The organism is Streptomyces sp. NBC_00554 (assembly GCF_041431135.1).
In the GTDB taxonomy this organism is placed as follows: Bacteria; Actinomycetota; Actinomycetes; order Streptomycetales; family Streptomycetaceae; genus Streptomyces.
This window is the reverse complement of the sequence record NZ_CP107799.1, coordinates 855,249-1,316,621: the sequence shown is the minus strand read 5'-3', so window position 1 is coordinate 1,316,621 and position 461,373 is coordinate 855,249. Positions and strand designations below refer to the sequence as shown.

Below are 461,373 nucleotides of genomic sequence, written 5' to 3'. Positions count from 1 at the left end.
CGGCCGAGACTTGTGCGGTTGCCGGCTCCGCCACGGGTGCGATCAGGGCGGCAGTGGTAGTCGTCGCCTCATGAGCTGTCCCGGTCCGTACGTCGGTCAGCAACTGCAGGAAGGTGTGCTCATCGATGACCGGTACGCCTTCGGCGATCGCGCGTCGGGCCTTCGCCGAATCGGACGTCGGCTCGTTGGTGACCAGAGCGCTGGTGTGCCGGCTGACGGTCGTCATCATGTTCAGTCCGGCGGCAACCGCCCGCCCGACCAGCTCCGCCCGGGCGTGGGCGGTCTCACCTGTTATCGCGATCTTCATCCCCTGCTGGAGCGGCCCGCCGGGCATCAGCCGTCCCGGGTTCCGGTACGCGCAGGGCGTCTTGGGCGGCTGCGGCGTGAACTGGGATTCCGCCCGAGGCGGGCAGGTCACCAGCGGCAACGGCAGATCGAGCCGTGCCGCCTCGCGCAGAGATGCCCGCAGGATGCCCGCCAGCACCCGGGTGTCGTCCAGTGCGTCATGCGCCCGCACCTGCGGTACGCCGTAATGAGCGGCGAGGGTGCCCAGCTTCATGTCGTCCGTCGGCGGATCCACCTGACGGTTGAGGGCCAGCGTGCACAGCCGCTGCGACACCGGCAGCCACATCCGCGCACGGGAGAACTCGTGGGCCAGGAAGTCGTAGTCGAACTGGGCGTTGTGGGCGACCAGGATCCGGTCCTGGAGCATCGCGCCGATGCGCCCCGCGACCTGGTCGAAGGTCGGCGCGCCCCGCAGTCGCTCGACGGTCAGCCCGTGCACGTGCACGGGTCCCGGGTCGCAGCCGGGGTTGAGCAGCGTGGAGAACTCTCCGGTCTGCTCGCCGTCCGGACCGATCGTCACCACCGCGACGGACAGCACCCGGTCCCGCCTGGCCATGAGTCCGGAGGTCTCCACGTCGACCAGGGCCCAGTCGTAGGCGTAGTCGCCCGTGGTGGGCACGTCGAAGGAGGCGGAGACGAGACTCATGGCGCCAAGGATGATCGGCTATTCCACACTCCTTCAACCCGTATGCCGTTTTGCCCTGCTCTGGAAGGACGTCATGCCGTGCCGAAGTCGACCACTGTCGAACAACCGCACGGAATGTACGAGGGCAGCCGCCGATGCCTGATTGGGCGGTGGCTCTGACCAATTCAGACGCGTCGGCCGGGCGGCGGAATCCCGTGGCGACGCTCTGTGCGGACCCGGAGATGTCCACCTGGAAGCGGGGGCGCCCTGGCCGGAGGGATGCCGGTGGTCACCCAGCGTTCAGCGCGAACTGGGCGGTGTCCAGGCGTGGTGGGCCTGGCCGGTGCTGATGGGCGCGCCCCGCTGTCGCAGGCACTCCAAGCGGATGTCCCGACCCCGCCGGTCGTCCGCCTCCGCCCGGACCCGGACTGCGACTCGCCGTTGGCCGGCACGGTGCGGGGGCGCAGGCCGCCGAGGATCGTGGCAGCGGAGTCCCGGCGTAGAAGCGGGCGGGATCCACCGACGGTCACCGATCCGGTGACCGTTGGGCTCGCCGCTGCCCGAACGGCGGACGCGGCACTCGCCCGGATGAACAACCACCACCCCTGAGGCCCACCGTCGCGCGGTCCGAGGGGCGATTGTCAGTGCCGGGTGCCAGTCTGGGGTCACACAGGAACTGCGAAGGGAAATCGCTGTGATCACCACTGATTTCGTGCCCGGCTCCCCCTGTTGGCTCGACCTCGGCGCACCCGATGTTCCGGCAGCCGCGGCCTTCTACGGCGCGGTGCTCGGCTGGGACTACGAGCCCATGGGAGAGAGCGAGGACATGGAGGGCGGGATGTTCCGGAAGGACGGCAAGATCGTCGCCGGACTCGGCAAGCTCACCGAGGAAGGCGCCCGCCCGGCCTGGATGATCTACTACAGCGTCGCCGACGCGGACGCCACGACGAAGGCCGTGGAGCGCGCGGGCGGCACGGTCCGGGTGGCGCCGAGGGACCTCGACGGCTGGGGCTGGATGGCGCAGTACACCGACCCGTCGGGCGGCCAGTTCGCCGTCTGGCAGCCGGGGAAGAACAAGGGCGTCGAGCTGGTCGACGAGCCGGGATCACTGTCCTGGACAGAGCTGTACACGACGGACGCCGCGGCCGCGAAGGAGTTCTACGGCGGAGTCCTCGGCTGGCAGTTCAGCGACATGCCGCTGCCGGGCGACGGCGGCACATACTCCCTGGTCACTCCCGCCGGACTTCCCGAAGAGCGTATGCACGGAGGCCTCATGGAGGTCCCGGCGGACGCCCTCGCCCTGGCGAACGGACGACCGTACTGGCACCCGGTCTTCGCCGTCGCCGACTGCGACGCCGCGGTCGCCACGGTCACCGAGAAGGGCGGCAGCGTGCAGATGGGGCCCGCGGACATGGAGGGTGTAGGCCGGCTGGCCGTCTGCATCGACCCGTCGAACGCGGATTTCGTGGTCCTCGCCCCGGTCGAGAGCTGAGCCCCGCGTCCGCCGAGGTCTTACGGACCGGTGACGTGACAGGCGCGGTGCTGCCGCACGGCGCCTTCGCGGTCCTAGCGTTCCGTACATGCGAGTACTGGTCACCGGCGCAGCCGGGTTCATCGGGTCCCATGTCGTCGAGGCGCTGACCGCGAGAGGGCACGAGACCGTCGGGTTCGACCTGCGCCACGGCTCGGACGTGCGCAGTGCCGGCGCGGTCGCGTCCGCACTGCCGGGCGTCGACGCCGTGTGCCACCAGGCGGCGATGGTGGGGCTGGGGACGAGGTTCGGCGACGCGCCCGAGTACGTGTCCCACAACGACCTCGGTACGGCGGTCCTGCTTGCCGCGATGGCCGAGGCAGGGGTGCGGCGGCTGGTGCTCGCGGGGTCGATGGTCGTGTACGGGGAGGGTTCGTACCGCTGCGACCGGCACGGGGTGGTGCGGCCCGGGCCCCGGAGCGTGCGGGACCTGGAGGGCGGCGGCTTCGAGCCCATGTGCCCGGAGTGCGGGCGGGAGTTGACGCCCGGCCTTGTCGGTGAGGACGCTCCGGTCGACCCGCGGAACGTGTACGCGACGACCAAGCTCGCCCAGGAGCATCTGTCGGCGGCGTGGGCGCGGTCCACGGGCGGTTCGGCGGTGTCGCTGCGCTACCACAACGTGTACGGGCCCGGGATGCCGCGCGACACCCCGTACGCCGGTGTCGCCTCCTTCTTCCGGTCCGCACTCGCCCGTGGAGAGGCCCCGCGTGTCTTCGAGGACGGCGGCCAGCGACGGGACTTCGTGCACGTACGGGATGTGGCGGCGGCCAACGTGGCGGCGCTGGAGGCCGAGCCCCCGGAGGGAGCGTTGACCATGTACAACACCGGGAGCGGGCAGCCGCACACGGTCGGCGAGATGGCGTGCGCGTTGGCCTCCGCGTACGGGGGACCCGAGCCGGTCGTGACCGGGGAGTACCGGCTCGGCGACGTACGCCACATCACAGCGGACTCGTCCCGGCTGCGTGCCGAGCTGGGCTGGAAGGCCGAGGTCGGGTTCGTTGAGGGGATGCGGGAGTTCGCGACGGCGAAGCTGCGCGGGGAGTAGCGCCCCGTAGGGTGCCTCCGCTCACGCCTCGGCTGTGGGAAGCGTGACCTCGAATCGGCAGCCGCCGGGCACGTTGTGTACGGCGGCCTGGCCCCGGTGGGCCTCCACGATGCCACGGACGATCGCGAGGCCGAGCCCGGCTCCCGCGGGAGGAGTCCGCGCGTGGGTGCCCCGCCAGCCCGTGTCGAAGACGCGCGGGAGGTCCTCCTCGGGGATGCCCCCGCAGCCGTCGGTGACGGACAGTACGACACCCTCGTCCGACCGCTCTGCCGCGATCGCGACCGTGCCGTCGGCCGGTGTCCGCCGGATCGCGTTGACCAGCAGATTGCCCAGGACGCGGCTCATCTCCTTGCCGTCAACCTCGACGGGCACCGGCTCGATCCGGTCGCCGACCAGCCGTACTCCGTACTCCCGCGCGAGCGGGTCCGCTCCCGCGAGGGCGTCGCCGACCAGGTCGTACAGCGAGATCCGGGAGGGGGAGAGGGCGAGCGTCCCGGCGTGTATGCGGGACAGCTCGAACAGGTCGCCGACCATGTCGTTGAGGCGCTCGACCTCGGTGCGCATCTGGCGGAGATAGCGGTCCGGGTCGGCCGCGACGCCGTCCTCCAGAGCCTCCGACATCGCCCGCAGTCCGGCGAGCGGGGTGCGCAGGTCGTGCGAGATCCACGCGACGAGTTCGCGGCGCGAGGTCTCCAGGGCGCGCTCGCGGTCGCGGGACTCGGCGAGCTTGGCGCTGGTGGCCGCCAACTCCCGGCTCAGCGCGGTGAGTTCGGCGATCGCCGGGCCGTCGGGGGCCGCGAAGTCACCGTCGTCGCCGAAGGAGCGGGCGGCGAGAGTGAGTGCCCGGCTGCGGCCGACGACCCAGCGGCCGAGGAGGAGGGCGGTCGCCAGGGAAACGACGGCCGCCATCGCGACGACCGTGGTCACGACGCTCAGGTCGTGCGAGGACAGGAACATCGCCCAGGCCACGGCCAGCGTCCCGGCGAGCATCGCGGTGACGGCCACGGCGGCGACGACGGCGAGGGACGCGGTCAGCGACCGCCGCCGGATCAGCCAGAGCGCACCCGCCCCGAGCAGCCCGGCCGCGGCGGCGCCGAGGAAGGCGTAGAGGGCGATGAACAGCATGTCGCGCATGGTCAGACCATCTCTCGGCGGGGTGTGGTGTCGAGCATGGTCAGGACCATCTCTTCGCGTGGTGTCGTGTCGAGCATGGTCAGGTCGCTTCCCCGGGATGCGTGGCATTGGGCATCGTCAGACCGCCTCTTCGCGGGGCGTGGCGTCGAAGCGGTAGCCGACGCCCCACACGGTCTGGATCAGCCGCGGTCGCGCCGGGTCGTCCTCGACCTTCCCCCGTAGCCGGCGTACGTGGACCGTGACCGTCGACAGGTCCCCGAAGTCCCAGCCCCAGACCTCGCGCATCAGGTCCTCCCGGCTGCAGGCGCGGCCGGGATGGCGGAGGAAGAAGGCGAGGAGGTCGAACTCGCGGATGGTGAGGGCGAGTTCCGTACCGTTCTTGGTGGCGCGGCGGGCGGCGGGGTCGACGGTGAGACCGGCCGCGTGGAGGGGGCGGGCGTCGGCGGCGGGCCGTGTGCGGCGCAGGACCGACTCGACCCGGAGCACCAGTTCCCGGGGGCTGAACGGTTTCGTGACGTAGTCGTCGGCGCCGACCTCCAGGCCGAGGATCCGGTCGTCCTCGTCACCGCGGGCGGTGAGCATGATGACGGGCACGGGACCGCGCGCCCGCAACCGCCGGCACACCTCGAGACCGTCCATCCCCGGCAGCATCAGGTCGAGGACCACCATGTCCGGCCAGTGCGCGGCGGCCCGGGCGAGCGCGGCAGGCCCGTCCGCGGCCCGGTCCACGGCGTATCCCGCGCGGTCGAGGTAGCCGGAGACGACCTCGGCGACGGTCGGATCGTCGTCGACGACGAGAACGCGCGTCGTGGCCCCGGACCCGCCCGGGGTCGTGTCCCCGTGGCCGTTCGGAGCACGCCCGGCACCTGGGGGTTCGTACGGCTGCTGCATGCCTCCAGCCTCCCACCGGCCCTGCCCCCGTGCCGCCGGCGCGGGTCGACGTCCGTGTTTCGTAAGGAGGTCAAGCCCGATATGTTCCTTTCGCGTTCGTAAGGTGAAAGCCGTGACTGCAAATCGCGCCCTTCCCGTAACGGACCCGCAGGTCGACGTGGTCCTCCCCTGTCTGAACGAGGCCGAGGCCCTGCCCTGGGTACTCGCCCGCATCCCCCCGGGCTGGCGCGCACTGGTCGTGGACAACGGGTCCACGGACGGCTCGGCGGAACTGGCCCGCGGCCTCGGCGCGACCGTCGTTCGCGAGGCGCGGCGCGGGTTCGGCGCCGCCTGCCACGCCGGGCTGACCGCCGCCACCGCGGACTTCGTGTGCTTCTGCGACTGCGACGCCTCGCTCGACCCGTCGCTGCTCGTCCCCTTCGTACGCGAGGTGCGGGACGGGGAGGCGGACCTCGTGCTCGGGCGGCGCCGACCGCAGAGCCGGAGCGCCTGGCCCGTGCATGCCCGGGCGGGCAACCTCGCCCTGGCCCGGATGATGCGCCGCCGCACGGGACTGCGCCTGCACGATCTCGGGCCGCTCCGTGCGGCCCGCCGCGAACCGTTGCTCGCCCTCGGCCTCACGGACCGCCGCAGCGGCTACCCGCTCCAGATGGTCGTCCGCGCCGCCGACGCGGGCTGGCGTGTCGCCGAGCACGACGTGCCGTACCTGCCCCGTACCGGTGCCTCCAAGGTCACCGGCACCTGGCGCGGTACCTGGCAGGCGGTACGGGACATGCGCCGCGTCCTGGCCGAACCACCGGCGCCGATCATGGCGGCCGCCCCCTCCCAGGGAGGAACCGCCCAGTGAGCACCCTGCTCGTCATCGCGAAGGAGCCACGGCCGGGGCGGGTGAAGACCCGGCTCACGCCGCCGTTCACGCCCCGGGAAGCGGCACTGCTCGCCGAGGCGGCCCTCGTGGACACCCTGCGTACGGTGGCGGCGACGCCAGCCTCGCGCCACGTGCTGGTGCTCGACGGCGCGCCGGGCCGCTGGCTGCCGCCTGGCTTCGACGTCGTACCGCAGTGCGCGGGAGGTCTGGACGAGCGGCTCGCCGCCGCGTTCGCCGGCTGCGAAGGGCCCACGCTGCTCATCGGCATGGACACCCCTCAGGTGACGCCCGAACTTCTCACCGTGGACTTCGCCGACTGCGACGCGTACTTCGGACCGGCCGAGGACGGCGGCTTCTGGGCGCTGGGGCTCGCCAGCCCCGACCCCGAACTGCTGCGCGGCGTACCGATGTCGACGCCGACCACGGGTGCCGTGCAGCGGGACCGCCTTACAGCCGCGGGCCTGCGCGTGCGCGAGCTGCCCGCTCTCCGGGACGTCGACACGGCTGCCGACGCGGAGGCGGTCGCGTCGGCGGCACCCGGCGGCCGGTTCGCCGCGGAGCTGGCCCGCGTGCGGGCGGTGAACCGCCGATGAACACGGGATTCGGCGCTCCCGCTGCCCCTGCCGGGCGGCTTTCCCCGCCCCCGCCATCCCTGCTCCGCGGCGAGCCGCCGATGAGCACGGGATCTGGCGCTTCCGCTGTCTCTGCCGGGCGGTTTTCCTCGCCCCGCCCGCCTGCTGTGGAGCTGGCCCGCGTGCAGGCGGTGAGCTGCTGATGAACATGGGATCTGGCGCTTCCGCTGCCTCTGCCGGGCGGTTTTCCTCGCCCCGCCCGCCTGCTGTGGAGCTGGCCCGCGTGCAGGCGGTGAGCTGTTGATGAGCACGGGATCTGGCGCTCCCGCCGCCGGGCGGCTTTCCCCGCCCCCGTCACCCCTACCCGTGCCCGCCTCCGGAGGGTCCCGCTCCCGGCCCGAACGGCCTCGACATCGAACGCCGGACACGTCGTCGAGTCCCACCACCCCCTGGTCGGCCGACCCGTACTCCGATGCACTCCGCACCGGCCAAGGCCCCCTCTACCTCCGCCGTCCCGACGGCTGGTTGCTTCCCCTCGACGTCGAGCGCTGGTGTGCACGGGCCGACGCGGCCGATCTGGAGGCGCTGCGGCGCTGCGAAGGCGCTGTGCTCGATGTGGGGTGCGGGCCGGGGCGGCTCGTCGCCGAGCTCGCGGCGCTGGGCAGGCCCGCGCTCGGCATCGACGTCAGCGAGGCCGCCGTCGCCCACACCGTGCGGCTCGGCGGGCAGGCCTTGCACCGGTCGGTCTTCGAGCCGCTCCCCGGCGAAGGCCGCTGGGACACCGCCCTCCTCATCGACGGCAACGTCGGCATCGGCGGCGACCCGGCCGCCCTGCTCCGACGGATGTCCCAACTCCTGTCCTCCGGCGGCCTGTTGATCGTCGAGGCCGTCCCGGACATGGACGTCGACGAACGCGTCGACGTCCATGTCGTCCGCGTCGCCAACGCCCACGGCGCCGCGGGCCCGGCCTTTCCCTGGGCCCGCCTCGGCGCCCCGGCCCTGCTGAGGCACGCGGCGCGCGCGGGCTGGCGCCCGGACGGTCAGTGGGAGGCGGGCGGCCGCTCCTTCGTCGCCCTGCGCAACCGCAGCACGAGCAGCACCGCGGAGCCCCCGAACAGCGCGGCCGTGATCAGCAGCCAGCGGGACAGGAACCCGTCGCCCGACAGGCCGGTCGCGGACTGGTAGTGGTCCGCCACCTGCCCGCTGATCAGCGGAAACCACACCAGTAGCAGGAGAGCGGAGAGCGCCGCCGGCACCCGGACGAAGACCGTCCACTCCCGGCGGCCGACCGCTCCCAGCGCGCGTGAGAGAGCGCGGTCCGCCCCCGCGTACAGCGGCAGCAGCACCAGGTCGTGCAGCACCGCCGCACCCACGAACCACAGGGCCACCCCGAACCAGTCGCCCGCGAGCAGCTGCACCCCCGCGTAACCGGCGAGCGCGAACGAGCAGGCGAGCAGCAGGAGTTGCAGCGGACTGCCGATGGCAGCCTTCGTGAACGGTCGTCGCATCACAGGTCTCCGAACGTCATCCGTGCGACCCATTTCGTGTTCAGCACCCCGGGCGCCGCCGGGACGATGACGCGTGCCGGGTAGCCGTGGTCGGGTGTCAGCTGCGCGCCGTTGACGAACAGGGCGAGCAGGGAATCCGGGTCACGCACCTGGTTGTCACGCAGCGCCGCCCGGCGGAACGCCCCGTGCCGCTGGAGCGACTCCACCAGGACGTCCGGCGCCTGCTCATAGCCCACGAGACGGGCCAGATCCCGCAGCCTTACTCCTCGCCACCGCTGGTCGGACGTCGACCAGCCCTCCACACAGGCGATGGGCAACGCGGCACTGTGCAGCGGGAGTTGCAGCAGCTCGTCCCGGCTCAGGCGGACCGTCCGCCCGCGTCCCTCGACGACCAGCCGCCAGGCCTCCTCGCTCGTCTCCGTCGCGCTGATCCCGCGCGACTTCGCCGTCTTGTTGATCTGGAACGCGCCGGGCCCGGAACCCGGTTCGGGGCCGCCGTGCGGTGCCAGCAGAGCCGTCTCCCGCAGCGGGCCGTCGAAGCTGTGGCCCGCCGTCGTGGCGAGCAGCAGCAGCGATCCGCCGCCGACGAAGCCGAGGGCGCCGCGCCGCGAGACGGTGGGCTTGGCGGGATCCGGCGACACCAACTCCTCGTTCCCTGGAGACACCAACTCCTCGTCCCCTGAGGGGTGTTCCTCCCGCAGGTGGCGCAGATTGCGCAAAGCTGTCGGCACCTTCAGCACCGCGTGCGTCACGAACGCCGCGAAGAACACCCAGGCCCCGTAGAAGTGCAGCCGATAGAAGGAGCCGGGGAAGAGGTAGTCGAGCTGGACGTTCAGCACGCCCGTGATGAACTCGAACAGGGCGCCTCCGACCAGCAGAAGCAGCGAGATCCGCTCCAGCCCGTGCGCGAGGGACCGTACGGGCGGCAGCGCGAACAGCTTCGGCACCACCGACCACAGTTTCGCCAGCAGTACGGGGATCAGCGTGACGCCGAGCGTCACGTGGACGCCCTGCGTGAGCCGGTACAGCCAGTGCGGGTCGGTCGGCCACGAGAAGAGATAGAAGCCGAGCAGACCCTTGTCCGGGGTCATGTCGTTCACCCGCGACAGGCCCGGGTTGTAGGCGGCGTACGACAGGAGACCCGTCACGAACAGCACCGTGATCCCGCCGAGCAGGACGATGCCCAGCACGGAGGTGAACCAGGGGCCGCGCAGCGGACTGCGCCAGAAAGCGGGGGAGGAAGGGGACCGAGGCATGCCTCGACCGTAGGCGCGGGACAGCCCACGAAAGGGTCCGCGAACCATGACGAAACTCTGACGTCCACCCTGGTGGCGGCCCTGGGGGCCGTTCCCCGCCCTAACGTGCTGGTGTGAACCGCGATCTTCTCCGTGACCTGTCCGCGGCCCTGGCCGCCGCGCTGCTGGTGCTCGCCGCCGTGCTGGTCGGTACCGCCATCGAGCACCGCGATGGAACGCTCCACGTCGGCTGGCCGCCGCTGTTCGCCCGTTGGGATCCGCACGTCGGCCCCGGCACCCCGGCCGCGATCGTGGTGGCCGTCGCGGTCGTCGCCTACGGGCCGCTCGTCGCCGCCCGGCTGCCCTGGCGCGCGCTGCTGCTGAGCATCTGGGGCACCGGCATGGCGTGGACGTTCTCCCTCGCCCTCGTCGACGGCTGGCACCGCGGGATCGCCCAGCGGCTGACGACCAGGTACGAGTACCTCCAGGTCATCGACCGCTTCCACGACATCCCGCACACACTGCGGGACTTCACGCACCACATCCTGCTCGGCCCCGACCACTGGCCCGCGCACGTCGCCGGACATCCCCCGGCCGCCACCCTCACCTTCGTCCTGCTCGACCGGATCGGGCTCGGCGGCGGGGCCTGGGCGGGCGTCTGGTGCATCACCGTCGGGGCGACGGCGGCGGTCGCGGTGCTCGTCACCGTACGAGCGCTGACCGGGGAGGCGCTTGCCCGCCGCGCCGCGCCCTTCCTCGTCCTGGCCCCGGCCGCCGTCTGGATGGGGACCTCCGCGGACGGGTACTTCGCCGCGGTCGCCGCGTGGGCCGTGGCGTTCCTCGCCCTCGCGGTCACAGGACACCGGCCGCGGGCGACCGGCCTCGCCTCCGGGCTCCTCCTCGGCCTCACCATGTATCTCTCGTACGGGCTGACGCTGTTCGCGGTGATCGCGGCCGCCGTCCTGCTGCTCGGTACGCGGCGACTCCGCCCGCTGCCCTACCTGGTGGCCGGAGCCCTCGTAGTCCCGCTCGCGTTCACGCTCGCCGGGTTCGACTGGTGGGAGGCGTACCGCCTGCTGGTGACCCGCTACTACCAAGGGGCCGCCCGCGTCCGGCCGTACGGCTACTGGGTGTGGGCGAACCTCGCCTGCACGGTACTGATCGCGGGCCCGGCAACGGTGGCGGGCCTGCGGCGGGCCGGCGCTGCGTCCCTGCACAAGGACCTCCGCGCCCGCCTGCGCCCGCCCGCTCCCGAACTCCGCCTCGCTCTGCTCGTACTCGCCGCGCTGCTCGCCCTGCTCATCGCCGACCTCTCGGGCATGAGCAAGGCGGAGACGGAACGCATCTGGCTGCCGTTCGTGATGTGGCTGCTCCCGGCCTGCGCGTTCCTAGGCCGTCCCCGCGCCTGGCTTGCCGCACAGGCCACTCTCGCCCTGCTCCTCAACCACCTGCTGCTGACCGGCTGGTGAGAGTGGCCCGCGGCCGTGTCCGAGCTACGAACCCTGGTGGGCGGCGGCGTCGAGGATCAGCTGTGCAATCGCGTCGGGGTGGGTGACGATCGACAGGTGGCTCGAGTCGAGTTCGATGGTCTTGGCGCGCATGCGCGCGGCGAGGAACCGTTCGAGTTCGGTCGAGGTGGTCCTGTCGTTCTTCGACACCGCGTACCAGGTGGGTTTGTGCCGCCACGCGGCCACCGTGGTCGTCGAGGTCGGGAACAGCGAGGACGCGATACGGCCCTGCGCGGCGTAGAGCGCGAGCGCCCGGCGCCTGGGGACCCCGCCCGCGAAGTCCCGGAGGAACCCTTCCTTGCTGAGCTGCTTGAACCCGCCTGACTCGACGAGCTGGGCGTTGGCGGGCGGGGTGGGGAACTTCGCGGCGAGCGCCGTGTAGTCCTCCCCGGCGTCGGGCGCACGGGCGGCGACGTAGACAAGCCCGGTGACGTTGGAGGCGAGGCCGGCCTGGGAGATGACCGTGCCGCCCCAGGAGTGTGCGGCCAGGATGGTCGGCCCGTCCTGCAGGGCGAGGGCGCGCTCGGTCGCGGCGACGTCGTCGGCGAGGGACGTGAGCGGATTCTGTACGGAGGTCACGTTCATGCCGGCCGACTGGAGCCGCTCGATCACCTCCGACCACGATGAACCGTCCGCGTACGCGCCGTGGACGAGCACGACGTTGCGCACCGGCGCGTCGCCCGGGTGGGAGGGAGCGGGCCGTTCCTGGGCCGCGGCTCCGGTGGCCGGCACACCGGCCACTGCTGTCGCGGCTCCCGCGGTGAGCGCACCAGAAAATGTTCGTCGACTGATCAAGGACTGTTTTCCTCACTCGTTCGCGGCCTGTGAGGGGCCGATGCCCACGGGCGTCTGCCGACGCTCGAAGGGTTTCCTGAACCGGTGGCGGGATGAAGTCCGCGAGGCCGGCTGAGCCGTCCGTCGCATCTCCGCCACTATGTCGCGTGCACTCCTCAGTCCCCGTCAGTCCGCGCCGTTTCGCGCGGCTTTTCACGGTTTCGTAAGATTTTCTTTCCGGCGCCTTGGTGAAGCCGTGAGCAGTCCGCGGCTCAGCGCGCGGGCACGGCCGGCGGAGCGCTCGTGTGGCGTACGCGCAGCTCCATCGGAATGACTCTGGGCTCGGTGTCGCCCTCGGCGGTCATCAGCGCTTCCAGTGTCTGGGCGGCTTGCCTGCCCAGCTCGTGCCGGGCCAGCGAGGCCGTGGTGAGTCTGCGGGAACTGGGCAGGTCGTCGAGCGAGATGTCGTCGCAGCCGATGACCGACATGTCCTCGGGGACCCGCAGGCCCGACTCCTCCAGCGCGGTCACCGCGCCGAGCGCCACGAGGTCGTTGTACGCGACGACAGCGGTGACACCGGAGTCCCGTACGGCATCTGCCGCGGCATAGCCGTGTCGTGCGGTGTGGCCGCAGGGGATGACCGTGACATCGACGCCGAACGCCGCCGCGGCGTCGAAGGCCCGGATGCGTTCGGCATTGGCCCAGGACGCTTCGGGGCCGCTCAGATACGCCACGCGGCGGTGCCCGAGCTGGGTGAGGTGACCGCAGACCAGGGTCATGCCGCCGTAGAAGTCGACGGAGACCGAGGGGATGCCGAGGCCGGGGACGATCCGGTTGACCAGCACGACAGGGTGGCCACGCAAGGACAGGTCGATGAGCGCGGTGCGGTCCATGCGCGGGGAGCACAGCAGCACACCGTCGCAACAGCGCATGAGGTCCTCGGCGAGCTCGTGCTCACTGGCCGCATCCTCGTCCGACTCCATCACCATCACCCGCCGTCCGTTGGAACGGGCGACGGCGGAGACTGATTTGAGGACATCGGGGAAGTACGGGTTGGCCAGATCGGGCACGAGGACGCCGATGGCACCGGCCTCGCCGCGGGCCAGGCCCTGGGCGGCGGCGTTGGGACGGTAGCCCAGTTCGGCGACGGCGCTCTCCACCCGGCGCACCAGCTCGGGGTCGACCCGGGCCGTGCCGTTGAGCACCCGGGAGACGGTGGAGGTGGAGACTCCCGCCGCCGTGCCCACATCGGTGATCGTCACCCGCCGCTGACGCGGGGCCTTCTTCGCGGCGGAGCCGCTCGCCGTGCCGGGTGTCCGAGGCTTCTCGGGCAGGCCGTCGCCCGGCAGTTGCGGCTCCGCGGACCCTCCCGGATTTCCCGTCGTGTCCGGTGCTTTCGAAGTAGCCAAGCCCTGCTCCCAGTGCCCTCGGTCCCGTGGTCAGCGTAGTTCGTCGTTCAGCGTGCGGGCGGTGCGGTCCCCGGCTCGGACCGGAACGGCTCGGACCGGAACGGCCTGGACTGGAACGGCCCGGACCGGAGTCCCCGCAGGTACCCGAGGTCCCGGCGGACCGCCGCGAGCGGGTCGTCGGCCGGGTAGTGGACGTGCAGCGAGAACGGGCCGGTGTAGCCGAGCTCTTGGAGACCGGGCAGGATCGTGGCCCAGGGGACGACGCCGCCGTCGGCGAGCGGCTGCCACCGGCAGTTCCAGGAGCCGGGCGCACCGTCCGGTTCCCATACCGCGTTCTTCACGCCCACGCAGCCGACCCGGTCGAGGCCGCCGAGGACATCGAGCGTGAGGCGCCAGTGCTCGCCGCCCTCCTTGGCCTGATTGCCCGGGTCGGGGTGGACGAGTACGTCCTCGCGGCCGTCCAGGAGCAGCGACGCGTGTGCGGCCGAGGGGTGCAAGGTGCCGTGGTGCAGCGCGAGTACGAGCCGGACGCCGTGGCGGGCGGCGAGGTTGGCGAGGCTCGCGAGGTCGCGGCGGGCCCGGTCCAGGCCGGCGGTGTAGTCGAGTTCGGCGTCGTAGCGGTAGAACCCGACGCGTACCTGGGACACGCCGGCCTCGGCGCAGTGCCCGATGACGCGTTCGGACTCGCTGTCCGCCGAGATCAGGTCCGTGCTGACCTGGCCGAGCTCAAGTCCGTTGCAGTGCAATGCCTTTGCCGTCTCGGCCATCCGCCACGACGTGTCCGGTGTGACGGTCTGCCCGTCCCTGACGAGCAGGTCGGCGCCGTCCGCGCCGGCCTCCGCCAGTTGCTCGGCGAGTTCCCCGGGCGGCAGATCGCCGAACGGCTTGGTGAGGACGAGAACGCGCACAAGGTGCTCCCTTCCGGTCGCCCGCGAGCCCGTGGAGGCCCCGACCGACACCGCGAAAATCTGTGAAAGCGCTCCCTCAGCCTAGCCGCAACTCCTGCTGAAGATCGAGAGACGGCACAACTACCCAGGTGAGATGGCATTTTGGGCGAGGTCTGCCTGAGAATCCGCAAAGTAATTCCTGTGAAAACGCTTGCTGGACCAGAGGCGGCGCCCTAACGTCGTCCGCGTCTCAGTCCCGAGAGCCGCTCGGGTCGCCATCTCGACGGAGCAGGAGACGAACCATGGGTACAGGACACAGAGTTGGGGCATTCCGGGTCGGCAGGCTGGCGCTCGCGCCACTGCTGCTGGGACCACTGCTCGCCGGATGCGGTGGAAGCTCCGGTGCCTCGGGCACCACGCTCAAGGTCTGGGACTACTCGGCGGAGCAGTCGGACTTCCACAAGAAGGCCGCCGAGGAGTTCCACCGGCAGTACCCGGACATCACCGTGCAGTGGCAGTCGATCGCTCAGGACGAGTACAAGCGGACGCTCCCCCTGGCCTTCCAGAGCAAGCAGGGCCCGGACGTCTTCTACTGGAGCGACAACGGTCCGCTGGCGATGTCGCAGCTCCTTGAACAGAAGTGGATCCAGCCGCTCAACGGGGGGACGAAGCTGCCCGCGAGCTTCACCGAACGCTGGCCCGAGGGTTCGTTCATCAACGGTGTCAACCAGCTCGACGGCAAGACGTACAGCTTCCCCCTGTCCGAGAGCACCTACTGGGGCCCCGGATACATGTTCCTCAACAAGAAGGTCTTCGGTGACGCCGGACTCGACACCGCGAAGCCGCCGAAGACCTGGTCCGAACTGAAGAGCACCTGCGCACGGATCAAGGCGAAGACGAAGGCGTACTGCATCGCGTCGCCCAGCAAGGACGTCGACTTCCAGCGCATCTTCTACGCACTGGCCGCCGGCGAATACACCGTCAACGACTGGTTCTTCGACTACAAGAAGGGCACGTTCTCGCTGGCCGAACCACAGGCGCAGAAGGTGTTCGCGTTCATCCAGGAACTCAAGGACGAGGGTTACCTGGCACCCGGCACCAACGACAAGAGCTTCTCCCGGCAGCAGTTCGCCACCGGACAGGCCGGCATCATGATGGACGGCACCTGGACTCCCTCGGTGTTCAAGTCCCTCGGCCTGGACTCCTCCCAGTACGAGGTCGCAGCCCATCCCGTGCCCGACTCCGGTGCCAAGGGCGCCCTGTGGAGCCAGCCCGACGGCAACAAGTACTGGGTGAGCGCGGAGACGAAGCAGTCGAAGGCCGCCTGGACCTTCCTCAACTGGCTGACCCAGCCCGATGGTTACTTCGCCAAGCAGTACCTCGAAGGCGGCTTCGGGACGCTGGCGTTCGCGGACAACGCCCGCTACATCAAAGACCCTGCGATGCGACAGCTCATGGGCATTGCCGACAAGCCGGGTTACCGGGTCGATCTGCCGCTCCCGGTCACCAAGTGCCCGGACCTGGTGAAGTCCAAGGCCTACGTCAAGGCCATCGGTGAGCGTCCCACCTGGGAGTACGAGGCGATGTCCGGCGCCCTGAGCGGCGACAAGTCACTGAAGCCGGAGGCCGAGCGGATCGTCGCGCAACGCCAGAAGACCCTCACGGCCGAGCTCAAGAAGGAAGCGGCCCAGGGGCTGAAGGTCTCCCTCGACTGCTTCACCTTCCCCGACTGGTCGTACACCTCCGACTACCGGCCGGCCCAGTAGCCGCTCACGCCCCGGAAGCCGGAAGTCAGCCGCAAAGGACCTCACATGGCTCTCGCCTCCACCGACCCGCGTCCACCCGACACGGCGTCCACCACCGCAACCCGGCCCGGCAAGGCGATACGCCCGCCCCGGCCCCCGAAGCCACCGGAGGGGGACCGCGAGCGCGCCAAGGGGCGCGACCGGCTGTGGGTGGCGGCCTTCCTCGTACCGTTCCTCCTCCTCTACATGGGGTTCACTCTCTGGCCGCTGGTCGCGACGGTCTACTACTCGTTCTTCGACTGGTCCGGCACCGGACCGCTCGACCAGTTCGTCGGCGGCGCCAACTACAGCCGTATCCTCAGCGATCCGCTCTTCTGGCAGGCCGTCGTCAACACCCTGCTGTTCGCGGTCGGTACGACCCTGATCAAGCTGCCGCTGTCCCTCCTCGCCGCGCTGGTGATGACCAGGAAGTGGCTGCGGGCGAAGCGGGCGCTGCGCACCGTCTTCTTCGCACCGCTGATCATCCCGGTGGCGATGGCAGGGCTGGTCTTCACCTACCTGCTCAACCCGTCCAACGGCGCGCTCAACTCCGCGCTGCACGGGCTGGGTCTGACCGACGGCACGACCGATGTCTTCGCCAACCGCTGGACCGCGATGCTGACCCTGGTCCTCATCTCCGTCTGGCAGGTTTTCGGCCAGTACATGATCTATTGGATGGCCGCGCTGCAGAACGTCCCCGACGAGCTCTACGAAGCCGCGGAGCTCGACGGCGCCACCGAATGGCAGAAGCTCACCCGGATCACCCTGCCGCTGATCCGTCCCGTGGCCGTGGTCATCGTGATGCTCGCGCTGGTCAACGCGATGCACGTGTTCGGGCTCGTCGTCACGCTCACTGGGGGCGGCCCGGGGACGAGCACCTACGTGGTCTCGTACTTCATCTACAAGCAGGCCTTCGGCTCGATGCCCTTCGCGTACGGATACGCGTCGGCGGCCGCCCTGCTGTTCTCCGTCATGGCGTTCCTCCTCGTCACCAGCCAGGGCCTCTTCGTGCGCAGGGCGCAGAAGATGCGTAAGGAGTACGGAGTCTGATGTCCCGTCCCGAACTCCGCGCACCGCGAGCGCCACGCCTCTCGCGGCTGTCACGGCCCGCGCGTGCCAACCTCATCGCGCTGCCCCTGCTGATCGTGGTGGGTCTGGTCTGGATCTATCCGTTCCTGTGGATCGTCGCGGGGGCTTTCAAGACACAGACAGGGCTCTTTACCGGCGGCGCCAGCCTCATGCCCGATCAGTGGAATTTCGACAACTTCCGCCGGGCGTGGGTGGATGCGGGATTCTCCCGCTACTTCTTCAACACGATTCTGTACGCGGTCGTGTCCACCGTGATCGAACTGTTCAAGTCGGCCCTGTGCGGATACATTCTGGCCCGGTACGAATTCCCAGGACGAAAGCTCCTGCACCGCATGATCGTCGCCACCTTGTTCGTGCCGGTGGCCTCCATCATCATTCCGCAGTTCGTACTGGTGGAACGGCTCGGCCTGCTGAACACCCAGGCCGGCGTCATCCTGGCCATGTCCGGCGCGGCGGGCGCCCTCTACGTGCTGCTCTTCATCGGATTCTTCTCGGGCGTACCGAAGGATCTGTTCGACGCGGCAAAGCTCGACGGTGCCGGCTTCTTCCGTACATTCCGGCTGGTCCTGCCGCTGGCGAAGCCCGTCATTGCGGTGGTCGTCATCTTCCAGTTCATCACCAACTGGAACGAGTTCAACATCCCCTTGGTGTTCACACTCGGCCAGCCGGATCTGCAGAACCTCGCGGTCGGAATGCTGTCGTTCAAGGGCGAGCACTCCGTCGACTGGACCGGATTCGCCGCCGGGATGACGCTCTCCGTCATTCCCATGCTGATTGTCTTCGTCTTCTTCCAGAGTTACTTCGTGCGCGGCCTGGCCGGCGCCACCAAGGAGTGAACCACGTGACAACCGAGCCGCCCGGCTCCGCCGATCTCAGCGGCGTCTTCGCCTATACCTGGGACCTGGTGGGCGACCCCGCCGCGGCCGAACGAATAGCCTCCCTCGGCGTGGGCGCGGTGGTCCTTCAGGCCGCCTACCACTCGGTGCGCGCCATGACGCCGTACCACCCCGTCCACCGCACGGTGCACGCCACACACGCCGCCGCGTACTTCCCGCTCGACCCGCACCAGTGGCGCGGCAAACGCCTCAGACCCGCCACGCCGGACTGGGGTGTCGACGCCCCGGACCGGTTCGGCACGGCGACCTCGGAGCTGCGGAGCCAAGGGCTGCGGGTCGAAGCCTGGCTGGTACTCACGCACAGCACCGCGGCGGGGGAGCGCGCACCCGACCTGACCGTGCGCAACGCGTTCGACGAGCGGTACGGGTATGCCCTGTGCCCGGCACAGCCCGAAGTGGCCGCGTACGCCGCACAGTTGGTCAGCGCCTTCTGTGAACGCTACGACGCCGCCGAGGTGCCGACGCTGATGCTGGAGGCCTGCGGCTGGCTGGGCTTCGAGCACGGCAGCCACCACGAGAAGACAGCGGGCGCCGACCTCAGTGCAGGCTGCCGCGATCTGCTGTCGATCTGCCTGTGCGCCGCGTGCCGCGAGGGGATCGAGGCCCGCGGCGGAGATTCCGCCGGTCTCGCACAGGCGGTCCGCCGCACGGTCGACGCGGAGATGCGCGACGGCGTACGCGCACCGCACACGCTCGCCGAATCGCTCGGTGAACGGGCGGCGCAGGCACTCCTGCGCCACCGCCAGTCGGTGATCGAGGACCTGACACGGCAGGTGGCGGCTGTGGCACCAGGCCGGGAGCTGCTCCTGATGGCGGACGGCGACCCGCAGGCCACCGGCCCCGACAGCGGACTCGACCTGGGCCGCTTCGGCGGCCGGGCCACCGCACTCGTCCTCAAGTGCTGGGACGACGAGAACCGGGCGGTGGCCCGCGTCGAGGAAGCGGTACGGGACAGCGCACGGCCGGTCATCGCCAATGTGTCGGTCCTTGACGAGCACCCCGCCGATCTCGCCCGGCGGGTCGCGCGGCTGCTGGCCGCCGGAGCGCGGCAGATCCGCTACTACCACGCGGGCCTGTCCTCACCCGCGCGACTACGGGCGCTGCGCATGGCCAACGCGCAGGAAGCGGTGCGAGCCATCGCGGGAGCAGGTACGCGGACCACGGAAGGAGCAGCATGACGAACGAGCCGTTCACCGGACTGTACGTAATGGATCCGGAGCGCTTCGACGACGTCTACGGAGCCGCCGAACGCACCGCCATCGAAAGCCACTTGACCATCAAGGAGCCCCCGGTCCCCGCGGCGGACCTGTCGCCGGAGCTGCTGGCGGGAGTCGACGTGCTCGTCACCGGCTGGGGCGCCCCCCGGCTCACCGCCGAGCTCCTGGACAGCGCGCCGCGGCTCGCCCTCGTCCTGTATGCCGCAGGGTCCGTACGCCCCCTGGTCACCGAGGAGTCCTGGGCACGCGGAGTGCGGGTCACTTCAGCCGGCACGGTGATCGCGGACAAGGTGGCGGACTTCGCGCTCGCCCAGATCCTCTACGCGCTCAAGCACGGCTGGCGCTATGTCCTTACCGCACGGCGAACCCGGGCAGCTGCCGTGCGCCAAAGCGAACTCGGCACCGCCGGGGCCACCGTCGGCCTTGTCTCTCTCGGCGCCACCGGACGGGCCACCGCACGACTCCTGACCAGGCACGGCGTACGCGTGCTGGCCTACGACCCCTATGTGCCCGTCGACAAAGCCCATGCACTCGGCGTCGAACTCACCACGCTGGAAGGCGTATTCGCCGAGAGCGATGTCGTGAGCCTGCACGCCCCGCTCCTCGACGAGACCCGCGCCATGGTCGACGCACGGCTGCTGCGCTCCATGCGCCCCGACGCCACGCTGGTCAACACCGCGCGCGGCGGCCTCGTCGACGAGCCGGCGCTGGTGACCGTACTCGCAGAACGCGCCGACCTGTTCGCCGTACTCGACGTCACCGACCCCGAACCGCCGCCCCCCGGCTCACCGCTGTTCGAACTGGACAACGTGGTGGTCACCCCGCATCTGGCCGGCAGCCTCGGCCCGGAACGGCGCCTCCTCGGCCGGGCCATGGCCGAGGAACTGGCCCGGTACGTCGCCGGGAGCCCGCTGCGTCACGAGGTGGCCGCCGCGTCGATGGAGCACGCCGCATGACCACAACCGCCTTCACCCTGGTCATGGTCCCGCCCCTGTCGGCGGAGGCCCGGTCCTGGCCCGACAGGCTCGTCGAGGCCGTACCGGGGATCGAGGTGCTCTGTCCCCAGGGCCTTCAGGACGTCGACGCCGCGCTGGTCCGAGCCGACGCCGCGTACGGCACACTCACACCCGAACTCCTCGGCTCGGCAGGCCGGTTGCGCTGGCTGCAGGCTCCCCAGGCAGGTCCGCCTCCCGGTTTCTACCACCCCGCGCTCGTACGTCATCCGGTCGAGGTGACGAACATGCGGGACACCTACACCGACCATGTCGCCGCCCACACCATGGCGTTGGTCCTGGCCCTCGCCAGGCAACTGCCCCGCTATGTACGCGAACAGGTGGCCGCCAACTGGGCGCCGGACTGGTCGGACGGCGCGGTCGTGCCACTCGGCGAGGCGCGTGCGCTGATCGTCGGTACGGGTGCGATCGGCGCCGAGACCGGACGGCTGCTAGCCGAGTTCGGGACCCGCGTGGAAGGCATCGACCCCCGTGTCACCACGGCACCGCCCGGCTTCCTCCGGGTTCTTCCGCCCGGACACCTCGATCGCGCGCTTCCCCAGGCGGACATCGTGATCCTCACCGTGCCCCACACCCCTCAGACGGAAGGGCTGATGGACGCCGGCCGCCTTGCGGCGATGAAGGACGGAGCCTGTCTCGTCAATGTGGGCCGCGGGCCCACCGTCCGCCTCGACGACCTTGTGGCGGTCCTGGACACGGGGCGGCTGCGGGGCGTCGCCCTCGACGTCATGGAACTGGAGCCGCTGCCGCCCGACCATCCGCTCTGGCGCCACCCCAGGGCGCTGATCACCCCGCATGTGGGCGGGGCCGGACCGCACGCTTCGGAGCGGCGGTTCGAGGTGCTCGCGGAGAACGCACAGCGGTTCGCCGTCGGGCGGCCGTTGATCAACGTAGTGGACAAGTCGCTATGGTTCTGACCGCATCACCCGACACCCGGCCCGCGGTGACCGTCGAGCGGGTGGAGACGTTCACGGTCGCCCTGCCGACGCTGCGGGACTTCGCGGTCGCGGGCGGCGGCGTGACCACCCGGGGCCGGCCCGCGACCCGCGTGCTCGTCAAAGTCACGGCGTCGGACGGCAGCACGGGCTGGGGCGAGGCGACACCGATCCCCTCATGGACGTACGAGACCACCGAGTCCATCGTCTCGACCCTGACGCACTACCTGGCGCCCGCCGCGACCGGCCTGCCGCTGTGGGATCTCGACGGTCTGGTGCGGGCCTGCGATCGCGTCATCCGGCGCGGCTGGTCCACCGGGATGCCGCTGGCCCGTGCCGCCCTGGACGTTGCCTGGCACGACGCACTCGCCCGCTCTCGCGGTGTGAGCCTGGGCGAGCTGTGGGGCAGGCGCCGCCACGACACCGTCGAACTCTGCTGGATCGCCACAGGAGTTGATGCCGCTGCTCTCGCCGAATCGGTTGCCGAGGGGCATGCCCACGGGTACCGCCACTTCAAGATCAAGACGGGGCTCGCGCCAGGACAGGACGAGGTCGAAGAGGTCGCCCGAGTGGCGGCCGTACGTGCGGCGGCCCCCGACGCCCGCCTGATCGTCGACGCCAACCAGGCCGGCACCCAGGACTCCGCGCTCCGCCTCGCCCGCCTGCTCGCACCGCTCGACATCGCGGCGCTCGAACAACCCCTGCCCGCCAACGACATCGAAGGACTCCGCCGGCTGCGCGACCTCAGCCCGGTCCCGATCGCCGTCGACGAGAGCCTGCGGCACCCCACCGACCTGGCCTCGTTCGTCCGCAGGGGCGCCATCGGCATCGCGGTGGCGAAGGTGCAGCGCTGCGCCGGACTCACCCTGGCGCTGCGCCAGTGCCAGCTGGCGGAGGACTGCGGTGTGGCGCTGATGGGTTCGGGACTGACCGAGTCCGACATCGGCCTCGCCGCGTCGCTGCACCTGTTCGCGGCCCACGACCTCACCGCCCCGGCCGACCTCAACGGCCGGCAGTTCCTGCAGTCTCCCTACGCCACCGGCTCTGTAATCCAGGTGCGCGCAGGAGTGGCCGAGGTGCCTTCCGGCCCCGGCCTCGGTATCGGCGTCGACGAAGGGATCGTACGAGAACTCGCCCGCTGAACCGTGCGGGTGTGTCCGTCTGTTCAAAACCCCGACGGGTCTGTCATGACCTTGACACTGAAGGAGCCGCTCATGAAATCCCCGATGTCCTCACGCAGGTCTCGCCGCCGCACCCTGTGTCTGCTCGCGGCACCCGCACTCACCGTCGGCCTCCTGGCCTCGGCGGAGAATGCGTCGGCGAAGGCCGCCGCCTGCCCGGCACCGGCCGCGGCCATCGGCCTGAGCTCTGCCTGGAAGCTTCAGCTGCCCACCCCGACCAGTTCGGGTTCTCCCGTGGAGATCAAGCAGCCCGCGCTGAAGACCTACAACAACGCGCCCTGGTTCACGACCACTTCGGACTGCAAGGCGATCCTGCTGCGGGCCGCGGTCAACGGCGCCACCACCAGCAACACCGGGTACCCGCGGTCGGAACTGCGTGAGATGACAGCGGACGGGTCGGCGACCAAGAGCTGGCCGTCCACGTCGGGCACCCACACCATGGTCGTCGACCAGGCCATCACTCATCTCCCCAAGACCAAACCGCATGTGATGGCGGGTCAGATACATGACTCGGACAGTGACGTCACCTCGTTCCGTCTCGAGGGGACCAGCCTGTACATCACCTCGTACAACACCACCCACTACAAGCTGGTGACCTCCAACTACCAGCTCGGAACCCGCTTCCAGGGCAAGTTCGTGGCCCACGACGGGAAGGTCGACGTCTACTACAACGGCGCCCTCAAGGCGACCGTCGCCGCCGCGTTCGGCAGCGGCTACTTCAAGGCGGGCGACTACACCCAGGCGAACTGCAACAACTCCTCGCCGTGCGACAACTCCAACTACGGCGAGGTTGCTCTGTACAAGGTCACCGTGACGCACAGCTGAGCTGAACGGGGCCACTCCTCCCGGTGCTTCACCTGCGAGTCCGCTCGACGAGGCTCGCTGATCGCACCGGGAGCGGTGGCACCCCAGGCCACTCCGTTTCCGGCATGCCGATGGCTGAGAAAAACGCTTGGACTGCGCACGCGACGTCGCGGGACACTGCCTCTTCCGGCCTCCCCGTACTCGTACCTTGGCGCCGCCGCGCGCATCTGGGGGATGCCGTACGACGGAACAACGGGGTGGGGGAGATGGGATCGCCTGAATCGCATGAGGTTTTACCGGGCAAGGGTTCGGTGCTCCTCGCGCTTCGTTATTACGGACGGGAGTTGGCCCGGCACCGGTGGCTGACGGCGCGCGCGATGCTGCTGCCGGCGCTGGGCAACATCGGCATCAACTACATCGCTCCGCTGATCGTCGCGAAGCTCGTCGGCCGCATTGCCGACGACTCCGGTATCGAGATCGGCGCGGCGCTGCCCTACGTCCTCGGCTTCGCCGGCGTCCTGCTCGCCGCGGAGACGCTGTGGCGCATCGGCCTGCACTATCTGAACCGCCTTGCCGCCAACAGCATCGAGCACCTGTACGTGATCGGCATGGACGAACTGTTCGCCAAGGACGCCGCGTTCTTCCACGACAACTTCGCCGGATCGCTGACCAAGCGGGTCCTGAGCTTCGCCTCCCGTTTCGAGGACTGCGTCGACACGCTGACATTCCAGGTCGTGGGCAGTCTCGTACCGCTGGTGTTCGGATCAGTGGTGCTGTGGCGCTACGAACCGCTGCTCGTCGTCGGGCTGTTGGCGATGATCGCGTTGACGGCACTCTGCGTGGTGCCTCTCATCCGACGCCGCCAGAGGCTCGTCGATCAGCGCGAGGAGGCGATCGCCCGGGTGTCGGGCCATGTCGCCGACAGTCTGATGAACATGGACACGGTGCGGGCGTTCGCGGCTGAGGAACGCGAGGCCGCCGAGCACCGGTCCCGCGTCGCGGCGTCCCGGCGGCTCACGCTGAGGTCCTGGGACTACGGAAACCTGCGCATCGACACGCTGGTGGCGCCGCTGTCCGTACTGACCAACGCGCTCGGCCTGCTCCTTGCCGTCGCGCTCGCCGGGGGCGGGCACGGCGTGGAGGCGGTCGTGGTCGCCTTCACGTACTACACCAACGCTACGCGGATCATGTTCGAGTTCAACCAGATCTACCGTCGCCTGGAGAGCTCGATGACGGAGGCCGCGCAGTTCACCGAACTGTTGCGGAAGCCGCCGACCGTGCTCGACCCGGCGTCCCCGGAGCCGCTGCGGTCCCGGGCCGCCGACATCCGCTTCGAGCAAGTGAACTTCGCCCACGCGGGTGCGCAGCCGCTCTTCGAGGGCCTCGAACTGGCCGTGCCCAGCGGGGCGAAGATCGGTCTCGTCGGCCGGTCCGGCGGCGGCAAGACGACGCTCAGCCGGCTGCTGCTGCGGATGACGGACATCGATGGCGGCCGGATCCTGATCGGGGGGCAGGACATCAGCAGGCTGCGCCAGTCCGACCTGCGGGGCCTGATCGCCTATGTGCCGCAGGACCCGGCGATGTTCCACCGCTCGCTGCGGGACAACATCGCTTTCGCCCGGCCGGACGCCACCGACGCCGAGATCCGCCGCGCGGCGGAGGCGGCGCACGTCACGGAGTTCGCCGACGCACTGCCGGACGGCTTCGACACCATGGTGGGCGAGCGCGGCGTCAAGCTGTCCGGCGGACAGCGCCAGCGGGTCGCCCTCGCTAGGGCGATCCTGCGCGACGCGCCGGTCCTGCTGCTCGACGAGGCGACCAGCGCCCTGGACTCGGAGAGCGAGGTCCTCGTCCAGGAGGCGCTGTGGCGGCTCATGGAGGGGCGGACGGCACTTGTGGTGGCGCACCGGCTGAGTACCGTCGCCACCATGGACCGGCTCGTCGTCCTGGACCGCGGACGGATCGTCGAGCAGGGCACGCACCAGGAACTGCTCGCGTCGGAAGGTGCTTACGCGAAGCTGTGGCAGCACCAGTCGGGCGGCTTCCTCGACGACAGCCCCGCGCGGGCGGACCTGCACTGAACGCGAGCCCGGTGGGCGCGGCCCGTACCTGAACACGGGCCGCGCCTACTCGTCGATGACGAGTCCCTTGGCCGCGAGTACGTCGGCGAGGTTGCTGACCTCGATGACACTCCTGCCGGAGCGATAGGCGGCGATGTAGGCGGCCTCGGCGTCGACGCGGTCCTGGGACTTGCCCACGACCTCGGCCGCGTCCTCACGGCGTACGACCACGACGCCGTCCGCATCCCCCCGCACCACATCGCCCGGACGGACCAACTCGCCTCCGATCAGCACCGGTTGGGCGATCGGGCCGACGGTCTCCTTGACGGTGCCCTTGATGGAGACGCTGTGCGAGAACACCGGGAAGCCCAGCTCGCGCAGTTCGAGGGTGTCGCGGACGCCGGTGTCGGTGACGAGACCGCCGAGACCCTTGGCCACACAGGCGTTGGCCAGTACGTCGCCGAAGGAGCCGGCCTCGGCGTACTCGCCGGCGGAGACCACGATGACGTCACCGGGCCGGGCGTGGGCGATGGCGACCTGGAGCATGATGTTGTCGCGCGGGGCGCAGCGCACGGTGAACGCGGGGCCGCACAGGGACATGGTGTGGTCGACCGGCTTGATCGACGAGCTGAGGGCGCCGAGCCGGCCCTGTGCTTCGTGGATGGTCGCGGAAGAGTACTTGCTCAGCTGCTCGACCAGCGCGGGATCGGGCCGGTCGAACTTCGTGGTGACGTGCGGCATGGTTCCCTCTCGAGGACGGTCAAGGATTCAGGACAGTTCGGCGCAGGCGCGGGCGATGCGCTCGCACGCCTCGGTCAGCACGTCGCTCGACGTCGCGAAGGACACCCGGAAGTAGCCCGGTGAGCCGTAGGCCGCACCGTGGATCACCGCCACCTGCCCGGACTCCAGGAGGTAGCGGGCGAAGTCCTCGTCGGTACGCAGCACTTCACCCCCGGGAGTCCGCCTGCCCAGCGCCCCGGCGCACCCGACGAACGCGTAGAAGCCGCCGCTCGGTGTGGAGCAGGAGAGCTCCGGGACGTCGGCCAGCATCTTCACGGTCCTGTCGCGCCGGGCCTGGTACACGGCGACGCACTCGCGGACGAAGCTCTGGTCGCCGGTGAGCGCGGCGGTGGCGGCCGCCTGGCTGATGGACGAGGGGCAGGACGAGATCTGTGACTGCAACTTGTTGACGGCGCCGACGAGTTCGGCTGCTCCCGCGCCGTAGCCGAGGCGCCAGCCCGTCATGGCGTACGTCTTGGAGACACCGTTGGTGACGAACACCCGCTCGGCGAGGCGTGGTTCCACTCCGAGGAGCGTGGGGACGTGGCCCGGCTCGTACCAGATCTCGTCGTAGATCTCGTCGGTCAGGACCAGGACATGAGGGTGGGCCAGCAACACGTCGGCCAGGGAACGGAGTTCGTCCGCCGTGTACGCGGCGCCCGTCGGATTGCTCGGCGCGTTGAGCACGACCCAGCGCGTGGCGTCGGTGATCGCCGCCGCCAGCCGGTCCGGCGTGAGCTTGAACCCGTCCGCCTCCGGGCACTCGACGACGACCGGTGTGCCGTCGTTGGCGAGGACCATGTCGGGGTACGACACCCAGTACGGCGCGGGGATGATGACCTCGTCGCCCGCGTCGAGCGTCGCCATCAGGGCCAGGAAGATGACCTGCTTCGCACCGCCGCCCACCGTGATCCGGTCCACCGGATAGCGCAGCCCGTGGCGCTCGTGCAGCTTGTCGGCGATGGCGGCGCGCAGCTCCGAAGTGCCGTTGACGGGCGTGTACTTGGTCTCGCCCCGTGCGATCGCCGCGACGGCGGCGGCCTTCACATGGTCGGGGGTGTCGAAGTCGGGCTCCCCGACGGTGAGATCGAGGATCTCGTGGCCCTGCGCCTTGAGCTCGCGGACGCGTTGCGCGGCGGCGGTGCTGGGGGAGGGCTTGATGCGGTGGACGCGCTCGGCGAGGGCCATCAGTCGGTCCTGCGCTCGAAGTTGAGGCCACCGGGCACCTGGAAGGTCGGCATGATCTCCAGATGGCCGATGTTCACATGGCGCGGTGAGCCGACCGCGTACTCGATGGCGTCGGCGATGTCCTCCGGCTTCAGCGACTCGTACCCGTCGTAGTACGTACGCTGCGCTTCCTCCATGTCGCCGAGGAGCCGGCCGAAGATCTCCGTCTCCACCCGGCCGGGGCAGATCTCGGTGACCCGGATACGGCGGCCGTAGCCGTCGACGCGGAGCTGCCGGGAGAGTGTGTGCACGGCCGCCTTGGTGGCGTGGTAGATCGTGTTGCCGCCGAAGTTGTAGACCGCGGCGATCGAGCTGATGTTGACGATGTGCCCGAGGTCGCGTTCGACCATCCCCGGCATGACCAGGCGTACGAGGTGCAGCACGGCCTGGATGTTGACCGCGACCTGCTCGTCGATGGCGAACTCGTCGGCGCTGAGGATGTTCCCGGAGCGGGAGACGCCGGCGTTGTTGACGAGGACGTCCACCTCGATGCCGCTCAGGAGTTCCGTGAGCGCGGCGGTGTCGGTGATGTCGACGGCGTGCGGGGTGCATCCGGTGCGCCGGGCGAGGTCGTCGAGCCGGTCCGCGTTGCGTGCGACGGCGTGAACTTCCAGGCCCTGCTTGGCCAGGCGCTCGACGACGGTCGCTCCGATGCCGGTCGAGGCGCCGGTCACCAGCGCGGTCCTGTAGTCGGAGAAAGGCATGGTGGAGTGCTCCTGGGGGAGAGGTGGGTGCGGGTGCCGTAGTACCGGGCGCTTATGCGTCGCGCAGCGGCAGGTGAGCCCTGCCCTTCACCCGGGACACGGCGAGGAGCGTGCCGAGGGCGGTGAGGACGGCGTAGAACGCGGGCATGTTGGTGTTGCCGGTGCGGTCGATGAGGTACGTCATCAGCAGCGGGGCGGTGCCGCCGAAGAGGGCGGCGGAGACGTTGTAGCCCAGGCCGTAGGCGGAGTAGCGGACCCGGGTCGGGAAGAGCTCGACGAGCAGGATGTGGATGACGCCGGTGTGACCGGCGAAGATGACCGCCATCAGACAGGCTCCGAGGATAGCGAGCGGCACACTGCCCGTGCCGATCAGCAGATAGCAGGGGACTCCGGCGACGGCCATCGCGATCGCGGCACCCGCCAGGACCTTCTTGCGGCCGATCCGATCGGACAGCGAGCCCATGTACGGGATCGCGAGGCAGATGGCCACCAGGCTGGTCGCGGTGACGAGCAGGCCCTGCACCTTGCTGAAGTCCAGCTCGGTGCTCATGAAGGTGGGCATGTAGCCGAACAGCACGTAGTAGCCGGAGCCGTTCATCAGCGGGATGAACAGGGCGAGCAGCATCGCGCGGCGGTGCTCGGCGGACGAGAACGCCTCCTTCAGCGGGTTCTTCGACAGCCCGCCCTCCTCCTGCAGACGCATGAAGTTGGGGGTGTCGCTGATCCGCTTGCGGATGTAGATGCCGGTGATGCCCAGCGGTATCGCCAGCAGGAACGGGATCCGCCAGCCCCACGACTCCATGCGCTCCGTGCCGAGGCCGCTGGTCATCGCGGCGGCGATCAGCGTTCCGGTGAGCAGGGATAGGAAGGAGGCGATCTGCGCGTAGCTGGTGTAGCGGCCGCGCTTGCCCTCGGGGGCGTGCTCGGCGAGGAAGCTCATCGCGCCGGACGCCTCGCCGCCGACGGAGAAGCCCTGGAGTACGCGCAGCAGGATGAGGAGCGCGGGGGCGGCGATGCCGATGCTCGCGTACGTCGGCAGCAGGCCGATCGCGGCCGTCGCGACGCTGATCAGCATGATGACGAAGACCAGCATGCGCTGGCGCCCGATGCGGTCGCCGAGGTGGCCGCAGATCACCCCGCCGAGCGGCCGGAAGAAGAACGAGACGGCGTAGCCGAGGAAGACGAGCTGGACGGCGTTTTCCGAGCCGGGGAAGAAGACGGCGGCGAGGGTGCCCGCCATGAAGCCGAAGATGCCGTTGTCGTAGAGCTCGGCGAAGATACCGACGCAGCCGGCGAGGGTGACTTTGCGCGCTGTTGTGGGGTCGACCGTGTTGGGCACTGGCTGAGCGGCGGCCAGGGTACTCATGACTGACTCCTTTGCTGGACGAGGTGGCTGAGCTGCGGGACGGGGACGGGGATGTGGAGGGCGTCGAACACCCTGCGGACGCGGGTGCGGAGGGCGTTGATGCTGTGGCGCTGGGCGCGGTAGGCGCCCACCGCTTCGGTGACCGTCCGGCGCCGGAAGCGGACGGTCTGCCCGGGCCGGGCCTGCCCCAGCGCGAAAAGGCCCGTCGAGGTCACCACCGCGAGCACGGGGTAACCGGCGGTGACACCGCGCCCGCGGTGCAGAACGAGCAGCTCGTCGCCCGCGGGCACCTCGACCGCTCCCACGGGCACGCCACGGGAGAGCACCTCGCCGCTTGTCACCCGGCGCGGTACGTCGCCGCTCATCCGCAGCCCGATGTGGTTGCTCTGCGGGGTCACGGTGAACCGCGAGTCGAAGAGCCGCCCGGCCGTGGCGCCGAACTCGGCCAGTTCCGGGCCGTCGGTGACATCGACCGTGCACGCCTCGCCGAACCGCGGTACGGGGGCGTGCAGTTGGAAGAGCGGGATGCGGAACACCGGGTGATCGAGGGGCGGGCAGGGGATGCGCACGGCGATCTCATCGCCGTCGCGCAACTGCCGGCCGAAGCCCAGGATCGTGTCCGGGGCGCAACTGCCCAGCAGCGAGGGCGCGTTCACCGAGCCGTACACCGCGAGATAGACCCGTACGCCCCGCCGGATCCCGGTGATCCGGATGGTCTCGCCGGACCGGACGATCGTGGGTTCCCACTGCGGGCGTCGTACGTCGTCGACGGTGAAGTCGGCGGGAGCCCCGGTCACCGCGATGAGCACATCGGCCGAGGGTGTGCAGCTGAAGTCGAGTGCGGTGATCTCCAGCAGCGGCGCGTTCTCGGCGTTGCCGGTCAGGACGTTGGCGACGCGGGCGGAGTACTGGTCGAGGGGGGCGCCGTTGACCGGAAGTCCGAACCGGGAGCGGCCCGGGCGGCCGAGATCCTGGACGGCTGTGAGACCGGCGCGGTGGATGGTGAGGGTGTCAGCCATGGGTGCCCCCCGTGGGCACCGGGGCCAGGCCGTCAGGCGCCAGGGCCAGGCCGTCGTACTCGTCCCACGTCGCAGCCGCCAGCGCGAGGCCGTCGTACTCGTCCCATCGCTCGGGAGTGATCGGCACGAACCGGAAGGTGTCACCGGGCCGGTAGGGAGTCAGCGGCTCGGAGTCGAGGTCCAGGACGCGGAGCGGGGTGCGGCCGAGGAGCGGCCAGCCACCCGGGGACCGCATGGGGCAGATCACGGCCTGCCGGCCGGCGACGGCGACCGAGCCGGGCGGCACGCTGGTACGAGGCGAGGCCAGCCGGGGGACCGGCCTCGGGAAGGCGGGGCCGTCCGTCATCGGCGCCCCCACCGGCGCCCCCAGGCAGCGGACCGTCAGATCCGTGCCCGCGTGCAGCCGGACGACGTCCTGCTCGGTCAGCCCCAACTGCTCTGCCACCACGGGGAGATCGGGCCCGTACTCACCCCCGTACACCACCGGAACCACGAACCGCCGGGCCGGGAGCCGTCGTACCGGACCCTCCGCGAGCCGGCCGATCTCGTGCGTCAACGCGTCGCGGACCGTGTCGTGGTCGGTGTCCGCGCAGTCGAACTCGATGAGCAGCGAGTCGTACGTCGGCACGATCCCGTACACCCCGTCGAGGCGGGCCGCTTCGATCGCGTCGGCCAGCGTGTGCACGATCTCCCAGGCGTTCGCGCCCTGGGCCTTGACCACCACGGCCGAGTCTCCGCAGTCCGCGATCAGGATGTCCCCGCCCATGTCAGGCACCCCTGCCGTTCAGCGGGGCGATGGTTACGCCCGCCGCGAGGAGTTCCTTGCGTATGAGGTGGGCGAGGGAGATGGCCCCGGGGGTGTCGCCGTGCAGGAGGACGGTGTCGCACGCGACCGGGATGTCACGGCCGCCGACCCCGCGGATCACCCCCTCGGTGACCATCCGCACGGTGCGCTCGGCGATCTCGTGCTCGTCATGGATGACCGCGCCCGGCTCGCTCCTGGGCACCAGCGTGCCGTCGTCCCGGTAGGCCCGGTCGGCGATCCCGACGATGCCGACCCGCAGACCACGGGCGCGGGCGGCGTCGGCGAGCGCACCGTCCTGCGCCAGGACGATCAGCGCGGGGTCCAGGGAGGCGACCGCTTCGGCCACCGCGTCCGCGTAGTCGGCGCGGGTCGCGACCAGGTTGCCGAGGCGGCCGTGCGGTGCCACATGCCCTACGCGGGTGCCGTGCGCGGCGGCGAACGCCTGGAGCGCGCCCACCTGATAGAGGACGTCCGTGCGGACCTCGTCAGGGGACAGGTCCATCGCGCGGCGGCCGAAGCCGACCAGGTCGGGGAAGCTGGGGTGGGCGCCGACCGCGACCCCGCGCTCCACGCACCGGCGGACGGTGGCGTCCATGATCCGGGGGTCGCCCGCGTGGAAGCCGCAGGCGATGTTGGCCGAGGTGAGGACATCGAGGAGCGCCTCGTCGTCGCCCATCGTGTAGGCGCCGAACCCCTCACCGAGGTCGGCCACGAGATCGACCCTGAGTGCCATGTCGTCCTCCGGAAACAGGAATGTGCCCAATTACGTGTTTTCACGCGTCGTCGCGCCTCTTCGCGCGGGCTCCCGGAAAAGAATTCGTAACGCGATTAACTCGGGCGTTACATTTTCTTCGGACGTTGGACGCCGTCCGGGAATTAAGCGTTTCGGTGACCGTAATACCGGGGTGTTGGCGCATCAAATACGCGTTGGGTGTGACGTGATAGGCCCCCGGTATGACACCGGGCCGGGCGCCCGGCCCGTACGATGAGCCCCTTCTCAGGCTGCTGGGCTGGAGGCCGCCGATGGACACAAGGCGTCTGTACTCGTTCGTGAAGATCGTCGACGCCGGGAGCATCACGCGCGCCGCCGACATCCTGCACATCGCGCAGCCCGCGCTGAGCCAGCAGGTCTCCACGCTGGAGACCCAGTTCAAACAGCAGCTGTTGATCCGCAGCAAGCGCGGTGTCGCACCGACCGAGGCGGGCCGCGCCCTCTACCGGCACGCCCAGCTGATCCTTCGCCAGCTCGAACTCGCCCAGGCGGCGGTCGACGTGTCCGGCCGCGCCCCCGCCGGAAGCGTCTCCGTCGGCCTCGCCCCGTACAGCACAGGCGCCGCGCTCGCCCTGCCCCTGCTGCGTGCCGTGCGCGAGCGCTACCCCGACATCGTGCTGCACATCAACGAGAACTTCGGCGGCGTGATCAGCGAGGCCATCATGACCGGCCGCATGGACATGGCGTTCATCTACGGCGCCGGGCCCCTGCGTGGCGTCCAGTTCGAGCCCATGCGCACCGAGGACCTCTACCTGATCGGTGCGCCGGGCACCGCCGCGTCCGCTCTCCCGGGCGACGACGTCTCCATCGCGGAACTCGCCGATGTGGGCCTGCTCCTGCCCAGCCGCATCCACACGATCCGCCAGGTCGTCGACGCCGCCTTCCGGCACGCCTCACTCGAACCGAGGGTCGTCGGCGAGATCGAGTCCGTCCTCACCCTGACCAGCGCCATCGGCGCCAGCCTCGGCGCGACGGTGCTGCCCTGGTCGGCGGCCCAAGCCATCCTCGACGTACGGAAGTTGGTCGTACGCCGGATCACCGACCCCGCCATCGAGGTCAAGCTCTCCCTGTGCACATCCGACCACCAGCCCCTGTCGGAACCCGCCCTCGCGGTGCACGACCTCTTTCACGAACTGATCCGCGACTTCGACGGGGACGAGGTCCGGCGGAAATAAACGTGGCGGGACATTTCCGCCGCCGATGACGTCATGCGGAATGGATATGGGACAGCTCCCCGTATCGGCCAAGGGTTTTTTCGGGAATTGGTCCCGCCGGTCCGAATCCCGGGGATTTCCACACGCCTGCGGATGCGCGGTCAAGGGCGGAGGGCCGATCGCCCCGCCGCCGGTCCGGGATGCGGAACTCCCATCGCCCGGACAAGGTGGGCATGTGGACCGGCATCGAGGCGCCTGGGCGATCCTCCCCTGGGGCATCCTCGTGCTGGCCGTCGTGGGAGACCTGGCCACGCCGACGGACGTGACCACGGCTCCGCTCACCGTTGCCGCGCCGGTCGCCGCCGCGACAGTGCTGAGCCTGCCGGGCATCGTGGCGGTGGGAGTCACGGCCATGATCGTGCACGCCTTCCTCGCGGCCATCGATCACACGTTCGGCTGGCATCACGGACTGGCGAACCAGCTCACCCTCGCGGGGGTCACCGTGCTCGCCGTCGGCATCAACCGCATGCTCGCGCGCCGGGAGGACGGCCTGCGGCGTGTACGCCGGATCTCCGCCGTCGTACAGCAGGCGGTACTGCCCACTCCACCGCCCCGCATCGGTGACCTGCGGATCGCCGCCAGGTACGAGCCGGCCGAGGAGGAAGGGCTGATCGGAGGCGACCTGTACGCCGTACGGCACTCGGCCTTCGGGACGCGGGTCCTCATCGGTGACGTACGGGGCAAGGGCCTGGACGCGGTGCGCGCGGCGTGCGCCGACGTCTGGGCCTTCCGGTACGCCGCGGACCATGCCCGCGACCTGCCGGAACTGCTGGGCATGCTGGAGGCCGCGCTGCTGCGTGAAGCGGAGGTGCGCGGCGGTCTGGAAGAGGAGGAGGGATTCACCACTGCACTCGTCGTCGAGTTCGACCCCGACGGGGAAACGGTGCGCGTGATCAACCGCGGTCACCCCGCGCCGCTGCTGCTCTCCGTGGACGCCACGGTCCTCGCCCTGCCCCCGGCGGAAGAGGCCCCGCCGCTGGGCATGACCGCCCTCGGCGTCTGGGAGTCGCCGGTGGACTCCTTCCGCCTCCCCGCGGGAGCGACCCTGCTGTGCTTCACCGACGGCCTCACCGAGGCCCGCGACCGGCACGGCCGCTTCTACGACCCGGTCACCCGGCTGCCGCACCTGTTCCCGCACGGCTTCACGGACCGCCACCACGGCGGGATCGCCGAGCGGCTGCTGCATGTGCTCGCCGCGGACGTACGCCGGCACTGCGGCGGCCGCCCGCAGGACGACCAGGCGTTGCTCGCGGTGCACAGAGCGGCGCCCTGAGCACCAGGCTGCACGCCCCCGGTCAGGACAGGCAGCCCACGTGCGCGAGGGCCTGCTTGAGGAGGACCCCCTGCCCGCCCTGCATCTCGTTCTGGACCACGGGCGACGAGGCCTCCTGCGGGCTGAACCAGACCAGGTCGAGAGCGTCCTGACGAGGGCGGCAGTCGCCGGCCACCGGGACGATGTAGGCGAGGGACACCGCGTGCTGGCGGGGGTCGTGGAAGGGCGTGGTCCCCAGCGTCGGGAAGTACTCGGCGACGGTGAAGGGCTGCGGGGAGGCCGGGATCCGGGGCAGCGCCACCGGCCCGAGGTCCTTCTCCAGATGGCGCATGAGCGCGTCCCGGACCCGCTCGTGGTGCAGCACCCGGCCGGAGACGAGGGCACGGCTGACCGTCCCCTCCGACCCGATACGGAGCAGCAGTCCGATGCTGGTCACTTCGCCGTTGTCGTCGACGCGCACCGGCACGGCCTCGACGTAAAGGATCGGCATGCGTGCGCGCGCCAGCTCGAGGTCGTCGGGACTCAGCCAGCCGGGCGTGGTTTCGGTCGTGTCAGCCATTCGTTGATCGTACTTTCCATGACTGCCCCTTGGCGCGCGCCGCTCCAGGTCAGACCCTCCAAGTAGACCGTGACCCGCACCACTTCCCGGCCCGGTTCACGCCTCGTCGGGCAGGTAGTACCAGAACTCGATTTCGGACAGATTGACCCGGCCGTCGTGGTTGTCGTACACACGGATCCTCCGATGCGAGGCTCGCTCGGCGAGCTTCACCTCGTACCACTGGTCCGCGCTCACGCCACTGATGGTGCGCAGATCCGTCCAGGTGGCGCCGTCGTCGGAGCCCCGGAAAACCGTGCCGTTGGCCCGGGAGAGGTGGGTACCGCGCGGGCGGAAGCGGATCTTGTCGATGGTGACGGGCCCGGCGTCGCCCGCGTCGATGTCGATCCAGCTCTCGGCGGCGAGCGTGTCGGGGCAGGTGGCGAGGTCGCCGTCGAAGGCCCGCCAGCCGTTGGCGGCCTTGGTGCCGGTGCCGGGCCACTGGACGGTGGACGCCTCCACCATCGCCGCCGTGACCCCGAACTTCACCAGCAGCGTGTCCTTCGACATCAGCAGGTCGTACGCGGCGTACACCTCGTCGATCAAGGCGTCCTGGTCCGCGCCCGGCTCCGCGGCCGCCTTCCCGATTCGGCCGAGTTCGGTGGTGAAGGCCGCGTAGCTCTTCTTCGTCCAGTCCGCCGCGTCGGTCTTCCCCGCACGGGCGAGAAGCTGGGCGAGGGTCTCGGCGACGGCGATCGTCGCGTCCTCGCTGACCCTGCTGCTGCCGTCGGCGAGGGAGGCGGCGACCTTGAACCAGCGTCTGCCGTGCCGCAGTTCCTGCTCCGTCCAGCGCCGGTCGCGCGTGTCGGTGCTGACCGTGTCCCAACCCGCCGGGTTCTTCAGGGGGTTGGTGGCGGCCGTGTCCGCGTCCGACGTCCGGTAGAGGGTGAAACCGGTCGCGTCCTCGGGCTTGTTCCAGGCGATGACGGCTCGGTCGGCCTCGCGCCCCGCCACGTACGGCAGCAGCGCGCCGGACGCCGTGTCCCTCACCCGGACCGTGGCGAGAACCGTGTCGCCGGAGGCGGCGACGCCCGCGTGCACGGCGTGCGGGAAGGGCGTGAGCATAGACCCGGTGTACGTCCATGAAGTGCCGTCGGGCGAGGCGAAGGCGAGGATCTGGTGGGTCTCGTAGTCCCGGATCAGCCGCAGCCAGGGGTAGTTGGAGGCGGTGAAGCCGGAGATCCCCGCGTCGCGCGGGGAGCGCACCTGGTCCTGCCAGTCGTGGCGGCTGTCGCGGTCGCGGTTGGCGAGGACCAGCTTTCCTTCGGAATCGGCGCCGAAGTAGACGTACCGCGTGTCGGCGTCGAGCTTGTCGCGCAGCATCAGCCCGGTCAGCAGGCCCTGGTGGTCGTCGATGCGGGCGGTCACCGTGCCGGTGCCGGCGAGTACGCGGCTGACGAAGAGGAGGGAGTCCTCGATGTCGCGGGTGGCGACCATGTAGTCGTCGCCCTTGCCCAGCCCCTCGCCGTCGCCGCCCGCGATCGTGATACGCGCCCCGCTGACCGACGTCCTGCCGCTCCGCTGCGAACCGAGCCGGTCATCGCGCCACCCGGAGCCGGTCAGGCCCCGCGACACAGGCCCGGACAGCTCGGCCTCGGCACGCCAGGACGCCCAGCCGCCGCCCGCCTCGTTCACGGCGGTGACCGTGTAGAAGTACCGGCGCCCCTGCTTGACCTTCCCATCGCGCCAGTACAGGCCCCTCACCCCCTCGGCGACGGTCTCGTACGCACCGTCCTCCCGCGTGGCCCGCCTGACGGTGTACGAGGTGGCGCCCGCGGTCGTGGTCCAGGTGACCCCGATGTACGCCTCGCCGGGCAGCGCCGCCGCGTACCGCACGACGGACGGCAGCAGCACCTCGCTCGCGCCCTCGGACAGCTTCAGAACGACGGCGGTGAACGGCGGGACCGTCACCTTTCCGCCGCTGACCGGCAGCCGCTTCCCGGAGACCAGGTCGAGGACGGTGGAGCCGGAATGGCCCCGGGGGAGGGCGAGTTGGTGGGTCCGCTTGTTGCCGTACACCTTGCGTGTGGTGTTGATCCCGAAGAGGTAGGGGCCGTAGCGGGCGGTGAGGAAGTCGGTGTAGCCGGAGTACGGGGTGTCCGCCTCGAAGTTCTCGCGGCGTACGGTGCCGACCCCCGGTTGGTACGCGATCGGGCAGATCTCCCCGGCCAGGGACTGTGGGGCCCAGTTGTCGCCGGTGTTGATGTCCTCCATGAAGTCGGCGTCGATGTTGTCGGTGCGCGCCCAGTAGTCGCGGTACTGGAACAGGCCGTTGGTGCGCAGCTGCACCACGTGCTCGTGCGTCGGGGTGATCACGTGGAGTTTGCCGCTGCCGGCCACGCCGCGGTTCTGGGCGAAGAGCGAGCCGAAGGCACGCAGGTCCCCGTCGCGCATCGAGACGAACATGTTGTCGATGTCCACCCAGGCGAACTGCTCGTAGTCGGCCTGGTTCACACCGAGTTCGGAGATCTCCGCGTCGGCGTAGGAGGCGAAGTTCGTCTGCGGCAGGACCTTGCCGGCCGGGCCCCGTTCGGCCAGGTAGGCCCAGGTCTCCGCCAGGCGCAGGTCCGCCTTGTTGTTGCTGGTGGTGAGGTTGAACTGGTTGAAGTACTGGTGGTCGGCCAGCTGTTGCTGGGTGAAGCCGACCGCCTCGGCCGCATAGTCCCAGTAGACGTCCCAGCCGGGGCCCGCGTACCGCTCGGCGTTGGCCTTCATGTGTGCCTCGACGGCGGTGAGGTAGAGCGACTGCCCGGCATTGATGCGGGTGGAGTAGGCGGGGATGCCGGGGACGTACACGTTGCGCTCGTCGATGAAGCCCTCGGTGCGCATCAGGCGGTGCTCGTTGTTGTCGTCGGCCGCCGGGTAGCGGGTGTGGCCGCGGGCGTGCGAGTTGCGCAGGGTGAGCTTGAGGATGTCGTCGCCCAGGTCCTCGTCGCCCGCGTGACCGAAGGTCTTGAAGTAGTACTCGCCCAGGAAGCGGGAGGCCTCCTCGCCGTAGTTGCCGACGTAGGTGTTCTCGCGGGTGAGACCGGCGGCGGTGATGCCGGTGTAGTGCCGGCCGTAGGGCAGCCGCCGTACGACCTCGCCGTTCGCGTCGAGCTTGCTTCTGGCCAGGCCCTTGCCCACGACCTGGACGAAGTCGTCGGTGAAGCGCGCCGTGGTGTCGTGGTAGAAGAGCGAGTGGAACAGGTCCAGATCCTCGCCGTCCGGGCCGACCAGGACCTCCTCGCCGAGCCATGGCACCGTGCCGAGCGTCTCCCCGAGGATCGCGTGGCTGCGCTTCCTGCCCTCGTAGAACTCCGAGCCGATGACACGCAGGCCCTCATGGGCCTCCCAGGCGCCCTCGTAGGTGAACAGGACCTGGTTGTAGATGTACGAGAGCCGCGCGCGGGCGAAGTCGAAGTTGGCCTTCAGGCAGCGGCCCCAGGCGGCCCGGCGGGTCAGGGTCCCGCCGTCGAAGTCGACGTCCTTCAGGGAGGTTTCGCCCTCCGAGGTGCCGGTGGTGAACTCCTCGTCCAGCAGGGCCGTGAAGGCCTCGGCGCCGTAGATGCCCGCGTCGGAGATGACGTTCTCCACGATGTACAGGGCCTCACCCAGCGCCCCGTAATAACCGCCCCAGTCGCCCTGGTGGCCGCCGCGCAGCAGCAGCCTGGTGTTGCCGTAGTAGTCCTTGACGTGGTTGTCGATGGACTTGAAGAGACGAAGCAGGGCCTTCTTCTTCTCCTCCACCGTCCTGGCCGGGCACCAGTCGGTCGTCAGGACATTGGCGTAGAAGCGCAGGTCGTCGACGTAACGGACGATCGAGAGCTTGGCGGAGTCCGAACTGTCCATCGTGGCGGAGTGGTTGTTGAAGAGGGTGACCTGCGAGGCCCGGAAGCCGTCGATCAGCGCCTGTTTGGCCACGTCGCTGATGTCGTCCGGGGTGCTGGCCGGCGGGGCGTAGCTGGGCAGGTCCTCGGCGGAGACATCCAGTTGGGCGGCGGTGTGGGTGTAGACGCTGTAGTAGCCGCGGGACTTCTGGGTGGCCTTGCCGGTGTAACTGCCCTCGTAGGCGCGGAAGGTGATCTCCACCTGGTCCCGGCCGGTCGTCATCTCCAGCGGCAGCATCAGGGTGGAGTAGTAGAAGCGCTCCGGGACGGGCTTGGCCAGGCCGAGCGCGACCGGCCCGTAGTCGAAGGTCCGGCGGTAGCCGATCTGCTCGCCGTTGAGGTAGGCCAGGGTGTTGTACGAGCCGGGGTCCGAGCCCCAGAGCTTCACGGTGAGGTAGTTCTGCGCCTGGGGGTCGGTCTTCATGGTGAACCGCAGCTCGCCCAGTCTCACGCCGATCGGGTCGAGCGGTACGGCGACCCTGGCCCTGACCTTGTTGCCGCCCGTGACGACTTCGCTGCCGTCGCTGGTGAAACCGTGGCCGGCCTCGGAGTCCTCGTCGCCGAGGACGAGTCTGTCGAGCAGTCCGGCCTGTCTGGTCTGCGCCGACTCGGCGGCGTGGGCGGCGGGCGCCTGCTGCCAGAGCCAACCGCTCGCGGTGACGGCGCCGGTTCCGGCACCTGCGATCTGGACGAAGTGACGACGGCTGAGACCTGGCTTGGGCATGACGAGGAGCCCTTTCGAGCAGGGTGAATGGATGCGAGCGGATGGGGGGTTGGCCGGGCCGGGGCTACTTCAAGCTGCCGAGCGTGACGCCGGAGCGCCAGTAGCGCTGCATGGAGATCAGCAGGATCACCATCGGGATCAGGGAGACGATCGAGCCGACGACGACCATGCCGGTGAGGTCGTACGAGCTGTCGGTCTTCACCTTCAGCCAGGAGTACAGACCGAGCATGACCGTCCACTTCTCGCTGCTGCGCAGGAAGACCAGCGGTCCGAAGAAGGAGTTCCAGGAGCCGACGAAGCCGAGCAGGAAGATCGTCGCGGCTCCGGTGGACATCAGCCGGGCACCGATCCGGAAGAAGATGCGGTACTCACCGGCGCCGTCGATGCGGGCCGCCTCCAGGAGTTCGGGCGGGATGGCACCCTCCGCGTACACCTTGGCGAGATAGACGGAGAAGGCGTTGAAGAAGCTCGGCACGATGATCGCCGACGGGGTGTCGATCAGGTTCAGGTCGGTGTAGAGCAGGAACGACGGGATGGTGAGCAGGGCCCCCGGCACCAGGAACGAGCCGATGATGCAGCCCATCAGGAAGCCCTTGCCCCGGAACTCGTACATCGCGAGGCCGTACCCGCAGGCCACGCAAATCAGCGTCATGCCCGCGGTGCCGACGAAGCCGTAGAACAGGGTGTTCCACATCCACCTCAGGAAGATCCCGTCCTGATAGGTGAAGAGCTGCCGGAGGTTCTCGCCGACGTTCATGTCGGTGAACCACAGGCCGTTGGTGGTGTACAGGTCGCCGCGGCTCTTGGTCGCGGACACGATCAGCCACCAGACCGGGAGGAGCGAGTACAGAGAGAAGAGCACCAGGCCGCTGATGACCAGGGTCTTGGTGCGAGTCGTCTGGCGGACCCGGCCCGGTTCCGTGCGTCGGCTCGCTCGCGGGGGCCTGCTGCCGGCGGCAGGACCGGTCTTCCTGTCCATGGTTACGGTCATGAGGTGGGCGCCTTGTTCGTGAGCCGGTAGAAGATGGCGGAGGCGGTGCCGACGACGACGGCCAGGATGATCGACAGGGCTGCCGCGTAGTTGAACTCGCCCTGCGCGAAGGCCCAGTCGTAGATCGCCATGATCGGGGTGAAGTCGCGGGTGACGGTCTCCGGGGTCATCGACCGGAACAGCATCGGGTCGCTGAAGATCTGCAGGGTGCCGATGATGCTGAGCACCGTGGTGAGCACCAGGGAGCGGCGGACCAGCGGCACCTTGATGGACCAGGCGATACGCCATTCCGAGGCGCCGTCGATGCGCGCGCTGTCGTAGATCTCGGGCGGTACGGCGCGCAGGGCGGCGTACACGATCAGCATGTTGAAGCCGATGCTGCTCCAGGCCATCAGGTTGCCGATGGAGATCCAGATCAGCGAGCCGCTGTAGAAGTCGGCGTCGATCCCGAACAGGGCGAAGAACGGGGTGAGCGGACCGACGTCCGGGCTGTAGAGGTAGATCCAGATCAGGGTGGCGACGATGCCCGGGACCATGAACGGGACCAGGAGCGGGAGCCGGAAGCGGTCGGCGAGGCGCTGCGAGGCCGCGTCGAGCAGCAGCGCCAGGCCGACACTCGCCACCTGGATCAGCGGGATGCAGATCGCCGCGAAGAGGGCGACCCGGCCCATGCCGCCCCAGAACTTGGCGTCGCTGAGGCCTTCGGCGAAGTTGTCGAAGCCGACGAACTCGACGGTCTTCTCACCGAAGCCGAGACCTGAGCTCTTCGCTCTGTACAGGCTCTCCTTGAGGGCCATGAACAGCGGGGTCACGGTGAAGAGCGCGAACCCGAGGAAGAAGGGGAGGGTGAAGGAGGCGCCCTTGAGCGCCATGACCCTCTTCCAGCGGAGGTGCGGGGCGCGGGACGGCTGCTTGGCGGCGGTGGACACGTGATCAGCCTTCGACGTTGATGTTCTTCGACTTCAGGTCGTCGACGGTGAACTCCTGCATGTGCTCAAGGGCTTCACGCATGGTGATCTTCTTGGCGGCGACCTTGGCCCACTGGTCCTGGAGTTCGGCGAAGACGCCGGTGTAGTTCGGGCCGACCACCCAGGTGTCCTGACCGCCCTCGACGGCCTTCTGGATCACGCCCTTGGCCTCCGACTTGCGCGGGCCGAAGAGCTTGTCGGGCACCGCCGAGTCGATCCACGGCGACGGGTCGGCAATGGTGCTCGGCCATGGGTACGACTTGGTCTTGGGGTCGTAAGAGGCGTCGATCGCGTCCTTGCTGGTCGACTTCCAGATCCCGGCCTCCACCGCTTCCTTCAGGTGCGCGCAGCCCTTGGGGACGAACTCGGGCCTGCCGTGCGCCATCGTCGTGAACCGTGTCGCGTCGGAGAACTGCGGCAGATCGACCGGCTGCCAGTCGCCCAGCGACTTCTTGTAGTCGATTTCGTAGGCGCCCAGCTGCCAGACCTGGGTCATCAGGGAGACCATCTTGCCCGAGTCGAAGTAGTTGATCAGCGCGGGCTTGTCCATGTACGTCTGGTTCGCCACCAGGTCGTTGTCGACCAGCTGCTGGATGATGTCGGCGGCCTTCAGCGACTCGGGGGACAGGAAGTCGACCTGCCAGCTGTCGCCGTTGATCTTGTACCAGGTGCCGCCGGCCTGCTGGACCAGACCGACCAGGGTGGACGGGTCCTCTCCGGCCATGTTCATGATGTAGACGCCGTGCTTCTTCAGCTCCTTGCCGGCGGCGATGACCTCGTCCCAGGTCTTGGGGACCGCGACGCCGTACTTGTCGTAGACCGCCTTGTTGACGATCATGAACGACGGCTCGGCGCCGCTGGGTATGCCGTAGTACTTCCCGTTCACCTGGGCCGACGCGAGCGCAGACTCGTTGAAGACCCCCTTCTCGACGTACGGCTCGATGTACTCCGTGACGTCCGCGGCAAGCCCTTCGGCGGCGACGCTGGGCGCCTCGGCGTCCCAGTTCTGCACCAGGCACGGCACACCCTTGCCGGCCGCGACGGCGTTGCGCAGGTTGGCGGCCGCGCTGGTGTTGTCGGCCTGCTTCACGAACTTCAGCTTGATGTCGTCGTGGGTCGCGTTGAACTTCTTGACGATGGGGTCGACGACCCTGTTCTCCCGCCAGCTCCACATCTCGATGGTGACCGGCCCCTTGTCCTTGGCGTCCGCGTCGTCACCGCCGCTGCCGCAGCCGGCCAGGACGACGGAGAGCGCCACTGCGGTCGCAGCGGCCACTCTGCCCTGCTTGCGGTTCATGAGGGTCCTCCTCGGATTTTGGGCATGGCGTGGCGATCCGCTTCCCGGCCCCGCCTGAGCGACGGATAGAAATCGGTCTCTACGGAAGCTAGGGCCGTGCCACTCGTCGGACAAGACGTCGTACGCGGAAATCTTCTGTTCGCAGCGAATGCCCCCTGTATGCACGGCATTTCGAACAGGCGGCATCGGGGACCGGCGCTCCGTCGGCTAGGAACCGTTTTCTAGAAAGGCGCGGGTGAACAGCGGAAAGGGGTGCCTCCCACGCGCTCGCGTGGGAGGCACCCCGGGTGGGATGTACGTGTGGTCAGCGGACGGGCCGCCGAGTCGATTCCCGTATGACGACATGCGTACCGAGCACCTGGTGCTGCCGCTCCGGGAACTCCTCGCGGTGCAGCGCCAACCGGACGGCGGTGCGGCCGAGTTCCTCGGAGGGCACGTGGACCGTGGTCAGAGTCGGACACACGTCGATGGCGGTCGGGATGTCGTCGTAGCCCGCCAGCGCGATGTCGTCCGGCACTCGCACGCCGGCCTCGCGCAGCGCCTGGAGGGCACCCGCGGCGACCATGTCGGTGCCCGCGAAGACCGCGCTGAACTCCATGCCGGACGCGAGGAGTTCACGCATTCCCCGGTAGCCGAAGCTACGGGTGAAGATGCCGTCCACGATCAGCTTCGGGTCGAGTTCGAGGCCGAGCATCTCGTGCGCCCGGGTGAAGCCGCTGATGCGCTGGCTGCTGGTGGACAGACCCGGCACCCGCCCCAGATAGGCGACCCGCCGGTGGCCCGAGCTCAGCAGATGGGTCGTCATGGCGAAGGCGCCGCCCTCGTTGTCGTAGTCCACGACGGTGGCGGGCACGCCCGGGCCGAGCGGTGGCCGGCCGATGAGAACGAGTCGTGAGCCCGCCCGGTCCAGCGCGTGCGCGAAGTGCGTCATGCGGTCGTGGTAGGCCTTGTCGTCCCACGCGCCGCCCACCACGATCACGGCGTCGGCGCGCTGTTCGCGCATCGTCTCGACGACGGCGAGGACGCGCTGCGGATCGCCGTGCGTGGTGCACAGCATGCAGAGCCTGCTCTCGGCGGACGCCTGCTCCTCCACGCCCCGGGCGATATAGGCGTAGAACGGCCCGGTGACATCGTCGACGACGAACGCCACGGTCTTGTTGGTCGAGCCGCCAAGGGCCCGGGCGTGTGCGTTGACCACATAGTCGAGCTCGCGCATGGCCTTGAGGACCCTGGCGCGGGTGGCCTTGGCCACCGGGTAGGTGCCACCGAGCACACGGGAGACCGTGGACGCCGACACTCCCGCCCGCGCGGCGACATCCCTGACCGTCGAGGCATCGCCGTGGGGTGAGGCCGCCGCGTTCTTGTCCACCGTTTTACTTCCCTCCACCCCGTGCACCTGCGTAGACGCTCACCTTAACGGCGTGCCACCTGCGGGAGTACGGCCGAGACGGCTCCGGCAGCGCGACCCGCGGCAGCGCCCTGGCCGGGTGACGGCAGCGGTCGGGGTGGGATGGTAGCAACCGTTCTCTACGATAGGCGCCGATCGACGAGAGGGGTAATAGCGGAGTGTATCAAAAGGAGCCTGTGGTCAGGGAGTTGCGCAGCGCGAGGGGCGGGATTTGCTGATCGCTCTACAGTGACCGGTTTCTATTTTGGTCCGGTAAGCGACTCCAAGCCGCCGTCGTCGAGGAGAGCGATGAGTACCGCACGGATCCCTGTCCCCGCCCCGTCCTCCCATGGCGGAGGCCCCGGCGGCGATCTTCTGAAGGGGTGACAGAAGATCGCCGCCGGGGCCTGGTTTCCGCGCCCTCACCCCGTCCCCACGGGTCGGGTGCGGTCCGGGGCCGCCACACTCCGCTCTCGGTGGTGTCCCCGGGGTTCGGACGGGCCGCGTCAGCCGGACTGGCGGGTGAAGCGCGCGGCGATCGTGACGAACGTCAGGGGCTTGAGCATGTTGGCCTGGTTCCAGGTCATGCCGAACTCCTTGCGGTCCACCTGGACTTCGGCGGTGAGGGTGACCGCGTCCGCCGAGACCTCGGAGGCCTCCGCGGTGAAGGAGAGCGCGTGGCTCACGCCGAGCACGGTCAGCTCGCCGGTGACCTGGGCGGTGCCGTTGCCGGCCGGGGTGACACCGGTGGCGGTGAAGACGATCGAGGGGTGCTTGTCGACGTCGAAGAGGTCCGCGGAGCGCAGGTGCTTGTCGCGCTTGGCGTTCTTGGTGTCCAGGGAAGCGGCGTCGATCGTGATGTTGCCGTGCGCACCGCCCCCGGCGAGTACCTCGCCCTCGCCGCTCACCTTGGTGAACACGCCCTTGACGTTGACGAGGCCCCAGATCGTCCTGTGCTGGATACGGACCGACGTACCGGCCGCATCGAGTGTCCAGCGGCCCGGGCCGACGTCCGTGAGCGAACCGGAGGAGCGGGAGTTCGAGGTGGTGTTGGACATGATCGGTCGTGCCTTTCGTGAGCGATTCGAGGGGGGAATCGACGGTGATCCGTGGGGAATCCGCGGCGGTCCGTGCGTCGGAACGCATGCCGTTGAGCGCACTGGCCGCTTGAAGAATCAATATGTTGCCAGCTATTAGGTAGTTAGCGAGATAATAGCTCGCCGGGGTATTCTCGACAAGAGGGTCAGGACGTGGGATCGGGCGACGGGAGCCAGTACATGGGGGAGTCCCAGCAGACAGCGGGGCGGGTCGAGTGGCCTGCAGCGGCCGAGTGCCCCAGCGGGGCCGCGGCCGGGTGCCCCAGCGCCGAGGAGGCCGAGCTGCTCCAGCGCTGGAACTCTCTGGCGACCGGATTCCGGGAGCTCACGGACCAGCTCCTCGGCGACGCGCAGCGCGAGGTCGGACTGCCGCCGTCCTTGCTCGAAGTGCTCTGCTTCCTGGCCACCACTCCGGAGCAGGCGGCCCCGATGCGGCTGCTCGCCCAGACGCTGGGTTTTTCCACCGCGGGCACGACCGGAGTGGTCGACCGGCTGGCCGAGGCCGGGCTCGTCGAACGCCGGCCGTCGAGCTCGGACCGCAGGGTGACGTACGCCGCGCTGACGCCGCAGGGTCGCGAGACCGCCACGGCCGCGGCCAGGGTGTTCGCGGACTCGGTGCGCCGCCGCGTCGTGGAACCGCTGGGGGAGGAGGGCTTCGCGTCGTTCGCGGGCGCCTTCGCCACGCTGGGACTTGTGGGCGGCGATTCGTGCCCCGGGGGTGCGGCGGCGGGGAACTCCTGACGCAGGAAGTCACGGCGTACGGTGCTGCGCGTCAGCGGCGGGCTGCGGCCGGCCGGCGCGTTTTTGCGTGAGGCGTGTACGCGTGTGCCCCGCGAAGAGCTGATGAGGATGGCGCCGCATCCATCTGCGGTCCGACGGTGCCCCAGGGGCCAATGGGCGAGACGGTCCTTACGCGGGCGAGATACATGGGCATAGCATCGGTTCCCGCATGAACACGATGACGCTCTGGCACATATCTGTCTGGGAGTTCGCCGCTCTCGCCGCCGCGGCTCTGCTCGTCGGCTTCTCGAAGACCGCAGTCAGCGGGGCCAACACGGTCAGCCTGGCGATCTTCGCCGCCGTGCTGCCCGCCCGCGCCTCGACGGGGGTGCTGCTGCCCATCCTCATCGTCGGGGACGTGCTCGCGGTGCTCACCTACCGGCGCCACGCCCACTGGCCCACGCTGTGGCGGCTGTTCCCGGCGGTCGCCGTGGGAGTCGTCTTCGGCACGCTGTTCCTGGTGTGGGCCGACGACGGTGTGGTGCGGACCTCGATCGGCGCGATCCTGCTGCTGATGGCGGCGGTCACGCTGTGGCGCAGACGGACCGCCGACAAGGACGAGGAACCCGACTCCGTGGCGACACGCAGGGGACGGATCCAGGCCCGCTCCTACGGCGTGCTCGGCGGCTTCACCACGATGGTCGCCAACGCCGGCGGCCCGGTGATGTCCATGTACCTGCTGTCGGCGGGCTTCAGGAAGCTCGGTTTCCTCGGCACGTCCGCCTTCTTCTTCCTGATCGTCAATGTGTCGAAGGTGCCGTTCAGCGTCGGCCTCGGCCTGATCGACGGGAACTCACTGCTGCTGGACGCGGCACTGGCCGCCTTCGTCCTGCCGGGTGCGGTCCTCGGCAAATGGGCTGTGAACCGGATCAACCAGCGGCTCTTCGAACAGCTGGTGATCGCGGCGACGGTGGTGGGCGGAGTGCAGCTGCTGCTGCGCTGACCCGCTTCGGCCCGTCGCACAGTGCCGGACCCGCCCCGCGAACCCCCTCCCCAACCCCTTTCCCCACCCCCCGTACGCTCGACGCCATGTCCCCCCACGTCCTGGTCCTCGGCGGCACCACCGAGGCGCGAGAACTCGCCGCCCGGCTGGCTGCCCGTCCCGGTGTGCGGGTGACCACCTCGCTGGCGGGGCGCGTGTCCCGGCCGGGTGCGCTCGAAGGGGACGTACGGATCGGCGGATTCGGCGGGGCGGACGGGCTGGCGCGATGGCTGCGCGAGCACCGCGTGGACGCCGTGGTCGACGCGACGCACCCGTTCGCGGCGGGGATCACGGCGAACGCCGCGCTCGCGGCGGCCGCGACGGAAGTTCCGGCCGTGGTGCTGCGCCGTCCCGGCTGGCTTCCGGGCCCGGGTGACCTGTGGCATTCGGCGGCGTCCCTCGCCGAAGCCGCCGCGCTGCTCCCGGAGTTGGGCCGCCGCGTCTTCCTCACCACGGGCCGCCTGGGCATCGAGGCCTTCGCGGAGCTGCCCGGACTCCACTTTCTCGTACGGTCGGTGGAGGCGCCCGAGCCGCCGATGCCCAGGGACATAGAGGTGCTGCTGGCGCGCGGTCCGTTCACGGTGGACGGCGAGAGGACGCTGCTGCGCGAGCACCGCATCGACGTCCTGGTGACCAAGGACAGCGGGGGAGCGGCGACGGCGGCGAAGCTCACGGCCGCACGGGACCTCGGGCTGCCCGTGGTCGTCGTACGCCGCCCGCCTCTCCCGGAGGGCGTGAACCCGGTCCCGGACGTCGCGTCGGCTCTGGCCCGGCTGGACCTCGGCCCGCTCTGACGGGCGTGCCTGACCCGTCAGCTCGACGTACTGGAGGCCTGCTCCGGATTCCGGCTGGCCGGCAGGCCGGTCGTCAGGTCCTCGACCAGAAGACGCTTGGCGATGGAGTCGACGGCGACGCGCAGGTCGTCGCCGGACGGGCGGCCGATGTCCTGCTCCACGCGCTCGGCGAGCCAGGAGCCCCACGCATTGCCGATGACCTGCGCCTCCCGCTCGCCCGCCGCGGTGTGCGAGAAGAGTGAGCCGTGACGGGTGAGGTAGCCCTCCTGGACCATGCGGTCGAAGACCGGGACCAGGACCTCCGGGGGCATTCGGCGCCGGGCGGAGATCAGCTCGAGACTGGCATGGCCGACCATCCGGGTGAACAGCTCCACCTGCATCACGGCCCACGCCCCGGCGATGTCGAGGCGGGTGTCGGACTCCGCGATGATGCGGCGCGCCGTCTCCAGCCGAGTAGTACCGATGATCTTTCCTACCGAGGCTTCCAGGACCCGCCGCGAATCGGCGCTGGACGGGGACGCGAAGCCCTCGCCCATGTCGGTCGAGCCCATCCGCGCGCTGTCGCGCAGCTGCACCTGCTTGAGGAACAGGGCCACGATGAAGCCGAGGACCGCGACCGGGACCGTCCAGAGGAAGACGGCCTGGAGTGTGTCGGCGTACGCCCTGATGATGGGCTCGGCCGCGGCCGACGGCAGTTTGTGCAGCCCTTCCGGGCTCTGCGAGGCCTGGGCGATCACGGCCGGGTCCGCCGCACCGGTCCGGGTGGCCTCGCCGACCCCGTCGGCGAGGTTCGTCTTCAGCATGTTGGTGTAGATCGTGCCGAAGACGGCTGTGCCGAACGAGCTGCCCAGCGTACGGAAGAAGGTGACGCCGGAGGTCGCGGTGCCGAGGTCGGAGTAGGCCACGGTGTTCTGCACGGCGATCGTCAGCACCTGCATGGACAGGCCGATCCCGGTGCCGAGTACGAACATGTACAGCGATGCCAGCCAGGCGCTGGTGTCCGGTCCCATCAGGGAGAGCAGATAGAGGCCGACGCCCATCACCAGGGAGCCGACGATCGGGAAGATCCGGTACTGCCCGGTCTTGCTGACCACATTGCCGCTGAACACCGAGGCGATGAGCAGGCCGATGACCATGGGCAGCGTGCGGATACCGGAGACCGTGGCCGAGTCGCCGTCGACGTACTGCAGATACGTCGGCAGGAACGTCAGCGCGCCGAGCATCGCGAAGCCCACGATGAAACTGAGGATCGAGCACACCGTGAAGACGGGGTTGGCGAACAGGCGCATCGGCAGCGTCGGCTGGGCCGCGCGTGTCTCGACCCAGCAGAACAGGCCGAGCGCGATCACACCGCCCACGAACAGGCCGATGATCATGCCCGAACCCCAGGCGTACTCGTTGCCGCCCCAACTCGTCGCCAGGATCAGGGCGCTGGCGCCGATCGCGACGAAGGCGATGCCCAGATAGTCGATGACGGGGCGGACCGCCGTCTTCACGACGGGGATGGTGCGGGCCGCGGCGATGACCACGACGATCGCGATGGGCACGTTGACGTAGAAGGCCCAGCGCCAGGTCAGGTGGTCCGTGAACAGACCGCCGAGCAGCGGCCCGATGACGGTGGCCACACCGAAGACGGCACCGATCGCGCCCTGGTACTTGCCACGCTCCCGAAGCGGAATGACATCCGCGATCAGGGCCATGGCGGTGACCATCAGGCCGCCGGCGCCGATGCCCTGGACCGCTCGCCAGAGGATCAGCATCGTCATGTTCGGCGAGAGGCCGCACAGGAACGAACCGGTGATGAAGATGATCGCCGAGGCCTGGAAGACCACCTTGCGGCCGAACAGATCACCGAACTTGCCGACCAGCACCGTGGCGACGGTCTCCGCCAGCAGGTACGCCGTCACGACCCACGACATGTGCGCCGCGCCGCCGAGATCCGACACGATCGTCGGCAGGGCGGTGCCCACGATCGTCTGGTCCAGGGCTGCGAGGAGCATGCCCAGCATGATCGTCACGAAGACGACATTGCGGCGCCGCTTGTCCAGCACCGGCGGCGCGGACGCCTCTGCGGCGGGCGGCACGGATTCCTCGGTGGTCGTCACATTCGTCACTTTCACACCGGAGGACGCCATGTGCATGCGGGACGACCCGCCCGGCGTACCGGCCCCGCCCGCCGAGCGCGCTAGCCCTTCGGACGTCTGCGCAGCAGGTACGTGTCCATGATCCATCCCTTGCGCTCCCGGGCCTCGGCGCGCAGGCGCTCGATACGGGGGGCGGCCTCGGCTATCGGGCCGGAGGCGAGGATTTCGTCGGGGGTGCCTATGTAGGCGCCCCAGTAGATGTCGATGTCCTCGTCGGCGTACTGCCGGAAGGTCTGATGGGCGTCGAGCATGACGACCACGTCGTCGACGCCGTCGGGGAAGCCCTCCGCGAGGCGGCGGCCCGTGGTGATCTGGACGGGCCGGGCGACCCGGTTCAGCCCCGTGCGGTGCCGGGCGACGAGCGCCGACACACTGCTGATCCCGGGCACGACGTCGTACGTGAACGCCACCGCACCCCGCTCCAGGATCTCCTCCAGAATCCCGAGCGTGCTGTCGTACAGCGAGGGATCGCCCCACACCAGGAACGCGCCGCTCTCCTCCTCGCCCAGCTCCTCGGAGATCAGCCGCTGGTAGATGTCGGCACGGGCGCTGCGCCAGTCCCCGACCGCCGGCGAGTACGCCGAACCCCCGGCGGCCCGGTCGCGGTCCGGGTCACGTGCCTCGACCAGCCGGTACGCCCCCTCGGGTATGTGCGCGTCGAGGATGTCACGGCGCAGCTGGACGAGGTCGGCCTTCACCTCGCCCTTGTCCAGGATGAAGAACACGTCCGTGTCCCTCAGCGCCTTGACCGCCTGAAGCGTGAGCTGGTCGGGGTCACCCGACCCAATCCCGATGACATGAATCTTTCGCACACCGAGAGTCTGCCGCACGCCACTGACAGTGGGTCCACCGCATCCGGGGTGTCCCGAGGCGACGGCCGCGTCAGGCTCCGCTTCCCCGCAGCCGCGGCGCCCATGTCTCCGCGCTGATCGCCGTACCGTCCCGCTCCACGACTCCCGCCAACTCCCTTGCCCAGGCTGCCAGTTCCCCGAGCTCCATCCCGTACGGGTGTGCCCGGCCGGTCACCGAAGACCACTCCTCCACCGCCCCGGCACCGCGCCGCAGCAGCCGGGCGCCGCCCGTCGTATTGCCCCTGGCCGCGTGTGTGAGCCCCACTGCGAGCTGGGCCAGGCCCCGCCACAGCGCGCGCTCCTCCTCCGGGCCCGCCTTCCAGGCGTCCTCGAAGACCTCGTGCGCGTGGAACGGTTTCCCGCCGTCCAGCAGGGCCTGCGCCTCGGCGACGGTCGCCTCGGGACTGCGTACGAGACCCTCCGGCTGCCGTTCCACACCGTCCGCGCCGTACGGCAGCGGCCGCCCCAGCCCGTCACGCGGCCGGGCATTCCGCGCCCGCCCGTCCGGGTCCCGGTCCCGCCCGTCGCCCTGCTGAACCTCAGATGTCCCGCTCATGAGCCGATTGTCGCGCGCCCCGAGCCCCTCACGGAGCAGCCCCCGGCGTGGGGTAAAGTTCTGTTCGCACGATCTCGCGGGTCATCGCGGGTGAAACGCACCGGGACGTGGCGCAGCTTGGTAGCGCACTTGACTGGGGGTCAAGGGGTCGCAGGTTCAAATCCTGTCGTCCCGACGGTGCGAAGGGTCTTCGCAGGCGAGAGCCTGTGGAGGCCCTTTTCGTGTGGGTTGTTTCCGATCTTCGGCCAGAGCTTGGCTGATCGCCTCGGCCGCGCCGGGCTCCCTGCCCCAGGTCGTGCGGTCGTCGTAGGGGGCCAGTAGGTGAAGGCGATGTCCCAGCCCGACGCTGCCGGCCGGCGGGCGATTCCGGCGCCGATACCGACGATGCGGCCCACTCGTCTCGCGCCAACCGCGCCCTTCCGTGGCGCCGAGGCATTCGGTGCACCATCCCTGAACCGGCAGATCAGGCGGGTCATCGCAGGTGCCGGGGAGCGGTGGAAGCAACCGCCTCAAGCGGCACGGGACCGTGGCGACCCGTCGCGACAAGCTCGCAGTCCGCTACGAAGCCGCCGTCCAGATCGCCGCCATCGATGACTGGCTCTGAGCCCGTGAGTCAAACGGACCCTGGGCCGGGGTCAGTATCCGATGGCCTCTCGGAGAAGCAGCACGGTGCCGCGCCCTGGGTGGGGTTCCGCGTTGAGGATGAGCAGGCGGTTGACGGCGCTGGGCATCCCGTACACCGCCTGGGCGCGGGCGTTCTCCAGTGGGAGGGCGTGCTCCTCGACGCGGCGCAGTGCTGTGCTCAGGTCAGGCACCACCTTTTGCGCGCCGACGATCCAGACCGCGTGGGCGGCGCCGCCCGCGTTGGCAGGGAGTTGGCTGCCGCTGCCCGAGGCAAGAACGAGCGAGCCGGTCTCGGTGACCGCGGCGACGCTGTTGACGACGAATTCCGGGCCGGCGGCCAGCCTTCGGATCTCGTCGGCGCCGGTGGCACGGTCGATGGCCAGGAGGCGCGGCCTGATGGCGTCGTACCGGCCGCCGGTGTTGATGTCCTCGTCGATGCCGGACAGCCGGAGGGTCTCGCTGGCTCCGGTGAGGACGCTGGCGCCCTCGGGGAGCAGGTCCTTGATGCGGGCGCGCGCTTCTGCGGCGTCCTCCAGGATCTCGGCGGCGAAGCCGCCCGCACGCAGCGCGGCGGCTACCCGCTCCAGTCGTTCGGCCGTTGCCGGGTCGGTGAAGGATGCGGCCGGCGCAGGGGTGGCCGTGGTGTCGGCCGGGTCGGTCCCGGAGCCCTGCGCCGCGTGGGGCGCCGCGCCCGCCAGCGGGGAGGTGTCGAGGTACCTGACCTCGTACAACCGCTCGGCGAACTTCCAGCCCTCCGTGGTGCGTTGGTAGCGGTCGTGGTAGACGGCGTAGTTCAGGCCCTGGCGTCCGTCGAGGGTGCGCGCGAGCTCTTGGAGGTAGGCGCGGCCGGTCGCGGTGTCGCCGTCGAGCAGGATCGTGCCGGGGTGTGTGGTCTGCACGAAGAAGTCCCACTGGCTCTGCAGCCGCTCACCCCCGGCACGGATCTCCTCGCGGCCGATCTGCTCGGCGGGGATGTCGGGCATACGCAGGGCACCGTCCGGTGTGAACAGCGACGCCAGGCGGGGTCGGTCGCGCATCATCACCGCGTCGGTGAACTCGCCGCGCAGCGCCTCGATCTCGACGCGGTCCGCGATGGCCTGGAAGTCGTTCATCGGAGTCCCTCTCGGTCTTGTTGTCGTCATCACCGGTACGACAACGCAGCCCTTCGGAATGTGAGGCGGAGCGTCGGCCTCACATTCCCGTGCGCTGTCTTGTCGTATCGGGTAGAGGCACAGAAGCGAGCGAGGGAGACGGCCGGACCATGACCACCAGAGCCGAGCCCGGCGACGATCAGAGCGATCCGGGCCTCAGCGCGATCATCAGCGAGCGGCGCCGGCTGATCAACCTCGGCTATCGACTCCTCGGGTCCCTTGCCGACGCCGAGGACGTCGTGCAGGAGACCTACGCCCGCTGGTACGCCATGTCCGCACGGGAGCAGCAGGCCATCGAGTCGCCCGGCGCCTGGCTGGTGACGGTCGCCAGCCGCATCTGCCTGAACCTGCTCGGCTCGGCACGGGCCAGGCGGGAGACGTACGTGGGCGACTGGATCCCGGAACCGCTGCCCGAGCCCACGGAGTGGATCACCGGGCGCTCCGGCGTCGGCGGGATCGACCCGGCCGATCGGGTCACCCTCGACGAGTCGGTGACGATGGCCTTCCTGGTCGTCCTCGATTCCATGACCCCGGCCGAGCGCGTCGCGTTTGTCCTGCACGACGTCTTCCGCTACCCCTTCGGCGAGGTTGCCGAGATCGTCGGCCGCACTCCGGCGGCGTGCCGCCAACTGGCCTCGTCCGCCCGCCGTCGCGTCGGCACTGCGCAGACCCCGGCGGGCCCGAGCGCCGGGCAGGCCGGCATCGTCAGGCAGTTCAGAACGGCGTGGGAGGCCAAGGACATCGACGCCCTGATCAGCCTGCTCGACCCCGACGCCACCGCGACCGCCGACGGCGGCGGGCTGGCCGTCACCCACCTGCACCCGATCGTGGGCGGTGAGCAGATCGCACGTGCCTACGCCGAGATCGCGCGTGTGTCGGGCGACCGCACGAAGTTCCTGGAGTGCACGGTCAACGGCCTGCCCGGCTTGGTCGCACAGCAGGACGGCAACCTCGCGACCGTGTTCGCGTTCGAGATCGCGGGCGACCGGATCAGGCATATCTGGGCGGTGCGAAACCCCGAGAAGCTCCGACCCTGGCGGATTCGCTGAGGAACGATCCGAAACGCCGCGGCGATTGGATCGTGACCAGCACCAACCCGCACCGAGCGCACATCTGGAACACGCCGTAAAGCGTGTTCCAGAAGTCCGTGTGCGGGCAGTGCGGTGCGCCCGACGATGCGGGGTGACGAGGCCGGTGCGCAGTACGCGCCGTCGGCGAGCACTGCGGTGCCGGAGCAGACCTCGGCCAGGCCGGTGTCCCGAAAGGTGTGCGCGTCGGCGATGTTGCCCGCCACCGGACGACCGGTGGCAACCATCAGGCGGGTGTCGGCATCGACCGCCGTAGCGCAGTGTTCAGTACTGCTCGGTCTCCACGAAGCCCGCGTCCGCGTTGTCGTCCGCGCCGAAGGCGGCGGCGGTCGGGTCGAATCCGGGCGGGCTGTCCTTGAGGCCCAGCCCCAGACCGGCGAGCTTCGCCTTGACCTCGTCGATGGACTTCGCACCGAAGTTGCGAATGTCGAGGAGGTCGGCCTCGGAGCGCGCCAGGAGCTCACCCACCGAGTGGACGCCCTCACGCTTGAGGCAGTTGTACGACCGAACGGTGAGCTCGAGCTCCTCGATCGGCAGGGCGAGATCAGCGGCGAGGGCGGCGTCCGTGGGGGACGGGCCCATGTCGATGCCCTCGGCGTCGATGTTCAGCTCGCGAGCGAGACCGAACAGCTCGACCAGGGTCTTACCGGCCGACGCCATGGCGTCACGGGGACGCATGGCCTGCTTGGTCTCGACGTCGACGATCAGCTTGTCGAAGTCGGTGCGCTGCTCGACACGCGTGGCCTCGACCTTGTACGTGACCTTCAGAACCGGCGAGTAGATGGAGTCGACCGGGATACGACCGATCTCCTGGCCCACCTGCTTGTTCTGGACGGCGGAGACGTAGCCGCGACCGCGCTCGACGGTCAGCTCCATCTCCAGCTTGCCCTTGCTGTTGAGCGTGGCGAGGACGAGGTCGGGGTTGTGCACCTCGACACCGGCCGGGGGCGCGATGTCGGCGGCGGTGACCAGACCCGGGCCCTGCTTGCGCAGGTACATCACGACGGGCTCGTCCTGCTCGCTGCTCACGACCAGCTGCTTGATGTTGAGGATCAGGTCGGTGACGTCCTCCTTGACACCCGGCACGGTGGTGAACTCGTGCAGGACACCGTCGACGCGGATGGACGTGACCGCCGCACCCGGGATCGAGGAGAGGAGCGTACGACGCAGGGAGTTGCCGAGGGTGTAGCCGAAGCCCGGCTCCAGCGGCTCGATCACGAACCGGGAACGGAACTCGTCGACGACCTCTTCGGTCAGGGACGGACGCTGAGCAATAAGCACGAGGTGTTGCCTCCAGTGATTTGGCGCCCTCTATCTGACGCCGTAGACACCACGAAGGGTACGGGCGATGCGGGGCCGTGGCGGCCGACCGGGCCAGTGACTCGGCGCGCGCCATCCGCGATGACCCGTCGCACGCCGCTCGCGGGCGCCTTCGTCGACGCGGCGATGATCTTCTCGAACGGGCTGCTCGGGCGGAGGATGCCCGGCACTGGCAGACCCACCGGCCGCCCATCTCCGCGTAGGAGCAGCAGCCTCCAGGCCGGTCGGATGTACGCAACGGGTTTGACGGGGCCGCCGCCTACGACGAGCTCGGTGCCATGGTCGGGCCTATGCCGCGCAGTTGCTCGATCGTCCCGCCGAGCTTGGTGCGGAACTGCTCCAGCATCTCCGGCTCTTTCGCGCTGACGATCCAACGTGAGCCGACCAGGTACTTGCCTCCGTAGACGGCGGCGGCGTCCAGCCATGCCTGTTTGTACTCGTCCTCCGGAAACGTGGTGATGAGGTAGTCGATCTCCTTCGTGTGGCAGAGACCCTGGCGCAGTTCGTCCGCCTCGATACGGATCGTGGGCTTGCAGCCGGTCAGATTGGCGATCACCTCGACCTTCGCCGGCGCCACGACCCCGGCTGCGGCGGCGGCCGTCACGGAGGTCGTCGTCGGCTTGCTCTTCGCCGCGCTGTCCTCGCCTCCACTGCACGCCGTGGCCAGGGGAAGGAGGGCCAGGCCGGCGGTCAGCGCGGATGCGCGCGCCAGACGGGCGGTGAGCTGGGTACGGTCGGTGCGTACTCGCGGCTGTTGTTGCGGCACGTGCCTCTCCTGATCCGTGCTGGCCCTGCCCGCGAGAGCGGCCAGGTATACGACCAGGGGTACGGGTGAACGGCTGTGGCTGTTCACCGGGTATGCCACCGATGATCAGTGGGGCGGCCGGGCCCCCACCCCAGGGTGTCGAGGGTGTGCGGCAGGCGCAGTAAGGCCGCATGTCGACGTGGACGTGCGAGGTCTCCCACGCCGCCATCGCCCCGACCCCCTTGGAGATGTCCGGCGACAACTTCGTAGACTCCGATCCGTACGCGCAGGGCAAGGCGACGCGGACGTCCCGGTTCACCGACGCCGCGGGCCACACCGTGCTTGCCCTGAACATCCGGGGGAACGGCTTGCACTGGAGCTGACGTTGGACGAGGACAACCGGGTCGTCCGGGAAACCCTGGTCGCCCCCGACCACTTGATCCGCCGTTGCTTCACCTACCTGGAAGACGCAGGCGACTGACGATGACTGTGCGGCGCCGTACCGGCTCCGTGGTGCTGGGCCTGTTGGTGGCCCTGGCCACGGTGCTGGGTTTGGCGTGCCTGTGTACGCACGGGCCCGCCGTGCAGCCGGTCGCCGCCATGTCGTCCACCGCGTACCACGGGCCGGACGGCGACGACCACGAGCACGTCTGCGCTGCCCCCGGCCAGGACGAGTGTGGCGCCCAGTGGGTGATGGACACCCCAACGACCGGCCCCGGACCGCACCCGCAACCTCAGAGCCTGCCCGTCCAGGTGGACGTCAGGCCGGCCGCCGTCCCGGCGCAGACCACGGCGTACGGGGTCGCCCCGCGCCCGCCGAACCTGCACGTCCTTCAAGTCCTGCGGACCTAGAACCGGATGCCCGTCCCTCTCCATCCACCGGCATCCGTCAATTTCCGCTGCACGAAAAGGACTTCACCATGGGTTCCGCCAACTCCAAGACCAAGGCCGCGTCCCGCCGCGCCCGAATAGAAGAGCAGCGCCGCGCCGAAAGAGCCCGCGAGCGCCGCAACCGGATCATCACGATCGCAGTGTCCGCGGCCATCCTCGTCGGCGTCGCGGGCGGGGGCTGGTACCTGGTCGACGCCGCCAACGAGAAGGAGCAGGCCAAGGCCGCGCCCGTCTCCGGCGAGAAGACCTGGTCGAAGCTGACCCAGAACCACGTCGACAAGGACGTGACCTACCCCATGACACCGCCCGCCGGCGGCGACCACGACCCCGTCTGGCAGAACTGCAACGGCGACGTCTACACCAGCGAACTGCGCGACGAGAACGCCGTCCACTCCATGGAGCACGGCGCCGTCTGGGTCACCTACAACGACAAGGCCGCCGACGCCGACGTCAAGACGCTCGCCGCCAAGGTGGCCAAGACGCCGTACACCCTGATGAGCCCGTACAAGACGCAGTCCTCGCCGATCTCGCTGACGGCCTGGGGCCACCAGCTGAACGTGACGAAGGAGTCCGACCCGAGGGTGGCCGAGTTCCTCGAGAAGTACGTGCAGGGCGCGCAGACCCCGGAACCGGGTGCCGCCTGCACCGGCGGGAAGTCCTCGTGAGTGACGACGAAACGCAGGAGTACGAGGGGGAGCACGAGGAGGACACCGGTGACCGGCACGTCAGGAGGCTGTCGCGGCTGTTGATCGGCGGGTCGCTCGCCGCCGTGCTCGCGGCGGTCACGGTGTTCGCGGCGCTGATGTGGCCGTCGAGCAGCGCCGCGGCCGTACCACGCAAGGACTCGGTGGACGCGGGCTTCGCACGGGACATGGCGGTGCATCACCAGCAGGCGGTGGAGCTGTCGTTCATCGTGCGCGACCGCACCGATGACGAGGACGTACGGCGACTCGCGTACGACGTCATCAACACCCAGGCCAACCAGCGCGGGATGCTCCTGGGCTGGCTGGACGTGTGGGGTCTGCCGAAGTCCTCGCAGCAGCCGTACATGTCCTGGATGGACCATGACATGAGCGGCATGGACGGCATGAAGGGCATGGACTACAAGCCGCACGACGGCTCCCTGATGCCCGGCATGGCCACCAACCGGCAGATGGACCAGCTGCGTCAGGCCAAGGGCAAGGCCGCGGAGATTCTCTACCTTCAGCTGCTCACCGCGCACCACAAGGGCGGCATCGCGATGTCCGAGAGCGCGGCCGGGATGGCGAAGACCGAGGAGGTACGTCGCTTGGCCCAGGGCATGGTCGAGGGCCAGCAGGCCGAGATACAGCTCATGGCCGACATGCTCAAGGCGCGTGGCGCGAAGGCGTGACGTGTCCAGTCTTATGCGTGAACAGCGGCCGTCGGACGGGAGTGTCCGGCGGCCGCTGTGCGCGAGCCGGCCCCACACGTGACGATCTTGCTTCAGGTTCGGACAGCGGTTCCCCAGGAACGTGCAGCGTGTTCGGGACGAGTACCGAAGGGGAGAAACCGAACCGCTCGATGGCGAGGCTGTCATGCCATTGACAACGTTTCCATCCGCTGCCTAGCGTGACGCACCGACCCGGCCACCCGATTCACCAAGCACATGACCAGAACGGGTGTGCCCGATGGATCGTCCGACGGGGAGGACACCGTATGAGATCACCACTGATTGCGGCCGACGGAGTCGAAAGTCGGGTACTGCGTTGTCTGGCACTGGGGTTGACCGCTCTGCTGCTCGGCGTCGCGGCGCTGCTGGGCCTGCCTCAGTCCGCCCAGGCCGCGCCAGGGGCCGTGGGGGTGTACCCGGTCCCGTCGATCTACTCGGCGTCGACCGACTACAGGCTGACCGTCAACGGAACGTCCGTGCCCGTCACCAAGTACCCGGGGTACGACATCGCGCAGCTCTCCCTGGGGACGGGCACCGCCACCATCGCGGTGACCAAGGTGAACAACACGGACATCGGCTCGTACAGCATCAGCCCGCAGAAGCTGGGCATCGCCGGGTCCGTCAGCGGCTCGACCCTGACCTTCACCGTCCAGAACGACGAGTACCTGATCGTGAAGCTCGACGGCCGCCCCAACCTGGTCATCGCCGCCGACCCGGCAGAGACCAACCGTCCGGCGGCCAGTGGGACCGGGATCTTCAATGTGCAGAGCGCGCCCTACTCGGCGCAGCCGAACACCGGCGCCTACACCACGACGGCCTTCCAGAACGCCCTGAACGACGCCGCCGCGTACGGATCCGCGAACGGCACCCAGGGCATCGTGTACGTGCCGGCCGGCGTCTACACGCTGGGCAATCTCTATCTGCGGAGCAACCTCGCGTTCTACCTCGCACCCGGTGCGGTCCTCCGCTACACGGGAGACCGCGATCACTACGTGGTGAACGGGCACAAGAACTCACAGCAGCGGGACCTCACTTGGTTCATCTCCACCCGGTACTCCTCGACCAACATCAAGATCTACGGCCGGGGAATCATCGACGGCAACGGCCAGGCCGCACTCGCGCCCGACAACCTCGGCGTGAACCTCCTCGCCCCGATCTACACGAGCGGCTTCACGGTCGACGGCATCACCTTCCGTGAGGCCAGCAGTTGGGCGGTCATTCCCCTGCGGTCCTCGAACATGACCTTCCGCAACATCAAGCTGTTCAACAGGTTCGACATGGGCGAGAACGACGGCATCGACGTCATGGAGTCCACCGACGTCACCGTCGACCACGCGATCGGCATCGGGACCGACGACCCGTTCAGCACCAAGACCTGGGCCGCCGGCACCGACATCTACAACACCGTCCCCGGCACCGCACGCCCGCTGGAGAACGTCACCTTCAACGACCTGGTCTCCTGGACCTACTGCTACGGCGTCAAGGTGGGCCAGGGCGTCTTCCAGCCGCAGAACAAGGTCACCTTCCAGCACGTCGTGGTGTACGACGCCGCCGTGGGCATCGGCGTCCACCACAAGTACGGAACGGCGGGCGCGACGAACATCAAGTTCGACGACATCGACATCGAACGGCTCAGTTTCAAGAACGACGACAACCGGACCTGGCTGGCCCTGATGACCGGGAACACAGCGGGCATCGGCCCGGTCACCGGGGTCACGATCTCCAACGTGAAGGTACGCAACGCCGGTATCACCGCCGCGCGCGTCAACGGCCTGCCCGGCGCTCCCATCACGGGGGTCGCGCTGAAGAACATCGTGATGCCCGGGAGCACGACCCCGGCGACCACGCTGAGCCAGGTGAATCTCACCAACCTCTCGGATTACGGCTCCCTCACCATCACGCCCTGAACTCAAACCGGCAGGGGTGTCGCTCCCCAGGGTTCGGCCCAGTCGTAGACGAGGGTCTCCGCACCGGCCCGCCAGCGACGAGGAGCAGTGGTGGACAGCCAGTCGAGCGGTTCGACGCCACCGGGTGTCCCGCCGTCCAGCGCGAGCCTGATGGCCGCGGCGAGGTCGGCGTCCGTGCGGTCCGTGCGGGCGGCGGGATCCACCGAGACGAACAGGGCGGTACCGGAGCGCGAAACCAGGTCCAGGAACTGCCGGTTGAGGCTCCAGTCCGTTCGTGGTGTGCAGGGCACGCAGTCCGCGTCCACGGTGAAGAACCTGTTGTGCTGGGCCAGTCGGAAGGCGAGCGTGTTCACGCCCATCCGCCGGGTCCGCTCCCAACCCCGTCCCGAGGTGTCGTCGCCGCACCGCTGCACCCGCACCAGGCCCGCCGACAGATGGCCGACCGTGTTGCAGCCGATCACCACCGTGTCCCCGGCGGCCTCGGCGATCGTGCGGTACAGGCGGACCAGGATCTCGGCGCTCGTGCGCGACCGGTCGGCCAACGCCCAGCCCGGCGAGGCGAGTTCGGCGGGGGAGTCGGCGGCGAACCTGCCGAACACGTCGTACGTCGAGAAGTCGTGCTTGATCAGTTCGTACCCCCATTGCCGGAACCGGGCCACGTCCTCGGCGACCGTCTCCAGCGCAAGGTCCAGCGACGGGTCGAGGGGGAAACCGGCGTCCCTCCGTATGCCGGGCCGGACCGCGGGGGTCTCGGTCCGGGAGAGCAGCGGGCGGAACCACAGGCCCGGCCGGGCGCCGGTCTCCGTGATCCGGGCGGCCATGTCTCCCATGTCGTCGAACACGCCCGGCAGCCCGGCGTCCCAGGGACCGCCGGGCGCGGTTCCGCCGCCCTCGGTCCAGCCGTCGTCGATCACGCAGTACGGGCTGACGGGGTGCCCATCGGCGTACTCCACGACCGTCCGCGCGTCCCGCAGCACCGCCTCGGGGCCGAAGCCGCTCCCGTAGGCGTAGTACCAGTTGTTGCTGCCCACGACGGGGCCTTTCACGGGGAGTGGGCCCGGGCTCATCGCAGTGCAGAGCGCTTCGTGGGCGGCGAACGGGGCCGGGGCTGCGGCGGTCACCACCGTGGCCACATCCAGCACGCGCTCACCCGACAGCACCGGCAGGCCGCCACTGCGGACATCCGCCCAGAGGGCGATACCGCCCTCGTCGACCGTCCAGGAGCACAGGGCGCCGGCTCCGGTCCGCACCCCCCACCCGGTCGTCGTTCCCCCGTCGGCGCCGGTGATCAGGACGTACCAGGGCAGCGCGCGATCCGGCTGCAGAGTGCGCCACTGAAGATCGCCGTAGCCGCGCTCCCAGGCGTCTCCCAGGATCCGTGCGCCTTCGGGTGCGCTGTGCCTCCAGCGCAGCACGATCCTCGACAGACCCTCGGCGCCCGCGCGGGCGCATACCCGCAGACCGTCGGACGTCCGCTCGGCGGTGACCTGGGCGCCGCGCACCGTCCAGACGCCTTCGGTGGCCGAGAGCGCCGTACGCGACCGGGTGTCGTCGGTCATGACATGGACGGTGTCGGGCAGGCGCAACACGGCAGGATCCTCGGGGTAGTTGGGGGAGGCGGTGCCTCGGCCGTCGGCGCGGATCAGGTGGGCAGCGTCCGTGGGTGCACGGGAAACAGGTGCCGTACGCCGCTCCCGCACAGGTCGAGAGCGAGTTCACAGAACATGGCGTTGGCCCAGCCGAACCAGTCCCGGGTGAACCGGCCGGGGTCCTCGACATGGAAGCTCTCGTGCATCAGGCCGGTGCCCGCGGTCGTGGCCGCCAGTCTCTCCAGGGCCCGTGCCGTCGCGTTCTTGCCGCCGGTCAGGCCTGCGGTGGCGATCGCCAGCGGCCAGACGTGACCGTCCGGGGTATGCGTACTGCCGATACCGGACGCGTAACTGCCCCTGAAGAACGAGGGGTTCGCCTCGGAGAGCACGAGACGCCGAGTGGCCTGATAGAGCGGGTCCTGCGGTGTGCACCAGCCGCTCAGGGGGAGGCTCAGCAGGCTGGGGAGGTTGGCGTCGTCGCCGAGCAGCACCGCACCGAGGCCGTTCACCTCGTAGGCCAGTACGGATGCGCCACCGGCCTCCACCACCGCGTGCGCCAGGATTCCGGCGTCGATCTCGTCGGCCAACGTCCGTGCATGACGGGCGAGTTCGGTGTCGCGGAGCGCTGTCGTGGCCAGTTCGGCCAGCCCGTGCAGGGTCGTGGACGCCAGCGCGTTGGCCGGGACGAGGTAGCCGTGCCGGCAGGGATCGTCGCTCGGCCGGAAGCCCGACCACGTCATGCCGGTCCGCCGGACACTGGCTCCGCGGCCGTCGTGCGGAAGGCTGTCACCGGCGAAGGGGCCGGACGGCCGGATGAACCAGTAGGGCGAGTGCGTGTGGGACTGCTCCGCCTGCCACAGCCGCACGATCGTCCAGGCGGCGCGGTGAAAGGCACCGTCCAGGTGGTCCTCGCGGCCGGTCGCCCGCCGGATCGCGTACGCCAACTGCAACGGCGCGCAGAGGGAGTCGAGTTCGTACTTGCGCTCCCACACCCACTCCCGGGGAGTGGGCCGGTCACCGGGCTCGCCGTGCGCGCCGGTGGGCCCGTCGTTGAAGGCGTTGGCATACGGGTCCTGCAGGACGCAGCGAATCTGGCGGCGCGATACGGCGACCAGGACGTCGGCGACCTCCGGATCCGAGGCCACGGCGAGGTAGGGGCGGACCTGGGCCGTGCTGTCGCGCAGCCACATCGCCGGGATGTCTCCCGTCCCGACGAAGACCTCCGAGACCTCCGGGGCCGCCGATGATGGTGTGCCCCAACTCATTGATGTGGTCCATGTGTTGGTCAGGCAGCTCTCGACGATGTCCGCTGCCGGGCTGCCCCGCAGCTCGGTGGCCAGCCGTCGTCCGAGCGTCCTCAGGGAATCCGGAACTGCCCATGCTGTTGCGGATGTTGATCCGGGAAACGTTACCATCGCGCCTCTTGACTCCCTCTGTGACGTGCGCCACCGTGTGATCAACAGGGAATGGAAACGTTACCTTGAAGGAGCTGGAGACCACCAGACGGTCGGGTCCGCCCGGTCTGAGTCTTCGCCAACTCCTCGGAGGAGAAGGTGAGCCCGTGTGACAGCCACTCCGCACCAGCAGCGACACCGACCCCCGCATCCACCGCTGTACCCGAAACCGCGCAGGCGCGCGAAGCTCGGCTCGGACACCCGGGCCGCGTACGCGTTCATGGCGCCGGCGCTCATCGGCTTCACGGTCTTCGTCGTCTACCCGCTGATCCGGTCGGCCTACTTCGCGCTGACGCGGTACAACGGCCTGACCGCCCCGACCTTCGTCGGCCTCGACAACTTCCGCAGGATGTTCACCACCGACCCGTCGTTCTGGCCCTCGGTGCGAGCCACCCTGCTCCTTGTCGTCCTGTATGTGCCGGCGTCGCTGGTCATCGGCCTTGCGCTGGCGGTGTTCTGCAACCGGCGCATCCGGGGCGTCCGTGTCCTGCGCACCCTGGTCTACCTGCCGGTGGTGCTGCCGGTGGTCGCCACGATCACGCTGTGGAAGTTCGTCTTCAACCCCCAAGTCGGCCTGGCCAACCAGGTGCTGACGTGGCTTCACCTCCCGACCAGCGAGTGGCTGTCGGGTTCGAACTCGGCGATGCCGTCGATCGTGATCGTCATGCTGTGGAGCGTCGGCTCCACGATGATCATCTTTCTCGCCGCGCTCCAGGCGGTGCCCACCGAGCTCTACGAGGCGGCCCGCATCGACGGCGCCGGCCCCGGGACCATGTTCTTCCGGATCACCCTGCCGCTGATCAGCCCGATCATGGTGCTCCAGGTCGTGCTCCAACTGGTGACCGCACTGCAGACGTTCAACCAGCCGAAGATCCTCTCACCGGACGGCCAGGGCGGACCCGGATTCAGCACCAGGGTCCTGATGCTGTCGATCTACAACAACGGCTTCCCCACGCTCGGCCGGGTCGCCGACTTCGGCTACGCCTCCGCCCAGGTGTGGGTGCTCTTCCTGGTCATCGTCGTCGTGATAGCCGCCACCGCCCGCTTCTCCTCCGTCTGGACCTACAGTGACCATGTCTCCTGACGTCACGACGGCCTCGGAGCCGGCGACGTCCCCTCGACCGCCCGCCGCCACGCGTGCGCCCCGGCCGCCCCGGAAGGCGCTGCGGACCGCGTCCTGGTACGCCGTCGCACTGCTGATCTCCTCGGTGATGGTCCTGCCCATCCTGTGGATGCTCACCATCGCCCTGAAGGGCCACTCGGCGGTCTTCCAGGTTCCGCCCCGGCTGCTGCCCGACGAGTTCCACTTCGAGAACTTCATCGAAGGACCGAAGGCGATCCACTTCCCCCGCCTGCTGCTGAACTCCCTTGTCATCACCGGTCTGTCGGTGATCGGCGGCGTCATGACCTCGATGATGACCGGATACGCCCTGGCCCGGCTCCGCTTCCCGGGCCGCAGGCTCTGGTTCTACGTCTTCGTCGGCTCCATGATGCTGCCCCCGGTGGTCGGCATCATCCCGCTGTTCCAGCTCTTCAAGGACATCGGCTGGTACGACACCTGGCTGCCGCTGATCGTGCCGGCCTTTCTGGGCGGCAATCCGCTGTTCATCTTCCTCGCCCGCCAGTACTTCCTGTCGGTGCCCCACTCCATCGACGAGGCCGCCAAGGTGGACGGCGCCGGACACATCCGGATCTTCTTCAGCGTCATGCTCCCGATCACCCGGCCGGCCTGGATCACCATGGCCATCCTCGCCTTCCAGTTCTCGTGGAACGACTACCTCAACCCGCTCATCTACCTGTACTCGTCCGAGAAGTGGCCGCTGAGCGTCGGCATGGCCTCCTTCGTCTCCCAGTTCGCCGGCCAGACCCCGGACTGGAACCTCTTCATGGCCGCGAACCTGCTCTACATGCTCCCCCCACTGGCCGTGTTCTTCGTGGCCCAGCGCTACTTCATCCAAGGTCTGAGCGCACTGGGCACCGTCAACCAGCGCTGACCCGAACCGGGGTCGGCCGACCCAAAACACGTACCAGGAGGCCACGTTGAAACGAACACTGCACACCGCCGGAGCGCTGTTGGCGGCAGGCGGACTGCTGGCCACGTCGGCCTGCGGCGGCTCCTCGGGCAATGAGTCCGGCGGGAAGACCACGGTCACCGTGATGACCTGGGAGTCGAACGCGACCAACCAGCTCATCGACAAGGCCCTGGCCGGCTTCAACGACCCCGACATCACGGTCAAGCGCATCGACACCCCCAACGGCAACTACGGGGACAAGCTCGCCTCCCTTACCCAGGCCAAGAAGCTGCCCGACCTGTTCTGGTGCGGCAACGACACCGAACTGCAGTACACCGGCCAGGGTTTGCTCACCGACTGGTCCGACAGGCTGTCCGGATCCGGCTCCGGTGACTTCACCACCAGCAGCTTCGTCCCCACCGCCATGAAGAACTGGAAGACCGCCGACGGAAAGATCGGCGGAGTCCCCTCCCTGATGAACACCTACGGCATCTGGTACGACATCGACGCGTTCAAGGCCGCCGGAATACCCGTGCCGACCGCCGGCTGGACCTGGGACGAGATGTACGCGGCCGCCGACAAGCTGCACAAGAAGGGCGCCAAGTACGGCCTGGTCGCCGACGCCATGACCGCTTTGGACGGACCCTTCAGCGCCAGTCTCTATTCCCTGTCCGCCGGCGGCGCGCCCTTCGCCGACAGCGTCCACCAGCCCACCGAGGTGACCGCCGACGCGACCTACACCGAAGGCGTCGGCAAACTCGTCGCGGGCATCAAGAGCGGCGCCGTGGCCCCGCCCGGCTACGACATCTCCAGCCAGCAGTCGCTGTTCGCCGCCGGAGAGATCCCGATGCTGTGGAGCGGCCAGTGGCTGGCCGCCGGCTTCCTCACCGACAAGCCGAAGATCGAGTACGGCTTCGCGCCGCTGCCCCAGGTCGACAAGGCGGCCACCCTGTACGACGCGGTGGGCATCTGCACCCCCTCGTACACCAAGAACGCGGACGCCACCTTCAAGGTCCTCTCGTACCTCGACTCCACCGTGTGGACCAAGGTGCTCCCGGACTCTCCCGTCGCGGTGCCGGCCTACACCGCCGCCCAGGACGCGTACTTCGACGCCCTGGACAAGGCGGGGCTGACGACCGTGGCGTCCACCGTCAAGGCGGACCTTGACGCCCCGCTGACCCAGGGCGTGCGCTTCACCACGCAGTGGGCCAGTCAGTCCAACGACCTGATCACGGCGTACTGGCCGGACATCCTCCAGGGCAAGAAGCCGCTGTCCGATCTGCAGACCATGATTGACAAGATCAACGACGTGATCAAGAGCAACGGTTAGGACTGGCCCCAACGCCCGAACCGCGTGGACGCACGGCCCCGGTCGCCCCTGGAATCCACCCTGCCGACCGGGGTATGCGTCCGGATCCGGAAACGTATCCTGAGGGCGATCACCCGGCCGCCCCGGCGATGAAAGTTGGTCTCCGCCCCACGTGAGCAGTCGTCCCCCGCAGCGCCAGAGCACCAGGCCGACGATGCGCGATGTCGCAGAGCGGGCCGGTGTCGCCCTCGTCACCGTGTCGCGCGTCGTCAACGGCATCGGCACGGTCCGCGAGGAGACGGCCGACCGGGTCAACGCAGCCATCAACGCCATCGGGTACCAGCGCAACGAGATCGCGCGCTCGCTCCGCCCCGGGCAGAACTCCATGACCGTCGGGCTGCTGCTCGGTGACCTGACCAACCCCTTCTACGCGTCCCTGGCGAAGGCGGCCGTCGACGTGGCGAACCGGGCCGGGTACGCCGTGCTCCTCAGCACCGCCGACGAGGACCCGGAAGTCGAGCGCCGTGCGGTGGGCGAGCTCATCGGGCGGCGGGTCGCGGGGCTCATCATCGTGCCCGACCAGGGCGACCACGCGTTTCTCAACGAGATCAACGCCCACGACCACGTGCCCATCGTCTTCGTCGACCGGCCCGCCACCGGCGCCGAGGCCGATGTCGTCGTGGTCGACAACGAGGGCGGGGGAGCGGCGGCGACCCAGCACCTCATCGACCACGGCCACCGCCGGATCGCGATCCTGGTCGCACCCTCGTACTACACCACCGGCCGCAGACTGCGCGGCTACCGCAAGGCCCTGCGGCGCAGCGGCATCCCCGCCGACGACGACCTGGTCGTCACCCTGCGGCGCGGCACCACCGACGACGCCTCCGCCGCCACCCACGCCCTGCTGACGTCGGCGCGACCACCGACGGCGATCTTCTCGACCACGGGCTTCCTCACCGAGGGCGTCCTGCGGGCGAGCCAGCAACTGGGCGCGCCCGTCGCGGTGGTGGGATTCGACGACTTCAAGCTCGCCGACATGCTCCCGACCCCGGTCACGGTGGTGACCTCCGACACCGAGGAACTCGGCCGCCACGCAGCGCACTTGCTCATCGACCGCATCAACGGCGAGGGCGCCCCGTCCCGCAGGACGGTGCTGCCGGTGCGGCTCATCGCCCGGGGCACAGGGGAACTCGGCCCGCAGTCTCAGTCTCAGTAGAGCGTCGGCCAGAGGTCGCGAGGCCAGGCGAGCACGGCGTAGAGCTGTGCGAAGGCCGCCTGCTGGATCGCCTCCGTGCCGCCGGACGAGTTGAAGTGCACCAGGCCGGTCGAGGGATCGCGCATGGTGGACCACACCTGGTCGGCGTAGTCGGCCATCGCGCGGCGGTATCTGCCGTCTCCGGACACCGACTCCAGGAGCAGCAGGTTCTTGAAGAAGATCGAGTTGAAGAACACCGGCTGGCTGAACAGCCGTCCCTGCGTGACGTAGTAGGCGTACGCGGCCTCGGCTATGCGCTCGGCCCGGCGCAGATAGACGCGTTCGCGGGTCGCCCGGTGGAGCAGGACGTTGACGCCGACCGGCACGCCCTGGTTGTACGACCAGACTGTCTTCTCAATGGTGCCCTGGAGGTCGAGATGGTCCCAGTACAGTCCGCCCGGGCTCTGCAGATGGGTGTTCGTCCAGTCGTAGAACCGTCTTGCCCAGTCCAGGTAGCCGCGCTCGCCGGTGATCAGGTGGAGGCGCAGGGCGAGTTGGGCGCCCGGCATGTTGGAGACGGTGTTGCGGTCGTGGCTCCAGGTCGCCTGGGTCCAGAAGACGCCGCCGGGTGCGGCGTGGGTGGTGTCGGTGTCCCAGCCGGACCGGACGAGCTCGAAGATCTCCTTCGCGCGGGCCAGCGCGGCCGGGTCCCCGGTCTGCAGATGGCGCTGGACCTTCGCCAGGCCGACCCACTCGTTGTCGTCGTAGAACATGTCGCCGCCCGTGCCGTACGGGGCGCGGGGATAGGAGTCGTATCCGGGCAGCCCGGTCGTGCCTCCGCCGGCGTTCCAGTAGTGCTCTTGGGCCTTCGCGCGGACGGTCAGCTCCGACTCGTACGCCTTGTCCACCGCCGCGAGGTCCAGAGCGGCGATGTGCACCTGGGAGAAGGGCCATTCGTAGGAGTACGGCTTGTCGCCGGAGGCCGCCGGATACTGCTCGCGGACCAGTCCGGATCCGTCCGTCGTGCCGAAGTGTCTTTCCAGGGCGGCGTAGGCGGCTCTGGCGCGGGACAGTGCGCGGGAACGGTGTTCTGATTCCTCGGAGTTGCCGCTGTCCGCGGCGGCCGCGTTTCCGGTGGAGGCGGTGGTCATCGTGGCCGCGGCCATGGCCGTCAGACCGGAGCCGACCAGTGCCCGGCGGGAGGGGTACCTGCGCATGGGAACGTCTCCATTCGGATACGGGTGCGGGGTGATGGAAACGTTGTCATGGTGCTATGGAGTCGTCAACGGTCCGAACAACGGCAGTAGTTGGCGGGTGTGACGGATTTGGCCCAGACCATTGACGTGTGAACCGGGGTGGTGGCACCTTCGCGATGGATACGTTTCCAGAGGTCCGCGCAGCTTGTCCCGTCCGCCCCCCACAGGCACGCAGGAGACAGCGACATGACCATCTCTGCAAGACCGTCAGGACGGTCGAGATCCCTGGGGCCGCTGAGCACCGCGCTCGTGCTGCTCCTGCTTCTCGTGCTCGCGCCGCCGCTGCTCGTCCTCAGTACCGCGCCCCGTGCCCAGGCGCTCGAGAACGGCCTGGCCAGGACGCCTCCGATGGGCTGGAACGACTGGAACGCCTTCGGTTGCAACGTCAGTGAGGAACTGGTCAAGCAGACCGCGGACTACCTCGTCTCGTCCGGACTCAAGGACGCCGGCTACACCTACGTCAACATCGACGACTGCTGGATGTCCTCGACCCGCAACTCCGCGGGCCAACTGGTGCCCGACCTGGTCAAGTTCCCCAGCGGCATCAGCGGCACCGCCGCCTACGTGCACAGCAAGGGCCTCAAGCTCGGTATCTACGAGAGCGCCGGGAGCGCCACCTGCGCCGGCTACCCCGGCAGCCTCGGCCATGAGCAGACCGACGCCAACAGCTTTGCCTCCTGGGGCGTCGACTACCTCAAGTACGACAACTGCAACCACCAGAACGTGCCCGACCAGCAGCGCTACACCGCCATGCGCGACGCCTTGGCGAACACCGGCCGTCCCATCGTCTACAGCCTCTGCAACTGGGGCCTCGCCGACGTGTGGACCTGGGGTGCGGGGGTCGGCAACAGCTGGCGCACCACCGACGACATCAACGTCAACTTCTCGACGGTGGTGTCGATCTACAAGGCCAACGTCAAGCTCGCCCCGTACGCCAAGCCCGGCGCCTGGAACGACCCCGACATGCTGGAGGTCGGCAACGGCATGTCGTTCACCGAGGACCGCGCCCACTTCAGCCTCTGGGCCGAGATGGCCGCGCCGCTGATCGCCGGGAACGACATGCGCAAGGCCTCCGCCGCGACCCTCTCCCTCTACGGCAACAAGGACGTCATCGCCGTGGACCAGGACTCCCTGGGCAAGCAGGGCACCGAGATCTCCTCCTCGGGAGGCCTCCACGTGCTGACCAAGCAACTGGCCAACGGCGACCGGTCGGTGGTCCTCTTCAACGAGAACTCCTCCGCCGCCACCATCAACACCTCCGCCACGGCGGCCGGTCTCCCCGCGGCGTCCTCCTACCGGCTCAACAACCTCTGGTCCAAGGTCCTCAGCAGCACCAGCGGAAACATCTCCGCAAGCGTCCCCGGCCACGGCTCGGTGATGTACCGGGTGTCCGTCGGCAGCGGCACCAGCGTCGGTACCACCCGCCCGCTGGTCGGCGCCTCCTCCAACCGCTGCCTGGACGCGTACGACAACCGGACGGCCCCCGGCACCAAGATCGAGATCTGGGACTGCGGAGGCGGCGCCAACCAGGCCGTGACCATCACCGCCGCCGGTGAACTCCGGCTCTACGGCGGTACGCAGTGCCTGGACGCCCGCGACAACGGGACCCTCGCCGGCACCAAGGTGCAGCTCTGGACCTGCACCGGGGGCGCCAACCAGAAGTGGAGCCTCAACCCCAACGGCACCATCACCGGCACCCAGTCGGGACTCTGCCTCGACGTCACCGGCGGCGACCAGGCCGCCGGCAACGTCAACGGCACCGAACTCGAACTCTGGACCTGCAACGGCGGCGCCAACCAGCAGTGGCGCCTGGGCTGACCTCCCGCATCCCCCACACCCCTGGAGCCGGCATGAACTCAGCAGCAAGACGCATCCGGAGAATCGGGACCGGCCTGATCGCCGCCCTGGCCCTGCTGATCCCGCTCACCACCGGCGTCGCGACCGCTGCCCCCAAGGCGACGATCTGCAACAAGTACTGCGACGCCCGCGACCCGGCCCTGTCCCCGGGGGACCGGCAGCCGGTCACCGCCACCATCTACTCCCGCACCCTCACCCTGCACTTCGACGACACCGACGCCATGGGCTGGGCCTCGATCAGCAACGGCAGCCCCACCGACGAGGTCTGGCTCGACCGCTCCTTCGACGGCGGCCGCACCTGGAGCTCGGGCAGCAAGCTCGGCGACACCACCATCCCCTCGGGGCAGAGTGGTTGGCGCACCCTGATGTACAACGTCGACGACTGGGGCAACCTCGGCGTCGGCGCCCTGCGCGCCTGCGGCAAGGCCGGTGACCGTCCCGAGATCGCCTGCACGACGTGGGCCCGGACGACCTGGAACGCGTACAGCCGCCCCACGGCCGCGGCCACCGCGCTGATGCAGTCGTACAACAACTCCACCGGCCTGTTCGACACCACCGGCTGGTGGAACTCGGCCAACGCCCTGACCGCCCTCATCGACAACATCCGCGTCACCGGAATGCCCAGCTACAAGTATGCAATCGCCATTACCTACGACCGCCAACTGGGCGCGCAGGGCGGCCAGTTCCGTAACGACTACATCGACGACACGGGCTGGTGGGGGCTGGCCTGGGTCGCCGCGTACGACCTCACCGGCGACAGCAGATACCTCAACACCGCCCGCGCCGACGCCGATTACATGGCGCGGTACTGGGACTCCACATGCGGCGGTGGCGTGTGGTGGAGCACCGCCAAGACCTACAAGAACGCCATCGCCAACTCTCTCTACCTGGAGCTGAACGCCGCCCTGCACAACCGCATCGCAGGCGACACGGTCTACCTCGGGCGGGCCAACGCCGAGTGGGCGTGGTTCAAGGGCACCGGCATGATCAACAGTTCCCATCTGGTCAACGACGGCATCAACCTGTCGACCTGCGGCAACAACGGTGACACCACCTGGTCGTACAACCAGGGCGTGCTGCTCGGCGGCCTGGCGGAGCTGCACCGGGCGACCGGGGACTCCGCCCTGCTCACCGCCGGCCGCCAGATCGGAGACGCCTCGACCTCGTCCGCGTTCCTCAACCCGGGCGGAATCCTGCGGGAGCCGTGCGAGACGAGCGGCTGCGGCGGCGACGGCCCGTCATTCAAGGGCGCGTACGTCCGGGGGTTGAGTGCCTTCAACGCCCGGCTGTCCGACCGCCCCTACACGTCGTACATCCGGCGGCAGGCCGACGCCGCGTACGCGAACGACCGCAACGCCCTCGACGCGTACGGGCTGCACTGGGCCGGACCACTGGACTCAACCGACGCCGCCCGCCAGCACAGCGCCCTCGACCTGATGAACGCGGCGAATTGACGAACCATCAGAACGAGGCGGGATGAGTTCAGTCCGGCGGTACGACGGTGATGACGACGTTGCCGATCTTCCGCCCGGTCTCGACATACCGGTAGGCGTCGACGATCTGGTCCAACGGGTAGCGTCGATCCATGACCGGCCTGAACTCACCCGCCTCCATCAGGTCCCCGAAGTACCGCACCATCTCCTGATCCTGTTTCGGAAAGGGAAACTTCACCTTCCTGCCGCGGAACAGGGGCGTGACGAGCGGCAGCAGCAGGTTCTGGCACCAGGGGCCCAGCTCCGAGGACAGATACACTCCGCCGGGCTTCAACAGCCGCCTGCAACGGCCGAACGTGCTCTTGCCGACCGCGTCGAACACCGCGTCGTAGCGCTGCTCGTCGCTGGTGAAGTCCTGGGCCGTGTAGTCGACGACCCGGTCCGCGCCCAGGCCCTTCACCAGATCCAGGTTCGCCGTGTCGCACACCGCCGTCACGACCGCACCCTGATGCTTCAGGAGCTGCACCGCCGCCGAGCCGATGCCGCCGGTCGCCCCGTGGACGAGGACGTCCTGCCCGGCCCGGACACTCGCCGTCCTGAGGAACGCCAGCGCGTAGTGCGAGCCCTCGGTACCGGGAGCGGCCTCCTCGAAGGTCACGCCGGCCGGCATCGTTGCAATGGCACCGCTGTGCGGGACCGACAGATACTCGGCATGGGTTCCGAACGCGCCCTCGTTGTACCCGAACACCCGGTCGCCCACCGCAAAGGTGGTGACGCCGCTGCCGACCGCTTCCACCACTCCCGCGTACTCGGTCCCGAGCACGGGCCGCCGCGGCCGGGCAAGGCCGGTGAGCAGACGCATGAAGAAGGGCCTGGCGGCCCGGTAGGCGCAGTCCGTCCGGTTGACCGTGGTCGCGTGCACCTGGACGAGAACGTCGAGGTCCCCGTACGAGGGCTTGTCCACCGTGGCGATCCGGACCACGTCCGGTGGGCCGTACCGGCTGTGCGCCGCTGCGTTCATGGGGCGGACCCTAGCCGCAATGCTCGGTGCTCCACATCGTCGTACGAGCTGGGCTTTCTGAGAATCACCAGGCGGTCGGGACCGGTGACCGGCCGTCATCTTCAGCTGTCGTACCGCTCAGGCTTCTGTGTGCGCGCCATGAGCATGCTGGCCGCTTCCTTGACGGTGGCCCGTCCTTCGATGACGGATGCGACGAGTTCGGTGATGGGCATCTCGATGCCGTGGCCGCGGGCCAGGTGGAGGATCGCCTGGCAGGACTTGACTCCCTCGGCGGTCTGGCTGGTGGCAGCGGTTGCCTCGGCGACCGTCAGACCCTGGCCCAGGTGCTCGCCGAAGGTTCTGTTGCGGGACAGCGGCGAAGAGCAGGTGGCCATGAGGTCGCCCGCGCCTGCGAGTCCGGAGAACGTCAGCGGGTCGGCGCCGAGGGCGGTTCCGAGGCGGGCGGTCTCGGCGAGGCCGCGGGTGATGAGCAGCGCTTTCGCATTGTCGCCGAGGCCCATGCCGGTGGCGAGCCCCACTGCCAGGGCGATCACGTTCTTCACGGCGCCGCCGAGCTCGCAGCCGACGACGTCGGTGGCGGTGTAGGGCCGGAAGTAGGGGGTGTGGCAGGCAGCCTGGATGTTCTTGGCGGCGGTCTCGTCGGGGCAGGCGATGACGGAAGCGGCGGGCCGGCGGGCGGCGACCTCCCGGGCGAGGTTCGGGCCGGAGATGACCGCGACGCGCTCGTCGGGAATGCCGGTGACCTGGGTGATCACCTGGCTCATGCGTAGTCCGGAGTGGGTCTCGACGCCTTTCATGAGGCTGATCAGTACGGCGTGCGGTTCGATGAGCGGGGCCCAGGTCGCGAGGTTTTCGCGGAGGGTCTGGGCGGGGATCGACAGGATTACCAAGTCGGCGTCGGCGAGGGCCTCCGCGGGGTCGGTGGTGGCGCGCAGCGCGTCCGGGAGAACGACGTCCGGCAGGTAGGCAGGGTTCTCATGGCGTGTGTTGATCGCGTCGGCGACCTCGAAGCGCCGGGCGTGCACGAGGACTTCGTTGCCGGCGTCGGCGAACAGGGCCGCCGTGGTCGTGCCCCACGAGCCCGCCGAGAGCACCGCGACCCGGGTCATCTGCTGGTTCTCCTTCTGCACTGGTCCTGGGCAGCCTATCCGGGCTGTCGGCTCGGCCTGCCCGCCTGCCGGCAGGTACCAGGGTGTAGGGCGCGACTGAGCTCTTTGTGGCGATCGGACTCCATGCGTCGGTCGATGCGGCCATCATCGTCAGGCCACGGCCAGGCCAGTCGACTACCTGGATTCCAACTCAGGGGTAGGTGCCGTCATAGAACACGCTGCGCAGCAGCTTGCGTTCGGCGGCCAGTCCCGCCGGCCCTTCGAGCACGTCCACTCTGGCGCCGAGGGGGTGGAGCATCTCGGCCTCGGTGGTGGTGTCTCCGATGGCCAAGGGGGTGTTCCCGGAAGACCGCCCGCTCTTCGCCGGTGTCCTCGACATGGCGTGCAACCAGGTCCTGTGGGACTTCCTGGCGGACAGCGACCTCGTCGTCGCCGCCGGATTCGACCCTGTGGAGCTGATCAATCCGTGGGCTCTGGCGGTACCGGTGCTGCATGTGGACACCACAGCCAACGTCGACCAGATCTACCCCAGCGGCTGCGAGCTGGTCGGGGACGTCTCCGCGAGCCTGGACTGGCTCGCGGACGGGTGGCGGGGCGAGCCCCGGTGGAGCGAACGGGACGTCGCGGCGCACCGCGAACGGCTTCGTACGGCGTACTACGCGGGCCGGGTTGCCGGTCGCCTCAACCCCACCGACGTCATCGACGTCGTACGCGCGAGTGCATCCCCGGAAACCGTCGTCACCTGTGACGTCGGCTCGCACAAGCTCCTTGTCGGCCAGGGCTGGCAGGCCGATCGGCCCCGCAGCGTCCTCATGAGCAACGGCCTGTCCGCGATGGGGCTGGGGCTCCCCGGGGCGATCGCCGCGCAGATGACGCTCGGCGAGGTTCCCGTTGTCGCGCTGATCGGTGACGGCGGTTTCGCGATGGCGGCTACCGAGCTCCGGCTGGCCGTCGCGCGTCAACTCCGGCTCGCGGTGGTGGTGTTCGTCGACGGCAGCCTCAACCGCATCGAGCTCAAACAGCGGGCCCTCGGCTATCCGAGTACGGCGACCCGCCTTGACGACATCGATCTGGTCGCGCTCGCGGGCTCGATGGGCTGCGACGGGGTGCGCGTGACGTCGGTGGCCGAGCTGGAGAAGGCCACGGCCGGGCTGGCCGGCCTGACCGGGCCGCTGCTCATCGAGGCGCGCATCGACCCTGCCCAGTACGAAGCCCAGTTCTAGTCGAGCAGGGAGCCGGCATGACTGTCGTCGAGCAACTCGCCGAGTTCGCGGTCGCCCAGCGGGCGACGCCGCTCGCGGAAGAGGTACGGCACGCGGGCGTGCGTGCGGTCGTGGACTGGGTCTCGGCCACGGTGCCGGGCTCTGTCACGCCCGCCGCTCGCGGTCTGACCGAGGCACTCGCCCCAAGTCCCGGTCCTGCCCGGCTCGTTCCTTCGGGGCGGCCTGCCGACGTACGGACCGCGGCGCTGCTCAACGGCACGGCTGCGCATGCCGCGGAGCTCGACGACATCTACCGCGACGCGTTCTACCATCCCGGTGCGCCGACCATCGCTGCGGCGTTCGCGGTCGCCGACCAACTCGACGTCTCCGGCGAGGAGTTCCTCCGCGCCGTGACCATCGGGTACGAGATCGGTGCGCGGATCGCCCTCGCCGTAGGGCCCGCCCACTATCGCCATTGGCACACCACCGGAACGGTGGGCACCTTCGGCGCGGCGGCCGCGGCGGCGGAGCTGCTCCGGCTGGACACCGTCCGGTTCGCGGGCGCGCTGGCACTCGCCGCGACCATGGCCGCCGGCCTCCAGCAGACCTTCCGGTCGCCGTCCACGGGCAAGCCGCTGCACTCGGGGCATGCGGCCGAGGCCGGGGTGGTGGCCGCGCTCGCCGCCGAAAAGGGGCTCGCGGGTGCCCTGGACGTCCTTGAGGGGCCGACCGGTTTCGGCGTCGCCACCGCCGGGGTCGCCGACTTGTCCGTCACCGGCCTGGGCGATCCGTTCTGCGTCACGGCGACGACGGTGAAGTACCACGCCTGCTGCGGGCACACGTTCGCCGCGATCGACGCCGCGCTCGAACTGCGTGCCGACGGCCCCCGGGTGGAGGACATTGCCGGCATCGAGATCGAGACCTACGCGACCGCCACCCGCGTCGCCGGGCGGGTTGACCCTCGCGAGCCCGGCGAGGCCCGGTTCAGCCTGGCCTACACCGTCGCCGCCGCGCTGGTCCTGGGCAGCGTACGGCTGCGCGCCTTCGAACCCGAGGCACTGCGGGATCCGGCGATCCGGGACCTCATGGCCCGCACCACGGCACGGGTCGATCCGGAGCTGGACCTGATGGCCCCCGGGCGCCGGGCCGCCCGCGTACGGGTCACCGACCGGCAGGGCGTCTCGTACGAACGGCTGCGGCTCACCCGCAAGGGAGACCCCGACGACCCCCTGAGCGACCGGGAGTTGCGCGACAAGTTCGACGAGCTGGTACCTCCGGTCGTCGGCCGGTCTCGGGCCGAGGCGATCGCGAGCGCGCTGTGGAAGCTGCCGGCTCTCACCCGGATGAGCGCTCTGGATTGGAGGTGACGTGATGGAACCCGACGCCGGACACTTGCGGAAGGTGATTTAGTCGCCCGGGCCGTCACGACAACACCAGCTCGGTGTCCGAAGCTTGACGGTGCGTCAGGACCAGTTCCACACCTGGTTGGTGCTGCCCGCGCATCCCCAGCTCTGGACTCGCTGACCGTCCTTGCCGGAGGTGGAGGCCTCCGCGTCCATGCAGAAGCCGTCCGGAACGCTGACCAGTGTCCCGCCGTCGCCGAGCCGCCATCTCTGGGAGCTCTGCCCGTCGCAGTTGCCGACCCGGACGGTCTCTTCGTAGCCGCCGGCGTCCAGACAGCGGTGGCTGCCCTGGTTGACGACGATGTACTGGGAGTTCTGGCCAGGCACCCGATACAGACCCCACCGCTGGGTGGCCGTGTCCTTGCATCCCCAGACCTCGGCGTTCAGGCCTCCGGTGCCGACGGCGAGGCATCTCGCGACCGAGACGGCGTTGACGCTCTGGGTCACGGTGAGCGAGCCGAGCCGGAACGGGCCGCGCGGCTGACCGTAGAGAAGCTCCTTGGTCCGTTCGCCGACCCGCCCGTCGACGGCTGCCCCTGCCTCGGTCTGGAAGGCCTTCACCGCGGCGACGGTCTCCTTCCCGAACTGCCCGTCGGCCGTGACGTGCAGGCCGTAGCCGGCGAGGAGGAGCTGCAGTGCGCGCACACAGTCGCCGTTTGCTGCCGAGGCGATCGTGGCGGGGCACGCGTCGGACCGGATGTCCAGTGTCGACGGATCCAGCGTGACCGGCGGGGCCGACGAAAATTCCGTCGCCTGGTCCCCCTTCGAGGGCGCGGGCGCCGCGGGGGAACTGCTCGGCGCCGGGGTCGGCCCTTCGGTCAGGGCCGGGGACGTCTGGGGAATGGGAGCGACCGATGTCCGGCCGTCTGTGCGGTCCTCGTCGTCCTGCAGCAGTGCCACGGTGGCACCTCCGGCGACGAGGAGGGCTGTCATCGCCGCGGCGCCCACTATCACCGTCCTGCGCTTCTTGGATGCGGGGGCGGCAGGGGCGCCGGGCTTGACGGTGTCGTCGGCGGGCGGGGCCGCGAGTGGCGCGGAGGGAAGGACGGCGGGCCGCTGGGCGGGGATGCTCGGGCGCTTCGGGGCGGGGCGCGGTGGGCTCCCGGCCGGTGCGGACAGCTGGTGGCCGATGGCGGTCCTGAAGACCGTCTCCGGTAAGGGGCGCCGCTCGGGATCCTTGTCCAGGCAGGTGCGGATGAACGCCCCGAGGTCCGCATCGACGGCCGCCACCTTGTCGAGGGCTGCCTCCCGGGGCGGTTCGAAGGCCACCCGGTGCAGGACGTCGACGCCCGTACCCTCGCCGAACGGCGCCTCACCCGCGACGGCGTAGGTGAGGGTGGAGGCCAGCGAGAAGACGTCGGAGGCGGCGGTCACCTCTTTGCCCCTGACCTGTTCGGGGGACATGTAGGCGGGGGTTCCCACGTTCTGGCCCGTGACGGTGATCGAGGTGCCGTCGGTGGCCTGGACGACGCCGAAGTCGATGACGCGGGCACCGTCGGCTCCCAGGATCACATTGGACGGCTTGAGGTCGCGGTGGACGAGCCCCGCACGCCAGATGGCCTCGATCGCCCGTCCCACGTCGGCGAGCAGCCGCCATGCCGCCGCCGAGTCGATCGGACCGCGCTCGGTGACTACCTCGGAGAGGGTGGGCCCGGGTATGTACTCGGTGGCGACCCAGACCAGGTCCTCGTCGCAACCGCTTCCCATCAGGCGCACGATGTGCGCCCCCTGGACGCGGCCGAGCGCGCCTACCTCCCGCTCGAAGCGCTTGCGGAACAGCGGGTCTTCTGCGTACTCGGGCCGGATCACCTTGACGGCTGCGATGCCCGCCCCGCCGGTGGTGTCGCGGCCCAGATAGACCCGGCCCATTCCGCCGCTGCCGAGCACCGACTCCAACCGGTAAGGGCCTGCCTGTCTCGGATCGTTCTTCCGCAGCGGGACCACGGGCGGTGGTTCCATGCCGGACGCCGCATAGGCCATCGTTTCGGACCGGTTGCGATGGAGGTCTGGCATGGGGATCCCGGTCTCTAGCGTGGCGCGTGTGCCCGTGAGACTAGCGCAGCACACGTGTGCGAAAGGCGAGTTGACCCGGTTCCGCCGCAAGGGGTTTCTGCAGGGCGCCGCGTTCGGGCCGCGCATGGCCGACAGCGGGTCGCACGGGGTCGCGGCTTCCGGTTCCCTCGGGGGGACGTTGCGCTGGAACGCGCCGTACGACTGGCCGCGCTCCAGGATGGCGATGACCGCTTCGCGGGCGGGGCCCGTACCTCTGCCACGCGCTGCACACCGAGGTCTCGTCGTGCGAGCCCGATCAGCATCCGGTAGCGGTCGCCGACCGGCCGGATCGCCAGGACGAACCTGGCGAGGGCGCGCTCGGGCGGGTCGCTCGGTGTGCCGGCCCCCGCGACCGCCACGCGCAGTGCCTGGGGCGCCTCCTCCGCCACCGCCTACACCCCGGAGAGCCAGGACACCGAGGCCCGTGTGGCGCTGGGCCGAGGCTCCCCCGGATGGCCCACATTTCTCGCGGTGGGCCGAGGGCGATCCGAGAGTGGGCGGAGAGCGCGGCTCTTCGCCCATCGGCGGCTTTTCGCCCACTGGACGACGGCCGACCCTTTACGTCGGGAGCATTCGTGTCCGTCTACCTGTTCCGCCTGGCCCGCTGGGCGTTCCGGCGCCGCCGCCTCGTCCTCGCCCTGTGGGTCCTGGCGGCCGGTACCGCGATCACCCTCTCAGCCGTGGGCGGCGGCAAGACCGACAACACGTTCACCGTTCCGGGAACCGAGTCGCAGCAGGCCACCAACCTGCTCAAGGAGAAGCTGCCTGCCCTGAGCGGTGGCCAGACCCAGATCGTGTTCGCGACCAGTGGGAGCATCAAGGTCACCGACCCGTCCTACAAGGCGGGTATCGAAGCCGCGATCGTCAATCTGAAGAAGGTGCCGCAAGTAGGCCTCGTCACCGACCCCTTCGAGTCGAAGGCGATCTCCGAGAGCGGCAATGTCGCACTCGGGTCGGTGCAGTTCGAGGCGCAGCCGACCGATGTGAAGGAATCGACCCTGGACGCGGTCAAGGCCGCCGTCGTCCCGGCGCGGGACGCCGGTGTGCAGGTCGAGTACTCCGGGAGCGTCTACCCCGGCTGGAACCAGGAGATCTCGGAACTGCCCGAGCTCATCGGCCTGTTGGTCGCCTTCCTGATCCTGACCGTCACCTTCGGCGCCTTCGTGGCGGCCGGGCTGCCGATCCTCACCGCGGTCATCGGCCTTGTCGTCACCTTGATGACCGTGTCCGCGCTGGCGTCCGTCATGACCATCGCCTCGACCTCGACGACCGTGGCGACGATGCTCGGACTGTCCTGCGGCATCGACTACGGACTGTTCATCCTGGCCCGGCACCGCAACAACCTGCTCACCGGCATGAGCATCGATGACTCGGTCGCTCTCGCCGCCGGTACGGCGGGCAGCTCGGTGGTCTTCGCCGCGCTGACCGTGATGATCGCCCTGTGCGGGCTCGCCGTGGTCGGCATCCCCTTCCTGACCGTGATGGGTGTCGCCGCCGCGGGGGCCGTCCTGGTCGCACTGCTGATCGCCCTGACCCTGATGCCCGCCATGCTGGGCTTCGCCGGGAACAAGGTGGCGCGGTTCATCAGCACCCCGCTGCGCCCGGGCCACCACGAGAACGTCGCCCAGATCGCCGCCAACGAACCGGAGCGCACCTTCGGGGCCACCTGGGCGCGGTTCGTGGTTCGCGGCCGAGTACCCCTGCTGATCGGCGGGATCGCCTTCCTCGTGGTGCTCGCCCTGCCCGCCCTCAAGATGGACCTGGGACTGCCCAGCGGATCGTCGAAACCGGAGAGCGACACCTCGCGCAAGGCCTACGACCTGACCACCGCCAACTTCGGAGCGGGCTTCAACGGCCCCCTCCTGGTGGTCGCCGACGGTGTTCCGAACGCCGCCGCGGCGGCCCCGATCACCGACCGGCTCGCCAAGATCCCCGGCGTCGTGGCCGCCGCGCCGATGGCGGTGGACAACGGCGTCGCCGTCATCCGGGTGACCCCGAGCACCGGCCCCAACGACGACGCCACCACCGACCTTGTGAACGGGATCCGGGACGACCGGGACGCGATCGCGGGAGATTCGGGCGCCACGATCCTGGTCGGTGGCACCACCGCCTCCAATATCGACGTGTCCAGCAAACTCTCCTCGGCGCTGCCGGTGTTCCTGATCGTCGTGGTCGGCCTGGCGTTCATTCTGCTGACGTTCGCGTTCCGTACCATCCTCGTGCCGATCAGTTCGATCGTCGGGTTCCTGCTGTCGGTGGCCGCGGCGTTCGGCGCGCAGGTCGCGATGTTCCAATGGGGCTGGGGAGAGCACCTGTTCGGCATCACGCCGAGCCAGACCATCAGCTTCCTGCCGCTCCTGATGCTCGCGATCATCTTCGGACTCTCCAGCGACTACGAGGTGTTCGTCGTCTCCCGCATCAAGGAGGACTTCACCAAGAACGGTCGGGCGGTCAGGGCCGTGGAGCGCGGCACCGGTCTCGCCGCGCGCGTGGTGACAGCCGCCGCGCTGATCATGTTCAGCATCTTCGTGGCCTTCATGTTCACCGACGACCCGACCATCAAGGCCATCGGCTTCAGCTTCGCCGCCGGCGTGTTCCTCGACGCCTTCGTGGTCCGGCTCACCCTGGTGCCCGCCTTCATGGCGATCATCGGCGCGAAGATCTGGTACCACCCGAAGTGGTTCGGCACCTACATCCCCGACCTCGACATCGAGGGCGACCGCCTCCAGCACGAGTTCGCCGCGGGTACCGTCCCGCCCGCGGACGACCCGACCGCCCGGGTCTAGCGACTCGCCGCAACCTCACCCAGCAGGGCCCGGCCGCACAGCGGCCGGGCCCTGCTTCCGTGTGTCCTCCACTGCGTCCCCGCCAACAGCAGTGAGCAACTATCTCTGCACGGACTGTGGACTCAACAACATCACCATGCAAATCTTCAATAACTGAACGCAAAAAGACGATTCTCGCTCTCTTGTGAGTCCTCCGCTTCCCACGTGACGACACCGCTCAAGGGCAGGAGAACCATGACCAGACATCGCTGGAGAGGCCGCCTGCTGGCCGCTCTGCTGACCACCGCACTCGCCCTCATCGGGCTTCCGGCGCTCACCACGACCGCGACGGCGGCCGGAGGCCCCAACCTCGCCGCGGGCAAGACGGCAACCGCGAGCAGCTCCAACTCCGGGTACACGCCCCCCAACATCACGGACGGCAACGCCGTGACGTACTGGGAGAGTTCGGGATCGAGCTTCCCCCAGTGGGCGCAGGCGGACCTCGGCGCCACGGCCCGCATCGACGAGGTGGTACTGAAGCTCCCGGCCTCCTGGGAGAGCCGCAACCAGACGCTCGCCGTGCAGGGCAGTGCCGACGGCACGAGCTTCGACACCATCAAGTCCTCTGCGTCGTACGCCTTCACGCCGAGCGCGGCCAACACGGTGACCATCTCGTTCCCGGCCACCCAGACCCGCTTCGTGCGCGTCAACATCACCGCGAACACCGGCTGGGCAGCCGCACAGCTCTCCGAACTGGAGGTCCACGGCGCGACCGACTCCTCGGGGAACCTGGCCGCGGGCAAGCAGTTCACCGCGAGCAGCTACACGCAGACGTACGTGGCCGCGAACGCGGGCGACGGCAACCGGGCCAGCTACTGGGAGAGCAGCAACAACGCCCTCCCGCAGTGGGTTCAGGTCGACCTCGGTTCGTCCCTGCGCGTCGACCGCGTGACACTGCGGCTGCCGGCCAACTGGGGCGCGCGGACACAGACCCTCAAGCTCCAGGGCAGTACGACCGGTTCGGAGTTCAGCGACCTCACCGCCTCGCAGGCGCTTGCCTTCAACGCGGCGAACGACCAGTCGCAGACCCTGAGCTTCAACGCCACCACCACGCGCTACGTACGGGTCCTCGTCACCGCCAACACGGGGCAACCGGCGGGCCAGCTCTCCGAGTTGGAGGTGTACGGGCCGACCACGGGCGACACCGAAGCACCGACAGCGCCCACTGCACTGGCCTACACCGAACCCGCCACCGGGCAGATCAAGTTGACGTGGCAGGCAGCCACAGACAACGTCGGAGTCACCGGCTACGACATCTACGCCAACGGTGAGCTGCGGACCTCGGTCGACGGTGCCGCCACGACGTACACCGACACCCAGCCCGCCTCGGCGACCGTCGCCTACTACGTCCGTGCCAAGGATGCGGCGGGCAACCAGTCCGCCAACAGCAACACCGTGACCCGCACAGGGGATTCGGGCGACACCCAGGCTCCGACCGCACCCGCCAACCTGGCCTTCACGGAGGCCACCAGCGGGCAGGTCAAGCTGACCTGGACGGCCTCCACGGACAACGTCGGGGTCACCGCCTACGACATCTACGCCAACGGCACCCTGCGGCAGAGCGTCGCCGGCAACGTCACGACGTACACGGACACGCAGCCCGCGTCGGCGACGGTGACGTACTACGTGCGAGCCAAGGACGAGGCGGGCAACCAGTCCGCCAACAGCAACACCGTCACCCGCAACGGCTCCACGACCGACGACGCGAACCTCGCCGTCGGCAAGGCGATCACGGCCTCGTCCTCCGTCTTCACGTTCGTCGCGGAGAACGCCAACGACGACAAGACCAGCACGTACTGGGAGGGCGGTGCGGGCTTCCCGAACAGCCTGACCGTGAAGCTCGGCGCGAACGCCGATGTCAACACCGTTGTCCTGAAGCTGAGTCCGGACGCCGCCTGGGCCACTCGGACCCAGCGGATCCAGGTGCTCGGGCGGGAGCAGAACGCCACCGCGTTCACGAGCCTGGTCGCCGCGAAGGACTACGCCTTCGACCCGGCAAGCGCTAACACGGTGCGGATTCCTGTCACGAGCCGCGTCGCGGACGTCCAGCTGGTGTTCACCGCCAACTCGGGGGCGCCCGCCGGGCAGGTCGCCGAGTTCCAGGTCCTTGGCACTCCCGCCCCGAACCCGGATCTCCAGGTCACCGGTATCACCTCGGCCCCGGCCAGTCCCGTCGAGTCCGACGCCGTGAAGCTGACGGCGACCGTGCGCAACGCGGGCACCGAAGCCTCGGGCGCCACCGACGTCCAGTTCCAGCTGGGCTCCACCAAGGTGGGCACCGCAGCCGTCGGAGCCATCGCGGCAGGCGCGTCGGCGACGGTCACCGCCGACATCGGCGCCCGCGAGGCCGGCACCTACCAGGTCAGCGCGACCGCCGACCCGGACAACAAGGTCATCGAGCAGAACGAGGCCAACAACTCCTACACCAGCCCCACTGCCCTGGTCGTCAGGCCGGTATCCAGCTCCGACCTGGTGGCCTCACCCGTCAGCTGGTCGCCGAGCTCGCCCTCCGAGGGCGACACGGTCACCTTCTCCGTCGCCCTCAAGAACCAGGGCACGGTGGCCACCGCGGCCGGCAGCCACGGCATCACCCTCACCGTGCTCGACGCCTCGGGCGCGACGGTGAAGACCCTCACCGGCGCCCACAGTGGCGCGATCGCGGCGGGCGCGACCGCCGCACCGGTGAACCTGGGCACCTGGACGGCGGGCAACGGCAAGTTCACCGTGAAGACGGTGATCGACCCCGACGCCAACGAACTGGAGGTCAAGCGCGCCAACAACACCAGCAGCCAGTCGCTGTTCGTCGGCCGCGGCGCCAGCATGCCGTTCGACAACTACGAGGCCGAGGACGGCACCGTGGGCGGCGGCGCCCAGACCGTCGGACCCAACCGCACCGTCGGAGACATCGCCGGCGAGGCCTCGGGCCGCAAGGCCGTCACGCTCAACAGCACCGGCAACTACGTGGAATGGACCACCAAGGCCAGCACCAACACCCTGGTGACCCGCTTCTCCCTCCCCGACTCCGCGGGCGGCGGCGGCACCAACTCCACGCTGAACGTCTACGTCAACGGCACCTTCCTCAAGGCCATCGACCTGACGTCCAAGTACGCCTGGCTGTACGGGGCGGAGGCCGGCCCCGGCAACTCGCCGGGCTCGGGCGCGCCACGCCACATCTACGACGAGGCGAACCTGATGCTCGGCCAGACCGTCCCGGCCGGCAGCAAGATCCGGCTCCAGAAGGACGCCGCGAACTCCTCCACGTACGCGATCGACTTCGTGAGCCTGGAGCAGGTTTCGGCGATCCCCAACCCGGACCCGGCGACGTACACCGTGCCGGCCGGCTTCTCGCACCAGGACGTGCAGAACGCGCTCGACAAGGTGCGCATGGACACCACGGGCACGCTCGTCGGTGTGTATCTGCCGGCCGGGGACTACGAGACGTCGAGCAAGTTCCAGGTGTACGGCAAGGCGGTCAAGGTCGTCGGTGCCGGGCCCTGGTTCACGCGTTTCCGGGCGCCGTCCTCGCAGGAGAACACCGACATCGGCTTCCGGGCCGAGGGCACCGCCAAGGGGTCGTCGTTCGCGAACTTTGCGTACTTCGGCAACTACACGTCCCGCATCGACGGTCCGGGCAAGGTGTTCGACTTCTCCAACGTCTCCGACATCACCATCGACAACATCTGGAACGAACACATGGTGTGCCTCTACTGGGGCGCCAACACCGACAACATCACCATCAAGAACTCGCGGATCCGCGACATGTTCGCCGACGGCGTCAACATGACCAACGGCAGCACGGACAACCACGTCGTGAACAACGAGGCGCGGGCCACCGGCGACGACAGCTTCGCGCTGTTCTCCGCGATCGACGCGGGCGGGGCCGACGAGAAGAACAACATCTTCGAGAACCTCACGGCGATCCTGACATGGCGCGCGGCGGGCATCGCCGTCTACGGCGGCTACGACAACACCTTCCGCAACATCCACATCGCCGACATCCTCGTCTACTCCGGCATCACCGTCAGTTCGCTGGACTTCGGCTACCCGATGAACGGCTTCGGCACGGCGCCGACGACCCTGGAGAACATCTCGATCGTCCGCGCGGGCGGTCACTTCTGGGGAGCGCAGACCTTCCCCGGCATCTGGATGTTCTCCGCGTCGAAGGTCTTCCAGGGGATCCGCGTCAACAACGTCGACATCGTCGATCCGACGTACAGCGGCATCATGTTCCAGACCAACTACGTAGGAGGACAGCCCCAGTTCCCGATCAAGGACACCATCCTCACGGACGTGACGATCTCCGGCGCGCACAAGAGCGGCGACGCCTACGACGCCAAGTCCGGGTTCGGCCTGTGGGCCAACGAGATGCCGGAGGCCGGGCAGGGACCGGCTGTCGGTGAAGTCACCTTCCACAACCTGAAGTTGAGCGACAACGCGCTGGACGTGAAGAACACGACGCCAGCGTTCAAGATCAACCTGCTGCCCTAGTACGGCGGCTCGCTGCCCCGGCGCGCACGAGACGCCGGGGCAGCGAGCGCGTTGCTCAGGAACGGGCTGCTCGCGCGGCCTCGAACCGGGCCACCCACTGGGCGGTCCGGTCCACGTACGCCGTCTCGGCGCGTGCGCCCCGCCGTCCGTAGGCACCCTCGTAGGAGAGGTAGTCGAGGGCGCCGGGCGTACGCGCCGTCGCGGGTTCGATCTGCGTGCCCTCGTGCCACTCGTTGAACGAGGTGATGCTCACCCAGTCCGGTGGCGCCTCACCGTGGCCGCTCTCCAGCGCGTACTCCCACTCAAGGTCGTAGGTGCGGCCGTCGGCCCGGTCGAGGGTGGGGGTCGTGTTGCCGGGGACCGCCCGGTCGTCCAGATAGCCCGGGCCGAGGGACGGCGCCCACACCATGCCGCGCTCGGCGCAGAACGCCGCGACCCCGGTCCAGTCGGGACGGTTGGCCGTCGCGATGGCGTCGTACGTGTACACGCCGCCGAAGTCGCCGATGCGGGACAGGTCCCAGGTCTGTGCCATGACGATGGCGATGTCGTCGACCTCGTGCAGCGCCGACCAGTCGACGGAGAGCAGGCTGTAGAAGACGTAGTAGGCGCACCGTCCGCCGTACTCGGCGGCGCGGTGGAAGGCGGGGTGGTCGCCGTAGAGGTCGGTCAGATAGCGGATGTCCGCGACCACGGACGCGGCGTCCCGGCCCTGGTACGGCTCGAGGTGCCAGGCGACCTGGAGCCCTTCGGCGGCTGCCGCGTCCAGGACGACCGGCGCCATCCGGTCCTCGTAACTGCCCTGCCCCCACCAGCTGCTGACCAGTACGCCGGTCCCGGCCCGGCGCAGCCAGCGCATGTGCCGGGCGACCGCCCCGTGCAGGTCGCCGGAGTCGTAGGGGCCGAGCACCGGGTAGTAGTTGGCGCTGATGTTGTCGGGCGGGCTGAGTTCGCCCTGCTGCCAGTGTCGCCACTCGCCGTTGACCCGCGGGGAGCCGTACCACGGGTAGTAGAAGATGTGCGCGTTCGCGGAGACGCCCTTGGGTTTCGCCGCGGCGGGGGTGGCCGCCCCCGCGACGAGTGCGGCGGCGCCGACTGCCGCGCCGCCGGCGAGTAACCCTCTGCGGGACAGGGAGCCGGGGTAACTGGGAATGTTCATCCTGTGCCTCCGGGAACCCCGGCCTTCCGGCCGGGGAGGAATCGGATTGCCCTGCGGAGCAGGGCAGGAGAAGGGGATTCGCTGTCGGGGCGGATCGTCGTTCGCGACCGACGCCTCGCAGATGTTTACAATCTGTCGTGATAGTTTGTGAGTTGTGATCACTCACGTGAAGCGGGCGTTCAAGTACCGCTTCTATCCGACCGATGCGCAGGCGGCAGAGCTCTCGCGCACGTTCGGATGCGTGCGGAAGGTCTACAACCTGGCCCTCCAAGCCCGTACCACCGCGTGGTACCAGCGGCAGGAAAGGGTCAACTACAACGCCACCTCGGCCATGCTCACCGCCTGGAAGAAGACCGGGGAACTCACCTACCTGGCCGAGGTGTCCTCGGTGCCGTTGCAGCAGTGCCTGCGGCACCTGCAGGGCGCGTTCACCAGCTTCTTCGAGGGACGGGCGAAGTACCCGCGGTTCAAGTCGCGGAAGAAATCCCGCCGCTCCGCCGAGTACACCAGCTCGGCATTCCGCTACCGCGACGGCCAGTTGACGCTGGCCAAGATGCGCGAGCCCCTGAACATCGTGTGGTCCCGTCCCCTGCCCGAAGGCGCGGCACCGTCCACGGTGACCGTGTCCCAGGACGCGGCCGGGCGCTGGTTCGTGTCGCTGCTCTGCGACGCCACCATCACCCCGGCACCGGCCACCACAGCGGCGGTCGGGATCGACGCGGGCATCACCTCCCTGGTGACCCTGTCCACCGGAGAGAAGATCACCAACCCCCGGCACGAACGCCGCGACCGGGCCCGCCTGGAGAAGGCCCAGCGGGAGCTGTCCCGCAAGGCCAAGGGCGACGGCGCGAACCGGGCCAAGGCACGCCGGAAGGTGGCCAGGGTCCACGCGCGGATCGCCGACCGGCGCCGGGACTTCCTGCACAAGCTGACCACTCGACTCGTCCGTGAGAACCAAACGGTCGTGATCGAGGACCTCACCGTCCGCAACCTGGTCAAGAACCACACCCTGGCCCGAGCCGTCTCTGATGCGGCCTGGCGTGACCTGCGGACGATGCTGGAGTACAAGTGCGCCTGGTACGGGCGTGAACTCGTCGTGGTCGACCGCTGGTTCCCCAGCTCGAAGCTGTGCGGGGCCTGCGGGACGATCCGGGCCAAGCTGCCGCTGAACGTCCGCGAGTGGACGTGCGAGTGCGGCGCGGTGCATGACCGCGATGTGAACGCGGCAGGCAACATTCTCGCGGCCGGGCTGGCCGTGTCTGCCTGTGGAGGCGGTGTAAGACCTCAACGGGAGTCCTCCCGGACGGGGCAGTCGTCGGTGAAGCAGGAACCCCAGCGGGCGACCGCTGGAATCCCCCGCCTTTAGACGGGGGAGGAAGCCAAGTCACTCTCCTCGGTTGCCGGGCCGGCCGTACCGCGGGACGAATCCGAGCAGTTCGGCGCAGGCCGTCGTGTCGAACAGGGAGGTGCGGCCGGACAGTGCCGAGAACGTCGGCACGTCCGGGTGGAAGCGGTCCATCAACTCCGCGGAGGGAAGAGGGGAGGAGGTGTCGGCCGCGGCGACATTGAGCACATGGCATCCCGTGAAGTCGGCCCGCAGCGCCCGGTGCACCACGGCCGCCGCGTCCCGTGTGTGCAGCCAGCCCCACAGGTCGTGCCGGTGGGCTCCCGGGTCGGCGGCGACCTTGGCGAGCTGGCCGTGCAGCCGTTCGCCGCTGCCGGTGAACGGGAAGCGCAGGCAGACGATGTCCGTACCCCAGCGGCGGTGCGTGCTGCGGGCGGTCTCCTCGAGCACGGCCTTGGACAGGCCGTAGGGATCGCGGATGAGCAACGGGTGTTCCTCGTCCAGCGGTACGTACAGGGGCGAGACCGGTACGGGCGACCAGGCGAGTCCGACGGCCGCCATGCTGGAGGCGGCCACGATCCGGCGTACCCCCGCGCGGCCCGCCTCGTCCAGGACGCGGTGCGCGGTGAGGCAGTTGGTGGCGAACAGGGCGCTGGGATCTGCCGTGTTGGGGTGGGGTATCGCCCCCAGGTGGACGACCGCCTCCACACCGTCGACCGCCTTGCGCACCAGGTCGGGATCCTGAAGGTCCCCGATGTGCACGCGCTCGGCCGACGGGGCCTCGAAGGGCACGACATCGGTGGCCACGATCTCGTACTCGTACGAGGCCGCGAACAGCTCCTCCAGGACCTGCTGCCCGATATGGCCGGCGGCCCCGGTGACCAGGACCCGCATCAGCCCTTCACCGCCCCGACAAGGCCGTTGACGAAGTACCGCTGGAGGCTGAGGAAGAGCAGGATCACCGGGATGACGACGATCAGGGCGCCCGCCATCAGGTTGTTGTAGTGCGGCACGTTCTCCGCGGACAGCGTCTGGAGGCCGAGGGGGAGCGTGTACGTCGACGGGTCGTTCAGGGACACACGCGTGAGCAGGAACTCGTTCCACGTCGGGATGGCGGTGAGCAACGCCACGGTGATCAGCGCCGGTTGGGAGAGCGGCAGGTACACCCTGGTGAAGATCCGCAGCTCGTTCGCGCCGTCGACGCGCGCCGCGTCCCGCAGCTCCCCGGGCACGGCCATGAACGCGCCGGTCATCAGGAGGATCGACAGCGGTGCGCCGCCGTTGACGAACGGCAGGACAAGGCCCCAGTGCGTGCCGAGGATGCCCAACTTGTCCTCCAGGAGCACGATCGGCAGCATCACCGTGATCCCGGGCACGAACAGCAGGGCCACGAAGAGCTTCTGGAGGAACCCGCGCCCGGGGAAACGAAGTACCGCGAACGCGTATCCGGCGGCCGCGTAGATCACCAGCGTGAGGACCACGGTGTACCCGGTCACCAGCAGGCTGTTCAGGAAGAAGTCGAAGAAGTGCAGCTCGTTCCAGGTGTCGGTGAAGGTCTGGAACGTGGGGTTGTCGGGGATGAGGTGCCCGCCGCGTACGACCTCGATCTGATCCTTGAACGCGGCCGACACCATCCACAGGAACGGGTAGACGCTGACCAGGCCGTACGCGGCAAGGAGCACGCCGACGACCGTGCGGGCCGCGATCTTGCGGAAGCCGCCCCGCGTACCGGCGCCGGAGCTGGCCAGGGAAATCGTCGTCATGTCTTGCTCCGCAGCGCTCGAAGGTTGATCAGGGCCAGGACGAGGGCCGCGGCGAAGAGGATCCAGCCGAGCGCGCTGGCGAGCCCGAGCGTGGGCGAGAGGTTCTTGAGGAACGCCAGGCGGTACGCCTCCAGACCGAGGACGTTCGTGTGGTCGCCAGGACCGCCGTTGGTCATGACCAGGAAGGTCTGGAACCCCTGCAGGGACTCGCGCAGGTTCAGCAGCACCACGATCGCCGTGATGGGGCGCACCAGCGGCCAGACCACGGACCCGTTGGTGCGCCACCATCCCGCGCCGTCCAGCTGTGCCGCCTCCAGGACGCTGCGGTCGATGCCCTGGAGCCCTGTGAGGTACAGCAGCATCGCGACCGGCACCGCACCCCAGACCGTCACGACGATCATCGTCGGCATCGCGGTTGTCGGATTGCCCAGCCAGCCCTGGGGCTGCTCCAGCGAGCCCAGACCGGCGCTGCCGAGCAGGGAGTTGACCGCGCCGTCCGGCTGCAGGATGTACTGCCAGGCGAAGAACACGGCGATGCCGCTGGTGACGTACGGCAGGAAGTACACGGACCGCAGCACCGTCTGGAACCGCGTGACCTGGTTCAGCAGCACGGCCAGCGGAAACGACACCAGGACCGTCAGGGCCGGCGCGGCGAGCATCACCCAGAGGGTGTTGAGGGTGGCATGCCGTATGCGGGGGGCGTAGACCGGGTCGCGCCACAGCAGATCGGCGTAGTTGTCGAGGCCGACCCAGGTCCAGTTCGGGGTGAAGCCGTTCCAGGTGGCGAAGGACAGCGCGAAGCCGTAGCCCACCGTGTACAGGCCCATCACCGCGAAGAGCACCACGGCCGGGGCGACGAACAGATACCCGGACAGGGCTTCGTACCCGCGCCGACGGCGGTGCGGCGGGGGAGCGGCCACGGTTCTCACCGGGTGGATGCCGCCTCCCTCGTCCACCGCCTTCGGCACGGTCCGCCGGGGAGCGGTGGTCACTGGCCTGCCGCTTTCCAGTACGACTGGTTGAGGCTCCGGAGCTTCTGCGCGGTCTCTTCGACCGACGTCTGCTTGAGCGGTGTCAGGTCCGCGAGGATCGCGCCGGCGTCGTCCTGCTCGTATCCGATCGGGCGGAACTCGTCGCCGCGACTGGGGTCGTACGTCGTCTCGGGGGTGCCCTTGAAGCTGTCGACCATGGAGCTGAGGGTGGGGCCGAGGACCTTGGCGGAGTCCGCGCCGAGTTCCGTGGCGGGCAGGTCCAGGGAGTTCTTGGCGAACTGCGTGGCGGTGTCCTGTTGGGAGAGGAACTCCATCCACTTCCTGGCGTTGTCGGGCTGTTTGCTCGTCGAGGTCACGCCGAGGCCCGTGAGGGCGAGCGGGCCGAGGCCCCGGTCGGGCACGGCGCCGTCCGCGGGAGCGGGCAGGCCGAAGGCGAGGACGTCTTCGGGGTTCATACCGTTCTGCTTGAGGAACGCGAGGGTGAACGTGCCGCCCACGGCGAAGGCCGACTTGCCCTGTGCGAACGCCTGGTCCGCCTGGTCGATCGTCAGGCTCTGGGAGCCGGGCATCCAGTACGGGGTGAGCTCGTCGTACAGCGACAGGACCTCGGTGCCGTTCGCCGAGCCGAAGTCGGCGCTCTCGTCCTTGCCCCACAGTTTCTCGTAGTCCTGCTGCCCCAACTGGGCGAAGGCCAGCGGCTGGAGCACCCAGGTCAGGCCGGTCGCCTGCACCTTCAGGCCCAGCGAGAGTCCGCCGTTTTTGGCGTCCTTCGCCTTGGTCGCCTTGAGCGCGGCGAGGAACTCCTCCCAGTTCGCGGGGGCTTCGGTGATGCCTACGTCGGCGAGCATCTGCTTGTTGGCGTAGACGATGCCGAAGGTGCCGACCGTGAGGGGCACGCTGTAGCGGGCGCCCTTCTCCACACCGTGGTCCTTGGCCTCCGCGTTGAGGGAGTTCTCGTACCGCTGGTCCGTGACGAGTCCCGACTCCTGGACCGCCTGCTGGATGCGTCCCGACCAGTCGCTGTCGTAGTTGCCGGCGAGGTCCGACAGGATCCCGGCGGCGCCGAGGACCCGGTCCTCGCCGTCCGAGTGCACTTCGAGCACGTCCGGCAGGTCTCCGGTCTTCGCCGCGCTCTGAACCTTGGTCGTATACGCGTCGTCGGGCGTGTAGGCCTCGATGCCGACGGAGATGCCGGTCTCCTTCTCGAACTCCTCCGCGGCGGCCCGCAGCGCGCTCACATGGGACTGCTTGAACGTCCACATCTCCAGCGACTTGGAGTCCCCCGATCCGGAGGAGCCGCCGCAGGCGGTGAGGGAGGTGAGCGAGAGTGCCGTGGCCACGGCCGCCGAGACAAGCCGGGCCTTTCGTGAAATACGTATACGCATGGGCCCCTACCTAGGGTTCGACCGTTCAGAAGGACGAATAGCGTTGGAGTGACCGAACTTAGGGTCGTCGTGATATAGCGTCAAGACGCAGGCTGCGATGAGGTGTTGACCGGTCGGCCGAGGGGCGCCGGGGCGGGGAGGCGGAGGGTCAGTGGAATCGGTGACAGCGACAGCGCGCGGGCGCAAGGTCGAAGAGGTCAAGTCCGCGGCTCGGGTGCTCGAAGTGCTCGAGCTCCTGGGGCGGGACGGCGCCAGGCTCTCGCTCGCCGAGATGGCGAGCGCCATGTCGGTGCCGAAGAGCAGCCTGCACGCGATCCTGCGCACGATGGAGGCGCGCCGCTGGGTGGACGTGGACGCCTCCGGCACCCGCTACAGCCTCGGCCTCAAGGCCCTCCTTACCGGAACCGCCTACCTGGAGGGCGACGACGTCGCGAGCCTGGCGGGACCCGTCCTCGACGCGCTCGCCGAGGAGACGGGCGAGGCCGTGCACCTGGGCAGACTCGACGGTACGAACATCGTCTACCTGGCCAAACGCGAGTCGCGGCACGCCCTGCGGATGTACTCGGCGGTGGGCCGCAGGCTGCCCGCGCACGCCACCGCCCTGGGTAAAGCTGTGCTCTCCCAGTACGACCCGGCGGAGGTGCAGCGCCGGCTCAACTGGCCGCTGGAGCGGCTGACCCCGGACACGGTCGTCGAACCGGAGGCCCTGCTCGGCCAGCTCGCCCAGGCCCGGCTGCGCGGCTGGGCCGTGGACGACGGGGAGAACGCGGTGGACATCCGGTGCGTGGCCGTCGCGCTCGGCGTCGCCCCGGACGGCGGCGACGCCCTCAGCTGCTCGGCGCCCCGCACCAGGATGGACGACGCGCGCGTGGAGGAGGTCGCGCAGGCCGTGACCGAGGCGGCGCACTCCCTGCGGACGCTCCTCAAGCGGATCGGGCAGCGCTGAGAGCGCTTCCGGGGACCGGGGATGGCGTTCCGGCCACCCCGGTGTCATATTTGACAGGCCCGTTGACAAACCCGCAACGCGCTCCGTACGTTCCGATGGCGGTATGTCATTCTGCTATCCGTACGCGGGAGTTCGCATGGCTCAGCCTGTCACCCGCACGCCCGTCCACGCTCCCGTCCTCGCCCCGGCTCCCTGGGTCGAGGAGCGTGGCGCCAAGATCCGCATCACGGCCGTACGTACCTTCATGACGGCCCCGCACGGCTGCCCCCACCTCGTCGTCCGCGTCGAGACCAACGAGCCCGGGCTCTACGGACTCGGCTGCGCCAGCGACCCGCAGCGCACCCTCGCCGTCCGCTCGGTCCTCGACGACTACCTCGCCCCGATGCTCACCGGACGGGACCCCGACGACATCGAGGACATCCACCGGCTGCTCCTCAACAGCGCCTACTGGCGCGGCGGTTCGGTCACCGGCAACGCCCTCGGCGGCGTCGACGTCGCCCTGTGGGACCTGAAGGCCAAGCGGCTCGGGGCGCCCCTGTACTCGCTGTTCGGCGGCCGCGTCCGCACCGGCGCCGAGGCCTACACACACGTCGACGGCGTCGACGAGCGGGAGATCGCCGACCAGGTCGCCGCCGCACGTGAGCGCGGTTTCCGGCACGTCCGCGTCCAGGCCGCCGTCCCGGGCGCGGACACCTACGGAACCGGGGGAGCGGCCGTCGACCCGGACGCCGTACGGGCCCGGCGTGTCCCGTGGGACTCGGCCGCATACGTGCGGACCGTCCCGCGGATCCTCACCCGGGTGCGTGAACTGGTCGGCGACGACGTCGAGTTGCTGCACGACGTGCACGAGCGGCTTGACCCGCGTCAGGCCCGGGACTTCCTACGGCGGGTCGAGGACGCGGGCCTCTACTTCGTCGAGGATCTCCTCGCGCCCGAGGACGCCGGGCACTTCGCGCGGTTGCACGCGGTGTCCCCGGTACCCCTCGCGGTCGGCGAACTCTTCAGCGACACCGCCCAGTTCACGGCGCTTCTCGACGGACCCGACATCGACTTCGCGCGGATACGCGTCCCGACGCTCGGGGGACTCACCCCCGCCCGCAAGATCGCCGCCCTGTGCGAGCTGCGCGGCGTACGGCTCGCACCGCACGGACCGGCCGACGTCAGCCCGGTCGCCCAGGCCGCGACCCTCGCCCTCGACGTCTCCAGCCACGCCTTCGGAGTGCAGGAGGCGGCGACATTCCGGCCAACTGTCGCCGAAGTCTTCCCCGGCACTGTCGTCCCGCGGGGCGGTGTCCTCGTACCGTCGGAAGTCCCGGGCCACGGTGTCGACTTCGACGAGTCGGCGGCCCGCCGCCATCCCGTGCCCGAACCCCTGGAGCACGACCGCTGGGCCCTGCTGCGCAACACCGACGGGAGCGTACAACGACCGTGACCGACGCACCGCGACCAATATCCGCGACAGACGCATCGCGACGAGTGTCCGTGAGCGACGCGCCGCGAGCAGAATCCGTGAACAACGCACCGCGACGAGCACTTGTCGTCCGAGGCGGCTGGGACGGCCACCAGCCGATCACCATCACCGACCTCTTCCTGCCGTTCCTCAAGGACCAGGGCTTCACCGTCGAGACCTCCGAGTCCCTCGACGTGTACGAGGACGCGGAACTCCTCGCGGCCACCGACCTGATCGTGCAGTGCTGGACCATGGGCGAGATCACTCCGGAGCAGAGTGACGGGCTCGTCGCCGCCGTGCGCGCGGGTACCGGGCTCGCGGGCTGGCACGGCGGCATCGTCGACTCCTTTCGGGACAATGTCGGCTACCAGCTCCTGACCGGTGGGCAGTTCCTCATGCACCCGCCCGGCTTCCACGACCACGACGTGCACCTGGTGCCCGAGCGCGCCGATCATCCGGTGCTGCGCGGACTGAGCGACTTCCGTGTCCACACCGAGCAGTACTGGCTGGCCACCGACCCGCTCATCGACGTACTGGCGACGACGACCTTCGAACCCGACGACGTACGCGACCGGGCGGTCGTCATGCCCGCCGTGTGGACCAGGAACTGGGGCGCGGGCCGTGTGTTCGTGTCCGCCGTCGGACACAAGCCGGACGACTTCGACGTGCCCGAGGTGCGGGCGCTCACCGAGAGGGGACTGCTGTGGGCGAGCCGCTGAGGATCGGCATGGTCGGCGCGGGAAAGATCAGCGGGGCCTACCTCGACACGCTGGCCCGCCTCGACACCGTACGGCTCACCGCCGTCACCGACCTCGACCCCGACCGGGCGAAGGCGGCCGCCATGCAGGCACCCGGCGACGTGCACGTAGCCGGCTCCGTCGTCGACCTCGTGAGCAGGGAGGACGTGGACGCAGTCCTCAACCTCACCATCCCGGCGGCCCACGCGGGCGTCGCGCTGGTCGCGCTGTCGATGGGCAAGCACGTCTACGGCGAGAAGCCCCTCGCCGCCACCCGCGAAGAGGCCGAGTCGGTGCTCGCCGCCGCCCGGGCCGGCGGACTGCGGGTGGGCTGCGCCCCGGACACCGTTCTCGGCACCGGCACCCAGACCGCCCGCAAGGCCGTCGACGACGGACTCATCGGTACGCCGGTCGCGGCCACCGCGTTCATGGCATCGGCAGGGCCCGAAGACTGGCATCCCGACCCCGGCTTCTACTACCTTCCGGGCGGCGGCCCCCTCCTCGACATGGGCCCCTACTACCTCTCCGCCCTCGTCCACCTGCTCGGACCGGTCGTACGCGTCACCGGCGCCGCGTCCCGGCCCCGCGCCGAACGCGAGATCGGCAGCGGGCCCCGGGCCGGCACCCGCCTGCCGGTGGAGGTGGACACCCACGTCAGCGGCATCCTGGAACACGCCGGCGGAGCCCTCACCACCCTCGTCATGAGCTTCGACGTCCAGGCGGCCCGGCTGCCCCGCATCGAGGTCCACGGCACCGAGGGCTCGCTCTCCGTCCCCGACCCGAACTGGTTCGAGGGACTGGTCGAACTGAACAGGGGCGGCGACTGGGCCCCCCTTCCGATCTCCGCCGGATATCCGACAGGAGGACGCGGTACGGGACTTGCCGACATGGCCGAGGCGATCGCCGAGGGACGTCCGCATCGGGCATCGGCCGAACTCGCCCACCATGTACTGGATGTGATGCTCACCCTGCTGGACGCCGCCCACGGCGGCAGGTCCCTGCCGGTGACCACGACGTGTGAGCGGCCCGAGCGCGTGGACCACCGCATCCTCTAGACCGGGGGGACGGGCGGCAGGAAGGCGTCGGCCTTCCTGCCGCCTTTTGCCATCTCGACTGTCATCCCAATTAATTGACGAAGATGTCCGTCAGTGGAATTGAATTCGCCTGACAATTCCCGGAGATGGCCTCTCGATCTGCGAGAAGAAGGAACGAGTGAGAGGCGTTGACTTGATAACACACATGGTTTTACATGGCGGTTACTGGCCGGACAGGAAGGGCTGCCGATGCATGACCGGAGAAAGTCCGGCGAAGAGCGCATAGCCGCATTTCTCAGCGAACGGCTCCACCCCGCGCTGTATCCGCAGCGACTGCCCATGGACATCGGCGCCTGGCACATCCCCGGGGAACCGGTACCCGTCGGCGTCGCGCTGCGTGCCGACTACACGCCGTTCGCGGTGGGGGAGCCCTGGGGCAGCCCCTGGTCGACGACATGGTTCCGCACCAGCGCGAGCGTTCCGCAACGGTGGGCGGGCCGCCGCGTCGAAGCCCTCATCGACCTCGGTGCCGACCCGGCTCGTACCAGCGGCCACCAGGCGGAGGCCCTCGTCCACGACGAACACGGCATCCCGCTGCACGGCCTGCATCCGCACACCGGCGCCGTTCCCGTCACGGCCTCCGCCCGCGGCGGCGAAACCGTCCGCCTCCTCGTCGAAGCTGCCGCCAACCCGTACATCGACGCGGCCACCGGCAGCGGAGTCCACTACGGCGATCCGGTCACCGCCGGGGACACGCCGCTGTACCGCCTGCTGCGAGCGGACCTCGTCATACGCGACGACGACGTCTGGCACCTGCTGCACGACATGCGGACCCTCGACGGACTCATGCGCACGCTGCCCGCCGCACACCCGCGCCGGCACGAGATGCGGATGGCCCTGGAGCGCGCGGTGGACACCGTCGACCCGTACGCCGTCGCCCGGACCGCCGCGGCCGCCCGCCTTGTCCTCGCGCCCGTACTCGCCCACCGCGCGCACGCGTCGGCGCTCGTGTTCGCGGGCGTCGGGCATGCCTCCGTCGACTCCGGGGGTTTCTGGCCCATACGTGAAGCGGTCCGTGGCTGCGCCCGTACGTTCAGCACGCTGGTCACACTCGCCGAGGAGTATCCCGAACTCGTCGTCGAGGCCTCGTCCGCCCAGCACTACGCCTGGATGCGGGACCAGCAGCCGCACGTCTTCGAGCGGCTCCGCAAAGCCGTCGCCGACGGCAACTGGGCGCCCGCGGGCGGCACATGGGTGGAGCCCGACGTCGAACTGGCGGGCGGCGAGGCACTGGTACGTCAGTTCGTCCTCGGCCGCCGCTTCTTCCGCGACGAACTCGGCACCGACAGTGAAGGCGTCTGGCTCCCCGGGGCGAGAGGCGCTTCCGCCGCCTTCCCGCAGATCGCCGCCCTCGTGGGCGCGCGCTGGTTCCTGACCAGGCGCCCCGCCACCGACCACCCGACAGCGCCGGCCCACGACACCTTCCGCTGGGAGGGCATCGACGGCACCACGCTCCTCACCCACCTCGCACCCGATGCCGCGGCACTCACCGGCCCCGAACTCGCCGACACCGCGGCGGACTTCACCGACCCGGACGGCTCACCACGCCTCGCGACGCTTCATCCCGCCCAGTTCTTCCGCGAGACGCAGGACGAGCACCCGCATCCGCCCGTCTGGCGGGGAGCACTCGACCTCGCCCCGCACCGGGGTACGTACACCCGTCAGGCGCGCACCAAGCGCGGCAACCGATGCAGCGAAACCCTGCTGCACGAGGCGGAACTGTGGTCGGCGACCGCCGCCGTGCGCCACGGCGTGCCCTACCCGTACGACGAACTCGACGCCCTGTGGCGGCGCTTACTGCTTCAGCAGAGCCGGCACATCCTGGCCGGTACCTCCATCGCATGGGTCCACGAGGACACCGAACACGAGCACCGAGACCTGCACCGCCGACTCGCCCGCCTGGTGCGGCGCGCGGTCGGCGAACCGGACGGCGCCACCGCGCTGAACGCCGCGCCGCACCCGCGCCGCGAGGTCCTCGTCCTCGCGCCAGGGACCGGCCCCGCCTCCGGTACGTCACAGGCCCTGCCCGACGGGCGCATCGCGGTCCTGGCCGAGGCGCCCGCCTTGGGCGCGGGAAGCACCGGCCTCTCCCTCGACGCCGGCACCGCACGCGTGACCGCGCACACCACGGTCGACGGCCAACACATCATGGACAACGGCCTGTTGAGGGTGTGTGTGGATGTGGCGGGCCTGGTCAGCTCGGTCGTCGACCTGACCACCGGACGGGATGCCCTCGCCCCCGGTGCGGCGGGCAACCTCCTCCAACTCCTGCGCGACGAAGCCGCCCTGGACCTCCACTCCGGCCGCAGCCGCGACCTGAGCGCCGCCGAGCAGGTCGAACTACGGGCGTGCGGACCCCTGCTGGCGACCGTGCGTGTCCGACGCGGCACCGGACGCTCGACCTTCCTCCAGGATCTGACCCTCACCGCCGGGAGCCGCGCCCTGACGGTGGACACCGAAGTCGACTGGCGCGAGCGGGACACCGCCCTCAAACTGACCTGGCCGCTCGACGTGCACGCCGAACTCAGCCACTGCGACGTGCAGTTCGGGCACGTCGCCCACCCCACGCACAACCACGCCGACACGGCCCGTGAGGACGACGCCGCCCACCGCTGGATCCACGTCGGCGAGCACCGCTGGGGCGTGGCCCTGGCCGCCGATTCCACCTACGGTTACGACATCGCCCGGCACCCTCGCGACGACGGCACCACCACCGTCGTACGCCACACATTGCTACGCGCCGCGAGAGGCCCGGACCCGCACGCCGACCGGGGCCTCCACCACTTCCGCCACACACTGCGCCCCGGCGCCACCCTCGGCGACGCCATCACCGAGGGATACGCCCTCAACCTCCCGCTGCGACCCGGCCCGGACACGGGCCCGCAGGCGCCGCTCGTCCGCGTGGAGCACCCGGATGTCGTCGTCGAAACGGTGAAACTGGCCGACGACCGCAGCGGGGACGTCGTCGTACGGCTCTACGAGGCACGCGGCGGCCGGGCGCACGCCACTCTCGCCGTGGACTTCCCCGTCGAGGCGGTCCATGAGACCGACCTCTTGGAGGAACACCCCACGCCCCGCGCCCATCGGCACGGTCGTGTTCCGCTCACCCTGCGACCGTTCCAGATCCGCACGCTGCGGCTCCGGCGGGCCGGACACCGCCAGGAGGACAGCGGTGCCTGAACCGACTCCCGAAGCGGGCCTCGCACCCGAAACCCTTGCAGTGCTGCGTAGTTGGGCCGACAGCGGCGGCCCTCGCGCGACCCGCGCCCACGTCGTCCTGCTCGCCGAGAAGGGACTGCGTGACGCCGACATCGCCCGCCGTCTCGGCGTCTCGCGGCAGACCGTCGGGAGCTGGCGCCATCGCTGGCAGAGCGCCGGACTGCCCGGCCTCCAGGAGCGCCCACGCACCGGCAGGCCCGCGACGGTCGACGAGGCGGAGGTCATCACCCGAGCCCTGCTGGCCCCCGGAGGCAGCGGCGCCAGCCGGGCCATCGCCCGGGACCTCGGCCTCTCCCATGCGACGGTGGCCTCGATCCGCCGCCGCTGGCAGCTCCCGCCCGACGAGTCACCCGCCCCGCACGTCCCGACCCGGCCACCGTTGCCCGGCGCCGACATCTGGGTCATGGGCCTGTACGTCGATCCGCTGCGCGCCGTCCTCCTCACGGGCACCCGGCCCCAGGCGCCGCGAGCCGCCCCGGCCGCGACAGTGATCGGCGAGGACGTGCTGGAGGGAGTGGACCGGGCGCTCTGCACACTCCTCGCGGCGACCACCACCGCGTCCGGAACCGACCCCGCCGATGACCTGACGCTCCTCGCGTACCTGACCGATGCGGCCGAGCACCACCCGGACATCGCGCTGCACGCCGTAGTGCTGTGGGAGAGGGGAGCCGCCCCGGCGGTTCGGGAGCCCCGCACCGCCGACACCCCCGTCACCTTCCACGAGCTGCCCGCCAGAACCACCTGGCGCGGCTTCCTGCGCGCCATGATCGCGCTCGACAGCACCAGCCACCCCGAGTCCTCCCGGCGCGTCTACCTCGACCTCGTCGCCGCCCTGGAACGGCACACGCAACTGGCGCCGACCGAGCCCGCGCACTGGCTGCGCGAGAACGTCGCCGAGCATCTGCGCGCATCGCGACGGACCGAACTCCCCTCCCACCCCCCGTCGTTCAGCGGTGTCAACCAGATCGACCTGGGCTCGTTCAACGAGTGCGTGGTCATCGAATCCGTACGCCTCTCCGGCAGCATCACCCGCGGCGAGATAGCCCACCGCACCGGCCTCACCCAGCAGTCGGTCTCCCGGATCGCCCGCTCGCTCCTGGACCGCGGGATCCTCGTCGAGGACGCGCAGCGGCGTGCCACCTCCGGCAAGCCGCGCACCCCGGTCAGGCTCTGCGGCACCGCCGCGCACGCCCTGGGTCTGCACATCGACCCCGAACTGCTCACCGCCGTCGTCATCGACCTCGACGGCGCGATCGTGTGCACCTGTACCCGGCCGGTCAGCGCGGACATCGACCCCGGCGAGTTCGTCGCCCAGGTCGTCGCGCTCGGCCACGAGGCCCTGGAGAAGGCGCGGGGCGCCGTGCGCGAGGACGGGCTGCTCGGCGTGGGTGTGGCCGTACCGGGACCGGTGGACATCGCCTCCGGCACCGTGCTCAACCCGCCGCTCATGACGGCGTGGGAGGATCTGCCGCTGCTGTACCTCCTCAAGGACCACTTCCCGTGCCGGGTACTGATCGAGAAGGACTCGCTCGCCGCGGCGGCGGGGGAGCGGTGGATCGGGCGTGACCGCAGGGCGCGGGACTTCGCCTACCTGTACCTGGGGACGGGCGTCGGCTCCGGGCTCTACCTCAACGGCGACCTGTACCGAGGGGTGAGCGCCAACGCCGGCGAGTTCGGGCAGCTGTGTGCGATCGCCCTGGGCCGGATGGCGGCCGACGGCCGCCCCGAGCTGCTGCCGGAGTGCAACCCACCGGTCTCCGTGGCGGACTTCGCCGCCCGGCTCGGCCTGCGCCCCGCGGGCGACGGCGGCAGTACCGCCGCCTACCGGGCCGTGGGCCGGGCCGCCGCTGCGGGCGACCCGGCCGCGGTCACCGCCGTTCGGGAGGTGGCCCGCGCGGTCGGAGGCGGCGCCCTCGGGCTCGTCGACCTGCTCGACATCGACCTGATCGTGCTCGGCGGCCCGTTCTTCACCGACGACGTCGCCGAGTTCTACCTCGAGGAAATCAGCCGTACGGTCAACGAGTTCCCCACCGCTCGCCGACTGCGCCGCGTCGAGGTGGAACGCTCCGTACTCAGCGCGGAGGCCGCGGCGGTGGGAGCGGCCTCCACGCTCTTCCACGCGGCTTTCACGCCTCGGCTGCGGGGCAGGGACCGCGCCTGACGCCCTGCCTGGTTGCCCTCGTTGAACTCGTCCGCTGGGTGGCACCGGATTGAATCAGCCCCGTGCGGTGAGCCATTCGTCGTCGGACCAGACCGCGTTGGACGGGATCCGCTCCGCGTAGCCCGCGTCCTTCTCCAGTCGCGCGCGGACACTCGCGTGCACATGAGCGCCTGGCGGGACCTTGCGCCGCCGGTAGGTGAGCAGGGCCCAGATCCAGCCCATCCGGTGCACCTTCCCGCGCGCGTGCTCGGGCTCGAGGCGCAGCTCGCGCGCGTACGCCCCGCTCTTCAGCAGGAGTTGCTCTTCGAGCGCCCCGTCCACGATCCACTTGAGTGCGATCGTGGCGAGCCTGGGATCGTCGTCGAAGGTCCCACCGACGTCGGAGTGCACCCCCGCGAACCACACCTGCTCGACCGGGACCGCATCGGCCCGCTCCTTGTCATCGCGCCGGACGAGATACTCGACGTAGGGCCTGCGCTTCTCGTCGATGGAGACCGCGTGGCGGACGAGTCGTACGTTCGGGACCTGGCGGGTGTACAGCCAGCGCAGGTTCCAGCGCAGCAGACCGGCGGCCTTCACGGAGTCCCAGATCCCGAGGTAGGTGACGGGGATGCCGAAGCGCCCGTCGACCGCGTTGCTGAAGGCCTCCGCGAAACGGTGGAGTTGGTCCCAGTCGCGCTGGGTCCAGTCCTTGTTCTTCGCGTACACGGAGATGGCGTACGGAACGAGGTTCTCCATGCCGGGTCGCATCAGGCCGACCGTCTTGAGCATGCCCACGAGCGCGCGGGCCGTGTACGCGCCGCGGCTGAAGCCGAAGACGTAGATGTGGTCGCCCGGTTGGTAGCGCTGCATCAGATACGTGTAGGCCTCGGCGAGGTTGGTCTTCATCCCGGAGCCGAAGGCGAGGCCGAGGAGCTTCGACACGCTCCGGCCGGCAGGCGTCCAGGCGCCCGCGGCGGAGAAGGTGCCGACGCCGGGGTCGTAATAGGCGATCTGGCGGGTGGGATCGGAGAGGTCCAGCATTTCGTAGAGCCGGACGACGTTGGTATTCCCTTTCGCCTTCAACTGATTGCCCGTGCCGTCCAGGCAGATGACGAGATTCTTCGCCATGAGGGGCCTCACGTTTCCGGACACATTCCATACCAGGACAATTCCAATTTCCCGCAATATAATAGATGAAATGCTGTCCTTAGGGCAGTCTCCGGCGCACGCGGGTTCCGGAGGATCCATGGCCGGTTCGGTAATTCACCTCGATGAGCAGGCCGGCCTTCCCTGCACCCACGCACTGGTCATCGGCGTCGGCAAATACCCCCATCTCGCCGGCGGCGAGGCACCGGTCGCGGATTCCGACGGGATGCGGCAGCTCAGTTCGCCGCCCCTCTCCGCACGTGCCCTCGCGACCTGGCTCCTCGCCGAGTACCACGATCCCGGGCGACCGCTCGGCAGCCTCGCCCTGCTGCTGAGCGAGGAACAGCCGGCCCCTTTCGTGGACCCCCGCACCCAGGCCGCGCACGACGTCGACGATGCCACCATCGAGAACATCCTCACGGCGGTCACGCAGTGGTACGACCGCGGTGACAGCCACGTCGACAACCGGCTCGTCTTCTACTTCTGCGGACACGGCGTCTCACAGGGCGACGACATGGCCCTGCTCGCCGCCGACATCTTCGCCGACCAGCACAACCCCCTCAACGGGGCACTGGACTTCGCGGGCCTGATGAACGGACTCAAGCGCTGCAAGGCCACCCAGCAGGTGTTCTTCGTCGACGCCTGCCGGTCCAACTCCGATGTGCTCATCGAGAGTTCGGGCACACGGTTCGCGGGGCGGTCACCGCTCGGCGCCGGGACGCGTCCGCTCGACCTCCCGCGCCGCTTCCACATCCCGTACTACGCCACCCTGGCCGGGGACCGGTCGCACGCGCGCCCCGGGCAGGTGAGCCTCTTCACGGAGGCGCTGCTCAAGAGCCTCGCCGGTGCGGCGAGCGACGATCCCGAGGGTGAATGGCGCGTCAACACATCTCATCTCCTCGAAGCGATCGACCACTTCATGCACCAACCGGAGTTCGCCGGAGCGGTCGCGGGCGTCCAGGTCCCCTCGGTCGGCGAACTGCCGGTGTTCGTCCTTCACCAGCTGCCCGGCCCACCGGTCGTCCCCGTGTACGTGGGCTGCGCGTCCGCACGGGACAACGCCGAGGCCGAGTTCGTCTGCCGGGAGAACGGCCTTGAGCGGCTGCGCCGGGCGGCGGAGGACATCGACGACTCGGCCCCGGAGAGCGAGTGGGCCATCGAACTGCGCTTCGGGAACTACGACTTCGAGGCGAGACTCGGCGACCAGGAGGTGCGGACCAAGTCCATCACCGTACGACCGGTGTTCCGTCGCGTGCAGCTGGTGAAGCCATGAATGCCGGCCTGAGAGTGACCGTCGCGCTGAGCCTGTACGAGTCGGACCTGCCGGACGGCGCGAAGGTCGTCGGCAACATCTACTCGGCCGAGGGCGGCGCCGCCCACCGCAACGTCCTCTTCCCCTGCGGGACTTCCGCGCCACCGACGCGGTACGAGGTCGGCCCCGGCCACTACACGGTGTCCGCCACACTGCCCTCCGGCGTCGTGCTGTCCAAGGACGCCGAAGTACGGGAGGGCGCCGACACCCATGTCACGCTGCGCGCGGCACCCTCGCCCTACGAGTCGCACTCGTGGCAGTACCTCATGGGCAACATCGAGTCCTACGGGCCTTACCACGACGGCGAGGCGATACCCGTTCCCCGCTCCCAAGGGGCGCGGTCCGGGGTCTGGGAGTGGGACTCGATCGTCGAACCGGGTCACTCGGCCTGGGTCGGCGACCCGAAGGTGAAGAGCTGGCAGTTCGCGTCGATGCTCAAGCTGACCGAGGAGCCCCCGACCCGGTCGGCCGTGTTCGAGATCGCCCACTCCGCGCCCCACTCCATCGCCAGTCTCCATCTGGGCGACGCGGCCGCACGGCTCTACCGCTTCGGCGCGCAGGGCCCCGTCGACGAGGACGGCGAGCCCACCTTCGGCGGTGGGCCCATGGGCCCACGGCAGTTCCTGGTGGTCTCGCTGGCGGGCAGCGAATACGTCGTCACGCTGCCGGCGCCGTGGGGTTCCGCGCAGATCGAGGTCATGGTCAACGAACGGCAGAGCCCGACCGGCAGCGCGGTCTCCGTGACCGTGCGCGACAGCCGGGTCGGACCCGCCCTGGGATACATGGCCCGCGGCGCCTTCGACTCGGCGGCCACCCTGGTCAGGGACGCGGAGACCATGCTCTACGGCAAGGGCAGGATGCCGAACCCGCTCGCGGCGGTGGCCGGCGCGTACGTCCTGGTCGGCAGCGAACTGACCGAGCGGCCGCACCGCTGGGATCCTTGGCTCGCCCGGCTGCGGCACGAGTTCGACTGGATGAGCGACGGCTCCCTGCTGTGGGCCATGCGCCATCTGCGCCGGGCGCACAGCGAGGCGGAGCGGCAGGCGGCCCGCGACGCGCTCATCGAGGCCTTCGACCGCGGAGTTCCCGTCTTCACCCTCGGCCTGAGCCGCCTCATCCACGGGCTGTCGGAGTTCCCCGACGACCCGGCGTGCGCCGACCGGCTCGAGCAGGCCCGTCGCCTGTCCTGGCGCGTCGACATGCGCGAACCGTTCGTGGTCGTCGCGCTGCACGGGAAGCCGCAATGACGGCCCGATACGGGAGACAGCCGATACGGATGACAGCCGAGTGAGATGACAGCCCGATACGGAAGAGGGAGGCCGCGATGATTCGGTTCACCATGGGGCCCGGCGAGGACGGTGACTGCCTGCTCCTGGAATACGGCGACGACACCTTCATCCGCCGGATCCTCGTCGACGGCGGCCGCTCGGGCACGTATCCGCTGGTGAAGCCCACTCTCGCCGGGCTGGACGGTCTGGTCGACGTCCTTGTCGTCACGCATGTCGACCAGGACCACATTCTGGGAGTGCTCGCCCTGCTGGAGGACGCAGACCGACCGGTGGAGTTCGGCGACGTGTGGTTCAACGGCTTCGACCATCTCCTCGACACCGAGGGGTTCGGCGCCCAGGACGGCGAGAAACTCACCAGCCTGCTCCTGGAGCAGAAGGTGCCGTGGAACGACTCCTTCGGCGGGCGCAGTGTCGAAGTGGGGCGGGAGCTCGCGTGGTTCGACGACGGTTCCACGATGGACGTGCTCTCACCGGACCGCGCGCAACTGGAGCGGCTGGCGCCGGCGTGGGTCAAGGAGTGCGCCAAGAACGGTCTGATCCCGGGGCGCGACCCGGACGAGATCCCCCAGGTCCCCGGCTTCGAGCACTTCGGCGGGGTGAACGTGGACCAGCTTGCCGCGTCGGTGTTCAAGCCGGACACGTCGAAGACGAACATCAGCAGCATCGGCCTGCTCTTCGAGTTCGAGGACAAGCGGGTCGTCCTTACCGGCGACGCCGACGACCGCCGGCTCGTGGCGTCTATACGGCCCCGGGCCGAGGCGGAGGGCGGCCGCTTCCACGTCGACGTCCTCAAGGTCGCCCACCACGGCAGCGACCACAACCTCTCCAACGAACTGCTCGACCTCATCGACTGCGACCGCTACCTCATATCGACGAGCGGCGCCCGGCACGACCATCCCAACGAGATCGCCATCGCCCGCATCCTGAAACACGGCGGCGCCGAGAAGGAGCTCGTCTTCAACTACCGTGACCGGGCGGCGATATGGGACGACGCCAGGCTCAAGGACCGCTTCGGCTACACGGTGACGGCACCGGACCGGGACGCGGAGGACGGGTTCATCGGCTTCGAACTGTGAACGCCCTCAACTACGAGGACGAGTCCCGGTATCCGCGCAGCTTCCGGTAGAGCGTCGCCCGGCCGATCCCCAGCGCGGCCGCCGTACGCGCCTTGTTGCCGCCGTGGCGGCGCAGCGCCTCCAGGATGGCGGTGCGCTCGGCGTGCTCCATCGGGCTGAGCCGCCGCGTCGCGGGACCCTCCCGGACGGGGTCGGGCAGCTCGGCACGCCGCACCGGGCCCACCGTCCGACGGTCCTCCGCCAACGCCCGTACAAGATGGGCGAGTTCAGTGACATTGCCGGGCCACGGATGCTGCTCCAGGGCGCGCAGCGCGTCGAGCGTCCAAGCGAGCGGAGGCTGCCCCGGAGCGGGCTTCGGAGCAAGGGCCGCGAGCAACTCCCGGATGTCCTCCGGGCGTTCACGCAAGGCCGGCAGAGTGACCGCGCGGGCGGCCAGGGTGTCCAGGAGTCGCTGGAGGCACGGGCCGGCTGGCGGTCCGGGGGTGTAGGTGACCAGCAGGGGCGCGCCCGGGTGCTCGTGGAGCAGGGAGTTGAGGGCGGCGACGTCCGGCTGGGCAAGCCGCTCGGCGTGCCGCAGCAGGAGGGGTCGACCGTCCGCCAACTCCTGGTACCCGGAGCCGAGTTCACCCTCCGCCGCATCGACGACCAGCGGCGCGAACTCCCCGAGCAATTCCCGAGCCAGCGTGGTCTTCCCCGTCCCGCGCTCGCCGGTCAACAGCAACGGCTCCCGCGACCGGGCAAGCTCCGTGGCCCGCCCGACAGCCAGCCGCCAGGGAACGGAACGCCCGGCGAGGGGGATCGCCGCGCGAGGCGCGAGCGGCATGGCCCCGGCGCCGACCGGCTCGAGCACGGCGAGCAGCCCGATGACGGAACCCAGGTGACGCACGGGAGTGAACCGTGCGATGCAGCCTGAGCCGTCGGGGAGTTCGACGACGTAGGACGGGGAGGGCGTGCTTTGCGGTGGGTTTGCGTCGGGCGTTTCGGGGGGCGTGGCGTGCGGGAGGGGTGTGCCGTGCGGTGCCGAGAGCGAGGCCGGGAGGGGTGTGTCGCCTGGTGTGGAGGGCGCGGCGTGCTGGAGGCCCGCGCCGTGCGGCTCGGAGAGCGAGGCCCGCGGGAGGGGCGTGTCGTCCGGTGCGGCGGGCGTGCCCTGCTGGATCCGCGTGTCGGGTGGCTCGCAGGGCGCGCCCTGTCCGAGCCTCGGCCGCGTGTCGTGCGGCTCGGAAGGCCCGCCCCGCCCGAGCCCCAGCCCCGTGTCGTACGACTCCGACGCCGCCCCCTGCCGAAGCAGCGCTCCCGCGCCCCGCTCCAGCACCTCCAGTCCCTCCGGTGACAGCATTCGTGCTGCCGCTTCGCTGACCAGCCGGTTCCGCCCGTCGAGGGCGACCACCGCGGGCGCCGGACCGCGGGTCGCGCTGAGGTACGCGTCCAGGAGCACGCGCTCAACCGCCCGTGTGCGTGCGAGGAGTTCGGCCTCCACCGCCGCGGCGGCGGCCTCGGCGAGTGCCGCTCCGGGATGCGGTGAGCACTCCGCGCACAGCCCGGAGGCGACGGTCACCGTGCCCAGCACCTGCCCGGTCTCGGGGGCCAGCACCGGCACGCTCACCGCGGACACGTCCTGCCACAGGTCGAGGAAGTGCTCGGGGCCGTGCACCTCGGCGCGACGCCGGGTGCGCAGGGCGAGGGCCGCGCTGTTGTGCCCCACCTCCCGCTCGGACAGGTCGGTGCACGGCTGGTCCCCGGGCGCGCTCCCGGCCGCCCACAGCACCCGCAGCCGCTCGTCGGTGAGGGCGAGGGACGAGCGCCCGGTGTCGAGGGCGGGGGCGAGCCGTTCGAGGACGGGACGGGCCGCGGACAACAGCGCCGACTCCGCCCGCGCGCCCGCCGGGAACTCGGCGGGCTCCTTCAAATCGTGCGGTACGCCGAAGAACCGGGCGCGCCGCCAGGCCGCGACGATCTCGTCCGGCACGCCCTCGGGCAGCGGGCGCCCCGTCAGAAACCGCTCACGCGCCTGGCGCAGCGGCGCGAGAGTGGAGAGGGCGGGGGAGTGCTCGGCGATGCTCACGACGCCTCTCACCGTATCGGGCGTACGGCGGAAGCGGACCGCCACCCCGGGCGGCACCTGTGACCTGGGACGGCGCCCGCTGTCTCGAAATGAGACACCCGTACCCCCATCCCGCACCGCATGATCAAGAGTGGCCCGTGCTCGTTCCCACCCCCAGGAGCCTCTCCCGTGCACACCGTCGAGACCGAAGTACTCATCGTCGGGAGCGGCCCCGCGGGCGCCTCGGCCGCGCTGGCCCTGAGCACGTACGGCGTACCCAACATCGTCGCCACCCGCTACGCGCGCCTCGCCGAGACCCCCCGTGCGCACATCACCAACCAGCGCACGATGGAGGTGCTCCGCGACCTCGGCGTCGAGCAGGAAGTCGTCGCGCAGGCCACCCCGCAGCACCTGATGGGCAACACCACCTTCTGCACCAGCCTCGCAGGCGAGGAGCTGGGCCGCGTCCGCTCCTGGGGCAACGACCCGCTCGTCCAGGCGGCGCACGAACTCGCCAGCCCGACTCGCATGTGCGACATGCCGCAGCACCTCATGGAACCGGTGATCGTCGACGCGGCGGTCGCCCGCGGCACCTCGTTGCGCTTCGAGACCGAGTACCTCTCGCACACCCAGGACGCCGACGGCGTGACGGCCACCGTCCGGGACCGGCTGCGCGGGGACACGTACGAGATCCGCGCCAAGTACCTGATCGGTGCCGACGGCGGCCGTTCCAAGGTCGCCGAGGACGCGGGTCTGCCGATGGGCGGTCAGATGGGGGTCGCGGGCAGCATCAACATCGTCTTCGACGCCGATCTGACGAAGTACACCGCTCACCGGCCCTCCACCCTCTACTGGGTGCTGGCGCCCGGCGCCACCGTCGGCGGCATCGGCGCGGGCCTGGTCCGCAACGTCCGCCCGTGGAACGAGTGGATGATCGTCTGGGGGTACGACGTCACGGCGGGCGCCCCCGACCTGACCACCGAGTACGCCGAGTCGGTCGTCCGGCAGCTCGTCGGCGACGACGACATCCCGGTGACCATCAAGTCGTCCTCGGCGTGGACGGTCAACGAGATGTACGCGGAGACGTACTCGAACGGCCGCGTCTTCTGCGCAGGCGACGCCACGCACCGCCACCCGCCGTCCAACGGCCTCGGTTCCAACACCTCGATCCAGGACGCGTACAACCTGGCCTGGAAGCTCAAGCTGGTCCTCGACGGCACGGCGGCACCGAAGCTGCTCGACACGTACACCGCCGAGCGCGCCCCGGTCGGCAAGCAGATCGTCACCCGCGCCAACAAGTCCATCGGCGAGACCGCCCCCATCTTCGAGGCCCTCGACGGGCTCTCCCCGCAGACCCCCGAGCAGCTGTGGGCCAACATCGACGCCCGCAAGGACGCCACCGAGGCCGCGGCCAAGCAGCGGCAGGCACTGCGCGAGGCGATCGCCTTCAAGGTGTACGAGTTCAACGCGCACGGCGTCGACCTCAACCAGCGCTACACGTCCGACGCGATCGTCCCCGACGGCTCGCAGGATCCCGGCTTCGCGCGCGACCCGGAGCTGTACCACCAGCCCTCCACCCGCCCCGGCGCCAAGCTCCCGCACGCCTGGATCACCTCCGGGACCCGCACCCTGTCCACCCTCGACACGGTGGGCCGAGGCCGTTTCACCCTGGTCACGGGCATCGGCGGCGAGGACTGGGTGCGCGCGGCCGAGGCACAGGACCTCGACATCGCCACCGTCGTCGTCGGTCCCGGGCAGGAGTACGAGGACCCGTACGGCGACTGGGCGCGGCTGAGCGAGATCTCCGACGCGGGCGCCCTCCTCGTACGGCCGGACGGGTATGTGGCCTTCCGGCACACGGCCGCGTCCGAGGACGCCGAGCGGTTGCTGTCGGCGGCGTTGCGACGGATCCTCGGACATGCCTGAGGGTTCAGAGGACTTGTCCGATGGGACCGACTTGTCCGATGAGACCGTCGGACATGCCTGACGGGACCAGGGGAGTGGAATGACCACCGAACACACGGCCGATCTCACCGGCGAGGTCGTCGACAGCCTGCAGCGGACGGCCGACCCCCGGGTGCGCGAGCTTCTGAGCGCGCTCACCCGGCACCTCCACGCCTTCGTACGTGAGACGGAGCCGACGATGGAGGAGTGGGAGCGCGCCATCGGCTTCCTGACGGCGACCGGGCAGATGTGCACCGACACCCGGCAGGAGTTCATCCTCCTCTCCGACGTGCTCGGCGTCTCGATGCTCGTGGAGACCATCAACGGCCACCGCGATCCGGGAGCCACCGAGTCGACCGTCCTCGGTCCCTTCCACATGACCGAGTCGCCGGTCCGTGAACTCGGCGCGAACATCGACCTGGTGGGCACCGGCGAGCCGTGCGTGGTCAGCGGCCGGGTGCTGGCACCGGACGGATCCCCGCTGCCCGGCGCGGTCCTCGACGTGTGGCAGGCCGACCCCGAGGGCTACTACGACGTGCAGCGGCCGGACGTCCAGCCGGCGGGCAACGGACGGGGACTCTTCACGGCGGACGCTGAGGGCCGTTTCTGGTTCCGCAGCTGTGTGCCGAGCCCGTACCCGATCCCGACCGACGGCCCGGTCGGCGAGCTCCTGAAGGCGACCGACCGCCATCCCTACCGCCCCGCCCACATCCACTTCATCGCCTCGGCCGAGGGCCATACCTCCGTCACCACGCACATCTTCGTGGCGGGCAGCGAATACCTCGACTCCGACGCGGTGTTCGCCGTGAAGCAGAGCCTGATCCAGGACTTCGCCGACACCGACGACCCTTCCCTGGCACGGGAGTTCGGCGTCCCGAACCCCTTCCGCCACGCGCGCTTCGACCTCGTACTGGAGCCGTCATGACCACCGCGCTCGACTTCTCCTACGAGAGCCGGCCCTCCCGGGTCGTCTTCCGGCCCGGCGCGGCGGTGTCCGCGACACCGGGCGAGGTCGCGCGGCTCGGGCTGCACAGGGTGCTGGTCGTGTGCGGCAGCCGGGGCTCGGCGGTCGCGCAGGCCGTCGCGGACGCGCTCGGCGACTCCTGCGCCGGGCTGCACGCCGAGGCCCGTATGCACGTACCCGTGGAGGTCGCCGACCGGGCCGTCGAGGTGGCGCGGGCCGCCGGCGCCGACGGATGTGTCGCGGTCGGCGGCGGCTCGGCGATCGGCCTCGGCAAGGCGATCGCATTGCGTACGGGGCTGCCGCTGATCGCCGTGCCCTCCACCTACTCCGGCTCCGAGATGACCCCCGTCTGGGGCCTCACCGAGCACGGCGCCAAACGCACCGGACGCGACCCCGTCGTCCAGCCCCGCACCGTCGTCTACGACCCCGAGCTCACCCTCGCGCTCCCCGTCCCCCTCTCCGTCACCAGCGGCGTCAACGCGCTCGCGCACGCCGTCGAAGCCCTGTACGCGCCCGACGCCTCGCCCCTCGTCTCGCTGATGGCGGAGGAGGGCGTACGGGCGATGGCCGGGGCACTTCCCCAGGTGGCCGCCGCCCCCGACGACCTCGACGCGCGCGGCCGCGCCCTGTACGGCGCCTGGCTCTGCGGAGCCTGCCTGGGCGCCACCACCATGGGCCTGCACCACAAGCTGTGCCATGTGCTCGGCGGCACCTTCGGCCTGCCGCACGCCGAGACCCACACGGTGGTCCTCCCGTACGCCCTCGCGTACAACGCCTCCGCCGCTCCTGAGGCGATCAAGGCCCTGTCCCGCGCCCTGGCCACCGACGACGTCCCCCGCGCGCTTCGCGACCTGGCCGGAAACCTCGGCGCTCCCCGCACACTCGCTGAACTCGGCCTGAAAGAAGCCGACTTGGCGGTCGCTGCCGCACAGGCCACCGCGGCCGCGTACCCCAACCCCCGTGAGGTCACCGCGAACGGTGTACTCGGTCTGCTGACGGCGGCGTACGAAGGCTGGGAACCCCGGAGCGACGCCGTCCAGTAGCGGCCTCCGCTGTCTCAGGATGAGACACCCGAGACCTTGCGATGTGCTTCAGGATCGCAAATGGGCCGTGACCTCCACGCCCGCCCGGCTCGTCGTGTGTGCCTCTGGTGAGCGCGAACACGCCTTCGGCGGTCACGCGCACGGCCCTGAACATTCGCGAAGAAAGGTGAACACCATGGCCCTCGCTCTGCTCAGGCGCCTGCGATCCAAGGGTGCCTCCGCCGACGCGGCGGGCCTCTCGCTCCCTCTCCCGCAGGGTGCCGGCGCGCTCGGCCGCGAGGTGCTCGACCCCATGGGTGCGGCCATGGGCGCGGCCGAGGTGACGGTCACCGCGATGGACTCGCACCGCGTCGTGGCCCGCGGTATCACCGACCCCTACGGCTTCTTCCTCGCGGCGCTGCCGCCCGGCCGCTACAGCCTGATGATCGCGGCCGAGGGGCTGCAACCGCACCGCGAGACGGTGGACGTCGAGGCCGGAGCGGCGACCCCCACGCAGCGGATCTGGCTGCAGACCGCCCGCGTCCTGGAACTGCCGGTATCCGGTACCTGGCTCTTCGACCCGCCCCACACGGCGATCCGCTTCATCGCCAAGCACGTCGGCATGGCCAACGTCCACGGCCGTTTCGAACGCTTCGACGGCGGTATCCGCATCGCCCCCGACATGGCCGACTCCCGGGTCCAGGTCCGCATCCACGCGTCGAGCATCACGACCGGGAACGTGACCCGGGACAACCACCTGCGTTCCGCCGACTTCCTCGACGTCGAGAGGTTCCCGTACATCGAGTTCAGCAGCACGCGCTTCGCCTATCGCGGCGGCAGCAAATGGACCCTGCAGGGCTCGCTGACGATGCACGGAGTGAGCCGTTCCGTGGCACTCGACACGACCTACCTCGGCACGGTCAACGGCGGCTACGGCGAGGAGTTGCGCTGCGCGGCCCTGGCCAAGGCGGAACTGCACCGGGAGGACTACACGCTCGACTGGCGTTCCATGCTGGCGCGTGGCATCGCGGTGGTCGGTCCGACGGTCCAACTGGAGCTGGATGTACAGGCGATGTACCGGACGCATGACACGCCTACGCCGCCGGAGTAGTGGATCCAGGGGTCCTTCGACGGAGCACACGCTCCTGTCCTCCAACACACCGTCCCGCTGGGCACGTTGCCCCGGGAGTGCGAGCTCACAGCCGGCGCGGCCCGGCAACTCACCTGCGCCCATTGATTGGTCGACATGGATTAGTTGACCTTTCATCGCTCTGACACCTCCAGACTCTGGAGTTTTCGACCGAGCGCCGGGAAGCTGATCCGAGCATGTCAATGCGACCGCTCGAACAGCCCCCACCCCGCGGTCGATCAGGAGGACGCAGTGAAGAAAAATTCGCGCATCGGCAAGGTTTCGATCGTCTTCGGAAGCGCCGTCGCGCTGGTCGTCGCCTTTCCGGGTATCGCCCTCGCCGACCCGCCTTCGGCCCTGCCGGCCAACGCGAACGGACTGGAGCAGACGTTCCAGCCCGCCTATGACTACGACACCGATGGCTGCTACCCCACTCCGGCCATCGGCCCCGACGGGACCCTTAATGGCGGCCTCAACCCGACCGGGGCTCTCAACGGCTCGTGCCGCGACTCATGGGACCTGGACAACACCAACGGGTACTCGCGCCAGAAGTGCAACAACGGCTGGTGCGCGATCATGTACGGCCTCTACTTCGAGAAGGACCAGGCCGTGGCCGGCAGCAGCCTCGGCGGGCACCGCCACGACTGGGAGCACGTCGTGGTGTGGACGCAGGACAACGTGGCCAAGTACGTCTCCACCTCCGCCCACGGCGACTTCAACACCTACAGCAGCGACCAGATCCGCTGGGACGGCACGCACCCGAAGATCGTCTACCACAAGGACGGGATCAGTACCCACTGCTTCCGCCCCGCGAACTCCAACGACGAGCCGCCGGAGAACCACCAGCACACCTGGCAGTTCCCCCGGCTGGTCGGCTGGGACGGCTACCCCGCGGGCGTGCGCGACAAGCTGACCGCGGCCAACTGGGGCAGCGCCGTCTTCGGCCTCAAGGACGGCAACTTCAATTACCACCTGGAGCAGGCGGAGCCCTCCGGTATCCCGTTCGACTCGAACGCGTGAGGAGTGGACCCCGGGGGCTGAACGGCGCGTCAGTCGCCCCCGGGGTCCGCACGGCGCCCTTTCTGCAAGGGCGCCGTGACCGCCCGTGCAAGTCCGGCCACTCCGGTGCGGTAGGGTTTACCTGCATGAACACGGGGTCACCCCCGGGTGAAACGCATCGGGACGTGGCGCAGCTTGGTAGCGCACTTGACTGGGGGTCAAGGGGTCGCAGGTTCAAATCCTGTCGTCCCGACGGTGCGAAGGGTCTTCGCGGGCGAGAGCCTGTGGGGGCCCTTTTCGTATTGGGTCGTTTCCGATCGTCGGGTTGAGCACGCCGCTCATAGGCGCCTCTACTCGGAGGTCGGCGAAGACCTGGTCGGGTATCTGTGGGACTGGGACCGCTCGCTGCATGCTGGGGACCACCCGGAGACCACCCGGTACGACTATCTGCTGCCGACGCCGATACCGACGGTGCGGCCCACACCGGCGACCAGGGCGAGCGAGCGGCGCGAAGGGCCTGCCAGGCGGACTGGCCTTGATCGCTGCTCGTCGTCGCGAAGCGTCACTGGTGTGGTGTGGTGAGGATGCCGCGCGAGAGAGCGATGGTGACGGCCGCGGTGCGGTCGTTGACTCCCAGCTTGACGAACGTTCGCAGTAGGTGCGTCTTCACCGTCGCTTCGCCGATGTACAGCTGTCGGCCGATCTCGCTGTTGGACAGACCTCGCGCGACGAGGCCGAGTACCTGAACCTCGCGGGGGGTCAACTGCTCTCCGGCCGGTGCCTGCATGTGGGTCACCAGCCGGGCGGCTACCAGTGGGGCGAGGACGGTTTCGCCGCGGGCGGCCGCCCGTATCGCGTCGGTGAGGGTACCGATCGGCGTGTCCTTGAGCAGGTAACCGGTGGCGCCGGCCTCGATCGCCGGCAGGATGTCGGCGTCACCTTCGTAGGTGGTCAGCACGAGCACGCGAATGCCGGGGTGCTCCTGGCGGATGCGCGCCGTCGCGGTGGCGCCATCGGTGCCCGGCATCCGCAGATCCATCAGGATGACGTCCGGGCGCGTCGCGGCGGCGAGGACGATCGCCTCGTCGCCGGAGCCTGCCTCTCCAACGACGCGCAGGTCGTCGTAGGCCTCAAGCATGCCGCGGAGGCCGAAGCGTACGACGGGATGGTCATCGACGATCAGGATGTGGATAGTCATCGAGCCGGTTCCGCCCGCTCAGTGGTCGGGTGTGGAGCTGAGATCAGGCACAGGCTGCAGGCTACGCGCCGACTGCTCGGCCGGGGCCAGCGGCAGCTCGACTCGTACCGTGGTGCCCTGGCCAGGAGCTGATCGCACCGCGCAGGTCCCGCCGAGGCCGGTGGCGCGGGTGCCAATGCCGAGCAGTCCGTATCCACCGCGGACGGTGGCCGGGTCGAAGCCCTGACCGTCATCGGTCACGGCCAGCGCCATGAGGCCGTCGTCGTGGCGTAGTTCAATCTGCACCGTTGTGGCGTCGGCGTGCTTGCTTACGTTGGCCAGGGCTTCCTGCGCGGTGCGCAGCAGGGCGATGTCGGTGCCTGTCGGTGCGCCGGACCGCTCGCCGAAGATCGACACCTCGACGTGCGTACCCGTATCGCGGGTATGGCGGGCGGCCAGCCGGTCCAGTGCATCCGCGAGGCTGCGGCCGGTCAGGTCGACCGGGGTCAAGGCGGCGATCAGCGAGCGTGCCTCGGCGAGGTTCTCGCGGGCGGTCTGTTCAAGGATGTCGAGCTGGCTGTCGGCGGCCGCCGGATCCCGGTGCAGGGTCGTCCGTGCGACTTGGGCGAGCATGAGGATGCTGGTGAAGCCCTGTGCCAGGGTGTCGTGGATCTCGGCGGCCAGGCGTTCGCGTTCGGCATGGACGCCCGCCTGGTGGCCCGCGCGTTCCAGCGCGGCCCGTGTCCGGGTCAGTTCTTCGATCAGCGCGGCCCGTTTGCGGTTCTGCTCGCGGATGCCGGTCAGATAGGCGCCCACGAGGATCGTCACGGTCATGGGTACCAGAACGGTCACGCCGATCATCGCCAGCGTGTAGCGGCCGACTCCGACCGGCGCCAGCATGGCCCAGGCGAGTTCGGTGTAGAGGATGAGGAGCAGCGGTATGCGTACCCGCCACCTCGCGACCATCACGAACAGCTGTGGGCCGAGCGCGAACAGCAGCGCGCCACTGATCGGGGCGATGGCGAGCAGCAGTGGGAAGGCGACCGCCAGGACTGCGAAATAGGCCGCACCCCAACGCTCGTCGCGGTTTTCCATAGCCAGCGGAGCGACCAGGGCGTACCAGGCGACGATGACGGCGAGCGTGCCGAGGGCAAGCAGGCGTTGTCCGAGCGCCACGGTGACGTCGGCCGCTATGGCGACGCCAAGGGGTATCGCGACGGCGCCGATGAGGACATGCCATCCGACGCGGTAGCGGTACCCGAAGTCGACGGTGCTGCGCGCTGTCACGTCCCGCCCACCTTCACCCGCCGAGATCTGCCCGCCAGTTTACGGGCGCTCACACCCAGAGTGCCCGACCCGGCGCCGAGGAACGTCCACGCACCGGTGGGGCCGCGCGTACGTCGATCGGTTGACAAGGGGGTCCAACCAAGCGTTGTTCCGGTCGCGGCCACCGAACCGTCAGGCTCTAACCGAGAACCTCGGCTCCACACCTGGAGGTACCCCATGAAGAAGAACTGGTTCGTCCTCGTCCTCGGTGCACTGCTGGTCCTTTTCGGCGCGGGCTGGACCTTGCAGGGCCTCGACGTCATGAAGGGCTCAGCGATGAGCGGCGTGACGCTGTGGGCGGTCGTCGGACCGATCGTGGTGGTCGTCGGCCTGGCCCTGCTTGGCGTCGGCATCTCCCGGCGACGCCGGGTCAGCCGATAAGCGTCCACCAACTGTCCGATACCGACTTGGAGACTCCGATGACAGGACGACCGGCACCGGTGAAACCGCCCAAGCAGTGGTACGGCGAGCTTGCCGGCGTCGCGGCCACCGCGCTCGCCCTGGGCGTCGGTGAGCTGGTGGCAGCCGCGACGGGCGGGCCCTCAGCACCCCTCGTGGCAGTGGGCGGTGTCGCCGTGGACGCCGCGCCGACTCCGGTCAAGGAGTTCGCGGTCACGCTGTTCTACACGTACGACAAGCTGGCGCTGCAGGCGGGAATCGTGCTGGTGTTGGCGGTCTTCGCCGCGTTCATCGGTGCACTGGCCATGCGTCGGCTCGTATACGGGCTGGCCGGCGTCGCGGTGTTCGGGATGATCGGCGTACTCGCGTCAGCCACCCGGGCCAGCGCCACGTGGGCGTACCCGCTGCCGACGGTGATTGGTGCACTGGCCGCCGCAGGCCTTCTGGTGCTGCTGCGTCGCACCCTGCCGCGCCGCGCTGCGGTATCGGCACCAGACCTGGGGGACACCGGCCCGGACACGAACGTGGTGGCGCAGGAAGCCCCCACCCCTGTGGAGGGCGCCCGTTCGCCGTCGTCGGATGCCGGCATGTCGGTGATGGACGGGGCGGGACAGCCACCGGGCCGGCGACGGTTTCTCGCGCTGGCGGTCGGGGCTATCGGTGCGGCCGCGGTGGCCGTACCGGGCGGACGCCGGCTCTGGGCACAGCGCGTGGCCGCGGCCCGGGCCGCGGTGGTACTTCCGTCCCCGTCGAGCCCGGCACCGCCATTGCCCGCCGAGGTCTCCGCCGGCGTGCCCGGAGCGGAGTCGTTCGTGACCAGGAACGCGGACTTCTACCGGATCGACACCGCTTTGACGGTGCCACAGATGGAACCGAAGGACTGGCGGCTGAGGGTTCATGGCCGGGTGAAACGGCCGCTGACGCTGACGTACGAGCAGTTGCTGGCACGGCCGATGGTGGAGCGGTACATCACGCTGGCGTGTGTATCCAATGAGGTCGGTGGTGAGTTGGTCGGTAACGCGCGATGGTTGGGGGTACCGATCAAGGATCTGCTGGATGAAGTCGAGCCGGACGGCGGGGCGGATCAGGTGGTGAGCCGTTCCGTGGACGGCTACACGGCCGGAACGCCGACGGCAGCGTTGCGTGACGGGCGGGACGCGTTGCTGGCGGTCGGAATGAACGGGGAGCCACTGCCGGTCGAGCACGGGTTCCCGGTCCGGATGGTGGTGCCCGGACTGTACGGATACGTATCCGCGACGAAGTGGTTGACGGAGCTGGAGCTGAGTCGTTTCTCGGACTTCAGCGCCTATTGGGTACGGCGGGATTACGCGGCGCTGGCTCCGGTGAAGACACAGTCGCGGATTGACACACCGGCCGCGGGCAAGCGTCTGGAGCAAGGTCTGGTGATGGTGGCCGGGGTGGCGTGGGCGCAGCATCGTGGGGTGTCCGCGGTGGAGGTCCGCGTGGATGACGGGCCATGGCAGCAGGCACAGCTCGCGGCGGTGCCGTCGGTGGACACATGGCGGCAATGGAGCTGGCCGTGGCAGGCGACGCCCGGCAAGCATCGCCTGCAAGTACGCGCCACTGACAACACCGGCCAGGTACAGACAGGACGGGTGCACAAGCCGTTGCCTGACGGGGCAACAGGCCGGCACACGATTGAGCTCACGGTTACCTGAGCATTTCCCGCCGGGCGCCGATGACTCAGTGTGCAAGGACCGTGCAGATGTGCTGACTTGCCGACTCTCGCTTGAAGCGCGCCGATGGAGGCACCAGAGCTCGCAGTGGCTCCACAACTGGGGGTCAAGGGGTCGCAGGTTCAAATCCTGTCGTCCCGACCAGCTTTGTTGCAGGTCGGAGGCCGTTCTCTCACCTATGAGAGGGCGGCTTTTTGCGTTCCCGGCGGGGCGGGGGAGCCGAGCCGGTTGGGGGCCTGCCCGACCGGGTGAGCGGCTTGCCCAGCTGTCCGGTCCGCTCCGGCGAAAGTGCCTGCCTACGGTTTCACGCGGGTGGAGCGCACGCTCTGGCGCATGACCAGGTGCGTGCCCAGCATGACGTTCTGGTCGCTGTACACCGGGTCGTCACGGTGCAGTGCCATCCGCACGGCGGCGCGGCCCAGTTCGTCGAAGGGCACGTGCACCGAGTTCAGCGGCAGGGGAAGATCGGCGGAGATAGCCTCGTCGTTGTAGCCGATGAGCGACAGGTCGTCCGGGAGTGTCAGACCGCCTTCACGGGCGGCGGTCATCGCGCCGGCCGCGAGGTAGTCGTCGAAACAGAAGGCTGCGGTGTACGGCAGGCGCCCGGCGGCCAGGTGGGACCGCACGGTCTCATAGCCGAACGTCCGGTCGGCCCCTCCGATGTGGAGGAGGCCCGGATCCGGAGTGATGCCGTGGTCCTCGTGGGCGCGCCGGTAACCGGCGATCCGCAGATCGGTCGTGGTGTGGTCACGCGGGCCGCCGAGGAGGGCGATGCGCCGGTGGCCGAGGGACAGCAGGTGGCTGACGGCCGCGTGGGCGCCGCCTTCATGGTCGTAGTTCACGACCGTGATCGGCAGGTCGGGTGCCGGGGCGGGCCGTCCGCAGAGCACCAGCCTGGAGCCGCTGGCGTCGAGGATCCGGGCGAAGCGGGCGATCCGCTCCGCGTAGTGGGGTGTCACGACGGTCCCGCCGATGAGCACGACCGCCTCGGTGTTGTGCTGGCGCAGCGTCTCCAGTAGGGCGATCTCCCGGTCCGGGTCGCTTCTGGTGGAACAGACGATGCAGAGCCGGTTCTCGTTGACGGCCTGTTGCTCGATACCGCTCGCGACCCGGTTGTGGTACTGCCAGGACAGCCCGGGGAGCAGGATCGCCACGGTGCGCGAGTGCGGGGCCGACAGAGCGCGTGCCTGGGCGTTGACCACATAGTCCAGCTCTTTGATGGCCCGCTGGATGCGCGCCTGCGCCGAGGAGGACACCGGGCGGCTGCCGGTCAGAACCCGGGAGACGGTCGCCGGGGAGACTCCGGCTCTTGCAGCGACGTCACGGATGGTGGCGGCTCGTGCAGGCGCGTCCTGAGGGTCGTGCATGTGTGGAGTATACGGTTGCCTGTGTGTTTCCTCGGAGGGTGACGGGCTCACTTGAGCATCCCCACGGTGAGGCCGGCCTGGATGCGTCGCTGGAGTGCGAGATAGAGGCCGATCACAGGGACCGCCGCGATGACGAGTCCGGCGAACAGAGCGCTCCAGTCCGCCTCGTAACCCTGCTGGCTGGCCAGGTTCGCCAGACCCTGGGACAGCACGTACTTGTCGCGGTCGGTGTTGAGCGCGACCGGCAGCAGGTACTGGTTCCACATGCCGAGGAAGTTGAAGATGCCGACCGACAGCAGGCCCGGCTTGGCCATGGGCAGCATGACCCGGAAGAAGATGGCCTCCTGCGAGGCGCCGTCGATGAGGGCGGCCTCGGCCACCGCCGTGGGAAGCGTCCGGAAGAAACTGGTCAGGAAGAAGACGGTGAACGGCAGCGCGTACGCCGTGTAGACGAGGATCATGCCGTGGTAACTGCCGAGCAGCCCGAGGTTCTTGACGACGAAGAAGAGCGGGACCAGGGCCAGCACGACGGGAAATGCCATTCCGGCGACGAACGCGTAGTAGATCAGCCGGCATCCGGGGAAGGTGAAGCGGGCCAGCACATAGGCGACCATGGAGCCCAGGATCATCGTGAGGACCAGTGAACCGAGCACGACGATGAGGGTGTTGACGAAGTAGTCGCCGATGCTCGCCCTGGACCAGGCGCGGGTGAAGTTGTCGGCGTGCCAAGTGCTGGGCAGCTGCCAGGGGTTGCCGAACAGTTCCCGGTTGTCCTTGAACGCGCTGATCAGCGCCCAGAGCAGGGGCACGGTGGACAGCAGGGCCCAGAAGACGAGCAGGGCGTGGGTCGCGCCCGTCGCCGCGGGAGCGCCAACGCGCTTGAGCAGCGGGGGAGTTGGCGGCGTGGCAGGCTTCGGGACCCGATCGCGCTCTTGGCGCCTGGGGCTCGACAGACTCGCGTCGGCCTGCGTGGGGTGAGTCGAAGTCTTCATCGTGGTGGGCCTCAGAACTCGATCGTGTTCTTGTCGCGGGAGCCGCGGAAGGTGAGCGCTGTCAGCAGCAGGCTGAGCAGACTCAGCATCACGCCGATCGCCGTGGCGTAGCCGAACTTGCCGTTCCCGAACGCGGACAGGTACAGGTACTGGGAGAGCACCATGGTGGAGTTGTCCGGGCCGCCGGTCGGGGTGAGGACCATGAACAGGGCGAACGCGTCGAGCGCGTGGATGCCCAGATAGACCCAGGCGACCTGGACGGACTCCCGCAGCAGCGGCAGCGTGATGCGGGTCAGCGTCTGGAAGCGTCCGGCGCCGTCCAGGTCGGCGGCCTCGAAGATGTCCTTCGGAATGGACTGCATCGCGGCGCTGAACAGCACGACGTAGAAACCGACGCCGGCCCAGACCATCACCGCGATCAGCGACCACAGAGCGACGGCCGGGTCACCGAGCCAGGTGTGTGCCAGCCCGCCCAGACCGATCGCGTCCAGTCCGCCGTTGAGCAGCCCGATCTGCGGGTTGTAGATGAACTGCCACAGGATCGCCGTGATCACCACGGGGAGGATGTGCGGAAGGAAGTAGACCCTGCGGTAGAGGGCCGAGCCACGGACTCCCGCCACCTTGCCGTCCGAGCCGCCCACGTTGAGCATGGCGGCGAAGAACAGCCCGAGCGCGATCGTGACCAGCGGAACCACCAGCAGGAGCAGCCCGTTGTGCCCCAGGGCCTGCCAGAACTCCGGGTCCTGGAAGAGGCGTTGGAAGTTGTCGAGGCCGACGAAGGGCTTGTCGGCGGTGAACCCCGACCAACTGGTCAGGGCGATCGAGAACGCCTGCGCGTAGGGGGAGACCACCAGCGCCCCGTACAAGGCGAGCGGCAGTGCGAGGAAGAGAAGGATGATGCGGGTTTTTCCGTGGTTCACGAACGACTCCGGGGATGGGGGAGACGGGGTCCGCCGCTCCTGCGGATCGAGGAACGGCGGATCCTCCGTGTCTGCGGCTTGATCCGCCGGACAGGTCCTAGATCTTGAACTTCGTGATGGAGGGGTCGGCGGCGATGTCGTCGGCCTTGGCCTGCATCGTGGAGAGGAACTCGGCCGCGTCGATGCGCCCGGCGAGCAGGTTGGCGACCTCGGACTTCAGCGTGGTGGCCAAGTCGGCGTACCAGCTCATGAACCGGTAGTTGAACAGGTCGTCCCCGGCCGCGGTGACGGCCTTCAGCACCGAGCCCAGCGCGGTGGAACCGAGGTCGTTGTCGCCCGTGGCCCCCTTGACGATGGTGAGGGCGTGGGTCGTCTCGGTGAAGTTGGACGCGGCTTCCTTGGAGAGCATGATCCGCAGGAACTCCTTGCCGCCGCGGAGGTTCTTGGCCTTGGCCGGTACGACGAAGATCTCTCCGGCGACCGCGTGCAGCGCGCTCTGGGGCAGGGCACCGTCCGCCGTGAGCGGGGGGACAGGGCCGAAGACCATGTCGAACCCGTCCGGGGTGATCGCCTTCATCTCGTTCTCGACGTACGAACCGGCGTGGTACAGCGCGGCCTTGCCCTGCACCCAAGCGGTCTGCGCCTGGGTGTGGTCCAGCCCCTCGCTGCCCTTGAGGAAGTACCCGGACGAGGCCAGCCCCGCGATCGCCTCGGCGGCGGCCTTGACCGGTTCGGCCTGCCACGCCTTGGCTTCGAGGTTGTCGATCGCCTTGATCACGTCGACGCCGCCCTGCTTGGCCGCGAGGGCCATGAGCGGGCTGAAGAAGTAGTCGGGCGCCGTCGTGCCGCCGTACGCGAAGGGCGCGATGCCCGCTTTCTTGATCTTGGCGGCCAGCTCGGTCAGGCCGTCCCAGGTGGTCGGCCAGGTCCAGCCGTGTTTGTCGAACAGCGTCTGGGAGTACCAGAAGCCGTTGACGGTGAAGACGTACGGGAGGCCCATCACCTTGCCGTCGAACGTGGTCACGTCCAGCGTGCTCGGCAGCAGCGTGTCCTCGACCGTGGTGTCCGGGTCGTCGACCGAGGGGGCCTTCAACAGGTCGGCCAGCTCGGCCAGTTGGCCTTCGGCGACCAGCGTGCCCATCGCGATCTTCTTGGCGCCGCTGTTGTCGATGACGTCCGGCGGGTCGCCGGCGACGAACCGCGGCTGCAACTCGGTCTGGATCTCGGTGATGCCGGAGTGGCTGATCTTCGCCTTGGGGTACTTCTTGGAGTACAGCTTTTCGTCGAACCTGGCGTATTCGTCGCTGTAACCGCCCTTGAAGACGACGACGTCCAGCGCGGCGCTCTCGTCGATGCCGAACGGGTTGGTGGCGCTGACCTTGCCCTTGGCCGAGCCGGATTCGGCGTCGCCATCGGCGGAGGCGCAGGCGGCCAGCAGGCCGGAGCCGGAAACGGCGAAAGCGGCGACGGCTGTCGCTCTCAGCAGGCTTCTTCTCGAGAAGCTCGGGGGCTGGGCGTTCACTGGTGCTCCTTTGTGCGGCGGGGTTCGCTGTGTGATGGGTTGGTACGGGCTTCGCTGTGCGGTGGGTTGGTACGGGCTTCATGGCGCGGCGGGGTTCGCCGCGCGGTGGGTTGGTACGGGCTTCGTTGTGGACGAGGGCGGCACGGGGAAGGCCGTTTCGGCTCAGGCGAGCAGCGCCAACTGGTCGGCATGGATGCCCCCGTGCAGGGGCTCGTCGGCGCTGAGGCGTTCGATCTCGGTGACGGCGAACTCGCCGAGCCGGCGTATCTCGGTGCCCATCGCCCCGGCCACATGGGGCGTGACCATGACGTTGGGCAGGGACAGCAGCGGGTGTCCGGCGGGCAGCGGCTCGGGGTCGGTCACGTCCAGGACTGCGTCGATCCGGCCGTCCGCGCAGTGCCGGAACAGCGCCTCGGTGTCGATCAGTTGTCCACGTGCGGTGTTGATCAGGACGGCACCGTCGCGCAGCAGCGCGAGCCGGCGGTCGTCGAGCAGGTGGTGGGTCTCGGGCAGGGCCGGGGCGTGCAGGCTGACGATGTCGCTGTGGCCCAGCAGGTCGTCCAGGTCGACCAGCTCCACCTGTCCGGCCGGATGCAGTCCGGCCGCCGCTCGCGCGTCCAGGGTCGGGTCACTGACCAGTAGCCGGAAGCCGTGCGGGGCGAGCAGCTCCAGGACGAGACGTCCGGTGCGGGACGCGCCGACGATCCCGACGACGCGCTCATGGTTGCCGGTGTCGTCGGCGAGCTTGTTCTTGTAGCGGCCCTGTGTGTAGTCGTGGGCCAGCCGGAAGGCGCGCTTCCCGGCGAGCAGGATCGCGCCGACGGTGTACTGCGCGACTGGAAAAGCGTTGGCGGAGGCCGCCGAGGACACGAGGATTCCGCGCTGCCAGACCTCGGGTGTGAGGTGGTGCTTGACCGATCCGGCAGCGTGCACGATCGCGCGCAGCCGGGGAGCCGCGTCCAGGACGGACTGGTCGATGAGCGGGCAGCCCCAGCCGGTGAGCAGCACGTCCACGTCCGCCAGATGGCTGCGGGAGGCCGGGGTCGCGAAGTCGACGATGATGCCGGACTGGACGTCCACGCTCTTGTCCAGCCGAGCGGTGAGCTCTTCGGTGAGGGCGAGGGCGGCGACCTCTGGCTGCATCGCGATGGCGACGGTCATGCGACGGCTCACCGGTTCACTGCTCCTTGGGGGTTCGGGATGGTGGGTTGCTTCACGGCCTGGGGTTGCTTCATGACGTGCAACCGGTTTCACGTGAGATGGCCGTCAAGCTATTGAGCGTTGAGGCGATCCGTCAAGAGGCTCTCTGTAGAAATGGGCTTCCGGTGGTCAGAAAGCTGTGAGTCCGGGTGAGTTGAGGCCAGAGGGGTTGCCCTCTTGGATGAAACCGGTTTACCGTCCCCGCCCAACTGCCCCATCCGACAGGCGGGGGAGCCGGCCAACCATCCGACGACGGGCGCCCACGTCCGTACGACCGCGCGCCCCGCACGGGGTGCGGAGGGGATCCCCCGATGCTCACTCGCCGACAGTTGCTGCACCTCGCCACCGCCACGGCGGGCATCACCTTGGGCATGGCCGCGATCGGCTCACCGCCGGCCTTCGCCGCCGACGAGTACGACACCCTTCGCCTGCGCTGGATCGACAGGACCCTGCTGGGTACCGGCTACGACGCCACGCAGGAGCCGTTCGCCACCCTGTTCACCCTCATGGGCAGCACCGCGTCCGGCTTTCTGTCCGGCATGAACCCGTCGACGGCCTCGCTCTGGGACGACCTGCCGATCGGCAGCGTCAGCGCCAACGTCACCTCCAGCTACGTACGTCTGAAGTGGATGGCCCAGGCATGGGCCTTCGACGGCACCGGACTGACGGGCGACGCCGATCTCCTCGCCGCCGTCCTGACCGGCCTCGACTGGATGTACGCCACCGCGTACACGCCGACGACCACCACCTACGACAACTGGTGGGACTGGCAGATCGGCGCCTCGCGGCTCTCGCTCGACATCGCCTGCCTGGTCCACACCGAGCTCAGCAGCACCCGACTCGCCAACTACCTGGCGGCGATCGACGCCTTCGTGCCGGACTCCGCGGTCGCCACCTACAGCGGGGTCAGCACCGGAGCCAACCGTGTCGACCTGTGCCGCGTGCTCATCCTCCGCGGCATCCTCGCCAAGAGCTCGGCGAAGATCGCCACGGGCGTCGCCGGTCTCTCCGCCGTGTTCCCGCTGGTCCGCAGCGGCGACGGCCTCTACGCCGACGGGTCGTTCGTCCAGCACACCAACGTGCCCTACACCGGGTCCTACGGCTCCGTCCTGATCAGCGGACTGGCCGGGCTGCTCTCGCTCCTGGCGGGATCGACCTGGGAGGTGACCGACGACAACCGGCAGTTGCTCTTCGACGCCGTCACCGACGCCTTCGCCCCGTTCCTGTTCAACGGGCTGATGATGGACGGCGTGTCCGGGCGGGCGATCAGCCGCGGCGTCAAGACCGTGGACAATCCGCTGGGCATCCAGCAGGACGACCACGTACGCGGCCATCTCATCATCGGCAGCATCCTGATGCTGGCGGACGCGGCCTCCACCGACGAGGCCGCCAGCTGGAAGGCGTTGGCCAAGGGCTGGCTGGAGCGCGACTACTGGGCCCCGTTCCTGGAGGACTCCTACCAGACGCTGCCCGTGCTGGCCCTTGGCAAGTCCGTCCTCGACGACACCGCCATCACCGCGACCGCCGAACCGGTCGCCTCCCGGGTCTTCGGCAGCATGGACCGGGCCACCCACCGCCGCGCCTCCTGGGCCCTCGCCGTCTCCATGTGCTCCGCGAGAACCGCGTTCTACGAGTGCATCAACGGCGAGAACCTGCGCGGCTGGCACACCGGCTCCGGAATGACCTACTGGTGGGGCGGCACTTACGGCAACGGCCAGTACTCGGACGCCTATTGGCCGACCGTCGACCCCTACCGCCTGCCCGGTACCACCGTCTCCCGCATCCCGCTGACGGACGGACAGGGAACCCCCAGGCCCACCCCGCCCACGGGAGCCGTCTGGGCCGGCGGCGCAACCGACGGAACGTACAGCGCGCTCGGCCAGGACACCCGTGGCCTCGGCTCCACGCTGGCCGCCAAGAAATCCTGGTTCTGCCTCGACGACCAGGTCGTCTGCCTCGGCGCCGGGATCACCGCCGGCGACGGATATGCGGTCGAGACCACCGTCGACAACCGCAACCTGGGCTCCGCCGCCTCCAATGCGCTCACCATCGACGGCACCGCCCAGTCGACCACGCTGGGCTGGTCCGGCACCTTCTCCGCTGCCTCCTGGGCGTCGATCACCGGGGTCGCCGGCTATGTCTTCCCAGGCGGGGCCACCCTGAAGGCGCTGCGCGAGGCCCGTACCGGCGCCTGGAGCGACATCAACACCGAGAGCTCGACGGATTCCCTGACCCGCCGTTACCTGACCCTGTGGGTCGACCACGGCACCGACCCCGTCGGCGCCACCTACAGCTACATCCTCCTGCCCGGCGCCACGCCCAGCCTCACCGCCGCCCGCGCGGCCGCCCCGACGGTCACCGTCCTCGCCAACACCGCCTCCGTGCAGGCGGTCACGGACACCGCCACCGGTGTGACCGCCGCCAACTTCTTCGTCGCCGGCACCGCGGGCCCGATCACCGTCTCGGCCCCCTGCTCCGTCCTCGTACGGGAGTCCGGCGGCACGCTGTCGGTCAGCGTCGCCGACCCCACCCGCGCCGCCGCGACCGTCACCGTCACCGTCGCCCGCAGCGGATACACCACGGGCACCACGGACGACGGCGTCAGCGTCGTCGGCCTTGCTCCCCTCACCCTGGTCGTGGAGGTCGGCGGCGCGCAGGGCGCTTCCCGCACCGTGACGTTCGGCACCGGCGCGACCGTCACCGCCGGCACGTACACGGCCCTCGCCCCGACCGCCGACGCCTACGTCCGCGACGGCTCCTACGCCGACACCAACTACGGCGGCACCACCGACCTGGTCGTCAAGAACGCAGGCACCGGCTACCACCGCCGGTCCTTCCTCAAGTTCGACCTGTCCGCCCTGGCGGGCACACCCAGGCGCGCGGTGCTGTGGGTGCGCGGGGCCACCTCCGACTCCACCGGCACCCAGGCCACCCTCACCGGGTACGCGGTGAGCAGCGACAGTTGGACGGAGACCGGCCTGACCTGGAACACCCAGCCGTCGCTCGGCGACGCGCAGTCCTCCGGATCGATCGGAAACGCCAAGGACTGGATCCCGATCGAGGTCACCGGCCACCTCCAGACCCAGTACGCGGGCGATGGGACGGCGACTGTGGCCCTCGCCGAGAGCGCGGCCGGCGTCGCCGTCCTCCTGGCCAGCCGGAGCAGCTCGGTGAACCAGCCGTTCTTGCAGGTCATTACCGGGTGAACTGGTTTTAGGAAACAGATGAAACCGATTGCATACCCTGTGATCGATCTCTACGATGACGGCCATGCCCACCCCGTCACAGCTGTTCGGCCCAGCCCCCACCACCAGGGAAGGCTGGGCCGACGCGCTGCTCGCCCTTGCCGCACCCGCCACGCGCACGGCGGCTGCCGGTCCCGGACGGATGCCGGTGCACGCGAGCATGAGCGACCACCGGGCGGTCTGGTTCGAACTCGTCGCCCGCCCCCTGTGGGGACTCGCCGCGCACGCCGCCGGCGGCCTGTCCGGCGCGGACCGGCAGTGGGAGGAGGCGCGCCACGCGCTGACCTCCGCCGTCGACCCCGAACACCCGTGGTACGTCGGCAGTCCGGCCGACATGGACCAGCGCCTCGTCGAATCCGCCGCAGTCGGTTACGCGCTCGCCGTCGCACGGCATCAGCTCTGGGACCCGCTCACCGAACGGCAACGGCAGCAGCTCGCCGACTGGCTGTCGACGGCGGCTTCGGCGACGCCGTGGGACAACAACTGGTGCTTTTTCCCGGTGCTTGCCGCTGTCGGGCTGCGCTCGGTGGGCGTGCCCGTGGACGAGACGCGGATGGCCGCGCATCTGGACCGTATCGAGGACTTCGCCCTGAACGACGGCTGGTACGCCGACGGGCCCGGCACACCGGAGCGCCCCGGTTCGCGCGACCACTACGTCCCGTTCGGATTCCACTTCTACGGGCTGCTGCTGGCCTCGCTGAAAGCGGTCGACGAGGAGCGCGGCCGGCGTTACCGGCAGCGGGCCGCCGAGTTCGCCACGCAGTTCCAGCACTGGTTCGCCGCCGACGGAGCCGCCCTGCCCTTCGGACGCAGCCTCGGCTATCGGTTCGCCCAGGGCGCCTTCTGGTCGGCCCTCGCCGCGGCGGACCAGCCCGCTGTCGGCTGGGGCACCGCACGCTCGCTGGCGCAGCGCAACCTCGCCTGGTGGTGGCAGCGGCCGGTCCTCGCCGAGGACGGCTCCCTGACCGTTGGCTACGCCTACCCGAACACCGGCGTCGTCGAGCAGTACCTGGCCGGCGGTTCCCCGTACTGGGGCACGAAGGTCTTCGCGAGCCTCGCCGCGACCGAGGACCACCCGTTCTGGACGGCGACGCCCGCGCCGGTCCCGCCGCCCGGAATCAGCAGGCAGCCGGCCGCCGCGATGGTTCTCGCGCGGGACACGGCGGGGGACGTCGTCGCGCTCGCCGGGCAGAACGCGCCCGCCTGGAACCCCCGTGGCGGGACCGCGAAGTACGCGAAGTTCGCCTACTCCACGCTCGCCGCCTTCAGTGTGCCCACGGGCGAACCGACCCTGGAACAAGGGGGTTTCGACAGCGCGCTGGCCCTGTCCGACGACGGCGAAGGCTGGCGCACGCGTTCCGCCGGCGAGTCCCGGATCGACGGCGAGACGCTCGTCGTGCGCTGGCAGCCATGGCCGGACGTGACCGTCGAGACCCGGCTGCGGCACACCGACGGCGGGCACCTGCGCGAGCACCGCATCACCAGCGGTCGCCGGCTGTACACGGCCGAAGGCGCCTTCTGCGTCCCGAAGACCGGCCTCGGAGCGACACCCCACAACTTCACGGAGCGCCCCGGCCTGGCCCGGGCGACGGCCGACACCGCCGTGAGCGAGATCGTCTGCCTCGCCGCCGACACATCACCCCGCGAAGGTGTCGTCGTACTGCCGCTGCCGGGCTCGCATCTCCTGCACCCGCGCACAGCCCTGCCGACACTGCGCGGCGTACTCGATCCCGGCGAGCACGTCCTGCGCTGCCGGGTGTCCCTCACCCGCCGATGAATCCCTCCTCGCACCGGAGCACGCATGTCTGACCGCCAGATCCTCGTGTACACGGCGACCGCCGCGTACCGGCACGTTTCCATACCCGCCGGCGTGGCCGCCTTCCGTGGACTGGGCGCCGAACACGGGTTCGTGGTCCACGCCACCGAGGAGCCCCTGCGCTCCCTGGACGGCTACGATGCCGTCGTGTTCCTGTCGACCAGCGGCGAGGTCCTCGACGAACCGGGCCGGTCGGCGCTGTTGGAACACGTCGCGGGAGGTGGAGGATTCCTGGGGGTCCACTCCGCCGCCTGCACCGAGTACGAGTGGCCCGCCTACGGTGAACTCCTCGGCGCCCGGTTCGCCGGGCATCCGCCGGTGCAGCCTGCCGTCGTCACGGTCGACCGCTCGCACCCGGCCACCGCACACCTTCCGCGGCAGTGGCACTGGACCGACGAGTGGTACGACTTCAGGGCGCCGCCCCGCGACGTCACGGTGCTGGCCACCGTGGACGAGACGACCTACACCGGCGGCGGCATGGGGGCCGACCACCCCCTCGTCTGGTACCGGCACCACGGCCGCGGGCGCAGCTTCTACACCGCACTCGGCCATGCGCCCGAGGCCTACGCCGATCCAGCCTTCAGGGCGCATCTCCTCGGTGCCCTGCAATGGGCGGCCGCCTGGCCGGAGGGTGATGCCCCGGGAGTCGACGAAAGGCCCTGACCTCATGTCGGCGTGGCCCATCGTCACCGCGCCACTGCCGGAGCCGGAGCCGGCTCGGCTCCCCACCCGGCGTCAGAAGGTCAGGTCCGCCTTGGAAATGCGGCAGTGGACGCCCTTGACGATGTCGACCACCTGGGAGACCTGGAAGTCGGCGGCCGCGCTGAGGTAGGCGAGGGCCACCGGTCTGGGAACGGAGAAGCGCTCGTCGAGGAGGGTGAGGGCGTCGCGTACGGCATGGCGCATGGCCTCGTCGAGGTCGATGTCGAGGCCCATGACGATGTGCTCGGTGTCGGTCTCTGCGAAGGGGGCGCGCAGGCGGGACGCGAGTCGGCGGAGAGCGGGGTCGCGGTGGACGGTGAGGCGGAGGGTCGCGCGCAGCGGGGCTTCGAAGGCGGTGAGGGCCACTTCGCCGTCGCCCTGGGAGAAGTGCGGGTCGCCGGCGTAGAAGAGGGCGCCCTCGACGGCAACGGGGAGGAAGAGGCGGGCGCCGACGCCGAGGTGGCGTACGTCGAGATTGCCTCCGTGCGGGCCGGGAGGCACCGAGTGGACCGGGGCAACGGTGGCGGGAGCGGTGCCCATGATGCCGAGGAAGGGGCGGAGCGGGAAGCGGATGTCGCGACCGTCGCCCACGGGGAGGCGGCCACGGCCGTCGTCGTCGACGGTGGCGACCAGGCTGACCGGGTCGGGGCCGGGGCCCTGAGGGTATTCGCCGGGGAGCGCGCCCTTGCCGTGGCGGTTGCTGATCACTCCGTAGGGGGCGCGGCGGCGCAGGCGCAGGACTTCCACTTCGAGTACGTCGCCGGGCTCGGCCCCCTGGATGTGGACGGGTCCTGTGACCACGTGCGGGCCGTGGACGGCGGGGTCGTGAAGTCGGGTGGAAGCGGCGAGTTCGGCCGTGTCGTGAAGGATGCCGTGGATGCCGGCTGCGGCGAAGAAGGCGGCCGGGTCTCGGCCCTGGTCGGCGAGGATGCCCTCGTGGCTGATGGTGTCGAGGCTGACGCTCGTGCCAGAAGGGACCGAAAGGGTCGGTTTGGAGCGGGCGTTGGGGAGCAGACCCCAGTGCACTGCGGTTGGGTCTGCGGGGAGGTAGTGGTCGCCGTCGACGGGGCCGCAGTGGGGTTGGAGGAGCGTCACAGGGCTTCCTGGAGGTCGGCGGCGGTGAGGGTGAAGCCGAAGCACTGGCGGACGTTGTAGACGGTGGCGTCCATGCAGTACGCGGGTGAGGTGGTGGCCACCGCGTCCTGAAGCATCAGCACGTCGTAGCCGAGGCTCGCCGCGTCCATGAGGGTGGCGAGGACACACTGGTCGGCGTTCACTCCGGCGAACAGGAGCGTGTCGGCGCGGAGATTGCGCAGGACGCTGTCGAGTTCGGTGTCCTGGAAGCCGCTCATGCGGTACTTGGCGATGTGCAGGTCGCCGGGTGCCGCGAAGAGGGGTGCGGTGATGTCGGCGGACGCGCTGTCGCGTTCCAGGACCCTGGCTCCGGTGGGCAGTTGGGAGCCGAGGCCGCCGCCGGTTCCATCCTGGTCGTAGACGTGGAGGACACCGGGTGGGAGGTTCGCGCGGTCGGGGCGGTTGCCCCAGTTGAGCCAGACGACGGGGACGTCGGCCGCCCGGAGTGCGGGGAGGAGCCGCTGGAGTACAGGGATGGGGGTGCGGGCCGGGGACACGTCCACGCCGATCGAGGCCAGCCAGCCGTCGGGCGAGCAGAAGTCGTTCTGCATGTCGACGACGACGATCGCCGCCCTGGCCAGGTCGAGCGTCAGGATCTGGGGCTGAGCCGCCACGGTCACGGGGCGGGCCGGGCGTTGCGGGCGACGGAGGTCGACGTGCTTGGCGTCCGCGCGCCAGGCGTTGCGGGAGTTGGGGCCGATCTCATACATGGGTCAGCTCCAGGAGGGCGTGGTCCGTGCCCGGTGCGCCTATCGCGCAGAGGCCGACCGGGAGGTCGCGGACCCGCAGCCGGGGCATGGTGACGGCGGGCAGCCCGGCGAGCGAGGCAATGCAGGTGAGGCGGAGGGTTGCGGCTCGTACGGTGTCGACCTCGGCCGGTGTCGCATCGGCGCGGGGAGCTGGGCTGCTCGTGGCGGGGAGAAGGAGCGCGGTGCCGGGCGGGAGGGCTTCGACGATGACCGAACGGGCGGACAGGAGCCCGGAGGTGGCGTCACGCACTTCGCCCTCCGTGACCTGGCTCCCCCCGGCGAACCGGGCCTCGATGTCGGCCCCCAGCGCGCCCGGGTGCTTCTCGATCCACGCCCCGTGCGCGGTCCATGCCTCGGCCGCCTGGACGGTACGGAAGGCGGGCAACCACTCCTCCAGGTGTGGGGCCATGCCGGTGTCGGTCCGGACGAGCTCCAGGCCGGTGCGGAGGGAGAGCGCCCGGCATGCCGCCTCGAAGGATGCCTGGACCTCGGGTTCGGCGAGCGCGGTGAGGGCGTCGTCGACCAGAAGCGTGGTCATCGGGGATTCGTCGTCCCGGGGCAGGAGCACCTTCGCCGCTGTACGCAGCAGGTCCGGGTCCCGGGCAAGCAGTCCAGCCGTGTCGAAGGACGGGGCCAGCGGGAGCAGGCCGCCGGTGGGGACGACTCCGTGGGTGGGGCGCCAGCCGTAGAGGCCGCAGTAGGAGGCGGGGACCCGGATCGAGCCCGCGGTGTCCGTGGCCAGCCCCAGATCCGCCCAACCGCGGGCGACCGCCGCCGCCGGACCGCTGCTGGAGCCGCCGGTGATCCGGCCGGGGGCGGCGGGGTTGACGGGGGTGCCGTAGTGGATGTTGATCCCGGCGAGACTGAAGGCGAGTTCGTCGGTCTGGACGATCCCGGCGAGCTGGGCGCCGGCGCCGACCAATTCCCGTACAGCGTCAGCGTGTTGGGGCTCCACCGGCGCTTCGGCCAGCCACTGCGGGTTGCCCCCGCCGATCCGCTGTCCGGCAACGGCGAAGAGGTCCTTGACGGCAGTACGTACACCGGCGAGCGGCCCCGCCTCCGCCCCGGCGACCAGCGGCTCACCCACGACCCGCCACACCGCGGGGTCCGGAGCCTCGTTCGCCACCGGATCCGGCACGGCGCTGACGTGCGCGGCCGCGATCCGCCAGCCCTCGCCCGTCAGCCGCCACACCTGAGTCTGCATCCCGCGCGCCCGGCCGGTCCGGAGTGTTTCGGCGGTCAGTACGGCGACGTCCTCGGCGATCCGCACCTCATGCACGCGCTCGACCGTACGGGCCGGGGCTCCCCCGCCGCGGCCGCGACGGAAGTCCGAGATGGCCGCGTACCCGCTCAGCACCATGGAACCCTCGGCGCGCACCGTGTCCGGGGCGTCCAGGAACCAGTGGTCGAGGCCCGCCACGTCATTGGCGCCGAGGGCCTGTTCGTACGACCAGAAGGCGTCCAGGAGTTCGCTCATCGGGCGGCTCCGAGGACGGCCAGGTCCGCGTCGTCGAGCACCGCGAAGGGGCCGCGCTGGATCAGGTCGGCGAAGCCCTCGTCGGGGGACATGATCGTGAGGGTGTAGAGCCGCTCGGTGGCCGAGGTGTTGGTGATCCGGTGCTTGGATCCGACGGGCAGGACCAGCACATCGCCGGGTGCGAGGTCGTGTTCGTGCTCGTCGCTGACCGCCCGGCCCTCGCCCGCGAGTACCACGAAGGTCTCCACGGACTCGGGGTGCCAGTTGAGCGGCTGGGCGCCGCCCGGCTCCCACACCTCGAAGACGACGGTGGTCGGTGAGCCGTCGGCCGGTCCGGTGAGGACGGCGAGTTTGACCGTGTCGCCTGCGGTGATGTGGTGGGCGGTGATCTCGCTGAGCGGCTTGTGGAGCGGGGGGATGGCCATGGCGGGTGTCCTCGACGTCAGGCGGTCAGGAAGAAGGCGTTCAGGAGAAGGCGTTCAGGAGATGAGGGTCAGGCGGAAGGCAGGAAGCGGGCGCATTCGCGCAGTGCGGCCGCGTTGTTGGCGATGGCGGTGTCGACGAGCTTGCGGCCGAGTTCGGGGGTGGCCCCGGTGGGGTCGCCGATGACGCCGTTGCCCGTACCGAAGTCGTCGCTCGTCCAGCCGAAGGAGACGGACTTGCCGAAGCCGATGTGCTCGTAGGCGGTCAGGTGCTCGGGGACACTCCGCTCGGCCAGCGACATGTCCACCGTCTCCGGGTGGAGGTGGAGCATCGCCGCGGTCTCCTTCAGCCCACCGTGCACCCCCAGACCCAGCTCGCCGGACGGGGACGCGCCGCCCTGGTCCGCGGGGAGCGCGGCGTGCAACAGGAAGGTGAACAGACCGTATTTGGTGCGGAGTTCACGCAGAGCGACTCCCAGCAGCGCACTGTTACCGCCGTGCGCGTTGAGGAACGCGAGCCGCCGCACGGGCCCTTTGGCGAGAGAGCGTCCCAGGTCGTCCAGTACCGCGAAGAGCGTCGAGGCGCTGAGCCACAGCGTCCCGGGCGACCAGGCGTGTTCGTCGGACTTGGCGTATGCGAGGCCCGGCAGCAGCGTGATGTCGCAGCTGTCGGAGGCGGCCAGGGCCGCTCCCTCCGCTATCGCCTCCGCCATGAAGTAGTCGGTGGCGACGGGAAGATGGGGCCCGTGCTGCTCGATCGCGCCGACGGGAAGGACTGCCACGGTGTCGGCGGACAGGTCGGTGACCGACGGGCCGCTGAGGTCGGTGAAGCGGGTGAAGGCCATGGTCAGCGCGCTCCCAGGAGGTGGCCGGGGTTGAGCAGCCCCAGCGGGTCGGCGGTGCGGGCGGTGGCACGGACGAGGTCGAGGCGCCGGTCGACGTACCAGTTGTGGACGTCATGGACGCCGACACCCAAGGCTTCCAGGGCGGCGATCCCCTCGTACACGGTGGCTTCGTCCTGGTAGTGCGCCATCAGCATGCCGACGGTCCCCGAGCGCATCCCCTCCAGGTGCAGCACCGTCCCGGGGAAGACGGCCTTGACCGCCGCCGGGTCGCCGAGCAGTACGTCGCCGCCGATCTCCAGGTGGAAGTAGCCGTCCTGGGCCTTCATCAGGTGGTACGTGGGGTGGTTGAAGGAGAGCGAGGAGATGAGGGCGGGACCGCGCGGTGCGGGACGTACCTCGGTCACCCGGCCGCCGTGCTTCTCGATGATCGAGCGGGCGTCGTCCTCGGCCCGCTCCTCGATGATCGCGCGGACGCTGAGCGCGGCCGGGTCGAGGGCCGGGTCGGCCTCGAAGGTCTCGACGAGGCCGGGCTCGTCGAGGGAGACCAGGCGCGGGGCGGGCTCCAGGCCTACGAGGTCGGAGAGCGCTGCGGTGGCGGCGGTCCAGGTGTCGAAGGAGGCGAAGAGGCCGGTCCAGTCCCGGGCCGGCTGGAGGGCGACAGTCGCGGTCGCGGTGATGCCGGTGGTGCCGTAGGCGTGGATGTACGGGAGGGCTTCCTCGCCGCGTACGGTGAAGGGCTCGGCCTCCGCTGTGCACGGGACGACGGTCAACTCCCGTACGAAACCGTCCCCGTTGGTGCCGTTGGCGAGCGATCCGGTGCCGCCGTTCCCGCCGCAGAGGAAGCCGCCGAGCGATGTCCCGAAGGTGGAGGGGAACATCCACAGCTCCTGGCCCAGCGTGCGCGCATGCGCCTCCAGGTCGGACATCTTCGCGCCCGCCTCGGCCCTGATCCACCCGTCGCCCGCGCCCAGGACGCGTCCGCATCCGGTGAGGTCGAGGACTGCGCCGCCATGGAGCGGGATCGCCTGGCCGTAGTTGCCGGTGCCCTTGCCGCGCGGGGTGAGCGGGATGCGCAGACGATGGGCGAGGGCGACGAGGGGCTGGATCTGCTCGTACGACGACGGGCGAAGCACCACCTCGGCGCGGCCGGCGGGGAGCTTGGCGGCGAGGATCGGCGACATGTGCGCCCAGTCGCGGGACGCCTTGTCGAGGGCGGAGTCCTCGCGTACGACGGCATCCTCGCCCAGGAGTGCGGCAGCCTCTGTACAGAATTCGTCGATGCCGGGGGTGCGGTGCGTGGTACTTCCTCCGGCGTCCAATACCGCCTCGTCCGCGACCAGTTCGGTCATCCGGCGCAGTTCGGCGGCGGACAGGGTCGTGCCCTTGGGGTCGACGGCCATCACTTCATTCCGATCTTGGTGTCGATGAATTCGTTGGTCATCAGGTCTTCGGCGCTGAGCCCGGCCGGGATCTTGACGCCGCTCTCGGTGAGGATCGGCCCGAAGGTCTTCAGGGAGTCGGTCACCCGCGTCTTGTCGAAGCTCGCGATCGATCCGTCGGCCTCGTTGCCGAGGATGCCGAGCTCGACCATCTCCTTGGCGGCGTACTGGCCGGTGCCCTTGGAGTAGACCCAACTCGTGGCGTACTGCTTGACGATGTCGTCGATGAGCGTGACCGCGGTGTCCGGTGCGGCGGCGAAGTCGGCGGCCGACTGCTGGATGACGGGAACCAGCTTCTTGAGGCAGGGGCTGAGCTTCTTCAGTGCACCGGTGCGGACGGAGAGTGCCTCCGGGTAGACGGTGTAGCCGACATCGGCCAGCAGCTGGTACTTGACCGGCTTCTTCCAGGCGGTGACCTCGTGCTCGTAGATGTACGGTTCCGCGGTCGCGAAGCCCTGCTGCGCGATGGAGGGGTCGGCGACGAAGCGGGACGGGGCGCTGTCGTAACTCCCGTCCAGCTGGCTCTTCTTGATGAGACCCTTCGCCACCAGCATCGGGGCGAAGACCTCGCCGTCGCGGTACACGACCTTGGCGCCGCTCTTGCCGATGTCGGCGACGGTCTTCCAGTCCGGGTGGGTCTCGGGGTCCCACATCAGGACCTGCGGGCTCTTCTTCATCAGCGCGGCGACGGCGGTGACGGGCTGCTTGCCCGCTGACTGGATGGCGCTGTCGGTGGTGACCATGCCGAGGGTGATGGACTGGTCGATGTACATCTGCGAGGCGGGGGTCTGGTATCCGACGGCCGAACCGCCCGCCCGTACCTGGATCTTGACGCCGGTGTCCTTGCCGCCGATGACGAGGGGGCCGGTGACCCGCTTCTTGTCGGTGTCGACGGTGTAGCCGGGGCCGACGAGGTTGTAGACCGGACCGTGTTCGGCCTCGGGCTCCCAGTCGGCCTGGACGACGACGGTGGCGGGGCAGACCTTGTCGAGGCGCTGAGCGGCGGGAGCAGGCTTGAGGTCGGTGGACGAACCGGCGGCGGTGGTGGCGCCGGCTCCGCAGCCGGTGGCGGCGAGAAGGAGCGAGGCGCTCAGTCCCGCAACAAGGCTTCTTCTGGCGGAAATTGGCATGACTGTCTCCCGGAAGGGGCTCTGAGGGGAAGCGGAGAGGGGGTGGGGACGGCTGAGCAGTTCGGGTGAAGTCCGCTGCGGTTGGGAAGCGCCCTGAAGGGGCGCGGGGAACTGCGCGACCAGCCAGGACGGTGCCGCAGACGGCCGACGGCATATCGCGGCCCCGCGGCGGAGCCGCACATCGGCACAGCCGGCGGAGCGCTCAGCTGCGGCCGGACGCGTGCCAGGAGCCGATGGCGAGGCGGGACAGGAACGTGAAGAGCGCGAAGACGGCGACCCCGAAGAGGGAGGCCAGAATGATCGCGGCGAAGAGGTCCTCGGACTGGAGCCGTGAGCGATAGATGTCGAGGAGGGTGCCGATTCCGGCCGCACCCTGCTTGAAGAACATGTCGCCGACGATCGCGCCGATGACGGAGAGCCCGGAGGAGGTACGCAGCCCGGTGAAGATGGCGGGGAGCGCCGCGGGCAGTTCCAGCTTGCGCAGGCGGTCCCAGCGGCTCGCCTTCTGGAGGGTGAAGAGGTCGTGGTGCGCGCGGTCCACGGACTGCAACCCGAAGAGGGTGTTGGCGATCAGCGGGAAGAGGGCGATGAGGACGCAGACCACGACCCGGCTGGTGAAGCCGAAGCCGAACCAGAGGCCGATGAGGGGGACGATGGCGAGGATCGGGACCGTCTGCAGGATGACGGCGTAGGGATAGAGGGAGCGCTCCAGCCAGCGGGCGCGGCTCATCACGACGGCCCCGGTGATGCCGAGGGCGGCGGCGATGGCGAGTCCGGCGATGGCGACCTGCGCGGTGAGGGCGAGGGCCTGGAGCATGGGCTGCAGGTGGGTCCAGTCGAGGACGGCGACCTGGAGGACCTGATGCGGGGGCGGCACGAGGAAGCGGCGGGCGGGAGCGAGGAGCAGGTAACTCACCGCGTACCAGAGGCCGATGGCGACGGCGAGCGAGCCGATGGGGGCGAGTAGGGCGAAGGGGCCCCGGCGTGTGCGGACGGACGCCTCGGCGGCCGGGGAAGGCTCGACTGTGGCGCCGGCGGCAGCATCGGACTGGTGCACGGGGGTCTTCGCCTCGTGGGTCGGAGCGCCAGCGCTCCGACCGGTGACGGCAGGTTCGGAGGCCGCGGACGTTGCGCCGGGGTTCGGGCCGGCTGCGACCGAGGCAGCAGTGGTTGCGTGGGCAGTCGGCGCGTCGGTGGCCGTGGCAGCCGGGGTGTTCGTACTCACTGGGCCTCTCCTCGCAGGGCCCCGGAGACCGCGCCCGCGATCGCGGCGAACTCCGGTTCGTAACGGAGCGATGCGGGCCTTGGGTGGGCGAACGGGACCTCGAACTCGGCGGTGATACGTCCAGGTCGGGCCGACATCACCACGACCCGGTTGGCCAGGAAGACCGCCTCGGTCACCGAGTGCGTGATGAAGAGACCCGCGAACCCCGTCTCGGCGAAGATCCGCTGGAGCTCCTCCTGCATACGAAGCCGGGTCATCTCGTCCAGCGCGCCGAAGGGTTCGTCGAAGAGAAAGAGCGCGGGGCTCATCATCAGCGCGCGGGCCAGCGAGACCCGCATCCGCATCCCGCCCGAGAGCTGTCCCGGCAACTGCTCCTCGAAGCCGTCGAGGCCGACGAGACGGATGGCGTCCATGGCACGCTCGTGCCGTTCGGCCTTGGGACGGCCGGCCAGTTCGGCGGGCAGTGCCACATTGGCGAGGACGCTGCGCCAGGGCAGCAGGGTGGCGTCCTGGAAGACGTAGCCGATATCCCCGCCCGGGGTGCTGATCTCGCCCGCGCTGGGGGCATCGAGACCGGAGGCGAGCCGCAGCAGGGTGGACTTGCCGCATCCGGAGGGGCCGACGACTGCGACGAACTCCCCTGCACCGACATGGAGTTCCACTCCCGAGAGCGCGGTGGTCCGGTTGTCGAAACGCTTGTCGACGGCTACGAAGCTCAGCGCCGTCTGCACTGCTGTCGCCACGTCGACTCCTTCCTTTGGACCTGTGATGCATTCACCGATGTTCGTAGCATCAACATTCTTTGTTTCGGGGTGATGTCCCGGGCGTTTACGCCCGGGACTAGTCAGAGCGCTTCGCGGATCACCGTGGTACGGCTCACCGCTCGCCCGCCCTTGAAGACGATCCGGTCCGGGTACGAGGCACCGACAACCCCGGAGAGCGAGTCGGCCCGTACGGCGAGGAGGTCGGCGATCGCACCCTCGTACGGCCCTGCGACGGGCAGCCCGAGGACCGTGCGGGCGCCGGTGGTCACCGCGTGGACGGCCTCGGGCAGCGTCAAGTGACCTGCTACGACGAGGAGTCCAGCGGTCTCCAGGGGATCGGCCCTGCCCACCGGGTTGAACGGGTCACGGATGTTGTCGCCGCCCCCGGCCAGGGGCACGCCCGCGTCCAGGAGGGCGCGTACGGCGGTCAGACCGCGTGGAGTGCGGGCAGGGGTGTCGCGGCCCTGGAGGTAGAGGTTGGTGAGCGGCAGTGCGACGACCCCGATCCCGGAGGCCGCCGCCTCCTTGGCGATCCGGGCTGCCTCGGCCGGGTCCAGGCCTCCCAGTCCCACACAGTGGCCGGCGGTCGCACCGTGGGCGAAGCCCCGCTCCCGTACCGCCTGGGCGAGCAGCAGCAGATCCTTCGGATCCGGACGGAGATGCTCGTCCGCATGCAGATCGACGCCGACGCCGTGCCGCTCGGCGATGGTCAGGGCGCGGGCGACAGCGGCCTGCGGGTCCTCGGAGAGGTGCGGGCAGCCACCGAGCAGGTCGGCCCCCAACTCCAGTGCCTCGTCGAGGACTTCGTCGGGTGCCTCGATGTGCAGCACGGCGATCTGCAGTGCGACCCGCTCGCTCAGCTCCTCGCGCAGCCGCAACAGCGCCCGAATCCCCCGGAGCGGATCGGGGCCGGGCAGGACGTCGGCGTGGGTGCGGACGGCGGTCGCACCATTGGCGACCAGTTCGTCCAGGGCACGGCGGGCCCTGACCAGCACGTCCTCCTCCGTCACCTGCTCGGCATAGCCGTGCCAGGCGTCGACCGCCCCCGGCAGGTCGCAGGGCGGGGCGCCGGCCAGGTCCCAGGTGAGGGCTTTGTCGAGGTGGGCGTGGGGTTCGGCGGGGGCGGGCAGCAGGATGAAGCCGGAGAGGTCCATCTCCTCGCGTATGGAGGGGAGTTGACCGGCCGGTGCGACGGCCGACACCCGCCCGTCCTCGATCAGTACGTCCCGGACCTGCCCTTCGGGCAGCCGCGCCCCGCGCAGCACCAGTGCCGTCACCGTCATCGTGCGTCCCCGTTCTCCGGTGCCGTGAGTACCGCGAAGCCGTCGAACGCGTGCCACATCGCGGGCGCGCCGAACATGTCCTGGCGGCGGACCGGGCGGGTCCGTCCGCGTACCACCTGATCGAAGGCTTCGGCGACCCGTCCCACGAAGCAATGGTCCTCACGGTGGCGGAGGTTGTGCCCCAACAGTGCGGTCCTGACCGGGAGTTCGGCCAGTCGCCGAGTCGTTGCGGCGAAGGCGGGTACATCGGCGCCCGGCACATGGGCGAACAAAGGGCCGCTGATCAGGGTGTCGCCGGCGAGGAGCTGGCCGCTCTCCGGCTCCCAGAGGCAGATGCCGTCGGGCGAGTGGCCGGGGGTGTGCAGGACGTGCAGCCTCCGCCCGCCCAGGTCGAGGTGCTCCCCTTCCCTGAGCAGCCGGGTCGGTCGCACCGCGTCGATACGCCACTGGGTCAGTTCGGGGATGGGCCGCACCTCGATCCGCGAGTCGGTGAGGAAGAAGCCCTCGGCGGAGAGTGCGCTCAGCTCGATGTAGCGCTGTCGCATGTCCTGGGCGACGTGCTCGTACATCTCGAGCCACTCGCGCGGTGCGGGCTCGCCGTGCAGGTTCCCGCCCGCCTCGTGGACGGCGAATTCCTTGGCCTCGCCCACAAGCGAGGCGTTGCCGCCCCGGTGGTCGTAGTGGTGGTGGGAGTTGACGACGAGCAGCGGCAGCGAGGTCAGCGCTCGCACCTCGCGCCCGATGTCCCCGATGCCCATCCCGGTGTCGTACAGCAGGGCGAGGTCGTCGCCCACGACGAGATAGCTGTTGACGTGCCCGGGCTCGGCGAGGAGGAAGGTCCCGGGCCCGGTCTCCTGTACGGAGAACCAGTCGCGCCCGCTCATGCGCCGATGCCGTGGTAGCGGCGGGCGTGGTGGACGAGGGCGCTGATCCGGCCTCGGCCGGGGATGATTTCCTCGATGTCGGCGATCAGCAGCAGGTGGTCCCCGGCCGCCACCTCTTCCCGTACGCGGCACACGACGGCGTACGTGCTCTGCGTGAGCAGCAGCGGCACACCTCCCTCTCCCGTCGTCCAATCCAGCCCGGCGAACCGGTCGGCGGCCGGATCGGCGAACCGCCGTGAGACGGATTCGCCGTTCGCGGCAAGGATGTTGAGGGCGAGCCTGCCGCCGTCCTGGAGCAGCGGCAGGGTGCGGCTGCCGCGCTGGACGCCGATCGCTATCAGCTCCGGCGTGCGGCTGAGGCTCATCACGGCGGTGCTGGTGAATCCGGCAGGTGTGCCATCGGCTGCGGCGGCGGTCACCACGCAGACGCCGCCGGCGAGGGCAGCCATGGCATCGAGGAATCCGGCCGTGGCGGGCCGGTCGGCGGTGGTCGCGGTCATTCGGGCTCCTCGCCTAGAATGTTCGTCACATCAACATTGAGCGTAAGAGGTATGTGTTTCGCGGGAGTAAATCCCACTCCGAAGTGACCGCTTAGGATCTCCGTCATGGCAGACCGCCCCACCGAAACCCCCGCCGATCCGGACCAGCAGCTCGGCAACGCGATCCGACGGCTACGCAAGGAGCGCGGCCTTACCCTGGTCCAACTCGCGGGCAGCGCAGGCCTTTCGCACCCCTTCCTCAGCCAGCTGGAGCGCGGGCTGACCCGCCCGAGCATGCCCTCGCTGCACCGGATCGCCCAGGCGCTCGGCACCACCCAACAGGCCCTGCTGGCGCACTCGGCGACCTCCCCCGCCGACATCCATGTCGTACGGGAAGGGACCGGCACCCCCGTCGTCAACAGCGGCGGCTCGGCGCGGATGCTCGGGGCACCCCAATTCGCCGTCCATCCGGTCGAATACACGGGAGGACCCACCGACTTCGAGGAGTACTACGACCACCCGGGCGACGAGTTCCTCTATGTGGTTCACGGCGCGATCGAAATCGACCTACTGGGCCCCGGCGGCCGCGAACTGCACCGCCTCCACGCCGGTGACAGTCTGCTCTACCCAGGCGGAACCCCGCACCGCTGGCGGGTTCTGGAGGATCAGGACCCCTCCGCGGTGCACATTCTCACCGTGCAGAACGCCCCTCGCTAAATCTCCGGGCGACCCCGCTGACCAGCGGCGTCAGACCGCTGCGATGGTCGCCGAGCTGCGTGACGGCCGGTTCCGGCGCATGGTGGAGTTATGGACGAGAGCCCCCCTGTGGTCGTGCTTCCGCCACAGTCGGACGGAGGGCGGCGGGTGACGGTCCAGGGCGAGCGCATGGGCACTGCGTACAGCCTGTTCGACGTGCTGGAATACCTTCACCGTGCGGGTCTGCCCACAACGGATACGGCCATCGACGACCCCGAGCTGATCGAGTGGCGCGGCGGAGGGCCGTACGACTGGAGCAACACCGTATGACAGCCCGCACGCCGTGACACGACACGCGGGCACGGTGACGCGAACGGCTGCGAGCACCGGCGTGAACTCACAGGGCTGCGGAGGTGATTGAGGTATCCGCTGCCTGGACGATCGTTGCGGGCAGGGCTACGTACGCTGTCACGCCCGAGCCCTGTGTGGGCCGCAACTCGGCATGGGCGCCGAGGCGATCGGAGAGCGCGCCGACGACATGGTGGCCGAGGAACCGGGTGGGCGCCGCGAGCAGGGAGCCACCCTTGCCGGACAGCAGGGCGTTGGCCTGGGCCATCCGCTCCGCCGTCATGCCGATGCCCCGGTCGACGACCGCGAGGCAGTACTCGCCGCCGTCCCGCCAGCCGTAGAGCTCGACGGGCTGCTTGGGCGAGCTGAACATCAGCGCGTTCTCCACCAACTCGGCGAGCAGGTGCGAGAGTTCGGCGACGCAGTGGCCGCGGATGCGGCAGTGTTCGATGTCGGTGACGGCGACCCGCTGGTACTGCTCGACCTCGGAGATGGCCGACTGCACCACCTCGGTGACGGTGACCGTGCCGGGCCAGGGGCGCGCCGGGGACTCCTCGCCGGCAAGGACGAGCAGGGACTCGGCGTTGCGGCGCATGCGTGTGGCCAGGTGGTCGAGTTCGAAGAGCTCGGCGAGTGCGTCAGGGTCGAGCTCCTGGCTCTCCAGGGTGGTGATCAGGCCCAGCTGGCGGATGAGGAGGGACTGGTTGCGGCGGCCCAGGCTGGCCAGGGACTCGGTGCTGTTGCGGCGCAGGACGGTCTGCTCGGCGGCGAGACGGACGGCTGTGCGCTGGACGTTGTGCAGGGCGGCGACCAGCCGGGTGATCTCCCGTGCGGTACCCGGGACTTCGGCCGTCTTGGGATCCTCGGGCAGCGGGGTGTCGGGGTCGGCCTCCTGGATGCGCTTGACCGCCTCCGCGAGCCTGGTGCCCGCGACCGCGTCCGCCTCGTCGGCCAGTGCGCCCAGGGGACGGGTGATGGAGCGGGCCGAGAACACCGCGAGTGCGGAGGCGACGGCGAGGATCAGCGCGCCCAGGCCCAGGAAGCCGATGAGCTGCCGGGTGGCCGCGTCGCCGGTCCGGCCCGCTCCTGCCCGTACGTCGTCACCGACCTGTTTCTGGACGGCGTGCAGATCGTCGACGAGCGTCGTCATGTCGGTCCACCAGCGGGTGGGGGCGACATCGAGGGGTGAGCCGTCGGCGCCCGCTTCGGCCTTGGCCTCGTACGCGGTGACGCGGCGGGCCGCGGCCGTCTTGAAGGCTCGGTCGAGGGCGGACTCCTCGTCACCGCCTGCGAGTTGGCGGAACTGGCCGAGGTCGGCGACACGGGTGGCCCGGATCTCGGTGAAGTCGAGGTACTCGCCGGAACGGAACCCCTTCGCGGCGAACACGCCGTTCAGGGAACCGCGTTCGAGGGCGACGGCCTCCGTGGCGCGGGCCAGGGCCTGCAACGCCTGCACACCTTGGGCGATACCGCGATCGCCGTCGGGCACGCCGGTCGATTCGGCGTCGATCAGGGCGGTGACGGCCGCGGTGTAGAAGCGGAGGGTGACGGTGCGGTCGGCGGTGCCGGTGTCGACGCCGGTACGGGTGCCGGTGAGGTCGGCGAGGGGGAGCTGGGCCCGGCGGAGTGCGGAGGCTGCGGCCTCGTGCAGATCACCGCTCTCCGCCGAGAGCACCCCCGTCAAGGATGTGCGGGCGTCATCGGTGCGCGCCCGCGCCTCGCGGACGTCGTCCTGGTACTCCTCGTCGCCGCCCAACAGGCCGTTGGTGAGGCCGCGTTCACGCTGGAGCTCACGGACGAGGTCCTGCACCCGCAGCAGGACGATGACCTGCGACTCCGTGGCCCGCGCTGCGGACCAGTCATGGGCGCGGTCGACGACGCCCAGCCCGGTGAGGGCGAGGAGCAGACAAGTGGGTACGGCAAGGACGATGGCCACACGGCCGCGGATGGAGCCCCAGCCGGGAATGCGGACGGACTGGTCAGGTCGGCGAATTCGGTTCCCCGTCATGCCCCGTGAGGCTAGAGGCGGCCCGGCGAGCCCCTCGTTTCCCGTGCGTAAGACGTCGATGCACAGGTACTCACCCGGCATGCGAAGCGGCGGTGAGGGAAGCATCGGATTCCGCGGTCGGCCTGTGGATGAGGGTATGGGTCGTTCCCGATATTCGAAGTCGAGCATGCAGCTCACAGGGTTTTGGTCAATCGTCCAAGACGCGAGTTAGCATGTGAGGTGAACGTAGTCGACCTCAGGAGAACGGCAGACGAATGGCCCGCATGGCGGCGAAGGACCGACGGGAAGCACTGATCGCGGCGGCGATTCGGGTGATGGTCCGCGATGGAGTGGCGAAGGCGACGACGCGCGCCATCGTCAACGAGGCCGACATGCCGCTGGGGGTCTTCCACTACTGCTTCGACTCGCGTGAGGACCTCCTCGATGAGGTCATCACGCGATTTACCAACAGCAGTGGCGCGGCGGCACGGAAGGCGTTCGCCGGGGAAGGCGATCTCGGCGACCGCATCACCGGGAGTCTGTACGCGTTCTGGGAGGGCGTGGAGCTCGCCCCGGGCGAGCATCAGGTGGGATACGAGCTCACCCACTACGCCTTGCGCCAGGCCGGCTTCGAGGAGTTGGCGCGCCGGCAGTACGCCCACTACCTGGAAGTTCACGAGGAAGTCCTGGAGGAGGCGGCCACGAGCGCCGGCATCGAATGGACGGTGCCTCTGCCCGTCCTCGCCCGCTACCTGAACGCGGTGCTCGACGGGGTCACCCTGTGCTGGCTGGTCGACCGGGACGGCGAACGCAGCCGGGAGGTGCTCCAGCTGACCGCTGAGCACCTCGTGACCCTCGCCCGCAAGCCCGACCCCGACCTGGACTGAAACCTGGCTTCATCGCCGGACACGTACTGCTCGCCGGGTGTCCTCAGTCCCCCAGCACGCGGCGCAGATAGTCGTTGCCGAAGCGCCGTTCCGGATCGAGGCGGTCCCGTACGGCGGTGAACTCACCGAAACGCGGATAGGCCTTGGCGAAGTAATCGGCGTCGCGCGTATGCAGCTTGCCCCAGTGCGGGCGCCCCTCGTACGCGGTGAAGATCCGCTCGGCGGCGTCGAAATAGGCTTGGTACGGCGTGCCCTTGTACACATGGACGGCGATGTACGCGCTGTCGCGGCCGGTCGCCGGGGAGAGCGGGATGTCGTCCGCGGGGGCCGTGCGGACCTCGACGGGGAAACCGATCCGCAGATCCGAGCGGTCGACCATGGTCTTCAGTTCGCGCAGGGCTTCGACAAGGGCGTGGCGCGGGACGGCGTACTCCATCTCGATCATGCGCACGCGGCGCGGACTGGTGAACACCTTGTAGGGGATGTCCGTGTACGTCCGTGCCGAGAGACCGCGGCTGGTGATCTTCGCGATCCCGGGGATTGTGGCGGGCGCGGCCCGGCCCAGCGAACTGAGCGCCTGGAAGACGCCGTTGGCGAGGAACTCGTCCTCGAACCATCCTCTGAGCCTGCCGACAGGGGCGGTCGGGCCCGCGCTGCGGTTGTTGCTCAAGGTGTTGCAGTTCTCGGTGTGCGGAAACCAGTAGAACTCGAAGTGCTCGTTCTCCGCGATGAGTTCGTCGAAGGAATCCGTGACCCTGTCGAAGGTCATCGGTTCCTCGCGTGCGGTGAGCAGGAAGAGCGGCTCGACGGCGAAGGTGATCGCGCTGATCACTCCGAGCGCGCCCAGACCGATCCGGGCCGCGGCGAAGATCTCCGGGTTCTCCTTCGACGAGCAGGTGAGTACAGAACCGTCGGCCGTGACCAGCTCAAGTCCCTTGATCTGTGCGGCGATCGAAGCCGAGTCGCGCCCTGTGCCATGCGTTCCGGTGCTGGTCGCGCCGGAGACCGTCTGTTCCATGATGTCGCCCATGTTCGTGAGCGACAGTCCCTCGCGGGCCAGGGCCACGTTCAGGTGCTTCAGGGGTGTGCCGGCCTCCACGGTGACCGTGCCCGCCTCGCGGTCGATCTTCCGTATGCCGGTGAGGAGTTGGGGCCGGATCATCACGCCGTCGGTCGCGGCGGCTGCGAAGGAGTGTCCGGTGCCGACGGCCTTCACCTTCAGGCCGTCGTCGGCGGCCTTCCGTACGGCGGCGGAGAGCTCCTCGACGGAGGCGGTAGTCACCTCCCGTACGGGACGGGCAGTGACGTTCCCGGCCCAGTTGCGCCATGTACTGCTCGTGCCGATCGGCATCTGCCGGGTCCTTCCAGGTTCTGGTCTTTTCATCAACTGCGAGTCGGCCTACGCCGGTTGGGAGGCAGCTGGGTGTCCTCATCTGACGGAACGGATTCGGTAGACGAGCGCGGCTCCGACGGCCGCCGTGACACCTACGGCGGTGAACAGGAGGGCATAGCCGCGGTCGGAGGTGATGATGAAGCTGGCGATCAGGGGAGCCAGCGTCGGGGGGACGACCGAGCCGATGCTCATGATGCCGAGATCCTTTGCCCGGCTCTCGGCGTCGGGCAGGACCTGGGTGATCAGTGCCTGGTCGACGGCCATGTAGGCACCGAACCCGCCACCCATGAGTGCCGACGCGATCAGCGCGACCGTCATGCTCGGGAAGCCGGCGAGAAGAAAGCCGGAGACGGCCTGGAGTACGGCCGCCAGCGCGACGAAGATCCGTCGTCGGCCGAGACGGTCGGACAGCACACCGGCCACCGTGGTGGCCAGGATTCCCGCGAGCAGGTAGACGACGGTGACCGCCAGCAGGCTGCTCTCCGGGTCCGAGACCCTCAGGTCGTCGGTGAGGAAGTACAGCATGTAGCAAGTGCCCAGTGAGTTGGCCAGGTTGACCAGCAGTCGTCCGCCGAAGGCCCAGGCGAAATCGCGGTTCCTGAGCGAGCTGCCCATGGAAGCGATCACCAGGTGCAGCCGCAGCGGGGGCTCGGTGTCGTACGTGGTGTCGCGGTAGGCCGCCAGGAACGGCACGACACAGAGGATCAGGAGTACCGCGAGGACGGCGTAGCTGTGTGTGAAGGAGAGGCCGAAGGACGAGACGATGGCGATTCCGGCCACCACGCCGAGGGCCTGGGGGCCGTATATGGCGCTGGAGATCATGCCGCGCTGCGGCACGGGTACGCGGTCGGCGATGACAGCGGTCAGACCGGCGGTGGCGGCGCTCAGCCCCAGCATGCTGGCCCCCCAGGCCACACTCACGCCTGTCACTGATCTCTGTTCACCGGTGACGATCAATCCGGCGGCGAATGTCAGCGCACCGGCGCCGAGCCAGATCCTTCGTCGGCCGAAGCGGTTGCGGGAGCGGTCGCACAGCGCTCCGCACAGCGGCAGGGCGAGCAGTGCGACCAGCCCGGAGATGCCGTTGACGATGGCGAAGTCGCGCACCTTGGACGCCGGACTGATCGCCTCCAGTTGCTGCGGGAGCAGCAGCTGGAGGGGCACGAGGTTCGCCATCCAGTAGCCGAACCAGACCAGGCTGAACAAGGTGGTCCAGCTGCGCGAGACGGGTTCGGCCGGTCCTTGGGCGGAAGCCGGCCCGACGGACGCCACCAGGAGGGGCGTCGCGGATTCGGACTCGGTGGACATCGGGCCTCCGGGGGATGAGGGGCCTGGAAGGGGACGTCAGAGGAAGGCGTGGCCTTCACCGCGGTATGTCGGGACCTGCTCGACGATCTGCGAGCCGGATACGAGATGGAGGGCGTTCACGCGTTCGCACAGTTCGCCGGCCTTGGCATGCCGGAACCACACATGGTCACCGAGCCCGAGCCCCTCGGCCGCCGCGCCGAGGACCGGGGTCTGGACCTCCCCCGCCCCCTCCCTCGGGTTCATCCGCAGGCCCTGGGGCCAGCTCAGAGTGGGCAGGCGGTCGTTTCCGGGCGGGCCGGAGGCGATCCATCCGCCTCCGAGAACAGTGGCGATCCTGGTGGTCGGGCGGCGCACGACGGACATGACGTAGTAGGCGGAGGGCCGGGGGCGGAAGCGGCGGTAGTGGTCGAACAGCCCGGGGCCGTAGAGGCCGGAGCCTGCACCGATCTCGGTGATGACGTCCTCGGACGAGGTCTGCTCTATGGAGCCGGTGCCGCCGCCGTTGACGAACTCCAGCGGTGCGACGGCTTCGACGGCGGCGACGGCTGCGGCCCGGCGATCGGCCAGTTCGCGGGCGGAGAGGTGCTGCATCGCGCGGACCGCGAGTCGCTTGAGGGGAGAGCCGGGCTGGTTGTCACCCAGTCCGGCGATCTGGCCCTCGTAGGACATGACGCCGACGAGTTCGAACCCGGCTCGGCCCACGATCGCCCGGGCGAGCGACGCGGCCTGTTGCGGAGTGTGGACAGGGGAGCGGTACGGGCCCAAGTGCAGTCGGCCGCCAGCCAGTTCCAGGGATGCGTCCAGGTCGATACAGAGGCGGATGTCGGGCCGGGAAGAGCCCACCACCTCGTCGATGAAGTCCAGCTGGCCGACCGAGTCGACCATGAGGGTGATGCGTGAGGCCGCACGTTCGTCCGCTGCCAACCGCTTCAAGGCTGTGCGATCCGCTGTCGGATATCCGATGACCACGTCCGCGTGCTCTTCGGCCAGCCACAGGGCCTCGGGCAGGGTGAAGGCGAGAATGCCGTGGTAGCCCTGCCGCTCGGCCGCACGCGTGATCAGATCGCGGCTGCGCACCGACTTGCTGGCCAGGCGGATGGTGGCGCGGCCCTCGGCCCTGCGCGCCAGCTCGGCGGCGTTCGCGTCGAAGGCGTCCAGGTCCACCACGGCGAACGGCGGATCCAAGTGCTCGGTCGCCCTGGAGAGTTGTGCCATCCGGTCCTCGCTCAGGCCGGCGATGGCGGAGACAGCCGATTTCACGTCCGGCCGGGACACCACATGTGCGCTCACAACTGCACCCTTCTGGATTGTTCGTATCGCCGGCCGGTCAAGGCGGCCGGCGGCAGGACCGGTCAGGAAACCGACCGGTGCGGGGTCTCGGATGCGTCGGACGTGCGGGTCTTCCCGTCGGAGACGAGCCGCTCCCTCTGGCGCACGCCTCTGGCCTCGGCCCGAGGGAGCACCCAGCGCATCAGTCGCGGGAACACACCGGCGATCCGCTGGAAGCGTCCGGCGAGGGGCGGGAACACCACCTCGACCGGTTTGGAGACGATCGCGTCGACGACGGCCTTCGCGATCTGCTCCGGCGCGTACGACTTCTCGGCAAAGGAGATCGCGGACGTGGGGTCGGCCATCTCCTGGTCGAGCATCTTCGTCCGGGTGGACGGCGGGTGGATGATCGTGAAGTCCAGGGGGCCGTTCCGCTCCTCCAGCGCGACGCTGTGGTGGAAGCCCCGCATCGCGTACTTGCTGGCGCCGTAAGTGGAGTATCCCGGCAGGGGCAGGAACGAGGTCATGCTGCAGACGTTGATGATGTGGCCGCTGCCCCGCTCGGTCATGCGGCGGAGCGCCGTGTGCACGCCCGTGATGGTCCCGAGCAGGTTGACCTCGACGATGTCGCGGTGCTGCTGGAGGCTGAGGTCCCGCGCATGTCCGGTGTGGGTGATCCCCGCGTTGTTGATCAGGACATCGACGGCACCGAGCTGCGCTTCGGTCGCGTCGAACGCCTTGGCCCAGCCCTCCGGGTCCCTGATGTCCAGTACGCAGCCTGCGGCGCGGTCGCCCAGTCGGCGGGCGGCGGAATGGACGGCTTCCCCGTTGACGTCCGTCAGCATCACGCGATGACCGCGGGCCACCGCCAGCGCGGCTATCGCCGCGCCGATCCCGTCGGCGGCCCCAGTCACCAGCACGACCTGGCTTCTCTCCGAGTTTCGGCTCATGCTCACAGCGTCTCTTGGTCGAGCGTCCAAGTCAACTGTCCGACATGAGATTGAACCGGACCGTTATCGGACGGTTCACAGTCGGTACATCTCGATGCGGCCGCCATTGAGCTCGCCGGCGCGGACGGGGTCGTCGGTCGGAACGGTCGCCGCGAACAAGGTGCGGCCGTCACCCCCGGCGACCAGGCAGCTCAAGGTGTTTTGGCTCGTCGCGACGCGATCCAGAACTCGGCCGCCCTCCGCCACGCGCACGCATTCACCTCGTAGGGCGTTGGCGATCCAGATGCTTTCGCCGTCGCTGTGCCAGGCGATGCCGTCGGGGGCGATCGGCGACGAGGAACGCTTGGCGATGGCCGGGTGGTCCAGCGCCGCTGACACTCTGCGTGTGATCCGCCCTGGCAGCCCCGGATGGTTCACCATGCGCCACAGCAGCGGTGAGATCAGCGCTGCCCAGGGGCGTGGGCTGCCGAGAGTGCCGTCCGGATGGACGGGGAAGGCGGTGAGGCGCATACCCAGGGTTTCGGCGGCCACCAAGGTTGTACCGTCCGGGGTGAGTAGACAGCCGTTCGGGAACAGTGTCGGTTCCGTCAGCCCGATCAGTTCGCCGTCCGGGGCGAGGCAGGCGATCGGGGTCTTCGGGGGGCCGGGCGGCGCGTAGAGCATCGAGTTCGGGTGCTCCCGGACGAAGGCGTGGTAGTCGAAGCCGAAGTTTCCGACGTATGCCCGCCCCTTCGGATCGACGAGCATGTCGTTGACCGGGCCGCCGACGAGGTGGCGCAGATCCGCGTGCTCGACCAGCTGTCCATCGGGCTCGAGGCGGTAGACGCAGCCACCGTCCATCGAGACGACCAGCATCCTCCCGTCCGGGAGCCAGCCGAGTCCGCCGGCGCGTCCGGGGACCTTGGCGATCGTCTTCGCCTCTCCGCTCCCGTCCCAGCGGTGGACGGTGCCGTGCGCGAGATCGGAGAACCACAGGGCGTTCTCATGCCAACGCAGCGACTCGGGGACGCCCAAGCCGTTGAGTGTGATCGACGCTGTCCGTTTCATTCCGAATGCTCCTTGGCGGCGACGCGGGAACTTTCCCCGTTGCGATGAAGTTGGTCAATTGTCCAAGACTCTTGACTTGCACAAACGACCGTCCCATTCTGGATGAACCGAAGTCAACGTTCCTGCAGGAGATTCCGTGACTCAGACTCGAACCGTTACCGCAGCCGCTGACTCGGCGCACGCGGGCATCGCAGTGGACAATCCCGCCACCGGTGAAGTGGTCGGACACGTTGCCGACACGCCCGCGGAAGAGGTGGTGTCAGCGGTCCTCCGGGCCAGGCAGGCGCAGGCCGGCTGGGCGCGGCTCAGCCCGCGAACGCGTGCGGAGCTGTTCACGCGCAGCCGCCGCTGGCTGCTGGCGCACCGGCAGGAGATCACGGACTCCATCGTCGCGGAGAACGGCAAGGCGGAGGAGGACGCGATCGTCGAAGTCGTCTACTGCGTCAGCGCCTTCGCCTACTGGGCCAAGCACGCACGACGCCTCCTCGCCGACACGAAGGTGCGGTCCCTGTCACCTTTCGTTCTGGGGCGCAGCATGTACACCCGCCGGGCACCGGTCGGCGTCGTCGGGGTCATCGGCCCCTGGAACAACCCGCTGATCAACTCCTTCGGTGACGCCATCCCCGCCCTCGCGGCAGGCAACGCCGTCGTGCTCAAACCCTCCGAATACACCCCGTTGACCGCGCGCCTCATGGAGCAGATGACCCGCGAATGCGGCTGGCCCGACGGCGTGTTCCAGGTCGTCACCGGCGCGGGCGCCACCGGCCAGGCCCTCGTCGAAGCCGCCGACTTCGTGATGTTCACCGGGTCGACGAAGACCGGCCGCGCCGTCGCGGCCCGGGCCGGCGAGCGGCTCATCCCCTGCTCGCTGGAACTCGGCGGCAAGGACGCGCTGATCGTCCTCGCGGACGCCTCCGTGGAACGGGCCGTGAACGTCGCCCTCCACGGCGCTCTGTTCAACGCGGGCCAGACCTGTACCTCGGTCGAGCGGGTCTACGTCGAGGCCCCCGTGTACGACGAGTTCGTCGCCCGGCTGGAAGAGCGGTTCCGTGAGGTCACCATGGGCAGGCCCGCGGGACTGGGCAGCACCGATCTGGGCGCCATGACCTTCCCGCCGCAGATGGGGATCGTCGAGGACCAGGTCACGGACGCTGTGAGTCGCGGTGCGCGTGTCCTCGTCGGGGGCCATGCGGCTCCCGGCCCCGGTCGCTTCTTCGAACCCACGCTGCTCGTCAATGTCGATCACACCATGAAGTGCATGCGCGAGGAGACCTTCGGCCCGACGCTGCCCGTGATGAAGGTCGCCGACGCCGAGGAGGCCGTTCGGCTGGCCAACGACAGCGAGTACGGCCTGCAGGCGACCATCATCGGTTCGAACATGGCCCGCGCTCGGCAACTGGCCGCGCGACTGGAGGCCGGCTGCGTCACCATCAACGACGCTCAGAGCAACTATCTGGCCCTCGGCCTGCCCATGGGGGGTTGGAAGGCGTCGGGAGTAGGTGTCCGGCACGGTGCCGAGGGCTTCCGCAAGTACACCAAGCTGCAGGCGATCTCCGTGAACCGGTTCCCGATGCGCCGCGACCTTCACATGCTCCCGTTCGACCCCTCGTCCTATCGCTTCATCCTGCGGCTGGTGAACGCCATGTACGGCAAACGCCTGCGCTCCGACCAGAAGTAGCGGCACCCGCACGAACGAGCAGTAGCCGCGTCCGCAAGAACAAGAAGTAGCCCGACCCGTAGGAACGTTGAGAGGCAGGAAACCCATGTCCCTGACACCCACAGCCGTCCAGCAGGCATCCGTCGGCCCCATGGCCGAGGGCGTCACCCTGCCCTTGCCGCCGGAGAACCTGTCCGTCGAAGAGGAGCGGCAAGTCCGAAAGCAGGAACTCGCGGCGGCCTTCCGCGTGTTCGCCCGCTTCGGCTTCTCGGAAGGGGTGGCCGGCCACATCACCGCACGCGACCCGGAGAACCCCACGGCCTTCTGGGTCAACCCCTTCGGGATGGCGTTCAGCCAGATACGGGTCTCGGACCTGATCCTCGTCGACCACGACGGCACCCTGCTGGAGGGGAAGCGGCCGGTCAACAACGCCGCCTTCTGCATCCACTCCGAAGTGCACCGGGCGCGGCCCGATGTGGTCGCGGCCGCGCACACCCACTCACTGCACGGAAAGGCCTTCTCGAGCCTGGGTATCCGGCTGGACCCGATCACGCAGGACTCCTGTGCCTTCTTCGAGGACCACGGCCTCTACTCGGACTATCAAGGGGTCGTGAACGATACGGAGGAGGGCCGCAAGATCGGTGTGGCTCTGGGCAGCGCCAAGGCCGTCGTCCTGCAGAACCACGGGCTGCTCACGGTCGGGCAGTCCGTGGCCGAGGCCGCCTGGTACTTCATCACCATGGAGCGGTCCTGCCAGGCGCAGCTCCTGGCCATGGCCGCCGGCAAGCCGAAGCTGATCGACTCCGAGACGGCGCGGATGGTGCGTTCACAGATCTCCGGCGCGCTTCCGGGCTGGTTCCAATTCCGCCCCCTGTGGGACCAGATCACCGCGGAACAGCCCGATCTGTTCGACTGAAGCCAAGCACCCTGAAATCACTTCGCCGGTGCGCGCCTTGTCCGGTACGGTCGCGGGGTTGTTTTCACTGCTGGGAGCCCACAAGGTTCGCTTGTGGCCTCCCTGGCAGTTCCGAGGCTGAGAGCAGGTTTCGTTATGGCATGTCGTATCAGTGAGCTCGTGCTCGGTTGCCGCGACCCCGAGGTGCTGGCGCGGTTCTGGTGCGAGGTCCTGGACTTCGTCGTGCTCGATCGCGAGGACGACGGCACGCTGGAGATCGGGCCGCGCGAGGGGTTCGGCGGTCCGCAGCCGACGATCATCCTCAGTCGCAGGGATGAGCCGGAGAAGGGGAAGTCCCGGCTGCACATCGACGTCAACGCGACCGACCGCGATCAGGATGCCGAGCTCGAACGCCTCCTGAAGCTCGGTGCGCGCCCGGCGGACATCGGCCAAACGGGGGAGGAGCAGTGGCATGTCCTGACCGACCCCGAAGGCAATGAGTTCTGCCTGCTCAAGGCCCGCCTCAACCCGCTCTGAACCGCTGCTGCCCGTGCCCACGCGGTCGGGTCAGGACGCCGGCCCCCAGTTGTCGTTGCTGGGGGTCGCCGTACCGGGTGATGTCAGCGGAAGATTGACGAACGATGCCGCTTCCGCGGAGCGTTCAATGGTGTACAGACCGCCGGTCAGGTTGGCCAGTTGCTGCGGGGTGGGGGAGACCGGGAAGTGGAAGTCGACCGACGGCTGGCTGTTGATGGTGACCTGGATCCTGTAACCGGCCGGGATCCTCGTGAAGTTCGGCAGCAGGGAGATGTCGTACCGGGTGGTCCGGCCGGGTGTCACGGGTTGCTGTGAGGCTTGGGTGAAGGGGTGGCTGGGCTTGAGAAGTGCCTTGTTCTTGCCGTACCAGCTTTCGCCGGTGTCCAAGGCGCGTTGGCTGCCCAGGAGGATTCCGTCGGCTTGCTTGGTCACCGTGCCGTCCGGCGCAACGATGTTCAGTGTGGCCGTCAGTTCGGTCTCGACGGTCGTTGATCTGGCGTAGAGGGTGACGTCGGCCGGTCCGTTGAGCAGGGCTGTGTCGGCGAGCGGGGCCGTTGTGTAGGTCAGTGTGCTTCCTGCGGTCGACGCGCCCCAGGAGAGACTGTCGCTTCCCTGCTCCGTGGGCTTGGTTGCCGTCAGCGACCCGTTGCCGAGGTAGTAGGTCCGAGCGTCCAGGGACAGCGGCCATGCGGAACTGTCGATCCAGGTGTTCGCGCCGTTCTCGAACAGGTGCAGAGGTTTCGAGGTGGCGGCCATGCCGGTGGGTGCGTTCTTGAGCCAGGTGTCGAACCATTCCAGGCGAATGGCCTGCAAGGTGGCTTCGTTGACGTGCTCGCCATGGGTCCAGGGCCCGACGATCGCCTGGTACCGGCCGGTGACGGGGTCGCCCGGTGCGATCGGATCGGTCAACGGCCGGTGGAAGTAGGCGTTTTGGGCCGCGACATAAGCGCCGAGGTTCCCACCGGGGAACAGGTCCTCCCACCCGGCTTGGCTGAGCGCCGGAATGCTGTTGCTCACGATCCGCGGCATGAGTTTCTGGACGTCTCGCGCCCGCCAATAGGCATCGTTGTACGAGCGTGAGCCGCCGTTGGCTTGCTGGGTGATCGTCACGGACTGCGGGTCGGTCGCAGGGTCGTCTTCTGGACCGCGTGGTTGGGCTCGGGCGATGTTGGCCACGAAAGAGGTGGGGATGCCGCCGTTGGCCGTGAGGTCGTTGTAGAAGTCCGAATCGGTGCAGAACGGTGCGATGGCTTTGAGAGCGGAGTTCTTGCCCACAGCCGCTGCGGTGAACCACTGGTTCACTTCGAGGTAGGAGCAACCCTCAAGCCCCACCTTGCCGTTGGACCCCGACAGCGTGTGGGCCGCCCAGTTGACGAGGTTGGCTCCGTCCTTGCCCTGCCGGTCACCGAACCAGTCGAGTTGTCCGCCGGAGTCACCGGTGCCCCGTACCGCGGAGACCACGAAGACGTATCCCCGCTGAACGAAGTAGGTGCCGTTGTCGGCAGGGTCGGAAGGCTGCGTGCCGTAGGGGTTCTGCGCCAGCAGCACAGGGAAATCGCCCGACGCGCGTGCCCCGGTGCTCGGGTCGGTCGGATAGACGATGTCGACCGCGATCTTCACGCCGTCGTCCATGGTGACGGTGGTGCGCACGGGCTCGCTCGTCGCGAACGTGGGCGCCGGCGGCTGCCAGGCAGAAGCTGAGGCGGGCGCGGCGGTGGTCGCTGTCTGTCCCGCCACCAAGAGGACGAGCGCTGCCGAACCGCCGGCCAGTACCGAGGCCGCGCGCGACAGCTTGACCTTGTTTCCGACCTTGGACCCTGTCATGCGGCTCCCTTGAGGTTGGTGAGGATCTGCAGCTGACTCAGTCGTCGTCATCAACCGAATGTTCGGTAGTTTCGGGAGGGTCGTAAGGGCTGTCAAGGGAGCGTGCAGGAAGGGCGCGGGGGCACTCTCGGGGCGGTAGGGGCCCAGAGCGGCGAAGCCGATGGCGCGGACGCGGTGGATCGGGCATCTGTCCCTGCGGGGAGTCGCGCGAGCAGGTTGAAGTGGACCACCGGATGGTGGCCACCATGAGCCATTGCGCGCGCAATTGTCTGCGTCAGTCGTCTGACAGATGTTTTCCATCCGATTTTCACGCTTCTCAACAGCAGCAATCGCCGCCTAGCGTTTGCGCCACGACAGCGGAAGGTGCCGGATTCGGCAGCGGACGCCGTACGTCAGTTTGAAGGAGCTCGAGTGAGTGAGACGACGGACGGCCTCGTGCCCGCTTTAGGGCGGCCCCGGCTACTGGTGGCCGACCGCAGCGCCGACAACGTCGGACTGACGTTGGACGATCTGCCCGAGGGGGCGGTCTGCGACGCCGGTCCGGCGCGGATCCCGATCACTCAGGACATTCCGGCCGGCCACAAGGTCGCGCTGACCGACATCCCGGCGGGCCGGGCGATCGTGAAATACGGAGCCGTGATCGGGTACGCGACGGCTCCGATCACGCCGGGCAGCCATGTCCACGTCCACAACGTCGAGGTCAGGGGCGCGGCCTCGCCCAATCGCGGCGACGCCCGGCAGACCGCCGTCCCGTGGACGCCGCCAGTGGCCCCGACGCGCGACCATTTCCTTGGCTACAAGCGGCCCGGAGGCGCCGTGGCGACCCGCAACTACATAGGAATCCTGCCGTCGGTGAACTGCGCCGCCACGGTGTCCCGAATGGTCGCCCAGGCGGCGGAGGCCGCGCACGCCGGGACCCCCGGCCTGGACGGGGTGATCGCCCTTGGCCATGACCTGGGCTGCGGCCTGGCGGAGGGCGGCCGGGGCGACGAGATCCTGCGCCGCACCCTGCGCGGCTATGCCGCCCATCCCAACCTCGTCGGGGTCGTTTCCGTCAGCCTCGGCTGCGAGGTCAACCAGCCCGAGAACTTTCTGGAGGACCTGCACCGCCCGGTCGAGCAGCTGACCATCCAGGAGTTGGGCGGGTCGGTCGCGACGGTGAACGAGGCGCTGCGGCGGGTCGCGGTGATCGCGGAGGGGGTCGCCGGACTTCGCCGGGAGCCGCTGCCGCTGTCCGGGCTCACCCTGGGCCTGCAGTGCGGCGGCAGCGACGCCTACTCCGGCCTGACCGCCAACCCCGCTCTGGGAGTTGCCGCCGACCTGCTGGTCGCCGCCGGAGGCCGGGCGATCCTCGGGGAGACACCGGAGATCTTCGGGGCCGAGCATCTGCTCGCGGCGCGGGCCGCCGAAGCGGGACTGGCCGATCGGCTCGACGAGATCCTGGAGTGGTGGAAGGGATACGTCCGCGCCAACGGGGCCGAGCTGGACAACAATCCCTCGCGCGGCAACCGCGACGGGGGCATCACCACCATCTGGGAGAAGTCGCTGGGCGCGGTCCTCAAGGGTGGCAGCAGCCCGTTGCGGGCAGTCGTCGACTACGCCCAGCGGGTCGAGGCCCCGGGGCTGACCTATATGGACACCCCCGGCTACGACCCGGTGTCGGCGACCGGCATGGTGGCCGGCGGGGCGAACCTGCTGGCCTTCACCACCGGCCGCGGTTCGGTGTTCGGCTCCCGCCCGGCCCCCTGCCTCAAGATCACCACGACCAGCCGGTTGTACCAGCACATGGCCGGCGACATGGACTTCGACGCCGGGGCCGCGTTCACCCGCGAGGAGCAGATCACCACGGGCGTAAGGCTGTTCGAGCGTTTGGTGGACCTGGCCTCGGGCGAGCCGAGCAAGTCCGAGCTGCTCGGGTTCGGTTCCGAGGAGATCGCCCCGTGGCGGATCGGAGCGGTGCTGTGATCGCGACGGTCCTCGATGGGGGAGGGAACCGGCACCGACGCGAAGGACATTCCGCGAATAACCAGGATGCTCTATGCGAATGTCAGGGACCTTGAGCTCCCCAATTACCGGATCTATGTTTCTCCTGCCTTTCTGAGCAGCACTTTGCGCATCAGAACTCCCCAGGAGGAACAGCCCTCATGAGCTCGCGCCAGCCTGCCCACCCGGACTTCCCGAGTCGCCGGAGATTCCTTGAGCTGACCGGCTCCGGCGCCGCGGGAACCCTCGCCGCCTTCGCGGGACTGCCGGCCTTCACCGCCGCCGCGGCCGAGCCGCACCGGCCCGCCACCGACCCCCGGGTGGACGACAGCACGGCGGTGCGCCTGTGGCACACGGCGCCCGCGGCCGCGGGCAACATGATCCAGCAGGGCCTGCCCATCGGAAACGGACGGCTCGGTGCCCTCGTCGGCGGGGACCCCGCCGACGAAACGCTCTACATCACCGACGCCACCATGTGGACCGGCGGGCGCAACGACGTGCTCAGCAGCGACGGCCAGTTCCCCTACGACCAGACGGCGTTCGGAACCCTGACCCAACTCGCCCACCTCACCGTCGAGATACCCGGCCACACCCTGGACTTGAGCAACGGCCTGGTCACGGCCTCGTACACGCAGAACGGCGTGACGTACCGGCGCGAGGTGTACGCCAGCCACCCGGACGACGTCGTGGTCGTACGCTTCTCGCAGAGCGGCGGCGGCACCTACACCGGTCGGATCACCCTGGCCGGCACCCACGGTGAGAACACGGTCGCCAACACCTCCGATGCCACCGCTTCCTTCGGTGCCGCCTTCGACAACGGCCTGCGCTACGGCGCCGCCATCACGGCGGTCAGCGGCACCGGTCGGGTCGAAGTCACGGGCTCCGGCGTGGACTTCACCGGCTGCGGCGATCTGACCGTCATCTTCAGCGGTGGCACCGACTACGCCCCCGACTTCGCCCAGGGCTACCGCGACCCGTCCGTCGACCCCCAGGCTCTGGCCCGGGAGAAGGTCCGTACAGCAGCCGCCCAGGCGCCCGGCAGCCTCGCTGCCACCCACATCGCCGACTACCGGAACCTCTTCGACGCGATGACACTGTCGCTCGGAACCTCCACCGAACAGCAGCGCCAACTCGACACCTGGACCCGCCTCCAGACCCGCGCCCAGGACGGTGCCGCACCCGATCCCGAACTGGAGGCGTCCTACCTCCAGTTCGGCCGCTACCTGATGATCTGCGGCTCGCGCGACAGCCTGCCGATGGGTCTTCAGGGAGCGTGGATCGACACCAACACCCCTGGTTGGATGGGTGATTACCACACCGACGTCAACATCCAGATGAACTACTGGATGGCCGACCGGACCGGCCTGCCCAGCTGCTTCGACGCCCTCACCGACTACTGCCTGGCCCAACTGCCGGCCTGGACCGACACCACGGTGCGGCTCTTCAACGACCCGCGCAACCGCTTCCGTAACTCCTCGGGCAAGGTCGCCGGCTGGACCGTCGGCATCTCCACCAACATCCACGGCGGCTCGGGCTGGCAGTGGCACCCGGCAGGCAGCGCCTGGCTCGTGAACACCATCTTCGAGCACTACGAGTACACGCAGGACACCCGGCTGCTCGCCCGCATCTACCCACTGCTCAAGGGCGCCTGCGAGTTCTGGGAAGCCCGGCTGGTGCCCGTCACCGTCACCGACCCCGCGACCGGGCAGTCGCGCGAGGTCCTCGTGAACGACAAGGACTGGTCACCCGAGCACGGACCGCAGGATGCCATGGGCATCACCTACGCGCAGGAACTGGTGTGGGCGCTGTTCACCAACTTCCACACCGCGAGTGCGACGCTCGGCAAGGACAAGGCCTACCGGAAGGTCATCGACGGCCTGCGCGACCGCCTCTATCTCCCGCAGGTCAGCCCCACCACCGGCTGGCTGGAGGAGTGGATGACCCCCGACAACCTCGGCGAGGTCCAGCACCGCCACCTCTCGCCGCTCATGGGCTTCTTCCCCGGCGACCGCATCAGCCTGGAGTCCTCATCCGCCGAACTCCTCACCGGTGTCCGGAAGCTGCTCACCGACCGTGGCACGAGCCTGTACGGCTGGGCCAACGCCTGGCGCGCGCTGTGCTGGGCCCGGTTCAAGGAGGGCGAGAAGGCGTACGAGATGATCATGACGAATCTGCGGCCCTCGACGGGCAGCACCGGCGGATCCGCCCTCAACCTGTTCGACGTATGGCCGCTCGACGACACCAGCAGCATCTTCCAGATCGACTCGAACTTCGGCACTCCGTCGGCCATGGTCGAGATGCTGGTGTACTCCCGGCCCGGTCGGATCGAGTTGCTTCCCGCACTGCCCGACGCGTGGGCCGAGAAGGGGCGGATCACCGGTGTCGGCGCCCGTGGTGGCTTCTCAGTTGACGTGTCCTGGCGCGACGGCAAGGTCAGGCAAGCGGTGATCCGCAGCGTGGGCGGCCGTACCACCGAAGTCACCGCGGGCGGAGTGACCCGGACCGTACGACTCGGGCGCGGCGAATCGGTGACGTTGCGCTGGTAGACGAGGACGCCACCGGCGGCACGGAATCGGCCACCCGCACGATGCGGGTGGCCGAATGCTTGACGGTCGCGGATTCGGGAGCGGTGAACTCCCGGGTCGGGCGGAGGAGTTCAGGCCCAGAACGGCTGTACGGGAACCCCGGTCGTGCCGGTCTCGACGACGAAGACGGAACCGGACAGCGGGTAGCGCGCCAGTTCCTCGGCGGACAGGCCGTTGCGCGCGGAGGTGATGTACAGACGGCCGTCCGTGCCGAAGACACAGCTCGACGGCTGGTGGGCGGGCACCGGTACGACCCCGACCACACGCCCGGCCGGATCGTATCGGCGTACCTCGCGGCCTCCGAACATGGCGACCCAGAAGCAGCCGTCCACGTCGACCGCCAGGCCGTCGGGGACGCCCGGTCCCTCGGTCTCGGCAAGGACGTCGAGAGGACCGAGGGTTCCCTGCTCCGAATAGAAGTCCGCCCGGTAGAGCAGGTTGGCGTAGCTGTCGGCGAGGTACATGACCGTGTCGTCGGCGTTCCAGCCAAGACCGTTCGGCAGCACCAGGCCGCCCACCTCGACGACGCTCGGGGACTCGCCGTCCCAGCGGTGCAACCGTCCTTGGTCGGGGGCGAACTTCATGTCGTTGCTGCCGGCCCAGAACCGTCCCCGCGAGTCCACCTTGCCGTCGTTCATACGCAGGTTCGGTTCGGGCAGGACCGGGTCGACCATTTTCAGCTCACCGTCGACGATGAAGCCGAACCCGTCGGACACCGCGGCGACGAAGCCGTCATGGTCGGCACGCGGCGCCACGGCACCGACCATCATGCCGACCTCGGTCACGGTCTGCCGACCGCTGGACAAGTCGTCCTCGTAGACCTTGCAGCCGTAGATGTCGACCCACACGAGCCGGCCGGTGCGAGGATCGAAGACGGGTCCCTCGCCCACGTCCGACGTGTCGCTGCGAACCGCGACATCGAGATCCGAGTAGGTCCGAACATTGGTCATGCCCGACTCCGTTCGTTGCTTTCGGCAGCCGACAATCGGGCTGCTCCCACGCGGGGGACCGCTGCCGACCAACCTTGCCCCGGGAAGCCGCCACGTCAATGGTGAGTCCCGGATGACCGGTATCCGGACCGCGAATCGCACCGCGGAAATCAGAGCGGTGGAATAGCAGTTGTGCCCTCTGGTCGCGGCGCCCGGATGACCGCTCGGATAAACGCCTGTGCAGCCGCGCCCAAGGGGCGTTGCGAATGCCACCAGATACCGACATCTCGGTATCGGTTCAGGTTGTGGATAGGGCGCATTTCCATGCCTTCACGCTGAATCATCACCGCGCCTAGGTAGTTGATGATTCCGATACCGTGTCCGGCCCGCACCATCGCGCCGAGTGTTGTCGGCTGGTGGGAGACGGTGCCGTAGGGGGCGACCGTGTCCTTGATGCTCAGCTCGACTTCGGCTTCGTAGCCGACCACCGTGTTGGCAAGCGGATTGCCGATGGTGATGACCCGCTGATTCACGAAGTCCTGTAGATCCACCTCGCTCTTCTCGAGCAGCGGATGGCCGGTCGGAGCGAGCATGACGAACGGCTCCCGCCACAGCGGACGCATGGTGAACGCATGGTCGTGCGGCTCGGGGCGGACCGGCCGGAGCGCCACGGAGACCCGTCGCTCGGACAGTGCCGCCTCGATGAAGGCGACGTCTCCGTCGAGCACCGCGACATGGATCTGCGGGTGTTTTTCCCGCAGTTCGGTGATGACACCCGGGAGGAATTCGGAGCTTCCGCTGGCGAAACTCGCCACGCTCACGTTGCCCGCGATGGTGCCGCGGTCCGTCTGGCGCGCGGTGACGAGTTCGTCGGCTGCCGCGAGGACGGCCCGGGCTCTCGACAGCAACGCACGGCCGTCGTCGGTGAGAGTGAGCGGCCTTATCCGGCGCTCGATCAACGAGCAACCCAGTTCGCGTTCGAGACTCGCTATGTGCGCCGAGACCCGCGGCTGCGACAAGTGCATCTGCTCAGCCGCTCGCGTGAATCCGCCGGCATCCACGACTTCAACCCATGTACGCAGCCAGGCCAACTCGAGTGCCATTGACAAAACCTCCTCAGGGCAACAGCTTTACCGCTGTCCGCGCAACAATCCATGGGCGTGACATCTGCGAGGCAGATCGCCCGCATACGCATATCGACGTTGACGTGCCCCAGCGGCCATGGCCGACTGGGACAATGACCGATCAGACCTCCTTCGGTATCGCCCGCGGGCTTCTCTCCGTACACGGCGCCGACCTTCCGCGCGGCGACGACGGTGCGGTGATCACGTCCGTCACGACGTATGCCCTCGCCGTGCCCCTGCAGCGGCCCATCGCCGATTCCACAGCCGCCATGACGCACTGGACGGTGCCCGTGGTGGAGATCCGCACCGCCGACGGCCGTGTCGGGACCGGGATCTCCGGCATCCACTGCGCCCCCGAACTCCTCACCGACGTGATCACCTCGTACTACGCCGACGCTCTCCTCGACACCTCGTCGGAAGACATCCTGGGCACTTGGAAGCGCCTCTACTGGCTGCCGACGCACTGGATCGGTCGCGCCGGTGTCGTCCACATGGCCCTGGCGATGGTCGACATCGCCCTGTGGGACCTCGCCGCGCAGCGCGCCGGCATGCCGCTGTGGCAGCTTCTCGGCGGGACGCAGGACAGCATCGAGGCGTACAACACCGACGGAGGCTGGCTGAACCTCTCCGACGCGGACCTGGTCAGGGACCTCACGTCGCTGATCGACCACGGATGGTCCCGGGTGAAGATCAAGGTGGGCCGCCCCGACTGGAAGGAGGACGCACGACGGGTGCGTGCCGTCCGTAAGGCGATCGGGGACGACGTCACGCTGATGTGCGACGCCAACCAGCGCTGGGACCTGTCGACGGCGAACCAGATCATGCCGACCCTCGAGGAAGCGGCGATGGACTGGGTCGAGGAGCCGTTCCATGCCGACGATCTTCAGGCACACGCCCGGCTGCAGGCCTCCACCCGGCTGGACGTCGCCGCCGGGGAGAGCATCTACTCCTACCACCAGTTCGCCTCCTTCATGGCGGCGGACGCCATCCGGGTCGTACAGGTCGACGTCACCCGGGTCGGCGGAGTCACGGAGTGGCTGCAGATCGCCGGCCATGCCGCGTCGAGAGGACTGCGGCTGGCACCTCACGCCGGCGACATGATGCAGGTCCACCAGCACCTGGCGGGCACCGTCCTTTCCGAAGTGCCTCCGCTCGTCGAGTTCATCCCGTGGACCCAGGAGGCGTTCGTCGAACGCAGCGTCGTCCACGAGGGTCTGCTGGAGCGCCCGCAGAGTCCCGGCGCCTCGACCGCGATCGCTCCGTCCGCGCGGGTCCGCTGGCAGATTCCGGGAGTGGGAGCCGACAGGACGGTGTGACGCACGCGCGGCCGCAGAGTCGCCGTGCGCCCGCATCCGTTCCACGATCAGAGCCGCCCCAGGGCGCGCAGAGCCGACGTACACGAACGAAAAGGGACTGACATGTCTGAGTCGCAGCCGCACCGGTCCGAGGAGCGAGTCGCCGTCGTCACCGGCGCGGGCCAGGGCATCGGCTACGCCATCGCCGCGGCCCTGGTGGCCCGCGGTGTGCGCGTTGTCGTCACCGACCGCAATCCGGACACAGGAGCCGCCGCCGCGAAGGAACTTGGCTGCGTGTTCCTGCCGCTCGACGTGTCGGACCCGCTCGCCGTCACCGCGACGGCCGACGAGGTGGTGCGGCAGTTCGGACGCGTAGACATCCTTGTCAACAACGCGGGGATAGCTCACGAGGACGACGCCCTCGACGTGACCGACGAAGTGTGGAACCGCATCCTCAGTGTCGACCTGACGGGCACCTTCGTGGCCTGCCGCGAGTTCGGCCGGCACTTCGTCCGGCAGCGTTCCGGATCGATCGTGAACATCTCCTCCATCGCGGCCTTCATCGGATCCAACCCCGAGTACCACGTCGCGTACGACGTCGCGAAGGCCGGCGTGGCCCAGCTGGCGCGGTCGCTCGCGGTGGAGTGGGCACAGTACGGGGTACGGGTGAACGCCGTCGCGCCGGGCCGTACCCGTACGCCGATCCTCGACACGGTAGGGATGGACGACCCTCAGCGGATGACGCAGTGGATCGAGCAGATCCCCATGCGCCGGCTGCTCGAGGCCGATGAGATCGCCTCGGCCGTGGCGTTCATCGCCCTCGACGGGTCCGCGGTCACCGGGCAGACGCTTCTCGTCGACGGCGGTCAGATCGCCCAGTGACCACCGGGAGAAGGGGTTGTCGTCAGCTTGAACGGACGACAACCGCTTCCCCTTTGTCGAACTTCACGTCAAGGATCTCCTGGCCGTAGCGCAGTCGGGTGCTCCCGGCGGCGGAGGAGTGGATGCGTGCGGCATCGAGGCGCCCGTCGCGCCAGCGGAGATCGACGGTGAAGCCTCCGCGGGCACGCAGTCCGTGGACGTATCCGTCCCGCCAGCTCGCCGGGAGTGCCGGCAGCAGTTCGATCTCGTCTCCGTCGGACTGCAGCAGCATCTCGGCGATCCCGGCGGTCCCTCCCGCGTTGCCGTCGAAGGAGTAGATGTTCTGCGCCGCCCCGGCCACCCCGCCCGCGGAGTAGGACATCAGGTTGGCCTCGCTCGCGTCCGTGATCAGGTTGGTGAGGTGCGCGAGAGCCCGGTCGGCCTTGAGCAGGCGGGCGAAGTAGACGGTGAAGTTCGCCTCGACCCACTCCGTCTGCTCCCAGCCCGGGGCCTGCTGCCTGCGCTCGATCGTGAGCTCCGCGGCACGTGCCAGGGCCGGTGTGTCGCGCGGAGTGATCTGCCGTTCCGGGAAGAGAGCGCTCAGATGCGAGGTGTGACGGTGGCTCGGATCGGCCTCCTCGTAGTCGTGCAGCCACTCCTGCAGTTGTCCGTGCCGCCCGATGCGGAACGGGGGCAGCAGGCGGCGCGCTTCGGCGATCCGGGCCCTGAGTTCGGCATCGACGTCGAGCAACTCCGCGCTCTCGGCGCAGATGCGCAGCACTGCCTCTACGAAGACCCGGTCGGCGGTGGCGCCCATGGAGACCGAGCACTGGCTTCCGTCAGGCGCCAGATACCAGTTCTCCGGTGACTCGGAGGGGCCGGTGACCAGCCAGCCGTGGTCCGGCTCCGCCACCAGATGGGCCAGGAAGAATTCGGCGGCCTCCCGGAAGACCGGGTAGAGGCGCTCACGCAAGAAGACCTCGTCGCCCCCGTACTGGTAGTGCTCCCACAGCTGGAGGGCGATCCAGGCCCCGCCCGTCATGTTCAGGCCCCAGCCGATACCCGAACCGGGTGCCGTGTAGCCCCAGGCGTTGGTGACGGTGTGCGCCACCCAACCGGGAGCGCCGTACATCTCTTTGGCGGTCGTACGCCCGTGTGCGGCTGTGGTCTCGATCAGGCGGAACAGCGGTTCCTGGCACTCGGCGAGGTTCGTCACCTCGGCCGCCCAGTAGTTCTGCTGCGTGTTCATGTCGAGGTGGAAGTCGTTCGTCCAGGGCGCGCTGCTGGCCAGGCCGTCGTTCCAGAGTCCCTGGAGGGCCAGCGGCAGAGGTGAGTCGCGGCGGGAACCGGCGACGGTCAGATAGCGGCCGAACTGGAAGTACAGCGCGATGAGTTCGGCATCGGCTTCCCCGGAAGCGAGCCGCGCACGGCGCTCGTCGGTCGGCAGAGCCGCCGCGTCGGCCGGGGCACTTCCCAGATCGATGGAGACCCGTCGCATCAGGGCCTGGTGATCCGCGATGTGTGCGGCGCGGACCGCCGCGTACCCGGCATCCACGGCCGCTGACAGCAGTACGTCGGTACGGAACCCCGGGTCGTCCCCTGCCCAACTCGTTCCGACGGCGACGTAGACCACAGCCGAGTCCGCGCCCTCCAGGTGCACCGTGTCGTCGACACACCGGGCGGAACCGCCCTCGGCTTCGAGGCGTGTGCGGATCTCCAGGGCGACGCCCTGCTGTCCGTTGCTGTGGAGGTTCTCGTAGGCGTGGCCGCGGAGGACGACGTCGGTGTCGGTGGCCGTGATGCGTCCGGGAATCACCCCGTCCTGGATCGAGAGGGAGAATCCGATCGAACCCGGCCGGTCGGCGGTGAGACGGATCGCGATGACGCCGTGCGGATTCGAGGCGAAGGCGTCGCGCGTGATGCGTATGCCGTCCTGTTCGTAGTTGATGGACGCGACGCCCGTGTCGAGGTCCAGGGTCCGCCGGTAGTTTAGGATCGGAGCCTCGGAGAGGAAGTCCAACTGCACTTCGGGCAGGGGCAGGTTGGTCCCGAACGACTGTGGTCTGCCCACGAGGTGTTCGGCGGCGAGCTGTTGTGCCTCTCCGTGGCTGCCCGCGAAGAGGAGTTCGCGGATGGGCGCGAGGTACTGCCTTGCGGTGGCGCTCACATCGGCCGTCGACGGCTCGCCGGACCAGGCCGTCGACTCCGACAACTGGACTCTCTCCCGGTCGGTACCTCCGTAGACCATTCCGCCGAGGCGCCCGTTGCCGATGGGGAGCGCCTCGAACCAGCGGGTGGCCGGGCGGGCGTACCAGAGAGCGCCGGACGGAGCGTCGGTGCCGGGGGACTTCCACTCGGAAGCGGGATTGAGCATGGCGTGGACTTTCCAGGAGTGCGGGAGCCGGACGGTCGAGGGAGTGCGTATGCGGGAGGGCGGATGTCATCCGCAGGCTCATGCGAAGGAGTCGTCTGCAGGCTCATGCGAACGAGTCGTCCGCAGGCGTCACTTGGTGGGCGCGAAGAGGTGCTGGGCGGCGACCGCGGCCCCGCCGCGGGCCCATTCCTCGAAGGGCAGCGGTCTGACCACGAGGTCGCAGTCGGAGGCCGCACCGAACACCTGGGCCCCGAAGGTCTGCCGGATCTGGTCCTCGTAGAGGGCGTACGAAGCCACGCCCTCACCGGAGATGATGATGCGTTCGGGGCCGATGAGGTTGGCGACGGAGGCCAGGGCGAGACCCATGGCGTGTCCGGCGCGGGAGAAGACGGCGCGTACGGCGGGGTCGCCGGCGTGTGCGAGTCCGACTGCTTCGTCCATGGTCAGAGTGGGGTTGCCACTGGCCTGACGGGCTTGTTCGGTGATGGCGTGGGTGGAGGCGACGGCTTCGACGCAACCGGTGTTGCCGCAGGTGCACACGCGGTCGCTGCCGCCAACGGGTAGATGCCCGAGCTCTCCGGACACCCCGTGCGCACCCGACACCACCCGGCCGCCGAGGGACAGCCCGCAGCCGATGCCTGCGCCGACGGTGACCAGAGCGAACGAAGACAGGCCGGCCCCGGCGCCGAACCACTGCTCGGCGACGGTCAGCGCCCGTACGTCGTTCTCGATCACCGTCGGGAGTCCGGTGGCGGCCTCGACGAGCCTGCCGAGCTGCACCCGGCGCCAGTTGAGGAACGGTGAGTACTGCACGGTGCCGTTCTGGCCGTCCACGTCCCCGGAGATGGTGACGCCGACACCGTGCACCACGCTCTCCTCCAGCGCTCCCGCCTCGCTCCGCAGCCGCGCGATCAGTTGAGCGATGGCGAGTACGACGGTGCCCACGTCGCGCGAGGCGAGGCCGGCCCGAGCGGTGGCGAGCGGCTGCGCGACGAGATCGGTGACGACGCCGATGAGTTCGTCCGCCGTGACCTTCACGCCGAAGAAGCGGGCACGTTGCGCGCGTACCGAGATCAGGGTGGCGGGGCGGCCGTGGGCCCGTTCGACGGCGGGCCGGCCCAACTCGGTGATCCAGCCGTCGGCCAGCAGGGGAGTGGCCACCTTGGTGACCGCGCCGGGCGACAGTCCGGTGCGTCGGCCGACCTCGGCTCGGGTCAGGGGGCCGTGGGCGAGCAGGGCCTGGAAGACCAGGGCGGCCGCGGGTGGTTGGTCGGCGAGCGTCATGCGGCGACCATACATTTCCAACGGAAAATAAGAAAGCAATTCTGCACAGCCCGGATAGTCGCCTCTTAGTCCATTTCCTGGTCCAGTCCGGTCCATTCTTTAGACGAATGTTCATTATTCGCGTCGCGCAATATGTTGACGCTGGAAGGAAAGCCTGACTACATTCGCCGCACCTTGCGTCAGGTGGATCGGATACTCCTCCGGCGCAGGTGGCGGCCGGTCTCCTCCCCGTCCGGCCGCGTTGTTGTCACCCTTCGGCGGTGTTCCGGGACGGCCACCGCTGATGAGGGCAAGAGGGGTAGGCCCGAGCTGCCCCGGCCAACCAATTCCTCATGCGGCTGACCGTGCATGGGCACTACACGGACTCGCCCAGCAGTCCGCTGTGCCATTTCAGCGCCGAGATGGAGTAACCCATGGTTCGTCCAGCAAAACCCGCAGATTACGCACGCCACAGACTGCGCCCCAGAGGCATCAGGGAACTCGCCCTGTCCGTTGTCGCCGCAACGACCCTCGCGGCGTCGATGGCGGTGCCGACCGCCGCGTCCGCGGCCACTCCCTCCCCTGCGGGCGGAGGCCAGGGCGCCACACCGGTCCTGGCCGCCAAGCCGTACATGGGATGGAGCAGTTGGAGCCTGGAGTCGACCAAGTACCCAGGCTACGGGGTGCCTTGGCTCACCGAGGAGCACGTCAAGGAGCAGGCCGACGTGATGGCCTCGAAGCTGAAGTCCCACGGCTACGAGTACGTCAACATCGACGCGGGCTGGGCCACCAGCTTCGACGAGTACGGCCGCCCGGTACCGAACAGCGACACGTTCCCCAGCGGCATGAAGTCCCTGGGCGACTATCTGCACGCCAAGGACCTGAAGTTCGGCCTCTACCTGGCGGTCGGCCTCGACCCCGCGGCGTACAACGACGGCAAGAACCCCATCCACAACGCGCCCGGCTGCACGACCGCGGACATCGTCTACCCCGACCTGCGCAAGACCAACGGGTGGAACTACGCGTACAAGATGGACTTCAGCGATCCGTGCTCGCAGAAGTACATCGACTCCCTCGCCGACCAACTGGCCAGCTGGGGCGCGGACTTCCTGAAGGTCGACGGCGTCGGCCCGGGCTCGTGGCAGGGCGACGCGGACCACGACAACACCTCCGACGTGAAGGCGTGGCACACGGCGCTGCAACAGACGGGCCGCCCGATCGAGTTGACCCTGTCCTGGTCGCTGAGCCACACCCAGGCCGACGTGTGGAAGGCCAACTCCAACGGAGCGCGGATCGACACGGACGTCGAGTGCTACTGCGACACGCTGGTGACCTGGAACAACTCCGTCAAGGGACGCTGGAACGACGTCGTCCAGTGGATCGACGACGCGGGCCCCGGCTACTGGAACAACCTCGACGCCCTCAACGTCGGCGTGGGTGCCATGGACGGCATCACCGATGCCGAGAGGCAGAGCTACGCCACCCTGTGGGCGATCGAGTCCGCGCCGCTCTACTCGGGCGACGACCTCACCAAACTCGACGAGTACGGCCTGTCGTTGCTCACCAACGACGAGGTCATCGCGGTCAACCAGGCGGGCAACCCGGCCAAGCCGGTCGACCAGAACTCCCAGCAGCAGGTCTGGTACGCCCGCAACGCCGACGGCAGCTACACCGTGGCCCTGTTCAACCTGGGGAGCGAGGCCGGCGAGGTCACCGCGGACTTCTCCGACCTCGGCATCAGCGGCAAGGCGTCGGTACGCGATCTGTGGAGCCACAAGAACCTCGGCAACGTCTCCGGAAGCCTCACCGAGACCCTTCCTGCGCACGGCTCCCGGCTGTTCACCCTCACCCCGAAGGGCAGTAGCGCTCCCGGCACCCCGCTCGCCGTGCACGGCACCGCCGCCACCGCGAACAGCGTGTCGCTGGCCTGGGACAAGGTGAACTCCGGCGCTTCACCCGTCACCGGCTACACCGTCTACGCGAACGGCGCGAAGGTCGCCACCACCAAGGGCACCTCCACCACCGTCAGCGGATTGCGCGCCGCCACCGGCTACTCCCTCACCGTCGTCGCGAACGACGCCAAGGGCAGACGGTCCGCCCCGAGCAAGGCCGTCCCGGTCACCACGCCCGCGGCCGGCGGTCCGACCGGATATGAGGCCGAGGCATCGGCCAACACCCTCACCGGAAGCGCGAGCGTCTTCGACTGCTCGGGCTGCTCCGGCGGCAAGAAGGTCGGCAACCTCCCGTGGGGTGCCGTGGCGGTCAACAACGTCACCGCTCCCCAAGACGGCACCTACCTGATGAAGCTCGACTACGTCGACGGCGACTCCAGCCGGGTGATCGAGATAACCGTGAACGGCGAAACCGTCCAGGTCCCGCTGGCCGGCACCAACGACAACAACTGGAGCACCGCGCAGACCATCACCATGCCCATCGAGCTGAAGGCCGGCAGCAACTCCCTGACCTTCACCAACCCCGTGGACTGGGCGCCCGACGTCGACAAGATCACCGTCTGACTCACGCTCACCGTTCCACCCGCTCTACGCACCACACGCAAAGGAGAGTGCCGTGGTGGTCACATCCAAGGGCAACCACACGACGCCGGTGAAACCATCGCCCGGCGCAGCCGGGGCGGCGGCCACCACGGCCACCTCACTGCTCACGAAGAAGGACGGTCGGCCCGCGAAGGGCGGCAAACTCGCGAAGATACGACGGTCCACGCCCACCAGGTCGTTCGCGGCCCGCCGCAAGGACCTGCCGGTCGCGCTGCTGCTGATCTTCCCGTCGGTCGTCGGCTTCCTGGTCTTCTACGCCTATCCGACCTTCCGCGGGATCTACCTCAGCTTCACCGACTTCCGTGTCCTCTCCCCGCCGAACTGGGTGGGCCTGGAGAACCTCCGGACGATGGTGCACGACGACGTCTTCTGGCAGTCGTTGTGGGTCACGGTGTACTTCGTACTTCTGTCGGTGATCTTCGGCACGCTGGTGTCGCTGGTGACAGCGGTGGTGCTGCACCGGGTCACCCGCTCCTCGACACTGCGCGGCGTCATCCTGCTGCCCTTCCTCATCTCCAACGTGATCGCCGCGCTGGTGTGGCAGTGGATGCTCGACCCCACGATGGGGATCATCAACATCGCGTTGGAGCGCCTGACCGGCCACTCCATCCTCTTCCTCGGCAGCACCGACTGGGCGATACCCGCCGTCGCCGCGATCAGCGTCTGGAAATGGATGGGCTACTACGCCCTGCTGATCTTCGCCGGCCTGCAGACCATCCCGCCGACCATCTACGAAGCCGGCCGGGTCGACGGCGCCAGTGAGTGGCAGATGTTCCGCCGCCTCACCGTGCCCCTGCTGCGCCCGATCCTGGCGATGGTCGTCGTGCTGACCGTCATCAACGCCTTCCAGGTCTTCGACATCGTGCAGGTCACCACCAAGGGCGGTCCGGCCCACGCCTCGAACGTGCTGCAGAAGTACATCTACGACAAGGCCTTCAGCCAGTTCGACTTCGGCTACGCCGCCACCATGTCGCTGGCCCTGTTCGCCCTGCTCATCACGGTCACCTTCACCCAGCTACGACTCGCCCGCGCCAACGAATCCGATCTGAACTGAAGGAAACCGTCATGGCCCTCACCCTCGCACCCACGCGGAACGGGCAGCGCCCGGGTTCCCCGAGCCGATCCCGCAAAGTGTCGCCCGGCCGGATCGCGGCGTGGACGTACCTCGCGGTCGTCATGGCCGTCACGCTCTTCCCGTTCTACTGGATCCTGCGCACCGCCCTGTCCAACAACTACCTGCTGGCGACCGACCCTTCCTCGCCGCTCCCGGTCGGCTTCACCTGGGGAGCCTTCGAGCGCGCCCTCGGTCTCGCCTCCGCCGCCGAGGCCCAGGCCCAGGGCGGCTCGGGCGCCTCCCTCGACATCGCCCTGTTTCTGCGCAACTCCCTGATCTACGCGACCAGTCAGACCCTGCTGATCGTGCTGTTCTCCGCCGCCGGCGCCTACGCCTTCTCCCGGCTGCACTGGCGGGGCCGCAACCTCGTCTTCAGCATCCTCATCACCGCGCTGATGGTTCCGACCGTCTTCACGCTGCTGCCGAACTTCGTGATGATCAAAGACCTCGGACTGCTGAACTCGTTCGCCGGGCTGGTCCTGCCCGGAGGGCTCTTCCAGGCGTTCACGCTGTTCTTCCTGCGGCAGTTCATGCTCGGGCTCAGCAGCGAGGTCGAGGAAGCCGCGATCATCGACGGCGCCGGGCCACTGCGGATCTTCTTCCGGATCATCCTGCCCATGTCGTCCGCGCCGCTCGCGACCGTCTCGCTGCTGATGTTCGTCAACGCCTGGAACGACTACTTCTGGCCGCTGCTGGTCACCAGTTCGCAGGACGTGCAGCCGCTGACCCTCGGCCTTGGCGTGTTCAAGCAGTCCTCCCCGCAGGCCGCCCCCGACTGGGCCGGACTGATGGCCGCGGCCCTCATCGCCGCGCTGCCGATCCTGCTGCTCTTCCTCGCCTTCGGTAAACGCATCGTCAACTCCATCGGCTTCTCCGGCCTCAAGTAAGGCCTCGAGTACGGGTTCAAGTAGGGCCTCAAGAGCCGAACTGCTCCAGAAAAGCGAAAGAAGGAATCATGAGAGTTCGCAAGGTCGTGGCGCTGGGCGCTGCCCTCACGCTGACCGCCCTGGTCTCCGCCTGCTCCTCCGGCTCGGACTCGGGCTCCGGCTCGAAGACCGTCAACTGGTGGACCTGGGACGACAAGCAGGCCGCCGCGTACAAGGTCTGCGCGACGGACTTCGAGAAGGCCAACCCCGGCGTGACCGTGAAGATCTCGCAGTACGCCGTCGCCGACTACTTCACGAAACTGACCGCCGGGTTCGTCGCGGGCAACGCCCCCGACGCCTTCCAGGACAGCATCACGTACTTCCAGGAGTACGCCGACCAGAACCAGTTGCTGGCGCTGGACGACTTCATAAAGAAGGACAACTTCGACCTGTCCCGCTTCTCCGTCGGCGTGGACTCGTGGAAGTACACCGACGGCAAGCAGTACGGCCTGCCGCTGGACTGGGCCGCGACCGGCATTTACTACAACGCCGACATGCTCACCGATGCGGGTTACAGCAAGGCGGACGTCGACACGCTCAACTGGAACCCCGACGACGGCGGCACCGTCGGCAAGATGATCGCCCACCTGACCGTGGACACCAAGGGTCGCCGCGGCGACGAGCCCGGCTTCGACAAGAACAACATCAAGACGTACGGCTTCGGTCAGATAGCCGCCAAGGACTTCCTGGGCGACACCACCTGGAGCTCCTTCGTCTCCACCACCGGCTGGCGGCTGAGCAACAAGCCGAGTTGGCCCACGACCCTGAACTACGACGACCCGACGTTCATCAAGACGATGGACTGGGTCCGTTCCCTCGTGGAAAAGGGGTACGCGCCGGCGATCGGGACGTTCACCGACAGCGTCTCGGACGTCGACCTGATCTCCTCCGGCAAGATCGCCATGGAGACCGGCGGCTCCTGGTCGGCATCCACCTTCACCAAGATCCCGGGCGTCGAGGTCGGCATCGCACCCACCGTGCTCGGCCCCGACGGCAAGACCCGTGCCGTCTTCAGCAACTCCAACGGCAACAACATCTGGGCCGGCACCAAGGACCCCGACCTGACCTGGAAGTGGGTCTCCTACATGGGTTCGGAAGCCTGCCAGTCCAAGGCGTCGCTGACCGGCACCTTCTTCCCGTCCATCCCCGCTTCCATGGAGGCCTCGGCGAAGGCTCTCAAGGCCGAGGGCGTCGATCTGTCGGTGTTCACCGACATGCTCAACAACAAGGTCCTCTACCCGGCCCCGAGCCTCACCAACGGTGCAGCCCTGGAGGCCGAGTTCGAGCCGCTCTTCGAGGCGTACTTCGCCGGTGAGAAGGGTGACAGCATCTTCAAGGACATGCAGAGCCAGAGCAAGACCATCCTCGCCGAGAAATGACACACCGTCACTGTCGACGCTGCACGGCCGGAGGTGCCCAAGTACCGCACGTCCGGCCGTGGTTCAGGAAGGACCCTCCATACGTCCCACCCCCGCGCGGACTACAGAGCGGCCGCCGCGCTGTGCAGGTTCTTGGCGGCCAGGGCGAGTCCCTCGGTCTGGGAGTAGGCGGCGTCCTCGTGCTCGATGTTGACGGCCATGTCCGGGTCGATTTCGGCGAGCGCGCGCAGAAACTCCGTCCAGTAGGGGACGTCGTTTCCGACACCGACGGCGACGAACTTCCATGCCGGGTTCTCCGGCCAGGCGTTGCACCAGAACCCGTAACCGGTGGGCACCTTGCCGGGCGCGTCGGCGGGCACGCGGGTGAACGACGTGTCCAGCACGCCACGGATGTCCGCGCCGGGGCAGAGCGTCGCGTCCTTCGCGGCGGCGTGGAACACCAGCGGGCCCAGCCACTTGATGGAGGCGACGATGTCCATGCCCTGCCACATCAGATGCGAGGGGTCCATCTCGGCGCCGATGTTCGTCGTCCCGGCCTCGTCGACGAGCCGCTTCAGGGTGACCGGGGAGAACACCAGGTTGTGCGGGTGCATCTCGATGGCGACCCGGACGCCGTTCTCCCGGGCCAGCGCGTCGATCTCCTTCCAGAACCCGACGGCCACACCCCACTGGTAATCTAGGACGTCCATGTAGACGCCGTCCCACGGATTCACCACCCATGAGGGGTACTTGGCATCGGGGTCGGAACCCGGTGTGCCGGACATGGTCACGACGTGCTTCACGCCGAGCAGGCCCGCGAGGCGGATGGTGCGGCGCAGGTCGTCGGCGTGCTTCGGGCCGACCCCCGGGAGCGGGTTGAGCGGGTTGCCGTTGCAGTTGAGCCCGGTCAGTTCCATGCCGCGGTCGGCGAAGGCCGCCAGGTACTCCTCGCGGGCGGTGGCCGAGGACAGCAACAGGTCGACCGGGCAGTGCGGGGAGGGGATGAAGCCGCCGGTGTTGACCTCGACAGAGGTCAGACCGTTCTCCTTGAGGATGTCGAGGGCTTCGGCGAGTGGGCGGTCGTGCAGGCAGGCGGTGTAGGCGCCGAGCTTGAGGGCCATGTGCGTACTCCTTGGATACGGCGGAAACGGCGATGCGGATGGTCAGGCGGAGGCCGGCGGAACCGGCGTGAGCGCGCCGCCGTTGCGCGAGGAGTCGACGACCGCACGGATGATCTCCATGGTCCGCAGCGCGTCGGCGAACGTGGCGCAGGCCGGCAGCGGCTCGGCGACGCCCGCGACCTGATCGAGGAAGGCCCGGGCCTGGTAGGTGAAGTTGTCGGCGTTGTTGGCGCCCACGCCCGGCGCCTCCATCGGGACCCCGCCCGCGAAGTACGGCAGCTGTGGGCCGGCGATGATCTGCCGGGCGCCGCGCGTACGGGCCTCGGGCTGGGCGTCGTCCAAGAGGTACTCGGCGGGCCGGTGCTGGTCGAACGCGGCCCGGCCGCCCACACCCAGGACGTCGAAGGCGAGTCCGTTGGGCAGGCCGAAGCCTGTGCGGGTCACCGAGAAGGTGCCCACGAGCCCGGACTCGAAGCGGGCGGTGAAGGACGCGGTGTCCTCGTTCTCCACCTCGCCGAACTCGTCGGAGACGGGAGCGCCGTTGTGCCCGACGACCGCGCCGAGCGGCAGCGGCCGGTTGGGGATCTGCGTCGAGAGGAAGGCGCCGGAGACGGACACGATGGGACCGGCGACGTACTCGGCGGCGTCGATGATGTGCGAGCCGACGTCCCCGAGCGCGCCGGAACCGGCACCGCCCTTGAACCGCCAGGTCAGCGGCCCGTTCGGGTCGGTCGCGTAGTCGCACCAGTAGCGTCCGCTGAACAGGGTGAGATCGCCCAGCTCACCGTGAAGCACATGGTCACGGATCCCGGCGATGCCGGGGGACCGCCGGAAGGTGTACCCGACGGCGGTCACGACATCGGCGGTGCGCTCCAACTCGGCCATCGCGCGGGCGTCTTCGAGCGACCCGGCCAGTGGCTTCTCGCACAGCACGTGCTTGCCCGCGGCGACCAGCGCCTCCGCGATGGGGCGGTGCAGTGCGTTGCCGACGACGATGCTGACGGCGTCGATCGTGGGGTCCTCGACGACGGATTCCCAGCTGGGGTGCGCCTTCTCGTAGCCGTAGCGGCGGGCGGCGTCCTCAGCGAGTTCGACGTTGGCGTCGGCTATCGCGGCCAGGCGGACGGGCGGCAGACCGGCACCGAAGACCGTGTTGGCGTTGCGGTATCCGGCGGCGTGGCTGCGGCCGGCCATGCCGGCTCCGATCACCGCGACGGAGATCGGCTTGCTGCGCGTGGTCATGGTGTGTCCTTGGGGGAGGGATCGGCAGATCTCAGCTGGAAGTGGGGAAGTTGAAACCGGCGTTCCGTCAGGACCAGGTCGCCAGGTATTCGTTGATCTTCTTGCGCATGAACACCGAGGACTCCTTGGCCCGTTCCTCCCAGGCGAAGACGCAGGCGGTGAGCGTGCCGTCGAAGCCGTGTGCGCGCAGTTCGCGGAATAGCTCGTCGAAGTCGACCTCGCCCTGGCCGATGTCCAGGTGCTGGTGGATCCGGGCCGTCGTGCCGGGCGGGTTGAGGATGTAGCGGTTCCCGGAGGACGCGGTGTGGTCGAGGGCGTCGGCCAGATGGACGTGGGTGAGCAGGTCCCCGGCGTACTGGATGATGCCGGGGGCGTCGTTGCCGATGTGGAAGGTGTGCGGGGCGCAGTAGAGGAAGCTGACGTTGGGATGGTTGATCCCGCGGATCAGGTTGACGGCGTCGTAGCCCTTCTCGATGAAGTCGTCCGGGTGCGGTTCCAGCGCGAGGCGGATGCCCTCCCGCTCAAGCAGCGGCAGCAGTTCGTCCAGCGAATTCCAGAACTGCGCCTCGCTGCGGCCGGGTTGCTCGGGGCGGCCGTTGAACTCGGAGATCATGCTGTCCACGCCGAGGTCGGCGGCGATCTGTATGGAGCGCTTCCAGTACCGTACGGCCGCCTGCCGGTCGTCCTCGTCGGGACCGGACCAGCGGAACAGTGGCAGCAGGGAGGAGATGCCGACGCCTGCCGCGTCCAGCGCCTTGCGGAACCTGCGAACGGTGGCGTCGTCGACGCGTGGGTGCCGGAAGAACGGGATGAAGTCCTCGCGGGGGGACAGCTCGATCCACTCGTAGCCCAACTCGGCAACCACGGCGGGGAGTTCGAGCAACGGGACGTTACGGATCATGTAGGGATCCAGGGCGATCTTCATGACGGTGCCTTCTGGTGTGTCAGTGGGGGCGGCGGCCGATCGGCCACGGGACGGGCGAGCAGTCCAAGCGCCAGGGAGCGCCGCGCGGCCCGCCCGTCGGTCTTCCCGGAGCCGGGAGCCGGCGGCGTGATCGCCGCCGGCCCGGCCTGCTGGGCCGTGCTGGTCACCGAGTGCCCTTCGCGGCGAACTCGGCGACGCTGGCGACGTTGGACTTGTCGACGAAGGCCGGGCCGGTCAGCACGGGTGCCTCGCCGCCGCCGCTGTAGTTGCCGTTCGTCTTGTAGAGCCACAGCGAGTCCACCGCCAAGTAGCCCTGGAGGTAGGGCTGTTGGTCCACGGCGAACTGGATGGTGCCCTTGCTGATGGCACTCGTCAGGTCCTTGTTGAGGTCGAAGGTGGCGACCTTCGCCTTGCTGCCCGCGTCGGACACCGACTGCACGGCGGTCAGCGCGATCGGAGCGCCCAGGGTGACGACCTCGTCGATGGAGCTGTCCTGCGTGAGCTTGGCGGTGATCGTCGACTTCACGGACGGCATGTCGGTGCCGTTGACGTAGAGGATGTCGGTCTTGCCGCTGAAGGTCTTCTTGACGCCGGCGCAGCGCTCTTCGAGATTGACGTCGCCCTGGGTCTGGATCACGCACAGCGCGTGCTTCGCGCCGGTGCCGTTGATCTTGTCGCCGAGCGCCTGACCGGAGACGGACTCGTCCTGGCCGAAGAACGACAGCAGGCCCTGCTGCTTCCACACGCCAAGGCCCGCGTTGAGGCCGACGACCGGGATGCCGGCCTTCTCGGCCTTGGCGACCACGGCCTTCAAGGCGTCCGGCTTGGCCAGGGTGACGGCGATGCCGTCGACCTTCTGGTCGATCGCGTTCTGCACCAGGTTGGCCTGGTCGCCCGCGGTCTCGTCGTTGGTGTAGATGAGCTTGATGTTGTCCTTGGCGGCGGCGGCCTCGGCGCCCTTGCGGATGGTGTCCCAGAAGGTGTCGCCGGAGGGCGCGTGGGTGACCATCGCGATCGTCATGCGGGGGGTGTCGGCCTTGCCCGCCGAGGCGTTGCCGGCTTCCTCTTCGGCGTTCTTGCCGCCGGAGCTGCTGGAACAGCCCGCCAGGACCAGGGCGGCCGCGGCGGCCACGGCTGCGACGGAGACGAGTCTGCGGGTACGAGGGCGAGACGTGCGGTTCATAGTGCACCTCACTGTGCGACTGGAAGCGACGGGAAGGGGATGGGGATCGCCGGTCGTGGGTGGGCCGGGTGGCCGCGACGGCCTCGGTCGGGGCGCTGCGGGAAGCGGGTGGGGAGGATGATCCGGTGCCGCGCTCACGAGCTGACTTCGTCGGTACAACAGGACAATTTAAAGCGCTTTAAGTTCTGGTACTATCAGCCTTGTTTCGCGAGCGTGTCAAGGGTGTTGCGCGAGGAGATTGCCCGGGGAGGCACAGTGGTGGATGTCGGTTCCGCGGGTCATGGGAACGGCACGCACAAGCGCCCCAGACTGGAGGACGTGGCCGCTCGGGTGGGTGTGTCCACGGCGTCGGTGTCCCTGGTGCTGCGGGGTGTGCCCGGTCCGAGTGAGCGGACCAGGCAGCGTGTCCTCAAGGCGGCAGCCGACCTCGGCTACCAGGTGGACCGCACCGCCAGCATGCTGGCCAGCCGACGGACCCGGCTGCTCGGAGTCATGGTCGACATCCACAGCCCCTTCCACGCCGAACTGGTCGAGCACCTGCACACGGCCGCCGAGGAGGTCGGGTACGACCTCGTCCTGAGCACCCTGACCCGCACCCGCGACGAACACACCGCCGTCGAGACGCTGCTCGCGTTCCGCAGCGAAGCCCTGATCCTGCTCGGTCCCACCGCCCCGGCCGACACGCTCGCGGCCCTCGACCGCAAGTCACCCGTGATCGCCGTGGGCCGCCGGATAGCCGACGTCGGCCTGGACGTCGTGCGCACCGCGGACGACGAAGGTGTCGGCCAGATCGTCGACCACCTGGTCGGCCTCGGTCACCGCGAGATCGTCTACGTCGACGGCGGCAAGGGCGTCATCGCCACCGACCGCCGGCGCGGCTACCGTACGGCCATGCGCCGCCACGGCCTCGACGAGCACATCCGGGTCCTGACCGGAGACCACACCGAAGCGGCCGGCGAACGCGCCGCCCGCCACCTCCTCGGCGGCACCGAACTGCCCACCGCCGTCGTGGCGTTCAACGACCAGAGCGCCATCGGCGTCCTGGCCGCCCTCGGGCGCGCCGGTGTCGCCGTCCCGGGCGAGGTCTCGGTGGTCGGCTACGACGACGACACGCTCTCCCGGCTGAGCTGCTTCAATCTCACCACCGTCAGTCAGAGCGCCCAGGAGCAGGCCAGGCACGCGGTGACCGCCGCCGTCGAACGCCTCGACCAGGACCGCACCGAACCCCGCGAAGTCGTCCTCACCCCACGCCTGGTCGTCCGCGGGACCACGGCGGAACCTGCCGGACCCACGTTTGAGTCCTAGCCGGTGGTTCCGTAGGCGGCCATGAACATGTCCAGCAGCCCGTCGACCGCGTCCTCGTCGATGGGGCGGGTCGACAGCAGGCTGCGGTAGTACAGCGTGCCGCACAGCACCTCCGCGGCGAATTCCAGGTTCGCTTCCGCGGACAGTTCACCGGTGCGCTGGGCGCGGGTGATGCGGTCCAGGGTGCGCTGCTCGACGGTGACCAGGAACCGTTCGTGCAGGGTCGCCCGCAGGGTGGAATCGGCCTGCGCCTCGGCGATGACCGCGCGGTAGACGGGGCCGATCGGCGGGCTGGAGAGGGCGCGGCCCGAGCGCAGGAACTGTTCGCGCAGATCCGCGCGGACGTCCCCGGTGTCGCGGTAGCCCAGGTCGCTGGTCCACGCGCGGCTGAGCGCGTCGAGCAGCAGCGCCGGCATGGACGGCCAGCGCCGGTAGATCGTGTGTTTTCCGACCCCGGCTCTTCGGCCGACCGCCTCGATGCTCAGGCCTGCGTAACCGACCTCCGCGGCCAGTTCGAGGGTTGCATCGAGCAGCTCTTCGGTGCGCGCGGCGCCTCTGCGCCTCGGCGTGGCGGGCGGGTCGGTCATGTCGCCACCCTAACGGCACGCAGCGTGCCGTTGACAATCCGGGAGGGCTCCGCGCAATATTCAGCCATGATCGGCACTGTGCGTGCCGATGGGGGTGTGGCGGCAGGTCGCCACCCACGCACCCAAGATGCAGCACATCAGGTTCTCAAGGGGGAGATCTGCCATGAGCAGCACCGAAAGCAGTAAGCACGAGGGATTCTCGGCCGAGGAGCGGGCCGCGATGAAGGACCACGCCCAAGAGCTGAAGAAGGCGGCCCGCCGCACCTCGCGCGCGGACAAGGCGGCTGAGGCGGAGCGGGACGTACTCGCGAAGATCGCCGAGATGCAGGACTCGGACCGGATCATGGCCGAGCGCGTCCACGCGGTCGTCAAAGCCGACGCCCCGGTCCTCGAGCCGAAGCTCTGGTACGGAATGCCCGCCTACGCGCTGGACGGCAAGGTCGTGTGCTTCTTCCAGAGCGCGGAGAAGTTCAAGGCGCGCTACGCGACGCTCGGGTTCAGCGACCTGGCGAAGCTGGACGAGGGCTCGATGTGGGCGGCCGGGTTCGCCCTGACCGAGGTGACGGCCGAGGTGGAGGCGCGGATCAGTGCGCTCGTGCGGCAGGCGGTGAGTTGAGGTACACCCGATGTACGGGCGGTGCTGCCGGGAGGGTGGGAACTCCCGGCAGCACCAGCCGTTCCTAGGGCCTAGGTCGTGTCCGCAAAGTGGGTTGGTCGTTGGTCTGTTCGTGGTGCGTCGTCATGAGTTGACTGATGAGTCGTGGGCGGTGATCGGGCCGTTGCTCGCTCCGCCGCGGATGGGCCGTCCGGTGCGGGACCGCCGTCAGGTGGTCAACGGCATCCTGTGGAAGCTGTCGACCGGGGCGGCCTGGCGGGACCTGCCCGAACGGTACGGGCCGTGGAAAACGGTCTACGAACGCTTCCGCCGCTGGTCCGCCGACGGCACATGGGACCGGCTGCTGGCTCACGTCCAGCAGCATTCCGACGCCGTCGGCGCGGTCGACTGGACGATCGTGTGCCTGGACTCCACGACCGTGCGGGCCCACCAGCACGCCGCCGGGGCCCGAAAAGGGGGCCGTGGCCGGGCGAGGCGATCGGCCGTTCCCGCGGCGGACTGACCACGAAGATCCACCTGGCCTGCGACGGCCGGGGCCGGCCGCTGGCCTTCACCCTCACCGGCGGGAACGTCAACGACTGCACCCAGTTCGAAGCAGTGATGGCCCGGATCCGGGTGCCGGGATGCGGGCCGGGGCGACCCCGGACCCGGCCCGAGCGGGTCGCCGCCGACAAGGGCTACTCGTCCACCAAGATCCGCACCTACCTGCGCCGACGCGGGATCAAGGCAGCGATCCCGGAACGCATCGACCAGATCAACGGCCGCATCCGCCGCGGCGAGAGCCTCTGCCGCCTCGACAAAGCGGCCTACCGCCGCCGCAACCTCGTCGAACGCTGCTTCAACAAGCTCAAGCACAACAAAGCCCTCGCCACCCGCTACGACAAACGCGCCCGCCACTACCAAGCCCTGGTCACCATCGCCTGCCTACGACTCTGGCTCCCCTGACATTGCGGACACGACCTAGGGGCGCGCCATCGCGGAGGGGCTGTTGTACGCCTCGGCCTTGAGCAGCGGATGGTGTGAGGGCAGGGCCTGGGCGGGCCAGGACAAGGTGACGGTCTGTGACTCGCCGGGCAGCAGCCACAGGTAGTTGTGGCTGTAGAGCGTCGGCAGCACGCGATCGCCGGTCGTGTTGTCCAGCAGGGACAGCCGGACCATGGAGGCGACGGCCGCGCCGCGGTTGCGGATGGTGGCGGTCAGTTCGTGACGGGCCCCGGAACGGGACAGGCGTGTCACCGTCGCGGACAACTTCGCCTGCGGCGCCGTGGTCAGAGCCTCCATGGCGGCCGGAGTGCGATAGCGCCAGTAGGTGTTGTGCGACAGGACGCGGCCGGAACCGTTCTCCAGAGTCAGGCGCAGGAGGTGCAGGTCGGGCAGGTCGTCGGTCCAGGCGGCGGTGAACGCCTTCGCGGTGGCGGCCGGCGCCACGTCCAGTCGGGCGCTGTCGGCGGCGCGGAGTTGGCGACCCGACAGGTCGAGCAGTCGCGCGGTGACGGTGGCGTTCTTCAGGTCCTTCCGGGTGTGATTGACGGCGAGGACCTGTCCCTTGGGGTCGGCCTGGACGTGCAGTGGCTCGCAGGCCGTGCGGGCGCCGTAGTAGGTGCCGTTGACGTCGAAGTCGTAGTCGTAGGTCTGCCAGACCGTGCTGTGCCAGGCCGGGTGGGACATCCACAGCATGAGGCCGCTGGCGTTGTCCCACAGGTTCGCGTTCCATGCCTCGAACATGGCGCGGGTGTTCTCGTAGTTGACGAACTGGGCCTTGCGCGCGAAGTCGTCCAGGTCTTCGGCCTCTCCGAGGCGGGCTTCGACGGCGGCTTTGTACGTCTGGGGTGCCTGGTTCCCGCGTTCGCTCCAGTCGTGGTAGTACCACGCTCCGCGTATCGGCCACTCGGGTTCGTCGCCCGTCATGTTGCGCATGCTGGCGGCGGTGGAGACGACGGGCATGCCGATCTCGGTGTGGAAGCCGAAGTCCTTGCTGCCGTACGTGGACGGATCGAAGTACTTGTCCGGCTCGACCCAGCCGTACGGTCCGCCGCCGGTGATGATCCCGCCGGCCGAGTTGTTCTGGTAGAGGATGCCGGGGACCTGCTGTTCGACGGCCTCGCGCATGCCCTTGTCGATGGCGGCCGGCGGGTTGCCCTCGTTGGCTCCGCACCAGATGACCACGCTGGGGTGGATGCGGTAGCGCAGGACGGTGTCCCGCGCGATCGAGTTGAAGGCCTCGTGGTCCGGCGGGTCCATGGCCCACGCGTTGGGGAAGTCGTTCCACACCAGGATCCCGTGCTCGTCGCAGGCGGCGAAGAACTCCTCCCGGTCGCAGGTGCCCACCCAGTTGCGGATCATGGTGAAGTTCATGTCGCGGTGCATCCGTACGGCCGCGTCCATCCGCTCCGGCGGCATCCGGCGCAGCAGTTCGTCCCAGCCCCAGTTGCCGCCGCGGGCCAGGACCCGTACGCCGTTCACGCTGATCTTCAGCGGGTCGGGGGTGTTGGACACGGACTTCACGTCGGTCCAGGTGTCCGCGTCGTCGGACACCTGGATCACGTAGGTCTTCGGGTAGGCGGGCTCCCACAGGATCGCCACCCGGTCGAACTTCTTCGCGGAGCCCAGGTCGACCTGGATCCACTGGTGGTCCTCGTACTGGGAGGACCAGCGGGTTCCGGCATCGCCGTCGGTGGCGTGGGCGGCCGGGTGGTCGGACTCCTCGGTGGAGGCGGTCGCCTTCTGACGCAGGGCGAGGTCGGTGCCGGGCTCCGCGCTGTCGATGACGCCGAGGGACCACAGGGAGTTGCCCCAGCTCGTATTGCGCACCCCGCAGGCGATACGGACGTAACGGGCGGTGCGCGGAGCGAACTCCTCCACCTGCAGGCTGGCGTTGCCGCTGTTGAAGGGCAACGGCACCGCGCCGTTGTCCACCGACGCCACGTCGGTCCAGTCGGCGTCGTCGGCGGAGACCTGCACCAAGTACGTCTTGGCGTAAGCCTGTTCCCAGGTCAGGTCGACCCGGTCGAAGGACTGCGGAGACCCCAGGTCGACCCGGATCCACTGGTCGTCCTCGTAGGCCGAGGACCAGCGGGTGGCGGGATCGCCGTCGGTCACGTTGGCCGGGCCGTGGTCGTCACCGTCCTTGGTCGACGCGTCGGCGGGTGCGTACAGGGCGAGGTCGACGGAGGGCCGGGCGCTGTCGGACACGGCCAGGGTCCACAGCGAGTTGCCCCAACCGGAGGCCCTGGTCAGGCACTTGATGCGTACGTAGCGGGCCTGCTGCCGGTCGAAGGTCACGGACTGGGTGTAGGCGTCGCCGGAGGCGGTGAACGGCAGTGGCACCTCGTACTCGTAGCCGAACTGGCGGATGCCGAACCGGGTGGTGCGGCGGTCGCTCTCGGCGCCGTCGAGCGACGCGACCAGGGTGAGATCGTGCAGGGCGGGGTCGCCGAGCCCGTTGGGCCACCACAACTCGGGGTTGCGCAGCCGCAGTCGGCCGAAGGCGTCGGGGGTGAACGTGACGTCGATGCTCTCGCCGGCCGGCACGGTGACGACCTTGGACACCCGTACGCCGTCGAAGGCCGCGGAGACGGTCGCCCTGTGCTCCGCGGTGTCGGCGTTGCGGACCGGGACGACGATGGTCAGCTCGGCGACCGACACGTCGGGCAGGTTCGGCAGGAGGGTGTCGACACGTGGATCGCCGATCAGGACATGGCCGGTGGACCTCAGCCGGACGTGGTTCCAGATCCCGGCGGCCCGGTCGCGTACCGCGGGCATCCAGTCCCAGCCCGAAGAAGCCAGGTAGGTGGGGGAGTTGAGGTTCATCTGGTTGGCGCCCGCGTCCACCCAGGCCTCGCCCGCGGGGCCCTTGTCACCGGGGCTGCCGGGCACCGGCATCGGCGTGATCTTCACCGCGAGCGCGTTCGCGCCGCCCGGCGAGAGCAGCTTGGTCACGTCGTGGGCCGAGCGGGCGAAGGGATATGTCAGGTCGCCCACCTGCTGACCGTTGAGCCAGATGTCGGCCTTGTGGTTGATGCCGTCGAACTCGAGCCAGATGCGGCGCCCGGCTCCGGTGCGCAGACCGCGCGGCAGCTCGAAGTCCCGCTTGTACCACCACGCGTGCCGCGACAGGGCCTCGGGGACATGGAGGTTGTTCAGTCCGGCGACGGGATCGGGCAGCTTGCCCTGTTCCACGAGCGAGGCCAGGACCGTGCCGGGAACGGTGGCCGGCAGCCAGCCGCTCGTGTCGACCGTCGTCTTCGACAGGTCCTTGCCTTCGGCGTCGGCCCAGTCGTCCAGGGTCAGCCGCCAGCCGGACTCCACCGGCACCGTGCCGTCGTCGGCCACCACGAGCTTGGGCGCGGGTCCGGAGCGCGTGCCCCAGTCCGTCCAGCCGGTGGCCGACGGCCGGTGTCCCTTGGGGCTGCCGTAGACCTCGAAGGCGTTCAGGCCGAGTGGATTGGGGTTGGAGTGCCTGCGCGAGGTCATCCGCACCCAGCGTGCGGTGACCGGGCGCGGGAGCTGGATGTTCACCACTCCGCCGGTGCCCGCCGTCGTGCGGTACACGCTGGTCCAGGAGGCGCGGTCGGTCGACGTCTCGACCACGTACTCGACCGCGTAGCTGGACTGGATCTCCTTGCCCGTGGTGCCGTTGGCCGGATTGCCCGTGGTGGGGGGAGTGAACACCGGGTCGGCGGCATCGGCTTCGAACGTGAGGCGGATCCACGTGACCTCGCAGGCGGCCTGCAGGTCGATCGAGATCCACTGTGAGTCACCCGCGGCGGCTCGCCAGCCGCTGCCCCGCACTCCCGGCGAGGCGAGCCGGTCGACCACGAACGAGCCCGGGGTGGGCGCGTAGGCCGTCGAAGAGACCGTGACGGGGCGGTACAGCGCCAGTTCACGGGGTGTGGCGGGCGCGGCCGACGCGTCGGTGCCGGCAGCGGCGGCGGTCGACGCGGGCAACAGGGAACCAAGTCCGAACCCCGCCAGCAGGGTTGAGCCCGTGGTGACGAGGGAGCGTCGCGAGAGGCGTGGCGAGCTCGACTGATCTGTCATGAGCGTGATGTCCCATCAAAAGACAGCGGCGCGGGCCGGATACGACACGGCGCATGCGATGCCAACGGCTTGACAACGTTGCCAAAGGCTGTGACGTGAGGGGAGTTCTGTCAACCCCTGGTGCAGGTTTCGTCTCATGAGGCCGGGCCGGCGACGGGTGTTCTGCCCACCGTTCGGGGCGTCGCGGCGTCCGTCGGCAGCCTCTTTCTATTAAATTAGGAATTAATATTGACAGGGTTTCGGCCGCACGCCACAGTCTTCGCCGTGACGTCGACGGCCCCCTGCCGCTGCCAGCGGCCCGCGTCACGTCCTCATGCTTCCCAACCCTCGGGAGAGGCAAGTGACTTCACACCCGCAGGTCCGCACACCCGCGGCATCGAGACTGACCCGCCGTGCCACCGCGGTCGCGATCGCGACGGTACTGGCGGTGACCGCGGCCCCGACGGCCACGGCGCAGACCGCCGTCGACCAGGGCGCGCCCGAGTACTACGACAGCGGTCTGGCGCCCACGCCCTACATGGGCTGGAACACGTACTACGGGCTTGGCGCACCCACCGAAGAGCAGGTGCGTTCCGTCGCGGACGAGCTGGTCAGCAGCGGTCTGCGCGACAGCGGCTATGACATCGTGTGGCTGGACGGCGGCTGGCAGGCCGACAACCCGCGTGACGCGAATGGGCGGTTGGTCGCCCATCCGGACCGCTTTCCCTCCGGCATCCCGGCGTTGGTCTCCTACCTCCACAAGCGTGGCCTGAAAGCGGGCATCTACACCGACGCCGGCGCCTACGACGGCGGCAAGACCTGCGGCCTCGGCAGCAGAGGCCACTATGAGGAGGACGCCCGGCAGTTCGCCGGCTGGAAGATCGACGCTGTCAAGGTCGACTTCCTGTGCGGGATCGGCGCCAAGCTCGATCCGGGCCCGGCCTTCAAGGAGTTCAGCGACGCGGTGGCCAAGTCCGGCCGGAAGATGCTGCTGAACCTGTGCAACCCGCTCACCGACGACTGGGGCCTGCCGCACACGCCCGAGCAGGACGCGCACAACACGTACGTCTATGCCCCGACGATCGCCGATTCCTGGCGAACCGGCACGGACATCGCCTGGGGCACCCCGAGCCCCGGACAGTGGCCCAACGTGCTGCGCAACATGGACGCCAACGCCTGGCACCCGGAGGCGCAGGGGCCGGGCCACTACAACGACCCGGACTACCTCATCCCCATGCGGCAGATGGCCGACGGATCCGTCGAGTTGACGCAGGAGGAGTCCACCACGCAGTTCGTGATGTGGGCCGAGATGGGCTCGCCCCTCGTCCTCGGATCCGACCCGCGCACCCTGTCGGACCCGATGATCGAGACGCTGCGCAACCCGGAGATCATCGCCGTCGACCAGGACCCCCTCGCCATCCAGGGCGTACGGGTGGCCAGTGACTCCGTCGGCGACGTCTACAGCAAGGTTCTCGCGGGTGACGGGAGTCGCGCGGTCGTGCTGCTCAACCGCTCCGACACGCCTGTCGAACGCACAGTGCAGTTCGCCGATGTCGGGCTCGGCGGGCCGGTCCAGGTCCGCGACCTGCGGGCACGCGCCGATCGCGGCGCGCACACAGGGTCGTACACCGTCGAAGTCCCCGCGCACGGCACCGCGTTCCTGAAGCTGACCGGGGCGGACGCCCTGCCCGGTACGAGTCTGGGCGTGAAGGCCACGGCAAGCCCGGCCGTCGTCCGAGACGGTGACACGCTGACCACCTTCCTGCGGGGCCCGAACGGCTCGCTCGTCCAGCAGGCCGACGGCAGGACGAGGGATCTCGGCGGTCCCACGAAGGGCAGGATTCTCGGCCAGCCCGCCGCGTACGCCTCGGTCGGCGGCCGGATCGATGTCTTCGTGCGCGGCACCGACTCGCGGGTGTACCGGCGGGTCTTCGCCGACGGCCGCTGGGGCGCGTGGCAGAGCCTGGGCGGCCGGGTGACCGACGCGCCGTCGGTGGCGTTCACCGACCCCGGGCACTGGACGCTGTTCGCCACCGGCTCCGACGGACAGGTCGTGCAGCGCGGCCCGTCGACCGGATGGTCCTCGCTCGGCGCACCCGGTGACCGGCCGGTGTACGGGCGGCCGTCGGCCGTCGTCGACTCCCAGGGGCGGGTCCACGTGGCCGTACGCAGCGCGGCGGACGACGTGTGGACGCGGTCCCGGGAGGCATCGGGGGAGTGGTCGCAGTGGACGTCGCTCGGCGGGACCGTCGGCGGCAGCCCGACGCTGGTCGCCGTGGGGGATGCCGTGGGGGATGCCGTGGTGCTGTACGCGCGGGCCTCCGACTACACGCTCTGGCAGCAGCGGTACGAGAACGGTGCCTGGCAGGGCTGGACCAAGCGGCAGGAGTTCCCCAGCGCGGCCTTCGACGGCGCGCTCGGAGCGGTGGCCGGGCCGGGCGGCACGGTCGACGCGGTGTACCGCGGAGTCGACGGCTACGTGCACCGGACCCAGTTCAAATAAATTAGTAATTATTCTTGACGTGGCGTGAGTGCCACGCGAATCTGGATCAGCGCGAGCGGGGCCCGGCCGTCAGGAGGGCCTGCCCCGCCCGCGCGGGATCCACAAGGAGCCATTCATGACGAACTACCAGTCCAGCCGACGCCGGTTCCTCGCCGGACTCGGTGCCGCCGGGACGACGGCACTGCTCAGCGGCTGTGTCACCGACACCTCCTCCAGCAAGAGTTCCTCGAAGGGCGCGGTGACCCTCCAGTCCAACCTCTCCGCCCCGCAGGCCAAGGCCGCGATGGAGGACCTCGTCGCGGCGTTCGCCAAGAAGGGGTCCGCGCGCGCCAGCCTCAACACGGTCGCCGCGGAGACCTACCGCACCCAGCTGCCGACGTACCTCACCTCGGGCAACCCGCCGGACGTGTACACCTGGTACCCCGGTTCGGTGGCGGACGCCTACGCCAAGAAGGACCTGCTGCTCGACCTCGACGAGGTCTGGAGCTCCTCGCCCGACCTCAAGGGCTACTCCAAGGCGCTGAACTCGCTGTGCACCGCGAGCTCCGGCAAGAAGGTCTTCGTCCCCGCCACCTACTACTGGTGGGGCATGTTCTACCGGAAGTCCAACTTCGCCAAGTGGGGCGTGAGCGAGCCCAAGAGCTGGAACGACTTCCTCGACCTGTGCGACAAGCTCAAGAGCAAGGGTGTCGCCCCGATCGGCCTTGGCGCGGGCGGCGGAACGGCTTGGGTGGCCTCGGCCTGGTTCGACTACCTCGACATCCGTATCAACGGCGCCCAGTACCACCGCGAACTCCTGGCCGGGAAGCACCGGTTCGACGACCCCGAGGTCCGCAAGGTCTTCGACCGCTGGCAGGAGGTGCTGCCGTACTTCGACCCGGACGGCGCCGCCGTCGCCTTCCAGGACGCGACGACCTCCCTGCTCAACGGCCGCAGCGGCATGATGCTCATCGGCACCTTCTTCGCCGACGCGGCGCCCAAGGACGCCCTGGACGACATCGACTTCTTCCGCTTCCCCATCATCGACGCGAAGGTCCCGCTCGCCGAAGAGGCGCCCACCGACGGCTACTTCGCCAGCGCCCGCACCGGCCGCCGCGACCAGGTCGTCGACCTGATGAGCTACCTCGCCACCGCCGAGTCCCAGGAGATCTACATCAAGGGCTCGTCGGGCACCGTCCTGCCGTGCAACCCGAAGGCGAAGGACTCCGGCACCGCCCTGGTCAAGAAGGGCCGCGCGCACATCGAGGAGGCCGCCGAGATCACCCAGTTCTTCAACCGGGACTCCAGCGACGCCCTCCAGCCCACCGCGGACACCGCGCTGACCAAGTTCCTGGCCAAGCCGAAGGAGATCGGCAGCATCCTCACCGACTGGCAGCGCGACGCCGAGAAAATCTGGAACGCGTGACATGGCTGTTCTGACCGCGCCCGACCGGAAGTCCCCGGCACCGCCGTCGCCTCGCGGCAGGCGGACCGGGGGCCCCCGCCGTACACCCCCGCTGGTGCTCGCGTTCGTCCTCGTCCCGCTCCTCGTCGAGGCAGTGTGGGTGTTCTGGCCCGCTGTGCAGGGCTTCTACCTCGCCCTCACCCGCTGGGACGGTGTCTCCGCACCGCAGTTCGTCGGCCTGGACAACTTCCGGGAGATGGCCCACGACGAGGTCTTCCGCAGCGCGGCCGGCCACACCGTGCTGTGGCTCGTGCTCTTCGGCGGCCTGTCCGCCCTGCTCGGTCTGGCCGCCGCACTGCTGCTCCAGCAGGAGCGGCGCGGCGTCGGCTTCTACCGCGCGGCCCTGTTCCTGCCCGTCGTCTTCTCCCTGGTCGCCACCGCCCTCGTCTGGCAGGCGGTCTACCAGCCTGACGGCGTCCTCAACCAACTCCTCGAATCGGTCGGCCTGGGCAACCTGCGCCACGCCTGGCTCGCCGACCAGGACACCGCCCTGTACGCGGTGATCGTCCCCGCCCTGTGGCGCCAGATCGGCTACGTCATGGTCCTCTACCTCGCCGGCCTCAAAGGCATCGACCCGGCGCTGTACGAGGCGGCCAAGGTCGACGGCGCAAGCGCCTGGCAACGCCTCCGCCACGTCACACTGCCCCAACTCCGCAGTGTCAACGCCGTCGTCCTGTCCGTCATCGTCATCGACTCGCTGCGCTCCTTCGACGTCGTGTGGTCACTGACCCGCGGCGGCCCCTACCACTCGTCCGAACTGCTGAGCACCTACATGTACTCAACCGCCTTCCAGTCCCTGCGCCTTGGCTACGGCTCCGCACTCGCCGTCGTCATCTTCGTGCTGGCCTTCGGCGTCATCTGCTCCTACCTCGTCCGCGCGTTCCGGGAGGCCGACTGATGTCCGCCACTTCCACGGCCCTGCGCCGCAAGCGGGCCGCGACCGCCGGATTCCACCTGGGCGCCGGCGCGCTGTCCCTCCTGTGGCTACTGCCCATCGCCCTGGTCCTGGTGACCAGCCTGCGCTCCTTCGACGACATCGCCGCGCACGGCCTGGGCAGTTGGCCGCAGTCCTTCACCCTCGGCAACTACAGCCAGGCCTGGGTCGACGGCGGCCAGCAGCGCGCCCTGATCAACAGCCTGCTGGTCACCCTGCCATGCGTCGCGGTGACACTCGCGCTGGCCGCCATGGCCGCCTTCTCACTCAGCCGCTACGAACTGCCCTTCCGTCGCTCCCTGTTGCTGCTCATGCTCGGCGGCAATCTGCTCCCGCCGCAGATCCTGCTCATCCCGGTCTCCAAGCTCAGCGAGCTGATGGGCGTCTTCGACACCCTGCCCGCGCTGATCGGAGTGCAGATCGGCTTCGGCGTCGGCTTCTACGTCTTCGTCCTGCACGGCTTCATGCGCTCCATACCGGCCGAGATCCAGCAGGCGGCGGTCGTCGACGGCGCGGGCCCCTGGCAGATCTTCTGGCGGATCATCCTGCCGCTGACCCGCCCCGCCCTCGCGGCCCTCAGCGCGCTGTCCTTCACCTGGATCTTCAACGACCTGCTCTGGGCGATCACCGTGCTGCGCAGCGACACCAAGATGCCGATCACCGCGGCCCTCATCGGACTTCAGGGACAGTACGTGTCGATGTGGAACGTGATCGCCGCCGGTTCCGTCATCGCCGCCGTGCCCACCGTGGCCGTATTCCTGCGGTTCCAGAGGCACTTCGTGGCCGGGCTCAACCTGGGGGCGGTGAAGTGACGTACCAACGCTGGACCTTGCGCACGGAGAACACCAGCTACACCGTGCGCCTGTCGCCGGAAGGACAGTGGGCCGAACTCGACGCGTGGGGGCCGCTCGGGGTCGAGGACGGCCCGTCCGCCCTTGACCGGTCGAGGCGTACGCACTTCATCACGCCCGCCGACGCGGCGCCCGCCGAGTATCTGCCGTACGGGCTACGGCCGTTCACCGGATCCGAGCTGCTGGCCTCGCGGCCGGACGAGGCGCCGGGAGTGTGGTGGGAGTTCGCCGGGGCGGAGGAGGAATCGGGCGCGCTGCGCCTCACCTTCAGCGACGAGCTGCTTGGCCTGCGTACCGTCCTCTGCTACGAACCCGTCCCGGGCACGGACGTGATCCTGCGCTGGACCGAGTTCACCGCCACGGAGGAACTGCGCCTGGAGCGCCTCGACTCGGCCGCCGTGAACATCCCCGTCACCGGAACCGCCCGCCTGACGTACCTGACCGGTCAGTGGTCGCAGGAGTTCCAGCGCACCCAACTCGACCTGACCAGAGGCACGTTCACCATGGGAAGTCTTCAGGGCGCGCCCGGACACGCGTACGCTCCCTGGCTCGCCGTACAGGACGGGGAGGCGGAGGCCGCCTACGGCATCGCCCTCGAATGGCCGGGCAACTGGCACATCACCGCGGAGGCCGAGCCGGGCGGCAGCGTGCGCGTCCGAGCCGGACGGGTCCCGCACGAGGGCGTCGTACACCTGGCCCCCGGCGACACCCTCACCACCCCCCGCCTCGCCTGCGCCTTCAGCCCCGACGGCCTCGACGGCCTCTCCCGTGTCTGGCACCGCTACGAACGCCACCTCTCGGGCGAGCGGCTGCATCGTCCCCGCAAGGTCCTCTACAACTCCTGGGAGGCCACCGGCTTCGACGTCGACGCGGCCGGCCAACTGGAGCTGGCCAAGCTGGCCGCCGACATCGGCGCCGAACTGTTCGTCGTCGACGACGGCTGGTTCACCGGGCGGGCCGACGACACCGGGGGGCTGGGCGACTGGTTCCCGGATCCGGCGGCGTTCCCTCGGGGCTTCGGCCAATTCGTGCAGGACGTCAGGGCGTTGGGGCTGGACTTCGGCCTGTGGGTCGAGCCCGAGGCCGTCAGCCCGAAGAGCCGCCTCTACGCCGAACACCCCGAGTGGGTCTACCGGATCGAGGGCCGCCCCACCCGCCTGGTCCGCAACCAACTGCTGCTCGACCTGGGCCGGACCGACGTCCAGGACTTCGTCATCGGCACGCTCGACAGGCTCCTCACCGACCACGCCGTCGGCTATCTGAAGTGGGACATGAACCGTCCGCCCACCGAGCGCGGGCGCCCCGGTGCCGGCCGTGCCGACCTGGACGCGGAGCATGTCGCCGGGTACCTGCGCGTCCTGGACCACCTGCGCGCCGCCCATCCCGAGGTCACCGTCGAGGGCTGCGCGGGCGGCGGCGGACGTATCGAGCACGCGACCATCGCCCGCACCGACGTGGTGTGGCCCAGCGACAACACGGCCCCGCTGGACCGACTGTCCATCCAGCACGGCTTCCTGCAGGCCCATGCCCCGCACGTCATGAGCTCCTGGGTCACCGACGCTCCCGGAGTCTTCGACCCGCGCCCGCGCAGCCTCGCCTTCCGCTTCGTCAACGCCATCTGCGGGGTGCTCGGAATCGGCGCCGACCTGCGCGCCTGGACACCGGAGGAACGGGCCGAGGCCGCCGGGTGGATCGCCCGGTACAAGGAGGTGCGGGACGTCATTCACCTTGGCGAGGCCCGGCTCCTCGGCACACCGGACGACAGCACCTGCGGCGTGCAGTACGACCTCGACGACCGTACGGTCGTCGCCGCGCTCGGCACCGGTCGGCTCGACGGGGCCCCACTTCTGCCCGGACGGCCCGACCGGCTGCGGCTGCGGGGCCTGGACCCGGCGGCGCGCTACCACGACACCGCGACGGGGACGACGTACAGCGGAGCCCATCTGCTCCACTACGGGCTGCCGTTCGCGTGGAGTGCCGAGCGCGACGCCGAGCTGGTGGTGCTGATACGCCAGTAGGACCGCATATGTTTCCCTCGTCCCTCCGGCAAAGGAGCAGAACCCCACGATGGACCAGCCTGTACGACGGCACGGCGCCCGTTTCACCGGCCGCACGGCCGTGGTCACCGGAGCGGCCTCCGGCATCGGAGCCGCCACGGCCGTACGCCTCGCCGAGGAAGGAGCCGCCGTCGTGCTCGCCGACGTGTCCGAGGAGAGGGGCGAGGCCGTGGCGGAGCGGATCGGCAAGGACGGCGGGCGGGCCCGGTTCGTGGTCGCCGACGTCGCGGCCGAGGAGGACTGGGCCCGGGTCGTCGCCGCGGCGCACACCTTCGGACCGGTGGACGTCCTCGTCAGCAACGCCTTCACCGTCGACGTCGCCCCCGCCCACGAGATGTCCCTCGCTTCATGGCAGCGGCAGCTCGACGTCAACCTCACCGGCAGCTTCCTCGGCTTCCGGGCCGTGCTGCCCGATCTGCGGGACCGGCGGGGCGCGGTCGTCCTGACCTCGTCCGTCCACGCGCACAAGGGCATCCCCGGCCATCCCGCCTACGCCGCCTCCAAGGGCGCCCTGCTGTCCCTGTGCGGCCAACTCGCCGTCGAGTACGGGCCCGAGGTACGCGTCAACGCCGTCCTGCCGGGCCCGGTCCTGACCGCCGCCTGGGACAGGGTCCCGCCCGAGGACCGGGAACGCAGCATCGCCGAGACGGCGGTGCGCCGCTTCGGCTCGCCCGAGGAGGTGGCCGCGGCCATCGCCTTCCTCAGCGCCGACGAGGCCTCCTTCATCACCGGGACGAGCCTTGTCGTGGACGGCGGCTGGAGCGTCGTCAAGGCCTCCGCATGACCACGCTCCCTCAACAGCAGAAAGGCTGTACGACATGACGCCCTATGCCCGTCGCGGGGTGCACGGCCAGACCGTGGAACTCCTCGCCCGCCGCATCCTGGGCGGTGAGATCCCCGAGGGGGCCACGCTGGACCTGGTGGCGCTGCAGAGCGAGCTGGACGTGAGCCTGACCGCGCTGCGCGAGTCGCTCAAGGTGCTCGCCGCCAAGGGAATGGTCGACGCCCGCCAGAAGCGCGGCACCTTCGTGCGCTCCCGGGCCGAGTGGAACCTGCTCGACGCCGACGTACTGCGCTGGCAGTTCGAGGGCGGCTCCACCACTGCCTCCGACCGGGCACTGCTGCACAACCTCGCCGAAGTACGCACCATCATCGAACCCGCCGCCGTCCGCCTGGCCGCCGAGCGCCGCACCGACGCGGACCTGGCCGCCCTGGACGGCGCCCTGGACGCGATGGGGGAGCGGGACGGCAACGCCGCGCACGCCGTCGAGGCCGACCTCGCCTTCCACCGCGCCCTGCTCGCCGCCACCCACAACGAACTCCTCGAACGCATGGAGATGGTGATCGAGTCCGGCCTGGCCCACCGCGACCGCATCGTGCACAGCTCCCCGCACAGCGAGGACCCGGTCCCGTCCCACCGTGCCGTCCTGGACGCCGTACGCGACCGGGACCCGGCGGCCGCCGAGGCCGCGATGCGTGCCCTCCTCGACCAGGCCGGCCGCGATCTGGACCGCGTCGGCGACTCCGACTCCGACTCCGAATCAGATTCCGGCTCGGTTTCCGATTCCGATTCCGTGGAAGGCTCCCGCTCCCAGTGAAGATCACCCGCATCGAGACCTTCCTGGTCCGGCCCCGCTGGCTGTTCTGCCGCGTCGAGACCGACGACGGTGTGGTCGGCTGGGGCGAACCGGTCGTCGAAGGGCGCGCCGAGGTGGTCCGTGCCGCCGTCGACGTCCTGGCCGAACACCTCGTCGGCCAGGACCCGTTGCGCATCCAGGACCACTGGCAGGTGCTGACCAAGGGCGGCTTCTACCGGGGCGGCCCGGTCCTCTCCAGTGCCGTCGCCGGCCTCGACCAGGCCCTGTGGGACATCGCCGGGAAGACGTACGGCGCTCCCGTGCACGCCCTCCTCGGCGGCCCGGTGCGCGACCGCGTCCGGGTCTACGCCTGGGTGGGCGGTGACGAACCCGCCGAACTGAGCGAGCAGATAGCCGCCCAGGTCGAGGCGGGTTTCACCGCGGTGAAGATGAACGCCGCCGGAGCCACGTCGCCGGTCCCCACCGCCGCCGAGACCGCCGCGATCGTCGCCCGCGTGTCCGCCGCCCGCGAGGCACTCGGCCCGGACCGCGATGTCGCCGTCGACTTCCACGGCCGCTTCACCGCCGCCGGCGCCCGCCGCGTCCTCGCCGAACTCGCCCCGCTGCACCCGCTGTTCGTCGAGGAACCCGTCCTCCCGGAGCACGGCCATCTGCTGGCAGGGCTGGTCGCCGCGAGCCCCGTACCGCTCGCCACCGGTGAACGCCTCTACGGACGCGCCGAGTTCCTGCCCGTGCTCGCCGCAGGCGTGGCGGTCGCCCAGCCGGACCTGTCCCACGCCGGCGGCATCTCGGAGGTGCACCGCATCGCCTCGCTCGCCGAGACATACGGCGCCCAGCTCGCCCCACACTGCCCGCTCGGCCCGATCGCACTTGCGGCCAGCCTTCAAGTCGCCTTCGCCACCCCGAACTTCCTGATCCAGGAGCAGAGCCGCGGCATCCACTACAACAAGGACGCCGACCTGCTGTCGTACGTGGTCGACCCCGAGCCGTTCCGGTTCGTCGATGGCCATGCCGCCCGCAGCGACGCCCCTGGCCTCGGCATCACCGTCGACGAAGCCGCCGTACGCGCCGCCGACCGCACCGGGCATGCCTGGCGCAACCCGGTGTGGCGGCACCCCGACGGCTCCTTCGCGGAGTGGTGAGCGTGCCGCTGGACATCGTCACCGACCTTGCGTACGGCGGCCGTTGGACGTCTCTGCGTACGGCCGGCCGGGAATGGCTGTGGCGGCGCGAGGCACCCGAGCGGGAGGGTGTGTCGCCCGGCGATCCCTTCGTGGACGCGGGCGGCCTTGAGGAGTGCATCCCGACCGTCCGCGGCACCCCGGACCACGGCGACGCCTGGGCACGGCCCTGGACGCGAGAAGGGGACAGCGACGTCGTCCACTGCGACCGCTTCACCCTGACCCGTACGATCCGCGCCACCACCGACGGAGCCCAGGCCGACTACGTGCTGACGGCAGACCCGGGCTTCCGCTTCGTGTGGGCCGCCCATGCCCTGCTCGACCTCTCCGACGGCGCGTCGGTGCACACCCGCGACGGAGCGAGCACGCGCCTCTTTCCCGAAGCGGCCCCGCTGTTGGACCGGGCGTGGCCGAAGGGCGCCGCCTGGGTGGAGGGAAACTGGCCCGCGCCCTGCGGACTGCGCCTGGACCGGTTCGGGCCGGTCGACGGCACCGCGGTCGGAGCGGTCGTGGACGCTTCCGGCTGCTGTGTCCACGATCACCCGGACCGTCTGTCGCTGGCTCTCGAAGCCGACGGGCAGCCGATGTCCATCGCGCTGTGGCGCAACCTGGGCGGCTTCCCGGCCGTGCACCCCTACCGCAGTACGGGCGTCGAGCCGATGCTCGGCCGCGTCTTCGACCTTTCCGAGGCAGGCCCGGGTGACGCCGCCCGGGTACCCGCGTCCGGCGAGGTGCGGTGGCGGCTGACGCTGACCACGACCTGCCGCTGCCCCTGAACCGGCCCTGTGTGACAAGGAGTTCGTCCATGGATCTTCAAGCGGCCCTGGCCGCCCACCGTCTGGTCGCGATCGTGCGCGGAGACGACCCCGAGGCTGCGATACGTACCGTGCTGACCCTCGCCGACGAAGGCGTCGAGCTGATCGAGGTGTCCCTGAGCGGCAAGGACGCCCTGTCCGTCATCGAGCGGGCACGCGAAGCACTCGGCCCCGACCGGACCCTCGGCGCCGGCACCGTCCTGACCGCCGAGGACGCTCGTGCCGCCCAGCGTGCCGGGGCGGACTTCGTCGTCACTCCCGGGCTCGGGGACGGTATCGGCGCGGCGCATGAGCTCGGCCTGCCGGTGCTGGCCGGGGTGATGACCCCGACCGAAATCCTGGCCGCCCGTACCCTCGGGGCTGCCGGGCTGAAGATCTTCCCGGCCGCGGAGGCCGGAGGCCCCGCCTACCTCAAGGCCTTGCGCGGCCCGTTCCCGCACGAGCTGTTCGTGCCGGTCGGCGGTGTCGACGAGGCGGCCGCCCGGGCGTACTTGGCCGCCGGAGCAACCGCGGTCGGAGTCGGCTCGCCCCTGATCGGTGACGCTGCCGACGGCGGCAGCCTGACCGAGCTGCGGGACCGCGCACGCGCCTTCCTCACCGTCGTACAGGAGGGCGCGCCGTGACCGAAGCCGCATCGCATGCTGAAGACGCGAGAGACGCGAGAGACGTGAGAGCCGAAGCCCTCCGCCCCGACCGCCTGGAACTCGGGGAGGGCATCCGCTGGACGGAGCGCGGCCTCGTCCTCGTGGACATCCTCGCCGGCCGACTGCTGATCGCCCCCGACAACCCGACCGCCCCACTCAAGCAGCTGGCCCAACTACCCGTTCCCCTGGGCGCGGTGGCCCCCGTCGCCGGTGATCCCGGCACCTGGATCGCCGCTGCGGGCACCGGGATCTGCCTGCTCACCCCCAACGGATCGACGCGGTGGCTGGCACAGCCGGAAGCGGACGCCCCACGGCCCATGCGCATGAACGACGCGACCGCAGATCCGTACGGCCGCTTCTGGGCGGGCAGCATGGCCTACGACGCCCACGAAGGAGCCGGTTCCCTCTACCGGGTCGACCACGACGGCACGGTGACCCGTGTCCTCGACGGCATCACGGTGCCGAACGGGCCGGCGTTCACGGCCGACGGCGACACCATGTACCTGGCCGACAGCGCCCGAGGAGTCGTCCGGCGTTACCCGGTCGACCCGGCCACCGCCGACCTTGGGACCCCGGAGGTGTTCGTCACCGTCGACGAAGGCAGCCCCGACGGCATGGCGGTGGACGCCGAAGGCGCGGTGTGGGTCGCGGTGTGGGGCACGGGAACCGTACGCCGGTATCTGCCGGACGGCCGCCTCGACCGCACACTGCGGCTGCCCGCACTGCAGCCCGCCGGCGTATGTCTGCAAGAGGACCTCCTCCACATCACGACCGCCCATGTGGGACTCGCCGCGCCCGGCCCTTACGACGGCGCCGTGTTCACCGCCCGGGTCGACGTGCCGGGCGGGCCGGCGGACGCCTACCGTCGCCATGGCTCAACCTCGGCTCCGGAGGCGTCATGACGAGCGTCTGGCGGCCTGCCGAAGGACCCGTGGTGTGCATCGGGGAAACCATGGCCGCTCTGGCCCCCGCCCCGTCCCAGTCACTGGAGACGGCCGAAGACCTGCGTGTGTCGGTGGCCGGGGCGGAGTCGAACGTGGCGATGTACCTGGCGGACCTGGGCGTCCCCGTCTCCTGGCTCTCCGCACTCGGCGACGACGCGCTGGGGCGGCGGGTGCGCGCCGCGGTCGGTGCGGCCGGCGTCGACGTCAGCGGCGTGCGCTTCGACCAGGACCGGCCCACGGGCCTGCTCGTGAAGGACCCAGCCGGCACCCGTACCCGCGTCCACTACTACCGCGGCAACTCGGCGGCCTCGGCCCTGGGCCCCGACGTACTGGACGACGACAAACTCAGGTCGGCGTCCGTCGTACATCTCACGGGCGTGACCGCGGCCTTGTCCCCGTCCTGCCGGATCCTGGTCGAAGAGGCGCTCGCCACCCCGCCGAGCGAGCGTTCCTACGCCATCAGTTTCGACGTCAACCACCGCCCTGCGCTGTGGCCGCCAGGGACGGCCGCCCCTGTACTCCGAGACCTGGCCGACCGCGCCGACATCACGTTCGTCGGCCTCGACGAGGCCCAGGAACTATGGGACCCCGGCCTCCAACCGGCCGACGTACGGGAGCTGTTGCCGCACCCGCGTCTCCTCGTCGTCAAGGACGGCAGCCGTACGGCCACTGCCTTCAGCGACGAAGGCACCTGGACCGTGCCCGCTCTGCGCACGGACGTGGTGGAGCCCGTTGGCGCGGGCGACGCCTTCGCCGCCGGATTCCTGACCGGCCTGCTGCGCGGCGGGGACATGCAGAGCGCGCTGCGGCTCGGACACATCACGGCCACGTCGGCACTGAAGGTGACGGGTGATCATGGTCCTTTGCCGCACAGGGCCCGGATCAAACGGCTCCTCGACCTCCCGGCGCAGGAGTGGGCGGCAGAGGGCTGCGGGCGCCCCTGACAACGGCCGTTGCAACACCCCTGATCGAGCCACGCACAGAACCGCCTGCAAACCGAACCGCCCCGGCCGGAAGATCCGGCCGGGGCGGCACAAGTCGCGGACGAGAGGCCGCAGGCGACGCGTCAGGCGAGAGTCGCGAGCGTCTCGTTCCAGGTCGCCGACGGGCGCATGATCTTGGCGGCCTTGGCGGGGTCGGGCTGGTAGTAGCCGCCGATGTCGGCGGGGGAGCCCTGAACCGCGTTCAGCTCGTCGACGATCGTCTGCTCCTGCGCGCTCAGCGTCTCGGCGAGCGGGGCGAACGCCTTGGCGAGGTCCGAGTCATCGGTCTGCTGCGCCAGCTCCTGCGCCCAGTACAGGGACAGGAAGAAGTGGCTGCCGCGGTTGTCGATGCCGCCGACACGGCGGGTCGGCGACTTGTCCTCGTTGAGGAAGGTCGCCGTCGCGCGGTCGAGGGTGTCGGCGAGGACCTGGGCGCGCGCGTTGCCCGTGGTCGTCGCGAGGTGCTCGAAGCTGGACGCCAGCGCGAGGAACTCGCCGAGGCTGTCCCAGCGCAGGTAGTTCTCCTTGACGAGCTGCTGCACGTGCTTCGGCGCGGAGCCGCCGGCGCCCGTCTCGAAGAGGCCGCCGCCCGCCATCAGTGGGACGATCGACAGCATCTTGGCGCTGGTGCCCAGCTCCAGGATCGGGAACAGGTCGGTCAGGTAGTCACGCAGTACGTTGCCGGTGACGGAGATCGTGTTCTCGCCGCGGCGGATGCGCTCCACGGAGAGCTTGGTCGCGTCCTCCGGGGACAGGATGCGGATGTCCAGGCCCTCGGTGTCGTGCTCCGGCAGGTACCGCTTGACCTTCTCGATCAGCACGGCGTCGTGCGCGCGGGTCTTGTCCAGCCAGAACACCGTCGGCTCGCCGGTGGCGCGGGCGCGGGTGACGGCCAGCTTCACCCAGTCCTTGATCGGGGCGTCCTTGGTCTGGCAGGCGCGGAAGATGTCGCCGGCGGAGACGGCCTGCTCCAGGACGACGTTCCCGGCCTCGTCGACGAGGCGGACCGTACCGGTGGTCGCGATCTCGAAGGTCTTGTCGTGGCTGCCGTACTCCTCGGCCTTCTGCGCCATCAGACCGACGTTCGGGACCGTGCCCATGGTCGACGGGTCGAAGGCGCCGTTGGCGCGGCAGTCGTCGAGGACGACCTGGTAGACGCCGGAGTAGCTGCTGTCCGGGAGGACGGCGAGGGTGTCGTGCTCCTGGCCGTCGGCGCCCCACATGTGGCCGGAGGTGCGGATCATCGCCGGCATGGACGCGTCGACGATCACGTCGGACGGCACGTGCAGGTTGGTGATGCCCTTGTCGGAGTCGACCATCGCCAGCTCCGGGCCCTCGGCGAGCTCGGCGTCGAAGGACGCCTTGATCTCGGCGGCCTCGGGCAGCGACTCGACGCCCTTGAAGATGCCGCCCAGACCGTCGTTCGGGGTCAGACCGGCGGCGGCGAAGGTCTCGCCGTACTTCGCGAACGTCTTAGGGAAGAAGGCGCGCACGACGTGACCGAAGATGATCGGGTCCGAGACCTTCATCATCGTGGCCTTGAGGTGCACCGAGAACAGCACGCCCTCGGCCTTGGCGCGGGCGATCTGCGCCGTGAGGAACTCGCGCAGCGGCGCGACGTGCAGGACGGACGCGTCCACGACCTCGTCCGCGAGCACGGGTACGGACTCGCGCAGCACGGTGGTGGAGCCGTCGTCACCGGCCAGCTCGATACGGAGCGAGCCGGGCGCGGAGATCACCGCGGACTTCTCGGTGGAGCGGAAGTCGTCGACGCCCATGGTCGCGACGTTCGTCTTGGACTCGGACGACCACTTGCCCATGCGGTGCGGGTGGGTCTTCGCGTAGTTCTTGACCGACGCGGGGGCGCGGCGGTCGGAGTTGCCCTCGCGCAGGACCGGGTTCACGGCACTGCCCTTGACCTTGTCGTAACGGGCGCGGATGTCGCGCTCCTCGTCCGACTTCGGGTCCTCCGGGTAGTCCGGAAGCGCGTAGCCCTGCCCCTGCAGCTCGACGACCGCGGCCTTCAGCTGGGGGACCGAGGCCGAGACGTTCGGCAGCTTGATGATGTTCGCACCGGGCGTCTTCGCCAGCTCACCGAGCTCCGCGAGCGCGTCCGGGATGCGCTGACCCTCCTCCAGGAACTCCGGGAAGAGGGCGATGATGCGCCCGGCCAGCGAGATGTCACGGGTCTCCACAGTGACACCCGCCTGCGAGGCGTACGCCTGGACCACCGGCAGGAACGAATATGTCGCCAGGGCCGGGGCCTCGTCAGTGTGCGTGTAAATGATGGTCGAGTCAGTCACCGGGTGCTCCGCTCCACGTCTGCAACATTGCTCGACATCAAGATATCTCGTGAGTGACCCCGGCTCGACAGGGGTCTGCCCGGGCCGGGTGAACAGTGCCCTCAGACCGCGACCAATCGGACGGCCGAGGCACGAGTGAACACAGGAATGGCAAGTGAATGCAGGAAGTGGCGCGCCGGAGGCAACCACACTCCTCGATCTTGCGGTCAAGCAAGGAGATCGATTCTTCAGTCCCGCAAGAAGATCGTCCACCTGCTCCGACGGCAGGGCGCCTGCCCCGGCCCCGGCCGTCCCGACGAAAGCGAACCATGAGATATCGCACCAGAGTGACGGCCCCCGCTGCCGCCCTGCTCGGCACGGCCGCCGCGCTCGCCGTGGGATCCCCGGCCCACGCGCAGACCCCGGCCTTACGGAGTGAGGGCACCCCGGGCGCGGAGACCCTCGGCGACCCGGTCTTCCCGGCCCTCGGCAACGACGGCTACCGCGTGACCGCGTACCACCTCGACTTCTCCTACGACGCGACGACCCAGCTCGTCGAGGCCAGCGCGACCCTCACGCTCAGCACCACTCAGGCCCTTTCCCGCTTCTCGCTCGACTCACTCGGCCTGGACATCCACGCCGTGCGGGTCGCCGGGCGCCCGGCCACCTTCGAGCAGGTGGACGAGAAGCTGCGCGTCACGCCCGCACGGACCCTGCCGGAGCAGGCCCGGGTCACCGTCTGCGTCGAGTACTCCGCCGACCCGCGCAAGACGCTCGCGCACACCGCCTGGGTCCCGACACCCGACGGATTCGCGGTGTGCCCCCAGCCGGACTCGGCGCACACCGTCTTCCCGTGCAACGACCACCCCTTGGACAAGGCGGCCTTCAGCTTCCGGATCACCGTCCCCGCCGGCCTGCGCGGCGTCGCGAGCGGCAGCCTGGTGCGCACGGAGAGCCTGGACGGCGACCGGACCGCGTACACGTACGTCTCCCGCTCCCCGATAGCCACCGAGCTGGTGCAGATCACGGTCGGCGACTACGTGGTGAAGGACCGGCAGGGCCCGAACGGGCTGCCGCTGCGTGACGTCGTCCCGACCGCGCGGGCCGCCGCCCTGGAACCCGCGCTCGCCCTGACCCCCGGCCTGGTCCAGTGGCTGGAGCAGCGGCTCGGCGCCTTCCCGTTCGAGACGTACGGCCTGCTGCCGTGCAACACGGACGCTGCGAACGCCTTCGACTTCACGGGCCTGGAGACGCAGACCCTCACGCTGTACAAGCCGAACTTCCTGCTCCAGGCGGAGAAGAGCATCGGCTCGCACATGATGCACGAGCTGGTCCACTCCTGGTTCGGCAACAGCGTCAGCCCCGCCACCTGGGCCGACCTGTGGCTGAACGAGGGCCACGCGGACTTCTACGGACTGCTGTACCGCTACGAGCGCGGCTGGACCGACTCGCTCGGCCTGACCACCATGGAAGCCCGCATGAAGGACACGTACGCCAGGGGCGACCTGTGGCGGAAGTCCTCCGGACCGGTCGCCGCCCCCAACGCGGCCAACCTCTTCGACAGCCAGCGCTACCTGGGCGGCGTACTCGTCCTGTACGCGCTGCGCGAGCTCGTCGGGGAGGACGTCTTCAGCCGCATCGAGCGCACCTTCCTGGAGCGCTACCGCGACTCCGCCGCGAGTACCGCGAACTACATCGCGGTCGCCTCCGAGGTCTCGGGGCAGGACCAGTCCGGCTTCCTGACGGACTGGCTGTACGGGACGAAGACGCCGCGGATGCCGAACCACCCCGACTGGACGGTCACCCCGGTGCCCTCGACCCTGGTCGCCCCCCGCAACCGCGAGCCCGGCCACTACCCCGACTCGTCCGCCACCCTGTGACGACTTGAGGCACGGAGCCGGGCGGGCTCGCTGCGCCCGGCTCTACACCCGTGTCGTGGAGTCCCGCTGCTGCGGGATGCCCGACTGGAGGACCTCCGCTCCACCCGGCTGCAGGGCCACCGTCCGCGCGGGCGCCGGAATCCGGATGCCCTCGTCCCGGTACCGCTTGTGCAGGCGCTTGATGAACTCGTGCTTGATCCGGTACTGGTCGCTGAACTCGCCCACGCCGAGGATCACGGTGAAGCTGATGCGGGAGTCACCGAAGGTGTGGAAGCGGATGGCGGGTTCGTGGTCGGGGACGGCGCCGGCGATCTCCGTCATGACCTCGGCGATGACCTCGCTGGTCACGCGCTCGACGTGGTCGAGGTCGCTGTCATAGCCGACGCCCACCTGGACGAGGAGCGTCATCTGCTGCTCGGGCCGGTTGAAGTTGGTCATGTTGGTGCCCGCGAGCTGGGCGTTGGGGATGATGACCAGGTTGTTGGAGAGCTGACGGACCGTGGTGTTGCGCCAGTTGATGTCGACGACGTAGCCCTCCTCACCGCTGCTGAGGCGGATGTAGTCGCCGGGCTGGATCGTCTTCGAGGCGAGGATGTGCACACCCGCGAAGAGGTTGGCGAGGGTGTCCTGGAGGGCCAGCGCGACCGCAAGACCGCCCACGCCCAGGGCTGTGAGCAGCGGGGCTATGGAGATGCCCAGCGTCTGCAGCATGACGAGGAAGCCCATCGCCAGCACCACGACCCGGGTGATGTTGACGAAGATGGTGGCCGAGCCGGCGACGCCCGACCGGGACTGGGCCAGCGACCGGACCAGGCCCGCGATGAACCGGGCCGCGGCGATCGTCGAGACCAGGATGAGGAGCACGGTCAGCGTCCGGTTGACGTTGTGCCCGACCGACGAGTTGAGCGGAAGTACAGCCGCTGCCGACGCGATTCCTCCGGCAACGGCCGCCGCGGGTACGAGAGTTCGCAGCGCGGCGACGATGAGGTCGTCGCCGCTCCAGTTGGTGCGCAGCGCGTGCTTGCCGAGCCAGCGCAGCAACATGCGCGACAGGAACGCCGCGATGAGGCCCGCGACCACGGCGATGCCGGCGATCATCCAGTCGTCCAGGGTGAGAGTGCGGTTCATCGCCCGCCTCCCGTGCGTCCGAAGGGAAGGCCCGCGGGCCGGATGTGATGTGTCGTCACTTGCCACCTGCTCGAATCCGGGAATGCGCGATCATGCCCGGACTGGTGTTCGTCATCCGGGACGACCGCTCATCCTGCCGCATCAGCGGGCATGTCCGTCACCAGCAGTTGTGCGGGACGAACGAAACGAGCCGTGCCGCCCGGCCCCCGACGCGAACCGCGCGGCGCCCTCCAGGCTCTCGGTCAGCACACCCATCCCGTGCCGGAGTTCGCCGCGCATCGCGGCGGTCTCGACCAGGCCTTCCTGGTCGAGGACGGAGGCGCGGTCGCTACGAAGGCAGGCCTGTGGGAAGTCGGCGATGTCGGCGGCCAGTTCCTCGGCCGCGGCGCGGGCGCGGCCGGTCGGCACCAGGCGGTTGGCGAGGCCCATCTCGTACGCCTCGGGGGCTGGCACCGGACGGCCGGTGAGGATCATGTCCATCGCGCGGCCCGCGCCGATGAGCCGGGGGAGCCGCACCGTGCCTCCGTCGATGAGCGGTACGCCCCAGCGGCGGCAGAACACCCCGAAGGCGGCGTCCTCCTCGGCGACCCGCAGATCGCACCAGAGCGCCAGCTCCAGCCCCCCGGCCACCGCATGCCCGGCGACCGCCGCGATCACCGGCTTGGACAGCCGCAGCCGGGTGGGCCCCATCGGCCCGTCGCCGTCCTCGGCCACCCGGTTGCCGTGCTCGGTACCGATCGCCTTGAGGTCCGCACCCGCACAGAACGTGCCGCCCTCGCCCCACAGCACCGCCACCCTGGCCGACGCATCGGCCTCGAACTCCCGGAAGGCATCGGCGAGTTCGACGGCCGTGGGCCCGTCCACGGCGTTCCGGGCCTCGGGACGGGAGAGGACGACCGTGGTGACGTAACCCTGACGCTCGATCCGGACCGGCATCGCTGACCCCTTCACCCGGGCTGCTTTATGCCGAGGCTATCCCCGGGTGCGCACATGCGCGTGCTCAGATCACCTTCAGACGGACCAGCGCCCCCAGCGTCAGCGCCCCGGGCAGCAACGGCACCCACACCGTGATGATCCGGTACGCCAGTACCACCGCCGTCGCCACGGCCACCGGGCCGCCCGCCGCGACCAGCGCGATGATCAGCGCGGCTTCCACCGAGCCGATGCCGCCCGGTGTCGGTACCAGCGCGACCGCGACCGTCGCCGCGAGGTAGGCGACCACCATGTACGCGGGTGGCACCGGCAGGCCCAACGCCATTCCCACCGCGACCAGGCCGGCCGCCTGCAGTGTGGGGAAGGCGAGCGAACCGCCCCACAGGGCGAGCGCGCGCATCGGGCGGGTGTGCACGGAACGCGCCTCGCCGAGGGCCGTGCGCAGGAAGGAGAAGACGGCCGTACGCAGCCGCCGTACCAGGAGGAGGGCCAGCGCCGCGACGGACAGCACCGCGCCGATGCCGAGCAGCAAGGGCCCGACTGCCCCGTCCGGAAGGAGACTTCCGATCCGCAGCGCGCCGGGGAAGGCGATCAGCAGGCCCGTCAGGAGGGTCAGGCGGGCGATCGACTCCGCGAGCAGGTACAGCGCGAGCGCGGCCGACGAGCGGGCGAGCGGGACGCCGCACACCGTCATGAACCGGAGATTGACCGCGCTCGCGCCCAGGCCCGTCGGGAACAGGTGATTGGCGGCGCCCGCCGCGAACTGCGTGGCCAGCAGTCGGCGTACGGGCAGCCGCTCCATCACCGCGCCCTGGCGTGTGACGGCGGCCGCGACCCAGGTCCCGCAGGTCGCGGCGGCCGCGGCCACCAGCCAGGGCCACTGGGCCGTCGCCAGATGATGGAAACCCTCCGCGAGCACGGACCAGTGCCGCACGGCGACCACGATCACCAGGGCGAGCGGGAGCAGGCAGAGGACCGGCCGGACGGCCGATCGGAGGGCCGACCGGAAGGCGAGGCGGCGGGGGAGCGCCTGGGGGAGTCGTACGGCTATCACATTGGGAGAGGTTTTCCACTTCGCACCAACGGGGGGTTGCGGGAGCGGAGACGGCGGCTGACGTGCTGGGCAAGATGAAAGGGGCGTCGACCGATGGTTGACCTCAACATTGCTTGAGGTCATACCGTCACTCCCATGAGCATGGAGACCACAGCCTGGACACAGCTGCACAGCGTCATGAACGCGCAGCAGGAACGCCGCCCCTTCGCCCGCGCGACACTGCGCCGTATCGCCGTTTTCGCCGGTCCGCACCGCCGCCGCATCGGCCAGTTCGTCGTACTCAGCATCGCGACCGCGCTGCTGGCCGTCGCAACGCCGGTGCTCGCGGGGCGCGTCGTGGACGTGATCGTCTCCGACGGCGACGACGGAACCGTCATCCGCCTTGCCGTGCTCATCGCACTCATCGCCTTCGCCGAAGCGGCGCTGGGACTCCTGGGCCGCTGGCTCTCGTCGACTCTCGGCGAGGGCCTCATCCTCGATCTTCGTACGGCTGTCTTCGATCATGTGCAGCGCATGCCGGTCGCGTTCTTCACACGTACTCGTACGGGCGCGCTCGTCAGTCGACTCAACAACGACGTCATCGGCGCCCAACGCGCCTTCAGCAACACCCTGTCGGGAGTCGTCAGCAACGTCGTCACGCTGCTCCTCACCCTCGCCGTGATGCTGACCCTGTCCTGGCAGATCACGCTGCTCGCGCTCGCCCTGCTGCCCGTGTTCGTGGTGCCCGCGCGCCGGATGGGCAGCCGGATGGCCCGCCTCACGCGGGAGGCCGCGAACCTCAACGCCTCGATGGGCACCCGGATGACCGAGCGCTTCTCCGCGCCCGGCGCCACACTCATCAAGCTCTTCGGGCGCCCCGAGGACGAGTCCGCCGAGTTCGCGGAACGCGCCAGTCGGGTACGGGACATCGGCGTGCGTACGGCGATGGCGCAATCGGCGTTCATCACGGCTCTGACACTCGTATCCGCTCTCGCTCTCGCGCTCGTGTACGGCCTCGGCGGCTGGTTCGCGCTGCGCGGCAGCCTGGAACCGGGCGCCGTCGTCTCGCTGGCCCTGCTGCTGACCCGCCTCTACGCGCCGCTCACCTCACTCGCGGGGGCGCGCGTCGAGGTCATGAGCGCCCTCGTGAGCTTCGAGCGCGTCTTCGAGGTCCTTGACCTCAAGCCGCTCATCGAGGAGAAGCCGGACGCACGCACGGTGCCGGACGGGCCGGCGGCCGTCGAGTTCGACGGCGTCCGCTTCGCCTACCCCTCCGCCGACAAGGTCTCCCTGGCCTCCCTGGAGGAGGTCGCCTCCCTGGACACCCGCGGCGGCGCCGAGGTCCTGCACGGAGTCTCCTTCCGCGCCGAACCCGGCCAGACCGTCGCGCTCGTCGGCTCCTCCGGCGCCGGCAAGTCGACCATCGCGCAGCTCCTGCCGCGGCTGTACGACACCGACGAGGGCGTCGTCCGCATCGGCGGCGTCGATGTCCGCGACCTCAGCGCGGAGTCGATGCGGGACACCCTCGGCATGGTCACGCAGGACGGTCACCTGTTCCACGACTCGGTACGGGCGAACCTGCTGCTCGCCCGGCCGTCCGCGACCGAGGACGACCTGTGGGACGTCCTGGGGCGCGCCCGTCTCGAAGACCTCGTACTCTCCCTGCCCGACGGTCTCGACACCGTGGTCGGCGAACGCGGCTACCGGCTCTCCGGCGGCGAACGCCAGCGCATGACCATCGCCCGCCTGCTCCTCGCCCGCCAGCGCGTCGTCATCCTCGACGAGGCCACCGCCCACCTCGACAACACCTCCGAGGCCGCCGTCCAGGAGGCGCTGACCGAGGCCCTTGCGGGACGGACCGCCGTGGTGATCGCCCACCGACTGTCCACCGTGCGGGCCGCCGACGTGATCCTCGTCGTCGAGGCGGGGCGGATCGTGGAACGCGGCACGCATGAGGAGTTGTTGGCGGTGGACGGGCGGTATGCGGAGCTGTACAGGACGCAGTTCAAGAATGCGCGGGAGGATGCGGGAGAGGTGGTGGGGGTGCACCCCTAAGCGCTGCCTTCGATCTTCTTGCCGTCGGGCCGGTACAGCGTGCACATCACGTATCGGAAGCCGTCGTTCCAGTAGTCCTCCTTTTCCATCCAGGCTTGCAGCTCCTCAGCGGGACCCTTCTCAGGGGTAGACCCGTACTTGTTCGAGCAGAGCTTCAGTGACTCGTCCCAGGTTGCCTTGAAAGTCATGCCCTCGGGCGCGTTCACGAAGCCGACAACCTCCTGGTTGTGGGCGGCGCTGCAGTCGGCGAGGAATGCTGAGACCGCATCTCCTTCTGTTTTCGTGTCCATGCAGTCGCCGACGGAGCCGTTGAACATCCAGTACTCCGCCCCGAGATCGCGGTCGGTGCCAACCGGTCCGTAAAGGGAGGCGGTCTTGTTGAAGACCAGACAGGCTGTGTTGTGCACGTTGCTGGCCCACCCTTGCTCACTGGGCACGAGTGCGTACGACTGAGCGTCGGCCATGCCGCCCACGGTGTCGCCGAGCAGCCCCTCGCAGCGGCTCTCTCCGTTCTCCTTCGCGTCGTCAAGGGAGGTAGCCGCGTCCAGTTCGAGTACTTGGCCGTCCACCGTGTCGCTCTGGGGCGTGCAGGCGACGACCCCGAGGGAATCGGGCGCGCCGTTGAATTTCTCCTGGCCCCACACTGCGGAGACGCATTCCCCGACCTGCAACTCCCTTGTCAGCTCCACGGTTTCCCCGTACGTCTTCACGGGCCCGGTCTGACTGGGAGTGCTGTCGCTCGACGTGTCTTCAGAGCTGTCGAGGAGCGAGGTTCCAGCCCAGGCACCTCCGCCGGCGATCAGTACGATCGCCGCGAGGATGGCGATGATCCGGCCGCGTGGCATCTTCCGGGACGGCTGGGGTTCTGGCTGCCCCGTGCCTGCCGGAGTGTCGTCGTGTCCGCCGGGCGGCGCCGCGAAACTTCTCAGCCGGGTCTGTTCATCCTGGGCCGTTTCATCCGGGGCCGGTTCACCCCGTGCCGGCTCGACCACCGCAGTGGGCTCCGCGTCCGATTCCCGGTGGTCGGGCGGTTGGTCCCCCACGCCCACGACCACGGTGGGCTCAGGTGCGGTCGGTGCGGTTGATGCGGCAGGAGCGGCAGGAGCGGCCGGTGCGGTCGGTGCGGTCGGTGCGGTCGGAGCGGCTGGAGCGGTGCTGGGCGGGGCGACGACCTTCGCCGGCCCGCCGGCCAGCTCCGTGAGCAGACGTCCCGCCTCGTCGCCGCCCATCCGCTGGTCGGGATCCTTGGCGAGCAGCCCGAGCAGCACAGGCGCGAGGGCCCCCGCCCGGTCCGGTGGCGAGGGCTCCTCGAAGAGCAGCGCGGTCAGCGTGGAGGCTTCCGAGTCACGGTCGAAGGGGCCAGTCCCGCCGACGGCGAAGTAGAGCGTGGCGCCGAGTGAGAAGAGGTCGGACGCGGGACTCGGCGGTGCGCCTCGGGCTCGTTCCGGCGCCAGGAAGCCAGGGGTTCCGACGAGCGAGGATGTGGCGGTGAGGCGGGGTTCGCCGGAGTCGGGCCTGAGCGCGATGCCGTAGTCCGCCAACAGCACTCGCCCGCGGTCTTCGTGGTACGTGGCGTCCTGGTCGGGAGTCGCCAGCAGGATGTTGGCCGGTTTGACGTCGCGGTGGAGGATCCCGAGCCGGTGGCCGGCCGTCAGTGCGTCCAGTACGCCAAGGCCGATGCGGGCCGCTTCCGCGGCGGGCAGGGGGCCCTGCTCGCGTACGACGTCTTCGAGGGTCGTCGCGCCGGGCACGTACTCCATCACGATCCACGGAAGGCCGTCTTCCTCGACGACGTCGTGCACGGTGGCCACGTGCGGGTGGTCGCGCAGCCGGGCAGCCAGGCGTGCCTCACCCCGTGCTCTGGCCACGCGTGCGATCAGCTGCGGCTCAGGCAGATCCCTCGGTACGGCGACTTCCTTGACGGCGACCTCGCATGCGAGGTCCAGGTCGTAGGCGAGCCAGACCCTTCCCATGCCACCGGCGCCGATCCTGCGTATCAGCCGATACCGTCCCGCGATCACCCGCCCCGCGCTGTCATCCAAGCTCGTCATGGCAAGCCTCCGCCGAGACGTCCAGATGTGCACGATCCCCGGCGTAGTGCCGCCTAAGGGCTTCCCCCGCGCTTAGGCCCACTCAGAGCCGTTCAGAAAATTCCCCTACATAAAACATATGCCCATGTAATGAACCGTGCAATTTGGGCATATGGGGTCGGCTGGGCCCTGGTCGCGTTTGTCTGAGGTGGCGTCGAAGAACGCGCAAGAGGCCGACGCGAGTACGCGGAATCTGGCCCAAGGGCCGCCGGGAAGCGGGCTGTCGGCGGGTGAAAAGCGTTCACCGCGATCGTGCGTGGTGCGCGAGGCCGCCCGGCTGTGCCGCCGTCGGCTCTCCGAGGGGAAGGACCAGCGCCCGCAACACGGTTGGGCCTGGTGGCCTGTAGACCAGGCCGATGTCGCGCCATCCCCGCGACCGGAACCCGGCACAGGCCGCGCGGTGGGTCCGGTCCACCAGGGTCGCGCCGAGCAGGGCCCGGTGGTCGGCGAGCAGCTGCTCCTGCAGACGGTCGGCCAGGCCGTGGTGCCGCTCGGAGGGGCGGACCACGATCCCGCTGATGGCGAACACCTGTCCGGACGCAGTGAGTTGCCCGACGTCTTGCGGGAGTGTTCCGCGGAATCCGTTCCACCAGGAGCCGTCGCGCGGCACGGGGAATCCGAACGCGCACCCCACCAAGTCCGGTGCCTGCGCGGTCAGCATGGCGAATCCCGGTCGCCACGTGTTGCGTGTGAGGCGGCGCAGGAAGTCCTGCCGGCCGCGGTGCTGCCAACCGGGCGCTGTGGCGCAGGACTCCGCGTACAGGTCTGCCAGGTCCTCCCGCATGCCCTCGGCCTGCCAGCGGTTGAGCCGGCGCAGGCTCAGGGGCATCCCGCGCCTGGCGGGCGGGCGGTGGTCCACGCGTTTCCGCGGTCGGCTCGGCCCGGGCGGGGCGGTCACCAAGCACCGCCCGGGAAAGCAGGCATGGCCGGTGGGAGCCAGGGCGCGGCCTGGTGCATGGGCGAGGGCCACGGGGGCGGTCGGCTCCCGGCGAGGGCATCCGGGAGGGTGACGAAGAGGGAGCCGGAGCCGGTGAGGGCGACGAGTCGTTCCAACGCCGGGCTGGGGTGGTGCAGTTGCAGGGACCCTCCGGCCGCGGTGGTGTGCATCAAGGCGTGGAGGAAGGCGTTGAGGCCGCTGCTGTCGCAGAAGGTCACGGAGGTGACATCGACGTCGATGGCGAGGATGCCATCGTGCAGGCATCGCTCCAGTGATGCGTGCACCAGGGGCAGCGAATTCAGGTCGATCTCACCGGTCAGGGTGATCAACGCCCGGTTGTCCGCGTAGTGCCGGTGGACGCTCAGGAAGGGTGGGGTACTCATGGGCAGGGTGCCTCGGTTCACGAGACCGTGCCGGGCTCCCGGTACGGTCGTACGGTCGTGCAGGCAGGTGGGTGACCGATCCCGCAGCCGGTGTTCCGGGGCGTAGGACCCAGTCGGTTCCCTCGGGGATGCGCCGGGCGACCGGACGAATGATCCGCTCTCCGCGGGCATGTGGGCCAAGCAGTGATGGCCCGCCGGGGTCAGGGACGTCCGTAGCCAGCATAGTCGTGAGGCCGGTCCCGCGGTCGGGTGGTGGATCGGCGTCTGCCGGACGGTGGTTCGGTGAGTGCCAGGTGTGGCTGACAGGGCACAGGCCGCGGTCACTGATCGCAGATGAAACACCGTCAGCGGGGCAGTCGTCCCGTGGCACTGCCCGCACCGCTGAAGGAGTCCCAGGGGCCTCCGCGTTTCCAGAAGTCCATCTCGATCTTCCCGGGGTGGGTCCGAACGCAGAAATCACGCGCAGCACAGGGCTGTTGGGCTCCAGAACTATCAAGGGATGTCGATGGAGAATCGCAGAGAAGAAAGAGAAGAAGAGGAGCGGGCGCCCAAGCGCAAGGTGCTCGACCTGACGCTCGTGCAGGTGGTGGCAAGCGCACTCGCGACTGTGGTGGGCGCGGTGCTGGCGTCCCTGCTGGGGGTGACCGGGACGATCATCGGCGCCGCCGTGATCAGTACCAGCGCGACCACCGGCGCAGCGGTCTTCTCGCATGCTTTCCGACGGACCGGCGAGGGGATCCGCAGCCGGGTGCCGTCCGTAGGAGTGCCGAGGACACCGGGCGAGGAACGGGCGGAACACCGCGCGGACGCCCGGGCGGCGTTCGGCTTACCGGCGGACGCCACGGCCTCTGACGAGAGGCCGTCCTTCGGACGCGATGGCCCGGTTGGTGAGCACGGCGGGACAACGGCGGCCTCCTCGCCCTCTTCGTCCTCCGAAGGCGAGTCGGTCACCACCTATCGGGGTGGCTCCGGCCGGAGGTCCATAAGCTGGAAGAAGTACGCCCTGGCGACGGGCCTGGTGTTCGCCCTCGCGATGATCACGGTGACCGCGGTGGAGCTGATCGCGGGCAAGCCGGTGGCCGCCGTGGTCAAGAATGAGCCCGGCAGGGGAACCTCGGTGGGCGGTGGCACGGCCGGTACCCCCGAACCCGCCGACAGCCGGACACCCACCCCGGGTGCGTCCAGTGGCGCGGTGCCGCAGACGACAAGCCCTGCCTCGCCGGGCGCGAGCGCGGCACCGGGCACCGGTTCTGCTCCCAGCTCCAGTCCCAGTGCCAGCCCCAGTGCCAGTGCTCCGGCGCCGTCCGCTTCGTCAAGCGAGGGTGCCGTGAGCAGTTCCGAAGCCACCGCTGATTGAGCAGTGACGAGCCGGCCCGGGCCCCGATGGGCCGGAGGTCGGCCAGAGGCGCACTGTTCGCTCGACGGGCGTGGCGTTAGGCTGCGTCGTGAGGCCCGAGCCCCCGGCAGCTGCTCAACTGCTCCGTTCCAGGGAGGCGCGTGGTGCACGCAGGTCTCGACAACACCTTCGTGATCCTCCGTTCGGCGAGAGCGGATTGGACCGCTGGAAATCGTCGGCGCTGCCTCGAAGGCGGCGATGTGCCACGTCCCAGGTCGATGTCAGGGCATCGAGCCAACCGTGACGTGGTCCTCCCGCCAGCGGGAGGACGGCTGCCGGCGCGGGATCTGTATCGACTGCCTCACCCCACGGGCGTTCGGGCGCGCCCGTGACCTGCGAACCAGCGAACTCCGCGGCCTGGCCAGCCAGTTGACCCAGACCCGCGTCTCGGCGGTGTCCGCACCGCCGGTCCTCGACGCCCAGCCCTCCAAGGAGTCCCCTGTGACTGCCACCGCTCTCGCGCCCGACGAAGCCACCCTCGCCGAGGAGTTCGGCACGGAACTCGACCGAATCCGCTCCGAAGTCATCGCCACCCGCGGCGCCGACGACGCCCACTACATCCGTACCGTGATCGCCACCCAGCGCGGTCTGGAAGCGGGCGGCCGTCTCGCGCTCGCCGTCTCGCTGTTCCCGCCCGCCTGGGCGGCGGGCACCGCCATGCTCTCCCTCGCCAAGATCCTGGAGAACATGGAGCTGGGCCACAACATCCTGCACGGCCAGTGGGACTGGATGGGCGACCCGGCCATCCACTCCACGACCTGGGAGTGGGACTTCCTCTCGCCCGCCGAGGCCTGGAAGCACACTCACAATCATCTGCATCACACGTACACCAACGTCGTGGACCTCGACCGCGACCTCGGGTACACCGTCTTCCGGATGAGTGCCGAGCAGGCCTGGCGTCCACGCCATCTCGCCCAGCCGCTCTACAACCTCCTGCTCGCGCCGCTCTTCGAGTGGGGCATCGCGCTGTACGACCTTGAACCCGATGCCGTTGCCGCAGGCCGCAAACCGTGGCGCTCCTTCCTGGACGACGTGAGCGGGCTTCTTGCCAAGGCCACCCGTCAACTCACCAAGGACTACGTGATCTTTCCGCTGCTCGCGGGGCCCTCCGCGCTGCCCTGCCTGCTCGGGAACCTCACCGCCAACACGGTGCGCAACCTGTGGACCCACACCATCATCTTCTGCGGCCATTTCCCCGGAGGCGTCCGGACCTTCACCGAGGAGCACATCGACGGCGAGACCCGCGGCGAGTGGTATCTCCGCCAGATCCAGGGCTCCGCCAATATCGAGGGCGGCCCCCTCTTCCACGTCCTCAGCGGCAACCTCGGCCACCAGATCGAGCACCACGCCTTCCCGGACCTGCCCAGCAACCGCTACGCCGAGATCGCCCCGAAGGTGCGTGAACTCTGCGGGAGGTACGGCATCCCGTACGTCACCGGCCCGTTGTGGCGGCAGTACGGCTCCACCTGCGGCCGCATCCTGCGCTTCGCCGTGCCGGCCAGGAGCTAGGTCGTGTCCGCAATGTCAGGGGAGCCAGAGTCGTAGGCAGGCGATGGTGACCAGGGCTTGGTAGTGGCGGGCGCGTTTGTCGTAGCGGGTGGCGAGGGCTTTGTTGTGCTTGAGCTTGTTGAAGCAGCGTTCGACGAGGTTGCGGCGCCGGTAGGCCGCGCGGTCGAGGCGGCAGCGGCTCTCGCCGCGGCGGATGCGGCCGTTGATCTGGTCGATGCGTTCCGGGATCGCTGCCTTGATCCCGCGTCGGCGCAGGTAGGTGCGGATCTTCGTGGACGAGTAGCCCTTGTCGGCGGCGACCCGCTCGGGCCGGGTCCGGGGTCGCCCCGGCCCGCATCCCGGCACCCGGATCCGGGCCATCACTGCTTCGAACTGGGTGCAGTCGTTGACGTTCCCGCCGGTGAGGGTGAAGGCCAGCGGCCGGCCCCGGCCGTCGCAGGCCAGGTGGATCTTCGTGGTCAGTCCGCCGCGGGAACGGCCGATCGCCTCGCCCGGCCAGATCCCCCTTTTCGGGCCCCGGCGGCGTGCTGGTGGGCCCGCACGGTCGTGGAGTCCAGGCACACGATCGTCCAGTCGACCGCGCCGACGGCGTCGGAATGCTGCTGGACGTGAGCCAGCAGCCGGTCCCATGTGCCGTCGGCGGACCAGCGGCGGAAGCGTTCGTAGACCGTTTTCCACGGCCCGTACCGTTCGGGCAGGTCCCGCCAGGCCGCCCCGGTCGACAGCTTCCACAGGATGCCGTTGACCACCTGACGGCGGTCCCGCACCGGACGGCCCATCCGCGGCGGAGCGAGCAACGGCCCGATCACCGCCCACGACTCATCAGTCAACTCATGACGACGCACCACGAACAGACCAACGACCAACCCACTTTGCGGACACGACCTAAAGCCTGTTCCAGAAGTCCGTGAGCGGGGCATTTCCCTTGTATGAGTGGGGTGTTGAGGGCCGAGCCGGTGTGGATCGAGGTGTTCACCGGGCTCCGGGCGGATCGGTTCGCCCGGCTGCTGCGGGCGGTGCGGGAGCGAGGTGGCGAGCATCCGCGGATGGGGCGGCCGTGGCGGCTGCCGCTGGCCGAGCGGGTGCTGCTGGTGGCGGTGTATTACCGGACCAACCTGACCATGCGGCAGCTGGCGGTGTTGTTCGGCGTCTGTCCGGCGACCGTGTGCCGGACCATCCAGCAGGTGGGCCCGCTCCTCGCGCTGGAGCCGGCGCCGCGCTCCGATGGTGCGGTGGAACGGCTGTGGATCGTGGACGGCACGCTCATCCCGGTGCGGGACCGAACTGTTGCCGCCTCCAGCCGCAACTACCGCTTCTCCGCGAACGTGCAGGTTGTCATCGATGCCGACACCCGCCTCGTAGTCGCCACCGCAACCCCGGTGGCGGGCAACATCGCCGACGCCCATGCCTTTCGGGACACCGGCCTGGCCGAGGTCTGCGCCGGAACCACGGTGCTCGCCGACGGCGCCTACTGGGGCACCGGTCTCGTCATCCCGCATCGCCGCCGCGGCAAACGGCCGCTACTGCCCATCCAGGAAGCCGACAACACCGAGCACCGCAAGGTCCGCGCCCGCGTCGAGCACACCTTCGCCCGAATGAAGAACTACAAGATCCTCCGCGACTGCCGACAGCGCGGCGACGGCCTCCACCACGCCGTCCAGGCCGTCGCCCGCATGCACAACCTCGCCCTCGCTACATGATCGACGAACCCGCAACGACGCAACCGCACTGCCCGCTCACGGACTTCTGGAACAGGCTTTAGGGCCTGTCTGACAATTCCCGTCTGCCTCGCGGCGCCATGCACGCGCCCCCACCCTCGAACCGGCTTCGCCCGGCTGGGGCGGGGGGACCCCCTTCGCCGCACCGGGCGCAGACCCAAGTACGTCCAGTACGAGGGTCTACGCCCGGCCGCCGGGATCCTCCTTGACCGTGATGGTGAGCGTCGGGCCCGGTGTCTCGGGGGGTGAGGTGATCGAGTACGTGCGCCAGTGCCGTACGCCGTCGATCTCCACCCCCAACGGCAGGTACTGGCCGGCCCGGTGCCCAGCCCAGCCGTGCCCGGGACGGATCTCCAGCGTGGCGGCCCCAGTGCACCCGGGCCGTACGGTGACCACCCGGCCCGCGGGATGGCGGGCGGACAGCAGCGGGTCGATCAGGCCGAGGTAGTCGTACGGCGCGAGGGGAGTCGCGAGGGCGTCGACGAGCCGACCCGCCGCAGCCAGCGCGTGGCCGCCGCCCCTGTCGGCGAGACCGGCGAGACCGGTGAAGACGCCCGCCGTCGTACCGGAGACGGCCGACGGCAACGACGGGAGGATCAGTGTGCGCAGAACCGGCATGGGCAGGAATCCCCGTTCGGGTAAGTCGGCCGCATCGCACACTCGGGATCGCTTCGGTCAGGCAAGTCGGCTCTCGGGTGGCGGCGGGCTGTGCAGGTCGAAGTCGGTTGCGTGTTCGGCGACAAGTGCCTCGAAGAGGCTTCGGGCTTCGACCATGGCCTCCCGCATTTCCTCGGTGGCGCTCTGGCCGCGGGCGGCCGTGTGCATGCTGCGGTAGCCGGGGACCTGGGCTGCGTGGTGGACGGAGAGGGCGGCGAACTGCTGCTCGAACTGTTCGCCGGGGAAACCCCGGTCCTTGGCGAGGCGGGCAAGGAGCGCGTCCGCCTCGGTGACGGCCTTCTGCGGCGAGTCGATGAACTGGTCCTGGATGTCGGCCCATTGAGCCGTGTACCGCGCGCGGGCCTCGGCCGGCAGTGGTTGTTCCGTGAGGGAGCCGTGCTGCTTGACGCGCTCGCCCAGTTCCCGTTCGGCGGCCTTGGTGTCACCGTTGTGGTCGACGACGGCACGGTCGTACTCGGGTCCGAAGCGGTGTTTCAGCCCGCGCCCACCGCCGTCCCGGATACGTCCACGTCCGACGACGAGGACGGCGACCGCCGCGATGACGATCACGGCGATGATCACGATCGTGAGCATGGCTGCCTTCTCTGGTTCTCAGTTCGTGGGTTGCTCTGCTTCATAGCCGTGCCCGTCACTTCCTGTGGGCTGAATCCGCGTTGGCCTGCCGGGTGGTGTCCGCGCGAGGCGGGCATCACCCGGGGCGTTCGTGGTCAGCGCCTGAAGGCGTCCTTGGCCTTGTCGCCGGCCTGCTTCAGGTTTCCGGAGACCCGGTCGGTCATGCCTTGGCGCTGAAGTCGCTTGTTGCGGGTGGTCCGGCCGATGCGTTCGGTGATCCGGCCCTTGAGTTCCTGGGTCTTGTGCTTGATCGTCTGTCCGACGCTCATGGCTGTCCTCTGGTGTTCATTCGCCGCATGGGCTCCCGCGCGTGATCGCCCTACAGGCCGCTGCTCCCGCGGGTGGGAGAGCGTCTGGTGTGCAGGGGCGGTGGGGACGGCGAATCCACAACATCGCCGGGCCTCCAGATCGCGGGAATTTCCTGGTCCGCGGGGTCCGGGCGAAACGGGAAGGTGGAATGCTGCCCCGAACAATCTGGAGTGGCATAGTCCTACGCCGTGCTGTCAGTCAACGCCCGGCAACTTCCCTTGTCAACGTCGTGTCTACGCGCGGGAGTTCCGCGAGCGGGGGAGGGGCTGTTGGGGTGAACGGAGCCTCAGGGGGAGCTTCGACCGGCTCGGCCGGTGGGAGTACGTGGTCCTCCCACCAGGACAGGCCCATGACGGTGGCGAGCAGGACGAAGGGGACCGAAGCCGGAACGAGCAGCGCGTACATGCGTACCGCCTGTGGTGAATTGCGTGCGACGCGGCGGGCCAGCAGATGGATGGTGCCCGCATGGGGCGCATCGAGGCCGCGCGAGGATCGCGTGGCGACGGCGAGTGTGGAAGCGGCCCGACAGGTGCGGGGCAGGTTCCGGCACTGATGCGCAAGGTGCGCCCCCGAAGGAGCGCGAGAGGTGATCAACGCGCCGGGGGCTCGGGCCGTACCGTGCACGCTAGCCCTTGCCGCATCCCCTGAACAGATGTCAAGTGGCCATCCGCTCCAGGTGCAAGACCGTTACACGGGGCGCTGTCCGTAATCCTCTGGGCAGGACTACGCTGTGTGAACAGGCCCCGGCCCCCGGCATTGACGCTCTGTTCCGCTCCGGGGAGGCCCGCCGTGTTCGTTCTCCTGCTCATCCTGATCGTGGTCCTGTTCGGCTTGGGCTTCCTCAATCCCATCTGGTGGGTGGCCGCGGCCGTGCTGGTGTTCGGCGTTACCCGCTATGGCCGTGATCGTCGTGGAGGCTGGGGTCGTGGCGGCGCTTCCGAGTACGGGGAGTACCGGGACCGCCGGGAGCGTCAAGACCGCTGGGACCGTCGCTACAGCCGTCAGCACCGGGCGCGTTGGAGGCGCGAGGACCGACGGGACCGCGAACGCCGCGGGTGACCGACGAATTGGCCTGACATCCAGAGGTTCCGGGACGGCTCAGGCCATGCCGGACGCGCGGAAATCGTGGAGAGGTAGATGCGATGCATCGCACAGCCATGCTTCCGGAGAATTGGTGGGATCTGACGGTGGAGGCCCCGGCATCGGCAGGGGGCCCTGCGGGTCAGGATGTCGCGGCGCTGCGCGCCGAGATCGATCAGCTGCGGCGGGCACTGGCAGGCCGTACGGCCATCGATCAGGCCTTCGGCATGGTGATGGTGCTGGCTCCCTGCGGCTCTGGGGCGGCCAGGGGCCTGTTGGCGGACGTCTCGCGGCAGTGCGACGTCACACTGCGCGAGGTGGCTGCGGCCCTGATCGCAGCCTGGGAGGGTGAGCCGCTCCCGTGGCCGACGCAGCAGGCGTTGCGGCGTGCGTTGCGGCGGTTCTACGCGGAAGACCGGGGGTGTGACTCACGCCTGCCGGATGAGCCGTCCGGAAGGGGAAGGCCATGATTCACGCAGCTGATGTCCGGGAGTGGCGCGGCCTCGATGTCGTCGACACCCAGTCGCACAAGATCGGTGTCCTCGAGGCGGTCTATGTGGACACCACCACCGACGAGCCTGCGGTGGCCACCGTACGAATCGGACTGCCCACCCGGCACCGCCTAGTCTTCGTCCCCCTTCAGGACGCGATCGTCGGGCCGGGTCATCTCAAGGTCGGCTATGTCAAAACGCTGGTGAAGCAGGCCCCTTCCATCGGCACGGACGATGTGTTGCCCGCCGACCAGGAGGAAGCGATCTTCAAGCACTACGGCCTGCCCTACAAGCCCGGTGCAGCCGGCGAACGGCAACTGGCGCGCCGCTGACCGCCAATCGACCCGGCGACTGCCTTCGTGAGGACAGACTTGTGAGGTACGCACCATGAACCAGGTGACCGCGATCTCCGAAGAACAGCTGTTGCTGACGGCTGCGACTTGCGCGGGGGACGCGGCGTTGGCTGTCGAGGTTCTCGAACTACGTGCCATGAATGAGCAGTTGGGCCGGGCGCTGGCCAGCCGTGCGGTGATCGACCAGGCGCGCGGCATGGTGATGGCTTTGGCACCGTGCACCAGCGACAAGGCCTGGGACCTGCTGGTGGACGTTTCGCAGCACTGCAATGTGAAACTCAGGGACGTGGCTGCGGCCCTGGTCGCCACCACGAAGGACCAGGAACTCCCCGAGCCGATACGGCGCGAGTGGAGTCGCGCGCTGCGGCGCCTTCACACGCTGGAGCGGCGGTGACGATTCGCCCGCTGTCCCGAACGGCTTGGGTGACGTCGCCACATGTGATAGTCGACCTGCATGCCGAAGAAGCCTTCCGGTGCCGCGGACCGATCGTCTGTATCGGGACGGCTGGGCCGAGCGATCCGTGATTCGCCCGCCGAGCGCGGATGGCGGCGGAGCAGAGAGATCGAACTGGGGCCGAGGTCGCTGGGCTTCGCGGCGCTCGGATTCCTCACGCTGGTCCCCCTGCTGATCGTTGTCTCCGCGGCTGATCCGGCGCAGGGGCGGGGATTCGCGGAGTGGCTGGGGGATGGACTCGGTGTGTCGGGGGCCGCCAAGGACGAGATCGCGCGGTTGTTCTCCCGGCCCGGCCAGGTGCTGCAGACCACGACCGCCTTCGGCCTCGCCGCCCTCGCCGTCTTCGGTCTGACCTTCGGTGCCGCGGTGCAGACCGGCTACGAGAAGGTCTGGGAGCTGCCCCCGGCCCGCTGGTACGCAAGATGGCGACAGGTGCTGTGGCTCGGCGTGCTCGTCGGGTCCCTCTACCTGACCGCCACCACCACGCTGTGGCGCCATTCCCCGGCAGGCGCGCTGGGCGCGACGCTGAGCGCCGTCCTGTTCTTCTGGTGGTCGCAGCGGATGCTGCTCGGCAGGCGGATCGCCTGGAGCGCTCTGCTGCCCGGCGCAGTGGCAACGGTGCTCGGGCTGCTCGGGCTTCGGGTCTTCTCCCGTCTCGTCTTCTCACCGCTGATCGCATCCAGCGCGGTCACCTACGGCCCCTTCGGAACCGTCCTGGTCATCCAGTCCTGGCTGGTCGGAGTGGGCGTCGTCGTCTTCGGCGGAGCGCTGGTGGGCCGCCTGCTGTACGAGGAACTCCCCCGCGTGGCACAGGTTCTGAAAGAGCGGACCCGGCGACGACGGATCTGACGCCGGGCAACTGCGCGGAGCAGTACCGGGGGCGAAACCGGGTCGAGCATGCCAGGAGCTGTCGGGTCGGCGAGGTTTCAACTCTTCGGCGAGGGTCACTCGTTGGACATGTCCAGACGCTACGGCGGAAGCCTCGCGGGGAGGGCCATCCTCATCATCGCGGACATCACCGCGCTGATCCTGATCCTGTGGATCGCCTTCTACCTGTTCGACGCCAACACCACAAACGGTACGGTCTCCTGGATCCACGACGCGGCGAACTGGCTCTCGGGCTGGTCGCGCAACCTGTTCACCATCGAGTCGGACAACTGGCGAACCGTGGTCAATTACGGTCTGCCTGCTCTCGTCTACCTGCTGATCGGTCACGCCGCAGCCGGCCGGGTCGGCCGGTCCTAGTCAGCGCACCAGGCCGGGGAAGGCTTCGGAGTCGTCGATGAAGGCGCGGGCCACGTCGGACAGGCGTCGGTTGTGGGCGCGGGCGTAGCCGCGCAGTGCGGTGAAGGCCTGCTCCATGTCGATGTTCTGGCGTTCGGCCAGCTTTCCCTTGGCCTGTTCGATCAGCACGCGGCTGTTCAGCGCGGTCTGCAGCTGTTCGTTGAGGACCGTGCTGCGATGGCTTGAGCGTTGCTGTAACAGGCTGATGGTGGCGACGTCCGCCAGGGCCTGGGCGATGAGCGTGCCCGCCGGGTCGAAGGGGCCCGGGGCGGCGTGGAAGAGGTTCAGGGCGCCGACGACCTCGTCCCGCAGCCGCATGGGCAGGGCCTGGACCGCCCCGAACCCGCTGCGGTGGGCCGCCGTGACGAAGCGCGGCCAGCGGTCGACCTCCCGGGTCAGGTCGGGGACGACCACCGGCGTGCCGGTGCGGAAGCATTCGAGGCAGGGGCCCTCGTCGTTCTGGAGCTGGAAGAGCTCAAGGAGGCGTACCTGTTCGTCGGAGGCGGCCATGACGCGGAGTTCGCCGTTGCGGTCGGCGAGCAGCACACCGGCGGCGCTCGCGCCGAGCATGCCCACGCAGCGGTCGGTGAGCAGGCGCAGGAAGTCGATGAGGTCGAAGTCGGCGACCAGGTTGTCGGCCAGCTCGACGAATGTCTTGGCCAGGAGCTGCTGATTCATGGTGACACCCTCGATTGGGACTGGTCCCGCCGGGAGGGGCGGGAGGCACGGCACGTTCATCGGATGGCACCCATGGATCAGGGTTCCTCGTCGGTCTGTTGGGGTTTCGCGTCCGGGGAGAAGTGGAGCCGACGGGCCACCACGTCGGTGGCCACGTCGACAAGCCGGCGGCCCTGCATGTAGGCGTAGGCGCGGAGCCGGACGAAGGCCTCGTCGATGCCGACGTCCAGCTGGGCGGTGAGCATGCCGGTGGCCTGGTCGATCTCCGCCCGGTGTCCGCCCAGGTCCTCAAAGCCGCGGTCCGCCAGTGCTCCGTCGGCCGCTGTACCCGTCTCGTCGATCCGCGCGTCGAGCAGGAGCAGCGTCGCGAGATCGGCGAAGGCCATCGCGTCGGCCAGTTCCTCCGCGCCCAGCACGGTCGGCACATTGGCGTACAGGTCGAGAACTCCCGGGCTGATCGCCCCGATCTGCAGGGGGAGGGCGAAGACGGCGCGTGCGCCCGCTTCCAGGGCCGCGTCGGCGAACACGGTCCAGCGATCCTGTAGTTCACCGGTGAGCAGATCGGGCGTCAGGACGGCCGAGCCGTGGGTGAAGGCGTCCACGCAGGGCCCTTCGCCCAGCGTGAGCTGCAGCTCCTCCAGTTGCTCGCTGATGTCGTCGGTGCTGCACAACGGATGGCTCGCCGCGGTCCTGGACATCGCCGACAGCCCGGCCCCGCCGACCGGCAGCGCTGCCACGGCCGCGGTGCACACGTCCACCACGCCGACCCGGGCACCACGCAGGGCCGCCTGCTCGGCGACCAGCGACTGGATACGGGTCGAACGACTGTCGGGCCTCACCCGGGCCACCGAGCCCAGTCCGCACGGAAGCCGTCCGGCAGTTCCAGGTCGATCTCACCGGCCATGGTGATCGGGGCCCGGTTCCTTCGGTCATGGCGGTGAACGGTGAGCTGCGGTAGGGGCATGACGCCTCGGTTCTGAAGACCGTTCGGCAGCCGACGCTGTGGTGCACTGTGTCGAGCATTGACAAAGCCGCCAGGGTCTGGGACGCCCGCACCGCAGCATAGTCGTCGCCCGGTGCGGGGGCGGTCCTCAAGCCGCCTGTCTCAGGGGGTGGACGGTGCCAAAACACGGTGGCGCGCGGATGTCCGGTGCCCCGAACGGCACTTGGGCGCTCTGCTCAGCGTCGACTTCTGGTTCTCCGGGTGGAACTTCCGCGGGTGGAGCTTGCGCGGGTGGAGCTTCGCCGACCGGACCAGCCCGACCCCACGCCGGCCAAGTGCACGGCCAGGAAGGCGAGTCCGACGAGCATGAGACTCGTCGGGCTGAAGATCGCCTCGGTCGATGTCCCGGTCACGCGGATGAGGAAGGCGATGATGAAGAGCGCGGCCGCCACGAATGCCAGCATCTGTCTACTCCTGCCGATGGACGGCGAACCACACGTGATCCCGGTGGCTGTGCCGCTGTCCGCTGGGTTCCCAGGACGGCGCCGATCAGTCGTACGAAGAGGGCAGCGCAGGCACTCGGCGCTGGGCAGGCCTCCCTGTTTGAACGCGGGCCGTCCGGGAAGCCGTCCGCTGTGCTTCGGACCGGAGGCACGCCCGTGCGAGCAGCTTCCGCTGCTCCCCTGTGCGCTGCGGTCTGCCGGCTCCCACGGTGAGTGATGCCACCGATCGGGGAGACACGCGCTCATGCCGGACGTACGCACGCAGAGCCCACGCAGCACACGCCCCCACGACTACGACGACGCGCCGGACACCGCCGCAGCGTTCAGCCGTATCGCCGCTCTGCCGGACGGTCAGGAGAGATCCGCGCTGCGGCAGGAGGTGGTGTGCGCCTGGATGCCGATGGCCGCCCGGCTCGCCCGGCGCTTCCATCACCGCGGCGAGACCTTCGAAGACCTCAACCAGGTCGCCCAACTGGGTCTGGTCAAAGCGGTGTCCCGCTTCGACCCCGGTCTCGGCACGGCTTTCCCGAGCTTCGCCATACCGACGATCCTCGGCGAGGTGAAACGGCACTTCCGGGACGACCTCTGGGGCGTGCATGTGCCGCGACGGGTACAGGAACTGCGCGGCCGGGTCCGCGCCGCCGGCCATGAGCTCAGCTCTTCGCCGGGCGGCCGTGCACCCTCCGTCCCCGAGATCGCCGCGCACACCGGCCTGACCGAGGCCGAGGTACGACTGGGCCAGGGCGCGCTGGAGAGCTTCACCGCTCTGTCCGTGGACACCGTGCCCGGCACCTTCGAGAACGGCCGTCCACTGACCGACACCCTCGGCGCCATGGAGCCGGGCTTCGACCGGGTGCTCGACCGCGAGGTCCTGCGCCCCCTGCTGAGAGCACTGCCCGAACGCGAACGCCAGATCCTGTACATGAGGTTCTTCGGCGAGATGACACAGGCCCGCATCGGCCTCCAGCTCGGTATCTCGCAGATGTACGTCTCCCGACTGATCACCCGTACCTGTGCACGTCTGCGCCACCAGGTGCTGACCGACGCCCACAGTCCGAGGAGGGCCGCGTGACGACTTCCCGGGTGCGCGGGCGGCGCCTGCGAACGAGCCCTGTTCCGCCGCGACTGGTTGTAGGGTATGGGACGGCCCTTGACCTGCAACAACGCAGGCAGGGAGCCTTGATCCGGGAGTGCCTTCATGCTTCGTACCATGTTCAAGTCCAAGATCCACCGAGCCACCGTGACCCAGGCCGACCTGCACTACGTCGGGTCCGTCACCATCGACGCCGACCTGCTGGACGCGGCCGATCTGCTGCCCGGCGAGCTCGTCCACATCGTCGACGTCACCAACGGCGCACGCCTGGAGACGTACGTCATCGAGGGTGAACGCGGCTCGGGAGTCATCGGTATCAACGGAGCGGCGGCCCATCTCGTACACCCCGGTGATCTGGTGATCATCATCAGTTACGCTCAGGTCTCGGACGCCGAGGCGCGGGAACTGCGGCCGCGGGTCGTGCACGTGGACCGCGACAACCGGATCGTGGCCCTGGGCGCCGACCCGTCCGAGCCGGTGCCGGACTCGGACCAGGAGCGCAGCCCGCAGGCCGTGGTGGCCTGACCTCACCAGAGGCAATCGAGGAAGTGGTGCCCATGAGCGACATCGAGATCCGCGACGACCGGGCGGGCGGCCGCCTGGAAGCGTTCGCCGTGGACGAAGTGGTCGGCCACATCGAGTACTTCGTCCTGGAAGCCCCCGGGCGCGCACTCGTCCCGGTGCACACCATCGTGGAACCCGAGCACGAGGGCCAGGGCATCGCGGGCTCCCTCGCCCGCGAGCTGTACGCCATCGCCGCGCGCGAGGGCACTGTCGTCGCGCCGCTCTGCCCGTACGTCGTGAAGTGGGCGGCACGCCACCCCGAAGAGGCTCCGGCGGCCGACCCGGAGCTGCTGACGGCGGCGATGGACTGGCTCGAGGCGCACCCGGGACGCTTCTGACCTCCGGGTGTCCCCGATGCCCGGGCCGGTCGGCTCGCTCTGCTCCACCTGGTCGCCATCCCTCGCGCGACGGGGTGAGTGGGTGCGCGGGGGCCGGGTACGCGTGGGAAAAGTCCAGGGCCGACGTACCGACTGGCTGGAGGACACCATGACGCACCCGTTTCCCGACCCCGTGAAGCCGGGCCCCACTCCGGGCCCGGGCCCCGACCGCCCGCAGCCCTTCCCGGATCCGGTGCCGAAGCCGGGCCCGCGCCCGTCTCCGTCACCGGAGCCCTACCCGTCGCCGTCCCCGATCCCGCAGCCGCCGGGCCCGGACCCGGTGCCGGAGCCGGAACCCCAGCCTGGACCGCTGGCCTAGAGCACGGGCCGTAGCCCGAAAGACCGGTGGCCCGGTGCGGGGTTCCGCACCGGGCCACCGTCGTACGCGATCCCGCTCAGCCAGCCACCTCGGACCGGTCCCCGCCCCACAGCGTGTGGAACGAGCCCTCCCGGTCGGTCCGCCGGTAGGTGTGCGCACCGAAGAAGTCACGCTGGCCCTGTGTGAGGGCTGCGGGCAGGCGCTCGGCGCGCAGGGCGTCGTAGTAGGCGAGGGCCGCGCCGAAACCGGGCGTGGGGACGCCCTGACGGGTCGCGGCGACCAGCACCTCGCGCCAGTCGTCCTGCGCGGCGGCGATCTCCTGCGCGAACGTCTCGTCGGACAGCAGGCTCGGCAGGTCGGGCCGGGTGTCGTACGCGGCGCGGATACGGTCCAGGAAGGCCGCCCGGATGATGCAGCCGCCTCGCCAGATGGAGGCGACGGAGCCGAGGTCGATGTTCCAGTCGTACTCGTCGCTGCCCGCGATGATCTCGTGGAAGCCCTGCGTGTACGACACGATCTTCGACGCGTACAGCGCCTGCTCCACCCGGTCCGCGAAGGCCGCGGCCTCGGACTCGCCGAGCGCCGTCGCCTTGGGCCCGGCGAGACCCCGCGAGGCCTCGCGCAGCGCCGCGTGGCCCGAGATCGAGCGGGCGAAGACCGCCTCCGCGATGCCGGACACCGGAACGCCCAGGTCCAGCGCGATCTGCACGGTCCAGCGGCCCGTGCCCTTCTGCTCCGCCTGGTCCACCACCACGTCGACGAACGGCTTGCCCGTCGCCGCGTCCACGTGCGACAGGACCTCGGCGGTGATCTCGATCAGGTAGGAGTCGAGCCGTCCCGTGTTCCAGGTGCGGAAGATGTCCGCGATCTGCGCGGGGGAGTAGCCGGCCACGTCACGCAGCAGTTGGTACGCCTCGCCGATCAGCTGCATGTCCGCGTACTCGATGCCGTTGTGCACCATCTTCACGAAGTGCCCGGCACCGTCGGGACCGACATGCGTCACGCACGGGGACCCGTCGGCCGCCTTCGCGGAGATCTTCTCGAGCATCGGACCGAGGGAGGCGTACGACTCGACCGAGCCGCCCGGCATGATGCTCGGGCCGAGCAGCGCGCCCTCCTCACCGCCGGAGACTCCGGTGCCGACGAAGTGGAGGCCCAGCTCGCGCAGTTCACGCTCCCGGCGCCGGGTGTCCGCGAAGTGCGCGTTGCCGCCGTCGACGATCATGTCGCCGGGCTCCAGGAGCGGGGCGAACTCCTGGATCACCGCGTCGGTCGGCTCGCCCGCCTTCACCATGATCACCAGGCGCCGCGGCCGCTCCAGCGCCGCCACGAACTCCTTCGCGGTCTCGGCCGCCACGAACTCGCCCTCGTGACCGAACTCCTCCACCAGCGCGTTCGTCTTTGCCACGGTGCGGTTGTGCAGCGCGACGGTATAGCCGTTGCGCGCGAAGTTGCGGGCGAGATTGCGCCCCATGACCGCGAGACCCGTGACGCCGATCTGGGCTGAAGTGCTCATACGGTTGGCTCCCATAGCTGCTGTAATCATCAATGCCGTCCTGCCTGCCAGTATTACGCCACTCCATGATCCGGCGTCGGCGCACCCCGGCTTGGCAGTGTTGTGTACGCAGCAGAGGCCCCACTCGCCTCATTGGCCGTGCAAGCGCGGTGGATTCCTGGTCACTTGAGGTGATGGGTCGGCTGATTGCCCTCTTGTCATGGCCTGTTCGCAGCGCTTACTTTTGCCGCTCCTGAGCATGTTGAGGGGGCTCCTTCATGGCCGTACGCGGCCGGCACCGCCGGTATCAGCCGAACAGGATCAACCGCGCCTCACTCACTGTCACGGCCGGCGGCGCAGGTATCGCGCTCCCGCTCGTCGGAACCAGTGTCGCCCACGCGGCCGACGTGGGCACCTGGAACAAGGTCGCGGCCTGCGAGTCCAGCGGCAACTGGAGCATCAACACCGGCAATGGCTACTACGGCGGGCTGCAGTTCAGCCAGTCCACCTGGGAGGCCTACGGCGGCAAGGCCTACGCGCAGCGCGCGGATCAGGCCACCAGGGACCAGCAGATAGCCATCGCCGAGAAGGTGCTCAAGGGCCAGGGGCCCGGCGCCTGGCCGGTGTGCTCCGTCCGTGCCGGTCTGACCCGGGGCGGCGACACCCCCGACATCAGCCCTTCCCCGGCCACGTCGCAGAGCGCCAAGAGCGCCCAGGGCACCAAGCGCTCCGTGCAGGACGTGAAGCCCCAGACCACGCCCCAGTCCCAGGCGGGCACCGCCGAGATGTACACCGTCGTCCGCGGCGACACGCTCTCCGGCATCGCCGACTCCCGGGACGTCCAGGGCGGCTGGCAGAAGCTGTACACGGCGAACCGTACGACCGTGGGCTCCGACCCGGATCTGATCCTCCCCGGGCAGCGGCTGAGCCTGCGCGGCACGGCCGCCACGACGGACACCGGGGGCGCGTCCGCTTCGACGCCCACCACGACCAAGAAGCCCACCGCGACTCCGAAGCCCAAGACGACTCCGAAGCCCGCTCCGACCCAGAAGGCCGGGACGGACAAGGCGTCCTCCACCACCGCCGACAAGGCCTCGACCCTCGTCGCCCCCGTGAACGCCTCCACCGGCACGCCGTACCACGCCGCCGGATCCTCCTGGTCGAAGGGCTACCACACGGGCGTCGACTTTCCCGTGCCCACCGGTACCTCCGTGAAGTCGGTCGCGGCCGGCAGTGTCGTCAGCGCGGGCTGGGGCGGCTCCTTCGGCTACCAGGTGGTCGTCCGGCACGCCGACGGCCGGTACACGCAGTACGCCCACCTGTCCGCGATCTCCGTGAAGGCCGGGCAGAGCGTGACGGGCGGCCAGCGCATCGGGCGCTCCGGGTCCACCGGCAACAGCACGGGCCCGCATCTGCACTTCGAGGTGCGGACGGGGCCCGGCTTCGGTACTGACGTCGACCCGGTCGCCTACCTGCGAGCGGGCGGGGTCAGGATTTGACTCGGGTGCGGTGGTGGCTCACGAACGGCAGCGGTACGTAGGGCCCGCCGTACATGGGGCTGTAGTAGGGCACTTGGTCCGGCGGCTCCGTGTCCTCAGACGCGGTCTCCGCCGTCGCGACCGTCGTCATCGGACCCGGCGGCCCCGGTACGAGGATGTCTTCGCGACCTCCGGCGCCGGCCTGCCCGGGAAGCCCCGCGAGCAGCTCTTCGACGGCTGATCCGGAGGCTGACCCGGTGTCCGAGAGAGCGGAGGGGCTCGCGGCCGCCAAAGGGACCGGGACCGCCGGCTCAGCCGTGCCAGGAGCCGATCCGGCCTCGAGCCCCGCCGGTGCCGCCGTGCGCCGAGTGCCGCCGATCTTCTCCGTCGTGAGCAGGATCAGGCCACCCGCGGCGACGACCCCGCAGCCCAGTGCGAGAGCGGTGCCCGTCGTGCCGTAGCGGAAGGTTTCGCCGAACATCGTGATGCCGACGGCAGCTGCCATGACGGGGTTCACGACCGTCAGTGTGGCCAGCGGTGCCGCGAGACCGGCGCCCTTGTAGGAGGCCTGCGACAGCAGCATGCCGGCCGTCGCGAAGACGCCGATCACGACGAGGCTGGGAAGGTCGGAAAGCGAGACCTGGTTCGTCCAGTCCACCGCGACCGTCTTCGTGAACACCGAGGACATACCGAAGGCGATACCCGCCGCGACCGCGAGCAGCACACTGCGCACGGCCGGATGCCGATGCGCGGCGCGTCCCGCCAGCATCAGCGCCACCACCGCGCCGCCGGTCACCACGGCCAGCACCACGCGCTCGGTGCTGCCCAGGGACTGCGAATCGGAGGAGCCGACCAGCGACAGCAGGCCCGCGAGACCCACAGTGGCCATGATCGCGCCGCGCCAGGCGGTCGCCCCGGCCTTGCGGCCGACGAACAGGGCCGCCATGGGAAGGGCGAACACGATGGTCAGCGCGCCCAGCGGCTGCACCAGGCTCAGCGGGCCGTAGGCGAGCGCTGCCACGTGCAGCAGTCCGCCGAGGCCGTTCAGCGCCACGGCAGCCCACCAGATGGGCCTGCGCAGCGGTGCGTAGGTCTGGTCGGGGGAGGTCACCGCGACCTGCTCCTGCACGATCGCTCCGCCCGCATACGCGACGGCGGAGACGAACGAGAGCAACACGGACAAAGCGAGGGCACTCATGAGTCCCTCCTCTGCGTACGGCGGGGGCGCTGGGCCCGTCGCGACGAACGGTCGGCTTCCATGGTGACTACGATGCCCCGCAAAACTGTTCGCGTCGTCGTACCTGAGCAGGCATTGGGTCCTACTGCCGATGGAGTACGAATCGCCCTCTGTCATACCCAAGGTGGGCGACACGGGACCCGGACCCGCTGGTGGTATCCCCTAGGGGCCTTGGTACTACTGCTCTTCGTGGACCTCGACCCCCAACTCGCGGCGCTCGGCCCGCTCGGCGGCTTCTTCGTACTACGCACCGGCGTACCGCCGCGAGGCCCCCTGCCCACGCTCGCGCAGGCCTATACGGCATCACGATTCGACACCCACAAAGAGGTTTACGCGGATCCGATAACTTTCCGCATTCGCAAAGTTACGCAGAGTATCCGCGCGCCCGAGCCGCGGATCGCCGTGTCCGTGGCGCACCAGGCCCTCGCCGCCCGGCTGTGGTCGGTCGCGCTGGGCGCCGCCGCGCTGTACGGGCGGCTGCCCGACCTCGACCCACGGCTGCTGCACTGGGATCCGGACGGCAGCGCTCCGGACGACCTGTGGCTGTCCGAGGTGCGCCCGCTGCCCGCCACGGCGATCGGCGAGGTCGTACGAGCCGGTCATCTCGACCCCCTGGCGGCGGTCCTGCGCTCCCGGTACCGCATCTCCGCAGGTCTGCTGTGGGGCAACGCCGGATCGGCCCTGGCAGGAGCCGTGCGCCAACTCGACCGCTGGGCCCGGGCCAACGGCCGTACGGAGGTGGGTGACCGGGCCCGTACGCTCGCCGCCGACCTCTTCGCCCACCCCGACCTCTCCAACACCCTCGACCCCACCACACTCCGGCGCCGCAGCTGCTGCCTCTACTACCGACTCCCCGGAGGGGGACTCTGCGGCGACTGCTGCTTCACCCGACCGCCAGAGCATTGACGGCAACCGCGTTCATGAAACCCCCGAACGGGAAAGCCTCGTTGGGGACAGCCGTGCTCTTCCCCATCCGCCCCAGGTGAGTGACCATGAGGGGCACCGGCCGCTACGACAGGGGTTCTGTGTGCGAGTTGGACTGCTGACCAGGGAGTACCCGCCGGACGTGTACGGCGGGGCGGGCGTCCATGTCGAGTTCCTCGCCCGGGAGTTGCGGGCCCTCACCGAGCTGGACGTGCACTGCTGGGGCGAGGGCGCCGGGAGCGGCGTCGTACGCCACCGCCCCTGGCCCGCCCTCGACGGCGCCAACGACGCCCTGCGCACCTTCTCCGTGGACCTCTCCATCGCCGCCGCCCTCGAAGGCCGCGAGCTCGTCCACTCGCACACCTGGTACGCCAACCTCGCCGGCCACTTCGGCAAGCTCCTGTACGGCATACCGCACGTCATGACCGCCCACTCGCTGGAGCCGCTGCGCCCCTGGAAGGCCGAGCAGCTCGGCGGCGGCTACGCCCTCTCCAGCTGGGCCGAGCGCACCGCCATCGAGGCCGCCGACGCCGTCATCGCCGTCTCCGGTGCCATGCGCGAGGACATCCTCACCTGCTACCCCGCCCTGGACCCGGCCAAGGTGCGTGTCGTGCACAACGGCATCGACACCGCCCTCTACCAGCCGGACCACGGCACGGACGTCCTCGACCGCATCGGCATCGACACCGGCCGCCCGTACATCCTCTTCGTCGGCCGCATCACCCGTCAGAAGGGCGTGCCCCACCTCCTGCGCGCGGTGAGGGACATCGACCCTGCCGTACAGGTGGTGCTGTGCGCGGGCGCCCCCGACACCCCGGAGATCGACCGGGAGTTCCGCGACCTCTTCCAGGAGCTGAGCGGCGTACGCGACGGGGTGCACTGGATCCCGCAGATGCTGCCCCGCCCGGATGTCATCCAACTCCTCACGCGTGCCGCCGTGTTCGTCTGCCCCTCGGTCTACGAGCCGCTCGGCATCGTCAACCTGGAGGCGATGGCCTGCGGAACGGCCGTGGTGGCGTCCCGGGTCGGCGGGATTCCCGAGGTGGTGGAGGACGGGGTGACCGGCGTCCTGGTGCAGGTCGAGGGGGACTTCGAAGCCGGTCTGGCACGCGCCCTCGACTCGGTGCTCGCCGACCCCGAGGCCGCACGGCGCATGGGCGAGGCCGGGCGGGAGCGCGCGGTGCGGGAGTTCGGCTGGGACGCGGTCGCCCGGCGCACCGTCCAGTTGTACGAAGAAGTCCTCAAACCGGGGTAACCATCGGACAGGCGCAGTTCAGCAACAGGGGCCAGGCTCCGCGAGGAGAGTTTGGCCCGACCGTGTTCAGAGGGGCGGCGGCATGCGGCGCGGTGGACCTTCGGTGCTGGGAATCGTACTTGCGGGTGGAGAGGGCAAACGGCTCATGCCCCTCACCGCGGACCGCGCGAAACCCGCGGTCACCTTCGGCGGCACATACCGCCTGGTCGACTTCGTTCTCTCCAACCTCGTCAACGCCGACGTCCTGCGCATCTGCGTCCTGACGCAGTACAAGTCGCACTCGCTGGACCGGCACGTGACCACGACCTGGCGGATGTCGAGCCTGCTCGGCAACTACGTCACGCCCGTCCCCGCCCAGCAGCGGCTCGGCCCGCGCTGGTACCTGGGCAGCGCGGACGCGATCCTGCAGTCCCTCAACCTGGTGCACGACGAACGGCCCGACTACATAGCGGTGTTCGGCGCCGACCACGTCTACCGCATGGACCCGCGGCAGATGCTCGCCCAGCACATCGAGGGCGGCGCGGGTGTGACCGTGGCTGGCATACGGGTGCCGCGCACCGAGTCCTCGCAGTTCGGCGTCATCAGCCCGGGCTCCGACAACCAGACGGTGCAAGGGTTCCTGGAGAAGCCCGCCGATCCGCCGGGCCTGCCGGACGATCCCGAGTCCGTCTTCGCCTCGATGGGCAACTACATCTTCACCACCAAGGCCCTGATCGAGGCGCTCCAGCGGGACGCCGAGGACGAGCACTCCGTGCACGACATGGGCGGCTCGATCCTGCCCATGCTCACCGACCGGGGCGAGGCGCAGCTGTACGACTTCAGCGACAACCACGTGCCCGGCGAGACCACCCGGGACCAGGGCTACTGGCGCGATGTCGGAACTCTCGACGCGTACTTCGACGCCCACATGGACCTGATCGCCGAACGCCCCGCCTTCAACCTCTTCAACCGCAGCTGGCCCATCTACACCCATTCCGGGCAGTTGTCGCCGGCGAGATTCAACGCCGGCGGTATCGCCAGCGAGTCGATCATCAGCGCCGGCTGTCTGATCCGCGGGCAGGTCACGAGGTCCGTGCTCTCGCCGGGCGTCGTCGTCGACCCGGGGGCGGTCGTACAGGGCTCGATCCTGCACGACAACGTCCACATAGGGCGGGGCGCGGTGGTGCGCGGCGCGGTCCTCGACAAGAACGTCGAGGTGCCGCCCGGCGCGACGATCGGCGTCAACCCGGACCGGGATTCGGAGCTCTACACGGTCTCCAAGGGCGGAGTGATCGCTCTGGGGAAGGGCCAGCGCGTGTCGTAGGCGTCTGACAACGGCCTTGGTGGGTGGACGATCACCCACCAAGGCCGTTGCCGTGTCCGTTGTCATGTCAGTCCGTTGTCATGTCCCTGGACAGGAAACGTTTCCCGTGCTGTCATGCCAACTGCCGTTGATGACAACGTTGTACCGCCTGAGCAAGAGCCGCTACACCCGTCCTCAACGAGGAGGATCCGTGCGCATCAGACGACTCAGAGACCGACTCGCGTTACTGCTCGCCGGGGCCCTGGGCCTCGCCGGTCTGACCGCCGTACCCGCGTCGGCCGACGATCCCGTGGAGATCCACGGGCTGAAGGGCGACTACTACACCCAGTCCGCCCCCGGCGCCTTCGACTTCCACGAGCTCAAGGCCACCGGCTTCGACCCGAACCTCGACTTCGACAACCTGGAATCCCGCCTGAAGTCCGCCACAGGCCAGGACAACGATGTCAGCGTCCGCTGGACCGGCAAGATAGTGCCCGAGAAGACCGGTCTCACCACGTTCTCGATCATCGGCGACAACGGCTTCCGTCTCTGGATCGACGGCGAACTCGCCATCGACCACTGGGTCGACGACTGGGACCGCGAACAGACCGCCGAACCCGTCGACCTGACAGCGGGCCAGGCCTACGACTTCAGACTCGAGTACTTCGAGCACTACGGCGGCTCCAACCTCCACCTGCGCTGGACCGAGCCCGGCGGCAGCAAGGTCGCCGTCCCGCAGTCCGCGTTCCGCCTGCCCGACGGCTACGACTACGACGGCGCCGTCGCGACCACGGTCCTGGCCGACGGCCGTACCCTCAGGCTCGACTTCGCCCATGACCTCCTCGCGCCACCGGCCACCGTCACCGACCACCTCGAAGCGGTGATCGGCGGCGCCAAGTGGCCGTTGAGCGCGGCCGAGTTGGACCCCGCCGACCCCAAGGCCCTCCTGGTCACGCTCAAAGAGCCCGTCGTGGGAAACAAGACCGGTACCGCGCGCGGCACCGCAGACGTCCGCTACGACGGCCAGGGCGGACTCGCAACCGCCGGCAAGGCGATCGGCGCCTTCTGGAGCAGCGGCCCCAACCACTCCACGTACGAACTGCGCACCCCCTGGGCGGACGAGGTCGGACCGGACAACGCGCTCCCCGAGTACCCCAGGCCCCAACTGACCCGCGACGCCTGGCGGAACCTCAACGGGCGCTGGCAGTTCGCCGCGGCCACGGCGGGCGAGCAGCCGCCGGTGGGCAGGAACCTGGGTGAGCGGATCCTGGTTCCGTACCCGGTCGAGTCCCAGCTCTCCGGTGTCCAGCGGCACGAGGACCGCATGTGGTACCGCCGCACCTTCACCGTCCCCGCCGACTGGAAGGTGGGTGCCGGCAAACGGCTCCAGCTCAACTTCGGCGCCGTCGACTGGCGGTCCGAGGTGTACGTCAACGGCGTCAAGGTCGCCGAACACCAGGGCGGCTACGACAAGTTCAGCGCCGACATCACCGACGCGCTGAAGCCCGGCCGCACCCAGGAACTCATCGTGGGCGTGTACGACCCGACCGACTCGGCGAACGGCGAGAACCCTCCCCTCGGCAAGCAGCGCCTCGACCCCAGCGGCATCTGGTACACCCCGTCCTCCGGCATCTGGCAGACGGTGTGGATGGAGCCCGTCGCGGCGGACCACATCGACTCGCTCAAGCTCACGCCCGACGTCGCGAACGGCCAACTCGCCATAGAGGCGAGGGGTGTTCGGGACGGCCTCGCGGTCACGGCAACGGCGTACGACGGAAAGAACAAGGTCGCGACGGTGAGCGGCCGCACCGGACAGCCACTGACACTGAAGATCGCCGATCCGCGACTCTGGTCCCCGGACGACCCCTTCCTCTACGACCTCAGGGTGACCGTCGGCGGCGATCGTGTCGGCAGCTACTTCGGTATGCGCTCGATCGCGGTGGAGAAGATCGACGGCACCCCGCGCACCGTCCTCAACGGCGAACCCGTCTTCATGATGGCCACCCTCGACCAGGGCTTCTGGCCAGACGGCCTGCACACGGCACCGACGGACGAGGCCCTCGCCTACGACCTGAGGATGCACAAGGAGCTGGGCTTCAACGCCGTACGCAAGCACATCAAGGTGGAGCCCGACCGCTGGTTCTACTGGGCCGACCGGCTCGGCCTGCTGGTCTGGCAGGACATGCCCGCGATGACCGCCGGGGTGAACCCGGACACCGCGGCCCGCGCCGAGTACGAGCGCGAGATGAAGCAGCTGATCGACGAGCACATCAGCAGCCCCTCGGTCGTCATGTGGGTGACCTTCAACGAGGGCTGGGGGCAGTACGACGAGGCCCGCATCGCGGACCAGGCCAAGGCCTGGGATCCGACCCGCCTGGTGAACGGCATGTCGGGCCTCAACCTGGGGGCCGACGGAGGCACCGGCGACATCATGGACGAGCACGGCTATCCGAGCCCCGCGCTGCCACCCGCCCCCGACGGGAAACGGGCCCTGGTCACCGGCGAGTACGGCGGCCTCGGGCTCGCGGTACCGGGTCATGCCTGGTCGGTGCAGCAGTCGTACGTCGACGTGGACCCGGCGACCTACACGGACGACTACCTGGCCCGGCTCGACGAGGTGCGCCAACTGGCCTGCCGAGGATCCAACGGCGCCGTCTACACGCAGATCTCGGATGTCGAGGGCGAGCTCAACGGGCTCCTGACTTACGACCGCAAGGTCATGAAGCCGGACGTCCAGCGAGTGAGGGCCGCGCACGAGGCACTGATCCGTGACGCGTCCCGGGCGACCCCGGCGGGCTGCCCCAGTTCCTGACGTCACGACAACGGAGGTCTCCCCTTGAGTCCCATGAATCCTGTGAGTCCCATGAGATGGGCCCGGCACCTGCGCCTGCTCATGGCGGGGGCGGTGGCAGCGTCCGCGCTGTTCGCCGCCCCCGCCGCCCAGGCCGCCGGGCCCAGCGCCGGTCGACTCACCGATTTGGTCAACCCGTTCATCGGTACGGAGAACGACGGCAACACCTACCCCGGTGCCGCCGTGCCCTTCGGCATGGTGCAGTTCTCCCCGGACACCGGACACAACACGGGCTACGACTACTCCCAGAACCACATCCGCGGCTTCTCCCTCGTCCATCTGTCGGGCGTCGGCTGCGGGCTCGGAGGCGACCTGCCCGTCCTTCCGACCACCGGTGACGTGACCGAGACGGATTACGGCCGGTATCAGGCCGAGTTCAGCCACGACACGGAATCCGCGAGCCCCGGCTACTACAAGGTCGGCCTGAAGACCGGCATCGACGCCGAGCTGACGGCCACCGCACGCACCGGTGTGCAGCGCTACACCTTCCCGGCCACGGACAAGGCCAACGTCCTGCTCAACGCGGGACAGTCGCTGCACAGGACGGTCTCCACCAAGGTCGAGATCCTCGACAACCGAACCGTGCGCACCGCGATCACGGGCAGCGGCTTCTGCCAGGACACCAAGCCGTACACCGTCTACACGATCACCCGCTTCGACCGGCCGTTCACCACCTACGGCACCTGGGACGGCGAAACGGTCACCACCGGGTCCCAGGCCGGGCGTGACGGCGCCTTCGTCCGCTTCGACACGACGAAGGACCGCACGGTGGAGGCGACCACCGCACTCAGCTACGTGGATGCCCGCGGTGCGGCGCTCAACCTCCGCTCCGAGGGCGGCCGTTCGTTCGACACCGTCCGGGGCGAGGCCGACCGCACCTGGGAGGACCGGCTGAACGACGTACGCGCCCAGGGAGGCACCGACACCCTGCGCCGCACCTTCTACTCGTCCCTCTACCGGTCCTTCCTCGCGCCCAACATCGGCAGCGACGCCGACGGCCGCTACACCGGCTGGGACCAGAAGGTCCACCGCGCAAAGGGCTTCACCTACTACCAGAACTGGTCGCTGTGGGACACCTACCGCACCCAGTCGCAGCTTCTCTCCCTGCTCGCACCGCGTGAGGCACGGGACATGGCGATCTCCGTGATCAAGATCGACGAGGAGAGCGGCTGGCTGCCCAAGTGGGGGTACGGCACGGTCGAGACGAACATCATGACCGGCGATCCGGTCACCCCGTTCCTGACCAACGCCTACCAGCAGGGTCTGCTCAAGGGGTATGAGGAGCGGGCGTACCGCGCGCTGAAGAAGAACGCCGACGGGGTTCCGCCCGCCGACTCGTCGGCAGTGGGGCGCGAGGCCAACGAGGAGTACATCGCGAACGGCTTCGCGCCCTACATCAAGGGCCGCCCGCACGCGAAGCCCGGCGACTCGGACTACGACCACGGTGCGTCCGCGACCTTGGAGTACGCCCTGTCGGACGCCATGCTCGGCGCGATGGCGCAGGACCTGGGACATGACGCCGACGCGGCGCGGTATGCCGCCCGGTCCGAGAACTACCGGGAGATCTACGACGGTTCGACCGGCTTCTTCCGTGCGCGCGATGCCTCCGGGGCCTTCACGGGGTCGGCCGACCCGGCCCAGAGCGAGGGGTTCCATGAGGGCACGTCCTGGCAGTACCAGTGGCTCGTGCCGCAGGACCTGCCGGGGATGGTCGACCTGATCGGCGGCAAGCAGGCGGCCAACGACCGGCTCGACTCGTTCTTCGCGTACGAGCAGCTCCTTCAGGATCCCGCGAAGACGGCGCGTGAGGTGTGGGTCAACGGCCCGTACGACTACTACAACGCGGACAAGTACAACCCGCAGAACGAGCCCGACCTGATCGCGCCGTACACCTATCTGTCGACCGGTCAGCCGTGGAAGACGACCGACGTGGTGCATGCGGCGTTGACCCTGTTCACAGACGCGCCGACCGGAATGACCGGCAACGACGACCTGGGCACGATGTCCGCCTGGAACGTCCTGTCGTCGATCGGGATCTTCCCGGTGCAGCCCGGCTACGACACCTGGGGCCTGTCGACGCCCGTATTCGAGCGGATCGACCTCACACTCGACCGGCGCTACTACCCGCGCGGCGCTCTGACGGTGACCGCTCCGGGCACCTCGGACAGTGACCGGTACATCCAGTCGGCCCAGGTGAACGGATCCTCGTACGGCCGTACGTACCTGACGACCGACGCGCTCCGGGGCATCGGCTCGCTGGCCTTCACGGTCGGCGATGAGCCGTCCGAGTGGGGGACGTCCGCGGAGGCGGCCCCACCTGCGCTGAACTGACCTCAGGGGTCACACGGGTCCCGCCTCTCCCACCGAGGCGGGACCCGTGACTGGACTTAATCTGCTGTTAACTGAGCGTAGCTTGATCGTACTTGACCGTAATCACCTGTCCGGGTTTGACTGCTTGCTCACCCGTCGTCGACGCGAGAGCAAGCCTTTGACCTCCGACCTGCTCGCACCACTCGACCTGGCGTTCTGGAACATCGAGTCCGCCCAGCACCCCATGCACCTCGGCGCCCTGGGTGTCTTCACGGCCCACTCGCCCACCGCGGGCGCGCACGCCGCCGACCTGCTGGCGGCCCGCGCGGCCGGAGTCCCCGGGCTGCGCATGCGGATCCGTGACGTATGGCAGCCGCTGGCCTTCCCGCTCACCTTCCCGCCGGCCTTCGGCGGGGCAACCCGCGAGCCCGCGCCGGACTTCGAGCCGCTCGACCACGTGACGCTGCACGCGCCGACCGACGACTTCCACGCGGAAGCGGGCCGCCTCATGGAACGCCCGCTGGAGCGAGACCGGCCGCCGTGGGAGGCGCATGTGCTGCCCGGCGAGGACGGCGTGTCGTTCGCCGTGCTCTTCAAATTTCACCACGCACTGGCCGACGGGCTGAGGGCGCTGATGCTCGCGGCCGCGATCATGGACCCGATGGACCTGCCGGAACCCCGCCCGCGCCCCGCCGAGCCGCCCCGAGGGCTCTTCCCGGACGTCCGCAAGCTGCCTGGCCTGGTCCGTGGCACCCTCTCCGACGTGGGCCGGGCCCTCGACATCGGCGCCTCGGTCGCCCGCGCGACCCTGGGCGTACAGTCCTCGCCCGCCCTGACCTCGGAGCCCACCGGCACCCGCCGCACCGCGGGCGTGGTTATCGATCTCGACGACGTGCACCGCGTCCGCAAGACCGTCGGCGGCACCGTCAACGACGTCCTGATCGCCGTCGTCGCGGGCGCCCTGCGCCGCTGGCTCGACGAGCGCGGCGACGGCAGCGAAGGCGTCGCACCCCGGGCCCTGATCCCCGTCTCCAAGCGCCGCCCGCGCACCGCGCACCCACAGGGCAACCGGCTCTCCGGGTACTTGATACGGCTTCCGGTCGACGATCCGGATCCGCTCGGACGGCTGCGCGCGGTCCGTACCGCCATGGACCGCAACAAGGACGCAGGGCCCAACCGGGGAGCGGGCGCCGTCGCGCTGCTAGCCGACCATGTGCCGCCGCTCGGGCACCGGATCGGCGGACCCGTCGTCGGTCAGGCGGCCCGGCTGCTCTTCGACATCCTCGTCACCAGCGTTCCGCTGCCCAGCCTCGGCCTGAAACTCGGCGGCTGCCCGCTCACCGAGGTGTTTCCGTTCGCCCCGCTGGCCCGCGGCCAGGCACTCGCGGTGGCCGTCTCGACGTACCGCGGGCAGGTCCACTACGGGCTCCTGGCCGACGCGGAGGCCGTCCCGGACCTCGACGTGCTGGCCCGTGCGCTGACCGAGGAGGTGGCGGCGCTGAACGCCGCCTGCGCCTCCTGAGAACGCCGGTGATCATCGCGGGTTTGGTACCACGGGCGATTGCTCCGTAAAATTCCGCCTTCGAAAGCGAGCGCGGTTCGAGCGCGGCGCGGAACCCGAGGAACGGCAACGGCGATGACGGTGACAGAGGACAGCCAGGCGACCCCCGCCGGGTACACGGCAGAGGTCGCGGAGGCGTCGCAGGGGCCCGGCATCGACCCGGAGCGGCTGGCCGTCTGCCTCAGCGTGCTCGACGAGCTCGACAAGATCGACGTCGACCACCCCGACGCCATCGCCGTGCGCCGCGCCACGGCGGGCGTCTACCGGACGGTCAAGCAGCGCCGCCGTCAGGACCGCCGCGCCGCCAAGACCGCCCACGACAAGGCGGTCACGGAGTCCACGGCCACCGGCTCCGCCCAGCGCATCGACGACGAGACGGAAGGCATCCTGCCCTCCTCCGTGACCGACGCCGGCGAGATCGCGGGGATACTCCAGCGCCCGCGCTCCTGCTACATCTGCAAGAAGCGGTACGTCGAGGTCGACTACTTCTACCACCAGCTCTGCCAGGAGTGCGCGGCCGAGAACCGCACCCGCCGCGACGCCCGTACCGACCTCAGCGGCAAGCGCGCGCTGCTCACCGGCGGCCGCGCCAAGATCGGCATGTACATCGCGCTGCGGCTGCTGCGGGACGGCGCGCACACCACGATCACCACGCGCTTCCCGAACGACGCGATCCGCCGCTTCAAGGCCATGCCCGACAGCGACGAGTGGATCGGCCGACTGAAGATCGTCGGCATCGACCTGCGCGACCCCGCCCAGGTCGTCGCGCTCGCCGAGTCCGTGGCCGCCGAGGACCCGCTCGACATCCTGATCAACAACGCGGCCCAGACCGTACGCCGCTCGCCGGGCGCCTACAGCGAACTGCTCGCCGCCGAATCGGGCCCGCTGCCCACCGGTGAGCTGCCGCCCGCCGAGGTGATCGGCACCTTCGGCTCGGGCGCCGTGGCCGCGCTCCCGGTCGCCGGGGGCGGCGCGCTGACCGCGAAGGAGGTCACCGACCTCGCGCTGGTGTCCGGCTCGGCGTCCCTGGAGCGGATCGCGGCCGGTACGGCGATCGACGCGGGCGGGCTGGTTCCCGACCTGCACGACACCAACAGCTGGATCCAGTCCGTCGAGGAGGTCACGCCGGTCGAGCTCCTCGAGGTCCAGCTCTGCAACTCCACCGCGCCGTTCATCCTCATCAGCCGCCTGCGCTCGGCGATGTCCGCGGCCGACGCCAACCGCACTTACATCGTGAACGTCTCCGCGATGGAGGGCGTCTTCAACCGCGGCTACAAGGGCGCGGGACACCCGCACACCAACATGGCCAAGGCCGCCCTGAACATGCTCACGCGCACCAGCGCCCAGGAGATGTTCGAGAAGGACCGCATCCTGATGACCGCCGTCGACACCGGCTGGATCACCGACGAACGCCCGCACCCCGACAAGATGCGCCTCGCCGACGCGGGCTTCCACGCCCCGCTCGACCTCATCGACGGCGCGGCCCGCGTGTACGACCCGATCGTCCGCGGTGAGCAGGGCGAGGACCTGTACGGGGTGTTCATGAAGGACTACGCGCCCGGCAAGTGGTAGACGGCAGGACAGGCTCTAGGAGCGGGTGAAGGTGCCCAGGCCGTTCTCGTCGAAGGCCTCGATGGTCACCTTCCCCGCCTTCGCGCCGTCCGAGTCGGTGTTGAAGGTGACGCCGGACAGGCCGGTCGCGTTCTCGCCGACCGTTTCGAAGCTGAACGTGTCGCCGTCGAAGTGCGTGAGCCGGAAGGTCATCGGTTTCGGACCGAGGCTCATGGTCAGTTCACCGTTCTTCGCGGCCGTGACGGTGAGCGGTCCGTAGAAGTCGTTGTCGTAGGTGCCCGTGTACGTGTCGTCGGGCTGGGCGTCGGCCGCGTCCTCGGGGGGCTTGGTGTAGTCGGTGGGGGAGCGGCCCGCCTCCTCTCCCTGCTGGTACACCTGTGCGGCCAGGGAGAGCCAGTCGGCCGTGGGCTTGCCGTACTGGGCGGTGTCGAAGAAGTCGAGCGCGACCGAGTCGGCCAGCCCCACGGGCTCTCCGTTGGTGAGCACCGTGATGCCGAGCTCCTCGCCGGGCAGCAACGACACGTTGGTGTTCGCGCCGAGTGCGAAGGCGCCGGAGTGGCTCAGGCGCAGCCGGCCCTGGTCGTCGTAACTGACGTTCCAGCCGAGGCCGTAGAAGCCGGTGCGGCCCGCCGGGGCATGCGGGGGGTTGCTGACGATCTCGGGGAGGTGGGTGCGCTCCAGCGGGTCGGCGGGGATGATCTGCTCGCCGCCGAGCTTGCCGTTCGCGAGTTGCAGCCGCATCCAGGTGGCCATGTCACGGGCCGTGGAACTCGCACCGCCCGCGGGCGACTGGGCGTCGGCGTCACGGACGTACTTGGCGTCCCAGGAGCCGTCCGCGGCCTTCACATGGGTGACTGCCTTGTCCTTGGCCTGGTCGTAGTCGCTGAAGAGGGAACTGGTGGAGTTCATGCCGGCCGGGCCGTAGAGCGTTTCCTCGGAGAGCTTCTCCCAGGTGGTGTCGTTCGCGTTCGCGACCGCCTCGCCCGCGGCGGTGACTCCGAAGTTGGTGTACGCGTAACTGGCGCGGAACGGCGAGAGCGGCTCGTACTTCAGATGCTCCAGGATGTACGTCCGGTCGTAGCCGAGGTCTTCGAGGAGGTCTCCGGAGTGGTCGGGCAGGCCGCTGCGGTGCGAGAAGAGGTCGGCGACCGTGACGTGCTCGGTGACCCAGGGGTCCTTGAGCGCGAAGCGCGGCAGCTCTCCGGCCACCGGGTCGTCCCAGCCGATCGTCTTGTCGCCGACGGCGCCCGCGACCACGGTCGAGGCCAGCGGCTTGGACAGCGACGCCAGCTCGAAGACGGTGTCCGGGTCGACGGCTCCGGACTGCCCGACCTCACGGTCGCCGAAGCCCTTCACGTAGACGACCTGATCCTTGTAGACGACGGCCACGGCGACGCCGGGGACCCCGGTCTTCTTCATGCCGTCCTGGATGACGCGGTCTAGCGTGGCGACGGCGTCGTCCACCTTCGCCTGTGTGAGCTGCGGGGGTGGCTGAGGCGGCGGAGCCGCTGCCGCGGCCGAACCGGAGGCCGCATAGCTCGCGGAGAGCAGGGAGGCCACGGCTGCTGCGATCAGCGCCGTCCTTTTCTGGGTTCTCGCCTGTCGCCGAACACCCATGTTCACCATTCAACGCGCGGTCGCGGTCATTGTCCTGCCGAGCCGGGGGGACCTGCCGGAGCGGAGGGCCCCTGGACACCGGGTGCCCGTGTCCGCAGCCGCTCCTGCACCGCCAGGCTGTCGGGGGCGCCGGTGTACGCGGCCCTGACCCGGGTCCCTCCGTCGACCAGCAGATCGGCACCGGTGATCCAGCCGGCCGCGTCCGAGGCCAGCCAGGTCACCGCCCTCGCGATGTCCTCGGGCCGCCCGATACGGCCCAGCGGAAGGCCGGCCCCCAGCTCGTCCTCGGCGTGCTCCCACACGAAGCGGGCCATCTCGGTACGGACGAGACCGGGGGAGACGGAGTTGACCCGCACCTTGGGGGCCAGCTCGCCCGCCAACTGCTGGGTGAGGTGCAGCAGGGCGGCCTTGCTGGTGCCGTACGCCCCCACGTTGGGGCCGACGTGCCCCGCGCCCTCGGTGCAGACGTTCACGACCGTGCCGCCGTGCTCGCACATCCACGCCCGCCAGGCGCACTGCACCAGCCGCAGCGGCGCCCCGACATTGACCTCGAACGCCTTCCGCCAGCGGTCCGGATCGGCGTCCATGAGGGGGCCGTACGGCTCGTTGGTCGCCGCGTTGTTCACCACGACGTCGATCCGCCCGAACTCCCGCAGCGTCAGCTCGGTCAGCTCCCGCAGATGCACGGGGTCGGCGACCGAACCCGCGAGCCCGATACCCCCGAGCCGTTCGGCGGCCAGGGCCACCGCGTCCGGATCCCGAGCGGTCACGCACACCCGCGCCCCCGCTCCGGCGAGCGCCTCCGCGACGGCAAGTCCGATCCCGCGCGATGCCCCGGTGACGATGGCGGCCCTGCCCTCAAGACCGTACGGCGACATCATCCGCGTACGGTCTCATGACGGGCCGTCAGCCAACAGCCCTCAGCCGACGGTCAGTCGGCCGTCACAGGCCTCAGCCGGTCACCAGCCCCGACCCGTGGGCCGATACCCCGCCCCCTGCCGTGAGTGCTGGGCCGCCACAAGCTCCAGCACCGTACGCCAGTCCTCCAGGACCCCGGCGTCGAGGCCGACCACCTTGCCCGCGTCGTCCGCCTGCCGCAGCGTGACCGCGTCCTCGGCGAACGGATCGCGCTCGAACGCGGCTGCCTCCCGAGGCGTCATCGCACCGCCCTGCACGGTGAGGGTCAGCGAACTCTGCGCGGACAGCCCGCGGCCCGGCGAGGCCGTGGCCAGATAGCGCTTCGCCGGCACATGCAGTCGTACGAGGTGGGAGACACGTTCGCCGAGAAGCGGCCGTACCGCGTCGGCGGCGTGGTCGGCGTGACCGGCGTCGTCGCCCGGCCTGAGTAGGTGTCCGATGTCGTGCACCAGGCCCGCCACCTGGAGTTCCTTGTCGGCGGGATGCCCGCGGCGCAGCAGCGCGGCGGTCTGCAGGGCGTGATCGTGCAGGTCGACCGGGTCGGCGATGGGGGTCCCCCCGCTCGAGCGAAGCCGAGAGTGGGGGAGGTCCGGGGTGTCCCAGGCCCCCCGGCAGGCATGCAGCAGATCCATCAGCTCCTCGACGCTGCGCAGCTCCATGCTTCAGTCCTCCCGCGAGAAAGGCCGTTGCCGAGAATCAGCAGATCATGGCGTTCTTGCGAATCGGCCAACGGGATCTGAACTGCGCACCGTGTTCAGCCGTGACCGTGATGGCCTCCGGCAGGCCTCTGCCCACAGTCGGTATTGAGCCGAATGGGTGGCGGTAAAGAGGGCGTAATGTTTCAAATCGCCGCAGATCGGGGCCTGGTGGATGCTGATTGACGCGAGACAGTTACCTCGATTTTTCAGCCCCATCGAGCGGACCCCCGCTCATTTGGTTACTCTGTACCGGACGGACAGCGACACGGGGTTCCACCCACACCCACAGTCCGTCACGGGACAAGCCGGTCATCACGGCCTGCTCTCACACGAGTTACCGGCGCCACCGCGTCCCTAACTGCCTTCGACTCAGACCCGAGTGGACGTCAGGCGACCGGCAGTTGACTGGCCTTGTGCGTCCCAAGGGTGACCCGACACATAAGGAGTGCGCGGTGACACCGGAGAAGAATCGCGATCAACGCCCCAGTGAACTCACGGAGGGCGCGGGCCGTCGGCCCGAGAAGAAGCTCGGCAGCCTCGACGTGTGGGCCAGGTCGGCCCCGATCCGCCTGGCGGGCTACGAGGACGACCTCGCCGAGCCGCACATCCTGCCCAGCGTCGACTGACCCTGGCAGAACCCATCGCGATCCCCCCGGCAGGACCCATCGCGAACCCTGACAGCATGGGCGTGCCAGACTCACGCCCATGCTGATCAGAGAAGCCGCGGCCGACGACTGGCCGCGGATCTGGCCTTTCTGGCACCGGATCGTCGCCGCCGGAGAGACCTACACCTGGGACCCGGACACCTCCGAGGACGCGGCCCGCGCCCTGTGGATGGCGCCGGGCAAGAGCGTGTACGTCGCCGAGGACGCCACCGGAGCCGTCGTCGGCTCGGCCTTCGTCACCCCCAACTACGGCGGCCCCGCCGACCGGATCGCCAACGCCGGATTCATGGTCGACCCCGAGCACGGCGGGCGGGGCATCGGCCGCGCACTCGCCGGGCACGTCCTCGCCACGGCGAAGGCCGACGGCTACCGAGGCATGGTGTTCAACGCCGTCGTGGAGACCAACCCGGCCGTCGGACTGTGGACTTCGCTCGGCTTCACCATCCTGGGAACCGTGCCGGACGCGTACGAGCACCCCCGGCACGGACGGGTGGGGCTGCACATCATGTACCGGGCGCTGTGACTCAATCCAACGACGCCGTACGCCGCCACGGGTGCAGTTCCTCCAACTGACCGGCCAGGGCGAGGAGATCGAGCTCGGAACCGGGACGGCCGACAAGTTGTACGGCGCAGGGGGCACCGCCCGCCAGCGTGCCGAACGGCACCGACATCGCGGGCCAGCCGGTGAGGTTCCACGGCGGAGTCAGCGGCGAGTAGTTCGTGTTGACCAGCAGATTGCGCAGCCAGCCACGCTTGTGCCAGGCGGCCGCGGCGGGACCCCGCCGGGCCAGCGCCGGCGTGATCAGCACGTCGTGCTCGGCGAAGAACGGCTCCAGACGCCTGCGCAGCTGCTCGCGACGGTCACCTTCGCGAACGCCCTTCACGAAGCGGCGGCCCAAGGCGGCGTGCACGCGAGTGCGCCGGGCGAGCAGGCGCGGGTCGAGGTCCTCGGCGTCCACGGCGGTGCCCGCCGTCCAGTGCGCGAGCGAGGTCGTGCTCAGCCAGAGGGGGTACGGCGGGTCGGCGCGCCGCACCTGGTGACCTGCCCCGGCCAGCAGCTCTGCCGCCTCACGGGCCGCGGCCGTATACGGACGGGTCACCCGTACGCCGACCAGAGGGCTGCGTACGGAGACGGCCACTTTGCGGGCTTCCGTCCCCGACGGACGTACAGCCTTCGTGTCGGCCAGTACCGCGAACATCAGGCGCGCGTCCTCGACGGTCGTCGCGAGCGGCCCGTTCTCCGACATGCCGAACCAGTCGCCGTGACCGATGCCGGCCGGGACCGTGCCATGGCCCGGCTTCAGCCCGACAAGACCGCAGTTGGCGGCCGGGATGCGCAGCGAGCCCATCCCGTCGTTGCCGAGCGCGATCGGCACCATCCCGGCGGCCACCGCGGCTGCGCTGCCGCCGGAGGAGCCGCCGGCCGTGCGCGAGGTGTCCCACGGGTTGCGGGCGATGCCGTGCACTCCGTCGGTGGTACCGAAGACACAGAGCTCGGGCACGTTTGTCAGACCCACGACTACCGCGCCCGCCGCGCGCAGCCGGGCCACGGTGACATGGTCGTGGTCGGCGGGAGTGTCGGAGGAGGCGGCGGTTCCGTTGCGGTTGGACTCGCCGCGTACAGGGAGGTTGTCCTTGACGGCCACGGGCACACCCGCGAGAGGGAGCCCACTGAGATCACGCGTGGCCAGCTCGTCGGCCTCGGCGAGGGCCGCCTCCGCCCGCAGCGCCCGGAAGGCGCCGACGCGGGCGTCGAGCAGCTCGATCCGGGCGAGGTGTTCGGCCACCACCTCGCGGGGCGTGACCCGCTTCTCCCGTACGGCTGCGGCGATCTCGGCGGCGGTCCGGCCGACCCAGGTGGTCACGGGTGCTCCTTTGTGTACTGGTGAGTAGTACGAGGTGCACTCTGCCCGGGGGTGGGGTGTCACGTCGAGAGCCGGCGGCCCCGGAACTCCGGGGCGGTGTTCCGGGACTTCGCACAGGCGGCGGCCGGTACCCTCGCCGACACGGGAGATCATCCGATCACTCGCTCAACTTCCTTCGCTGCGCGCCCCATTGACAGGGTTTGGTGGCAGCTCGATCATCAGACATCCGATGATTGGGAGCCGCCCCATGAGTACGTATCCAAGACGTCAGGTGCTGGGAGCCGCGGCCGTGGTCGCCGCAGCCGCCACTCTTCCGCTCGCGGGCACGGCCGCTGCGCTGACGGTGGACGAGCGACAGAGCGACTGGGTGCCCGTCCCCGACCCGATACCCGTGCCGCTCGACGCCTACTTCGACAACGATGCCATCGACACTGCCGCCGCCCGTGGCGGGAACTTCGACGGCTCGGGCTACACCTTCCCCGGTGAGGAACTCCCGGCGGGCCCGGTCGAGGTGGACGGCATCGCCTTCGTCTTCCCGTCCGCCGAGGCGGGCGCCAAGAACAACGTGGTCGCCCTCGGCCAGCGCATCGAACTGCCCAAGGGGAGCTACCTGTCCGCCCTGTTCCTCACGGCGGGCAGCTACGGCAATCCGTCGGGCAAGGCCACCGTGCACTACGCGGACGGCTCCACGACGACCGCGGGCCTCGGCGGTTCGGACTGGTACTCGGCGGGAGGCTCGCTGTCGGCCGCGTACCGCTACACGCCTGACGGCAGCAAGGACGAGCACCGCGTCGGCATCGGCGTGGCCGAGGTCTGGATCGACCCGGTGCGCGAGGCTGTCGCCCTCACCCTGCCCACCACCAACCCCGCCGAGGAGAACAAGGCGTCCCTGCACGTCTTCGCCCTCTCCCTTCAACCGGCGGCCCAGGGACGGGCGTTGGCCCTGCGTGACGCGCACTCCACCTTCTCCCTCCTGGAGTCGAGCGGGGCCCAGAGTGTGGAGGCCACCGTGGTCAACGCCGGCACGGTCGCCGTCCTCGCCGGTGACCGCGTCTCGGTCGGCGTCGACGTGCCGGGCGCCCGCACCGTCGAACCCGCGCGGGTGACGCGGCTGGACCCCGGTGAGCAGGCGCGCGTCCGTGTCGGCATCCGCAACCGTGTGGGCACGGCACCCGGAACGGCGCAGGACGGCAAGGTGGTCGTCAGCGGGCGCGGTGAGCAAGTCGGCGTGAGCAGTCGCGAGTTGACCCTCGGTGTTCCCGACTACCAGACCACCGAAGCTTCACTGACGGGTCATCAGGCGCCGTACTGGTTCCACCGCGCCAAGTTCGGCATCTTCATCCACTGGGGTGTCTACTCGGTGCCCGCCTGGTCGCCGGTCGGCAAGCAGTACGCCGAGTGGTACTGGAACCACATGGAGAGCCCCGACAACGAGGTGTACGCCTATCACCGGGAGACGTACGGCGAGGGCTTCGCGTACGACGACTTCATCCCGATGTTCACGGCGGGGAAGTTCAATCCGCGGGCCTGGGTGGAGCTGTTCCGCGACGCGGGCGCGGAGTACCACGTGCTGACCTCGAAACACCATGAGGGCTTCGCGCTGTGGGACACCAAGTTCGCCGACCGCAACTCCGTGAAGATGGGGCCGAAGCGCGATCTGATCCGCGAACTCTTCGACGCCTCCAAGCAGTTCACGCCGGAGCTCAAACGCGGCCTGTACTTCTCGATGCCCGAGTGGTTCAACCCGGACAACCCGTGGATGGGCCACGCCCCGCGCAACCCGTACACCCTGGAGCCGCTTCCCTACACCGGATACACCGCGGGCAAGGACTATGTGAAGGACTATCAGGCCCCGCAGATGCTGGAACTGATCCACGGCTACGATCCGGCCCTGATCTGGTGCGACATCGGTGGCGCGAACGACAGCATCGAGGTACTCGCCGAGTACTTCAACCACGGCAAGAACAGGAGCAAGCCGTACGAGGTGACGGTCAACGACCGCTCGGGGATCGGCTTCCACGACTTCACGACCCCCGAGTACACGACGTACGACAACACCGTCGTCGCCAAGTGGGAGTCCAGCCGCGGTCTCGACCCGCGCAGCTACGGCTACAACAAGGCGACTCCCGACGAGGCCTACATGACCACGGAGGAGGTCGTGCACAGCCTCGTCGACATCGTCTCGAAGAACGGCAACTTCCTCCTCGACATCGGCCCGCGCGCCGACGGCACCATCCCGGAGATCATGGAGACCCGGCTGCGCGAGACCGGCCGGTGGCTGAAGACCAACGGCGAGGCGATCTACGACACGACGTACTGGTCGCGGATGGCGGAGCTCGGCGAGGACCTGCGCTTCACGGTCAAGCAGAACAAGGCCTTCTACATCCACTCGCTCACCGCGCCCAGCAGCAAGCTGACGGTCCAGGCGCCGGTACCGATCCGCAGCGGCGACAAGGTCACCATGCTCGGCTACCACCGGCCTCTGACCTGGTCGGTGAGCAACGGTTCGCTGGTGATCGACGTACCGGAGGCCGCCCGCAAGGCAGGGCAGCACGTGTGGGTGTTCAAGGTGGCCTGGCAGAGCTGAGTCCTGTGGGCGGGGTGGGCGTCGTACGTGACGTCCACCCCCTTCATGCCCCGCGGGGCCCTGTACTGTCCCGCTCGATCAGCCGCGGCACCGGCACCTGCACCGTCCGGGCCGGACCGCCGTCAAGGAGAGCGGTCAGCTCCTGTGCGGCCGTGCGTCCGAACTCGACGGTGTCCCGGGAGAGCGCGGACAGCCACGGCTTGACCATGCGGCACAGCGCGGAGTCCTCCCAGGCCACCACCGAGACGTCGCCCGGCACGGAGAAGCCCAGTTCGGTGGCGGCGGCGACTCCGGCGACGGCCATCACGTCGTTGTCGTAGACCAGCGCGGTCGGCGGGGTGGCGCCCTCAAGGACGCGGCGGGTGGCGGCCGCGCTCTCCGCGTCCGAGTAGTCCGTGGGCACGGAGCGCACCTCCGCCAGTCCCCGACGCTCGGCCTCGGCGCGCAGTGTCCGGATCCGGCGCTCGGTGTGGGCGAGCCCGGGAAGGCCCGCGATGTGCACGATCCGGCGGTGGCCGAGCGCGTACAGCTCGTCCACGAGCGCGGCCATCGCGGCCGCGTCGTCGGCCCAGACGATGGAGAGCCCGGGGTGCCGGGCGTCGGGTACGCCGCCGATGACCACAGCGGGCAGGCCCAGCTCGTCGAGCAGGTCCGGACGCGGATCGTCGACACGCGGGTCGACGACGAGCACTCCGTCCACGCGGTGCTCGGCCCACCAGCGCCGGTAGACCGCGCACTCGGCGGCCACGTCCTCCACCACCTGGAAGAGCAGGCCGAGATGACGCTCCGCCAGCACCTCCTGGATCCCGGAGACGAGCTGGAGGAAGAAGGAGTCGACGCCGAGGGTGTCCGCGGGCCGGGCCAGCACGAAGCCGACCGTGGCCGCGCCCTCCCCGGACAGCGCGCGTGCCGCCGTACTCGGCCGCCAGCCGAGCTGTTCGGCGACCCGGCGCACCCGGTCGCGGGTGATCTCGGAGACCCCCGGCCGGTCATTGAGCGCGAAGGAGACGGCGCTCTCGGAGACTCCGGCGCGCTGGGCGATGTCCTTCATCGTCGGCCGGCGCGCCGGAGACCGCTTGGCTGGCACCCTTGCTCCCAGTTCTTTCGAGATCTTCTTCCGGCGTCATCTGTGGCTGTGTACTAATGCGCTTGAGCTGATGCAATCTAAAGCGCATTAGTGATCGATGACAAGAGGCTGGCCGCACGGCTCTGACCTGCCATGTTGGATGACTAATGAATTTAGTTCGACCGAATCCATTGACTCGCCCCGCGAGTTGCCTGCAAGGTCTGCCCCGGCACTGTTCGCCAACCCGCTGCAAAGGAGCCCGGTCACCGTGCGCAAGCCTCGCAGAGCACTCGCCGCTGCCGCCATCGCCCTCGTCCTGCCGCTGAGCGCGTGCGGTTCCGGTGACGAAGGGAGCGGCTCCACGGACGCCTCCGGCAAGGTCGAGGGCGACATCACCTTCCAGACCTGGAACCTTCAGGCCAACTTCAAGTCGTACTTCGAGGGCGTGATCGCCGACTTCGAGAAGAAGTACCCGGACACGCACGTGAAGTGGATCGACCAGCCCGCCGAGGGCTACGCCGACAAGATCAGCGCGGATGCGGCCGGCGGCACCCTGCCCGACGTCGTGAACGTCTCGCCGGACCTCGTCGCGCCGCTCGCCAAGGCGGGCCTCGCGCTCGACCTCGACAAAGCCGCCTCGAAGTACAAGAAGGAGTACCTGGAGGGCGCCTGGGCCAGCCACCAGATACCGGGCATGACCGGGACGTACGCCTTCCCCTGGTACCTCAACACCGGCCCGCTCTTCTACAACAAGTCGCTCTTCGAGGAGGCCGGACTCGACGCCTCGAAGCCGCCGACGACGTACGACGAACTCTTCAGCGACGCCCTGGAGTTGGCGGACAAGAGCGACGGCAAGGTCGCGACACTCGCCAACGTGCCGACCGTCGAGGACTTCGGCCGCTACGGCGTGGAGCTGATGAACAAGGAGGGCACCGCCTTCTCCTTCAACGACGCCAAGGGGATCGAACTCCTCACCAAGTACAAGGAGTTGTACGACGCGAAGGCGCTGGACTCGCAGGCGCTGACCGCGACCCCGGAGTCCTCCGGCAAGAAGTTCCTCACCGGGGCCGTTGCCATGAACCCGGGCAGCGCCCTGGACCTCGAGAACTTCAAGAAGCAGGCGCCGAACCTCTACAAGAACATCGGCATCACGGACCAGATCACCAGCACCGGCAAGGTGAACATGTACGTGATGGGCGTGATGGTGAACTCCCAGACCAAGCACACCCCGGCCGCGGTCGCCTTCGCGCACTTCGTCACCGACGCGCAGAACCAGATGTCCTTCGCGAAGCAGGTCGCGATCTTCCCGAGCACCGCCGGATCGCTGGACGACCCGTACTTCACCAAGGAGGACGGGACCGACGTGACGCGTGTGCGGGTGGCTGCCGCCAAGTCCCTGAAGAACGCGGTGAATTACACGCCGGTCCTGTTCAGCGACCAGATGAAGACCGAGCTGCGCAACGAGGTCGCCAAGGCGCTCCAGGGCAAGGAGAGCCCGAAGGAAGCTCTTGACAACGCTGTCGAGGCTTGCAACAAGCTGCTCGAACAGCAGGGCTGACCAGACATGGCGAGTTCATCCACCGCCTCCGACGGAGTCCGGCCCGGCGTGCGCCCTCGGGGCACGCGGGTGCGGCGCCATCTGCCCACCAGCCCCTGGCTGTTCGCCGCCCCCGGGTTCCTGGTCGTAGGCGTGTTCATTCTGTACCCGTTCGTCTCCACGCTGGTGAACGCCTTCACCGACCGCCGGACCCTGATCCCCGGCGAGTTCGTGGGCCTGGCCAACTTCCGGGAGCTGCTGCACGACGACATGTTCTGGATCGGGCTGCGCAACAGCACGCTGTACGTCGTCGGGGTCGTCCCCGCGCTCGTCCTGCTGCCGCTGCTGCTCGCCCTGCTGGTCCAGAAGAACATCCCCGGCATCGCCTTCTTCCGGTCGGCCTTCTACACCCCGGTCGTCGCGTCGATCGTCGTGGTCGGGCTCATCTGGGTGTGGCTGCTCGACGAACGCGGCCTGGTGAACTCGCTGTTGGAGACGATCGGTGTCGGCAAGGTCGGCTTCCTCAGCGACCAGTGGCTGCTTCTGCTCAGCGCCATGGCCGTCACGGTCTGGAAGGGCCTCGGCTACTACATGATCATTTATCTGGCGGCGCTCGCCAATGTGCCGCGCGAGCTGCACGAGGCCGCGTCGGTGGACGGCGCGGGGGCCGTGCGCCGCTTCTTCACGGTGACCGTTCCCGCGGTCCGCTCCACGATGGTGCTGGTCGGGGCGCTGTCGTCGGTGGCCGCCTTCAAGGTGTTCTCCGAGGTCTATCTGATGGCCGGGCCCGACGGCGGCCCGGCGGGCGAGGACACCACCCTCGTCATGCTCGTCCAGCGCACCGGCACCGGTCTGACCGGCCGCGTCGGCTACGCCTCCGCCATCTCGGTCGTCGTCTTCGTCGTCACCGTCGCGCTGATGCTGCTCGTACTGCGCGCCGACCGGAAGGAGGACGCGTGAGCGTGCTGGAGAAGGTGCGTCCGGCCGAGCGGCCGGCGACACCGGGCAAGCCCCGCCGCCGTGTCACCGACGAGCAGGGCCGCCGCGTACGAACCTGGGAACTCGCCCTGCGCTACCTGCTGTTGCTCGCCGTGCTCGCCCTCACCGTCGGTCCCTTCGTGTGGCAGCTGTCCACCTCGCTCAAGGGCCCGACCGAGGACATCTACACCTCGCCGCCCAAGTTCCTGCCGAGCGACCCGACTCTCCACAACTATCAGCGAGTTGCCGAGACCATCCCCGTCTGGGACTACGCCTTCAACTCGTTGAAGGTCGCGGGCGCCAACGTCGTGACGAACTGCGTCGGTTCGGCCCTCGCGGGCTACGCCCTGGCCCGGATGCGCTACCGGGGCCGGCGGGTGGCCACGCTCGTCTTCATCCTCGCGATGCTGGTCCCCGCGGAGAGCATCATCATCGCCCAGTTCACCACCATGCGGGAACTCGGCCTGAACAACACGCTGATCGGTGTGGTGCTCCCCGCCTGCATCAGCTCGATGAACGTCCTGCTGATGCGCAACGCCTTCCTCAACCTCCCCTACGAGATCGAGGAGGCCGCCTACGTCGACGGGGCCAACGCCTGGCAGCGGTTCCTGCGGATCGCGCTGCCCTCGGTGAAGGGCACTCTTGCCGTCGTCGCGATCTTCGCCTTCATGGGCGCCTGGGACGACTTCCTGTGGCCGCTCATCGTGCTCAGCGATCCGTCGAAGTTCACCCTGACCATCGGCCTCAACTATCTGCACGGCACCTTCGCCAACGACGAACGGCTCGTCGCCGCGGGAACGATCATCGCCGTGGCGCCGCTGATCATCCTCTTCGCCTGTCTCCAGCGGTACTTCTTCCGGGGAGTGGGCGAGGGCGCCGTCAAGGGCTGACCTCCCGTGTTCCCGCTCATGAATCAGGATTCTGCATGCCTCGTGCCATGCGCTTCGGCGTCAACTACACCCCGAGCGAAGGGTGGTTCCACCACTGGCTCGACTTCGACCTCGACGCCGTACGCGCCGACCTGGACTCGATCGCCGCGCTCGGCCTGGACCACATCCGTGTCTTCCCGCTGTGGCCCTACTTCCAGCCGAACCGCACCCTGATCCGCCCACGCGCCGTGGAGCAGCTCGTCGCGCTCGCCGACGCCGCCGCTGAACGCGGGCTCGACGTCAACGTGGACGGTCTGCAAGGGCACTTGTCGAGCTTCGACTTCCTGCCCGCGTGGACGCAGACCTGGCACCGGCGGAACATCTTCACCGACCCGGACGTGGTCGAGGGCGAGGCGGAGTACCTGCGGGTGCTCGCCGCCGCGCTCGCCGACCGGCCGAACTTCATCGGCATGACCATCGGCAACGAGGTCAACCAGTTCGCCGCGGGACCGCATCCCGACCCCGATCGCATCACGCCGGACGAGGCAGGGGCGTGGCTCCGGCGGCTGCTCGCCGCCTGCGAGGAGGGCGCGCCCGGCAAGCTCCATCTGCATGCCTCGTACGACGCCGCCTGGTACCAGGACGACCAGCCGTTCACGCCCGAGCACTCCGCCCGGCTCGGCGCGGTCACCGCCGTGCACTCCTGGGTGTTCAACGGCACGGCCCAGCGCCACGGCCGTACGGGCGTCGCCACCGAACACCACGCCGCGTACCTCATCGAGCTGTCCAAGGCCTGGGCGGACGACCCGCACCGACCGGTGTGGCTCCAGGAAGTCGGCGCGCCCGCCCCGCTGATCCCGGCCGGGCACGCGGCCGCGTTCACCGAGGCGACCGTCGTGAACGCCCTCGACTGCCCCGACGTCTGGGGCGTCACCTGGTGGTGCTCGCACGACGTCAGCCGCGACCTCGCCGACTTTCCCGAACTCGAGTACAGCCTCGGCCTGTTGACCAACGACAGGCAGGTCAAGCCCGCGGGCCGGACCATCAAGCGGATCATCGAGGAGCGGCGTGTGTACGCACCCGCACCCCGGACCACGGCCCTAGTGGTCGAGACCACTCCGGGCCGCCGTTCGGTCTGCGCACCGGGTGGGCAGGTCTTCGAGGCCTTCGCCCGGCTGACCGCCGACGGAGCCCGCCCCACCACCGTTCTCGCGAGCCGCGCCGACGACAAGGAACACCTCGCGGCCCGTGGCATCACCGAAGTCGTCACACCCGATCAGGTCACCGAGTAGCCCGTCCCCACGACCATACGGAGCACACAGTGAACCTCAACAGACGTACCGTCCTGCTCGCCGGAGCCGGAGCAGCTGCGGGACTCGTCCCCGGCCTCTCCGGTACGGCGGTCGCGGCCGCCCGCGACCTCCAGCCGTACGCCTCCTACTGGTACCCCGACTCGCTGCCCGCCGGCACCCCGGGCACCGGTATCACCTGGCGCAGCCTCAAGACCTGGAGCGCCGCGAGCGACGCCGACCTGGCGTTCAACGCCTCGTCCGTGCCACTCGCCGCGCGCTTCACACCGACCCCGGCGAACACGACCGCCCGCTCCGGCCAGGCTCGCATCCAGTCCCTCGTCTCCTTCGGCCCCACGGCGAGCAACCCCTCGCAGGGCGCGGCCACCGCCGACTACTACGCGCTCACCCACTGGTCGTACGTCGACGAACTCATCTTCTGGGGCGGCTCGTCGGGCGAGGGCCTGATCCTCGCCCCGAACGCACCCATCGTGGACGCCGCCCACCGCCACGGGGTGCCGGTCCTCGGCAACATCTTCCTGCCGCCGGTCGCGTACGGCGGGCAGCTCCAGTGGACTCGCGACCTGGTCCAGAAGGACGCCGCCGGGCACTACCCGCTGGCGGCCCAACTCGTCGCGGTGGCCGAGGCGTACGGGTTCGACGGCTGGTTCGTGAACCCCGAGACGAGCGGCGGGAACGCCGCGCTCGCCACCGACATGCTCGGCTTCCTGAAGGAGCTCAAGGCGCTCGGCACGGCGAAGGGCCAGCGCGTCACCTGGTACGACTCGATGACCGTCGGCGGCTCGGTGAGCTGGCAGGGCGCGCTGAACAGCCAGAACCAGACCTTCTTCCAGTCCGCCGACTCCATGTTCATCGACTTCCGCTGGTCGCTGAGCACCCTGGCTTCATCGGGGACGCTGGCCCAGCAACTCGGGCGCAGCCGCTACGAGTTGTGGGCGGGCGTCGATGTGGAGGCCAGCGGCACGAGCAAGGTCGTCAACTGGAACGCCATCGTGCCGACCACCGCGGCCCATGTCACCTCCATCGGCTTCTATCGGCCCGAGTGGACCCGCAACCACCTGCCCGCGAGCCGCACACCTGGCGACTTCCACGCCTCCGACGACCTGTTCTGGACCGGCGCCACCCTCGACCCGTCCAAGCCCAACACGACGGCCAGTTGGCGCGCCCCGGCCGTCTCCGTCGCCGACCGCTCGACCGTCACCTCCGTGCCCTTCGCGACGGTCTTCAACACCGGCCACGGCCTGAAGTGGTACGAGAACGGCGCGGCCACCTCGGGCGCCGCCTGGAACCATCTCGGTCTCCAGGACCGGCTGCCGTCCCGCCGCTGGGTCGTGCGGACAACGGGCCAACGCCCGGCCGTCACCTTCGACTTCGCGGACGCCTGGCGCGGCGGCAGCAGCCTCCTCGTCGACGGCGCCCTCGACGCCCCGGCCACGCTGGACCTGTACTCGACGCGGCTGCCGCTGGGCGCGGACACGGTGGTCGAACTGACCCACCGCGCCGACACCGGCGGTGTTCAGGTCGAGCTGGCCGTCGCCACCGCCGAGCCGGGCACGGCGAGAGGGGCGCCCCCGTACACGTACTTCCCGCTGAGCACGGGCTCCGGCTGGGTGACCTCGACCGTGCGGCTGACAGGGCTGTCGGGGGAGATACGCGCCCTGGGCGTCCGGCTCACCGCCACCAGTGGCCCGGTGCGCTGGCGGCTGGGCGGGCTCGCCGTCCGGGATGCGGTGGTGACCCCCGCCGCGCCCACCGGCCTGCGCGTCACGGACGCCGACGGAGGCAGCCTGCGCTTCGCCTGGGACGGCGCCCCCGGTCCCGTACGCCACTACGAGCTGTACCGGACGTTCTCCGACGGCACGCGCCGCTTCCTCGGCGGCACCTGCCAGAGCGCCTTCTACGTCGGAGGCCTCGTCCCCGAGCAGGGAGAGACCGCCGCACGGTTCGAACTGCGCTCGGTGGGGGAGCTGTTCACCGTCTCGACCGCCAGTACGACCACGCACACCTGGTAGCCCGCACCCACACCCCACGGAGCACTCTCATGCATGACGACCGCACCCTGGTCGAACGCCGCCTCAAGCGCGTCCTCGACGAGCGCATTCGCCCCGCCGTGTACCCCGAGTCCGTGCCGCTGGAGGTGGCGGTCTGGCACGCGCCGGGCGAGCCGGTTCCGGTGGCGGAAGGACTCGCCGCCCGGACGGAGCCGATCGAGGCGGGCGCACGCTGGGGTGCTCCGTGGGGCACCAGCTGGTTCCGCGTCACCGGGACCGTTCCGCAGGCGTGGGCCGGGAAGACCGTCGAGGCGCTCCTCGACCTCGGCTTCGACGAGAACATGCCCGGCTTCCAGTGCGAGGGGCTCGTCTACCGGCCCGACGGGACCCCGGTGAAGGGCCTGAACCCGCGCAACCAGTGGGTCCGCATCGGCGCCCCGGTCGAGGGCGGCGAGGAGGTCAGGCTGCACATCGAGGCCGCCTCCAACCCGGTCATCCTCGACTACCACCCCTTCCTGCCCACGCAGTTGGGCGACAAGGAGACGGCGGGCAGCGAGCCGCAGTACAAGCTGGAGCGGATGGACCTAGCCGTCTTCGACGAGACCGTGTGGCACCTCGTCCTCGACCTGGAGGTGCTCGGCGAGCTGATGGCCGAACTGCCAGTGGAGTCCGCCCGGCGCTGGGACATCCTGCGGGCGGTGGACCGGGCGCTCGACGCGGTCGACCTCCAGGACGTCAACGGCACGGCGGACGCGGCACGTTCACGGCTCGCCGGGGTGCTGGCCGAGCCCGCCGTGCCCTCCGCGCACCGCATCAGCGCCGTCGGGCACGCGCACATCGACTCGGCATGGCTGTGGCCGCTGCGCGAGACGGTCCGCAAGGTGGCCCGGACGACCTCCAACATGACCGCCCTCATCGAGGACGAGCCGGACTTCATCTTCGCCATGTCGCAGGCCCAGCAGTGGGCCTGGGTGAAGGAGCACCGCCCCGAGGTGTGGGCGAAGGTCAAGAAGGCCGTCGCCGACGGGCGGTTCGTGCCCGCGGGCGGAATGTGGGTCGAGTCGGACACGAACATGCCGGGCTCGGAGGCGATGGCCCGTCAGTTCGTGCACGGGAAGCGGTTCTTCCTCGACGAGTTCGGCATCGAGAACGACGAGGCCTGGCTGCCCGACACCTTCGGCTTCGCCGCCGGGCTGCCGCAGATCATCAAGGCGGCCGGCTCCAAGTGGCTGCTGACGCAGAAGATCTCCTGGTCGCAGACCAACAAGTTCCCCCACCACACCTTCCAGTGGGAAGGCATCGACGGCACCCGCATCTTCACGCACTTCCCGCCCGTCGACACCTACAACTGCTCGATGAAGGGCAGCGAGATCGCCCACGCGGCGAGCAACTTCAAGGACAAGGGCGTCGCCCGGCACTCCCTCGCCCCCACCGGCTGGGGCGACGGAGGCGGCGGCACGACGCGGGAGATGATCGCGAAGGCGGCGCGGCTGAAGGACCTCGAAGGCTCCGCGACGGTGACGTGGGAGACGCCCGGGGAGTTCTTCCAGAAGGCGGAGGCCGAGTACCCCAACGCCCCCGTGTGGGTCGGCGAGTTGTACCTCGAACTCCACCGCGCCACGCTCACCAGCCAGGCGAAGACCAAGCAGGGCAACCGGCGCAGCGAACACCTCCTGCGCGAGGCCGAACTGTGGGCGGCGACAGCAGCCGTACGGACCGGATCCCCCTATCCGTACGAGGAGTTGGACCGCATCTGGAAGACGGTCCTGCTCCACCAGTTCCACGACATCCTGCCCGGCTCCTCCATCGCCTGGGTGCACCGGGAGGCCCGCGCCACCTACGAGCGCCTCGCCGGCGAGCTGAACGCGATCATCGACGCGGCCCAGCGCGCCCTGGCGGGCGAGGGCGCGGCGGCCCTCGTCTTCAACTCGGCGCCGCACCACCGTGACGGCGTCCCGGCGGGCGGCGCGCGGACCCCGGCAATCGACGGCAGCACCGCACTCGCGCCCCGCGTCGACGGCGGATTCGTCCTCGACAACGGGCTGTTGCGGGTCGAAATCGACGCGCGGGGTCTCGTCGTATCGGCGTACGACATCCAAGCCGAGCGCGAGACGGTCGCGCCCGGTCAGGCGGCGAACCTGCTCCAGCTCCACCCCGACTTCCCGAACATGTGGGACGCCTGGGACGTCGACGAGTTCTACCGCAACACGGTCACCGACCTGGTCGACGCGGAAGAGGTCGTGCCCGGTGACGACGGCGTGTCGGTCCGGATCGTACGGTCCTTCGGCGCGTCGCGGGTCACCCAGGTGCTGTCCCTCGCACCGGGGGAGCGGCGGCTCGGCATCGACACCGAGGTCGACTGGCAGGAGACGGAGAAGTTCCTGAAGCTGGCCTTCCCGCTCGATGTGCACGCCGAAAGGTACGCGTCCGAAACGCAGTTCGGGCACTTCTACCGGCCCACGCACACCAACACGAGCTGGGAGGCGGCCAAGTTCGAGGCGTGCAACCACCGGTTCGTGCACATCGAGGAACCCGGGTGGGGCGTCGCACTCGTCAACGACTCGACGTACGGGCACGACGTGACCCGTACCGTCCGCGACACCGACTCCGGTACGACCACCACCGTGCGCGTCTCGCTGCTCCGGGCCCCGCGCTTCCCCGACCCCGAGACCGACCAGGGCGTCCACCGCTTCCGGCACGCTCTGGTGCCCGGCGCTGGGATCGGGGACGCCGTGCGCGAGGGCTGGCGGATCAATCTGCCGGAGCGGCGCCTGACCGGCTCCCAGGAGGTCGCGCCACTGGTGACCCTCGACCAGGACGCCGTCGTCGTGACGGCGCTCAAACTGGCCGACGACGGCAGCGGTGACGTGATCGTCCGCTTCCACGAGTCACGCGGCGCTCGTACGCGCGCCACGCTGACGACGGGCTTCGAGGTTGCCGGAGTGACGGTGACCGACCTGCTGGAACGGCCGTTGGCGGACGCGGCGGCACCCGGGCACGACGGCGACCGGATCACCCTGCGGCTGCGTGCCTTCGAGCTGGTGACCCTACGGTTGACGCGAGCCTGAGCAACCTGTCATGACGTGAGCTGGGAGCGTAGCCACTGCTCCACCTCACCCACGTGCGCGGCGGCGGCCGCCCTGGCCGCCTCCGGGTCGTGCGCGACGAGCGCCCGGTGAATCGCCGCGTGTTCGCGCCGCGTGCGTTCGAAGGCACCCTCCTCCTGGTAGCCGCGCCAGACCCGGGCGCGGAAGGTGCGCGAGGAGAGGCCCTCCAGGATGGCCGCCATCGTCTCGTTGCCGGCCGCGCCCGCGATGGCGCGGTGGAAGGCGAGGTCGTGCGAGAGGATCTCCTCCGGATCGTCCGTCGCGTTCATCGCCGCCAGGTGCTTCTCCACGTCGGCGAGCTGGTCCTCGGTGATCCGGGCGGCGGCCAGCGCGGTCGCCGTCGACTCCAGGATCCGGCGGATCTCCAGCAGCTCGACCAGCCGGGGGCCCCGGGACAGATCGGCCACCACACCGAAGGTCTCCAGGAGGTCCCCGGCCTCCAGCTGCGTGACGTAGATGCCCGAACCGTGCCGCGCCTCCAGAACGCCGAGGACGGTGAGCGCACGGATCGCCTCGCGCATCGAGCTGCGGGACATGCCCAGCTGCGCGGCGAGATCACGCTCGGTGGGCAGCCGCTGCCCCGGCTCCAGACTGCCCTCGCCGATCATCGCCTTGATCCGCTCGATGGCGCGCTGCGTCACGGTGCCCTTCTGCGGGGCGGGCTCGTCCACGCGATTTCCTCCTGTTGCCGGATGCGCCGCAGTCTAACCAGGCAAGTGGTCGGACCACTACGGCTCGAAACCGTGAAAATTTGGCGTCGAGGGGTGTTGTGACCCCGAAGTGGTCTGATAAATATTCGTCGCGGCGGCTGGAAGAGGGACCCTCCGGCCACGCGTCCTGCTCGATCTCGCTCAATGAGGAGCCGTCAGATGGCCGGCAGAACTGTGCGTAACAGGCGAAACTCGTCGCGAGCGGTGCGTGCGGCGGCTGCGGCCGCGTGCGCCACCCTCGTGCTCGGGGCTTGCGGCAGCACCAAGGACACCGTCGCCTCCGGCGACGGAGCAGGCGACGGCACCGGCAAGGTCGGGGTGATCCTGCCCCTGCTGACCTCGCCGTTCTGGCAGTCGTACAACGACTATGTGCCGAAGATGGCGGAGTCCGAGGGCGTGAACGCGCTCAAGACCGTCAACTCCAACAGTGACCCGTCGCAGCAGATCACCGACATCAACAACCAGCTCAACCAGGGCGTGAAGGGCATCGTCGTGGCCCCCCTCGACAGCGCCGCGATCGCCGCGGGCCTGGACCAGGCCGAGCGCAAGGGCGTCCCCGTGGTCGCCGTCGACGTGGCGCCCGAGAAGGGCAAGGTCGCCATGGTCGTACGCGCCAACAACGTGGCGTACGGCGAGAAGGCCTGCGACTACCTCGGCGAGCAGGTCAAGTCCGGCAAGGTCGTGCAGATCATGGGCGATCTGGCGTCCGTCAACGGCCGTGACCGCTCGGAGGCCTTCCGCTCCTGCGTGAAGGAGAAGTACCCGAAGCTCTCGGTCCTGGAGATACCGGCGAAGTGGGAGTCCGACACCGCGGCCTCCAAGCTGGACACCCTCCTGAACGCCAACCCCGACATCAAGGGCATCTACATGCAGGCGGGCGGCGTCTACCTGGCGCCCACCCTGCAGACCCTCAAGTCCAAGGGAATGCTGAAGACGGTCGGCCAGGCGGGCCACATCACGATCGTCTCGAACGACGGTATCCCGCAGGAGTACGACGCCATCCGCAAGGGCCAGATAGACGCCACCGTCTCGCAGCCCGCCGACCTGTACGCCAAGTACGGCATGTACTACATCAAGGCGGCGATGCAGGGGAAGACCTTCAAGCCCGGCCCGACCGACCACGACTCCGAGATCGTCAAGCTGCCCAGCGGGATCCTCGAGGACCAGCTGCCCGCGCCGCTGGTGACCAAGGACAACGTGGACGACGCCTCACTCTGGGGCAACACGGTCTGATGAGTACACCACTGGTGGAGGCACGGGGGGTGGCCAAGCGGTACGGCCCCACCGTCGCCCTCCAAGACGGCCAACTCACTGTCCTCCCCGGTGAGTCGCATGCTCTCGTCGGCCGCAACGGCGCGGGCAAGTCCACCCTCGTCACCATCCTCACCGGCCTCCAGGCCCCCGACGAGGGCACGGTCCGCTTCGACGGCGAGCCGGCGCCCGCGCTCGCCGACCGCGACGCCTGGCGCCGCAAGGTGGCCTGTGTCTACCAGAAGCCCACCGTCGTACCGGAGTTGACGGTCGCCGAGAACCTCTTCATCAACCGTCAGCCGACGGGCCGCGGCGGCCTCATCAGCTGGCGCAGGCTGAGGTCCGAGGCGGCGGAGGTCCTGGAGACCTGGGACGTGCACGTCGACCCGGAGGCGCGCACGGCCGACCTCAAGGTCGAGGACCGCCAAATGGTGGAGATCGCACGGGCGTTGAGCTTCGGCGCCCGCTTCATTGTTCTCGACGAGCCGACCGCGCAGCTCGACAACCGCGAGATCGAGCGGCTCTTCACCCGCATGCGCGCACTCCAGGACTCCGGCGTCACCTTCCTGTTCATCTCGCACCACCTTCAGGAGGTGTACGAGGTGTGCCAGACGGTGACGGTCCTGCGCGACGCCCGCTGGATCACCACCGCGCCGGTCGCCGAACTCCCGCGCCCGGCACTGGTGGAGGCCATGGCGGGCGAGGCGATCGCCGAGAAGTCCGTGCAGATCAGGAAGACGGACCGTGAGGCGCCGGTCGTCCTCGACGCCAAGGGGCTCACATCGGAGTCGTACGAGAGTGTCGATCTGACTGTCCGCAGCGGTGAGGTCGTCGGCCTCGCCGGCTCCAGCGGCAGCGGGAAGATCGAGCTGGCCGAGTCCTTCGCCGGACTGCACACACCGACCGGCGGAAGCGCTCAACTCGACGGCAAGGGGCTCCCGTTCGGTGACGTGCAGGCCACACTCAAGGCGGGCGTCGGCTTCGTCCCGCGCGACCGGCACGACCAGGGACTCGTCTCCGGGATGAGCATCGGCGACAACGCCACCATGACCGTCCTGAACCGTCTCGGCCGCTACGGCTTCATCGGCACCGACCGCAAACGCGGCTTCGCCACCGAGCTGATCGACCGCCTCGACATCCACACCGAGGGCCCCGAGCAGCCTGTCTCCGACCTCTCCGGAGGCAACGCGCAGAAGGTCGTCATGGCCCGCGCGCTCGCCTCCGACCCGCGCCTTCTCGTCCTCATCAACCCCACCGCGGGCGTCGACGTGAAGTCCAAGGAGTCCCTGTTGTCCCGCATGGACAGCGCCCGCGAGGACGGCACCGCCGTGCTCGTCGTCTCCGACGAACTCGACGACCTGCGCCGCTGCGACCGGGTCCTCGTCCTCTTCCACGGCCGTGTCGTCGCCGAGCATCCGGCGGGCTGGCACGACCACGAGCTGATCGCCTCCATCGAAGGAGTGGACCATGGCTGACACGAAGGCCCCGTCGGCCTCGACCGCCACCCCCGTACGCGTGCCCGACCCCCGCGCAGCCAAGACGGTAATGCTCCGCCGGGCCCGCGAACTCGCCCTCGTTCCCGCCCTGTTGCTGCTCGTCATCCTCGGCGCGTTCGTCAACGACTCCTTCCTCACCGAGCGCAACCTGATCTCCATCCTGGGCGCCTCCGCAGCGCTCGCCATGGTGGTGCTCGCCGAGTCGCTCGTCCTCATCACCGGCAAGTTCGACCTGTCCCTCGAGTCGGTCGTCGGCATCGCGCCGGCCGTCGGCGCGCTCCTTGTGCTGCCCGCCGCGCAGTCCGGCTGGGGCACGGAGTTCCCCGCCGTGTTCGCCCTCCTCGCGATCCTCGTGGTGGGCGGGGTCGTCGGCGCCTTCAACGGCATCCTGGTCGTGAAGTTCAAGCTCAACGCCTTCATCGTCACCCTCGCGATGCTGATCGTCCTGCGCGGGCTGCTGGTCGGCGCCACCGAGGGCAAGACGCTCTTCGGGATGCCCGACTCGTTCTTCTCGCTGGCCACCACCACGTTCCTGAGCATCCCGATGTCCGTGTGGCTGGCCGCCGTGGCCTTCGGTGTCGCGGGCCTGATCCTCAAGTACCACCGCATCGGCCGCGCCCTGTACGCCATCGGCGGCAACGCGGACGCGGCCCGGGCGGCCGGTATCCGGGTCGAACGCGTGATGCTCGGCGTCTTCGTCGTCGCGGGAGTCCTCGCCGCCGCCGGCGGGATCATGCAGACCGGCTATGTGGGCGCGATCAGCGCCAACCAGGGCAACAACATGATCTTCACGGTGTTCGCGGCCGCGGTCATCGGCGGTATCAGCCTCGACGGCGGCAAGGGCACCATGTTCGGCGCCCTCACCGGTGTCCTGCTGCTCGGCGTCGTACAGAACCTGCTCACGCTCGCCCAGGTGCCGTCCTTCTGGATCCAGGCCATCTACGGCGGAATCATCCTGGTCGCCCTGATGATCGCCCGCGTCACCACGGGCCGCGCCCAGGACTGACGCGCCCAGGACTGACGCGCCCAGGACTGACACCCCCAGGACTGAACCCCCCAGGACTGACGCCTAGGCCCCGCACGGCCACCGAGGATCCCCTGCCACCGATCGAAAGGCCTTCCGTGTCCCCGACCCCCGCCCGCATCACCGCGGTCGACACCTACGACATCCGTTTCCCCACCTCGCGGGAGCTCGACGGCTCCGACGCGATGAACCCGGACCCCGACTATTCGGCGGCGTACGTCGTGCTGCGCAGCGACGCGGCCGACGGCGTCGAGGGGCACGGCTTCACCTTCACCATCGGGCGGGGCAATGATGTCCAGGTCGCCGCGATCGACGCGCTGCGCGGGCATGTGATCGGACGGTCCGTCGACGAGCTGTGCGCCGACCCGGGCTCCCTCGGCCGCGACCTGATCGGCGACAGTCAGCTTCGCTGGCTCGGCCCCGAGAAAGGCGTGATGCACATGGCGATCGGCGCCGTCATCAACGCCGTATGGGATCTGGCGGCCAAGCGCGCGGACAAGCCGCTGTGGCAGCTGCTCGCCGACGCCGAACCCGAATGGCTGGTACGGCAGGTCGACTTCCGCTACATCACGGACGCGCTCACTCCCGAAGAGGCGCTGGATCTGCTGCGGCGCGGAAAGCAGGGCGCCCAGGACCGGCAGGCCCGGCTCGTCGAGCGGGGCTTCCCCGCCTACACCACCTCACCCGGCTGGCTCGGCTACAGCGACGAGAAGCTCACCCGCCTCGCCGCCGAGGCCGTCGCCGACGGCTTCACCCAGATCAAGCTGAAGGTCGGCGCGGACCTGACGGACGACGTACGCCGCTGCCGAGTCGCCCGTTCCGTGGTCGGCCCGGACATCCGCATCGCGATCGACGCCAACCAGCGCTGGAACGTCGACGAGGCCATCGCCTGGACCAAGGCGCTCGCGGAGTTCGAGCCCTACTGGATCGAGGAGCCGACCAGCCCCGACGACGTCCTCGGCCACGCCGCCATCCGCAAGGCCGTCGCACCGGTCAAGGTCGCCACCGGCGAGCACGTCCAGAACCGCATCATCTTCAAGCAGCTCCTCCAGGCCGGTGCCATCGACGTCCTCCAGATCGACGCGGCCCGGGTCGGCGGCGTCAACGAGAACCTCGCCATCCTGCTCCTCGCCGCGAAGTTCGGCGTGCCGGTCTGCCCGCACGCGGGCGGCGTCGGCCTGTGCGAACTCGTCCAGCACCTCTCCATGTTCGACTTCGTCGCGCTCTCCGGCACCACCGAGGACCGGGTCATCGAGTACGTCGACCATCTGCACGACCACTTCCTCGCCCCGGTGGTGATACGCGAGGGTCACTACACGGCACCCACCGCACCGGGCTTCTCGGCCACCATGCGGCCCGAGTCCATCGCGGAGTTCACCTTCCCCGACGGCACCTTCTGGGCCGCCGACCTCGCCGAGCAGTCACTCACCGATCCGAAGGGAGCAGCGGCATGACGGACTTCGAGGGGCTCAAGGCGCTTGTCACGGGCGGGGCCTCCGGCATCGGCCGGGCCACCGCCGACCTCCTGGCCGCCCGAGGAGCCCAGGTCGCGGTCCTCGACCTGGACCTGTCGTCCGTGGAGAAGCCGCTCCTCGGCTATCGCGCCGACGTCACCGACGACGCGTCCGTGCGCGAGGCGGTGGCCGCCGCCGTCGCCGAACTCGGCGGACTCGACGTCCTGGTCAACAACGCGGGCATTGGCGCCGCGGGTACCGTCGAGGACAACGAGGACGAGCAGTGGCACCGGGTCCTGGACGTCAACGTCGTCGGCATGGTCCGTACGGCGCGCGCGGCCCTGCCCCATCTGCGCGCCTCCGAGCACGCGGCGATCGTGAACACCTGCTCCATCGCCGCCACCGCCGGACTCCCGCAACGCGCCCTGTACTCCGCCTCGAAGGGCGCTGTCCTCTCCCTCTCCCTCGCCATGGCCGCCGACCACATCCGCGAGGGCATCCGCGTCAACTGCGTCAACCCCGGTACGGCGGACACCCCATGGGTCGGCCGACTCCTCGACGCGGCCACCGACCCCGCCGCCGAACGCGCCGCGCTGGAGGCCCGCCAGCCCAGCGGCCGCCTCGTCTCCGCGGCCGAAGTCGCAGGCGCCATCGCCTACTTGGCGAGCCCGCTGTCCGGCGCCACCACCGGTACGGCCCTCGCCGTCGACGGCGGCATGCAGGGGCTGCGGCTGCGTCCGGCGGGCCAGTGAGCACCCTCGGGAAGAGCGGCGTCGAGGTCAGCCCCCTGTCCTTCGGCGCCGCCGGCATAGGCAACCTGTTCACGGCGGTCCCCGACGAGCAGGCGCAGAAGGCCCTCGACGCCGCCTGGTCGGGCGGCATCCGCTACTTCGACACGGCCCCGCACTACGGCCTCGGCCTCTCCGAGCGACGCCTCGGCGCGGCCCTGCGCGACCGCCCACGCTCCGAGTACGCCGTCTCCACCAAGGTGGGCCGACGTCTGGAGCCCACGGACGGCGCTGACGGCGACGACCTGGCGGACGGTTTCGCCGTGCCCGCCACCCACCGTCGTGTCTGGGACTTCAGCGCGGACGGCATACGGCGCAGCCTGGACGCCAGCCTCGAACGGCTCGGCCTCGACCGCGTGGACGCCGTCTACCTCCACGACCCGGACGACCACGCCGAGCAGGCCTTCCGCGAGGCCTACCCGGCCCTGGAGAAGCTGCGCGCGGAAGGCGTCGTGGGCGCGATCGGCGCGGGCATGAACCAGACCGAGATGCTGACCCGCTTCCTGCGTGACACGGACGTCGACGTCGTGCTCTGCGCAGGCCGGTACACGCTGCTCGACCACCGGGCACTGACCGATCTGCTTCCGGTGGCACAGGAACGCGGAAGGTCGGTCGTCATCGGCGGCGCCTTCAACTCCGGCCTGCTCGCCGACCCGAAACCGGGAGCGACGTACAACTACGCCGCAGCTCCACCCGAGTTGCTGAACCGCGCCCTGCGCCTCAAGGCCATCGCCGAGCGGCACGGCACGACCCCGCGGGCCGCAGCCCTGGCCTTCCCGGCCGCCCACCCGGCCGTCGCGAGCGTCCTCGTCGGCGCCCGCTCATCGCACGAAGTCCAGGACTGCGCCGAGCAGTTCGCGACACCGGTGCCCGCGGCCTTCTGGCAGGAACTGCGCGCGGAAGGCCTGCTGCCCTCCGACGCGCCTGTACCCGTACAGGAGCCGTCATGAGAGTCGCCCTGCACACCAAGGTCCGCGCGGACCGCATCGTCGAGTACGAAGCCGCCCATCTCAAGGTCCCCGCCGAACTGACCACCGCGATCCGCGCCGCCGGAGCCACCTCCTGGACGATCTGGCGCAGCGGCACCGACCTCTTCCACCTCCTGGAGTGCGAGGACTACGGGAAGATGCTCGCCGAGTTGGAGAAACTGCCGGTCAACATCGCCTGGCAGGCCAGAATGACGCAGCTCCTCGATGTCGTGCACGACTATTCCGGCGAGGGCGCCGAAGCGAGCCTGCCCGTTGTATGGGAGCTGCCATGACCATCGACGCCCACCATCACGTCTGGGACCTCTCCGTCCGGGACCAGGACTGGATCACCGGACCCGAACTCCAGTCCTTGAGGCGGAACTTCACCGTCGCAGACCTCGAACCGGAGGCGCGGGCCGCCGGTGTCGACCGCACCGTCCTCGTGCAGACGATCACCGTGGCCGCGGAGACCCCGGAGTTCCTCGCCCTCGCGGCGGAGAGCGAGCTGATCGGGGGAGTGGTGGGGTGGACCGACCTGACCGCGCCCGAGGTCGCCGACGAGCTCGCGCGGCTGCGGGAGCTGCCGGGCGGCCGGTACCTCAAGGGCATTCGCCATCAGGTCCAGGGTGAGCCCGACCCCGAGTGGCTGCTGCGTCCGGACGTACGGCGGGGACTCGCCGCCGTAGCGGAGGCGGGGCTCGTCTACGACCTGATCGTCCAGCCCCACCAACTGCCGTCCGCCGCCGCAGCAGCGGCAGCCCTGCCCGAACTCACCTTCGTGCTCGACCACTTGGGCAAGCCGCCCATCGTCGCCGGAGACCTCGAACCCTGGGCGTCCGGCGTCCGTGCCCTTGCCGCCCTGCCCAACACGGTGTGCAAGCTCTCGGGCATGGTGACGGAGGCGGACCTGGGGAAGTGGACCGTCGATGACCTGCGCCCGTACGCCGACACGGTCCTGGAGGCCTTCGGTCCCAGCCGCCTGATGTTCGGCTCCGACTGGCCGGTGTGCACGCTGGCGGCGACCTACGGTCAAGTGGCCGAGTCCACGCGGGAGTTGACCGCAGGTCTCGGTGACGACGAGCGCGATCAGGTCTTCGAGGGCACCGCCACCCGCGTCTACCGCCTCTGAGCCACAGACGTCTACCGCCTCTGAGTCAGGGAGTCGAGCCGCGTAGGCGGCAGAAAATCGCGCACATACGTCCGGTGCCAGCACGCACCCGTCTCCCGCAGCTCGCGCCAGGTCGTGTAGCGGTAGCGGTAGAGGCGGGCGCGGATGTAGCGGGGCGGGCTGTCGGCGGGGAACGGGGAGCGGCGCAGCAGTCGTAGCGTGTCTCGGTCGTTCTCCAGGAGCCGCTCCACCAGACCCGCGAACCAGGATTCGGCGTACGCGGGGGAGAGCGCCGCGAACCACATCATCCAGTCGAGGCGCAGATGGTACGGCGCGAACTGGCGCGGCCAGTACCGCGGATCGCCCGGCTTGCCCTTGAACTCGTACTCCCGCCAGTCCGAGTCCTCCCGAGGCGGGTCGTCCGCGGTGCCCTCGACGATCACCTCGTGGCGCAGCCGGCTGACGCTGCCGAACGCCCCGTAGGTGTTCACCAGATGGAGCGGGTCGAAGGAGCAGTTCATGACCTGTCGCCGGGAGAGCATGTTGCGGACCGGGCGGTAGCTGAGGGCCAGCAGCGCCGTGGCCACGGCGAGGACCACGACCTCGTACCAGATCGGTGTCCCGGACACGTCCGGTGCGGTGGTGGGGAGTTCGACCGCCGACAGGGCCAGCACGATCGTGATCCAGTTCAGCCAGGAGAAGTTGCCCGACAGGACCAGCCACAGCTGGGTGAGGATCATCAGCGAGGCGGCGGCCGTGGCGATCGGCTGCGGGGTGAACAGCAGGACGGGAAGGGCGAGTTGGGTGAAGTGGTTGGCGGCCACCTCGACACGGTGGAAGGGCTTGGGGAGATGGTGGAAGAACCAGCTCAGCGGGCCCGGCATCGGCTGGGTCTCGTGGTGGAAGTACAGGCAGGTCAGCTTCCGCCAGCACGCGTCGCCCCGCATCTTGATCAGCCCGGCGCCGAACTCGACGCGGAACAGCACCCAGCGCAGCAGGAAGAGGACGACGATCGGCGGGGCCACCTCGTCGTTGCCGAGGAAGACGGCGAGGAAACCCACCTCCAGGAGCAGTGACTCCCAGCCGAACGAGTACCAGGTCTGGCCCACGTTGACGATGGACAGATAGAGCACCCACGGGACCAGCCACAGCAACATGCCGCCCCACAGCGGCAGTAGTGAGTCCATTCCGGCGATCAGCGCCACCGACACCGCGCAGCCCGCCCAGGACCAGACCGCGAAGAAGCGGTCCGAGTAGTGCAGTTGGAACACGCTCGGCGCCCGGCGGAACGGCACCCGTGCCACGAAGCGGGGGACCGGCAGCATCCCGCGCTCCCCGATCAGCGCGCGGAACTGCAGCGCCGCGCCCAGGAACGCGACGAGGTACACCACGGCGAGCGCCCGCTGGAAGACCAGCCGGCTCAGCCAGTACTCGGGTGCCGTGAACCACTCCACGCCGCACCACCCCTCTCCCTCCCATTGTGACGCTCGGTGACCTTCCTCCGCTTGCGTGGTCCAAGTGGGTGACGCAGACAATGGTGGACGAATTGCCCGGGATGGACGGGAGAGCGCGGTGCACACACCCACCAGAACCCTCGTCACGGCCTGCGCGCTCTCGGCGGCTTTCCTTGTCGCCGGGTGCGGTGGGGACGACGGCGACAAGGACCAGACGTCCGGCGGATCCAGCGGTGAGCTGTTCCTCGAGCCCATCGCGGCTCAGGGCTCCGGCCCCTTCACGGACTCCACCGCCGCCTCCACCGCGACCCCGCCCCCCGTCACCCGAACGCAGCAACCGACGCCCACCGGCGGCGCCTCCGCCACGCAGGGCGCGCGCAAGCTCTCGGGCTCCACGCCGGGCCTCTACGGCGGCGTCCACTCCGCCGGGAGCTGCGACGTCGAGAAACAGATCGGCCTCCTCACCGCGGACCGGGCCAGAGCCCGCGCGTTCGCGCAGGTCACCGGCGTCTCGCAGGCCTCGGTCCCGAGCTTTCTGCGGGGTCTCACCTCGGTCGTGCTGCGTGCGGACACACAGGTCACGAACCACGAGTTCAGCGATGGCCGGGCGACCGGCCACCAGTCGGTCCTTCAGGCGGGTACCGCCGTCCTCGTCGACAACCGCGGGGTGCCCCGCGTCCGCTGCGCCTGCGGAAACCCGCTGAAGCCGCCCGTCGAGTCCAAGGGGGCAGCGGGCACCCGCGGGCAGGCCTGGTCCGGATACCGGCCCAGCGAGGTCGTCGTCGTGACCCCGGCGACCACGGTGATCACCAACATCACGATCATCAACATCGTCGACAACACCTGGATCGAGCGACGGATCGGCGACGACGGCCACCACCACGACCACGTCGTACCGCCGCAGGACGACTGGACACGGTCCCCGGACCCCGAGGATTCCTCCTCGGGCGCCCACCCGAGGGAGGACGGCACCTGGCCGGACGAGTCGGCGTCCGACTGCGTGACGCCGACGGTGACCGTGACACCGGGGGAGACCGAGAGCGCTCCGGGCGATCCGGCCGACCGCGCTCCGGTCGAGCCCTCGGACTGTGCCACGGCCACCGTCACCGCCCCGCCCACGACGGATCCCGGGAGCACGCTGACGCCCTCGGACGAGAGCACCACTCCGGAGTCGGGGACGGACGCAGGCACGATCACGCCCGATCAGTCCACCCCCGATCTCCCCTCGGCGCCCGAGGACCTCTCCACGCCGGAGGAACCCTCCACCCCCGACGAACCCTCGTTCCCCCTCGACTCGACCACATCGACCGAGGAAGTCGGCCCGGAAACCGTCCCGGAAAGCCCGGACCTGCCGGACGGCGGTGGTCTGATCCCCGACGACCCGACCACGTCGGACAGCATCTTCGACGCCGCGACCGACATGTCCGGCAGTTGAGAGCCCGCCCGGCCGTGGAGCCCGGCATCGGGCTCCACGGAGGCCGGAGTCGAATAATCGTGCAAATCCTGGCAAAGTGGCCCCATGGTTGATCGGGGAGCGAGCGCCCTGTCACTCCCGGACGACTGGCCCGCCCACCCGGATCCGATCCTGGCGCTCAACCGCATGGGCAGCTTCGACTGGGACCTGGACTCCGGTCTGTTCCAGATGGACGCCCAGGCCCACGAGGTCTTCGACGTGCACCCCGAGGAATACGACGGGCACCCGGAGACCCTGGCCATGCGCGTGCCCCCGCCCGAGGCCATACGCCTCGACACCCTGGTCTCCCAGGCGCTCAAGGACGGCAGCGAGAACTACGGCGCCTACTTCCGCATCCGCTGCAGAGACGGCACGCTGCGCTGGACCCACACCCAGGGCTACATCCGCCGCGACGAGACCGGCAGGCCCCGCCGGATCATCGGCATCGTGCGCGACGCGACGCAGGAGCTGAACGAGCGCGCGGCGCGCCGTGAGCAGGCCGCCCATTTCCAGGCCAGGCGCCAGCAGACGAGCGTCGTGCAGCTCACCACGGCGGCACTCGCCCACGCCCGCACCGTCCAGGACGTCATCGACGTCCTGGAGGACACCCACGGCCTCACCCACCTCGGCGCGACGAGCCTGGTCATGGGCCTGGTGGAGGCCGGCCGCATCAATATGGTCGCCGCGGGGCCCCAGGACAGCTATGTGCCGGGCACCCGGATCACGCGCATCGACGCCCAGTACCCGATGAACGAGGTCGTACGGACCCTGGTGCCGCACTTCATCGAGTCGCCGGAGGAGTTCGCCGAGGCGTATCCCCTGCTGTGGCCGCACATCACCGACCTGAAGATCACCTCGGCCGCGTATCTGCCGCTCATCGTGCAGGCCCGGCCCATCGGCGCGATCGGCCTGCTCTACAACGACCGGCACGGCTTCTCGGAGGAGGACCGCAACGTCCTCCTCGCGCTCGGCAGCAGCATCGCGCAGAGCCTCCAACGGGCCATGTTCTACGAGCAGGAGAAGGACCTCGCCAAGGGCCTCCAGCAGGCCATGCTGCCGCGCTCCATCCCCAGCGTGCCCGGCGCCGACATCGCCGTCCGCTACCGCTCCGCCTCCCTCGGCAGGGACATCGGCGGCGACTGGTACGACGTGATCCCGCTGCCCGGCGGCCGCGTCGGCGCCGTCATCGGCGACGTACAGGGCCATGACACGCACGCCGCCGCCGTCATGGGCCAGCTGCGCATCGTGCTGCGCGCCTACGCCGCCGAGGGCCACACCCCCGCCACCGTGATGGCCCGCGCCTCCGTCTTCCTGAAGGAACTCGACACCGAACGCTTTGCGACCTGCCTGTACGCGGAGGCCGATCTGTCCACCGGCGTCGTCCAGCTGGTCAGGGCCGGCCACATGGACCCCCTGGTCCGGCAGCCCGACGGCACCTGCCGACGACAGCCCGTGGAAGGGGGCTTGCCGCTGGGCCTGTCCGCCGACTTCGGGCGCCTCGAGTACCCGGTCAGCACCTTCGAGCTGGACCCCGGCCAGACGCTGATGCTGTACACCGACGGCCTGGTCGAGCAGCCCGGCATCTCCCTCGGCGAAGGCGTGCGCACCCTCAGGGAGCTCGTCAGCACCGGCCCGGACGACGTCCACGACCTTGCCGACCGGCTCATCGAGGTGGCCGAGGACCGCGGTGGCGACGACGACGTCGCGCTGCTGCTCCTGCGCCGCCGCGGCCTCACCACCCACCAGACCGGCGGCAGACTCCAGCAGCATGTCGCGGCCGGCGACCCCGAGGCGCTCGCCGCGGCCCGGCACATGATCCGCGCCGCCGTCGACGCCTGGGGCGCAGGGGAGCGTGCCGACGAGATCGAGCTGGTCGCCGACGAAATGATCACCAACGCCCTGCTGCACACCGAGGGCTCCGCCGTCGTCACCCTGCGCGTCCTGACCGGCTCCGACCGCAGACTGCGCGCCGAGGTCGAGGACTCCTCCAGCGCCCTGCCGCGCCGCCGCGAGGCCGGGGAGTCCGGTGTCTCGGGCCGCGGCCTCCTTCTCGTCGACCGGCTCACCGATGTCTGGGGCGTGGAGGCCCGCGGTGGCGGCAAAGTCGTGTGGTGCGAGTTCATCGTTCCGGAACGGGACTGACCACCGGTCCACATCGTGTCGTCGGCACCTGGTGGCACTCTGGACCTATGCCGGAACTGCCCGAGGTCGAAGCACTCAAGGACTTCCTGGCCGACCACCTCGTCGGCCGTCAGGTCGTGCGCGTGCTGCCCGTCGCCATCAGCGTCCTGAAGACGTACGACCCTCCCGTCACCGCCTTCGAGGGCCGCGAGGTCACGGCCGTGCGCCGGCACGGCAAGTTCCTCGACATCGAGGCGGACGGCCTGCACTTCGTGACGCACCTGGCCCGCGCGGGCTGGCTGCAGTGGAAGGACACGCTGCCCGACGGCCGGCCCCGCCCCGGCAAGGGCCCGCTCGCACTGCGCGTCGCCCTGGAGACCGGCGAGGGCTTCGACCTCACCGAGGCCGGCACCCAGAAGAAGCTCGCCGTGTACCTCGTAAGGGACCCGGCGGAGATCCCCGGCGTCGCCCGGCTCGGCCCCGACCCGCTCGCCGAGGACTTCGACGAGGTGCGGTTCGCCAAACTGCTCGAAGGCGAGCGGCGCCAGCTGAAGGGCGCGCTGCGCGACCAGAGCCTCATCGCGGGCGTGGGGAACGCGTACAGCGACGAGATCCTGCACGCCGCCCGGATGTCGCCCTTCAAGCTCGCCGCCACGCTGAGTCCCGAGGAGACACGGCGCCTGTACGAGGCGCTGCGCTCCACGCTCACCGAGGCCGTCGAGCGCTCCCACGGAGTGGCGGCCGGACGCCTGAAGGCGGAGAAGAAGAGCGGACTGCGGGTGCACGGCAGAACGGGCGAGCCCTGCCCGGTCTGCGGCGACACCATCCGGGAGGTGTCCTTCAGCGACTCCTCGCTGCAGTACTGCCCGACCTGCCAGACGGGCGGGAAGCCGCTCGCGGACCGGCGGATGTCAAAGCTCCTCAAGTAGGCGTCCGCCGACCGGACTTGGCGTCAGCTTCCGGTGCCGGGCTTGAGCGTCACGAGGCGCTCGCCCTCCGTCGTGCGCACCTCGTACCGGCTGATCTCCTCGGACTGCAACGCGGCGCCGCCCTGCATGCTGGCGGCCTCGCCGTTGTTGTCCCCCTGCGCCATCCAGCTCGTCACCGTCTGCTCGGAACCGTCCTTGCCGATCACGACGAGCTGACAGGCGCGGGGGCCTCCCAGGTCCTTGACCTGTACGTCGACCTCACTGCCCCAGGCCCGGTCCTCGGACGTGACCTGGGCCCAGACGCCGGTCTCCGTGTCGGTCGCGGCGATCAGGGTGCTCGGTGAGCCGTCCGCCGTCACGATCGCGATCGCGGGCCCGCCCGCCGCGAACACGACGGAGGCGGCCACCGCGTACAGCCAACGCCTGCGCCCGGCCCGGTGCCGGTTCGCCACCTCGCCGAGCAGCCGGTCCAGAAGCCTGGGCCCGGGGGCGGCGAAGGGGTGCACGGAGCGCGGGGTGGCCCGGCGGTACAGCATCAACTGCCGTGCCGCAGGCCGGAATTCACTCACATGGGCGGCGCACTGAGGGCACTCCATGAGGTGATCCTCGAAGCGGAAGGCGTCCGCCTCATTCAGCACGCCGAGCGCGTATGCGCCGACGTCGCGATGCCGTTCCAGGGACCTCATACCGATTACCGAATCCTCGTGACAATGGTGGCGATGGTGCGGGGTGGGGTGGTGTTGCTGTTGCCCACCGATACGCACCGGACCGCCGAATCACTCAAGACCCGTTCGGAATAGCGGCCAGGACATTCGGAGTGAGAGGGCCCGCGGATTGGTGCGGGCCGGAAAAAGTTTGGCGCCCTGGCCGGACGGTCAGAAGAGATGGATCGCCAGATGCCCCAGCGGCAGTCCCAGCCGCCAGGCAGGCGTCCACACCTTCGGGCCGTCGTCCTCGCCCGGGACCGGCCCGCCACCAGGCACGGCGTCCAGATCCGGGGCGAGCAGCTCGGTCTCCTCCAGCCAGCGCCAGGCCGCCGAGGCCAGCTCCAAGTCCGGGTCAGGGGCGCCCGATTCGACGGCCTTGGCCGCGAGCCGCGCCATGTGCTCGCGCACCCAGTCCCGCCACGGCTGGTCGTACGCCGTCAGCGAAAGCCAGGTCTCCAACTGAGTGATGACCCTGATGCCGGAGAGCTCACCGCCGGCGTCGGACAGGAAGATGGTCAGCGCCAGGGCATCCCGCCCGGCGCGGAACTCGAAGGATGTGGGCGGCATCAGGTCGCCGGTCCGCAGCAGTTCGTCGGCGATGTACTCGGCGTACAACCAAGCCATGGGGACGGTGAGTTCACCACCGCCGGTGCCGTCCGTGCTCTCTTGACCTCTGTGCAGCATCCCTTCCGCCTTCCTCCGGTGCGTGCGCGTCGCCCGACCCCGGGCTCCAGTCCGGAACACGGATGAAGACAGCAGATTGCTCAACCATGGTCCTCGGCAGGCGCTTTACCGAGGCTTGACTCGACCTTTGGTTTCACCGCAGGTCGGCCGCATAGCCCGGAAGCACCCGGCGCAGGGCGCGCAGCGCGTAATATGCGCGAGACTTCACCGTACCGGGCGGAATCCCGAGGGCCGCGGCGGCCTCCGCCACACTCGCCCCCTGGAAGTACACCTGCACCAGGACTTCACGGTGCTCGGGAGTGAGTGTCTTCACAGCCTCCCGCACATCGAGCATCGCCGCGGACCGTTCGGCGTGATCGGCACAGACGCGCGCACTGTCCAACACCGCGTCCCCGACCTCCGCGGGCCGCGCCTGACGGGCCCGCCGCGCGTCTATCGCCAGCCGCCGCGCCACGGTGAGCAGCCAGGGCCGTACGGAGTCGAAGTCGTCGGCACGCAATGCCTCGGGGTGCTGCCAGGCGCGTACGAACGTCTCCTGCACCAGATCCTCGGCGCGCTGCCGGTCGCCGTCGGAGAGTCGCAGCAGCAGCGCGAAGAGGGGCCGGCCGTGATCGCGCTGCAACGCGGCCAGCTCGTGCTCGGCGGTCGTCCCGCGGGTGATGGTGGTGGTTCCGGCCGTCATGGCGTGTATGCCAGCCGGTGCCGCTCCGCGGGGACAGGGTCGGCGCACGGTTGTGCGCTGGGCGGTCGAAGCCGTCGGTGAACGGTGCGGTGAGCGGTTCATCGGGGCTCTGGGCTGCTGCCCCCGGACCCGCGTTCGCCCGAAGGGCTCGTCCTGGAACGCCGGACTGGCTGAAGGTCTGCGTTGCTCCTTGACTCCTGGCCGCTCCTGTACGTGGATTCTGACACTTCATACGTAAATATGACTAAAACGAGGTTGGGTATGACCCCACGCCGGCGACAGACCACCCTTGCCCTCGCGGCCGTACTCGTCGTAACGGGCTGTCAGGCCGCCCAGGACCCACCGACCCCCCGGCCGAGCGGCCGGCCCGCGGCACCCTCCGACCCCCGCGGATTCACCCTCGTCGCCTCCGGTGACGTACTGCCGCACACCTCGATCATCGAACGGGCGCAGGCGGACGCGGGCGGCAACGGATACGACTTCCGGCCGATGCTCGCGGGCGTCGAGCCCGTCGTGTCCGGCGCGGGTCTGGCGATCTGTCACATGGAGACCGTGTACGGCGCGGACGGCGACTACACGGGCTACCCGACCTTCAAGTCCCCGCCGCAGGTGGCCGAGGGGCTCGCCGCGACCGGGTACGACGCCTGCTCCACCGCCTCCAACCACACCCTGGACGACGGAGCCGCGGGGATCCAGCGCACCCTGGACGCGCTCGACCGCGCGGGTGTGCGGCACGCCGGATCGGCGCGTACCCAGGCCGAGAGCGGCGCCACGATGATGCGGGCGGGCAGCGCCGAGGTCGCGCATCTCGCGTACACCTACGACACGAACGGCATTCCACTCCCGCAGGGGCAGCCCTGGGCCGTCAACCTCATCGACCCCGACCGGATCGTCGCGGACGCCCGGGCCGCCCGGAAGGCAGGCGCCGACGTGGTCGTCGTATCCCTGCACTGGGGCACCGAATGGCAGGACGAGCCGGACGAGCGGCAACTGACGCTGAGCAAGCAGCTGACCGCCTCCCGCACCAACGGGCGGCCCGACATCGACCTCATCCTCGGCACGCACGCCCATGTCCCGCAGGCGTACGAGAAGGTCAACGGCACGTGGGTCATCTACGGCATGGGGGACCAGATCGCCGGCGAGATGTCCAACTACCAGGGCGTCCGGGATCCGCGGGGCAACGAAGGCACCATCGGCCGCTTCACCTTCGCCCCTCCCGCGCGCCAGGGCGCCCGATGGGAGGTGAAGAAGGCCGAGTTCATCCCGCAGGCCTTCGACCTCGACGCCGGTCGCGTGGTCGACCTCAACGCCGCCCTGGCACAGGGGGCCGACGTCGTCGGTGTACGCGACCGGATCCGCTCCGTCGTCCTCAGCCGCGGGGCGGCCCAGGACGGCCTCGTCATGGGGGAGTAGCTCCGCCCGTTCCGACCCGCGGTGTCCGAGGTGCCGTACCCGCTACGGCACCACCGTGACCGGCCAGCGCCCCGCCTTGACCAGCCGGATCGCCACCGACCCGATGATCCGGTGCCCCGCCTGCTCGGAGGCGCCCACCACCACGGCGTCCGCCTTGAGCTGGTCCGCCGCCGCCACCAGTCCGTTGTACGGATCGCCGCGGAAGGTGTGGAACTCCCAGCGCACCTCGAATATGCCCTTGAGCCTCTCGGCGGTGTCCCGGATCTGGGCGACCAGGTCCTCGGCGATCTCGTCCGTCGTATCGGCGATCGGCACTCCGAGCGCCGCGCCCGCCGCCATCACCGGCTGGACATAGACGATGGCGAGCAGCGCGTGCTGCCGTCGGGCCAGACCCCCCGCGTACGACGCCGCGCGCATCGAGGAGTCGGAGCCGTCCACGCCGACGACGATGACCTTGGGGCCGTCCGTGCCTCGCTCGAACTGATGCGAGTGCTGCTGTTCCGTCACAGCTGTGAGGCTATCGGAACCCCCAGGTCCGGGAGGCGCACGGGCACGGCCGGGCCGGGTACCTCGAATTCCCGGGTCTGTTGGTGTGCCGCCGCCGATTTGGTCCAGGTGGGTGCTTTCGTGGGCCCGCACCGGTGTTGCTGAGCTGCGACGCCCCTCAACTGGGTGACTGATGAATCATGAAAAAGGATCAGCTGCTTACCCGGCGCCGGGCGTTGATCGCCGGTGCCGCCGTCCTGGGGGCGGCCGGTGCCGCGGGCACGGCCCACGTCCTCACCACCGAACCGGCCACACACCCGGTACGCAGTGCCCCGCCCGCCGCGGGCCCACAGGCACGCCGTGCCCTCAAGCCCTCCTCCTACCGTCTCCAGCCGATGACTGGATACGGCCCGCCGCGCACCGAGTCCGCGCGGACCCTCGTCCGCCACGAGCCGTTCCTGCGCATGTCCGGGCGCGGCCGCAGCATGGTGCTGACCTTCGACGACGGCCCCGATCCGCGCTACACCCCCGACATCCTGAGCACCCTGCGCGAGTACGACGTGCACGCGATGTTCTTCGTGTGCGGGGAGATGGCCGTCGACAACAAGGACCTGCTGCGCGAGATGGCCGACGACGGACACACCGTCGGCAACCACACCTGGTCCCATCCGCTGCTGACCAAGCTCTCGCGTTCGGCGATCCACTCCGAGATGGAGCGCACCTGCGAGGTCATCGACGACGCCTTCGGTGAGCCGCCCGGCTGGTTCCGCGCGCCCTACGGGGCCTGGAACCGGGCGGCCTTCCAACTCGGCGCCGAACTGGGGATGGAACCGCTGGCCTGGACGGTCGACACGCTCGACTGGACGTCCCCGGGCACCCGCACCATCGTCAACCGGGTCGAGGACGGTGCCGCTCCGGGCGTCGTGGTGCTGTCCCACGACGCGGGCGGCGACCGCTCGCAGAGCGTACGGGCGCTGCGCACCTATCTGCCGCAACTGCTGGATTCCGGCTACCACATCACCGTCCCGCGACGGCAGTTCGCATAGATCTCTCGGGCTTTCGCCCGCCCGGCCGGGGAGCGCTCAGCGAACCTCGGCCAGGCGGGCGAACACGACGACGTTCCCGTCGTAGCCGTGCTGCTTGGAGAAACCGCCCCCGCAGGTGATGACCCGCAATTCGGGGGCTCCCTTGCTGCCGTAGACGCGGTCCCCGGGGAAGTTGTTCTTCTCGAAGACCTCGATGCCGTAGATCTCGAATACGGCGGTCTTCCCGTCCTTGCGCTGCACCTCGATCCGGTTTCCCTTTTTGAGCGCCCCGAGCCCGTAGAAGACGGCGGGTCCGCGCATGTTGTCCACATGGCCGTCGATCACGGCCGTGCCCTTCTCGCCGGGTGAGACCGCGCCGGTGAACCAGCCCGCGAGATTCGGGTCGTCCGGCGGCGGTGCGTCGACCCACCCGTCCATGTCCAGGCCCACCGGCAGGACCGGAGCGTCGACCCGGATCGCCGGGATCCTGACCCGGTCGGCCACCGAGTACGGCAGCGGTGTCGGCAGATTGGAGAAGGTGCCGCCCGGGGCGCGGCTGCTGTCGGCCGCCGCCGCCGAAGCGGGCTGCGGCGGGCCCACGTCGAACTCACCGGAACCATTCCGAATGAGTGCGAGGCCGGTCAGCAGAACAAGCGCTATCACGCCCCACGGGGCGCGCTTCTTCCGCCGCTCCTCCTCTTCGGCCAGCTCGGACGCAGACATTTGCAATCCCCTCTCGACGCGGCCGTCGCCGCGTCCGTCGCGCATATGAGAACGCTAAGTGCAGCACGCCCGGCGGGCGACGGGGCAAAGGCGAACGGGTGGTGGAGTACGCCCTTCGTGAGCCATCCGAGTTGCCGAGGCCAGGAATTTTCTGACGGTCCGTGACCTGCGGCAATATCCGATTGTGTGGAATTCTCTCGGCGTGTCTTCTCACCAGGACGGACCATTCTCGAAATGCGGCCCTGTGCACGGCATCTGAGGGTCTGTCTGGGAGGCGTTTTCTCGCCGATCGACCGGGGACGGTTCCCGGGGCGCCTTCCGCGGAGGATCACATGCGTACTTCTCGTGCCCTGGCGGTCAGTGCCGCCGCGGTCGCCGCGGTGGGGCTCGCCGCGCCGATGGCCGCGGCGTGGAACAACCCGAGCAACATCGTCGCGATGCCCAGCGTCATCGCCAGCGGCGGTCAACTGACCGTGACCGTCGACGGCTGCCCCACCGGCGGCACCATGACCTCGCCCGCCTTCCGGCAGGCGACCCTCTCCCGGATCACCGGCAGCAACGAGACATCGAGCGGGACGGCGACCATCGACCGGAACGCGCGCCCCGGCTCGTACGACATCTCGGTCAACTGCAACGGGACGGGCACCCTGACCCGTCCCGCGGCCTTCACCGTCATCGGTGGTGTCCGCGGTGGTCTCGGCGGCAGCAGCTCCAGCGGTGCCACACCCACCGACATGGCGATCGGTGGCGGCCTTGTGGCCGCCGCCGCCGTCGGTGGCGGGGTGTTCTGGATGCGGCGCCGGTCCGAGAAGAGGATCTGACCGGCCCTCCGTTCCGGAGACTTCGGAAACCGCACGTGACAGCCCTTCGCCCCGGACCCTCTCTCGAGGGTCCGGGGCGAAGGGCTGTGCGGTGCCGTGCCGTCAGGAGTCGTCGGTCGCGCCACGGCGGCGCGACATGTGCCATGCCGCGCCGATGGAGCCCGCGATGAGCGCGGCCCCCAGACCGATCTCCTTGAGGTCGAAGCCGCCGACGGTGCCGCCGACACCGGCCCTGACGCCCCGCTGTACGGGGACGGGGTAGTCCGTCTGGTTGGGGGTCCGGCCGGTGGCGATGGTGAGATCCGTGTGACCGCTCACGCCGTCACACGTGAAGGTGACCTCGTACACGGCGCCCGGTTTGGCGTCCCAGTCGACCATCGCCGTGGCCGAGGACTGACCCTTGGGGATGTTGACGGTGTCGAAGACGCCCGAGGTGACCGTGGCGCGTCCCTGGCAGCCCCCGTCTCTCTTGAGCAGCAGTGAGACCTGGCCGCCGGCGGCGATGGTCGACGGCTGCACGCTGAAGCCGAACGGGGTGATGTTGTTGTTCTCGTCGCCGGCGAAGGCGGCGGGTGCGGCGAAGGTCAGGGCAGTCACGCCCAGCAGAGCGGCCGAAGCGACGCGTATCGCGCGCATGGTGAGCCTCCAGGTCCCCGAGGAGCCTTGCTGCGGACCTTTTCCGCTTGCGCCAGAAATGCACCTCGATGATCGAAACGCTAGGAAAGGGTGAGCGTGGGCGCGATCGCAGTCGCGCGAATGGGGCAACCGTGTGGGCCGCACAGGGGACGGAGTGCGTGCAGTCGGGGGACGGACGCGGCGTGGCATCCGTCCCCCGGCCGGGGAGCACTGACCCGGAGCGCCTGTTGAGGGTCCGTCAACCGGGAAGGTTCGGGAACAGCGCCGTGAACGGTTCCGCCGAGGCCGTGATCCCCCTGCTGTAGGGCGCGTCGAAGTCCCAGATCAGGAAGAGCAGGAAGGCGATCAGCGAGGAGAAGAGCCCGGCGAGGATCAGCTCACGCGTGGTGCGCCGGATCTGCAGCGCGAAGACCATCCCCACGGTGACCACGCCCCCGCTGATCAGACCGAACCACACCACGCCCGGCATGGTCGCCCCGGTCGAGTCGGCGCGGGAGCTCCGCGCGGCGGCGGCCACGGTGACCTGGTCGACGAGGGGCTGGTACGCCTGGGCCTCGAAGTCCGTCTTCGGCTCGTAGTCGGTGACGTCCCCGCGGATGCGCTCGAAGAGCCGGCCGCCCTTGACGGTCACCCGGCCCTGGTCCGACATGGTCTTCCACTCGGTGGTGACGACGTAGCCGACGTACGAGTCGATGTCGCCGCGGATCCGGTCCTGCACGTCGGGCGGGTAGACGCGAACCCGCTCCGAGATCTCGTGCAGGGCCTGGGCCTCCGTCTGCACATGGTCCTGTGCGACGCCGCGGGCCTCCCAGACTCCGGCGATGGCCAGGCCGAGGACGATGGCGTAGACCACGCCGATCATCATCGTCATGTATTCGATCACGTCCGGGGTCTCGGACGGATCCTCGTCCTCGCGGGCCGTGCGATGACGTACGAGGGCCACGATGAGGACGACGACACACGCCGCCCCCATCGCGAGGGCGAGAACAAGCCATTCCGACAAAGATGCCTCCAGAGTCAGCGCGGGCGCAGCGCCGCGACGGCGAGCACCGCGGGCGCGGTGATCAGCAGGGTGAGCGAGACCAGGGACGGTCCACTGCGGGGCGGATGCCGCCGCGCCTGGGCGTGGTACGCCGGATAACTCACCGGGGACGGCGACGGCTTGGGGCGCGCACTCGGAGTGGGCGTCGGCATCGGTGTGGGTGTGGGAGTCGGCGGTGGCGCGGGCACCGGCCTGGGTGGCGGCGCGACGGGCCGTGGCGCCGGCGGGGGCGGGGGAGGCGGCGGAGGTGGTGGTTCCGGCGCGGGTGTGGGTGTTGGCGTGGGTGTGAGGGTGGGTTTGGGTGGCGGCGGGGGCTTGGGGGTCGGCGTCGGCTTCGGGGTGGGCTGCGGCGGGGGAGGTGTCGGGCTCGGGCTGCAGTAGCCGTCGCCGGCGACCGCCACCGCGTCGTTGCCGTCCGGGCCGACGGAGGCGTACGCGCAGGCGTCGGCGACCGCCGGGCCGACCGAGGCCCCGCCGAGGATCCAGGTCAGTGTCAGCAGCGCGAATACCCGTATGACGAGCGCGGATCGGGTCCGCTTGGGTCCATGCACGACGGCGATCATCGGTCGTGTTGCGCCCGCGTACGCGGGAGTGGCCAGGGGTTACCCCGAACGGAGGATGTCCGCGGCCGGGTGGTTTGACGGGCTGAGCGGGAAACACCCCCGGAGGCGAACGGGCGTGCGATCCGCGTGGAGGCCCTCGGGTCACAGGGTTCGGAAAGATTTTTGCGAAGCAGTTGAACACTCCCACCACTCCCGCCCGTACCTATGGCCATGCGCGGCGCAGTGGAGCGCTGCAACATCTTTGCCAACAGCGGGAGTTACCAAAATGAAGACCTCCTGGCGGAGCGCCTCACTCGTAGCGACAGCTGCGGCCATGCTGGCGCTCACGACGGCGTGCGGTCAGGAACAGGGCACCTCGACCGTGGGCCAGAACGTGGGCGCCACCGCGGCCGCGGGCGATTACGGACTGAGCAGTCCGAGCCCTGCCGAGGTCGGTGCCCAGGCCGCGACCCAGGCGAAGTCCGCAGGTGCGCTGGCCGTTGCGAAGGACGCGAAGCTCGGCGAGGTCATCACCGACAGTGGCGGCCTCACCCTTTACCGCTTCGACAAGGACACGGCCGAACCGCCGAAGTCGACCTGTGAGGGCGACTGCGCCACGGCCTGGCCGCCGGTTCCCGCCGACGGGGCCACGGCCGCCACCGGTGTGGACGCGGCGCTTCTCGGCGAGGTCACGCGGCCTGACGGCACCAAGCAACTGACCGTGGGCGGCTGGCCGATGTACCGGTACGCGAAGGACACGAAGGCCGGTGACACCCTCGGCCAGGGTGTGGGCGGCACTTGGTTCGCATCGTCCCCTGCGGGCAAGAAGGCGACCCTTGCCGACCTGCCCGGCCTGTCGACCCGCAAGGACGCGAAGCTCGGCGAGATCGTCGTCGACAAGAACGGCATGACGGTCTACCGCTTCACCAAGGACACGGCCTGGCCCGACTCGATCTCGGCCTGCACCGGCGCCTGCCTGGAGAAGTGGCCGGCGGTCGCGCCGGTCGAGGAGGCCGACATCAAGGGCCTCAACATCGACTCGGACGGCCTGATGCCCTTCACCCGGGACGACGGCATCAAGCAGATGGCCCTCGACTGCTGGCCGATCTACACCTTCACCGGTGACGAGGCCCCCGGAGACACCAACGGCCAGGGTGTGGGCGGCACTTGGTACGCCGTCTCGCCCGAAGGAAAGCTGGTCGGCGCGCCGAAGCAGTAGACAGATCACCTCCCCAGGGTTGATCGCCTCACCAGGACGGCATCGGAACGCGGAAGGGAGTGGACACAGACAGGCCAGAGTGCCGGACGAACGAAAAAGCGCGCGCGACCCAGGTCCGCTCCCTCCGCACCGCACGGGGGGAGCGGGCCCCTTGGCGTACCCGGGCGGGGGAATCCTCGGCAACTCTTCGTAACCTCCGGGAACTTTTTGCAATGCTTCGGATCGATTTCCCGGTTACACCGGACGGCGTTGTTCCAAGGCCGTTCACAGCGGGCCAATTCGGCACTTGCCGGAGGCAGTGACCGGGAACGGACGGTCAATTTCCGTTTTGGCTCGCTCCTTTGGCGGGCGATCAGTAGCCTCAGCTCGAACACCGGATCGCCTACGCCGTCGACTACGCCTTGGAGAGATAGATGGAGCGTCCCGCCTGGGCCCCTCGGAGCATTGACATCTCAGTGCCGAGCGTGTCCCGGATCTACGACTACTACCTGGGCGGTTCGCACAACTTCGAGGTCGACAGGGAAGCGGCCCGCAAGGCCATGGAGTTCATGCCGGGACTTCCCAAGATCATGCAGGCGAACCGGGCGTTCATGCGCCGCGCGGTGCGCTTCGCGGCCGACGAGGGCATCACCCAGTTCCTCGACATCGGTTCAGGCATCCCGACCTTCGGCAACGTCCATGAGATCGCCCAGGCGTCCAGACCCGGCGCGCACGTCGTGTACGTCGACAACGATCCCGTGGCAGTCGCGCACAGCCAGGCCGTCCTGGAGGGCAACGAGGACGCCGACGTCCTCGCCGCCGACCTGCTCAAGCCCCGGGAGATCCTGGCGAGTTCCCAGGTTCAGCGTCTGATCGACCTGAACCGGCCGGTCGCCCTGCTGCTCGTTGCCATACTTCACTTCGTGGAGGACGCGGACGACCCGTACGAGGCGGTGGCCGAGCTGCGCGACGCGCTCGCGCCGGGCAGCCTGTTCGTCGTCACGCACGCCTCGTACGAGGGAATCCCGCTTCCTCGGGAACAGGCCGAGGGCACGGTCGACGTGTACAAGAACATCCGCAACCCGCTGATCATGCGCTCGCGCGAGGACATCGCGCGGTTCTTCGAGGGGTACGACATGGTGGAACCGGGACTGGTGCCGATGCCGGACTGGCGGCCCGACACGGCACGCGAGGACGAGGATCCGTTCTCCTTCTCCGGGTTCGCCGGCGTGGGGCGCACGGCGTGACCGCCGAGCCGGACGGGCCGGAGGACAGACTCCGCAGGTTCGCGACGATCTGGAGCCGGGCGGTCTTTCCGGTCACCTCCACGTCGCTGACCAGGCCGGAGTTCGAGGCACAACTGATGCCGCTCGCAAGGCGGTTGAGCGACGCGCTGCTCGCGAGGACCTTCGAGGCCGCCGAGGGACAGGCGGTCGGCGCCGCGCTCATCGACGCACACTGCACCGACCCGGAGGCGCTCAGCCGCACCCTCGACTGCGTCGACGCCTATCTGGTGCTCTACTGCGGCGAGGACGGGCCCCAGGAGGCGCTGCGGACCCGCTCGGCGCGGCTGCAGCACGCCATGGCCGCCGGGTTCGCACAGGCGCTGCGGGAGCGGACGCTGGCCGAGCAGGAGGCGATCTCCCGGGCCGCCATGAGCGCGCGCAGTCTGGTGGCTGAGGCGCTGCACGCGAGCGAGGCCCGCTTCCGCGCGGTGTTCGAGGGCGCGGCCATAGGAATCGGCATCGCCGACCTCGAAGGCAACATCCTTCAGGTCAACGGAGCCTTGATGCGTATGTTCGGCGGCTCCGAGCAGTCGATGCGCGGCCGCAAGGTCACGGAGTGGACGCACCCCGACGACGCCCCGCAAGTATGGCCGCTGTACGAGGAGTTGGTACGCGGCGAGCGCGAGCACTACCACGTCGAAAAAGCCTTCTACCGTCCCGACGGCACCGCCCTGTGGACCAACCTGACGGTCTCCCTGCTGCGTGACGCGGACGGCAGGCCGCAGTACCAGCTCGCGCTCATGGAGGACACCACCGAGCGGCGGCTGCTCAATCTGCGGCTGCGCTACGAGGCCACGCACGACGCGCTCACCGGACTGCCCAACCGGACCCTGTTCTTCGAGCGCCTGGAGAAGGCGCTGTCCGCGGGCGAGGGGCAGCGCTTCGGGCTCTGCTATCTCGACCTCGACGGCTTCAAGACCATCAACGACAGCCTCGGGCACGCGGCCGGCGACCGGCTGCTCGTCGAGGTCGCCGACCGACTGCAGTCCTGCGCGACGGCTCCCGGCGAGATGGTCGCCCGCCTCGGCGGCGACGAGTTCGTGGCTCTGACCACCGGGACCGACACCGAGCGCGAGGTCGACGAACTCGCCGGACGCATCATGAACGCGCTGGTCACCCCGATCAGCATCGACGGGCGTGACCTGACCGTGCGCGGCAGCATCGGCGTCGTCGAAGGCCCCGCCGGAGAACGCGGCCCCGCGGAGGTGCTGCGCAGCGCGGACATCACCATGTACCGGGCCAAGTCCGCGGGCGGCAACCGCTTCGAGCTCGCCGACCCCGAGGCCGACGCGCGTGCCATCACCCGGCACGGGCTCACCACGGCGCTCCCGGCCGCACTGGACCGGGGCGAGTTCTTCATCGAGTACCAGCCCCTCGTCCACCTCGGCGACGGCAGCGTGCGCGGCGCCGAGGCGCTGGTGCGCTGGCTGCACCCGCAGCACGGCGTCCTCGGCCCCGACCGGTTCATCCCGCTCGCCGAGCACACCGGACTGATCGTGCCGCTCGGCCGCTGGGTCCTGGAGCAGTCGGTCCGTCAGGCCCGCCTCTGGCAGGAACGACACGCCGACGCGGGGCCGCTGCGCATCAACGTCAACCTGTCGCCGTGCCAGCTGACCCACCCGGGCCTCGTCCAGGACACGGTCGACATCCTGGAGCGGTCCGGGCTCGACCCGGACGCGCTGTGCCTTGAGGTCACCGAGTCCGCGCTGATCGGCGCCGACGACGACCTCCTCAAGCCGCTGCGCCGCCTCGCCGAGATGGGTGTCGACATCGCGCTCGACGACTTCGGCACGGGCTACTCCAACCTCGCCAACCTGCGCCGTCTCCCGGTCAGCATCCTCAAGCTCGACCGGTCCTTCACCCAGAGCATGCAGCAGTTCCCCGCGGACCCGGTCGACCTGAAGATCGTCGAGGGCATCGTCACCCTCGCCCACAGCCTCAACCTCGCGGTGACGGTCGAGGGCGTGGAGACCGGCGCGCAGGCCGAGCAGCTGCGGATACTGGGCTGCGACACCGCCCAGGGCTGGTACTACGCCCGCCCGGGCCCGCCGGAGCGGCTGCACGACCTGGCGTTGGTGGACGCGGTCGGCTGAGCACTCGCACGCGGCGCGGCCTCCCGCAAGGGAGGCCCGCCGGACCGTGCCGGACTTCGTCACCCGGCCGGCGGACGGGGTGCCCGCCGCCGGGACACCTCGCGCTCCCGGCCCTTCGTGTGTCTCACTGGTGGAACGCACCTCTCTCAGATGGAGCCGTGGACCGGATGAGCACTGAACTTCAGGGCAGGACCGCCGTCGTCACCGGAGCCAGCAAGGGCATCGGTTTCGCGATCACCGAGGCGCTGGTCGAAGCGGGCGCGACGGTGATCGCCGGCTCCCGCGGCACGACCCCGGCTCTCGACGCGCTGGTCGACAAGGGACACGTCACCTGGGTGCCGGTCGACCTCGCCGATCCTGCTGCCGCGGGGCGGCTGGTCGAGGCGGCGGGCGGGCGGATCGACATCCTGGTCAACAACGTGGGTACGGCCCCCGCCCGCACCGGCGGCTTCCTGTCGGTGACCGACGAGGAGTGGCGGCGCACCGTCGATCTGAACCTGCTCGCGGCCGTGCGGGTCACCCGTGCGGCGCTGCCGTCGATGCTGGCCGCCGGGCACGGCTCGGTCGTGACGATCGCCTCGGTCAACGCGACCCTGCCCGACCCCCTCGTCATCGACTACAGCGCGGGCAAGGCCGCCCTGGTGGCGTTCTCCAAGGCCTTGTCCAAGGAGGTCGGCCCGAAGGGCATCCGGGTCAACACCGTGAGCCCGGGCCCGGTGGAGACCGAGTTGTGGCTCGGCGGCGGGGGAGTGGCGGCGTCGGTCTCGGCCGCCGCCGGGATCACCGCCGCCGACGTGGTCGCCCAGGCCTCCGAAGCGACCGTCACCGGCCGCTTCTCCAAGCCCTCCGAGATCGCCGACCTGGTTCTCTTCCTCGCCGGGGACCGCGCGAGCAACATCACGGGCAGCGACTTCATCATCGACGGCGGCCTCATCCCCACCTGGTGAACCGGGCCCGTTCGGGCCCCGTAAGGGGCGCGGGGAACTGCGCGACCAGCCACAGACGACCCGCAGCCCTGCACGGCGCTGATAAGTAAGGCGCTGAAGGGGGACGTCTCCCAGCGGAGGGTCACCGCTCAAGCAGCATCCGCTGAAGCTCCCTGGCCGCCCGAGGCGGAGCCACATCGCTGCGGTGCGCCAGCGCGATAGTCCGATGGAGTCCGGGCCGCGCCAGCGGAGTCACCCGCAGCCCGCGCCCGGACCGGGTGGCGACCATGCGCGGTACGACGGCCACGCCGAGCCCCGCCCGGACGAAGCCCAGGACCGCGTCCATCTCGCCGCCCTCGACGGCGAAGTCGGGCTCGAAACCCTCGGCGCGGCACGCGGCGACCGTCAGTTCGCGCAGGTCGTAGCCGTGCCGGAACATCACCAGGCGTTCGCTCTCCAGATCGGAGATCCGGACGTTGCGGCGGCCCCCTCCGGGTGCGGACGCGTCCGGTGACGACACCACCACCAGGTCCTCGCGGAGTACCTCCACGGTGGTCAGCGCGGGGGACGGCGTGGGCAGCGGCAGGACGACCAGGGCGAGGTCGAGGGCGCCGCGGGCGAGCTCCCGTACGAGGTCGTGGGAACCGCCCTCCTCGATCAGCAGCCGGATGCCCGGATAGCGGTCGTGGAAGGCGCGCAGCACGTCCGGGAGCAGGCCCGTGCACAGGCTCGGGGTCGCGCCGAGACGGACCCGGCCACTGCGCAGCTGGGCCAGCTCCTGCACCTCCTGCCGGGCCGTGTCCGCGTCGGCGAGGATGCGCCGGGCCAGCGGGAGGAGTGCCTCCCCGGCGTCCGTGAGCGTGATGTTGCCGCGCGCCCGCAGGAACAGGTCCGCCCCCAACTCCCGCTCCAGCGCCTTGATCTGCTGGGAGAGCGAGGGCTGCGCGACATGGACCAGGTCGGCGGCCCGGGTGAAGTGCCGGGTCTCGGCGACCGCCACGAAGTACTGGAGCTGTTGGAAGTGCACAGCAGCCACGATAGGCCATGCCTATGGAATCGAGCCGGACCATGTCTTGGACCGATCGGCACTTCGGGCCCTAGCGTGCTGTTCCATGGCTCTGGCAACGCGGACGGACCGAAAACCGTCCTTGACGCGCACCGTGTGGGACTCGTCCGTCGGCAAGAAGACCGTGATGGCCGTCAGCGGCCTGATCATGCTGCTCTACCTGGTCGTCCATATGCTCGGCAACCTGAAGATCTTCTTCGGTCCTGGCGAGTTCAACCACTACGCGCACTGGCTGCGCACCCTCGGTGAGCCCTTCCTGCACTACGAGTGGGCGCTGTGGATCATCCGCGTCGCCCTCGTCGTCGCCGTCGTCGCGCACGCCACCGCCGCCTACCAGCTGAGCCGCCGCGACATCAGGGCCCGCCCCAGCAAGTACGTGCACAAGAAGGCACGGGCCAGCTATGCCACCCGCACCATGCGCTGGGGCGGGATCATCCTCGGCCTGTTCATCGTCTGGCACATCCTCGACCTGACGACCGGCACCGTGCACCCGGACGGCTTCCAGTCCGGACACCCGTACCAGAACGTCATCGACACCTTCTCGACCTGGTACGGCGACACCATCTACATCGTCGCGATGCTCGCGCTCGGCCTGCACATCCGGCACGGCTTCTGGAGCGCCGCACAGACACTGGGCGCCGGCAGCCGCTCCCGCGACCGCGCCCTCAAGACCATCGCCAACGCCCTAGCGCTGGTGCTGACGGCGGGCTTCCTCGCCGTACCCGTCGGCGTCATGACCGGATTGGTGAGCTGACCATGACCTCCTACGCAGACTTCACGACCGGTGAGCCGGTCGTCGACGGCAAGGCCCCGCAGGGCCCGGTCAACGAACGCTGGGACACCCGCCGTTTCGAGGCCAAGCTCGTCAACCCCGCCAACCGCCGCAAGCACACGGTGATCGTCGTCGGCACCGGCCTCGCGGGCGGCTCCGCCGGCGCCACACTCGCCGAACAGGGCTACCACGTCGTGCAGTTCTGCTACCAGGACTCGCCCCGCCGCGCCCACTCGATCGCCGCGCAGGGCGGCATCAACGCCGCGAAGAACTACCGCAACGACGGCGACTCCGTCCACCGGCTCTTCTACGACACCGTCAAGGGCGGGGACTTCAGGGCGCGGGAGTCCAACGTCCACCGCCTCGCGCAGATCTCGGTCGAGATCATCGACCAGTGCGTCGCGCAGGGCGTGCCCTTCGCGCGTGAGTACGGCGGCCTCCTCGACACCCGTTCCTTCGGCGGCGTCCAGGTGTCCCGGACCTTCTACGCCCGCGGCCAGACGGGCCAGCAGCTCCTTCTCGGCGCCTACCAGGCGCTGTCGCGGCAGATCGCGGCCGGCAACATCGAGATGCACGCGCGGACCGAGATGCTCGACGTGATCGTGGTCGACGGCCGGGCGCGCGGAATCGTCGCCCGCGATCTGATCACCGGGAAGATCGACACGTACTACGCGGACGCCGTTGTGCTCGCCAGCGGTGGCTACGGCAACGTCTTCTACCTCTCCACGAACGCCATGAACTCCAACGCGACCGCGGTCTGGCGGGCGCACCGGCGCGGCGCCTACTTCGCCAACCCCTGCTTCACCCAGATCCACCCCACCTGCATCCCGCGCACCGGCGAACACCAGTCGAAGCTCACCCTGATGAGCGAGTCGCTGCGCAACGACGGCCGGATCTGGGTCCCGAAGGCGCAGGGCGACACCCGTCCCGCGAACGAGATCCCCGAGGACGAGCGCGACTACTACCTGGAGCGCATCTACCCCGCCTTCGGCAACCTCGTGCCCCGCGACATCGCCTCCCGGGCCGCCAAGAACGTCTGCGACGAAGGCCGCGGTGTCGGCCCCGGCGGCCAGGGCGTCTACCTCGACTTCGCCGACGCCATCCAGCGGATGGGCAAGGCCAAGGTCGAGGAGAAGTACGGCAACCTCTTCGACATGTACGCCCGGATCACCGCCGAGGACCCGTACACCGTGCCGATGCGGATCTACCCCGCCGTGCACTACACGATGGGCGGACTGTGGGTCGACTACGACCTCCAGACCACGATCCCCGGCCTGTTCGCGATCGGCGAGGCCAACTTCTCCGACCACGGTGCGAACCGGCTGGGCGCCTCGGCCCTGATGCAGGGCCTCGCGGACGGCTACTTCGTACTCCCCTCCACGATCAACGACTACCTCGCCCGCAACCCGCACCACGAGCAGGTCACCGACGAACACCCCGAGGTCCAGGAGGTGCTGGCCGAGACCGAGGACCGGCTGCGGCTGCTCCTCGCCGTCGACGGCGACCGCACCCCCGACTCCTTCCACCGCGAACTCGGCGAACTCATGTGGGAGTTCTGCGGCATGGCCCGCACGGAGACCGGGCTGCGCAAGGCACTTGAGCGCATCCCGCAGATCCGCGAGGAGTTCTGGCGGCGCATCAAGGTCCCCGGCACCGGCGAGGAGTTCAACCAGTCACTGGAGAAGGCCAACCGGATCATCGACTACATCGAGCTCGCCGAGCTCATGTGCCTCGACGCGCTGAACCGGAGCGAATCCTGCGGCGGACACTTCCGTGAGGAGTCCCAGACGCCGGAAGGCGAAGCGGCCCGCAAGGACGAGGAGTTCTCGTACGCCGCCGCCTGGGAGTTCACCGCCACCGGCGACGCGCCCGTCCTGCACAAGGAAGACCTGGTCTTCGAGTACGTCCACCCCACTCAGCGGAGCTACGCATGAAGCTCACCCTGCGCGTCTGGCGGCAGCGCAACGCCGACGCCGACGGAGCGATGTCCACCTACGAAGTGGACGACATCTCGGCCGACATGTCCTTCCTGGAGATGCTCGACACCCTCAACGAGGAACTCATCCTCAAGGGCGAGGACCCCGTCGCCTTCGACCACGACTGCCGCGAGGGCATCTGCGGCGCCTGTTCGCTCGTCATCAACGGCGACGCGCACGGCCCCGAGCGCGCCACCTCCTGCCAGCTGCACATGCGGTCCTTCCAGGACGGCGACACGATCGACGTCGAACCGTGGCGCGCCTCGGCGTTCCCGGTCGTGAAGGACCTCGTCGTCGACCGGTCGGCCTTCGACCGGATCATCCAGGCAGGCGGCTACATCACCGCCCCGACCGGCGCCGCACCCGAGGCCCACGCGACGGCCGTCCCCAAGCCGGACGCCGACTTCGCCTTCGAACACGCCGAGTGCATCGGCTGCGGCGCCTGCGTCGCGGCCTGCCCCAACGGCGCCGCGATGCTGTTCACATCGGCGAAGATCAACCACCTCAACGTCCTGCCGCAGGGCGCGCCCGAGCGCGAGACCCGGGTCCTCGACATGGTGGCGCAGATGGACGACGAGGGCTTCGGCGGCTGCACCCTCGCCGGAGAGTGCGCGACCGCCTGCCCGAAGGGGATCCCGCTGGTATCCATCACCAGCATGAACAAGGAGTGGCTGCGCGCGACCCGGAAGTCGGGCAAGCGGTAGCCGTAGGACGTTCGCCGTCAATGTGCGGACGGGCGGGACCGGGGGTGGTGCTCAGCCCCGGTCCCGTCTCGCAACTCCGGAGCGACGGATTCCGCAGAAGGACTCGTTCCGGCCGTCCCCTGGCATTCAGCATCCTCACATCCTGGCTCTCGGCACAGGTCACGCGTACGCCAACCGGCGTCGGAAGAACAGGAGCGCGCAGGCCGAACAGATCCGGCCTGCCACCGCTCCGCCGAACCGGCCCGTGACCAGGAGAGTGCCATGAACGGCGTTTCCACCCTCGACAGCCCCCCACTGTCGACCGCCCCCACCCGCTACACCGTGACCCTCGCCCGCGACGAGGACGACGTCCGCGCCGCACAGCGGCTGCGCCACGACGTGTTCGCGGGAGAGATGGGCGCCCTGCTGACCACCCCCCAGCCGGGTCTCGACATCGACGCCTTCGACGCCTACTGCGATCACCTCATGGTCCGCGACACGGAGACCGGTCAGGTCGTCGGAACCTACCGGCTGCTGCCGCCCGAGCGGGCCGCGGTCGCCGGACGCCTGTACTCGGAGAACGAGTTCGACCTCGGCCCGCTGGCCGGAATCCGCTCCGGACTCGTCGAGGTCGGCCGCTCCTGCGTGCACCCCGACCACCGCGACGGCGCCGTCATCGGTCTCATCTGGGCCGGGATAGCCCGCTACATGGTCGAGGGCGGCCACGAGTGGCTGGCCGGCTGCTGCTCCATCCCGCTCGCCGACGGCGGCGCGCTCGCCGCGGGCACATGGGACCGGGTCCAGGCCAAGCACCTGGCGCCCGAGGAGTTCCGCGTACGGCCGCTGCTGCCCTGGAGCGCGGACGGCATCGCCCGGCCCGCACGCACGGAGCTCCCGCCGCTGCTGCGCGGCTATCTGAGGCTTGGTGCCTGGGTGTGCGCGGAGCCCGCGCACGACGCCGACTTCGGCGTCGCCGACCTGTACGTGCTGCTGTCCATGCGCAACGTCAACCCGCGCTACCTCCGGCACTTCCTCTCGCTCGTACCGGCCTGATGAACGCCTCCCGCACCGGCGTCATGGGCGCCACTCGCAACGGGGTCATCCGCGCGTCCCGGGTGGGCGTGATACTGCGCCCTCGCCGCGACACGGCGGCGCTCGTCAACCCGGGTGTCGCCACGGCGGCCTTCCCGGCCACCACCACGAAGGTGCCGTCGCCGCGCCGGGCCGGCGTGCGGCCGGTCGCGTTCCGGCCCGTCCAGACGCCCAGCAGCGCCTGGCTGCCCAGCGCGCCGTGCACCCCGCGCCTCTGCCTGGAGTCCACGGGGTCGATGGCCGGCGTGCCGCGCGCCGTGCTGCGCCTGGCCACCCTGCTGTTCGTGCTCACTTTCGGGATCGTGCTGATTCCGGTCGTCGGACGGATCCCGGCCGCGCCGCGCGACCGGCTCATCAGGGCGTGGTGCCGGACCATCGTGCGGGCCGCGGGCGTGCGCCTGCGGATCACCGGTGACACCCCGCCCGCCGGCGGCCTGCTGGTGGTCGCCAACCACATCTCCTGGATGGACATCCCGCTGCTCGCCGCCGTCCGACCCGGACGGATGATCGCCAAGGCCGAGATCCGGCAGTGGCCCGTGGCGGGCGCGCTGACCGCGAGCAGCGGCGCGCTGTTCATCGAACGCGACCGGCTGCGCGCGCTGCCGCGGACGGTCGAGCGGATCGCGGACACCCTCCGCGAAGGGTCCACGATGGTGGTGTTCCCCGAAGGCAGCACCTGGTGCGGCCGGGCACAGGGGTACTTCCGCCGGGCCGTCTTCCAGGCCGCCCTCGACGCCGGCGTGCCGGTCCAGCCGGTACGCATCCACTACCGGCTGGACGGGGGAGCGGCGAGCACCGCGCCCGCCTTCGTGGGCAGCGATTCCCTGCTCACCTCGGTGTGGCGGGTCGTGTCGGCCCGCTTCCTGGTCGCGGAGCTGGACCTGCGGCCCGTACTCGCACCGGGCGACCACGCCGACCGCCGCGACCTGGCCCACGCCGCGCAAGGAGGGCTGCGGTCGCCGGGCCCGCACGCACACCCCTACGGGGCCTGAGGAAGCGCGCGGGCGAGATAGGGAGCCGTGGTGCTCCCCTCCGCCCGTGCCACCTCGGCCGGCGGCCCCGCCGCGACGATCCGGCCGCCCGCGTCACCACCGCCCGGACCCAGATCGATCACCCAGTCCGCGCCCGCGACCACCGCCATGTCGTGTTCGACGACCACGACGGTGTGGCCCGCGTCGACCAGACCGTGCAACTGGCGCAGCAGCACCTCGACATCGGCCGGGTGCAGCCCGGTCGTCGGCTCGTCGAGGAGATAGAGCGTGTGGCCACGGCGCACCCGCTGCAACTCGCTGGCCAACTTGATCCGTTGGGCCTCGCCGCCGGACAACTCGGTGGCGGGCTGGCCCAGTCGCAGATAGCCGAGGCCGACGTCGAGGAGTGTGCTGAGGCTGCGCGCGACGGCGGGAGTGTCCCCGAAGAACTCCGCCGCGGCCTCCACCGTCAGGTCAAGCACCTGCCCGATGTTCCGTCCGCGGTACGCCACTTCGAGCGTTTCGAGGTTGTAGCGCGCCCCGCCGCAGACCGGGCACGGCGTGTAGGTGCTCGGCAGGAAGAGCAGCTCGACACTGACGAACCCCTCGCCCTGACAGGTCTCGCAGCGCCCGCCCGCGACATTGAAGGAGAAGCGCCCCACGCCGTAGCCGCGCTTCTTCGCCTCCTCCGTCGCGGCGAACACCTTGCGTACGACGTCGAAGAGCCCCGTGTACGTCGCCAGATTCGAGCGCGGGGTACGGCCGATGGGCCTCTGGTCGACGGAGACGAGGCGGCCGACGCCCGCCAGATCCTCCGTCACCTCGCCGATGAGCGTGGACTTGCCGGAGCCGGACACGCCGGTGACGGCGGTGAACACGCCGAGCGGGAACTCGGCCGTCACCCCGCGCAGGTTGTGCCGGGTGACCGGACCGACCTCCAACTGGCCGCGCGGTGCCCGTACTTCACGCAGCGGAGTGGGGGAGCGGTCGAAGAGGAAGCGGGCCGTCGCCGACTCCTCGGCCCTGGCCAGGTCCGCCACCGGACCGCTGTGCAGCACCCGTCCGCCGTGCTCGCCCGCGTGCGGGCCCACGTCGACGATCCAGTCGGCGCCGCGTACGACGTCGAGGTGGTGCTCGACGACGAACACCGAGTTGCCGGCCGACTTCAGCCGGTCCAGGACCGTGAGCAGGGCCTCCGTGTCCGCCGGGTGCAGCCCGGCGGACGGCTCGTCGAGGACGTACACGACTCCGAAGAGCCCGGACCGCAACTGCGACGCCAGCCGCAGGCGTTGCAGTTCGCCCGCCGACAGGGTGGGGGTGGCGCGGTCGAGACCTAGGTAGCCGAGGCCGAGTTCGAGGACGGGCGCGATACGGGCCTTCAGGTCCTCGGTGAGGACGCGGGCGGGCTCGGAGTCGGCCGTGAGCGACTCAGCCAGGTCAGTCAGCGGCAGCGCGGCCAGTTCGGCGATCGTCCGCCCCGCGAACGTCACCGCGAGCGCCTCGGGACGCAGCCTGCTGCCCCCGCACACCGGGCAGGGCGCGCTGGTGAGGAAGCGCTCGGCCCTGGCCCGCAAGGTCTGGCTCTTCGAATCCGAGAACGTCTTCATGACATAGCGCCGGGCACTCATGTACGTGCCCTGGTAGGGGCGTTGGATCCGTCCCGCGTCCCGCACCGGGTGCACGGTGACGACTGGCTGTTCGTCCGTGAACAGGATCCACTCCCGGTCCTCGGCGGGCAGTTCGCGCCACGGTCGGTCCACGTCGTGGCCCAGTGTGTCCAGGACGTCGCGCAGGTTCTTGCCCTGCCAGGCGCCCGGCCATGCGGCGATCGCGCCCTCACGGATCGACAGCGAGGGATCCGGGACCAGCGACTCCTCAGTCGTACGGTGGACTCGACCGAGTCCGTGGCACTCCGGGCAGGCCCCGGCAGCCGTGTTCGGCGAGAAGGCGTCCGAGTCGAGGCGTTCCGCACCCTCCGGGTAGTCGCCCGCGCGCGAGAACAGCATCCGTAGGGAGTTGGAGAGGTTGGTGACCGTGCCGACGGACGAGCGCGAAGTGGGCGCCGAGCGGCGCTGCTGGAGCGAGACCGCGGGCGGCAGACCGGTGATGTCCCCGACCTTCGGCGCCCCGACCTGGTGGATCAGGCGGCGGGCGTACGGGGCGACCGATTCGAAGTAGCGGCGCTGGGCCTCCGCGTAGATCGTCCCGAAGGCCAGCGAGGACTTGCCGGAGCCGGAAACGCCCGTGAAGACGGCCAGAACGTCGCGCGGGATGTCGACGTCCACGCCCTGGAGGTTGTGCTCGCGGGCACCCCGGACGCGGACGTAGGAGTCGTGAAGGCCGTTCGGTGTGGACATCGGCGGGACTCCTGTGAGCGTGGGGGGCAAACCCCACGATTCTAGGTCGAGGCAAGTCCGGCGACCCGGGCGAGCCTCCGGTAGGAGTCCAGGAGGGCGTCCCTGTCGTACGTACTGGTCGTGACCAGCACCTCCTGCGCGCCGGTCTCCTTGATCACCGTCTCCAGTTCATGGGCGACCTGCTCCTCGGTGCCCGCGATGTGCCCGGTCAGACCGGACTCGTAGAAACCCCGTTCCTTGGCGCTCATCGTGAGGCCCTCGACGCGCTCGGCCGGCGGCAGCGGGGGGAACGTGCCGTGGGTGCGGGAGTACGCCATCGACCAGGCCTCGGGGAGCAGCAGACGGTGGGCGTCCTCCGGGGTCGCGGCCACCGCGACCGTGCCGGAGATGACGACGTACGGCTCCCGGGCCCAGAGGGAGGGGCGGAACGTCTCGCGGTAGTGATCGATCCCGCGCCGCATCCTGTCCCGGTTCCGGAGGTCGCCGATGACCATGGGCAGACCGGCCCGCGCCGCGATCGTCGCGCCCTCGCCCATGGCGAGGATGAAAGGCGGCACGGTCAGGCCTTCGGAGGGGCGGGCGTGCGCCCCGGTCGACGACGTCCCGCGGAACCAGCCGAGCAGTTCGGCGAGCTGCGCCGCGAAATCATCGGCGTCGTCCTTGTCCCGGCCGAGCGCCTTGCGCACACCGTCCGTGAAGCCGACGGAACGGCCGAGTCCCATGTCGATCCGGCCGGGGAACAAGGACTCCAGGACGCCGAACTGCTCGGCCACGACCAGCGGTTGGTGGTTCGGCAGCATCACACCGCCGGTGCCGACCCGGATCCAGCGGGTGGCGGCGGCGACCGCGGCGGCCAGCACGGTCGGCGCGGACCCGGCGACACCGGGGACGCCGTGGTGCTCCGACACCCAGACACGGTGGTAGCCAAGCGCCTCCAGGTCCTGGGCCAGCCGTACGGTGTCGCGCAGGGCCTCGGGAGCGTCGTGGCCCTCGCGGGTACGGGAGCGGTCGAGCACGGAGAAGCGGACGGCTTCATGGCGCGGCCCCTGTGACGTGGGGTGCTGCTGGCTCGGCATGGGTGCTCCGGTGGAGATCGGTCGCTGTCGTCTTCACCGTCAACCACGGATCTCCTCCGGTGCTTCCCCTGTACCGCGGCGGTCAGGGCCGGGGCTCGGCCGCCAGGAACTGCGTCGACGCCAGTTCCCGGTAGAGCTCGTCGTCGTCCACGAGGGAGTGGTGGGTGCCGATCGCGCGTACGTCGCCGTGTTCCAGGACCACGATCTGGTCGGCCTCGGTCACCGTGGACAGCCGGTGTGCGATCAGGAGGACCGTGCACTGTCCGGCGGTGCGGCCGATCAGTTCGCTCAGCGCCTGCTCGTTGCGGGCGTCGAGCTGGGCCGTCGCCTCGTCGAGCAGCAGCACCTGAGGGCGGCGCAGCAGGGCGCGGGCGATGGCGAGGCGCTGGCGCTCGCCGCCGGACAGCGTGACGCCGCGCGGGCCCACCGCCGTGTCCAGGCCCATGGGCAGGCGGGCGACCAGGCCGTCGAGGCGGGTGACCGCCAGGGCCTCGGCCAGCTGCTCGGCGGTGGCCGAGGGCGCGGCGTACAGCAGGTTCTCGCGGATGGTGCCGGACATGACCGGGGAGTCCTGCTCGACGTACGCGATACGGCGTCGCACCTCGCCGCGCGGCAGGGTGGAGATGTCCTGGCCGCCGATCCTGATGGTGCCGGCGGTCGGCTCGTAGAAGCGCTGGAGGAGGGAGAAGAGGGTGGTCTTGCCCGCGCCTGACAGGCCGACGAGGGCGGTCTGGGTACCGCCGGGGACGGTGAAGCTGACGCCCCGCAGGGCGGGGGCGCGGCCGGGGTAGGTGAACTCGACCCCGGTCAGCTCGATGTCCGGCGGTGGGCCGGAGACGGTGGCGGACGGGGAGTCGGTGTCCGGCGCCGGGCCGGAGGCGGTGGCGGCCGCGGAGCCGATGTACGGCGCAGGGCCGGAGCCGGTGAGGGCCGGCGAGTCGATGTCGTCCTCGACCGGCAGTCCGGCGGCTTCCTGGATTCTGCCCACCGCGCCCAGACCCTGCTGCAGCTGGGCGGCGCCGCCGACGAGCTGGGAGACCGGGATCGCCAGGAAGAACACGTACAGCAGGAAGGCGATCAGCTCGGAGACCGACATGGTGCCGTTCGCCACGAAGGCGCCGCCGACGCCGAGCACCACGAGGAACGCGGTCTGGATGGAGGCGCCGCCGACCATGGCGACCAGGGCGCTGTATCGGGCGCCGACGAGTCCGGCCGCGTACGCCTCGTCGACCGCCTCCTCGGCGGCGCGCGTCTCGCGGCCCTCGGCGCCGTTGGCCTTGACCGTGCGGGCCGCGCCGAGGGTGCGGTCGAGGACGGCGCCGACCGCGCCGACGGACGTCTGGGAACGGGCCACCGCTGCCTTGATCCGGGGCAGGATCATCGTGATCACGATGCCCACCAGGGCCAGGACCAGCATGGTGACGCCCAGGAGGCGTGCGTCGAGCGTCGCCATCATGATCAGGGTCCCGGCGAAGGTCAGTACGCCGTTGACGGTCATGATGAGGCCTTCGGTGGCGGCGCTCTTGAGTAGTGTGCTGTCGGACGTGACGCGGGCGATGAGGTCGCCGGGCGCCCGTTGGTCGAGTTCGGAGACCCGCAGCCGGATCAGCCGGTGCACCAGCCCTCTCCTGACCTGGCGGACCACCCGCTCCGAAGTCCTCTGCTGGAGCCAGGCGTTGACCCCGGTGAGCAGCGCGCCCGCCGCCAGGAACGCGGCGAGCAGTGCGACCGGTGCGGCGACATCGGCGCCCTTGTCGAGCCGGTCCAGGATCGTCTGGGCGAACTTCGGCTGGGCCAGGCCCGAGACGCTGGCCAGGAGGGTGAGGACGAGGGAGAGGAGCAACACCCGCCAGTGCGGCCTGGCGTAGCCGATCAGGGCGGCCAACGTGCCGGTGGGGGCGTCTGGTTCGGCAGCGGGCGTGATGGGCCGGTCAACGGGCGTGCCGGTGCCAATGCTGGGCCGGTCAACGGCCGTGCTGTTCTCGGTCATGCGCCTCGTACTCCGGTCACGGCCGACACGGCCGACACTGTTTCGAGCCGGGTCGCGGCGGCCGCGCTGCCGCCCGCCGCCCGGAAGGACTCACCGATCGCCTCGGCGGCCTTGCGGTGACCGCCTGCCGGATCGAGCACGGCCTCGACCGCGGCACCGATCTTCGCCGCGTCGGCCCGCCCGAAGCGCAGCCGCACCCCGGCGCCCGCGTCGACGACCTGACCGGCCACGATCGGCTGGTCGTCCCGGATGGGGGCGACGACGAGAGGGACGCCGTGCCACAGCGCCTCGCAGACGGTGTTGTGACCCGCGTGGCAAACGACGGCGTTCAGCCGTTCCAGCAGGGCGAGTTGAGGCACGTGCGGACGCACCAGGATGTTCTCGGCGACCGGGCCTTCGACGACCCCGCCGGGATCGACGAGCACGGCGCGCACCCGGTCCGCCATCCCGGCGAGCGCCGCGACGGCCGTGTTGAGGAAGCGGGCTCCCGCGTCCGTGTTGGCGGTGCCCAGGCTGACGAGGACGGTGGGCAGCGCGGACGCGTCCAGCCAGTCCCACGGAAAGTCGTCGGGACGCGCCGGGCGGGCGGCCACGGACGGGCCTACCAGCCAGACCCGGTCCGGGAGTTCGGCCGGACCGAGCAGTGCGCGCGTGGTGTACGCCAGCACACCGTGCGGCGAGAAACGGGGATCGGCCTGGCCCGCGCCGCCCGCGATCCGTCCGCGCAGTTCCGCCAGCAGTCCGTCCAGCCAGGCCGCGACCTTGGGCATGCCGGCCAGCGGATCGACCAGTTCCGCGGAGGTGGTGGCAGAGGTCACCCAGGTCCGGCCGAGGGACTCGGCGATCAGCGCGCCCGCCACCGCCTGCTGGTCGGTGACGACGACATCGGGACCGTACGCCTCGATCGCCGCGCGCACCCCGGGCGCCATCGCGTCCGCGAGCGGGATCAGGAAGCTCTCCCAGAGGAACTGGAAGGCGGCGGGGCCCTTGAGCTCGGCGGGCCGGGACGGCGCACCCTCGGGCAGCCCGCAGGGGAAGACGACGGCGTCCGCTCCCGCGAGGCTTCGGATGAGCTCGGGGTGGCCGGCCCAGGCGACGTCGTGCCCGCGGGCCGCCAGCGTCGCCGCGGTGCCCACCGCCGGGTTGACGTGCCCGACCAGCGGAGGCACCACGAACAGGAATCTGCCCATCTAGCGGGCCTCCCGCAGGGCGTGCGTCTCCTGGCCGAACAGCCAGTCGCGCACCAGGTCGTACGTCTCCTTGGTGGCCTCCACCATCAGGGAGTGACCCCGGTCGGGCAGCACGACCGCACGGCAGTCCGCCAGGGCGGCCTCGATCGGGCCGGCCTGTGCGGCGAGTACCGACGCGCCGCCGTAGAGGGCGAAGACGGGGCAGCGGATCGCGGACAGGTCCTCGTCGATGAGCCGGCTCTGCGGGATCTCCTGGGCGACGGTGGTCTCGTCGAGCATCTTTCCGGCGGCCCGGAACGGCCGGGCATTGCGTTCGCCCGGGTTCTCCCGCAGCCACTCGGTGACCCGCTCGATCACCAGGTTGCCCTCCACCAGGCCCGCGTACATGCTCTCCTGCCAGGCCCGGGACGGCGGTTCGGCCTCGATGGCGACGACACTGGCGACCCGCTCGGGGTGGGCGGCGGCCATGGCGTACGCGACGGCGCCGCCGAAGGAGTTGCCGACCAGGTGCACCGGGCGGTCGACCGCCAGTGCGTCGAGCAGCTCGTCGAGGTCGGTGACGAAGTCCTCCATGAGGTAGCCGGTCGGCGGCCGGGAGGTCTTGCCGTGCCCGCGCAGGTCGTACATGACGACGTCCATGCCCTCCTCGGCGAGCCGCGGGGCCAGACTGAAGTAGTAGCTGGCGAGGCTGTCGATGAGCAGGCCGTGGATGAGGACGACGACGGGACGCGGCGCGTCACCGGTGTGGCCGAGGCGCTGGACGTGGACGTCGAGTCCGTTCACCCGGATCGTCGCCACGGTCAGCCCACCTCCGCGACGGCGAGCGAGCCCACCACGTAGCCGACGAGGTCGCCGACGGTCAGCGCGATGATCTCCTCGAGGCCGCGGTCGGCTATGAACGCGGCGAAGTTGACGCGCTCGCCGTAGAACTCGCGCAGCTGCGCCGAGAGCGTGACGAGGTCGATGCTCTCCAGCTCCAGGTCGTCGTGGAACGACGTCTCCAGGGTGATCTCGGAGTCGTCGAGCCCGTACTCCTCCAGGACGGTGCGCAGGATGGCCGAGATCTCCGCGAGTACGGTCGCCCCGTCCGGGGTCGATCGGGGTGCGGCGCCTTCGAGTTCAGTGGTCATCTTCGTTCTCCTGATCGTTGACGGCCGTCCAGGCCACGACGTACTCCTTGCCGGGGTGGCCGGACGGCTGGGGGGCGGTCAGCTCACAGTGCCGGACGCGGTACTCCTCGCCCGCGGTACGGACGGTCAGCAGGGTGCCGTCGGCCGCGGTGATCTCGAACTGCTTGGGCTCGCCGCCGAGTCCGGTGCCGCGCGCCTTCGCGACGGCTTCCTTGGCGGCCCAGAACCGGGTGAACCAGAGCCTGTCGGGGGTTTCCCCCGTGAGTGCGCGGAGCAGTTCGCGCTCGCGCGGGGTGAGGGCGACGGCGAGTGTGCCCTCGGGGCGGTCGATGACCTCCTCGATGTCGATGCCGCAGGGCCCGTCGGTCCTGGCCATCGCCACGGCGGTCTCGCCGCGGTGGGCGAGGGAGACGTGCAGCGCGGGCAAGGTCCTGCCGTAGCCACCGGTGACGAAGGGGCGGCCCGCCGGGTCGTTGCCCACCCGAACCTCGGCGGGGAAGACCGGGCCCGCACCGCCGTCCCACATCAGATGCCGTACCGCGTCCTTGACCGCGATCCGCCCGAGCAGCCACTGCCGTCGGCCACGGGGGGCATGCGCCGCGTACTGTTCGCGCTCCTCGCCCGCCAGGATGTTCCGCATGATCAGTTCACGGGTGGCCAGGTCGGGCCACTCCTCGTGGACCAGTGCCCAGCCGCCCGGCTGCATCAGGGACAGGGTGTGGAGTTCGGGCTCGCGGTCCGCCGCGCGGATACGCGGATTGCTGTCGAAGCGCCGGTCCTGCCAGCCGGTGAACTCCGCCCACACCCGCCCCCGGTGGACCAGTTGCATATCCGCTTCGAGCATGGCGTCGGTGACGGACGTGATCCTGATCAGGCACTCCAGCGGTTCGCCGGGGGAGGGGTGCGGTCCGTGGAAGCGGATCTCCTTCATACCGACGGGGAACACGGTGGTGCGGGCCGGAAGGCTGGACATGATCCAGTAGCCGAGCAGCTGCCCCACGTTGTCGAGCAGCGCGCCCGGCGCCGGCGGGGTGACGAGAACGCCGCGCACATGCCGGTCCCCGATCGCGGTCAGCTCGCTGACGCCCTGGAACCGCGGGCCGTGGAACATCCAGCGGCGGGTGTACAGCTCCGCCGCGGTCAGGTCGGGCTTCCGCTCCTGTGTGGTGGGGAAGGACCAGGGCGCAGCGGGCTCGAACTGCCCGTGGGCGGCGGCGAGTTCGACGACGGCCCGCGCGTAGGACCCGAGCGAGGCGGTGACCCGGTCCGGGTGGTCCGGGCCCTCGGGCACGATCCGTACCGGGATCTCGACCGCCGGAATGGCGGTGATCCACTGATTCAGCCGTACGTCGTGGACGGCCACCGCGCGCCGACCGGGTGCGGCCCGTTCGGCGAACTCCATGAGGTGGGCGATCACTGTGGTGCCGGGGACGACGGGCCAGCTGTCGGCCGGTTCGGCCTGGGCGGGCTGTTTGAAGAAGCAGTGGTCGAGGAGGTACGGCATGGTGTCGACGGAGACGTGGAGGGTGGTTTCGAGGGGGCGGAGCGGACGAGGCCGGGGCGCCGGTTCGGCGGCGGTTCGCGGGGCGGGCCTGAGGCGGCTCGCCGTCACCACGTCCGAGGCGAGTGCGGTCGCGTCACGCAGTAGAGCGGACAACTCCGCTCCCAGCGCGCCCTGTTCGCCGAGTTCGGCCATGCTCGGGCTCGTCTCCGGGCCGGGCGCCCGGTGCCGGGTCAGCGCGGCTCCCACCCTCCGGCGCGTCTCCGCGTCGAGGGACACCATCGCGCCCCCGAGGTCCAGCTTGATCGGATGGCGCCGTCGCACAGGAGCCGCGGTCTCGGGCATGCCCAGCAGCGGCGCGAGCTCCGGCGAGGCTCCGTCCGCCCACAACGCGCTTGCCACCCTGTGCAGTTGGGGAAGCCCCGCCCGATGAGGCGAGTGCGCGGGGACGACGAGGTGCTCGCGCCCGTGGAGTGTGTCGGCGATGAGCGAGCCGAGCTGTCCGGCGCCGAGCTGGACGAAGGCGCGGAAGCCTGCCGCGTACATGGTGTCGACCAGTGGCCGGAAGCGGACCGGTTCCAGCAGATGACGGGTGAACAGGGCGCGGATCGCGGCGGGTTCGGCCGGGTACGGCGCGACGGTCGTCGCGGACCACAGCGGCAGCCGCGCCGGATGCAGGGAGTAGGCCTCCGACGCCTTCCTGATCGGATCCAGATACGGCTCCAGCATCGGCGTGTGGAAGCCGGAGCGGAACGGCAGGATCTGCGAGATCACCGCCCGGGACCGGAACAGGTCGACGAGCTCTCCGACGGCGGTCTCCGGGCCGCAGATCATCGACTGGTTGGGGGAGTTGTCGTGCGAGAGCACCACGTCGCCACGGCCGGACAGTTCCCGCAGCACCTGCTCCGCGGGCGCGCCGATCGCCGCGAAGGCAAGGCCGGGAACGCTCAGTTCGTCGGGGTCGAAGCCGGCGAGGAAGGCGTCGACCTCCGCCGCCGCGTGGATCCCGGCGGCTGCCATGGCCGTCCACTCACCGAGGCTGTGTCCGGCGAGCGCGTCCGGTACGACACCGAGCCGTCGCAGCGCGGCCTCCAGGAGCCGGCCGAGTTCGAAAACGCCGGTGCCCTGTCGGCCCACGTCACCCACGGTGGCGTCGGCGACGTCGGGCAGACCGAAGTGGCGTGCAACATCGGTGGAGTTGGGCGTGAACTCGGCCTCCAGGCCGGGGAAGACGAAGGCGAGCTTGCCGCCGCCGGGGCCAAGGAGCGGGCGCGCCACGAACCACACGTCGTTGCGTCCTCGCCAGCCCTTGCCCTTAGCGACCGCCTTCCGCGCCAGTGCCAGCCGCTTCGCCGTGGGCCCGACGACGGCGAGCCGCACCGGGTCCGCGCCCGGCGTGGCCGCACGCTCGTCGAGACCGGCGGCGAGGAGCGTCGCGTCGTCGCGGTCAAGAAGCGCGGCCATCGCCTCGGTCGTCGGCGCGGTCAGCCGCAGCACCCGCTCCGGCTCGTACACCTCCACCGTCGCCCTGGCCGCTACCTGTTCGAGCACCACATGCGCGTTGATGCCGCCGAACCCGAAGGCGTTCACAGCCGCGCGGCGCACGGGCTGCCGGGTGTCGGTGTGCCAGGGGCGGGCGGTGCCGATCGGGGTGAACCGGGTGCGGGCAAGCGCTGGATGCGGGTCGTCGCAGTGCAAGGTCGGCGGCAGTACCCCGTGGTGGACGGCGAGCGCGGCCTTGACGAGCCCGGCGACGCCCGCGGCGGGCATGGTGTGGCCGATCATCGACTTCACCGAGCCGATGACGGCGGCTGGTTCGTCCGAGTCGACGTCACCCGGCCCGAACACCTCGGCGAGCGTGGTGAGTTCGGTGCCGTCACCGGCCGGGGTGGCCGTGCCGTGCGCTTCCAGGAGCCCGATCGAACCGGGTGCGGCGGGGTCCAGCCCTGCGGCTTCCCAGGCCTGCCGGACCGCGCGGACCTGACCGCCCGAGTCGGGGGCCATCAGACTGGTCGTACGTCCGTCGGAGGCCACGCCGGTTCCGGTGATCGCGGCGTAGACCCGGTCGCCGTCCCGCTCGGCGTCGGCGAGGCGCTTGAGGACGACGACGCCGGTGCCCTCACCGATCAGCACCCCGTCCGCGCCCGTGTGGAACGGCCGGATGCGCTCGCTCGGCGAGAGCGCCCCGAGCTGGCTGAACACACTCCAGAAGGTGATGTCGTGGCAGTGGTGCACCCCGCCCGCGAGCATCAAGTCGCAGCGCCCGCTGGCGAGTTCGCGCACCGCGTGGTCGACGGCGATGAGCGAGGAGGCACAGGCGGCGTCCACGGTGTACGCGGGACCCCGCAGGTCGAGCCGCCCGGCCAGCCGGGACGCGGCGAGGTTGGGCACGAGTCCGATCGAGGACTCCGGCGCCTCCGGCCCGAGCCGGTCGGTGAACGCCTGCCGTACTGCCTCCAGTTGGTCGGCGCCGAGGTCGGGCAGCAGCTCGCCGAGGGTCCGTACGAGCTGGCTCGCGGTGCGGACCCGCTGGTCGAGCCTGACCAGGCCGGGGGTCAGATAGCCGCCGCGTCCGAGTACCACGCCGACCCGGTGCCGGTCGGCGGGCAGCCGGTCCGCGCCGCCCGCGTCGGCGATGGCCTGCGCGGCCACCTTCAGCGCGATGAGCTGGTCGGGCTCGGTGGCCGGCACCGCGGCCGGCATGATCCCGAACTCGGTGACGTCCACCTCGGCCAGCTCGTCCACGAAACCGCCGCGGCGGCAGTAGACCCGGTCCGCGCGGGGCTCGGCACCGGGCGCGTAGTGCTCGTCGGTGTCCCAACGGCCCGGCGGCACCTCGGTGATGGCGTCCACGCCGGAGACCAGGTTCTGCCAGTACGTGGCGAGGTCGGGGGCGCCGGGGAAGAGCACCGACATGCCGACGATGGCGATGGGTTCGGCGCGCGTTCCTGTCACGTTCTTCACCAGCCAGAGGCGGTGTAGACGACGGCGGTGTCGCCCTCGGGACCCCAGGCCAGTTCACGCAGCAGGCTCATGGTGCCCTCGTCGGGGTCGATGAGCTGGATGCCGCGACCCACGTAGTGCCGCATCAGCTCCGGCGAGACCATGCCGTGGTTGCCGTCGCCGGTCGGCGCCCACGGGCCCCAGTGGACGGTCAGCCCGCGGCGGTCCGCGCCCGCGCGCGCCCAGCGGGTGCCGAGGGTCTCCAGGGCGTCGTTGGCGGCGGCGTAGTCGGACTGACCGCGGTTGCCGAGGGTCGCCGCGATGCTGCCGAACAGCACCGCGAACCGGGGTCCGTCCGGCAACTCGCCCACCGCGTCGAGCAGTTCGAGCGCTCCGTCCACCTTCGTACGGAACACCCGGTCGTACGATTCCGGACTCTTCTCCGCGATCAGCTTGTCCTCGATCACACCCGCCGCGTACACGACGCCGTCGAGCCTGCCGTGCTCGGCGTGGATCTCCTTCACCGCCCGGTGTACGGCGTCTCCGTCCAGCGCGTCGACGGCGCGGTACCGCACCTGGGAGCCGAGCCCGGCGAGCTTGCGCAGGGTCCCGCGCACCTCGCGTTCGGCCTGGATCCGGCCGATCGCCCGCTCGATCTCGGCCGGCACCCGAAGCCCGCCCGCGATGAGCGCGGCCCGCAGTTCGCCCGCGGTGACCGCCGCCGCGAGGGCGGGGTCCTCCTCGCCCTCGGGCAGGGCGGTACGGCCGAACAGTTCGATCCGGCAGCGGCTCGCCCCGGCGAGGGTGGCGGCGAAGCGGGCGGTGATCCCGCGTGCGCCTCCCACCAGGAGCACGACGGACTCCGAGTCGAGGCCGAGTGCGGCGGCCTCGGCGGCGCCGTCGCCGGCCGGGCCCGCGCCCGTGCTGCCGAGCAGACCCAGACCCTCCTCGGCCATGCGCAGTCCGCGGCGGGTGCCGGGCGAGCGCAGCACGACCGGTTCACGGTCGGGCGCGGTGAGTTCGGCGAGGAGATCGGCGGCGATGTCCTCGGGCGCGGTACCGGGGGAGTGCTCGACGACCCGGGCGACCGTGTCGGGGTACTCGCGTGCGATCGACCGGAAGAAGCCACGGAGCCCGGCCGAGGCACCGGCGGCCAGCACCCAGCGCGGGTTGTCCGCCAATGTGCGCTGGTACACGGGGAAGACGTCCGGGAGGACGGGCGGGGCGTCCGGTGCGACGAGGTGGACGAGTCCGTCGAAGGTCCGGTCGGCCGGGGGCTCGTCGGCGGTCAATGTCTCGGCTCCGTGCGCGGAGAGGCGGGCGGCCAGTGCGTCGGCCACCGGCCCGTCGCCGAGCAACAGGAAGGTACGGCCGGTGAGTTCGCTGTCGGTGGGCGCGGGGGCGGCCGGGGTGAGGTCGAACTCCTGCATGACTAGACGCTTGGGGGCTACGACGACGGGGGCGGGGTCGACCGGGGTGGTTTGCGCGGCTTGGGGCTCGGTTGCCGCAGCGGCACCCGTACCCGCACCCGCGCCGGCCCCGACAGCGGCACCCGCGCCGGCACCGATAGCTGCCTCGGCCGCCGCCCTCCCGCCGGTGGCCGGTCCGGCCGCGGGTATCGCCCCGCCGCCGGCGGCCAGGGCCTCGGCAGTTCCGGCCGTCCCCGCCGCCTCGCCCCGTACGCCCGTCACCAGCGCGGCGATACCGGCGGCGGTACGTGCCTTCGCGAGCTCCTCCACGTCGGTGTCGGCCGTCGCGGTCAGGCCCAGCCGCCCCGCCAACTCCCCGGCGATCTCAGCCCGTTTGATGGAGTCGACGCTGAGGTCAGCTTCCAGGTCGAGGTCGGGTTCGATCATGTCGACGGGATAGCCGGTGCGTTCGCCGATCACGTCGAGAACCAGCGCCAGGACGGACTCGGCGGTCGGTACGGCGTCAGCGGAGGCGGTGTCGGCCGGAGCCGGGGCGGGAGTCGATCCCGGTCCGGTGACGCGCTCGACCAGCGCGGTGATGGCGGCGGCCGTGCGTGCCTTGGCGAGTTCCTCGATGTCGGTGTCGGCCGTCGCGGTCAGGCCCAGCCGCCCTGCCAACTCCCCGGCGATCTCAGCCCGTTTGATGGAGTCGACGCTGAGGTCGGCCTCCAGGTCGAGGTCGGGTTCGATCATGTCGACCGGATAGCCCGTCCGCTCACCGATCACGTCGAGGACGACCGACAGCACCGAGCCACCCGCGGGCACCGCCGCCGCGACCGGCAGCTGCTCCGAGGCAGGCCGTGGTGCCGGGATGGCAGGGAGCGCGGTGACCGTGATGGGAATGTCCGTGTACGTGACCGGGGCCGGAGCTGCGGGCCGTACTCCCGGATCCGTTCCCAGATACCCCAGCATCACATCCCGCTGAGCGGCGATCATCTCCCGGCTCGTCCGCAGGAACTCGCTGATCAGGGCCTCGGATCCGGTGGCGGCCACCGGCGCGGCTGACGTGCTGTGGGTCACGAGGGCCTCCGGGACACGCTGGGCGGGATGGAGAGCGGCGGCGGGGAGCGCGCCGTCCGCCGTGCGGAGCAGATGGCCGTCGACGGTCCAGGCGGCGCGTTTGCGGCGCGGAGTGCGGGCGTCGGCGGTGATCGCGTCCCGGCCCTGGAAGAGCCATGCGGTCCTGATGTCCGCACCGGCGACGGCCAGTTGGGCGAGTGCGCCGAGGAAACCGGTCAGCCCGGTGCGCGGGCCGTCCTCCAGCGCGACCGTCCGGTGCGGCCGGTCGCCGAGGATCCTGCCCACCAGCCGGGTCAGCACCGAGCCGGGCCCGGCTTCGACGAAGAGCCTGGCTCCGGCCTCGTACATGGCCTCGATCTGGTCGGCGAACCGAACCGGTGCGCCGATCTGGGCGGCCAGTTCGGCCCGGATCGCCTCGGGGGTCTCGGGGTAGGGCTCGGCGGTGCGGTTGGACCACACGGGGAAGTCGGTGACGCCGACCGGGACGTCGGAGAGGACCTCGGCGAACGTCTCGCCGGCCGCGGCGACCAGCGGGCTGTGGAACGCGCAGGCCACCGGGATCCGCTTCGCGCTCAGTCCCTGGGCCCGCAAGCGCTCAACGGCGGTGAGCACGTCCTCCGTGGGGCCCGAAATCACCGTCTGGCGAGGCGAGTTGCGGTTCGCCGTCACCACCGATCCCGCGAGTCCTGCCTCCGCCAGCGCCGCCGCGACCTCGGGCTCGCCCCCGGCGACGGCGGCCATGGTGCCGGGGTCGCCGTCGCCGGTGGCGCCCAGGATGGCGGCGGCCCGGTCGCGGCTGGCCCGCAGCAGCACGTCGGGGGCGAGGGCGCCCGCCGCGGCGAGGGCTGCCAGCTCTCCGTAGCTGTGTCCCGCTGCCATCGCGGGGCGCACACCGGCCCGCGTGAGGAGCTGGTGAGCGGCGATTCCGGTGAGGCCGAGAGCGGGCTGCGCGACGGTCGTGTCGGTGATCCGCTCCTGCTGCTCCTTGCGGCTCTTCTCGTCGAAGGCGGTCGGCGGGAAGAGCACCCGGGCCGTCTCCTCGTCGAGCCGCAGATGGCGCTGGAGCTCGGGGAAGGCCACGAACAACTCGGCGAACATCCCGGGCCGCTGACTGCCCTGCCCGGGAAAGAGCAGCGCAAGGTCGCCCGGCTCCGTGTCATCGGCTGCGAACAGGCCTTCCTTCGGAGCGTGTTCACCCGCCGCGGCACGGCGTAGCAGTGCCGCCAGTTCCTCGGTCGAACCGGCCACGAGCGCGATCCAGGCCCGCGCGCCACGAGGGGCGACGGACTCGGCACGCCGGGACGCGGCGAGTGCGAAGTCCCGCAGTCGCCATGGCTCGTACGGACCGGGATCCGCCTCCACGAGCGCGAGCAGGTCGGCGACGGCCCGTACGGCCGTGGCGCGGTCCGTGCCCCGGAAGGTGAACAGCTCGGCAGGCCACTGCTGGGCCGAGGTGACGGGCGGCGGACCGTCCTGGTAAGCACGCAATACGACATGGAAGTTGGTGCCGCCGAAGCCGAAGGCGCTGACTCCCGCGACCCGTTCGGCCGGAGCCGCCGCCCAGGGGCGGGCCTCGGTGTGGAAGGCGAACGGGCTGCTCTGCGCGTCCCAGGCCGGGTTCGGCTCGGTGAGGTGCAGGGTCGGCGGCTTGACGCCGGTGTGCAGGGCGAGCGAGGTCTTGATGAGCCCGGCGAGTCCGGCGGCGCATTTGGTGTGCCCGATCTGCGACTTGACCGAGCCGAGCGCGCAACTGCCCGGCAGGGCACCGGCGTCCTCGAACACCCGGGTGAGGGAGCCGAGTTCGGTGCGGTCGCCGACTACGGTGCCGGTGCCGTGCGCCTCGACGAGTCCCACCTCGGCGGGGGAGACACCGGCATTGCGGTAGGCCCGGGCGAGCGCGTTGTACTGACCCTCCGGCCGGGGCGCGGTGAGACCGAGCGCCCGGCCGTCGCTGGCGCTGCCGACGCCCTTGATGACCGCGTACACCCGGTCGCCGTCCCGCTCGGCGTCGGCGAGCCGCTTGAGTACGACACAGCCGACACCTTCACCGAGCGCGATGCCGTCGGCCGCGCTGTCGAAGGGGGCGGAGCGGCCGGAGGGCGACAGGGCGTGGGCGGAGGCGAAGAGCAGGTAGTCGTTGATGCCGTTGTGCAGATCGGCGCCGCCGCACAGCACCAGGTCGCTGGTCCCGCTCACCAGTTCCTTGCACGCCACGTCGACGGCGGTGAGGGAGGAGGCGCAGGCCGCGTCGACGGTGTAGTTGGCGCCGCCGAGGTCGAGGCGGTTGGCGATCCGGCCGGAGATGACGTTGGCCAGGATGCCGGGGAAGGAGTCCTCGGTCAGGTGTGGCAACTGCTCGTCGAGCGCGGGCGGCAGGCCGCCCAGGTAGGACGGCAGTACGGAACGCAGCGTCATGGCGTTCGAAAGGTCGCTCCCTGCCTCCGCGCCGAACACGACCGACGCGCGGGCCCGGTCGAAGGCCCGGCTCCCGTAGCCGGAGTCCTCCAGAGCGCGGCGCGCGGTTTCGAGGGCCAGCAGCTGCACGGGCTCGATGGCGGGCAGTGAGGCGGGCGGAATCCCGTACCGCAGCGGCTCGAAGGGGATCTCGGGGAGGAATCCGCCCCAGCGGGACGGCGTCTTCTCGCCCGCGCCGTCCGGGTCGTGGTAGAGATCCGCGTCCCAGCGGGTCGCGGGTACTTCGGTGACCGCGTCCTCTCCGGCGAGGACGTTCGCCCAGAAGGTGGCGAGGTCGGGGGCGCCGGGGAACATGCAGGCCATGCCGACGATGGCGATGTCCAGCGGCTCGGGGGCGGGCGGAGCGGCCGGTTCCTCGATGCCCAGGCCGCGCAGCCGTGCCGTGAGGAAGTGTGCCGCGCCGGTGGTGACCGCGGTGTGCAGCGCGGCGACGGTGGTGACCCCCGAGCGCAGCACGGCGACCTCGCCGGCCATGAACATGCCCTCGGCGAGCTGCCGTTGCTCGCCGACCGCGCTGAGCCCGCCGTCGGTCCGCTCGATGCCCTTGCTGGCCAGCCGCAGCCGCCCGACATTGAGCTGTTCCAACTGCTCCCAGGCCGCGCGGCCGGGTATCCCACGGGTGGCCAGGTCCTCCTTGACGGCGGCGAACTCGTCGGTGAACGGGCTGCGCACACAGCGGGTGGCGTGACCCGGAGCGGTCTCCAGAAGATCGGTGCGCTCGGCATCGATCACCTGCCGCTGGAACAGGGGCAGCACCGCGCCCGCGGTCACCGCCTCCTCGGTGAACAGGTACGCCGTGCCCATCAATACGCCCACCGCGGCACCCCGCGCACTGAGCGGCGCGGCGAGGGCGGTGACCATGGCGGCGGACCGCTCGTCGTGCACGCCGCCCGCGAACAGGAGTTGCAGCTCGGCAGCCGTGCCCTTCTTCGACCCCGCGAGGAAGTCGTCGAGCACACCGAGCTGCGCCTCCCACAGCGGGAAGCTGTTGCGCGGCCCGACATGGCCGCCGCACTCGGCGCCCTCGAAGATGAACTTGCGCGCACCCGCCTCCAGGAACTGCTTCAGCAGCCCGGGCGAGGGCACGTGCAGGAACGTCGAGATGCCCACTTCCTCCAGCGCGGCGGCCTGCGCGGGACGGCCGCCCGCGATGATCGCGTGAGAGGGGCGGATCTCCCGTACGACGTCGAGTTGGGCGGTCTTGATCTCCTCGTCGGCGAATCCGAGTACGCCGACACCCCACGGCTTGTCGCCGAGCGAGTCCCGGGTCTCCTCCAGGAGGGCGCGGGTCTGGTCGGCGCCGGAGAGCGCGAGGGCGATGAAGGGCAGAGCGCCCGCGCCGCTCACCTCGGCGGCGAACGCGGCCTGGTCGCTGACGCGGGTCATCGGCCCCTGGGCGACCGGTAGTCGGGTTCCGAGGGCGAGGCTGCCCGCGCCACCGGGGGCGAGAGCGGGGCCCGCGTTCTTCAGGGTGTCGAGTACCGCGTCGCGTACGCCGCGCACCGCCGCGTGGACGGTGCCCCACTGTTCCTGGAAGCGGGCCGCGAGGAAGCCGTCCTGGCCGATCTCGGGGGCCGGGGTGCCGTCCTCGGCCGGGACGGTGCCGGGTCTGCGGCGCCGTACGACGCGCCGGCCGTTCTCCACGGTGGTCTCGGAGCCGTCAAGACCGGCGAGCAACGCGGTGGTCCCGGCGGGCAGTTCGGCCTCGGTTTCGGCGAGCAGCGCGAGTTGGGTGTCGAGCACGACACCGGCGCCGCCACCGGCGACGACGGCCGCCGCGGTGTGCGGTCCGGCACCGCCACAGGCCCAGACCGGCAGGTCCAACTCCGCGTCGGCGAGCAGCTGTTGCACCAGCACGAAGGTGCTCAGTTCGCCCACGGGACCGCCGGCCTCGTGGCCCCGGGCGATCAGTCCGTGAGCCCCGGCGGACGCGGCCCGCAGAGCCTGTTCACGACCGGTCACCTCGACGAGTACGCGGCGGCCGGGGAAGTCGGCGGGCGTGCACGAGGCGTCGGTGGTCAGCAGGACCGTGTGCACGCAGGCGGGGAGATCCTGCGCGGGAAAGGCATCGTTGTCAGCCACACGTACGCCGAATCCGGCGGCCGACCATTCCTCGGCGAGCGCGAGTTGAGCCGCGGCACGGCGTCCACCCGCGGTCAGGTCGAGCACGCCCAGACCACCGGCTTGCACGGCGGCCGCGGTGAGCCGTGCCGACGCGACGGCGAACGGGTTCACGGCGATGACGATGTCTTCTACGGCAAACAGCCCGGAAGTATCAAAATTCGGCACAGGCACGCGAACGCTCCAAATCACACAAGTGTGAGGAATGGTGGGGGAGAGCGCTGGAACGCGCAGCGACTTCGGTGCGCGGCACGCTCATAGTCATTGCGCACACATGTGAAAGTCAAACTCTCAAAGGGGGGTTGGCGTGCGGGATTTAACGTCGACGACACAGCTCTGAGGGCCTGACTTACCAGCTGGTAACCCGACTTCCACCGGGAGCACACATGGAGCTGGGGAGTCGTTCACACCTGTCCACCTTCGTCCCAACTAGTCTGACGCGAAGCTGACTTGACGGATCGTCAGAAACTAGTACCCAGGGACTGCTTGAACAAGGATGGTTTTCGGTCAGGTAAATTGAACATGCAACATGTTTTACCTCGTATAGCCGAAACCCACCCTTACGTAATAAGGGTGGGATCCGATACGTAGGCGTTAATCCGATACTTCGGCGTCAAAGGGGGAGCCCCGCCTGCCGGCGCGGCAGCAGCGGCAGCAGGCGGGGCTCCGGGAAGGGGACTTTCGTGGGGATCGGGTCCGTGAAGCGGCCTGAACGTGTTGCTGTCATCGGAGTGGGCATCCTGGGAGCCAGCGTGGGCTGGAACCTGTCCCGGCGCGGCGCCCAGGTGGTCTTCATCGACGCAGGCCGGCCGGGCGAGGGCGTCACCAACTGGTCCTTCTCGTGGGTCAACGCCAGCAACAAGACCTTGCGCAAGTCCTACTTCGACCTGAACGTCGCGGGCATGGCGGCCCACCGTGAGCTTGCCGGGGCCATCGGGCCGGACTCATGGTGGTATCCCAGCGGCCACCTGCGCTGGACGGACGATCCCGCGGCGCAGGCGAAGCTCCTGGAAACAGCCGAACTGCTGGACGGCTGGGGCTACCGGGTCGAGGCGTACTCGGGTGCGGAGGTGCGCCGTCACCTCGAACCAGCTCTTGCGATGCCCGGCGAGGTTCCAGTCGTGTTGTATCCCGACGAAGCCTGGGTGCACGGACGTCATCTCGTCGACCGCTTGGTCGGCCAGGCCGTTGCCTCCGACGCTGAGCTCCGGTCCGGCACCGCGGTCCGTGACATCGGCACCGGTGCCGACGGGAGCATCCGGACAGTTGCTCTGGCCGATGGGAGCCGTCTCGACGTCGACGTCGTCGTGAACGCGGCAGGCCCCAACGCCTCACACGTCGCGGGGCTTGTCGCACGGCAGCTGCCGATGCGGCGTGAACCCGGCGTCATCACCCGGATCGGCTGTGCTCAGGTCCCGGTTCACCGGGTCATGCACGCGCCCCACATCGAGATCCGTCCTGACGGAGACGCCTCCATGGTCCTCCACAGCCGCGAGATCGACGCACTCATCGACACCGGCGAAGAGCCGGCGCAACTCGCACGGCTCCTCCACGAATCGGCGCGGCACGTCGTTCCAGAGCTCGGCAACTCCCGTATCGCACAGACGCGGGTGGCCTTCCGGCCCATCCCGGCCGACGGATTCCCCTCGGTGGGAGCGGTGCCGTCTGTACCGGGCTACTACGAGGCCGTTTCCCACAGCGGCATCACGCTCGGGCCGGTAATCGGGCGGATGCTTGCTTCGGAGATCCTCAGCGGGAGGAGGGACGAGATGCTTGCGGACTTTCGCCCCGAGCGGTTCCTCCCGTGACAGCGGTGGGTGAGCGCCTGCCGGGTGGCGGTTCCCCCATCAACCGGGCGGTGACCGCCCGACGGCGCGGGACAACGCGCGTCACAGTGACGGCCGTGCGACTAAGGCGTCCGCGATCGGGAATGGCTCCCCCGAAGGTCTTGACCGCGGCCTGCCACGGCCGCCGTGCCGAGCCTCACCCCCACCGCCGTTGAGAGCAGGAGTGAGCATGCAGTACGTGAAGCTCGGTTCGACCGGCCTGGACGTGTCCCGGATATGCCTGGGCTGCATGAGTTTTGGGATTCCCGACCGTGGCGTCCATGAGTGGACCCTCGACGAGGAGGCGTCGCGCCCGTTGATCCGCCAGGCGCTGGAAGCCGGGATCAACTTCTTCGACACCGCGAACGTCTACTCCGACGGCACCAGCGAGGAGATCGTCGGCAAGGTGCTCGCGGACCTCGCGCGCCGTGAGGAGATCGTCATCGCCACCAAGGTGAACGGTGCGATGCACGAGGGCCCCAACGCACGCGGTCTGTCCCGCAAGGCGATCATGACGGAGATCGACAGCAGCCTCCGCCGACTGGGCACCGACTATGTGGACCTCTACCAGATCCACCGGTTCGACCCCGCGACTCCCGTGGAGGAGACGATGGAAGCCCTGCACGACGTGGTGAAGGCGGGCAAGGCCCGGTACATCGGGGCGAGTTCGATGTACGCCTGGCAGTTCTCCAAGGCTCAGTACACGGCGCGGCTGAACGGCTGGACGCGGTTCGTGTCCATGCAGAACCACTACAACCTCCTCTACCGGGAGGAGGAGCGCGAGATGCTGCCGCTCTGCGAGGACCAGGGCGTCGGCGTACTGCCGTGGAGCCCGCTGGCCCGAGGCCGGCTCACCCGCGACTGGGACGCGGTCACCGCGCGCAGCCGGGCCGACGAGTACGGCAAGAGGCTCTACCAGGAGGGCGACCGCGAGATCGTCGACGCCGTCGCCCGGATCGCCGCCACGCGTGAGGTCCCGCGTGCCCGGATCGCCCTCGCCTGGCTGCTGCAGCAGAACACGGTGACCGCCCCGATCATCGGCGCCACCAGGCCGCACCACGTCGAGGACGCGGTCGCCGCGGTCTCCGTGGAACTGACGGAGAAGGAGATCGAGGAACTGCAGCAGCCGTACGCGCCCCGAGCGATCAAGGGCCACTGACCGCGGGATGCGGCAACCCGCGTCCGACGGCCCGGCTGCCCGGTGACGCGGCGAATGGAAAACGGCATTGGGAGCGCTCCCAATGTCCTGCATTGCATGGGCATGCCAGGGTGTCATTGACGGTCGGTCGCCTTTTGGGCGGATGGGTGTTCGCCTGGTGGGTGGAGTGGTGAGTTCGGTGGAGCGGACCCGGCTCGGGCCGCTGCGGGAATCCGAATTTCATTTGCAGAGGCACCCGGACTGACCTTCCGTCAATATTCGCGCTCTCGAAGGAAAAGGGAAAATCGCGAGAGTGCTTGTTCCGACTCGTCACTCTGTGCAAAGGTGTGCGTTGTCGGCGTGCAGACAATATTCGCTTCCTTCTGTACGCATACGGTGCACTCGTCCGCCCCTCGCTTCACCAGCAGTGCCTGAGGTGGCTGTCCGTGGTGCAACCCCCCATGGGTAGTCCCTCCGCTTCGCCGGGCGGGCTACATACCCATTGGTATGGACTAATTCCTGCGTTACCTTTGGGAGGAAAGCGGACGTGAATGACGCGGCTCTGTCCAATTCTCCAACTCCCGCTCGTCTGTTCGAGGTATCGGATGAGCGGCTCGCGGCCGACCTGAAGAAGAGTCCGGGGAGCACGCCGGCGAACTATCCCGTCGGTGAACTCCTGGACCGGCACTGGGAAGCGGTCTTCTCTTACGCGCGACTGTGCACCGATGGTGTGCGCCCCGCCGGAATGCTCACCACGGCCGCATTCACCAGACTGTTCGGGGAATCGCTGCGGCAGACCGGGCCGACGGCCGCGTGGCGCCCACAGCTTCTGGTCGCGGTGCGCCGAATAGCCGCCGAGTGGCTCACGGACCGGCGGAGCGAACATCTCCATCCCGAACTGCGGCCCGGCCCCGACGGTGAGGAGCGGGCCGCGGCGCGGCTCCTTCCGCCGGAGAGCAGACGCCTGCTGGCCAGGGCGTTCCAGCGGCTCTCGGAGCCGGCCCGCTGCCTGCTCTGGCACACCGAGGCCGAGGCGGAGCAACTGCACGTGCCGGCCGCCCTGTTGGGCCTGGACGAGGACGACGCCGCCGTGGAACTGCGGCGGGCCCGCGAACGCCTGCGCGAAGGCTGCCTGGAAGTCCATCGCGAACTGGCCCCCGCGGAGGAGTGCCGCCGCTACAACCGCATGCTCGACGTGTCCCTGCGCCGCGGCGGCGGCGACCTCGACCCCGACCTGCGGCGCCACATGGCCAGATGCGCACACTGCCGTCACGCCGCCGACCAGTTGAACAAGTTCAACGGCCGACTCGCCCGCCCGCTCGCCGAAGCCGTGCTCGGCTGGGGCGCGCATTCCTACCTCGAAACCCGGCAGGGACGTGCCACCGCGATCGTGGAAGTGACCGAGGCCCCCGAGGCCGCGGCCACCGCCCAGACCGGACACTTCCCCCTTCCGGCCGAGGCCCCGCGCCCTCCGAGCTTCCCGCCTCGGCCCACGCCGCGCGGCTCCGCGCACACCGACTCCCGCCCGCCGACGCACAAGGCCCCCCGGCGCGCCTCCCGTCGCCGGAACGTCGCACTCGCCGTGCTGACCCTGAGCGCGCTGATCGTGGTCCCGCTCGTCGCATGGGCCGGTCTCGGCTCCGGCGGGGACAGCGTGGCCGAGCCCAGTTCCGGCCCGGACAAGGCGCCCGGCGCGAACCCGTCCTGGATCGGATCCGGTGACCAGCCGATCACCACGGGAGGCCGGCTGCGCAACTCCGGCAACGGGCTGTGCATCGGCATCGTCGGCGACAAGCCGGTGAAGGGCGCGGAGACCCAACTCACCTCGTGCACCTCGAAGTCGGTCCAGCAGTGGTCGTACGAGGAGGACGGACAGCTGCGCAACGTGGCCGACCCCGACCTCTGCCTCGACTCCCACCTCGGCTACTCGGTCCAACTGGCCCCGTGCACGGGCGATTCCCAGCCGGACACCAAGAACGTGCGCTACGACTTCACCCTCCAGGGCGCCCTGGTGCCGCGCTGGAACCAGGACCTGGCCCTCACCCCCGCCTCCCCCGAGGAAGAAGCGGCCCTGGTCCTCAAGGTCCGCGAGGACGAGCCGGCCCAGCGCTGGACGCTCGACACCACCTCGCCCTCGCTCCAGCTCGAGGTGGTCAACTGGGGCGCCGACAGTGAGTCCAGGGCGCCCGCGGCCGACCCCGCTCCCACCCTCTCGAAGACACCGTCGCCCAGCACCACCCCCAAGCCCTCGGTAACACCTTCGACCCCGAAGGCGACCCCGTCGTCGGCGTCACCGACGTACGGCTCTTGCTACTACCCGTACAACTACTACTGCTCCGGGGACGGGCAGCACGGCGGGTCCGACTATGGCTACGGGGACGGCTACGGCTATGGGTACGGGGACGGCTACGGGAACGACGGATACGGCGGAGGTCACCGGTGAGCGGATCCTGAGCCTCCAGCCGCGCCCCGAGTGAGGGTGAGGGTGCGGGTCAGGAATCAGCTGCCCGGGCGCATGACCGTCAGGGACACCGACGAGGCGTTGCCGGAGACGGGCACCTTGCCCTGCGTCCACTTCACCTTGAGCGAGTCCTTCTCGTCGGGCGGTGTGACGAGCAGCGCGGCGGGAGTCGCCGTACGGGCCCCGCTGATCTCCGGGTTGGAGAAGGTGAGGCCAGCCCATGCCTGCTGCCCCGGAGCGAGCTTCACCGTCGTCGGTGACTCCGAGGAACGCTCGGGATCGGGCCCCAGCTGCTTGCCGGACGCGTCGACGAACGCCGCTCCGGGGAAGCCGCGCAGGGTGCAGGTGCGCTGAGAGGTGTTGGTCAGGACGATGGGGAAGTTCTCCTGCCCGGCGCCGGGATCGTTCCCGCCGACTGACGCGCTCAGCTCGGAGGTGTGGCAGCGGGCGCTGGAGGAGCCGGTCGTGGAAGAGGGCGGGGTGGTCGTGCCGGAACCGGGTGCGGTGGCGCTCTCCGTCGCTGCGCTGGTCGGGTCGGCGGCGGTGCTCCCGCCGGAGTCAGTGGTGCGGTCACCGGAGGCGGGCTGGGCCGTGCCCGGCAGTGTCTGCGGCGCACTGCTCGCGCCGTTGCCGGTACCGCAGCCGGAGAGCAGGCCCACCATCGCGATGCCCGCGACCAGCGCCGCCAGGCGAGCCGGGGTCGAGGTACGGCGTGCGGGAACCGAGCTGAGCCGGTCCGGGTCCGCCGTGCCATGCGGGAAGGTCGCCATCTCACCACTCCTTGAGAATCTCTTCGAGGATCACCGCACGCGTCCTGACGCGTGCGCACGGCGCCAAATGCCCCGTCATCAAGGTCCGATGCACCGGGCCACGGAAAAGTTCACGGGTTCGGCGAGGATTTCGAGCCAGGCCCATCACCGCACGGACTTCCGAGCCAGGCCCTTCACCGCACGGACTTCCGAGCCAGACCCTTCACCGCACGGACTTCCGAGCCAGGTCCATCACCGCACGGACGCGGATCACGTAACTGCCCGGATGCGGATCAGGCTCCGACCCGCACCGAGCCGAGCACACTGTCCGTCGCGTCAGGGCCGTCGTCCTGCCGGAGCTGCACGTACACCTGCGGCTGCCCGGCGCCGCCCGCCGGTGTGAGACCCGCCTCCGTGAGGGAGCCGCCGCTGCCCGGGCAGTCGTTCCAGGTCCGTATCAGCCCGTGCCAACGCGCGCTGGTGTAGGTGCGGCTGCCGTGGTAGTGGCATCCGGTGTGCGTGATCGCGCCGACCTCGGCGGTGACGTCGCCGTGCTCGCTGAGACCGATGAAGGCCCCGTTGACGCCGGAGCGGAGGTCCTGCCACTTCGCCAGATCGTCCGCGACGGCGAGACCGGGTTCCGTCCCGTCCCGCAGGCCCAGGGTCTGCGGATTCCATCCGGAGTCGCGCAGCTGACGGCCCCAGGCGCGGGGCACCTCGGCCGTGACCCGGCCGGAACTGTCGGCCACCTGAACGGTCTTGACGGCGGGCTCGCGGAGCACGAGCACGGCGGTGACACCGACCGCGCCGACGACGACCGTGGCAGCCAGGGAGATGACCACGGCCCGCCGACGGCGGCGCGGCCCGGCTGCCGCTCCGGGCGACACCTGGCCGGCCAGCCGCTCGAGCTCCACCGCGAACCCCAGCGCGGTGGGCCAGCGCCGCTCGCGGTCGGGTTCCATGGCGCGCAGCAACGCCCGCTGGACGTCCGGGGCCAGATCCGTACGGAGCCGGTCCGGCCGTACGACCTTGCCGGGCGGCCCGGGGACCGAGCCCGTGACGAGGTGGTAGCCGAGGGCGCCCAGGCTGTACACATCGGCCCGTGCGTCGATCCCGGACCCGGGCTCGGCCTGCTCGGGCGGTGTGTAACCCGCCGAACCCGCCGCCATGGTGAGCCCGGACGCCTGGGCAAGACTCTTGGCCAGGCCGAGGTCCGCGAGCAGGACGCGGTCGGATCCGCCGGGCGAGGTGCGCAGCAGCACGTTGGACGGCTTGATGTCCCGGTGCACGATGCCGGCCTCGTGCAGCGCGGCCGCTCCCCGGGCCGCGAGCGCCGTCAGACGCAGGGCCTCGGCGACGGGCAGCGGTCCGGCGGCGACCCGTTCGGCGAGGGTGCCTCCGTCGGCGTACTCCATGACGAAGTAAGGCCTGCCGTCGGGGAGTTCACCGATGTCGTAGACCTGGACGACCCGATTGGAGTTGGCGCGGCGCAGCAGCCGGGCCTCGGAGAGGAAGCGTTCCCGGATGTCGAGGTGGTCGACCCAGTTCTCGGACAGCACCTTCACGGCGACGGCCGCCTCCAGCACGTCGTCGTGGGCGAGCCAGACGATGCCGAAGCCGCCCGAGCCCAGACGCCGGTCAAGACGGTAGCGGCCGATCCGCTGCAGGGAACGCATGCGACTATCATGCCTGGCCTCTGATCGACCCCGAGGGGAGCATGCGGTGCAGGACGCGGCGGAGACCGAGGAGCTCGCGCTGCGCGCGGCCGCCGGTGACGGGGCGGCCCTTGACGTGCTGCTCCAGAAGATCCGGCCCGAGGTCCTACGGCGCTGCGGGCGCTTCCTGCCCTGCCGCGAGGACGCCGAGGAAGCGGCGCAGGACGTACTGCTCCAAGTGGCGCGGAAGATCACCACGTTCGAGGGCCGCAGCCGCTTCAGCACCTGGCTGTACACGGTGGTCGCCAACTGCGCCCGCCAGAAGTACCGCGAGCTGAAGCGCCGGGCCGCCGAGCAGCCGGCCGAGATCGACGCCTCGCAGCATGTCGACCCGCGCACCACGAGTGTGATCGCAGGGTCCCGGGTCGATCTCCTGGAGGCACTGGAGCGCCTGGAGCGTGAACACCCGCATCTGGTGGCGCCGTTGGTCTACCGGGACATCTGCCAGCTGGAGTACGCCGAGGTCGCCGAGCGCGTTGGCATCCCGCTGGGCACGCTCAAGTCCCGCCTGCACGAGGCGCGCAAGCAGGTCAGGCCCTGGCTCGCCGACGCTTCGTGACAGATCCGTGGGCCGGGGTAACGAGGCCGGGGTCATAGGTAAGAGATCTACGTGAACTCGCGGCGGGGCCTGCCGGAGGTCCGGATCTTGTGGGTACCGTCCACCTTCGTGTCGAACGGCGCTTCCCCAACTGCCGTTCTACGCGCGCAGATCGGCACCCGCACTGCCCTCCCCCCATATCCCCCCACTCATGGAGGAACGCAGGATGCTCGGCCCCACAAAGCCCCGTCAGGGACTCACCACCGCTCTCACGGTGCTCGCCCTCCTGGCCACGGGCGCCGCCCTTCAGGCGGCCACCGTCGCACCCGCCCACGCGGCAACCCCCCACCGCGTTCTGTTCGACAACGCCCACGCCGAGACGGCCGGCAACGCCGACTGGATCGTCTCCACCAGCCAGCCGGACCCGCTGGACGAGGACGCGTCGCCGTCCTCGGAGACCGACTGGACGGGCGCCCTCTCCTCCTGGGGTGTGGCGTTGCAGAAGACCGGCGACTATTCACTGGACACGCTGCCCTCGGGCTCCGGTCTCACCTACGGCGGCTCCGCCGCGACCGACCTGTCGAACTTCGACACACTGGTGCTGCCCGAGCCCAACACCCTCTTCACCACCGCCGAGAAGACCGCGATCATGTCGTTCGTCAAGAACGGCGGCGGCCTCTTCATGATCTCCGACCACACCGGCGCCGACCGCAACAACGACGGCGAGGACGCGGTAGAGGTACTCAACGACCTGATGAGCAACAACAGCGTCGACAGCACCGACCCGTTCGGCATCTCCATCGACTCGCTGAGCATCAGCTCCGGCTACCCGAGCGCGATCTCCGACAGCACCGACCCGGTCCTGCACGGCTCGTTCGGCACAGTCACCAAGAGCCTGATCGCCAGCGGTACGACCGCCACGCTCAAGCCGGGCGACAACTCGGCCGCCAAGGGGCTTCTCTACCGCAGCGGTTACTCGGGCAACACCGGCGCGTTCTTCGCGACCAGCACCTTCGGCAGCGGCAAGGTCGCCTTCTGGGGCGACAGTTCACCGATCGACGACGGCACGGGCCAGTCCGGCAACACGCTCTACGACGGCTGGAACGACACCGGCGCGACGAACGCCGCCCTCGCCCTGAACGCCACCGAGTGGCTCTCCTCGTGAGGTAGCAGCGGGGACCCCGCCACGCCCATCGAGGCGTGGCGGGGAACCGGTCAGCGCTGGGTGTAGATGAAGCCGATCTTGTCGACCTCGTCGCCCGTGCGGCCGTGGAAGCCGGCGATCTGCCAGCCGGACGGCGCCGTGCGGGTCACGCAGTCGGAGGTCGACGTGCCGCCGGCCAGGGTGCGGCCGAGGTTGGTGGTGAACTTCGTGTAGAAGATCCGCGTCTGGCTGTCCTTCACGCCCTGGCACAGCTGCGTCGAGGTGACGTACTCGCCGCTGCCAAGGGTGAGTGAGGAAGCGGTGCCGCCCGTGCCGCCGTGCGCGAGCGTCGTGCCGTTGCTCAGCGTCAGCGCCATCTGGTCGACGCGTGAACCGGCGCGCAGCGAGACGGTGGTGGCGCGGGCGCCGGCCGGCACGCTGTTCATGTCGGTGAAGTAGTTCCCGTGCGGGCCGCCGAACTGGTCGCTCAGCTGGAAGGCGGAGTTGCGCGACCAGGTGAAGCCGACCGTGATCGGGTCGTGGTCGGAGAGCATGAGGTTGCTGCCGGTTTCCAGGAACTTGGCGTGCTCGTTGTTGTACGAAGTCGCGTTGAGGGAGACCAGCTTGCTGCTGCGGTAGAGGACCTTGTCCACGACCTCGCAGGTGTTGGGCACGGTGGTCCCGGTCTGGTCGCAGACCAGCGCGTCGCTGCCCTTGGTGGGGGCCACACCGCCGCGGATCAGCTGCACCCAGGGGTCGGTGAGCCCGTTGGCGGCGGCGAACTCAGCGATGGTGTCGCCGGAGCGGGTGTAGCGGGTGTTGGTGTCGCCCATGACCACGACGGCGTTGCCCGCCGAGTGGCTCTGGATGAAGGCGGAGAGCTGGTTGAGGTTGTCCGCGCGCGAGGCCAGATCGCCGTCGCTGGTACCGGCGTTGGTGTGCAGGTTGTAGAAGTCGACGTAGACGCCCTCGGAGAGGCGCTCACGCATGAAGGTGAAGCCCTTGGGGGTCAGACAGTCGCCGGAGTCCAGCTGGCAGGAGTTCCAGCCGGAGCGCTCGAAGTCGTCGCCGTCGTAGGAGATCTTCGACAGGGTGTTGAGACCGCTGCCTATGCCCGCGCCGCCGCTGGTCGCGGTGCGATAGGCGTGCGCGGTGTCGGCGGCGTAGAGGTAGGCGTGGTAGTTGAAGTCCTCCTGCACTTGGACGATGTCGTACGGGGCGATCCGCTGGCCGATCGTCGTGGTGCTGGACTCACGGGGTGTGGGGGCGCTGGAGATGGCCTCGGGGAGTCCGGCGACGTTGTAGGAGAGCACGTTGAAGGTGCCCGAGTCGGCGGCCGCGGCGGCGGGAGCGGCCGCCGTGAGTCCGCCAAGGGTGGCGGCTGCCGCTGCCAGACAGGCGAGAAGTCTGCGGTGGGGTGACATGGGGGTGTCTCCTGGGGGCGAGGGGGTCAGTAACCGAGGGGGTCAGTAGCCGACCGAGAACGTGGCGTCGGCCCTGGCTGTGGCGGTGGAGATCGGATCGATGCGCAGCACGTAGTTTGCGTGCCTGATGTAACGGTCCGGGTTGTTGTAGGAGCGGAAAGATGACCATGAGGTGTCGGCCAGGCCCGCGGTCCGGTAGAACGTGGCGTCCTGCGCGAACGCCGTCGTACTGTCGGTGGCGTCCAGCCGCAGCTCGTAGTTGTAGTGCCGCAGGTAGCGGGTCGGGTAGTTGACCGACTGGAAGGACACACCTGAGGCGTCGGCGAGACCCGGCACCAGCTTCCACTGCGAGTCGGCGAACGGGTCGAACGGGTACTCGTCGATCCGGCCGACGTAGGCGGAGTGGCGGACGTAACGGGCCGGGTAGTTGTAGGACTTGATCCGGTTCCAGGCCGGTGTCCCGTACCTCGCCACAAGGTTGTTGTACTCGGCCGTGGTGATCGACTGGATCGTGCAGTGCTTGGAGTTGAGCGGCTGGGTGTAGAGCCGCTGGTCGACCGCGGTCCAGGTGCCGGCGGCCAGGTCGGTGGACTGCCAGGCGTAGAAGACGCCGTTGGGCGTGTAGGTGTCGCCCCAGAGGTACCAGGCGCTGGACGTCAGGGACTTCACCAGGGTCGGGGCCTCGGTGCCGCCATGGGCGACCGGCGTGCTGAACACGGTGAAGCTGCCCGGGTTCAGGGTGGTGGACCTGGCGCCCACCAGTGTCTGGTCCTTCTTGAAGTACAGGTAGTTCACGCCGTTCACGCCGACGGCCAGGTCGCCGTCGATCACGTCGTAGCCGGGGTCGAAGAAGACCTGTGCGGCCGACGCCGTCACGAAGTCGGTCGTGTAGTTGACCATGATGACGTTGTGACCACTGGAGTTGACGGCGGAGTAGATGATTCCGTACTGGCCGCGGCCCGCGTCCCAGTAGGCCTCGGGTGCCCAGCTGTGGGTGGCCATCTCGTGCAGCTTCAGCCGGCGGTAGCCGGTGAAGGAGCGCAGGTCTGCGGAGTCCCAGACATGGATGTACTGGCTCTGCAGGCTCCAGTCGGTGCCCTTGAGGTCGGTGGCGATCACCACGAAGGTGCCGTCCTGCTTGCGCATGATGAACGGGTCGCGCAGGCCGCCGGTGCCTCCGGTCGGGGTGACGACGGGGTTGTTCTGGTTGAGCGGGGTCCACTGGAGCGAGTCGGTGCTGACGGCCAGGTGCAGGCCGTAGTCGGCGCCGCTGAAGTCCGGGGACTCGGTGAAGTAGCCCATCACGTACGCGGTTGCGTCCGCGGCGCGGGCGGACGGGGCGCCGATGGTCATACCGGCGGTGAGGGCGGCCATCGCACCGAGCACACCACGGCGGGACGGGTTCGAGTCGTTGCTCATCCTGGTCTTCTCTCTCGCGGTGTCGGTCATGCCCAGGCGGTGACGGGGACGAAGGAGCTGTCCTGGCGGAACAGGTCGGTGCCGGCCGTCAGGTCCACACGGAGCTGGTAGTTGTAGTGGCGCAGGAAGTAGCCCGGGTAGTTGTACGACTCCAGGCGGACGGCGCCGCTCGTCGCACTGGACCTTGCGACGAACGTGGCGTCCTTGGCGAACGTCGAGGTGCCGTCGTTCGCGTCGAAGCGGGCGCGGAAGTCCCAGTGGCGCAGGTAGTTGCCGGCCGCGTCCCGGAAGGAGTAGCCGTTCGCGTCGGCGAGGCCCGCCACGATGGTGAAGGTGGACGCCTGCTTCTCCGCGGTCTTGCTGGAGCTGGTCACCACGGGGAGGTTGAGCAGGGCGGACTGCTCCTGCCAGTGGCGGGTGGTGTAGTTGCCCGATCGGAAGGAGCGGGTGACGCCGGTCGGCAGGGTCACGCCGCCGGAGACCGTCTCCCTGATCACGGTGAAGTGGCGGGCGGTGCCGGAGATGACCGGCAGTGCCTTCGGGGCGCTCCAGGTGGCGAAGGTGTCGTAGCTGTCACTGAAGTAGTAACTGCCGTCGCCGTAGCCGTCGAAGAAGATCCGCCATCCGCCGTTGTCGAGCTGGACCAGGGCCGGACCCTCTCGTGTGCCGCCCCAGCCCGCCCAGTTGCCGGTCCTGCTGATGGTGTACGTGCCGGTGAGGCTGGAGGCGGTGGCGTACTCGATGTACTTCGTCGTCTCGTTCTTCGTGAACGCGTGATAGGTCGAGCCGATCTTCACGATGAACGTGTCGATGTGGTTCGAGCCGATGCCGGACAGTGCGACGGGCGAACTCCAGGCCGTGAGCGCGGAATTGGTGGCCTTCAGTAGATAGGGCGTGAAGATCCACTCGTCGCTCGTGACCGAGCAGGACACGATGATGTTCACGCTGCCGTCGCTGTCGACGAACCACTCGGGCGCCCACGCACGCGAGAGGTTGGCGATGGGGACCGTGTAGTCGTACAGGAACGTCCAGTTGAGCCGGTCGGAGCTGCGGGCGAAGCCGATGGTGGTGCTGGTGTCCTGCCAGGTGTGCGTGGTGTAGGTGATGTAGTAGTAGCCGTCGGTGTGCCGGAAGACGCTGGCATCGCGGATGCGGTTGCTGGGCGGCGTGTATGCGGATGCCTTGAGGAGTCTGAAGTCGGTCGCGTCGTCGGACTCGTAGACGTTGACGGTGCCGTCGTTGCTGTTGAGGAACGGCACGATGGTGTAGCGGGTGGCATAGCCACGGGCGGGCGCCGCCGCGGCGGCGGTGCCGACAAGACTGGGCAGTTCACTCAGGATGAGGGCACCGGCGGGCAGGGCGACCATCGCGCGCAGGAGGCTCCGGCGGGACGGCGAGCGGGGGACTGCGGGCGCGGCTGGGTCCGGTGTGTTCATGGGCGGCTCTCCCGTGGGGATGAGGAAGTGACGTCTGTCGAGCGTGGGCGACGCGGAGACCTGCGCATTCCGACGAGCCGGGCGATGGTGTCCCTCCGCCGCCCTGCTCTGGTTCGAAATTCCGAACGTTGTACGACATGCTGTGCGAGGCAATACGGTAAGGGCTTGCTGCTGCTGTGAACAGTGCCCGCGGAGACGGAAGTTGTACGTGTTCACGCGGGGGATCGGCTGCCACGGCGCGCCGAGCACGGCGGGCGCTGTTTAGGCTGATGGGCGTGGAGCAGAAGAGCAGCAGACCACTCGCCGTGTACGACCTGGACGGCACACTCGCGGACTCCGCGCATCGGCAGCATTTCCTGGAGCGCAAGCCGCGGGACTGGGCCGCGTTCTTCGCGGCGGCGCCGCAGGATCCGCCGCTCGCCGAGGGCGTGGCGCTGGCGCTGAAGAGCGCGGAGGAGTGCGAGGTCGTCTACCTCACCGGCCGCCCCGAGCGGTGCCGACGCGACACGCTCGACTGGCTGGCCGCACAGGGGCTGCCCGAGGGCCGCGTCTGGATGCGGCGCAACGACGACCGCAGGCCGGCCCGCCGCACCAAGCTGGAGATCCTCCGCCGGCTCGCCCGCGACCGCGAGATCCGCGTCCTCGTGGACGACGACGAGCTCGTCTGCGAGGACGCGGAGCGGGCGGGCTTCACGGTCGTACGGGCACGCTGGACCGGCGCGTCCGAGGCGCTGAAGGACGCGCAGGAGCGTGAGGGGCGGACCTGAGGGCCCCGCCGAGCCTTGCCGGCCTCGTGGCGGGGCTACGGGTCAGGCGCCGTCCTCCAGGCGGAATCCGACCTTCAGGCCGACCTGGTAGTGCTCGATCTGCCCGTTCACGATCTGCCCCCTGACCTGCGTGACCTCGAACCAGTCCAGCCCGCGCAGGGTCTGCGAGGCGCGGGTGATGCCATTGCGAATGGCCTGGTCGACGCCCTCGTGGGAGGTGCCGACGATCTCGGTGACCCGGTACGTGTGGTCGGACATGCGGGTACTCCTCTCCGCCGTGGCGGGTGTGCCACGCGTCATTCCACGGTGCCCCACAGTGCGGCGGTCCGCGAGGTGTGGGGGCATACCGTGGATGACGTGAGCGCCCTCCGCTACCCGGCGGTGCTCAGCGACAGCGCGAAACGGCCCTCCGTGTCCGTCCACCAGTGGGCCAACTCGAAGCCCGCCGCGGCCAGCTCGCCGCGTACGCCCTCCTCGCGGAACTTCGCCGAGATCTCGGTGCGCAGTTCCTCGCCGTCCGCGAAGTCGACGGCGAGGTCGAGGGCCGGGATCTTCACGGTCTGCTCGGCGCGCGAGCGCAACCGCATCTCGATCCACTCGTGCTCGCTGTCCCAGAGGGCGACGTGGTCGAACGCGTCCGGGTCGAAGTCGGCGCCGAGCTCGCGGTTGACGACGCTCAGCACGTTCTTGTTGAACGCGGCGGTCACTCCGGCCGCGTCGTCGTACGCGGTGACCAGGACCGACTCGTCCTTGACCAGGTCCGTGCCGAGCAGCAGCGCGTCGCCGGGCGACAGCAGGGCCCGTACGGAGGACAGGAACGTGGCGCGCTCGGCGGGCAGCAGATTGCCGATCGTGCCGCCGAGGAACGCCACCAGCCGCGGCCCGGGAGTACCGGGAAGCGAGAGACCGCCGGTGAAGTCGGCGATCAGCGCGTGCACGCTGAGGTCCGGCTGCTCGGCGATCAGCGCCTGCCCGGCCTGGGTGAGGGCGGCTTCGCTGACGTCGACCGGGACGTAGGTGTGCAGCCCCGGCAGCGCGTCGAGCAGATACCGCGTCTTCTCGGACGAGCCGGACCCCAGCTCGACCAGGGTGCGCGCACCGGTCGCCCCGGCGATCTCGGCGGCCCGGGCGATCAGGATCTCCCGCTCGGCCCGGGTGGGGTAGTACTCGGGCAGCTCGGTGATCTTCTCGAAGAGCTCGCTGCCGTGCGCGTCGTAGAACCACTTCGGCGGCAGCGTTTTCGGGGTACGGGTGAGACCGTGCAGGACGTCGGCGCGCAGCGCGGCCTCCGTGGCGTCCTCGGCCAGGGTGCGGGTGAGAAGGAACGGGCTCACGTACGGGGCTCCTTCGAAGGTGCGGATGGCAGGTGGTCGTGCGGGTCCTTCAGCGGGCTGAGCAGGACGTCGTCGCGGGTCGCCGACAGCAGCGTGCGGTCCGGCACCTCCTGCCAGCGCGGGTCCTCGTCGTAGGGCTCGGAGGCCACGACCGTGCGGTGGCCGGGCTCGGTGAGGTACCAGAGGGTGTCGCCCCACGCCGTCGCGGTGATCGAATCGCCGTTGGTGAGGAGCAGGTTGAGCCGGGATCCCGGCGCCGCCTCGGCCACCTCGACGACCGTGTCGGCCAGCGCCTGGCTCTCGTCGTCGCCCTCGTGCAGCCGGTGCAGGAGCAGCGCCCATACGAGCGCCGAGTCGCAGCGCGCCTCCATCGACAGCAACTCCATCGCGGGCAGGCTCTGGACGAGCGGGGCCAGGGAGCGCGGCCACCCGAGGACGGCGCCGTTGTGACTGAACAGCCAGGGGCCCGCAGCGAACGGCGCCGCCGCGGCCTCCCCGTCGGCACCCGCGACGGTCGCGTCCCGGACCGCCGCGAGCAACGCGGTGGTCCGGACGACACGTGCCAGATCCGCGAACGACTGATCGCCCCAGATGGGCCCGGTACGGCGGTAGCGGGCGGGCAGAGGGTCTCCCTCGGCGTACCAACCCACCCCGAAACCATCGGCGTTGACCGTCCCGTGCCGCTGCCGCCGGGGCGCCCAGGACTGCCGGAACAGGCTGTGCGGCGGCTCCACGAGGAGTCTCCCGAGCGGTTCCTCGGTTCCCAGGAACGCCAGATGACGGCACATCAGGCATTCTCCGAGCGGGCGGTGCGGAACCCGGAGAAGATCTGCCGCCGGATCGGATAGTCCCAGTTGCGGAAGGTCCCTCGGCAGGCCACCGCGTCCACCGCGAACGAACCGCCGCGCAGCACCTTGTACTCCGGGCCGAAGAACACCTCCGAGTACTCCTTGTACGGGAAGGCCGCGAACCCCGGGTAGGGCGACAGGTCGCTCGACGTCCACTCCCACACGTCGCCGATCAACTGCCGTACGCCGAGCGGCGATTCGCCGGCCGGATAGCTGCCCGCCGGCGCCGGACGCAGATGGCGCTGGCCCAGGTTGGCGTGCTCGGGGGCCGGGTCGGCGTCGCCCCACGGATAGCGCCTGGAGCGGCCGGACGCCGGGTCGTGGCGGGCCGCCTTCTCCCACTCGGCCTCGGTGGGCAGCCGCCGCCCCGCCCAGCGGGCGTACGCGTCGGCCTCGTACCAGCTGACGTGCAGCACGGGCTCGTCGGGCGGCACCACCTCGGTGACGCCGAAGCGGCGCCGCAGCCACTGCCCGCCTTCGTGACGCCAGAACAGCGGCGCCTCGATGCCGTGCGTCCGGATGTGGTCCCAGCCCTCCGGAGCCCACCAGCGTGCGGTGCCGTAGCCGCCGTCCGCGATGAAGGCCTGGTACGCGGCGTTCGTCACCGGTGTGGTGTCGATGAAGAACGACGGGACCGTACGTCGATGCGCGGGCCGCTCGTTGTCCAGCGCCCACGGCTCGGTGGACGTGCCCATCGTGAACGGGCCGCCGGGAACCAGGACTTCGGCGGGACCGGTGAACAGCGGGACGGGCGCGGGATCCGGCGCCGTCAGGGCCGCGGGTCCCTTGCGGAGCTGATGGGTGATCAGCATCGTCTCGTCGTGCTGCTGTTCATGCTGCGCGATCATCCCGAAGGCGAAGCCCGCCTCGGTCAGCCGGGTCCCGCCGAACGCGGTGCTCTCCAGGATGTCCAGCGCCCGCCCGCGCACCTCGGCGGCGTAATGGCGGGCTTCCCCGGGCGGCAGCAGCGGCAGCGAGGGCCGCTCGGCGCGCGAGTGCTCGAACGCGTCGTACAGCCCGTCGATCTCAGGCCGCATGGCGTCACGCCCCGCGACCGCCCGCAGCAGCCACAGCTCCTCCTGGTTGCCGATGTGCGCCAGGTCCCACACCAGCGGGGACATCAACGGCGAGTGCTGCGCGGTCAGTTCGGGCTCCTCGACGCACGAGGTGAGGAGCGCGGTGCGGTCGCGGGCGGTGGTCAGCGCGTCGAGGGCACGCTCCCTGAGCGACTCGGGATCCGTGAGCGATTCGGGGTCCGTGACTGATTCGGGGGCGGTCATGAGCCGATGTCCTTCCCTTGGAACTGACCGTGGAAGCGACCGTCGAGCCGGTCATGGAACCCGTCGAGGCGCTGACTGCGGGACGGGCCCTCGGACCGGTTGTGGGACCGGCCCTGGAGTTGGACGAGCAGATCGTCGGCGGGGCAGCGGCCCCGGGCCACGAAGCGGTCGGTGTACTCCGCGACGGCGTCCAGGACCTCGGTGGTGGCGCCGAGCCGGGGCAGGGCCTCGGCAGCCGCCGCGAAACAGATCACGGCGGCCTCACGCAGCTCGGGGTCGGTGAGACCGTGCCGTGCGGCGTCCTCCCACAGCGGATTGCGCGGAGCCGGCAGCGAACCCGCCCTCTCCGCAAGGGGCTTGACGGTCCGGTAGGCGAGCTCCGCGGCCTCCGGGTCGTCGAAGAGCGCCGTCGTCACGGCGAGCGGCACGATCCACCCGTCGTCGCCCGGCTGCGCGTCGATCATGCGCAGTTCCAGATGGCCGCGCGGTCGCACCGGCGGGAACAGCGTCGTCAGGTGATAGTCGAGGTCGGCCCGGTCCGGCGGATTGTCGGAGCGGGTCCACGCCCGGAAACTCAGGTCTTCCGGTACGTCCCAGGGGCCGTCCGGCGCCCGTACGCACATCACCGGCGCGTCCAGGACGCGCCTGGCCCAGGCGGCACGCGGCTCGGGACCCAGCGGAGGCGCGTTGGACCGCCCGGGGTCCATTGCCGCCCACAGCGACTGCCGCGTGGAGCGCCAGCCGGTGTGCCGTCCCCGGGCCATCGGGGAGTGGGCGAAAGCCGCCAGCAGGACCGCGCCGAGCTGGTGCGCCATCCACCAGCGGCGCCCGTGCCCGAGCGGGCCCGGCTCCTCGTACCCGGCGTCCAGGCACACCTGGACGGAGGCGGAGGTGCACATCATGGCGCGCCCCTCGGGACCCGTGCGGTCGAGGTACTGCTCCATGGCGTCGTACCGCGGCTCATGGAGGAAGCGGCTCGGGGGGTTCCAGGGATCCTGGCCGTAGCCAGTGAGGCCGAGATCCGCCTCGCGCAGTACCGCGCGTACGGCGTCGAGGTCGGCGGAGACGGACCCGATGCACTCCATCAGGGAGGCGGCGGGAAGGGAGCTGAGCTCCAGCTGTCCGCCGGGTTCGACGGTGAGCGCCGAACGCAGGGGCAGGGTCCGCAGTGCGGCGTAGGCCGCTTCCAGTCGTTCCGGTCTTACCGGGAGCCGCGGCAGCCGCAGCTCGTGGACGAACCATTCCACTTCGACACCGATGAATCGAGGTGGTCCGGTCTTGAAGCAGATGCCTCGGACCAGCGCTTCCACCTCGGCCTCGGTGACAACGGAGCGGTGCTCCGTACAGTCACTCACCGAATCGGACATGTCGGGATCCTCCTGAGATTCCACCATGCCGCCGGCCCGCCGTCTGTAGGGCCGGACCGGCAATGCTCGTCCTACCCAAGACCACGCACGCCTGTTCGCACAAGGGTGCAGATCGTCGCTTTAAGGACCGGGAACCACTGTTTGCAAACCCAAGAAACTCTGTTGCGCAGCATGACCAGCATCGCTCACGATGCGTTCATGAGCACGACGGGGGAGATCGCGCGGGGCGCGTTCACGGAGCGTACGGGGGTCGCGCCGTGAGCGCGCGCCTGCGCGGGATCGCACAGCACACGGAGGAGATCGTCGCGGCCGGTTCGTACCGCGCGTCCGACGGGCGCACGGTGCCGATCGCCGCGGCGGTCGACACCGCCAGGGACGGCACACGGATGTACGGCCCTGAGCCCGTGGAGATCTCCCCGGTCAGCCCTGTGGACACGACGTTCGAGGTCACGGGGGAGAGCAGCCTGGAGGCCGCCCGGCGGCTCGCGGGCGGGCCGGACCCCGTCGCCGTCCTGAACTTCTCCTCGGCGCGCAATCCCGGCGGCGGCTATCTCAAGGGTGCGCAGGCCCAGGAAGAGGCCCTCTGCCGGGCCTCCGCGCTGTACACCTGCCTGCTGCGGGCCCGGCCGTTCTACGACCACCACCGCACCCACCGCGATCCGTTCTACACGGACCGTGTCATCCACTCACCCGCCGTGCCCGTCTTCCGCGACGACCGCGGGCGACTCCTCGACGAGCCCTACACGGCCGCATTCCTGACCGCCGCGGCACCCAACGCCGGAGTGGTCCTGCGCACCGCCCCGGAGCGCACACCGGAACTCCCACAAGCCCTGGCCGTACGCGCCGAGCGGGTCCTCGAGGTCGCTGCGGCCCACGGCTACCGACGACTGGTGCTCGGCGCATGGGGCTGCGGAGTCTTCCAGAACGACCCGGCCCAGGTGGCGAGCGCCTTCCACGGCCTGCTGGTCAAGGGCCGCTTCGAGGGCTACTTCGAGCACGTCGTGTTCGGGGTCCTGGACCGTACGGCGGGTTCGGCGACGAGAGGCGCATTCGAGCGTACGTTTGAATCGCATTTCCGGGTTGGGTAACAGACTCAGGGGCGCGGGGCTGTGACATTTGCGGCTCCGCCGCGGGGCGCGACCAGCCACAACGCACCCGCAGTCGAAACACGGCCTACCGCCACCCGTACCTTTCCTGCAACCGCCGCACAACGGAGTTGAACCGCATCCGGTCCAGCGCACAAGCCTCCCGCCGCATCCCCTCCTCATGCAGCCGCAGCACGCGATCCACATCCACCCACGAGTCCCGCCCGGTCCGATCCCACGGCCCGCTCCCGATCGGCACCCACTCGCGGTCACCGTCGTGCCGCTTGCTCGACAGCTGGACGGCGAGAAACGTCCCCTCGTCCTCGCGGGCGACGACGAGCACCGGACGGTCCTTGCCACGCCCGTCGTTCTCTTCGAAGGGCACCCACGTCCAGACGATCTCGCCGGGATCCGGGTCGCCGTCGTGCGCGGGGGAGTACTCCGTCCGCACCCGGCCCACCTCGCGGGGCTCGGCTTCGGTGGTCGCGGAGGGGCCGTAGCGGCCGGGGACGTCTTCATCGGTTGAGGCAGTCACGGGGTCACGTTACTTCGGGGGTACGGAAGCCAACTCCCGTACCCCCGAAGCTCACGGCCTCACGCCTTGTCCTGCTCCACCGGCACCCTCTCCGAACGCGGCGGCACAACGCCGTTGACCCCGGCCGTTGCACCGTCCGGCGCCGTACCGTTCTGGTTCATCGACGCGAGCAACTGCCGTGCCAGGCCGAGCCCCGTGCCGCCCATGGTGAGCGCCTTGGCGAACATGTCCGACATCCCGTCGGCGCCGTTGAGCAGCACCATGTGTTCGACGTTGCCGAAGGCGCTCGCGCCCGCCCGGACGATCTCCGGCCAGTTCTCCGCGAGTTGCTGGGCGACCACGGCCTCCTGGTTTTCGGCGAGGGCGGCGGCCCGCGCCTTGATGGCCTCGGCCTCCGCGAGACCCTGGGCGCGCGTCGCCTCGGCGGCGGCGAGCCCCTTGGCCTGAGCTGCGGCGGCCTCGGCCTCACCGGTGGCCCGCGTCGCCGACGCGGCGGCCACGCCCCGCGCCTTCGTTGCCTCGGCCTCGGCGCCCGCGGCCGTCTTGACCCGGGTCGCCTCCGCCGCGGCAGCGAGCTCGGTCTCCTGGGCCTTGGCCTGCGCGGCGGAGATCCGCGCGTCACGCTCGGCCTCGGCCCTGGCCCGTGTCTCGTACGCCTTGGCGTCCGCCGGCTTGCGGACGTCCGCCTGGAGCTGCTGCTCACGGCGCTGCGCCTCGAGTTCGGCGATGCGCGTCTCCTGTACGACGACGTCCTGCCGGGCGGCCGCATCCGCGAGCGGTCCGGCCTGCTGGGCCTTGGCGGCCGCCTTGTCGCGCTCGGCCTGGTAGCCGGCCTGGAGGATCTCGCTGTCCCGGGTCGCCTCCGACATCCGTGCCGCGGCCTTCTGTTCGGCCTCGGTGGCGAGCCGGTTCGCCTCGGCCTGCGCGATCCGCGCGTCGCGCTGTACGGCGGCGGCGTGCGGCATGGCCAGGTTCTTGATGTAGCCGGTCGGGTCCTCGATCTCGTGGATCTGCAGCGAGTCGACGATCAGACCCAGCTTCTCCATCTCGGTCCCGCAGGCGGCCCGGGTCTGGCCGGTCAGCTTCTCCCGGTCGCGGATCATGTCCTCGACGGTCAACCCGCCGACGATGGACCGCAGATGACCGGCGAACACGTTGTGCACCCGCTCCGACATCAGCTTCTGCTGGTCGAGGAAGCGGCGGCCCGCGTTGGCGATCGACACGAAGTCGTCGCCCACCTTGAAGATGACCACGCCCCGCACCTTGAGCGGAATGCCCTGATGGGTCACGCAGTCCACGTGCAGCTCGGTCTCGTTGAGGTCGAGCGAGATCTTGCGCACCGCCTGCACACCCGGCAGCACCAGCGTGCCGCGCCCCGTCACGATGCGGAATCCCATGCCTTCTTCAAGGCCTTCGGTCCGATGCTTCGAACCGGAAATGATCAGCGCTTCGTTGGGCTCAGCGACCCGCCACATGAGCTTGAAAACCACAACGATGAAGATCAGCGCGAGGACAACAGCCCCCGCCACGACGCCGACAACCATCGGCATACGCCCCCTTTGGATGGTGCCCTTTCGGCACCGAACGAAGGGAGTGTGCTCCTGCGCAAGGCCGGGGGACAGGCACTGACGAATCCTTGTTGCAATCTTGACGAATACGGCTCTCACCTGGGACGGCGCGTGCGCAGACGAGCTGGGGACGCGTTGATCGCCGTACGCCGCCCACTCGTCAACTGTCGTACGCCGCCGAGACGTACACGGTCCGCGGCGGCAGGTACTCCACGACCATCACCACCGTGCCCGTCTCGATACGGTCCTTGGCGGCGGCGGGATACGCGAGGAAGTGCTCGGCGCCGCCGCGTACCCGGACGATCACCTCGCCGACGAGCCCGGGCCCGACCGTGCCGGTGACCCGCCCCATCAACCCGACCATCGGCGCATCGTCCATGACCACAGACTACGGCCGGAATCCGCTGGTCACAGCGGCCCCGACGAACTCCTTTACACCGCAGGGGAGTCCACGACGGTCCCGTGGGGCGGCCACAGTTCGTGCCACCGCAGATCCGCCTCCAACTGGGCGGCCAGCGACACGAGCAGCGGCTCGCTGTTCGCCGGACCGAGCAGCTGGGCGCCGACCGGCAGAGCGTCGCCCACGAACCCCGCGGGCACGTTGACCCCGGGCCAGCCCAGCACGTTCCACGGCCACGCGAACGGACACGCGGCGATCATGGCCCGGTCGGTGCCCAGCCCGTTCAGGTTCACCATCGAGCCGATGAGGGGCGGGGGAGCGGCGGTCGTCGGCGCGAGGAGCACGTCGTACGTCTCGAAGAGCGCCCCGATCCGCCGGTGCAGCGTCGCCTCGGCGCGGCGGGCCACCCGCAGGGGTGCGCCGCCGAGTACGCGTCCCAGCCGGGCGGCGTCGCGGGTGCGCCGGTCGAGGAGGTCCTGCTGCGGCACGTCGCGTACCCGCTCGGCGAGACCGACCGTCGCGCGCGGGATGAACGACAGCCCGATCTGCCCGTACCGCGGCTCCGCCTCCTCCACCACGTGCCCGAGCGCCGCGAGCCGCTCCGCGAGCGCGAGGACCCGCTCCCGTATGGCGGGATCGAGCCGGGCGGGCAGTGCCGTGAACGGCGGCTTCAGCGACAGCGCGATCCGCAGCCGGCCCGGGTCGCGGCCCACCGCGTCCGACACGCGCAGGGGAAGCGGGCGGTGCAGGTCGCCCTTGTGGTTACCGCTCGCCGAGTCCAGGAGGAGGGCCGCGTCCGCGACCGTGCGGGCGAGCGTCCCGTTGACCGTGATGCCCTGGAACGACTCCGGGCGCGGCCAGGTCGAGATCCGGCCACGCTGCGGTTTGATCCCGATCAGGTGGGTCCAGGAGGCCGGGATGCGGACCGAGCCCGCGCCGTCCGAGCCCAGCGCCGCCGGCACCAGACCCGCCGCCACCGCCGCGGCTGAGCCTCCCGAGGAGCCGCCCGGCGTGTGGTCGGCGTGCCAGGGGTTGCGGGTGGCTCCGAAAGCGGGCCCCTCGGTGAAAGGCCACTGCCCGAGCTCGCAGGTGTTGGTCTTGCCGATCACGATCGCGCCGGCCGCGCGCAGGCGGCGTACAGCCTCCCCGTCCTCGGTCTGGGCCGGGAAATCGCCCCGGCAGCCGAACGCGGTCGGCTCGCCCGCCACGTCCATGTCGTCCTTCACCGCCACCGACACCCCGAGCAGCGGCAGCCGCACTCCGGCGGCCAGCTTCTTGTCCGCCGCGTCGGCCTCGGCGAGCGCCGCCTCGGCGCGCACCAGGCGGAAGGCGTTCAGGGAGGGCTGGGTCGCCTCGATGCGGGCCAGTGTCCGCTCGGCCATCTCGCGCGCGGTCACCTCGCCGTCGGCGAGGGAGCGAGCACTTTCAGCCAGGCCATGAGCACGGTCGGGAGCCAAGAGGGGCACCTCCGAAGCAGGTCGTGTACCGCACGGTAACCTCCGGACGGGCCATCCGGTACGGGATATCGAACATCCTTTGCGGAAGGGAGAGTTCCGGCCACCCGGGGCCGCCGGGCTCCCCCGGCGCAAAGCGGCGCGCCGTGCTTCTGCAAGGATGCGTGACGTCATGGTGCAGATACCGAAGCAGTCCGCCCCTCCATCGTCCGCACAACGACCCGTGCCGACGAGTGCCGATGTGGCGCGCCTGGCGGGCGTCTCCCGCGCGACCGTCTCGTACGTCCTGAACAACACCAGCGCCGTCCGGATCAGCGAACCCACCCGCCGCCGCGTCCACGAGGCGGCCAAGGAACTCGGGTACGTCCCGCACGCCGCCGCCCGCAGCCTGCGCGCCGGGCACAGCCGCATGGTCCTGATGCCGGCTCCCTCCGTGCCCGTGGGCCCGCTCTACAGCCAGTTCTTCAACGAGCTCCAGTGGGCTCTGGGCCGCCTCGACTACACCGTCGTGCAGTACGGCAGCGTAGGCCTGCAGGGCGACGAGGCCGCCCGCGCCTGGGCCGAGCTGCGGCCGGTCGCCGTCCTCGTGCCGGGCAGCGGGCTCGGCCCCGAGGGCGTGGGTGTCCTCAAGCGCTCCGGAGCCCGGGCCGTCGTCACTATGGGCCCCGAGCGCGTCGAGGGCGCGCACGCGCTGCTCATGGACCACGAGCGGGTCGGCCACTGCGCGGGCGCCCACCTCGTGGCGCGTGGCCGCCGTCGCATCGGTGTCGTGGTGCCCCAGGAAACGGGCCTGGAGATCTTCTCCAAGCCCCGCCTCGAAGGCGTACGGCGCGCTCTGCGGGGCACGGACGCCTCGGTGACCGAGCTGCCGCTCGCGTACGAGGAGGTGGCCGCCGCCCGGCTCGCGGCGAGCTGGCGCTCCCTCGATCTCGACGCCGTGTTCGCGTACAACGACGAGTACGCGATGCTGCTGACGCGCGCCCTCCAGGACGAGGGCATCGGAATCCCGGACGAGACGGCCGTCATCGGCGCCGACGACCTGATGCTCGGCCGGCTGCTGCGGCCCCGCCTGAGCACCGTCCACATCGAGCTGCCGTCCGGGCGTGACCTCGCCGAGCTGGTGGACCGCGCGGTGCGCGAGCCCGGCGCGGCGCCCGAAACGCACGAGGTGCTGGGAGCGAGGGTCGTGCACCGCGAGTCGAGCTGAGAGAGGCTGGGACTGTTCCCCGGCCGGACCGGACACGGAGGCGCGTCATGCGGACCACGGTCGGCATCATCGGCGGCGGTCCCGCCGGGCTCCTGCTCGCCCGGCTGCTGCACCGGACGGGCGTCGACTGCGTCGTCCTGGAGAGCAGGACACGGGAGTACGCCGAGCAGCGCCAGCGCGCCGGAATGCTGGAGCAGGGCACGGTCGACGCGCTGCGCGAGTGCGACGCCGCCGGCCGCCTGGACGCCGAGGGACTGATCCACCACGGCATCGAGCTGCGCTTCGACCGCGAGCGCCACCACATCGACTTCCCCGCGCTCACCGGCGGCCGCACCGTCACGATCTACGCCCAGACGGAGATCGTGAAGGATCTCATCGCCTTTCAACTCGCCGACGGGCCACCGCTGTTGTTCGAGGCCGAGGCGATCGCCATCGAGAAGCCGGACAGCGACGCACCGGTTGTGCGCTTCGTGCACGAGGGGCGCGAACAGACCCTGAGCTGCGACTACGTGGTGGGCTGCGACGGCTCGCACGGCATCGCGCGCGACGCGTTCCCGGACGGGGCGAGCCACACGTACGCGCACGACTACCCGTATTCCTGGCTCGGGATCCTCGCCGATGTGCCGCCCTCCTGCGAGGAGTTGATCTACGCACGCGGCGACAGGGGCTTCGCCCTGCACAGCATGCGCTCGCCGTCGGTGTCGCGGCTGTACCTGCAGGTCCCGAACGGCACCGCCGCCGCCGACTGGCCCGACGAGCGCATCTGGGACGAGCTCGCGGCACGCTTCGCCATCGACGGCGACTGGCGCCTCGAGCGCGGTCCCGTCACGTCCAAGTCCGTGACGTCGATGCGGAGTTACGTTCACGAGCCGATGCGCTACGGACGGCTGTTCCTCGCCGGGGACGCCGCCCACATCGTGCCGCCGACCGGCGCCAAGGGGCTCAACCTCGCGGTGTCCGACGTCCGGGTACTGGCACGCGGCTTCGCGGCGCTGCACCGCACGGGATCGGCCCAACTCCTGGACCGTTACTCGGAGTTGTGCCTCGACCGGGTATGGCAGGCCACACGTTTCTCGTACGACATGACTAGGATGTTGCACGCTCAACCAGATGGGGATGTCTTCGACCACCGGGTGCAGCTCGCACGACTGCGCCGGATCACGGCATCCCGCCACGCGGCAGCCGAACTGGCCGCGAACTACACGGGATTACCCCTCTCACTGTGAGTGTCCCGCTGGTGATCAGTGATCGATCGGAGAGCCGTCATGCCGCTGCTCGACCCCAAGACCTGGCAGTCCCGCACGCTGTCGGGCGGTGAGTACACCGTCACCGAGCCCGCCACCGGCGAGGGGCTCGGTACCGTCACGCTCGCCACCGCCGAGGACATCTCGACGGCCGCGCGGACCGCCCGTGCCGCCCAGTCCGACTGGGCCAGGGCCCCGCACTTCGTCCGCGCAGCCGTGCTGCGCAGGGCGGGTGACCTCTTCGCCGCACACGCCGACGAACTGCGCGACTGGATCGTCCGCGAGTCCGGCTCCATCCCCGGCAAGGCCGACTTCGAACTGCACGTCGCCGCCCAGGAGTGCTACGAGGCAGCCGCGCTCGCCTCGCGCCCGACCGGCCAGGTCCTGCCCTCGGAGGCCCCGCGTCTGTCGTACACGCGGCGCGTCCCGGTCGGCGTGGTAGGGGTCATCGCCCCCTTCAACGCCCCGCTGATCCTCTCGATCCGCTCCGTGGCCCCGGCGCTCGCGCTCGGCAACGGCGTCGTCCTGAAGCCGGACCCGCGCACCGCCGTCTGCGGCGGCCTCGCGCTCGCCGCCGTCTTCGCGGAGGCAGGCCTCCCGGACGGCCTGCTGCACGTACTCCCCGGCGGTCCCGAGGCCGGTCAGGCGCTGGTAGCCGACCCGCAGGTGCCGGTGATCTCGTTCACGGGGTCGACTGCCGCCGGGCGCGCGGTCGGTGAGGCAGCGGGCCGTCAACTCAAGCGCGTGCACCTGGAGTTGGGCGGAAACTCCGCGCTGATCGTGCTGGCGGACGCCGATATCGACGCGGTGATCTCCACGGCCGCCTGGGGTTCGTTCTTCCACCAGGGCCAGATCTGCATGACGACGGGCCGCCACCTCGTCCACGCCTCGCTCTACAAGGAGTACGTCGAGCGGCTCGCCGCCAAGGCCGACTCGCTGGCCGTCGGTGACCCGCACCGCGAGCAGGTGCACCTGGGGCCGATTATCGACAGCGCCCAACTGGCCAAGATCCAGGGGCTGGTGGAGTCCAGCACCGCACGCGGGGCGAAGCTGGCGGCGGGCGGCACGCACGAGAAGCTGTTCTACCGGCCGACGGTGCTTGCCGGAGTCGACGACTCGACCCCCGCGTACGCGGAAGAGGTCTTCGGCCCGGTCGCGCCGGTACGTTCCTTCGCGGACGTCGACGAGGCCGCCGCTCTCGCCTCAGCGGGACCGTACGGCCTCTCCCTGGGCATCGTCACCAGGGACACCGCGCGCGGCCTCGACCTCGCCGAGCGCATCCCCACCGGCATCGCCCACATCAACGACCAGACCGTCAACGACGAGGCCGTCGCGCCCTTCGGCGGGATCGCGTCCTCCGGCACCGGCGCCCGCTTCGGCGGTGAGGCCAACCTGGAGGCCTTCACCGACGTGCGCTGGACGACGGTGCGCGGGGATGTGGCGGCGTACCCGTTCTGAGCGGGGGACTTACTGGCCGGCCTGGGCCTGCTGCTCGGCGACGGACTTGCGGACCTCGTCCATGTCCAGCTTGCGGGCCTGGCCGATGACGTCGTCCAGAGCGGCCTGGGGCAGCGCACCGGGCTGGGCGAAGATCGCGACCTGGTCGCGGACGATCATCAGCGTCGGAATCGACTGGATGTCGAAGGCGGCGGCCAGCTCGGGCTGCGCCTCCGTGTCGACCTTGGCGAACACCAGGTCCGGGTTGGCCTCGGCCGCCTTCTCGTAGACCGGCGCGAACTGACGGCACGGCCCGCACCAGGACGCCCAGAAGTCGATCAGGACGAACTCGTTGTCCGTGACCGTCTGGTCGAAGTTCTCCTTGGTGAGTTCCACGGTGCTGCTCATGCGTGTCTCCCTCTTTCTCGTGTCCGGGTCATGCCGGTTCGCACAACGCCGCCTGCCGGTGCCGTATTCCGCCTGCCTACCCGTGTGGCCACGGCGCACACGAGGAACCAGACTGACCCCATGACGGAAACGGAATCCATCGCGTACGACGTCGTGGTGCTCGGGGCCGGGCCCGTGGGGGAGAACGTCGCGGACCGCGCCCGCGCGGCAGGCCTCTCCACCGCGATCGTGGAGAGCGAACTGGTCGGCGGCGAGTGCTCCTACTGGGCCTGCATGCCCAGCAAGGCCCTGCTGCGCCCGGTCATCGCCCGCGCCGACGCCCGCCGCGTGCCCGGCCTCAGCCAGGCAGTGCAGGGCCCCCTCGACGCCTCCGCGGTCCTCGCCCACCGCGACTACTTCACCTCCCACTGGAAGGACGACGGCCAGGTCGGCTGGCTGGACGGCATCGGCGCCGACCTGTACCGCGGACACGGGCGGCTCGACGGACCGCGCACGGTGACGGTCGAGGGGCCCGACGGCGAGCGGCACGTGCTGACCGCCCGGCACGCGGTCGCCGTGTGCACCGGCACCCGCGCCCTGCTCCCCGACCTGCCGGGACTCGCCCAGGTCAAGCCCTGGACCAGCCGCGAGGCCACCAGCGCGCAGGCCGTGCCCGGCCGGCTCGTCGTGGTCGGCGGCGGTGTGGTCGCCGTCGAGATGGCCACCGCCTGGCAGGCCCTCGGCTCCCAGGTCACCGTCCTGGTCCGCGGCAAGGGACTGCTGCCCCGTATGGAACCCTTCGCCGGGGAGCTGGTGGCCGAGGGACTGGCGGAGGCGGGGGCGGACGTGCGCACCGGCACCTCGGTCTCCGCGGTGACGCGCGAGGGCTCGACCGTGGTGGTCCTGACGGACACCGGCGACCGCCTGGAGGCCGACGAGATCCTCTTCGCGACCGGCCGCGCGCCCCACACCGACGACATAGGCCTCGACACGATCGGCCTGGAAGCGGGCTCCTGGCTCGACGTCGACGACAGCCTCCGGGTCACCGGCAGCGAGTGGCTGTACGCGGTCGGCGACGTCAACCACCGTGCGCTCCTCACCCACCAGGGCAAGTACCAGGCCCGGATCGCGGGCGCCGCCATCGCCGCCCGCGCGGCCGGCGTACCGCTCCTGGAGACGGACCCGTGGGGCGCTCATGCCGCGACCGCCGACCACGCGGCCGTCCCGCAGGTCGTCTTCACCGATCCGGAGGCCGCCGCCGTGGGCCTCTCCCTCGCCGAGGCCGAACAGGCGGGTCACCGTGTCCGGGCCGTGGACGTCGAGATGTCCTCGGCGGCGGGCGCGGGCCTGTACGCCGATGGCTATCGGGGCAAGGCCCGCATGATCGTCGACGTCAACCGCGAGGTCCTCCTCGGCGTCACCTTCGTCGGCCCGGGCGTCGGCGAACTGATCCACTCGGCGACCGTCGCCGTCGCCGGCGAGGTGCCCATCGGACGCCTGTGGCACGCGGTGCCGTCCTATCCGACGCTGAGCGAGGTGTGGCTCCGGCTGCTGGAGGCGTACCGGGACGCGTGACGCCGACCTGGCGAGGGTGTTCCGCCGGACCGGTGGGACACCCCCGCCGCGGGTGACATGTCTCAGCCGGGCAGCGTGAAGCCGAGGGCCGCGGCCGCCTCCTCCGGCGTCGGCTGCCCCCAGCGCTCCGCCATCGCCTGGTTCGAGGACAGCGAGCGGGTCTCCGCCAGGTCGAGATAGAGCACCCCGTCCAGATGGTCCGTCTCGTGCTGGACGATCCGCGCGGGCCAGCCCGTGAACACCTCGTCGACCGCGCGGCCCTCCTCGTCCAGCGCGCGCAGCCGCACCTCGGTGTGCCGGGGCACCACAGCCTGCCAGCCCGGCACACTCAGGCAGCCCTCGAAGAACACCGCCCGCTCCGCGCCGATCCCCTCGTACGACGGATTGACCAGCACCCGGAACGGCTGCGGCACCCGCCCGCGCACCAGCCGCACCTCCTCCGACACCGGCGCCGGGTCCTCGATGACCGCGAGCCGCAGCGGTACACCGACCTGCGGTGCCGCGAGGCCGACACCCGGTGCCGCGTGCATCGTCGCGCGCAGGGCGGCGACGAAACGGGCCAGCAGCCCCGGAGCCAACTGGCCGTCGAACGGCTCGGCGGCACGACGCAGCACCGGGTCACCGGCGGCGACGATCGGCAACGGGCCTTCGTGGGCGAGAAGTTCCTCGACCTGGTCGCTCAGGGGACGGGAGGTGCTGTGGTCACGTTCGGATGCCATCGCGCCAGGATGCCAAGCGGGCCCGCGCGGAGCGAGGCGGCGCCAGGGGAGTGCCGCACCTTCCCGAATGTGACGCACGCCACGTCCATGCCCGGGAACTCGACGCCTCCGGGTCCCGACTACTGGACCGCCACCGGTGAAGGGAGCCCACTCCCGGCCCGCGGCCCGTTTCCGTCCCCTGCACGACCGGAGAACCCCGCCGATGTCCACCGCTCCCCCGACCACGACGGACCAGTCCCCGCAGTCCGTCTCCCCGGCACCCACCCGAAAAACCTGGTCCTCACTTCGACCCCTGGTACTGCGCCTGCACTTCTACGCCGGAGTGCTCGTCGCCCCCTTCCTGCTGGTCGCCGCAGCGACCGGCTTCCTGTACGCCGCCTCCTTCCAGGCCGAGAAGATCATCTACTCCCACGAGCTGACCGTCCCGGTCGGCGACAAGAAGCTGGCACTGTCCGACCAGGTGGCCGCCGCCCGCAAGGCCCACCCGGAGGGCACGGTCTCGGCCGTACGCCCCTCACCCGAGGCGGATGCGACGACCCGGGTGATGATCTCGGGAGCCCCGGGCATCGACGCCGACCACACCCTCGCGGTCTTCGTCGACCCGTACACCGCGAAGGTGCGCGGCGCCCTGGAGCAGTACGGCTCCACAGGTGCACTCCCGGTGCGCACCTGGATCGACGAGTTCCACCGTGACCTGCACCTCGGCGACAACGGCCGTCTCTACAGCGAACTCGCCGCCAGCTGGCTCTGGGTCATCGCGAGCGGCGGCCTCGGGCTGTGGTTCGCCCGCCGACGCTCGCAGCGCAAGGTCCGCGGGACGAGCGGGCGCCGCCGCACCCTGGGACTGCACGGCACGGTGGGCGTCTGGGCGGCAGCCGGCTTCATCTTCCTCTCGGCGACCGGCCTGACCTGGTCGACGTACGCCGGGGCGAACATCGACGTCCTCAGGACCTCGCTCGGTCAGTCGACCCCCTCGGTCTCGGCGGCGGGTGGCGAGCACGCGGAACACGATGCCGCGGCCGGAGCGGGCGAGACGGAGAGTGGAGCGGGGGTCGACGAGATCCTCGCCGCCGCCCGCGCCAAGGGCCTCGGCGACCCGGTCGAGATCATCCCGCCCGCCGACGCCTCCTCCACGTACGTCGTCAAGCAGGTCCAGCGCAGCTGGCCCACGAAGCAGGACGCGGTGGCCGTCGACCCGACGACCGGCGAGGTCACCGACGAACTCCGCTTCGCCGACTACCCCGTGCTCGCCAAGCTGACCCGCTGGGGCATCGACGCCCACACCGGCGTCCTCTTCGGCCTCGTCAACCAGATCGTGCTGATGGCCCTCACGGGCTCGCTGATCCTCCTGATCGTCCTGGGCTACCGCATGTGGTGGCTGCGCGGCCGCGCCTCCGCGTTCGGCCGACCCATCCCACGGGGTGCCTGGGCACAGGTCCCGCCACAGATCCTGGTCCCGGCCATGGCAACCATCGCCGTACTCGGCTACTTCGTCCCACTGCTCGGCATCCCGCTGGCGGTGTTCATCGCCGTGGACGTACTGCTCGGCGAGATCGCGCACAGGCGGGGGAGATCTTTCAGCCCGTCCGGCGTTTGAGGACGAGGCCGTTCAGGCCGACAGCGGGGGTCTGGGGGCGCAGCCCCCAGGTACGGGAAGGGTAGGGGCGGAGGGGGCGAAAAAACCGCCCCAACCCCCAACCCCCACCGGCAGGTTGCCCCGCAGCGCAGCGCCGCGCCGCGCCCCGCAGGCGAGTGGCTCCGTGGCAACGGTCCACGGAGCCTCCGCAAAAACCCGTTGGCGGACCACGGCGACCACTGCTACTTTTCCGGAGGCCGTGCGAGAGAACGAGGAGGTGGTACCCGTGAACACAGTATCGACATGGGTGCTCTCCTCCGGGGTCACGGTCGGGCGATAGGTCGTCCGGGAGCGCCGCTCTGCGCCCTCCCGAAAGGCACGACCATGCAATTCACTTCCGAACAACGCCTCGACGACGGCGTCCTCGAACGCGAATTCACCCTCGGCGAGACCCCTGGCACCCTGTGGACACCTGAATCCGCCGCACCGGCCCCGCTGATCCTGATGTCCCACAACAACGGCCTGCCCAAGGCGGATCCCCGGCTGGTGGCCCGGGCCCGGTACACCGCGGCGCGCGGCTACGCGGTGGCGACCATCGACGCCGCCGGGTGCGGTGACCGTCCCCGTTCCGCCGCCGACGAGCAGGCCCGTGCCGACCTCCGGCGGGCGATGCAGGCCGGCGAGCCGGTCGACGAGATCTTCGAGTCGTTCATCGGCCCGCTGGTCGAAAACGCGGTCCCGGAATGGCAGACCACTCTGGACGCCCTCCTTGAGCTGCCCGAGATCGGCGGCCCGGTCGGGTACTCCGGGGGGTGGACCGCCCTCGGCATCCGCCTTGCGGTGGTCGAGCCGCGCATCGCGGCCGCAGGCTTCTTCGCCGGGGGGTACGTGCCCCGTGCCCAGCGTGAGGAGGCCCGGCAGGTCACCCTTCCGCTGCTGTTCCTGCTGCAGTGGGACGACGAAGGGAACCCCAGGCAACGGGCCCTGGACCTGTTCAACGCCTTCGGCAGCAAGGAGAAGACGCTGCACGCAAATCTGGGAGGGCACACCGGCACCCCGTGGTTCGAGCTGGAGGACGGGTGCCGGTTCCTGGACCGACACCTGAAGTGAGGCCGGGCCGTCGGGCCGGCAACAGCCGGTAGGCGGCGTCGGCCGTGATGCCGTCATCGAGGACAGGTCCCGGCCCTCCTCGATGACGGCGCCCGGCAGCCGCACAACCGGATCGGCGTCCCGCCACAGCGCGGCACGACCTCCGCGATCCCTTGGTCACCGAGGCTGGAGGAACCTGGAACCGATACGCCCGCGGCGACCACACACGGTGACATCAGGACCGAACTCAACGAGGAACATGCGACGCCTCAAGATGCGAGCCACCAGACAGGCCTTAGGTCGTGTCCGCAATGTCAGGGGAGCCAGAGTCGTAGGCAGGCGATGGTGACCAGGGCTTGGTAGTGGCGGGCGCGTTTGTCGTAGCGGGTGGCGAGGGCTTTGTTGTGCTTGAGCTTGTTGAAGCAGCGTTCGACGAGGTTGCGGCGCCGGTAGGCCGCGCGGTCGAGGCGGCAGCGGCTCTCGCCGCGGCGGATGCGGCCGTTGATCTGGTCGATGCGTTCCGGGATCGCTGCCTTGATCCCGCGTCGGCGCAGGTAGGTGCGGATCTTCGTGGACGAGTAGCCCTTGTCGGCGGCGACCCGCTCGGGCCGGGTCCGGGGTCGCCCCGGCCCGCATCCCGGCACCCGGATCCGGGCCATCACTGCTTCGAACTGGGTGCAGTCGTTGACGTTCCCGCCGGTGAGGGTGAAGGCCAGCGGCCGGCCCCGGCCGTCGCAGGCCAGGTGGATCTTCGTGGTCAGTCCGCCGCGGGAACGGCCGATCGCCTCGCCCGGCCACGGCCCCCTTTTCGGGCCCCGGCGGCGTGCTGGTGGGCCCGCACGGTCGTGGAGTCCAGGCACACGATCGTCCAGTCGACCGCGCCGACGGCGTCGGAATGCTGCTGGACGTGAGCCAGCAGCCGGTCCCATGTGCCGTCGGCGGACCAGCGGCGGAAGCGTTCGTAGACCGTTTTCCACGGCCCGTACCGTTCGGGCAGGTCCCGCCAGGCCGCCCCGGTCGACAGCTTCCACAGGATGCCGTTGACCACCTGACGGCGGTCCCGCACCGGACGGCCCATCCGCGGCGGAGCGAGCAACGGCCCGATCACCGCCCACGACTCATCAGTCAACTCATGACGACGCACCACGAACAGACCAACGACCAACCCACTTTGCGGACACGACCTAGGACCGCGTCGCCCTCCCGCACTCGTCCCCAGAGGACTCGCCCCGCCCGACCGGCACGCTGCGGTCGTACGGGTCGACCTCCGTGCCGCCCTCGTCCGCCCGGCTGTCCGTGCCGAAGGGCGGGGTGAAGTAGCCCGTGGGGGCGTCGCAGCCGCCGTTGGTCATGTCGTATTTGTACGAGACGATCGAGAACGTGCCCGGCTCGGTGATCACCTTGTCAGGGTCGTCCCAGCTCAGGACCAGCTCGCGCCGGACGATCGTGCGCACGATCTCGTCGTCGCCGCCCGCGTCCGCGCGGGTGACCGGGTAGACGAAGGTGACGTCGGCGGTCACCTGGAGCGCGCCGCGCTCGCCCTCCCGGTAGGTGAGCCGGCCCCGGGTCTTCACGACGTCGCCGACCAGCTGGGTGCGGGAGGGCTGGAAGCGGCTGAAGAGGAGGAGGGGGTCGTTCTTCTCGCTCGGGGTTCGGAAAGCGGTTTTCAGGAGGTCTTGGACGTCCGTCTGGTACGGGTTGATCAGTGCAATCGCCTTCTCGGGGCGCTCGCCCTGCAGCACCCCGCGGTCCAGGCCGGACGCGACAAGGAATTCCCGGCTGCGGGCGAGGGCCCGCTCGACCTCGGCCGCGCTCATCCAGCCGACCGCCCTGGCTTTCGGCACGGTGATCCCCGCCGCTCCGCTCGCCCAGCTCGCCGCCGGCGAACCGCGGAACGGCTCGTCCATGGTGGGGCGTTGGGCCGCCTCCGCCGAGGGTGCCTGGGTCGGGCGGGCGGTCTCAGCCGCCAGCGGCGGGGAGTCAGGGTCGTCGCCGGCGAACAGGTTCACTGTCCGCCCCGGCGCGAGCGCCACCGCGAGCAGCGCCAGCGAGGCCAGGAGTCCGACCACGTACCAGCCCGTGCGCCGCTTGGGCCGCGCGGGCGTGTAGCTGCGCCAGCCCTCCAGGCCGCGGCCTGGCTCCGCGCGCAGCCGCTCCGTCACGTCGCGGGCCCGCGCCGACGGCTCCTTGGGCGAGTCGGCGACACCAGCCACCGACTCGCGCAGAAACCGCTCCCACTCCTCGTCGGACCTGGACGAGCCGTCCGGCTCCCTACCCGCGCCCATCCCCAACCCCCTGGCAATCAGTGGACCGCAGCCCACTCCCCTGTGACGCGTCCGCATCATGACACAGAGTGCTGACAGCAAGGCGGGCTGGGCGGACGGTGTGGGCGCGCACCCCTTTCTCAAGTCGCCACATCGCAGCCGCATCAGAGCTGCGAAGCACACGCTGAGTGGCTGAACTCCTCCGCAGACATTGAATACGCGACACCTCAACATGCGAGTCCACCAGTCCCATGGCCGAACTCGCCGCAGGGGCATGCGAGAAGGCCGGTCACCGTGGTGACCGGCCTTCTCCGCAGGGTCTGCTACACCTGCGAGAAATCGCCCGCGAGCGCCGAGGCGATCCTCAGGTGCGGCTCCGCCTCGGCGGACCGCCCCTGCCGCTGAAGCGTGCGCCCCAGCATCAGCCGGGCGTAGTGCTCGACCGGGTCGAGCTCCACGAGAACGCGCAACTCCGCCTCGGCGCGCTGAAGTTGAGCCGAGTGGTAGTACGAGCGGGCCAACAGCAGCCGGGGTCCGACCTGCTCCGGCACCTCCTCGACCAGGCCACCCAGAACCCGCGCCGCAGCGGCGTAGTCCTTGGCGTCGAAGAACATCCGCGCCCGCTCCCAGCGCTCCGCGGCCGTCCCGTGGTCGTAGTAAGTCGTGTTCACTGCTGACCTCCTTCGACGGCCTCAACGGCGGGCAATGATTGAATATTCCACGACCTCGGCCCTGGGGCTACGGGACCTCAGTCCTGGGGCTACGCGTCGGCCAGCTCCGTGTTTGCCCGCTCGGTGACCAGAGTCAGTACGCGACCCGCGATAGCCAGATCCTCGGCCGTAATGCCCGCGTACAGCCGGGCCGCGATCGCGTTGCCGCCGACGCGGATCCCCTCGAACAGCTCCTTGCCGCTGTCCGTGAGTGACACCCGCCCGGCCGCGGGCTCCAGCAGCTTCGCGTCGGTCATCTCGGAGACCGTTTCGTGAGCGGCCGACTCGTCGATCTTCAGTGTGCCGGTCAGGCGGCTCACGAGCCACGCTCGCTCGACCGTGCCGCCGTTGTCCGAGACGGCCCGAAGGGCCACCGACTGGTTGAACGTGGTTCCGCTGCGGGCGAGCACGATCTCCAGGAGGGCACGGCTCGCGTAGTGGGCAAGGCCTATGGTCTGGCCGTTGACAAGGGGAGTGGCGGTGGTCATGACTGCTCCTTCTCGGAAGGTTCGTCCGTGGGGTGTTCGTCCTTGGGATGTTCGTTCTCGGGTCGTGCTTTCTCAGGTCGTGCTTTCTCGGTCTCGGAACGTGGATCGAGTGGTACGTCGAGCAGGGTCGCCAACTCGCGGCTGAGCACCTTCGTGCGCTCGCCGTCGAGTCCGCCGAGTGGTTCCAGGAGCTGGTCCAGAAGGTCGTGGACCACTCCGATCGCGCGGCGGGTGACTTCGCGCCCCTCCTTCGTGAGGGACAGCCGGACCGCGCGGGGGTCGGCAGGATCCCGCGTCCGGTCGACGGTTCCGGCCGCCTCCAGGGCGCGGGCCAGCTTCGAGACGTAGAGCGGCTCGAGGCCGGTGTGGTCGGCGAGCGCGCGCTGGCTCGGCCGGTGGCCGGCCCGGTGCATGCCGTAGAGCGATGCCACCAGCGAGTACTGCGCGTGGGTCAGGCCCAATGGTGCGAGCGCCCGGTCGACGGCGACCCGCCACTTCATCGACAGCCGCCAGACGAGGAAACCGGGCGTCGCGTTCCCGGGCACCGAACTCACCAGGTCACCGACTTGATCGAACTCATGCGGGAAACGGTACATGGCTACTATATCCATGGCTACTATTTTTGAATCTGGTCAGACCAACGGCGTACGCGCCTGAGACCCGGGTCCTAGGCCCTCCGCCGGTTCTGCGCCAAGTGCCCCTCAATGGGCGGGTCGATGGACTGACGGCGGGTACCCCGCAGGGCTAGGTTGTGGGCCATGAGCAATCTTGATCGCGAGGCAGTTCCCGCCCTGTGCGGTGGCCGCGGTTTCGTGGTGGCCGAGCCGGTGCGCGAACTCCTCAGCCCCCGCCGGGTGAAGCTCGGCGAGTCCACCGAAGTCCGCCGCCTGCTGCCCAACCTGGGCCGCCGCATGGTCGGCGCGTGGTGCTTCGTCGATCACTACGGGCCCGACGACATCGCCGACGAGCCCGGCATGCAGGTTCCGCCGCACCCGCACATGGGCCTGCAGACCGTCAGCTGGCTGCACGAGGGCGAGGTGCTGCACCGCGACTCCACCGGCAGCCTGCAGACCATCCACCCGCGCGAACTGGGCCTCATGACCTCCGGCCGGGCCATCAGCCACTCCGAGGAGAGCCCCAAGTCCCACGCCCGCCTCCTGCACGGCGCGCAGCTCTGGGTCGCCCTCCCGGACAGCCACCGCCACACCGACCCGAGCTTCGAGCACCACGCGGAACTGCCTCTCGTCACGGCTCCCGGTCTCCGCGCCACGCTCATCCTGGGCTCCGTCGACGGCACGACCTCGCCCGGCACGACGTACACCCCGATCGTCGGCGCCGACCTCGCCCTGGCGAGCGGCACCGACGTACGCCTGCCCCTGGAGCCCGACTTCGAGTACGCCGTGCTGTCCATGTCGGGCGAGGCCCACGTCGACGGCGTACCGCTGCTCCCGGGCTCGATGCTCTACCTCGGCTGCGGCCGCACCGAACTCCCCCTGCGGGCCGAGTCCGACGCCGGCCTCATGCTCCTGGGCGGCGAGCCCTTCGAGGAGGAGCTGATCATGTGGTGGAACTTCATCGGGCGGTCCAACGAAGATATCGCACAGGCCCGTTCGGACTGGATGACGGGTTCGCGGTTCGGTGAGGTGGTGGGGTATGACGGTGGGCCACTACCTGCTCCTGAACTCCCGCCGGTGCCGTTGAAACCGCGGGGAAGGGTGCGCTGACCTTGGGTTCCAGCCTGAGAGGTTCCATGACGGACAGTGCTGCGTTCTCACGTGTGGCCATCTGTAAGCGCGAAGCCGCCGTCGTGCCGCAGGCGGTAGACCCCGACGGCGCGAGCGCCTTCTCGGTCCCGTCTCCGGTGCGCACTTCAACCCTCAGCACGTCGAGCGCCCGCCGGTCCGGCGTCAGCATGTGGTCGAGGCCGAGTCTCGTCGAGGCGTGCTGACAGCCGCGAGGGACGGCGGTCGGACGTCCACGGTCGCTCGGCGACCTGCACCCCGGCGTGCCGAGGTCAGCGGCTGTTCCACCGCGGTGTCCCGTTCGATCTGCGGCGGCGGGCTCAGCAACATCTCCCGCGGGTAGGCTTTGCCTGATCAGGCAAAGTCGGCGGGGACGAGGCATGGGCGGGGTGGAGAAGACGCGGGGTGGCGGGGCTGAGCGGGCGACCTCGCGGGACGTCGCCCGGCTTGCCGGGGTGTCGCACACGGCCGTGTCCTTCGTCTTCAACGGGCGTGCCCAGGGCAACCTCTCCGCCGAGACGCAGGAGAAGATCCGCAAGGCGGCCGAACAGCTCGGCTACCGGCCGAACGCGGTCGCCCGTGGCCTGCGCCGGAGTCGTACCGCCGTGATCGGTCTGGTCACGGACGAGATCGCGACCTCGCCGTTCGCCGGGCGCCTGCTGCGCGGGGCCATGGACATGGCGTGGAGCAGTGAGCACCTGGTGCTCACCGTCGACTCCGGGCAGGACCCGGTCGCCGAGGACGCGGCTGTCGCCGAACTGCTCGACCGGAGGGTCGACGGGATCATCTACGCCGCGCTGTCGTTGCGCCGCGCCCGAGTCCCGGAAGGGCTGCACCGCACGTTCGCCGTGTTCGCCAACTGTCTCCCCGAGGATGGCTCCCTCCCGGCCGTCATCCCCGCCGAGCGGGCCGGTGGCCGCAGTGCCGCGCGCGTCCTTCTCGACGCGGGCCACCGCCGTGTCGCCCTGGTGGGCGGTCTCGACGACATCGCGACCGCGGAACGGCTGCGCGGCTTCCGGGACGCGCTGCGGACGGTGGGGCTGACGGCTGGGAAGGACTGGGTCGTGCGCACGGGAGGGGAGATCTCCGCCGGGTACGAGGGAGCCTTGCGGCTGCTGGACGGTGTTCCCGCCCACCGGCGGCCCACGGGGATCGTCTGTTACAACGACCGGGTGGCCGCGGGCGTCCTCCACGCCGCCGCGCGCCTGGGCCTCGACGTGCCCGCCGAGCTGTCCGTCGTCGGCTATGACGACCAGGAACACATGGCGGCTTTCCTCAGCCCGCCCCTCACCACGGTCGCTCTGCCCCATCGCGCGATGGGAGAGACGGCCGTCCGCCTGCTCCTGGACGCCATCGACAGCGGGACCGCGCCGCCGGTCACCACCCGGCGGCTGGAGTGCCCCGTCGTCACGCGGGGTTCGGTGGGACCAGCTCCCAGCCCGTGACCTCGACGTCCGTCCCCGACACGGTGAGCTCCGCGATGTCGTCGTCCCGTCGGTACACCCGTTCCGTGGCCGTCGCCCGGTCACCCGCGAACAGTTCCAGCAGGGAGCCGTCCACGAGGATCCGTACGGTGAGGGTCTCGCCCGGCGGGGTCGCCAGGACCAGGGGGGCCGTGCCGTCCGGGCGGGAGCGTGGCCAGGCCGTGCGGTCCAGGGTCACCGTGCCGGACGCCGGGTCGAGTCGCACGGTCAGTTCGGCCCCGGACGCGGCCCGCAGCAGACTCACGGTCGCCGCTGAACGGGCGGTCACCAGCAGGTCGTACGCGAGGGGGAGTGGCCGGTGCGGTCCTGGTGCGGCCGTGAACGGGACGGCCGCTCGCAGTAGTTCGAGCTCCGGAGCCGGTACGACCCGTAGCGTGCCGTCCTCGTGGGTGTCCATCACCCGGGGTGCCGTGAGGACGCCGGACCAGCCCGCGCGGTCCACCTCCTCGGGCGGGCGTGACTCCCAGGACCAGCCCCAGAGCAGGGCGCGGCCGGACTCCGTGTCCTGGAGGACGGAGGGGGCGTAGAAGTCACGGCCGAGGTCCAGCGGGCCGCCGCCCGTACCGGCCGCGAACCTCGGTCCAGCGTCCGCCTGTTCCACCAGACGGCCCGTGACGTACGCGGTGCTCAGCGGGTCGCCGTCCCACAGGGCCACCGCCAGCACCCAGTCGCCCCCGGGGGTCGCCCACAACTGCGGGCACTCCCAGCCGATCGCCCGCTTGCCGAAGGCGCGGGCCGCCGCCGGGTCCCGGCCGTCCAGCAGGACCCCGGCGAACCGCCAGTCGTACAGGTCCTCACAGTCGTACACCAGGACGGACGGGGTGCCGTCGGCGTGGCCGGCGCCCATCAGCGCCCAGCGGCGTCCGGCGAAGCGGAAGACGAAAGGGTCCCGGAACATCGTCACGTCCAGGCCGGGTGGTGGGCCGGCGACCACCGGCACCGGCAGTTGCTTCCACCTCTGGAGGCCGTCGTCCTCGGCCACGGCGAGACAGATCGCGCTCAGGCCCTGGTGGTCGTGGTCGATCCCGGAGTACACCGCTGTCGGTACACCACCGTCGTCCACCACGCAGCCGGACCAGCAGCCCGCCTCGTCCGGGCCGTCGGGCGTGGGGCGCAGGGCGATCCCGTGGTCGTCCCAGTGGGCGAGGTCGGGGCTGGAGGCATGGCCCCAGTGAACGTTCGTGTGCACGGGGGCGTCGGGGTTGTGCTGGTAGAAGAGGTGGTATCGATCGCCCCAACGGAACGGGCCGTTCGGGTCGTTCATCCAGTTTGCCGGCGGGCGGACCCTGAAACGCGGGCTGTTGGCGTCGGTCGACCGGCTCACGGAACTCAACGATTGACTCCTGCGGATGTGATGCCCTCGCGCAGAGGGCGCTGGCCGACGACGAACACGACGACGGCGGGGATCATGGAGAGGACGACTCCGGCGAGGACGACGGAGATCGAGCCGGTGCCGAGGTTGCCCTGGAGGGAGACCAGGCCCAGGGGCAGCGTGAGGTTCTCGGTGGAGGTTTCGAGGATCAGCGGCCGGAAGAACTCGTTCCAGTGGTAGTTGAAGGCCAGCACGCCGACGATGGCGAGACCGGGGGCCGCCAAGGGGGCGTACACCGACCGGAAGACGCGCCACGGACCCGCGCCGTCGATCATCGCCGCCTCGCCCAGGTCCTTCGGCATGCCCAGGAAGTACTGGCGCATCAGGAAGGTGCCGAAGGCCGTCGGGAAGGCCGGGACGATGAGGCCGAGCAGGGTGTCGGTCAGACCCATCGTCTTCAGTTCCAGGAAGACCGGGACCATCGTGACCTGCAACGGCACCATCATCGTGGCCAGGACCAGCGCGAACAGCGGCTTCTTGAAGCGGAATTCGAGGCGGGCGAAGGCATAGCCCGCCAGGCCCGCGGTGATCATCTGGCCGGCCGCGATCAGCGCGGTCACCAGGGTGGAGTTCAGTGCGTACAGCCAGACGTCGATCTGGTCGAAGACCCCGCGGTAGGCGTCGACGGTGGGGGCCGTGGGGATGATCTTCGGCGGCAGGTCGAAGGACTCCGCCGGCGTGCGCAGTGACGTCGACACCGTCCAGATGACCGGGCCGAGCGTCAACAGCGCGCACAGCGCCAGGCCCGCGATCCGGCCCCAGGGCGCCAGGCCGTGCCGTACGCGTGACGCGGTGACGCTCGTGCGGGGACCCGGCATCGAACCCGATGCCGAACCCGATATCGAACCCGAGAGGGAACTCGTACTCATCTGACTCACCCGGCTCACTGGTAGTGGACGTAACGCCGGCTGAGCCGGAACTGGAGTGCGGTGACCGCCATGATCAGGGCGAAGAGCAGGACGCCCACGGCGGACGCCTCGCCGAAGCGGAGCTGCTCGAAGGCCGTCTCGTAGATGACCATCACGACCGTGCGCGTCGAGTCGCCGGGACCGCCCGCCGTGAGGACGTACGGCTGCTCGAAGACCTGGAGGGCGTTGATGATGCCGACCACGGACGCCACAAGGAGCGTGGGCGAGAGCAGCGGCAGGGTGATGGCGAGGTGTTTGCGCACCCCGCTCGCGCCGTCCAGCGAAGCCGCCTCGTGCACCTCTTGCGGGATGTTGTTCAGGCCGCCGACGAACAGCAGGAACGAGAAGCCGAACTGCTGCCAGACGTACGCCAGGACCACGGCCGCCATCGCCCCGTTCTCCGAGGTCAGCCAGGGGACCGAGGGGATACCGACCGTGCCGAGCAGCCAGTTCACGGGGCCGAAGTCCTGGTTGAACAGGTACTTCATCACCACCGAGATGGACGCGGCGGACAGCACCAGCGGGAAGAAGAACGCCGAACGGAACACGGACCGCAGCCACTTGGGCATCCGGCCGTTCACCGCGATCGCCAGCACGAGCGCGATCAGCAACTGGAGTGCGACCGCGAGCACCATGAAGACGAGCGTGTTGCGGAAGGAGACGAGGACCGTCGAATCGGTCAGGATCTCCCGGTAGTTGGCCGCTCCGGTCCACCGCGGGTCGTCGATCACGTCCCACTGGAAGAAGCTGAGGACGACCGAGCCGACGATCGGTACGACCGTGAAGACGACGATGCCGACGACGGTGGGCGCGAGGAACAGTACGGCGAGGAGGCGGGTGCCCCGGGTGCGGATGGTGGTGGCGGCCGTGGACTCGGATGCCTTACGGGTCCGACCGGTCCCGCGGTTCCTGCGGCTCCTGCGGGTGCGGGCGGGCTCCGGCCCCACGGGCCTGATCTCGGTGTTCGTCACACTTCACGCTCCATGGCCTTCTCCAGGTCCCCCTGCAGCCGGCGCAGCGCGGGACGCACCGCGCCGGGGCTCGCGAGGGCGGTTCCGGTGTGCTTGATCAGCAGCTGTTCAACCTCGTTGACCTGCGGCGGGGCCGGGATCGGGCCGGTGGTGGGGATCTTGTCGAGGGTGTCGTAGAAGACCTGCCAGTGGGCCGGTCCTGTCTCCCGGTAGCGGGCCTCGTCGACCATGGAGCGGCGGGCCGGAGTGGTCTGGTTGGCCGCGAAGAGCTGGGTCATCACGTCCTTGCGGGCGGTGTACTTGATGAACTCCCAGGCCTCGTCCCGCAACTTCGACGTGCGCAGCATCGCGTACCCGGCGGCGCCGAACTGGTGACGCCGGGTACGCCATCGCGGGAAGTACCGCACGTCGTAGTCGGCCGGTTTCATGCCCGCCTCATGCAGGCCGCCCGCCCAGAAGCCGCCCGCGGGCGTGGCACCGACGCGGCCGGTAGAGAAGACGCCGACCAGGTTGCGGCCGTCGCCGCCCTCCGGCCGGGTGCACAGGTCCTCCTGGACGAGGGAGGCGAGGTAGTCGTAGACCTCCGCGACGCGGTCGGAGTCGGCCAGGGGTGTCGTCCACCGGTAGCCGCCGCCCCGGCCGCGCCGCTGTGCCTCGGGATAGAAGGAGTTCCAGAGCCAGTCGCCGCCGGGGGCCTTGGACTCGGTGAGGAGGTTGGTGCCGTTGGCGAAGAGCCAGGGGACCACTCCGCCCCACAGCCGGTTGGTCCAGAAGTACGGGGTGAACCCGTCGCCGTTGCTGCGTTTCATCGCTCGCAGCAGCGTGGTGAAGTCGTCGTGGGTCCAGTCGTCGTCGGGGAGGTCGGCGCCCGCGCGTTCGAGAACCCGGCTGTTGAGGTACATGTCGGCCGCGTTGAACTCGACCGGCAGCTGGTAGAGGCTCCCCTCGTACATCATCGACTCGACCAGCGAGGGATGGACGTCGGCGAAGTACGTGCGCAGCTCGGCCGCGTCCCGCTTCGCCCACCTGTCCAGCGGTACGCCGAGCCGCTGGGCGAAGAGCTGCACGCCCTCGGTGGCGACGTACACGAGGTCGGGTGCCGTGCCCGCGGCGATCTGGGTGAGGATCTTGGAGAAGAAGTCCGACCAGTCGTAGGCCTGTACGGGGTTGATGCGGATCCTGATGTCGGGGTGGACCTCGCGGAATCCGTCGCGCAGGGCGCGCTGCGCCTCGGGGTTGAAGGCGGAGCCCAGGGTGGCGATGACGAGCGAGCCGTCGTCGCGGCCGGGGATGTCGGCGGCGGTGAGGCGGTCCCAGCCGGCCGCCACACCGGCGAGAGCGGCGGCTGAGGCGCCGTACGCGCCGTAGCGCAGCAGGGCCCGTCGGGAGAGGAGCGAGTCGGTCATCGGCGAGCCTAACTCGTGTTAGCCCAAGGTGGATTCCATGATGATGGGAACCCCGCTGCGGCTCTGTCAAGGGATGTGCGTGGATGGGAAGTTACGGGAACGGTCGGTACGTGAGGGCTTGCACGAGGGCTTGACCTTTAACGAGTTAGGTATACGGTTCCGGACCACATGAGCCGTGTCCCGACGACGACGTCGGGGAAGGGAGCCGCACGATGCGTGGCATGAAGAGGAGTTCGCTCGGCCCGGGAGAGACACTGTCCAGGCGGTTGCTGCTGACGGCCTCGGCCGTCGGCGCCGCCGGTGTTCTGCTGCCGGACCTCGTGAGACCGGCGGTGGCGGTGCCCCGCGAGGCGACGGCCGCGTGCACGGGCAGCTACCGCGCCGAGTACCACTTCACGGTCCCCGACCAGTGGATGAACGACCCGCAGCGCCCGATCTGGATCGACGGCGAGTACCACTACTACTACCTCTACAACCCCGACTACTCGACGGGCGGCACGACGGCCGGCACCACCTGGCGCCTGGCCACCAGCACCGACCTCGTCTCCTTCACCGACCGGGGCATTGCCGTGCCGAAGAACACGACGCCCAACGGCGATGTCTGGTCCGGCTCGGCGGTGGTCGACACGGACGACACGGCGGGCTTCGGCGCGGGCGCGGTGATCGTCATCGCCACCATGGCGCCCGACGATGTCACCCAGGCCCAGTACCTGTACTACTCGACGGACGACGGCCGCACCTTCACGAACCACGGCACCGCCCCGGTCCTCCCCAACCCCGGCGTACGGGACTTCCGCGACCCCAAGGTGATCCGCGACGAGGAACGCGGGCGGTGGGTGATGCTGCTCGCCGAGAACGACAAAGTCGGCTTCTACCACTCCGCCGACCTCAAGACGTGGACGTACGTCGGCGGCTTCATCAAGGGCGGCATCGGCGTCCTGGAGTGCCCCGACCTGTTCCGGATCAGGGCGGACGACGGGACCTGGAAGTGGGTGCTGGGCGTCAGCGCCAACGGCAAGGGCTCCGGGCTGCCGAGCACGTTCGCGTACTGGACGGGTTCCTTCGACGGTACGACCTTCACCGCCGACGCGTCCGATCCCCAGTGGCTGGACCACGGCTGGGACTGGTACGCGGCGGTCACCTTCGACAAACGTGACGCGAGCGGGGTCCTGGACCCTGACGCGCGGTATGCGATCGGCTGGATGAACCACTGGGACTACGCGAACACCACGCCCACCATCGAGTGCGACGGCTTCAACGGCACCGACTCGATCGTCCGCGAGGTACGACTGAAGTACGCGTCGGGTACGTACTACCTGGCGTCCCAGCCGGTGGCGGCCCTGGACGACCATGTGTCGCGCACGGTGGACCTCGGCGACATCGCGGTCGACGGCACACGAACGCTCGACTACACGGGTACCGCGTACGAGCTGACCTGTGAGATCACCTGGGACCAACTACTGGGCGCCGGCCTCCAGTTGCGGCGGTCCTCGGACGGTGGGCGGCACATCGACGCGGGGGTCTACGGCGACTACGCCTTCGTCAACCGCGGTTACACCGTGAGCCCCGACACCTCCGGCCGCTGGCAGGAGAGCCGCACGCCGTTCGACCTGTCCGCCGGCACGGTCCGCCTGCGGATCCTCGTCGACCGCACGTCCGTCGAGATGTTCGTCGGCGACGGCCGGTACGTGCACTCGACCGAGGCCTTCCCCGACCCGTCCGACACCGCACTGGCGCTGTTCACGATCGACGGGCAGGCGGTGTTCCGGAACGTGGTGATCCGGGAGTTCACGGTCTGATCCGACGGGGAGGTGGCCGGGGCGGGCCGAGAGGCTGCCGACGACTGGCGCGCCAGGGCTCTCTGTACCGAGGCAGGCCGGGGCCTGTCCGGCGGGTCAGGTCGGAGAATAGCTGCGGCGCCGAATAGACGAAGGTGAGCGGGGCGAATGGGGGTCCCCCCGCGCGAGGTTGTTCGAGCGTGGGGGAGCGTCTGGCTGCAAGGCGGAGGAGGGCGTCGACGGTGTCCCCGGGGGCCGGTTCGTTTCCCATTTGTTTGTGTGGGCATGGGGCTGTGCATCCACAGCGCGGCGTGTGAAAGGGGGCCGGGTCCCTACTGCAGTGCGCGGACCGCGGCCGAGAACACCGGGGGCATCCGGGACGCTGCGGGGACGATGAGGCGGGCGGTGCCAGGGCGGTGGCTCGCGGCCAGCAGGGCTCCGGTCAGCAGGCGGTGGCGCCTGGTCAGCCGGGCCCAGGCGTGCTCGTACTCGGCCGGTCGCCCGGCGGCCAGGCAGCGGACGGCCGCCCCGGCTGTCGCCAGCGAGAGGGCGATGCCCTCACCGGTGAGGGCGTCCAGGTAGCCCGCGGCGTCGCCGACGAGCAGGACACGGCCGGCGGTTCTGCGCTTCACCCGCTGTCGCAGTGGTCCGGCGCCGCGTACTTCTGTCGCGGCCGGGCCGCGCAGCGACGCCACGAGGTCAGGGAAGCCGGCCAGGTGTTCGTCGTATCCGCGACGGCTGCGGCTGAGGACCGCGATGCCCACCAGGTCGTCACCGACCGGTGTCACATAGGCCTCGCCGTGCGTGGACCAGTGGACCTCCACGAAGTCCGTCCACGGCTCGACGCGGTAGTGCCGGCGTAGGCCGTAGCGGCCGTGGGGGCGGCCCGGCAGTTCCAGCCCCAGACCGCGGCGCACCGGAGAGTGCAGGCCGTCGGCGGCGATCAGCCAACGGGCCGTGGTGCCCGCGGCGGTGACCGTGTCCGCGCTCTGGCGCACCTCGCCGACCTTGCCCGGCAGCATCCGCACGCCGACGTCGACAGCGCGCTGGTGCAGTGCGGAGTGCAGCGTCGTACGGCGGACTCCCAGCCCGTTGCTGCCGCGGAAGGACGCTTCGGCACGGGTGGTGCCGTCCACGTAGCGGATGCCGCGCAGTTCGCGGCCGGTGACCTCGACGCCCAGTGCTCGCAGCGCGGAGACTCCGCCGGGCATGACGCCTTCTCCGCATGCCTTGTCCACGGGGCCGGTTCGAGGTTCGACGACGACGGCTTCCAGGCCGGCGAGCGCGGCGTGGATGGCGGCGGCCAGACCGGCGGGTCCGCCGCCGGCCACCAGTACGTCGATCACGCCGGAACGGGCGCGGTCGGTGTGGCCGCGGCGGCCAGCGCCCGGTTCTCGCAGCGGATGCGCACGGTGAGCAGGACGGCGTTGAGTGCTGTGAACGCGACCGCGGTGACCCAGGCCGTGTGGACCAGTGGCAGGGCCACGCCCTCGGCGACGACGGCCACATAGTTCGGATGCCGCAGCCACCGCCACCGGTAGGGGCCGCCCGTCACCAGCGGCAGGCCGGATACGACGATCACCCGGGTGTTCCAACGGGGGCCCAGGGTGCGGATGCACCACCACCGCAGCGCCTGGGCGGCCACCAGCACAGCGAGCATCGGCCAGGCCAGGGCGGGGACGAAGGGCCGGTCGGCCAGCCACACTTCGGCCGGGCAGGCGATCAGCAGGCCGGTGTGGAGGGCGACCATCGCCGGGTAGTGGCCCTGCCCGGTCTCGGTCGCGCCGCGGGCGGTGCTCCACCGTTCGTTGCGGCGGGCGACGACGAGTTCGGCGAGGCGCTCGCCGGCGACGGCGGCCACCAGCAGTCCGTACCAGATCATGTGTCCTGTGTCCTTCGATGGTCCTTCGATGGTCCTTCGGCGGTCCGAACTACCAGCGCAGCAGGACGAGTTCGCAGGCGAAGCCGGGGCCCATCGCCAGCAGCAGGCCCGGTGTGCCCGGCGGCGGGCGGCGTTCGGCCAGGGTGTCGCGCAGTACGTGGAGCACCGATGACGAGGACAGGTTGCCCACGTCGGCCAGGTGACGCCAGGTCACATCGAGTGCGTCGTCGGGCAGGTCGAGAGCCTCGGTGACGGCGTGAAGGACCTTGGGTCCGCCGGGGTGACACACCCAGGCGGTCACGTCCTTCGGCTTGATCCCGTGGTCGCCGAGAAACCCCTCGACGTCGTCGGCGAGGTACCGGCGCACCACATCGGGTACCTGCGGGTCGAGGACGACCTTGAAGCCGGTGTTCTTGATGTCCCAGCCCATGACGCGCCCGGTGTCCGGATACAGGTGGCTGCGGGTGTCCACGATCGTCGGGCCGGCGGTCTCGTCCGGGCGCTCCGGGCGCTCCGGGCGGTCCGCGCCGCACGCGACAACCGCGGCTGCGCCGTCGCCGAACAGTCCGGTGGCGACCAGGTTGGCCATGGAGGCGTCGTTGCGCTGGAAGGTGAGCGAGCACAGTTCGACCGAGAGCAGCACCGCCACCTGGTCGGGCCGGCCCAGCAGGTAGTCGTGCATACGGGACAGGCCGGCGGCGCCACCGGCACAGCCCAGGCCGAACAGGGGCAGTCGTTTGACGTCCGGCCGCAGCCCGAGGCGGCCGACCAGCCGTGCGTCGATCGAGGGGGTGGCGATGCCGGTGACGGAGGTGAAGATCAGCAGATCCACGTCGGCCGCGGACAGATCGGCGGCGTGCAGCGCGCCCCGGACGGCCTTGGCGCCCAGGTCGGTGGCGGCGGCGATGAAGACGTCGTTGGAGGCGCCGAATCCGTCCAGTTCCTCGTACCGTTCGAGCGGCAGAGTCATGTGACGCGAGCCGACCTTCGCGCTGCGGTGCAGCCGGTCCAGGACCCGGCGGTCCGTACCTTCCGGCAGGCAGGTGCGGGCCACCATGTCGGTGATCTCGTGCTGGGTGCGACGGTGCGGTGCGAGGGCACCGTGAACGGCGGCGATCCGCGTCATATAGATCCCGTCTGGTTACCGACTGGGGTGAGTTGCTCCCCACGTGTTCCCCGGACCGGGACTTCGACACCACGGATCGCCCGTCTGGCGGTTCGCCCCGGAGGGCGCGTGCACCAGCCGGGTGGGGCCCGGGCGCCTACGATCGGCTGGTGGGCACACCCGAGCAGTTGACGACCGGCGGCCCCGAGGCGAGTTGGGCCGGCCGGGTGGGTGGCCTGGCCGGGTCGTGCCACCCCGGGCCCGTCGTGGCAGTCACCGCACTGATGGCCGCGCTCGCTGTCACCGCCGGTCAGAGCGCCGCGCGTTGTGTGCTGACCGGCGCCGCTGTGCTGACCGGGCAGTTGTCCGTCGGCTGGTGCAACGACGCGTTCGACGCGCGCCGGGACATCGCTGCCGGCCGTCGTGGCAAACCCGTCGTCGACGGCACGGTCGGTGTGACGGAGGTGTGGGTGGCTGCGTACGCCGCGCTGGCCCTATGCGTGCCGCTGTCGTTCGCGTGTGGCCTGTGGGCGGGCGCCGTTCACCTGACCGGGGTGGCGGCCGCGTGGGCGTACGACCTGCGGCTCAAGGCGACAGCATGGTCCTGGGCGCCGTATGCGGTGGGTTTCGCCGCGCTCCCGGCGTTCGTGGCGCTGGGGCTGCCGGGGCATCCGTGGCCGGCTTGGTGGGTCGTCACCGCCGGGGCGTTACTGGGGGTCGGCGCCCATCTGGGCGATGTGCTGCCGGACATCCGCGGGGATCTGGCGACGGGTGTACGGGGATGGCCGCACCGGCTGGGCCCGGATGGCGCGCGGCTGCTGCTGCCGGTTCCGCTGGTTGCCGCGTCCGCGGTTCTGGTGCTGGGGCCCACCGGACCACCCGGCAGGTGGGGAATGGCAGTGCTCGTGGTGACCGCGCTGATCGCGACGGCGGGGACGGTGCTGGGACGCCGCTGGGAGCGGTTGGCGTTCGCGGCAGCGGTCGCTGTGGCGGCGGTGGACGTGGCGTTGCTGCTGCTGCGCGGCACCGGGATCGCCTGACCGTTCGGCCCCGCACCGTGCGGAACCCGCAGGCAGAAACGGGAGTTGCCGATGCCTGCTGCGGTTGCCGTCAGTTCGCGACTGCTGCCTCCGGCCGTGACCTCGGCGCGGCCCGTAAGGCTGCCGTTCACCGCTTTGCCGGGTTCACGCGCCAATGACGACCGAGCGACGATACCGCCGGCCGCCCGCACCACAACCTGCTGGTGACGGCGGACTGCGATGCGCTCTTGTTCGGTCGCGGGTGGTCAGACGATCAGGACGGCCCCCGTACCGCACAGGACCACGATGGCGATGTCGGCACGGGGCCGCCGCCCGCTCGGCCACCAGCCCTGGGCCCGGGTCGACCGGCCATCAGCCGCCACAGGGCACACCTGGCGTTCTACCGCTCATCCGGTGACTCTCACTTGCGGTCCTCGCCCCTGGTGTTCTTGCGGCCGCTGGATCCGCGCATGGTGCGCGAGGGCATCTGGCCGTGCCGCGGTCCGCTCTTCGATAGGAAGGACCAGCGCCCGTGGCGCCCGGCGAGGGGGAGCGGGCGGTCAGTGACCGGAGCCGGGACCTGGCGAACGAGCTGTTCGGCACGGATCGGCACTGGCACAAGCGGATCGTGCGTTCGGGGCCGAACACGCTGATGCCGTACAGGGAGAATCCGCCGGACCGGGTGATCGGCGCGGAAGACATCGTGTTCGCGGACTTCGGGCCGATCTTCGAGGAGTACGAGGCCGACTTCGGCCGGACCTTCGTCCTGGGCGACGACCCGGTCAAGCACCGGCTGCGTGACGACCTCCCCGAGGTGTTCGCGGAGGCTCCGCGGGACCGGCGGCCATAATCGATCTATGGGGACTGTGACAGCGCTGTACCGGTATCCGGTGAAGTCGATGCTGGGTGAGGCCGTGATTGCCGTGGCGGTCACGGAGGGCGGGCTCTCCGGGGACCGGGTGTACGCCGTGCTCGATGAGACCGACGCGGTGGGCAGTGCCAAACACCCGCGGAAGTGGGGGGCGTTGCTGCGCTGCCGGAGTCGACTGGACGAATCCGGCGTGGTCCGGGTCGTGTTGCCGGACGGGACCGCCCTGTCGGTCGAAGACCCTGATCTGGACGTGGAGTTGTCCAAGCTGCTGGGCCGTCAGGTGTTCGTCTCGGCCGCCGTACCGGAGCACGGCAGGCTGGAGCGCGCCGTGCCCGAGTACGAAGGCGGTGTCCCTGATGCCGTGCGGGAGTCGGCGTCCGTCGATGCCACCGGGGAGAGCATCACGTCCGGCAGCGTCGCGCCGGGGACGTTCTTCGACTTCGGCCGGGTCCACCTCGTCACCACGTCGGCCCTGGCCCGGATGCGAACCGTCCATCCCGCCGGGGACTTCGACGCGCGCCGCTTCCGGCCGAACCTGGTCGTGGACACCCACGGAGGGCCGGGTTTCCCGGAGGACGCCTGGGTGGGGTCACGACTGCGGGTGGGGGAGGCACTGTTCCGGGTTGTGGTGCCCACGCCTCGCTGCGTGGTACCCACCCTCGGCCATGACGAACTGCCGCCCGACCCCGCCATCATGCGTGCGGTTGCCCGTGACCACCGCATACCGGTGTTCGACCTGGGCCGGCTTTCATGCCTCGGTGTGTACCTGGACGTCCTTGAAGCGGGGACGGTCCGAGTGGGCGACGCGATCACCTTGCAGGAGGCCGCGTGACCACTTGCCGGGCACTCAACGGGTGCCGGGTTGGACGAGTTTGAAGAGGAGACGGGCGCCGGTTCTTTGGGCGGACTGGCGCAGACGGGCCGCGATCGGACGGGCCGGAGTCAGTATGGGAGCGGTGGCCAGGTGGGGGAACAGGGCTTCGGCGTTGGCGCGGTTGACGGCCTGAAGGGCGTCCGGGGCCACGCCGGTGTCGAGGCCGCCGGCGAAGTACTGGCCGGCAGCGGTCGGAGCGAACGGCCAGTCGCTGCCGAAGAGAACGTGCCCGGGGCGGGCGAAGGCGAGCAGCGTGGGCAGGGCGGCGGGGCTGGAGGACAGGGCCGTGTCGAAGTGGAAGCCGCGGAAGTCGTCCAGCACGTCCAGAGGGCTGCGCCCGGTGTCGCCCGCGATGGCGACGGCCATGCGGTGGGAGGCGTACGGCACGAAGCCGCCCGCGTGGCTGAGAATGAACCGGATGTTCGGGTACGTGCGCAGGATGCCGTTGCGGACGAGGAGATACGCGGCCCGGGTGGTGTCCAGGAGGAAGTCGGCGGCGAACGGCGGGATGTTCTCGACGGCGGGCGCCGGGAGTTCGGCGGGGTGGACGAACACTACGGCGTCCCGGTCGTCGAGGACCTGCCACATTTCGTCCTGGCCGCCCGCGCCGAGGTAGGCGCCTTGGTTGTTGGCGAGCAGGGTGACCCCGTCGGCCCCCAGCACGTCCAGGGCACGCCTGGCCTCGGTCGCGGAGGCGGCGGCATCCGGCATGGGCAGCGTGGCGAAGTAGCCGAAACGGCCGGGGTGTTCGGCGGCCAGGGACGCGGAGTGGTCGTTGAGCCGACGAGCCAGCGCGGTGGCTTCGGCCGGGTCGGTGAGGAAGCCGGTGCCGGGAGTGGAGACGGACACGATCGCCGTGGTGGTGCCGAGCAGATCCATCACTTCCAGGGCCGCTTCCGCGCTCCAGTCGGGCAGTTGGCGGCCGCCGGCCTCGGCGATACCCGCCTTGGCGAGGAGATCGCGGTAGAAGGAGGGGACGATGTGCTGGTGGACGTCGACCCGCCCCGTCGCAGGGGTCATGACGCGGTCGCCCGAGCGGCGAGCAGGTCGAGCGCCACATCCGTGATCATGTCTTCCTGGCCGCCGACCATGCCACGCCGGCCGACCTCGACGAGCAGGCTGCGGGCGTCGATGCCGTAGCGCGCCGAGGCGGCCTCCGCGTGGCGGAGGAAGCTGGAATAGACGCCGGCGTAGCCGAGGGTGAGGGTCTCTCGGTCGACCTGGACCGGGCGGTCCTGCAGCGGTCGTACGAGATCGTCGGCGGCGTCCTGGAGGGCGAACAGATCGCAGCCGTGCGCCAGACCGAGCTTGTCGGCGGCGGCGACGAAGACCTCCAGCGGGGCGTTGCCCGCGCCGGCGCCCATGCCGGCGAGGGAGGCGTCGACCCGGTTGCAGCCGTGCTCGACGGCGGTGATCGAGTTTGCCACGCCCAAGGAGAGGTTGTGATGGGCGTGGATACCGATCTCGGTGTCCGGGGCGAGGGCCTGGCGCAGGGCGTCGACGCGTTCGGCGACTCCGTGCATGGTCAGGGCGCCGCCGGAGTCGACGACGTACACGCAGGTGGCGCCGTATCCCTCCATCAGTTTCGCCTGCCGCGCGAGGTCCGCCGGGTCGGCCATGTGGCTCATCATCAGGAAGCCGACGGTGTCCATGCCCAACTCCCGCGCGGCGGCGATGTGCTGGGCCGAGATGTCGGCCTCGGTGCAGTGTGTGGCCACGCGTACGACGGAGGCTCCTGCGCGGTGGGCGTCGCGCAAGTCGTGCACGCTGCCGATGCCGGGCAGGAGGAGCGTGGCGACCCGCGCGCGGGTGACCGCGCCGGCGACGGCCTCGATCCACTCCAAGTCGGTGTGGGCGCCGAAGCCGTACACGCAGGAGGAGCCGGCCAGGCCGTCGCCGTGGGCGACCTCGATGGAGTCCACCCCGGCCGCGTCCAGGGCGGCGGCTATGGAGACGGCCTGGACGACCGTGTACTGGTGGCGAACGGCGTGCATGCCGTCCCGGAGGGTCACGTCGCTGATGTAGAGGCGGCTCATCGGACGGCTCCCGCGGTGGTCAGGGCGTGCTGGGCGATGCGCTCCGCGGCGGCGACGGCCGCGGAGGTCATGATGTCGAGGTTCCCGGCGTACGCGGGCAAGTAGTCGGCGGCGCCGGTGACTTCGAGCATCACGGTGACCTTGGTGCCGGTGAACCTGCCCGTCTGCGGGATGTGCAGGGGGTTGTCCGGGCCGTGCATGTCGAACTGGACCCTCTGCCTGAGCCGGTAACCCGGCACGTACGCGCGCACCTTGTCCGCCATGGCCAGGATGCTGTTCTCGATCTGGGCGTGGTCGCAGTCGCCGTCGACCAGGCAGTACACGGTGTTGCGCATGAGCAGCGGCGGCTCGGCCGGGTTGAGGACGATCACGGCCTTGCTCCGCCGGGCCCCGGCGACTTCACGCAGAGCTCGTGACGTGGTCTCGGTGAACTCGTCGATGTTGGCGCGGGTACCGGGCCCGGCGGACCGGGCGGCGATGGAGGAGACGATCTCCGCGTAGGCGACGGGGGCGACTTGGGCGACGGCGGCGGCTATGGGGACGGTGGCCTGGCCGCCGCAGGTGACCATGTTCAGGTTCGGGGCGTCGAGGTGGGCGTCGAGGTTGACCACGGGCACGCAGTAAGGACCGATCGCGGCAGGGGTCAGGTCGAGGACTCGAACGCCGGTGGGCTCCAGCTTGGCCCAGTTCGCCCGGTGGGCGGTGGCGGAGGTGGCGTCGAAGACCAGCTCGACGTCCGCGAATTGGGGCAGGGCGAGGAGTCCGTCGATGCCGTCGGCTGTGGTGGCGATGCCCAGGCGGCGGGCGCGGGCCAGGCCGTCGGAGGCGGGGTCGATACCGGCCATCGCGGCCATGGTGAGCGCGCCGGAACCTCGAAGGATCTTGAGCATCAGGTCGGTACCGATGTTGCCGGAGCCGATGACTGCGACCGGCCAGGGGGCGGGGGTGGGAGGCATGCGGGGTTCTCCTCGGGCGGGTGGATCGGGTCGGCGTGCGGGTGCGGGTGGGTTCTTCTTCGCCCCCGCCGCCCTTGCCCGTCCCATCCCTGGGGGCTGCGCCCCCCGGGCCCCCGCTTCGGCCCTGAAGGGGCCTTGTCCTCAAACGCCGGACGGGCTGGAAACGCCGGACGGGCCGGAAATGCTGCGTGGGCTGGAAATGCCGGGGCAGACGGAGACGGGCAGGTGGGGAAAGCGGCCGGTCAGACGAACGTCACCGACACCGGCCCGAGGCCGCTGAAGCGTGCCTCGATCTTCTGGCCGGCGTGGACGAAGGGGGCGGTGGTCATGGCACCGGGCAGCACCAGGTGTCCCGGCTCCAGGGCGGTGCCGAAGGCGGCGAGGGTGTTGGCCAGCCAGGCGACCGCGGCGGCGGGATGGCCCAGGACCTCCGAACCGCTGCCCGCCGCGACGTGCTCGCCGTCGACGGTCAGATCGACGGTGACGGCGGCGAGATCGGGCGCGTCGGCCGGCGGCGTCCAGGCACCGTAGACGATCCCCGCCGAGCTGGCGTTGTCGGCGACTGTGTCCACCAGGGTGATCCTCCAGTCGCGGATCCGGCTGTCGACGATCTCCTGGGCGGGCGCGACCGCGTCGGTGGCGGCCAGCACGTCCGCGATGGTGACGCCGGGACCGCGGAGGGGCCGGGCGAGGCGGAAGCAGATCTCCGGCTCGATGCGCGGGGCGCAGTAGCGCGCCGCGCGGACCGGTGCGCCGTCGCGGTGGACCATGTCGTCAAGGAGATGGCCGAAGTCGGGCTCGTCGACGCCGAGGAGCTGCCGCATCGCGGCCGCGGTCAGGCCGACCTTGTGGCCGATGACGGTGGCGCCGTCGGCGAGGCGCCGGGCGATGTTGTCCCGCTGGACGGTGTAGGCGTCGGCCAGGTCCAGGCCGGGCAGCAGTGCCGACAGCGGGTCGACCGGTGCCACGTGGTGCTCTGCCTCGCGCAGCAGCCGGGCGGCTTCCTCGCGTTGTCGCTCGGTCAGGGTCATCCCTTGCTCCTTGCTGCCATGCGGGTGGCCGCGTCGTAGACCAGCTGGGCGTGGAGTTCGAACAGGGCCACCAGGTCGACGGCGTCACCGTTGATCTCGCGCTGTACGAACAGCCCGTCGGCCCCGGCGACGGCGTAGGTGGTGAGGGTGTGGACGGCGTCCCCGTCGAGATCCGGGAAGAGGTCCTCGACGACTTCCCGGATCTTCTGGTTGGCGATCTCGCGGACCTGGAGGAACACCGTGCGGCCCCGGGGCTCCGTGGGGCGCCGCTCCAGGGCGAGCATCAGCCCGAGGCGCAGGAAGTCCGGGGCGTCGACGAGTGACTTGGCCACGTTCGCCGCCATACTCGTGGCCCGCTCCAGCGGCGTACCGCTCTCCTCGCCCGGCAACTCCACCGCCGCGAGCCAGCTCTCGAAGCTGCGCTCGATCACCGCGCCGATCAGGTCGTCCTTGTCCTTGAAGTGCCAGTAGATCGAGCTGGCCGGCAGCCCGCACTTGGCGCTGACCGCCGCGATGGACGTGCCCTCGTAACCGCGTTCGCCCGCGATCTCCACCGTGGCGTCGAGGATGCGCTGCCGCGATTCCACGCCGTTGGCGCGCTTCCTGCGTGTCGGCTGCGGCCTGGTCATGTGGGTGTCCTCCGTCGTGTCCGGCGCTTGACCGTCTGCTGCGCCGAGCTTACCGTAGCGGTCATTCCAATTGTAGTAAACGCTACAGCAAGCATGACGACCAGACATGTCGACGGCGACAGTGAGGTGGCCCGGTGCGCGAAGAAATCGCCTATGACGTGGCGGTGATCGGATACGGCCCCACGGGCGTCACCGCGGCGAACCTGTTGGGGGCGATGGGCCTACGGGTGGTCGTCGTGGAACGCGACGCCGAGATCTACACCCGCGCCCGCGCGATCTCCACCGACGAGGAGGTCCTACGGATCTGGCAGCGCACCGGTCTGGCCGACCGGCTGAAGCAGGACATGCTGGCCGAGCGGCCCCTCGACTTCGTCGACGCGCACGGCCGACCCTTCCTCAGCGCGCACCCCACCCCGCGCGGACACGGGCATCCGCCGCAGATGTTCATCTATCAGCCCGCGCTGGAGCAGGTCCTGCGTGACGGAGTCGGCCGCTACCCGAACGTGGAGATCCTGCTGCGGCACGAGTGCCTGCGGCTGCGCGAGGACGCCCACGGGTGCGAACTGACCGTGGCCGGTGCCGACGACTCCGTACGACGGCTGCGCGCCTCGTACGTGATCGCGGCCGACGGCGGCTCCAGCCTCACCCGCGCGCAGCTGAACATCGGCTACGAGGGCCGAACCTACGAGGACCGCTGGGTGGTCATCGACACCGAGATGCTGAAGCCGTGGCCGGACCACGACCGGCTGCGCTTCCGCTGCGACCCGGCCCGGCCCGCCGTCGACTGCCCGACCCCGCTCGGGCACCACCGCTGGGAGTTCCCGATCCTGCCGGGCGACGACGAGACGTATCTGACCACCGACGACGCCGTGTACGGGCTGGTCTCCCGGTACGGGATCGGCCGGGACAACATCAAGATCCTGCGGGCCACCGTCTACAGCCACCACGTGCGCTTCGCCTCCCGCTTCCGGGTCGGCAGGGTCTTCCTCGCCGGTGACGCCGCCCACGCCATGCCGCCGTGGATCGGCCAGGGCATGGCCGCCGGCGTGCGTGACGCGGCCAACCTGTGCTGGAAGCTCGACTCCGTGCTGCGCGGCGAACTGCCCGAGACCGTGCTCGACAGCTACGAGACCGAGCGCAAGCCCCACGTCAAGGAGATCACCAAACGGGCGGCCTTCGTCGGGCGGATCATCACCGAACGGCGCCTGCCCGTCACCCGGGTCCGCGACTCCGGGCTGCGCGCCCTCAACCATGTGCCGGGCTTCGGCAACTGGCTCCAGGACTCGCGCTGGATACCCGTCGCCCACTACGCCGACGGACTGCAGGCCCGTCCCCGCACCAAGGCGTCCGGCCGCCAGGTGCCCCAGCCGTGGGTGACCGGGCCCGACGGCATACGGGGCCGGCTGGACGACGCGCTCGGCGGCAACTGGCTGCTCCTGCACGCGGGATCCGCCACACCCCAGCCCGCCTGGGACCGCCTCGGGCTCCCGACGCTCACCGTCACGCCCGCCGGGTCCCGCCCGGCCGAGGGCTCCGTCGTCGACAGCGACGGCGTCCTGCTGGCCTGGATGGCCGAGCACCGCGCCGCCGTACTCGCCCTGCGCCCGGACGCCTACGTCTACGCCGCCGCCCCTTCGGGCGCCCAACTCCCGCCGCCCCCGGCCGGATTCGCCCGGGCACCGCACCCGACCCCCGCCGTGACCGCCCAGTGAGGACCACCATGACCACGTACACCGAACTGCCGTCGATGCGGGAGTCGTTGCTCGACGTCGCCGGCAAGAAGATCTTCGTCGCCGAGACCGGTGACGGACCGCCCGTGCTGCTCCTGCACGGCGGCGGCCCCGGTGCCTCCGGAGTCTCCAACTACGTCCGCAACATCGCCGCGCTGGCGAAGGAGTACCGGGTCATCGTGCCCGACCTGCCCGGCTACGGACGCAGCACCAAGGGCGTCGGCGCCGCCGACCCGTTCGGGTACCTCGCCGACGGCATCCGTGGGCTGCTCGATCAACTCGGCCTGGAGAAGGCCCACTTGGCGGGCAACTCCTACGGCGGTGCCTGTGCCTTGCGCCTGGCCCTGGACACCCCCGACCGGGTCGACCGCATGGTCCTCATGGGCCCCGGCGGCATCGGAACCACCCGTGCCCTGCCCACGCCTGGCCTCAACAGCCTGCTCAACTACTACTCCGGTGAGGGTCCTTCGAGGCTGAAGCTGGAGAAGTTCATCCGCAACCACCTGGTCTTCAACGCCGCCGACGTACCGGACTCGGTCATCGACGCGCGCTACGAGGCCAGCATCGACCCCGAGGTCGTCGCGGCCCCGCCACTGCGCCGCCCCTCCGGCCCGAACGCGCTGCGCACCCTGTGGAAGATGGACTTCACCCGCGATCCACGCCTCGCCCGCCTGCCGGTGCCGACCCTGGTCCTGTGGGGCGCCGAGGACAGGGTCAACCGGCCCGGCGGTGGGGCCATGCTGGCCGACCGGATGCCCAACTGCGACCTCTACCTGGTGGCCAACACCGGGCACTGGGTGCAGTTCGAACGCGCCGAGCTCTTCAACCGGCTGTGCGCCGACTTCCTGGCGGGCCGTCGATGAACACTCCGGTCTTCGGTTCGGTCCACCTCGGTTACGTCGTCATCGAGACCGACCGCTTCGCCGACTGGCGCCGCTTCGGCACCGAAGCCATCGGCATGCACCGTGACGATCTCGACGCCGGCCTGATGTGCTTCCGCCTCGACGACCAGGAATGCCGCTTCCTGCTCCGGCGGGGCCCGGCCGAGGACGTCGTCGCCATCGGCTGGCACATCGACGACCACACCACTTTCGAGCGGATCGAGGCCCGTATCCGCGCCCGTGGCGTCCCCGTCGTCGAGGGCACGCCCGAAGAGGCCACGCTGCGCGGTGTCGAACGCCTCCTGCGCTTCCCCGGCCCCAAGGGCATCACGCAGGAGATCTACACCGCCCCGGTGAAGTCCGCGGAGCCCCTGACCATGCTTGCCACCGGCTTCGTCACGGGCGACTCCGGCATGGGCCACATCGCGATCACGTCCACCAGACCGGCCCAGATCCGCGGCTACTTCAACACCGTCTTCGACGCCCGCCTGACCGACTACATCGACGAGACCATCAGCGGCGTCAAGCTCAAGATCCGCTTCCTGCGCGTCAACGAACGCCACCACTCCATCGCGATCGCCGCCGTCCGGGGCCTGCCGGTCGACCCCGTCCGCACCCGCGTCCAGCACCTCAACATCCAGGCCGCCACCCTCGACGACGTCGCCCGCAGCTACCAGCGCGTGCACGAACTCGGCTTCGACATGGCCCTGTCGGTCGGCCAGCACACCAACGACAAGGAACTGTCCTACTACGCCCGCACCCCCTCCGGCTTCGAGTGGGAGGTGGGCTGGAACCCCGTCGTCATCGACGAGAACACCTGGCAGCCCAGCACCCACCAGGGCATCAGCGTCTGGGGCCACACCCCCGTAGGCCAGACCATCATCGACAAACTCGTCCAGTTCCGGCTCGGCGCCCGCTCCCTCGCCCACCCTGAGATCACCGTCCCCGCCCTCAGTGGCCCTGGCATCCCGGACGACTGACCAAACCCGACACATGTGCTCCGTGCGAGAATGACCGCGCTCTTCGTCCAGCCCCGTCCTCCGCTCCCCGCACTGATCCATCGAGGTTTCCGTGGCCGCCGCCAAGCCCGTTGTCCGCGAGCCGTTGCGACGCAATTCGCGGGCCAATCGGGAGCGCATCCTGGCCACGGCCCGCCGGGAACTCGGGCGGAACCCGGACGTCACGCTGGAGGAACTGGCGCAGGCCGCGGGCGTCGTACGACGGACTCTCTTCGGCCACTTTCCGGGGCGAGCGGCGTTGCTGGAGGCGCTCGCCGAGGAGGCCTCCGAGGCCCTTCGGAGCGCGCTGGCAGGTGCGCGGCTCGCGGAACCGGAGCCTGCCGAGCGGGCGCTCGCGCACCTCTCGCTCTCGCTGTGGCCCGTGGGGGACCGCTACCGCCTGCTCCTGGCGCTGGCCCAGCGCGACCTGGGCGCGGAACGCGTGGCCGAGGTGCTCGCGCCGGCCCGTGAGAAGGCCACGGCCATTCTGGAGCGAGGGCAGCGGGACGGCGTCTTCCACACGCATCTGCCGGCCGCCGTGCTGAGCGCCGGGCTGGAAGCGATGTCGGTCGCGTTCCTGGAGGCGGTCAACACCGGGGATCTCGAGGACGACGGGGTCCGGGTCGCCACTTCCACACTCATCGCGGCCGGGGTGCCCCAGGAACGGGCACGGGCAGTGGCCGAGGCTGTCGCGCCGACGGTGGCCGCTGAGTCCGCGGCCGACGACTGAGCCGTCGTACCCGCACCTTCGTCCGGTGATCCGTGCCGGCCTCAGGCCTCGGTGCTCCTCCGTCCGCGGCGGTCGGCCCCCAGGCGGGCGTAGTAGTCGATGAGGCCGGGGGCGTCCACCGCGGCCGGGTTGACGACCTGCTCCACCGGAGCGCCCTGCAGGAGGCGTTTGACGGGGACTTCGAGTTTCTTGCCCGTGCGGGTGTGCGGGATGGCGGGGACTTCGAGGATCTCATCGGGCACGTGGCGGGGGGAGGCGCCGATGCGGATCGCCTCCTTGATCCTTTCCCGTAGGCCGTCGTCCACAGTCATTCCGGCCGCGGGAACCACGAACAGCGGCATCCAGTAGCCGCCGTCGGGTTCCTCCGCGCCGATGACGAGGGCTTCGGTGATCTCGGGGAGGCGTTCTACGACGTCGTGGATGTCGGCGCTGCCGAGGCGTACGCCGTTGCGGTTGAGGGTGGAGTCGGAGCGGCCGTGGACGATCACCGAGCCGTGTCCCGTGACCGTGATCCAGTCGCCGTGCCGCCAGACGCCGGGGTAGGTGGAGAAGTAGGCGTCGTGGTAGCGGCTGCCGTCGGGGTCGTTCCAGAAGGACAGCGGCATCGACGGCATCGGGCGGGTGACGACCAACTCGCCGACCTGGTCGACGACCGGGACGCCCTCGGCGTCGTACGCGGCCAGGGCCACGCCCAGGTGGGGAGCGGACAGCTCGCCCGCCCAGGCGGGGGTCGTGGGTGCGCTGCCGGCGAAGCCGGAGACGATGTCGGTGCCGCCGCTGATCGAGGCGAGCAGGATGCGTTCGCCGACGTGGTCGCGGACCCAGGGGTAGGCGGAGGCCGGCAGGGCGGAGCCGGTGCAGCCGACCACACGGACGGACGACAGGTCGTGCACGGACGGGTCGATGCCGAACTTGGCCATGCCGAGGAGGTATTGGGGGCTGGTGCCGAAGACGGTGACACGGTGGCGGGCGGCCAGCTCCCAGAGTACGTCGGGGCGGGTGAGTGGCGCCGGGCTGCCTTCGTACGTGCAGGTGGTCGCGCCGGTGAGCAGCGTGGAGGCGACCAGGTTCCACATCATCCAGTGGGTGGTGGTGTACCAGAGGAGGCGGTCGCCGGGGCCGAGGTCCGAGTGCAGGCCGAGGGTCTTGAGGTGCTCAAGGAGGACGCCGCCGTGGCCGTGCACGATGCCCTTGGGCAGGCCGGTCGTCCCTGAGGAGAAGACGACCCACAGCGGGTGGTCGAACGGTACGGCGGCACAGGAGAGTTGTTCGGTGCGGGTGGACGCGTCCTCCCACGGGACCACCAGCGACGGGTAGTTCCGCGAGGGCCAGGGCAGTCCCACGTGGTCGACCAGCAGGGTCGCCTTCAACGTCGGGAGTGCGCAGGCCAGTTCGAGGACGGCCTCGCGGCGGTCGTGGGTGCTGCCGTTGAAGAGGTAGCCGTCGGCCGCGATCAGGACGGTGGGTTCGAGCTGGGCGAAGCGGTCGGCGGCGGCCTGGGGGGCGTAGTCCTGCCCGCACACCGACCACACGGCGCCCAGGCTTGCGGCGGCCAGGAACGCCACGATCGCGTGCGGGGTGTTGGGGAGGTAGCCGACGACCCGGTCGCCCTTGCCGACACCCAGGTCGCGCAGGGTGGCGGCGACGGAGGCGACCTGGGAACGCAGCCGCTTGCCGGTCACCTCGTACCCGGAGCCGGTCTCGTCGAGGGCGATCACTGCCACCTCGTCGTCCGTGAGGTTGCGCAGAGCGTGGTGGGCGTAGTTGAGGGTGGCACCGGGGAACCAGTGGGCGCCGGGCATGGTCTCCTCGGCCAGCACCTGGTCGTACGGTGTGTCGGCGTCGATGTCGAAGTACTCCCACACCGCGCGCCAGAAGCCCTCCAGGTCGGTGACCGACCAGTGGTGCAGGGCGGCGTAGTCACCGGCGTCGATGCCTTGACGCCGGGCGAAGTCCGCGATGCGGCTGGTTGCCGCCGCCTCCGGATCGGGCGTGAAGAAGGGGGCCGGGTGCGGCATGTTCATCGCGTCGAACTCCTCAACAGGCTCTTCTCAACAGTCTGTTGGGAAGGGGCAGGGGAAGGGGAAGGGCTTCGTGTGGTGTGCAGCAGGGGCGCCCAGCCGGCCGTACCCGTGAAGTCGCGGCCGCCGGACGGGACGATGTCCATCACGACTCGGTCCGGTCGCAGCAGTGCGGCGTCGGCCCGCCCCGTGCGCAGCCAGTCGGCGAGGCTTCCGTCGTCGCCGAGGCCGGCCACGGAGAGGATCCGCGCGCCGAGACCGTCCGCGACGGCCTTCAGCGAGGGGGAGAGCGGTACGGCGGTCAGCACGGCGAAGGAGTCGCCGAGCAGTTCGTCGAAGCGGGTGCGCCGCCCGTCGACGCTCACCCACGGCTGCGGGCAGAAGCCGCCGACGAGACCGCGCCCTCCGACGAGACCTCGTCCACCGACGAGGCCGCGCCCGCCGAGGCGGACACGGCGCCGTACGAGTGGTCCTGCGGTCAGCGCCGGACTGAGGTCACGGGCGGCGGCCGCGGTCACGCCGGGGATGCGGACGGCCGTGCCCAGGACGCCGCGGCGGAGGGCGGCGGCACCGTCCTGGCCGCCCGTCATGGCCCAGCCCATGGCGACCGCGAGGCGGATCACATGCCGGGCGTGGGGCTTGCGTTCACTCTCGTACGTGTCCAACAGCCGCTCGTCGGCGCCCTGTTGCAGGACCCGGGCCAGTTTCCAGGTCAGGTTGTAGGCGTCGCGCAGGCCCGCGCACAGCCCCTGTCCGACGAAGGGCGGGGTGAGGTGGGCCGCGTCGCCGAGGAGGAAGACGCGACCTCGGCGCCAGCGGTCGGCGATACGCGCCCGGAAGGTGTACTGCGCCTGCCGCAACAGCTCGAAGTCGGCGCCGTGCGCGAGGTCCACCCATGGGGCGAGCAGCTCCCGCAGCCGCTCGTGATCCAGTTCCGAGTCGTCCCGCAGCCGGAACTCCCAGCGGTAGCGGTCCTCGCCGATGCGCATGAACGTGGCCGGACGCTCGGCGTCACAGATCTGGTCGACGCCTTCCCAGCAGCGCACCGGGAGGCTGGTGCGCACGTCGATGACGGTCCAGCGTTCTTCGAAGTGCAGGTCCTCCCAGGCGGCGCCGATGGCGTCGCGGGTGAGGCCGCCCGCGCCGTCGCAGCCGAGGACGGCGTCCGCCCGCAGCAGATGTTCGCCCTCGTCGTCCCGGTAGGTCACACGGACCGGGTCGTCGCCGTCCTGTTCGACGCCGACGACCTCCACCCCGCCGCGCAGTTCGCACTCCGGGGCGCGGGCCAAGGCGTCGCGCAGCACGCGCTCCAACTCCGGCTGGTCGAACATGCTGGTCTGCGGGAAGCCGTGTGCCCCCTGCGCGGCGCGCGGGAACTCGGCCATCACCCGGTGCCCTGCGTCCAGCAGCCGCAACCCCCGCGCGGGGCGGGCGATGGCGGCGAACTCCGCCTGGACCCCTGCCGCTTGGAGAATGCGGCGCACCTCGTCGTCGGTGGCGACGGCACGCGGCAGGGGGTAGACCTCCCGGTGGCGTTCGAGGACGACGGTACGGATTCCACGCCGGGCGAGCAGGAGGGCGGCGGTCACACCCACGGGCCCGGCTCCGACTATCACCACGGGTACCTCTGCCGAGTTGTGCTCGACGGTCATGTGCGGCTCGATTCGGGTCGGGTCTCAGTCGGCGTCGGTCACGGGGGTGCGCTGCTCGCCGAGGTCGATGCGCCCGTCCCCGGTGGCGATGGTCACGGTCACCTGGTCTCCGTGGTGCAGGTAGTGCGGGTTCTTGGCCTGGGTCTTGAAGAACGCCTTCCACTTCAGCGCGGGCGGCAGCAGCGCCCCGAGCTTCTCGACCGGCTTGGGCGGAGCCTTCAGCGCCGTGCCGCCGGGGGTGCCGGTCAGCAGCAGATCGCCGGGATCGAGGGTCTGGAACCGGGCAAGCAGGGTCAGTGCCTGCGCCGGTCGGACGATCATGTCGGCGAGGGTGCGGTCCTGACGCAGATCCCCGTTGACGTTCAACTTCAGCCGCAGATCCAGGAGATGGGCGAAGTCCTCCGGCTCAAGCAGCGCCAGGTAGGGCCCGGTCGGCGTGAAGGTGGGGTACGACTTGCTCTCGTAGAACTGCGTCTTGGTGAGCTGTACGTCCCGGGCGCTGACGTCATTGGTGATCACGAGCCCGGCGACGTACGAGGGCAGGTCCCGCTCCTCGACCACGGTGCCCACAGGCAGCGGCGCGCCCATCACCAAGCCCAACTCGGCCTCGTAGTCGAGGAACTTCACATGCGACGGCCGGACGATCGCCTCGTCCGGGCCGCTCACCGATCCGGACGCCTTGCGGAAGAAGGCGGGCGGGATGTCGCCGGTGAAGCCCGAATCGCGGGCGTGGCTGCGGTAGTTGACCATCTGGGCGACCACCCGGCAAGGGGTGGTGACCGGGGAGAGTGCCACCAGGTCGGCCACGGGTGTGCCCGTCTCGCCAGAGAGGGCGGTCTCCCGGACGGCGTCGCGGTCGGCCAGCAGCTCGGCGGTGGTGACGGCCTTGGTGTCGATACGGACAGCGCGCGCGTCGCGCACCACCCACCAGCCATCGGCGGTACGCAGGACGTTGGTGCTCATATCAGTGCCTTCATAGGGGAGTCGGGGGTTCAGGAGTTCGCGGCCTTGAGCAGGCCAAGGAGGCGCGCCGGGTCCATTTCGTTGTCGCCGCGCAGGGCCTGGATGACATCGCGGACCCGGGCGGGGGAGGGACTGGCGCCGAGGAAGTCGCGGGTGGCCGGCGGGCCCCACTGGGCGAGGCCGCTGGTCGACATGGGTGCCCAGCCGGGCTCCAGGTCGCAGGAGAACAGGTCGCCGTCGGCGAAGTGCTCCAGCATGAAGCGGTCGGGGTCGCGCCAGTAGTCGAAGAGCTGGCTGCCCTGGATGTGCCGCCCGATGCCCCAACTGCGCTTGTAGCCACGTTCGTTCAGGTACTCGCCGCCGGTGGCGAGCGAGTCCAGGTCGGTGACCTGGTAGGCGGAGTGCACATAGCCGTTGCCCGGCCCCAGATGCATGGCCAGCGTGTGATGGTCGACCTCCGCACCGCCCCGGTCGCAGCGGACGAACGCCATGGTCGGACCACGGTCACGCTGCCCGTCCAGGAACAGGAAGTCGGACACGATCATGCCCAGCGTGTCCAGATACCAGTCCAGGGCCCGGGCGAACACCCGCGTCTCCAGCACCACATGCCCCAGGCGCTGGATACGGGACGGTTCACGCGGCGGGCGCTGCGTGGCATTCCTGCGACGGTGATCGGTGCCGAAATTGAGCAGCAGCGGCCGCTGTTCGGGCAGCGCAGGCAGTTCCTCGCCACAGTGCACGACGCGTACGGGGAAGCCCGAGGGGTCGAGCAGGTTCACGGCACGGCCGCCGCCCGGGACGTCCGCGTCGCGTACGTCCGTCCCCGTCGCCCGGGCGAGCCGGTCCAGGTCGGCCCGCTCGGCCGCGCGGAACACGGGGCCGATGAAGCGGCTAGCGCGCCCCTTGCGGATCACCATGCACGGTGAGCCGGCGAAGCTGCCGCGCAGCCACAGCTCGGACTCGGTCCGGGCGGCGATCGCGAACCCGAAGTCCCGCCCGAAGACCTCGGCGCGGTCCAGGTCGGGCTTCTCGAACTCCAGCCAGGCCAGGTCGGCCACCTTGATCACTGGATTCCGCGAACGTCCTGGATGCTCTCCGCGCAGGGCACCCTGCGCGCTGTGGAGGTCCTGGTGGGCCGTCCTGACGTCCGTGACGCCGACCGCGTTGACGCGGGTTTCGGACATGGTGTCCTCCAAGCAACATTGCCGTAATGAGGAAATCATCAACTTTGATTCTTCGATCGTCAATAGCTTGCCGCAAAGGAACTGATGGATTCATCAGAACTGTGGAGGTGTGGGACTCCGTTGCTAAGCTCGCGCGTATGCCGACGTCAGCCCCGCCCAGCAACCGCTTCGAACGGCGTCGCGCCGAGACCCGCCAGGCGCTCGTCCGCGCGGCCCGGCGGATACTCGCCGAGACCGGGGACACCAGCGCCAGCATCCAGGTGATCGCGGAGCGCGCGGACGTCGGCTTCGGCTCCTTCTACAACCACTTCGAGTCGAAGACGGAACTGTTCGACGCGGCCGTGCGGGACGCCCTCGAGGAACTCGGCCAGACCTTCGACGAGCACCTGCGGGGCATCGACGACCCGGCGGAGCTCGTCGCGGCGGGCTTCCGCCTCGGCGCGCGCCTGGCCGACTCCCAGCCCGAGCTGATGCAGATCCTGCGCCACCGCGGCCTCGGTCACATCCACTCCGACTCGGGCCTGGCTTCGCGTGCCATGCGTGACCTGGAGGTCGGCATCGCCTCCGGCCGTTTCACCATCGCCGATCCGACCGTCGCGCTGACCGCCTTGGGCGGCTCCCTGCTGGCGCTGGTTGAACTGCGGTTCGCCCGGCCGGAACTCGACGGTGACGAGACCGCGTCGAACCTCGCCGAGATGCTGCTGCGCATGCTGGGCGTCCCGCCGGAGGACGCCCACGACGTCGCCCGGCGCCCGCTGCCCGACCTCGGCTGACGGGAAGAGCGCCGTGTCCAAGCCTGTCGTCCGCGAACCGCAGCGACGCAACTCGCGTTCCAACCGGGCCCGCATCCTCGCCACCGCCCGGCAGGAGCTCGGCCGGAACCCCGACGTGACCCTGGAGGAGATCGCGCGGGCCGCCGGCGTGGTCCGCCGTACGCTCTTCGGGCACTTCCCGGGGCGCGCGGCCTTGCTGGAAGCGCTCGCCGAGGAGGCGTCCGAGGCCCTGCGCGGCACCTTGGTCCGGAGGCCCGACGCGGAGGAGACACCCCAGCGCGCCCTGGCCCGGTTCGTCCTGTCGATCTGGCCCGTCGGCGACCGTTACCGGCTGCTCCTCGCCCTCGCCCGCCAGGACCTGGGCACGGAACGGGTGTCCGAGATCCTCGCCCCGGCCCGCAACGAGGCCACCGCCATCCTCGAACGGGGGCAGCGTGCAGGCGTGTTCCACGGCCACCTGCCCGCAGCCGTGCTGAGCGCCGCCCTGGAAGCCCTGAACCTCTCCCTGTTGGAGAGCGTCAACACGGGGACGTGGGAGGACGACGGGACGCGCACCGCGGTGGCCACCCTGGTCGCGGCGGGCGTGTCCGAGCAGACGGCGACCATGACCGTCGAGGGTGTGGCGGCGGACATGCGGGCCGAAGGCTCCCACGGCTGATCCCGTACCGGACACCCCCGACGGATCACGCGGACGTCGAACTCGGGCGGAAGGTGACCGACTTGCCGGTGAAGTGGGCGTTGATCCCCTTCGCTGTGGTGGTGACCGACCTCAGGTGCAGGCCCTCGGGGATGCCCCGGAGAGGGACGGGCTCTTCCAGGGCCTTGTCGAGCAGCGCCTTCACGGGAGGGATCAACTCGCCCTCGGCGATGCGAAAGTCCGAGAAGGCGATGCGGTTGCCGTCGGCCACCGATACCGCCGCGCTCACGGTCACGTCACCGGCGAGCGGCAGGCCGACCGTCGCTTCGACCCGGCCCGGCTCGTCGCCCTGCGAGACGTCCAGGCCGAGCGCCTCCGACACGTCCTCGTACGACAGGAAGGCGGTCGCCTCGACACTGCGCGCATGGGCTTCGTCGGCGTTCTCCGAGGTCTTCAAACCGTCGATGCCGACTGTCAGTTGCGTCACCGGCAGGAGCCGCGTCGTTCCGCGGGCCGGTATGTCATGCGCGGTGATGTCGACGTGCCGCAGGTTCCCCCGGGCCAGTTGCGTCAGTACGGGGAATCCGCTGACGTGCACCGAAGGCCGCTCCGGCGTCCCCATGCCTTCCTGGAACGCCTCGGCCGTACGGCTCTCGGCACGGGCCGCGGCAACTCGGTCGACGACGACAGCCCCGACCAGCAACGCGGCCAGGGACGCGACGGCGAGGATCCTGCGCCGCCTCCTCGGGGTCGGGGAGCCCACATACAGGGCGCCGTCTCCGTAGTACGGCTCGCCCATGGGCTCCTCGTCATGCTGGGACTGGTACATGGCTTTCCTCTCAGGAAATTCAGGAAGTTCGGGAGATTCAGCAAGTTCGGGAAGTGATCTCCGGTCGTTGGCGCGAACCGCCGGGGCCGGACATGGGCGGGGCTTCTAGGTGGTGCGCTCAGGGCGGCTGGACTCGCGGAGCTGCGCGAGGGCGAGATCGCCGTCCGTCCCCACCGCGATCAGGGCGGCGGTCGCGGCGCGCGTGCCGTCGTCGCTCCAGGTGCCGGCGTTCACACACTCCAGGAGCGCCAGCAGGAGCCCTTCGAGCGCCCGACTGAGCGGCTCGGGCGGGACGTTGGTCCGGAAGACGCCCTGCCGCTGGCCCTGGGCGATGATCGACGCCGCCATGTCGCGGGCGGGGGCGAGGACTTCGTCCACCCGTTCCGCGCACAGGTCCTGGGGCGCGAGTCTCAGCAGCGTGCGATACCGGTCGCCGACGGGCCACAGGGCCGCGACGAAGCGTGTCATCGCGGTGACGGCGTCAGGGGCGGGGTGCGGCATGGCCGCCAACGCGTGTCGCAGTGCCTCCGCGGCTTCCGCGACAAGGCCTTCGATCAGCGCGGACCGACCGGCGAAGTGGTCGTAGACGGTGCGGCGCACCACGCCGGCGGCCTCGGCGATGTCCCCGAGGCTGCTGTCGGGATCACGGCCGAGTTCCTGCCGTGCCGCTTCCAGGATGCGCGCCCGGGTGAGCTGTGTCTGGCGCCGCCCGCCGCCTGTGACGTGAGGGCTGGTCATGTCGGACCTCCGGTCGACGGGGGAGGGCAGCCCGATATTTGCACACGGATGGGCAATAAACTAGTCTGCACATCGTTGGGCAAGTAACTGTGCGGTGCGGTGGCCGTGCCCGCACCGTTCCCGCCGATCCACGAACCCCGTACCTGCCGCTTTCGCCCTGAGGAGCTTCCGATGCCGCTCTTTGCCAACACACCCGCCGAGAAGATGACGGGGCCCTACCCGCGGCGCTGGTGGGCTCTGCTGGTGCTGTGCCTGAGCCTGCTGATCGTGGTCATGGCGAACACGTCACTGATCGTGGCCGCGCCGGACATGACCACGGACCTGGGCCTCAGCAGCAGTGACCTGCAGTGGGTCGTCGACGGCTACACCGTCCCGTACGCCGCACTGATGCTCGTACTGGGCTCGATCGGCGACAAGTACAGCCGTCGCGGTGCGCTGATCCTGGGCCTGCTGATCTTCGCGGGGGGTGCGGTGATGGGCGGCCTGGTCGACGAGACCATCCTCGTCATCACCGCCCGCGCGATCATGGGGGTGGGCGCCGCCGTCGTCATGCCGGCGACCTTGTCGCTGCTGGTCGCGATGTTCCCGAGGGGGGAGCGGGCCAAGGCGATCACCGCCTGGAGCGCCACCTCCGGCCTAGCCATCGCCGTCGGCCCGCTGGCCGCCGGCTGGCTGCTCGAGGACCGCGCCTGGGGCTCCACCTTCCTGATGAACGTACCCCTCGCGCTCGTCGGCGTCGTCGGCGCACTCCTCCTCGTGCCGCCGTCGAAGGCGGACAAGATGGGCAGGATCGACTACGTCGGCGGTCTGCTCTCGATCGTCACCGTCGGCAGCCTGGTCTACGCGACCATCGAGGGCCCGCACTTCGGCTGGGGCGTCGGCCCGATCACCGCGGTCGTGGTCGCCGCCGTCGGACTGCCCGCCTTCGTCGCCTGGGAGTTGCGGCACCCGCACCCCATGCTCAACGTGCGCAAGTTCAAGGAGCGCCCCTTCAGCGGCTCCATGCTCGCGGTGCTGTTCTTCTTCTTCGGCACCTTCGGCTCGATCTACTACTCCACCCAGTTCCTGCAGTTCGTCCTCGGCTACAACGCGCTGGAGACCGGCGTACGACTGCTGCCGCTGGCCGGAGCCGTGTTCGTCGGCGCCGCGGTGACCGGGCGACTGGGCCCGAAGCTCGGCGTGAAGCTGGTGGTGGGCACCGGCATGGTGATCGGCACCGCGGGAGTCTTCCTGCTCACGCAGATCGAGTCGGGCTCGACGTACACCGACTTCCTGGCGCCGCTGCTGATGCTCGGCTTCGCCATCGGCCTGAGCCTGTCCCCGGCCACCGACACCATCATGGGTTCCTTCCCCGAGTCGGAACTGGGCGTCGGCGGCGGCGCCAACGACACCGCGCTGGAACTCGGCGGCTCCCTGGGCATCGCCATCCTCGGCTCGCTCCTCGCCACCTCCTACAAGGACAAGCTGACCGGCCTGGTCGGCGGCCACCTCCCGGGCGCGGCGACGGACACCGCCACGGACTCGGTGGGCGGCGGCCTCGCGGTCGCCGAGCAGGTCGCGAAGAACCCCGACGGCGGACCCCAGCAGGCCCAGATCCTGGTCGACGCGGTGCACGAGTCCTTCGCCCACGCCATCGCCCACACCAGCCTCATCGGCGGCATCATCATGGCCGCCGGAACCGTCGTCGTCCTGTTGGTCCTGCCCGGCGGCAGGACCGCCGGCAAGCACGGCCAGGAGGAGCCGGTGGAGCCGGAGGCCGGCCGGGACGAGGAGTACGTCGACTCGGTCCAGTGAACCGGTCAGGACCCCTGAGACCTCTGTCCGACCTCGTCCTGTCGAGGCCGGACAGAGGGCGTAGGCCAGCGGCAGGGGCGCACTCGGTCCGCCGCCGGCGATGCGTACGCGCCCGTACGGCGTAGCGTCGACAGTGTGGACGTCACCGCGGACAGCCTCATCGCCCGTGCCGCGCATCATGAGCTCACCCGGAGCGCGGACAGGCTGATCGCCGACGTGGAGAGGTGCCTGCGGAGCGAAGTCCCGGAACTGTGGGAAGACCCGGGAATGGCCCGACTGACCTCGGAGAACATCGCGGAGCACGTTCTCGGCGCGCTGACCGGCCTCGAGCACGGCGTCGACCCGAGCCGGATCGATCCGCCCGCCGCCGATGTCGAACGCGCCCGTCGGCTGGCCCGCCACGGGATACCCGTCACGGTCATGCTGCGGGGCTACCGGCTTGCGCAGGGCATCGCCCTCGACCGGCTGCTCGAAGTACTGTCCCGGCTGACCAGCGACCCCGAGCTGATCAGCGCGGCCACACGCAAACTGGTCGCGACGACGACCGGATACGTGGACCGCGCGTCCGAGCAGGGCGTCATCGCGTACCAGGAGGAGCGGGACCGCCGACTGCGGTGGCGGCTGTCGATGGTGAACGAGGCCGGGCTGCGCATCGGCACCACCCTGGACATCGCCCGCACCACCCAGGAACTGGCGGACCTGGCCACCGAGTACTTCGCCGACCTCGCCATCGTCGACCTGCTCGACTCCGCGCTCCACGGACCCGCAAACCCGGTGGAGAGACAGCTCGTACTGCGCAGACTCGCCCTGCGATCAGTGACGGACGACCACCCGGAACCGACGATCACGCCACAGCAGCTCCACACCTACCCGGACGGCTCACCGCCCGACCGCGCCCTGACCACCGGCCGGCCCGAACGCCACCACCCCGACGGGAGCCGCACGGCGGAGCCACCGCCGGTCCACTCGACGCTGGTGGTGCCCCTGCGTGCACGCGGCACCACGCTCGGCGTCGCCCAGTTCTCCCGCCACCGCAACCCCGACCGCTACGACGACGAGGACCTGCTCCTGGCCCAGGAGATCGCCGCCAGGGCGGCCATAGCGGTCGACAACGCCCGCCGCTACACACACGCCCGCACCACCGCCCTCAGCCTCCAGCGCAGCCTGCTCCCGTCTCGTACGCCACCGCAGTCCACCGTGGAAGTCGCCTGCCGCTACCTGCCCGCCGGCGCCCAGACCGGCGTGGGCGGCGACTGGTACGACGTCATCCCGCTGTCCGGCGCCCGCGTCGCCCTCGTGGTGGGCGACGTCGTCGGCCACGGCGTCCACGCCGCCGCGACCATGGGCCGGCTGCGGACGGCCGTACGCACCCTGGCCGACATCGACCTGCCGCCCGACGAGCTCCTCACACACCTCGACGACGTCGTCATCCGCCTGTCCGCCGAAGCGTCCATGGACCCGGACACCGTCACAGAGGCAACGGACGTGGGCGCCACCTGCCTGTACGCGGTCTACGACCCGGTGAGCAGTTGCTGCACCCTCGCGCGCGCAGGCCATGTGCCGCCCGTCCTGGTGCCCCGGGACGGCACCGCCGACATCCTCGACCTGCCCCCGGGGCCGCCGCTGGGCCTGGGCGGGCTGCCGTTCGAAGCGGCGGAGGTCGAACTCCCCGAAGGCAGCCTCCTCGCCCTCTACACCGACGGTCTGATCGAAGCCCGCGACCACGACATCGAGACGGGCCTCGCCCTGCTCCGCCGGGCCCTCGACCAGCCCGCCCCCTCTCTGGAGGCGTCCTGCGACAAGGTGCTCGAAACCCTGCTGCCGAGTCGCCCGGACGACGATGTCGCCCTGCTCCTGGCCCGCCCCCATGCCCGTGGCGACCTCCAGGTCGCCAGCTGGGACCTGGAGTTCGACCCTGCCGCAGTCTCGCGTGCCCGATCGAGCGTCTCCGAGCAGTTGAGTACCTGGGGCCTGGAGGACCTGGGCTTCACCGCCGAGCTGGTGGTCAGCGAGCTGGTCACCAACGCCGTCCGCTACGGCCGACCCCCCATCCGGCTGCGCCTGATCCACGACCGCACCCTCCTGTGCGAGGTCTCCGACGACAGCAGCACCACCCCGCACCAACGCCGCGCCCGCGTCTACGACGAGGGCGGCCGCGGCCTGCTCCTGGTCGCCCAACTCGCCGAGCGCTGGGGCACACGCCACGCCCGGCACGGCAAGACGGTCTGGGCGGAGCTGAGCGAGTCCGCCGGGGTTCCGGCATTTGCCGCTCTGTAGCCCGCGCCGAACGCAACTGTTCGGATCGCCGGTCCCATCATCCTCGTGGCCAAAACGCTCGCCTTGAACGGCGTACTGGCGGCCCTCGACACTTACGCCCTGAAGCGCCTCGGCCTCGCGGCCCGCCGTCAGGTGCCGCGCCGGGTCCGAGCCGTGGGCGTCCCCAGGAATGAGAAGGAGTGATTCGCTCGATGAGTGACCACCCGCAGGTTCCGCCGGCCGTCCGGCCCCGCTCGACGACCGGCCTGCCGTCCCGCAGAACGGTGCTGGGTGCCACGTTGGCGTCTGCTGTGGGAGGTGTGCCGCTGCTTGCCGCCGCACCGGCCGAGGCCGCGCCGAACGCGACGGCCGACCTCCTCCACATCGGTACCTGGGGCGTCGGTCAGGTGCACGCGATCCGGTTCGACCCCGCCCGCGCGACCATGACGCCGGTCGGGCCGGTCGCGCAGGTCACCTCGAACTGGATGGTCGCCCACCCGACGCGGGCGATCCTGTACGTGGCCGGCGGCGAACCGGGCGGGATCATCCGTGTCTTCCACGTCGACACCGCCTCCGGCGCGCTTGAGCAGTTCGGGGAGATCGAGACGGAGAGCACACCGGTGGGCGGTCTGTCGTACATGGGAGTGGACGTCCACTCGCAAACGCTCCTGGCCGCGGACTTCCCGGCCGGCACCGCCGTATCCGTCCCGATCGGCGGGGACGGCGGACTCGGCGCCGTGGCGTCCCGGGTGCAGGACACCGGTTCCGGACCCCACCCACGGCAGCAGGGTCCGCACGCCCACCACGTGGTCACCGACCCGAGCGGCAGGTTCGCGCTGGTCGCGGACTTCGGTGCCGACCGGGTCTTCGTCTACCGCTTCGACCGGGCCGCGCGCGAGCTGTCCGCCGGTACGCCGGACGGCCCGCGCACCTACGCGACGGCGCCGGGATCGGGGCCACGGCGTCTGGCCTTCCACCCGAGCGGCAGAACCGTCTACCTGCTGAACGAGCTGACCGCGGACATCCAGACCCTGCACTGGAACCCCGAGGACGGCGCGCTGACCCACCTTCAGAGCCTGCCGACCGACGCACCCGGACACACCGGCACCACGAGCGCCGCCGAACTGGCCATCAGCCGCGACGGCCGCTTCCTCTACACCTCCAACCGCGGCGAGAACACCCTGCTCGTCTTGTCGGCGGACCGAAGGACCGGCCTGCTCACCCAGGTACAGCGCATCTCCTGCGGGGGACTCACGCCCTGGAGCTTCTCCCTTCATCCCAGCGGGAGTTGGCTGTTCGTCGCGAACCAGGCGAGAAACACGGTGAACCTCTTCGCCGTCGACCCGCGGTCCGGACAACTGACGGACACCGGCGCGTCCGTACCCGTACCGAAACCCGACTGCGTCACCTTCACCCGGTGCTGAGCTCGGCGGACGCGCGCATGTCACAGCGCAGTCACAGAACCTTCGCTCACCCCGCGTGTGCCGGATGATGCCTCCTCAGGCACACCATTCCCAGGGGGGATCATGCGCACCCTCATTACCATCGCGACCGTCACAGCCGCGCTCGCCGTCGCCCTCGTCGGCTGCAGCAGCGACGAAAGCGGCGACGAAACCAGCGATGATGCAGCGAAGACCACGCCCAGCGCCACCGCGTCCGAGGTCACGCCCGACCAGCCCTCCGCCACCGCCACCGCCGTCGGTATCCCGCCCGTGCCGACAGGCGCCGACCGTGAGGTGTTGCTCAGGGCTCTCGCCGCCGCCAATCCGGACACCGTGAAGTACGAGGCCAAGGCCATCGACGCCGCACGCAATCAGTGCAGTGCCGTCGAGAGCGGCAAGGCCGACTGGCTCGCCTCGCAGCGCTTCACGTACAAGGACGTCACCACCACCGAGGCACAGGGCAAGCAGATCAACGCCGCCCTCGAAGGACTCGGATTCTGCAAGGTCTGACGGCCGCTGCCGCTGCCGACGACGAGGACGTCGGCCACATCGCCGACCCGTCACGAATGTCTTCGGTACTTGTAGCGTAGCCAATTCGTCATGATTTGCCCGGATGTTCGACGGTCGGCAGGATGCCCTGTCGGCAGCGGTGCCAACCCCGGACAAGCCGGGCCGCATCGTTTCGGGGCGGGCGCGAGTACGGTGTAGGAACTGAGGACTCTTCCTGGGCAGATGCCGGCAGGCAGTCGGCGGACCGTACGGATCCGGACGAAGTCGCCGGGCCGCCGCTTCGAAGCCCACCACGTGTCCCTGCAGGAGCAGCCCGTGACCCCGGCCGCGCCACCCGCACCGAGGTCAAGGAGTTCCGCATGTCAATCGGTTCCACCACGTCCGCGGCCGAACCCCCTTCAGCGGTCGCGCCGCCGAACGCTGTCCGGTCGCCCGAGGTATACGACGGGACGGGCCCCTTCCCCGCGGAGGTTCCGACTCCGCCACGGAACAGCGGCGAGCGGTTGTACGTCGCTGTGACCGCGGCGATCGTCGTCCTGCCGTTCGTGGCACTCGGCCTCGCCGGCTGGTTGCTGTGGGGGAGTCTCATTCACCCCGCCGACATCCTGCTCGCCTTCGTCCTCTACACAGTCACGGGCCTCGGCGTCACGGTCGGCTTCCATCGCGGGCTCACCCACGGCAGCTACCGTGCGGTGCGTCCCGTGCGCATCTCGCTGGCGGTGGCCGGGTCGATGAGTTTCCAGGGCGATGTCATCGGCTGGGTCGCCACACACCGCCGCCACCACGCCTTCACCGACCGGCCGGGGGACCCTCACTCGCCGTACCGCTACGGCACGCATCTGCGCGGCCAGTTGCGCGGACTGCTGCACGCGCACGTCGGCTGGCTGTTCCGCAACGACAGTACGCCCGCGGACCGTTACGCCCCCGACCTGCTCGCCGACCGCGACATCAGCGCCGTCTCCCGCGCCTTCCCGGCCCTGTGCGTCCTCACGCTCGCGCTGCCGTTCGCGGCGGGCTGGGCCATCGGAGGAACCTGGGTGCACGGGCTGACCGCCCTGCTGTGGGCGGGACTTGTGCGTATCGCACTGCTCCAGCATGTGACCTGGAGCGTGAACTCCCTGTGCCACATGATCGGCGAGCGCCCGTTCCGCACCCGTCGCCACGACCGGGCCACCAACCTGTGGCCGCTGGCCCTGCTCTCCTTCGGTGAGAGCTGGCACAACCTCCACCACGCCGACCCCACGTGTGCCCGCCACGGCGTGGACCGCGGCCAGGTGGACCCCTCCGCCGCCGTCATTCGACTTCTGGAACGCGTCGGCTGGGTGAGCGAGGTGCGCTGGCCGGCCCCGGACCGCGTGGCCGCCCGTCGCCTGTGAGCCCGGACCGTCCGGCCGAATCCGGTCCACCCTTTCCGCACGGCAGTCGACAGGAGCCCGCATGACCGCCGTACTGCAGCCCCCGCTCACCCCGCATCCCCTGCTCCGCCTGAGCCTCGCGCCCCACAGCGGCCTGCCGCACCACATCGACGGTGCGTGGTGGCCCCACTCGTACGACCTGCTCGCGGAACTCCCGCGACTGCTCGCCGGGTTGCCCCGCACCTGGGGTCACATCGCCGGCGTCACGGTCAACGGGGCGACATGGCCCGCGACACCCGGCCGGATGCTCGTCCTCGACCGGGTCGTGCGCCTGCGCAGATCCACGGCCACGTCCGCCCCGCACACGGTCTGTCTGCTTGCCCCCAACCGGGGACGATGGGACCTGCTCGTCGTACCGCCCGACACCCCGCAGGACACCGCCGAGCAGCTCATGGCCGCCGCCGCGGCCGACGGTGTCTGACCGGGCGGCGGGCGCGGCCGGCGGCCCTTCGGGCGGACGACGTCAGTTCGGTGGCAGGACCTCGGACGACCGGACAGTGGTGCGCTGCGTTCTCCGGGCGTCGATCCGGTGGATCACGCGTGCCGCCGCGACGGACAGGATCAGCAGGGTACTGAAGGCCATGGCGGTGACCATGAGGCTCACATCCCTATGAGCAGGCGGCTCGGGCCGGCCGCCGCAGCGGCCGGGTAGGGCGAGGCGCCGTCCTCGTCCCCGGAGGTCTCCGGGGAATCCCGGTCCGGGTCGGCCACGGAGCTGCCGTGGACGGCTTCCTCCGCCGCCATGAGCGCGCTCGCGGTGGTCGCGGTGCCGCTGCTCTCGCTCGCGGCGGCCATCAGGCGTGCGGCTGCCGCGGTGCTGGTCTCCGGCGGGATCACCAGTAGGTCCCAGCAGCCGGCGGTGTACGACAGCAGCAGGATCTTGTGAGGGTCCAGCTCCCGTGTGAACCAACCGACCTTCACCACATGGCCGTTGACGGGCACCATGTCCGGGAGGCCGGGCCAGTACGTCGGGTTGACGGCGATCCGGGTGATCCGTCCCCACAGCGGGTCCAGCATGTCGGCCAGGGTGGAGAGTTCCTGTGTCAGGTCCCGGGAGCGGGGCCACCAGGCGCCGTCCAGAAGTCCTCGGGTGGTGCTCACGGGCTTCAGCGCGAGACGGGCGGTCGGGGCCCTGAAGGGCACGATCCGCAGCGGCGGACGGTCGGTGGTCGCGGACATCTCGCGAACCTGTCTCCCAGCCGCTGCATTTGGGCAGCGGCCCGGTGTCGTCACTCGCCGAGAACGACACCGGCGTGGAGGCCGGTGTGCGAAATACTCTCGATGCCCCCACGCTACTCCCCCGGGAGGTCGAACGGACCCCGGCGAGGCGCGGGTTCGCAGCGCTCCCTGCATGCCTTCGACGTGTACGCGGCCGCTCACATTCCTTGCGCCGGAGCCGATGCGCGGGCGATGACGGCCCCGGCAGGGCCACGAGGATTCGTACGGTGGGCCTCATGCCCGCCCTCGGAGTCCCAGACCCTTTCCCTGGTCGAGTCCCAGTCGGCCTCGGCCGCGGTCCGGAAGAAGTCCGCCTCCTGGATCAGGCCGCTCGCGGTGAGGCTGCGCGACGGATCCGTTGCGGTGGTCATCAGGCGGGCGGCTGTGGCCGGACTCGTCTCCGGCGGGATCACCAACAGGTCCCAGCGGCCGGCGGTGTAGGAGAGCAGCAGCAACTTGTGCGGGTCCTGCTCGGCCTTGAACCAGCCGACCCGCACGACGTGGCCGTGGACGGGCACCCTCCGAGGAACGACCGGCCAGAACGTGGGGTTCACGGTGACGTGGGTGATCCGCCCCCACAGCGGGTCCAAAACCGCGGTGAGCGCCGGGAGTTCGGCCGCCAGATCCCGCGTGCGGGGCCACCACGCACCGTCGATCAGTGCCGGAGTGGTGCCGGCCGGTGCCAGCATGAGCCGGAGCGGTGACGGGGAAGGGGCCCGGTCGTCGACCGCCGGTCCGTCCAACATGGTCGCGGTCATGACATGCCCTCAGCTCCCAGGACGGCCTGAACCGGCCCGGTGTCGTGGATCGCCGAAAACGACACAGGCACAAGCCGGTGCGCGAAGTGTCCTCGGTAGTTCCAGGCTACTCCTGGCCAGGGCCCGACGGACGGGGGCGAGGGCACCGGCCGAAGTGCCCGGGCACGGCTGCCGTCGTCAGCGGATGGGACGCCGTCCGGAACGCCGGGACCCTCGTACGGCGAAGAAGGCCACATCGGCCACGAAGAGCACGATGCCGATGACCAGCAGATAGCCCAGGCCGTCCGCGGCCGCACCGATGATTCCCAGTACGACGGCCACCAGGACGAGCAGCAGGAAGAGCGCCATCACCCGAACACCTCCTTGTACTGCGTGTGGGCGATCAGCGGCGCGCGAGTTTGCGTTCGCCGTTGGCGCCCGGTTTGTACGTCATGCCGTAGTACTGGAAGATCGCTTCCTCCTGCTCGGCGGGCAGTACGTCGTCCGTGCCGATCGACGGTGCCTTCCGTGCCTGCCCCTTGTCGTAGGGGACCTTGACGTAGTCCGGCCCGAGCACCGCCTCGTCGAGGGGGACGAAGACCAGTCGCTGGCGGCTGAGCAGCCCCGTCCGGACGGTGGCCATGGCGGGTTCGTCGGTCGCGGTGTCCACATAGATCGCTTCGAGCGTGCCGATCTTGCGCTGCTTCGGGTCGACCACGTCATGGTTGCGCCACTCGCGGATGTCCGCTGAACGGATCATGCCCCTGCTCCCTGTCTGCCCGCCGACCATGGCACAACGGCCCCGGCGTCTACGCACCGGGGCCGCCCTTCCGGGTCGCCGCACGTGAGAGTGCACCGGCCCACTTTTCATCGTATGACCGGAATGCTCTTCCGGCACCGGGGATGCCGCGGCAACACCACTCTTGGTGCTGCGAAGCGGCCACCGGCGCGAGTGCCTACAGGCGCAGCAGGCGCTCCGTGAGCTCTCGGTACTGCCTCAGGGCGAGCCGGTACTCGGTCGACTGTGTTTCGGGGTCCTGGTCCTGCCAGCCCGCGCGAAGGACGCGCCGACGTTCCGCGAGGGCGTTCACGAGCTGGGTGGTGATCTCGTCGAGGGCTCCGTCGGAGTCCTCCAGCGCCTGGCGCGGGCTGTCGGCGAAGGTGTTGAGGGCCATGTGGAGGCGCTTGGTGAGCTTGGCCCGTGCGTCCGGCGCGAGCAGCGACTCCGGGCCGGAGATCTGACGCCCTGCGGAGCCGGGCCGGTTGTCCGGGGGCTGTTGGGCGCGTGTCTGGTCGTACATCATCGTGTGCCGCTTTCCTGTGCGTCGTGCCGGCCGGACCTGGCGCTGCATCCGTCTATGAGTACGGCTGGCGTCGCGATGTCGATCACGACGGCGGGACGCGGCTGCCACTCCCCAACTCCTTGTGGGACCTTGCGTGTTGAGCCTGCCGGGTGGCGCTCACGCGACGTGGGCACCACCCGGGGTTGTCATGGTCACCGCCTGAAAGCGTGCCCGGTCTTCTCGCCGGGCTGCTTCAGGTTGCCGGAGACCCGTTCGGCCCTGCCGTGCGCTCCAGTTTCCTGTCGCGGCCGGCCCGGCCGAAAGCTTCCATGATCCTTCCCTTCACTTCCTGCGTCTTGCCTCTTGAGCGTACGTCCAGCGCTCATGGTCGGCCTCGTCGCTGAAGGTGGACCACCTGCGCTGCTGCCGTGATCCGTACCATCGCCGGACCTCCAGATCGCGGAGTTCCTGAGTTCCGCGGGGTCCGGGCGAAGCGGGAAGGCGGAATGCGTCGCCCGAATGATCCGGAGTGGCATGGCCCTACGCCGTGCCGTCAGTGAACGCCCGGCCACATCCTGTGTCAACGTGATGTCGACATGGGGGAGTTTTGGGTGCCGGCCGGGGCCGATGGGGCGAAGGAAGCTTCGGCGAGCGCGCCCGCCGGTCCAGGTGTCGAGTAGCCATCCGTCTCGGACAGTACGCGCTTACGTCGCACGGTATCTGCAACCTTTGGGCAGGGCTACGCTGTGGGTGAGGCCCACCGGGTCCGTCGCTGCGGCCACCGAGCCGTGGGTGCGGAGCCTGAGTACGGCAGACCGGCTGTGATGCTCACCGGCCATGGCTGCGCGGACGCCGGGACCGGCCACACGGACCGGCCTACGGGATCGTCTGGTCGTCGTCCCAGTCGGGGACGCGAAATCGGGGACACGAACTTCAAGTACCACGGCTTGGCCTACCAGCCCGGCGCGGCCGGCGAGCAGTGACTCGCCGGCCGCTGACGGCTCTCCTCCAGGGCGGCTCCACCCAGGCTGGACACCGCGACTGCGCTGTGAGGTAGGCATCATGTATCAGGCGAAATCGCCCCACGCGGCCGAGGGGATCCTGACGGCCGCGCCCTTGCCGGGGGATGCGCTCCTGATCGCGGAGATACTCGAACTACGGGTGGAGAACGATCAGTTGGTGCATGCGCTGGCGAGCCGTGCGGTGATCGACCAGGCGCGCGGCATGGTGATGGCCCTGGCACCGTGTTCCAGTGAGAGGGCCTGGGATCTGCTGGTGGACGTGTCGCAGCACTGCAACGTCAAACTCCGGGACGTGGCCGCGGCTCTGGTCGCCTCGCCGAACGGTGTGACACTCCCGGAGCAGATACGCCGGGAGCTGCGCGGGGCGATGCGGCGTCTCCACGCGGTCGACCGGCGGTGACAACCTGAATGCCCGGCGGCACCGGGAGCTGTGATCTCAACTCTCCGGTGCCTTCGTTCGGGCCGACCGCCGGACGCCCCTCTGGAGTAGCCCTGCCGGTCCGCCCCAAACATCGACCCACCGGGCTCTTCTGCGGCGGGCGGCTATTCGGGCCGTTGGGTCCGGTCGTTGTGGGCGAGGCCGTCCGGATGCTCGGCCGTGCGCTCTCCGAGGGGAAGTACCAGTAGCCGTAGGGCTGTTGGGTCGGGCCGCCGACGGATCTGTCCCACGTCCTGCCAGCCCCATTCCTTCAAGGCGGCAGAGACCGAACGGTCGGACCGATCCACCAAAGTGACCCCGAGCGAAGCCTGGTGATCGGAGAGCAGCCGCTCCTGCATCCGTCGGGCGAGTCCGAGAGCGTGCCGGTGCGGATGGACGAGAGTTTCGAGGATCGCGAAGACATGCCCGGACGCGGTCAGTTGCTCCAGGTTCTGCGGCAGCGGTCCGTCGAACCCCTGCCACCACGAGCCGTCGCGCGATACGGGGAATCCGAAGACACAGCCGGTCAGGGCCGCCGCCTCGGCGACCAGCATGTCGAACCCCGGCAACTGTACGTCGTCCGCCAGGCGCTCCAGGAACTTCTGCCGGCCGGCGAACTCCTCACCCGGCGCGGGGGCGGAGGACTCCACGTACAGATCCGCCAGATCCTCCCGTAGGCCCTCGGCCTGCCAGCGGTTCAGCCGGCGCAGACGCACGGTGTCCATGGCGGACGGTTCAGCGCCTTCGGGTTCGTACGGTTGCGGGGGAGTGCGCATGGGGCGCCTCGGTTCAGGGGACCGGGAGACGTGCGGGACAGCCATCGTGGCCGATGGGTCGTGCTGCGCCTGGGTCCGGGACGTGCGTTCAGCATAGCCCCGGATCGGCCTGGAATCGGGGCCAGTTGGGCCGACGAGCGCTGCCGACGACGGTCAGGGAACGAGGCCCGGGAGGGGTTCGGAGTCGTCGATGAAGGCGCGGGCCACGTCGGACAGACGGCGGTTGTGGGCGCGGGCGTAGCCGCGCAGCGCGGAGAAGGCCCGCTCCATGTCGACGCCCTGGCGTTCGGCCAGCTTTCCCTTGGCCTGTTCGATCAGCACTCGGCTGTTCAACGCCGTCTGGAGTTGCTCGTTGAGGACGGTGCTGCGGTGCGCGGAGCGCTGTTGCAGCAGGCTGATGGTGGCGACGTCGGCCAGGGCCTGGGCGAGGGGCGTGGCGGCCGGGTCGAAGGGGCCGGGGGTGGCGCGGAAGAGGTTCAGGGCGCCCACGACCTCGTCCCGCAGGCGCATCGGCAGGGCCTGCACCGCTCCGAACCCGCTGCGTCGGGCCTGTACGGCGAAGTGCGGCCAGCGAGTGGTGGCGGCGCCCAGGTCGCCGACTGCCACGGGCGCACCCGTGCGGAAGCAGTCGAGACAGGGACCTTCGTCGTTCTGGAGCTGGAAGAGCTCGAGCAGGCGTACTTGTTCGTCGGAGGCGGCCACCACGCGCAGTTCGCCGTCCCGGTCGGCGAGCAGTACCCCTGCGGCGCTCGCGCCGAGCAGTCCTACGCAGCGGTCGGTCAGCAGGCGCAGGAAGTCGATCAGGTCGAAGTCGGCGACCAGGTTGTCAGCCAGTTCGACGAAGGTTTTGGCTAGAAGCTGCTGATTCATCGTGGGCACCCTCTGGTGAGACTATTCCTGCCGGGACGGGGCGGGAAGTGCGCATTCGGTCCGGCTGAGCGGGTGAGGGCGTCAAGTGCCGTCGTAGATGTCGTCGTCGTCCTGAACCGGGTCCGCGCCGGGGGAGAAGCGGAGGCGACGGGCCACCAGGTCGGCGGCCACGTCGGCAAGCCGGCGTTCGTGGGCGTAGGCGTGCGCGCGGAGGCGGACGAAGGCTTCTTCGATGCCGACGCCGAGCTGGACGGTGAGCATCCCGGTGGCCTGGTCGATCTCCGCCCGGTACGCACCCAGGTCCTCCCTGCCTCCACGGCGTGGCCCGCCCGTCTCGTCGATCCGGGAGTCGAGCAGCACCAGAGTCGCGAGATCGGCGAACGCCAGCGCGTCGGCCAGCTCCTCCGGGCTCAACCGCACCGGAACGTGGGCGTACAGGTCCAGCACTCCGGGGCTGATCGCCCCCACTTGAAGAGGCAGCGCGAAGACGGCGAGTGCTCCGGCGGCCAGGGCCGCATCAACGAACACGGGCCAGCGGTCCTGCAGTTGACCCGTGCGCAGATCGGACGTCAGGACGGCCGAGCCGTGGGTGAAGGCGTCCACGCAGGGCCCCTCGCCCAGCGTGAGCTGCAGCTCCTCCAGTTGCTCGCTGATGTCGTCGGTGCTGCACAACGGATGGCTCGCCGCGGTCCTGGACATCGCCGACAGCCCGGCCCCGCCGACCGGCAGCGCGACCACCGCGGCGGTGCAGACATCCACCACACCGACCCGGGTACCGCGCAGGGCCGCCTGCTCGGCGACCAGCAGTTGGATACGGGCCGAACGGTTGCCGGGCATCAGCCGGGCCGCACCAGCTCGCTCCGGTGTGCCTCGGAGCAGGCCAAGGGCCCCGGGGCCGGGTCGGTCGCGGTGGGGGCGGGAGTGAGAGGTGACTCTCCTTGGACGGGCGGAAGGCCGGCGAGCAGGAAGCCCGTGCCGGTGAGCTCCACGAGTAGTGCCAGTGTGTAGGGCGGGTAGTGGAGTTGGAGGGACCCGCCGACCTCGGCGGTCCGTTGCGAGGCCTCGATGAAGGTGTTCAGACCGCTGCAGTCGCAGAAGGTGACAGGGGTGAGGTCGACGTCGATGGTGCGGACGCCGTCACGCAGGCACCGCTCCAACGCCTCGCGTACCAGAGGCGCCGACTGCAGGTCGATCTCACCGGTGAGGGTGATCAGTGCCCGTTTCTTGCTGTCGTGCCGGTAGACATTCAACTGGGGCAGGGGCATGACGCCTCGGTTCAGGAGACCGTCCGGGCAGCGAAGTCAGTGGTTGAGCCGGGCTCCCGGCCCCTCTTGGCACGCGCTCGGTACGGTCGGGCGTACGTTCGGCGGAGGCGGAGCGGTGGCCGGTCCGGCAGTCTCTGTGCCGGACACGAGACCGGCCCGGTTCCCTCCAGGGCAATGCGCCGGGTCACCGGACGAAGAGTCCGTACCCTGCAGCAATCTGTGCTCAGCAACAACATGCCGCCAGGGTCTGGGACGTCTCTGCCCACCATAGCTCTCAGCCATGCCCGGATCGCCAAGCTGTGTGAGCAGGTTTGCACCGATGAGGCCCAGCACATGAGGGCGGCCGGGCGAATAGGCCCGGCCGCCCCCGTACTCCGTGGTCACGCGGCCATCGTCACCGCCGCCACCGCAGGCGTGCGCAAGGTCCGCCGGGCCGTGAACAGGCTGGTCCCCAGCGTGACCGTCGCCGCGACCGCGACGATGGTGAACCAGATGCCGAGGCCCTGGTCCGGCCAGGTCGCGTCCGTGCGGACGATGGTGAAGGGGATGAGTCCGGCGAGTGCGGCCACGGTGCCGAGGAGGACACCGGTGACCGTCACGACAAGGCCCTCGACGCCGATCATTGCGAGCACCTGGCCCGGCGTCGCACCGGCCAGCCGCTGCTGGCCGAACTCCCGGCTGCGATAAGTCGTCGCCGCGTACAGGGAGTTGACCAGCATGATGCAGGAGAAGACCACGATGATGCCGACGACCACGAGGCTGAGCGTTTCGAGGTTCTTCGCGTCGATGGACTTCGGGACGCCCGAGGCCTCGATCGCGTCGCTCTCGACCGCCTGCATGTAGAGCGTCGCCGTCGCCATGCCGGTGAAGAGGATCAGCGGCATCAGGACCCCGGACAGTTCGACGGCCCGGCGGCGCAGGTTCCGTACGGCGAGGTAGCCGCTGGGGCTCGTCAGCGCGAGCCGGTCGAGCAGGCCTTTCAGCAGCCGCGGCGAGAGCAGCGCGAACCCCACGGACAGCAGGATCGCCCCGTACGCGGCAGGCGCCATCAGCGCGGCGTCCGTCGCGGAGAACCCGAAGGTCGAGCAGACCGCGACGCCACCGACGGCCAGTGCCGCGTATGCGAAGAACTTCCGTACGCCGCCCCGCGGTTGACGCCGGTGCGTCGCCCGCCGCACCGCGAGGAACGCCGCGCCCGCCGCCGCGAGCACCGTGATCCATAGGCCCGACATGAGCGCGACGGAACCGAACGAGTAGTCCACGGACCGGGCGACCTGACCGCTGTCCTGGAACACGTCAAGCAGGGCCATGCCGCCGAGCATCGCCGGACCGATCGCCAGCACCGCGCCCACCAGGGCGACCACCACCGACTCGCCGACCACCATCCGCTTGATCTGCGCCGGAGTCGCCCCCGAGCACCGCAACAGCTCGATCTCATCGGCGCGTTGACGGACATTGACCGTCAGCGTCGAGGCGACCGCGAAGAACACAAGGAGGGAACCGTAACCGCCGACGACGCTCGCCGAGGTGGTAAGCGACTCCGCGCTCACGGAGTCGACGCCCGGCTGCCCGGCCGTGTCGTGCATCGCGTTGAAGGTCATGATGATCGCCGCGCCCAGGAAGGCGGACAGCAGCGTCGACGTGAAGCGCCCGGGGCGCTGCCGGATGGAACGCAAGGCCAGAGCGAACATGGCTCACACCCCCACCGTGGTGTCGTCACCCAGGTGCGCAAGACGCTCGGCCACCGCATCGGCCGTCGGCGCCTGCATCCCGCCCGCCAGCCGCCCGTCCGCGAGGAACACGACGGAGTCGGCGTACGAGGCGGCGACCGGATCGTGCGTCACCATGACGACGGTCCTGCCGTGCACCCGTACCGCCTCCTGAAGCAGCCGCAGCACATCCCGCGCGCTACGGGTGTCCAGCGCCCCGGTCGGCTCGTCCGCGAAGATCACCCGGGGCTCTGTGACCAGTGCACGGGCGATCGCCACGCGCTGCCGCTGGCCCCCGGAGAGCTGGTCGGGCAGATGCCCGAGCCGGTCGCCGAGACCGACGGCCGTCAGGGTCTCCTGCGCCCGGACACGGTCGACGCGTCGCCCGGCGAGTTTCAGCGGCAGCACCGTGTTCTGGGCGACGGTCAGCGTGGGCAGCAGGTTGTACTGCTGGAAGACGAAACCGATCCGACGCCGCCGGAACCTCGTGAGCTCGGCCTCACTGCCACCTGTCATCTCGGCGCCGTCGACCATCACGATGCCGGAGTCGGGCCGGTCGAGCCCGGCCGCGCACTGCAGCAGCGTGGACTTGCCGGACCCCGAGGGCCCCATGACCGCGGTGAAGGTGCCACGCGCCAGCGCGAGCGTCACCCCGTCCAAAGCGGTCACCGCATTCTCCTCGGCTCCATAGGTCTTGGTGACCTTGACCAGTCGCAGAGCCTCCGAGGCGGGTCCCGAGTCGTTCGTACGTCGCGCGGTGCGGCGAAACATCGTCATCACTCTCCGTCCGGCACGCCCTGTGCCTCGCCAACGACGCTACGGAGGGCCGAGCCCGGCCACATTGGGCGCAGAACCCGTATCCGGGGGTGTACTCAGCGACACCCCGTACGGGCCACCAGAACGCGCCGACCCGCCTACGGGACAGGTGCAATGGACAGGTGACCGCGCCCCCGGACGACTGCCTCGCGCGCAACGAGTGGATCTGCGGGGAGTATCTGAGCACCCGCAGTCAGATCCTCCTCGACGCGGTGGTCCAGCACCTCCAGCTGACCTCCATCGCGGTACTCATCGCCGTCGTCGTCGCGGTCCCGCTGGCCGTCCTCGTACGCCGCTGGGGCTGGGCCGCGGGGCCGGTCCTCGCCGTGACGACGATCCTCTACACGATTCCGTCGCTGGCGATGTTCTCGCTGCTCCTGCCGGTGTACGGGCTCTCGGCGGCCCTGGTCGTCGCGGGCCTCGTCCTCTACTCGCTGACCCTGCTCGTCCGCAACATCCTCGCCGGACTGCGCGCGGTCCCCGAAGAGACCCGGCAGGCCGCGCGCGGCATGGGCTACGGGCCCATCCGCCTCCTGCTCACCGTGGAACTCCCGCTGGCCCTGCCCGCCGCCATGGCCGGCCTCCGGATCGCCATGGTCTCGGCCGTGTCCCTGGTGACGGTCGGCGCGATCGTCGGCTTCGGAGGACTTGGCAACCTCATCTACGCCGGCATGAACACCTACTTCAAGGCCCAGGTCCTCACCGCGTCCGTGCTGTGCGTCATCATCGCGGTCGCCGCCGATCTGCTGCTCCTCGGCGTGCAGTGGCTCATCACCCCCTGGACAAGGGCGGCCCGCGGATGAACACGCTGACCGACGCCTGGGACTGGCTCACCGACTCCGCGAACTGGTCCGGCTCCGACGGCATCTGGCACCGGCTCGCCCAGCATCTCGTCCTGACCGTCGTCTGCCTGGTCATCAGCTGCCTGATCGCGCTGCCCATCGCCCTCGTCCTCGGCCATCTCGGCAAGGGCGGCGCACTCGCCGTCAACATCTCCAACGTCGGCCGCGCCGTCCCCACCTTCGCCGTGCTGGTGCTCCTCCTCCTCACGCCGATCGGGAACTGGGGCGAGGGCCCCACCGTCGTCGCCCTCGTGCTGTTCGCCGTACCGCCGCTGCTCACCAACGCGTACGTGGGGATGCGCGAGGTCGACCGCAGCGTGGTGCGGGCCGCGCGCGGTATGGGGATGACCGGGCGGCAGATGCTGTTCCGCGTGGAACTGCCCCTCGCACTTCCGATGGTGATGAACGGGGTCCGGATCGCCGCGGTGCAGCTCGTCGCGACCGCCACCATCGCCGCGCTCGCGGGCGGCGGCGGGCTCGGCCGGATCATCACCGCCGGCTTCAATCTGGCGAGCACGCCCCAGGTCGTCGCCGGTGCCGTCCTGGTTGCCGTGTTCGCGCTGATCGTCGAGGGGATCTTCGAGGTCGCGGAGCGGCTGGCGCCGAGCTGGGCGAGGGGTTCGCGATGAGACGTACGCGATCACCGAGGCCACCACGCGCGCCTCGCCGCCGCCGCGTCGCACTGGCGACGCTGGTCCTGCTGAGCGGCTGCACCACCGGGCCGTCCCTGGAGAACCAGGGCGCGGTCACCGCCCCGCCCGGCGACAGCAAACACCTGACCATCGGCTCGGCCGGATTCACCGAGAGCGACCTGCTCGCCCAGATGTACGCGCTGCTCCTGAACCAGGCCGGCTACCAGACGTCGATGCTCACCGTCGCCAACCGCGAACTGTACGAACCCGCCCTGGAATCGGGCCAGATCGACGTCGTCGCCGAATACGCGGCCACCTTCGCCGACTGGCTGAACGCCAAGACCAACGGCGCCGACGCACCGCCCGTCGGCTCGCCCGACCTCGACGCCACGATGGCCGCCCTGCGCAAGCTGGCCACGCCACGCGGTCTCACCGTCCTCGACGCGGGCAGGGCCGTCGACCAGAACGCCTTCGCGGTGACCGAGGCGTACGCCGCTCAGCACCACCTCAAGACGCTCAGCGACCTCGGGAAGTCGGGACTGGAGGTGCGGCTCGCGGCGGGTGACGAGTGCGTGCAACGGCCGTACTGCGAAGCGGGGTTGAAGAAGACCTACGGCATCGACATCACCGCAGTCGACCCGAAGGGCGTCGGCACCACACAGGCCAAGCTCGCCGTACAGAACGGCCAGGACCAGATGGTGCTGACCACCACGACGGACGCGACCCTGGGAGAGTTCGGGCTCGTCCTGCTCGCGGACGACAAACACCTGCAGAACGCCGACTACATCGTGCCCGTCGTCAACCGCTCCCGTGCGGGCAGCGAAGGCGTCACCAAGGCGCTCGGTGAACTCAACGACGTACTCACGACTGCCGACTTGGCGTCCATGAACGAACAGGTGGACAGCTGGCGTCGGCTGCCGGAGGACGTGGCGCGGACCTATCTGAAGGAGAAGGGCCTGCTGAAGTGACAGGACCGTGACGTCGGTTACCGGACTGGAGCGGTGGGGTGGGTATCCGCCCGGGGCGGGCGCCGGTACACGTATTTCATGGGGGACAACGGGGAAGTCCACCGGTCTCGGTGGCAGAAAGTGTGTGAGACGGTCGAAGGGGCGACCACCGATCTCAAGCCCCAAGGGCTGATGGACTTGGTGGGGTCCGAATTCCACGACGCGTACAGGCAGTTCGGTGTCGCGTATCCGGAGCAGCAATTGGAACTGCAGTTGCTCTACGGCGACTCGCAGCGAGCTTTCGAGGAGAAGACCAGGGAGTCGCTGAAGACCACGCTTCACCACGTGCTGAGCAACGTCCTGCGCGATCAGCGGCTGGGCGATCCGCAGCCCGACAAGTACCTGGCCGCCTATCTGGAGCGGGAGATCCTTCGCATCCGGGTCCGCATCGACCAGGACGGCGAGCTGGCCGTCAACCGCGGTCTCAACATCGGATTCATCGCCGGTGTGTTCCTGCTGTTCGTGCCGTTGGTGGCAGGGGAGAAGCTGCTCGGTCTCTGCGATGTCTCGTTGAACTGCACCGACCGGTGGAGCCTGCTCGGTGCTTTCGTGTGCGGGGGCGCCGGAGCGTTCGGGGCGGTGCTCAGCGTTCTGACCCGGCTGCGCAACAGCGGCGACGGGCTGACGCGGCGACCGGCCAACGGCGGGAGAGCGGTTGTCGTGCCCGGCCAGCGGTCCCGGAGCATGCGGCGCGGCGGTGTCCACCGGATCTTCCTCGGCTGGCTGCTTGCGATCGCCGTCTACTTGCTGCTCAGCTCCGGTCTCGTCGCCGCGATCGAGATTCCCGCTGCTGCCGCTGACGTCTGTTCTTCGGATTCCACGGAGAGCGGCACCGTTTTCTGGGGATTCTGGGGCGCCGTGGGTTTCCTGGCGGGCTTCAACGAACGGTGGGCCTACGGACTGGTCGGACGTGAGGTTTCGACACGACAGTCACGCGGCTAGGGCCTGTCCGGCGGACAGGCCCTAGGCATCGGCCACCGAATCGAACTCCACCTGCCCCCGCGGCACGCCCAGCGCGTCCGCGTCCACCGACCGGCGCAGTGCCTCGTGCAGCTTCGCCGGGGTCAGTACGCCGAGGAAGCGCGCCCCGTCCAGTACGGCGACCCAGCCCGCGTCGTGCTGGAGCATCACGCCGAAGGCCTGCTTCAGCGGGGCGCCCACGGCCACCCAGGAGTTCATCCGGTGGGCGAGGTCGCGGACGGAGCCGCCCGCCCCGAGTTCGTCGACGCCGACCCAGCCGTGCAGATCACCCTCGGCGTCCAGGACCACGGCCCAGCGCGCGCCCTCCGTCCGCATCCGGGCCGCCGCCTGCTCGGCGGGCTCGTCGAGCCGGGCGATCGGCGGCTGTTCGAGGTCGCTCGGCTCGATCTCCGTCACCGAAAGCCGTTTCAGTCCGCGGTCGGCGCCCACGAACTCGGCGACGTACGGCGTGGCGGGCGTGCCGAGGACCGCGCCGGGCGTGTCGAACTGCTCGATGCGCCCCTGCCCGTAGACCGCGATCCGGTCGCCGAGCCGCACGGCTTCCTCGATGTCGTGCGTGACCAGCAGCACTGTTTTGCGCACGGTCTGCTGCATCCGCAGGAACTCGTCCTGCAACTGTTCCCGCACCACCGGGTCGACCGCCCCGAACGGCTCGTCCATGAGCAGCACCGGCGGGTCGGCGGCCAGCGCCCGCGCCACGCCGACCCTCCCCCAGTGCCTTAAGGGCCTGGGGGGACCCCCAGCGCTGACCGCCCGACAGCTGGTCCGGATAGCGCGCTCCGTACGTCTTCGGGTCCAGACCCACCAGATCGAGCAGCTCGGCGGCGCGCGCCCGCGCCTTCGCCTTCTTCCAGCCGACGAGCGACGGCACGGTCGCCGTGTTGTCGAGGATCGTCCGGTGCGGGAAGAGGCCGACCTGCTGGATTACGTATCCGATCCGGCGCCGCAGCCGCACGGGGTCGACCTTGGCGATGTCCTCGTCGTTCACGAAGATCTGTCCGGACGTCGGCTCGATGAGGCGGTTGACCATCATCATGGTCGTCGTCTTGCCGCAGCCGGACGGGCCGACGAGCGTGACGAGTTCACCCTCGGCGACCTCGAAGGAGAGGCCGTCCACGGCGGTCGTACCGTCCGGATACCGCTTGGTGACCTGTTCGAACCGGATCATTCCCTCACGCTAACCGCGCCGGTCACTCTCCGCTCACCAGCACCACCTCGAGGGTGCGCGGCCCGTGCACCCCCTCGACCCGGTCGAGTTCGATGTCGCTGGTCGCGGACGGGCCGGAGATCCAGGTCAGCGGGCGTGCCGGGTCGAGGCGTTCCAGGGCCTGGGGGACCGAGGAGACGACCTGGTCCGGGACCCGTACGACGCAGATGTGGTGGTCGGGGACCAGGGTGATGCGGCGGCGGCCCTGGTCGGGGGAGCCGTCGAGGACGATGGTGCCGGTCTCGGCGATGGCGAGCGCGCAACCGGTGACGACGCTCTCCACCTTGTCCAGCTCCTGAGGGGTGCTCACTCCACGGTCGTGTACTCGGGTGGGATCGGCGGCCGACATCCACTCGGGCGGCAACCACGGCGGCACGAGTACGTACTGCGGGCCCCGCTGCGCGAGCAGCCTCATGATCAGATCCGGCAGCTCCTCCGTGTCCGTCCGGTGCACGAGAGCCCGGTAATCCGCCAGATTCTCCGCGAGCAGATCCACCGTCTCCGCGACACTCCGGGCACCGTGCTCACGCAGATAGTCCCGGGCAACCGCCTGCTCGTACGGCGTGTCGTCCTGTGGTACGTCCGCGATCGCGCGCCGCACCCGGCCCAGGATCAGATCTCTGCTGCTCACTTCGCCGTGTCCTTTCCACCGTTCGTACGCTGCCACCAGTCCCGGAACGGCTCTGCGGGCACCGCCGGCAGATCGCGGCTCTCGCTCCACGCCCTGCCGGGGCCCGGCAGCGTCCGCGGATGGAAGCGGCGCGTACGGGAGGCGAGCCGCTGGCCGGTGCGCAGCGCGCCGGGGTGGCTGAACGCCCAGCGTGCCGCGCGCATCGCCGCCCGCTCGGCCGCGTGCCCCTTGGCGGGCTTGAGGACGACCTTGTTGCCCTGACTGGTGGTCTGACCGCCCTCGACGATCCGCTCGCGCAGATGGACGAGCACTTCCGGGATGTCGATGGCGACCGGGCACACCTCGTAGCAGGCGCCGCACAGCGAGGAGGCGTACGGGAGCGAGGCGTCGATCTCGCTTGCGGTGCCCCGGAGTTGGGGGCTGAGGATGGCGCCGATCGGGCCGGGGTAGACCGAGCCGTAGGCGTGGCCGCCCGCACGCTCGTACACCGGGCAGACGTTGAGACACGCCGAGCAGCGGATGCAGCGCAGGGCCTGGCGGCCGACCTCGTCGGCGAGCGTGTCGGTGCGGCCGTTGTCGAGGAGGACCAGGTGGAAGGTCTGGGGGCCGTCCTCGTCGGTGGTGCCGGTCCAGGTGCTCGTGTACGGGTTCATGCGCTCGGCCGTCGAGGAGCGGGGGAGGGTCTGGAGGAAGACCTCCAGGTCCTGCCAGGTGGGGAGGATCTTCTCGATGCCGACGACCGAGATCAGCGTCTCGGGGAGGGTGAGGCACATCCGGCCGTTGCCCTCCGATTCGACCACGACCAGCGTGCCCGTCTCGGCGATCATGAAGTTGGCGCCGGATACGCCGACCTTGGCGCGCAGGAACTTCTCGCGGAGGTGGAGGCGGGCGGCCTCGGCGAGTTCGGCGGGTGTGTCGGTGAGGCCCTCGGGCGCCGGGCGGCCCCACTCGCTCATCTCGCGGACGAAGATGTCCCGGATCTCGCCGCGGTTGCGGTGGATGGCGGGGACCAGGATGTGCGAGGGGCGGTCCTTGCCCAACTGCACGATGAGTTCGGCGAGATCGGTCTCGTAGGCGTGGATGCCCTCGGCTTCGAGTGCCTCGTTGAGGGCGATCTCCTGCGTGGCCATCGACTTGACCTTGACGACCTCGGTCTCGCCGGTCGCCTTCACGAGCTCGGTGACGATCCGGTTGGCCTCGTTGGCGTCGGCGGCCCAGTGCACGGTGCCGCCGGCGGCCGTGACCGACTCCTCCAACTGCACGAGGTACTGGTCGAGATGGCGGAGGGTGTGGTCCTTGATCTGTTTGCCCGCCTCGCGCAGCTCCGCCCAGTCGGCCAGCTCCGCGACCGCCTTGGCGCGCTTGGTGCGGATCGTGTGGGTGGCGTGGCGCAGATTGCCGCGCAGGGTCGCGTTGTGCACGGCTTCGTGCGCGGCCTTGGGAAAGGCCGGCATGCCGACGAAGGTCCCGCTCATGCGCTCGGCTCCTTTGCGGTGACCGTGCTCGGCTCCTCTTCCGTGCTCGCGAGGATTTCCGCGATGTGGACGGGCCGCATACCGGTGTTGAGGCGGGACATCGTGCCCCCGATGTGCATCAGGCAGGAGTTGTCGGCGGCGCACAGCACATCGGCGCCCGTCGACTCGGCGTTGCGCACCTTGTCGGCACCCATCGCCGCGGAGACATCGGGGTTCTTGACGGCGAAGGTGCCGCCAAAGCCGCAGCACTCGTCAGCTCCGGGCAGCTCGCGGAGCTCAAGTCCCTTGACGGACTGGAGGAGTCGGCGCGGCCGGTCGCCGAGGCCGAGGCTGCGCAGCCCGTGACAGGTGGGGTGGTAGGTCACGGTGTGCGGGTAGTACGCGCCGACGTCGGTCACACCGAGTACGTCCACGAGGAACTCGGTGAGCTCGTACGTCTTCGGTACCACCGGCGCGAGCGTTGCCGCGAGAGTGTCCCCGCGTCCCTCGGCGCGCGCCCGCTCGCCCATCCGCGGATACAGCTCCCGCACCATCGCGCCGCAGGAGCCGGAAGGCGTCACGATCGCCTCGTACTCACCGAATACATCGGAGAAATGTCGGGCCAGTGGCTCTGCCTCGTGTCGGTACCCGGTGTTGTAGTGCGCCTGCCCGCAGCAGGTCTGGGCCATCGGGAAGTCGACCTCGACACCCAACCTGGTCAGCAGTTTCACCACGGCGCGGCCGGTGTCCGGATAGAGCGTGTCGTTGACACAGGTCAGGAACAGGGCGACACGCATCGCGGCTCCTCGTGTTCGATCATCGGATGAGTGCAGAGTACGCGGCGGGCGGCCGACACGGGAGCCCCCTCTCACCGGCGGCTGAGCAGCCGGTCCTCCGCCGCGCGCCAGACGCCGGCGTCGCCCGTGGGCTCGTACCGCCGCAACGGCTGCGTACGGGCGAGGAGCCGCCGCATGGACGTACGGTCGCCGACGAGGCCGTGCGCGCGGGCCTGTACGAGGACGTTGCCCAGCGCCGCCGCCTCCGCCGGACCCGCCACGACCGGCAGGCCGCAGGCGTCGGCGGTGAGTTGGCACAGCAGGGCGTTGCGGGCGCCGCCGCCGACGATGTGTACGACGTCGACCGGATGGTCGGCGAGGGCTTGGGCCTCGGTGACCGCCCGCCGGTGGGAGAGTGCGAGGGAGTCGAGGATGCAGCGGGTGACCTCGGCGGGAGACCCGGGGACCGGCCGGCCCGACTCCCGGCAGGCGTCGGCGATCCGGGCCGGCATCCGGCCCGGCGCCAGGAACGCCGCGTCGCCCGCGTCCACGAGGGAGCGCAGCGGCGTCACTTCAGCGGCTTCCCTCAATAGTGCGCTGAGGTCCGGTTCTCCCCACTCCCGCAGGCACTCCTGGAGCAGCCACAGCCCCATGATGTTCCGCAGATAGCGGACCGTGCCGTCCAGGCCCAGCTCATTGGTGAAGTTGGCCGCCCGGCTCGCCTCGGTGAGCACGGGCGCGTCCAGTTCCAGGCCCGCGAGGGACCAGGTGCCGGTGCAGATGTACGCGAAGTGCTCCCCGGTGGCCGGGACGGCGGCCACTGCCGAGGCGGTGTCGTGCGAACCGACCGTGGTCACCGGGACCGGGCCGGTCAGCCCGGTCTCCTCCAGTACTTCTGGCCGGAGGAACCCCGCCGGGTCTCCGGGGCTGCGCAACGGAGCGAAGAGCTTGAGGTCGATGCCCAGCTTCGCCGCCAGGTCGTACGACCAGTCGCGCGTCCGGGGATCGATCAGCTGGGTGGTCGAGGCGTTGGTGAGCTCGGTGCCGGCCTCGCCCGTGAGCCAGTACGCCAGCAGGTCGGGGATGAGCAACAGGCGATCCGCGGAGGCGAGTTGAGCGGAGGAGCGGGCGGCCGTCAACTGGTACAGGGTGTTGAAGGGCGCGTACTGGAGCCCGGTCGCCGCGTACAGGTCCGCCGCGGGCAACGACGCCCACACCTGCTCCGCGACCCCCTCGGTCCGGGCGTCGCGGTAGTGCACCGGGTTGCCGAGCAGCGCTCCGTCCGCGTCCAGCAGGCCGTAGTCCACCGCCCAGCTGTCGATGCCCACGGAGTCGACCTGCCCCGCCGCCCGAAGACCGTCCAGGACTCCCGCGTACAGCGCGAGGATGTCCCAGCGGAGCCCTTCGGGAACCCGGACAGGCCGGTTCCGGAAGCGGTGCGCCTCGGTGAGGTCCAGCGAGTCGGGTCCGACGCGGCCGACCATGACGCGTCCGCTGGACGCGCCGAGGTCGACCGCGGCGAAGGAGGCGGTCATCGCAGGAAGGCGGCGGCGACGCCGGCGTCGACCGGGATGTGCAGCCCCGTGGTGTGCGTCAGGTCCCCACCCGTCAGGGCGAAGACCGCGTTCGCGACATGCTCCGGGAGCACCTCGCGCTTGAGGATCGTCCGCTGGGCGTAGAACTCGCCGAGCTTTTCCTCCTCGATGCCGTACGTCGCCGCGCGCTGGGCGCCCCAGCCGCCCGCGAAGATTCCGGAACCGCGCACGACACCGTCCGGGTTGATCCCGTTGACCCGGATCCCGTGCTCACCCAACTCGGCGGCCAGCAGCCGTACTTGATGGGCCTGGTCGGCCTTGGTCGCGGAGTACGCGATGTTGTTGGGACCCGCGAAGACCGCGTTCTTGGAGGCGATGTAGATGATGTCGCCGCCCAGACCTTGCCTGCTCATCACCCGGGCCGCCTCGCGCGAGACGAGGAAGGAGCCGCGGGCCATGATGTCGTGCTGGAGGTCCCAGTCCTTCGCGGTGGTCTCCAGGAGCGGCTTGGAGATGGAGATACCGGCGTTGTTGACGACGAGGTCGACGCCGCCGAAGGCGAGTACCGCCGAGTCGAAGGCCGCGGCGATCTGCTCCTCGGAGGTCACGTCGACGGTCACGGCGACGGCCTTGTCGGGACCGCCCAGCGCCGACGCGACGTCGGCCGCATTCTCCGCGTTGAGGTCCGCGACCACCACGCACGCCCCCTCGGCCACCAGCCTTTGGGCGATCGCCTTGCCGATCCCGCTGCCGGCACCGGTCACCAGCGCAACCCGCGTCGCCAGCGGCTTGGGCTTCGGCATCCGCTGGAGCTTGGCCTCTTCCAGGGCCCAGTACTCGATGCGGAACTTCTCCGACTCCTCGATCGGCGCGTACGTGGATACGGCCTCCGCACCGCGCATCACGTTGATCGCGTTGACGTAGAACTCGCCGGCCACGCGCGCCGTCTGCTTGTCCTTGCCGAAGCTGAACATGCCGACGCCGGGGACGAGCACGATCGCCGGGTCGGCGCCGCGCATCGCGGGGGAGTCGGGCAGGGCGTGCCGCTGGTAGTAGGCGGCGTACTCCTCGCGGTACTCGGCGTGCAGCTCGCCGAGGCGGGCGACCGCGTCCTCGACCGAGGCGGCCGGCGGCAGGTCGAGCACCAGCGGCCTGACCTTCGTACGGAGAAAGTGGTCCGGGCAGGAGGTACCGAGGGCGGCGAGCCGCGGGTGCTCGGCGCGGGAGACGAAGTCCAGCACCTCCGCCGAGTCGCTGAAGTGGCCGACCTGCGGTTTGTCCTGGGAGGCGATCGCCCTGATGTACGGGGCCAGGGCGGCGGCCCGCTCACGGCGCTCCGACGCGTCGAGGGCTCCGTGCCCGTCGAGCACCGGCCCGAAGGGCTCCGCGTTCCCGCGCTCGGCGAGGAAGACCTCGGCGGTGCGGATGATGTGCAGCGAGTTGCCCTCGCACTCCTCGGCAGTGGCGCCCCACGCCGTGATGCCGTGACCGCCGAGAACACACCCGATGGCCTGCGGATTGGCCTCCTTGACCGCCGCGATGTCCAGACCGAGCTGAAAACCGGGCCGGCGCCACGGCACCCACACCACGCTGTCCCCGAAGCACTCGGCGGTCAGCTTCTCCCCGTCGGCCGCGCAGGCGAGCGCGATCCCGGAGTCGGGGTGGAGGTGGTCGACATGGGCGGCGTCGACGAGCCCGTGCATCGCGGTGTCGATCGAGGGAGCCGCCCCACCCTTGCCGTGCAGGCAGTAGTCGAAGGCGGCAACCATCTCGTCCTCGCGCTCCACCCCCGGATAGACACCCTTCAGCGCATGCAGCCGGTCCAGCCGCAACACAGCGAGCCCACCCTCGGTCAGAGTCCCGAGATCACCCCCGGACCCCTTGACCCACATCAACCCGACATCACCACCGGTGACGGGATCGGTATCGGTGCCTTTCGCGGACGTGTTCCCACCCGCGTAGTTGGTATTGCGGGGGTCCGCACCAAGTCGACGGGACCGGGCGAGCAGAGCAGCGGCTTCGTGATGAATAGCCATGATCATTCCTTCACAAGAAAACAACGTGCACGGAGACGCCCCTCTAGGGGCGCGGGGAACTGCGCGACCAGCCACATCCGAGCCCGCAGCCTGCCACCGCCGGAACCCGGCAGACGCAACGCAGAACGTCACGCCCCCCAGCCGGCCTGCTGCCCACCCACCCGCTCCGCGGCGATCTTCTGCTGCCACCCGGACCGGGCATACGCGGCCACAGGATCGGGGTCGAGCCCCAACTCCTCCCGCAAGGAGGCCAACAACGGACGCACGTCCGTGTTGTATGCATCCATCAACACCGCGTTCGCGGCCAGCACATCCCCGCTCCGCTGGGCCTCGGCAAGCGCGGAACGGTCGACGAGGAGCGCCTTGGCCGTGGCCTCCTGGACGTTCATCACCGACCGGATGATCGCCGGGATCTTCGCCTCGATGTTGTGGCACTGGTCGAGCATGAAGGCGATGTCGGGCGTGAAGCCACCGCCGCGGATCACCTCGTACATGATCCGGAACAGCTGGAAGGGGTCGGCGGCGCCGACCATCAGGTCGTCGTCGGCGTAGAACCGCGAGTTGAAGTCGAAGCCGCCGAGCTTCCCCTCGCGCAGCAGCGTGGCGACGATGAACTCGATGTTGGTGCCGGGCGCGTGATGACCGGTGTCGACCACGACCTGCGCCTTGGGGCCGAGCTTGAGGCAGTGCGCGTACGCCGTGCCCCAGTCGGGGACGTCCGTCGTGTAGAAGGCGGGCTCGAACAACTTGTACTCGAGGAGCAGCCGCTGCTCGTCGCCGATCCGCTCGTAGACCTTCGCCAGGCCTTCGGCGAGACGGTCCTGGCGCTCGCGGATGTCGTCCTGGCCCGGGTAATTGGTGCCGTCGGCGAACCACAGCTTCAGGTCCTTCGAACCCGTCGCGTCCATGATGTCGACGCACTCGAACAAATGATCAAGGGCCTTGCGGCGCACCACCGCGTCCGGGTGGCAGATGCTGCCGAGCCTGTAGTCGTCGTCCTGGAAGGTGTTGGAGTTGATCGTGCCCAGCTTCAGGCCCTGTTCCTCCGCGTGCTTCGCAAGCGCCGCATAGTCGTCGACCTTGTCCCAGGGAATGTGCAGCGCGACGGTCGGCGCCGCCCCGGTGAACTCGTGCACCTTCGCCGCGTCGTCCAGCTTCTCGCGCGGATTGCGCGGGACTCCGGGCTGCGCGAACACCTTGAAACGCGTTCCCGAGTTCCCGTACGCCCACGACGGCGTCTCTACTGCCTGGGTCTTGAGAGCGGCTTTCACCGCGGCGAGCTCGGTCACTTCAGTGCTCCTGTGACATCGGGTCTGGAAGACGGTCCGTAGGGCGGTCTTGAAGGCAGTGTGGAAAGCGGTTTGCGCAGCGTCCGTCTGAAACGATTCAGACGCGAAGCTATGAGCCCTCCGGAGGGCTGTCAACCCTTCCGGCGGTGAGGATTCTCCGTGATCCTGTTGTGACCGCTGGCTATCGAAAATTTCGACGCGTACCCATTGACGTGACCTGGGCTACGTGTCTAACGTCCCGGCAACCTAGTTGAAACCTTTCACGACGTCGTGAGGCCTCTCCGCCCGCGTCGTTGAGGAGCCCCCATGACCCACCGGTCCGACGCGGGTCCGGCCCCCGTGCTGGCGCTTGAGGACATCTCCAAGTCCTTCGGTGCGGTACGCGCCCTGCGGGACGTGTCCCTTGAACTGTTCCCCGGCGAAGTGCACGCACTCGCCGGCGAGAACGGCGCGGGCAAGTCGACTCTCATCAAGACGCTCGCCGGCGTGCACCGACCGGACGCCGGTCGGGTGCTGCTCGACGGCGAGCCCACCGTCTTCCACGGTCCCGCCGACGCCCGGGACGCGGGCATCGCGGTGATCTACCAGGAGCCCACGCTCTTCCCCGACCTCTCGATCGCCGAGAACATCTTCATGGGCCGCCGCCCCCGGCGCTCCCTCGGCCGTATCGACCACAAGGCCACACACACGGCGACGCTGGCCCTGATGAAGCGCCTCGGCGTCGAACTCGACCCCGACCGCCCCGCCCGCGGCCTGTCCATCGCCGACCAGCAGATCGTCGAGATCGCCAAGGCCCTCTCCTTCGACGCCCGCGTCCTGATCATGGACGAGCCGACCGCCGCCCTGACCGGCAGCGAGGTGGCACGCCTGTTCGGCGTCGTCCGCACCCTGCGCGAGCAGGGCTCGGCCGTGCTGTTCATCTCGCACCGGCTGGAGGAGATCTTCCAGATCAGTCAGCGGGTGACCACCCTGAGGGACGGCGCCCTGATCTCCAGCGAGCCGCTGGAGGGCATGACCGAGGACGATCTCGTACGCCGGATGGTGGGCCGCGACCTCGACGAGCTGTATCCCAAGCAGGATGTCGAGGCGGGCGAGGTGGCCCTGAGCGTACGGCGGCTCACCCGCGAGGGTGTCTTCACCGATGTGTCGTTCGATGTCCGGCGCGGTGAGATCGTCGGTCTTGCCGGTCTTGTCGGCGCCGGGCGCACCGAGGTCGCCCGGGCCGTGTTCGGCGTCGACCGGTGGGACGCGGGTGAGGTGGCGGTCGACGGCCAGGCGCTGACGAACGGCGCGCCCTCCACGGCCATGGCCGCGGGCCTGGCGCTCGTCCCCGAGGACCGGCGCGCCCAGGGCCTGGTGATGGACATGTCCATCGAGCGCAACATCGGCCTGACCGGGCTGCGTACGACGGTGAAGGCCGGACTCGTGGACCGGGGCGCCGAGCGCAGCCGCTCGCTGGACTGGGCGGTCAAGCTCCAGGTGAAGTACGCCCGGATCGCCGACGCCGTGTCCACGCTCTCCGGCGGCAACCAGCAGAAGGTCGTCCTCGCCAAGTGGCTGGCCACCGGCCCGAAGGTGCTGATCGTCGACGAGCCGACCCGAGGCATCGACGTCGGCACGAAGGCCGAGGTGCACCGCCTGCTCAGCGAACTGGCCGCCGACGGGGTGGCCGTCCTGATGATCTCCTCCGACCTGCCCGAGATCCTCGGCATGGCCGACCGCGTCCTTGTGATGTACGAGGGGCGGCTCGCCGCCGAGATCCCACGCTCCGAAGCCACCGAGGAATCCGTGATGGCCGCAGCCACGGGGAGGGCCGCCGCATGACGGTGACCGCGCCCAACCCCGCCCCCGCCGCCGAGGTGCCCAAGTCGAGTGGCACCCGGCTGGTGGACCGAGTGTTCAAGATGCGGGAACTCGCCATCCTGGCCGTGTTCCTGGTGATGATCGTGATCACCCAGCTGGGCAACAGCGAGTTCCTGTCCGAGCAGGGCATCAAGGACCTGCTGCTGAACGCGACCATCCTGGTGCTCGTCGCCGCCGGCCAGTCGCTGGTCGTGATCACCCGGAACGTCGACCTGTCGGTCGGCTCGACGCTGGGCATCAGCGCCTTCGCGGCCGGCGTCTACCTTCAGGGCGGCGGAAACCCCGTCGTGGCACTGGTCCTCGCGGTCCTGCTGGGGATCGGCTGCGGACTGGTCAACGGACTGCTCGTCAGTCTCGGCCAGGTGCCCGCCCTCGTCGTCACCCTCGGCACCCTCTACATCATCCGCGGCATCGACTCGATCTGGGTCGGCTCCCGGCAGATCACCGCCGCCAACCTCCCGGACTCCTTCATCGACTTCGGATCCGGCGGCATCTCGGCGGTGCCCTATCTCGCGCTGATCGCGGTCGTCGTCGTGGTGGTCACGGCGTACTACCTCAAGCACTTCGGCAGCGGACGCGAGCTGTACGCGCTCGGCTCCAACCCGGAGGCCGCGCGGCTCGCCGGCATCCCCGTCCGCAAGCGGACCCTGACCGCGTACGTCGTCTGCGGAGGCCTCGCCGGACTCGCGGGCGCGCTGTACCTCGCCCGGTTCGGCAACGTCGACTCCGGTACGGGCAACGGCTACGAACTCACCGTCGTCAGCGCGGTCGTGGTCGGCGGTGTCGTCTTCACCGGCGGCTCCGGCAGCGTCTACGGGGCGGCGCTCGGCGCGCTGCTCCTCACCTCCATCAACAGCGTGCTGCCCGCCCTCGGCGTCAGCTCCGTCTGGGTGCTCGCCATCAACGGCATCCTGCTCATCCTCGCCATCGCGGTCGACCGGATCGTCGCCCTGCGGGTGGCGACCGCCCTGAAGAAGAGGAACGCCCGCCATGGCTGACTCCGCTCTCACGCGCGCCGTCCCCTGGGCCGCCTTGAAAAGGTGGGATTCGGCCGTCGGCGCCCTCCTCATCGTCGTGCTGCTCTTCTCCTTCGGGTTCGTCGACGGCTTCGGCAACGCGCTCAACCTGTCGTTCCTGATCGGCAACACGCTGCCCATCGCGCTGATCGCGCTGCCGATGACGCTGCTGGTGGTGGCCGGCGAGATCGACCTGTCCGTCGCGTCCACGGCCGGACTGTCCGGCGCGGTGATGGGCGCCCTGTGGAACCAGGGCATGACCATCGAGACGATCATCCCGATCTGCCTGCTCCTCGGCGTGGTGTGCGGGCTGATCAACGGTCTGCTGGTCACGCGGCTGGGGCTGCCGTCCCTCGCCGTCACCATCGGCACGCTCGCCGCCTACCGGGGCATCGCGCAGATCGTGCTCGGCTCGGACGCGGTGACCGACTTCCCCACCCAGTACCTGGACTTCGCGGCCGGACGCATCGGGGACACCTTCATCCCGTACGCGTTCCTGCCCTTCCTGGTGCTGCTCGCGATCGCCGTGGTCGTGCTGCACGCCACCCCGTTCGGGCGGTCCGCGTTCGCGGTCGGCGCGAACGAGGAGGCCGCGCGGTTCGCGGGGATCCGCGTCAAGCGGCAGAAACTGCTGCTGTTCGTCGCCACCGGCTTCATGGCCTCGCTCACCGGCATCTTCTGGGCGCTGCATTACGCCAGCGCTCGCTTTGACAACGCCACGGGGCTCGAACTCTCCGTCGTCGCCGCCGTGTTGCTCGGCGGGATCGACTTCGACGGAGGCAAGGGCACGCTCGGTGGCGCCATCGCCGGGGTGTTTCTGCTCGGGGCGTTGCAGAACGTGATGAGCCTTCAGGACGTGTCCGCTCAGTCGCAGATTGTCGTCACCGGTGTGCTGCTTGTGCTGTCCGTGCTTGGTCCCCGGGTTGCTCGGCAGGTCTCAGTAGCCCGGGCGCAAAGGCTTACGTAGAAGGTTTGTTCGAAAGCTGCCGGTCCGCTGTGGCTGGTCGCGCCGTTCCCCGCGCCCCTTTGGGGCGCTTCCACTCGCCTCCGTCAATAAGGAACCCCGTCATGCGCAAGTCATCCCTTCGCCGTGCCTGTGTGGCTCTCGCCGCCGTCAGCTCGCTCGCACTCGCCGCCACCGCCTGCGGTGGCACCACCAAGGAGGACGTGAAGGACGAGAGCACCGGGTCGGCCGCCTCCGCCGGCAAGGCCGACCCGAACGCGGCCACCAAGAAGGGCCTGACCGTCGGCTTCCTGCCGAAGCAGGTCAACAACCCGTACTTCACCTCCGCCGACAAGGGCGGCGAGGACGCCCTGAAGGAGCTGGGCTCCAGCTACAAGGAGGTCGGCCCGAGCAGCGCCACCGACACCAGCGGCCAGGTGAGTTACGTCAACACGCTCACCCAGCAGCAGGTCGACGCGATGGCCGTCTCCGCGCAGGACCCGGGCGCCCTGTGCACCGCGCTCAAGCAGGCCATGAAGAACGACATCAAGGTCGTCACCTACGACTCCGACACCAAGGCCGACTGCCGCAACGCGTTCGTGTCGCAGGCCAGCGCCGAGGACCTGGGCCGCACTGAGGTGCAGCTGCTCGCCGAGCAGATCGGCTACAAGGGCGAGATCGCGATCCTGTCCGCCGCGCAGACCGCGACGAACCAGAACACCTGGATCGACTTCATGAAGGAGGAGCTGAAGGACGCCAAGTACAAGGACATCAAGCTGGTCAAGGTCGCGTACGGCAACGACGACGCCCAGCAGTCCTTCCAGCAGACCCAGGGCCTGCTCCAGGAGTACCCGAACCTGAAGGGGATCATCTCCCCGACCACGGTCGGCATCAAGGCCGCCGCCCAGTACCTGTCGGGCTCCAAGTACAAGGGCAAGGTCAAGCTGACCGGCCTCGGCACCCCCAACGACATGCGCAAGTACGTCAAGAACGGCACCGTCGAGGGCTTCGAGCTGTGGGACCCGGCGAAGCTCGGCGAGCTGGCCGCGCGTACGGCCGTGGCGCTGGTGTCCGGGCAGATCACCGGCAAGGAGGGCGAGACCTTCAAGGCCGGTGCCATGGGCGAGTTCACCATCGGCGCGGACGGTGTGATCAACCTGGGCAAGCCGACCGTGTTCGACGTGAAGAACATCGACCAGTTCGACTTCTGATTCCCCGGGGGATGTTGATGCAGCGCGTGTGCTTTCTGCTGAAGGTCCGGGCGGACCGCCTCGACGAGTACCGCGAGCGGCATGCCGCCGTGTGGCCCGAGATGCTCGACGCACTCTCGGCCACCGGCTGGCACAACTACTCGCTCTTCCTGCGCGAAGACGGCCTGCTGGTCGGCTACTTGGAGACCGAGGACTTCGCCGCCGCCCAGGCCGGCATGGAAGCCACCGACGTCAACGCCCGTTGGCAGGCGGAGATGGCGCCGTTCTTCGAGTCGCTGGACGGCGCCCGACCCGACGAAGCGATGAAGCCCCTGACCGAAGTCTTCCACCTAGCCTGAGCCGGAGTTCGCTGACATGAGACGACGCACTTTGCTCACCACGGCCGTCCTCGGGGCCGTGGCCACCCCGGGCCTCGCCGCGGGCACCGCACGGGCCGCCGACCCCGGCCCCTCGGTCACGCAGACCGGCAACACCACGCTCGACTCCCAAGCCGTCTTCTTCGTCTCCTACGACGGCCTGGTCAACAACAACTCCTTCCAGAAGAACGGGTTGTTGACCTACAAGGGCTACCAGTACGCCGCCTGGTACACCGCCGACAAGAACGCCGTCGTCGGCCGCCGTGTCCTCGGCGGCAGCACCTGGTCGACCGTCCGGGTCGGCCACACCCTCAAGTCCAGCGACTCCCACAACGTCATCTCCATGGGTGTCTCCAAGACCGACGGCCGCCTCCACCTCAACATGGACTCCCACAGCGACGGCTTCACCTACGTCAAGTCGGTCGCCGGCCTCATGGACAACCCGTCCGGCCTGACCTGGATCGCGAGCCGCTTCGGCAGCCCCCAGTCCACCCTCGACGGACTCGCCCTCACCACCCAGTTCACCTACCCGCAGTTCATCTCCACCCCCGAGGGCACCCTTCAGCTGAGCTATCGCGTCGCGGTCTCCGGAAACGGCCGCAACGCCCTCGCGGAGTACGACGGTTCGACCTGGACCGCGCTCGGCGAGTGGACCAGCTCCACCGGCACGTACACCAGCGAGCACGGCTCGAGCACCGTCCGCAACATGTACCTGCACGGCATCGACTACGACACGAACGGCCGGCTGCACTCCTTCTTCACCTGGCGCGAGCAGAACGGCGCCGTGATGTGCAACAGCGGCGGCATCACCAACCACGACACCGGCTACGTCTACTCCGACGACCGCGGCCGCACCTGGCGCAACAACGCGGGCACCCTCGTCGGCACCACCGGGGGATCGGACAAGGTGGCCGTCACCGACAGCGGACTCGTCGTCGACCCGCTCAACCCCGACCACTCCCTGATGAACCAGGAGAGCCAGGCCACCGACTCCACCGGCCTGCCGCACGCGATCATCAGCTATGTCCCCGGCCGCTTCGGCCAGTGCACGACCAACTACGTCACCGACCGCACCGCCAACGGCCGCGCCTTCCACGTCCGCAAGAACTCCACGGGCACCTGGCAGAAGACCGAGATCCCCATCGCCCTCAACTCCAGCCAGCGCACCAAGCTGGTCCTCGACAAGTACAACAACGCCTACGCGATCCTGCCGTTCGGTCGGATCGCCGGCGCCTCGAAGGCCTCCGGGTACACCGACTGGGCGCTCCTGTACGACGGCAGCGGTCTGAACGCGTTCGGCGAGGTCGTGATCGACGAGATGCGCGTCCCACAGGATGGGATCCTGTCGGTCATGTACCAGGAGAAGTCCAGCGGTACGACGCCCTCACCGCTGCATGTCGTCGATTTCCGGCTGCCCACGTGACCACCGTTTTCGGCGGACCCGCAGGTAATGTGAAGACCAGCCCGCCGCTTCTCGTGCCCATGGAGGTCCCTGCCTGATGGCCCAGTCGGTGGGTATCAAGGATGTCGCCCGAGCCGCCGGAGTCTCCGTCGGCACGGTCTCGAACGTCATCAACCGTCCGGACTCGGTCGCCACCGAGACCCGCGCCCGCGTGCTGTCCGCGATCGACCGGCTCGGCTACGTCCGCAGCGAGTCCGCGCGCCAGCTGCGGGCCGGGCGCAGCCGGATCATGGGCCTGCTCGTCCTCGACATGGGCAACCCGTTCTTCGTGGAGGTGGCGCGCGGCGCCGAGCGCGCCGCGCGGGACGCCGGGCTCGGCGTGATGGTCTGCAACAGCGCGCAGAGCTCGAGCGAGGAGGCCGAGTACCTCTCCCTCTTCGCCGAGCAGCGGGTGCGCGGGGTACTGCTCACGCCCTCCGACGCGAGCGGGCGCAACATCGAGGCGTTCCGCCGCAACGGCATCCCGTTCGTACTCGTCGACCGGGTCGCCGACGGCACCACCGAGTGCTCGGTCTCGGTCGACGACGTGGCGGGCGGCGCGCTGGCCGTACGGCATCTGGTCGACGCAGGTCACCGTTCCATCGCGTACGTCAGCGGCCCGCCCGGCCTCAACCAGGTCAGGGACCGCCGGACGGGCGCGCTCAACGCCCTGACCGAGGCGGGGCTCGGCCCGGAGTGTATGCGCGAGCTGCCCACGGAGCGCCTGGACGTGGCCGCCGGGCGCGACGCCGGGGCCCGGCTCCTCGGCCTCGCCGACCGCCCGACCGCCGTCTTCTGCGCCAACGACCTGCTCGCGCTCGGCGTGCTCCAGGCCATGTACGCGGCCGGCGTCGGTGTCCCCGACGACCTCGCGATCGTCGGCTACGACGACATCGAGTTCGCCGCCGCCGCGGCCGTCCCGCTCACCTCCGTACGCCAGCCGGCCGTGACCATGGGCGCCCTCGCCGCCGGACTCCTCCTGGAGGAGACCGAGGCGGAGACCGCGCTCACGCCGCACGAGCACCGGCGTGTCGTGCTCCAGCCGGAGCTGGTGGTGCGCCGCTCCAGCCTGTCCGCGCGCTGAGTGACCGGTCGGTTTCGGCCGACCGCTGTCCTGAGTGGTTGTTCAGTAGGATTTCTTGATCCCCGGCCTCCGCAGCCCGCCGATCATGTGCTCAACTGGGACGCAGCCTGGAATCCGTACGTCTCGGGAGCCCTGTTGACCGTCAGCTACCGCCAGCCCGGTGTCGTCCTCACCGACCGACACTTCACCGTGCCCCTCGACCACGCCGACCCGGCGGGGGAGAGTATCGAACTGTTCGCCCGCGAGGTCGTCGCGAGCGACAAGGCACACCAGGACCTGCCGTGGCTGGTCTATCTCCAGGGTGGCCCCGGATTCGGGGCGAATCGTTTCGTCGGCAAGCAGGCCTGGCTCGGCCGAGCCCTGAAGGACTTCCGGGTACTCCTCCTCGACCAGCGCGGCACCGGCCACTCCACCCCCGCCAACCGGCAGACCCTGCCCTTGCGCGGCGCCCCGCGCGAGCAGGCCGACTACCTCGCGCACTTCCGCGCCGACTCCATCGTCCGCGACTGCGAGACCATCCGCCCCCGGCTCACCGGCGGCGCCCCCTGGACCGTACTCGGCCAGAGCTTCGGCGGCTTCTGCACCGTGCACTACCTGTCCACGGCGCCCGAGGGCCTGAGCGCCGCCCTGATCACCGGCGGGCTGCCGTCGCTCGACGCCCACGCCGACGACGTCTACCGGGCCGCGTACCCGCGTATCGAGCGCAAGGTCGCCGCGCACTACGCGCGTTACCCGCAGGACGTCGAGCGGGCCCGCCGGATCGCGGAGTACCTCCTCCAGCACGAGCCGGTCCTGCACGGCGGCTACCGCCTGACCGCCGAGGCCTTCCAATCGCTCGGCATCCTCCTCGGCGGCAGCGAGGGCAGCCACCGCCTCCACTACCTCCTGGAGCAGGCCTTCGTCCGCACCCCGCAGGGCCCGGCTCTCTCCGACGCCTTCCAGGAGGAGGTGCAGGGGCTGCTGTCCTACGCGGGTCACCCGCTGTACGCCCTCGTCCACGAGGCCTGCTACGCCCAGGGCGACCGGCCCACCGCCTGGTCCGCCGAACGGGTGCGCGCCGAGTTCCCGCAGTTCGACGCGGCCAAGGCCCTCTCGGACGACCGGCATCTGCTGTTCACCGGCGAGTCCGTGCACCCCTGGACGTTCGACACCGACCCGGCCCTGCGCCCGCTGCGCGACACCGCCGAGGAACTCGCGGCCCGCACCGACTGGGAGCCGCTCTACGACACCGCCCGCCTCGCCGCCAACGAGGTGCCGGTCGCCGCTGCGGTCTACCACGACGACATGTACGTCGACACCCAGCACTCCCTGCGCACGGCACGCGCCATCCGGGGGCTGCGCACCTGGGTGACCGACGAGTTCGAGCACGACGGCGTACGGGCGGGCGGACCGCGTGTCCTGGACCGGTTGTTGGCGCTCACACGCGGCGAGGTCTGAGGTCCCGAATCTCCCTTACGATTCTGACGGACCGTCAGAATCCAGAGGGGGCACGGATGATCGACACCACGTCCACGGACATCCCGGAGGGTGAGGAGCGGCTGCGCCTCGACGTCGAGGACGGCATCGGCGTCCTCACCCTCTGCCGCCCGGCGAAACTCAACGCGTGGAGCTGGGAGTCCACCCGCCAACTCGGCCTGTTCGCCGACCGGATCCGCTTCGACGACTCGATCCGGGTGGTCCTGCTGCGGGCCGAGGGCCGGGCCTTCTGCGCGGGTATCGACGTCACCGCGCCGGGCGGTGCGATCACCGGCCGCTCCGGCGCCGAGCGCACCCGGAACTACTACGAGGGTCTGCGCTGGGCGCACGAGCGGTTCGCCGCCTTCACGCGGCTGCCGCAGCCGGTCGTCGCGGCCGTGCAGGGCTACTGCCTTGGCTTCGGATTCGAGCTCGCACTGATGGCGGACGTCAGGGTCGCCGCCGCGGACGCGGTGTTCGCGCTGCCGGAGGCGCAGCTCGGGGTGGCGGTCGACGCGGGCGGTGATCTCCGGATCGCGCGTGAAGCGGGCGCCGGCTGGGCGAAGTTCCTCGCGCTGACCGGGCGGCGCCTTGACGCGGTCACCGCGGAACGGCTGCATCTGGTCCAACTGGTGGTCGAGCGTGAGGAGTTGGACAAGGAGGCCCGGGGGGTTGCCGCCGAGATCGCCGCGAACGCCGCCCTCGCCGTGCAGGGGATCAAGCGTGACATCGACGCCTACGTGGACGCCCGCCTCGCCGCCGCCCTCGATCGCACCGCGATGTCGGCGGCGCTCACCCTCACGTCCGAGGACTCGCGCGAGGGGTACGCGGCCAGGGGAGCCCGCCGCGTGCCCAACTTCGAGGGGAAGTGACCGGCGTGTTTTGATCAGTCCTGATCGACACGTCGGAGGTATGGGGGCCTGATGACCGAGAAGGAACTGCTCGCGGACCGGTTCGAGGAGAACCGCGGCCACTTGAGGGCCGTGGCCTACCGGATGCTCGGCTCGCTGAGCGAGGCGGAGGACGCGGTCCAGGAAGCCTGGCTGAAGCTCAGCCGCAGCGACGCCGACGAGGTCAGGAACCTCGCGGGCTGGCTCACGACGGTGGTCGGCCGGGTGTGCCTGGACATGCTGCGCTCGCGCGCCTCGCGCCGTGAGGAGCCCATGGACGCCTACTACGTCCCCGACCCGGTCATCAGCCCGCTGGACCGGATCGATCCCGAGCAGGAGGTGCTGCTCGCCGATTCGGTGGGGCTCGCCCTCCTCGTGGTGCTGGAGACGCTGGAGCCCGCCGAGCGGCTCGCGTTCGTACTGCACGACATGTTCGCGGTGCCCTTCGACGACATCGCGACCGTTGTGGGCCGTTCCCCGGCCGCGACCCGCCAGCTCGCCAGCCGGGCGCGCCGCCGGGTGCAGGGCGCCGCCCCGGCTCCCGACCCCGACATCGGCCGTCAGCGCCAGGTGGTCGACGCGTTCCTGGCGGCCTCGCGCGGCGGGGACTTCGAGGCTCTGGTCTCGGTCCTCGACCCGGAGATCGTGCTCCGTGCCGACTCCGGCGCACTGGTCGGCGGCGCGGCCGCGTCCAAGGTGGTGCGCGGTGCGGCGGCCGTGGCTCAACAGGCCCTGCTCTTCCAGCAGTTCTCGATGTCCTCCCGGCTCGTGCTCGTCAACGGCGCGATGGGCGCGGTCGCGACACTCGACGGCCGGCCGATGTCGGTCCTGGGGTTCACCGTCACCGACGGGAAGATCGTCGCGATGTACATCCTGGCCGACCCCGAGCGGCTCGCACGGCTCGACATCCCGGAGATCCGGGACTGAGGGAGTCCACCGTCCGCGCGGTGCGCCGCCGAAAAGGTCAGCCGGTGAAGGGGTCAGTCGGTGAAGGGGCCCCGCCCCATCTGCTCCCTCACCGGCACCACCTGCGGGCTGACGAGCCCCCTGCGCTGCCAGTTCGCGCCGTCCACCACCAGCGTGTGGCCGGTGATGAAACGAGCGTAGGGGGAAGCCAGGAAGGTGGCGGCCCAGCCGAGTTCGCGCGGCGCTCCGACCCGGAGGGCGGGCTGACGGGTGTCGTGCGCGTCGGTCCGGTCCAGGTTGCCGCGGATGTCGGCGGTCATGTCCTCGTGCGGCATCAGCCCGGGCACCAGCCCGTTGACCTGGATGCCGTACGGCCCCCACTCCACGGCCAGCGTCTCCACCAGGTTGCGTACGCCGGCCTTGGCCGCCGCGCTGTGGGCGAAACCGGGGCCGCCCGTCCAGGCGTACGACGCACCGACGTTGATGATCGAGCCGGGGGTGCCCGCGGCCAGATGACGCCGGCCGAACTCACGGGTCATCAGAAACGTGCCGGTGAGCGTGATGTCGACGACCGCCCGCCAGGCGTTCGGGGACATCTCCTCTGCGGGCACGGGGAAGTTGGCGGCGGCGTTGTTGACCAGGACGTCCGGCAGGCCACAGGCGTCGAACATGTCGGCGATGAGCTCAGGGTCCCGTATGTCGCACACGGCCGTGGTCACCCGCGTGCCCGATGCCGCCAACTCCTTCTGTGCGGAACGCAGATGCTCCTCACCGCGGCTGGCGATCACCAGATTGGCGCCGAGCCGCGCGAACTCCGCCGCGATCGCCTTGCCGAGCCCGGTGCCGCCACCGGTGACCAGGACGAGCGAGCCGTCGTACGTCCCGGGCGGCAGCGCACTCGCGCCCAGCGGGGGAGGAGCGGGAAGGCCGGGGAGGCGTGTGTCGTCCATGACCGCCTCGATACCGGGTCCGTGCGAAAACCTCCATAGACACGCGGAGGTCAGTGTCCCAGCGCCTCGTGCAGCGCGCCCAGCAGATCGAGAGGTCGCCGGTCCGGCCACTGGGCGCGCGTCTCGTTCATCGCGTACGAGAACCCGACGCGGTCGGCGGGCCAGGCGCCATGGCGTGATCCCCAGGCCCCGGCATGCCCGAACGCATCCGGCGCAGGTCCGAGGAGACCCAGCTCGGTCCCCAGCTCGAACCCCGTTCCGTACGCCATCGGGCTGCCCCACAACGGCTCGGTACCGGACCGCAGTTCACGCCTCGCTGACGCCACGGTCCGTTCGCCGAGCACGCGTACGCCGTCCAGTTCGCCACCCCGGGCGAGGCAGGCGTAGAAGCAGGCCATCGAACGGGCCGTCACATGTGCGCCCACGGCGGGGACTTCGGCGCGTCGGAAGGCGGCGCTGTTCCAGAGGGCGGGTGCGTCCGCCGCGGCGAGCGGATTGCGGGTCAGAGTGCGCAGGGGGTCGCCGTCGTCGGGCGGGTGGGTGTCGTCGGTCGGCGGCAGCAGTACGCCGTGTCCCGCGAGCGTGGTGGCGACCCGGTGGTGTTCCTCGTCCGGGAGCCCGAGCCAGACGTCCAGTCCGAGCGGACCCGCGAACTCCTCGGCGAAGAAGGCCCCGGCACTCCTTCCGTCGACCCGGCGTATCAACTCGCCCGCCAGCCAGCCGTACGTCAGCGCGTGATACATGAACGCGGCGCGGGGATCGTCCGCCGGTGCCTGCGCGGCGAGCAGCCCGGCCATGTGCTCGGGGTCGAGGAACTCCGTGTTATCGAAGGGGACTTGGACGCCTGGCAGCCGAGCCTGATGCGACATGATCTCGGCGACCGTGATCCCGCCCTTGCCCGCCGCCGCGAACTCCGGCCAGTAGTGGGCGGCAGGAGCGTCCAGGTCCAGCAGCCCGCGCTCGACCAGCAGGAGCACACAGGCGGCGGTCAGGCCCTTGGCGCCGGAGAAGACCAGTTGCAGCGTGTCGGCTCGCCAGGGACGGCCGGTGTCCGGGTCGGCGATACCGCCCCACAGGTCGACGACGAGCCGGCCGTCCCGGTACGCGGCGAAGGCGGCGCCCGTCTCCTCGTACTCCTTGAAGTTGCGGGCGAAGACCTCGGAGACCGCCTCGAAGCCGGGTGCCGTGAAGCCCTGGATGTCCGTGGTCACCTCTGGCGTCACCTCTGCGTCGATCGGTCGAGGAGGGCCAGTGCCGCGAGTCGGGCGTCCTGGGCGGCGTGGCCGTCCGGGTCGTGGTGGTCGGCGACGACCGTGGCGCCTTCGAGGAGGATCAGCAACTGCCTTCCGAGGAGGGCCGGTTCGGGTGCGCCCGCGCGCTCGGCGATGCCCGTGAGAAGTTTCCGGTAGCGGGCGAGATGGCGGTCGGCGACGGCGCGGGCCGGCGGGACGTGCCGCTGGGTGGCCGCGTTGACGATCGCGCACCCCCGGAAGCCGGGTTCCTCGTACCAGTCGCCCAACGCGCGGAAGAGTGCCGTGAGTTGGGCGGCCGGGTCGGGGCCTGCCGCTTCGACCGCTTCGGTGATCCAGCGCACGACACGGTCACTGCGGGCGTCGAGCACCGCCTCGATGAGGCCGTCCTTGGAGCCGAAATGGCGGTACAGCGTCTCCTTGGACGCGCCGACGGCACGGCACAGCTCGGCCACTCCGACTCCGTCGAGTCCGCGCTCGTAGAGGATCTCGGTCGCCGCCGTGAGGAGCGTCGTGCGGGTGCGCTCCGGGTCGAGGGACGTCCCCCTGGGTACAGGCATGGATGAGATGGTACCGATCGGTTCGATGAGGGTCCAGGCCACCTTTCTCCGCAGCTCAGTAGGCTGGGGCCATGCAAGAGAACAGCGGGACAGTCCAGGACCGGCGCCTTGAACTGCGAGCCGACTGCGGTGAGTGCTTCGGGCTCTGCTGTGTCGCGCTGCCCTTCACCCGCTCGACCGATTTCGCGATCGACAAGGACGCCGGGAAGCCGTGCCCGAACCTGCGGACCGACTCCCGATGCGGTATCCACACGGAACTGCGGCAGAAGGGCTTCACGGGCTGCACGGTGTACGACTGCTTCGGCGCCGGGCAGAAGGTCTCGCAGGTCACCTTCGGCGGCCGGGACTGGCGCTCGGGGACCCGTGAAGAGGCCCGGCAGATGTTCGAGGTCTTGCCGGTCGTGCGCCAGCTCCACGAACTGCTCTGGTATCTCGCGGAGGCCCTGACGCTGCCGGCCGCCCAGCCGCTCCACGCCGACCTCCGCCGGGCGCTCGACAAGACCGAGCGGCTCACCCTCCGAACCCCCGATGAACTGGGCGAGTTGGACGTGGGCGCGCACCGGCAGGAGGTCAACACGCTGCTCCTGCGGACCAGCGAACTCATGCGCGCGGGAGTCGGCCGGGGAAAGAAGAAGGACCGCCGGGGCGCCGACCTGATGGGCGCCCGACTGAAGGGGGCCGACCTCCGGGGTGCCAACCTGCGCGGCGCCTACCTCATCGCCGCCGACCTGACCGGAGCCGATCTGCGCGGTGCGGACCTGATCGGCGCCGACCTGCGCGACACCGACCTCACGGACGCCGACCTGACCGGCGCCTTCTTCCTGACCCAGCCACAGGTCAACGCGGCCCGGAGCAGCGCCGGGACGAAGCTGCCCGAGTCACTCGCCCGCCCGGGCCACTGGGCGGCTCAGCACTGAGTCCGGTGCGGGCGCGGCCTTCGAGATGCAGCCGCAGCCCCTCCGGTATCAGCGTCAGCCGCTCGGCCACGCGGAGCTGGTAGCCGGGGTCGGGCCGCAGCTCGTAGCGGCGCAGCAGCAGTCCCAGCACCAGCGTCGCCTCGTGCAGCGCGAACTGGCGGCCGATGCACGCCCGCGCCCCGGTGCCGAACGGTTTGAAGGTGTGCGCGGGCCGGGACCGTACGGCCTTCGCGTCGAAGCGCTCCGGGTCGAACTCCTCGGGATCCGCGCCCCAGACGTCCGGATCCCGGTGCAGCATCGCGGTCAGGACCAGTGCCCACGCGCCCTGCCGCATGGGGTGGACGCCGCCGAGCACGGTGTCCTGCCGGGCCTCGCGCGCGAAGGCGGGCGCCGTCGGCCACAGTCGTAGCGACTCGTCGAGAACCCGGCGCACGTACCGGAGTTTGGCGACCTGGTCGTAGCCGGGCCGGGCGGTGTCGCCCCACACGCGGTCCACCTCGGCCCGGGCGCGGGCGGCGACCTCCGGGTGCCGGGAGAGGTAGTGCAGGGCGAAGGAGAGGGCGCCCGAGGTGGTCTCGTGGCCCGCGATCAGGAACGTGATGACCTGGCGGCGGATGTTCTCCGGCGCCAGCCGCTCCCCGGTCTCCGGGTGCGCGGTCTCCAGCATGCGGTCGAGCAAGTCCCCTTCGCCGCTTGAGGACTGACGGTCCGCCACCACGGCGTCGACCGTGCGATTGAGATACGCCATGTCGGCCTCGTTGCGGCGTGCGGCGTCGCGGAGCAGTAGCGGCGCCAGGGGCGCAGGGACGGAGTTGAGGCGCTGCGCATAGGTCAGCGTGCCCACCATCGCGTTCACGAAGGGATGCGGCCGGGAGCGTTCGAAGGAGCCGAAGTCGTGGCCGAAGCCGGTCCGCGCGATCGTCTCCAGCGTCAGTTTCGTCATGTCGCCCGGCACGTCCACCGCCCGCCCCGCCGTCCGCTCCCCGTCCCAGCGGTCCATCAGCCGCTCGGTCACGTCGAGCATCATCGGGTGGTAGCCCTCCATGGCCTCACGGCTGAAACCCGGAGCCAGCACGTCGTGCGCCAGCTGCCAGTTCGGCTCGTGGTTGTACGCCGTGAACAGCCCGTCCCCGGCGACCGGCCGCAGGTTGGCGACCCCGAGGCCCACATGCTTCGCGAACCGCGACTCGTCCGCCAGCTCGGCCGCGAGATCCGCGCCCCACACGAACACGATCTCCTTGCCGAACGCCTTGCGCCGGAAGATCGGCCCGAGCTGCCGGCCGAGCCGCAGCGAATCCTGGATGGGCGTACGGATGTTGGCGCCGATCGCGTCACCGATCAGCGGGATCCGGCGCGGTGGATGCGGAATGCGGTGCAGCTCGGGCCAGCCCAGCTCCGCACTGCGGAATCCCTTGGGCAGCGCGGCCGCTGTCGTCTCCACCATGACGCCATCTCCCTTGTGTCTGCGGCAGGTTGAGTCTGTTATACGCCAGTTCAATAGCGGATTTCAGTGTGGTCCCGTTGTTGAACCGACGTCAAGTAAAGTGCTGGCATGGCCGGGAACCAGGGCGAGCGGGTACGCCGTCGTCTCAGCACCGAGGAGCGCCGGGAGCAGCTTCTCTCGGTCGGTGCGTGCCTGTTCTCGGAGAGCCCGTACGACGAGGTGTGGATCGAGCAGGTCGCCGAGATCGCCGGAGTCTCCCGCGGGCTGCTCTACCACTACTTCCCGACCAAACGGGACTTCTTCGCGGCCGTCGTCGAGCGCGAGAGCAGGCGGATGCTGCGGTTGACGGCGGCGGTGCCCGGGATCCCGGTGCGCGAGCAACTCGGCGACGGCCTCGACACCTTCCTCGGCTATGTCGAGCGGCACGCGCACGGCTTCCGCGCTTTCCACCGTGCCGACGCGGCGGGCGACCAGGCCGTGCGGAAGGTCTATCGGCAGGCGCTGGCCGCGCAGGAGCGGCAGATCCTGGCGGCGCTCGCCGCCGACCCGGAGATCGGCCGGGCGCCCGAGGAGCAGCCCGAGCTGAGAATGGCCGTGCGCGGCTGGCTGGCCTTCACCACGGCCGTCTGTCTGGAATGGCTGAGGGGCTCGGAGCTGACCCGGGAGCAGGTGCGCGATCTGTGCGCACGGGCGCTGCTGGGCGCGATCGCGCCCTGAGGCCGGCCTCGGTCGCCGCGCGTCAAAGCGTTGTTCGCGTGAGAAAGGGTTCTCAAAGGATGGCGAGTGTGGTTGGCGTACACCCGGATCTTCGATAGGTTAGGCAAGCCTTACCTAAGGAGGAGTCTGATGGGTGACCGTCACACCTGGACGGCCGCGCCTGCCGCGGCGGAGCGAGCGCGCTCGGTGCTCGCCGCGGCATGGTCCTGCGCGGTGACCGCGGAGGGCGGTCGCGAGGAGTTCGTCGGCGCGCACACCGTGACCGCGGACGGCAGGGTTCTCCTGCACGTGCCCGAGGACAGCTCACTGCTCACGGCCGCGATCTGCGCGCCGCGCGGAGAGCCGTCCGCCGTCCTGGAGTTCGCCGATGTCGCGCCCGTGCCCGTACGGAACCGGATCCGCGCCCGGCTGTGGCTCGCCGGCTGGTTCGCCCCCGAGGACGGACATCTCGCCTTCCACCCGACGCGCGCGGTGCTCCGCCAGCCGTCGGGGACGGTCGTGGTCGATCTCGACGAGCTGGCCGAAGCCGAGTCCGACCCCCTCGCCACGGCCGAGTCCGCGCTGCTCACCCACCTCGCCGACGCCCACCCGGACGCCATCGAGCGGCTGACCCGACTCGTCGAACCGGACAGCCTGCACGGCGCGGTGCGCGTCCAGCCGCTCGCCGTCGACCGGCACGGACTCACCCTGCGCATCGAGCGGGCGCGCGGCAACGGTGACGTACGCCTGCCCTTCCACAAGCCCGCCGACACGGTCGCGCAGCTCACCGAGCGGATGCACGTCCTGCTCAGCCAGGCGAGCTCCGCGTCCTGCCCCCGCGCGCTACAGCGGCACCGCGCAGACGGCGACGGGTGAGGCGAACGGCTCGCCCGCGAGCCGGAGTTCACCGCTGCTGACGTCGACGTGGAAGACGCTGACCGTGCTCGACCGCTGGTTCGCCGCGAACAGCAGCTTCCCGTCAGGGGAGAAGGCGATGTGACGGGGGAAGTCACCGCCGACCGGCACTGTGTCCAGGAGCTTCAGGCGGGCGCCGTCCGCCTCGATCGCGTAGCGCGTCAGGCTGTTGTGGCCCCGGTTGGCGAGATAGGCGTACGACCCGTTCGAGGTCACCAGGATCTGCGCCGGGTAACTCGTGCCCCCACCCGTACCCGTGGACTGCGGATCGCCCGGCGTGAGCCGCCCGGTGGCCGGGTCGTAGGCGCAGACCGCGACCGTGTTGTCGACCTCGTTGGCGAGATACGCGAAGCGGCCGCCGGGGTGGAAGGTGAGATGGCGCGGCCCCGCACCCGGACGCGTATGCGCCTGGGAGTCCTCGGTGAGCGTGCCCGTGGACTCGTCCAGGCGGTAGGTGTAGACGGTGTCGGTGCCCAGGTCGACGGCCAGCACATGGCCGCCGTCGGGGCTCGTGATGAACTGGTGGGCGTGCGGCCCCTGTTGACCCGGGCCGGGCGCCGGGCTCGAGTGCGTGACGACGGCGGTGTGCTCGCCGAGCGCCCCCGAGCTGTCGATGGGATGCACGGCCACGCTGCCCGACCCGTAGTTGGCGCTCAGCAGCCAGCGCCCGCTCGGATGCACGGACACATGGCACGGGCTCGAGCCACCGGTGCCGCGCCTGCCCAGAACCGCGTTCTCCGCGAGGCGTACGGCCGTCACTCCGCCCTCTTCCCGCTCGTCGACGGCGTACAGCGTGCGGCCGTCCGGATGCGGTGCGAGGTACGAGGGGTCGCCGACGCCGGTGATGACGGCGCCCGTACCGGTGACCTGGCCCGTCGTCGAGTCGTACGTGGCCAGGCCGATGCCCTTTCCGCCGCCCTCGACCGAGGTGTACGTCCCGAGGAGCAGCGGGCGGGTGCTGGAGCGGCCGGTGGGCGACGGGGAGGTTCCGGTCGTCGGCGCTCTGACGGGGTCCGCCGGCGGTACCGTCCTGGGAGCGGCCGGTGCCGCGACCGTCGTCACCGCTGCGGCCCCCGTCAGCGTGCCGACGAAACGGCGTCTGGTCCAGCCGTCGCCCGAGCCGCGCTCCGCATCTGCCCCACTGCTCATGCCTGCACCTCGGGTGTCGGTTGCCTCAGCCGTGACAGCCACCTTGGCCTGCCACGCCGGCGAAGTGCAAGAAGGGCAACGGGCGTTGCGGAGGGTGCAACGATCTTTCGTCGGTTACCAGTCACCGTCCTCGACCGGCTTGCCCGGCGCGTCGCCGAGCGGCTTCACCTGGTGGGGAGAGGGCTCCTGCCAGGGCTCGTGGTCGTCGCCGAGCCAGTCGCCGACCGGTTGCACCGAGCCCAGCGTGTCCGTGGGGGCGAGGTCCGTGGCGTCCTGGTCGTAGTAGTCGAACCACGGGAGCCCCGCCTTGGTGTAAGCCGCGCGGTCCACGGGGGACGGCGGGGGCGCCTCGCCGGTGATGCGGCGCCATTCCGGAGGCGTCACCAGGTGCACGAACACCCGCCCGGCGGGCTCCTCGGACCAGGCCTTGAGCGGCCGGTCGTCCCGGTAGACCTCCTGGCGCATCGAGCCGCCGACGCCCAGACCCATCGCCGGGGCGCTCCTCGCGCGACCGCCGGGCGCGGCGGCGGGGGCCGGAGCGGCCTGTGCGGCCATCGGGAACGCGCCGCCATAGCCCCCGACCGTCATCTCCCTGCGCGTCGCGGCGATGCGGCGCTGAGCCTCACGCCAGGCGCCCAGCTCCTCGTCGCGCAGCGGGAACGACTGCAGTTGTACGCCGCCCCACACCTCCTCGCCGGTGACCTGGCCCTCGACGGTGGCGCCCAGGCCGAGCGGCACCGCCACGAACTGGCGGACGGTCCCCTTGCCGGAGTTGATGCCGTCGAGCCACGGCTGGCGCGGCAGAACCACGTAGTTCTGCGGGTTCCGGCTCAGCCGGGAACTCCACGGCTTGCCCGAGACCGCGCACACTTTGCCCACGCCGACCTGTAGCGCGGCCGGTTCCGCCGTGCCCCCGAAACTCAGCCACATCGCCTCGCGCAGATACACCGGCAGCATCACACCGCCGCGCGCCCGCCATTCGGCGGGCACCGTGTCCGCGTAGTCCTCGACACGGCGTACCGGGAACTCGCCGAGCCCCGGAGGCAGCGCGTGCGTGCCCGTCTCGGGCAGGCGCAGGGTCCGGATGAACCGCACCCGCACCTCGCCCGGAAGTCGCAGCGTGTTCCCGTCGATCCGCACGGTGCTGTCGGTCATCCGACCGCTCCCCTCGTCGTTGTGCAGCGTCCTCGTGAGGCGTGCCTGTGAGGCGTGTCCGTGAAGCGTCCTCGTGCAGCTTCCTCACATAGAACGACGGGAGGCAGGGCGTCGGTTCCGGCGCGGCATCCGCAGCCTGCGCACATTTGCGCGCAGGCGCGTGAGGCGCGGCCAGCGCTCGCGCTGCTCGCGTGTACAGCGGTCCAGTTCCTCCAGAAGCCGTCGGGAGCGGTGCTCCGTGTCGAGCTCGTCGAGCATGCGGTTGACCTCGGACAGCACCGCACCGTGCAGCTGCCAGTGGCTGGCATCGCGCTGGACCCCTTCGAGGAACAGCTGTGCCAGCTTGTCCCGGGTGGCGGCCGCGGTGGTGAGCTCAGCGGCGAGCCGCTCCTCCGCCGACTCCGCACTGTGGCTCACATCCGTGGTCACCAGGACGGCGAAACTGACGATGGCGTCGGCGACCTCGGACAGCAGCTGCTCAAGGGCGGCCCCCGCCTGCGGCTCGAACAGAGGCTCGGGTTCACGTTCCTTGGCGAGATCGGTGAGGCTGCGCGCGAGCACGCGCAGGACGACCGTGCAGATCTCCAGCGTGTCGAGGCCGGTCCGCAGCACGACCCGGTGCAGCAGCCCCTCGCGCACGCGCGGATTGAGCTTCAGGCTGTCCTCGGCCTGCCGCAGCGCCGCGTCCACCTCGACGATGTCGTGGTCGAGACGGCGCGCCTCGTGCAGCCGTGCGGCCGCCAGCGAGGCGGGGGTGCGGCCCGCGGCCTCCTCGCCGATCCGCAGCATCAACTGCCGCATCCGGCGCGCCAGATCCTCGATGGACTCCCCGGCCACGCCGACCCACACCGGAGGCGCCAGCACGAGATTGCAGGCGAGCCCCACGACCGCCCCGATCAGCGTTTCCAGCACCCGGGCCCACGCGATGTCGCCCACCCTGGTGACGCCGAGGACCAGCATGGCGCTGATCGCCACTTCGGGAACGAACTCACTGACCCGTACGAGATGCCCCACGGCCAGTGAGGCGACGATCAGCAGGGCCAGACTCCACCAGGTCAGACCCACCAGACTGCTGAAAATGATGGCGACGACGACCCCGGCCACCACGGAGTTCACGCGCCGGACGCCGGTGGTGATCGTGGCGTACAGAGTGACCTGTACGACGAGCAGGGCCGTCAGGGGTGCGGTGAGCGGTGCGGGCTCGGGGCTGAGGTGCAGGGCGACGACGTACGCGATCGTGGCGGCGGCCGCCGACCGCAGTGCCTGGACGACGACGGGTTCCCGTCGGCGCTTGACGAGCTGGGCGACGGATGTCGCCCACTCACCACGGTCCTCCCTGCGTTCCTCTCGCACCCTTGGGCCTTTCCCGTTCCATAGGTGCATCGAACGTAACGGGGTGAACCTTCAGCGAGTGGAGGCGGCCCGGCTGCGGGACCGGTAACCGGCCACCTTTGCGAGATTGCCACAGCGGTCCATGGAGCACCAGCGGCGGCGGCGGGCCTGGGAGTCGTCCAGGAACAGCAGGGAGCAGTCGGGGTTCTCGCACTTCTTGACTCTGGCCAGAAGGGGGCCGCCGACCAGCAGCACGGCATCCCGGGCCACGGTCGCGAGGGCCGCGGGCCCGGGGTGGTCGGCCTTCCAGTACAGGGGCGGCAAGGAGCCGCCGTGCGGCTCGGCGAGCTGGGGGGCGAGGTCGGGGAGGGCCGCCGCTTCGTTGACCTGAGCGACATCGGCGGGGTCCGGAGCCCGACCGTCCATCGAGGCGCGTACGAGCCGGTAGAGGGCCTCGCGCAGTGTGCGGGCGTGGGAGAGGTCGTCGGCGGTGATGTGCACCGGCTCGTCGTCGTCCCCGGCGTGCAGGCCCGCCTCGCCGATCCAGCGGGCGAGGGCGGCGGGGTCGGGGAGCCGTTCGAGGGGGGTGTCGCCGTGCCGTTTGCCGAGCGTGGCCACGAAGTTCAGACAGGGGCGTCCGCCGATGAAGGGGAACACCGGCGCCGGGTCGGTGGCGTCCGGTGGAGGGGGAGCAGGTACGCGGGGCATGGCCCGAGTCTATCCCTTGACACCGGTTCATGGGGTGTCGCAAGGTGACACCAGTTCAACCGGTGTCACTGCTTCGGCTTTTGAGGTCGCCGCGGTGCTCCGGTGTGTCCTCCCGAGAGAGCAGGTACTGAGATGCGTGCGGTGCGGATCGACGAGTTCGGCGGGCCCGAGGTGCTGGTGCCGGTGGAGATGCCGGACCCGGTCGCAGCGCCCGGCCAGGTGCTGGTGCGGGTCGTCGCGGCGGGAGTGAACCGGGTGGACGCCCTCGTCCGCGCCGGGGTCTACCACCGGGCCGGTCGCCCGCCGCTTATCCCGGGCGTGGAGGCGGCCGGAACCGTCGCCGCGGTGGGGGAGGGCGTGACCGGCATCGCCGTCGGGCAGCGGGTCATGGCCCTGGACGGCGTGGACTCACCGGGCTTTTACGCCGAGTTGGCCGTCGTACCCGCCGAGCGGGTGACCGTTCTGCCGGACGGCGTGGAGCTGACGGAGGCCGCCACCCTGCCCGTCGCCTGGCTCTCCGCCTGGTACTGCCTGCGCCGGCTGGCCCGGGTCACCAAGGACGACACCGTGGTGGTGAAGGCCGCCGCGAGCGGGGTCGGCAGCGCGGCCGTACAGATCGCGGCCGAGGCGGGCGCGCACGTCATCGCGATCGCCGGTTCACCGGAGAAGACCGCCTGGGCCGCCGAGTTCGGCGCCGGCTCCACCGTCGACACCTCGGCGCACCCCGATGACGCGGAGGTCGACGAGGTGCTGCGACTGACCGGCGGACGGGGCGCGGACGTCGTCCTGGACACCGTCGGCGGCCGTGCCTTCGGGCGGAGCCTGCGCGAGATCGGACACGGCGGGCGGGTCGTCGCCCTCGCCAACGTCGCGCTGGAGCCGAGCACCGTCGACACCCGCGACTTCTACCCGAAGAACGCGTCCGTCCTCGGCTTCCAGCTCACCAACCTGCAGATCCACGGCTACGACCCTCGCGCGGACCTGCGGGAACTGGCCGAGCGGGTCGCGGCGGGCACGTACCGCGTACCCGTGGAGACCGTGTTCCCGCTGGAGGGCGCTCGCGCAGCGCATGAGCGGCTGGAACAGCGCGACAACCGGGGCAAGATCGTGCTCGCGGTGGCGGAGAGCTGATCACCGGAGCGAGTCCAGGAGCCCTTCGAGGACGGCTTCCTGGCGCTGGGCGCCGGTGGTGTGCGGTGCGAGCAGCGCGTTGATCTGGAAACCCATGAGGGTGGCGAGCAGGGTGTCGACGACGCGTTCGTCGGGGGTCGTGGTGGTGACTTCGCCGGCCGCGCGAGCCTGCCGGAGGTAGGTGTACATCTGCTCGCGCCACAGGTCCATGGCGTGCTCGTGCACCGCGGTCATGCGCTCGTCGTGGACCGCGCGGTCCCAGAAGGCGATGACCACGCGGGCCTCCATGACCCGTACCTCGTCCAGCGGCATGATCTCCAGGCAGAGCCCGCGCAGTGCCGCCAGGCCGCTCGCGCCCGCGATGGCCTCCTCGGCCCGGGAGTTGGTGCTCTCGAACGCGTAGGTGAACGCGGCCTGGAGGATCTCGTCCTTGTTGCGGAAGTAGGGGGCGAGCGCGCCGTTGGAGTACCCGGCCTCGGCGGCCAGGTCCCGCATGGTGACGGCGTCCAGTCCACGGCGTGCGATCAGGGCCCACACCGCTTCGACGATCTGCCGACGCCGCTCCTGATGGTCGACGATCTTCGGCATGCCTGTCCTCGTTCTCGGGCGCTACGGGCTGGAGCTCCGCCGTGACCGACCTTAGCCAAAGCTCGAAGTCAGCCGAACATCCCGGCCATACCCGCGATCATCAGCAGACCGCCGGTCTCGCCGAGCAGTACGGTCCGGGTGCTCGAATGGCCTTGCCGCGCTGGGGAGTTGAGCCAGACCCGCCGGAACAGCGCCGTCCCGGACCTGACGACGGCCCAGCACGCCAGGAAGAACACGGGCAGCCAAGGACCTGAGGCATGTAGGTGGGCAGGCACCATCGCCGCAGTCAGTACGGTCATCACGGCGAGGTCGGCGCTTCGCCTCGCGCACCCGGTGAGGGCGCTCCACGCGCAGGCCGCGGCGGTGGCGGCCGAAGCGAGCAGCAGCTCCTGCGAACCCGCACCCGGGGCCGCCGCCGTCATGGCGGCCGCCGCGACCGCGTGCGGTCCCCATCGCCGCACCGGGCCGGGCAGGTGACCGGCCAGGCACAGCACCGCGCCTGCCAGACCGGTCACCCACAGCAGTTCACGCACGACGGTGTACCGCGGACGCAGCGCCGGCCGCGAAGGCGAGCACGACCAGCGCCTCGAAGGCGCGGGCCAGCCAGGCCGAACCGCCGATCAGCGTGGTGAAGTTGTCCAGCACCAGCCACAGCACGGCGAACAGGCCGACAGTGCCGAGCACCGGCGCGACCCTGGTGTGCCACAGCCGGCGGTCCACTCCGGTACGGGCGAAGTAGGCCGCAACGGCGACGCCCACCAGGATCATCAGGACCAGCACCCCGAGCGTGGCCAGTCCGCTCATCCACGTGAACAGCTCGAGAACCGGATCGGCCCCGGCCACGGCGAAGGCCGCGACCAGCACCACGGCGGAGGCGCTCTGCGCCAGCGAGCCCACATGCGGCGACCCGTGCCGTTCGTGGACGCGTCCGAGCACGGCGGGCGCGCTGTTCTGCCGCCCCAGTGAGAGCAGATAGCGGGCGATGGCGTTGTGGAAGGCGAGCAGCGCCGCGAACAGGCTGGTGACCAGCAGGATCTGCATCAGGTCGGAGGCCGCACCTCCTACGTACTGGTCCGCGACCGCGAAGACGAGCCCCGCCGGGTCCTTGCCCGCCGCCTCCTGCACCTTGTCGCTGCCGACGGCCAGCACGAACGCCCAGCTGGCGAGGGCGTAGAAGACGCCGATCAGAGTGACCGCGAGATAGGTGGCGCGCGGCACGCTGCGCTTCGGGTCGCGGGCCTCCTCGCCGTAGATGGCGGTCGCCTCGAAGCCGACGAAGGAGGCCACGGCGAACATCACGCCGATGCCGGGGGAGCCCGAGGTGAAGGCGCTCGGGGTGAAGGAGGTGACGTCGATCCCGTCCGCGCCGCCCTGGGCAAGGATCGCCACCACGACCACGGCGACGATGCCGACTTCGAGGACGAGCAGCACCGCCAGCACCTTTGTGCCGACGTCGATGTTGCGGTAACCGAGCAGCGCGACGAGCAGCAGGAGCAGCCCGCTCCAGAGCCACCAGGGCACATCGGGCCCGCCGTAGCCGGTGACCAGGCTGTTCAGGGTGGCACCGGCCAGCCCGTAGATGCCGGCCTGGATCGCGGTGTACGTCAGCAGGGCCAGGCTTGCGGCACCCGAACCGGTGATCCGGCCCAGGCCCGAGGTGACGTACGCGTAGAAGGCCCCCGTGTCCACGACGTGCCTGCTCATGGCCGCGTAGCCGACGCTGAACAGCAGCAGGACGACCGCGACGACCAGATAGGCGGCGGGTACGCCGGGGCCGTTGCCGATGGCGAACATCACCGGCAGCGCGCCGCCGATCGCGGTGAGCGGGGCCGCCGCGGCGACCACGAGGAAGACGATCCCGGCGACCCCGACCGACCCGCGCAGACCGGACGGGGGAGCGATGTCGGCGGCGTCGGCGGGCGCCTGCCGTGTCTGCTCAGTCATGGCAGCTTCCCGTGGAACAGGCGGTGTGGGCAGAGGCGTTGGGCGGCACGTCGAGCGTGGGGTTGCGGTCGAAGAAGCCGACCGGCTTGAGCTTGAAGCCGGTGTAGTCGACGGGCATGATCGGCCAGTCCTCGGGGCGCGGGGCATGGGTGAGGCCGAAGGTGTGCCAGAGGACGATGTCCTGGCCGTCGATGTCACGGTCGGCGGCCGTGTAGGCGGGCAGCCCGGCGCCACCCGGATGCTGGTTGACGAAGTCACCGGCCGGGTAGCGCTCGGCGGGGTCGTAACGGGTGACCCACAGGTGCTTGGTGGCGAAGGCTGCGCGCGCGGCGATGGAGGAGGCCGGGTCGGCGAGGAGGGCGGGCTTGCCCTCGGGCAACAGGGCGTAACCGACCGGATGGCCAAGGCGGTTGAGCGAGTCGGGGTTGGAGATGTGCCAGACCCGGTCCACGGACGCGTCCGCGGTGCGTTGCGCCTCGCTCTCCCTGGTCAGCGGGGTGCGGCGGGTGGTGAAGGCGTTGCCGCGCGGGTTGTCGGGACCGATCGGCACGCGGGCGGCGTCCACTTCCTCGACGCGGTTCGCGGTCCCGTCGAGTGTCATGTCCAGGCGCGCGCAGAACAGGTGTTGGTGGTACGGCGCTCCGAGGCCCGGCGCGATCTCGGTGGCGTACGGGTGGTCGCCGCCGGGGTGGGCGGAGGTGAAGACGACGCCGGTGGCCTTGGCCTCGAACTCGATGGTGCCGTCGAGGTAGAGGTACCAGTAGAAGCCGTAGTCGTAGTTGCCGACGGTGGTGAAGAAGGAGAGCACCATGCGGCGCTGGCGGCGCGTCTCGGCGGAGCCTGCCCAGAGGTCGGTGTGCTTCCAGAGGATGCCGTAGTCCTCCTCGTGCAGGCAGATCGCGTTGGTCAGGGTCTGCGGGGCACCCGACTCGTCGGCGATGACGGCGTCCATGTACGTGATGTCGCCGAGGCAGTCGCAGCCCAGCTCAAGGGAGTTGGCGTAGCGGCCGATCAAGTACTCGCCGGTGTCGAAGTAGTTCTGCCAGGACCGTACGGGGGAGGGGTCGGCGTACGGGACGACCATCTCGGCGATCGACGCGCGGTGGATGAGGGGGCGCTCCTGCCCCTTGTCCCGGTCGGTGAAGGCGATCTGATGGAGGGTCAGGCCCTCGCGGGCGTCGAAGCCGATCCGCAGCGACCAGTTCTCCCAGCGCAGCAGACTGCCGTCCAGGGTGAAGCTGGGGCCCTCGGGCTGGGTGATCTCCAGGGGCTTCTGGGTGGTGCGGAGCGGGCCGGTGACGGCGGGGTCGTCGAAGTTGCCGGATTCGGCGGGGACGGCGACGGGGCCGAGGTCGATGACCTGGTCGACGGTGCGGCCGATGACGTCCACATAGGCGACGAGGCCGTCGACCGGGTGGGCCCAGGCGTGGTCCTTGGCGTGTTCCTGGACGAAGGCGAGCCCGCGCAGGATGCGGCGCCCGGACTCCTGCGGGTACTCCTCCGCGTACACCCCTGCGGACAGCGGAGCGACCCGCACCCGGGCCACGTCCAGATCCCGGGCCTTGAGTGCGGCGAGCCACCGCAAGTCCCCGGCGAGGATCTCCTCGACCAGTCCGAACTCCTCGTCCAGAACCGGGAGTTGTCCATCGGTGACCGGGTCCAGGATGCGGTCGCTCTCCACCGACGTACGGGAGAGCGACACGACCACGTCATGGGCGGGCGCGCCGGCCGTGTCCTGCAACAGGACCCGCACACGGCGGTCGGCCCGGGCGTCCGGCACACGGCCGGGCAGTTCCTGCTTGGCCGGTTCATCGAGGCCGAGGTAGGCGAACCGTGTGGTGTCCGCCACGAGGCCCGCCGCGAGGAGGACCTCGCGCGCGGCGGAGATCTCCGCGGGGGTGAGCGGGTCGAGCGGATGGGACGGAGCGCTCATGGAATCTCCAGGGTGAGGGCGCGACGTTTTTCTTCTACGTACGTAGAGGAAAAAATGCGGCACTCATGTTTCCCGTGGACCCGCACACCGGTTTCCCGACCGTTAACAAGTCCGCCCGAGGGGGTGTCAGACGCGGAGCCTCTCCAGGAACGCGGACAGGTTGCCCACCGTCCGGGCGATCTGCTGCTCCACCGTGAGGCTCTCCTCGAACCGGCTGCCGGATTCGAGGGACTTCTTGCCGCGTACGTACAGCGAACAGGCGAGGTCGGCGCACATGTAGATGCCGACCGAATTGCCCTCGCGGCCGGCCGCCCCCGTCTTGCGGGCCGTCATCAGCGAGACGGCGTTGCCCGGGTGGGTCGTCAGACACAGCGAGCACATGCTGCGGTGCAGGAAGCCGCGCTGGGAGGAGGGGAAGCGCAGGGTGACGCCGACGACATCGCCGGACCGCTCGGTGACCAGATAGCTGCGATCGGGCGCCCCGGGATCCCGCCAGCCGAGGAAGTCCAGGTCGTCCCAGGGGCGTTCGGCGAGATCGCGAGGTGTCGGGAGGCGCTTGGCCTCGCCCTTGGAGCAGTTGATGAATGAGCTGCGGATGTCCTGCTCGGTGAGTGATCTCATGGGGGAGTGCTCCTGGGGTCGGGCGGGCTCAAAACCTAGGGGTACTAGGTTGTTGGCTAAGCTACATAGACCCACCGGAGAGATTCCAATGCATTTCGGGAACGGCCGCACACCGCAGGAGCGGGCCGTGCGTCACGTCGCAGCCCACTCCTCCGGCCCGGCACTGGATCCCGCGCTCCGAGTCACCCTGAACCTCCACCCGGACCGGCTTGTCCGCGGACTCCCGATCCTCGAGGCGCTGGCCCAGGACGGCACGTACCACTCCCAGTTCGTCACGGGCACGAGCAACGGCGGCCTGACCGCCCACCCCGGCGGCGACCGTTGGCGCTGGGAGAGCCGGATCTTCGGGGCGGCGTACGACACGGCGCCCACGCACGAACGCCCCGTGTACGGCGGGCTGAACTTCCGGCGCCAACTGGTCGGCGCCGCACCCCGGTTCGGATCCTCACACTTCCGGCTGACCGGCGAGGCACTCCGGCGGGCCACCTTCTGCTACCCCGACAGCGCGGCCGAGCCGTCCGGGTTCGGGGTCGCCGCCGGGATGTCGCTCATCGAGCAGGCCGAGGCGGACGACCGGGACGCCCTCGACGACTACATCGAGGCGCAGGTGCACGGAAGGGTTGTACTGGCGCGGGACATGGAAGCCCTGGTCCTCGACGAGTCCTACCGCGGAACGCCGGTCGAGACCGCGGCGCTGCGACTGCCGTGCCCGGTCGAGTGGCATCCCGGATACCGGATCTCCGTCGAGGAGCTGAGACTTCACCCGGATTTCCGTGGCCCGGAGTTTGTCGAACTCGGGGCCAGGATTGCCGAGTTCGGGTACCTCGACCCACGGATCATCGGGGACGCGGCGCGCACGGGCCGGTACGAGGTGCAGGACCTGAAGAGGGTGTGGCACTGCCTCGCACGCTTCGGTGCGCCTCAGGGGGCGGGTGCGGCGGGTACGGCGGGAACGGCCGTGGGCGGCCACACGCCGGGAGTGAGTACGCCCAGCGCGTAGGCGCGGGCGACCAGTTCCGTACGGGTGGACGCGCCCCAGCGGTCGGACAGGCGCCGTAGGTGGTAGTTGACGCCGTCCACGGTCAGGCCCGTCTCCCGCGCGGCCCGGGCCGTGGTCGCGCCTCCGGCGAGCAGGGCCAGAATGCGCGCCTCGGTGGCGCCGGCGGGTGGGGCGGACGGCTCGGTGCGTCCGGGGTCGGGGTCGGGGCATTCCCCGAGCACCCGGAGTGTGACCAGTAGGGCCGTGGATGTCTCGGCGCTGTCGCTGACGGGGTCAGCGGTCAACTCGCCGTGGCGCCGCACCCCGTCGGCCGCGTCCCAGCGCACCGAGACCGGGTACCGGGAGCGGTGCCGCAGCCGCAGCGCCTGCGTGATCCGCTCCACCTGCGTCGCCTCCTGCGGGCGGAACAGGTCCAACACGTTCCGGCCCCGCAGTCTGCCCGGCGTCTCGCCCCACTCCGTCGCCATCGCCGGATTCGCCAGGACGATCACCCCGTACACGTCGCACACCGCGACCGGCATCGGAATCCGGTCGAACAGCAGCAGGGCACGGTTGCGCCACACCACGGCGTCCGCCCGCGTCAGGTCCACCTCTTGTCCGCCTCTGGTCGTTGATCGGCGTTCCCGGCATTGTTCACGGGCCCGGTGGCATTGCCGGTGATCGGGGTGGCTCGCCCCAGTGAGGTGATCAGGCGCGCGGACCGAGGAACAGGCCACCACTTGCGTCGACGACCTGACCGGTGACCCAGCGCGCCGCGTCGGAGGCGAGGAACGCCACCACCTCGGCCACGTCGTCGGGTCCGCCCAGCCGGTCGAGGGCCGTCGATCCGGCGATGAACTCGGCCAGACCCGGCGCTTCGAAGGCTGATCCGTTGGTCGCCGTCCGGGTGGCGCCGGGAGCAACCGCGTTCACCGTGATCCCTCGGACCCCGAGTTCGTTGGCCAAGGTCATGCTCATCGTCTCGACCGCGCCCTTCGTCATGGCGAAGGACGTCTGGGTGGGGTTGGCCATCCGGGTTGCCACGGACGAGATCGTGATGATGCGGCCACCGTCGCGGAACAGTGGCAATGCCCGCTGGATGATGAAGTACGGCGCCCGCACGTTCACCGCGAAGAGGTGGTCGAACTCCGTCCGCGTCGTGGCTCCGAGCGGACCGGCGGGCGCGGCCGCCGCGTTGTTCACGAGGATGTCGAGCGGCCGCCCGGCGAGGCCGGCCTCGACTCCCGCGAACAGCGTCTCGACGTCGTCGTCCACACCCAGCTCCGCCCCGACGGCGAGCGCGGTTCCACCACTGCGTTCGATCTCGTCGACCGTCGTCTTCGCGCCGTCCTCGTCCGTGCCGAAGTGCACGACGACCACGGCGCCCTTCGCTGCCAGCCGGACCGCGATCGCCTGCCCGATGCCGCGCGACGCTCCAGTCACGAGAGCCGTCCTGCCGATCAGATCACCCATGTCCCCGCCCCGGGTTGTGAGTAACTACCTATCTGGTAGTCACTACCATTGCGGTAGGGTCTATCACATGCCCGAGCAGCACTCAACCCTGCGAGCACAGCGGAGAGCCGACACGCAGCGCATGATTCAGGCGCACGCGGTACGGCTGTTCATCGAGCGCGGATACGACGCCACGACCGTGACGGACGTCGCCGAAGCGGCGGGCGTGTCGCCCATGACCGTGTACCGGCACTTCCCCACGAAGGAAGACCTCGTGCTCGTCGACCAGAACGGTCGGCTCGTCGCCGAGCGGATCGCCGCGTCGTCCTCCGCTCAGCCCTTGGTCCGCCGCATCAGCGGCGCGCTCATCGACGCGGCCACGACGCTGACCAGCGGCGGTAACGGAGACGACCTGACGGCGAACAAGCAGTTCCTGTTGGCCCGCCTCCGGCTCATGATCTCGACGCCGGCCTTGCGGGCCAGGCACCTGGACAACAACTACGCCCTTCAGCAGGCGATTGTCGACGCCCTCGGGGACGACGGCACCGATCCCGACACGGCTTTCCGAGCCCAGGCGGCTGCCAGCGCCTGCCTGGCCGCGATGCACACGGCACTGGTGCGCTGGGCCGAGGACGACGGCCGGACCGAACTGCCCGACCTGATCGCGAAGGCGCTCACTGCCGCCTTCGGCGATGACATCGTCGGCGCAGACCCGGACGCGTGAGAGCCGCGCTCCGAGCACTCCTCCCAGGCCGACCGGCCCCTGCTTGCCCGTGACCACGAGCTACGGGTCAGGCCCTGGGCTCCGTCTTGCGGTTCATCGGCGATGCGTCCGCCTCATCCGGACCGAGGCTCGTCGGCGGCCGTGTCGAGAGAGGGGTGCGGCGGCCAAAAGGGAGGTGGGTGCCGAGCGCCCGGACCTGGTGGATCCCAGAACTCCGGGTGCTCGGCACCCACCCCCCTCACAGCCTTACGATCCGTGCTCTGCCGGTGCGATCGGGCGGCGCGTTCACAGCGTGGCCGGGCTTGCGTGCCCGCGAGGACGGTGCCGTAGGCCGTCGGCGGTCGCGGGCCGTCGGTGGAGCCGGACTTGTCAGAGGAGGAAACCCCACCAGACGAACCGGGTCTCGTTGATGCCGTAGTCGGCGATCACGCTTTTCGGGCTGGTGAAGACGCCGTCGCCGCTGTCGGAGGTGCGGAGGTAGTTCGTGTTCTGGTTCTGGATCTGGTCGTCGTCGGCGGTCCAGAACTGTCCGGTGCGGCCGCCTCCACAGGGGGCCCCGTAAACGTCGTTCGTTTCAGCCCCGTAGTCCGTCGTGAGGCAGTCGCCGCTGGCGTTGCTGACCAGTCGGCGCATCGTGTGCCCCTGCCAGGAGTTCGTCTCCGAGCCCCAGTGCCAGGTCGTAGCGCCATTACCCGAACAGCTGTACTGCACCCAGATGTTGCTGCTTGCGGTCGACGAGGTGAGGCAGGGCTGCCCCAAGTCGTTCATGTACATCCAGGTGCCCGTCGCCGCCGAGGCGGGTGACAGAGTGCCGGCGATGATCAGCATCAAGGCGGCGATTCCCGTGGACAGGGCCAGCCTCAGCGAGGTTCTTCGAGATGTCATGATCGGGAGATTCGAGGGAGGAAATGAACCCCCGATGAATTAATCATGAACGGAACACGTCAATTTTGAGTGTCCGGGAAGCCGGCTGCCTCCTGGTGTCCCTGGTTGAGTGAGAGCGTACGCGAGCCTGCCGATCGTCGGGTCGACCGTACTTCCCCACGAAGGAAGACCTCGTACATGGTTGGCACGGGCCCGGACGCGTGAGAAGCACGTTCCGGGCCTGGGCTCCGTCGGTGGCGATGGGTAGCCTCCCGGGGATGGAGGATGCCTTCATCGCTGCCGCGAGGGCCGAGCAGGCCGAGCACTTTCATGCCGAAATCTGCGGGGTACTGAACCAAATGCCCTGGCCGCTGCTCGACGGTCCGGATGCCGAAGTCATCGATGCTGTCGACAACTTGATGGACGACCTCTTCCGGCGCGACATTCTTTCCTGTCCAGGCCACCGCTGGCTGTCGGGCCCACTCCCCGAGTCCATCCGCGGGGGTCTCAACAGGCTCCTGGCCGAAGGACGCATCCGTCGCGATCCGTCCAGCGGTCGGTGGAGTTGGGATCGGTACACGGCGTACTTCCACCTGCGTGAGCCGGGGTGGGAGAGCTTCCTGCGCCGGCGGCGTCGTACGTAGAGGGCCGCGGTAATCGCGCTGGCCCACGGTGAGCAAGGGGGCGATTCGGCAGCGAAAACTGAGGCCGGGGTTCCTGACCTTCACCGTCCGGCCTGGTGTTCACTACGCAGATGACAGGTAGCTCAGAGCGGCACCTCCTGAGAAGTGCGATCGCCGTCCTCCGCGATGCTGTCCCCGGAGATCTTCGACGGCCTCCCCTTGGCTGGGCAGGCGTCCGGGCGTGGGAAGCCGCTCACGGCATCGAACTACCAGAGCCCTACCGTACGTTCGTCGCGGAGGTTTCCAACGGTTCGTTGGAGGGGGCATCCATGGCGCACGCGCTCCTTCCTCTGGGCAGACTTCCTGAGAACTGGCAGAACTGGAAGGCCGATTGCTGGCTCAGCCCCGAACCATTCGACGGAACGGCTGTCCGCAAGTTCACTGAGCCATTCCCCCTGGAGGAGGAGTGGCAGTGGGAGTACGACTACTACGACCACGATGAGCACTCACCCCTACTCCACGGCATCTATCAGCACGGCTCGGTGCTCCTGGGCGGCAACCGTGACTGCGAGTTCTGGGTACTCGTGGTCACAGGGCCTCAGCGCGGCCGAGTCTGGTGGCTGGGAGACGGATGCGTGGCTCCGTACATGGACGCGGAGGAGGAAAGCGAGCCAGAGGCCGACTTCGTGACCTGGTTCCAGGATTGGCAAGCCGACCGAGGATGGTGGGCCGAGCACCTCGACGGGTAGGTCTCGGTCGGCGGCTGCCTGTGCGACCGAAGGGCCTGCCCCAAAGGGCAGACCCTTGCACAGCGCCTTCCGATCCGTCGCTCTGCACAACGGTCAGCTGCGGTCGCACCGGCCGCATCCGAGGTACTGAGGGACGCTACCGAGCGCTGCTGGTTGCTGTAGTTGCGGCCTTCTCATTGCCCTGGGACTTGTCGGCGGTTTTGGTGGCCCGGGGACTTTGCGGGTCAGGGCGGTGCGCCCGCATCGCGGCTCGCAGGACTTCAAGTTCGGTTCGGGGAAACGGCCGGCCCCATTGGGACTCGTAGGACACTTCACCGTGCTCGTGATCAATCCGGTCGAAGGCCCGGACGGCCGACCGTGCGAGCTCCGTGACGGTGTGGCTGCCCGACCAGAGAACCGTTCCGGAACGGTCCGGCGCCCGGTTCTCGTCGGCCAGGACCAGGCGAATATCAACCACAGATCCATCTCGGTGGAAGAACCACCGGTACACCTGTGGCTCTCCCTCCAACTCGGCGCGTGTGTCTGCGTCGCCAAGGACGAGCCTGGTAACGGCGTAGAGGAACTGCCCGGGTCCGTCAGAGACGTAAGAGGCGATGGCCTCTGCCTCGCCGCGATCGTCGGCCACCTTGACGGAAGCCCAGCCGTGGCTGAACAACGTCCATGTGATCGCCAGAGGCGTCATCTCTCCCCCCTTTGGGGTGACCCTACGGCCCAGGCACGGCTGCGCGGCAAATACTCCAGTAGCAGATCCCGATCTTGAGCCGTCGGCCCCCTTTGCGCCGGTGTGCGTCGTAGGGCTGCGGCAGACTGGTGCACCCCCTACGGAGAGGTGCGCAGGTGTCAACGGGTCGACAGCCGATGGATCTCGAGATGTACGTGGAGCGGACCCGGATCGGCCCGTGCTTTGTCTGTGCGTTCCTGACCGGGAACCCGGACTACCCGCATGCGACGGTTTTTGAGGATGCCGATCACGTGGCGTTCCTGGACAGGTGGCCCACGGTGCCGGGCAAGGTCCTGGTCGCGCCGAAGGTGCACGTCGAGCACGTCGTGCGCGATCTGGACGAGGTGGCCTACAGCCGGCTCATGCTGTTCGTCCGGGAGATCGCCTTCGCCGTCGAGGCCGTCTGCGAGCCGGAGCGCACGTACCTGTACTCGCTCGGCAGCCAGCAGGGCAATGCGCATCTGCACTGGCACATCGCCGCCCTGCCGGTTGGCGTTCCCTACCCTGAGCAGCAGTTCCACGCTCTGATGACGGAGAACGGGGTTCTGACGCTGTCGCCGGAGCAAGCGGCCTCGATGGCCGCGCGTCTGCGTGAGGTGGTCATCGCCCGGGGCGTGCTCAAGCCGGAATGAAGATCAGCACTACAACTGGGGGACTAGAGCTCAAGGTTGAGAGGGCTTGCCCCCAACACGCTTTCCAACTGATCCTCGATGAACGGCCGTGAACGGGGCTGAAGGAGACGGAAATTGAGGCGACCGGGCGGGTCGGAGTGGCTAGCATCCTCCGTGTTGAGGAGGAGCCATGGCGCTGGGCCGCAGGGGATCGCGACGCATTGTTGTCGACGGTACGGCGTACCGCTGGCGGTTGCGGCGCAGGCCGACCTACTTCCAGGGGCTCCCTTTCCACCTGGATCTTTCCGCCGGCTTCACGCCCTCGCCCTGAACAAGGCCAACACGACCTGGGCTTGGGAGCAGCGGTCCCAACGGCTGAGGCAGGGCGCTGATGTGGGAGACCGGGGGAGTGGCTCGCGTCGTCAGCGTGCCAGCGGCTCGGACGCGGTGAAGCGCTCGAAACCCGCGTGGAAGGCCGTGCCCTGCGGGTCGGTCGCGTTGTAGTGGAAGGCCGCCACACCGCAGCCCCGCTCGGCGAAGGCGGCGCCGGTGTACGAGGCCACCCGGGTGCCGTCGACGGCGAGTTCCACTTTGATCCGGCCCTCGCCGGCCGAGGAACAGGTCATCGACATGTCGATCTCCTGCTGGCTGGCCACCTTGAGGCCCACGTCCGCGAGGTCGACCTCGACGACCCGGTCGTGCTGGAAGGTTCCCTTGTACCGGAACTCGCGCACGATCAGGGCTTCCTGACCCGTGGTCAGGTAGGTCGTCCAGCGGGAACCCTTCCAGTAGTCCCCCGAGCCGTTGCACCACAGCCCGACCCCGCCGTCGCCCCCGTACCAGGTCGTCTGGGTGCTCAGCCGTACCGCGAACGAGGACGGCTCGAAGGGTGCCTGCGGCCACACCTCCAGCTGGATTTTGGGATCCACCAGCATGGTCCCACCCTCGTGCGTGACCTTCCCCAGGGCCGGATCCTTGTACGACCAGTCGCCCGAGTCGGTCAAGTCATCCGTGTACGAGAGGGGTTGGGGGCTCGTGGATCTCCCGGACGACGCGGAGCCCGAGCCATTGGCCTGCGGGTCGCCGTCCGTGGGTGATCCCCCCGAGTTGGTGCTGAGCACGACGGCAAGGAGCACTGCCGCCGCGGCACTACCGGCCGCGAACCCCCACAGCCGCAGCTGCTTGGCGCTCGTGCCGTGACCGGCGCCGCCGCTCACGCGTCCGCGCGGTTGCGGATGCGTACCCGACTCCGTCTGCGCGTTCGCCGTCGCCTCCGCCACCCCCGCGAGCCGAGTGACGAGCTGGGCAGCGGTGGGACGTTCCGCCGGGTCCTTGCGCAGGCAGTCGGCGATGACCGAACGGATCGGCTCAGGCACGGCCGTGAGATCCGCGTCGCGCTCGCAGACGGCGACGAACGCTTCGTAACCGGCCTCCCCGTCAAAGGGATGCCGCCCGGTGGCGGCGAAGTACAGCGTGCCGCCCAGGGAGAACACATCGGAGGCGCTGGTGACCCGGAGCGACTTGACCTGCTCGGGTGACATGTACGCGGGCGAACCGAGCACACTGCCCGGTGTGGTGAGCGGCGACTCGGGCAACCGGTCGTCGCGGGCGATACCGAAGTCGATGATCCGCGGTCCGTCCGGGGAGAGCAGGATGTTGGACGGTTTGATGTCCCGGTGTACGACACTCGCCCGATGCACCTGCGCCAACGCGTGAGCGACGGCCAGCGCCAGGGACTGGAGCCGCCCGGAGGACAGCGGGCCGTTGTCGGCCACATGCTGCTGGATCGTCGGACCCGGGACGAACTCGCTGACGATGTACGGGTGTCGCCCGGTCAGATCGGCGTCGAGGACCCGTGCGGTGGCCAGCTCACCGACCCGGCTCGCCGCGCCGAACTCCCGCCGTACGCGGGCGAGCGCGACCTCGTCGTACTCCTTGCCCGGCAGCAGGAACTTCACCACTACTTGGTGCCCCGTCCGGTCCCGGGCGAGCCACACCACACCTTGCCCGCCCCGGCCGAGCTCGCGCTCGCAAACGTATCCGCCCACCGACAAATGCATCCGCGGATCCATGCCCCCGCCCCCAGCCCCGCCCCCGGTTCATGGCCGCCCTCCAGCGTATCGGCGGCGCTTCATCTACGGGCGTCATTCACGGTGTTCAGGGCCAGGGCGGTGCGTTCCGCTATGGCAGATGTCTGCGCATCATCCGCTTCGACCGGCGGACGGCAACTGAGTTGATTTCACCCTGAGGTTACTGGTCAGTGGCCGGCGGGGACGAGATCTGCTGCATGAGGCTGATGATGTCTGGGGCGACCCATTCCTCGGCGATTTTGTCACCCTCGATGCGGTAGATCTCGATGCTGCGGAAACTGACCTGTCGGTCCGTCGCCGCGACCCCTTGAAAGTCGCCCCGATGCGTTCCGCGGAAGTGGACCCGCACCGCCACATTGTCGTCGACGCCGAACATGTCCTCGACATTGATCTGCAGGTCAGGGAAGCCTTCCAGCATGGCCTGAGCCCCGAGCCGCCAGGTCTCCCGACCGTACAGCGGGTCGGGTACCCCGGGGACGTTGGCGATGAAGTTCTCCGTCAGCATCTCGACACACGCGTCGAGATCGCCGCGTTCCAGCGTCGCGTAGGCAGTGCGCAACCGGGCCAGGTTCTTGTCCACGGTGGTGTCCATCTCGGTAGCCATCTCGGTGTCCTCTCTGGTGGGATCGCCCCGACGAGCGAGGTGATCGCTCAGATCCGCATGGCTCTCAGTAGAAACCCTGCCGTTGCGTCAAGGTCAAGAGAGGCTGCCCGAGGTTCCCCCGCAGCTCCACCCCTCACTGGCCCCCCGGCGGCTGATGCAGTCCGAAGGCCGAGCCCTGGTCGTCGCGGCACAGCTTGAACCGGCCGAAGCGGGCGGTCGACTCGCCGTCCTCGTCGCCGTCCTCACCGATGTCCTCGATGGTGCCGCCCAGTTCACGGACCTTGGCGACGGCGGTGTCCAGGTCGTCGACGCGGAAGAACAGGTAGGGGGAGGCGTTCTTGTCGCCGCCGTGCAGGCCGCCCGGGACGCCGCCGGTGCTGATGGCGAAGCCGCGCCCGCTGGGGCCGGGTTCCAGGGTCCAGCCGAAGAGGGCCTGGTAGAAGACGCGCCCGCGCTCGGGGTCGGCCACGCCGAGTTCGAAGAAAGTCGGTTCGCCTGTCATCGGTGGCCGTCCCGGGGTTGTCGCGGGTCGTCGTGGTCGCAGTCCACGTGGTCCTGTGCCGGCCGCGGTACCGCTGACTCCATCGTGCTCCCGCACGGGCGGCGCCGCAGCCCCACAAGCGTCGCCGCCGGTCGGCGCCGACCGGGTGCAGAGTCCGGACCGAGGACTTGGGCATTCCGCTTCTCACGGCCTCCGCAAGTGCTGTCGCAAACTTTCGACTGCACAATCATGTAGTGCCACGGCGCGGGCGGCCTATGCCACGCGATCAAGCTGGATCGCAGTACTCCCCGTACCGCGAAAGGCAGTTGTAGCGCCATGCCCCCCACCGCGCCGCACCCCCAAGCCGCAGATACCCCCCAAGCCGTAGGCACTTCCCAAGCAGCAGGCACCCCTCAAGCCGTAGGCACTCCCCAAGCAGCAGGCACCCCCCACGACCTGCCCGGCCAGGGCCCGTCCCCCCACGGCCTCCCCCTGATCGACATCTCCGCCACCGGCCCCGGCCGCACCCCGCTCCAGCAGGTGATGGGACTGATGCGCGAGCACGGACCCGCGCTCGTACGACGGCTGCACGGCAGGGACGCGCTCTTCGTGAGCGACCTTGACCTGGTCACCGATCTGGCCGACGAGAGCCGGTTCGCGAAGGCGATCGGGCCCGCACTCGAGAACGTCCGTGAGTTCGCCGCCGACGGACTGTTCACCGCGTACAACGACGAGCTCAACTGGGCCAAGGCGCACGACATCCTGATGCCCGCGTTCGCGCTGGGCTCCATGCGCACATACCACCCCGTGATGCTGCGCGTGGCGAACCGCCTGATCGAGTCCTGGGACCGCGGCGCTCGCGACGGTGAGCCCGTGAACGTCCCCGACGACATGACGCGGATGACGCTCGACACCATCGGACTCGCCGGATTCGGCTACGACTTCGGCTCCTTCGAGCGGGACGAACCGCATCCCTTCGTCGAGTCGATGGTCCGCTGCCTGGAGTGGAGCATGACGCGGCTGGCCCGCACGCCGGGCAGCGACCACGCGGCGGCGGATGCGGCCTTCCGGGCGGACGCGGACTATCTCGCGCGGGTCGTCGACGACGTGATCGCTGCCCGCGTGGGGGAGGAACAGGACCAGGCCGACGACCTCCTCGGGCTCATGCTCACCGCCGAGCACCCCGCCGACGGCAGCACGCTCGACACCGCCAACATCCGCAACCAGGTGATCACCTTCCTCATCGCGGGCCATGAGACGACGTCCGGAGCGATGTCGTTCGCGCTGTACTACCTGGCCAAGCACCCCGTCGTACTCCAGCTTGTGCAGCGCGAGGTCGACGCGCTGTGGGGCGGTACGGCCGACCTCGAGCCGACGTTCGACGAGGTCGGGCGGCTCACCTACACCCGGCAGGTGCTCAACGAAGCGCTGCGGCTTTACCCGACCGCCGCCGCGTTCAGCCGGCTCGCCCGCGAGGACACCGTGCTCGGCGGCCGGATCCCGCTGCGTGCCGGGGAGACGGTCACCGTGCTCGGGCCGATGCTGCACAGGCAGCCGGTCTGGGGCGACAACCCCGAGCTGTTCGACCCGTCCCGTTTCACACCGGAGGCGGAGGCCGCACGCTCACCGCACGCCTTCAAGCCTTTCGGAACCGGTGAACGCGCCTGCATCGGGCGGCAGTTCGCGCTCCACGAGGCGACCATGCTCCTGGCGATGATCGTCCACCGCTACCGCCTGCACGACCACGCCGACTACCGGCTGACGGTCAAGGAGACCCTCACCCTCAAGCCCGACGGGTTCACGCTCACGCTCTCACCGCGCACGGCCGCCGACCGCGTCCACGCCCCGATGCCGGGCGCGGTCCAGATCCCGTCGGAGGCATCGTCCGACCCGCGGTCCGCCCTGCCCTCCCGCGTACGCCCCGGCACCCGCGCCCTCTTCCTGCACGGCAGCAACTACGGCACCTGCCGCGAGTTCGCCGCCTCCCTCGCTGACGAGGCCATGGCGATCGGCTGCGAGACGGAAGTGGCACCCCTCGACGCCTACGCCGCCGGTCTGCCCACCGACCGCCTCGTCGTCATCACCGCCGCCTCCTACAACGGACAGCCCACGGACGACGCCACCGCCTTCGCCGCCCGGCTCGACGGGACCGAGCGGGCCGACGACCTCACCTACGCCGTGCTGGGTGTCGGCGACCGCAACTGGGCCGCCACCTACCAGCACTTCCCGACCCGAATCGACGAGCGCCTCGCGGAACTGGGCGGCACGCGGTTCCTGGAGCGCACGGCTGCCGA

At 69.9% G+C, this 461,373-nt stretch carries 387 protein-coding genes, 2 tRNA genes and 5 pseudogenes (2 of these 394 running past the window's edge); 198 read left to right on the top strand and 196 right to left on the bottom strand.

From position 1 onward, the window contains the following. Window positions 1-991 carry the 5' portion of a TerD family protein gene (locus OG266_RS05935; RefSeq protein ID WP_371543574.1) on the bottom strand. It extends 926 nt beyond the left edge of the window, so only the first 991 of its 1,917 coding nucleotides appear in the window; the start codon lies at window positions 989-991; its stop codon lies off the left edge, out of view. 673 nt (window positions 992-1,664) lie between these two features. Here OG266_RS05935 and OG266_RS05930 point away from each other — a divergent pair. Together OG266_RS05930 and OG266_RS05925 are read left to right on the top strand one after the other, a co-directional pair. Continuing rightward, window positions 1,665-2,462, top strand: coding sequence for a VOC family protein (locus OG266_RS05930; RefSeq protein ID WP_371543571.1), 798 nt, complete (start codon window positions 1,665-1,667; stop codon window positions 2,460-2,462). Between the two features lie 88 nt (window positions 2,463-2,550). Then, complete coding sequence (locus OG266_RS05925; RefSeq protein ID WP_371543568.1) at window positions 2,551-3,546, top strand: NAD-dependent epimerase/dehydratase family protein; 996 nt, start codon at window positions 2,551-2,553, stop codon at window positions 3,544-3,546. Between the two features lie 21 nt (window positions 3,547-3,567). Here the strand turns inward: OG266_RS05925 and OG266_RS05920 are convergent, their stop codons facing one another. Both OG266_RS05920 and OG266_RS05915 read right to left on the bottom strand, forming a co-directional pair. After that, window positions 3,568-4,680, bottom strand: coding sequence for a sensor histidine kinase KdpD (locus tag OG266_RS05920; protein WP_266472783.1), 1,113 nt, complete (start codon window positions 4,678-4,680; stop codon window positions 3,568-3,570). A gap of 117 nt (window positions 4,681-4,797) precedes the next feature. Continuing rightward, a complete protein-coding gene (locus tag OG266_RS05915; protein ID WP_371543564.1) occupies window positions 4,798-5,571 on the bottom strand; it encodes a response regulator transcription factor in 774 nt (257 codons plus the stop codon). A 103-nt stretch (window positions 5,572-5,674) separates the two neighbouring features. Here OG266_RS05915 and OG266_RS05910 point away from each other — a divergent pair, with 103 nt between their 5' ends. From OG266_RS05910 to OG266_RS05900, 3 genes are all read left to right on the top strand, one after another. After that, on the top strand, window positions 5,675-6,418 hold the full coding sequence (locus OG266_RS05910; protein ID WP_266472779.1) for a glycosyltransferase family 2 protein: 744 nt from the start codon (window positions 5,675-5,677) through the stop codon (window positions 6,416-6,418). Next, window positions 6,415-7,032, top strand: a complete 618-nt coding sequence (locus tag OG266_RS05905) for a DUF2064 domain-containing protein (protein WP_371543559.1) — start codon at window positions 6,415-6,417, stop codon at window positions 7,030-7,032. The genes OG266_RS05910 and OG266_RS05905 overlap by 4 nt, the downstream gene beginning before the upstream one ends. Before the next feature lie 282 nt (window positions 7,033-7,314). Next, window positions 7,315-8,196, top strand: a complete 882-nt coding sequence (locus OG266_RS05900; protein ID WP_371543556.1) for a class I SAM-dependent methyltransferase — start codon at window positions 7,315-7,317, stop codon at window positions 8,194-8,196. Window positions 8,197-8,518: 322 nt separating this feature from the next. Here OG266_RS05900 and OG266_RS05895 read toward each other — a convergent pair whose 3' ends face one another. Next, on the bottom strand, window positions 8,519-9,775 hold the full coding sequence (locus OG266_RS05895) for a molybdopterin-dependent oxidoreductase (RefSeq protein WP_371543553.1): 1,257 nt from the start codon (window positions 9,773-9,775) through the stop codon (window positions 8,519-8,521). Window positions 9,776-9,888: 113 nt separating this feature from the next. On the opposite strand from OG266_RS05895, the gene OG266_RS05890 reads away from it, so the two are divergent. Beyond that, window positions 9,889-11,223 (top strand): hypothetical protein, encoded by a 1,335-nt coding sequence (locus tag OG266_RS05890; protein ID WP_371543550.1) that lies wholly within the window; start codon window positions 9,889-9,891, stop codon window positions 11,221-11,223. Window positions 11,224-11,247: 24 nt separating this feature from the next. Here OG266_RS05890 and OG266_RS05885 read toward each other — a convergent pair whose 3' ends face one another. From OG266_RS05885 to OG266_RS05875, 3 genes are all read right to left on the bottom strand, one after another. Then, window positions 11,248-12,057 (bottom strand): alpha/beta fold hydrolase, encoded by an 810-nt coding sequence (locus tag OG266_RS05885; RefSeq protein ID WP_371543548.1) that lies wholly within the window; start codon window positions 12,055-12,057, stop codon window positions 11,248-11,250. Between the two features lie 251 nt (window positions 12,058-12,308). After that, window positions 12,309-13,445, bottom strand: a complete 1,137-nt coding sequence (locus tag OG266_RS05880; RefSeq protein ID WP_371543545.1) for a LacI family DNA-binding transcriptional regulator — start codon at window positions 13,443-13,445, stop codon at window positions 12,309-12,311. A 47-nt stretch (window positions 13,446-13,492) separates the two neighbouring features. Next, window positions 13,493-14,353, bottom strand: a complete 861-nt coding sequence (locus OG266_RS05875) for a sugar phosphate isomerase/epimerase family protein (protein WP_371543543.1) — start codon at window positions 14,351-14,353, stop codon at window positions 13,493-13,495. Window positions 14,354-14,634: 281 nt separating this feature from the next. On the opposite strand from OG266_RS05875, the gene OG266_RS05870 reads away from it, so the two are divergent. The 9 genes from OG266_RS05870 (at window position 14,635) to OG266_RS05830 (ending at window position 25,332) form a co-directional block, all read left to right on the top strand. Further along, a complete protein-coding gene (locus OG266_RS05870) occupies window positions 14,635-16,098 on the top strand; it encodes an ABC transporter substrate-binding protein (protein ID WP_371543540.1) in 1,464 nt (487 codons plus the stop codon). A gap of 45 nt (window positions 16,099-16,143) precedes the next feature. Further along, on the top strand, window positions 16,144-17,166 hold the full coding sequence (locus OG266_RS05865) for a carbohydrate ABC transporter permease (protein WP_371543537.1): 1,023 nt from the start codon (window positions 16,144-16,146) through the stop codon (window positions 17,164-17,166). A gap of 95 nt (window positions 17,167-17,261) precedes the next feature. Beyond that, window positions 17,262-18,041, top strand: coding sequence for a carbohydrate ABC transporter permease (locus OG266_RS05860; protein WP_371543535.1), 780 nt, complete (start codon window positions 17,262-17,264; stop codon window positions 18,039-18,041). A gap of 5 nt (window positions 18,042-18,046) precedes the next feature. Further along, the gene (locus OG266_RS05855) at window positions 18,047-19,279 is read left to right on the top strand and encodes a hypothetical protein (RefSeq protein WP_371543532.1); all 1,233 of its coding nucleotides are present in this window, start codon (window positions 18,047-18,049) and stop codon (window positions 19,277-19,279) included. Then, window positions 19,276-20,274, top strand: coding sequence for a hydroxyacid dehydrogenase (locus OG266_RS05850; RefSeq protein ID WP_371543529.1), 999 nt, complete (start codon window positions 19,276-19,278; stop codon window positions 20,272-20,274). The genes OG266_RS05855 and OG266_RS05850 overlap by 4 nt, the downstream gene beginning before the upstream one ends. After that, complete coding sequence (locus OG266_RS05845) at window positions 20,271-21,248, top strand: D-2-hydroxyacid dehydrogenase (protein WP_371543526.1); 978 nt, start codon at window positions 20,271-20,273, stop codon at window positions 21,246-21,248. The genes OG266_RS05850 and OG266_RS05845 overlap by 4 nt, the downstream gene beginning before the upstream one ends. Continuing rightward, window positions 21,239-22,408, top strand: a complete 1,170-nt coding sequence (locus OG266_RS05840; RefSeq protein WP_371543523.1) for a mandelate racemase/muconate lactonizing enzyme family protein — start codon at window positions 21,239-21,241, stop codon at window positions 22,406-22,408. The genes OG266_RS05845 and OG266_RS05840 overlap by 10 nt, the downstream gene beginning before the upstream one ends. A gap of 72 nt (window positions 22,409-22,480) precedes the next feature. After that, a complete protein-coding gene (locus tag OG266_RS05835; RefSeq protein ID WP_371543520.1) occupies window positions 22,481-23,272 on the top strand; it encodes a polysaccharide lyase family 7 protein in 792 nt (263 codons plus the stop codon). 245 nt (window positions 23,273-23,517) lie between these two features. Further along, window positions 23,518-25,332: an ABC transporter ATP-binding protein gene (locus tag OG266_RS05830; RefSeq protein ID WP_371543517.1), complete on the top strand. Its 1,815-nt coding sequence runs from the start codon at window positions 23,518-23,520 to the stop codon at window positions 25,330-25,332. Window positions 25,333-25,377: 45 nt separating this feature from the next. Here the strand turns inward: OG266_RS05830 and OG266_RS05825 are convergent, their stop codons facing one another. Genes OG266_RS05825 through OG266_RS05795 form a run of 7 tightly spaced genes read right to left on the bottom strand, consistent with a single transcriptional unit; the run spans window position 25,378 to window position 31,945 of the window. After that, on the bottom strand, window positions 25,378-26,052 hold the full coding sequence (locus OG266_RS05825; RefSeq protein WP_371543514.1) for a 4-carboxy-4-hydroxy-2-oxoadipate aldolase/oxaloacetate decarboxylase: 675 nt from the start codon (window positions 26,050-26,052) through the stop codon (window positions 25,378-25,380). Window positions 26,053-26,079: 27 nt separating this feature from the next. After that, a complete protein-coding gene (locus OG266_RS05820; protein ID WP_371543512.1) occupies window positions 26,080-27,279 on the bottom strand; it encodes an aspartate transaminase in 1,200 nt (399 codons plus the stop codon). Further along, complete coding sequence (locus tag OG266_RS05815; protein ID WP_371543510.1) at window positions 27,279-28,022, bottom strand: SDR family oxidoreductase; 744 nt, start codon at window positions 28,020-28,022, stop codon at window positions 27,279-27,281. The genes OG266_RS05820 and OG266_RS05815 overlap by 1 nt, the downstream gene beginning before the upstream one ends. Before the next feature lie 52 nt (window positions 28,023-28,074). After that, a complete protein-coding gene (locus OG266_RS05810) occupies window positions 28,075-29,388 on the bottom strand; it encodes an MFS transporter (protein WP_371543508.1) in 1,314 nt (437 codons plus the stop codon). Further along, complete coding sequence (locus OG266_RS05805; RefSeq protein WP_371543506.1) at window positions 29,385-30,407, bottom strand: biotin-dependent carboxyltransferase family protein; 1,023 nt, start codon at window positions 30,405-30,407, stop codon at window positions 29,385-29,387. The genes OG266_RS05810 and OG266_RS05805 overlap by 4 nt, the downstream gene beginning before the upstream one ends. Continuing rightward, window positions 30,400-31,173, bottom strand: a complete 774-nt coding sequence (locus OG266_RS05800; protein ID WP_371543503.1) for an allophanate hydrolase subunit 1 — start codon at window positions 31,171-31,173, stop codon at window positions 30,400-30,402. The genes OG266_RS05805 and OG266_RS05800 overlap by 8 nt, the downstream gene beginning before the upstream one ends. Before the next feature lies 1 nt (window position 31,174). Further along, window positions 31,175-31,945, bottom strand: a complete 771-nt coding sequence (locus OG266_RS05795) for a LamB/YcsF family protein (RefSeq protein ID WP_371543501.1) — start codon at window positions 31,943-31,945, stop codon at window positions 31,175-31,177. Window positions 31,946-32,235: 290 nt separating this feature from the next. Between OG266_RS05795 and nac the strand changes: the two genes are divergently transcribed. Together nac and OG266_RS05785 are read left to right on the top strand one after the other, a co-directional pair. After that, complete coding sequence (nac, locus tag OG266_RS05790) at window positions 32,236-33,159, top strand: nitrogen assimilation transcriptional regulator NAC (protein ID WP_371543499.1); 924 nt, start codon at window positions 32,236-32,238, stop codon at window positions 33,157-33,159. 214 nt (window positions 33,160-33,373) lie between these two features. After that, complete coding sequence (locus tag OG266_RS05785) at window positions 33,374-34,471, top strand: PP2C family protein-serine/threonine phosphatase (RefSeq protein WP_329544204.1); 1,098 nt, start codon at window positions 33,374-33,376, stop codon at window positions 34,469-34,471. 22 nt (window positions 34,472-34,493) lie between these two features. Here the strand turns inward: OG266_RS05785 and OG266_RS05780 are convergent, their stop codons facing one another. The 7 genes from OG266_RS05780 to OG266_RS05750 all read right to left on the bottom strand — a co-directional run bounded on the left by OG266_RS05780 (window position 34,494) and on the right by OG266_RS05750 (window position 45,360). Next, window positions 34,494-35,030, bottom strand: a complete 537-nt coding sequence (locus tag OG266_RS05780; protein WP_266472748.1) for an NUDIX hydrolase family protein — start codon at window positions 35,028-35,030, stop codon at window positions 34,494-34,496. 96 nt (window positions 35,031-35,126) lie between these two features. Continuing rightward, on the bottom strand, window positions 35,127-39,659 hold the full coding sequence (locus tag OG266_RS05775) for a Tat pathway signal protein (RefSeq protein ID WP_371543495.1): 4,533 nt from the start codon (window positions 39,657-39,659) through the stop codon (window positions 35,127-35,129). A gap of 64 nt (window positions 39,660-39,723) precedes the next feature. Beyond that, entirely contained in the window at window positions 39,724-40,650 is a 927-nt protein-coding gene (locus OG266_RS05770; RefSeq protein WP_266472744.1) for a carbohydrate ABC transporter permease, read from the bottom strand. Next, window positions 40,647-41,579: a carbohydrate ABC transporter permease gene (locus OG266_RS05765; RefSeq protein WP_371543492.1), complete on the bottom strand. Its 933-nt coding sequence runs from the start codon at window positions 41,577-41,579 to the stop codon at window positions 40,647-40,649. Before OG266_RS05765 ends, OG266_RS05770 begins: the two co-directional genes overlap by 4 nt. Window positions 41,580-41,583: 4 nt before the next feature. After that, entirely contained in the window at window positions 41,584-42,915 is a 1,332-nt protein-coding gene (locus tag OG266_RS05760; RefSeq protein WP_371543488.1) for an ABC transporter substrate-binding protein, read from the bottom strand. 304 nt (window positions 42,916-43,219) lie between these two features. After that, window positions 43,220-44,284, bottom strand: coding sequence for a LacI family DNA-binding transcriptional regulator (locus OG266_RS05755; RefSeq protein ID WP_266472740.1), 1,065 nt, complete (start codon window positions 44,282-44,284; stop codon window positions 43,220-43,222). A 524-nt stretch (window positions 44,285-44,808) separates the two neighbouring features. Further along, window positions 44,809-45,360 carry a YceI family protein gene (locus OG266_RS05750; RefSeq protein ID WP_371543485.1) on the bottom strand — a complete coding sequence of 184 codons (552 nt, stop codon included), beginning with the start codon at window positions 45,358-45,360 and terminating at the stop codon, window positions 44,809-44,811. A gap of 219 nt (window positions 45,361-45,579) precedes the next feature. Between OG266_RS05750 and OG266_RS05745 the strand changes: the two genes are divergently transcribed. From OG266_RS05745 to OG266_RS05735, 3 genes are all read left to right on the top strand, one after another. Then, window positions 45,580-46,140: a MarR family winged helix-turn-helix transcriptional regulator gene (locus tag OG266_RS05745; protein WP_371543483.1), complete on the top strand. Its 561-nt coding sequence runs from the start codon at window positions 45,580-45,582 to the stop codon at window positions 46,138-46,140. A 208-nt stretch (window positions 46,141-46,348) separates the two neighbouring features. Further along, a complete protein-coding gene (locus tag OG266_RS05740) occupies window positions 46,349-47,122 on the top strand; it encodes a sulfite exporter TauE/SafE family protein (RefSeq protein WP_266472737.1) in 774 nt (257 codons plus the stop codon). An 86-nt stretch (window positions 47,123-47,208) separates the two neighbouring features. Continuing rightward, window positions 47,209-47,955: a cobalt-precorrin-6A reductase gene (locus OG266_RS05735; RefSeq protein WP_371543480.1), complete on the top strand. Its 747-nt coding sequence runs from the start codon at window positions 47,209-47,211 to the stop codon at window positions 47,953-47,955. A gap of 17 nt (window positions 47,956-47,972) precedes the next feature. Here OG266_RS05735 and OG266_RS05730 read toward each other — a convergent pair whose 3' ends face one another. The 3 genes from OG266_RS05730 to OG266_RS05720 form a co-directional block, all read right to left on the bottom strand. Continuing rightward, window positions 47,973-50,096 carry an MDR family MFS transporter gene (locus OG266_RS05730; RefSeq protein WP_371543478.1) on the bottom strand — a complete coding sequence of 708 codons (2,124 nt, stop codon included), beginning with the start codon at window positions 50,094-50,096 and terminating at the stop codon, window positions 47,973-47,975. Window positions 50,097-50,140: 44 nt separating this feature from the next. Then, window positions 50,141-50,911 carry a precorrin-6A synthase (deacetylating) gene (gene cobF, locus OG266_RS05725; protein WP_371543474.1) on the bottom strand — a complete coding sequence of 257 codons (771 nt, stop codon included), beginning with the start codon at window positions 50,909-50,911 and terminating at the stop codon, window positions 50,141-50,143. A 70-nt stretch (window positions 50,912-50,981) separates the two neighbouring features. Next, window positions 50,982-51,506, bottom strand: a complete 525-nt coding sequence (locus OG266_RS05720; RefSeq protein ID WP_371543471.1) for a DUF309 domain-containing protein — start codon at window positions 51,504-51,506, stop codon at window positions 50,982-50,984. Between the two features lie 101 nt (window positions 51,507-51,607). On the opposite strand from OG266_RS05720, the gene OG266_RS05715 reads away from it, so the two are divergent. Then, a tRNA-Pro gene (locus OG266_RS05715) sits at window positions 51,608-51,681 on the top strand. Window positions 51,682-51,746: 65 nt separating this feature from the next. On the opposite strand, the pseudogene OG266_RS05710 reads toward OG266_RS05715, so the two are convergent. Beyond that, window positions 51,747-51,982, bottom strand: a pseudogene (locus OG266_RS05710) (hypothetical protein); the annotation flags it as partial. Window positions 51,983-52,141: 159 nt separating this feature from the next. Continuing rightward, window positions 52,142-53,242 (bottom strand): LUD domain-containing protein, encoded by a 1,101-nt coding sequence (locus OG266_RS05705; RefSeq protein ID WP_371543468.1) that lies wholly within the window; start codon window positions 53,240-53,242, stop codon window positions 52,142-52,144. 149 nt (window positions 53,243-53,391) lie between these two features. Between OG266_RS05705 and sigJ (OG266_RS05700) the strand changes: the two genes are divergently transcribed. Continuing rightward, window positions 53,392-54,330: an RNA polymerase sigma factor SigJ gene (gene sigJ / locus OG266_RS05700; protein WP_371543466.1), complete on the top strand. Its 939-nt coding sequence runs from the start codon at window positions 53,392-53,394 to the stop codon at window positions 54,328-54,330. Window positions 54,331-54,633: 303 nt separating this feature from the next. On the opposite strand, the gene OG266_RS05695 is transcribed toward sigJ (OG266_RS05700), so the two are convergent. Together OG266_RS05695 and OG266_RS05690 are read right to left on the bottom strand one after the other, a co-directional pair. Then, window positions 54,634-55,650 (bottom strand): DNA-directed RNA polymerase subunit alpha, encoded by a 1,017-nt coding sequence (locus OG266_RS05695; protein ID WP_266472730.1) that lies wholly within the window; start codon window positions 55,648-55,650, stop codon window positions 54,634-54,636. A gap of 298 nt (window positions 55,651-55,948) precedes the next feature. Next, entirely contained in the window at window positions 55,949-56,455 is a 507-nt protein-coding gene (locus tag OG266_RS05690) for a hypothetical protein (protein WP_266472728.1), read from the bottom strand. A gap of 170 nt (window positions 56,456-56,625) precedes the next feature. Here OG266_RS05690 and OG266_RS05685 point away from each other — a divergent pair, with 170 nt between their 5' ends. The 5 genes from OG266_RS05685 (at window position 56,626) to OG266_RS05665 (ending at window position 60,643) form a co-directional block, all read left to right on the top strand. Further along, on the top strand, window positions 56,626-56,817 hold the full coding sequence (locus OG266_RS05685) for a hypothetical protein (RefSeq protein WP_371543462.1): 192 nt from the start codon (window positions 56,626-56,628) through the stop codon (window positions 56,815-56,817). Between the two features lie 100 nt (window positions 56,818-56,917). After that, complete coding sequence (locus OG266_RS05680) at window positions 56,918-57,286, top strand: hypothetical protein (protein ID WP_329544189.1); 369 nt, start codon at window positions 56,918-56,920, stop codon at window positions 57,284-57,286. Window positions 57,287-57,354: 68 nt separating this feature from the next. Continuing rightward, window positions 57,355-57,990, top strand: a complete 636-nt coding sequence (locus tag OG266_RS05675; RefSeq protein WP_371543458.1) for a DUF3105 domain-containing protein — start codon at window positions 57,355-57,357, stop codon at window positions 57,988-57,990. Further along, a complete protein-coding gene (locus OG266_RS05670; RefSeq protein WP_371543456.1) occupies window positions 57,987-58,697 on the top strand; it encodes a DUF305 domain-containing protein in 711 nt (236 codons plus the stop codon). Before OG266_RS05675 ends, OG266_RS05670 begins: the two co-directional genes overlap by 4 nt. Before the next feature lie 305 nt (window positions 58,698-59,002). After that, entirely contained in the window at window positions 59,003-60,643 is a 1,641-nt protein-coding gene (locus tag OG266_RS05665; protein ID WP_371543453.1) for a glycosyl hydrolase family 28 protein, read from the top strand. A 2-nt stretch (window positions 60,644-60,645) separates the two neighbouring features. Here OG266_RS05665 and OG266_RS05660 read toward each other — a convergent pair whose 3' ends face one another. Both OG266_RS05660 and OG266_RS05655 read right to left on the bottom strand, forming a co-directional pair. After that, window positions 60,646-62,202: a hypothetical protein gene (locus tag OG266_RS05660; RefSeq protein ID WP_371543450.1), complete on the bottom strand. Its 1,557-nt coding sequence runs from the start codon at window positions 62,200-62,202 to the stop codon at window positions 60,646-60,648. An 83-nt stretch (window positions 62,203-62,285) separates the two neighbouring features. Continuing rightward, complete coding sequence (locus OG266_RS05655) at window positions 62,286-63,647, bottom strand: glycoside hydrolase family 125 protein (protein ID WP_371543447.1); 1,362 nt, start codon at window positions 63,645-63,647, stop codon at window positions 62,286-62,288. A 148-nt stretch (window positions 63,648-63,795) separates the two neighbouring features. Between OG266_RS05655 and OG266_RS05650 the strand changes: the two genes are divergently transcribed. The 4 genes from OG266_RS05650 (at window position 63,796) to OG266_RS05635 (ending at window position 68,223) form a co-directional block, all read left to right on the top strand. Beyond that, a complete protein-coding gene (locus tag OG266_RS05650) occupies window positions 63,796-64,770 on the top strand; it encodes a carbohydrate ABC transporter permease (protein ID WP_371543445.1) in 975 nt (324 codons plus the stop codon). Beyond that, window positions 64,760-65,680 carry a carbohydrate ABC transporter permease gene (locus tag OG266_RS05645; protein ID WP_371543442.1) on the top strand — a complete coding sequence of 307 codons (921 nt, stop codon included), beginning with the start codon at window positions 64,760-64,762 and terminating at the stop codon, window positions 65,678-65,680. The genes OG266_RS05650 and OG266_RS05645 overlap by 11 nt, the downstream gene beginning before the upstream one ends. Window positions 65,681-65,726: 46 nt before the next feature. After that, window positions 65,727-67,028, top strand: a complete 1,302-nt coding sequence (locus tag OG266_RS05640) for an ABC transporter substrate-binding protein (RefSeq protein ID WP_371543439.1) — start codon at window positions 65,727-65,729, stop codon at window positions 67,026-67,028. A gap of 193 nt (window positions 67,029-67,221) precedes the next feature. Beyond that, window positions 67,222-68,223: a LacI family DNA-binding transcriptional regulator gene (locus OG266_RS05635; protein WP_266472708.1), complete on the top strand. Its 1,002-nt coding sequence runs from the start codon at window positions 67,222-67,224 to the stop codon at window positions 68,221-68,223. Here the strand turns inward: OG266_RS05635 and OG266_RS05630 are convergent. Then, entirely contained in the window at window positions 68,217-69,419 is a 1,203-nt protein-coding gene (locus OG266_RS05630; RefSeq protein ID WP_371543437.1) for a glycoside hydrolase family 76 protein, read from the bottom strand. The two genes, OG266_RS05635 and OG266_RS05630, sit on opposite strands and share 7 nt — an antisense overlap. A 225-nt stretch (window positions 69,420-69,644) precedes the next feature. Between OG266_RS05630 and OG266_RS05625 the strand changes: the two genes are divergently transcribed. Together OG266_RS05625 and OG266_RS05620 are read left to right on the top strand one after the other, a co-directional pair. Continuing rightward, window positions 69,645-71,276, top strand: a complete 1,632-nt coding sequence (locus OG266_RS05625; protein WP_371543434.1) for a ricin-type beta-trefoil lectin domain protein — start codon at window positions 69,645-69,647, stop codon at window positions 71,274-71,276. A gap of 32 nt (window positions 71,277-71,308) precedes the next feature. Continuing rightward, a complete protein-coding gene (locus OG266_RS05620) occupies window positions 71,309-72,769 on the top strand; it encodes a glycoside hydrolase family 76 protein (RefSeq protein ID WP_371543431.1) in 1,461 nt (486 codons plus the stop codon). Window positions 72,770-72,797: 28 nt separating this feature from the next. Here the strand turns inward: OG266_RS05620 and OG266_RS05615 are convergent, their stop codons facing one another. From OG266_RS05615 to OG266_RS05605, 3 genes are all read right to left on the bottom strand, one after another. Continuing rightward, window positions 72,798-73,769: an NAD(P)-dependent alcohol dehydrogenase gene (locus tag OG266_RS05615; protein ID WP_371543428.1), complete on the bottom strand. Its 972-nt coding sequence runs from the start codon at window positions 73,767-73,769 to the stop codon at window positions 72,798-72,800. A gap of 101 nt (window positions 73,770-73,870) precedes the next feature. Then, the gene (locus OG266_RS05610; RefSeq protein ID WP_371543425.1) at window positions 73,871-74,878 is read right to left on the bottom strand and encodes an NAD(P)H-dependent glycerol-3-phosphate dehydrogenase; all 1,008 of its coding nucleotides are present in this window, start codon (window positions 74,876-74,878) and stop codon (window positions 73,871-73,873) included. Between the two features lie 190 nt (window positions 74,879-75,068). Further along, on the bottom strand, window positions 75,069-75,209 hold the full coding sequence (locus OG266_RS05605; protein WP_371543422.1) for a hypothetical protein: 141 nt from the start codon (window positions 75,207-75,209) through the stop codon (window positions 75,069-75,071). On the opposite strand from OG266_RS05605, the gene OG266_RS05600 reads away from it, so the two are divergent. Together OG266_RS05600 and OG266_RS05595 are read left to right on the top strand one after the other, a co-directional pair. Then, complete coding sequence (locus tag OG266_RS05600; RefSeq protein ID WP_371543420.1) at window positions 75,202-76,101, top strand: thiamine pyrophosphate-dependent enzyme; 900 nt, start codon at window positions 75,202-75,204, stop codon at window positions 76,099-76,101. The genes OG266_RS05605 and OG266_RS05600 overlap by 8 nt on opposite strands. Before the next feature lie 17 nt (window positions 76,102-76,118). Continuing rightward, entirely contained in the window at window positions 76,119-77,447 is a 1,329-nt protein-coding gene (locus OG266_RS05595) for an MmgE/PrpD family protein (protein ID WP_371543417.1), read from the top strand. A gap of 96 nt (window positions 77,448-77,543) precedes the next feature. Here the strand turns inward: OG266_RS05595 and OG266_RS05590 are convergent, their stop codons facing one another. Continuing rightward, window positions 77,544-79,496 carry a protein kinase gene (locus tag OG266_RS05590; protein WP_371543414.1) on the bottom strand — a complete coding sequence of 651 codons (1,953 nt, stop codon included), beginning with the start codon at window positions 79,494-79,496 and terminating at the stop codon, window positions 77,544-77,546. Between the two features lie 614 nt (window positions 79,497-80,110). Here OG266_RS05590 and OG266_RS05585 point away from each other — a divergent pair. Both OG266_RS05585 and OG266_RS05580 read left to right on the top strand, forming a co-directional pair. Continuing rightward, a complete protein-coding gene (locus tag OG266_RS05585; protein ID WP_371543411.1) occupies window positions 80,111-82,321 on the top strand; it encodes an MMPL family transporter in 2,211 nt (736 codons plus the stop codon). Between the two features lie 234 nt (window positions 82,322-82,555). Then, complete coding sequence (locus OG266_RS05580; RefSeq protein ID WP_371543409.1) at window positions 82,556-86,848, top strand: discoidin domain-containing protein; 4,293 nt, start codon at window positions 82,556-82,558, stop codon at window positions 86,846-86,848. 55 nt (window positions 86,849-86,903) lie between these two features. On the opposite strand, the gene OG266_RS05575 is transcribed toward OG266_RS05580, so the two are convergent. Beyond that, window positions 86,904-88,004, bottom strand: a complete 1,101-nt coding sequence (locus OG266_RS05575; protein ID WP_371543406.1) for a glycoside hydrolase family 99 protein — start codon at window positions 88,002-88,004, stop codon at window positions 86,904-86,906. A gap of 154 nt (window positions 88,005-88,158) precedes the next feature. Between OG266_RS05575 and OG266_RS05570 the strand changes: the two genes are divergently transcribed. Further along, on the top strand, window positions 88,159-89,370 hold the full coding sequence (locus OG266_RS05570; RefSeq protein WP_371543404.1) for an RNA-guided endonuclease InsQ/TnpB family protein: 1,212 nt from the start codon (window positions 88,159-88,161) through the stop codon (window positions 89,368-89,370). An 18-nt stretch (window positions 89,371-89,388) separates the two neighbouring features. Here the strand turns inward: OG266_RS05570 and OG266_RS05565 are convergent, their stop codons facing one another. Genes OG266_RS05565 through OG266_RS05550 form a run of 4 tightly spaced genes read right to left on the bottom strand, consistent with a single transcriptional unit; the run spans window position 89,389 to window position 93,489 of the window. Further along, the gene (locus OG266_RS05565; RefSeq protein WP_371543402.1) at window positions 89,389-90,243 is read right to left on the bottom strand and encodes an NAD-dependent epimerase/dehydratase family protein; all 855 of its coding nucleotides are present in this window, start codon (window positions 90,241-90,243) and stop codon (window positions 89,389-89,391) included. Next, window positions 90,243-91,112, bottom strand: a complete 870-nt coding sequence (locus tag OG266_RS05560; RefSeq protein ID WP_371543399.1) for a carbohydrate ABC transporter permease — start codon at window positions 91,110-91,112, stop codon at window positions 90,243-90,245. The genes OG266_RS05565 and OG266_RS05560 overlap by 1 nt, the downstream gene beginning before the upstream one ends. Further along, complete coding sequence (locus OG266_RS05555) at window positions 91,109-92,104, bottom strand: carbohydrate ABC transporter permease (RefSeq protein ID WP_371543396.1); 996 nt, start codon at window positions 92,102-92,104, stop codon at window positions 91,109-91,111. Before OG266_RS05555 ends, OG266_RS05560 begins: the two co-directional genes overlap by 4 nt. Beyond that, window positions 92,101-93,489 carry an ABC transporter substrate-binding protein gene (locus OG266_RS05550; RefSeq protein WP_371543393.1) on the bottom strand — a complete coding sequence of 463 codons (1,389 nt, stop codon included), beginning with the start codon at window positions 93,487-93,489 and terminating at the stop codon, window positions 92,101-92,103. Before OG266_RS05550 ends, OG266_RS05555 begins: the two co-directional genes overlap by 4 nt. Window positions 93,490-93,649: 160 nt before the next feature. On the opposite strand from OG266_RS05550, the gene OG266_RS05545 reads away from it, so the two are divergent. The 6 genes from OG266_RS05545 (at window position 93,650) to OG266_RS05520 (ending at window position 103,096) form a co-directional block, all read left to right on the top strand. Further along, complete coding sequence (locus OG266_RS05545) at window positions 93,650-94,435, top strand: IclR family transcriptional regulator (RefSeq protein WP_371543391.1); 786 nt, start codon at window positions 93,650-93,652, stop codon at window positions 94,433-94,435. 136 nt (window positions 94,436-94,571) lie between these two features. Continuing rightward, the gene (locus OG266_RS05540) at window positions 94,572-95,867 is read left to right on the top strand and encodes an enolase C-terminal domain-like protein (RefSeq protein WP_371543387.1); all 1,296 of its coding nucleotides are present in this window, start codon (window positions 94,572-94,574) and stop codon (window positions 95,865-95,867) included. A gap of 77 nt (window positions 95,868-95,944) precedes the next feature. Beyond that, window positions 95,945-96,604: a ThuA domain-containing protein gene (locus tag OG266_RS05535; protein ID WP_371543385.1), complete on the top strand. Its 660-nt coding sequence runs from the start codon at window positions 95,945-95,947 to the stop codon at window positions 96,602-96,604. Continuing rightward, on the top strand, window positions 96,589-97,677 hold the full coding sequence (locus OG266_RS05530; protein ID WP_371543383.1) for a Gfo/Idh/MocA family protein: 1,089 nt from the start codon (window positions 96,589-96,591) through the stop codon (window positions 97,675-97,677). Before OG266_RS05535 ends, OG266_RS05530 begins: the two co-directional genes overlap by 16 nt. Window positions 97,678-97,905: 228 nt before the next feature. Next, window positions 97,906-100,896, top strand: coding sequence for an alpha-mannosidase (locus OG266_RS05525; RefSeq protein ID WP_371543380.1), 2,991 nt, complete (start codon window positions 97,906-97,908; stop codon window positions 100,894-100,896). Further along, window positions 100,889-103,096 carry an ROK family protein gene (locus tag OG266_RS05520; protein WP_371543377.1) on the top strand — a complete coding sequence of 736 codons (2,208 nt, stop codon included), beginning with the start codon at window positions 100,889-100,891 and terminating at the stop codon, window positions 103,094-103,096. The genes OG266_RS05525 and OG266_RS05520 overlap by 8 nt, the downstream gene beginning before the upstream one ends. A gap of 54 nt (window positions 103,097-103,150) precedes the next feature. Here the strand turns inward: OG266_RS05520 and OG266_RS05515 are convergent, their stop codons facing one another. Then, complete coding sequence (locus OG266_RS05515) at window positions 103,151-104,206, bottom strand: DUF2235 domain-containing protein (protein WP_371543375.1); 1,056 nt, start codon at window positions 104,204-104,206, stop codon at window positions 103,151-103,153. Between the two features lie 118 nt (window positions 104,207-104,324). Here OG266_RS05515 and OG266_RS05510 point away from each other — a divergent pair, with 118 nt between their 5' ends. The 3 genes from OG266_RS05510 (at window position 104,325) to OG266_RS05500 (ending at window position 107,901) form a co-directional block, all read left to right on the top strand. Then, on the top strand, window positions 104,325-105,497 hold the full coding sequence (locus OG266_RS05510) for a caspase family protein (RefSeq protein WP_326719187.1): 1,173 nt from the start codon (window positions 104,325-104,327) through the stop codon (window positions 105,495-105,497). After that, the gene (locus OG266_RS05505) at window positions 105,494-106,783 is read left to right on the top strand and encodes a hypothetical protein (protein WP_371543371.1); all 1,290 of its coding nucleotides are present in this window, start codon (window positions 105,494-105,496) and stop codon (window positions 106,781-106,783) included. The genes OG266_RS05510 and OG266_RS05505 overlap by 4 nt, the downstream gene beginning before the upstream one ends. A gap of 77 nt (window positions 106,784-106,860) precedes the next feature. Next, on the top strand, window positions 106,861-107,901 hold the full coding sequence (locus OG266_RS05500) for a ComEC/Rec2 family competence protein (RefSeq protein ID WP_371543369.1): 1,041 nt from the start codon (window positions 106,861-106,863) through the stop codon (window positions 107,899-107,901). Window positions 107,902-107,911: 10 nt separating this feature from the next. On the opposite strand, the gene OG266_RS05495 is transcribed toward OG266_RS05500, so the two are convergent. After that, window positions 107,912-109,963: a helix-turn-helix domain-containing protein gene (locus OG266_RS05495; protein ID WP_371543367.1), complete on the bottom strand. Its 2,052-nt coding sequence runs from the start codon at window positions 109,961-109,963 to the stop codon at window positions 107,912-107,914. 168 nt (window positions 109,964-110,131) lie between these two features. Here OG266_RS05495 and OG266_RS05490 point away from each other — a divergent pair, with 168 nt between their 5' ends. The 6 genes from OG266_RS05490 to OG266_RS05465 all read left to right on the top strand — a co-directional run bounded on the left by OG266_RS05490 (window position 110,132) and on the right by OG266_RS05465 (window position 116,253). Further along, on the top strand, window positions 110,132-111,868 hold the full coding sequence (locus tag OG266_RS05490) for an FAD-dependent oxidoreductase (RefSeq protein ID WP_371543364.1): 1,737 nt from the start codon (window positions 110,132-110,134) through the stop codon (window positions 111,866-111,868). 79 nt (window positions 111,869-111,947) lie between these two features. Further along, complete coding sequence (locus tag OG266_RS05485) at window positions 111,948-112,811, top strand: intradiol ring-cleavage dioxygenase (RefSeq protein ID WP_371543361.1); 864 nt, start codon at window positions 111,948-111,950, stop codon at window positions 112,809-112,811. Then, window positions 112,808-113,893 (top strand): maleylacetate reductase, encoded by a 1,086-nt coding sequence (locus tag OG266_RS05480; RefSeq protein WP_371543358.1) that lies wholly within the window; start codon window positions 112,808-112,810, stop codon window positions 113,891-113,893. The genes OG266_RS05485 and OG266_RS05480 overlap by 4 nt, the downstream gene beginning before the upstream one ends. Window positions 113,894-114,068: 175 nt before the next feature. Then, window positions 114,069-114,983: a YceI family protein gene (locus tag OG266_RS05475; RefSeq protein ID WP_371543355.1), complete on the top strand. Its 915-nt coding sequence runs from the start codon at window positions 114,069-114,071 to the stop codon at window positions 114,981-114,983. A 270-nt stretch (window positions 114,984-115,253) separates the two neighbouring features. Next, the gene (locus OG266_RS05470; RefSeq protein ID WP_371543352.1) at window positions 115,254-116,021 is read left to right on the top strand and encodes an NPP1 family protein; all 768 of its coding nucleotides are present in this window, start codon (window positions 115,254-115,256) and stop codon (window positions 116,019-116,021) included. 158 nt (window positions 116,022-116,179) lie between these two features. Then, window positions 116,180-116,253 (top strand) — tRNA-Pro (locus tag OG266_RS05465). Between the two features lie 309 nt (window positions 116,254-116,562). On the opposite strand, the gene OG266_RS05460 is transcribed toward OG266_RS05465, so the two are convergent. Together OG266_RS05460 and OG266_RS05455 are read right to left on the bottom strand one after the other, a co-directional pair. Then, a complete protein-coding gene (locus OG266_RS05460; RefSeq protein WP_266472653.1) occupies window positions 116,563-117,198 on the bottom strand; it encodes a response regulator transcription factor in 636 nt (211 codons plus the stop codon). An 18-nt stretch (window positions 117,199-117,216) separates the two neighbouring features. Next, the gene (locus OG266_RS05455) at window positions 117,217-118,464 is read right to left on the bottom strand and encodes a sensor histidine kinase (RefSeq protein ID WP_371543350.1); all 1,248 of its coding nucleotides are present in this window, start codon (window positions 118,462-118,464) and stop codon (window positions 117,217-117,219) included. A gap of 216 nt (window positions 118,465-118,680) precedes the next feature. Here OG266_RS05455 and OG266_RS05450 point away from each other — a divergent pair, with 216 nt between their 5' ends. After that, entirely contained in the window at window positions 118,681-118,884 is a 204-nt protein-coding gene (locus OG266_RS05450) for a hypothetical protein (RefSeq protein ID WP_266472649.1), read from the top strand. Between the two features lie 38 nt (window positions 118,885-118,922). After that, window positions 118,923-120,581, top strand: coding sequence for a molybdopterin-dependent oxidoreductase (locus OG266_RS05445; protein ID WP_371543347.1), 1,659 nt, complete (start codon window positions 118,923-118,925; stop codon window positions 120,579-120,581). A gap of 314 nt (window positions 120,582-120,895) precedes the next feature. Here OG266_RS05445 and OG266_RS05440 read toward each other — a convergent pair whose 3' ends face one another. From OG266_RS05440 to OG266_RS05420, 5 genes are all read right to left on the bottom strand, one after another. Beyond that, window positions 120,896-121,966, bottom strand: a complete 1,071-nt coding sequence (locus OG266_RS05440; protein WP_371543346.1) for a LacI family DNA-binding transcriptional regulator — start codon at window positions 121,964-121,966, stop codon at window positions 120,896-120,898. A 47-nt stretch (window positions 121,967-122,013) separates the two neighbouring features. Continuing rightward, complete coding sequence (locus OG266_RS05435) at window positions 122,014-122,958, bottom strand: carbohydrate ABC transporter permease (RefSeq protein ID WP_371543343.1); 945 nt, start codon at window positions 122,956-122,958, stop codon at window positions 122,014-122,016. 11 nt (window positions 122,959-122,969) lie between these two features. Next, window positions 122,970-123,878 carry a carbohydrate ABC transporter permease gene (locus tag OG266_RS05430; RefSeq protein ID WP_371543340.1) on the bottom strand — a complete coding sequence of 303 codons (909 nt, stop codon included), beginning with the start codon at window positions 123,876-123,878 and terminating at the stop codon, window positions 122,970-122,972. Window positions 123,879-123,975: 97 nt separating this feature from the next. Beyond that, window positions 123,976-125,400: an N-acetylglucosamine/diacetylchitobiose ABC transporter substrate-binding protein gene (ngcE, locus tag OG266_RS05425; RefSeq protein WP_371543337.1), complete on the bottom strand. Its 1,425-nt coding sequence runs from the start codon at window positions 125,398-125,400 to the stop codon at window positions 123,976-123,978. Between the two features lie 162 nt (window positions 125,401-125,562). Next, window positions 125,563-126,561, bottom strand: a complete 999-nt coding sequence (locus tag OG266_RS05420) for a hydroxyacid dehydrogenase (protein ID WP_371552658.1) — start codon at window positions 126,559-126,561, stop codon at window positions 125,563-125,565. 350 nt (window positions 126,562-126,911) lie between these two features. Here OG266_RS05420 and OG266_RS05415 point away from each other — a divergent pair, with 350 nt between their 5' ends. From OG266_RS05415 to OG266_RS05405, 3 genes are all read left to right on the top strand, one after another. After that, entirely contained in the window at window positions 126,912-129,806 is a 2,895-nt protein-coding gene (locus OG266_RS05415; protein ID WP_371543334.1) for a polysaccharide lyase family 8 super-sandwich domain-containing protein, read from the top strand. 64 nt (window positions 129,807-129,870) lie between these two features. Continuing rightward, window positions 129,871-131,622 carry a DUF2264 domain-containing protein gene (locus tag OG266_RS05410; RefSeq protein WP_371543331.1) on the top strand — a complete coding sequence of 584 codons (1,752 nt, stop codon included), beginning with the start codon at window positions 129,871-129,873 and terminating at the stop codon, window positions 131,620-131,622. Window positions 131,623-131,646: 24 nt separating this feature from the next. Continuing rightward, window positions 131,647-132,324, top strand: a complete 678-nt coding sequence (locus OG266_RS05405; RefSeq protein ID WP_371543328.1) for a ThuA domain-containing protein — start codon at window positions 131,647-131,649, stop codon at window positions 132,322-132,324. A gap of 72 nt (window positions 132,325-132,396) precedes the next feature. On the opposite strand, the gene OG266_RS05400 is transcribed toward OG266_RS05405, so the two are convergent. From OG266_RS05400 to OG266_RS05345, 12 genes are all read right to left on the bottom strand, one after another. Further along, window positions 132,397-133,458, bottom strand: a complete 1,062-nt coding sequence (locus OG266_RS05400) for an acetamidase/formamidase family protein (protein WP_371543325.1) — start codon at window positions 133,456-133,458, stop codon at window positions 132,397-132,399. Continuing rightward, window positions 133,455-134,207: a cysteine hydrolase family protein gene (locus tag OG266_RS05395; protein WP_371543323.1), complete on the bottom strand. Its 753-nt coding sequence runs from the start codon at window positions 134,205-134,207 to the stop codon at window positions 133,455-133,457. Before OG266_RS05395 ends, OG266_RS05400 begins: the two co-directional genes overlap by 4 nt. After that, complete coding sequence (locus OG266_RS05390; protein ID WP_371543320.1) at window positions 134,200-135,723, bottom strand: amidase; 1,524 nt, start codon at window positions 135,721-135,723, stop codon at window positions 134,200-134,202. Before OG266_RS05390 ends, OG266_RS05395 begins: the two co-directional genes overlap by 8 nt. Beyond that, window positions 135,720-136,148, bottom strand: a complete 429-nt coding sequence (locus OG266_RS05385) for a cupin domain-containing protein (protein WP_266472626.1) — start codon at window positions 136,146-136,148, stop codon at window positions 135,720-135,722. Before OG266_RS05385 ends, OG266_RS05390 begins: the two co-directional genes overlap by 4 nt. A 68-nt stretch (window positions 136,149-136,216) precedes the next feature. Then, window positions 136,217-136,990 (bottom strand): creatininase family protein, encoded by a 774-nt coding sequence (locus OG266_RS05380; RefSeq protein ID WP_371543315.1) that lies wholly within the window; start codon window positions 136,988-136,990, stop codon window positions 136,217-136,219. A gap of 2 nt (window positions 136,991-136,992) precedes the next feature. Continuing rightward, a complete protein-coding gene (locus tag OG266_RS05375; protein ID WP_371543313.1) occupies window positions 136,993-138,390 on the bottom strand; it encodes an FAD-binding oxidoreductase in 1,398 nt (465 codons plus the stop codon). Continuing rightward, window positions 138,390-139,559, bottom strand: a complete 1,170-nt coding sequence (locus OG266_RS05370; protein WP_266472620.1) for a hypothetical protein — start codon at window positions 139,557-139,559, stop codon at window positions 138,390-138,392. Before OG266_RS05370 ends, OG266_RS05375 begins: the two co-directional genes overlap by 1 nt. 202 nt (window positions 139,560-139,761) lie before the next feature. Continuing rightward, window positions 139,762-140,784, bottom strand: a complete 1,023-nt coding sequence (locus OG266_RS05365) for an ABC transporter permease (protein ID WP_371543309.1) — start codon at window positions 140,782-140,784, stop codon at window positions 139,762-139,764. Continuing rightward, window positions 140,781-141,527, bottom strand: a complete 747-nt coding sequence (locus tag OG266_RS05360; protein ID WP_371543306.1) for an ABC transporter ATP-binding protein — start codon at window positions 141,525-141,527, stop codon at window positions 140,781-140,783. The genes OG266_RS05365 and OG266_RS05360 overlap by 4 nt, the downstream gene beginning before the upstream one ends. A gap of 101 nt (window positions 141,528-141,628) precedes the next feature. Next, window positions 141,629-142,831 (bottom strand): amidohydrolase family protein, encoded by a 1,203-nt coding sequence (locus tag OG266_RS05355; protein WP_371543304.1) that lies wholly within the window; start codon window positions 142,829-142,831, stop codon window positions 141,629-141,631. After that, complete coding sequence (locus OG266_RS05350) at window positions 142,828-143,715, bottom strand: MBL fold metallo-hydrolase (protein WP_371543301.1); 888 nt, start codon at window positions 143,713-143,715, stop codon at window positions 142,828-142,830. The genes OG266_RS05355 and OG266_RS05350 overlap by 4 nt, the downstream gene beginning before the upstream one ends. Then, entirely contained in the window at window positions 143,712-144,215 is a 504-nt protein-coding gene (locus tag OG266_RS05345; protein WP_371543299.1) for a flavin reductase family protein, read from the bottom strand. Before OG266_RS05345 ends, OG266_RS05350 begins: the two co-directional genes overlap by 4 nt. Window positions 144,216-144,320: 105 nt before the next feature. On the opposite strand from OG266_RS05345, the gene OG266_RS05340 reads away from it, so the two are divergent. Both OG266_RS05340 and OG266_RS05335 read left to right on the top strand, forming a co-directional pair. Then, window positions 144,321-144,911, top strand: a complete 591-nt coding sequence (locus OG266_RS05340) for a helix-turn-helix domain-containing protein (protein WP_371543296.1) — start codon at window positions 144,321-144,323, stop codon at window positions 144,909-144,911. 90 nt (window positions 144,912-145,001) lie between these two features. After that, window positions 145,002-145,220, top strand: a complete 219-nt coding sequence (locus OG266_RS05335; RefSeq protein WP_266472610.1) for a hypothetical protein — start codon at window positions 145,002-145,004, stop codon at window positions 145,218-145,220. A gap of 67 nt (window positions 145,221-145,287) precedes the next feature. Here the strand turns inward: OG266_RS05335 and OG266_RS05330 are convergent, their stop codons facing one another. Next, window positions 145,288-147,246 carry a nitrate- and nitrite sensing domain-containing protein gene (locus OG266_RS05330; protein WP_371543291.1) on the bottom strand — a complete coding sequence of 653 codons (1,959 nt, stop codon included), beginning with the start codon at window positions 147,244-147,246 and terminating at the stop codon, window positions 145,288-145,290. Between the two features lie 254 nt (window positions 147,247-147,500). Here OG266_RS05330 and OG266_RS05325 point away from each other — a divergent pair, with 254 nt between their 5' ends. Continuing rightward, on the top strand, window positions 147,501-148,112 hold the full coding sequence (locus OG266_RS05325) for a TetR/AcrR family transcriptional regulator (protein ID WP_371543288.1): 612 nt from the start codon (window positions 147,501-147,503) through the stop codon (window positions 148,110-148,112). 43 nt (window positions 148,113-148,155) lie between these two features. On the opposite strand, the gene OG266_RS05320 is transcribed toward OG266_RS05325, so the two are convergent. From OG266_RS05320 to OG266_RS05300, 5 genes are all read right to left on the bottom strand, one after another. Then, window positions 148,156-149,463, bottom strand: a complete 1,308-nt coding sequence (locus OG266_RS05320; RefSeq protein ID WP_371543285.1) for a D-arabinono-1,4-lactone oxidase — start codon at window positions 149,461-149,463, stop codon at window positions 148,156-148,158. A 78-nt stretch (window positions 149,464-149,541) separates the two neighbouring features. Beyond that, window positions 149,542-150,813, bottom strand: coding sequence for an MFS transporter (locus tag OG266_RS05315; RefSeq protein WP_371543282.1), 1,272 nt, complete (start codon window positions 150,811-150,813; stop codon window positions 149,542-149,544). A gap of 36 nt (window positions 150,814-150,849) precedes the next feature. Then, complete coding sequence (locus OG266_RS05310; protein WP_371543279.1) at window positions 150,850-152,103, bottom strand: amino acid deaminase/aldolase; 1,254 nt, start codon at window positions 152,101-152,103, stop codon at window positions 150,850-150,852. A 62-nt stretch (window positions 152,104-152,165) separates the two neighbouring features. Further along, window positions 152,166-153,032, bottom strand: a complete 867-nt coding sequence (locus OG266_RS05305) for an SDR family NAD(P)-dependent oxidoreductase (protein WP_329544111.1) — start codon at window positions 153,030-153,032, stop codon at window positions 152,166-152,168. 75 nt (window positions 153,033-153,107) lie between these two features. Then, the gene (locus OG266_RS05300; protein WP_371543276.1) at window positions 153,108-154,079 is read right to left on the bottom strand and encodes an SMP-30/gluconolactonase/LRE family protein; all 972 of its coding nucleotides are present in this window, start codon (window positions 154,077-154,079) and stop codon (window positions 153,108-153,110) included. 136 nt (window positions 154,080-154,215) lie between these two features. On the opposite strand from OG266_RS05300, the gene OG266_RS05295 reads away from it, so the two are divergent. The 3 genes from OG266_RS05295 to OG266_RS05285 all read left to right on the top strand — a co-directional run bounded on the left by OG266_RS05295 (window position 154,216) and on the right by OG266_RS05285 (window position 157,168). After that, complete coding sequence (locus OG266_RS05295; protein ID WP_371543273.1) at window positions 154,216-155,757, top strand: aldehyde dehydrogenase family protein; 1,542 nt, start codon at window positions 154,216-154,218, stop codon at window positions 155,755-155,757. A gap of 85 nt (window positions 155,758-155,842) precedes the next feature. Next, entirely contained in the window at window positions 155,843-156,652 is an 810-nt protein-coding gene (locus OG266_RS05290; protein WP_371543270.1) for a class II aldolase/adducin family protein, read from the top strand. A 135-nt stretch (window positions 156,653-156,787) separates the two neighbouring features. Further along, complete coding sequence (locus OG266_RS05285; protein ID WP_168515557.1) at window positions 156,788-157,168, top strand: VOC family protein; 381 nt, start codon at window positions 156,788-156,790, stop codon at window positions 157,166-157,168. 30 nt (window positions 157,169-157,198) lie between these two features. On the opposite strand, the gene OG266_RS05280 is transcribed toward OG266_RS05285, so the two are convergent. After that, window positions 157,199-158,992, bottom strand: coding sequence for a CocE/NonD family hydrolase (locus OG266_RS05280; protein WP_371543266.1), 1,794 nt, complete (start codon window positions 158,990-158,992; stop codon window positions 157,199-157,201). Window positions 158,993-159,403: 411 nt separating this feature from the next. Here OG266_RS05280 and OG266_RS05275 point away from each other — a divergent pair, with 411 nt between their 5' ends. Beyond that, window positions 159,404-160,957, top strand: coding sequence for a UxaA family hydrolase (locus OG266_RS05275; RefSeq protein ID WP_371543263.1), 1,554 nt, complete (start codon window positions 159,404-159,406; stop codon window positions 160,955-160,957). 179 nt (window positions 160,958-161,136) lie between these two features. Continuing rightward, complete coding sequence (locus OG266_RS05270) at window positions 161,137-163,521, top strand: glycoside hydrolase N-terminal domain-containing protein (protein WP_371543260.1); 2,385 nt, start codon at window positions 161,137-161,139, stop codon at window positions 163,519-163,521. Window positions 163,522-163,631: 110 nt separating this feature from the next. Here the strand turns inward: OG266_RS05270 and OG266_RS05265 are convergent, their stop codons facing one another. Both OG266_RS05265 and OG266_RS05260 read right to left on the bottom strand, forming a co-directional pair. Then, the gene (locus OG266_RS05265; protein WP_371543257.1) at window positions 163,632-164,510 is read right to left on the bottom strand and encodes an SMP-30/gluconolactonase/LRE family protein; all 879 of its coding nucleotides are present in this window, start codon (window positions 164,508-164,510) and stop codon (window positions 163,632-163,634) included. A gap of 149 nt (window positions 164,511-164,659) precedes the next feature. Continuing rightward, window positions 164,660-165,592 (bottom strand): LysR family transcriptional regulator, encoded by a 933-nt coding sequence (locus OG266_RS05260; protein WP_266472591.1) that lies wholly within the window; start codon window positions 165,590-165,592, stop codon window positions 164,660-164,662. 134 nt (window positions 165,593-165,726) lie between these two features. Here OG266_RS05260 and OG266_RS05255 point away from each other — a divergent pair, with 134 nt between their 5' ends. Both OG266_RS05255 and OG266_RS05250 read left to right on the top strand, forming a co-directional pair. Continuing rightward, window positions 165,727-166,929: a mandelate racemase/muconate lactonizing enzyme family protein gene (locus tag OG266_RS05255; protein ID WP_371543254.1), complete on the top strand. Its 1,203-nt coding sequence runs from the start codon at window positions 165,727-165,729 to the stop codon at window positions 166,927-166,929. Between the two features lie 102 nt (window positions 166,930-167,031). Then, complete coding sequence (locus OG266_RS05250) at window positions 167,032-167,790, top strand: SDR family NAD(P)-dependent oxidoreductase (protein WP_371543252.1); 759 nt, start codon at window positions 167,032-167,034, stop codon at window positions 167,788-167,790. A gap of 22 nt (window positions 167,791-167,812) precedes the next feature. Here the strand turns inward: OG266_RS05250 and OG266_RS05245 are convergent, their stop codons facing one another. Next, window positions 167,813-170,143 (bottom strand): glycoside hydrolase N-terminal domain-containing protein, encoded by a 2,331-nt coding sequence (locus OG266_RS05245; RefSeq protein WP_371543249.1) that lies wholly within the window; start codon window positions 170,141-170,143, stop codon window positions 167,813-167,815. A gap of 129 nt (window positions 170,144-170,272) precedes the next feature. Continuing rightward, window positions 170,273-171,427 (bottom strand): ROK family protein, encoded by a 1,155-nt coding sequence (locus tag OG266_RS05240; RefSeq protein ID WP_371543246.1) that lies wholly within the window; start codon window positions 171,425-171,427, stop codon window positions 170,273-170,275. Between the two features lie 413 nt (window positions 171,428-171,840). Here OG266_RS05240 and OG266_RS05235 point away from each other — a divergent pair, with 413 nt between their 5' ends. The 4 genes from OG266_RS05235 to OG266_RS05220 all read left to right on the top strand — a co-directional run bounded on the left by OG266_RS05235 (window position 171,841) and on the right by OG266_RS05220 (window position 177,380). Then, window positions 171,841-173,922 carry a fibronectin type III domain-containing protein gene (locus tag OG266_RS05235; RefSeq protein WP_371543244.1) on the top strand — a complete coding sequence of 694 codons (2,082 nt, stop codon included), beginning with the start codon at window positions 171,841-171,843 and terminating at the stop codon, window positions 173,920-173,922. Window positions 173,923-173,974: 52 nt separating this feature from the next. Then, window positions 173,975-175,015 (top strand): carbohydrate ABC transporter permease, encoded by a 1,041-nt coding sequence (locus OG266_RS05230; RefSeq protein ID WP_371543241.1) that lies wholly within the window; start codon window positions 173,975-173,977, stop codon window positions 175,013-175,015. A gap of 11 nt (window positions 175,016-175,026) precedes the next feature. Continuing rightward, the gene (locus tag OG266_RS05225; protein WP_371543239.1) at window positions 175,027-175,962 is read left to right on the top strand and encodes a carbohydrate ABC transporter permease; all 936 of its coding nucleotides are present in this window, start codon (window positions 175,027-175,029) and stop codon (window positions 175,960-175,962) included. Window positions 175,963-176,030: 68 nt separating this feature from the next. Continuing rightward, window positions 176,031-177,380: a sugar ABC transporter substrate-binding protein gene (locus OG266_RS05220; protein WP_371543236.1), complete on the top strand. Its 1,350-nt coding sequence runs from the start codon at window positions 176,031-176,033 to the stop codon at window positions 177,378-177,380. Window positions 177,381-177,481: 101 nt separating this feature from the next. Here the strand turns inward: OG266_RS05220 and OG266_RS05215 are convergent, their stop codons facing one another. The 4 genes from OG266_RS05215 to OG266_RS05200 form a co-directional block, all read right to left on the bottom strand. Then, window positions 177,482-178,480, bottom strand: a complete 999-nt coding sequence (locus OG266_RS05215; RefSeq protein ID WP_371543233.1) for a sugar phosphate isomerase/epimerase family protein — start codon at window positions 178,478-178,480, stop codon at window positions 177,482-177,484. Between the two features lie 42 nt (window positions 178,481-178,522). Next, window positions 178,523-179,722: a Gfo/Idh/MocA family protein gene (locus OG266_RS05210; protein WP_371543231.1), complete on the bottom strand. Its 1,200-nt coding sequence runs from the start codon at window positions 179,720-179,722 to the stop codon at window positions 178,523-178,525. Window positions 179,723-179,789: 67 nt separating this feature from the next. Continuing rightward, window positions 179,790-180,647: a sugar phosphate isomerase/epimerase family protein gene (locus tag OG266_RS05205; RefSeq protein ID WP_371543228.1), complete on the bottom strand. Its 858-nt coding sequence runs from the start codon at window positions 180,645-180,647 to the stop codon at window positions 179,790-179,792. A gap of 163 nt (window positions 180,648-180,810) precedes the next feature. Next, window positions 180,811-181,830, bottom strand: coding sequence for a sugar ABC transporter substrate-binding protein (locus OG266_RS05200; protein WP_371543226.1), 1,020 nt, complete (start codon window positions 181,828-181,830; stop codon window positions 180,811-180,813). Between the two features lie 309 nt (window positions 181,831-182,139). Between OG266_RS05200 and OG266_RS05195 the strand changes: the two genes are divergently transcribed. Next, window positions 182,140-183,135: a LacI family DNA-binding transcriptional regulator gene (locus tag OG266_RS05195; protein ID WP_371552656.1), complete on the top strand. Its 996-nt coding sequence runs from the start codon at window positions 182,140-182,142 to the stop codon at window positions 183,133-183,135. Here the strand turns inward: OG266_RS05195 and OG266_RS05190 are convergent. After that, window positions 183,132-183,722: a TetR/AcrR family transcriptional regulator gene (locus OG266_RS05190; RefSeq protein WP_371543224.1), complete on the bottom strand. Its 591-nt coding sequence runs from the start codon at window positions 183,720-183,722 to the stop codon at window positions 183,132-183,134. The genes OG266_RS05195 and OG266_RS05190 overlap by 4 nt on opposite strands. Window positions 183,723-183,885: 163 nt before the next feature. On the opposite strand from OG266_RS05190, the gene OG266_RS05185 reads away from it, so the two are divergent. Next, window positions 183,886-184,338 carry an iron chaperone gene (locus OG266_RS05185; protein ID WP_371543221.1) on the top strand — a complete coding sequence of 151 codons (453 nt, stop codon included), beginning with the start codon at window positions 183,886-183,888 and terminating at the stop codon, window positions 184,336-184,338. 115 nt (window positions 184,339-184,453) lie between these two features. After that, window positions 184,454-185,283 (top strand): IS5 family transposase gene (locus tag OG266_RS05180; protein WP_371552654.1). Its coding sequence is split into 2 segments (ribosomal slippage): window positions 184,454-184,811 and window positions 184,811-185,283, totalling 831 coding nucleotides; the frame shifts between segments, so codons are not numbered across the junction. 15 nt (window positions 185,284-185,298) lie between these two features. On the opposite strand, the gene OG266_RS05175 is transcribed toward OG266_RS05180, so the two are convergent. Continuing rightward, window positions 185,299-189,378 (bottom strand): discoidin domain-containing protein, encoded by a 4,080-nt coding sequence (locus tag OG266_RS05175; RefSeq protein WP_371543218.1) that lies wholly within the window; start codon window positions 189,376-189,378, stop codon window positions 185,299-185,301. A gap of 340 nt (window positions 189,379-189,718) precedes the next feature. Between OG266_RS05175 and OG266_RS05170 the strand changes: the two genes are divergently transcribed. The 12 genes from OG266_RS05170 to OG266_RS05115 all read left to right on the top strand — a co-directional run bounded on the left by OG266_RS05170 (window position 189,719) and on the right by OG266_RS05115 (window position 203,272). After that, window positions 189,719-191,860: a glycoside hydrolase family 27 protein gene (locus OG266_RS05170; protein WP_371543215.1), complete on the top strand. Its 2,142-nt coding sequence runs from the start codon at window positions 189,719-189,721 to the stop codon at window positions 191,858-191,860. Window positions 191,861-191,975: 115 nt separating this feature from the next. Next, on the top strand, window positions 191,976-193,265 hold the full coding sequence (locus tag OG266_RS05165; RefSeq protein WP_371543213.1) for an ABC transporter substrate-binding protein: 1,290 nt from the start codon (window positions 191,976-191,978) through the stop codon (window positions 193,263-193,265). 1 nt (window position 193,266) lies between these two features. Beyond that, window positions 193,267-194,202 carry a sugar ABC transporter permease gene (locus OG266_RS05160; RefSeq protein ID WP_329544084.1) on the top strand — a complete coding sequence of 312 codons (936 nt, stop codon included), beginning with the start codon at window positions 193,267-193,269 and terminating at the stop codon, window positions 194,200-194,202. Then, window positions 194,202-195,050 (top strand): carbohydrate ABC transporter permease, encoded by an 849-nt coding sequence (locus tag OG266_RS05155; protein ID WP_266472551.1) that lies wholly within the window; start codon window positions 194,202-194,204, stop codon window positions 195,048-195,050. Before OG266_RS05160 ends, OG266_RS05155 begins: the two co-directional genes overlap by 1 nt. Continuing rightward, window positions 195,047-197,107, top strand: a complete 2,061-nt coding sequence (locus OG266_RS05150; RefSeq protein ID WP_371543208.1) for an alpha-galactosidase — start codon at window positions 195,047-195,049, stop codon at window positions 197,105-197,107. Before OG266_RS05155 ends, OG266_RS05150 begins: the two co-directional genes overlap by 4 nt. A 49-nt stretch (window positions 197,108-197,156) precedes the next feature. Beyond that, on the top strand, window positions 197,157-197,930 hold the full coding sequence (locus OG266_RS05145) for an SDR family NAD(P)-dependent oxidoreductase (protein WP_371543206.1): 774 nt from the start codon (window positions 197,157-197,159) through the stop codon (window positions 197,928-197,930). 34 nt (window positions 197,931-197,964) lie between these two features. Further along, the gene (locus OG266_RS05140; RefSeq protein ID WP_371543203.1) at window positions 197,965-198,744 is read left to right on the top strand and encodes a FadR/GntR family transcriptional regulator; all 780 of its coding nucleotides are present in this window, start codon (window positions 197,965-197,967) and stop codon (window positions 198,742-198,744) included. Further along, the gene (gene dgoD, locus OG266_RS05135) at window positions 198,741-199,886 is read left to right on the top strand and encodes a galactonate dehydratase (protein WP_371543201.1); all 1,146 of its coding nucleotides are present in this window, start codon (window positions 198,741-198,743) and stop codon (window positions 199,884-199,886) included. Before OG266_RS05140 ends, dgoD begins: the two co-directional genes overlap by 4 nt. Further along, the gene (locus tag OG266_RS05130) at window positions 199,883-200,701 is read left to right on the top strand and encodes a hypothetical protein (protein ID WP_371543198.1); all 819 of its coding nucleotides are present in this window, start codon (window positions 199,883-199,885) and stop codon (window positions 200,699-200,701) included. Before dgoD ends, OG266_RS05130 begins: the two co-directional genes overlap by 4 nt. 29 nt (window positions 200,702-200,730) lie before the next feature. Beyond that, window positions 200,731-201,363, top strand: coding sequence for a bifunctional 4-hydroxy-2-oxoglutarate aldolase/2-dehydro-3-deoxy-phosphogluconate aldolase (locus OG266_RS05125; RefSeq protein WP_266472529.1), 633 nt, complete (start codon window positions 200,731-200,733; stop codon window positions 201,361-201,363). Window positions 201,364-201,407: 44 nt separating this feature from the next. Continuing rightward, window positions 201,408-202,286, top strand: a complete 879-nt coding sequence (locus OG266_RS05120) for an SMP-30/gluconolactonase/LRE family protein (protein ID WP_266472526.1) — start codon at window positions 201,408-201,410, stop codon at window positions 202,284-202,286. Further along, on the top strand, window positions 202,283-203,272 hold the full coding sequence (locus OG266_RS05115; RefSeq protein ID WP_371543195.1) for a sugar kinase: 990 nt from the start codon (window positions 202,283-202,285) through the stop codon (window positions 203,270-203,272). Before OG266_RS05120 ends, OG266_RS05115 begins: the two co-directional genes overlap by 4 nt. A gap of 122 nt (window positions 203,273-203,394) precedes the next feature. On the opposite strand, the gene OG266_RS05110 is transcribed toward OG266_RS05115, so the two are convergent. Further along, on the bottom strand, window positions 203,395-205,614 hold the full coding sequence (locus tag OG266_RS05110) for an NADP-dependent isocitrate dehydrogenase (protein WP_371543192.1): 2,220 nt from the start codon (window positions 205,612-205,614) through the stop codon (window positions 203,395-203,397). A gap of 308 nt (window positions 205,615-205,922) precedes the next feature. Here OG266_RS05110 and OG266_RS05105 point away from each other — a divergent pair, with 308 nt between their 5' ends. Next, the gene (locus OG266_RS05105) at window positions 205,923-207,473 is read left to right on the top strand and encodes a M1 family metallopeptidase (protein ID WP_371543189.1); all 1,551 of its coding nucleotides are present in this window, start codon (window positions 205,923-205,925) and stop codon (window positions 207,471-207,473) included. A 42-nt stretch (window positions 207,474-207,515) separates the two neighbouring features. Here the strand turns inward: OG266_RS05105 and OG266_RS05100 are convergent, their stop codons facing one another. The 3 genes from OG266_RS05100 to OG266_RS05090 all read right to left on the bottom strand — a co-directional run bounded on the left by OG266_RS05100 (window position 207,516) and on the right by OG266_RS05090 (window position 210,588). Continuing rightward, on the bottom strand, window positions 207,516-208,601 hold the full coding sequence (locus tag OG266_RS05100; protein WP_371543187.1) for a mechanosensitive ion channel family protein: 1,086 nt from the start codon (window positions 208,599-208,601) through the stop codon (window positions 207,516-207,518). 141 nt (window positions 208,602-208,742) lie between these two features. Next, window positions 208,743-209,537, bottom strand: coding sequence for a crotonase/enoyl-CoA hydratase family protein (locus tag OG266_RS05095; protein WP_371543184.1), 795 nt, complete (start codon window positions 209,535-209,537; stop codon window positions 208,743-208,745). Window positions 209,538-209,601: 64 nt separating this feature from the next. Continuing rightward, window positions 209,602-210,588 carry a YbhN family protein gene (locus OG266_RS05090; RefSeq protein WP_371543181.1) on the bottom strand — a complete coding sequence of 329 codons (987 nt, stop codon included), beginning with the start codon at window positions 210,586-210,588 and terminating at the stop codon, window positions 209,602-209,604. A 141-nt stretch (window positions 210,589-210,729) separates the two neighbouring features. Here OG266_RS05090 and OG266_RS05085 point away from each other — a divergent pair, with 141 nt between their 5' ends. Then, window positions 210,730-212,622 carry an ABC transporter ATP-binding protein gene (locus OG266_RS05085; RefSeq protein WP_371552653.1) on the top strand — a complete coding sequence of 631 codons (1,893 nt, stop codon included), beginning with the start codon at window positions 210,730-210,732 and terminating at the stop codon, window positions 212,620-212,622. Here OG266_RS05085 and OG266_RS05080 read toward each other — a convergent pair. The 3 genes from OG266_RS05080 to OG266_RS05070 form a co-directional block, all read right to left on the bottom strand. Then, entirely contained in the window at window positions 212,619-214,673 is a 2,055-nt protein-coding gene (locus tag OG266_RS05080; protein WP_266472507.1) for a serine/threonine-protein kinase, read from the bottom strand. The two genes, OG266_RS05085 and OG266_RS05080, sit on opposite strands and share 4 nt — an antisense overlap. Before the next feature lie 280 nt (window positions 214,674-214,953). Then, window positions 214,954-215,541, bottom strand: coding sequence for a GNAT family N-acetyltransferase (locus OG266_RS05075; RefSeq protein ID WP_266472504.1), 588 nt, complete (start codon window positions 215,539-215,541; stop codon window positions 214,954-214,956). A 65-nt stretch (window positions 215,542-215,606) separates the two neighbouring features. After that, window positions 215,607-216,032, bottom strand: a complete 426-nt coding sequence (locus OG266_RS05070; RefSeq protein ID WP_266472502.1) for an STAS domain-containing protein — start codon at window positions 216,030-216,032, stop codon at window positions 215,607-215,609. Window positions 216,033-216,537: 505 nt separating this feature from the next. On the opposite strand from OG266_RS05070, the gene OG266_RS05065 reads away from it, so the two are divergent. Further along, window positions 216,538-217,389, top strand: coding sequence for a hypothetical protein (locus tag OG266_RS05065; protein ID WP_266472500.1), 852 nt, complete (start codon window positions 216,538-216,540; stop codon window positions 217,387-217,389). Between the two features lie 480 nt (window positions 217,390-217,869). Further along, on the top strand, window positions 217,870-218,937 hold the full coding sequence (locus OG266_RS05060; protein WP_371552651.1) for a fatty acid desaturase: 1,068 nt from the start codon (window positions 217,870-217,872) through the stop codon (window positions 218,935-218,937). Between the two features lie 15 nt (window positions 218,938-218,952). Here OG266_RS05060 and OG266_RS05055 read toward each other — a convergent pair. Continuing rightward, a pseudogene (locus OG266_RS05055) lies at window positions 218,953-219,782 on the bottom strand (IS5 family transposase). 84 nt (window positions 219,783-219,866) lie between these two features. Here OG266_RS05055 and OG266_RS05050 point away from each other — a divergent pair. Further along, window positions 219,867-220,637, top strand: coding sequence for a transposase (locus OG266_RS05050; RefSeq protein ID WP_371543176.1), 771 nt, complete (start codon window positions 219,867-219,869; stop codon window positions 220,635-220,637). Window positions 220,638-220,835: 198 nt separating this feature from the next. Here OG266_RS05050 and OG266_RS05045 read toward each other — a convergent pair whose 3' ends face one another. The 3 genes from OG266_RS05045 to OG266_RS05035 form a co-directional block, all read right to left on the bottom strand. Continuing rightward, window positions 220,836-221,273, bottom strand: a complete 438-nt coding sequence (locus tag OG266_RS05045) for a hypothetical protein (RefSeq protein ID WP_371543173.1) — start codon at window positions 221,271-221,273, stop codon at window positions 220,836-220,838. Between the two features lie 57 nt (window positions 221,274-221,330). Further along, complete coding sequence (locus OG266_RS05040; RefSeq protein ID WP_266472494.1) at window positions 221,331-221,906, bottom strand: hypothetical protein; 576 nt, start codon at window positions 221,904-221,906, stop codon at window positions 221,331-221,333. A gap of 134 nt (window positions 221,907-222,040) precedes the next feature. Then, complete coding sequence (locus OG266_RS05035) at window positions 222,041-222,214, bottom strand: CsbD family protein (protein ID WP_266472492.1); 174 nt, start codon at window positions 222,212-222,214, stop codon at window positions 222,041-222,043. Between the two features lie 829 nt (window positions 222,215-223,043). Here OG266_RS05035 and OG266_RS05030 point away from each other — a divergent pair. The 6 genes from OG266_RS05030 to OG266_RS05005 all read left to right on the top strand — a co-directional run bounded on the left by OG266_RS05030 (window position 223,044) and on the right by OG266_RS05005 (window position 225,877). Beyond that, complete coding sequence (locus tag OG266_RS05030) at window positions 223,044-223,313, top strand: hypothetical protein (protein ID WP_266472489.1); 270 nt, start codon at window positions 223,044-223,046, stop codon at window positions 223,311-223,313. A gap of 83 nt (window positions 223,314-223,396) precedes the next feature. Continuing rightward, window positions 223,397-223,804 (top strand): ANTAR domain-containing protein, encoded by a 408-nt coding sequence (locus OG266_RS05025; protein ID WP_371543170.1) that lies wholly within the window; start codon window positions 223,397-223,399, stop codon window positions 223,802-223,804. After that, window positions 223,801-224,157, top strand: coding sequence for a PRC-barrel domain-containing protein (locus OG266_RS05020; protein ID WP_266472487.1), 357 nt, complete (start codon window positions 223,801-223,803; stop codon window positions 224,155-224,157). Before OG266_RS05025 ends, OG266_RS05020 begins: the two co-directional genes overlap by 4 nt. 55 nt (window positions 224,158-224,212) lie before the next feature. Next, a complete protein-coding gene (locus tag OG266_RS05015) occupies window positions 224,213-224,572 on the top strand; it encodes an ANTAR domain-containing protein (protein WP_371543165.1) in 360 nt (119 codons plus the stop codon). 60 nt (window positions 224,573-224,632) lie between these two features. Beyond that, window positions 224,633-225,481 carry a ribonuclease BN gene (locus OG266_RS05010; RefSeq protein ID WP_371543163.1) on the top strand — a complete coding sequence of 283 codons (849 nt, stop codon included), beginning with the start codon at window positions 224,633-224,635 and terminating at the stop codon, window positions 225,479-225,481. A gap of 108 nt (window positions 225,482-225,589) precedes the next feature. Continuing rightward, complete coding sequence (locus OG266_RS05005) at window positions 225,590-225,877, top strand: hypothetical protein (RefSeq protein WP_266472480.1); 288 nt, start codon at window positions 225,590-225,592, stop codon at window positions 225,875-225,877. On the opposite strand, the gene OG266_RS05000 is transcribed toward OG266_RS05005, so the two are convergent. The 4 genes from OG266_RS05000 to OG266_RS04985 all read right to left on the bottom strand — a co-directional run bounded on the left by OG266_RS05000 (window position 225,878) and on the right by OG266_RS04985 (window position 228,001). Beyond that, on the bottom strand, window positions 225,878-226,594 hold the full coding sequence (locus OG266_RS05000; RefSeq protein WP_371543161.1) for a GAF and ANTAR domain-containing protein: 717 nt from the start codon (window positions 226,592-226,594) through the stop codon (window positions 225,878-225,880). It lies immediately after the preceding gene. Between the two features lie 77 nt (window positions 226,595-226,671). Then, on the bottom strand, window positions 226,672-227,433 hold the full coding sequence (locus OG266_RS04995; RefSeq protein WP_266472474.1) for an ANTAR domain-containing protein: 762 nt from the start codon (window positions 227,431-227,433) through the stop codon (window positions 226,672-226,674). Continuing rightward, entirely contained in the window at window positions 227,430-227,558 is a 129-nt protein-coding gene (locus OG266_RS04990; protein WP_266472471.1) for a hypothetical protein, read from the bottom strand. The genes OG266_RS04995 and OG266_RS04990 overlap by 4 nt, the downstream gene beginning before the upstream one ends. A 215-nt stretch (window positions 227,559-227,773) precedes the next feature. Next, window positions 227,774-228,001 (bottom strand): hypothetical protein, encoded by a 228-nt coding sequence (locus tag OG266_RS04985; RefSeq protein ID WP_371543158.1) that lies wholly within the window; start codon window positions 227,999-228,001, stop codon window positions 227,774-227,776. 283 nt (window positions 228,002-228,284) lie between these two features. Between OG266_RS04985 and OG266_RS04980 the strand changes: the two genes are divergently transcribed. From OG266_RS04980 to OG266_RS04970, 3 genes are all read left to right on the top strand, one after another. After that, a complete protein-coding gene (locus OG266_RS04980; RefSeq protein ID WP_371543156.1) occupies window positions 228,285-229,112 on the top strand; it encodes a SigB/SigF/SigG family RNA polymerase sigma factor in 828 nt (275 codons plus the stop codon). A gap of 126 nt (window positions 229,113-229,238) precedes the next feature. Next, window positions 229,239-229,658 carry an aspartate 1-decarboxylase gene (gene panD, locus OG266_RS04975; RefSeq protein ID WP_266472464.1) on the top strand — a complete coding sequence of 140 codons (420 nt, stop codon included), beginning with the start codon at window positions 229,239-229,241 and terminating at the stop codon, window positions 229,656-229,658. Window positions 229,659-229,690: 32 nt separating this feature from the next. Next, on the top strand, window positions 229,691-230,035 hold the full coding sequence (locus OG266_RS04970; RefSeq protein ID WP_371543153.1) for a GNAT family N-acetyltransferase: 345 nt from the start codon (window positions 229,691-229,693) through the stop codon (window positions 230,033-230,035). A gap of 434 nt (window positions 230,036-230,469) precedes the next feature. Here the strand turns inward: OG266_RS04970 and gndA are convergent, their stop codons facing one another. Then, window positions 230,470-231,909 (bottom strand): NADP-dependent phosphogluconate dehydrogenase, encoded by a 1,440-nt coding sequence (gene gndA / locus OG266_RS04965; RefSeq protein WP_329544055.1) that lies wholly within the window; start codon window positions 231,907-231,909, stop codon window positions 230,470-230,472. Window positions 231,910-232,166: 257 nt separating this feature from the next. Between gndA and OG266_RS04960 the strand changes: the two genes are divergently transcribed. Further along, on the top strand, window positions 232,167-233,387 hold the full coding sequence (locus OG266_RS04960; protein ID WP_371543149.1) for a transglycosylase family protein: 1,221 nt from the start codon (window positions 232,167-232,169) through the stop codon (window positions 233,385-233,387). Here OG266_RS04960 and OG266_RS04955 read toward each other — a convergent pair. Further along, window positions 233,377-234,564 (bottom strand): DMT family transporter, encoded by a 1,188-nt coding sequence (locus OG266_RS04955; RefSeq protein WP_266472451.1) that lies wholly within the window; start codon window positions 234,562-234,564, stop codon window positions 233,377-233,379. The genes OG266_RS04960 and OG266_RS04955 overlap by 11 nt on opposite strands. Window positions 234,565-234,774: 210 nt before the next feature. Here OG266_RS04955 and OG266_RS04950 point away from each other — a divergent pair, with 210 nt between their 5' ends. The 7 genes from OG266_RS04950 to OG266_RS04920 all read left to right on the top strand — a co-directional run bounded on the left by OG266_RS04950 (window position 234,775) and on the right by OG266_RS04920 (window position 246,358). Next, window positions 234,775-235,509, top strand: coding sequence for a (2Fe-2S)-binding protein (locus OG266_RS04950; RefSeq protein ID WP_371543146.1), 735 nt, complete (start codon window positions 234,775-234,777; stop codon window positions 235,507-235,509). A gap of 121 nt (window positions 235,510-235,630) precedes the next feature. Then, the gene (gene glgA, locus OG266_RS04945) at window positions 235,631-236,782 is read left to right on the top strand and encodes a glycogen synthase (RefSeq protein ID WP_266472447.1); all 1,152 of its coding nucleotides are present in this window, start codon (window positions 235,631-235,633) and stop codon (window positions 236,780-236,782) included. Between the two features lie 82 nt (window positions 236,783-236,864). Next, window positions 236,865-238,085, top strand: coding sequence for a glucose-1-phosphate adenylyltransferase (gene glgC, locus OG266_RS04940; protein ID WP_266472444.1), 1,221 nt, complete (start codon window positions 236,865-236,867; stop codon window positions 238,083-238,085). A 190-nt stretch (window positions 238,086-238,275) separates the two neighbouring features. Next, window positions 238,276-240,876: a PA14 domain-containing protein gene (locus OG266_RS04935; protein WP_371543142.1), complete on the top strand. Its 2,601-nt coding sequence runs from the start codon at window positions 238,276-238,278 to the stop codon at window positions 240,874-240,876. Between the two features lie 51 nt (window positions 240,877-240,927). After that, window positions 240,928-243,246, top strand: a complete 2,319-nt coding sequence (locus OG266_RS04930; RefSeq protein WP_371552649.1) for a GH92 family glycosyl hydrolase — start codon at window positions 240,928-240,930, stop codon at window positions 243,244-243,246. A gap of 157 nt (window positions 243,247-243,403) precedes the next feature. After that, entirely contained in the window at window positions 243,404-244,747 is a 1,344-nt protein-coding gene (locus OG266_RS04925; RefSeq protein WP_371543139.1) for a wax ester/triacylglycerol synthase family O-acyltransferase, read from the top strand. Window positions 244,748-244,861: 114 nt separating this feature from the next. After that, on the top strand, window positions 244,862-246,358 hold the full coding sequence (locus tag OG266_RS04920) for an SDR family NAD(P)-dependent oxidoreductase (RefSeq protein ID WP_371543136.1): 1,497 nt from the start codon (window positions 244,862-244,864) through the stop codon (window positions 246,356-246,358). 15 nt (window positions 246,359-246,373) lie between these two features. Here OG266_RS04920 and OG266_RS04915 read toward each other — a convergent pair whose 3' ends face one another. The 3 genes from OG266_RS04915 to OG266_RS04905 all read right to left on the bottom strand — a co-directional run bounded on the left by OG266_RS04915 (window position 246,374) and on the right by OG266_RS04905 (window position 249,552). Beyond that, complete coding sequence (locus OG266_RS04915; protein WP_371543133.1) at window positions 246,374-247,975, bottom strand: serine hydrolase; 1,602 nt, start codon at window positions 247,973-247,975, stop codon at window positions 246,374-246,376. 26 nt (window positions 247,976-248,001) lie between these two features. Next, window positions 248,002-248,856, bottom strand: coding sequence for an SDR family oxidoreductase (locus tag OG266_RS04910; RefSeq protein WP_266472432.1), 855 nt, complete (start codon window positions 248,854-248,856; stop codon window positions 248,002-248,004). A 78-nt stretch (window positions 248,857-248,934) separates the two neighbouring features. Continuing rightward, entirely contained in the window at window positions 248,935-249,552 is a 618-nt protein-coding gene (locus tag OG266_RS04905; protein ID WP_371543130.1) for an HD domain-containing protein, read from the bottom strand. Window positions 249,553-250,043: 491 nt separating this feature from the next. On the opposite strand from OG266_RS04905, the gene OG266_RS04900 reads away from it, so the two are divergent. Beyond that, window positions 250,044-250,217 (top strand): hypothetical protein, encoded by a 174-nt coding sequence (locus OG266_RS04900; protein WP_266472427.1) that lies wholly within the window; start codon window positions 250,044-250,046, stop codon window positions 250,215-250,217. Between the two features lie 79 nt (window positions 250,218-250,296). After that, complete coding sequence (locus OG266_RS04895; RefSeq protein WP_266472424.1) at window positions 250,297-250,779, top strand: GNAT family N-acetyltransferase; 483 nt, start codon at window positions 250,297-250,299, stop codon at window positions 250,777-250,779. 1 nt (window position 250,780) lies between these two features. On the opposite strand, the gene OG266_RS04890 is transcribed toward OG266_RS04895, so the two are convergent. Next, the gene (locus tag OG266_RS04890) at window positions 250,781-252,121 is read right to left on the bottom strand and encodes an amidase (protein WP_371543125.1); all 1,341 of its coding nucleotides are present in this window, start codon (window positions 252,119-252,121) and stop codon (window positions 250,781-250,783) included. 247 nt (window positions 252,122-252,368) lie between these two features. Here OG266_RS04890 and OG266_RS04885 point away from each other — a divergent pair, with 247 nt between their 5' ends. Continuing rightward, window positions 252,369-254,708 (top strand): alpha-L-fucosidase, encoded by a 2,340-nt coding sequence (locus tag OG266_RS04885; protein ID WP_371543123.1) that lies wholly within the window; start codon window positions 252,369-252,371, stop codon window positions 254,706-254,708. Window positions 254,709-254,751: 43 nt separating this feature from the next. Here OG266_RS04885 and OG266_RS04880 read toward each other — a convergent pair whose 3' ends face one another. Further along, the gene (locus OG266_RS04880) at window positions 254,752-255,795 is read right to left on the bottom strand and encodes a LacI family DNA-binding transcriptional regulator (RefSeq protein ID WP_266472417.1); all 1,044 of its coding nucleotides are present in this window, start codon (window positions 255,793-255,795) and stop codon (window positions 254,752-254,754) included. 247 nt (window positions 255,796-256,042) lie between these two features. Between OG266_RS04880 and OG266_RS04875 the strand changes: the two genes are divergently transcribed. From OG266_RS04875 to OG266_RS04850, 6 genes are read left to right on the top strand one after another with little or no spacing between them, the layout of a single operon-like run. Next, window positions 256,043-257,332, top strand: a complete 1,290-nt coding sequence (locus tag OG266_RS04875) for an ABC transporter substrate-binding protein (protein WP_371543121.1) — start codon at window positions 256,043-256,045, stop codon at window positions 257,330-257,332. Window positions 257,333-257,338: 6 nt separating this feature from the next. Then, the gene (locus OG266_RS04870) at window positions 257,339-258,271 is read left to right on the top strand and encodes a carbohydrate ABC transporter permease (RefSeq protein WP_371543118.1); all 933 of its coding nucleotides are present in this window, start codon (window positions 257,339-257,341) and stop codon (window positions 258,269-258,271) included. After that, window positions 258,268-259,179 carry a carbohydrate ABC transporter permease gene (locus OG266_RS04865; RefSeq protein WP_371543115.1) on the top strand — a complete coding sequence of 304 codons (912 nt, stop codon included), beginning with the start codon at window positions 258,268-258,270 and terminating at the stop codon, window positions 259,177-259,179. Before OG266_RS04870 ends, OG266_RS04865 begins: the two co-directional genes overlap by 4 nt. A 35-nt stretch (window positions 259,180-259,214) precedes the next feature. Continuing rightward, window positions 259,215-260,450 carry a glycosyl hydrolase gene (locus tag OG266_RS04860; RefSeq protein ID WP_371543113.1) on the top strand — a complete coding sequence of 412 codons (1,236 nt, stop codon included), beginning with the start codon at window positions 259,215-259,217 and terminating at the stop codon, window positions 260,448-260,450. 29 nt (window positions 260,451-260,479) lie between these two features. Next, window positions 260,480-262,480, top strand: a complete 2,001-nt coding sequence (locus OG266_RS04855; protein WP_371543110.1) for an endo-beta-N-acetylglucosaminidase — start codon at window positions 260,480-260,482, stop codon at window positions 262,478-262,480. Window positions 262,481-262,509: 29 nt separating this feature from the next. Next, window positions 262,510-265,527: an alpha-mannosidase gene (locus OG266_RS04850; protein ID WP_371543107.1), complete on the top strand. Its 3,018-nt coding sequence runs from the start codon at window positions 262,510-262,512 to the stop codon at window positions 265,525-265,527. A gap of 8 nt (window positions 265,528-265,535) precedes the next feature. Here OG266_RS04850 and OG266_RS04845 read toward each other — a convergent pair whose 3' ends face one another. Beyond that, on the bottom strand, window positions 265,536-266,237 hold the full coding sequence (locus OG266_RS04845; protein ID WP_266472402.1) for a FadR/GntR family transcriptional regulator: 702 nt from the start codon (window positions 266,235-266,237) through the stop codon (window positions 265,536-265,538). A gap of 198 nt (window positions 266,238-266,435) precedes the next feature. Here OG266_RS04845 and OG266_RS04840 point away from each other — a divergent pair, with 198 nt between their 5' ends. The 8 genes from OG266_RS04840 to OG266_RS04805 all read left to right on the top strand — a co-directional run bounded on the left by OG266_RS04840 (window position 266,436) and on the right by OG266_RS04805 (window position 274,386). Then, window positions 266,436-267,509 carry a sugar ABC transporter substrate-binding protein gene (locus OG266_RS04840; protein WP_266472400.1) on the top strand — a complete coding sequence of 358 codons (1,074 nt, stop codon included), beginning with the start codon at window positions 266,436-266,438 and terminating at the stop codon, window positions 267,507-267,509. Then, window positions 267,509-269,002: a sugar ABC transporter ATP-binding protein gene (locus OG266_RS04835; protein ID WP_329544036.1), complete on the top strand. Its 1,494-nt coding sequence runs from the start codon at window positions 267,509-267,511 to the stop codon at window positions 269,000-269,002. The genes OG266_RS04840 and OG266_RS04835 overlap by 1 nt, the downstream gene beginning before the upstream one ends. Then, a complete protein-coding gene (locus tag OG266_RS04830) occupies window positions 268,995-270,029 on the top strand; it encodes an ABC transporter permease (RefSeq protein WP_266472396.1) in 1,035 nt (344 codons plus the stop codon). Before OG266_RS04835 ends, OG266_RS04830 begins: the two co-directional genes overlap by 8 nt. Before the next feature lie 116 nt (window positions 270,030-270,145). Next, window positions 270,146-271,501: an L-fuconate dehydratase gene (locus tag OG266_RS04825; RefSeq protein WP_371543102.1), complete on the top strand. Its 1,356-nt coding sequence runs from the start codon at window positions 270,146-270,148 to the stop codon at window positions 271,499-271,501. After that, window positions 271,498-272,253, top strand: a complete 756-nt coding sequence (locus OG266_RS04820) for an SDR family NAD(P)-dependent oxidoreductase (RefSeq protein WP_371543100.1) — start codon at window positions 271,498-271,500, stop codon at window positions 272,251-272,253. Before OG266_RS04825 ends, OG266_RS04820 begins: the two co-directional genes overlap by 4 nt. Next, on the top strand, window positions 272,250-273,239 hold the full coding sequence (locus tag OG266_RS04815; RefSeq protein ID WP_371543097.1) for an aldo/keto reductase: 990 nt from the start codon (window positions 272,250-272,252) through the stop codon (window positions 273,237-273,239). Before OG266_RS04820 ends, OG266_RS04815 begins: the two co-directional genes overlap by 4 nt. Beyond that, window positions 273,236-273,550: an L-rhamnose mutarotase gene (locus tag OG266_RS04810; protein ID WP_266472387.1), complete on the top strand. Its 315-nt coding sequence runs from the start codon at window positions 273,236-273,238 to the stop codon at window positions 273,548-273,550. Before OG266_RS04815 ends, OG266_RS04810 begins: the two co-directional genes overlap by 4 nt. Next, window positions 273,547-274,386 (top strand): amidohydrolase, encoded by an 840-nt coding sequence (locus tag OG266_RS04805; RefSeq protein ID WP_371543095.1) that lies wholly within the window; start codon window positions 273,547-273,549, stop codon window positions 274,384-274,386. The genes OG266_RS04810 and OG266_RS04805 overlap by 4 nt, the downstream gene beginning before the upstream one ends. 11 nt (window positions 274,387-274,397) lie before the next feature. Here OG266_RS04805 and OG266_RS04800 read toward each other — a convergent pair whose 3' ends face one another. Next, window positions 274,398-275,819 (bottom strand): lipase maturation factor family protein, encoded by a 1,422-nt coding sequence (locus tag OG266_RS04800; RefSeq protein WP_266472383.1) that lies wholly within the window; start codon window positions 275,817-275,819, stop codon window positions 274,398-274,400. A 118-nt stretch (window positions 275,820-275,937) separates the two neighbouring features. Here OG266_RS04800 and OG266_RS04795 point away from each other — a divergent pair, with 118 nt between their 5' ends. The 3 genes from OG266_RS04795 to OG266_RS04785 all read left to right on the top strand — a co-directional run bounded on the left by OG266_RS04795 (window position 275,938) and on the right by OG266_RS04785 (window position 280,322). Beyond that, window positions 275,938-277,254: a DUF6777 domain-containing protein gene (locus OG266_RS04795; protein WP_371543093.1), complete on the top strand. Its 1,317-nt coding sequence runs from the start codon at window positions 275,938-275,940 to the stop codon at window positions 277,252-277,254. A gap of 84 nt (window positions 277,255-277,338) precedes the next feature. Further along, window positions 277,339-279,414 carry a SpoIIE family protein phosphatase gene (locus tag OG266_RS04790; RefSeq protein ID WP_371543090.1) on the top strand — a complete coding sequence of 692 codons (2,076 nt, stop codon included), beginning with the start codon at window positions 277,339-277,341 and terminating at the stop codon, window positions 279,412-279,414. A 47-nt stretch (window positions 279,415-279,461) separates the two neighbouring features. Then, entirely contained in the window at window positions 279,462-280,322 is an 861-nt protein-coding gene (locus OG266_RS04785) for an Fpg/Nei family DNA glycosylase (RefSeq protein WP_266472377.1), read from the top strand. Window positions 280,323-280,345: 23 nt separating this feature from the next. Here the strand turns inward: OG266_RS04785 and OG266_RS04780 are convergent, their stop codons facing one another. The 3 genes from OG266_RS04780 to OG266_RS04770 form a co-directional block, all read right to left on the bottom strand. Beyond that, window positions 280,346-281,008, bottom strand: a complete 663-nt coding sequence (locus OG266_RS04780) for an anti-sigma factor (RefSeq protein WP_266472375.1) — start codon at window positions 281,006-281,008, stop codon at window positions 280,346-280,348. Between the two features lie 189 nt (window positions 281,009-281,197). Next, window positions 281,198-281,713, bottom strand: a complete 516-nt coding sequence (locus tag OG266_RS04775) for a hypothetical protein (protein WP_266472372.1) — start codon at window positions 281,711-281,713, stop codon at window positions 281,198-281,200. A 133-nt stretch (window positions 281,714-281,846) separates the two neighbouring features. Then, on the bottom strand, window positions 281,847-282,395 hold the full coding sequence (locus tag OG266_RS04770) for a sigma-70 family RNA polymerase sigma factor (protein WP_266472369.1): 549 nt from the start codon (window positions 282,393-282,395) through the stop codon (window positions 281,847-281,849). A 261-nt stretch (window positions 282,396-282,656) separates the two neighbouring features. Between OG266_RS04770 and OG266_RS04765 the strand changes: the two genes are divergently transcribed. Further along, window positions 282,657-283,808, top strand: coding sequence for a CapA family protein (locus OG266_RS04765; protein ID WP_371543085.1), 1,152 nt, complete (start codon window positions 282,657-282,659; stop codon window positions 283,806-283,808). 42 nt (window positions 283,809-283,850) lie between these two features. Here OG266_RS04765 and OG266_RS04760 read toward each other — a convergent pair whose 3' ends face one another. Then, window positions 283,851-284,315, bottom strand: a complete 465-nt coding sequence (locus OG266_RS04760) for a universal stress protein (RefSeq protein ID WP_266472364.1) — start codon at window positions 284,313-284,315, stop codon at window positions 283,851-283,853. A 179-nt stretch (window positions 284,316-284,494) separates the two neighbouring features. Between OG266_RS04760 and OG266_RS04755 the strand changes: the two genes are divergently transcribed. Continuing rightward, entirely contained in the window at window positions 284,495-285,340 is an 846-nt protein-coding gene (locus OG266_RS04755; protein WP_371543083.1) for a polysaccharide deacetylase family protein, read from the top strand. A 36-nt stretch (window positions 285,341-285,376) separates the two neighbouring features. Here the strand turns inward: OG266_RS04755 and OG266_RS04750 are convergent, their stop codons facing one another. Further along, a complete protein-coding gene (locus OG266_RS04750) occupies window positions 285,377-286,042 on the bottom strand; it encodes a class F sortase (RefSeq protein ID WP_266472359.1) in 666 nt (221 codons plus the stop codon). A 332-nt stretch (window positions 286,043-286,374) separates the two neighbouring features. Here OG266_RS04750 and OG266_RS04745 point away from each other — a divergent pair, with 332 nt between their 5' ends. After that, entirely contained in the window at window positions 286,375-286,863 is a 489-nt protein-coding gene (locus OG266_RS04745; protein ID WP_266472355.1) for a hypothetical protein, read from the top strand. Between the two features lie 102 nt (window positions 286,864-286,965). Here the strand turns inward: OG266_RS04745 and OG266_RS04740 are convergent, their stop codons facing one another. The 3 genes from OG266_RS04740 to OG266_RS04730 form a co-directional block, all read right to left on the bottom strand. Beyond that, window positions 286,966-287,499, bottom strand: a complete 534-nt coding sequence (locus OG266_RS04740; RefSeq protein WP_266472352.1) for a hypothetical protein — start codon at window positions 287,497-287,499, stop codon at window positions 286,966-286,968. Window positions 287,500-287,737: 238 nt separating this feature from the next. Further along, window positions 287,738-288,502: a DUF4239 domain-containing protein gene (locus tag OG266_RS04735; RefSeq protein ID WP_266472348.1), complete on the bottom strand. Its 765-nt coding sequence runs from the start codon at window positions 288,500-288,502 to the stop codon at window positions 287,738-287,740. 14 nt (window positions 288,503-288,516) lie between these two features. After that, on the bottom strand, window positions 288,517-289,092 hold the full coding sequence (locus OG266_RS04730; protein ID WP_371543079.1) for a hypothetical protein: 576 nt from the start codon (window positions 289,090-289,092) through the stop codon (window positions 288,517-288,519). Window positions 289,093-289,369: 277 nt separating this feature from the next. On the opposite strand from OG266_RS04730, the gene OG266_RS04725 reads away from it, so the two are divergent. The 4 genes from OG266_RS04725 to OG266_RS04710 all read left to right on the top strand — a co-directional run bounded on the left by OG266_RS04725 (window position 289,370) and on the right by OG266_RS04710 (window position 294,607). Further along, window positions 289,370-290,302: an SCO0930 family lipoprotein gene (locus OG266_RS04725; RefSeq protein ID WP_371543076.1), complete on the top strand. Its 933-nt coding sequence runs from the start codon at window positions 289,370-289,372 to the stop codon at window positions 290,300-290,302. A 413-nt stretch (window positions 290,303-290,715) separates the two neighbouring features. Continuing rightward, window positions 290,716-291,528 (top strand): SAM-dependent methyltransferase, encoded by an 813-nt coding sequence (locus OG266_RS04720; RefSeq protein WP_266472340.1) that lies wholly within the window; start codon window positions 290,716-290,718, stop codon window positions 291,526-291,528. Then, the gene (locus OG266_RS04715) at window positions 291,525-293,660 is read left to right on the top strand and encodes a bifunctional diguanylate cyclase/phosphodiesterase (RefSeq protein ID WP_266472338.1); all 2,136 of its coding nucleotides are present in this window, start codon (window positions 291,525-291,527) and stop codon (window positions 293,658-293,660) included. Before OG266_RS04720 ends, OG266_RS04715 begins: the two co-directional genes overlap by 4 nt. A 167-nt stretch (window positions 293,661-293,827) precedes the next feature. Further along, entirely contained in the window at window positions 293,828-294,607 is a 780-nt protein-coding gene (locus OG266_RS04710; protein ID WP_371543074.1) for an SDR family NAD(P)-dependent oxidoreductase, read from the top strand. A 121-nt stretch (window positions 294,608-294,728) separates the two neighbouring features. Here OG266_RS04710 and OG266_RS04705 read toward each other — a convergent pair whose 3' ends face one another. Next, window positions 294,729-295,613: a LysR family transcriptional regulator gene (locus tag OG266_RS04705; RefSeq protein ID WP_266472333.1), complete on the bottom strand. Its 885-nt coding sequence runs from the start codon at window positions 295,611-295,613 to the stop codon at window positions 294,729-294,731. Window positions 295,614-295,734: 121 nt separating this feature from the next. On the opposite strand from OG266_RS04705, the gene OG266_RS04700 reads away from it, so the two are divergent. The 5 genes from OG266_RS04700 (at window position 295,735) to OG266_RS04680 (ending at window position 301,167) form a co-directional block, all read left to right on the top strand. After that, entirely contained in the window at window positions 295,735-296,406 is a 672-nt protein-coding gene (locus tag OG266_RS04700) for a succinate dehydrogenase (RefSeq protein WP_371543070.1), read from the top strand. A gap of 2 nt (window positions 296,407-296,408) precedes the next feature. After that, window positions 296,409-298,358 carry a fumarate reductase/succinate dehydrogenase flavoprotein subunit gene (locus OG266_RS04695; RefSeq protein ID WP_371543068.1) on the top strand — a complete coding sequence of 650 codons (1,950 nt, stop codon included), beginning with the start codon at window positions 296,409-296,411 and terminating at the stop codon, window positions 298,356-298,358. Continuing rightward, window positions 298,355-299,104 (top strand): succinate dehydrogenase/fumarate reductase iron-sulfur subunit, encoded by a 750-nt coding sequence (locus tag OG266_RS04690; protein WP_371543066.1) that lies wholly within the window; start codon window positions 298,355-298,357, stop codon window positions 299,102-299,104. Before OG266_RS04695 ends, OG266_RS04690 begins: the two co-directional genes overlap by 4 nt. A 261-nt stretch (window positions 299,105-299,365) precedes the next feature. Next, window positions 299,366-300,136 (top strand): GNAT family N-acetyltransferase, encoded by a 771-nt coding sequence (locus OG266_RS04685; RefSeq protein WP_371543063.1) that lies wholly within the window; start codon window positions 299,366-299,368, stop codon window positions 300,134-300,136. Beyond that, on the top strand, window positions 300,136-301,167 hold the full coding sequence (locus OG266_RS04680) for a lysophospholipid acyltransferase family protein (protein ID WP_371543061.1): 1,032 nt from the start codon (window positions 300,136-300,138) through the stop codon (window positions 301,165-301,167). Before OG266_RS04685 ends, OG266_RS04680 begins: the two co-directional genes overlap by 1 nt. Here OG266_RS04680 and OG266_RS04675 read toward each other — a convergent pair. The 8 genes from OG266_RS04675 to OG266_RS04640 all read right to left on the bottom strand — a co-directional run bounded on the left by OG266_RS04675 (window position 301,155) and on the right by OG266_RS04640 (window position 320,532). Then, window positions 301,155-303,503 carry an ATP-binding cassette domain-containing protein gene (locus tag OG266_RS04675; RefSeq protein WP_371543059.1) on the bottom strand — a complete coding sequence of 783 codons (2,349 nt, stop codon included), beginning with the start codon at window positions 303,501-303,503 and terminating at the stop codon, window positions 301,155-301,157. The genes OG266_RS04680 and OG266_RS04675 overlap by 13 nt on opposite strands. A gap of 41 nt (window positions 303,504-303,544) precedes the next feature. Beyond that, the gene (locus tag OG266_RS04670; protein ID WP_371543057.1) at window positions 303,545-304,579 is read right to left on the bottom strand and encodes an LLM class flavin-dependent oxidoreductase; all 1,035 of its coding nucleotides are present in this window, start codon (window positions 304,577-304,579) and stop codon (window positions 303,545-303,547) included. Window positions 304,580-304,661: 82 nt separating this feature from the next. After that, entirely contained in the window at window positions 304,662-306,569 is a 1,908-nt protein-coding gene (locus OG266_RS04665) for an ABC transporter ATP-binding protein (RefSeq protein ID WP_371543054.1), read from the bottom strand. Continuing rightward, window positions 306,566-307,759 (bottom strand): glycosyltransferase, encoded by a 1,194-nt coding sequence (locus tag OG266_RS04660; RefSeq protein ID WP_371543051.1) that lies wholly within the window; start codon window positions 307,757-307,759, stop codon window positions 306,566-306,568. The genes OG266_RS04665 and OG266_RS04660 overlap by 4 nt, the downstream gene beginning before the upstream one ends. Further along, complete coding sequence (locus OG266_RS04655; RefSeq protein WP_371543048.1) at window positions 307,760-308,557, bottom strand: alpha/beta fold hydrolase; 798 nt, start codon at window positions 308,555-308,557, stop codon at window positions 307,760-307,762. Between the two features lie 2 nt (window positions 308,558-308,559). Continuing rightward, window positions 308,560-308,889 carry a phosphopantetheine-binding protein gene (locus tag OG266_RS04650; RefSeq protein ID WP_371543046.1) on the bottom strand — a complete coding sequence of 110 codons (330 nt, stop codon included), beginning with the start codon at window positions 308,887-308,889 and terminating at the stop codon, window positions 308,560-308,562. Beyond that, complete coding sequence (locus OG266_RS04645) at window positions 308,879-313,306, bottom strand: beta-ketoacyl synthase N-terminal-like domain-containing protein (RefSeq protein WP_371552646.1); 4,428 nt, start codon at window positions 313,304-313,306, stop codon at window positions 308,879-308,881. Before OG266_RS04645 ends, OG266_RS04650 begins: the two co-directional genes overlap by 11 nt. Before the next feature lie 44 nt (window positions 313,307-313,350). Further along, a complete protein-coding gene (locus OG266_RS04640; RefSeq protein WP_371543044.1) occupies window positions 313,351-320,532 on the bottom strand; it encodes an SDR family NAD(P)-dependent oxidoreductase in 7,182 nt (2,393 codons plus the stop codon). 584 nt (window positions 320,533-321,116) lie between these two features. On the opposite strand from OG266_RS04640, the gene OG266_RS04635 reads away from it, so the two are divergent. The 3 genes from OG266_RS04635 to OG266_RS04625 all read left to right on the top strand — a co-directional run bounded on the left by OG266_RS04635 (window position 321,117) and on the right by OG266_RS04625 (window position 325,825). Continuing rightward, window positions 321,117-322,226 carry an NAD(P)/FAD-dependent oxidoreductase gene (locus OG266_RS04635; RefSeq protein WP_371543042.1) on the top strand — a complete coding sequence of 370 codons (1,110 nt, stop codon included), beginning with the start codon at window positions 321,117-321,119 and terminating at the stop codon, window positions 322,224-322,226. Between the two features lie 208 nt (window positions 322,227-322,434). After that, the gene (locus OG266_RS04630; RefSeq protein ID WP_329544006.1) at window positions 322,435-323,403 is read left to right on the top strand and encodes an aldo/keto reductase; all 969 of its coding nucleotides are present in this window, start codon (window positions 322,435-322,437) and stop codon (window positions 323,401-323,403) included. Window positions 323,404-323,929: 526 nt separating this feature from the next. Further along, window positions 323,930-325,825, top strand: a complete 1,896-nt coding sequence (locus tag OG266_RS04625; protein WP_371543039.1) for an RICIN domain-containing protein — start codon at window positions 323,930-323,932, stop codon at window positions 325,823-325,825. Window positions 325,826-325,881: 56 nt separating this feature from the next. Here OG266_RS04625 and OG266_RS04620 read toward each other — a convergent pair whose 3' ends face one another. Both OG266_RS04620 and OG266_RS04615 read right to left on the bottom strand, forming a co-directional pair. After that, on the bottom strand, window positions 325,882-326,613 hold the full coding sequence (locus OG266_RS04620) for a DUF4232 domain-containing protein (RefSeq protein ID WP_371543036.1): 732 nt from the start codon (window positions 326,611-326,613) through the stop codon (window positions 325,882-325,884). 272 nt (window positions 326,614-326,885) lie between these two features. Further along, window positions 326,886-328,268, bottom strand: coding sequence for a serine/threonine-protein kinase (locus OG266_RS04615; protein WP_371543034.1), 1,383 nt, complete (start codon window positions 328,266-328,268; stop codon window positions 326,886-326,888). Between the two features lie 46 nt (window positions 328,269-328,314). On the opposite strand from OG266_RS04615, the gene OG266_RS04610 reads away from it, so the two are divergent. Continuing rightward, window positions 328,315-328,866 carry an RNA polymerase sigma factor gene (locus OG266_RS04610; RefSeq protein WP_371543032.1) on the top strand — a complete coding sequence of 184 codons (552 nt, stop codon included), beginning with the start codon at window positions 328,315-328,317 and terminating at the stop codon, window positions 328,864-328,866. A gap of 190 nt (window positions 328,867-329,056) precedes the next feature. Then, the gene (locus OG266_RS04605) at window positions 329,057-330,010 is read left to right on the top strand and encodes a hydrolase (protein WP_371543030.1); all 954 of its coding nucleotides are present in this window, start codon (window positions 329,057-329,059) and stop codon (window positions 330,008-330,010) included. A gap of 50 nt (window positions 330,011-330,060) precedes the next feature. Here the strand turns inward: OG266_RS04605 and OG266_RS04600 are convergent, their stop codons facing one another. The 3 genes from OG266_RS04600 to OG266_RS04590 are packed head-to-tail and all read right to left on the bottom strand — an operon-like array spanning window position 330,061 to window position 334,268. Continuing rightward, the gene (locus OG266_RS04600; protein ID WP_329544001.1) at window positions 330,061-331,413 is read right to left on the bottom strand and encodes a jacalin-like lectin; all 1,353 of its coding nucleotides are present in this window, start codon (window positions 331,411-331,413) and stop codon (window positions 330,061-330,063) included. 42 nt (window positions 331,414-331,455) lie between these two features. Further along, window positions 331,456-332,832: a glycoside hydrolase family 43 protein gene (locus tag OG266_RS04595; protein WP_371543027.1), complete on the bottom strand. Its 1,377-nt coding sequence runs from the start codon at window positions 332,830-332,832 to the stop codon at window positions 331,456-331,458. A 26-nt stretch (window positions 332,833-332,858) separates the two neighbouring features. Continuing rightward, a complete protein-coding gene (locus OG266_RS04590; RefSeq protein WP_371543024.1) occupies window positions 332,859-334,268 on the bottom strand; it encodes a glycoside hydrolase family 43 protein in 1,410 nt (469 codons plus the stop codon). A 269-nt stretch (window positions 334,269-334,537) separates the two neighbouring features. On the opposite strand from OG266_RS04590, the gene OG266_RS04585 reads away from it, so the two are divergent. Continuing rightward, the gene (locus tag OG266_RS04585) at window positions 334,538-335,035 is read left to right on the top strand and encodes a hypothetical protein (protein WP_329543999.1); all 498 of its coding nucleotides are present in this window, start codon (window positions 334,538-334,540) and stop codon (window positions 335,033-335,035) included. A 42-nt stretch (window positions 335,036-335,077) separates the two neighbouring features. Here OG266_RS04585 and OG266_RS04580 read toward each other — a convergent pair whose 3' ends face one another. The 5 genes from OG266_RS04580 to egtA all read right to left on the bottom strand — a co-directional run bounded on the left by OG266_RS04580 (window position 335,078) and on the right by egtA (window position 339,864). Beyond that, window positions 335,078-335,293, bottom strand: a complete 216-nt coding sequence (locus OG266_RS04580; RefSeq protein WP_266472267.1) for a dodecin — start codon at window positions 335,291-335,293, stop codon at window positions 335,078-335,080. Window positions 335,294-335,406: 113 nt separating this feature from the next. After that, window positions 335,407-336,369 (bottom strand): L-histidine N(alpha)-methyltransferase, encoded by a 963-nt coding sequence (gene egtD, locus OG266_RS04575; RefSeq protein WP_371543021.1) that lies wholly within the window; start codon window positions 336,367-336,369, stop codon window positions 335,407-335,409. Then, a complete protein-coding gene (egtC, locus tag OG266_RS04570) occupies window positions 336,366-337,157 on the bottom strand; it encodes an ergothioneine biosynthesis protein EgtC (protein WP_371543018.1) in 792 nt (263 codons plus the stop codon). Before egtC ends, egtD begins: the two co-directional genes overlap by 4 nt. After that, window positions 337,157-338,497, bottom strand: a complete 1,341-nt coding sequence (egtB, locus tag OG266_RS04565) for an ergothioneine biosynthesis protein EgtB (protein WP_371543015.1) — start codon at window positions 338,495-338,497, stop codon at window positions 337,157-337,159. The genes egtC and egtB overlap by 1 nt, the downstream gene beginning before the upstream one ends. Then, window positions 338,494-339,864, bottom strand: a complete 1,371-nt coding sequence (gene egtA / locus OG266_RS04560) for an ergothioneine biosynthesis glutamate--cysteine ligase EgtA (protein ID WP_371543012.1) — start codon at window positions 339,862-339,864, stop codon at window positions 338,494-338,496. The genes egtB and egtA overlap by 4 nt, the downstream gene beginning before the upstream one ends. 257 nt (window positions 339,865-340,121) lie before the next feature. Between egtA and OG266_RS04555 the strand changes: the two genes are divergently transcribed. Then, window positions 340,122-340,952 (top strand): TIGR02452 family protein, encoded by an 831-nt coding sequence (locus OG266_RS04555; protein ID WP_371543010.1) that lies wholly within the window; start codon window positions 340,122-340,124, stop codon window positions 340,950-340,952. An 85-nt stretch (window positions 340,953-341,037) separates the two neighbouring features. Here the strand turns inward: OG266_RS04555 and OG266_RS04550 are convergent, their stop codons facing one another. The 4 genes from OG266_RS04550 to OG266_RS04535 all read right to left on the bottom strand — a co-directional run bounded on the left by OG266_RS04550 (window position 341,038) and on the right by OG266_RS04535 (window position 344,909). Next, on the bottom strand, window positions 341,038-341,484 hold the full coding sequence (locus tag OG266_RS04550) for a type II toxin-antitoxin system PemK/MazF family toxin (RefSeq protein WP_266472248.1): 447 nt from the start codon (window positions 341,482-341,484) through the stop codon (window positions 341,038-341,040). A gap of 59 nt (window positions 341,485-341,543) precedes the next feature. Continuing rightward, window positions 341,544-343,034 carry a flotillin family protein gene (locus OG266_RS04545; protein WP_266472246.1) on the bottom strand — a complete coding sequence of 497 codons (1,491 nt, stop codon included), beginning with the start codon at window positions 343,032-343,034 and terminating at the stop codon, window positions 341,544-341,546. Window positions 343,035-343,212: 178 nt separating this feature from the next. Further along, window positions 343,213-343,437: a hypothetical protein gene (locus OG266_RS04540; protein ID WP_266472245.1), complete on the bottom strand. Its 225-nt coding sequence runs from the start codon at window positions 343,435-343,437 to the stop codon at window positions 343,213-343,215. 47 nt (window positions 343,438-343,484) lie between these two features. Further along, a complete protein-coding gene (locus OG266_RS04535; protein WP_371543006.1) occupies window positions 343,485-344,909 on the bottom strand; it encodes an amidase in 1,425 nt (474 codons plus the stop codon). A 169-nt stretch (window positions 344,910-345,078) separates the two neighbouring features. Between OG266_RS04535 and OG266_RS04530 the strand changes: the two genes are divergently transcribed. The 3 genes from OG266_RS04530 to OG266_RS04520 are packed head-to-tail and all read left to right on the top strand — an operon-like array spanning window position 345,079 to window position 348,815. Continuing rightward, complete coding sequence (locus OG266_RS04530) at window positions 345,079-346,113, top strand: LacI family DNA-binding transcriptional regulator (protein WP_371543003.1); 1,035 nt, start codon at window positions 345,079-345,081, stop codon at window positions 346,111-346,113. A 47-nt stretch (window positions 346,114-346,160) separates the two neighbouring features. Then, on the top strand, window positions 346,161-347,339 hold the full coding sequence (locus tag OG266_RS04525; RefSeq protein WP_371543000.1) for a 4-hydroxybenzoate 3-monooxygenase: 1,179 nt from the start codon (window positions 346,161-346,163) through the stop codon (window positions 347,337-347,339). A 39-nt stretch (window positions 347,340-347,378) separates the two neighbouring features. Beyond that, window positions 347,379-348,815, top strand: a complete 1,437-nt coding sequence (locus OG266_RS04520; RefSeq protein WP_371542997.1) for a benzaldehyde dehydrogenase — start codon at window positions 347,379-347,381, stop codon at window positions 348,813-348,815. Between the two features lie 9 nt (window positions 348,816-348,824). Here OG266_RS04520 and trxA read toward each other — a convergent pair whose 3' ends face one another. Further along, a complete protein-coding gene (gene trxA, locus OG266_RS04515) occupies window positions 348,825-349,301 on the bottom strand; it encodes a thioredoxin (protein ID WP_266472232.1) in 477 nt (158 codons plus the stop codon). A 21-nt stretch (window positions 349,302-349,322) separates the two neighbouring features. Here trxA and OG266_RS04510 point away from each other — a divergent pair, with 21 nt between their 5' ends. Next, window positions 349,323-350,756, top strand: a complete 1,434-nt coding sequence (locus OG266_RS04510) for an NAD(P)/FAD-dependent oxidoreductase (protein ID WP_371542994.1) — start codon at window positions 349,323-349,325, stop codon at window positions 350,754-350,756. Window positions 350,757-350,818: 62 nt separating this feature from the next. On the opposite strand, the gene OG266_RS04505 is transcribed toward OG266_RS04510, so the two are convergent. Further along, window positions 350,819-351,475 (bottom strand): peptide deformylase, encoded by a 657-nt coding sequence (locus tag OG266_RS04505; protein ID WP_266472228.1) that lies wholly within the window; start codon window positions 351,473-351,475, stop codon window positions 350,819-350,821. Between the two features lie 202 nt (window positions 351,476-351,677). Here OG266_RS04505 and OG266_RS04500 point away from each other — a divergent pair, with 202 nt between their 5' ends. Then, window positions 351,678-353,072 carry a PepSY-associated TM helix domain-containing protein gene (locus OG266_RS04500; protein WP_371542992.1) on the top strand — a complete coding sequence of 465 codons (1,395 nt, stop codon included), beginning with the start codon at window positions 351,678-351,680 and terminating at the stop codon, window positions 353,070-353,072. A gap of 363 nt (window positions 353,073-353,435) precedes the next feature. After that, entirely contained in the window at window positions 353,436-354,161 is a 726-nt protein-coding gene (locus OG266_RS04495; RefSeq protein WP_371542989.1) for a dienelactone hydrolase family protein, read from the top strand. Between the two features lie 293 nt (window positions 354,162-354,454). Here the strand turns inward: OG266_RS04495 and OG266_RS04490 are convergent. The 5 genes and pseudogenes from OG266_RS04490 to OG266_RS04470 all read right to left on the bottom strand — a co-directional run bounded on the left by OG266_RS04490 (window position 354,455) and on the right by OG266_RS04470 (window position 358,102). Then, window positions 354,455-355,284 (bottom strand): annotated as a pseudogene (locus tag OG266_RS04490) (IS5 family transposase). Between the two features lie 40 nt (window positions 355,285-355,324). Beyond that, a complete protein-coding gene (locus tag OG266_RS04485; RefSeq protein WP_371542986.1) occupies window positions 355,325-356,425 on the bottom strand; it encodes a hypothetical protein in 1,101 nt (366 codons plus the stop codon). Between the two features lie 302 nt (window positions 356,426-356,727). After that, window positions 356,728-357,075, bottom strand: a complete 348-nt coding sequence (locus OG266_RS04480; protein WP_371542984.1) for a tetratricopeptide repeat protein — start codon at window positions 357,073-357,075, stop codon at window positions 356,728-356,730. 89 nt (window positions 357,076-357,164) lie between these two features. Then, complete coding sequence (locus OG266_RS04475) at window positions 357,165-357,602, bottom strand: MarR family winged helix-turn-helix transcriptional regulator (RefSeq protein ID WP_371542982.1); 438 nt, start codon at window positions 357,600-357,602, stop codon at window positions 357,165-357,167. Further along, window positions 357,599-358,102 carry a MarR family winged helix-turn-helix transcriptional regulator gene (locus OG266_RS04470; RefSeq protein ID WP_371552644.1) on the bottom strand — a complete coding sequence of 168 codons (504 nt, stop codon included), beginning with the start codon at window positions 358,100-358,102 and terminating at the stop codon, window positions 357,599-357,601. Before OG266_RS04470 ends, OG266_RS04475 begins: the two co-directional genes overlap by 4 nt. A 258-nt stretch (window positions 358,103-358,360) precedes the next feature. On the opposite strand from OG266_RS04470, the gene OG266_RS04465 reads away from it, so the two are divergent. Further along, entirely contained in the window at window positions 358,361-359,326 is a 966-nt protein-coding gene (locus OG266_RS04465; protein ID WP_371542980.1) for a pirin family protein, read from the top strand. A 398-nt stretch (window positions 359,327-359,724) separates the two neighbouring features. Beyond that, on the top strand, window positions 359,725-360,789 hold the full coding sequence (locus tag OG266_RS04460) for a LacI family DNA-binding transcriptional regulator (RefSeq protein WP_266472192.1): 1,065 nt from the start codon (window positions 359,725-359,727) through the stop codon (window positions 360,787-360,789). Here the strand turns inward: OG266_RS04460 and OG266_RS04455 are convergent. From OG266_RS04455 to OG266_RS04440, 4 genes are all read right to left on the bottom strand, one after another. After that, window positions 360,752-362,152, bottom strand: a complete 1,401-nt coding sequence (locus OG266_RS04455; protein WP_266474918.1) for a glycoside hydrolase family 32 protein — start codon at window positions 362,150-362,152, stop codon at window positions 360,752-360,754. The two genes, OG266_RS04460 and OG266_RS04455, sit on opposite strands and share 38 nt — an antisense overlap. A 5-nt stretch (window positions 362,153-362,157) precedes the next feature. Next, window positions 362,158-363,018, bottom strand: a complete 861-nt coding sequence (locus OG266_RS04450) for a carbohydrate ABC transporter permease (RefSeq protein ID WP_266474916.1) — start codon at window positions 363,016-363,018, stop codon at window positions 362,158-362,160. A gap of 65 nt (window positions 363,019-363,083) precedes the next feature. Beyond that, the gene (locus OG266_RS04445; RefSeq protein WP_266472190.1) at window positions 363,084-364,079 is read right to left on the bottom strand and encodes a carbohydrate ABC transporter permease; all 996 of its coding nucleotides are present in this window, start codon (window positions 364,077-364,079) and stop codon (window positions 363,084-363,086) included. After that, window positions 364,076-365,485, bottom strand: coding sequence for an extracellular solute-binding protein (locus OG266_RS04440; protein WP_371542975.1), 1,410 nt, complete (start codon window positions 365,483-365,485; stop codon window positions 364,076-364,078). The genes OG266_RS04445 and OG266_RS04440 overlap by 4 nt, the downstream gene beginning before the upstream one ends. A 221-nt stretch (window positions 365,486-365,706) precedes the next feature. Here OG266_RS04440 and OG266_RS04435 point away from each other — a divergent pair, with 221 nt between their 5' ends. Next, entirely contained in the window at window positions 365,707-367,284 is a 1,578-nt protein-coding gene (locus OG266_RS04435) for a glycoside hydrolase family 32 protein (RefSeq protein WP_371542972.1), read from the top strand. A 311-nt stretch (window positions 367,285-367,595) separates the two neighbouring features. Here OG266_RS04435 and OG266_RS04430 read toward each other — a convergent pair whose 3' ends face one another. Genes OG266_RS04430 through OG266_RS04420 form a run of 3 tightly spaced genes read right to left on the bottom strand, consistent with a single transcriptional unit; the run spans window position 367,596 to window position 370,271 of the window. Further along, entirely contained in the window at window positions 367,596-368,609 is a 1,014-nt protein-coding gene (locus OG266_RS04430; protein WP_371542969.1) for an NAD(P)/FAD-dependent oxidoreductase, read from the bottom strand. Next, complete coding sequence (locus OG266_RS04425; RefSeq protein ID WP_371542966.1) at window positions 368,606-369,145, bottom strand: isoprenylcysteine carboxyl methyltransferase family protein; 540 nt, start codon at window positions 369,143-369,145, stop codon at window positions 368,606-368,608. The genes OG266_RS04430 and OG266_RS04425 overlap by 4 nt, the downstream gene beginning before the upstream one ends. A 49-nt stretch (window positions 369,146-369,194) precedes the next feature. After that, the gene (locus OG266_RS04420) at window positions 369,195-370,271 is read right to left on the bottom strand and encodes a type III polyketide synthase (RefSeq protein WP_371542963.1); all 1,077 of its coding nucleotides are present in this window, start codon (window positions 370,269-370,271) and stop codon (window positions 369,195-369,197) included. Between the two features lie 149 nt (window positions 370,272-370,420). Between OG266_RS04420 and OG266_RS04415 the strand changes: the two genes are divergently transcribed. From OG266_RS04415 to OG266_RS04405, 3 genes and pseudogenes are all read left to right on the top strand, one after another. Then, window positions 370,421-371,290 (top strand): UbiA family prenyltransferase, encoded by an 870-nt coding sequence (locus tag OG266_RS04415; protein WP_371542961.1) that lies wholly within the window; start codon window positions 370,421-370,423, stop codon window positions 371,288-371,290. Between the two features lie 511 nt (window positions 371,291-371,801). Further along, a pseudogene (locus tag OG266_RS04410) lies at window positions 371,802-372,104 on the top strand (M24 family metallopeptidase); the annotation flags it as partial. Between the two features lie 22 nt (window positions 372,105-372,126). Further along, on the top strand, window positions 372,127-372,972 hold the full coding sequence (locus OG266_RS04405) for an MOSC domain-containing protein (RefSeq protein ID WP_266472180.1): 846 nt from the start codon (window positions 372,127-372,129) through the stop codon (window positions 372,970-372,972). 15 nt (window positions 372,973-372,987) lie between these two features. Here the strand turns inward: OG266_RS04405 and OG266_RS04400 are convergent, their stop codons facing one another. From OG266_RS04400 to OG266_RS04380, 5 genes are all read right to left on the bottom strand, one after another. Further along, the gene (locus OG266_RS04400) at window positions 372,988-374,034 is read right to left on the bottom strand and encodes an amidohydrolase family protein (RefSeq protein ID WP_371542958.1); all 1,047 of its coding nucleotides are present in this window, start codon (window positions 374,032-374,034) and stop codon (window positions 372,988-372,990) included. Further along, complete coding sequence (dmpG, locus tag OG266_RS04395) at window positions 374,031-375,050, bottom strand: 4-hydroxy-2-oxovalerate aldolase (RefSeq protein WP_371542955.1); 1,020 nt, start codon at window positions 375,048-375,050, stop codon at window positions 374,031-374,033. The genes OG266_RS04400 and dmpG overlap by 4 nt, the downstream gene beginning before the upstream one ends. Continuing rightward, complete coding sequence (locus OG266_RS04390) at window positions 375,047-376,006, bottom strand: acetaldehyde dehydrogenase (acetylating) (RefSeq protein WP_371542953.1); 960 nt, start codon at window positions 376,004-376,006, stop codon at window positions 375,047-375,049. Before OG266_RS04390 ends, dmpG begins: the two co-directional genes overlap by 4 nt. A gap of 242 nt (window positions 376,007-376,248) precedes the next feature. After that, complete coding sequence (locus OG266_RS04385) at window positions 376,249-377,037, bottom strand: 2-keto-4-pentenoate hydratase (RefSeq protein WP_371542949.1); 789 nt, start codon at window positions 377,035-377,037, stop codon at window positions 376,249-376,251. Then, window positions 377,034-377,666: a TetR/AcrR family transcriptional regulator gene (locus tag OG266_RS04380; RefSeq protein WP_371542946.1), complete on the bottom strand. Its 633-nt coding sequence runs from the start codon at window positions 377,664-377,666 to the stop codon at window positions 377,034-377,036. The genes OG266_RS04385 and OG266_RS04380 overlap by 4 nt, the downstream gene beginning before the upstream one ends. A gap of 134 nt (window positions 377,667-377,800) precedes the next feature. Here OG266_RS04380 and OG266_RS04375 point away from each other — a divergent pair, with 134 nt between their 5' ends. The 4 genes from OG266_RS04375 to OG266_RS04360 all read left to right on the top strand — a co-directional run bounded on the left by OG266_RS04375 (window position 377,801) and on the right by OG266_RS04360 (window position 382,005). After that, window positions 377,801-379,378: a bifunctional 3-(3-hydroxy-phenyl)propionate/3-hydroxycinnamic acid hydroxylase gene (locus OG266_RS04375; RefSeq protein WP_371542943.1), complete on the top strand. Its 1,578-nt coding sequence runs from the start codon at window positions 377,801-377,803 to the stop codon at window positions 379,376-379,378. A gap of 8 nt (window positions 379,379-379,386) precedes the next feature. Next, window positions 379,387-380,259: an alpha/beta fold hydrolase gene (locus OG266_RS04370; protein ID WP_371542940.1), complete on the top strand. Its 873-nt coding sequence runs from the start codon at window positions 379,387-379,389 to the stop codon at window positions 380,257-380,259. Next, window positions 380,256-381,257 (top strand): VOC family protein, encoded by a 1,002-nt coding sequence (locus tag OG266_RS04365; RefSeq protein ID WP_371542937.1) that lies wholly within the window; start codon window positions 380,256-380,258, stop codon window positions 381,255-381,257. Before OG266_RS04370 ends, OG266_RS04365 begins: the two co-directional genes overlap by 4 nt. Window positions 381,258-381,348: 91 nt before the next feature. After that, on the top strand, window positions 381,349-382,005 hold the full coding sequence (locus OG266_RS04360) for a TetR/AcrR family transcriptional regulator (RefSeq protein ID WP_371542934.1): 657 nt from the start codon (window positions 381,349-381,351) through the stop codon (window positions 382,003-382,005). Between the two features lie 41 nt (window positions 382,006-382,046). On the opposite strand, the gene OG266_RS04355 is transcribed toward OG266_RS04360, so the two are convergent. From OG266_RS04355 to OG266_RS04340, 4 genes are read right to left on the bottom strand one after another with little or no spacing between them, the layout of a single operon-like run. Further along, a complete protein-coding gene (locus OG266_RS04355) occupies window positions 382,047-384,023 on the bottom strand; it encodes an acetoacetate--CoA ligase (protein WP_371552642.1) in 1,977 nt (658 codons plus the stop codon). A 2-nt stretch (window positions 384,024-384,025) separates the two neighbouring features. After that, window positions 384,026-385,678: a bifunctional 3-(3-hydroxy-phenyl)propionate/3-hydroxycinnamic acid hydroxylase gene (locus OG266_RS04350; protein ID WP_371542931.1), complete on the bottom strand. Its 1,653-nt coding sequence runs from the start codon at window positions 385,676-385,678 to the stop codon at window positions 384,026-384,028. Between the two features lie 24 nt (window positions 385,679-385,702). Beyond that, a complete protein-coding gene (locus OG266_RS04345) occupies window positions 385,703-386,641 on the bottom strand; it encodes a fumarylacetoacetate hydrolase family protein (RefSeq protein WP_266472161.1) in 939 nt (312 codons plus the stop codon). A gap of 29 nt (window positions 386,642-386,670) precedes the next feature. Further along, on the bottom strand, window positions 386,671-387,825 hold the full coding sequence (locus tag OG266_RS04340) for a VOC family protein (RefSeq protein WP_371542928.1): 1,155 nt from the start codon (window positions 387,823-387,825) through the stop codon (window positions 386,671-386,673). A gap of 137 nt (window positions 387,826-387,962) precedes the next feature. Between OG266_RS04340 and OG266_RS04335 the strand changes: the two genes are divergently transcribed. After that, window positions 387,963-388,598, top strand: coding sequence for a TetR/AcrR family transcriptional regulator (locus OG266_RS04335; RefSeq protein ID WP_371542925.1), 636 nt, complete (start codon window positions 387,963-387,965; stop codon window positions 388,596-388,598). Window positions 388,599-388,611: 13 nt separating this feature from the next. Beyond that, window positions 388,612-389,256, top strand: a complete 645-nt coding sequence (locus OG266_RS04330; protein ID WP_371542922.1) for a TetR/AcrR family transcriptional regulator — start codon at window positions 388,612-388,614, stop codon at window positions 389,254-389,256. 25 nt (window positions 389,257-389,281) lie between these two features. Here OG266_RS04330 and OG266_RS04325 read toward each other — a convergent pair whose 3' ends face one another. Both OG266_RS04325 and OG266_RS04320 read right to left on the bottom strand, forming a co-directional pair. Next, window positions 389,282-390,064: a DUF2993 domain-containing protein gene (locus OG266_RS04325; RefSeq protein WP_371542919.1), complete on the bottom strand. Its 783-nt coding sequence runs from the start codon at window positions 390,062-390,064 to the stop codon at window positions 389,282-389,284. Between the two features lie 105 nt (window positions 390,065-390,169). Further along, entirely contained in the window at window positions 390,170-390,802 is a 633-nt protein-coding gene (locus tag OG266_RS04320) for a TetR/AcrR family transcriptional regulator (protein WP_371542916.1), read from the bottom strand. Window positions 390,803-390,973: 171 nt separating this feature from the next. Between OG266_RS04320 and OG266_RS04315 the strand changes: the two genes are divergently transcribed. The 7 genes from OG266_RS04315 (at window position 390,974) to OG266_RS04285 (ending at window position 398,640) form a co-directional block, all read left to right on the top strand. After that, entirely contained in the window at window positions 390,974-392,596 is a 1,623-nt protein-coding gene (locus OG266_RS04315; protein ID WP_371542913.1) for an MFS transporter, read from the top strand. Between the two features lie 135 nt (window positions 392,597-392,731). Beyond that, the gene (locus OG266_RS04310) at window positions 392,732-394,873 is read left to right on the top strand and encodes a SpoIIE family protein phosphatase (RefSeq protein WP_371542910.1); all 2,142 of its coding nucleotides are present in this window, start codon (window positions 392,732-392,734) and stop codon (window positions 394,871-394,873) included. A 45-nt stretch (window positions 394,874-394,918) separates the two neighbouring features. Then, window positions 394,919-395,056, top strand: coding sequence for a hypothetical protein (locus tag OG266_RS04305; RefSeq protein ID WP_371542907.1), 138 nt, complete (start codon window positions 394,919-394,921; stop codon window positions 395,054-395,056). A gap of 8 nt (window positions 395,057-395,064) precedes the next feature. Then, on the top strand, window positions 395,065-396,276 hold the full coding sequence (locus tag OG266_RS04300; protein WP_371542904.1) for a lactonase family protein: 1,212 nt from the start codon (window positions 395,065-395,067) through the stop codon (window positions 396,274-396,276). Window positions 396,277-396,378: 102 nt separating this feature from the next. Further along, complete coding sequence (locus tag OG266_RS04295; protein ID WP_371542901.1) at window positions 396,379-396,804, top strand: hypothetical protein; 426 nt, start codon at window positions 396,379-396,381, stop codon at window positions 396,802-396,804. A gap of 359 nt (window positions 396,805-397,163) precedes the next feature. Further along, window positions 397,164-398,180, top strand: coding sequence for an acyl-CoA desaturase (locus tag OG266_RS04290; protein ID WP_371542899.1), 1,017 nt, complete (start codon window positions 397,164-397,166; stop codon window positions 398,178-398,180). 61 nt (window positions 398,181-398,241) lie between these two features. Continuing rightward, a complete protein-coding gene (locus tag OG266_RS04285; RefSeq protein WP_371542896.1) occupies window positions 398,242-398,640 on the top strand; it encodes a DUF5994 family protein in 399 nt (132 codons plus the stop codon). Between the two features lie 179 nt (window positions 398,641-398,819). Here the strand turns inward: OG266_RS04285 and OG266_RS04280 are convergent, their stop codons facing one another. From OG266_RS04280 to OG266_RS04260, 5 genes are all read right to left on the bottom strand, one after another. Continuing rightward, the gene (locus tag OG266_RS04280) at window positions 398,820-399,398 is read right to left on the bottom strand and encodes a DUF5994 family protein (protein WP_371542893.1); all 579 of its coding nucleotides are present in this window, start codon (window positions 399,396-399,398) and stop codon (window positions 398,820-398,822) included. Between the two features lie 197 nt (window positions 399,399-399,595). Continuing rightward, window positions 399,596-400,195: a DUF5994 family protein gene (locus tag OG266_RS04275; protein ID WP_371542891.1), complete on the bottom strand. Its 600-nt coding sequence runs from the start codon at window positions 400,193-400,195 to the stop codon at window positions 399,596-399,598. 177 nt (window positions 400,196-400,372) lie between these two features. Next, entirely contained in the window at window positions 400,373-400,543 is a 171-nt protein-coding gene (locus OG266_RS04270; protein WP_371542888.1) for a hypothetical protein, read from the bottom strand. Window positions 400,544-400,577: 34 nt separating this feature from the next. Further along, entirely contained in the window at window positions 400,578-400,934 is a 357-nt protein-coding gene (locus OG266_RS04265) for a PRC-barrel domain-containing protein (RefSeq protein WP_266472124.1), read from the bottom strand. Between the two features lie 196 nt (window positions 400,935-401,130). Beyond that, a complete protein-coding gene (locus OG266_RS04260) occupies window positions 401,131-401,478 on the bottom strand; it encodes a hypothetical protein (protein ID WP_266472122.1) in 348 nt (115 codons plus the stop codon). Window positions 401,479-402,519: 1,041 nt separating this feature from the next. On the opposite strand from OG266_RS04260, the gene OG266_RS04255 reads away from it, so the two are divergent. Then, window positions 402,520-402,879 (top strand): ANTAR domain-containing protein, encoded by a 360-nt coding sequence (locus tag OG266_RS04255; protein ID WP_371542885.1) that lies wholly within the window; start codon window positions 402,520-402,522, stop codon window positions 402,877-402,879. A 143-nt stretch (window positions 402,880-403,022) separates the two neighbouring features. Here the strand turns inward: OG266_RS04255 and OG266_RS04250 are convergent, their stop codons facing one another. The 6 genes from OG266_RS04250 to OG266_RS04225 form a co-directional block, all read right to left on the bottom strand. After that, a complete protein-coding gene (locus OG266_RS04250; protein WP_371542883.1) occupies window positions 403,023-403,622 on the bottom strand; it encodes a hypothetical protein in 600 nt (199 codons plus the stop codon). A gap of 204 nt (window positions 403,623-403,826) precedes the next feature. Then, entirely contained in the window at window positions 403,827-404,543 is a 717-nt protein-coding gene (locus tag OG266_RS04245) for a GAF and ANTAR domain-containing protein (protein ID WP_371542880.1), read from the bottom strand. An 81-nt stretch (window positions 404,544-404,624) separates the two neighbouring features. After that, a complete protein-coding gene (locus OG266_RS04240; protein WP_371542877.1) occupies window positions 404,625-405,380 on the bottom strand; it encodes an ANTAR domain-containing protein in 756 nt (251 codons plus the stop codon). Further along, window positions 405,380-405,808: an STAS domain-containing protein gene (locus OG266_RS04235; RefSeq protein ID WP_371542874.1), complete on the bottom strand. Its 429-nt coding sequence runs from the start codon at window positions 405,806-405,808 to the stop codon at window positions 405,380-405,382. Before OG266_RS04235 ends, OG266_RS04240 begins: the two co-directional genes overlap by 1 nt. Before the next feature lie 380 nt (window positions 405,809-406,188). After that, the gene (locus OG266_RS04230; RefSeq protein WP_371542872.1) at window positions 406,189-407,499 is read right to left on the bottom strand and encodes an FtsX-like permease family protein; all 1,311 of its coding nucleotides are present in this window, start codon (window positions 407,497-407,499) and stop codon (window positions 406,189-406,191) included. 3 nt (window positions 407,500-407,502) lie between these two features. Then, a complete protein-coding gene (locus OG266_RS04225) occupies window positions 407,503-408,294 on the bottom strand; it encodes an ABC transporter ATP-binding protein (protein WP_371542869.1) in 792 nt (263 codons plus the stop codon). Between the two features lie 161 nt (window positions 408,295-408,455). Between OG266_RS04225 and OG266_RS04220 the strand changes: the two genes are divergently transcribed. The 4 genes from OG266_RS04220 (at window position 408,456) to OG266_RS04205 (ending at window position 411,756) form a co-directional block, all read left to right on the top strand. Beyond that, complete coding sequence (locus OG266_RS04220) at window positions 408,456-409,136, top strand: ABC transporter permease (protein ID WP_371542865.1); 681 nt, start codon at window positions 408,456-408,458, stop codon at window positions 409,134-409,136. Then, window positions 409,133-409,804 carry an ABC transporter permease gene (locus tag OG266_RS04215; protein WP_266472100.1) on the top strand — a complete coding sequence of 224 codons (672 nt, stop codon included), beginning with the start codon at window positions 409,133-409,135 and terminating at the stop codon, window positions 409,802-409,804. Before OG266_RS04220 ends, OG266_RS04215 begins: the two co-directional genes overlap by 4 nt. After that, window positions 409,801-410,775: an ABC transporter substrate-binding protein gene (locus tag OG266_RS04210; RefSeq protein ID WP_371542860.1), complete on the top strand. Its 975-nt coding sequence runs from the start codon at window positions 409,801-409,803 to the stop codon at window positions 410,773-410,775. Before OG266_RS04215 ends, OG266_RS04210 begins: the two co-directional genes overlap by 4 nt. A gap of 120 nt (window positions 410,776-410,895) precedes the next feature. Then, complete coding sequence (locus OG266_RS04205) at window positions 410,896-411,756, top strand: hypothetical protein (protein ID WP_371542857.1); 861 nt, start codon at window positions 410,896-410,898, stop codon at window positions 411,754-411,756. 21 nt (window positions 411,757-411,777) lie between these two features. Here the strand turns inward: OG266_RS04205 and OG266_RS04200 are convergent. From OG266_RS04200 to rhaI, 7 genes and pseudogenes are all read right to left on the bottom strand, one after another. Further along, a pseudogene (locus OG266_RS04200) lies at window positions 411,778-412,963 on the bottom strand (ATP-binding cassette domain-containing protein). Window positions 412,964-412,985: 22 nt separating this feature from the next. After that, window positions 412,986-413,633, bottom strand: coding sequence for an LUD domain-containing protein (locus OG266_RS04195; protein WP_266472090.1), 648 nt, complete (start codon window positions 413,631-413,633; stop codon window positions 412,986-412,988). Next, window positions 413,630-415,108, bottom strand: a complete 1,479-nt coding sequence (locus tag OG266_RS04190; protein ID WP_371542854.1) for a LutB/LldF family L-lactate oxidation iron-sulfur protein — start codon at window positions 415,106-415,108, stop codon at window positions 413,630-413,632. Before OG266_RS04190 ends, OG266_RS04195 begins: the two co-directional genes overlap by 4 nt. Beyond that, window positions 415,105-415,884 (bottom strand): (Fe-S)-binding protein, encoded by a 780-nt coding sequence (locus OG266_RS04185; protein WP_371542852.1) that lies wholly within the window; start codon window positions 415,882-415,884, stop codon window positions 415,105-415,107. Before OG266_RS04185 ends, OG266_RS04190 begins: the two co-directional genes overlap by 4 nt. 71 nt (window positions 415,885-415,955) lie before the next feature. Then, window positions 415,956-417,398: a rhamnulokinase family protein gene (locus OG266_RS04180; protein ID WP_371542849.1), complete on the bottom strand. Its 1,443-nt coding sequence runs from the start codon at window positions 417,396-417,398 to the stop codon at window positions 415,956-415,958. After that, window positions 417,395-419,434: a bifunctional aldolase/short-chain dehydrogenase gene (locus OG266_RS04175; protein ID WP_371542847.1), complete on the bottom strand. Its 2,040-nt coding sequence runs from the start codon at window positions 419,432-419,434 to the stop codon at window positions 417,395-417,397. Before OG266_RS04175 ends, OG266_RS04180 begins: the two co-directional genes overlap by 4 nt. 128 nt (window positions 419,435-419,562) lie before the next feature. Continuing rightward, entirely contained in the window at window positions 419,563-420,723 is a 1,161-nt protein-coding gene (gene rhaI, locus OG266_RS04170) for an L-rhamnose isomerase (RefSeq protein ID WP_371542844.1), read from the bottom strand. A gap of 306 nt (window positions 420,724-421,029) precedes the next feature. Between rhaI and OG266_RS04165 the strand changes: the two genes are divergently transcribed. From OG266_RS04165 to sigJ (OG266_RS04120), 10 genes are all read left to right on the top strand, one after another. Beyond that, window positions 421,030-422,547: a sugar ABC transporter ATP-binding protein gene (locus tag OG266_RS04165; RefSeq protein ID WP_371542842.1), complete on the top strand. Its 1,518-nt coding sequence runs from the start codon at window positions 421,030-421,032 to the stop codon at window positions 422,545-422,547. After that, on the top strand, window positions 422,544-423,584 hold the full coding sequence (locus OG266_RS04160) for an ABC transporter permease (protein ID WP_329543907.1): 1,041 nt from the start codon (window positions 422,544-422,546) through the stop codon (window positions 423,582-423,584). Before OG266_RS04165 ends, OG266_RS04160 begins: the two co-directional genes overlap by 4 nt. Beyond that, entirely contained in the window at window positions 423,577-424,569 is a 993-nt protein-coding gene (locus OG266_RS04155; protein ID WP_371542840.1) for an ABC transporter permease, read from the top strand. The genes OG266_RS04160 and OG266_RS04155 overlap by 8 nt, the downstream gene beginning before the upstream one ends. A gap of 101 nt (window positions 424,570-424,670) precedes the next feature. Next, window positions 424,671-425,756 carry a rhamnose ABC transporter substrate-binding protein gene (gene rhaS / locus OG266_RS04150; RefSeq protein WP_371542837.1) on the top strand — a complete coding sequence of 362 codons (1,086 nt, stop codon included), beginning with the start codon at window positions 424,671-424,673 and terminating at the stop codon, window positions 425,754-425,756. Window positions 425,757-425,773: 17 nt separating this feature from the next. After that, complete coding sequence (locus OG266_RS04145; RefSeq protein WP_371542834.1) at window positions 425,774-426,094, top strand: L-rhamnose mutarotase; 321 nt, start codon at window positions 425,774-425,776, stop codon at window positions 426,092-426,094. Window positions 426,095-426,110: 16 nt separating this feature from the next. Next, a complete protein-coding gene (locus tag OG266_RS04140; protein WP_371542832.1) occupies window positions 426,111-427,535 on the top strand; it encodes a BNR repeat-containing protein in 1,425 nt (474 codons plus the stop codon). A gap of 76 nt (window positions 427,536-427,611) precedes the next feature. Beyond that, window positions 427,612-428,637, top strand: coding sequence for a LacI family DNA-binding transcriptional regulator (locus OG266_RS04135; protein ID WP_266472052.1), 1,026 nt, complete (start codon window positions 427,612-427,614; stop codon window positions 428,635-428,637). A 135-nt stretch (window positions 428,638-428,772) separates the two neighbouring features. Next, window positions 428,773-430,074 carry an alpha/beta fold hydrolase gene (locus tag OG266_RS04130; protein WP_371542830.1) on the top strand — a complete coding sequence of 434 codons (1,302 nt, stop codon included), beginning with the start codon at window positions 428,773-428,775 and terminating at the stop codon, window positions 430,072-430,074. Between the two features lie 56 nt (window positions 430,075-430,130). Beyond that, window positions 430,131-430,964: an enoyl-CoA hydratase/isomerase family protein gene (locus tag OG266_RS04125; protein WP_371542828.1), complete on the top strand. Its 834-nt coding sequence runs from the start codon at window positions 430,131-430,133 to the stop codon at window positions 430,962-430,964. 51 nt (window positions 430,965-431,015) lie between these two features. Next, window positions 431,016-431,909 (top strand): RNA polymerase sigma factor SigJ, encoded by an 894-nt coding sequence (sigJ, locus tag OG266_RS04120; RefSeq protein WP_371542826.1) that lies wholly within the window; start codon window positions 431,016-431,018, stop codon window positions 431,907-431,909. Window positions 431,910-431,962: 53 nt separating this feature from the next. Here the strand turns inward: sigJ (OG266_RS04120) and OG266_RS04115 are convergent, their stop codons facing one another. Genes OG266_RS04115 through OG266_RS04105 form a run of 3 tightly spaced genes read right to left on the bottom strand, consistent with a single transcriptional unit; the run spans window position 431,963 to window position 434,648 of the window. Next, complete coding sequence (locus OG266_RS04115) at window positions 431,963-432,838, bottom strand: SDR family oxidoreductase (protein ID WP_371542824.1); 876 nt, start codon at window positions 432,836-432,838, stop codon at window positions 431,963-431,965. Between the two features lie 50 nt (window positions 432,839-432,888). Next, window positions 432,889-434,049 carry a serine hydrolase domain-containing protein gene (locus OG266_RS04110; protein WP_371542822.1) on the bottom strand — a complete coding sequence of 387 codons (1,161 nt, stop codon included), beginning with the start codon at window positions 434,047-434,049 and terminating at the stop codon, window positions 432,889-432,891. A gap of 8 nt (window positions 434,050-434,057) precedes the next feature. Beyond that, the gene (locus OG266_RS04105; RefSeq protein WP_371542820.1) at window positions 434,058-434,648 is read right to left on the bottom strand and encodes a TetR/AcrR family transcriptional regulator; all 591 of its coding nucleotides are present in this window, start codon (window positions 434,646-434,648) and stop codon (window positions 434,058-434,060) included. A 71-nt stretch (window positions 434,649-434,719) separates the two neighbouring features. On the opposite strand from OG266_RS04105, the gene OG266_RS04100 reads away from it, so the two are divergent. Then, window positions 434,720-435,565 (top strand): pentapeptide repeat-containing protein, encoded by an 846-nt coding sequence (locus OG266_RS04100; RefSeq protein ID WP_371542817.1) that lies wholly within the window; start codon window positions 434,720-434,722, stop codon window positions 435,563-435,565. Here OG266_RS04100 and OG266_RS04095 read toward each other — a convergent pair. Beyond that, window positions 435,486-437,009, bottom strand: a complete 1,524-nt coding sequence (locus OG266_RS04095) for a cytochrome P450 (protein WP_371542813.1) — start codon at window positions 437,007-437,009, stop codon at window positions 435,486-435,488. The two genes, OG266_RS04100 and OG266_RS04095, sit on opposite strands and share 80 nt — an antisense overlap. A gap of 108 nt (window positions 437,010-437,117) precedes the next feature. Between OG266_RS04095 and OG266_RS04090 the strand changes: the two genes are divergently transcribed. Then, window positions 437,118-437,726: a TetR/AcrR family transcriptional regulator gene (locus OG266_RS04090; RefSeq protein ID WP_266472030.1), complete on the top strand. Its 609-nt coding sequence runs from the start codon at window positions 437,118-437,120 to the stop codon at window positions 437,724-437,726. Window positions 437,727-437,855: 129 nt separating this feature from the next. Then, window positions 437,856-438,581, top strand: coding sequence for a DUF2470 domain-containing protein (locus OG266_RS04085; RefSeq protein WP_371542810.1), 726 nt, complete (start codon window positions 437,856-437,858; stop codon window positions 438,579-438,581). On the opposite strand, the gene OG266_RS04080 is transcribed toward OG266_RS04085, so the two are convergent. From OG266_RS04080 to OG266_RS04065, 4 genes are all read right to left on the bottom strand, one after another. Continuing rightward, entirely contained in the window at window positions 438,549-439,769 is a 1,221-nt protein-coding gene (locus OG266_RS04080; protein ID WP_371542807.1) for a lactonase family protein, read from the bottom strand. The genes OG266_RS04085 and OG266_RS04080 overlap by 33 nt on opposite strands. Before the next feature lie 114 nt (window positions 439,770-439,883). Beyond that, window positions 439,884-440,924, bottom strand: a complete 1,041-nt coding sequence (locus OG266_RS04075; RefSeq protein ID WP_371542804.1) for a hypothetical protein — start codon at window positions 440,922-440,924, stop codon at window positions 439,884-439,886. An 84-nt stretch (window positions 440,925-441,008) separates the two neighbouring features. Continuing rightward, window positions 441,009-442,277, bottom strand: coding sequence for an aromatic acid exporter family protein (locus tag OG266_RS04070; RefSeq protein WP_266472016.1), 1,269 nt, complete (start codon window positions 442,275-442,277; stop codon window positions 441,009-441,011). Between the two features lie 51 nt (window positions 442,278-442,328). Then, a complete protein-coding gene (locus tag OG266_RS04065; RefSeq protein WP_371542802.1) occupies window positions 442,329-442,964 on the bottom strand; it encodes an ABATE domain-containing protein in 636 nt (211 codons plus the stop codon). A 132-nt stretch (window positions 442,965-443,096) separates the two neighbouring features. Here OG266_RS04065 and OG266_RS04060 point away from each other — a divergent pair, with 132 nt between their 5' ends. Next, on the top strand, window positions 443,097-444,095 hold the full coding sequence (locus OG266_RS04060) for a zinc-binding alcohol dehydrogenase family protein (protein WP_371542799.1): 999 nt from the start codon (window positions 443,097-443,099) through the stop codon (window positions 444,093-444,095). Here OG266_RS04060 and OG266_RS04055 read toward each other — a convergent pair whose 3' ends face one another. The 5 genes from OG266_RS04055 to OG266_RS04035 all read right to left on the bottom strand — a co-directional run bounded on the left by OG266_RS04055 (window position 444,096) and on the right by OG266_RS04035 (window position 449,181). Further along, the gene (locus tag OG266_RS04055; protein WP_371542797.1) at window positions 444,096-444,683 is read right to left on the bottom strand and encodes a TetR/AcrR family transcriptional regulator; all 588 of its coding nucleotides are present in this window, start codon (window positions 444,681-444,683) and stop codon (window positions 444,096-444,098) included. 68 nt (window positions 444,684-444,751) lie between these two features. Next, complete coding sequence (locus OG266_RS04050; protein WP_371542794.1) at window positions 444,752-445,216, bottom strand: hypothetical protein; 465 nt, start codon at window positions 445,214-445,216, stop codon at window positions 444,752-444,754. Beyond that, entirely contained in the window at window positions 445,209-446,627 is a 1,419-nt protein-coding gene (locus OG266_RS04045; protein ID WP_371542792.1) for an APC family permease, read from the bottom strand. The genes OG266_RS04050 and OG266_RS04045 overlap by 8 nt, the downstream gene beginning before the upstream one ends. Beyond that, a complete protein-coding gene (locus OG266_RS04040; protein WP_371542789.1) occupies window positions 446,620-448,560 on the bottom strand; it encodes a primary-amine oxidase in 1,941 nt (646 codons plus the stop codon). Before OG266_RS04040 ends, OG266_RS04045 begins: the two co-directional genes overlap by 8 nt. Window positions 448,561-448,686: 126 nt before the next feature. Next, window positions 448,687-449,181 carry an FBP domain-containing protein gene (locus OG266_RS04035; RefSeq protein WP_371542786.1) on the bottom strand — a complete coding sequence of 165 codons (495 nt, stop codon included), beginning with the start codon at window positions 449,179-449,181 and terminating at the stop codon, window positions 448,687-448,689. 88 nt (window positions 449,182-449,269) lie between these two features. Between OG266_RS04035 and OG266_RS04030 the strand changes: the two genes are divergently transcribed. Continuing rightward, the gene (locus tag OG266_RS04030) at window positions 449,270-450,181 is read left to right on the top strand and encodes a DUF3626 domain-containing protein (protein WP_371542784.1); all 912 of its coding nucleotides are present in this window, start codon (window positions 449,270-449,272) and stop codon (window positions 450,179-450,181) included. Here the strand turns inward: OG266_RS04030 and OG266_RS04025 are convergent. Both OG266_RS04025 and OG266_RS04020 read right to left on the bottom strand, forming a co-directional pair. Further along, the gene (locus OG266_RS04025) at window positions 450,103-450,771 is read right to left on the bottom strand and encodes a PAS domain S-box protein (RefSeq protein ID WP_371542781.1); all 669 of its coding nucleotides are present in this window, start codon (window positions 450,769-450,771) and stop codon (window positions 450,103-450,105) included. The genes OG266_RS04030 and OG266_RS04025 overlap by 79 nt on opposite strands. Before the next feature lie 97 nt (window positions 450,772-450,868). Beyond that, the gene (locus OG266_RS04020) at window positions 450,869-451,633 is read right to left on the bottom strand and encodes an SDR family oxidoreductase (protein ID WP_371542778.1); all 765 of its coding nucleotides are present in this window, start codon (window positions 451,631-451,633) and stop codon (window positions 450,869-450,871) included. 67 nt (window positions 451,634-451,700) lie between these two features. Between OG266_RS04020 and OG266_RS04015 the strand changes: the two genes are divergently transcribed. Beyond that, window positions 451,701-452,336, top strand: a complete 636-nt coding sequence (locus tag OG266_RS04015; protein WP_371542775.1) for a TetR/AcrR family transcriptional regulator — start codon at window positions 451,701-451,703, stop codon at window positions 452,334-452,336. Window positions 452,337-452,705: 369 nt separating this feature from the next. Here OG266_RS04015 and OG266_RS04010 read toward each other — a convergent pair whose 3' ends face one another. Then, window positions 452,706-453,221 carry an RICIN domain-containing protein gene (locus OG266_RS04010; protein WP_266471989.1) on the bottom strand — a complete coding sequence of 172 codons (516 nt, stop codon included), beginning with the start codon at window positions 453,219-453,221 and terminating at the stop codon, window positions 452,706-452,708. Window positions 453,222-453,478: 257 nt separating this feature from the next. Here OG266_RS04010 and OG266_RS04005 point away from each other — a divergent pair, with 257 nt between their 5' ends. Both OG266_RS04005 and OG266_RS04000 read left to right on the top strand, forming a co-directional pair. Then, complete coding sequence (locus OG266_RS04005; protein WP_371542772.1) at window positions 453,479-453,844, top strand: hypothetical protein; 366 nt, start codon at window positions 453,479-453,481, stop codon at window positions 453,842-453,844. Window positions 453,845-453,939: 95 nt separating this feature from the next. Further along, window positions 453,940-454,572 (top strand): SMI1/KNR4 family protein, encoded by a 633-nt coding sequence (locus tag OG266_RS04000; protein ID WP_371542769.1) that lies wholly within the window; start codon window positions 453,940-453,942, stop codon window positions 454,570-454,572. Between the two features lie 136 nt (window positions 454,573-454,708). Here the strand turns inward: OG266_RS04000 and OG266_RS03995 are convergent, their stop codons facing one another. After that, on the bottom strand, window positions 454,709-455,254 hold the full coding sequence (locus OG266_RS03995; RefSeq protein WP_371542765.1) for a hypothetical protein: 546 nt from the start codon (window positions 455,252-455,254) through the stop codon (window positions 454,709-454,711). A gap of 176 nt (window positions 455,255-455,430) precedes the next feature. Here OG266_RS03995 and OG266_RS03990 point away from each other — a divergent pair, with 176 nt between their 5' ends. Next, window positions 455,431-455,925: an HIT family protein gene (locus OG266_RS03990; protein WP_371542762.1), complete on the top strand. Its 495-nt coding sequence runs from the start codon at window positions 455,431-455,433 to the stop codon at window positions 455,923-455,925. A gap of 401 nt (window positions 455,926-456,326) precedes the next feature. On the opposite strand, the gene OG266_RS03985 is transcribed toward OG266_RS03990, so the two are convergent. From OG266_RS03985 to OG266_RS03975, 3 genes are all read right to left on the bottom strand, one after another. After that, window positions 456,327-457,964 (bottom strand): serine/threonine-protein kinase, encoded by a 1,638-nt coding sequence (locus OG266_RS03985; RefSeq protein WP_371542759.1) that lies wholly within the window; start codon window positions 457,962-457,964, stop codon window positions 456,327-456,329. A 190-nt stretch (window positions 457,965-458,154) separates the two neighbouring features. Then, on the bottom strand, window positions 458,155-458,574 hold the full coding sequence (locus OG266_RS03980) for an ester cyclase (RefSeq protein ID WP_371542756.1): 420 nt from the start codon (window positions 458,572-458,574) through the stop codon (window positions 458,155-458,157). A gap of 157 nt (window positions 458,575-458,731) precedes the next feature. Then, a complete protein-coding gene (locus OG266_RS03975; RefSeq protein WP_371542753.1) occupies window positions 458,732-459,100 on the bottom strand; it encodes a VOC family protein in 369 nt (122 codons plus the stop codon). A 315-nt stretch (window positions 459,101-459,415) separates the two neighbouring features. On the opposite strand from OG266_RS03975, the gene OG266_RS03970 reads away from it, so the two are divergent. Beyond that, window positions 459,416-461,373, top strand: partial view of a bifunctional cytochrome P450/NADPH--P450 reductase gene (locus OG266_RS03970; RefSeq protein WP_371542750.1) — the 5' portion only. 1,327 nt of this gene lie beyond the right edge of the window; the window shows 1,958 of its 3,285 coding nt (coding positions 1-1,958); its start codon is at window positions 459,416-459,418; its stop codon lies off the right edge, out of view.

Coding starts and splice junctions, on each gene's coding strand:
- OG266_RS04630 (WP_329544006.1), top strand. CDS start 322,435: ATGCAGTACGTGAAGCTCGGTTCGACCGGCCTGGACGTGTCCCGGATA.
- OG266_RS04370 (WP_371542940.1), top strand. CDS start 379,387: ATGACCACGTACACCGAACTGCCGTCGATGCGGGAGTCGTTGCTCGAC.
- egtB (WP_371543015.1), bottom strand. CDS start 338,497: ATGACCGCCCCCGAATCAGTCACGGACCCCGAATCGCTCACGGATCCC.
- OG266_RS05515 (WP_371543375.1), bottom strand. CDS start 104,206: ATGGCGAAGAATCTCGTCATCTGCCTGGACGGCACGGGCAATCAGTTG.
- OG266_RS05615 (WP_371543428.1), bottom strand. CDS start 73,769: ATGAACGCAGCGGCGCACAGCCGGTACGGCCCACCGGACGTGGTCCGG.
- OG266_RS05040 (WP_266472494.1), bottom strand. CDS start 221,906: ATGCTCACGATCGTGATCATCGCCGTGATCGTCATCGCGGCGGTCGCC.
- OG266_RS04985 (WP_371543158.1), bottom strand. CDS start 228,001: ATGCTGGCATTCGTGGCGGCCGCGCTCTTCATCATCGCCTTCCTCATC.
- OG266_RS04250 (WP_371542883.1), bottom strand. CDS start 403,622: ATGGACACCGTGCGTCTGCGCCGGCTGAACCGCTGGCAGGCCGAGGGC.
- OG266_RS05645 (WP_371543442.1), top strand. CDS start 64,760: ATGTCTCCTGACGTCACGACGGCCTCGGAGCCGGCGACGTCCCCTCGA.
- OG266_RS05435 (WP_371543343.1), bottom strand. CDS start 122,958: ATGAAGACTTCGACTCACCCCACGCAGGCCGACGCGAGTCTGTCGAGC.
- OG266_RS04300 (WP_371542904.1), top strand. CDS start 395,065: ATGAGTGACCACCCGCAGGTTCCGCCGGCCGTCCGGCCCCGCTCGACG.
- OG266_RS05925 (WP_371543568.1), top strand. CDS start 2,551: ATGCGAGTACTGGTCACCGGCGCAGCCGGGTTCATCGGGTCCCATGTC.
- OG266_RS05260 (WP_266472591.1), bottom strand. CDS start 165,592: ATGGCACTCGAGTTGGCCTGGCTGCGTACATGGGTTGAAGTCGTGGAT.
- OG266_RS05235 (WP_371543244.1), top strand. CDS start 171,841: ATGGTTCGTCCAGCAAAACCCGCAGATTACGCACGCCACAGACTGCGC.
- OG266_RS04190 (WP_371542854.1), bottom strand. CDS start 415,108: ATGAGCGGGACCTTCGTCGGCATGCCGGCCTTTCCCAAGGCCGCGCAC.
- OG266_RS05045 (WP_371543173.1), bottom strand. CDS start 221,273: ATGCCGGTTCTGCGCACACTGATCCTCCCGTCGTTGCCGTCGGCCGTC.
- OG266_RS05740 (WP_266472737.1), top strand. CDS start 46,349: ATGAACACGATGACGCTCTGGCACATATCTGTCTGGGAGTTCGCCGCT.
- OG266_RS04500 (WP_371542992.1), top strand. CDS start 351,678: ATGTCCACCGCTCCCCCGACCACGACGGACCAGTCCCCGCAGTCCGTC.
- OG266_RS04440 (WP_371542975.1), bottom strand. CDS start 365,485: ATGACCGACTCGCTCCTCTCCCGACGGGCCCTGCTGCGCTACGGCGCG.
- OG266_RS04775 (WP_266472372.1), bottom strand. CDS start 281,713: ATGCTGCACAGAGGTCAAGAGAGCACGGACGGCACCGGCGGTGGTGAA.
- OG266_RS05335 (WP_266472610.1), top strand. CDS start 145,002: ATGGACGAGAGCCCCCCTGTGGTCGTGCTTCCGCCACAGTCGGACGGA.
- OG266_RS04505 (WP_266472228.1), bottom strand. CDS start 351,475: ATGGCATCCGAACGTGACCACAGCACCTCCCGTCCCCTGAGCGACCAG.
- OG266_RS05050 (WP_371543176.1), top strand. CDS start 219,867: ATGAGTGGGGTGTTGAGGGCCGAGCCGGTGTGGATCGAGGTGTTCACC.
- OG266_RS05750 (WP_371543485.1), bottom strand. CDS start 45,360: ATGTCCAACACCACCTCGAACTCCCGCTCCTCCGGTTCGCTCACGGAC.
- OG266_RS05070 (WP_266472502.1), bottom strand. CDS start 216,032: ATGAGTACCCCACCCTTCCTGAGCGTCCACCGGCACTACGCGGACAAC.
- OG266_RS05395 (WP_371543323.1), bottom strand. CDS start 134,207: ATGTATGAGATCGGCCCCAACTCCCGCAACGCCTGGCGCGCGGACGCC.
- OG266_RS04155 (WP_371542840.1), top strand. CDS start 423,577: ATGGCTGACTCCGCTCTCACGCGCGCCGTCCCCTGGGCCGCCTTGAAA.
- OG266_RS05100 (WP_371543187.1), bottom strand. CDS start 208,601: ATGAACCGCACTCTCACCCTGGACGACTGGATGATCGCCGGCATCGCC.
- OG266_RS05705 (WP_371543468.1), bottom strand. CDS start 53,242: ATGAACGACTTCCAGGCCATCGCGGACCGCGTCGAGATCGAGGCGCTG.
- OG266_RS05895 (WP_371543553.1), bottom strand. CDS start 9,775: ATGCCTCGGTCCCCTTCCTCCCCCGCTTTCTGGCGCAGTCCGCTGCGC.
- OG266_RS04785 (WP_266472377.1), top strand. CDS start 279,462: ATGCCGGAACTGCCCGAGGTCGAAGCACTCAAGGACTTCCTGGCCGAC.
- OG266_RS05825 (WP_371543514.1), bottom strand. CDS start 26,052: ATGCCGCACGTCACCACGAAGTTCGACCGGCCCGATCCCGCGCTGGTC.
- OG266_RS05420 (WP_371552658.1), bottom strand. CDS start 126,561: ATGACCGTCGCCATCGCGATGCAGCCAGAGGTCGCCGCCCTCGCCCTC.
- OG266_RS04270 (WP_371542888.1), bottom strand. CDS start 400,543: ATGGCGCTCTTCCTGCTGCTCGTCCTGGTGGCCGTCGTACTGGGAATC.
- OG266_RS04125 (WP_371542828.1), top strand. CDS start 430,131: ATGATCGACACCACGTCCACGGACATCCCGGAGGGTGAGGAGCGGCTG.
- OG266_RS04750 (WP_266472359.1), bottom strand. CDS start 286,042: ATGTCTGCGTCCGAGCTGGCCGAAGAGGAGGAGCGGCGGAAGAAGCGC.
- OG266_RS05865 (WP_371543537.1), top strand. CDS start 16,144: ATGGCTCTCGCCTCCACCGACCCGCGTCCACCCGACACGGCGTCCACC.
- OG266_RS04350 (WP_371542931.1), bottom strand. CDS start 385,678: ATGACCGTCGAGCACAACTCGGCAGAGGTACCCGTGGTGATAGTCGGA.
- OG266_RS04745 (WP_266472355.1), top strand. CDS start 286,375: ATGCGTACTTCTCGTGCCCTGGCGGTCAGTGCCGCCGCGGTCGCCGCG.
- OG266_RS04315 (WP_371542913.1), top strand. CDS start 390,974: ATGCCGCTCTTTGCCAACACACCCGCCGAGAAGATGACGGGGCCCTAC.
- OG266_RS05385 (WP_266472626.1), bottom strand. CDS start 136,148: ATGGCCATCCCCCCGCTCCACAAGCCGCTCAGCGAGATCACCGCCCAC.
- OG266_RS04075 (WP_371542804.1), bottom strand. CDS start 440,924: ATGACCGACAGCACCGTGCGGATCGACGGGAACACGCTGCGACTTCCG.
- OG266_RS05505 (WP_371543371.1), top strand. CDS start 105,494: ATGAATGCCGGCCTGAGAGTGACCGTCGCGCTGAGCCTGTACGAGTCG.
- OG266_RS04645 (WP_371552646.1), bottom strand. CDS start 313,306: ATGTCGGTGCTCTTCCCCGGCGCCCCCGACCTCGCCACGTACTGGCAG.
- OG266_RS04015 (WP_371542775.1), top strand. CDS start 451,701: ATGCCCGAGCAGCACTCAACCCTGCGAGCACAGCGGAGAGCCGACACG.
- OG266_RS04180 (WP_371542849.1), bottom strand. CDS start 417,398: ATGACCGCCTCCTTCGCCGCGGTCGACCTCGGCGCGTCCAGCGGACGC.
- OG266_RS05105 (WP_371543189.1), top strand. CDS start 205,923: ATGAGATATCGCACCAGAGTGACGGCCCCCGCTGCCGCCCTGCTCGGC.
- OG266_RS05285 (WP_168515557.1), top strand. CDS start 156,788: ATGGCATGTCGTATCAGTGAGCTCGTGCTCGGTTGCCGCGACCCCGAG.
- OG266_RS05440 (WP_371543346.1), bottom strand. CDS start 121,966: ATGCACGACCCTCAGGACGCGCCTGCACGAGCCGCCACCATCCGTGAC.
- OG266_RS05160 (WP_329544084.1), top strand. CDS start 193,267: ATGGCTGTTCTGACCGCGCCCGACCGGAAGTCCCCGGCACCGCCGTCG.
- OG266_RS04605 (WP_371543030.1), top strand. CDS start 329,057: ATGGAGGAACGCAGGATGCTCGGCCCCACAAAGCCCCGTCAGGGACTC.
- OG266_RS05500 (WP_371543369.1), top strand. CDS start 106,861: ATGATTCGGTTCACCATGGGGCCCGGCGAGGACGGTGACTGCCTGCTC.
- panD (WP_266472464.1), top strand. CDS start 229,239: ATGCTTCGTACCATGTTCAAGTCCAAGATCCACCGAGCCACCGTGACC.
- OG266_RS05265 (WP_371543257.1), bottom strand. CDS start 164,510: ATGACCAATGTTCGGACCTACTCGGATCTCGATGTCGCGGTTCGCAGC.
- OG266_RS05375 (WP_371543313.1), bottom strand. CDS start 138,390: ATGGCCGTCGACCCCAAGGGCACGACCCTGTCCGCCGCCGAACTGCGC.
- OG266_RS05155 (WP_266472551.1), top strand. CDS start 194,202: ATGTCCGCCACTTCCACGGCCCTGCGCCGCAAGCGGGCCGCGACCGCC.
- OG266_RS04920 (WP_371543136.1), top strand. CDS start 244,862: ATGACGGTGACAGAGGACAGCCAGGCGACCCCCGCCGGGTACACGGCA.
- OG266_RS05240 (WP_371543246.1), bottom strand. CDS start 171,427: ATGACGCTCGCCGACCAACCACCCGCGGCCGCCCTGGTCTTCCAGGCC.
- OG266_RS05600 (WP_371543420.1), top strand. CDS start 75,202: ATGGCCAAGGGGGTGTTCCCGGAAGACCGCCCGCTCTTCGCCGGTGTC.
- OG266_RS05630 (WP_371543437.1), bottom strand. CDS start 69,419: ATGCGCAGGTACCCCTCCCGCCGGGCACTGGTCGGCTCCGGTCTGACG.
- OG266_RS05810 (WP_371543508.1), bottom strand. CDS start 29,388: ATGAGTACCCTGGCCGCCGCTCAGCCAGTGCCCAACACGGTCGACCCC.
- OG266_RS05800 (WP_371543503.1), bottom strand. CDS start 31,173: ATGGGCGGGGACATCCTGATCGCGGACTGCGGAGACTCGGCCGTGGTG.
- OG266_RS05345 (WP_371543299.1), bottom strand. CDS start 144,215: ATGACCGCGACCACCGCCGACCGGCCCGCCACGGCCGGATTCCTCGAT.
- OG266_RS05280 (WP_371543266.1), bottom strand. CDS start 158,992: ATGACAGGGTCCAAGGTCGGAAACAAGGTCAAGCTGTCGCGCGCGGCC.
- OG266_RS04390 (WP_371542953.1), bottom strand. CDS start 376,006: ATGCCTCCCACCCCCGCCCCCTGGCCGGTCGCAGTCATCGGCTCCGGC.
- egtC (WP_371543018.1), bottom strand. CDS start 337,157: ATGTGCCGTCATCTGGCGTTCCTGGGAACCGAGGAACCGCTCGGGAGA.
- OG266_RS04145 (WP_371542834.1), top strand. CDS start 425,774: ATGCAGCGCGTGTGCTTTCTGCTGAAGGTCCGGGCGGACCGCCTCGAC.
- rhaS (WP_371542837.1), top strand. CDS start 424,671: ATGCGCAAGTCATCCCTTCGCCGTGCCTGTGTGGCTCTCGCCGCCGTC.
- OG266_RS05025 (WP_371543170.1), top strand. CDS start 223,397: ATGCATCGCACAGCCATGCTTCCGGAGAATTGGTGGGATCTGACGGTG.
- OG266_RS05770 (WP_266472744.1), bottom strand. CDS start 40,650: ATGACCGTAACCATGGACAGGAAGACCGGTCCTGCCGCCGGCAGCAGG.
- OG266_RS04185 (WP_371542852.1), bottom strand. CDS start 415,884: ATGCGTGTCGCCCTGTTCCTGACCTGTGTCAACGACACGCTCTATCCG.
- OG266_RS04175 (WP_371542847.1), bottom strand. CDS start 419,434: ATGGCTATTCATCACGAAGCCGCTGCTCTGCTCGCCCGGTCCCGTCGA.
- OG266_RS04280 (WP_371542893.1), bottom strand. CDS start 399,398: ATGTCCGCGACCACCGACCGTCCGCCGCTGCGGATCGTGCCCTTCAGG.
- OG266_RS05255 (WP_371543254.1), top strand. CDS start 165,727: ATGACCGATCAGACCTCCTTCGGTATCGCCCGCGGGCTTCTCTCCGTA.
- sigJ (WP_371543466.1), top strand. CDS start 53,392: ATGACCACCAGAGCCGAGCCCGGCGACGATCAGAGCGATCCGGGCCTC.
- OG266_RS05565 (WP_371543402.1), bottom strand. CDS start 90,243: ATGCGGGTCCTGGTCACCGGGGCCGCCGGCCATATCGGGCAGCAGGTC.
- OG266_RS05675 (WP_371543458.1), top strand. CDS start 57,355: ATGGGTTCCGCCAACTCCAAGACCAAGGCCGCGTCCCGCCGCGCCCGA.
- OG266_RS05315 (WP_371543282.1), bottom strand. CDS start 150,813: ATGTCCACCGAGTCCGAATCCGCGACGCCCCTCCTGGTGGCGTCCGTC.
- OG266_RS04650 (WP_371543046.1), bottom strand. CDS start 308,889: ATGACCACTGAACTCGAAGGCGCCGCACCCCGATCGACCCCGGACGGG.
- OG266_RS05305 (WP_329544111.1), bottom strand. CDS start 153,032: ATGAGCCGAAACTCGGAGAGAAGCCAGGTCGTGCTGGTGACTGGGGCC.
- OG266_RS04470 (WP_371552644.1), bottom strand. CDS start 358,102: ATGAAGTGGCGGGTCGCCGTCGACCGGGCGCTCGCACCATTGGGCCTG.
- OG266_RS04675 (WP_371543059.1), bottom strand. CDS start 303,503: ATGTCCACACCGAACGGCCTTCACGACTCCTACGTCCGCGTCCGGGGT.
- OG266_RS05165 (WP_371543213.1), top strand. CDS start 191,976: ATGACGAACTACCAGTCCAGCCGACGCCGGTTCCTCGCCGGACTCGGT.
- OG266_RS04090 (WP_266472030.1), top strand. CDS start 437,118: ATGGCCGGGAACCAGGGCGAGCGGGTACGCCGTCGTCTCAGCACCGAG.
- OG266_RS05350 (WP_371543301.1), bottom strand. CDS start 143,715: ATGAGCGGGCGCGACTGGTTCTCCGTACAGGAGACCGGGCCCGGGACC.
- OG266_RS04365 (WP_371542937.1), top strand. CDS start 380,256: ATGAACACTCCGGTCTTCGGTTCGGTCCACCTCGGTTACGTCGTCATC.
- OG266_RS04520 (WP_371542997.1), top strand. CDS start 347,379: ATGCCGCTGCTCGACCCCAAGACCTGGCAGTCCCGCACGCTGTCGGGC.
- OG266_RS04805 (WP_371543095.1), top strand. CDS start 273,547: ATGACCATCGACGCCCACCATCACGTCTGGGACCTCTCCGTCCGGGAC.
- OG266_RS04030 (WP_371542784.1), top strand. CDS start 449,270: ATGCATTTCGGGAACGGCCGCACACCGCAGGAGCGGGCCGTGCGTCAC.
- OG266_RS05450 (WP_266472649.1), top strand. CDS start 118,681: ATGAAGAAGAACTGGTTCGTCCTCGTCCTCGGTGCACTGCTGGTCCTT.
- OG266_RS05245 (WP_371543249.1), bottom strand. CDS start 170,143: ATGCTCAATCCCGCTTCCGAGTGGAAGTCCCCCGGCACCGACGCTCCG.
- OG266_RS05445 (WP_371543347.1), top strand. CDS start 118,923: ATGACAGGACGACCGGCACCGGTGAAACCGCCCAAGCAGTGGTACGGC.
- OG266_RS05625 (WP_371543434.1), top strand. CDS start 69,645: ATGACCATCTCTGCAAGACCGTCAGGACGGTCGAGATCCCTGGGGCCG.
- OG266_RS04970 (WP_371543153.1), top strand. CDS start 229,691: ATGAGCGACATCGAGATCCGCGACGACCGGGCGGGCGGCCGCCTGGAA.
- OG266_RS05340 (WP_371543296.1), top strand. CDS start 144,321: ATGGCAGACCGCCCCACCGAAACCCCCGCCGATCCGGACCAGCAGCTC.
- OG266_RS04245 (WP_371542880.1), bottom strand. CDS start 404,543: ATGAATCAGCAGCTTCTAGCCAAAACCTTCGTCGAACTGGCTGACAAC.
- OG266_RS04240 (WP_371542877.1), bottom strand. CDS start 405,380: ATGCCCGGCAACCGTTCGGCCCGTATCCAACTGCTGGTCGCCGAGCAG.
- OG266_RS05000 (WP_371543161.1), bottom strand. CDS start 226,594: ATGAATCAGCAGCTCCTGGCCAAGACATTCGTCGAGCTGGCCGACAAC.
- OG266_RS04955 (WP_266472451.1), bottom strand. CDS start 234,564: ATGAGTGCCCTCGCTTTGTCCGTGTTGCTCTCGTTCGTCTCCGCCGTC.
- OG266_RS04420 (WP_371542963.1), bottom strand. CDS start 370,271: ATGACGCGGATCGCCGCCGTTCACGGTGCCCTCGCACCGCACCGTCGC.
- OG266_RS04255 (WP_371542885.1), top strand. CDS start 402,520: ATGTATCAGGCGAAATCGCCCCACGCGGCCGAGGGGATCCTGACGGCC.
- OG266_RS05085 (WP_371552653.1), top strand. CDS start 210,730: ATGGAGACCACAGCCTGGACACAGCTGCACAGCGTCATGAACGCGCAG.
- OG266_RS04160 (WP_329543907.1), top strand. CDS start 422,544: ATGACGGTGACCGCGCCCAACCCCGCCCCCGCCGCCGAGGTGCCCAAG.
- OG266_RS04780 (WP_266472375.1), bottom strand. CDS start 281,008: ATGAGGTCCCTGGAACGGCATCGCGACGTCGGCGCATACGCGCTCGGC.
- OG266_RS04770 (WP_266472369.1), bottom strand. CDS start 282,395: ATGACGGCCGGAACCACCACCATCACCCGCGGGACGACCGCCGAGCAC.
- gndA (WP_329544055.1), bottom strand. CDS start 231,909: ATGAGCACTTCAGCCCAGATCGGCGTCACGGGTCTCGCGGTCATGGGG.
- OG266_RS04080 (WP_371542807.1), bottom strand. CDS start 439,769: ATGAGCAGTGGGGCAGATGCGGAGCGCGGCTCGGGCGACGGCTGGACC.
- OG266_RS04910 (WP_266472432.1), bottom strand. CDS start 248,856: ATGATGTCGCCGTACGGTCTTGAGGGCAGGGCCGCCATCGTCACCGGG.
- OG266_RS05390 (WP_371543320.1), bottom strand. CDS start 135,723: ATGAGCGAACTCCTGGACGCCTTCTGGTCGTACGAACAGGCCCTCGGC.
- OG266_RS04225 (WP_371542869.1), bottom strand. CDS start 408,294: ATGACGATGTTTCGCCGCACCGCGCGACGTACGAACGACTCGGGACCC.
- OG266_RS04600 (WP_329544001.1), bottom strand. CDS start 331,413: ATGTCACCCCACCGCAGACTTCTCGCCTGTCTGGCAGCGGCAGCCGCC.
- OG266_RS05485 (WP_371543361.1), top strand. CDS start 111,948: ATGACCACCGAACACACGGCCGATCTCACCGGCGAGGTCGTCGACAGC.
- OG266_RS05225 (WP_371543239.1), top strand. CDS start 175,027: ATGGCCCTCACCCTCGCACCCACGCGGAACGGGCAGCGCCCGGGTTCC.
- OG266_RS05080 (WP_266472507.1), bottom strand. CDS start 214,673: ATGACGAGCTTGGATGACAGCGCGGGGCGGGTGATCGCGGGACGGTAT.
- OG266_RS04385 (WP_371542949.1), bottom strand. CDS start 377,037: ATGACCCTGACCGAGCGACAACGCGAGGAAGCCGCCCGGCTGCTGCGC.
- OG266_RS05560 (WP_371543399.1), bottom strand. CDS start 91,112: ATGACGACGATTTCCCTGGCCAGCTCCGGCGCCGGTACGCGGGGCGGC.
- OG266_RS04465 (WP_371542980.1), top strand. CDS start 358,361: ATGAGCAATCTTGATCGCGAGGCAGTTCCCGCCCTGTGCGGTGGCCGC.
- OG266_RS03990 (WP_371542762.1), top strand. CDS start 455,431: ATGGATCTCGAGATGTACGTGGAGCGGACCCGGATCGGCCCGTGCTTT.
- OG266_RS05795 (WP_371543501.1), bottom strand. CDS start 31,945: ATGGCACTCAGGGTCGATCTCGTGGCCGACCTCGGTGAGGGGTTCGGC.
- OG266_RS04725 (WP_371543076.1), top strand. CDS start 289,370: ATGAAGACCTCCTGGCGGAGCGCCTCACTCGTAGCGACAGCTGCGGCC.
- OG266_RS04850 (WP_371543107.1), top strand. CDS start 262,510: ATGCATGACGACCGCACCCTGGTCGAACGCCGCCTCAAGCGCGTCCTC.
- OG266_RS05290 (WP_371543270.1), top strand. CDS start 155,843: ATGTCCCTGACACCCACAGCCGTCCAGCAGGCATCCGTCGGCCCCATG.
- OG266_RS04660 (WP_371543051.1), bottom strand. CDS start 307,759: ATGGGCAGATTCCTGTTCGTGGTGCCTCCGCTGGTCGGGCACGTCAAC.
- OG266_RS04670 (WP_371543057.1), bottom strand. CDS start 304,579: ATGCCGAGCCAGCAGCACCCCACGTCACAGGGGCCGCGCCATGAAGCC.
- OG266_RS05125 (WP_266472529.1), top strand. CDS start 200,731: ATGGATCTTCAAGCGGCCCTGGCCGCCCACCGTCTGGTCGCGATCGTG.
- OG266_RS05035 (WP_266472492.1), bottom strand. CDS start 222,214: ATGAGCGTCGGACAGACGATCAAGCACAAGACCCAGGAACTCAAGGGC.
- OG266_RS05735 (WP_371543480.1), top strand. CDS start 47,209: ATGTCCCCCCACGTCCTGGTCCTCGGCGGCACCACCGAGGCGCGAGAA.
- OG266_RS05220 (WP_371543236.1), top strand. CDS start 176,031: ATGAGAGTTCGCAAGGTCGTGGCGCTGGGCGCTGCCCTCACGCTGACC.
- OG266_RS04525 (WP_371543000.1), top strand. CDS start 346,161: ATGCGGACCACGGTCGGCATCATCGGCGGCGGTCCCGCCGGGCTCCTG.
- OG266_RS04595 (WP_371543027.1), bottom strand. CDS start 332,832: ATGAGCAACGACTCGAACCCGTCCCGCCGTGGTGTGCTCGGTGCGATG.
- OG266_RS05915 (WP_371543564.1), bottom strand. CDS start 5,571: ATGCAGCAGCCGTACGAACCCCCAGGTGCCGGGCGTGCTCCGAACGGC.
- OG266_RS05920 (WP_266472783.1), bottom strand. CDS start 4,680: ATGCGCGACATGCTGTTCATCGCCCTCTACGCCTTCCTCGGCGCCGCC.
- OG266_RS04215 (WP_266472100.1), top strand. CDS start 409,133: ATGAACACGCTGACCGACGCCTGGGACTGGCTCACCGACTCCGCGAAC.
- sigJ (WP_371542826.1), top strand. CDS start 431,016: ATGACCGAGAAGGAACTGCTCGCGGACCGGTTCGAGGAGAACCGCGGC.
- OG266_RS04005 (WP_371542772.1), top strand. CDS start 453,479: ATGGAGGATGCCTTCATCGCTGCCGCGAGGGCCGAGCAGGCCGAGCAC.
- OG266_RS04380 (WP_371542946.1), bottom strand. CDS start 377,666: ATGACCAGGCCGCAGCCGACACGCAGGAAGCGCGCCAACGGCGTGGAA.
- OG266_RS05595 (WP_371543417.1), top strand. CDS start 76,119: ATGACTGTCGTCGAGCAACTCGCCGAGTTCGCGGTCGCCCAGCGGGCG.
- OG266_RS05840 (WP_371543523.1), top strand. CDS start 21,239: ATGGTTCTGACCGCATCACCCGACACCCGGCCCGCGGTGACCGTCGAG.
- OG266_RS05780 (WP_266472748.1), bottom strand. CDS start 35,030: ATGGCTGACACGACCGAAACCACGCCCGGCTGGCTGAGTCCCGACGAC.
- OG266_RS04045 (WP_371542792.1), bottom strand. CDS start 446,627: ATGACTGAGCAGACACGGCAGGCGCCCGCCGACGCCGCCGACATCGCT.
- OG266_RS04585 (WP_329543999.1), top strand. CDS start 334,538: ATGGGCGTGGAGCAGAAGAGCAGCAGACCACTCGCCGTGTACGACCTG.
- OG266_RS05665 (WP_371543453.1), top strand. CDS start 59,003: ATGAGATCACCACTGATTGCGGCCGACGGAGTCGAAAGTCGGGTACTG.
- OG266_RS04840 (WP_266472400.1), top strand. CDS start 266,436: ATGGCCGGCAGAACTGTGCGTAACAGGCGAAACTCGTCGCGAGCGGTG.
- OG266_RS04765 (WP_371543085.1), top strand. CDS start 282,657: ATGACCCCACGCCGGCGACAGACCACCCTTGCCCTCGCGGCCGTACTC.
- OG266_RS04685 (WP_371543063.1), top strand. CDS start 299,366: ATGAACGGCGTTTCCACCCTCGACAGCCCCCCACTGTCGACCGCCCCC.
- OG266_RS04590 (WP_371543024.1), bottom strand. CDS start 334,268: ATGAACACACCGGACCCAGCCGCGCCCGCAGTCCCCCGCTCGCCGTCC.
- OG266_RS05005 (WP_266472480.1), top strand. CDS start 225,590: ATGTCCAGACGCTACGGCGGAAGCCTCGCGGGGAGGGCCATCCTCATC.
- OG266_RS04400 (WP_371542958.1), bottom strand. CDS start 374,034: ATGACCCCTGCGACGGGGCGGGTCGACGTCCACCAGCACATCGTCCCC.
- OG266_RS05575 (WP_371543406.1), bottom strand. CDS start 88,004: ATGAACATTCCCAGTTACCCCGGCTCCCTGTCCCGCAGAGGGTTACTC.
- OG266_RS04265 (WP_266472124.1), bottom strand. CDS start 400,934: ATGATCCGTTCAGCGGACATCCGCGAGTGGCGCAACCATGACGTGGTC.
- OG266_RS05355 (WP_371543304.1), bottom strand. CDS start 142,831: ATGACGGTGACGGCACTGGTGCTGCGCGGGGCGCGGCTGCCCGAAGGG.
- OG266_RS04990 (WP_266472471.1), bottom strand. CDS start 227,558: ATGCCCCTACCGCAGCTCACCGTTCACCGCCATGACCGAAGGAACCGG.
- OG266_RS05870 (WP_371543540.1), top strand. CDS start 14,635: ATGGGTACAGGACACAGAGTTGGGGCATTCCGGGTCGGCAGGCTGGCG.
- OG266_RS04335 (WP_371542925.1), top strand. CDS start 387,963: ATGCCGACGTCAGCCCCGCCCAGCAACCGCTTCGAACGGCGTCGCGCC.
- OG266_RS04665 (WP_371543054.1), bottom strand. CDS start 306,569: ATGACCGAGAACAGCACGGCCGTTGACCGGCCCAGCATTGGCACCGGC.
- OG266_RS05370 (WP_266472620.1), bottom strand. CDS start 139,559: ATGCCAATTTCCGCCAGAAGAAGCCTTGTTGCGGGACTGAGCGCCTCG.
- OG266_RS04580 (WP_266472267.1), bottom strand. CDS start 335,293: ATGTCCGACCACACGTACCGGGTCACCGAGATCGTCGGCACCTCCCAC.
- OG266_RS04165 (WP_371542842.1), top strand. CDS start 421,030: ATGACCCACCGGTCCGACGCGGGTCCGGCCCCCGTGCTGGCGCTTGAG.
- OG266_RS04740 (WP_266472352.1), bottom strand. CDS start 287,499: ATGCGCGCGATACGCGTCGCTTCGGCCGCTCTGCTGGGCGTGACTGCC.
- OG266_RS05720 (WP_371543471.1), bottom strand. CDS start 51,506: ATGAGCGGGACATCTGAGGTTCAGCAGGGCGACGGGCGGGACCGGGAC.
- OG266_RS05550 (WP_371543393.1), bottom strand. CDS start 93,489: ATGCGTATACGTATTTCACGAAAGGCCCGGCTTGTCTCGGCGGCCGTG.
- OG266_RS05680 (WP_329544189.1), top strand. CDS start 56,918: ATGACTGTGCGGCGCCGTACCGGCTCCGTGGTGCTGGGCCTGTTGGTG.
- OG266_RS05850 (WP_371543529.1), top strand. CDS start 19,276: ATGACGAACGAGCCGTTCACCGGACTGTACGTAATGGATCCGGAGCGC.
- OG266_RS05140 (WP_371543203.1), top strand. CDS start 197,965: ATGACGCCCTATGCCCGTCGCGGGGTGCACGGCCAGACCGTGGAACTC.
- OG266_RS05655 (WP_371543447.1), bottom strand. CDS start 63,647: ATGGTAACGTTTCCCGGATCAACATCCGCAACAGCATGGGCAGTTCCG.
- OG266_RS04340 (WP_371542928.1), bottom strand. CDS start 387,825: ATGTCCGAAACCCGCGTCAACGCGGTCGGCGTCACGGACGTCAGGACG.
- OG266_RS04930 (WP_371552649.1), top strand. CDS start 240,928: ATGAGATGGGCCCGGCACCTGCGCCTGCTCATGGCGGGGGCGGTGGCA.
- OG266_RS04320 (WP_371542916.1), bottom strand. CDS start 390,802: ATGACCAGCCCTCACGTCACAGGCGGCGGGCGGCGCCAGACACAGCTC.
- OG266_RS04510 (WP_371542994.1), top strand. CDS start 349,323: ATGACGGAAACGGAATCCATCGCGTACGACGTCGTGGTGCTCGGGGCC.
- OG266_RS05145 (WP_371543206.1), top strand. CDS start 197,157: ATGGACCAGCCTGTACGACGGCACGGCGCCCGTTTCACCGGCCGCACG.
- OG266_RS04115 (WP_371542824.1), bottom strand. CDS start 432,838: ATGGACGACACACGCCTCCCCGGCCTTCCCGCTCCTCCCCCGCTGGGC.
- OG266_RS04435 (WP_371542972.1), top strand. CDS start 365,707: ATGAAGAGGAGTTCGCTCGGCCCGGGAGAGACACTGTCCAGGCGGTTG.
- OG266_RS05460 (WP_266472653.1), bottom strand. CDS start 117,198: ATGACTATCCACATCCTGATCGTCGATGACCATCCCGTCGTACGCTTC.
- OG266_RS05095 (WP_371543184.1), bottom strand. CDS start 209,537: ATGCCGGTCCGGATCGAGCGTCAGGGTTACGTCACCACGGTCGTCCTC.
- OG266_RS04230 (WP_371542872.1), bottom strand. CDS start 407,499: ATGTTCGCTCTGGCCTTGCGTTCCATCCGGCAGCGCCCCGGGCGCTTC.
- OG266_RS05015 (WP_371543165.1), top strand. CDS start 224,213: ATGAACCAGGTGACCGCGATCTCCGAAGAACAGCTGTTGCTGACGGCT.
- OG266_RS04235 (WP_371542874.1), bottom strand. CDS start 405,808: ATGCCCCTGCCCCAGTTGAATGTCTACCGGCACGACAGCAAGAAACGG.
- OG266_RS04980 (WP_371543156.1), top strand. CDS start 228,285: ATGCCGGACGTACGCACGCAGAGCCCACGCAGCACACGCCCCCACGAC.
- OG266_RS04870 (WP_371543118.1), top strand. CDS start 257,339: ATGGCGAGTTCATCCACCGCCTCCGACGGAGTCCGGCCCGGCGTGCGC.
- OG266_RS04275 (WP_371542891.1), bottom strand. CDS start 400,195: ATGACCGCGACCATGTTGGACGGACCGGCGGTCGACGACCGGGCCCCT.
- OG266_RS05525 (WP_371543380.1), top strand. CDS start 97,906: ATGCATGACCGGAGAAAGTCCGGCGAAGAGCGCATAGCCGCATTTCTC.
- OG266_RS04820 (WP_371543100.1), top strand. CDS start 271,498: ATGACGGACTTCGAGGGGCTCAAGGCGCTTGTCACGGGCGGGGCCTCC.
- OG266_RS04755 (WP_371543083.1), top strand. CDS start 284,495: ATGAAAAAGGATCAGCTGCTTACCCGGCGCCGGGCGTTGATCGCCGGT.
- OG266_RS04830 (WP_266472396.1), top strand. CDS start 268,995: ATGGCTGACACGAAGGCCCCGTCGGCCTCGACCGCCACCCCCGTACGC.
- OG266_RS04495 (WP_371542989.1), top strand. CDS start 353,436: ATGCAATTCACTTCCGAACAACGCCTCGACGACGGCGTCCTCGAACGC.
- OG266_RS04475 (WP_371542982.1), bottom strand. CDS start 357,602: ATGACCACCGCCACTCCCCTTGTCAACGGCCAGACCATAGGCCTTGCC.
- OG266_RS04105 (WP_371542820.1), bottom strand. CDS start 434,648: ATGCCTGTACCCAGGGGGACGTCCCTCGACCCGGAGCGCACCCGCACG.
- OG266_RS04285 (WP_371542896.1), top strand. CDS start 398,242: ATGACCGCCGTACTGCAGCCCCCGCTCACCCCGCATCCCCTGCTCCGC.
- OG266_RS05190 (WP_371543224.1), bottom strand. CDS start 183,722: ATGACCGACCCGCCCGCCACGCCGAGGCGCAGAGGCGCCGCGCGCACC.
- OG266_RS04010 (WP_266471989.1), bottom strand. CDS start 453,221: ATGACATCTCGAAGAACCTCGCTGAGGCTGGCCCTGTCCACGGGAATC.
- OG266_RS05760 (WP_371543488.1), bottom strand. CDS start 42,915: ATGAACCGCAAGCAGGGCAGAGTGGCCGCTGCGACCGCAGTGGCGCTC.
- OG266_RS04960 (WP_371543149.1), top strand. CDS start 232,167: ATGGCCGTACGCGGCCGGCACCGCCGGTATCAGCCGAACAGGATCAAC.
- OG266_RS05480 (WP_371543358.1), top strand. CDS start 112,808: ATGACCACCGCGCTCGACTTCTCCTACGAGAGCCGGCCCTCCCGGGTC.
- OG266_RS04210 (WP_371542860.1), top strand. CDS start 409,801: ATGAGACGTACGCGATCACCGAGGCCACCACGCGCGCCTCGCCGCCGC.
- OG266_RS04690 (WP_371543066.1), top strand. CDS start 298,355: ATGAAGCTCACCCTGCGCGTCTGGCGGCAGCGCAACGCCGACGCCGAC.
- OG266_RS05805 (WP_371543506.1), bottom strand. CDS start 30,407: ATGGCTGACACCCTCACCATCCACCGCGCCGGTCTCACAGCCGTCCAG.
- OG266_RS05580 (WP_371543409.1), top strand. CDS start 82,556: ATGACCAGACATCGCTGGAGAGGCCGCCTGCTGGCCGCTCTGCTGACC.
- OG266_RS04065 (WP_371542802.1), bottom strand. CDS start 442,964: ATGCCCCGCGTACCTGCTCCCCCTCCACCGGACGCCACCGACCCGGCG.
- OG266_RS03975 (WP_371542753.1), bottom strand. CDS start 459,100: ATGACAGGCGAACCGACTTTCTTCGAACTCGGCGTGGCCGACCCCGAG.
- OG266_RS03985 (WP_371542759.1), bottom strand. CDS start 457,964: ATGCATTTGTCGGTGGGCGGATACGTTTGCGAGCGCGAGCTCGGCCGG.
- OG266_RS05115 (WP_371543195.1), top strand. CDS start 202,283: ATGACGAGCGTCTGGCGGCCTGCCGAAGGACCCGTGGTGTGCATCGGG.
- OG266_RS05745 (WP_371543483.1), top strand. CDS start 45,580: ATGGGGGAGTCCCAGCAGACAGCGGGGCGGGTCGAGTGGCCTGCAGCG.
- OG266_RS05540 (WP_371543387.1), top strand. CDS start 94,572: ATGGCTCAGCCTGTCACCCGCACGCCCGTCCACGCTCCCGTCCTCGCC.
- OG266_RS04355 (WP_371552642.1), bottom strand. CDS start 384,023: ATGCCGCACCCGGCCCCCTTCTTCACGCCCGATCCGGAGGCGGCGGCA.
- OG266_RS04325 (WP_371542919.1), bottom strand. CDS start 390,064: ATGTACCAGTCCCAGCATGACGAGGAGCCCATGGGCGAGCCGTACTAC.
- OG266_RS05065 (WP_266472500.1), top strand. CDS start 216,538: ATGGAGAATCGCAGAGAAGAAAGAGAAGAAGAGGAGCGGGCGCCCAAG.
- OG266_RS04040 (WP_371542789.1), bottom strand. CDS start 448,560: ATGAGCGCTCCGTCCCATCCGCTCGACCCGCTCACCCCCGCGGAGATC.
- OG266_RS04345 (WP_266472161.1), bottom strand. CDS start 386,641: ATGAGCACCAACGTCCTGCGTACCGCCGATGGCTGGTGGGTGGTGCGC.
- OG266_RS04295 (WP_371542901.1), top strand. CDS start 396,379: ATGCGCACCCTCATTACCATCGCGACCGTCACAGCCGCGCTCGCCGTC.
- OG266_RS04020 (WP_371542778.1), bottom strand. CDS start 451,633: ATGGGTGATCTGATCGGCAGGACGGCTCTCGTGACTGGAGCGTCGCGC.
- OG266_RS04790 (WP_371543090.1), top strand. CDS start 277,339: ATGGTTGATCGGGGAGCGAGCGCCCTGTCACTCCCGGACGACTGGCCC.
- OG266_RS04425 (WP_371542966.1), bottom strand. CDS start 369,145: ATGATCTGGTACGGACTGCTGGTGGCCGCCGTCGCCGGCGAGCGCCTC.
- OG266_RS05685 (WP_371543462.1), top strand. CDS start 56,626: ATGTCGACGTGGACGTGCGAGGTCTCCCACGCCGCCATCGCCCCGACC.
- OG266_RS04055 (WP_371542797.1), bottom strand. CDS start 444,683: ATGCCGAAGATCGTCGACCATCAGGAGCGGCGTCGGCAGATCGTCGAA.
- OG266_RS05010 (WP_371543163.1), top strand. CDS start 224,633: ATGCCGAAGAAGCCTTCCGGTGCCGCGGACCGATCGTCTGTATCGGGA.
- OG266_RS05215 (WP_371543233.1), bottom strand. CDS start 178,480: ATGGCCCTCAAGCTCGGCGCCTACACCGCCTGCCTGCACGACCGCCCA.
- OG266_RS05020 (WP_266472487.1), top strand. CDS start 223,801: ATGATTCACGCAGCTGATGTCCGGGAGTGGCGCGGCCTCGATGTCGTC.
- OG266_RS05405 (WP_371543328.1), top strand. CDS start 131,647: ATGTCTGACCGCCAGATCCTCGTGTACACGGCGACCGCCGCGTACCGG.
- OG266_RS04135 (WP_266472052.1), top strand. CDS start 427,612: ATGGCCCAGTCGGTGGGTATCAAGGATGTCGCCCGAGCCGCCGGAGTC.
- OG266_RS04405 (WP_266472180.1), top strand. CDS start 372,127: ATGGGGACTGTGACAGCGCTGTACCGGTATCCGGTGAAGTCGATGCTG.
- OG266_RS04710 (WP_371543074.1), top strand. CDS start 293,828: ATGAGCACTGAACTTCAGGGCAGGACCGCCGTCGTCACCGGAGCCAGC.
- OG266_RS05185 (WP_371543221.1), top strand. CDS start 183,886: ATGAGCAGCACCGAAAGCAGTAAGCACGAGGGATTCTCGGCCGAGGAG.
- OG266_RS03995 (WP_371542765.1), bottom strand. CDS start 455,254: ATGACGCCTCTGGCGATCACATGGACGTTGTTCAGCCACGGCTGGGCT.
- OG266_RS05830 (WP_371543517.1), top strand. CDS start 23,518: ATGGGATCGCCTGAATCGCATGAGGTTTTACCGGGCAAGGGTTCGGTG.
- OG266_RS05075 (WP_266472504.1), bottom strand. CDS start 215,541: ATGCCCCTGAGCCTGCGCCGGCTCAACCGCTGGCAGGCCGAGGGCATG.
- OG266_RS05270 (WP_371543260.1), top strand. CDS start 161,137: ATGAGCTCGCGCCAGCCTGCCCACCCGGACTTCCCGAGTCGCCGGAGA.
- OG266_RS05730 (WP_371543478.1), bottom strand. CDS start 50,096: ATGCACATGGCGTCCTCCGGTGTGAAAGTGACGAATGTGACGACCACC.
- OG266_RS04695 (WP_371543068.1), top strand. CDS start 296,409: ATGACCTCCTACGCAGACTTCACGACCGGTGAGCCGGTCGTCGACGGC.
- OG266_RS04615 (WP_371543034.1), bottom strand. CDS start 328,268: ATGCGTTCCCTGCAGCGGATCGGCCGCTACCGTCTTGACCGGCGTCTG.
- OG266_RS04915 (WP_371543133.1), bottom strand. CDS start 247,975: ATGGGTGTTCGGCGACAGGCGAGAACCCAGAAAAGGACGGCGCTGATC.
- OG266_RS05660 (WP_371543450.1), bottom strand. CDS start 62,202: ATGACCGACGACACCCGGTCGCGTACGGCGCTCTCGGCCACCGAAGGC.
- OG266_RS04260 (WP_266472122.1), bottom strand. CDS start 401,478: ATGATGTACGACCAGACACGCGCCCAACAGCCCCCGGACAACCGGCCC.
- OG266_RS05330 (WP_371543291.1), bottom strand. CDS start 147,246: ATGACGGGGAACCGAATTCGCCGACCTGACCAGTCCGTCCGCATTCCC.
- OG266_RS04905 (WP_371543130.1), bottom strand. CDS start 249,552: ATGGAGCTGCGCAGCGTCGAGGAGCTGATGGATCTGCTGCATGCCTGC.
- OG266_RS04485 (WP_371542986.1), bottom strand. CDS start 356,425: ATGGGCGCGGGTAGGGAGCCGGACGGCTCGTCCAGGTCCGACGAGGAG.
- OG266_RS05250 (WP_371543252.1), top strand. CDS start 167,032: ATGTCTGAGTCGCAGCCGCACCGGTCCGAGGAGCGAGTCGCCGTCGTC.
- OG266_RS04680 (WP_371543061.1), top strand. CDS start 300,136: ATGAACGCCTCCCGCACCGGCGTCATGGGCGCCACTCGCAACGGGGTC.
- dmpG (WP_371542955.1), bottom strand. CDS start 375,050: ATGAGCCGCCTCTACATCAGCGACGTGACCCTCCGGGACGGCATGCAC.
- OG266_RS04140 (WP_371542832.1), top strand. CDS start 426,111: ATGAGACGACGCACTTTGCTCACCACGGCCGTCCTCGGGGCCGTGGCC.
- OG266_RS05475 (WP_371543355.1), top strand. CDS start 114,069: ATGGCCCTCGCTCTGCTCAGGCGCCTGCGATCCAAGGGTGCCTCCGCC.
- OG266_RS05320 (WP_371543285.1), bottom strand. CDS start 149,463: ATGCCGATCGGCACGAGCAGTACATGGCGCAACTGGGCCGGGAACGTC.
- OG266_RS04035 (WP_371542786.1), bottom strand. CDS start 449,181: ATGAGATCACTCACCGAGCAGGACATCCGCAGCTCATTCATCAACTGC.
- OG266_RS05635 (WP_266472708.1), top strand. CDS start 67,222: ATGCGCGATGTCGCAGAGCGGGCCGGTGTCGCCCTCGTCACCGTGTCG.
- OG266_RS05510 (WP_326719187.1), top strand. CDS start 104,325: ATGGCCGGTTCGGTAATTCACCTCGATGAGCAGGCCGGCCTTCCCTGC.
- OG266_RS04060 (WP_371542799.1), top strand. CDS start 443,097: ATGCGTGCGGTGCGGATCGACGAGTTCGGCGGGCCCGAGGTGCTGGTG.
- OG266_RS05620 (WP_371543431.1), top strand. CDS start 71,309: ATGAACTCAGCAGCAAGACGCATCCGGAGAATCGGGACCGGCCTGATC.
- glgC (WP_266472444.1), top strand. CDS start 236,865: ATGCGGCGCGGTGGACCTTCGGTGCTGGGAATCGTACTTGCGGGTGGA.
- OG266_RS04460 (WP_266472192.1), top strand. CDS start 359,725: ATGGGCGGGGTGGAGAAGACGCGGGGTGGCGGGGCTGAGCGGGCGACC.
- OG266_RS05900 (WP_371543556.1), top strand. CDS start 7,315: ATGAGCACGGGATCTGGCGCTCCCGCCGCCGGGCGGCTTTCCCCGCCC.
- OG266_RS04545 (WP_266472246.1), bottom strand. CDS start 343,034: ATGCCGATGGTTGTCGGCGTCGTGGCGGGGGCTGTTGTCCTCGCGCTG.
- OG266_RS05210 (WP_371543231.1), bottom strand. CDS start 179,722: ATGACCACGCGCAGCAAGCCGATCTCCGTCGCGGTGATCGGAGCCGGC.
- OG266_RS05845 (WP_371543526.1), top strand. CDS start 20,271: ATGACCACAACCGCCTTCACCCTGGTCATGGTCCCGCCCCTGTCGGCG.
- OG266_RS05175 (WP_371543218.1), bottom strand. CDS start 189,378: ATGACAGATCAGTCGAGCTCGCCACGCCTCTCGCGACGCTCCCTCGTC.
- OG266_RS04810 (WP_266472387.1), top strand. CDS start 273,236: ATGAGAGTCGCCCTGCACACCAAGGTCCGCGCGGACCGCATCGTCGAG.
- OG266_RS05410 (WP_371543331.1), top strand. CDS start 129,871: ATGCCCACCCCGTCACAGCTGTTCGGCCCAGCCCCCACCACCAGGGAA.
- OG266_RS05200 (WP_371543226.1), bottom strand. CDS start 181,830: ATGAACCGCACGTCTCGCCCTCGTACCCGCAGACTCGTCTCCGTCGCA.
- OG266_RS05610 (WP_371543425.1), bottom strand. CDS start 74,878: ATGACCCGGGTCGCGGTGCTCTCGGCGGGCTCGTGGGGCACGACCACG.
- OG266_RS04530 (WP_371543003.1), top strand. CDS start 345,079: ATGGTGCAGATACCGAAGCAGTCCGCCCCTCCATCGTCCGCACAACGA.
- OG266_RS04720 (WP_266472340.1), top strand. CDS start 290,716: ATGGAGCGTCCCGCCTGGGCCCCTCGGAGCATTGACATCTCAGTGCCG.
- OG266_RS04835 (WP_329544036.1), top strand. CDS start 267,509: ATGAGTACACCACTGGTGGAGGCACGGGGGGTGGCCAAGCGGTACGGC.
- OG266_RS04450 (WP_266474916.1), bottom strand. CDS start 363,018: ATGCCGGGTCCCCGCACGAGCGTCACCGCGTCACGCGTACGGCACGGC.
- OG266_RS04885 (WP_371543123.1), top strand. CDS start 252,369: ATGAGTACGTATCCAAGACGTCAGGTGCTGGGAGCCGCGGCCGTGGTC.
- OG266_RS05415 (WP_371543334.1), top strand. CDS start 126,912: ATGCTCACTCGCCGACAGTTGCTGCACCTCGCCACCGCCACGGCGGGC.
- OG266_RS05590 (WP_371543414.1), bottom strand. CDS start 79,496: ATGCCAGACCTCCATCGCAACCGGTCCGAAACGATGGCCTATGCGGCG.
- OG266_RS05815 (WP_371543510.1), bottom strand. CDS start 28,022: ATGCCTTTCTCCGACTACAGGACCGCGCTGGTGACCGGCGCCTCGACC.
- OG266_RS05820 (WP_371543512.1), bottom strand. CDS start 27,279: ATGGCCCTCGCCGAGCGCGTCCACCGCATCAAGCCCTCCCCCAGCACC.
- OG266_RS04095 (WP_371542813.1), bottom strand. CDS start 437,009: ATGGTGGAGACGACAGCGGCCGCGCTGCCCAAGGGATTCCGCAGTGCG.
- OG266_RS05325 (WP_371543288.1), top strand. CDS start 147,501: ATGGCCCGCATGGCGGCGAAGGACCGACGGGAAGCACTGATCGCGGCG.
- nac (WP_371543499.1), top strand. CDS start 32,236: ATGGACACAAGGCGTCTGTACTCGTTCGTGAAGATCGTCGACGCCGGG.
- OG266_RS04860 (WP_371543113.1), top strand. CDS start 259,215: ATGCCTCGTGCCATGCGCTTCGGCGTCAACTACACCCCGAGCGAAGGG.
- egtA (WP_371543012.1), bottom strand. CDS start 339,864: ATGTCCGATTCGGTGAGTGACTGTACGGAGCACCGCTCCGTTGTCACC.
- OG266_RS05205 (WP_371543228.1), bottom strand. CDS start 180,647: ATGAAGATCGCCCTGGATCCCTACATGATCCGTAACGTCCCGTTGCTC.
- OG266_RS04290 (WP_371542899.1), top strand. CDS start 397,164: ATGTCAATCGGTTCCACCACGTCCGCGGCCGAACCCCCTTCAGCGGTC.
- OG266_RS04620 (WP_371543036.1), bottom strand. CDS start 326,613: ATGGCGACCTTCCCGCATGGCACGGCGGACCCGGACCGGCTCAGCTCG.
- OG266_RS05300 (WP_371543276.1), bottom strand. CDS start 154,079: ATGAAACGGACAGCGTCGATCACACTCAACGGCTTGGGCGTCCCCGAG.
- OG266_RS05380 (WP_371543315.1), bottom strand. CDS start 136,990: ATGGCCTTCACCCGCTTCACCGACCTCAGCGGCCCGTCGGTCACCGAC.
- OG266_RS04100 (WP_371542817.1), top strand. CDS start 434,720: ATGCAAGAGAACAGCGGGACAGTCCAGGACCGGCGCCTTGAACTGCGA.
- OG266_RS04085 (WP_371542810.1), top strand. CDS start 437,856: ATGGGTGACCGTCACACCTGGACGGCCGCGCCTGCCGCGGCGGAGCGA.
- OG266_RS04895 (WP_266472424.1), top strand. CDS start 250,297: ATGCTGATCAGAGAAGCCGCGGCCGACGACTGGCCGCGGATCTGGCCT.
- OG266_RS05835 (WP_371543520.1), top strand. CDS start 22,481: ATGAAATCCCCGATGTCCTCACGCAGGTCTCGCCGCCGCACCCTGTGT.
- OG266_RS05775 (WP_371543495.1), bottom strand. CDS start 39,659: ATGCCCAAGCCAGGTCTCAGCCGTCGTCACTTCGTCCAGATCGCAGGT.